Annotated in this window: 401 protein-coding genes, 8 pseudogenes and 3 riboswitches (2 of these 412 running past the window's edge); of the genes and pseudogenes, 194 read left to right on the forward strand and 215 right to left on the reverse strand. The window is 44.2% G+C overall.

Annotation, left to right across the window (positions count from 1 at the left end; genetic code table 11):
• Positions 1-931 carry the 3' portion of a H(+)/Cl(-) exchange transporter ClcA gene (clcA, locus tag DYB02_RS17385; RefSeq protein ID WP_005463563.1) on the forward strand. It extends 473 nt beyond the left edge of the window, so only the last 931 of its 1,404 coding nucleotides appear in the window; the start codon falls outside the window, past its left edge; its stop codon occupies positions 929-931.
• Positions 932-1,356: 425 nt separating this feature from the next.
• A complete protein-coding gene (locus DYB02_RS17390) occupies positions 1,357-2,322 on the forward strand; it encodes a TDT family transporter (protein ID WP_005463561.1) in 966 nt (321 codons plus the stop codon).
• 47 nt (positions 2,323-2,369) lie between these two features.
• Here the strand turns inward: DYB02_RS17390 and DYB02_RS17395 are convergent, their stop codons facing one another.
• Positions 2,370-3,608, reverse strand: coding sequence for an NRAMP family divalent metal transporter (locus DYB02_RS17395; RefSeq protein WP_005463559.1), 1,239 nt, complete (start codon positions 3,606-3,608; stop codon positions 2,370-2,372).
• 268 nt (positions 3,609-3,876) lie between these two features.
• A complete protein-coding gene (folE, locus tag DYB02_RS17400) occupies positions 3,877-4,530 on the reverse strand; it encodes a GTP cyclohydrolase I FolE (RefSeq protein ID WP_005477356.1) in 654 nt (217 codons plus the stop codon).
• A gap of 288 nt (positions 4,531-4,818) precedes the next feature.
• Here folE and moeA point away from each other — a divergent pair, with 288 nt between their 5' ends.
• The 7 genes from moeA to DYB02_RS17435 all read left to right on the forward strand — a co-directional run bounded on the left by moeA (position 4,819) and on the right by DYB02_RS17435 (position 13,194).
• Positions 4,819-6,054, forward strand: coding sequence for a molybdopterin molybdotransferase MoeA (gene moeA, locus DYB02_RS17405; protein WP_020838039.1), 1,236 nt, complete (start codon positions 4,819-4,821; stop codon positions 6,052-6,054).
• A gap of 9 nt (positions 6,055-6,063) precedes the next feature.
• Complete coding sequence (gene moeB, locus DYB02_RS17410) at positions 6,064-6,813, forward strand: molybdopterin-synthase adenylyltransferase MoeB (RefSeq protein ID WP_029805241.1); 750 nt, start codon at positions 6,064-6,066, stop codon at positions 6,811-6,813.
• 187 nt (positions 6,814-7,000) lie between these two features.
• The gene (locus DYB02_RS17415) at positions 7,001-9,112 is read left to right on the forward strand and encodes an LruC domain-containing protein (RefSeq protein ID WP_029805239.1); all 2,112 of its coding nucleotides are present in this window, start codon (positions 7,001-7,003) and stop codon (positions 9,110-9,112) included.
• Between the two features lie 11 nt (positions 9,113-9,123).
• Positions 9,124-9,576 (forward strand): hypothetical protein, encoded by a 453-nt coding sequence (locus tag DYB02_RS17420; protein ID WP_029805237.1) that lies wholly within the window; start codon positions 9,124-9,126, stop codon positions 9,574-9,576.
• Between the two features lie 141 nt (positions 9,577-9,717).
• A complete protein-coding gene (locus tag DYB02_RS25765; protein ID WP_017447384.1) occupies positions 9,718-10,014 on the forward strand; it encodes a hypothetical protein in 297 nt (98 codons plus the stop codon).
• A 36-nt stretch (positions 10,015-10,050) separates the two neighbouring features.
• Positions 10,051-10,881 carry a sulfurtransferase gene (locus DYB02_RS17430; protein WP_025559330.1) on the forward strand — a complete coding sequence of 277 codons (831 nt, stop codon included), beginning with the start codon at positions 10,051-10,053 and terminating at the stop codon, positions 10,879-10,881.
• Positions 10,882-10,902: 21 nt separating this feature from the next.
• Complete coding sequence (locus DYB02_RS17435; protein ID WP_029805235.1) at positions 10,903-13,194, forward strand: bifunctional diguanylate cyclase/phosphodiesterase; 2,292 nt, start codon at positions 10,903-10,905, stop codon at positions 13,192-13,194.
• Positions 13,195-13,235: 41 nt separating this feature from the next.
• Here the strand turns inward: DYB02_RS17435 and DYB02_RS17440 are convergent, their stop codons facing one another.
• Together DYB02_RS17440 and DYB02_RS17445 are read right to left on the reverse strand one after the other, a co-directional pair.
• Positions 13,236-14,528, reverse strand: a complete 1,293-nt coding sequence (locus DYB02_RS17440) for a glycoside hydrolase family 18 protein (RefSeq protein ID WP_015313412.1) — start codon at positions 14,526-14,528, stop codon at positions 13,236-13,238.
• Positions 14,529-14,659: 131 nt separating this feature from the next.
• On the reverse strand, positions 14,660-15,661 hold the full coding sequence (locus tag DYB02_RS17445) for a sugar-binding transcriptional regulator (RefSeq protein WP_005463541.1): 1,002 nt from the start codon (positions 15,659-15,661) through the stop codon (positions 14,660-14,662).
• A 466-nt stretch (positions 15,662-16,127) separates the two neighbouring features.
• Here DYB02_RS17445 and tal point away from each other — a divergent pair, with 466 nt between their 5' ends.
• Both tal and tkt read left to right on the forward strand, forming a co-directional pair.
• On the forward strand, positions 16,128-17,078 hold the full coding sequence (gene tal / locus DYB02_RS17460) for a transaldolase (RefSeq protein ID WP_029806951.1): 951 nt from the start codon (positions 16,128-16,130) through the stop codon (positions 17,076-17,078).
• Positions 17,079-17,201: 123 nt separating this feature from the next.
• Positions 17,202-19,193, forward strand: a complete 1,992-nt coding sequence (gene tkt, locus DYB02_RS17465; protein WP_005463535.1) for a transketolase — start codon at positions 17,202-17,204, stop codon at positions 19,191-19,193.
• A gap of 125 nt (positions 19,194-19,318) precedes the next feature.
• Here tkt and DYB02_RS17470 read toward each other — a convergent pair whose 3' ends face one another.
• From DYB02_RS17470 to aroG, 3 genes are all read right to left on the reverse strand, one after another.
• On the reverse strand, positions 19,319-20,887 hold the full coding sequence (locus DYB02_RS17470) for a methyl-accepting chemotaxis protein (RefSeq protein WP_029806334.1): 1,569 nt from the start codon (positions 20,885-20,887) through the stop codon (positions 19,319-19,321).
• Positions 20,888-21,105: 218 nt separating this feature from the next.
• Positions 21,106-22,278, reverse strand: coding sequence for an MFS transporter (locus DYB02_RS17480; RefSeq protein WP_021447944.1), 1,173 nt, complete (start codon positions 22,276-22,278; stop codon positions 21,106-21,108).
• Positions 22,279-22,432: 154 nt separating this feature from the next.
• Positions 22,433-23,485, reverse strand: coding sequence for a 3-deoxy-7-phosphoheptulonate synthase AroG (gene aroG, locus DYB02_RS17485; RefSeq protein ID WP_029806332.1), 1,053 nt, complete (start codon positions 23,483-23,485; stop codon positions 22,433-22,435).
• Between the two features lie 461 nt (positions 23,486-23,946).
• Here aroG and DYB02_RS17495 point away from each other — a divergent pair, with 461 nt between their 5' ends.
• Complete coding sequence (locus DYB02_RS17495) at positions 23,947-24,936, forward strand: OmpA family protein (RefSeq protein WP_005463527.1); 990 nt, start codon at positions 23,947-23,949, stop codon at positions 24,934-24,936.
• Positions 24,937-25,132: 196 nt separating this feature from the next.
• Here DYB02_RS17495 and DYB02_RS17505 read toward each other — a convergent pair whose 3' ends face one another.
• A complete protein-coding gene (locus tag DYB02_RS17505) occupies positions 25,133-25,735 on the reverse strand; it encodes a beta-phosphoglucomutase family hydrolase (RefSeq protein WP_021449456.1) in 603 nt (200 codons plus the stop codon).
• Positions 25,736-25,811: 76 nt separating this feature from the next.
• On the opposite strand from DYB02_RS17505, the gene arfB reads away from it, so the two are divergent.
• Together arfB and DYB02_RS17515 are read left to right on the forward strand one after the other, a co-directional pair.
• Positions 25,812-26,225: an alternative ribosome rescue aminoacyl-tRNA hydrolase ArfB gene (gene arfB, locus DYB02_RS17510; RefSeq protein ID WP_005463517.1), complete on the forward strand. Its 414-nt coding sequence runs from the start codon at positions 25,812-25,814 to the stop codon at positions 26,223-26,225.
• A gap of 101 nt (positions 26,226-26,326) precedes the next feature.
• Positions 26,327-28,096, forward strand: coding sequence for a methyl-accepting chemotaxis protein (locus DYB02_RS17515; protein ID WP_020841897.1), 1,770 nt, complete (start codon positions 26,327-26,329; stop codon positions 28,094-28,096).
• Between the two features lie 111 nt (positions 28,097-28,207).
• Here the strand turns inward: DYB02_RS17515 and vmeZ are convergent, their stop codons facing one another.
• Complete coding sequence (vmeZ, locus tag DYB02_RS17520) at positions 28,208-31,360, reverse strand: multidrug efflux RND transporter permease subunit VmeZ (RefSeq protein WP_029806000.1); 3,153 nt, start codon at positions 31,358-31,360, stop codon at positions 28,208-28,210.
• An 8-nt stretch (positions 31,361-31,368) separates the two neighbouring features.
• Positions 31,369-32,496 (reverse strand): multidrug efflux RND transporter periplasmic adaptor subunit VmeY, encoded by a 1,128-nt coding sequence (gene vmeY, locus DYB02_RS17525; RefSeq protein ID WP_005485167.1) that lies wholly within the window; start codon positions 32,494-32,496, stop codon positions 31,369-31,371.
• Between the two features lie 404 nt (positions 32,497-32,900).
• Here vmeY and DYB02_RS17530 point away from each other — a divergent pair, with 404 nt between their 5' ends.
• Positions 32,901-33,365: a dCMP deaminase family protein gene (locus DYB02_RS17530; RefSeq protein ID WP_005485131.1), complete on the forward strand. Its 465-nt coding sequence runs from the start codon at positions 32,901-32,903 to the stop codon at positions 33,363-33,365.
• 103 nt (positions 33,366-33,468) lie between these two features.
• Here DYB02_RS17530 and pepT read toward each other — a convergent pair whose 3' ends face one another.
• Both pepT and DYB02_RS17540 read right to left on the reverse strand, forming a co-directional pair.
• On the reverse strand, positions 33,469-34,698 hold the full coding sequence (gene pepT, locus DYB02_RS17535) for a peptidase T (protein WP_017447376.1): 1,230 nt from the start codon (positions 34,696-34,698) through the stop codon (positions 33,469-33,471).
• 291 nt (positions 34,699-34,989) lie between these two features.
• Complete coding sequence (locus tag DYB02_RS17540) at positions 34,990-35,853, reverse strand: DUF6279 family lipoprotein (protein WP_029805998.1); 864 nt, start codon at positions 35,851-35,853, stop codon at positions 34,990-34,992.
• A 261-nt stretch (positions 35,854-36,114) separates the two neighbouring features.
• Between DYB02_RS17540 and DYB02_RS17545 the strand changes: the two genes are divergently transcribed.
• Positions 36,115-36,288: a hypothetical protein gene (locus DYB02_RS17545; RefSeq protein ID WP_005463506.1), complete on the forward strand. Its 174-nt coding sequence runs from the start codon at positions 36,115-36,117 to the stop codon at positions 36,286-36,288.
• 96 nt (positions 36,289-36,384) lie between these two features.
• Here DYB02_RS17545 and DYB02_RS17550 read toward each other — a convergent pair whose 3' ends face one another.
• The gene (locus DYB02_RS17550) at positions 36,385-37,017 is read right to left on the reverse strand and encodes a response regulator (protein ID WP_005485085.1); all 633 of its coding nucleotides are present in this window, start codon (positions 37,015-37,017) and stop codon (positions 36,385-36,387) included.
• Positions 37,004-38,740: a nitrate/nitrite two-component system sensor histidine kinase NarQ gene (gene narQ / locus DYB02_RS17555; protein ID WP_025523464.1), complete on the reverse strand. Its 1,737-nt coding sequence runs from the start codon at positions 38,738-38,740 to the stop codon at positions 37,004-37,006. Before narQ ends, DYB02_RS17550 begins: the two co-directional genes overlap by 14 nt.
• Positions 38,741-38,987: 247 nt before the next feature.
• Here narQ and napF point away from each other — a divergent pair, with 247 nt between their 5' ends.
• The 6 genes from napF to DYB02_RS17585 all read left to right on the forward strand — a co-directional run bounded on the left by napF (position 38,988) and on the right by DYB02_RS17585 (position 43,594).
• Positions 38,988-39,473 carry a ferredoxin-type protein NapF gene (gene napF, locus DYB02_RS17560; RefSeq protein WP_021484288.1) on the forward strand — a complete coding sequence of 162 codons (486 nt, stop codon included), beginning with the start codon at positions 38,988-38,990 and terminating at the stop codon, positions 39,471-39,473.
• A 39-nt stretch (positions 39,474-39,512) separates the two neighbouring features.
• Positions 39,513-39,821, forward strand: coding sequence for a chaperone NapD (locus tag DYB02_RS17565; RefSeq protein ID WP_005463501.1), 309 nt, complete (start codon positions 39,513-39,515; stop codon positions 39,819-39,821).
• Positions 39,818-42,307 (forward strand): periplasmic nitrate reductase subunit alpha, encoded by a 2,490-nt coding sequence (gene napA / locus DYB02_RS17570; protein WP_005463500.1) that lies wholly within the window; start codon positions 39,818-39,820, stop codon positions 42,305-42,307. Before DYB02_RS17565 ends, napA begins: the two co-directional genes overlap by 4 nt.
• A 78-nt stretch (positions 42,308-42,385) precedes the next feature.
• Entirely contained in the window at positions 42,386-42,841 is a 456-nt protein-coding gene (locus DYB02_RS17575) for a nitrate reductase cytochrome c-type subunit (protein WP_011106440.1), read from the forward strand.
• Between the two features lie 28 nt (positions 42,842-42,869).
• The gene (locus DYB02_RS17580) at positions 42,870-43,448 is read left to right on the forward strand and encodes a NapC/NirT family cytochrome c (RefSeq protein ID WP_005463498.1); all 579 of its coding nucleotides are present in this window, start codon (positions 42,870-42,872) and stop codon (positions 43,446-43,448) included.
• Between the two features lie 11 nt (positions 43,449-43,459).
• Entirely contained in the window at positions 43,460-43,594 is a 135-nt protein-coding gene (locus DYB02_RS17585; protein ID WP_005463497.1) for a TIGR02808 family protein, read from the forward strand.
• Positions 43,595-43,762: 168 nt separating this feature from the next.
• Here the strand turns inward: DYB02_RS17585 and phaC are convergent, their stop codons facing one another.
• The 4 genes from phaC to DYB02_RS17605 all read right to left on the reverse strand — a co-directional run bounded on the left by phaC (position 43,763) and on the right by DYB02_RS17605 (position 47,958).
• Positions 43,763-45,538 (reverse strand): class I poly(R)-hydroxyalkanoic acid synthase, encoded by a 1,776-nt coding sequence (gene phaC, locus DYB02_RS17590; RefSeq protein WP_005463495.1) that lies wholly within the window; start codon positions 45,536-45,538, stop codon positions 43,763-43,765.
• Positions 45,539-45,604: 66 nt separating this feature from the next.
• The gene (locus DYB02_RS17595) at positions 45,605-45,952 is read right to left on the reverse strand and encodes a phasin family protein (protein WP_005398278.1); all 348 of its coding nucleotides are present in this window, start codon (positions 45,950-45,952) and stop codon (positions 45,605-45,607) included.
• A gap of 44 nt (positions 45,953-45,996) precedes the next feature.
• A complete protein-coding gene (locus DYB02_RS17600) occupies positions 45,997-47,205 on the reverse strand; it encodes an acetyl-CoA C-acetyltransferase (protein WP_011106441.1) in 1,209 nt (402 codons plus the stop codon).
• Between the two features lie 12 nt (positions 47,206-47,217).
• The gene (locus tag DYB02_RS17605) at positions 47,218-47,958 is read right to left on the reverse strand and encodes an SDR family oxidoreductase (RefSeq protein ID WP_005477336.1); all 741 of its coding nucleotides are present in this window, start codon (positions 47,956-47,958) and stop codon (positions 47,218-47,220) included.
• Between the two features lie 739 nt (positions 47,959-48,697).
• Here DYB02_RS17605 and DYB02_RS17610 point away from each other — a divergent pair.
• The gene (locus DYB02_RS17610; protein WP_017447371.1) at positions 48,698-49,318 is read left to right on the forward strand and encodes a LysE family translocator; all 621 of its coding nucleotides are present in this window, start codon (positions 48,698-48,700) and stop codon (positions 49,316-49,318) included.
• A gap of 16 nt (positions 49,319-49,334) precedes the next feature.
• A complete protein-coding gene (locus tag DYB02_RS17615) occupies positions 49,335-49,601 on the forward strand; it encodes a hypothetical protein (protein WP_021449447.1) in 267 nt (88 codons plus the stop codon).
• Positions 49,602-49,662: 61 nt separating this feature from the next.
• Here the strand turns inward: DYB02_RS17615 and secF are convergent, their stop codons facing one another.
• The 4 genes from secF to DYB02_RS17635 form a co-directional block, all read right to left on the reverse strand.
• A complete protein-coding gene (gene secF, locus DYB02_RS17620) occupies positions 49,663-50,565 on the reverse strand; it encodes a protein translocase subunit SecF (RefSeq protein WP_005463489.1) in 903 nt (300 codons plus the stop codon).
• Between the two features lie 2 nt (positions 50,566-50,567).
• Entirely contained in the window at positions 50,568-52,406 is a 1,839-nt protein-coding gene (secD, locus tag DYB02_RS17625) for a protein translocase subunit SecD (protein ID WP_029803890.1), read from the reverse strand.
• A 164-nt stretch (positions 52,407-52,570) separates the two neighbouring features.
• Positions 52,571-53,050, reverse strand: a complete 480-nt coding sequence (locus DYB02_RS17630) for a hypothetical protein (protein ID WP_005477272.1) — start codon at positions 53,048-53,050, stop codon at positions 52,571-52,573.
• Between the two features lie 168 nt (positions 53,051-53,218).
• Positions 53,219-53,890 (reverse strand): SH3 domain-containing protein, encoded by a 672-nt coding sequence (locus tag DYB02_RS17635; protein WP_025442598.1) that lies wholly within the window; start codon positions 53,888-53,890, stop codon positions 53,219-53,221.
• A 76-nt stretch (positions 53,891-53,966) separates the two neighbouring features.
• Between DYB02_RS17635 and DYB02_RS17640 the strand changes: the two genes are divergently transcribed.
• Positions 53,967-54,515 carry a hypothetical protein gene (locus tag DYB02_RS17640; protein ID WP_029803889.1) on the forward strand — a complete coding sequence of 183 codons (549 nt, stop codon included), beginning with the start codon at positions 53,967-53,969 and terminating at the stop codon, positions 54,513-54,515.
• Positions 54,516-54,691: 176 nt separating this feature from the next.
• Complete coding sequence (locus DYB02_RS26135) at positions 54,692-54,922, forward strand: hypothetical protein (RefSeq protein WP_025621960.1); 231 nt, start codon at positions 54,692-54,694, stop codon at positions 54,920-54,922.
• A gap of 24 nt (positions 54,923-54,946) precedes the next feature.
• Here the strand turns inward: DYB02_RS26135 and DYB02_RS17650 are convergent, their stop codons facing one another.
• Both DYB02_RS17650 and DYB02_RS17655 read right to left on the reverse strand, forming a co-directional pair.
• Entirely contained in the window at positions 54,947-55,570 is a 624-nt protein-coding gene (locus DYB02_RS17650) for a class I SAM-dependent methyltransferase (protein WP_029803887.1), read from the reverse strand.
• A 39-nt stretch (positions 55,571-55,609) separates the two neighbouring features.
• Positions 55,610-56,059: an Lrp/AsnC family transcriptional regulator gene (locus tag DYB02_RS17655; RefSeq protein ID WP_005485150.1), complete on the reverse strand. Its 450-nt coding sequence runs from the start codon at positions 56,057-56,059 to the stop codon at positions 55,610-55,612.
• 149 nt (positions 56,060-56,208) lie between these two features.
• On the opposite strand from DYB02_RS17655, the gene DYB02_RS17660 reads away from it, so the two are divergent.
• Both DYB02_RS17660 and DYB02_RS17665 read left to right on the forward strand, forming a co-directional pair.
• Positions 56,209-57,135: a DMT family transporter gene (locus DYB02_RS17660; protein ID WP_029803885.1), complete on the forward strand. Its 927-nt coding sequence runs from the start codon at positions 56,209-56,211 to the stop codon at positions 57,133-57,135.
• A 95-nt stretch (positions 57,136-57,230) separates the two neighbouring features.
• Positions 57,231-57,893 (forward strand): flagellar brake protein, encoded by a 663-nt coding sequence (locus DYB02_RS17665; RefSeq protein WP_005499292.1) that lies wholly within the window; start codon positions 57,231-57,233, stop codon positions 57,891-57,893.
• 25 nt (positions 57,894-57,918) lie between these two features.
• On the opposite strand, the gene DYB02_RS17670 is transcribed toward DYB02_RS17665, so the two are convergent.
• The 8 genes from DYB02_RS17670 to DYB02_RS17705 form a co-directional block, all read right to left on the reverse strand.
• Positions 57,919-58,956 (reverse strand): DUF2955 domain-containing protein, encoded by a 1,038-nt coding sequence (locus DYB02_RS17670; protein WP_029803884.1) that lies wholly within the window; start codon positions 58,954-58,956, stop codon positions 57,919-57,921.
• Between the two features lie 12 nt (positions 58,957-58,968).
• Positions 58,969-60,024, reverse strand: coding sequence for an HlyD family secretion protein (locus DYB02_RS17675; protein ID WP_015313427.1), 1,056 nt, complete (start codon positions 60,022-60,024; stop codon positions 58,969-58,971).
• Between the two features lie 37 nt (positions 60,025-60,061).
• Positions 60,062-60,517, reverse strand: a complete 456-nt coding sequence (locus tag DYB02_RS17680) for a MarR family transcriptional regulator (protein WP_025525184.1) — start codon at positions 60,515-60,517, stop codon at positions 60,062-60,064.
• 211 nt (positions 60,518-60,728) lie between these two features.
• A complete protein-coding gene (gene luxQ / locus DYB02_RS17685; RefSeq protein ID WP_025521028.1) occupies positions 60,729-63,305 on the reverse strand; it encodes a quorum-sensing autoinducer 2 sensor kinase/phosphatase LuxQ in 2,577 nt (858 codons plus the stop codon).
• Entirely contained in the window at positions 63,305-64,402 is a 1,098-nt protein-coding gene (locus tag DYB02_RS17690; protein ID WP_005463467.1) for an autoinducer 2-binding periplasmic protein LuxP, read from the reverse strand. Before DYB02_RS17690 ends, luxQ begins: the two co-directional genes overlap by 1 nt.
• A 351-nt stretch (positions 64,403-64,753) precedes the next feature.
• Complete coding sequence (locus DYB02_RS17695) at positions 64,754-65,074, reverse strand: GIY-YIG nuclease family protein (RefSeq protein ID WP_005463466.1); 321 nt, start codon at positions 65,072-65,074, stop codon at positions 64,754-64,756.
• Positions 65,071-65,721, reverse strand: a complete 651-nt coding sequence (locus tag DYB02_RS17700; protein ID WP_017447360.1) for a YceH family protein — start codon at positions 65,719-65,721, stop codon at positions 65,071-65,073. Before DYB02_RS17700 ends, DYB02_RS17695 begins: the two co-directional genes overlap by 4 nt.
• 176 nt (positions 65,722-65,897) lie before the next feature.
• A complete protein-coding gene (locus DYB02_RS17705; RefSeq protein ID WP_005477197.1) occupies positions 65,898-66,113 on the reverse strand; it encodes a hypothetical protein in 216 nt (71 codons plus the stop codon).
• A 327-nt stretch (positions 66,114-66,440) separates the two neighbouring features.
• Between DYB02_RS17705 and DYB02_RS17715 the strand changes: the two genes are divergently transcribed.
• Positions 66,441-66,755: a DUF496 family protein gene (locus DYB02_RS17715; protein ID WP_005453573.1), complete on the forward strand. Its 315-nt coding sequence runs from the start codon at positions 66,441-66,443 to the stop codon at positions 66,753-66,755.
• A gap of 122 nt (positions 66,756-66,877) precedes the next feature.
• Positions 66,878-68,215, forward strand: coding sequence for an MATE family efflux transporter (locus DYB02_RS17720; protein ID WP_029803881.1), 1,338 nt, complete (start codon positions 66,878-66,880; stop codon positions 68,213-68,215).
• 73 nt (positions 68,216-68,288) lie between these two features.
• On the opposite strand, the gene DYB02_RS17725 is transcribed toward DYB02_RS17720, so the two are convergent.
• Positions 68,289-69,266, reverse strand: coding sequence for a Gfo/Idh/MocA family protein (locus tag DYB02_RS17725; protein WP_015313433.1), 978 nt, complete (start codon positions 69,264-69,266; stop codon positions 68,289-68,291).
• A gap of 58 nt (positions 69,267-69,324) precedes the next feature.
• Positions 69,325-71,961 carry a hybrid sensor histidine kinase/response regulator gene (locus tag DYB02_RS17730; protein WP_029803880.1) on the reverse strand — a complete coding sequence of 879 codons (2,637 nt, stop codon included), beginning with the start codon at positions 71,959-71,961 and terminating at the stop codon, positions 69,325-69,327.
• 613 nt (positions 71,962-72,574) lie between these two features.
• Here DYB02_RS17730 and DYB02_RS17735 point away from each other — a divergent pair.
• Positions 72,575-74,008, forward strand: coding sequence for a glyceraldehyde-3-phosphate dehydrogenase (locus DYB02_RS17735; protein WP_005463456.1), 1,434 nt, complete (start codon positions 72,575-72,577; stop codon positions 74,006-74,008).
• A 235-nt stretch (positions 74,009-74,243) separates the two neighbouring features.
• Positions 74,244-74,471 (forward strand): hypothetical protein, encoded by a 228-nt coding sequence (locus tag DYB02_RS25770; RefSeq protein WP_172462912.1) that lies wholly within the window; start codon positions 74,244-74,246, stop codon positions 74,469-74,471.
• A gap of 161 nt (positions 74,472-74,632) precedes the next feature.
• Here DYB02_RS25770 and DYB02_RS17745 read toward each other — a convergent pair whose 3' ends face one another.
• From DYB02_RS17745 to DYB02_RS17755, 3 genes are all read right to left on the reverse strand, one after another.
• Positions 74,633-75,247, reverse strand: a complete 615-nt coding sequence (locus tag DYB02_RS17745) for a LysE family translocator (RefSeq protein WP_005463452.1) — start codon at positions 75,245-75,247, stop codon at positions 74,633-74,635.
• A gap of 93 nt (positions 75,248-75,340) precedes the next feature.
• Positions 75,341-76,255, reverse strand: a complete 915-nt coding sequence (locus tag DYB02_RS17750; protein ID WP_029803876.1) for a LysR family transcriptional regulator — start codon at positions 76,253-76,255, stop codon at positions 75,341-75,343.
• Between the two features lie 19 nt (positions 76,256-76,274).
• Positions 76,275-76,730 carry an Lrp/AsnC family transcriptional regulator gene (locus DYB02_RS17755; protein WP_005463448.1) on the reverse strand — a complete coding sequence of 152 codons (456 nt, stop codon included), beginning with the start codon at positions 76,728-76,730 and terminating at the stop codon, positions 76,275-76,277.
• Positions 76,731-76,942: 212 nt separating this feature from the next.
• On the opposite strand from DYB02_RS17755, the gene yjeH reads away from it, so the two are divergent.
• On the forward strand, positions 76,943-78,205 hold the full coding sequence (gene yjeH, locus DYB02_RS17765; protein ID WP_029861986.1) for an L-methionine/branched-chain amino acid transporter: 1,263 nt from the start codon (positions 76,943-76,945) through the stop codon (positions 78,203-78,205).
• Positions 78,206-78,207: 2 nt separating this feature from the next.
• Here yjeH and pdxR read toward each other — a convergent pair whose 3' ends face one another.
• Complete coding sequence (gene pdxR / locus DYB02_RS17770) at positions 78,208-79,644, reverse strand: MocR-like pyridoxine biosynthesis transcription factor PdxR (RefSeq protein ID WP_029803873.1); 1,437 nt, start codon at positions 79,642-79,644, stop codon at positions 78,208-78,210.
• A 110-nt stretch (positions 79,645-79,754) separates the two neighbouring features.
• On the opposite strand from pdxR, the gene DYB02_RS17775 reads away from it, so the two are divergent.
• The 5 genes from DYB02_RS17775 (at position 79,755) to DYB02_RS17795 (ending at position 86,773) form a co-directional block, all read left to right on the forward strand.
• Positions 79,755-80,426, forward strand: coding sequence for a pyridoxamine 5'-phosphate oxidase family protein (locus tag DYB02_RS17775; protein ID WP_005499330.1), 672 nt, complete (start codon positions 79,755-79,757; stop codon positions 80,424-80,426).
• A gap of 159 nt (positions 80,427-80,585) precedes the next feature.
• Positions 80,586-81,908 carry an ABC1 kinase family protein gene (locus DYB02_RS17780; protein ID WP_029803871.1) on the forward strand — a complete coding sequence of 441 codons (1,323 nt, stop codon included), beginning with the start codon at positions 80,586-80,588 and terminating at the stop codon, positions 81,906-81,908.
• A 186-nt stretch (positions 81,909-82,094) separates the two neighbouring features.
• Positions 82,095-83,441, forward strand: a complete 1,347-nt coding sequence (locus DYB02_RS17785) for a magnesium transporter (RefSeq protein ID WP_005477172.1) — start codon at positions 82,095-82,097, stop codon at positions 83,439-83,441.
• Positions 83,442-84,247: 806 nt separating this feature from the next.
• A complete protein-coding gene (gene codB, locus DYB02_RS17790; protein WP_029806733.1) occupies positions 84,248-85,486 on the forward strand; it encodes a cytosine permease in 1,239 nt (412 codons plus the stop codon).
• Between the two features lie 9 nt (positions 85,487-85,495).
• Complete coding sequence (locus DYB02_RS17795) at positions 85,496-86,773, forward strand: cytosine deaminase (RefSeq protein ID WP_020838070.1); 1,278 nt, start codon at positions 85,496-85,498, stop codon at positions 86,771-86,773.
• Between the two features lie 59 nt (positions 86,774-86,832).
• On the opposite strand, the gene DYB02_RS17800 is transcribed toward DYB02_RS17795, so the two are convergent.
• Positions 86,833-87,015, reverse strand: coding sequence for a ferredoxin reductase domain-containing protein (locus DYB02_RS17800; RefSeq protein WP_005463425.1), 183 nt, complete (start codon positions 87,013-87,015; stop codon positions 86,833-86,835).
• A 433-nt stretch (positions 87,016-87,448) separates the two neighbouring features.
• Here DYB02_RS17800 and DYB02_RS17805 point away from each other — a divergent pair, with 433 nt between their 5' ends.
• The 8 genes from DYB02_RS17805 to DYB02_RS25775 all read left to right on the forward strand — a co-directional run bounded on the left by DYB02_RS17805 (position 87,449) and on the right by DYB02_RS25775 (position 94,103).
• Complete coding sequence (locus DYB02_RS17805) at positions 87,449-88,087, forward strand: HD domain-containing protein (RefSeq protein ID WP_017447350.1); 639 nt, start codon at positions 87,449-87,451, stop codon at positions 88,085-88,087.
• Positions 88,088-88,846, forward strand: a complete 759-nt coding sequence (locus DYB02_RS17810; RefSeq protein ID WP_029806266.1) for a helix-turn-helix domain-containing protein — start codon at positions 88,088-88,090, stop codon at positions 88,844-88,846.
• A gap of 146 nt (positions 88,847-88,992) precedes the next feature.
• Positions 88,993-90,846, forward strand: a complete 1,854-nt coding sequence (locus DYB02_RS17820; RefSeq protein ID WP_029806267.1) for an MFS transporter — start codon at positions 88,993-88,995, stop codon at positions 90,844-90,846.
• 117 nt (positions 90,847-90,963) lie between these two features.
• Positions 90,964-91,581, forward strand: coding sequence for a cob(I)alamin adenolsyltransferase/cobinamide ATP-dependent adenolsyltransferase (locus DYB02_RS17825; RefSeq protein WP_017447347.1), 618 nt, complete (start codon positions 90,964-90,966; stop codon positions 91,579-91,581).
• A 104-nt stretch (positions 91,582-91,685) separates the two neighbouring features.
• Positions 91,686-91,826: riboswitch (FMN riboswitch) on the forward strand.
• A gap of 113 nt (positions 91,827-91,939) precedes the next feature.
• Positions 91,940-92,596, forward strand: coding sequence for a 3,4-dihydroxy-2-butanone-4-phosphate synthase (ribB, locus tag DYB02_RS17830; RefSeq protein WP_029806268.1), 657 nt, complete (start codon positions 91,940-91,942; stop codon positions 92,594-92,596).
• A gap of 105 nt (positions 92,597-92,701) precedes the next feature.
• Complete coding sequence (locus DYB02_RS17835; RefSeq protein WP_025552514.1) at positions 92,702-93,247, forward strand: glutathione peroxidase; 546 nt, start codon at positions 92,702-92,704, stop codon at positions 93,245-93,247.
• Between the two features lie 10 nt (positions 93,248-93,257).
• Positions 93,258-93,704 (forward strand): DUF3429 domain-containing protein, encoded by a 447-nt coding sequence (locus DYB02_RS17840; protein ID WP_005477135.1) that lies wholly within the window; start codon positions 93,258-93,260, stop codon positions 93,702-93,704.
• Positions 93,705-93,857: 153 nt separating this feature from the next.
• A complete protein-coding gene (locus DYB02_RS25775) occupies positions 93,858-94,103 on the forward strand; it encodes a hypothetical protein (protein WP_005463406.1) in 246 nt (81 codons plus the stop codon).
• A gap of 53 nt (positions 94,104-94,156) precedes the next feature.
• Here DYB02_RS25775 and DYB02_RS17850 read toward each other — a convergent pair whose 3' ends face one another.
• Together DYB02_RS17850 and DYB02_RS17855 are read right to left on the reverse strand one after the other, a co-directional pair.
• The gene (locus DYB02_RS17850; RefSeq protein ID WP_005477286.1) at positions 94,157-94,756 is read right to left on the reverse strand and encodes a thiol:disulfide interchange protein DsbA/DsbL; all 600 of its coding nucleotides are present in this window, start codon (positions 94,754-94,756) and stop codon (positions 94,157-94,159) included.
• Positions 94,757-94,838: 82 nt separating this feature from the next.
• Positions 94,839-95,213 carry a hypothetical protein gene (locus DYB02_RS17855; protein ID WP_029805247.1) on the reverse strand — a complete coding sequence of 125 codons (375 nt, stop codon included), beginning with the start codon at positions 95,211-95,213 and terminating at the stop codon, positions 94,839-94,841.
• Positions 95,214-95,395: 182 nt separating this feature from the next.
• On the opposite strand from DYB02_RS17855, the gene DYB02_RS17860 reads away from it, so the two are divergent.
• From DYB02_RS17860 to DYB02_RS25965, 13 genes are all read left to right on the forward strand, one after another.
• The gene (locus DYB02_RS17860; RefSeq protein ID WP_025788336.1) at positions 95,396-95,692 is read left to right on the forward strand and encodes an isoamylase early set domain-containing protein; all 297 of its coding nucleotides are present in this window, start codon (positions 95,396-95,398) and stop codon (positions 95,690-95,692) included.
• 239 nt (positions 95,693-95,931) lie between these two features.
• A complete protein-coding gene (locus DYB02_RS17870; RefSeq protein WP_005485124.1) occupies positions 95,932-96,651 on the forward strand; it encodes an SDR family oxidoreductase in 720 nt (239 codons plus the stop codon).
• A 176-nt stretch (positions 96,652-96,827) separates the two neighbouring features.
• On the forward strand, positions 96,828-97,541 hold the full coding sequence (locus tag DYB02_RS17875; RefSeq protein WP_017447344.1) for a response regulator: 714 nt from the start codon (positions 96,828-96,830) through the stop codon (positions 97,539-97,541).
• Positions 97,542-98,828 (forward strand): ATP-binding protein, encoded by a 1,287-nt coding sequence (locus tag DYB02_RS17880; protein WP_025622770.1) that lies wholly within the window; start codon positions 97,542-97,544, stop codon positions 98,826-98,828.
• Between the two features lie 172 nt (positions 98,829-99,000).
• The gene (locus DYB02_RS17885; protein ID WP_005463395.1) at positions 99,001-99,390 is read left to right on the forward strand and encodes a hypothetical protein; all 390 of its coding nucleotides are present in this window, start codon (positions 99,001-99,003) and stop codon (positions 99,388-99,390) included.
• 177 nt (positions 99,391-99,567) lie between these two features.
• Complete coding sequence (locus DYB02_RS17890) at positions 99,568-99,924, forward strand: diacylglycerol kinase (protein WP_005463392.1); 357 nt, start codon at positions 99,568-99,570, stop codon at positions 99,922-99,924.
• A gap of 21 nt (positions 99,925-99,945) precedes the next feature.
• Positions 99,946-101,601 carry a phosphoethanolamine transferase gene (locus DYB02_RS17895; RefSeq protein ID WP_025622772.1) on the forward strand — a complete coding sequence of 552 codons (1,656 nt, stop codon included), beginning with the start codon at positions 99,946-99,948 and terminating at the stop codon, positions 101,599-101,601.
• A gap of 121 nt (positions 101,602-101,722) precedes the next feature.
• On the forward strand, positions 101,723-102,658 hold the full coding sequence (locus tag DYB02_RS17900) for a Gfo/Idh/MocA family protein (RefSeq protein ID WP_025622774.1): 936 nt from the start codon (positions 101,723-101,725) through the stop codon (positions 102,656-102,658).
• A gap of 154 nt (positions 102,659-102,812) precedes the next feature.
• Positions 102,813-102,962, forward strand: coding sequence for a hypothetical protein (locus DYB02_RS17905; protein WP_154217348.1), 150 nt, complete (start codon positions 102,813-102,815; stop codon positions 102,960-102,962).
• 12 nt (positions 102,963-102,974) lie between these two features.
• Positions 102,975-104,189 (forward strand): MFS transporter, encoded by a 1,215-nt coding sequence (locus DYB02_RS17910; RefSeq protein WP_029805252.1) that lies wholly within the window; start codon positions 102,975-102,977, stop codon positions 104,187-104,189.
• 187 nt (positions 104,190-104,376) lie between these two features.
• A complete protein-coding gene (locus tag DYB02_RS17915; RefSeq protein ID WP_025503711.1) occupies positions 104,377-104,808 on the forward strand; it encodes a YccF domain-containing protein in 432 nt (143 codons plus the stop codon).
• Between the two features lie 649 nt (positions 104,809-105,457).
• Positions 105,458-105,799 carry a hypothetical protein gene (locus tag DYB02_RS17920; RefSeq protein WP_015313457.1) on the forward strand — a complete coding sequence of 114 codons (342 nt, stop codon included), beginning with the start codon at positions 105,458-105,460 and terminating at the stop codon, positions 105,797-105,799.
• Between the two features lie 36 nt (positions 105,800-105,835).
• Positions 105,836-105,964, forward strand: coding sequence for a hypothetical protein (locus DYB02_RS25965; protein ID WP_005477316.1), 129 nt, complete (start codon positions 105,836-105,838; stop codon positions 105,962-105,964).
• Positions 105,965-106,033: 69 nt separating this feature from the next.
• On the opposite strand, the gene DYB02_RS17925 is transcribed toward DYB02_RS25965, so the two are convergent.
• Together DYB02_RS17925 and dmeF are read right to left on the reverse strand one after the other, a co-directional pair.
• Positions 106,034-106,450: a MarR family winged helix-turn-helix transcriptional regulator gene (locus DYB02_RS17925; protein ID WP_029806563.1), complete on the reverse strand. Its 417-nt coding sequence runs from the start codon at positions 106,448-106,450 to the stop codon at positions 106,034-106,036.
• Positions 106,451-106,452: 2 nt separating this feature from the next.
• Positions 106,453-107,361, reverse strand: a complete 909-nt coding sequence (gene dmeF, locus DYB02_RS17930; protein WP_029806564.1) for a CDF family Co(II)/Ni(II) efflux transporter DmeF — start codon at positions 107,359-107,361, stop codon at positions 106,453-106,455.
• Between the two features lie 235 nt (positions 107,362-107,596).
• On the opposite strand from dmeF, the gene DYB02_RS17935 reads away from it, so the two are divergent.
• Positions 107,597-108,445 carry a patatin-like phospholipase family protein gene (locus DYB02_RS17935; protein WP_025578492.1) on the forward strand — a complete coding sequence of 283 codons (849 nt, stop codon included), beginning with the start codon at positions 107,597-107,599 and terminating at the stop codon, positions 108,443-108,445.
• 166 nt (positions 108,446-108,611) lie between these two features.
• On the opposite strand, the pseudogene DYB02_RS17940 reads toward DYB02_RS17935, so the two are convergent.
• A pseudogene (locus tag DYB02_RS17940) lies at positions 108,612-109,460 on the reverse strand (pirin family protein).
• A 460-nt stretch (positions 109,461-109,920) separates the two neighbouring features.
• Between DYB02_RS17940 and cspE the strand changes: the two are divergent.
• The 5 genes from cspE to DYB02_RS17970 all read left to right on the forward strand — a co-directional run bounded on the left by cspE (position 109,921) and on the right by DYB02_RS17970 (position 112,841).
• The gene (gene cspE / locus DYB02_RS17945) at positions 109,921-110,133 is read left to right on the forward strand and encodes a transcription antiterminator/RNA stability regulator CspE (RefSeq protein WP_005463371.1); all 213 of its coding nucleotides are present in this window, start codon (positions 109,921-109,923) and stop codon (positions 110,131-110,133) included.
• A 240-nt stretch (positions 110,134-110,373) separates the two neighbouring features.
• Positions 110,374-110,583 (forward strand): hypothetical protein, encoded by a 210-nt coding sequence (locus tag DYB02_RS17950; protein ID WP_077345815.1) that lies wholly within the window; start codon positions 110,374-110,376, stop codon positions 110,581-110,583.
• Positions 110,584-110,633: 50 nt separating this feature from the next.
• A complete protein-coding gene (locus DYB02_RS17955; protein WP_005463370.1) occupies positions 110,634-110,774 on the forward strand; it encodes a PA3496 family putative envelope integrity protein in 141 nt (46 codons plus the stop codon).
• Between the two features lie 296 nt (positions 110,775-111,070).
• Positions 111,071-111,170, forward strand: a riboswitch (purine riboswitch).
• Between the two features lie 89 nt (positions 111,171-111,259).
• Entirely contained in the window at positions 111,260-112,273 is a 1,014-nt protein-coding gene (locus DYB02_RS17965; RefSeq protein WP_029798294.1) for an adenosine deaminase, read from the forward strand.
• 94 nt (positions 112,274-112,367) lie between these two features.
• Positions 112,368-112,841 carry a peroxiredoxin gene (locus DYB02_RS17970; protein WP_015313462.1) on the forward strand — a complete coding sequence of 158 codons (474 nt, stop codon included), beginning with the start codon at positions 112,368-112,370 and terminating at the stop codon, positions 112,839-112,841.
• A gap of 44 nt (positions 112,842-112,885) precedes the next feature.
• On the opposite strand, the gene DYB02_RS17975 is transcribed toward DYB02_RS17970, so the two are convergent.
• From DYB02_RS17975 to DYB02_RS18010, 5 genes are all read right to left on the reverse strand, one after another.
• A complete protein-coding gene (locus DYB02_RS17975; protein ID WP_029806087.1) occupies positions 112,886-114,178 on the reverse strand; it encodes a S1 family peptidase in 1,293 nt (430 codons plus the stop codon).
• Between the two features lie 235 nt (positions 114,179-114,413).
• Complete coding sequence (locus DYB02_RS17980; RefSeq protein WP_005499396.1) at positions 114,414-114,818, reverse strand: SPOR domain-containing protein; 405 nt, start codon at positions 114,816-114,818, stop codon at positions 114,414-114,416.
• Between the two features lie 286 nt (positions 114,819-115,104).
• The gene (locus DYB02_RS17990; protein WP_029806088.1) at positions 115,105-116,274 is read right to left on the reverse strand and encodes a D-alanyl-D-alanine carboxypeptidase family protein; all 1,170 of its coding nucleotides are present in this window, start codon (positions 116,272-116,274) and stop codon (positions 115,105-115,107) included.
• 1,427 nt (positions 116,275-117,701) lie between these two features.
• Positions 117,702-118,559: a glutathione-dependent disulfide-bond oxidoreductase gene (gene yghU / locus DYB02_RS18005; RefSeq protein WP_021449408.1), complete on the reverse strand. Its 858-nt coding sequence runs from the start codon at positions 118,557-118,559 to the stop codon at positions 117,702-117,704.
• Between the two features lie 212 nt (positions 118,560-118,771).
• Positions 118,772-119,338 (reverse strand): TetR/AcrR family transcriptional regulator, encoded by a 567-nt coding sequence (locus DYB02_RS18010; protein ID WP_029804803.1) that lies wholly within the window; start codon positions 119,336-119,338, stop codon positions 118,772-118,774.
• Positions 119,339-119,437: 99 nt separating this feature from the next.
• Between DYB02_RS18010 and DYB02_RS18015 the strand changes: the two genes are divergently transcribed.
• The 3 genes from DYB02_RS18015 (at position 119,438) to leuA (ending at position 123,111) form a co-directional block, all read left to right on the forward strand.
• The gene (locus DYB02_RS18015) at positions 119,438-119,971 is read left to right on the forward strand and encodes a dihydrofolate reductase family protein (RefSeq protein WP_023585604.1); all 534 of its coding nucleotides are present in this window, start codon (positions 119,438-119,440) and stop codon (positions 119,969-119,971) included.
• A gap of 779 nt (positions 119,972-120,750) precedes the next feature.
• Positions 120,751-121,203, forward strand: coding sequence for an NUDIX hydrolase (locus DYB02_RS18020; RefSeq protein WP_029804806.1), 453 nt, complete (start codon positions 120,751-120,753; stop codon positions 121,201-121,203).
• A 225-nt stretch (positions 121,204-121,428) separates the two neighbouring features.
• Positions 121,429-123,111, forward strand: coding sequence for a 2-isopropylmalate synthase (gene leuA, locus DYB02_RS18025; RefSeq protein WP_025611017.1), 1,683 nt, complete (start codon positions 121,429-121,431; stop codon positions 123,109-123,111).
• Here the strand turns inward: leuA and DYB02_RS25970 are convergent.
• The 8 genes and pseudogenes from DYB02_RS25970 to DYB02_RS18060 form a co-directional block, all read right to left on the reverse strand.
• Positions 123,108-123,476 (reverse strand): helix-turn-helix domain-containing protein, encoded by a 369-nt coding sequence (locus DYB02_RS25970; protein ID WP_225868836.1) that lies wholly within the window; start codon positions 123,474-123,476, stop codon positions 123,108-123,110. The genes leuA and DYB02_RS25970 overlap by 4 nt on opposite strands.
• A gap of 159 nt (positions 123,477-123,635) precedes the next feature.
• Positions 123,636-123,884, reverse strand: a pseudogene (locus DYB02_RS25975) (AraC family ligand binding domain-containing protein); the annotation flags it as partial.
• A gap of 549 nt (positions 123,885-124,433) precedes the next feature.
• Entirely contained in the window at positions 124,434-125,912 is a 1,479-nt protein-coding gene (locus DYB02_RS18035) for a hypothetical protein (RefSeq protein WP_029804809.1), read from the reverse strand.
• Complete coding sequence (locus DYB02_RS18040; protein ID WP_025587029.1) at positions 125,905-126,495, reverse strand: hypothetical protein; 591 nt, start codon at positions 126,493-126,495, stop codon at positions 125,905-125,907. Before DYB02_RS18040 ends, DYB02_RS18035 begins: the two co-directional genes overlap by 8 nt.
• 183 nt (positions 126,496-126,678) lie before the next feature.
• On the reverse strand, positions 126,679-127,398 hold the full coding sequence (locus DYB02_RS18045) for a beta-ketoacyl-ACP reductase (RefSeq protein WP_020838098.1): 720 nt from the start codon (positions 127,396-127,398) through the stop codon (positions 126,679-126,681).
• Between the two features lie 266 nt (positions 127,399-127,664).
• Entirely contained in the window at positions 127,665-128,468 is an 804-nt protein-coding gene (locus DYB02_RS18050; protein ID WP_021452156.1) for a metal ABC transporter permease, read from the reverse strand.
• A gap of 2 nt (positions 128,469-128,470) precedes the next feature.
• Positions 128,471-129,400 carry a metal ABC transporter solute-binding protein, Zn/Mn family gene (locus DYB02_RS18055; protein WP_029804814.1) on the reverse strand — a complete coding sequence of 310 codons (930 nt, stop codon included), beginning with the start codon at positions 129,398-129,400 and terminating at the stop codon, positions 128,471-128,473.
• Entirely contained in the window at positions 129,390-130,532 is a 1,143-nt protein-coding gene (locus DYB02_RS18060) for a hypothetical protein (protein WP_029804818.1), read from the reverse strand. Before DYB02_RS18060 ends, DYB02_RS18055 begins: the two co-directional genes overlap by 11 nt.
• A gap of 206 nt (positions 130,533-130,738) precedes the next feature.
• Between DYB02_RS18060 and DYB02_RS18065 the strand changes: the two are divergent.
• The 6 genes and pseudogenes from DYB02_RS18065 to DYB02_RS18090 all read left to right on the forward strand — a co-directional run.
• Positions 130,739-131,394 (forward strand): annotated as a pseudogene (locus tag DYB02_RS18065) (cupin domain-containing protein).
• Positions 131,395-132,102: 708 nt separating this feature from the next.
• A complete protein-coding gene (locus tag DYB02_RS18070; protein WP_029804820.1) occupies positions 132,103-132,966 on the forward strand; it encodes a beta-keto acid cleavage family enzyme in 864 nt (287 codons plus the stop codon).
• A gap of 142 nt (positions 132,967-133,108) precedes the next feature.
• Positions 133,109-133,321, forward strand: coding sequence for an alpha/beta hydrolase (locus DYB02_RS18075; protein ID WP_123766438.1), 213 nt, complete (start codon positions 133,109-133,111; stop codon positions 133,319-133,321).
• Positions 133,322-133,333: 12 nt separating this feature from the next.
• Positions 133,334-133,669, forward strand: coding sequence for an alpha/beta hydrolase (locus tag DYB02_RS18080; RefSeq protein WP_029804825.1), 336 nt, complete (start codon positions 133,334-133,336; stop codon positions 133,667-133,669).
• A complete protein-coding gene (locus DYB02_RS26140; RefSeq protein ID WP_104411439.1) occupies positions 133,662-134,051 on the forward strand; it encodes a thiolase family protein in 390 nt (129 codons plus the stop codon). Before DYB02_RS18080 ends, DYB02_RS26140 begins: the two co-directional genes overlap by 8 nt.
• Positions 133,961-134,278 (forward strand): annotated as a pseudogene (locus DYB02_RS18090) (IS5/IS1182 family transposase); the annotation flags it as partial. The gene DYB02_RS26140 and the pseudogene DYB02_RS18090, both read left to right, overlap by 91 nt.
• Positions 134,279-134,332: 54 nt before the next feature.
• Here the strand turns inward: DYB02_RS18090 and DYB02_RS18095 are convergent.
• The 5 genes and pseudogenes from DYB02_RS18095 to DYB02_RS18115 form a co-directional block, all read right to left on the reverse strand.
• Positions 134,333-134,722: pseudogene (locus DYB02_RS18095) on the reverse strand (transposase family protein); the annotation flags it as partial.
• 87 nt (positions 134,723-134,809) lie between these two features.
• Positions 134,810-136,246 carry an HlyD family type I secretion periplasmic adaptor subunit gene (locus DYB02_RS18100; protein WP_029805939.1) on the reverse strand — a complete coding sequence of 479 codons (1,437 nt, stop codon included), beginning with the start codon at positions 136,244-136,246 and terminating at the stop codon, positions 134,810-134,812.
• Between the two features lie 17 nt (positions 136,247-136,263).
• Complete coding sequence (locus DYB02_RS18105; protein ID WP_029805941.1) at positions 136,264-138,387, reverse strand: type I secretion system permease/ATPase; 2,124 nt, start codon at positions 138,385-138,387, stop codon at positions 136,264-136,266.
• Between the two features lie 76 nt (positions 138,388-138,463).
• The gene (locus tag DYB02_RS18110) at positions 138,464-141,424 is read right to left on the reverse strand and encodes an RTX family hemolysin (protein WP_041955411.1); all 2,961 of its coding nucleotides are present in this window, start codon (positions 141,422-141,424) and stop codon (positions 138,464-138,466) included.
• An 11-nt stretch (positions 141,425-141,435) separates the two neighbouring features.
• Complete coding sequence (locus DYB02_RS18115) at positions 141,436-141,948, reverse strand: toxin-activating lysine-acyltransferase (RefSeq protein WP_029805944.1); 513 nt, start codon at positions 141,946-141,948, stop codon at positions 141,436-141,438.
• A gap of 641 nt (positions 141,949-142,589) precedes the next feature.
• On the opposite strand from DYB02_RS18115, the pseudogene DYB02_RS18120 reads away from it, so the two are divergent.
• Positions 142,590-143,455, forward strand: a pseudogene (locus tag DYB02_RS18120) (IS5 family transposase).
• A gap of 178 nt (positions 143,456-143,633) precedes the next feature.
• Here DYB02_RS18120 and DYB02_RS18125 read toward each other — a convergent pair.
• From DYB02_RS18125 to DYB02_RS18140, 4 genes are all read right to left on the reverse strand, one after another.
• Positions 143,634-152,558: a DUF3491 domain-containing protein gene (locus DYB02_RS18125; protein ID WP_029861943.1), complete on the reverse strand. Its 8,925-nt coding sequence runs from the start codon at positions 152,556-152,558 to the stop codon at positions 143,634-143,636.
• A gap of 423 nt (positions 152,559-152,981) precedes the next feature.
• Positions 152,982-153,350: a hypothetical protein gene (locus DYB02_RS18130; RefSeq protein ID WP_029804551.1), complete on the reverse strand. Its 369-nt coding sequence runs from the start codon at positions 153,348-153,350 to the stop codon at positions 152,982-152,984.
• A gap of 1,367 nt (positions 153,351-154,717) precedes the next feature.
• Entirely contained in the window at positions 154,718-156,544 is a 1,827-nt protein-coding gene (locus tag DYB02_RS18135; RefSeq protein WP_029861945.1) for an Ig-like domain-containing protein, read from the reverse strand.
• Between the two features lie 1,283 nt (positions 156,545-157,827).
• The gene (locus DYB02_RS18140; RefSeq protein WP_029804548.1) at positions 157,828-158,655 is read right to left on the reverse strand and encodes a hypothetical protein; all 828 of its coding nucleotides are present in this window, start codon (positions 158,653-158,655) and stop codon (positions 157,828-157,830) included.
• Positions 158,656-159,514: 859 nt separating this feature from the next.
• Here DYB02_RS18140 and DYB02_RS18145 point away from each other — a divergent pair.
• Positions 159,515-159,865, forward strand: a complete 351-nt coding sequence (locus tag DYB02_RS18145; protein ID WP_049874800.1) for a hypothetical protein — start codon at positions 159,515-159,517, stop codon at positions 159,863-159,865.
• Positions 159,856-160,095 carry a hypothetical protein gene (locus DYB02_RS26145; protein ID WP_369596099.1) on the forward strand — a complete coding sequence of 80 codons (240 nt, stop codon included), beginning with the start codon at positions 159,856-159,858 and terminating at the stop codon, positions 160,093-160,095. Before DYB02_RS18145 ends, DYB02_RS26145 begins: the two co-directional genes overlap by 10 nt.
• A 302-nt stretch (positions 160,096-160,397) precedes the next feature.
• Here DYB02_RS26145 and ureG read toward each other — a convergent pair whose 3' ends face one another.
• From ureG to DYB02_RS18180, 7 genes are read right to left on the reverse strand one after another with little or no spacing between them, the layout of a single operon-like run.
• Positions 160,398-161,036 (reverse strand): urease accessory protein UreG, encoded by a 639-nt coding sequence (gene ureG, locus DYB02_RS18150; protein WP_020842397.1) that lies wholly within the window; start codon positions 161,034-161,036, stop codon positions 160,398-160,400.
• An 8-nt stretch (positions 161,037-161,044) separates the two neighbouring features.
• Positions 161,045-161,710, reverse strand: a complete 666-nt coding sequence (locus tag DYB02_RS18155; protein ID WP_020842398.1) for an urease accessory protein UreF — start codon at positions 161,708-161,710, stop codon at positions 161,045-161,047.
• 27 nt (positions 161,711-161,737) lie between these two features.
• Positions 161,738-162,217, reverse strand: a complete 480-nt coding sequence (ureE, locus tag DYB02_RS18160; protein ID WP_025537107.1) for an urease accessory protein UreE — start codon at positions 162,215-162,217, stop codon at positions 161,738-161,740.
• 54 nt (positions 162,218-162,271) lie between these two features.
• Complete coding sequence (gene ureC, locus DYB02_RS18165) at positions 162,272-163,975, reverse strand: urease subunit alpha (protein WP_005499467.1); 1,704 nt, start codon at positions 163,973-163,975, stop codon at positions 162,272-162,274.
• Entirely contained in the window at positions 163,972-164,295 is a 324-nt protein-coding gene (locus DYB02_RS18170; protein ID WP_005499468.1) for an urease subunit beta, read from the reverse strand. Before DYB02_RS18170 ends, ureC begins: the two co-directional genes overlap by 4 nt.
• Positions 164,296-164,305: 10 nt before the next feature.
• Positions 164,306-164,608: an urease subunit gamma gene (gene ureA / locus DYB02_RS18175; RefSeq protein ID WP_005499469.1), complete on the reverse strand. Its 303-nt coding sequence runs from the start codon at positions 164,606-164,608 to the stop codon at positions 164,306-164,308.
• Between the two features lie 17 nt (positions 164,609-164,625).
• A complete protein-coding gene (locus DYB02_RS18180) occupies positions 164,626-165,468 on the reverse strand; it encodes an urease accessory protein UreD (protein WP_025537106.1) in 843 nt (280 codons plus the stop codon).
• A gap of 405 nt (positions 165,469-165,873) precedes the next feature.
• Between DYB02_RS18180 and DYB02_RS18185 the strand changes: the two genes are divergently transcribed.
• The 7 genes from DYB02_RS18185 to trh2 all read left to right on the forward strand — a co-directional run bounded on the left by DYB02_RS18185 (position 165,874) and on the right by trh2 (position 172,482).
• Complete coding sequence (locus DYB02_RS18185) at positions 165,874-167,412, forward strand: ABC transporter substrate-binding protein (protein ID WP_029804802.1); 1,539 nt, start codon at positions 165,874-165,876, stop codon at positions 167,410-167,412.
• Entirely contained in the window at positions 167,403-168,371 is a 969-nt protein-coding gene (locus tag DYB02_RS18190; protein ID WP_225868828.1) for an ABC transporter permease, read from the forward strand. Before DYB02_RS18185 ends, DYB02_RS18190 begins: the two co-directional genes overlap by 10 nt.
• 16 nt (positions 168,372-168,387) lie before the next feature.
• Entirely contained in the window at positions 168,388-169,188 is an 801-nt protein-coding gene (locus DYB02_RS18195; RefSeq protein WP_029804800.1) for an ABC transporter permease, read from the forward strand.
• Positions 169,176-169,868, forward strand: a complete 693-nt coding sequence (locus DYB02_RS18200) for an ATP-binding cassette domain-containing protein (protein WP_029804799.1) — start codon at positions 169,176-169,178, stop codon at positions 169,866-169,868. Before DYB02_RS18195 ends, DYB02_RS18200 begins: the two co-directional genes overlap by 13 nt.
• On the forward strand, positions 169,865-170,491 hold the full coding sequence (locus tag DYB02_RS18205) for an ATP-binding cassette domain-containing protein (RefSeq protein ID WP_021821910.1): 627 nt from the start codon (positions 169,865-169,867) through the stop codon (positions 170,489-170,491). Before DYB02_RS18200 ends, DYB02_RS18205 begins: the two co-directional genes overlap by 4 nt.
• Positions 170,492-170,637: 146 nt before the next feature.
• Positions 170,638-171,486 carry a helix-turn-helix transcriptional regulator gene (locus DYB02_RS18210; RefSeq protein ID WP_021821911.1) on the forward strand — a complete coding sequence of 283 codons (849 nt, stop codon included), beginning with the start codon at positions 170,638-170,640 and terminating at the stop codon, positions 171,484-171,486.
• 426 nt (positions 171,487-171,912) lie between these two features.
• A complete protein-coding gene (trh2, locus tag DYB02_RS18215) occupies positions 171,913-172,482 on the forward strand; it encodes a TDH-related hemolysin TRH2 (RefSeq protein WP_021821912.1) in 570 nt (189 codons plus the stop codon).
• 380 nt (positions 172,483-172,862) lie between these two features.
• On the opposite strand, the gene DYB02_RS18220 is transcribed toward trh2, so the two are convergent.
• The 4 genes from DYB02_RS18220 to DYB02_RS18235 all read right to left on the reverse strand — a co-directional run bounded on the left by DYB02_RS18220 (position 172,863) and on the right by DYB02_RS18235 (position 179,769).
• Positions 172,863-173,624 carry an OspB protein gene (locus DYB02_RS18220; RefSeq protein WP_225868827.1) on the reverse strand — a complete coding sequence of 254 codons (762 nt, stop codon included), beginning with the start codon at positions 173,622-173,624 and terminating at the stop codon, positions 172,863-172,865.
• Positions 173,625-173,986: 362 nt separating this feature from the next.
• On the reverse strand, positions 173,987-174,391 hold the full coding sequence (locus tag DYB02_RS18225) for an H-NS family histone-like protein (RefSeq protein ID WP_005484475.1): 405 nt from the start codon (positions 174,389-174,391) through the stop codon (positions 173,987-173,989).
• A gap of 109 nt (positions 174,392-174,500) precedes the next feature.
• A complete protein-coding gene (locus DYB02_RS18230) occupies positions 174,501-178,880 on the reverse strand; it encodes an SslE/AcfD family lipoprotein zinc metalloprotease (protein WP_029804798.1) in 4,380 nt (1,459 codons plus the stop codon).
• A gap of 136 nt (positions 178,881-179,016) precedes the next feature.
• On the reverse strand, positions 179,017-179,769 hold the full coding sequence (locus tag DYB02_RS18235; RefSeq protein WP_021821916.1) for a hypothetical protein: 753 nt from the start codon (positions 179,767-179,769) through the stop codon (positions 179,017-179,019).
• Positions 179,770-180,664: 895 nt separating this feature from the next.
• On the opposite strand from DYB02_RS18235, the gene DYB02_RS18245 reads away from it, so the two are divergent.
• Positions 180,665-181,570, forward strand: a complete 906-nt coding sequence (locus DYB02_RS18245; protein ID WP_020842412.1) for a DMT family transporter — start codon at positions 180,665-180,667, stop codon at positions 181,568-181,570.
• A 595-nt stretch (positions 181,571-182,165) separates the two neighbouring features.
• On the opposite strand, the gene DYB02_RS26150 is transcribed toward DYB02_RS18245, so the two are convergent.
• From DYB02_RS26150 to DYB02_RS18260, 4 genes and pseudogenes are all read right to left on the reverse strand, one after another.
• On the reverse strand, positions 182,166-182,324 hold the full coding sequence (locus DYB02_RS26150; RefSeq protein ID WP_370446075.1) for a transposase domain-containing protein: 159 nt from the start codon (positions 182,322-182,324) through the stop codon (positions 182,166-182,168).
• Entirely contained in the window at positions 182,252-182,482 is a 231-nt protein-coding gene (locus DYB02_RS26155; RefSeq protein WP_370446076.1) for a transposase domain-containing protein, read from the reverse strand. The genes DYB02_RS26150 and DYB02_RS26155 overlap by 73 nt, the downstream gene beginning before the upstream one ends.
• 137 nt (positions 182,483-182,619) lie before the next feature.
• On the reverse strand, positions 182,620-183,924 hold the full coding sequence (locus tag DYB02_RS18255) for a hypothetical protein (protein WP_029804622.1): 1,305 nt from the start codon (positions 183,922-183,924) through the stop codon (positions 182,620-182,622).
• Positions 183,925-184,075: 151 nt separating this feature from the next.
• Positions 184,076-184,353 (reverse strand): annotated as a pseudogene (locus tag DYB02_RS18260) (IS5/IS1182 family transposase); the annotation flags it as partial.
• 233 nt (positions 184,354-184,586) lie between these two features.
• Here DYB02_RS18260 and DYB02_RS18265 point away from each other — a divergent pair.
• The 3 genes and pseudogenes from DYB02_RS18265 to DYB02_RS25985 all read left to right on the forward strand — a co-directional run bounded on the left by DYB02_RS18265 (position 184,587) and on the right by DYB02_RS25985 (position 186,781).
• Positions 184,587-185,119, forward strand: a pseudogene (locus tag DYB02_RS18265) (transposase).
• 413 nt (positions 185,120-185,532) lie between these two features.
• Positions 185,533-186,321 (forward strand): winged helix-turn-helix domain-containing protein, encoded by a 789-nt coding sequence (locus tag DYB02_RS18270; protein ID WP_029804621.1) that lies wholly within the window; start codon positions 185,533-185,535, stop codon positions 186,319-186,321.
• Positions 186,308-186,781, forward strand: coding sequence for a hypothetical protein (locus DYB02_RS25985; RefSeq protein ID WP_225868825.1), 474 nt, complete (start codon positions 186,308-186,310; stop codon positions 186,779-186,781). The genes DYB02_RS18270 and DYB02_RS25985 overlap by 14 nt, the downstream gene beginning before the upstream one ends.
• On the opposite strand, the gene DYB02_RS18280 is transcribed toward DYB02_RS25985, so the two are convergent.
• From DYB02_RS18280 to DYB02_RS18435, 32 genes are all read right to left on the reverse strand, one after another.
• A complete protein-coding gene (locus tag DYB02_RS18280; protein ID WP_005484512.1) occupies positions 186,778-187,155 on the reverse strand; it encodes a hypothetical protein in 378 nt (125 codons plus the stop codon). The genes DYB02_RS25985 and DYB02_RS18280 overlap by 4 nt on opposite strands.
• Before the next feature lie 23 nt (positions 187,156-187,178).
• Complete coding sequence (locus tag DYB02_RS18285) at positions 187,179-187,412, reverse strand: flagellar biosynthetic protein FliQ (RefSeq protein WP_005499519.1); 234 nt, start codon at positions 187,410-187,412, stop codon at positions 187,179-187,181.
• Positions 187,399-188,178, reverse strand: coding sequence for a hypothetical protein (locus tag DYB02_RS18290; RefSeq protein WP_029853157.1), 780 nt, complete (start codon positions 188,176-188,178; stop codon positions 187,399-187,401). The genes DYB02_RS18285 and DYB02_RS18290 overlap by 14 nt, the downstream gene beginning before the upstream one ends.
• Positions 188,175-188,564 (reverse strand): hypothetical protein, encoded by a 390-nt coding sequence (locus DYB02_RS18295; RefSeq protein ID WP_029804618.1) that lies wholly within the window; start codon positions 188,562-188,564, stop codon positions 188,175-188,177. Before DYB02_RS18295 ends, DYB02_RS18290 begins: the two co-directional genes overlap by 4 nt.
• Entirely contained in the window at positions 188,518-189,780 is a 1,263-nt protein-coding gene (vscN2, locus tag DYB02_RS18300) for a type III secretion system ATPase VscN2 (RefSeq protein ID WP_021821930.1), read from the reverse strand. Before vscN2 ends, DYB02_RS18295 begins: the two co-directional genes overlap by 47 nt.
• Positions 189,780-191,243: a secretin GspD/PilQ domain-containing protein gene (locus DYB02_RS18305; protein WP_029804617.1), complete on the reverse strand. Its 1,464-nt coding sequence runs from the start codon at positions 191,241-191,243 to the stop codon at positions 189,780-189,782. The genes vscN2 and DYB02_RS18305 overlap by 1 nt, the downstream gene beginning before the upstream one ends.
• A complete protein-coding gene (locus DYB02_RS18310; protein ID WP_005499525.1) occupies positions 191,236-191,487 on the reverse strand; it encodes a hypothetical protein in 252 nt (83 codons plus the stop codon). The genes DYB02_RS18305 and DYB02_RS18310 overlap by 8 nt, the downstream gene beginning before the upstream one ends.
• The gene (locus tag DYB02_RS18315) at positions 191,480-192,163 is read right to left on the reverse strand and encodes a hypothetical protein (RefSeq protein ID WP_021450641.1); all 684 of its coding nucleotides are present in this window, start codon (positions 192,161-192,163) and stop codon (positions 191,480-191,482) included. The genes DYB02_RS18310 and DYB02_RS18315 overlap by 8 nt, the downstream gene beginning before the upstream one ends.
• 4 nt (positions 192,164-192,167) lie before the next feature.
• The gene (locus DYB02_RS18320) at positions 192,168-192,857 is read right to left on the reverse strand and encodes a flagellar type III secretion system pore protein FliP (RefSeq protein WP_029804615.1); all 690 of its coding nucleotides are present in this window, start codon (positions 192,855-192,857) and stop codon (positions 192,168-192,170) included.
• A gap of 62 nt (positions 192,858-192,919) precedes the next feature.
• Positions 192,920-193,225: a hypothetical protein gene (locus DYB02_RS18325; RefSeq protein ID WP_029804614.1), complete on the reverse strand. Its 306-nt coding sequence runs from the start codon at positions 193,223-193,225 to the stop codon at positions 192,920-192,922.
• Between the two features lie 1,197 nt (positions 193,226-194,422).
• Positions 194,423-194,956 (reverse strand): winged helix-turn-helix domain-containing protein, encoded by a 534-nt coding sequence (locus DYB02_RS18330; RefSeq protein ID WP_029804613.1) that lies wholly within the window; start codon positions 194,954-194,956, stop codon positions 194,423-194,425.
• Positions 194,957-195,199: 243 nt separating this feature from the next.
• Complete coding sequence (locus DYB02_RS18335) at positions 195,200-195,415, reverse strand: FliM/FliN family flagellar motor switch protein (protein WP_029804612.1); 216 nt, start codon at positions 195,413-195,415, stop codon at positions 195,200-195,202.
• A gap of 2 nt (positions 195,416-195,417) precedes the next feature.
• A complete protein-coding gene (locus tag DYB02_RS18340; RefSeq protein ID WP_029804611.1) occupies positions 195,418-196,068 on the reverse strand; it encodes a hypothetical protein in 651 nt (216 codons plus the stop codon).
• 12 nt (positions 196,069-196,080) lie between these two features.
• The gene (locus DYB02_RS18345) at positions 196,081-197,079 is read right to left on the reverse strand and encodes a hypothetical protein (protein WP_029804610.1); all 999 of its coding nucleotides are present in this window, start codon (positions 197,077-197,079) and stop codon (positions 196,081-196,083) included.
• Complete coding sequence (locus DYB02_RS18350) at positions 197,066-197,458, reverse strand: hypothetical protein (RefSeq protein WP_029804609.1); 393 nt, start codon at positions 197,456-197,458, stop codon at positions 197,066-197,068. Before DYB02_RS18350 ends, DYB02_RS18345 begins: the two co-directional genes overlap by 14 nt.
• Positions 197,448-198,296, reverse strand: a complete 849-nt coding sequence (locus DYB02_RS18355; RefSeq protein WP_029804608.1) for an OmpA family protein — start codon at positions 198,294-198,296, stop codon at positions 197,448-197,450. The genes DYB02_RS18350 and DYB02_RS18355 overlap by 11 nt, the downstream gene beginning before the upstream one ends.
• A complete protein-coding gene (locus tag DYB02_RS18360) occupies positions 198,280-199,320 on the reverse strand; it encodes an EscU/YscU/HrcU family type III secretion system export apparatus switch protein (protein WP_005499541.1) in 1,041 nt (346 codons plus the stop codon). Before DYB02_RS18360 ends, DYB02_RS18355 begins: the two co-directional genes overlap by 17 nt.
• Before the next feature lie 11 nt (positions 199,321-199,331).
• Positions 199,332-201,218, reverse strand: a complete 1,887-nt coding sequence (locus DYB02_RS18365) for an FHIPEP family type III secretion protein (protein WP_029853155.1) — start codon at positions 201,216-201,218, stop codon at positions 199,332-199,334.
• Positions 201,215-201,811: a hypothetical protein gene (locus tag DYB02_RS18370; protein ID WP_021450091.1), complete on the reverse strand. Its 597-nt coding sequence runs from the start codon at positions 201,809-201,811 to the stop codon at positions 201,215-201,217. The genes DYB02_RS18365 and DYB02_RS18370 overlap by 4 nt, the downstream gene beginning before the upstream one ends.
• A gap of 129 nt (positions 201,812-201,940) precedes the next feature.
• Entirely contained in the window at positions 201,941-209,182 is a 7,242-nt protein-coding gene (locus DYB02_RS25990; RefSeq protein ID WP_061064931.1) for a hypothetical protein, read from the reverse strand.
• 1 nt (position 209,183) lies between these two features.
• A complete protein-coding gene (locus tag DYB02_RS18380) occupies positions 209,184-209,468 on the reverse strand; it encodes a hypothetical protein (protein WP_021484590.1) in 285 nt (94 codons plus the stop codon).
• Between the two features lies 1 nt (position 209,469).
• Positions 209,470-210,036: a hypothetical protein gene (locus DYB02_RS18385; RefSeq protein WP_025638704.1), complete on the reverse strand. Its 567-nt coding sequence runs from the start codon at positions 210,034-210,036 to the stop codon at positions 209,470-209,472.
• 8 nt (positions 210,037-210,044) lie between these two features.
• The gene (locus tag DYB02_RS18390) at positions 210,045-210,449 is read right to left on the reverse strand and encodes a hypothetical protein (protein WP_005499582.1); all 405 of its coding nucleotides are present in this window, start codon (positions 210,447-210,449) and stop codon (positions 210,045-210,047) included.
• The gene (locus DYB02_RS18395) at positions 210,412-210,978 is read right to left on the reverse strand and encodes a hypothetical protein (protein ID WP_021448321.1); all 567 of its coding nucleotides are present in this window, start codon (positions 210,976-210,978) and stop codon (positions 210,412-210,414) included. The genes DYB02_RS18390 and DYB02_RS18395 overlap by 38 nt, the downstream gene beginning before the upstream one ends.
• Before the next feature lie 50 nt (positions 210,979-211,028).
• A complete protein-coding gene (locus tag DYB02_RS18400; protein ID WP_005499586.1) occupies positions 211,029-211,760 on the reverse strand; it encodes a hypothetical protein in 732 nt (243 codons plus the stop codon).
• A 13-nt stretch (positions 211,761-211,773) separates the two neighbouring features.
• Positions 211,774-212,820: a hypothetical protein gene (locus tag DYB02_RS18405; RefSeq protein WP_029805791.1), complete on the reverse strand. Its 1,047-nt coding sequence runs from the start codon at positions 212,818-212,820 to the stop codon at positions 211,774-211,776.
• An 89-nt stretch (positions 212,821-212,909) separates the two neighbouring features.
• Positions 212,910-214,034, reverse strand: a complete 1,125-nt coding sequence (locus DYB02_RS18410) for a hypothetical protein (protein ID WP_029805789.1) — start codon at positions 214,032-214,034, stop codon at positions 212,910-212,912.
• Between the two features lie 21 nt (positions 214,035-214,055).
• Positions 214,056-214,544 (reverse strand): hypothetical protein, encoded by a 489-nt coding sequence (locus tag DYB02_RS18415; RefSeq protein ID WP_029805787.1) that lies wholly within the window; start codon positions 214,542-214,544, stop codon positions 214,056-214,058.
• 32 nt (positions 214,545-214,576) lie between these two features.
• Complete coding sequence (locus DYB02_RS18420; RefSeq protein ID WP_029805785.1) at positions 214,577-215,035, reverse strand: hypothetical protein; 459 nt, start codon at positions 215,033-215,035, stop codon at positions 214,577-214,579.
• A gap of 1 nt (position 215,036) precedes the next feature.
• Complete coding sequence (locus DYB02_RS18425; RefSeq protein WP_370446093.1) at positions 215,037-215,537, reverse strand: type III secretion protein; 501 nt, start codon at positions 215,535-215,537, stop codon at positions 215,037-215,039.
• Between the two features lie 35 nt (positions 215,538-215,572).
• On the reverse strand, positions 215,573-215,827 hold the full coding sequence (gene sctI, locus DYB02_RS18430) for a type III secretion system inner rod subunit SctI (RefSeq protein ID WP_005484531.1): 255 nt from the start codon (positions 215,825-215,827) through the stop codon (positions 215,573-215,575).
• Positions 215,828-216,009: 182 nt separating this feature from the next.
• Positions 216,010-216,726: a hypothetical protein gene (locus DYB02_RS18435; protein WP_029805783.1), complete on the reverse strand. Its 717-nt coding sequence runs from the start codon at positions 216,724-216,726 to the stop codon at positions 216,010-216,012.
• Positions 216,727-216,936: 210 nt separating this feature from the next.
• Between DYB02_RS18435 and DYB02_RS18440 the strand changes: the two genes are divergently transcribed.
• Positions 216,937-218,370 carry a WH2 domain-containing protein gene (locus DYB02_RS18440; protein WP_079758003.1) on the forward strand — a complete coding sequence of 478 codons (1,434 nt, stop codon included), beginning with the start codon at positions 216,937-216,939 and terminating at the stop codon, positions 218,368-218,370.
• 257 nt (positions 218,371-218,627) lie between these two features.
• Here DYB02_RS18440 and DYB02_RS18445 read toward each other — a convergent pair whose 3' ends face one another.
• The 4 genes from DYB02_RS18445 to DYB02_RS18465 all read right to left on the reverse strand — a co-directional run bounded on the left by DYB02_RS18445 (position 218,628) and on the right by DYB02_RS18465 (position 222,467).
• Complete coding sequence (locus DYB02_RS18445) at positions 218,628-219,500, reverse strand: YopJ/AvrA family T3SS effector serine/threonine acetyltransferase (RefSeq protein ID WP_029862408.1); 873 nt, start codon at positions 219,498-219,500, stop codon at positions 218,628-218,630.
• A gap of 62 nt (positions 219,501-219,562) precedes the next feature.
• Entirely contained in the window at positions 219,563-220,252 is a 690-nt protein-coding gene (locus DYB02_RS18450) for a hypothetical protein (protein ID WP_029862409.1), read from the reverse strand.
• A 105-nt stretch (positions 220,253-220,357) separates the two neighbouring features.
• Entirely contained in the window at positions 220,358-221,476 is a 1,119-nt protein-coding gene (locus tag DYB02_RS18455; RefSeq protein ID WP_029806064.1) for a cytotoxic necrotizing factor Rho-activating domain-containing protein, read from the reverse strand.
• A 178-nt stretch (positions 221,477-221,654) separates the two neighbouring features.
• On the reverse strand, positions 221,655-222,467 hold the full coding sequence (locus tag DYB02_RS18465; RefSeq protein ID WP_029806066.1) for a hypothetical protein: 813 nt from the start codon (positions 222,465-222,467) through the stop codon (positions 221,655-221,657).
• A gap of 215 nt (positions 222,468-222,682) precedes the next feature.
• Here DYB02_RS18465 and DYB02_RS18470 point away from each other — a divergent pair, with 215 nt between their 5' ends.
• Positions 222,683-223,387 (forward strand): EAL domain-containing protein, encoded by a 705-nt coding sequence (locus DYB02_RS18470; RefSeq protein ID WP_029806067.1) that lies wholly within the window; start codon positions 222,683-222,685, stop codon positions 223,385-223,387.
• Positions 223,388-223,402: 15 nt separating this feature from the next.
• Entirely contained in the window at positions 223,403-224,437 is a 1,035-nt protein-coding gene (locus DYB02_RS18475) for a putative adhesin (protein ID WP_029806068.1), read from the forward strand.
• Positions 224,438-224,803: 366 nt separating this feature from the next.
• Here DYB02_RS18475 and DYB02_RS18480 read toward each other — a convergent pair whose 3' ends face one another.
• Complete coding sequence (locus tag DYB02_RS18480) at positions 224,804-225,724, reverse strand: IS5 family transposase (protein ID WP_041954440.1); 921 nt, start codon at positions 225,722-225,724, stop codon at positions 224,804-224,806.
• Positions 225,725-225,912: 188 nt separating this feature from the next.
• Here DYB02_RS18480 and DYB02_RS18485 point away from each other — a divergent pair, with 188 nt between their 5' ends.
• Positions 225,913-226,398: an acyl-CoA thioesterase gene (locus tag DYB02_RS18485; RefSeq protein ID WP_005499665.1), complete on the forward strand. Its 486-nt coding sequence runs from the start codon at positions 225,913-225,915 to the stop codon at positions 226,396-226,398.
• A 165-nt stretch (positions 226,399-226,563) separates the two neighbouring features.
• Positions 226,564-226,809 carry a hypothetical protein gene (locus tag DYB02_RS18490; protein ID WP_017447309.1) on the forward strand — a complete coding sequence of 82 codons (246 nt, stop codon included), beginning with the start codon at positions 226,564-226,566 and terminating at the stop codon, positions 226,807-226,809.
• A gap of 419 nt (positions 226,810-227,228) precedes the next feature.
• Here the strand turns inward: DYB02_RS18490 and malG are convergent, their stop codons facing one another.
• From malG to malE, 3 genes are all read right to left on the reverse strand, one after another.
• Complete coding sequence (malG, locus tag DYB02_RS18495) at positions 227,229-228,119, reverse strand: maltose ABC transporter permease MalG (RefSeq protein WP_005463109.1); 891 nt, start codon at positions 228,117-228,119, stop codon at positions 227,229-227,231.
• Positions 228,120-228,131: 12 nt separating this feature from the next.
• Positions 228,132-229,706 (reverse strand): maltose ABC transporter permease MalF, encoded by a 1,575-nt coding sequence (malF, locus tag DYB02_RS18500; RefSeq protein ID WP_005499668.1) that lies wholly within the window; start codon positions 229,704-229,706, stop codon positions 228,132-228,134.
• Positions 229,707-229,785: 79 nt separating this feature from the next.
• Complete coding sequence (malE, locus tag DYB02_RS18505) at positions 229,786-230,964, reverse strand: maltose/maltodextrin ABC transporter substrate-binding protein MalE (RefSeq protein WP_005463104.1); 1,179 nt, start codon at positions 230,962-230,964, stop codon at positions 229,786-229,788.
• A 674-nt stretch (positions 230,965-231,638) separates the two neighbouring features.
• Here malE and malK point away from each other — a divergent pair.
• The 17 genes from malK to katE2 all read left to right on the forward strand — a co-directional run bounded on the left by malK (position 231,639) and on the right by katE2 (position 249,885).
• Positions 231,639-232,757: a maltose/maltodextrin ABC transporter ATP-binding protein MalK gene (gene malK / locus DYB02_RS18510; RefSeq protein ID WP_005463102.1), complete on the forward strand. Its 1,119-nt coding sequence runs from the start codon at positions 231,639-231,641 to the stop codon at positions 232,755-232,757.
• Positions 232,758-233,218: 461 nt separating this feature from the next.
• Positions 233,219-234,619, forward strand: coding sequence for an undecaprenyl-phosphate glucose phosphotransferase (locus DYB02_RS18515; protein WP_023584596.1), 1,401 nt, complete (start codon positions 233,219-233,221; stop codon positions 234,617-234,619).
• Positions 234,609-235,835, forward strand: coding sequence for an outer membrane beta-barrel protein (locus DYB02_RS18520; RefSeq protein ID WP_031822839.1), 1,227 nt, complete (start codon positions 234,609-234,611; stop codon positions 235,833-235,835). The genes DYB02_RS18515 and DYB02_RS18520 overlap by 11 nt, the downstream gene beginning before the upstream one ends.
• Positions 235,836-235,847: 12 nt before the next feature.
• Positions 235,848-236,381: a polysaccharide biosynthesis/export family protein gene (locus tag DYB02_RS18525; protein ID WP_005463089.1), complete on the forward strand. Its 534-nt coding sequence runs from the start codon at positions 235,848-235,850 to the stop codon at positions 236,379-236,381.
• Between the two features lie 14 nt (positions 236,382-236,395).
• Positions 236,396-238,576: a GumC family protein gene (locus DYB02_RS18530; RefSeq protein WP_025628704.1), complete on the forward strand. Its 2,181-nt coding sequence runs from the start codon at positions 236,396-236,398 to the stop codon at positions 238,574-238,576.
• Entirely contained in the window at positions 238,554-239,366 is an 813-nt protein-coding gene (locus DYB02_RS18535) for a putative capsular polysaccharide synthesis family protein (protein WP_029804713.1), read from the forward strand. The genes DYB02_RS18530 and DYB02_RS18535 overlap by 23 nt, the downstream gene beginning before the upstream one ends.
• Entirely contained in the window at positions 239,366-240,418 is a 1,053-nt protein-coding gene (locus DYB02_RS18540) for a glycosyltransferase (RefSeq protein ID WP_029804714.1), read from the forward strand. Before DYB02_RS18535 ends, DYB02_RS18540 begins: the two co-directional genes overlap by 1 nt.
• The gene (locus DYB02_RS18545) at positions 240,384-241,616 is read left to right on the forward strand and encodes an O-antigen ligase family protein (protein ID WP_029804715.1); all 1,233 of its coding nucleotides are present in this window, start codon (positions 240,384-240,386) and stop codon (positions 241,614-241,616) included. The genes DYB02_RS18540 and DYB02_RS18545 overlap by 35 nt, the downstream gene beginning before the upstream one ends.
• Before the next feature lie 18 nt (positions 241,617-241,634).
• Positions 241,635-242,468: a putative capsular polysaccharide synthesis family protein gene (locus DYB02_RS18550; RefSeq protein ID WP_015313523.1), complete on the forward strand. Its 834-nt coding sequence runs from the start codon at positions 241,635-241,637 to the stop codon at positions 242,466-242,468.
• Positions 242,465-243,496 (forward strand): glycosyltransferase, encoded by a 1,032-nt coding sequence (locus tag DYB02_RS18555; RefSeq protein ID WP_029804716.1) that lies wholly within the window; start codon positions 242,465-242,467, stop codon positions 243,494-243,496. The genes DYB02_RS18550 and DYB02_RS18555 overlap by 4 nt, the downstream gene beginning before the upstream one ends.
• Positions 243,497-243,505: 9 nt before the next feature.
• On the forward strand, positions 243,506-244,813 hold the full coding sequence (locus DYB02_RS18560) for an oligosaccharide flippase family protein (RefSeq protein ID WP_029804717.1): 1,308 nt from the start codon (positions 243,506-243,508) through the stop codon (positions 244,811-244,813).
• A gap of 2 nt (positions 244,814-244,815) precedes the next feature.
• On the forward strand, positions 244,816-245,217 hold the full coding sequence (locus tag DYB02_RS18565) for a VanZ family protein (protein ID WP_005499684.1): 402 nt from the start codon (positions 244,816-244,818) through the stop codon (positions 245,215-245,217).
• Positions 245,218-245,312: 95 nt separating this feature from the next.
• A complete protein-coding gene (yqfB, locus tag DYB02_RS18570) occupies positions 245,313-245,636 on the forward strand; it encodes a N(4)-acetylcytidine aminohydrolase (protein WP_005485079.1) in 324 nt (107 codons plus the stop codon).
• Between the two features lie 48 nt (positions 245,637-245,684).
• The gene (locus tag DYB02_RS18575; protein WP_005463060.1) at positions 245,685-246,284 is read left to right on the forward strand and encodes a TetR/AcrR family transcriptional regulator; all 600 of its coding nucleotides are present in this window, start codon (positions 245,685-245,687) and stop codon (positions 246,282-246,284) included.
• Between the two features lie 147 nt (positions 246,285-246,431).
• Positions 246,432-247,466 carry an NADPH-dependent curcumin/dihydrocurcumin reductase gene (curA, locus tag DYB02_RS18580; protein ID WP_029805277.1) on the forward strand — a complete coding sequence of 345 codons (1,035 nt, stop codon included), beginning with the start codon at positions 246,432-246,434 and terminating at the stop codon, positions 247,464-247,466.
• A gap of 27 nt (positions 247,467-247,493) precedes the next feature.
• Positions 247,494-248,111, forward strand: a complete 618-nt coding sequence (locus tag DYB02_RS18585; RefSeq protein WP_005499689.1) for a glutathione S-transferase family protein — start codon at positions 247,494-247,496, stop codon at positions 248,109-248,111.
• Between the two features lie 334 nt (positions 248,112-248,445).
• Positions 248,446-249,885 carry a catalase KatE2 gene (katE2, locus tag DYB02_RS18590; protein WP_029805279.1) on the forward strand — a complete coding sequence of 480 codons (1,440 nt, stop codon included), beginning with the start codon at positions 248,446-248,448 and terminating at the stop codon, positions 249,883-249,885.
• Positions 249,886-250,010: 125 nt separating this feature from the next.
• Here katE2 and DYB02_RS18595 read toward each other — a convergent pair whose 3' ends face one another.
• Positions 250,011-250,889 carry an NAD(P)-dependent oxidoreductase gene (locus DYB02_RS18595; protein ID WP_005463052.1) on the reverse strand — a complete coding sequence of 293 codons (879 nt, stop codon included), beginning with the start codon at positions 250,887-250,889 and terminating at the stop codon, positions 250,011-250,013.
• A 178-nt stretch (positions 250,890-251,067) separates the two neighbouring features.
• On the reverse strand, positions 251,068-252,939 hold the full coding sequence (locus DYB02_RS18600) for a PTS fructose transporter subunit IIBC (protein ID WP_025442983.1): 1,872 nt from the start codon (positions 252,937-252,939) through the stop codon (positions 251,068-251,070).
• Positions 252,940-253,206: 267 nt separating this feature from the next.
• Here DYB02_RS18600 and DYB02_RS18605 point away from each other — a divergent pair, with 267 nt between their 5' ends.
• Positions 253,207-253,509 carry a PTS fructose transporter subunit IIB gene (locus tag DYB02_RS18605; protein WP_029805282.1) on the forward strand — a complete coding sequence of 101 codons (303 nt, stop codon included), beginning with the start codon at positions 253,207-253,209 and terminating at the stop codon, positions 253,507-253,509.
• An 8-nt stretch (positions 253,510-253,517) separates the two neighbouring features.
• Entirely contained in the window at positions 253,518-254,294 is a 777-nt protein-coding gene (locus DYB02_RS18610; protein WP_005499695.1) for a PTS sugar transporter subunit IIA, read from the forward strand.
• 34 nt (positions 254,295-254,328) lie between these two features.
• Here the strand turns inward: DYB02_RS18610 and DYB02_RS18615 are convergent, their stop codons facing one another.
• Positions 254,329-255,171: a helix-turn-helix transcriptional regulator gene (locus DYB02_RS18615; protein WP_025522873.1), complete on the reverse strand. Its 843-nt coding sequence runs from the start codon at positions 255,169-255,171 to the stop codon at positions 254,329-254,331.
• Between the two features lie 385 nt (positions 255,172-255,556).
• Here DYB02_RS18615 and DYB02_RS18620 point away from each other — a divergent pair, with 385 nt between their 5' ends.
• Both DYB02_RS18620 and manA read left to right on the forward strand, forming a co-directional pair.
• Positions 255,557-257,464 carry a PTS fructose transporter subunit IIABC gene (locus DYB02_RS18620; protein ID WP_029805284.1) on the forward strand — a complete coding sequence of 636 codons (1,908 nt, stop codon included), beginning with the start codon at positions 255,557-255,559 and terminating at the stop codon, positions 257,462-257,464.
• A gap of 91 nt (positions 257,465-257,555) precedes the next feature.
• Positions 257,556-258,773 carry a mannose-6-phosphate isomerase, class I gene (gene manA, locus DYB02_RS18625; RefSeq protein WP_370446094.1) on the forward strand — a complete coding sequence of 406 codons (1,218 nt, stop codon included), beginning with the start codon at positions 257,556-257,558 and terminating at the stop codon, positions 258,771-258,773.
• An 80-nt stretch (positions 258,774-258,853) separates the two neighbouring features.
• Here the strand turns inward: manA and DYB02_RS18630 are convergent, their stop codons facing one another.
• Positions 258,854-259,549, reverse strand: a complete 696-nt coding sequence (locus DYB02_RS18630) for a hypothetical protein (RefSeq protein WP_005478188.1) — start codon at positions 259,547-259,549, stop codon at positions 258,854-258,856.
• 476 nt (positions 259,550-260,025) lie between these two features.
• Here DYB02_RS18630 and DYB02_RS18635 point away from each other — a divergent pair, with 476 nt between their 5' ends.
• Positions 260,026-260,676: an HAD family hydrolase gene (locus tag DYB02_RS18635; RefSeq protein ID WP_029806911.1), complete on the forward strand. Its 651-nt coding sequence runs from the start codon at positions 260,026-260,028 to the stop codon at positions 260,674-260,676.
• 312 nt (positions 260,677-260,988) lie between these two features.
• Entirely contained in the window at positions 260,989-261,441 is a 453-nt protein-coding gene (azu, locus tag DYB02_RS18640; RefSeq protein ID WP_005463034.1) for an azurin, read from the forward strand.
• Between the two features lie 68 nt (positions 261,442-261,509).
• Here azu and DYB02_RS18645 read toward each other — a convergent pair whose 3' ends face one another.
• The 6 genes from DYB02_RS18645 to DYB02_RS18670 all read right to left on the reverse strand — a co-directional run bounded on the left by DYB02_RS18645 (position 261,510) and on the right by DYB02_RS18670 (position 269,934).
• Complete coding sequence (locus tag DYB02_RS18645; protein WP_029805505.1) at positions 261,510-263,555, reverse strand: EAL domain-containing protein; 2,046 nt, start codon at positions 263,553-263,555, stop codon at positions 261,510-261,512.
• Positions 263,556-263,941: 386 nt separating this feature from the next.
• A complete protein-coding gene (locus tag DYB02_RS18650) occupies positions 263,942-265,306 on the reverse strand; it encodes a TrkH family potassium uptake protein (RefSeq protein WP_029805506.1) in 1,365 nt (454 codons plus the stop codon).
• 1 nt (position 265,307) lies between these two features.
• Positions 265,308-265,961 (reverse strand): potassium channel family protein, encoded by a 654-nt coding sequence (locus DYB02_RS18655; RefSeq protein ID WP_029805507.1) that lies wholly within the window; start codon positions 265,959-265,961, stop codon positions 265,308-265,310.
• 154 nt (positions 265,962-266,115) lie between these two features.
• Positions 266,116-266,814, reverse strand: a complete 699-nt coding sequence (locus tag DYB02_RS18660) for a response regulator transcription factor (RefSeq protein ID WP_029805509.1) — start codon at positions 266,812-266,814, stop codon at positions 266,116-266,118.
• Positions 266,811-267,845, reverse strand: coding sequence for a sensor histidine kinase (locus DYB02_RS18665; RefSeq protein WP_029805511.1), 1,035 nt, complete (start codon positions 267,843-267,845; stop codon positions 266,811-266,813). Before DYB02_RS18665 ends, DYB02_RS18660 begins: the two co-directional genes overlap by 4 nt.
• 235 nt (positions 267,846-268,080) lie before the next feature.
• Positions 268,081-269,934, reverse strand: coding sequence for an ABC transporter ATP-binding protein (locus DYB02_RS18670; protein ID WP_029805512.1), 1,854 nt, complete (start codon positions 269,932-269,934; stop codon positions 268,081-268,083).
• 145 nt (positions 269,935-270,079) lie between these two features.
• Here DYB02_RS18670 and DYB02_RS18675 point away from each other — a divergent pair, with 145 nt between their 5' ends.
• The 4 genes from DYB02_RS18675 to fhuB are packed head-to-tail and all read left to right on the forward strand — an operon-like array spanning position 270,080 to position 275,892.
• Complete coding sequence (locus DYB02_RS18675; RefSeq protein ID WP_029805513.1) at positions 270,080-272,170, forward strand: TonB-dependent siderophore receptor; 2,091 nt, start codon at positions 270,080-270,082, stop codon at positions 272,168-272,170.
• Between the two features lie 52 nt (positions 272,171-272,222).
• Positions 272,223-273,008 carry an ABC transporter ATP-binding protein gene (locus DYB02_RS18680; RefSeq protein ID WP_005478119.1) on the forward strand — a complete coding sequence of 262 codons (786 nt, stop codon included), beginning with the start codon at positions 272,223-272,225 and terminating at the stop codon, positions 273,006-273,008.
• The gene (locus tag DYB02_RS18685) at positions 272,999-273,928 is read left to right on the forward strand and encodes an iron-siderophore ABC transporter substrate-binding protein (protein WP_005463014.1); all 930 of its coding nucleotides are present in this window, start codon (positions 272,999-273,001) and stop codon (positions 273,926-273,928) included. The genes DYB02_RS18680 and DYB02_RS18685 overlap by 10 nt, the downstream gene beginning before the upstream one ends.
• Positions 273,925-275,892: a Fe(3+)-hydroxamate ABC transporter permease FhuB gene (gene fhuB / locus DYB02_RS18690; RefSeq protein ID WP_029845851.1), complete on the forward strand. Its 1,968-nt coding sequence runs from the start codon at positions 273,925-273,927 to the stop codon at positions 275,890-275,892. The genes DYB02_RS18685 and fhuB overlap by 4 nt, the downstream gene beginning before the upstream one ends.
• 80 nt (positions 275,893-275,972) lie before the next feature.
• Here the strand turns inward: fhuB and DYB02_RS18695 are convergent, their stop codons facing one another.
• From DYB02_RS18695 to DYB02_RS18745, 11 genes are all read right to left on the reverse strand, one after another.
• Complete coding sequence (locus tag DYB02_RS18695) at positions 275,973-276,842, reverse strand: mechanosensitive ion channel family protein (protein ID WP_005463003.1); 870 nt, start codon at positions 276,840-276,842, stop codon at positions 275,973-275,975.
• A 61-nt stretch (positions 276,843-276,903) separates the two neighbouring features.
• On the reverse strand, positions 276,904-277,809 hold the full coding sequence (locus DYB02_RS18700) for an OmpA family protein (RefSeq protein ID WP_029803901.1): 906 nt from the start codon (positions 277,807-277,809) through the stop codon (positions 276,904-276,906).
• A 9-nt stretch (positions 277,810-277,818) separates the two neighbouring features.
• Complete coding sequence (locus DYB02_RS18705) at positions 277,819-281,334, reverse strand: hypothetical protein (RefSeq protein ID WP_029803899.1); 3,516 nt, start codon at positions 281,332-281,334, stop codon at positions 277,819-277,821.
• Positions 281,335-281,403: 69 nt separating this feature from the next.
• Positions 281,404-292,698: a DUF11 domain-containing protein gene (locus tag DYB02_RS18710; protein ID WP_029803898.1), complete on the reverse strand. Its 11,295-nt coding sequence runs from the start codon at positions 292,696-292,698 to the stop codon at positions 281,404-281,406.
• An 892-nt stretch (positions 292,699-293,590) separates the two neighbouring features.
• Entirely contained in the window at positions 293,591-294,931 is a 1,341-nt protein-coding gene (locus DYB02_RS18715) for an HlyD family type I secretion periplasmic adaptor subunit (protein WP_005462986.1), read from the reverse strand.
• On the reverse strand, positions 294,906-296,624 hold the full coding sequence (locus DYB02_RS18720; protein WP_025525533.1) for a type I secretion system permease/ATPase: 1,719 nt from the start codon (positions 296,622-296,624) through the stop codon (positions 294,906-294,908). The genes DYB02_RS18715 and DYB02_RS18720 overlap by 26 nt, the downstream gene beginning before the upstream one ends.
• Before the next feature lie 61 nt (positions 296,625-296,685).
• Positions 296,686-297,276: a calcium-binding protein gene (locus tag DYB02_RS18725; protein ID WP_021450607.1), complete on the reverse strand. Its 591-nt coding sequence runs from the start codon at positions 297,274-297,276 to the stop codon at positions 296,686-296,688.
• A gap of 206 nt (positions 297,277-297,482) precedes the next feature.
• The gene (cpsQ, locus tag DYB02_RS18730; RefSeq protein WP_005462983.1) at positions 297,483-298,139 is read right to left on the reverse strand and encodes a cyclic-di-GMP-binding transcriptional regulator CpsQ; all 657 of its coding nucleotides are present in this window, start codon (positions 298,137-298,139) and stop codon (positions 297,483-297,485) included.
• 228 nt (positions 298,140-298,367) lie between these two features.
• Entirely contained in the window at positions 298,368-299,039 is a 672-nt protein-coding gene (locus DYB02_RS18735) for a LuxR C-terminal-related transcriptional regulator (protein WP_021450605.1), read from the reverse strand.
• 267 nt (positions 299,040-299,306) lie between these two features.
• Entirely contained in the window at positions 299,307-299,507 is a 201-nt protein-coding gene (locus DYB02_RS18740) for a restriction endonuclease subunit S domain-containing protein (RefSeq protein ID WP_005462979.1), read from the reverse strand.
• A gap of 56 nt (positions 299,508-299,563) precedes the next feature.
• A complete protein-coding gene (locus tag DYB02_RS18745; protein WP_029803897.1) occupies positions 299,564-301,480 on the reverse strand; it encodes a methyl-accepting chemotaxis protein in 1,917 nt (638 codons plus the stop codon).
• A gap of 315 nt (positions 301,481-301,795) precedes the next feature.
• Here DYB02_RS18745 and DYB02_RS18755 point away from each other — a divergent pair, with 315 nt between their 5' ends.
• From DYB02_RS18755 to DYB02_RS18780, 6 genes are read left to right on the forward strand one after another with little or no spacing between them, the layout of a single operon-like run.
• A complete protein-coding gene (locus DYB02_RS18755; RefSeq protein ID WP_005499739.1) occupies positions 301,796-302,752 on the forward strand; it encodes an AAA family ATPase in 957 nt (318 codons plus the stop codon).
• 14 nt (positions 302,753-302,766) lie between these two features.
• Positions 302,767-303,693: a DUF58 domain-containing protein gene (locus tag DYB02_RS18760; RefSeq protein ID WP_029803895.1), complete on the forward strand. Its 927-nt coding sequence runs from the start codon at positions 302,767-302,769 to the stop codon at positions 303,691-303,693.
• Positions 303,694-303,733: 40 nt separating this feature from the next.
• On the forward strand, positions 303,734-304,210 hold the full coding sequence (locus DYB02_RS18765; protein WP_005462967.1) for a DUF4381 domain-containing protein: 477 nt from the start codon (positions 303,734-303,736) through the stop codon (positions 304,208-304,210).
• Complete coding sequence (locus tag DYB02_RS18770; RefSeq protein ID WP_029803894.1) at positions 304,203-305,207, forward strand: vWA domain-containing protein; 1,005 nt, start codon at positions 304,203-304,205, stop codon at positions 305,205-305,207. The genes DYB02_RS18765 and DYB02_RS18770 overlap by 8 nt, the downstream gene beginning before the upstream one ends.
• Complete coding sequence (locus DYB02_RS18775) at positions 305,200-307,041, forward strand: vWA domain-containing protein (RefSeq protein WP_115224158.1); 1,842 nt, start codon at positions 305,200-305,202, stop codon at positions 307,039-307,041. The genes DYB02_RS18770 and DYB02_RS18775 overlap by 8 nt, the downstream gene beginning before the upstream one ends.
• 4 nt (positions 307,042-307,045) lie before the next feature.
• A complete protein-coding gene (locus DYB02_RS18780; RefSeq protein ID WP_049874829.1) occupies positions 307,046-308,692 on the forward strand; it encodes a BatD family protein in 1,647 nt (548 codons plus the stop codon).
• A gap of 70 nt (positions 308,693-308,762) precedes the next feature.
• Here DYB02_RS18780 and DYB02_RS18785 read toward each other — a convergent pair whose 3' ends face one another.
• The 5 genes from DYB02_RS18785 to DYB02_RS18805 all read right to left on the reverse strand — a co-directional run bounded on the left by DYB02_RS18785 (position 308,763) and on the right by DYB02_RS18805 (position 314,769).
• A complete protein-coding gene (locus DYB02_RS18785) occupies positions 308,763-310,841 on the reverse strand; it encodes a sensor domain-containing diguanylate cyclase (RefSeq protein WP_029806855.1) in 2,079 nt (692 codons plus the stop codon).
• A 378-nt stretch (positions 310,842-311,219) separates the two neighbouring features.
• Entirely contained in the window at positions 311,220-311,969 is a 750-nt protein-coding gene (gene pstB / locus DYB02_RS18790) for a phosphate ABC transporter ATP-binding protein PstB (RefSeq protein WP_005499747.1), read from the reverse strand.
• Positions 311,970-312,029: 60 nt separating this feature from the next.
• Complete coding sequence (pstA, locus tag DYB02_RS18795) at positions 312,030-312,893, reverse strand: phosphate ABC transporter permease PstA (protein WP_005478161.1); 864 nt, start codon at positions 312,891-312,893, stop codon at positions 312,030-312,032.
• Positions 312,894-312,915: 22 nt separating this feature from the next.
• Positions 312,916-313,848: a phosphate ABC transporter permease subunit PstC gene (pstC, locus tag DYB02_RS18800; protein WP_005462956.1), complete on the reverse strand. Its 933-nt coding sequence runs from the start codon at positions 313,846-313,848 to the stop codon at positions 312,916-312,918.
• A 99-nt stretch (positions 313,849-313,947) separates the two neighbouring features.
• The gene (locus DYB02_RS18805; protein ID WP_005462954.1) at positions 313,948-314,769 is read right to left on the reverse strand and encodes a phosphate ABC transporter substrate-binding protein; all 822 of its coding nucleotides are present in this window, start codon (positions 314,767-314,769) and stop codon (positions 313,948-313,950) included.
• 331 nt (positions 314,770-315,100) lie between these two features.
• Here DYB02_RS18805 and DYB02_RS18810 point away from each other — a divergent pair, with 331 nt between their 5' ends.
• Positions 315,101-316,744 carry a methyl-accepting chemotaxis protein gene (locus DYB02_RS18810; protein WP_029845723.1) on the forward strand — a complete coding sequence of 548 codons (1,644 nt, stop codon included), beginning with the start codon at positions 315,101-315,103 and terminating at the stop codon, positions 316,742-316,744.
• Positions 316,745-316,848: 104 nt separating this feature from the next.
• Here the strand turns inward: DYB02_RS18810 and DYB02_RS18815 are convergent, their stop codons facing one another.
• From DYB02_RS18815 to DYB02_RS18840, 6 genes are all read right to left on the reverse strand, one after another.
• Positions 316,849-317,415 carry an Lcl C-terminal domain-containing protein gene (locus tag DYB02_RS18815; RefSeq protein WP_005462950.1) on the reverse strand — a complete coding sequence of 189 codons (567 nt, stop codon included), beginning with the start codon at positions 317,413-317,415 and terminating at the stop codon, positions 316,849-316,851.
• Between the two features lies 1 nt (position 317,416).
• Complete coding sequence (locus DYB02_RS18820) at positions 317,417-318,859, reverse strand: Lcl domain-containing protein (RefSeq protein ID WP_029804225.1); 1,443 nt, start codon at positions 318,857-318,859, stop codon at positions 317,417-317,419.
• Between the two features lie 5 nt (positions 318,860-318,864).
• Positions 318,865-321,171: a proprotein convertase P-domain-containing protein gene (locus DYB02_RS18825; protein WP_029804226.1), complete on the reverse strand. Its 2,307-nt coding sequence runs from the start codon at positions 321,169-321,171 to the stop codon at positions 318,865-318,867.
• 12 nt (positions 321,172-321,183) lie between these two features.
• The gene (locus tag DYB02_RS18830) at positions 321,184-323,322 is read right to left on the reverse strand and encodes a TonB-dependent hemoglobin/transferrin/lactoferrin family receptor (protein WP_029804227.1); all 2,139 of its coding nucleotides are present in this window, start codon (positions 323,320-323,322) and stop codon (positions 321,184-321,186) included.
• On the reverse strand, positions 323,323-325,323 hold the full coding sequence (locus DYB02_RS18835) for a prolyl oligopeptidase family serine peptidase (protein ID WP_029804228.1): 2,001 nt from the start codon (positions 325,321-325,323) through the stop codon (positions 323,323-323,325). It lies immediately after the preceding gene.
• A gap of 345 nt (positions 325,324-325,668) precedes the next feature.
• Positions 325,669-327,015: a DEAD/DEAH box helicase gene (locus DYB02_RS18840; protein ID WP_005499754.1), complete on the reverse strand. Its 1,347-nt coding sequence runs from the start codon at positions 327,013-327,015 to the stop codon at positions 325,669-325,671.
• A 552-nt stretch (positions 327,016-327,567) separates the two neighbouring features.
• Between DYB02_RS18840 and DYB02_RS18845 the strand changes: the two genes are divergently transcribed.
• The gene (locus DYB02_RS18845) at positions 327,568-327,822 is read left to right on the forward strand and encodes an Lpp/OprI family alanine-zipper lipoprotein (RefSeq protein WP_005462467.1); all 255 of its coding nucleotides are present in this window, start codon (positions 327,568-327,570) and stop codon (positions 327,820-327,822) included.
• Positions 327,823-327,848: 26 nt separating this feature from the next.
• Here the strand turns inward: DYB02_RS18845 and DYB02_RS18850 are convergent, their stop codons facing one another.
• Genes DYB02_RS18850 through DYB02_RS18865 form a run of 4 tightly spaced genes read right to left on the reverse strand, consistent with a single transcriptional unit; the run spans position 327,849 to position 331,959 of the window.
• Positions 327,849-328,775: a L,D-transpeptidase family protein gene (locus tag DYB02_RS18850; RefSeq protein WP_005462944.1), complete on the reverse strand. Its 927-nt coding sequence runs from the start codon at positions 328,773-328,775 to the stop codon at positions 327,849-327,851.
• 6 nt (positions 328,776-328,781) lie between these two features.
• On the reverse strand, positions 328,782-330,197 hold the full coding sequence (phrB, locus tag DYB02_RS18855; RefSeq protein WP_029804230.1) for a deoxyribodipyrimidine photo-lyase: 1,416 nt from the start codon (positions 330,195-330,197) through the stop codon (positions 328,782-328,784).
• 9 nt (positions 330,198-330,206) lie between these two features.
• Positions 330,207-331,019 (reverse strand): MerR family transcriptional regulator, encoded by an 813-nt coding sequence (locus DYB02_RS18860; protein WP_029804232.1) that lies wholly within the window; start codon positions 331,017-331,019, stop codon positions 330,207-330,209.
• Complete coding sequence (locus tag DYB02_RS18865; protein ID WP_017447269.1) at positions 331,009-331,959, reverse strand: YbgA family protein; 951 nt, start codon at positions 331,957-331,959, stop codon at positions 331,009-331,011. Before DYB02_RS18865 ends, DYB02_RS18860 begins: the two co-directional genes overlap by 11 nt.
• A 398-nt stretch (positions 331,960-332,357) precedes the next feature.
• On the opposite strand from DYB02_RS18865, the gene deoD reads away from it, so the two are divergent.
• The 9 genes from deoD to DYB02_RS18915 all read left to right on the forward strand — a co-directional run bounded on the left by deoD (position 332,358) and on the right by DYB02_RS18915 (position 343,045).
• A complete protein-coding gene (gene deoD, locus DYB02_RS18875) occupies positions 332,358-333,068 on the forward strand; it encodes a purine-nucleoside phosphorylase (RefSeq protein ID WP_005462930.1) in 711 nt (236 codons plus the stop codon).
• Positions 333,069-333,136: 68 nt separating this feature from the next.
• Entirely contained in the window at positions 333,137-334,606 is a 1,470-nt protein-coding gene (locus DYB02_RS18880) for a lactate dehydrogenase (RefSeq protein ID WP_029804234.1), read from the forward strand.
• A 163-nt stretch (positions 334,607-334,769) separates the two neighbouring features.
• On the forward strand, positions 334,770-336,254 hold the full coding sequence (locus tag DYB02_RS18885; RefSeq protein ID WP_029804236.1) for a hypothetical protein: 1,485 nt from the start codon (positions 334,770-334,772) through the stop codon (positions 336,252-336,254).
• A complete protein-coding gene (locus DYB02_RS18890) occupies positions 336,238-337,821 on the forward strand; it encodes a GGDEF domain-containing protein (RefSeq protein ID WP_005478159.1) in 1,584 nt (527 codons plus the stop codon). Before DYB02_RS18885 ends, DYB02_RS18890 begins: the two co-directional genes overlap by 17 nt.
• A gap of 245 nt (positions 337,822-338,066) precedes the next feature.
• Entirely contained in the window at positions 338,067-338,447 is a 381-nt protein-coding gene (locus DYB02_RS18895; RefSeq protein ID WP_005478107.1) for a DUF3302 domain-containing protein, read from the forward strand.
• The gene (locus DYB02_RS18900; protein WP_005478401.1) at positions 338,447-339,577 is read left to right on the forward strand and encodes an HlyD family secretion protein; all 1,131 of its coding nucleotides are present in this window, start codon (positions 338,447-338,449) and stop codon (positions 339,575-339,577) included. Before DYB02_RS18895 ends, DYB02_RS18900 begins: the two co-directional genes overlap by 1 nt.
• Positions 339,578-339,914: 337 nt before the next feature.
• On the forward strand, positions 339,915-340,463 hold the full coding sequence (locus DYB02_RS18905) for an ECF-type riboflavin transporter substrate-binding protein (protein ID WP_005375133.1): 549 nt from the start codon (positions 339,915-339,917) through the stop codon (positions 340,461-340,463).
• A gap of 6 nt (positions 340,464-340,469) precedes the next feature.
• Positions 340,470-342,209, forward strand: coding sequence for an ABC transporter ATP-binding protein (locus tag DYB02_RS18910; protein WP_025592289.1), 1,740 nt, complete (start codon positions 340,470-340,472; stop codon positions 342,207-342,209).
• The gene (locus DYB02_RS18915) at positions 342,206-343,045 is read left to right on the forward strand and encodes an energy-coupling factor transporter transmembrane component T family protein (protein WP_005394899.1); all 840 of its coding nucleotides are present in this window, start codon (positions 342,206-342,208) and stop codon (positions 343,043-343,045) included. The genes DYB02_RS18910 and DYB02_RS18915 overlap by 4 nt, the downstream gene beginning before the upstream one ends.
• An 82-nt stretch (positions 343,046-343,127) precedes the next feature.
• Here the strand turns inward: DYB02_RS18915 and DYB02_RS18920 are convergent, their stop codons facing one another.
• From DYB02_RS18920 to napG, 3 genes are all read right to left on the reverse strand, one after another.
• A complete protein-coding gene (locus DYB02_RS18920; RefSeq protein ID WP_029805202.1) occupies positions 343,128-344,309 on the reverse strand; it encodes an MFS transporter in 1,182 nt (393 codons plus the stop codon).
• Between the two features lie 203 nt (positions 344,310-344,512).
• Positions 344,513-345,367, reverse strand: coding sequence for a quinol dehydrogenase ferredoxin subunit NapH (gene napH / locus DYB02_RS18925; protein ID WP_029805204.1), 855 nt, complete (start codon positions 345,365-345,367; stop codon positions 344,513-344,515).
• Entirely contained in the window at positions 345,367-346,137 is a 771-nt protein-coding gene (gene napG, locus DYB02_RS18930; RefSeq protein WP_029805206.1) for a ferredoxin-type protein NapG, read from the reverse strand. The genes napH and napG overlap by 1 nt, the downstream gene beginning before the upstream one ends.
• 395 nt (positions 346,138-346,532) lie before the next feature.
• On the opposite strand from napG, the gene DYB02_RS18935 reads away from it, so the two are divergent.
• Positions 346,533-347,033 carry a GNAT family N-acetyltransferase gene (locus DYB02_RS18935; protein ID WP_029805208.1) on the forward strand — a complete coding sequence of 167 codons (501 nt, stop codon included), beginning with the start codon at positions 346,533-346,535 and terminating at the stop codon, positions 347,031-347,033.
• A 46-nt stretch (positions 347,034-347,079) separates the two neighbouring features.
• Here DYB02_RS18935 and DYB02_RS18940 read toward each other — a convergent pair whose 3' ends face one another.
• Positions 347,080-348,054, reverse strand: a complete 975-nt coding sequence (locus DYB02_RS18940) for a phosphotransferase (RefSeq protein ID WP_029805210.1) — start codon at positions 348,052-348,054, stop codon at positions 347,080-347,082.
• Positions 348,055-348,056: 2 nt separating this feature from the next.
• The gene (locus DYB02_RS18945) at positions 348,057-348,332 is read right to left on the reverse strand and encodes a GNAT family N-acetyltransferase (RefSeq protein ID WP_005462904.1); all 276 of its coding nucleotides are present in this window, start codon (positions 348,330-348,332) and stop codon (positions 348,057-348,059) included.
• A gap of 150 nt (positions 348,333-348,482) precedes the next feature.
• Here DYB02_RS18945 and DYB02_RS18955 point away from each other — a divergent pair, with 150 nt between their 5' ends.
• Entirely contained in the window at positions 348,483-349,217 is a 735-nt protein-coding gene (locus tag DYB02_RS18955; protein ID WP_005499777.1) for a flagellar brake protein, read from the forward strand.
• Positions 349,218-349,340: 123 nt separating this feature from the next.
• Here DYB02_RS18955 and DYB02_RS18960 read toward each other — a convergent pair whose 3' ends face one another.
• Together DYB02_RS18960 and DYB02_RS18965 are read right to left on the reverse strand one after the other, a co-directional pair.
• Positions 349,341-350,969: a methyl-accepting chemotaxis protein gene (locus DYB02_RS18960; RefSeq protein ID WP_017447262.1), complete on the reverse strand. Its 1,629-nt coding sequence runs from the start codon at positions 350,967-350,969 to the stop codon at positions 349,341-349,343.
• 234 nt (positions 350,970-351,203) lie between these two features.
• Positions 351,204-353,564 (reverse strand): Lon protease family protein, encoded by a 2,361-nt coding sequence (locus tag DYB02_RS18965; protein WP_005462897.1) that lies wholly within the window; start codon positions 353,562-353,564, stop codon positions 351,204-351,206.
• Positions 353,565-353,751: 187 nt separating this feature from the next.
• Here DYB02_RS18965 and DYB02_RS18970 point away from each other — a divergent pair, with 187 nt between their 5' ends.
• Positions 353,752-354,249 (forward strand): hypothetical protein, encoded by a 498-nt coding sequence (locus tag DYB02_RS18970; protein WP_005499782.1) that lies wholly within the window; start codon positions 353,752-353,754, stop codon positions 354,247-354,249.
• Between the two features lie 89 nt (positions 354,250-354,338).
• Entirely contained in the window at positions 354,339-355,970 is a 1,632-nt protein-coding gene (locus DYB02_RS18975; protein ID WP_025579470.1) for an ABC transporter ATP-binding protein, read from the forward strand.
• 236 nt (positions 355,971-356,206) lie between these two features.
• On the opposite strand, the gene DYB02_RS18980 is transcribed toward DYB02_RS18975, so the two are convergent.
• On the reverse strand, positions 356,207-358,240 hold the full coding sequence (locus tag DYB02_RS18980; RefSeq protein WP_029806249.1) for a prolyl oligopeptidase family serine peptidase: 2,034 nt from the start codon (positions 358,238-358,240) through the stop codon (positions 356,207-356,209).
• A gap of 115 nt (positions 358,241-358,355) precedes the next feature.
• Complete coding sequence (locus DYB02_RS18985; protein ID WP_005499789.1) at positions 358,356-359,255, reverse strand: LysR family transcriptional regulator; 900 nt, start codon at positions 359,253-359,255, stop codon at positions 358,356-358,358.
• A 162-nt stretch (positions 359,256-359,417) separates the two neighbouring features.
• On the opposite strand from DYB02_RS18985, the gene DYB02_RS18990 reads away from it, so the two are divergent.
• Together DYB02_RS18990 and lldD are read left to right on the forward strand one after the other, a co-directional pair.
• Positions 359,418-361,109 carry an L-lactate permease gene (locus DYB02_RS18990; protein ID WP_024702140.1) on the forward strand — a complete coding sequence of 564 codons (1,692 nt, stop codon included), beginning with the start codon at positions 359,418-359,420 and terminating at the stop codon, positions 361,107-361,109.
• 314 nt (positions 361,110-361,423) lie between these two features.
• Entirely contained in the window at positions 361,424-362,563 is a 1,140-nt protein-coding gene (gene lldD / locus DYB02_RS18995) for an FMN-dependent L-lactate dehydrogenase LldD (RefSeq protein WP_020838182.1), read from the forward strand.
• Between the two features lie 93 nt (positions 362,564-362,656).
• Here the strand turns inward: lldD and DYB02_RS19000 are convergent, their stop codons facing one another.
• Positions 362,657-363,004 carry a helix-turn-helix domain-containing protein gene (locus DYB02_RS19000; protein ID WP_005462888.1) on the reverse strand — a complete coding sequence of 116 codons (348 nt, stop codon included), beginning with the start codon at positions 363,002-363,004 and terminating at the stop codon, positions 362,657-362,659.
• Positions 363,005-363,263: 259 nt separating this feature from the next.
• On the opposite strand from DYB02_RS19000, the gene DYB02_RS19005 reads away from it, so the two are divergent.
• Positions 363,264-364,361, forward strand: coding sequence for a mechanosensitive ion channel family protein (locus tag DYB02_RS19005; protein ID WP_029804438.1), 1,098 nt, complete (start codon positions 363,264-363,266; stop codon positions 364,359-364,361).
• A gap of 83 nt (positions 364,362-364,444) precedes the next feature.
• Here the strand turns inward: DYB02_RS19005 and DYB02_RS19010 are convergent, their stop codons facing one another.
• The 11 genes from DYB02_RS19010 to DYB02_RS19065 all read right to left on the reverse strand — a co-directional run bounded on the left by DYB02_RS19010 (position 364,445) and on the right by DYB02_RS19065 (position 378,292).
• Positions 364,445-365,161 carry a carbonic anhydrase gene (locus tag DYB02_RS19010; RefSeq protein ID WP_005499797.1) on the reverse strand — a complete coding sequence of 239 codons (717 nt, stop codon included), beginning with the start codon at positions 365,159-365,161 and terminating at the stop codon, positions 364,445-364,447.
• Between the two features lie 141 nt (positions 365,162-365,302).
• Entirely contained in the window at positions 365,303-366,271 is a 969-nt protein-coding gene (locus tag DYB02_RS19015; RefSeq protein ID WP_025622896.1) for a Csu type fimbrial protein, read from the reverse strand.
• Positions 366,268-368,643 carry a fimbria/pilus outer membrane usher protein gene (locus DYB02_RS19020; protein WP_029804439.1) on the reverse strand — a complete coding sequence of 792 codons (2,376 nt, stop codon included), beginning with the start codon at positions 368,641-368,643 and terminating at the stop codon, positions 366,268-366,270. Before DYB02_RS19020 ends, DYB02_RS19015 begins: the two co-directional genes overlap by 4 nt.
• A 59-nt stretch (positions 368,644-368,702) precedes the next feature.
• Positions 368,703-369,461 carry a fimbrial biogenesis chaperone gene (locus DYB02_RS19025; protein WP_031822849.1) on the reverse strand — a complete coding sequence of 253 codons (759 nt, stop codon included), beginning with the start codon at positions 369,459-369,461 and terminating at the stop codon, positions 368,703-368,705.
• Between the two features lie 21 nt (positions 369,462-369,482).
• Positions 369,483-370,016, reverse strand: a complete 534-nt coding sequence (locus tag DYB02_RS19030) for a Csu type fimbrial protein (protein WP_029804442.1) — start codon at positions 370,014-370,016, stop codon at positions 369,483-369,485.
• A 3-nt stretch (positions 370,017-370,019) separates the two neighbouring features.
• On the reverse strand, positions 370,020-370,565 hold the full coding sequence (locus tag DYB02_RS19035; RefSeq protein ID WP_005478315.1) for a Csu type fimbrial protein: 546 nt from the start codon (positions 370,563-370,565) through the stop codon (positions 370,020-370,022).
• A gap of 400 nt (positions 370,566-370,965) precedes the next feature.
• Complete coding sequence (gene tdh / locus DYB02_RS19045) at positions 370,966-371,997, reverse strand: L-threonine 3-dehydrogenase (protein ID WP_005478141.1); 1,032 nt, start codon at positions 371,995-371,997, stop codon at positions 370,966-370,968.
• 165 nt (positions 371,998-372,162) lie between these two features.
• Positions 372,163-373,356 (reverse strand): glycine C-acetyltransferase, encoded by a 1,194-nt coding sequence (locus tag DYB02_RS19050; RefSeq protein WP_005478319.1) that lies wholly within the window; start codon positions 373,354-373,356, stop codon positions 372,163-372,165.
• A gap of 212 nt (positions 373,357-373,568) precedes the next feature.
• Positions 373,569-375,893, reverse strand: coding sequence for a putative bifunctional diguanylate cyclase/phosphodiesterase (locus DYB02_RS19055; protein WP_025555826.1), 2,325 nt, complete (start codon positions 375,891-375,893; stop codon positions 373,569-373,571).
• Entirely contained in the window at positions 375,890-376,822 is a 933-nt protein-coding gene (locus tag DYB02_RS19060) for a transporter substrate-binding domain-containing protein (RefSeq protein WP_005462861.1), read from the reverse strand. The genes DYB02_RS19055 and DYB02_RS19060 overlap by 4 nt, the downstream gene beginning before the upstream one ends.
• Positions 376,823-376,885: 63 nt before the next feature.
• Positions 376,886-378,292: an aminotransferase class V-fold PLP-dependent enzyme gene (locus DYB02_RS19065; RefSeq protein ID WP_029804444.1), complete on the reverse strand. Its 1,407-nt coding sequence runs from the start codon at positions 378,290-378,292 to the stop codon at positions 376,886-376,888.
• Positions 378,293-378,837: 545 nt separating this feature from the next.
• On the opposite strand from DYB02_RS19065, the gene sodC reads away from it, so the two are divergent.
• Positions 378,838-379,353, forward strand: coding sequence for a superoxide dismutase family protein (gene sodC, locus DYB02_RS19070; protein WP_029804445.1), 516 nt, complete (start codon positions 378,838-378,840; stop codon positions 379,351-379,353).
• A 27-nt stretch (positions 379,354-379,380) separates the two neighbouring features.
• On the opposite strand, the gene DYB02_RS19075 is transcribed toward sodC, so the two are convergent.
• The 4 genes from DYB02_RS19075 to DYB02_RS19095 form a co-directional block, all read right to left on the reverse strand.
• On the reverse strand, positions 379,381-380,754 hold the full coding sequence (locus DYB02_RS19075) for a sensor histidine kinase (RefSeq protein ID WP_029804447.1): 1,374 nt from the start codon (positions 380,752-380,754) through the stop codon (positions 379,381-379,383).
• Positions 380,755-380,778: 24 nt separating this feature from the next.
• Entirely contained in the window at positions 380,779-381,510 is a 732-nt protein-coding gene (locus tag DYB02_RS19080) for a response regulator transcription factor (RefSeq protein WP_029804448.1), read from the reverse strand.
• 156 nt (positions 381,511-381,666) lie between these two features.
• Positions 381,667-382,362: a spondin domain-containing protein gene (locus tag DYB02_RS19090; protein WP_029804450.1), complete on the reverse strand. Its 696-nt coding sequence runs from the start codon at positions 382,360-382,362 to the stop codon at positions 381,667-381,669.
• Positions 382,363-382,371: 9 nt separating this feature from the next.
• Complete coding sequence (locus DYB02_RS19095) at positions 382,372-383,055, reverse strand: spondin domain-containing protein (RefSeq protein WP_025587312.1); 684 nt, start codon at positions 383,053-383,055, stop codon at positions 382,372-382,374.
• Positions 383,056-383,275: 220 nt separating this feature from the next.
• Between DYB02_RS19095 and DYB02_RS19105 the strand changes: the two genes are divergently transcribed.
• The 3 genes from DYB02_RS19105 to gloA2 all read left to right on the forward strand — a co-directional run bounded on the left by DYB02_RS19105 (position 383,276) and on the right by gloA2 (position 385,132).
• Positions 383,276-383,749 carry a hypothetical protein gene (locus tag DYB02_RS19105; protein ID WP_029804451.1) on the forward strand — a complete coding sequence of 158 codons (474 nt, stop codon included), beginning with the start codon at positions 383,276-383,278 and terminating at the stop codon, positions 383,747-383,749.
• Positions 383,750-383,826: 77 nt separating this feature from the next.
• Positions 383,827-384,756: a LysR family transcriptional regulator gene (locus tag DYB02_RS19110; protein WP_020841459.1), complete on the forward strand. Its 930-nt coding sequence runs from the start codon at positions 383,827-383,829 to the stop codon at positions 384,754-384,756.
• Positions 384,749-385,132 (forward strand): SMU1112c/YaeR family gloxylase I-like metalloprotein, encoded by a 384-nt coding sequence (gene gloA2 / locus DYB02_RS19115; RefSeq protein WP_029804452.1) that lies wholly within the window; start codon positions 384,749-384,751, stop codon positions 385,130-385,132. The genes DYB02_RS19110 and gloA2 overlap by 8 nt, the downstream gene beginning before the upstream one ends.
• A 47-nt stretch (positions 385,133-385,179) precedes the next feature.
• Here gloA2 and DYB02_RS19120 read toward each other — a convergent pair whose 3' ends face one another.
• The 6 genes from DYB02_RS19120 to DYB02_RS19145 all read right to left on the reverse strand — a co-directional run bounded on the left by DYB02_RS19120 (position 385,180) and on the right by DYB02_RS19145 (position 390,206).
• Complete coding sequence (locus DYB02_RS19120; protein WP_029803585.1) at positions 385,180-386,619, reverse strand: PepSY-associated TM helix domain-containing protein; 1,440 nt, start codon at positions 386,617-386,619, stop codon at positions 385,180-385,182.
• A 149-nt stretch (positions 386,620-386,768) separates the two neighbouring features.
• The gene (locus tag DYB02_RS19125) at positions 386,769-387,128 is read right to left on the reverse strand and encodes a hypothetical protein (protein WP_071936908.1); all 360 of its coding nucleotides are present in this window, start codon (positions 387,126-387,128) and stop codon (positions 386,769-386,771) included.
• A 163-nt stretch (positions 387,129-387,291) separates the two neighbouring features.
• Positions 387,292-387,681 carry a cytochrome b562 gene (locus DYB02_RS19130; protein ID WP_005462833.1) on the reverse strand — a complete coding sequence of 130 codons (390 nt, stop codon included), beginning with the start codon at positions 387,679-387,681 and terminating at the stop codon, positions 387,292-387,294.
• Between the two features lie 153 nt (positions 387,682-387,834).
• Complete coding sequence (locus tag DYB02_RS19135; protein ID WP_031822829.1) at positions 387,835-388,587, reverse strand: phosphatase; 753 nt, start codon at positions 388,585-388,587, stop codon at positions 387,835-387,837.
• A 139-nt stretch (positions 388,588-388,726) separates the two neighbouring features.
• A complete protein-coding gene (locus tag DYB02_RS19140; RefSeq protein ID WP_029803582.1) occupies positions 388,727-389,179 on the reverse strand; it encodes an SRPBCC family protein in 453 nt (150 codons plus the stop codon).
• Positions 389,180-389,279: 100 nt separating this feature from the next.
• A complete protein-coding gene (locus DYB02_RS19145; RefSeq protein WP_005485821.1) occupies positions 389,280-390,206 on the reverse strand; it encodes a DMT family transporter in 927 nt (308 codons plus the stop codon).
• A gap of 112 nt (positions 390,207-390,318) precedes the next feature.
• On the opposite strand from DYB02_RS19145, the gene DYB02_RS19150 reads away from it, so the two are divergent.
• Together DYB02_RS19150 and DYB02_RS19155 are read left to right on the forward strand one after the other, a co-directional pair.
• The gene (locus tag DYB02_RS19150; protein ID WP_029803581.1) at positions 390,319-391,209 is read left to right on the forward strand and encodes a LysR substrate-binding domain-containing protein; all 891 of its coding nucleotides are present in this window, start codon (positions 390,319-390,321) and stop codon (positions 391,207-391,209) included.
• An 87-nt stretch (positions 391,210-391,296) separates the two neighbouring features.
• The gene (locus tag DYB02_RS19155) at positions 391,297-392,334 is read left to right on the forward strand and encodes a S1 family peptidase (protein WP_029803579.1); all 1,038 of its coding nucleotides are present in this window, start codon (positions 391,297-391,299) and stop codon (positions 392,332-392,334) included.
• Between the two features lie 37 nt (positions 392,335-392,371).
• On the opposite strand, the gene fliJ is transcribed toward DYB02_RS19155, so the two are convergent.
• The 8 genes from fliJ to DYB02_RS19195 are packed head-to-tail and all read right to left on the reverse strand — an operon-like array spanning position 392,372 to position 400,395.
• Complete coding sequence (gene fliJ / locus DYB02_RS19160) at positions 392,372-392,812, reverse strand: flagellar export protein FliJ (RefSeq protein WP_005462826.1); 441 nt, start codon at positions 392,810-392,812, stop codon at positions 392,372-392,374.
• A 15-nt stretch (positions 392,813-392,827) separates the two neighbouring features.
• Positions 392,828-394,177, reverse strand: coding sequence for a flagellar protein export ATPase FliI (gene fliI / locus DYB02_RS19165; RefSeq protein WP_025508162.1), 1,350 nt, complete (start codon positions 394,175-394,177; stop codon positions 392,828-392,830).
• A complete protein-coding gene (gene fliH, locus DYB02_RS19170) occupies positions 394,170-394,925 on the reverse strand; it encodes a flagellar assembly protein FliH (protein WP_005478070.1) in 756 nt (251 codons plus the stop codon). The genes fliI and fliH overlap by 8 nt, the downstream gene beginning before the upstream one ends.
• A 3-nt stretch (positions 394,926-394,928) precedes the next feature.
• Entirely contained in the window at positions 394,929-395,948 is a 1,020-nt protein-coding gene (locus DYB02_RS19175) for a flagellar motor switch protein FliG (protein ID WP_005478340.1), read from the reverse strand.
• Positions 395,911-397,665 (reverse strand): flagellar basal-body MS-ring/collar protein FliF, encoded by a 1,755-nt coding sequence (gene fliF / locus DYB02_RS19180; protein ID WP_011106531.1) that lies wholly within the window; start codon positions 397,663-397,665, stop codon positions 395,911-395,913. The genes DYB02_RS19175 and fliF overlap by 38 nt, the downstream gene beginning before the upstream one ends.
• Before the next feature lie 3 nt (positions 397,666-397,668).
• Positions 397,669-398,025: a flagellar hook-basal body complex protein FliE gene (gene fliE / locus DYB02_RS19185; RefSeq protein ID WP_015313601.1), complete on the reverse strand. Its 357-nt coding sequence runs from the start codon at positions 398,023-398,025 to the stop codon at positions 397,669-397,671.
• 16 nt (positions 398,026-398,041) lie between these two features.
• Entirely contained in the window at positions 398,042-399,373 is a 1,332-nt protein-coding gene (locus DYB02_RS19190; protein WP_005478291.1) for a sigma-54 interaction domain-containing protein, read from the reverse strand.
• On the reverse strand, positions 399,373-400,395 hold the full coding sequence (locus tag DYB02_RS19195; RefSeq protein WP_029803576.1) for a MotY family protein: 1,023 nt from the start codon (positions 400,393-400,395) through the stop codon (positions 399,373-399,375). Before DYB02_RS19195 ends, DYB02_RS19190 begins: the two co-directional genes overlap by 1 nt.
• Positions 400,396-400,781: 386 nt before the next feature.
• Here DYB02_RS19195 and DYB02_RS19200 point away from each other — a divergent pair, with 386 nt between their 5' ends.
• The 9 genes from DYB02_RS19200 to lafA all read left to right on the forward strand — a co-directional run bounded on the left by DYB02_RS19200 (position 400,782) and on the right by lafA (position 408,998).
• Complete coding sequence (locus DYB02_RS19200; RefSeq protein ID WP_005462796.1) at positions 400,782-401,600, forward strand: FliM/FliN family flagellar motor switch protein; 819 nt, start codon at positions 400,782-400,784, stop codon at positions 401,598-401,600.
• Positions 401,597-401,968, forward strand: a complete 372-nt coding sequence (gene fliN, locus DYB02_RS19205; protein ID WP_005462794.1) for a flagellar motor switch protein FliN — start codon at positions 401,597-401,599, stop codon at positions 401,966-401,968. The genes DYB02_RS19200 and fliN overlap by 4 nt, the downstream gene beginning before the upstream one ends.
• A gap of 18 nt (positions 401,969-401,986) precedes the next feature.
• Complete coding sequence (gene fliP, locus DYB02_RS19210) at positions 401,987-402,745, forward strand: flagellar type III secretion system pore protein FliP (protein ID WP_005462793.1); 759 nt, start codon at positions 401,987-401,989, stop codon at positions 402,743-402,745.
• Between the two features lie 12 nt (positions 402,746-402,757).
• Entirely contained in the window at positions 402,758-403,027 is a 270-nt protein-coding gene (fliQ, locus tag DYB02_RS19215) for a flagellar biosynthesis protein FliQ (RefSeq protein WP_005462792.1), read from the forward strand.
• A complete protein-coding gene (gene fliR, locus DYB02_RS19220; RefSeq protein ID WP_029803575.1) occupies positions 403,027-403,803 on the forward strand; it encodes a flagellar biosynthetic protein FliR in 777 nt (258 codons plus the stop codon). The genes fliQ and fliR overlap by 1 nt, the downstream gene beginning before the upstream one ends.
• Positions 403,800-404,927 (forward strand): flagellar biosynthesis protein FlhB, encoded by a 1,128-nt coding sequence (gene flhB / locus DYB02_RS19225; protein WP_005462787.1) that lies wholly within the window; start codon positions 403,800-403,802, stop codon positions 404,925-404,927. The genes fliR and flhB overlap by 4 nt, the downstream gene beginning before the upstream one ends.
• Before the next feature lie 31 nt (positions 404,928-404,958).
• Positions 404,959-407,049 (forward strand): flagellar biosynthesis protein FlhA, encoded by a 2,091-nt coding sequence (gene flhA / locus DYB02_RS19230; RefSeq protein ID WP_005478396.1) that lies wholly within the window; start codon positions 404,959-404,961, stop codon positions 407,047-407,049.
• Positions 407,042-407,839, forward strand: coding sequence for an EAL domain-containing protein (locus tag DYB02_RS19235; RefSeq protein WP_005499872.1), 798 nt, complete (start codon positions 407,042-407,044; stop codon positions 407,837-407,839). The genes flhA and DYB02_RS19235 overlap by 8 nt, the downstream gene beginning before the upstream one ends.
• Positions 407,840-408,143: 304 nt before the next feature.
• A complete protein-coding gene (gene lafA, locus DYB02_RS19240; RefSeq protein WP_015313606.1) occupies positions 408,144-408,998 on the forward strand; it encodes a lateral flagellin LafA in 855 nt (284 codons plus the stop codon).
• Between the two features lie 70 nt (positions 408,999-409,068).
• On the opposite strand, the gene DYB02_RS19245 is transcribed toward lafA, so the two are convergent.
• A complete protein-coding gene (locus DYB02_RS19245) occupies positions 409,069-409,356 on the reverse strand; it encodes a hypothetical protein (protein ID WP_005499873.1) in 288 nt (95 codons plus the stop codon).
• A 416-nt stretch (positions 409,357-409,772) separates the two neighbouring features.
• On the opposite strand from DYB02_RS19245, the gene fliD reads away from it, so the two are divergent.
• The 9 genes from fliD to DYB02_RS19290 all read left to right on the forward strand — a co-directional run bounded on the left by fliD (position 409,773) and on the right by DYB02_RS19290 (position 416,408).
• On the forward strand, positions 409,773-411,110 hold the full coding sequence (fliD, locus tag DYB02_RS19250; protein WP_005462779.1) for a flagellar filament capping protein FliD: 1,338 nt from the start codon (positions 409,773-409,775) through the stop codon (positions 411,108-411,110).
• Positions 411,111-411,129: 19 nt separating this feature from the next.
• Entirely contained in the window at positions 411,130-411,516 is a 387-nt protein-coding gene (gene fliS / locus DYB02_RS19255) for a flagellar export chaperone FliS (protein WP_005462778.1), read from the forward strand.
• Entirely contained in the window at positions 411,500-411,820 is a 321-nt protein-coding gene (locus DYB02_RS19260; protein ID WP_005478392.1) for a hypothetical protein, read from the forward strand. Before fliS ends, DYB02_RS19260 begins: the two co-directional genes overlap by 17 nt.
• Positions 411,817-412,899 (forward strand): flagellar hook-length control protein FliK, encoded by a 1,083-nt coding sequence (locus DYB02_RS19265; protein WP_029803572.1) that lies wholly within the window; start codon positions 411,817-411,819, stop codon positions 412,897-412,899. Before DYB02_RS19260 ends, DYB02_RS19265 begins: the two co-directional genes overlap by 4 nt.
• Positions 412,900-412,922: 23 nt before the next feature.
• Positions 412,923-413,423, forward strand: coding sequence for a flagellar basal body-associated FliL family protein (locus DYB02_RS19270; protein WP_005462773.1), 501 nt, complete (start codon positions 412,923-412,925; stop codon positions 413,421-413,423).
• Between the two features lie 12 nt (positions 413,424-413,435).
• Positions 413,436-414,164: a lateral flagellar system RNA polymerase sigma factor LafS gene (gene lafS, locus DYB02_RS19275; protein ID WP_005462772.1), complete on the forward strand. Its 729-nt coding sequence runs from the start codon at positions 413,436-413,438 to the stop codon at positions 414,162-414,164.
• Positions 414,165-414,174: 10 nt separating this feature from the next.
• Positions 414,175-415,032 (forward strand): flagellar motor stator protein MotA, encoded by an 858-nt coding sequence (gene motA, locus DYB02_RS19280; RefSeq protein ID WP_005462768.1) that lies wholly within the window; start codon positions 414,175-414,177, stop codon positions 415,030-415,032.
• Positions 415,032-416,024 (forward strand): flagellar motor protein MotB, encoded by a 993-nt coding sequence (locus DYB02_RS19285; protein ID WP_005478256.1) that lies wholly within the window; start codon positions 415,032-415,034, stop codon positions 416,022-416,024. Before motA ends, DYB02_RS19285 begins: the two co-directional genes overlap by 1 nt.
• A gap of 96 nt (positions 416,025-416,120) precedes the next feature.
• On the forward strand, positions 416,121-416,408 hold the full coding sequence (locus DYB02_RS19290; RefSeq protein WP_005462765.1) for a hypothetical protein: 288 nt from the start codon (positions 416,121-416,123) through the stop codon (positions 416,406-416,408).
• Between the two features lie 12 nt (positions 416,409-416,420).
• On the opposite strand, the gene DYB02_RS19295 is transcribed toward DYB02_RS19290, so the two are convergent.
• The 3 genes from DYB02_RS19295 to DYB02_RS19305 all read right to left on the reverse strand — a co-directional run bounded on the left by DYB02_RS19295 (position 416,421) and on the right by DYB02_RS19305 (position 417,739).
• A complete protein-coding gene (locus DYB02_RS19295) occupies positions 416,421-416,798 on the reverse strand; it encodes a PH domain-containing protein (RefSeq protein ID WP_005499881.1) in 378 nt (125 codons plus the stop codon).
• Positions 416,799-416,910: 112 nt separating this feature from the next.
• On the reverse strand, positions 416,911-417,126 hold the full coding sequence (locus DYB02_RS19300) for a TIGR02450 family Trp-rich protein (protein WP_025515273.1): 216 nt from the start codon (positions 417,124-417,126) through the stop codon (positions 416,911-416,913).
• Positions 417,127-417,265: 139 nt separating this feature from the next.
• The gene (locus DYB02_RS19305; protein ID WP_005462762.1) at positions 417,266-417,739 is read right to left on the reverse strand and encodes an HPP family protein; all 474 of its coding nucleotides are present in this window, start codon (positions 417,737-417,739) and stop codon (positions 417,266-417,268) included.
• 98 nt (positions 417,740-417,837) lie between these two features.
• On the opposite strand from DYB02_RS19305, the gene DYB02_RS19310 reads away from it, so the two are divergent.
• Positions 417,838-418,383: a TetR/AcrR family transcriptional regulator gene (locus tag DYB02_RS19310; RefSeq protein ID WP_025788520.1), complete on the forward strand. Its 546-nt coding sequence runs from the start codon at positions 417,838-417,840 to the stop codon at positions 418,381-418,383.
• A gap of 87 nt (positions 418,384-418,470) precedes the next feature.
• On the opposite strand, the gene DYB02_RS19315 is transcribed toward DYB02_RS19310, so the two are convergent.
• A complete protein-coding gene (locus DYB02_RS19315) occupies positions 418,471-420,894 on the reverse strand; it encodes a formate C-acetyltransferase/glycerol dehydratase family glycyl radical enzyme (RefSeq protein ID WP_029803569.1) in 2,424 nt (807 codons plus the stop codon).
• A gap of 2 nt (positions 420,895-420,896) precedes the next feature.
• Positions 420,897-421,826 (reverse strand): glycyl-radical enzyme activating protein, encoded by a 930-nt coding sequence (locus DYB02_RS19320; RefSeq protein WP_029803567.1) that lies wholly within the window; start codon positions 421,824-421,826, stop codon positions 420,897-420,899.
• A gap of 214 nt (positions 421,827-422,040) precedes the next feature.
• Between DYB02_RS19320 and DYB02_RS19325 the strand changes: the two genes are divergently transcribed.
• Entirely contained in the window at positions 422,041-422,715 is a 675-nt protein-coding gene (locus tag DYB02_RS19325) for a fructose-6-phosphate aldolase (protein ID WP_025515279.1), read from the forward strand.
• Positions 422,716-423,058: 343 nt separating this feature from the next.
• Complete coding sequence (locus DYB02_RS19330; protein WP_029803566.1) at positions 423,059-423,571, forward strand: DUF2799 domain-containing protein; 513 nt, start codon at positions 423,059-423,061, stop codon at positions 423,569-423,571.
• 10 nt (positions 423,572-423,581) lie between these two features.
• Here DYB02_RS19330 and DYB02_RS19335 read toward each other — a convergent pair whose 3' ends face one another.
• The gene (locus DYB02_RS19335; protein WP_020838223.1) at positions 423,582-424,037 is read right to left on the reverse strand and encodes a GNAT family N-acetyltransferase; all 456 of its coding nucleotides are present in this window, start codon (positions 424,035-424,037) and stop codon (positions 423,582-423,584) included.
• Positions 424,038-424,062: 25 nt separating this feature from the next.
• The gene (locus DYB02_RS19340; protein WP_029803565.1) at positions 424,063-424,533 is read right to left on the reverse strand and encodes a GNAT family N-acetyltransferase; all 471 of its coding nucleotides are present in this window, start codon (positions 424,531-424,533) and stop codon (positions 424,063-424,065) included.
• A gap of 132 nt (positions 424,534-424,665) precedes the next feature.
• On the opposite strand from DYB02_RS19340, the gene DYB02_RS19345 reads away from it, so the two are divergent.
• The 10 genes from DYB02_RS19345 (at position 424,666) to DYB02_RS19395 (ending at position 435,924) form a co-directional block, all read left to right on the forward strand.
• Positions 424,666-425,856 carry an MFS transporter gene (locus DYB02_RS19345; protein ID WP_025621875.1) on the forward strand — a complete coding sequence of 397 codons (1,191 nt, stop codon included), beginning with the start codon at positions 424,666-424,668 and terminating at the stop codon, positions 425,854-425,856.
• The gene (gene yidZ / locus DYB02_RS19350; protein ID WP_029803564.1) at positions 425,831-426,799 is read left to right on the forward strand and encodes an HTH-type transcriptional regulator YidZ; all 969 of its coding nucleotides are present in this window, start codon (positions 425,831-425,833) and stop codon (positions 426,797-426,799) included. The genes DYB02_RS19345 and yidZ overlap by 26 nt, the downstream gene beginning before the upstream one ends.
• 141 nt (positions 426,800-426,940) lie before the next feature.
• Complete coding sequence (locus DYB02_RS19355; protein ID WP_029803563.1) at positions 426,941-427,810, forward strand: DMT family transporter; 870 nt, start codon at positions 426,941-426,943, stop codon at positions 427,808-427,810.
• A gap of 388 nt (positions 427,811-428,198) precedes the next feature.
• Complete coding sequence (locus DYB02_RS19365) at positions 428,199-430,373, forward strand: FUSC family protein (protein ID WP_029803561.1); 2,175 nt, start codon at positions 428,199-428,201, stop codon at positions 430,371-430,373.
• Between the two features lie 10 nt (positions 430,374-430,383).
• Positions 430,384-432,027 carry a TolC family protein gene (locus DYB02_RS19370; RefSeq protein ID WP_025508132.1) on the forward strand — a complete coding sequence of 548 codons (1,644 nt, stop codon included), beginning with the start codon at positions 430,384-430,386 and terminating at the stop codon, positions 432,025-432,027.
• Positions 432,027-432,230 (forward strand): DUF1656 domain-containing protein, encoded by a 204-nt coding sequence (locus DYB02_RS19375; RefSeq protein WP_005462724.1) that lies wholly within the window; start codon positions 432,027-432,029, stop codon positions 432,228-432,230. Before DYB02_RS19370 ends, DYB02_RS19375 begins: the two co-directional genes overlap by 1 nt.
• Positions 432,231-432,242: 12 nt before the next feature.
• A complete protein-coding gene (locus DYB02_RS19380; protein WP_005499907.1) occupies positions 432,243-433,133 on the forward strand; it encodes an efflux RND transporter periplasmic adaptor subunit in 891 nt (296 codons plus the stop codon).
• 16 nt (positions 433,134-433,149) lie between these two features.
• Positions 433,150-433,836, forward strand: a complete 687-nt coding sequence (locus DYB02_RS19385; protein ID WP_005462716.1) for a potassium channel family protein — start codon at positions 433,150-433,152, stop codon at positions 433,834-433,836.
• Complete coding sequence (locus tag DYB02_RS19390; RefSeq protein ID WP_005484213.1) at positions 433,829-434,974, forward strand: AI-2E family transporter; 1,146 nt, start codon at positions 433,829-433,831, stop codon at positions 434,972-434,974. The genes DYB02_RS19385 and DYB02_RS19390 overlap by 8 nt, the downstream gene beginning before the upstream one ends.
• Before the next feature lie 278 nt (positions 434,975-435,252).
• Positions 435,253-435,924, forward strand: a complete 672-nt coding sequence (locus DYB02_RS19395) for a DUF2057 domain-containing protein (RefSeq protein ID WP_029803559.1) — start codon at positions 435,253-435,255, stop codon at positions 435,922-435,924.
• 33 nt (positions 435,925-435,957) lie between these two features.
• Here the strand turns inward: DYB02_RS19395 and DYB02_RS19400 are convergent, their stop codons facing one another.
• Together DYB02_RS19400 and DYB02_RS19405 are read right to left on the reverse strand one after the other, a co-directional pair.
• Positions 435,958-436,446, reverse strand: coding sequence for an RDD family protein (locus DYB02_RS19400; RefSeq protein ID WP_029803557.1), 489 nt, complete (start codon positions 436,444-436,446; stop codon positions 435,958-435,960).
• A gap of 151 nt (positions 436,447-436,597) precedes the next feature.
• Positions 436,598-437,362, reverse strand: coding sequence for a ferredoxin--NADP reductase (locus tag DYB02_RS19405; protein WP_029803556.1), 765 nt, complete (start codon positions 437,360-437,362; stop codon positions 436,598-436,600).
• Between the two features lie 211 nt (positions 437,363-437,573).
• Between DYB02_RS19405 and DYB02_RS19410 the strand changes: the two genes are divergently transcribed.
• The gene (locus tag DYB02_RS19410; RefSeq protein ID WP_005480116.1) at positions 437,574-438,026 is read left to right on the forward strand and encodes an acyl-CoA thioesterase; all 453 of its coding nucleotides are present in this window, start codon (positions 437,574-437,576) and stop codon (positions 438,024-438,026) included.
• A 113-nt stretch (positions 438,027-438,139) separates the two neighbouring features.
• Here DYB02_RS19410 and DYB02_RS19415 read toward each other — a convergent pair whose 3' ends face one another.
• The gene (locus tag DYB02_RS19415) at positions 438,140-438,358 is read right to left on the reverse strand and encodes a VF530 family protein (protein ID WP_005396617.1); all 219 of its coding nucleotides are present in this window, start codon (positions 438,356-438,358) and stop codon (positions 438,140-438,142) included.
• A 150-nt stretch (positions 438,359-438,508) separates the two neighbouring features.
• On the opposite strand from DYB02_RS19415, the gene DYB02_RS19420 reads away from it, so the two are divergent.
• A complete protein-coding gene (locus tag DYB02_RS19420; protein WP_029803554.1) occupies positions 438,509-439,432 on the forward strand; it encodes a LysR family transcriptional regulator in 924 nt (307 codons plus the stop codon).
• On the opposite strand, the gene DYB02_RS19425 is transcribed toward DYB02_RS19420, so the two are convergent.
• On the reverse strand, positions 439,429-439,719 hold the full coding sequence (locus DYB02_RS19425; RefSeq protein ID WP_005480132.1) for a putative quinol monooxygenase: 291 nt from the start codon (positions 439,717-439,719) through the stop codon (positions 439,429-439,431). The two genes, DYB02_RS19420 and DYB02_RS19425, sit on opposite strands and share 4 nt — an antisense overlap.
• A 69-nt stretch (positions 439,720-439,788) precedes the next feature.
• Complete coding sequence (gene nfsB, locus DYB02_RS19430) at positions 439,789-440,442, reverse strand: oxygen-insensitive NAD(P)H nitroreductase (RefSeq protein ID WP_005374924.1); 654 nt, start codon at positions 440,440-440,442, stop codon at positions 439,789-439,791.
• A gap of 166 nt (positions 440,443-440,608) precedes the next feature.
• On the opposite strand from nfsB, the gene DYB02_RS19435 reads away from it, so the two are divergent.
• Positions 440,609-442,072, forward strand: coding sequence for a helix-turn-helix domain-containing protein (locus tag DYB02_RS19435; RefSeq protein ID WP_029803551.1), 1,464 nt, complete (start codon positions 440,609-440,611; stop codon positions 442,070-442,072).
• 129 nt (positions 442,073-442,201) lie between these two features.
• Positions 442,202-444,859 (forward strand): alpha-amylase family glycosyl hydrolase, encoded by a 2,658-nt coding sequence (locus DYB02_RS19440; RefSeq protein WP_029803549.1) that lies wholly within the window; start codon positions 442,202-442,204, stop codon positions 444,857-444,859.
• Between the two features lie 84 nt (positions 444,860-444,943).
• Here the strand turns inward: DYB02_RS19440 and DYB02_RS19445 are convergent, their stop codons facing one another.
• Entirely contained in the window at positions 444,944-446,101 is a 1,158-nt protein-coding gene (locus tag DYB02_RS19445; protein ID WP_029845754.1) for a D-alanyl-D-alanine carboxypeptidase family protein, read from the reverse strand.
• Positions 446,102-446,311: 210 nt separating this feature from the next.
• Here DYB02_RS19445 and DYB02_RS19450 point away from each other — a divergent pair, with 210 nt between their 5' ends.
• Positions 446,312-447,607, forward strand: a complete 1,296-nt coding sequence (locus DYB02_RS19450) for an alpha/beta fold hydrolase (RefSeq protein WP_029806218.1) — start codon at positions 446,312-446,314, stop codon at positions 447,605-447,607.
• 75 nt (positions 447,608-447,682) lie between these two features.
• On the opposite strand, the gene DYB02_RS19455 is transcribed toward DYB02_RS19450, so the two are convergent.
• Positions 447,683-448,171 (reverse strand): GNAT family N-acetyltransferase, encoded by a 489-nt coding sequence (locus DYB02_RS19455; RefSeq protein ID WP_029806219.1) that lies wholly within the window; start codon positions 448,169-448,171, stop codon positions 447,683-447,685.
• Positions 448,172-448,496: 325 nt separating this feature from the next.
• On the opposite strand from DYB02_RS19455, the gene trhO reads away from it, so the two are divergent.
• Positions 448,497-449,477: an oxygen-dependent tRNA uridine(34) hydroxylase TrhO gene (trhO, locus tag DYB02_RS19460; protein ID WP_021452926.1), complete on the forward strand. Its 981-nt coding sequence runs from the start codon at positions 448,497-448,499 to the stop codon at positions 449,475-449,477.
• Between the two features lie 424 nt (positions 449,478-449,901).
• A riboswitch (cyclic di-GMP riboswitch) is annotated at positions 449,902-450,006 on the forward strand.
• A 100-nt stretch (positions 450,007-450,106) separates the two neighbouring features.
• Entirely contained in the window at positions 450,107-451,570 is a 1,464-nt protein-coding gene (gene gbpA, locus DYB02_RS19465) for an N-acetylglucosamine-binding protein GbpA (RefSeq protein ID WP_029806221.1), read from the forward strand.
• A gap of 70 nt (positions 451,571-451,640) precedes the next feature.
• On the opposite strand, the gene DYB02_RS19470 is transcribed toward gbpA, so the two are convergent.
• On the reverse strand, positions 451,641-452,513 hold the full coding sequence (locus DYB02_RS19470) for a patatin-like phospholipase family protein (RefSeq protein ID WP_029805755.1): 873 nt from the start codon (positions 452,511-452,513) through the stop codon (positions 451,641-451,643).
• 181 nt (positions 452,514-452,694) lie between these two features.
• The gene (locus DYB02_RS19475; protein ID WP_005458325.1) at positions 452,695-453,336 is read right to left on the reverse strand and encodes a MarC family protein; all 642 of its coding nucleotides are present in this window, start codon (positions 453,334-453,336) and stop codon (positions 452,695-452,697) included.
• Positions 453,337-453,531: 195 nt separating this feature from the next.
• Here DYB02_RS19475 and nfsA point away from each other — a divergent pair, with 195 nt between their 5' ends.
• The 4 genes from nfsA to DYB02_RS19495 all read left to right on the forward strand — a co-directional run bounded on the left by nfsA (position 453,532) and on the right by DYB02_RS19495 (position 458,496).
• Entirely contained in the window at positions 453,532-454,254 is a 723-nt protein-coding gene (gene nfsA / locus DYB02_RS19480) for an oxygen-insensitive NADPH nitroreductase (protein ID WP_029805757.1), read from the forward strand.
• 418 nt (positions 454,255-454,672) lie between these two features.
• A complete protein-coding gene (locus DYB02_RS19485; RefSeq protein ID WP_029805759.1) occupies positions 454,673-455,794 on the forward strand; it encodes a polysaccharide export protein in 1,122 nt (373 codons plus the stop codon).
• 72 nt (positions 455,795-455,866) lie between these two features.
• Positions 455,867-456,307: a low molecular weight protein-tyrosine-phosphatase gene (locus DYB02_RS19490; protein WP_005458338.1), complete on the forward strand. Its 441-nt coding sequence runs from the start codon at positions 455,867-455,869 to the stop codon at positions 456,305-456,307.
• 29 nt (positions 456,308-456,336) lie between these two features.
• Positions 456,337-458,496: a polysaccharide biosynthesis tyrosine autokinase gene (locus DYB02_RS19495; RefSeq protein WP_024702183.1), complete on the forward strand. Its 2,160-nt coding sequence runs from the start codon at positions 456,337-456,339 to the stop codon at positions 458,494-458,496.
• A 64-nt stretch (positions 458,497-458,560) separates the two neighbouring features.
• On the opposite strand, the gene DYB02_RS19500 is transcribed toward DYB02_RS19495, so the two are convergent.
• Positions 458,561-458,932 (reverse strand): hypothetical protein, encoded by a 372-nt coding sequence (locus tag DYB02_RS19500; RefSeq protein ID WP_021822061.1) that lies wholly within the window; start codon positions 458,930-458,932, stop codon positions 458,561-458,563.
• Positions 458,933-458,939: 7 nt separating this feature from the next.
• A complete protein-coding gene (locus DYB02_RS19505; protein WP_005499937.1) occupies positions 458,940-459,248 on the reverse strand; it encodes a monooxygenase in 309 nt (102 codons plus the stop codon).
• Between the two features lie 109 nt (positions 459,249-459,357).
• Here DYB02_RS19505 and DYB02_RS19510 point away from each other — a divergent pair, with 109 nt between their 5' ends.
• Together DYB02_RS19510 and DYB02_RS19515 are read left to right on the forward strand one after the other, a co-directional pair.
• Positions 459,358-460,248, forward strand: a complete 891-nt coding sequence (locus DYB02_RS19510; protein WP_029805762.1) for a LysR family transcriptional regulator — start codon at positions 459,358-459,360, stop codon at positions 460,246-460,248.
• A 280-nt stretch (positions 460,249-460,528) separates the two neighbouring features.
• Positions 460,529-461,373, forward strand: partial view of a DUF1835 domain-containing protein gene (locus tag DYB02_RS19515; protein WP_029845756.1) — the 5' portion only. 427 nt of this gene lie beyond the right edge of the window; the window shows 845 of its 1,272 coding nt (coding positions 1-845); its start codon is at positions 460,529-460,531; its stop codon lies beyond the right edge, outside the window.

Raw genomic sequence — 461,373 nt, forward strand, 5'->3', positions numbered from 1 at the left:
AATGGTGACCGATATTTTCCGCGTTAAAGATGACGATACTCGCCATTCCCTGCTCGCTTCTGGTGCTGCTGGCGGATTGGCTGCGGCCTTTAATGCACCGCTTGCGGGGATCATGTTCGTAGTTGAGGAAATGCGACCTCAGTTTCGCTACTCGCTCATCTCGATTCGTGCCGTGATCATTTCTGCCATTATGGCGAACATTGTGTTCCGCGCCATCAATGGTCAAGACGCCGTAATCACCATGCCGCAATATCAATCCCCAGCGCTTCAAACATTATGGTTGTTCCTATTACTTGGCGCACTGTTTGGCGTGTTTGGCGTGATCTTCAACAAACTGATTACAGTGGCGCAAGACAGCTTTGTTGCTATTCATAAAAACGACCGTAAACGTTACCTGATCACGGGCTCTATTTTGGGCGGCGTATTTGGCCTGCTGTTGCTTTACGTACCTCAATTAACGGGCGGGGGTATTGCACTTATTCCCGATGTCACAACAGGTAACTACTCGATCTCTATTTTAGTGCTGCTGTTTATTGGTCGCGTGGTCACAACTTTGCTTTGCTTTGGCTCTGGCGCACCAGGCGGTATTTTCGCGCCAATGCTCGCGCTGGGCACACTATTTGGATACGCATTTGGCGCAAGCGCAGATGTTCTATTGCCAACGCTTGATATAGAACCTGGCGTCTTTGCGATTGCAGGAATGGGAGCGCTGTTCGCTGCGACAGTTCGCGCGCCTATCACTGGTATTTTGTTGGTGATCGAAATGACCAACAACTACTATCTGATTCTTCCGCTAATCATTACCTGTCTAGGAGCGGTGATTGTCGCGCAGTTGCTTGGTGGACAACCTATTTACAGCCAGTTACTGCATCGTACGCTTAAAAATGACAAGCTACGTCAACAAGATCTCCCTGAAAATCAGGCCTCCTAGGCAACTTAAAGCACTCCGGCTCCAAACCTACTTGTAAGTATCACGAATGTTTGGAGCCTGCATTTCTATAATTTTGCAACGGTTCGCAAATATTCGATACCAAACTCACAAAATTCTCATTCTCTGATATTTACCCATCATGTTTAGGCGTCATCGCCTGTTAAACTTGTTAATATTCGCGCCATAAAATAGAGCAATTGTTCCACTCAAATCCGCCCATTACAGGCCAAAATAAGTCAACAATTGCGTAAAACATGCGTTGAAAATTTGCGTTTCGCAATGCAAGGCAGCAGCAGACTAAGATGAAGAGAATCAACGATCTGATTCCACGCCGTTCGCGATTTTCACACGCAAAACAGCCAAAGATAATTTGGTTTTAAACATCACTTTTCGTTTCATTCGGGCAAAATCAATTCGGAGTAGATTTGAACTGGAAAAGACTTGTGCAGTTTTATAGTGTCCCACCTTCTCAAGCGGCGCTGGCACTGGGTATGATCGGGCTTGGCCAAGCGTGGGCGCTCTATGTTCCCGATATTGGTACGCCAATTCGTCCTTTTCTGGCTTCATTTGGCGCGTTATTGCTCGCACCCGTTCTGATTAAGTACGCCACCAATCCTCGCCTATTTATGGCGGATATTAAGCACCCGTTAAGTGGTAGTTTAATGGCACCAATGAGCATGGCATTATTGATCCTGACCGATTATCTCGCGTCGGTTGCACCACTCATTGCCTATCCCCTTTGGTGTTTAGCTGTACTGCTTCATTTTACAATGATGGTGCTGTTTTTTGGCTTCCAGCTCATGAACTTCAAAATGTCGAACATCGTCCCGAGCTGGTTCCTCTACCCTGTTGGATTAATCAGTAGCTCATTGGCTGGTTCGCAATTCGGTCATAATCTATTTTCCGAAACCCTCGCGATCATGTGTATCGGCATTTACTTCTTTATGCTACCACTGGTGTTGTATCGCTTGGTGTTTTTTGGCTCACTGCCAAGACGAGCAAGACCAACGCTTGCGATTATGGCCGCGCCCGTTAACTTGTCACTGGCAGCTTATTTAGTGAATTTTCCCCAACCCGACCCTATTCTGACGGGCGCATTGGCGGGGATCGCGATCACAATGACGCTATTGATCTACTTATGTTATTTCCGCTTACTTCGATTGAAGTTCCAACCGTCGATCGCAGCGGTGACTTTTCCTTCAGTCATCAGCGCCATTGCGATGCACCGATTAACCTCTTTTTTCGCACAATCTCATCCTCAATGGCATTGGTTACACGATTTCGGCTTTTTAGAACTCAGTATCGCGACCGTATTGGTCGTTTGGGTATCGGCAGGTTATGTGAAAATGTACTGGCCAGAAATTGTAAGAACCCCGACCAAACAAGCATAAAAAACGGCCTCATTAAGAGGCCGTTTTTTATCACTATCAACAAAGTATTAACCCGTAAACTTCGCCATGAAGTTACCGACGTTAGTCAAACTCGATGCAGCCATCACGATAACAATCGCTGCTCCAGTTAGCGTTAAATACATTGGGTGTTGGTAATCACCGACGATATCTTTGCGTTTTGTCGCAACCAAGACGGTACCCAAAACGATAGGAAGGATAATGCTGTTCACTAAGCCCGCTAACATAAGCAGAAGAATTGGCATGTCCATGGTAACCGTGCCTAGCGAGGTTAGGATAATGAAACCGACACACCACGCTTTTTCATTTCGCGCCACAACGGGGAAAAGCGTCTTAATTAATGAGATAGCCATGTAAGAGTTACCCACCACAGACGTGATGGAAGCGACAAACAGTACTAAGCCAAAGATGAAGTAACCAAGCTGGCCAGCACCTTGACGGAAAGCGTCGGCTGCCGGGTTAGCTGAATCCAACGTTGCGCCTGTCGCGATAACGCCAAACACCGCTAAAAACAGTAGGACGCGAATAACCACCGCAATAGAGATACCAGCCCACGCCGTTGAAGTGATGGAAGGTACATTCTCTTTACCTTTCAAGCCGATGTCCACTAGACGTTGTGCACCCGTGTAGTAACCGCCAACTGCGCCGCCAACGATAGTCAATGTAGGCAGAAGCAAGCTTCCAACATCCATAGGCATCACCGCTGCACTTAGTGTCTCTCCCATCGGAGGTAAGCTCGTCATTGCCACATATGCAATCAGAACAATCATGAACAAGCCAAGGTAGCGAGCCATTTGGTCCATTCGTTTGGAGGCGTTATGAACCACAAACAGCAAACAGCCGACCACACCAGTAAACAGCGCACCCCAAGTCGTGTCCACGCCCGTTAACACATTAATGCCTAACGCCGCGCCACTTACGTTGCCAAAGTTAAACGCCACAGCTCCAAGCGCAAGGAGAATACCGACACCATAACCCATACCCGGCGCCACTTTGTTCGCAATGTCTTGGATTCGCATGCCAGAAACGCCCACAATGCGCCACAAGTTCATCACGATACCAAACGTGATAAAGATCGAAGCCAATACTGGAAACGCCATGTCGACTTTGTAGATGTTCGTGAAGACAGCAGTTTGAGTCAAAAAGCCTGGGCCAACAGAGGTCGTCGCCATCAAAAACGCGACACTTAGCATGGCTTTCTTTTGCCAACTGGTTTCTGTTACAGGAGCGGAAATGGAAGAGGTGCTGATAGTGCTTTGTGTAGTCATGCCAAGTCTCAAATTTGTTGTCTTTCTATTATTAGAAAAAAAGAAAGACAACTGACCGAGATCAGCTGAACTTAGAGAGATATCTCTTTTCAAAACAAACGATTACACGTTGTAGCCGTTCATTGGGCGCATATACTAAGAGCAACGAATGTGACTGTCAACACACAATTGCATAAATATTATTTATTGCGACTCACCTACCCATGATTCATGGTATAAAAAAGGATGGCACGTTGCCATCCTCTCTCAAATCTATACTTCGCTTTGACTAGCGTAAACCATGCAGAAACTCAGCGCGGGTGGCTGGGTTGCTCTTAAAAATACCACCTAAAGCTGTGGTTGTCGTTTCGCTGGTTGCATCCATAACACCACGTGATTTCACGCAGTAATGCGTCGCGTCGATAGTCACGGCCACATCGTCAGACTCAAGCAATGTTTGCAAAGCAACTAGGATTTGCTGTGTCATACGCTCTTGCACTTGAGGACGCTGCGCGAAAAAACGGACAATACGGTTGATCTTAGACAAGCCAATGATTTTACCACGAGGGATATACGCAACGGCCGCTTTGCCGTCGATCGTGACAAGATGGTGTTCACACGTGCTGGTTACGGTGATGTCTTTCACGCGAACCATTTCACTTACGTTCATCTTGTTTTCAATAACCGTGATTTTTGGGAAGTTGGAGTAATCCAAACCAGAGAAAATCTCATCCACGTACATTTTTGCAATGCGATGTGGCGTCTCTTCTAGGCTGTCATCCGTAAGGTCGAGTTGAAGCAGGGTTAGGATCTCACGCATGTGGTGCTCGATCTTTTCTTTCTTCTCTTCACGGCTCACGGCATTAGGACGCATTGGTGTTTCTAAACCGCGTTGCTCTAGCGCTTCTTTTACTAACTTCGCTGACTCGCTAAGACCTGACATTCCACTTCCTCTTTTGTAACTACCACTCTCGGTGTGAAATACAATTGCAGTGTTTTCATCCCGTTAGCGTCTAAGTTGCTCAGTTAGATGTTCATATCGCCAAGGCACATAACAAGAATACACTGAGCCGTTTTCTTTAGTTCCGATAGGCGTTTACCCCTTTCGGATGGGTGACAAGGATACTCGGATTTTTGAATAATTACACCCATATTTTATAGGTGGACATTCTTACCAAGTCCGATTTTATGGTAGAGTTGCCACAAAACAAAAGAACATAGGATTATCTCAATGGGCTGCTGCGACGCACCTGGCTTGATGCCAATTGAAGAAGCGATGGACAAAATGTTATCGCGCATCAAACCTATCCAAACGACACTTTCTCTTCCTCTTGCTGATGCTCTGGGTTTTGTACTGGCCGAAGACGTTTTATCGCCAATTCACGTACCGCCTTTTGACAACTCAGCAATGGACGGTTATGCAATCCGTATTCAAGATTTAGAAGCGTCGACTGTATTGCCGATGGTGGGCAAATCCTTTGCGGGCCAACCTTTTGAAGGTGAATGGCCAACAGGCACTTGTGTTCGAATCATGACTGGCGCGAAAATTCCGGAAGGTTGCGATGCCGTTATCATGCAAGAAAACACGACCGTGACCGAAGCGGGTATCCAGTTCAACCAAACGGATGTGAAACCTCAAAATAACATCCGCCCAACTGGTGACGACATCAAGCAAGGCGATATCGTATTAGCAAAAGGCGCGCGCCTAACACCACGCGATATTCCAATGATTGCTTCTCTTGGCGTAAGCCATGTCACTGTTGTACGTAAACCGAAGGTGGCGTTTTTCTCGACAGGTGATGAACTTAAACCATTAGGTGAGCCACTCGAAGCAGGTCAAATCTACGACAGCAACCGTTACGGCATTAAACCGCTTATCGAAAACTTTGGCTGTGAAGCGATTGATCTTGGCATTATCCCTGACTGCCCAGAAACATTAAAAGCGACGTTTGAAAAAGCACAAACGCTCGCGGATGTGGTTGTCACCTCTGGCGGCGTCAGTGTTGGCGAAGCAGACTACACCAAGGACATTCTAGAACAACTTGGGGAAATCGGTTTCTGGAAACTGGCAATCAAGCCGGGTAAACCTTTCGCATTTGGTAAGTTAAGTACAGCTTGGTTCTGCGGTCTACCAGGTAACCCTGTATCTGCTGTGCTAACCATGTACGTACTTGTTCAGCCAATGTTGGCGAAATTAGCTGGCCATACTGAATGGAAAGCACCTGAGTCTATCCCTGCTACGACAAAAACTGCATTTAAGAAAGCGCCGGGCCGCACGGACTACCAACGTGGCATCTACACGCTAGAAGATGGCAAATTTGTCGTTGAAACCACTGGCAATCAAAGTTCTGGTGCCTTCCGCTCAATGAGTTTGGCAAACTGCTTTGTGGTGTTGGAGCGTGAGCGTGGCCGCGTGGAAGTTGGCGAAACGGTTCAAATCCAACTGTTTAACTCAACGTTATACTAGGAACGTGCCGTGGATATTCTTTCCGATCAGGAGATGCTGCGCTATAACCGCCAGATCATTCTTCGCCAGTTCGATTTCGAAGGGCAAGAAGCGCTCAAACAAAGCTCCGTGCTTATTTTGGGTGCGGGCGGTTTAGGCTGTGCTTCTAGCCAATACCTCGCCACAGCAGGTGTCGGCCGTATTACGCTCATCGATGACGACATTGTAGAGCTCTCTAATTTGCAGCGCCAAGTATTACATCACGACACAGATATCGGCCGCAAAAAGGTGGATTCTGCCGCCGATGCGCTACGAGAACTTAACCCCCACGTCGAGGTAAACACCGTTGCCAAACGTCTCGATGATGCTCAACTTCAAGCTTTGATTGAACAACACACTGTGGTAGTTGATGCGTCTGATAACGTCGACACTCGTAACCAACTGAACCGCCTCTGCTTTGCAACGAAAACCCCACTTATCTCTGGTGCGGCAATTCGTATGGAAGGTCAAGTGAGCGTGTTTACGTACGACGATCCAACTCAACCTTGTTACCAGTGCTTGAGTGCACTATTTGGTAGCGGTGTACTAAGCTGCGTTGAAGCGGGTGTAATGGCACCAGTGGTTGGGATTGTGGGCGCTGTACAAGCGATGGAAACCATCAAGGTGATCGCAAATTACGGCCAGCCAAAGAAAGGGAAAATCCTTATTCTCGATGCACTCAGCATGTCGTGGAGAGAAATGAACTTGATGAAAATGCCGACCTGCCCTGTTTGTGGGTAAGTAACGCATTCGCTCCCGTGTCAATCGATTCTCAAAAAGCTCAACGCAACGTTGGGCTTTTTTCTTATTCTGAGATTCAAAATTAAAACCTCGAACTTCTAGTTGTCAATATCCATCAAAAACAGCCACTTAAAAATTGGCACGCTACTTTCATTACATATAAAACAAATCAATGAGAGGGCGAATCATGAAAAGGACATCACTAATACTCGGATCACTGTTCGTAAGCGCTTATGCGAATGCGGCGCCTTTCGACACTTGTCCGAGCAAAGCGTATTTATTCCAATCGACCCCCGTTCAAGTTTATGGCGTCAATCTGGTTACGGGTTCCACCACTTTATTAGCTGATGATGTGGGTTTGGCATCAGGGATCAATGCCGTCGGGTTCGACTTCACCGACAGATACATTTATGGCTACGATACCACCAACTTGAAAATCGTCCGTTTAGGGAAAGACTTTCAAGCAGAAACACTGAATGTCGCTGGTTTGCCTAGCCATACGTTTTTTGTTGGCGATGTTTATAATCACGTTTACTACTTATATCGCAAAGGAAAAGGATTATTTTCCATTGATTTATCACCGTTAGATACCGATCCAAATGCGACGCTAACACTTACGCAAATTACCGCGACCGCAAACGTCAACTTGACAGATTTTGCCTTTCATCCTGGCGACGGTTCGCTTTACGGGATCGACAACAACTCCGGCATTCTCTACAAATTCAATACTGCAAACGGCCAAGCCACTATGATTGGAGATACGGGCGAAACCGGTACCTTTGGTGCGGGCTATTTTGACGTCAACGGCAATTACTACGTTTCCCGCAATCAAGACGGAAAAATCTACCGTATTAATTTGTCAGCGGACAACGCTTCAAACATCAACGCGGGCATTGTCCCAGCGGTTGAGTTTGTCTCGAACGGCCCGAGTTCAAGCCAAAATGACGGTGCACGCTGCGCCAACGCGCCAGTTATTGATGAAGATGACCCAATCGATTTTGGCGATGCTCCAGATAGTTACCACACGCTTCTTTCCTCAAACGGTCCACGACACGAAATCGATGGTGTGACATGGCTTGGTGTCATTGCGCCTGATGGCGATCCTGACGGACAAATTGCACCTTCTGGCGACAACAAAGTTGGTACCGCAGACGAAGATGGTGTTGGCTTTGTTGCCGCACTCGATCCAGGTTTGAGTTCACTGGTGAATGTGACAGCGTCTACTTCTGGCTACTTATCCGCTTGGTTTGACTGGAACCGAGACGGTGATTTTGCAGATGAAGGTGAACAAGTATTTACAGACCAGTTACTCGCAGCAGGAAACAACATACTTCCATTTATCGTCTCTGAATTGGCAACCGCAGGACCAAGTTGGAGCCGATTCCGCTTTAGTCAACAAACGGGGCTCAAATACGATGGCGGCTCAACCTCCGGCGAAGTGGAAGATCATCCAATCACTATCACCGAAAATGGCGTATCTGTTCAGCATTTTCCAAGTGCAGAAGGCTACGCAACGGTAGCGTTTGAGGATAACTGGCCATACACCGCAGACTACGACATGAACGACGTCGTCATTCAGTTCCGAATCACAGAAACGCGTATGGAAGGTGTGATCGAGAACATTCAAATCACCGGTGACCTCGCCGCTTACGGTGCAGGATACAAAAATGGCTTTGCTATTCGTTTACCGGGCATAGCAAAAGCAAGCATCGAGAATGGCTTAACTACCCTGTCGTTTAACGGCGTTCAACAAGCAAGCAATGGATTGGAAACTATCTCGGAAGAGGCCATTTTCATCATCAGCGATGATCTCAGCCAATACACGCAAAGCAATTGTACCTACTTCCGAACTCAATCAGGATGTGATGACAACGTTGCTTTCTCTTTTACGTTGACGGTTTATTTTAAGGAAGGCTCCGACCGCTCTGGCTTACAAGCCATGCCTTACGACCCATTTATCTTTGCAACACCAAACACTTACCACGGTGACGGTATTACCTTCCAACCAGGCCGAAAATGGGAAGTACACCTACCGGATCAAGCGCCAACCGAGCAGTTTGATGATACCAACTTATACGGACTCGGGGTTGATGCAAGTGATCCTGTACAAGGTACTTACTTCAAAACCAGCAACAACCTACCTTGGGCTCTGCTGATTGTTGAGGACTGGGAGTGGCCATTGGAAAACGTAGACTTGGTTGACGCGTATCCACAATTTGCCACTTACGCTGAATCAGCCGGCAGTCAAAATGCTAACTGGCATGCCTCACCAAAAGCAAACAAATGCTACATTCCATAGGAGACCACATTATGAAAAATTTAATCACAATCATCATGGGATTAGCGTTAACAGCCTGCGGCGGTGGAGGTGGCGGCGGTGATAAAAGCGGTGACAGTTCAACGCCTCCCGCAACTCAGACCACCATCGTGGTCGAAGAACCAAGCATGCAAACGCTGAACGTACCAGATGGCTACAACTACGATCCGATCGTCACTCGTGCTCTATCTGTTGACATTAGTGGCTACTCTTCACAACGCGCGCACCTTAGTGTCTATAAAGAGTATCAAGAGACGACTTCAGGTACCTATCAAGCGAAATACGCAAGCAAAGTAGCTTCTGAAGCACTCATCAACGGAAAAGCCGAAATGAATTTTCCGGTCTCCGATAGCCAAGGAAATCTATTAGTCGAAGTTTGGTTTTATGACGGTTCAGACCCCGTGCAGCACGTGATATCAGCAGAAGATTCATCTTGGCGCCTGTAAGCATTAATGTCATGAATAGCAAACAAACCTAAACCTCTTAGAGATGTTAAATATCAGCAAAAATCGCATCGTTCTTTGAACATGCGATTTTTTTATTGTAAAACAATAGGCTTACGCTAGCCTAAACGGGTGGAACTCAACTTGGATAACCCCAAAACTTACATTTTGGTCTTCATCGGTTCGATTGCTCTGCTCCTTTTACTTTTGTGGGGCTCACCCACCAGCGAAAAAACCTTATCAGCGACCGTCATCAGCAACACTTTGACTCAGTCTTTAGACGGGCAACGACGTTACCTGACGATAGACGCTCCTGATATCGAACAACAACGCGTCGCCGTTCCGATAACAACTGACTGTGCGATCGGTTCGACAGCCACATTTAGGCAAGCGACAAGCTCAACTTTTGAACCATCACTTTCATTCGTCAGCTGTAACTAGAATAGTGGTCACTCCCACGACAAGAAGGATTTAGCAATGCAAGCATTGATCAGTGCAAAAGAACTCCATGCCCTACTTGACCAACAAAATGTAAAGCTTTTAGACGCAAGCATTAGCTTTCAAATTCCTTCGGAAAGCAAAAAAATCACCGATAAATGGATTCCAAACACTTACCGTTTTGATTACGACAATGATTTTTGTCTGCCTGATACCTCTTTGCCGCACATGATGCCAACCGAAGCAGGATTTAATGTAAGCGCACAAAAGCTTGGGCTAAATAACGAAGACTTGATCATCGTTTATGACAACTCAGGTACGCTTGCTTCACCACGCGCATGGTGGATGCTCAAAGCGATGGGACACGAGAACGTCAAAGTACTTAATGGTGGACTTCCAGCTTGGATAGAAGCGGGATTGCCCGTCGTAGATTCGCTCGCAAAACCTGAACAATTAGGAAATTTTTCGGGAAAATTAAATAAAAATGCATTTTTGGACGCAAATGCAGTATTAGAGTACTCAAACAATTGCAGTGCGCATATTGTTGATGCTCGCTCACGAGCGCGCTTTTTTGGTGAAGTGCCTGAGCCAAGACAAGGATTGCGCAGTGGCCATATTCCAAACTCGTTGTGCCTGCCTTTTCAAGAACTGCTGGATAACGGTTACATCAAACCGAACTCAGAATTGAAACAAGCATTTAGCGAACTGTCGCTATATAATGACAATTCAATCATTTTCAGCTGTGGCTCAGGTGTGACTGCCTGTATTTTATTGTTGGCAGCTCATCAACTAGGCTTACGCAACTTATCTGTTTATGACGGTTCATGGACAGAATGGGGTGCAGACTGCTCACTGCCAATTACGCGTTAAGCTAGGGGTTATCAAAACAACATGGTCGGATTAAAGAAGAACATTTGGACTCTTTACATGATGCTGCTCACCGTCAGTATCGTGACATTTTCGCTATTCGGCTATTACCACTACCAAGCAACGTTAGACAAATACAAAGACAAACAGCTCCTACAATTGGAGCTGTTTGCTTCCTCCGTTGAGTCACTTTTAAAAGGGCAAGAATCGCTGCTAGAAGTCGTTGGTCATCAACTGGTGGAGCAAAATAGCTTCACTCGTACCGCGGCCATTCAAACTCGCCCAATGTTAGATAAACTTCTCAACATTCATCCGGCGATCATCGGTTTTGGCTTGACCAATCCCAACGGCGACTACATTTCCGTTAGCTCGAACTTGATTTTGGAAAAGCTACACAATCTCAAGCAAGATCCGCTGACCAGAGAGACCTTCCTTGAAGCGTTGAACTCCGATCGCATGGTGATCGGCAGAACCTACTTTATGGAAGCGCAAGATTCGTTAGTTATTCCCATTCGTAAAGCGATTCCAGATAAAAATGGCGTAGTACAAGCGGTAATGACGGCTGGCTTTAACATGAATACGTCGTCAGTGTTTCGTAACGACATTCATGCTAATGAACACAATCGCGTGTCCCTAATTAGAAACGACGGCTACCTTACGTTTAGCTCATCTGAAGACACTACGATCAAGGACTATCAAAAGCCCGCCGATGATTTAAATAAACAAGCCTTATTGGATCAAATCCAGCAAGACTACGGCTGGGATACCGACCAAGTAAAACAGCTAACCCGAGCAATCAATGTCGTCGTCGATACCCAACGTTTGAATGAATTAATCACACTCAAATACATTCCTGATTATGGCTTATGGGCGGCGTCGTCGACCGATTTGGGCTTCATTAAGCGCGGCTTTTACAGCCAATTTGCGTTTTACTGCATCGTCTTTCTGATCGTTCAAGCAGCGTTTTATGCGCTGTTTCGCTCAATCGCTAACAATGAACACGAAACCAAAGAGCGTTTGCTTTACCAAGCTTGTCATGATCATCTAACTCGCCTACCTAATCGTGAGTATTTACGTTCCAACATTCAACGTTGGATGTGTGGCAGCAGTAACCCGTTCACCTTAATGTTCATTGATATCGACAACTTCAAATCGGTCAATGACACACACGGCCACGAATTTGGTGACGAAGTTCTAAAACAGATCTCGACTCGCCTTAACCACTTTTCGGGCGAAGGTCGTTTGATCGTCCGTGAGGCAAGCGATGAGTTCATCTTTATCGTTAATCGAACTGATGAAGAGACCATCAAAGATCTAGCAAGCGAGCTGATTCAAACGCTTTCCAAACCATATAACGTTAACGATAACCAGTTCCTGCTCAGTTGCAGCATTGGGATTGCGTTCTACCCAATGCACGGCGACAACTTAGACGCGCTGCTGCTTTCTGCAGATATCGCCATGTATCAAGCGAAGAAACAGCGTAATGCGTACAGTCTGTTTAATCAGGAGATGCAAGCAAGTCATCTGCACAAGATGAAAGTCGAGCAACGTCTGAGGCTTGCGATTGAGAAGCAAACGCTGTTTATGGCTTATCAACCGCAGTTAAACATCAATGGCGAGATTTATGGTGTTGAGGCACTTGTTCGTTGGGAAGACGAGGAACTGGGCAAAGTACCACCTAACGAATTTGTTCCTGTCGCTGAAAGCTCAGGTTTGATGGTGCGTTTGGGTGAGTTGATCATCGAAAAGAGCCTTGAAGATATGGGCTTACTGACAACCCATCTTGCCACCCCAATTCAGATGTCGATCAATATTTCCGTCAAGCAGTTCCTACACGCCAAATTTATAGAGCGCTTGATGGCGGCGATGGACAAATACCATCTTGATTGCAATAGAATCACGTTAGAAATTACCGAAAACTTGTTTATCGAAGATCTAGAAAAGTTCTCTCCGACTTGCGAGCGCTTGCACGCTTTGGGCTTTAAGATTTCATTGGATGATTTCGGAACGGGCTACTCGTCACTAAGCATGTTGAGAACATTGCCGATTGATGAAGTTAAAATTGACAAGAGCTTTGTCGACAATATTGAGCACGATAAAAAAGCGCTGAATATGGTGAAAAACATCATCGCTATTGGCAAAAACTTCGAAATGAAAGTCTTAGCTGAAGGGGTCGAAACGCAACGCCAACGCGACCAATTAGAAGCGTGTGGCTGTGATTTGATTCAAGGTTATTTCTACTCCAAGCCACTCTCTTTTGACCAACTTGTTAGCTTTGTGAAAGACAATAAAGAAGAAAAAGCCATCATAGATTAACGATGGCTTTAGTGATGTCGGTTTTAAACCACAATTTCCATTTATTTCTGCATTTCTTGGTACATCACCTCAACAAGCTCGCCTTTCGGGTCGCCCGACAATTCCCAAGTAAAAATGCCACCTAAGTTCGCCTGTTTCGCCCAATTTGCTTTGGCTTTGATCGAGCGTTGATCTTCGTAAGAGATAAAAACTTTCTTTTCAGGATTCCACAAGTACGGCGCTTGGGATTGCTCATCATAGTTGTACTCGTAGCCCTGCTTCGCTCCATAGTTCTTCACTAAATCCCAGAACATGAAATAGCCGTTCTCACCCGTACCAAACTGCGCTCCTTGCTCGGATACGAGATCTTGCGTTGGTAAGCCACCCGAAAAGTCTTTAGTACCTTGCCAGCCACGCCCATAAAATGCAGCGCCAATCACCAGTTTTTCACTTGGAATACCCAGCTCGATCATCTGGTTGATGAACACGTCTGCGCCCATGCCCCACCAGCTTCGCTCTGTCGCGTGCAAGTTGGTAGTATGGCCAGTTTGTTGCCCCCACCCACCAAGAAAGTCATACGTCATCGCAAACATGTTGGTTAGGTACGGTTCTGCTGCTTTCCAATCGATACCTGCCGCTTTTGGACCAACGCCTACCGCCGTAGAAAGCTCGTATTCACGTTTGGTTTGATTTGTGAGTTCATCTAACTCTGCACGCATGGTTTTCACCAAGTAGGTAAACGCCTCACGCTCAGACGCTTTTTGTTCATCAGAAAGCTTGGTATCTGGGTTCCAAGGCGACGTTGTTAAACCGCCACCGCCTGGGTATTCCCAATCCAAATCAATGCCATCAAAAAAATCATATTGAGCAATCAACTCAACGGCACTTTTTGAGAATTGATCCATCGCTTGTTTGTTTTTCGCCATAGCATGGAACGGTTCGGACATTGTCCAACCACCAAAAGAAGGAAGAATTTTGAGATCAGGATGTTGTTTCTTCATTTCGGCAAGTTGAGCGAAGTGACCTTTGTATGGCACGTTAACTGAGACAGCGCCAAAGTTCTTTTCCAGTGCCGCTTCGGTATCGACAATGATCGCCGTATAGGGATCTTTTCCTTCGCATTGTTTAGCTACTAGGTTTTGCACCGTTTCAGAAGCACCGGTATGAGGACCGCACATACTGAGAAACGCGTAAATCACATGTGTCAGTTTATCGGCGGGAATATCTTTCACCGTGTATGGGTTTTCTGCGTTCGCGTACTGCCAATCCGCAAAGTAACCCGCTACGACTTTTTGCTCGGCGTGCGCCGCACCAGTTATCCCCATAATTAGTGCAGCAAGAAGTGTCTTTTTCATTGTTTTCTCCAGAGTAGGTGTACAAATTTAAAGCTACTCCTAGAGAATATTTTTAACTTGAAAACGAAATCAGGCTGCGAGTCATTTATAAATCCTCGCCGCCTGATTACATAAGTTGCATATTATTTGTGCTAACTCTCAGATGCCGCGTTGCCGTGCATCTGCTCATCCAAGTTCAATACTGTCAAAGCGTTGCTTACACTGGTAGCAATCACGTCGATTGCACCGGTACGTAACGCACCAAGTAATGCAAGCGGTTTACTGTTTTCAGCAGCGATAGCAATCACTTCTGCGATTGGCCGAAACTCTTCAATTCCAAGGCCAATGACACGGTCACTCATTACGGTGTTGGCAACGTTACCGTGAATATCAAAGAAGTCATAACCCGCAAAGTCTCCTACTACGCCTTGTTTTAGTCGAGATTGAACCACTTCATCTGGTGTAAACCACCCTAGATCGACCATGTAGCTGTTTTCGCTCATATCACCAATACCGACTAAAGCGACATCGGCTTTACGTGCCAAATCGAGCGTTTGTTTGACGGTCGCATTCTGCATGAACGCCATTTTTTGCTCGCGGTTTTCTGCATAAGCCGGCGCGTAAAGCGTTTCGGACGTTCCGCCGTACTTTTTAGCTAACTGACGACAAATGTGGTCAGCATTGTACATACCACCACGTGGGTGAATACCGCCGATACCACACACAAATTTGCAGTCTCGTGGGGTGATCACCCCAATATGATGAGCAACAGAAGAGACGTTACGCCCTTGTCCAACGGTCACCACCATGCCGTTTTTAAGCGTACTGGTGAGATAATTGGATACTAATCCCGATACCTGCAGTCGCTGCGCTTCTTCATTCGGCTGGTCAAGAGCGACAAGCGCGCGCTTTACGCCAAATCGCTCGATCAAACGTTGCTCAATCTTGGCGCTGAATACCGGGTGATATTTAACGGTGATTTCAACGATGCCTTCATCACGCGCTTGTTTGAGCATTCGCCCTACCTTCGCGCGTGAAATGGCAAATTTTCTCGATATCTCTTCCTGAGTCGCACCGTCCTGATAGTAGGCAACGGAGATCTCTGTCAACAAATCCGTGTTTTCAATGGAAATATCTTGGTTAGAACTGCTCATGTTTACTCTCGTCGTTTAAGAGGCCCGACATTGTATGCAATAAGTGAGCATCTGCTCATTGACTTAGCATATGTTCTCCATCAATTTAAACGCAACATTTGCTCACTGCAATAACATTTTCTCAGTACGGTTTTTTGCTATTTCTAACAACGCTCAAGCATTGAGCAATAAGGGCAAACGTTTATTTGGGTTAACCGCTAAACACACAGTAAAAAAACGTTGATGAAGTTCACTATAAGTCGACTTCACCGATTGACTTTCGGCATAGATAGGATAAATATGAACACATCATTTACTCAGCTATCGATCAAATGTTCATAGCATTTGTTCGGTAACGAAATTTTCCGTAGTTGGCTGAGCAGATGTCTCATTAAACGCGATGAGACGATTAGCTAACTCGCTTGCAAATGCACAAGCTGTGGCAACAAAAACCACGCTTAAGCCCATTTATATAGGATGATCGATTATGAGCAACAAGTTAGAGCAACTTCGTAAACTAACGACTGTAGTAGCAGACACTGGTGAAATTGATGCAATCAAAAAGTACCAGCCAGAAGACGCAACAACTAACCCTTCTCTTATCCTAAAAGCAGCTCAAATCGCAGAGTACGCACCTCTAATCGATGCTTCAATCGAATACGCTAAAGCACAGAGCAACGATAAAGCTCAACAAGTTCAAGACACTTGTGACATGCTTGCAGTAAACATCGGTAAAGAAATCCTAAAAACTATCCCAGGTCGTATCTCTACAGAAGTTGATGCTCGCCTATCTTACGATATGGAAGGCAGCGTAGCGAAAGCACGCCAACTAGTGAAAATGTACAACGATGCTGGCATCACTAACGACCGCATCCTTATCAAACTGGCGTCTACTTGGGAAGGTATCCGCGCAGCTGAAATCCTAGAGAAAGAAGGCATCAACTGTAACCTGACTCTTCTATTCTCATTCGCTCAAGCGCGTGCTTGTGCAGAAGCGGGCGTATTCCTAATCTCTCCATTTGTTGGCCGTATTATGGACTGGTACAAAGCGAAAGAAGGCCGCGACTTTGAAGCATCAGAAGATCCAGGCGTACTGTCTGTTACTAAGATCTACAACTACTACAAAGAGTACGGCTACCAAACGGTTGTTATGGGCGCAAGCTTCCGTAACATCGGTGAGATCCTAGAACTTGCTGGTTGTGACCGTCTAACTATCGCTCCTGCTCTACTTGCAGAACTAGAAGCTGCAGAAGGTGAAGTGGTTGAGAAGCTAGTTGATTCTAAAGGCGCAGCTGAGCGTCCAGCACCAATGACTCACGCTGAGTTCCTATGGGAACACAACCAAGACCCAATGGCTGTTGAGAAACTGGCAGAAGGTATCCGCAACTTCGCAGTTGACCAAGGCAAACTAGAAGCGATGATCGAAGCTAAGCTTTAATTGCTTACCAAGAGCGAGTAGCCCGTCTACTCGCTTTTAGCATCAGCGCTCATTCAAGATTTTCTATTTGAACTTGTTTATACGAGTTCCCTCTATTTAAACACTTATCGAGAAGTAATCACTATGGATCGTAAATACCTAGCAAATGCAATCCGTGCGCTAAGCATGGACGGTGTTCAACAAGCTAACTCTGGCCACCCAGGCGCACCTATGGGTATGGCTGATATCGCTGAAGTTCTTTGGCGTTCTCACCTAAACCACAACCCATCAAACCCTGAATGGGCAGACCGCGACCGTTTCGTACTGTCTAACGGCCACGGCTCAATGCTAATTTACTCTCTACTGCACTTGAGCGGTTACGAGCTATCTATCGATGATCTGAAAAACTTCCGTCAGCTTCACTCTAAGACTCCAGGTCACCCAGAGTACGGCTACGCTCCTGGTATCGAGACAACAACGGGCCCTCTAGGTCAAGGCATCACCAACGCTGTTGGTATGGCAATGGCTGAGAAAGCGCTAGCAGCGCAATTCAACAAAGAAGGCCACGACATCGTTGACCACTTCACTTACGTGTTCATGGGCGACGGCTGTCTAATGGAAGGTATCTCGCACGAGGCTTGCTCTCTTGCTGGTACGCTAGGCCTAGGCAAACTGATCGCATTCTGGGATGACAACGGCATCTCTATCGACGGTCACGTTGAAGGTTGGTTCTCTGACGATACACCTAAGCGTTTCGAAGCTTACGGTTGGCACGTAATCCCAGCAGTAGACGGTCACGATGCTGACGCAATCAACGCAGCGATTGAAGCTGCAAAAGCGGATCCTCGCCCTACTCTAATCTGTACTAAAACTATCATCGGTTTTGGTTCTCCAAATAAATCTGGTTCACACGACTGTCACGGTGCACCACTAGGCGCTGAAGAAATTGCAGCGACACGTAAAGAACTAGGTTGGGAGCACGGTCCTTTTGAAATTCCGCAGGAAGTCTACGCAGAATGGTCAGCGAAAGAAACAGGCGCAGCTAAGGAAGCAGCGTGGAACGAGAAATTTGCAGCTTATGAAGCAGCGTACCCTGAGCTGGCAGCTGAATTTAAACGCCGCGTAAACGGTGAACTTCCAGCTGAGTGGGAAGAGAAAGCAAGCCAAATCATTGCTGATCTTCAAGCAAACCCAGCAAACATTGCGTCACGTAAAGCATCTCAAAACGCTCTAGAGGCATTTGGTGCTCTACTACCTGAGTTCATGGGCGGCTCTGCTGACCTAGCGCCTTCTAACCTAACCATGTGGTCTGGTTCTAAGTCTCTAGAAGCGAACGACTTCTCTGGTAACTACATCCACTACGGTGTACGTGAATTTGGTATGACTGCTATTATGAACGGTATCGCACTACACGGCGGTTTCGTTCCTTACGGCGCAACATTCCTAATGTTCATGGAATACGCTCGTAACGCAATGCGTATGGCTGCTTTGATGAAAATTCAGAACATCCAAGTGTACACACACGATTCTATCGGTCTTGGCGAAGATGGCCCAACTCACCAACCAGTTGAACAAATCGCTTCTCTACGTTTGACTCCAAACATGAACACATGGCGTCCATGTGACCAAGTTGAGTCTGCTGTAGCATGGAAACTAGCGATTGAACGTAAAGATGCCCCAACAGCACTTATCTTCTCTCGTCAAAACCTAGCGCAACAACCACGTAGCGCTGAGCAAGTTGCAGACATCGCGAAAGGTGGTTACATCCTGAAAGACAGTGAAGGTAAGCCTGAGCTAATCCTTATCGCAACAGGTTCTGAAGTTGAGCTAGCAGTGAAAGCCGCTGAGCAACTAACCGCAGAAGGTAAGAAAGTACGCGTTGTTTCAATGCCATCAACAGATGCATTCGATAAACAAGACGCAGCTTACCGTGAAGCAGTTCTACCATCAGACGTAACAGCACGTATCGCTATTGAAGCGGGCATCGCAGACTTCTGGTACAAGTACGTTGGTTTCGACGGTCGTATCATCGGTATGACAACATTCGGTGAATCTGCACCTGCTGACCAGTTGTTCGAAATGTTTGGTTTCACTGTAGAAAACGTAGTGAACACAGCAAAAGAACTACTAGCGTAATTGCGTTAAAAGATAATCAGTTTTCTCTATTGCGAATTTGAAAACTGAAAAGCCCCGCCAGAAATGGCGGGGCTTTATTTTATCTCGAGTTTGTTTGAGATATTTGACGTCGCTAAAAGGCAGCTTTACAACTGCTTATCTTCAAATCGAATCGCAAGCTGATAGAAATCTTGTACTTGTTCTTTCAACTGACGGCTGTTTTGCTCAACAGAATGCGTAGCTGCTAAGTTTTGCTCTGCGGTCGACGCAATAGAATGAATGTGCTGGTTTACATCGCTAGATAGCTTTAACTGGTTGTTCGCCGCTTCTGCCACATCAACCATCAAACCACTCATGCTTTGCATCATCTGTTCAACTTCAGACAAACGCAGCGCGCTTTGCTCAGCAACTTGAGAACAGGCATCGGTTTGCTCTTTGTTTGCCAAAATATCTTTCTGCCAACCTTCTATCGTCGAAAGCATAGCAGAGATAGACGCTTGAATTTGCTCCGTCGCATTCGACGTACGTCCAGACAGTGCGCGAACTTCATCAGCAACAACAGCAAAACCACGACCTTGCTCACCTGCCCTTGCAGCTTCGATCGCCGCGTTCAGCGCCAGCAAGTTGGTCTGCTCTGCAATACCACCGATTTCAACCATCAAATGATTCACTTTCTGTGCCTGATCGCTCAGTTGATACGTCGTTTCCGTTGCTTTTTCAGCTTGAAGACTCAATTGCGCTAGGTTGGTATGCGTTTGATCGATCGTCTCTTTGGCCATCATGCATGACTTCAAGGTGTCATCAATTAGCATATGCGCATCGTTAGTGCTTGAAGATACCGAATTCGCTGAAGATTCCACTTCTTGCGTCGCATCTCGCACGCGTCGAATATCACTGTTTTGTTGGTTCAACGCGGCTGAAACCTCAGCAGTTGTTTGACTGAGTTCTTCAGCGCAATTTTGCAGTTGCAGCGCCGAGTCGGTCATTCTTCCCAATACGGTTCGAATCCTTGCAGACAACATTTTGATATGGAAATCAGCAATCGAAAATGCGCTATTGCCTGAATAGATCAAACGGCTCACGCTGTCATACTGCTTTTGCAGCTTTTTGAGCTGTTGAGGCGTATCAATCAACTCTTGGCGGAACAATAACGCTAAAACGCTCGCTGGTAATGCACTTGCAAGCCAAGCAAGCGGACCTTCAACAGATAGTGCGTACGCTGCGGCAGGTGCAGTTAATGCACCAAGTAGGATCGCATAGCGAACCGTTTCGTTAATTTTTAACGACCAGGTTCTACCCGCTTTCTCGGCGGCTAGCATCCCCTTGTAAGCTTTTGCAGCAATATCCACCCATTCACGCTTAGGCTTAACGCGCACAGATTGATAACCGACAACTTGGTTTTTTTCATAGATAGGCGTTACGTAGGCATCTACCCAGTAATAACCGCCAGATTTGGTGCTGTTTTTAACCATACCTCGCCACGCTTTGCCTTCTTTAAGGCGTGCCCACATATCACCAAAAGCGGCTTTAGGCATGTCACTATGACGGACGATATTATGATTCTGACCGACTAACTCCTCGTGCGTGTATTCTGCAACGCGACAAAACGCGTCATTACAATAAGTAATAACGCCTTTTAAGTTAGTGGTCGAAACGAGTTCTTCAAGTTCTCCGACGAGGGTTTCTTGAGCTTTCTGAGAAAAATTGGCTGACATAGACGATACTTCTATAATTTTTATTAGTTTTCGGCGAGATGTATACAGGATTATTGTTTTTATTACAAAATGTTAGATAAAAAGTATTATCAATACGACATTTTTAGTGTGGGAATTATCATCACTGGCAGAAATTTGCGCGTTACCAGTCAAAATTTGAGCTAATAAACAAAAAACTCAGCGTTCATATGCTGAGTTTTTCTGTGACAGGTTGAAAGTTAGGCTATTTGGGATTCTGTTTTGTTATCCGTTTTCATCGCAAAGATCACAATCACGAGCAATACGAACGGAAGAACATACAAGTTCAGGTTTTGCCAACCGACTGTCGATTCAAGCCAGCCAGAAAGTAAGGCAGTAATGGTGACACAGCTGAACACGAAGAACTCATTAAACGCCTGCGCTTTGCTGCGGTTTTTCGCTTCGTAACTTTGGCTAAACAGCCCCGTTGCAGCGATAAACATGAAGTTCCAACCTACGCCCAACAAAACTAAGGCAAGGCTAAAGTGCCAAATGGACACACCATGAATGTTAATCCCTATACAAGCAATAAACAGCACACCTCCCGCTAGGATCATTTTCTTTGCGCCGAACTGCTCAATTAATCGACCAGTAATAAAGGCCGGAGCGAACATGCCGAGCACGTGCCACTCAATCACACCTGCGGCTTTGTCGAAATCGAAACCACAACCAATCATCGCCAAAGGCGTCGCTGTCATTAGAATATTCATCACCGCATAAGCCACCATTGCCGCTAACACAGCAATCATAAAGTTCGGGCGTCTTATGATGTCACTAATAGTATCTGCTTTAACATGCGACAGCTGAGTATGCGCTGGCGGGAACCGAATCGTTTGAAGCAATACAAGCGCGGTGATGTAGAGAACAATCAGGACAGAAAAAGCACTCGTATATAAACCATCGTCTGACCATTGTTGCGAATACACCGCTAAGTTCGGACCGAGAATAGCCGCTAATACCCCACCCGCCATAGATATTGAAATTGCTCTGTGTCTTGCCGATTCTTCACACACTTCTATTGCAGCAAAACGATAGAGCGTGCCAAAGCCGATTCCGACACCGAGCAAAAACGTAGAAAAACAGAATAGATAAAAGGTTTGTTGGCTTAACGCGTACGTCGCCAAACTTGCGCCCACGATGCCGATGAGGTTACCTAGGCTAAAGCCCAAACGACGACCGAGTTTCCCCATAATCAATGATGCAGGTATCGTTGCCGCCATTAAACCGAGAAACTGCAGTGCGACAGGCAAAGTAATAAAGCTCGGTGACGGGGCAAGTGTTTTGCCAATGAGCGCGATCACCGAGATCAAGAGGATGTTTCCTGTCATCAAGAGTGCTTGGCACAACGATAACAACCATACGTTACGATTCAAATCCATTTCCTTTGGTTAAAATTCCTTCAAACAACATATAGGAAAGACCGCGTAATAGAAAGAGATGCGATTAATTCTCAATAAAAAGAGCCAGAGACATAGTGCCTCTGGCTCTTTAAGTACTCGCTTGTTAAAAATGTTCTTGCTGCTGAGCTTATTTGCTACGGCGCGCTTTTACTGCTTCAGAAAGCTGACGAAGTACCGTTTCTGTATCGTCCCAACCGATACATGCATCAGTAATCGACTGACCGTAAGTTGCCACTTTACCATCCACTAAATCTTGGCGGCCTTCAACCAAATGAGACTCGATCATCACGCCAAAGATTGCATCTTCACCACCAGCGATTTGCTCTGATACATCATCAGACACTAGCATTTGACGTTTGAACTGCTTAGAGCTGTTCGCGTGGCTAAAATCGATCATCACTTTCTTCGGTAGACCTGCCGCGTCCAACTTGTCTTTGATTTGAGCAACGTGTGCTGCACTGTAGTTTGGTTCTTTACCACCACGTAAAATGATGTGGCAGTCTGGGTTACCTGCGGTTTCAACAATCGCTGAATGACCGTACTTCGTTACCGATAGGAAATGGTGAGAAGCGCTTGCAGAACGAATAGCATCACTCGCGATTTTAATGTTACCGTCAGTACCGTTTTTGAAACCAACCGGGCAAGAAAGACCAGAAGCGAGTTCGCGGTGAACTTGCGATTCCGTCGTGCGTGCACCAATCGCGCCCCAGCTGATCAAATCCGCCACGTATTGAGGTGTGATCATGTCTAGGAATTCACTCGCTGTCGGTAGGCCCATATCAGTAAGGTCCAAAAGCAGCTTACGTCCGATACGCAGACCATCATTTAGCTTAAATGTGTCGTTCAGGTATGGGTCGTTGATCAAACCTTTCCAGCCTACTGTCGTGCGTGGTTTTTCAAAGTAAACACGCATCACAACTTCCAGTTGCTCACCAAGTTCATCACGCAACACTTTCAGCTTTTTGCCATATTCAACTGCAGCTGCAGGGTCATGGATAGAACAAGGACCAACGATCACAAGTAAACGATCATCTTTTCCTTCAAGAATATTGTGAATGGCATTACGGCAATCAAAAGTGGTCGAAGAAGCGGTTTCGGTCGCTGGGAACTTCTCTAGAACTGCAACAGGGGGCAATAACTCTTTTACTCTATTAATTCTTACATCATCAGTTTGAAACATTACTTCTACTTCCTGGTTGTTATTTCCGACCCAATTTTTGCCAACTATACTCATTGCAACATTGTTCACAAAGCGAGCAGCAACAAGGGCTCCGGTGATTATCTGTCTATCGTTCCAATTAACTTATCGGCTTCCCCATAGACTTGCAATCACTTTTTGCAAATAAATGCAAACAAATTACAACCGTTAACTATCTCGCACATCGTAAAATAATATTTACACGAAAAAGTTCAAAATAATCATCAATTTTCTTATGACACTAAAAATCTTTACTACAATGTAAGAAATATCAGAAGTTTGTGAGGTGTTATTGGGTAATAAATGTTGATCAAGTTCAAAGATATTGTTGCTTGATGTGAAATCATTAGAATATTGAACTAATTTCTTATAAACGCTGGTTTTTTCTAAATTTTTGATAAAACAAAGTAGAAGTTAATATGCAATCAATACAAGGAAACATTATGAACAAAGTAGCAATTGCAGTAGCAGCAGTGGTAGCTGGTAGTAGCGCGCTTTTAAACTCTGCTCAAGCTGAAATGTATATCGGGGGCAAAGTGGGCATGACTACACTTGACGATGCTTGCTATCTAAATAGCCCTTGTGATGATGAAGCTTTTGGTGCCGGACTACATATCGGTTATGACTTTACCGATTTCATCGGTCTAGAGTACGGTGTCGATTTCTTAGGCGACTACAAAGCGAACTTTAAGTCAGGAGCTAGTACAGTTGATACGATCGACGGCAATTTAACGGCTTTAACACTTGCGCCTAAATTCAACTGGCATCTAAACGATTCTTGGAACTTATTCGCTAAGATCGGTGGTGCGTACATGATGTCTGAAGACGAAAAAGATTTCGTTGCAACAGGCTCACTAGGTGCTGAATATTCGATTGATAGAAACTGGAGTGTTCGCGCTGAGTACCAACGTTACCAAGATATGTCAGATGACGTTTGGGACGATATGGACGCAAACTTCTTCGGTATCGGCGTTAACTACAAATTCGCAGCTGCGCCAGTGGTTGCTGCTGTTGTAACAGAAGAAGTAGTTGAGCCAGATCCAGAACCAGTACTAATGAGCAAAGTTCACAAAGAAGAGTACGGTACAGGCACGTTTGAGTTCGACAGTGCGAAACTTACTGAGTCTGTTTCTGAACGTCTAGACAACTTTGTTTCATTCCTAAACGAATACCCACAAGCTCAAGTTGAAATCACAGGTTACACTGATAGCTCAGGTCCTGCGGCTTACAACCAAAAACTGTCTGAGCGTCGTGCTCAAGCTGTGGCAGATTACATCACTGGCGCTGGTATCGATGCTGATCGCCTGACAGTGAAAGGTATGGGTGAAGAGAATCCAGTAGCTGACAACAGCACTCGTGAAGGTCGTGAGAAAAACCGTCGCGTAGAAGTTGTGGTTCCTTCGTTCGAATACCAAGAGATGGTTCAACCATAATCTGAATGTTCACACATTCTCATCAAAAGGGGTGCGCTTGCACCCCTTTTCACTTTCAGGATTTTTGGATTTTTGGATTTTTGGATTTTTGGATTTTTGGATTTTTGGATTTTTGGATTTTTGGATTTTTGGATTTTTATAAAGGAAATGAAATCAAGAAATGAAGATTCAAGCATCGTCCATCGATAGTAAGCACTTATCTCTTCGGATAAAAAACGAGATTATTTCCTTCGACCATGACACAGTCCATCCCCGCAGAATGAGCCGCACGTTTACCCAATTCTGTGTCTTCAAAAACCAGACAGTTTTGCGCGTCAATCCCTAATCTATCTGCGGCTAATAGAAAAGTATCCGGACATGGTTTGTGATTTTCGACATCACTAGCCGTCACAACGGCATCAAGCTTGTCGATCAACCCTGCATGACTGAGCAGACGCATCGCACTTTCTCGCTGACTTCCCGTTCCGACCGCAATTTTCTTTTGGCCTAAATATTCGTCAAGAACAATGCCAGTGCACTGGATGACCTCGCCCTGCAATTCCATCGCGGCAAACGTCTCCATTTTGAATTTCGAAACCGTTTGAGGATCTAGAGATAACCCATAATGACGATTCAACTCAGCGACAATTTTAAAACTCGGCATTCCACCTAAGCTGTGTAACCACTCCTGACAAAAGGGAAAATCAAATCGGTCAGCCGTTGCTTGCCAAGCCGCAAGGTGGGCAGGCATGGTATCAATCAAGGTACCATCCATATCGAAGATGAATCCTTCATATGGTCTAAAATCAATCGTGCTCATGTCTTTTCTTCTATTTGTACATCTGTAGTGTTAATTTATCAGCTCTTTCAATCGTCCTTATCGGCATTTGCTTATCATGCTCAAAATTTCGAACTCCGTCACACTTCAAGAATGGGAAATACAATTAACGCCCATTAGAGCTCAAGGAAATGGCGGACAGAACGTTAACAAGGTAGCGACTGCCATACATCTGCGCTTCGATATACACCATTCAAGTTTACCGGAATTCTACAAAGAGCGATTACTTGCACTTTCTGATAGCCGTATCACTAAAGATGGTGTGGTGATCATTAAAGCGCAACAGTTTCGCACACAAGAAAAAAACAAAGAGGATGCGCTAAATCGCCTACAAGAGTTGATTAAAGCTGCCGCCTTACAAGATAAGAAGCGCATTAAAACAAAACCAACCCGAGCTTCACAACGCCGCCGACTTGATAGTAAGAACAAGCAGGGGGCAAAAAAGCAGCAACGTAAAAAAGTGCTGTATTAAGGCATGTCATTTTCACGACATGTTAGTTGAACAACGTTTGCTAGCCCTTGGAAATCTGATTGGATTTCTCTTTTTTAGTCACTTATTCAGGAAACAACAATATGACTATTAGGCAAAAACTCTACTTCCTCGGAGTTATCGCCATTTTAGGCATTGTGACCCTTTTGGGTACCTCATCTCATTTCGCAAATCAGAGCAATGAACTCAACCACGCAGTAAAACTTGTCGGTGATTTAGAAATACGCTTACTCAACTTGCGACGTAATGAGAAAGACTTTTTACTTCGCAGCAATGTCAAATACTTAGATAAATTTGATAGCAATGTTGATAAGTTTTTAAGCACCGAGAAAGAGCTCGCTCAAATCCTAAACCGATACGACCTACCCTCAAGTCAGCGTTTCAAGCAGGATTTACTCGCTTATCAAAAAGGTTTCCAAGCATTAGTTTCCGCTTCTCAAAAGTATGGCCTAGACAAAGAAAGTGGCATTCTTGCGCGTTACGAAAACCTGCTACTTGAAGCAAAGAAAAGCGCCGACCATCAGCAAATCCTTTCTCTTATCCAGTTTGATAATGCGGTGAAAATGGGCGAATTTGACTCAAGCAAACTGTCTGACCTATACGTTCCAGAACTGTTAGAGTCAGCGAAACAACTTGCAGCTCAAAAACAAGTCATTGGTGTGGCGTACAACAAAGGTTTACTGGGCGAAACTCGCGCGCTATCTCACGCCGTGGAAGAGCAGTTTGAAGCTTTCTCATCATCGATTGATTCTGCCGCAACCCAACGCGATGAAAAAATGGCAAGCATCAAGCAAGCCATTACGGCGTTCATCTTAGTAGTGATTTTTGCGCTGATTTGGCAAATTTCTCGATCTATCAACGTTCGTGTTGGTAGCTTACTAGCAACGATTAAGAACATCAGCGAAAGCAATAACATGGGCTTACGCTCTGATCTTGCAGGTAAGGATGAACTGTTTGATATCAGCCACCATCTCAACGATCTGCTCGAAAAGCTGGAGCGTTTGATCCACAACACACAAGAAAAATCGATGCAGTTAACAGCGAGCACGGACAACATGCATCGTGAGCTTGAAGGTGTTATGGAACAGTTCCACGCACAGACTGATCACACCGCCTCTATGGCGACGGCCGTGCAGCAGATGGTTGCCACTATCGGTGAAATTTCTGAAAGCACATCGGTTGCGGTTGAAGGTGTTCACCAAGCTGCGACTAACGCCGAACAAGGTCGCTCTGTCGTAGAAATGACCGTGACGAATGTTGGTCAGCTGACGGGTATCCTCTCGAACAGCCAACAGTCTATTGGCTCATTGAACCAACACGTCGATAAAATTGGCGGTGCGGTGAACATCATTCAAGACATTGCTGAACAAACGAACTTACTAGCACTTAACGCGGCTATCGAAGCGGCTCGTGCGGGTGAGCAAGGACGTGGATTTGCCGTGGTTGCAGATGAAGTTCGCGCTCTTGCGAGCCGTACACATCAATCCACGGAAGAGATCACGCGAGTGGTGATGGACATCCAAGCGCAGATGTCGATGGTGGTTTCCGATATTGATCAATGTAACGAACAAGGTCAGCAAACCCTGAGTGCATCTGAACAATTAGACGCGAGCCTCCAGCAAATCATCACGGACATGCACGCGATTCAAGGCAACTCAGAGCGCATTGCTTCTGCGATTGAAGAGCAAGGCATTGTGATGAACCAAGTTAGCGACTCAATCACTGAGCTGAACGTCATCTCTGAAAACAACATGCACTCCGCGCAAGAATGTTTGCATGAAGTGAACTCAGTGTCGGCTCAAGCACACGATATGGATGAAGCGGTAGCCGAGTTTAAGACTCGCTTAAAGTAATCTACTAGTAGATTCGTTAATCCAATAAGAAAGCCCGAAGCGAATGAATGCTTCGGGCTTTTTGTTTTCTATTTAGGCTCAGTATCAGCTCAGCCCAAATCGTGTCGGTAGTTATTCATCATCAAGCGGAACAAGCTTTGTATTGCCGCCATGAATCTTCTCACGTTGTCTTTGTACCAGAGCGTAGAAGCCCGGAATCAAGAACGTACCCGCAAGAAGCACACACAATAGACCACCAATCAGAGACACCCCGAGCGAGTTTTGGCTCACATGACCCGCGCCAGCGGCGAAGATCAACGGGAAAATCCCCAAGATAAACGACCAAGATGTCATGTTCACCGCACGGAAACGTAGCGTACCGCCTTTTACGGCTGCGTCATCGATGGAAACGTCTTTCTCTTCACGCTCTTGCTTCGCGAACTCCACAATCAAAATGGCGTTCTTCGCAGCCAAGGCTATAAGGAGAACGAGACCAATCTGAGCGTACAAGTTTAATGGCGTACCCGTTAAGTTCAGCGCGAGGAAGGAGCCTAGCGTTGCAACAGGTACCACCAAAATGATCGCCAGAGGAATACTCCAACTTTCGTACTGCGCCACCATGAACAAGTAAATGAAGATCAACGCCAACGCAAATGCGTAAATGGCTTGGTTCCCGGCAAGCACTTCTTGGTACGCCATGCCTGTCCATTCGTAGGTATAGCCCTGTGGTAGAACTTCTGCAGCAACACGTTCCATCGCTGCAATTGCATCACCACTTGAGTAACCCGGAGCAGGCTGGCCTTGAATGATAGCGCTACGGTACATGTTGTATCGCCATGCCACATCAGGTTCGAATACTTGCTCGTAGCTGACTAGTGTGCTTAGTGGCACCATTTCCCCCATCGAAGAGCGAACATGGAAACGTTCCAAATCTTGCATGCCACTACGGTGTTGGCTGTCCGCTTGCATGGTTACACGGAAGTTCTTACCAAACATGGTGAAGTCATTCACGTAAAGCGAACCTAAGTTGCCTTGCAAAGTTTGGAAGATAGACGACAGCGAAATGCCAAGTTGTTGCGCTTTCTCGCGGTCAATATTCACATAGTAATGCGGTACGTTCGCGCGGAATGTACTAAAGGTGTACGCGATCTCAGGAGCTTGGTTTGCTGCCTGAATCATCTCCCCCATCACCATCGACAAGTCAGTGCGGCTACGACCTAACGTATCTTCCAATACAAATTCAAAACCGGAAGCAGCACCCATACCCGGAACGGCAGGCGGCCCCATCGCAAACACGACAGCTTGAGGTAATTCCATCGCTGCTCGACCATTGATGCGAGCTGCTATCGCGTTGGCAGAATGTTCACCACCTAGCGAGTTACGCGTCTCCCAATCATGCAACTTGATGAACAGCGAAGCACCGTTTGACGCCGCAGCACCAGTCATAAACGAAAAGCCGTTTGCAACCGTTACGCCATCTACACCGGGTTCTTCCTCGATCATTTTCATCAAGTCGCTCGTCACCTCTTCTGTACGAGACAGAGAAGCAGAATCAGGCAACTGAACGTTGACCAGCAAAATGCCTTTATCTTCTTGAGGAACGAATGCCGTTGATGTCGTCTTCGCGAAGAAAGACACCGCAGCAACCGCAACGATGAAGAACGTAACCAATAACAGAGATTTCTTAACAAGGAATCCTGCAACTTGGCCGTAACGCGTAGTAACACGCTCTAGACCACGGTTGAATGCTTGGAACCAGTTAGCCGTGTTGCCGCCACCTTGTTTTAATACCAATGAACAAAGAGCCGGTGACAGCGTTAGCGCGTTGATTGACGAAATCACAACCGAAATACAGATCGTCAATGCGAACTGACGATACATGATGCCAGTAATACCCGGAAGCATCGCGACAGGTAGGAATACCGCCAACAGAACCAACGTTGAGGTAATGATTGGCCCAGTCACCTCTTTCATCGCTAGCAATGTTGCTTTGCGAGGTGAAATGGTTGGATCTTTCGCCATCGTGGTATCAACGTTTTCGATAACCAGAATCGCGTCATCCACCACGATACCAATCGCGAGAATCAAACCGAACAAGGTTACCGTGTTGATGGTGAATCCTGTCGCTTGCATGATGGCAAACGTACCAATCAACGAAACTGGAATCGCGACCACTGGAATTAACGTTGCTCGCGCACTGCCCAAGAATAGGTAGGTTACGGCAATAACCAGTAGAATCGCTTCGACAAGTGTTTTTACCACGCCTTTGATCGACTCAGCGACGAACACAGTCGTGTCGTAGCTGGTTTCGTAAGTCATACCTTCAGGGAAGTTTTCGCTCAATCGTTCAAGCAGTTCCATTACTGCTTTACCACTTTCTAATGCGTTTGCATCAGACTGAAGTGACAGAGCGACAATCGAAGCATCTTGTCCACGGAACTTACCGTTACCATCGTAGAACTTCTTACCCAGTTCAACACGTGCAACATCTTTTAGATAAACCGTAGAGCCATTTGGATTGGCACGAAGAACAACGTTTTCAAACTCGCTCACACTTTCTAAGCGACCTTTCGTCACTAGGTTAAACTGCACTTCTTGCGGGTTATTGTACGGCGCGGCACCAACACGGCCAGCAGCAACCTGGACGTTTTGCTCCGCTAAAGCAGCATATACATCCGATGTCGTTAGCTTGAGGTTGGCCATTTTTTCTGGGTCCAACCACACGCGCATCGCGTATTCACCACCACCAATTACATTTACTTCGCTGATGCCTTTCGCACGCGCCAACTGATCTTTTACGTTCAAGTTGATGTAGTTAATTAAGAATTGGTCATCGTACTTGCCGTCTGGTGAATAGAAGTTCAGAACCATCAATAGGTCAGGAGAACGCTTTTTCACCGTCACGCCGACCATGCGCACTTCCTGAGGCAGTTTTGACTCAATCTGTGACACTCGGTTTTGCACGTTCACCTGCGCCATATCTGGGTCGGTACCAACATCAAACGTAACGTTTAAGCTGTACGAACCATCGTTAGCACTTTTCGAAGACATGTAAATCATGTTTTCTACGCCGTTCACCGATGTCTCTATCGGATCGGCGATGGCCTGTTCAACCACTTCGGCACTTGCACCAGTGTAGTACGCCGTTACGCTAACCGACGGTGGACTAATTTGCGGATATTCAGCCACTGGCAAAATCGCTAACGAAATGGCACCAGCCAACGTCAGGATGATCGAAATGACCAGCGCGAACTTAGGTCTTTGTATAAAGAAACGACTTAACATGTGACCTCCTACTGTTTGTCTTCAGTTGGAGTTTGAACACGCACTTCTACGCCATTACGAACACGCTGTAGACCTTGTGTGATAACAGCTTCACCTTTCTCAAGACCTTCGCGAATGATGATGCCCTGCTCTACTTGCGGGCCAAGTTCTACATTGCGACGTTCAGCGACGTTGCCTTCCGTTGTCACCATCACGAAGTCACCTTCTAGGTCCGTTTGCACCGCACGACGAGGCACGACGATGACATCTCGCGTGTTCTTATCACGTAAGTTGACTTTGATGTGCTGGCCAGGAAGCAGTTTGTGTTCTGGGTTTGGCACCAACGCACGCATAGCAATCGTGCCCGTTTTGGTATCAATACGGTTACCCAAGAAATCAAGCTGACCTAGGTGTTCGAAAAACTGGCCGTTTTCTAGCTCTAGTTGCACTTCCACACCGTTCGACTCGGCCGAACCATCGCCTTTAATTCGATCCATGCCCATCGCTAAACGCTCACGTTCACTGACGCTAAACGAAGTGTGCACAGGGTCTAGGCTCACGAGCGTCGTCAGCACACCTGAAGATGGAGAAACCAGATCACCAGTACTCACTTTAGTGTCGCTAATACGACCACTAAACGGCGCTCGGATTTGCGTGTACGAAAGGTTGACTTCTGCAAGTTTAAGCTGTGCATTCGCAGCTTCTAGTTCTGCACGCGCGCCTAGCAATGTTGCTGTCAACGCATCAAATTCCGATTGGGAGATGCTTCCACGAGGAAGCAGGTTTTTACCACGTTGGTGATCAAGCTCTGCCTTTTTAAGCGAAGCTTTTGCTTGTGCTAACGCTGCTTTCGCACTTGCCACTTGTGCTTCAAAAGAAGAAGGTTCAATAGAATAAAGAAGCTGGCCTTTTTCTACCATTTGTCCTTCTTCAAAATGACGAGCTTGTAAATAGCCTGAAATCTGTGCTGTGATATTGGTATCTTCTACCGCTTCAATGCGACCGATATATGATTTACTCGGTTGGTAGTCGATTACCGTGACATCCTGAGTTACGACAAGAGGCGCTTGGCTCTCTCTTTGGGCATTATTCGCTTCTCCGCATCCTGCAAGGATAGCTGTAGCCGCCATTAATGCGACAAGTGGTTTCTTTTGCATGTATTTACCGTCTTTATGGAACAGGATATTGTTGAAAACACACTAACCTTACAGACAGTAGATTCCGAATTCTCCTACATAAATTGCGTAAAATGTTTCTAAATGTAATTAATTGAAACGAGCCGAAATAAAGTTGATGCATTTGAAATCATTTTCAGATCTTCATTCACCCCACAATATAAGCAACCTCTAATCATCAATGTGATGTATGACTCATTCGTTTGCCAATTTTGACCAACAAACTCATCAATAAAGGCGGAATTGTTGCTTAGAGCTGAACAAACTCTCCCCGATTAACCATGAAAACGAATCGCTTTCACTGTAATGCTCGTATTTCGACTATTTTTTTAAAAAAAATGGGTTATCATTCAGATAATTCAAAGCCTTCGACCGAGAGGATGAGCATGATTTCTAAATGGGCGAAACGTTTTTACCAAATGGCTGAACTGGTGGCGTCATGGAGTAAAGACCCTTCAACGCAGGTAGGTGCGGTGATCACTAAACAGAACCGCATTGTTTCTGTTGGCTTTAACGGTTATCCACACGGTGTTTCGGACAGCGTAGACACCGACGAACGTGAACTGAAATACTTAAAAACTCTGCATGCAGAAGAGAACGCAATTCTCTTTTCAAAACGCGATTTGGATGGTTGTGACATTTGGGTAACGCACTTCCCGTGCCCCAACTGCGCGGCAAAGATCATTCAAACAGGTATTTCGCGCGTTCACTGCCCAGAACAGTCTGAAGACTTTCTATCTCGCTGGGGAGATAAAATCCAAGTGAGCCAAGATATGTTTGATCAGGCGGGTGTTGAGGTAGATTGGCTACCGCTAGACGACATCAATTTCGAGGATAAAGACGTTCGTTAGTCCTTTCCAAAACTACAAAGCCCAGACGCACAAATTGTCTGGGCTTTTTTGTATCGATGTCACCCGTCACTCATTCAATTGAATTGAATGGGTGAACGTTCCATCAACCGTGTTTTTTAGCGGTAAGTTCAGCTATTTTTACAATCACAAGGACAGATTTTTCCATCATCTCTACAGAGATAAATTCATGGATACCATGAAAGTTGAAACCACCGGTGAAGATGTTAGGGCAAGGCAATCCCATAAAGGATAACCGCGCGCCATCCGTACCACCACGAATCGGTTTGATCAACGGTTCAACATCACACGCTTCCATTGCTTGTTTCGCTAATTCGATAATGTGAGGGTACGGCTCAACCATTTCGCGCATGTTGTAGTAACTGTCGGTAATGTTAAGTTCGACAGAACCGTGTTTCAGACCTGCGTTCATTTCATCGACAAGTTTTTGCATTAGCGCCTTACGCTCTTCTAACCCTTCACGGTCAAAATCGCGAATGATGTAACCAAGCTCACTGCGGGCGATACCCAGTTCTCCCGATTTCAGATGGAAGAAACCCTCATACCCTTCGGTGGTTTCAGGGGTTTGGTCTGCTGGCATTTTAACTTGGAATTGCGCCGCTAAATTCATCGCATTGACCATTTTGCCTTTAGCCGTACCTGGATGAACGCTTACGCCATGGAAAATCACATCGGCGCTTGCCGCATTGAAGTTCTCATATTCAAGTTCGCCTTGTGGCCCACCATCGATAGTGTAAGCCCATTTCGCGCCAAACTTCTCAACATCAAACAAATCTGCACCACGACCGATTTCTTCATCCGGCGTAAAACCGATACAAATGTCACCATGAGGAATGTCTGGATTCTCAATCAACATCGCGATCGCAGACAAAATTTCTGCGATGCCCGCTTTGTTGTCCGCGCCAAGCAACGTTGTGCCATCGGTGGTAATCAAATTGTGGCCGTGTAGGTTGTGCAAGTCTGGGTACTGAACCGGAGACAATACTTCGTCTCCCAATCCAAGAGCAATATCGCCACCTTGATAGTCTTCAACAAATTGCGGATTTACGTTCTTACCGGACGCATCTGGTGCAGTATCCATGTGGGCGATAAAGCCGATTGGTGGAACATCGTAATCAACATTCGACGGTAGTTTTGCCATCAAGTAACCGTGTTCATCTAAAGTCACATCGCTCAAACCAAGATCTAGCATCTCTTGTTTCAACAACTCTGCAAAAACGAGTTGGCCAGGTGAGCTTGGGCATTGGGCAACATGGGGATTTGATTGGGTGTCAAACGTGACGTAGCGAAGGAATCTTTCAACTAAATGCTTCATATTTATTCTCATTGTTCTAAGCGATCAACACCAGACTACGCATCGTACTCAAACAAACCGGCAATACTAAGGTTTGCCGAACATGGGTAGCTCTGACTAATGAACTCCAATTACTCTGAATGAGTTCGGCTACCTAATGTTATTTAAATGCGAGGCCGCCTAGTGCCCGTAATAAACCTCACTCCATGTTACGCTCTTAGTTCAATAAGAATTTGCTTTGAATCATTTTTTCATCAGAAAGTCTCGGTTCAGCCTGGCATACATAACGATAACCATTTGTTTTCAATATGTTTAATCTTGGAGTTCTTCTGCTAACACTTGCCATTCTTTGACTTTATTGTGGAAGTGGATCCACTGTTTATCGGTCATGGACTTCGCTACATTTAACGTCAATTGATCCACTAACCCAAGGTTGTGATCGATATTCTCGGATAGTTGCTCGCTATAATAGCTTTCCGGCTCGAACAATAACTGCATAAATACTTGTTGATAGACAACACTGTTGGACTGATTTTCAAAAAGGTATTCCAACTCTTGATATATTGAAGCGCGATAATTTCGCCAAAGTGGACTATTCAAAATCGTTTGCTGGGAAATTTGTTTTGCGTACCGTTTTTGATCGCTATTCAATTCCCCAATCCATTCTTCCATCCACTCCTCTGTATTCTCTAAAATAATCTCTCTGATCTCTGCTTCGGTTTTATCCGCATATTTTGCGTTTCTTTCTTGATAGTCCTTTCGCACGTTTTGCAAAAACTCTTGTTGTTGCTTTGGCGTCAGTTGTAAGCTCAAAGAGAACAAATCTGGCGCCGATCTCGACACAATACGGTCATAGTGCGCTTTCATTTTTTCTCGGTTTTGCTGCAAAAACGCGAGAGTAATATTGTTTGCGTTAATATTCTCAAGCTCTTTTAAGTGATCGATATATAACGGTAATTCTTCTTTCTTATGCCAATCTGCTAATAGCAATAGTCGCTCTTCAAGCAACGTTTCTTGTTCATCGTTAAGCGATACGTAGTCATCTAAATATTCAATAACAAACCAATCGATGTTGCTATATAGAAACTTTTTCGTACATCCGGCCAGTAAAATAACCAACAAGAACACGAATCCGTATTGAAGAACTTTATTGGATAAACTCGATAATTTAATCACTTATTCGTATTCCCTTTTCTATTGATTAAGTTCTATACTCAACTTGTATCACTTAATATTGCGGCAAACTTACGCCAGTGTGACAATTACTCATTGCCACCCTCATAGTATATAGAGTTTGAAATTAACTTTTTGATCACAACTATCCGCAAAAAAGTGAGTTAGAGCGCAATTATCGGTCGTTTTTTGTACCGAACAGCACTCCCTATAACGGCATATTATTTGCATGGATGATTTTAGGATAGGTTATGGAGGCGAAGTATGGCAGCCGCTGAGCAACTTGATACCAGTGTAGAATATGAAATTCGATATTTCGAACAGGGGAAAATGCACAGTATGATCGTCGTCGCCGAAAATAAAAAGGTGGCGCATCAGTATTATCTGGAGTGCGGCAAGCACAACAGTGACTTGTATTCTATTCGCCCAGACAAATGAAAAAACCGCCTTTAATGGCGGTTTTTTCATTTCTGCTTTTCTAAAAATTACTTAATAATTAATAGATAAGGTCGCAACACAGCGATGACAGCGTGATTATTTGATATCTCCGAAGCGCTCTAAGTAAAGTACCGTTGCCGCCGTGCGAGAAGGTACTTGAAGCTTCTTAAGTAGGCTCTTCATGTGTACTTTTACCGTCGATTCAGAAATAAACAAACGATCGGCAATCTGCTTATTGCGAAAGCCTCTTGCCACCTCTCGCAGGATTTGCGTTTCGCGATCCGTTAGCGAATCAAAAACATCTTCATGATCAGAGCGTTCACTCAAATACTTGGCAACCTCTTGGCTGTATGCCTTGTCACCCTGATGGGCCTGTTTAAGTAGCTCAACAAGCTCATCCGGCTCTGTATCTTTTAACAAATAGCCATCCGCGCCACTGCGTACAATCGCTTCAATATCCGCAGGGCTGTCTGAAACGGTCAGAATAACAATCCTCGCCTCACAACCATCTGCTCGCAGCGCTTTTAACGTATCCAGCCCAGACATGCCTTTCATGTTGAGGTCTAGCAGTACCAAATCGAGCTCAAGCTCATGCGCTTTTGCGACTGCATCTGCACCATTGCTTGCTTCTGCAACGACTTCAAACTCTGGCTCAAAGCTCAGGAGTTGATGGATACCACGTCGCATCAGTGGATGATCATCCACCAGCATTACTTTACACACTGTCAAAGTTTACTTCCTTACTGTGTTGGAATTCGAGTTTTACGGTGCATCCTTTGTTTATTGATGCCTCAATCTGTAGATCGGCGTGCAGTCTCGCTGCTCGCTCTTGCATGATCGTCATACCGTAATGATTAATTTTTTCGTCCTGATGTTCAAAGCCTACCCCGTCATCGGAGACGGTTACTGTGACTTTCCCATCACAATCAAGACATTGAATATGTATATGGTCAGCTTGCGCATGCTTAATCGCATTCAGTGCAGCCTCTCTGATCAACTGTAGTAAATGGACTTGTTGATGCGCATCTAATTCCGTCGATGAAAGTCTATTTTTCAACGTAATTTCTGCCGTTGTTTGCTCATTAAGCGTTTCAACCATCTCTTGCAGCGCTTGGCCAAAACTGCCTTCTTTGATCGTCAGACGGAATGTCGTTAACAGCTCACGTAACTGGGTATAAGCAGCCGACAAGCCCGTATCCAGCTCTGCAATCACTTGATTGGCTTGAGCGATGGCCTTTTCGTCAGGAAGATTTTTCACGCTTCTCTTTAATAAAGCGACCTGAATTTTCAAATAGGATAACGCTTGAGCCAAAGAGTCGTGAAGTTCGCGAGCAATGGTCGCGCGCTCTTCCATCAACAAAATTTGCTCTGCTTGACGCTGTGCGCGATTGTAATACACCGCTCGCGAGAGAATTTGTACAAAGTTGTCAATTAGCGTCTCGTTCGGGCACGGTAAGCCTGCCTTCCAATACAAAGAGCCGAGATGTTCGCCATCTAACGTTAAAGGTTCTGGATGACATTCATCATCACAATCATGGCAGCACTCTTCCCCTTCCGTAAGGATCCAATTAGGCTCTCCCAACTGTTCGATTTCAAGCTTTACCGCTTTAATGCCTTCTAAGCTCGCAATGTGCTTCAAAATCGCCTGGAAATTATCCTGATTAATGCGCGATGCTGTGAGTTCTTTTGAGGAATCATAAAGCACTTCTAAAGACTGATTCGCATGTTGCAACTTGCGAGTTTTCTCGTCTACCGCCTGTTCCAATCCACGATAGAGCTTACCGAGGTCTGTCGCCATCCGATTGAAGGTGCGCGTGAGTATGCCCATTTCGTTGTCACTTGACACCGCTAAATTGATATCAAAAGAGCGATTTTTAATGCGTTCACTTGCGAATACTAATGCACGCAGCGGCCTCACAACTTCCAAACGGATAAAGTGGACAACAAACATACTGGCGCAAAGAATGCCGCCCAGCCCTAACCCACCAATCCAAGCTAAGTTGATGAGCTTCTGCTCAGAAAAGTTTTGCAGCTTAAACACAAAGTCGTCGATCTGCTGAACAAAGCCCGCGACCAAGAGTTGATATTGGCTTGGGTCCTCCCCTCTCAACACCGATTTTAACTCGTGCCATCGCATGATTAAGCGATAGTAATCGTGAGTGATGTCTTCCGGCACAGACCAATGCTGAAGTGCTTTCATCGAAGGCGAGTAAATAGAGTGCTCAAATGCGTCAATATGTGAAGAATAATCAACAGATCGAATCTGAATGTCGTGTGCTAAACGATAACTTTGCATGCGCATCGACCCCGCCACGTTGACGGCTTCTGCGTCATTTAGGCTTGACGCAAGGGTAAAAATAGCAAAGCCAGTCGTTGCTACTGATAACAACAAAATCAGAAGCATCGCGGACGCAATCGTGCGCGTTACTGACTTTTTCACATTTTTAAACAATCAGAGTTCCTCGCCTATTAATTGTCCAACTTGTACACGCAATGAACCCATTGACTTTCAACTTTATCAATATGTGATCACCTGCGATGGAATTTATTGATCCAAAACAATATTGCATCCCAATTACCTCCTAAGAGGTATTTATACAAATATGTCAAAAACTACAATTTCGTTAGCTTTAATGACAGTTTATTAATGAAAATTGTGGACTATGCTTAGTTTGGGTTCCAAGTTTCGAGGTGACTAAGTGGTAGACCTTTCCAGAAGAAGACTCTTTGCAAGAAAAACGCATACCGATAACGCCGTTCGCCTACCTTGGTTAGCCCGACCAGAACAGTTCACGGATGGTTGTACTCGTTGCGGAAAGTGCATTGACGCCTGCGAAACGAAAATTATAACCAAAAGTGACGGCGGATTCCCTTCAGTCGATTTTTCTATTGATGAATGTACGTTTTGCTATCAATGCGCAGATGTTTGTCCAGAGCCGCTCTTTTTAGCAGAAACCGAGCAACCTTGGCACGCAAAAGCAGTAATTAGTGATAGCTGTTTAGCAAAGCAAAATGTCGAATGCAGAAGCTGTGGGGACATGTGCGACCCAATGGCAATCCAGTTCAAGTTAGAACTGGGAAAAGTAGCACAACCCAATTTAAACCTTGATGAATGCAACGGCTGCGGCGCATGTGTTTCTGTGTGCCCAACTTCATCCATCAATGTGAGCAATATAACAGCCTAAGCCGTATATACGGTAAACGGCAATAAATGAGAGAGCTATATGTCACTAAATGAAGTGCATATTTCAAGTTTAGTAGTGCACGTGCTGCCTGAGCATCTGGATGAAATTAAGACGCAAATTGAAACGTATGAAAACGCGGAAATTTACGGAGACAGTCCAGAAGGCAAAATCGTTGTAGTGCTTGAAACCGAAAACCAAGGTTTCATCACAGACACTATTGATGCCATTAACAATTTACCGAATGTTTTGAGCACAGTGTTGGTTTATCACCAAATCGAAACTGCGCTTGAAGAAACGGATGAAGAAGACACTGGAACACAACATTCCCAAATCGAGGGTGAAGTATGAAAATGACAAGACGTGCGTTTGTGAAAGCAAACGCGGCTGCATCAGCTGCTGCTGTCGCAGGTATTACACTACCAGCATCTGCAGCGAACCTGATTGCAAGCTCTGATCAAACCAAAATCACATGGGACAAAGCGCCTTGTCGTTTTTGTGGTACAGGCTGTTCTGTTCTTGTTGGTACTCAAAACGGCAAAGTCGTTGCTACTCAGGGTGACCCAGAAGCACCAGTAAACAAAGGCCTAAACTGTATCAAAGGCTACTTCCTTTCTAAGATCATGTACGGTCAAGACCGTCTGACTCAACCTCTTCTTCGCATGAAAGACGGCAAATACCACAAAGATGGCGAGTTTACGCCGGTTTCGTGGGACGTCGCATTCGATACGATGGCAGAAAAATGGAAAGCATCCCTAGAGAAAAAAGGCCCAACTAGCGTTGGTATGTTTGGCTCTGGCCAATGGACTGTAATGGAAGGTTACGCGGCGGCGAAAATGATGAAAGCCGGTTTCCGTTCTAACAACATTGATCCTAACGCGCGTCACTGTATGGCGTCTGCGGTAGTAGGTTTCATGCGTGCTTTCGGTATCGATGAACCTATGGGCTGTTACGATGACTTCGAGAACGCTGATGCATTCGTGCTTTGGGGTTCGAACATGGCAGAAATGCACCCAGTACTATGGACTCGTATTACTGACCGTCGCCTGAGCCACCCTCATGTTCGCGTAAACGTACTTTCAACTTACTACCACCGTTCATTCGAGTTGGCAGATCACGGCTACATTTTTAACCCACAGTCTGACCTTGCGATTGCTAACTTTATCGCGAACTACATCATCGAAAACGATGCAGTAAACTGGGATTTCGTGAACAAACACACGAACTTTACTCAAGCAGACACCGACATCGGTTACGGTCTGCGTGACGACGACCCGCTACAAAAAGCAGCGAAAAACCCTAACTCAGGCAAACTGACGTCAATCTCTTTCGAAGAGTACAAGAAGTCTGTAGCGCCATACACGGTTGAGAAAGCGTCTGAGATTTCGGGTGTTGAGAAAGAAAAACTGATTGAGCTTGCGAAGCAATACGCCGATCCAAACACGAAAGTAATGTCACTTTGGACAATGGGTATGAACCAACATACTCGCGGCGTGTGGATGAACAACTTGGTTTACAACATCCACCTTCTAACCGGTAAAATCGCTACTCCGGGGAATAGCCCATTCTCACTAACTGGTCAGCCATCGGCGTGTGGTACAGCTCGTGAAGTTGGTACGTTTGCTCACCGTCTACCTGCGGACATGGTGGTTGCTAACCCTAAACACCGCCAAATCGCAGAAAAAATCTGGAAACTGCCTGAAGGCACGATTCCACCAAAACCAGGTTTCCACGCGGTACTTCAAGACCGTATGCTGAACGATGGCGTACTGAACTGTTACTGGGTTCAATGTAACAACAACATGCAAGCTGGTCCGAACATCAACACTGAACGTCTGCCAGGCTACCGTAACCCAGAAAACTTCATCGTTGTTTCTGACCCATACCCAACGGCTACCGCTCAAGCGGCTGACCTTATCCTTCCAACAGCAATGTGGATTGAAAAAGAAGGCGCTTACGGTAACGCAGAACGTCGTACTCAAGCTTGGTACCAACAAGTAGGCACGGTAGGCGACGCTAAGTCTGACCTATGGCAGGTAATGGAGTTCTCTAAACGCTTCAAAATGGAAGAAGTGTGGCCAGAAGAACTTCTAGCGAAAGCGCCTCAGTACCGTGGCAAAACCATGTACGACATGCTGTTCAAAAACGGCCAAGTTGACAAGTTCCCGCTTGAAGAGGCGCGTGAACTGAACGACGATTCGCACCACTTCGGTTTCTACGTTCAAAAAGGTCTGTTTGAAGAATACGCAACGTTCGGCCGCGGCCATGGTCACGACTTAGCACCATACGATGTGTACCACACCGTGCGCGGTCTACGTTGGCCAGTCGTTGATGGTAAAGAAACACAGTGGCGCTTTAAAGAAGGCTCGGACCCATACGCGAAAGCGGGTTCTGGTTGGGATTTCTACGGCAATGCCGACGGTAAAGCGAAGATCATCTCTGCACCGTACGAAGCGCCACCAGAAGTGCCAGATTCAGAATTCGACCTATGGCTATGTACAGGTCGTGTTCTTGAGCACTGGCACACTGGTACCATGACTCGTCGTGTACCTGAGCTGTACAAAGCAGTACCGGATGCGGTGTGTTACATGCACCCAGAAGATGCGAAAGCGCGCAACGTACGTCGCGGAGAAGAAGTGGTTATCGCGAACAAACGTGGCGAAGTACGCGTTCGTGTTGAAACGCGCGGTCGTAACCGTCCGCCAAAAGGCTTGGTATTCGTACCGTTCTTTGATGCTCGTATTTTGATCAACAAGCTAATCCTTGATGCGACTGACCCGCTGTCTAAACAGACAGACTTTAAGAAGTGTCCAGTCAAAATCACTAAGGTTGCTTAACCGTCAAATCACGAACGTAAAGGCCGTCATAGCGGCGGCCTCATAAAGAATTTAAGCCATATAGGCGGAGATGAAATGATGAAAAAATTACTTGTCGCACTTTTATCTGTAGGTGCATTAGTAACAGGCATTGCGCAAGCAGAGTTGGACAATCCAGGAGGCACAGGTGGCCTTGAGTCGCTACGCGGAATGACTCAGCTGGAAGACACTCGCCCTGCAGACGAATTTAAAGATTTTCCGAAAGACCAAATCGTTGAAGACAGCTTTGTTTATCAGCCACCGTTAATTCCACATAGCATCCGTAGCTACGAAGTGTCACTGAACGCAAACAAGTGTCTTGCATGTCATAGCTGGAAAAACGCGAAAGAGTCTGGCGCAACAAAAATCAGTGTAACGCACTATGTAAACCGCCAAGATGCAGTACTTGCTGATGTCTCTCCTCGTCGTTACTTCTGTCTGCAATGTCACGTTCCACAAACCAATGCGAAACCGCTAGTGGAAAATGAATTCCAGTCAGTTGATTCACTTCAGTAGTTGAAACGCAAGTACTAAGAGGTCATTTATGAAAATACTTAAAGCGTTTTGGAAGAGGCTGAAGAACCCAAGTAAAGCTGCCGCTGGTGTGGTTTTATTCTTAGGCTTTGCCGGTGGTCTTCTGTTTTGGGGCGCATTCAACACGGGTATGGAAGCAACGAACACGGAAGAATTCTGTTCTGGGTGTCACGCACCTATCGTGAAAGAAATCCAAGAGACGATCCACTACTCTAACCGTTCAGGCGTTCGTGCAATCTGTTCTGACTGTCACGTACCACATGAATGGACAGATAAGATCGTACGTAAAGTTCAAGCGTCAAAAGAACTGTTTGCGCACTACGTTCTTGGCACCATTGATACACCAGAGAAGTTCCAAGCTCGTCGTGGCCATCTAGCCGAGCGCGAATGGGCTCGTATGAAGAAGAATGACTCTCTAGAGTGTCGTAACTGTCACGAGTTTGATTACATGGACTACTCACAGCAGGGTTCGCGTGCGGCGGCTCAACACTCAACAGCATTAGCTTCTGGCGACAAGACCTGTGTAGATTGTCACAAAGGTATTGCTCACAAGCTGCCTGACATGAGTGGCGTTGAAGGCTGGCAATAAGGAGACAAACCATGAGTACTTTAGAATCTGTGATTTGGCATATCCTTGGATACAGCGCAATGCCAGTGATTATTCTTTCCGGCTTTGTAGGAGTAGCAGCAGTCTCTTTATGGCTACTCTCACTAGGTAAGGATAAAGAGGTTTAACCGCAAGGTTAGTTCATCTCTACCCCGTCAACTTTTTATTGCCTATTTTGTTGACACTAAGCGCCGAGCAAATGCTCGGCGCTTTTTTGTTTATAGTGTAATGGCAGCTTATCCAACCATAAAAAAAGCGACCATGTAGGCCGCTAAAGATTACTGCTATAGGGAGTTTTAAGACTCTTTCACTGGCAGAACTTGCTTAACGTATTGTCCTGGCGCTTCATCAATCACTGGGTAATTTTCTGAGCCCACAGGGAATGGTTCAACCTGCTCTTGCGGGTTGTATTGCAATAACCATTCGTTCCAATGCGTCCACCAAGAACCCTCTTTGTGTTCTGCATTGCTCAACCACTCATCAGCTGAGTCATCAAGAGTGTCATTTAACCAGTAGCCATATTTGTTTTTAGCAGGATGGTTAACAATACCAGCAATATGGCCCGATTCGCCTAATACAAAGGTCTTATTGCCGCCAGTGTGCAACGCACCTCGGTATGTGCCTTGCCAAAGCGCGATGTGATCTTCTTTCGTCGACACAAAATAACTAGGAATTTTGATCTTGTTGAGATCAATCCACACTCCGCCAATTTTAACGCCTTTGTCTTGCACGAGTTTGTTCTCTAGATAGAGCTCACGAAGCAAGAAATTATGAGACGCGGCACTGACGTTGGTGCTATCGCTGTTCCAGTACAACAAGTCGAAATCAACCGGACTGTTACCTTTCAAGTAATTGTCGACGTAGTAGTTCCAGTACAAGCTGTTTTCACGCAACAAGCTGAATGTTACGCTCAGTGAACGACCATCCATGTAACCTTTTGCGTTGTTCTGCGTCTCGATAGCGCTAATGATTGTGTCGTTAATGTACGCGCCGACTTCGCCCGGTTGAGAAAAGTCCAAAAGCGTGGTGAAGAACGTCGCCGATTTGATGCGCTTCTTCATACGTTTTGCTGCATAGTACGCAACAGTGCTCGCTAAAACCGTACCACCAATGCAGTAGCCTGCCGCGTTGATTTGCTCTTGCCCTGTGATTTCTTCAATCGCAGAAACCGCTTTCACAACGCCTTCAGTAACGTAATCACCAAATTCAACATGCGCTTGCGCTTTACCTGGATTACGCCAAGAAATCATGAACACACTGTGGCCTTGCTCAAGCAACCAGCGAACCATTGAGTTCTTCGCAGTGAGGTCAAGAATGTAGTATTTGTTGATGAAAGGCGGAACGATAAGCAATGGTGTCGCATTGACTTTTTCTGTTAACGGACGATATTGAATAAGCTCAAACAACTCATTCTGAAACACCACATCGCCAGCAGTTGTCGCAACGTCATCACCCACTCGGAAAGCGTTGTTGTTCGTCATACGCACTTTTAAAATGTCTGCGCTCGACTCAACGTCTTCTTTCAACTGCTCTAAGCCAGCCAGTAGATTTTGGCCGTTTTGCTCAAGTGTCAGCTTCAAAAGCTCTGGGTTAGTTGCGATGAAGTTGGAAGGAGAAAGGGCGTTAATGGCTTGGCGAGAGAAGAAAATAATACGTTCTTTCGTCTTTTCGTCTAAGCCTTCCAAAGACTCGATGGTATCAAGATAGGTCTTACTGAATAAAAGGTAGGATTGTTTGATGAAGCTATACATGGCTTCATTTTGCCACGCTTCGTTTGAGAAACGCTTATCCCCTTTTTCAGCTTCAATGATTTGTGCTTGATTCCCCGCCAATGCAACATTCTGCCAAATTTGCAGTTGTTGTTCCCACCACTGTGCTTGCAGCTTTAAAATCGCAGCAGGCTGATTCGCAGCTTGTTCGAACAGTTTGGCAGTATCCTCAAAGTTCACTTCTTGCATGGCCTTGTTTAAAGGAGAGTTCACGACTGCCTTGTTCACTTCGAAATCATGCCACCACTGATGATTGGTTTCCTGAAGCTTCACAAGATAGTCCGAAAAGAAGTGTTGAAACATAGTCTTACTCCTATATTCGGAAAAAACAACGCCGCCCAAATCTAGGGGCGGCGAGAATCGGACAAATTACGCAGGAGTAACAGTCTTTAGATTTTCCGAAGTCATTTTCTCAACGTCTTCTTTGAACTCTTTTGCAATGGCTTGAAGCTTGTTGCTGTCATCCATCATTTGCTGAGAAAGCTTAGTAAGCACGCTTAGCTGTTGGCTGTTGAAAGCAGTTAGTGATGTCACGTCTTTGATTTCTGACGCTGCTTTCATCTGGTTTAGACCCACTTCGCTGTAAGTGCGAATTGCGTTCAGTTGAAGCTCAGTCAACACTTCTACGTTTTTTGTCACTAGCTTGTTGAACTTCAAGTAAGGTTCTAGATTTTTTTCAGTTTGATCGCTAAATGTTTTGAAAAAATCAGTGTACATGGTTTATCTCCTAGAGAAAGAATTAAAAATGTCCGTTTAAATAATTACTTAACTGCTTTTACAACCACAGCCGTGCCCATGCCGCCGCCCACACAAAGTGAAGCAACACCATATTGACCATTTTGCTTATGAAGCTCGTGAACAAGCGTCACTAAAATTCGGTTGCCCGATGCACCAAGCGGGTGGCCTAGCGCGATAGCACCGCCGTTAAAGTTCGCTTTATCTTGAATCGCATTAACTGGAACTTGGTTGGTTTCCGCCAACTGATGAATCACGCCAAGTGCTTGCGCTGCAAATGCTTCGTTTAACTCGTAAACGTCGATGTCGTTTACTGTGAGTTCCGCTTTTGCGAGTGCTTTATTGACCGATTCAACTGGACCTAAGCCCATGATTTTCGGATCAAGACCCGATTGCGCGTAGCTTACGATCTCAGCAAGCGGCGTTAATCCGTGCGCTTTAACTGCGCTTTCAGACGCAACGATAATCGCACTCGCGCCATCGTTAATGCCCGACGCATTACCCGCAGTCACTGTGCCTTCGCGGTCAAAAGCAGGACGCAGCTTGCTTAAAGCTTCCATTGTTGCGTTCGCTTTTGGGTATTCATCGGTATCGAATAGTACGGTTTCTCGACGCTGTTGCACTTCCACTGGCACAATTTCGTCTTTGAATTTACCTGCTTCAATAGCGGCTACCGCTTTCTGTTGGCTAGACAACGCATATTCGTCTTGCTGTTGACGAGTTAGGCCGATTTCTTTTGCTACGTTTTCTGCCGTCACACCCATGTGATATTGGTTGTAAACGTCGGTTAAACCGTCCGCTACGAGCAGATCTTTCAGCTCCAGATTGCCCATTTTGTTGCCATCACGAATGCTGCTTGGTGCGGCAAACGGAATCTGAGACATGACCTCAACACCCGCCGCAACAACGATCTCTGCATCGCCACTACGGATATGAGAAACTGCGTCCATGACCGTTTTCATACCACTACCGCAAACCATGTTTACGCCGTATGCAGGAACAGATTCGGGAATCCCAGCAAACAATGCCGCTTGGCGGCCAACACCCATGCCTTGACCTGCACCAACAACGTTGCCGACAATCACTTCGTCAACCTTGTCGCCAGCCAACTTTGCTGCTTCTAACGCGCCCTTAATCGCTACTGCTGCCAGATCGCCAGCTGAGGTATTTTTCAGGCTGCCACCAAAAGCGCCAATTGGGGTACGCTTCGCCGCTACGATAAATACTTTTTCCATCATCTTATCTCCTTAGTGCATGTATAGGCCGCCGTTCACCGACAAAGTCTCACCGGTGATATAGGCGCCGGCATCGCTGACCAAGAAGCTCACTGATGCTGCAATTTCTTCTGGTGTCGCAAGGCGTTTCATTGGGATTTGGTTCGTGATGGATTCCAACACTTCTGGCTTCATTTGCTCAACCATTGGCGTACCTGTGTACCCCGGAGCGATAACATTGACCGTCACACCCGAGCGAGCGCCTTCGTATGCCAAGGCTTTAGAGAAACCGATCATCCCAGCTTTCGCCGCCGAGTAGTTTGCTTGACCAAACTGCCCTTTTAGACCATTGACTGAAGAGATATTGATGACACGACCACCACCTTTTTCGCACATTGCTGCGAATAGGGGTTGCGTAACGTTGAATAGACTATTGAGGTTGGTATTGATGACATCATTCCAAGCTTGCGCAGTCATCTTTTTAAACACGCCATCGCGTGTGATACCTGCGTTGTTGACAACAACATCAATGGTTCCTTCTTCCTCAAGCAATTGCGCTAACTTCTCTGCACACTCAGCGGTGTTTGTTACGTCCAACTCAAAAAGGCGAACCTGATCTTTGGTAAAACCTTTACTGTTGAACCACTCCAGCGCACATTCGTAGTTACCTGTGAAATAAGTAGCGATTACACGGTAACCGTCATTGACTAATTGAGAGGAAATAGCAGAACCAATTCCGCCTTTTGATCCAGTGATCAAAGCGACTTTCTTCATTGAAGACTCCATTCTTAACGGCATTTAAAAAGCAAACTTAATACACTGATGAAATAGTTCACCAACTGACGTGTTTATTTATTCTTTTGACAACCAATCCTGTGCTGCCTTTTATTTTAAGTTAACCTAGAAATATTACATTTCAAATAAAAAACTAATCCATTTGCATAAGATTGATTTAGATCTCATTACACATGAAATGTTATAAAATGGTTAACTCTTCATAACTCATTGTTTTTAATAGTACTTACCTGAAACATCAGCCTACCAACACGGTAAATAAATACCTATATATCATATAGTTACATACAGAACGACAGACGTTACATTATGTCATGATTTAAGATCTGAAATTTAAGTCTAAATGATTATGGCAAAAACAAGATTAGAATAATAATTCAAATATCAGTAAAAACAATTATCAAACATATCATTTAATTACTGCCTTTAATGACAATTTAGTTATCAATATGGCTATTTAAAACAATGAAAATAAACAACGAAACAATATAAACAATTAAATATATTTAATCGAAGAACGATATAAGAGTTTGTCTCATAATGGTGCAATACGCACTATTATGACGCAGAGATTAAAATATAATTTCATTTTAATTTTAAATATCCGAATAACATCAGCTAACTAACACAAAAAGCAACCGTTCGCTTTGTAGTAGCATCCTCTCCCGCTTTGCACTATCTTTGTGGCTTCTCTTTAATCACTAAGTCATCAACAGATATGAATCTTGCATTGCTCAGTATGTTCATCCCCACTTTCTTTTTCGTCTCGATTACTCCAGGAATGTGCATGACGTTGGCACTCACATTGGGAATGAGTGTCGGCTATCGCCGGACACTGTGGATGATGATTGGGGAACTCGCCGGAGTCGCTCTGGTTTCCATCTCTGCTGTACTCGGCATCGCCGCAGTTATGCTCAATTATCCGTGGCTGTTTACCTTCCTCAAATTTGGCGGCGGTGCGTACTTGCTCTATTTAGGTATCGAAATGTGGCGATCTCGGGGCAAACTCGCGATCAATTTGGAGAACTCAACTTCACCACCTAAAGGTAACTGGAATTTGGTTCTGCAGGGCTTCGTTACCGCCATCGCGAACCCTAAAGGTTGGGCGTTTATGATCTCACTTTTGCCTCCATTCATCGACCAGAGCAAAGCCCTAGCGCCACAGCTCATGGTTTTAGTATCGATCATTCTGCTGTTCGAGTTCATCTGTATGTCACTGTATGCGACAGGCGGTAAAGGGCTCAAACGTGTTTTAGGCCAATCAAAAAATGTGCGTTTGATGAACCGTTTCGCAGGCACGTTGATGATGGGCGTTGGTATTTGGCTGTTTGTGAGTTAGAGCGGAACTAAAAGCAATGAAAAACCTCTTTCAAAAGTTCACGCAAGTGATGAGTGAAATACTAGATTTTCAAGCCCGAGTTTGGATTGTGAACGTCTATGCAGGAGAGCATAAAGGCGAGTCTTATGTCGTTAATGAAGATGCTTTCTCTGAACCTCTTCAGTGGATGAAGAAAAAAGGCTACCAAGAGTCGATGTTGAATAAAGTCGAAGCAATGAAGCGCTCACAGATCTTAGAGTTCGATTTGGGACGAGTAAAACATCGTCTGATGCGTGTGAAATAAGCACAAAAAAAGCGCCACTCAAAATGAGTGGCGCAAGCACTTTTACCTTAAAAGAACGATGCTATGGCGCAGCGTCGATCTCAACAGGCAGATAATGTTTCGGCTCCAGTTTCAACCACTCTGGCAGCACGGTACCAATCGAAATCGATGACCATGTACCAGACAGAACACCAATAAACATCGCGGTTGAGAAACCAGCCAAAGGCGCTCCTCCCATAATCCACAATGCTCCAACGGTGATCAGTGTTGTACCAGATGTCACCATGGTGCGTGAAAACGTCGCGATAACAGCTTGGTCATTGATGTCTTCTGTTTTCCAACTCTGCTTCGCAATCAACAGCTCACGGATTCGGTCTGCAATGATGATCGAGTCATTCAATGAGTAACCTAAAATCGCCAGCACAGCAGCAAAAACGGTTAAGTTGAACTCCATTTGAGTAATTGCAAAGAAGCCAAGCACTAAGATCACATCATGGGCCAAAGCAAACAGTGAACCGCTTGCCAAACGCCACTCAAAACGGAAACACAAGTAACCGAGAATACTCAACACACAAATCAACAGTGCTAAGCCACCTTGTTCAAACAAGTCTTGGCCAACTTGAGCACCAACAATACTGTTGCTGACAACATCAACTTGGTGAGAGATTGGCTTAAGTACATCTGCCACGCTTGGTAATGTCTGCCCTTCTTCCGGCGCAGAGTAACGGATCACCCAACGGCCATCTTCACCAGAACGTGTTACTGACGTTGACTCACCAAGTTTTGGTTGCAGTACGTCAAGCAGATCATGGTTAGTTAGCTGCTTATCTACCTTTACTTCTGTCACCATACCACCAGTGAAATCCAAGCCGAGGTTCAACCCTTTAAAGCCCAGAGCGACTAACGCGATCACCGTCAAAATGATGGAAACTAGCGTAGTAAAGTAGCGAATTTTACGAATATTTTGTTTTAGCATTTCGACCATGATTAAACCCTCACATCACGACGGGCATCGCGGCCCCAAATTAAATTGATCATTGCTCGAGAGGCAAATACGCCTGTAAACATACTGGTTAACAAACCTAATCCGAGTGTTAAGGCAAAGCCTTGGATTGGGCCATTACCAATGGCGTACAAAATCACGGCGGTGATCATAGTAGTAATGTTGGCATCAAGGATGGTCGAGAACGCGCTGTCAAAGCCTAGATCAATCGCTTGAGCGAAGCTGCGACCTTCACGCATTTTGTCCTTAATACGTTCGAAAATAATAACGTTGGTGTCCACTGCCATACCGACGGTTAACACTAAACCTGCAATGCCAGGAAGCGTTAGCACCGCACCTGGTAACAAGGCAATTAGGCCAAGCAGACAAAGCATGTTGGCACAAAGCGCCACGTTTGCTACCCAACCTAAGCGGCGGTACCAAAGTGCCATAAAGGTCAGTGTTAAACCCATACCTAAAGCCAGTGCTGCAAAACCGTTCTCAATGTTTTCTGCACCCAGAGAAGCACCGATAGTACGCTCTTCCACAATAGTAACCGGCGCAGTTAGTGAACCCGCACGAAGTAATAGCGCTAACTGCTGCGCATCGTCCATGCTACCTGCTCCGGTAATGCGGAACTGGCTACCAAGTTGAGATTGAATAGTCGCGACGCTGATAACGCGCTCACTACGCTCGGTTACACCGCGATCGTTTGTCTTGTACTCTCGGTAAACGGTCGCCATTGGCTTGCCGATGTGAGTTGCTGAGAAGTCGCTCATTTTCTTACCACCAGCGTGGTCAAGAGAAATATTTACTTCTGACATACCCATTTTGTCGACACCAGCACGAGCGTTTACGATGTGCTCACCCGTTAGGACTGGTCGTTTTGCCAAAATCACCGTACGGCCGTCATTGTCTTGAAGAACAAGATCTTGGCTGCTGTGTGCTTGGCTTGCATCTTTCACTTCATAAAACGCCAAGCTTGCTGTTGCACCAATAACGTTTTTCGCTTGAGCAGGATCTTGTACACCAGGGAGTTCAATTCGAATGCTCTCTTTACCTTGGCGTTGCACTAGTGCTTCTGTGATACCAAGTTCTTCAATACGGCCACGCATGATCTTCAGGTTTTGTTGAAGAGTCGAGGATTGAAATTCTTGGATATTTTGTTCACTCGGTTCAAGCACAAAGCCACGCGATGAACTTTTTGAAATCCAGCCAGGGTAGTTTTGACGCAAGAACTTGTTCACTTCCGACAATGCTTGCTCGCTGTCACTGTTTACCGTAATTCGGTTGCCGCTTTCTGCTCGAACTTGCACACCACGAACACGTTGATCACGTAAATTCGCTTTGATTTCATCAATCAACGCATCACGTTGCTCTTCAAACGCTTTATTCACATCAACATTCAACAAGAACTGAACGCCACCACGAAGGTCAAGACCGAGTTTAATTGGGCTAAAGCCCATCTCATTCAACCATTCTGGCGCAACCGATACGTATGAGAAAGTGATGCTGTCGTCTTTATTTAGCTCTTTGTTTAACAACGCACGAGCTTTACTTTGCGCATCTTCACCATCGAATACAATGGTTGTTTTGCCGTCTCTTTCGATGATTTTGTCGGCTGAAATATGGTTGGTTTTTAGCAGTTGATTCAGATGAACAACCGACATTTCACTGTTGTTTTGATCCGCAAACGTCAACTGGATAGAAGGCTGTTCGCCAAACCAAGTTGGGATCGCACTTAAGGTTAAGATAATGACCGTCGTGATTAATACGACATATTTCCAAGCTGAGTAGTGATTCATCAGCTTTCTGTTCTTTTGCTGCTTTGGTGTTTTTTTCATGTAAACATCATCCCTTCACGATGAGGTGAAGCTTTTAATAACAAGGCTTAACACACGACAGATGCTCCCAGAATAAATTCAGGGTATGAAATGCTCAGAACGCTCGCGCCCTGTCGAATACAATCGTCGTGTTAAGAGTGCACAATGGTGCAAATAGATGGTGTTTAGGCAGAGAACTGACTATTGAGTGCGACGTACATGGCATTGGTCTCTTTCCAACCAGAAATGCGATGATCGCTTGTGAAATGATAAAATGTGGACTGGTTGTGACGCCAGTTAATGTCCATCAAGCTGTATGCGTAACCCGCATCAGCGTAAAACGGAGTCGTGAGATCACCGACAAAATCTACGTGCTCGTCATCAAGCCCTTCTCGTAAGTAAGACGTCCAGCGTTGAGAGTTAAACAAAGCAACGGAATCAAGACTTGCATGGCCTTCAGATACTGGAGATTGAGAACTTTCTTCTGAAACTTCAGAGAAATCGACGGAAGAGTTTGGCGATACACTTGCAGCTACAAAAGGTTGTAGCTTAGAAAAGTGCGGTACGTGAGCCTTGTGATCGATTTGCGCAGCAGATACATGCACTGGTAGCAATACCATTGCAAATAGCAGCAAAATCAATTTTCTAAGGTAAATCCAAGGCATAGGAACTCACTAAAAACACAAAGAGCCAAGTTAGGTCACTTGGCTCAATGATAGTATTCCTATTGATTATGGTTCACAACTAAAAAGTTATAAATCTCTGATTTCAGGTTTGTATCGTCATTGCTTTTATCAAAACGTCTTTAGAGAACCAATGTGATCGGTTGTAAGTTACCGATAAAAAAGCTCACCCTTATCAACATCTAAGTAGATCTTGTTCTCTTGCTCCAAACCGCCGCAATAGATGAAGTAAACATTGCGCTTTTTGAACGTCACAGAACGAACCCAACCACCGAGCTCTTCAAAATCACTAGGATCACACGTTTCATCTTTCAGCAATTGCTGGGTTTTGTTTCGGAACATATCTAAATGCTCCTTCAAGTCGTCTGACTTTTGCAGATAACCATCCAAGATCTCTAATCGCTCTTGCTCTTTGATGACTGGCTCAGCGTCAGAGAGACCTTTCGAGTTGACCCATTCCGCTGTCTCTTCTCCACCATCTTCGTAAACGATGTAGTCAGATAGACGAAACCAACCCTCGACCTTTTCCAGCACAGACACTTTTTCGCCTTTGTAAAGCGCATCAACTATCAGAGACTTATCATCAGGCTTGTTGTAAACGTTAACGCGACGCTCGATAACGTAATATTCCGTGATTTCAGGAGCTGGCGCTTCTAAATCCATGATGGGTTTGGAAGCATCCCCTTTATCTAAAGGCGCCTTTTCCGTTTTAGCCGCAACAGGCTTTTCAGGTTCGTCTTTTTGCATGAAAAAGAAATAGTAACCAGCACCCGCGCCACCCAACAGAAGAAGAATCAACACTGCGATGAGAACTTTTTTCATGTTCTTTTCCTTTTTATTCTTTGTGCTTATCTCGCCATCTATACTGTTTAGAGATGGTTAACTTACGTGAGCAATCATGATCAACAAACACTATTGGATGCTGATACTTATCTTGTTCCCTTTGCTAGGGTTCGCCAATGTTCAATGTAATCCATCTTCTTGGAATGACAATCTTACCCAATTCAACCGTTTAGAGTCCAACTACAATCAGCATGTTAAGGTGTTCAACACCTTGTTAAGTGAACACAAGCAGCGCCAACTGCTTTCGCAAACTTTTTCCACAGATGAACTCAGTTTGTTATGGCGCGCTAAGTACAATCAAAACCTGTTCCAAAATCAGCTAAAAGCCTCGGTTCAGTACAAAGAAGAGTTAACGCAAAAAGCAAATGAGCTTATCAAGCTTAGTACCGAGTCGCAGTGGGCAGCCAATGGCTGGGAAAAGCTCGCTCAAAGTTGCAGAGATAATAATGAAACAGCGAACCAAATCAGTGCAGAATGGTATCGAGAAAACGCTCAACAACTGGCTAAAGACTATACGACCCTCTCCTCGCAATTTCTGGGATTGGCCCACCTTTATGACAAAGAAGCGAGTGCATTAAAATACGCCCAAGGCTCTCGCCATTAAACTGTTACAAAATGGGACTGTTCCCCTTAATGAAATTGATTAACCAATAACCAAACTAGCCATTTTATAGAGACATACGTCACAATAATGCTTTACTTACGCGCGTTTTTTGGTTAATTTACCCATTAACAAAATTTAATAAAAAGTCACATTTGGCTGGAGATGATGCTACAAAAATGGTTATCAATCGATTAAGTAACAGGGATTGTCCTAATGCTACCAAAGCCAAGTTTTTGTCAGTAGTTAGGCACGTAAAAGAGTTCGGTTCAATTAGCGATTTGGACCTATGTAAAATCTTCGGAGAAACAATTTGGAGTGATGGAAGGGAATACCATTCAGCCGCGTTCTCATTTAAGGTTGATAGACAAACTGGTGACTGTAAGATCTCACAGTACAAACACCAATAAGGCTTAAAAGTTTATGAAGCGGAGTTAGGAAACTGGCTCCGCTTTTTTGATTATGACAATCGTGAAGTCGTGGTCGGAGTAACCCTCGATTAATTGTGCATCTGGGCATAGCCATCGACAATAGCGCAACACCCCCACTTTGTTATGCGATTCTAGCATTCTCATGCTCGGCAGCTTTTCTTCATCGAGTAAGTTAAACACACAGCCTATTCGAGCCGCTCGATACATCTTCTCAATCATTTCAATCGTATGATTGGCATTGCTCGATTTGTAGTTTAATGAACCTGACGCGAACACATAATCACTTTGAGGAAGAACAAGCTTAGAAAAGTCGCCACAAATGAAATTAACAGGCGTTTTAAAGGCTCTCTTTCTGGCCTTTGTGATGAACTGCTTCTGCTGATCAATGCCGACATAGCGCGCTGGATATTGATTCTGGCTCTCAATATATTCAAGCAGATCACCAAAGCCACAGCCAATATCGAGAATACTAACTGCCTCTAAACAAAGGCTACGAGTCAGCGCTTCAAATCGGCTGATTTGGCTATATTCGTCCTGCCAACCCAGCGTACGCGCTTTATCATTACCAAATTGTTTGTAACGCTTGCGGTGGTAGTTGGCAATCTTCAATCTATCGAGCCACTTCATTTATCTCCCCTCTTGCTCACTACAGGCACAATGATCAAATTAAATGGGTAAACAGCCATTTCCTTTTACCTGCCGAATAGCAAGGTGTGTGTGGATGTCTTTGACGTTTTCTAACCTTTGCAACTTTCTCGTGAAGCTTTCGTATCCGGGAAGATCTTTACTGACCACTTCCAATAAATAATCGTAAGCGCCAGATACGACGTGACAAGAAATCACCTCATCCATATCGACGATTGCGGTTTCAAACTCATCGATTGACGACGCTTGGTGGTTATTCAAACTCACTTCAACGAACACCGTCATCGCAATACCTACTGCGCCACGTGAGATCATTGCTCGATATCCGCTGATAACCCCTTCTTGTTCAAGACGTTTTAAGCGCCTCGCACATGGTGAAGCAGAGAGCCCTACTTGGTCAGCAAGCTCCGCTGTCGTTAATGTGGCGTCTTTCTGTATGAGATGAAGTAACTGCCTATCAATTTTGTCCATGCCAACTCCCTTTGCCAAAAATCACTAAATTGAATTAATTGAACGCAGTTTAACACCAATACTGAAACAAAGTACGTCACATTTTGCCAACATGATGCGTCAGTTTCGTTCAATAATTACAGCGAACTTTACACATGGACGCGACAACGATGATTTTGGGATACGCTGCAATTTTAGTGACCGTACTGCTTTGGTCTGGTTTTTTCATTTCGCTCAAAGGTGGGGCAATTTCGGCACTACAACCTGCTGATATTGCTTTGGTGCGCTTTCTCGTTCCTAGCCTAATCTTGTTGCCTTTTGTAATGAAACATAAAGCCGCCCTAAAAGCCGTTCCCAACAAATACCTTACTGGTATTGTCTTGGGTAGCGGTTTACCTTATTTACTTGTAGCGGGCACTGCCATGCATTTCGCTCCCGTCGCGCATGGTAGCGCCTTAATACCTGGCACGTTGCCTTTGTTTGTTTCTGCCATTGCAGTCTTGTTCTATCAACAATCGCTGAGTCATCACCGCATTATTGGTCTTTCCACCGTACTGCTGGGTATTTTTGTGTTTCTGCTATCTAATATCGGGGAGGAATACAACTGGTCTCAACTTCAAGGGCACGCGATGTTTTTAGTTGGCAGCTTGATGTGGGCGGTTTTTACTATCAGCGCACGCGTAGCTAACCTCAACGCTTATGTATGCGCGGGTTTTGTCGCCACTGTCTCGTTACTTATGCTTATCATCGCAGTCGGGCTCGGTTGGATAGACAGTTATTTAGCGGTAACGCCTATCTCCAGTTGGCCTTGGGAGGAGCTGTTTAGCCATGCAATGTTACAAGGTGTCGGCGCTGGGCTTATCGCATCGTTTACGTTTATCTATGCCATAAAAATCATTGGCGCTGAAGCCAGCGCCGCATTTGGGTCTCTCACTCCCGTTGTCGCAACGTTGCTTGCCGTTCCAATCTTTGGCGAACAACCGGATTCGCTAACTTGGATCGCGTTAATTCTGGTCACTTGCGGTAGCGTGGTCGCTAGCCAAATCTTTATGAAGCATGAACTTACTCAAACTTATCGCCCACCACTTCACAGATAGCGATTAATTGACAAAAACTTTTATAAACCACACTTGATGAGTAAAACGGCGTTTTGGTAGCCTCTTTTCAATCAGAAATTGGAACCTCAGATCTTATGCCAGCAACTCATACGAAAGATGTACTGCATAAATTCCTCAAACCAGGGATGAAACTCTCGATTAACTTCGAATTTGGACCAAAAGATAAATTCAGCTACTCAACCGTTTATTTAGGAATAAAAGAAAATTCTTATTTGATCCTCGATATTCCGATGCGATTGCTCGAAGATCAAGTGATGAGAAAACTGCATAACGCCGATGTGATTGTGCGCGGCGTTTCCGACACAGAGCTTGGTCACGTGTTGGCTTTTAAATCCAGTGTACTAATGACAGCCGTTCGCCCCTCCCCTCTGCTCTTTATTCGCATACCCGGTACGTTTGCAACTAAGCCTGTTAGAGAGCACGAGCGTTACAAGCTACAAATGGACTGTACCATCGATCACAGCGGCAATATTTATGACGGCAGTTTGGTTGACTTTTCACTGGCAGGCGTCGGTGTTCAGACCTTTATTGAACCTGAGTTTAAGGTTGGAGACCGAGTTTCGGTGGTATCACCTCTTAGCATTCATATAGGAGAGGAAAATCCTTGCTTGATCGCCAATATAAAGAAGCAACCCAAAGGCTGGGTGATAGGCATTCGATTCGAGCAACCCATTACTATGACTGAAGATTTGAAAACCAAGTTGCTGGAACAGTCCTTTCTGACCAGCAACGTATGATTTAGTAAACTGAGGCGCATCAAGGCTATGATTGACTAAAGCGCGTTGCGGCAAAGCTGTTGAGTAACCGATGCACGGCATAAGTAACAAGCAAAGTGACCACGATGGCAAACAGTATGCTGGTGACTCGATACAAAGCACTAAAAATCAGATCACCATCGGGCGTGAGATACTGTCCGAATAAGATCCCTAAAGTAGTGAGGCCGCCAAAGCCTGCACCTGAACCACTGGATTCTTTCACATGCATGTAACTGAAGATCATCGCGCCAATCCAAAGTAACGGCACAATAAACAGCAAAGTATCTGACCAATCATACAAAATGAGCTGCCCGACGATACCAAAGGTCACGCCTAGCAATGTGCCCATCGCCCGTTTACGAGCGTAACCTAAGGCGCCATTCCAATGCATTGGAAACAGGAGCAACAAGGTTGTCGCCTGCGCTGACATGGAATCGTTCAAATCAAAGATCTGAAACACCAAAAAGGACATGGTTGCAATACTCGCCCCCATAAGAGCCTCATGTCGCATCCGATGGCTTTGTTTGGCTTGTGAAGGCTTTGGCGGCGGTTGACGAGGTTCCGCATCTGGAATCAAAAATGTCACCAAATACGCCACAATGATGGACAAAACGTTCGCCTGTAAGTTACTAAAAATAAGATCATTCAGATCCGTTGTCGGGTAACTAGCAAAGTGCAGCATGATACTCAAACTAAGCACACTGTTCGCGCCAAATAGAAACAAACTCCCTTTTGACATACAAGCAAACTTGTAAAGAAACAAGCCGAACGCAATCAAGGTCATCAACACCGGATGGCTACCAAACAAGCCCCCCAAAATGCCAACCTCTAGCCCACAAACAACAGCGGAGAAGATTAACTGTCTTGATGCATGCAAGTTCACTACTGGTACCATACCGAGCAAAAGCATGGGTGTTACGGTGAAAAACACACCGTAGTTCCAGCCAAACAGCTTACACAGTGTAAAGCCGATGGTTGCGCCAGTTGCTATGCGTAGGCATTGTCTGAAATCGTTCTCAGACATGGGGTGGTCCCATAATTTCATACCACCTCCCAATTAATAGATGTAATGCAAAGTACTCAAAAAACGAATTTGCAGACGAGCCAGCCAACCTGAAATCGTGCTATCAGGCAATAGTTGTACCGTCGCACGAGCACCCGCCGGGAAAGCTTGTGGCTGTTCGTTGATAGACAGATGCAATCTCAAACGCTGAGCATCCCTCACCCAGCGGTTGGAATCTGTTGGTGTCGCGAGGCGGCCGTCTGCATCAAATTGCCCCGAGCTTACCCCGGCATCCAAGCTGGTAATGCGGGCTTCAAAAACCTCTCCTGGCAAACTATCAAAGGCCACCAGTGCTCGACTATCTCGGTTAAAATGACGCAAACTTTTCTCGCGAAAGTCCGCAATAATATCAACTTGATCCGAAACCAGTGCGATAAGTGGCGTCCCCGCAGCAGCGTAAGCACCTGTCTCTAACTGCAAGTTCGTGATAACACCATCGTGCTCAGCACTCACTTGAGTGTAAGAAAGGTTAAGCTCAGCTTGTTTTAGCTGGTTCTGAGCAACACGCACGTTGACGTTAGCTTCGCCGAGCTCGCCGCGACTTACTTCTAGCTCTTTCAGGCGGGCTTTTGCTGCTAGCAAATTCGCTTTTGCCGCTGTTGCGCTACTCTGCGCATCATCTCGTTGTTGTTGAGACGTACCGTTTCGGCTGAACAATGTATTCAGTCGATTGGCTTCACGGATTTTTTGCTCAGCGACGATTTTACTCGCTTCCACATCCGCTTTGGCTGCCGTGATAGAGGCATCCAACTGCTCATTGTTTTGGATCACTTGTTGTAAGTTTAATTGCGCTTTTTCTACCGCTAACTTGTATGGCTGCGGATCGATTTGGAACAACAAGTCGCCTTTTTGAATTTCTTGGTTATTTGCCACATAAAGATGGGTGATTTGTCCATTAACACGGGGGGCGACCTTAGTTACCACTCGGGTAGCCATCGCTTGAGGAGTTAACGGCATTGCTAAATCAGCAACAAGAAAATAGGCAAAGACAAGGACAAACGCGACGCAAGAATATTTGATCCAACGCGCGAACTTTTGGTCTGGAGTCATAGGCGTTTACTTCTCTTTTTTATTAGGATTTCTGACTTTATTCGCCAAGTGAATCGAGCGCATTGTGAGCAATTTGCTCTAGGACCAAGCCCAATTTCTTTAGCTCTTGGTCATTGATTTCTGAGAGCAGTTTTCGACGAACCTGCAAGATGCGTTCTTCCATTTGTATCAACAGCTCTTTGCCTTCGTCCGTTAAGCTGACAATTCGTGCTCGCTTGTCATGCTCACAACAACGTCGCGTAATGAGCGATTGCTCTTCGAGTAGTTTTAGCGTGCGCATCAACGAGGCAAGCTCAATCTCAAGCGCTTCAGCAAGTTGCTTTTGACTGATGTTGTCGCCCATTCGATACAGCTTCCAAAGCGCCGTCCAGCGCGGGTAAGTTAGGTTTAGCGGTTCGAGCTCACGGTCGGCAACCATCTTCCATAAACGAGCGACACGAGACAGTTTTTCGGCAAGGGACAGATCTCTCAAAATGTTGATGTCTTGAATCATAAGATGCACTCTATTACTTAGCGTGCTAAGCAATATAATTTAGTTAGCACGCTAAGTAAATATTTTTGTGATTTAAATCACAATGAATTTTTGCGCATTTAAAAGGTTGCGAAGAATTAAGATCTTCAGATTGCAGGAAAGAAAAAGCCCAACTCAGAAAAGCTAAGTTGGGCTAGGTAAACAAAGAAACTACCGTAAATGTGGCAGCAGACTATGTCCGTTCAATCAAGAAGCGCTGCTTGAAGTCAACAAAAGCCTCGTGGAGTGCATTTTCTTTAATGGGTTTCAGCAAAACATAGTTCGCGCCTGCTTCCATAAATGCATCACTGGTTTCTTGCGCAGTGTCGGCGGTGCAGGCGTAAATTGGCGTCCCCAATTTCAAGTTTTGACGAATCTCTTTCGTGGTTTCGATGCCACCAAGATGCGGAAGTTGGTTATCCATCAAAATCAAATCATAAGAGTGGTCTTTTAAGAACTCCATGGCTTCTAGCCCATCCTTCGCCCAATCAACCTGCATCTTGTATTTGGTACAAAACGCTTTAAGAATAAAGGCGTTAGTATGGTTATCTTCCACCAGCAACACTTTCAGACTTTCATCAAACAACTCTGCAGGTTTTACACGTTGGCTCGAATCCAACGGAGCCAGAACTCGCTCACGATCTTTTACTGGCAGCGTAACAACAAATGTAGTTCCCTGCCCTTTTTGACTGCGAACTTGTACATCCCCGTCGAGCATATCGACCAAGTTTTTCACGATGGTCAAACCAAGGCCACTGCCACCGTATTCGCGAGTTGTGGTCGCTTCTTCTTGAACAAAAGGTTCGAACATTTCATCCAACTTGTCGGACTCAATACCGATACCCGTATCGCTGATTTCAACCACTAGCACACTATTGTCTGCGCCATAAAACTGCTCTAACTCGGCATGTAAACGCACGCAGCCCGATGGCGTGAACTTCACCGCGTTACTGACTAAATTAAACAGAATTTGATTCAGACGAACTTGGTCGGTGAAAATCTCTACATTGCCATCAAGCTGGTTTTCAATGACAAGTTCAACCCCTTTGTTTTTACAAATAGGGCGATAGATGTTTTCTAGCGTTCGCATGGTATCAGCGAAGGAGAAAGGATGTTTTTGGATATTGAACTTGCCTTGTTCAATCTTTGAGAAGTCCAAAATATCATTCAATACAGCAAGTAAGTGCTCACCACTGTGGCGAAGAACATCGATTTGGTTCTTCTGCTCTTCCGCTTCCACGGAATCTTTGAGTAGCTGCGCAACACCCAAAATACCATTAATTGGTGTGCGAATTTCATGGCTCATTTTAGCCAAGAAGTCAGCTCGCGCTTGCGCGGACTTTTCGGCTTCTCTGCGTGCTAAGTTACTTTGCTTTTCAGCTTCGATCAGCGTTGTAATATCTTGCCCTTGGACAATGATGCCGCTGATATCACCATCGACACGAATTGGCGATAAGTTCCAACGAAAGACTTTGTCACCAATCGGCACATTCACTCCCGTCAGTGTCGCGCCCTGCGCTGCCATTCTTAAATGTGGTACCAGTTTGTCTTTGAATCCTTTAAATACAGGATGCATGGTTTCGATGTCATTTTCGATCACCAGTTCTTTGCGAGCTGCGGGGTTGATTTGGATCAGCACGCCCGCTTCTGACCACACCATGATTGGCGATAACGCGAAGTTAAACAGGTCTCGAAACGATCGCTTCTGAGCTTCTAATTCTTCAAACGTGCTTTCTAGGGTCGAACCAATGTGGTCAAACTCTTCAATATCCGACCCACCAAAACGCTCAAAGCCTTTTTCTTCCCGAGCAGAACGCGTGTAAGACATGAGCGAACCCAGCTCTTCCACAACTCGGTTTTCAATCCACTCTTTGGTCATCAGCGCAATCATAATCATGCCAATAACAGACGCTAACATCGCCAAAAAATGTTGAATTTGCAGCGTAACAACACTCTGGTTGTCTTGCACGGTAAGTAACTTCAAGTTGGTGATGGCCGCGTTCACTTCAATCGGCGTTTGGATGATCAATAACTGGTCTAACTTCTTCTGGGTCTCTTTGCGTTTCAACACATCGAAGATTTTGTATGACTCATCCCCTGCTAGTGAACTTGCTACAGGAATGTCGTTCGCCACCAGCACAACATTGTCGACGTTGCCTTCGTTTTTTAACTTCTCCATCAAGGCGAAGTTATTATCCAAGACGACCGCATTGTACGAATACCCCATCACTTCGCCCGTTTTCGGCTCTAACACAGGAACACGGCGTAGCAACAAGTGACGAGCCCCCATTGACGTGATTGACGTGACGTAATACCAATTATTACTGAACGTGACTTTGCTAGTCAGGCCGTCCAGCATTGAATCGTTGATACCATAAAAATGCGCGTTCCCATCGTCCCAAATAATACCTTGATGGTCGGTGAGAAAACGAAATTCAGGTGTGTGCGAAGGATCACTCTGATCAATGCTGAGAAAGAAGTAATTTAAGGCTTCTTCATTTCGCTCTGAGTAAAAATCCAAAATCACATCACTTTTCGAATTGCTGTCGTGATGGATCTGAATCGCTGCAAAATGACTTTCAAAAATGTTCAGAATCAACGCAGACGTTTGCTGCTTGGTTCGGTCGACCTCCTGCCAAATGATCTGTTTGGAGAAGTAATAACTCTGAACGAAAATGCCTAAAATGATCGGAGCAAGAACGAGAATAATAATTTTAGTTATAAGCGTCGACAGCGAGCGACGCTTTTTTAGCTTTGATGTAATTGTCATCAATTGTCTGAGTATCTAAATGCACGTTTTCTGAGAGCTTCAATTCGCTCAGGGGAATCTGATTTGGTCACAACTTCGAAGTCCCCAGAGTACACCGTTGGTACAGGTTTACCTTCCAAATCCCATTTAATCGCCTCTGCCATAGCAATGCCAGTATCATCATTCATACGCATGACGGTGATATCTAACTCCCCTTTTAAGATAGCGTCTAGCTCAGCAGAACCACCGCCCCAGCCATTAATCATAACGTCTTCACGGCCAAGTTCAGACAGTGCTTCGACGGCACCTAACGCAACGTCGGTAGAACAAGCATAAATGAACTCGACATCTGGGTACTTTTTCAAGCTGGCTTTTGCTGCTTCATACCCGGACTGTTTTGTCGCTTTTGTATAGTAAGCAGATTGTAGTTCAAACTGACTGTCTTGGTTCACTTGGTGAATGAATGTGTTACCACGGATATCGCTAATGTAGCCTTCAGAGAAGTACAAAACGCTGTAATGGGTATTTTTCGGGAACTGCTTGCCAAACTCCACAGCGAGTTCGCGACTGCCTTCAGCGTGATCGAAACCGACGTACATAAAAGGCTGTCGAGTTTCCCATTCACGGACTGGCGTCGTGATATTTTGCAGGATAAGTTTGGTTTTGGTGGAATCTAAAACGTGTTCGACAAACTTACGATGTCGGGTCGTATCGAGTGTAAAAATTAAGTAGTCAGAATTGCTTTTCAGTGCTTCCATCAAAGAAAGGCTTTGTTGTTTGATATCGGCGTTTGGTCGCGTAAACACTTGATTGATCTGGTAATCAATATTGAGTTTATCTAAGCGCTTCTCAAACGCGTCGATGTTTCTTATCCAGTAATCGGAAATCTGCTGCCCTGGATAAACAACGGAGATTTTTAATGGGTGTCTTTTTTCAGGGGCAATAGGCACAGGATCGTCTCTCACGGCCGCAGCCAGAGCATCCGTTAAGTGTTTCTGTTCTGGAAATTCATTTAAGAATTCTTGATACGCCCAGTAGCCGTTAAGAACCTGAGAGGCTTGTGAAGCCGGAGACATGCCGGCAATTGAAATCAGGGACAATACTAACGCTTTATTCATTTATTGCTCTTTTAGCTTTTTTTATTGAGCCTACTTCAGCTCTGTTTTTGACCTAGCCGAGTCATCCTTTACTCTTGTAATCTACCTTCCACTGAGTGTTTGTTTCAATAGTAAATTTGTCTACTTGGAACAGAACATCGGGCCATTATGCGTCAGAATAGCCATACATGATATACCCAAAGTCCATATGGTATTCTGCTTTTATCTCAAGAAGCTCGGATGTATCGGGCTCGGCCGTATTAGTCGGCTGTATCAATAAATATAAATAAGCCGCCAATGTTGGCGGCTTATAAAAGACAATTGAAATTTAAGAATCCGAAAAACAGGCACTCAAACGGTCACGATGAACCGTTAACTTTGAGAGCAAGACTCAAACATCACTTGCTGATTGTCATCCACGGCAATCAAAGCTTTGAGTTCAACCAACTGCTCTTTCTTGCTCTTGGTTAGTTGTTTGATGAAATACTCAGCGCGCATTGCTGTTACTTTTGAGTCGAAGCTAGTCGACCACTCTAAAACAAGAGGCCCTTTACCCTTGAGCGCTTTTGCGCCTTTGCCAAGTTGGTGCTGTTTAAATCGCCTTTCGATGTCATTGGTAACACCGCAATACAGTGCATTACGGTTATTGCGGATCAGATAAACGCTCCAGTGCTGCTCAACGCTTTCACTCATGAAAGTAGAGATTCTACCTGCGCTTTCAATGCATCGAGTTCTTCTCTTAACTCGGCAACTTCTTGCTCTAACTGAGCGACACGTTCTGAGCTTGATGAAGTAGCTGGAACTGCCGCAGCCATTGCTGACACATCGACTTCACCACAGAACAAGTGCATGTAACGAGATTCACGCTTACCAGCTTCACGAGGTAACTTCACCACAAGCGGACCTTTCTCTTCGCTGGCAAGATGCTCAAGTACAGCTTCTACTTCTTTTACATCGTGGAAAGTGGCAAGGCGGTTAGTTCGAGTGCGGATCTCGCCTGGCGTTTGCGCTCCGCGCAGTAACATGCAACAGATGATGCCCTTCTCTTGCTCCGACAATTTAAGATCGCCAAACTCGGTGTTGCAAAAACGATGTTGGTACTTGCTAACACGGCTATTGAAAGCGCTCTCATCGCTGACAAGTCGACGCTCAATCAACGCATCAACAGCATCAAGGACGTCAGATTCTGACAATGCCATCACAGGCTCACGGTTGCTTTTTTGGTTACATGCGTTGGTCAACGCGTTCAAACTGAGGGGATATTGGTCGGGGGTGGTCACTTCTTTTTCAATCAAGCAACCAATTACTCGTGCTTCAATTGCCGTTAGCTCAACTTTCATAATGCATTTCCTTATTATTTTTGCATTTGAATTTATACCTAAACTGCATCTAAGTCTTTTGTGTCTACTTTGCACCGTCGATTCAAAACGCTGCACGACTTGAAGCTGTTTAGGTATAGGTGTCAGGCTAAAGCATAGCGCAAAGACCTGGCACCCATCGCGAATCGGGGTCGGTCTCAATGCTCCGAGAGAATCGGCACTTTTCTCATATTGCCGTCTTCATCAATCATCATGATTTTCGAACGATTCAGTTCGACTTCCGTGATTTCAAGTTGGCTTCTCTCTTCAATGTACGCCGCTTTTAACTTTTCAGCCAAAGAGCTGGTGACTTTCTCATTCTCTTGACTGTCGGCTTGCTCCGCAGTGTTACCAGAGTCCATATCAAGTTTCATCATTTTTCATTTAATGACGCTGATGATATAGCGAAGGTCTCGCCATGACAACGTATCGATTTGTTCATAAATGCAAAATGCTATCCACTTATCGACAATAACCGTCGCAGAAAGACGCATCCGTATCCCCTCAATAACCCGTTCATGGTGCAAATTTTTTCATCTTCGCTCCCCTCTAGTGACCCGACCAAAGGGCAGTTTGTCAGCGAGATATGAGAATTGGTTGAGATTTGGTCAACTCTGCATTGTGATTGATCTAAAGACTGTTATGCCACGGGATGTTGTGCTTTAATCGAGGCAGATATTCACAAATTAGGAAAGGGAACCATGAGTAGCGTATTTGAAATCGTTAACCAAGCTCGTCGTAAAAACAAACTAAAACGTGAGCTACTTGATAACGAAAAGAAAGTTCGTGATAACCGTAAACGTGTAGACCTTCTAGAAAACCTACTAGACTACATCAAACCAGAAATGTCTCACGATGAAATCGTCGCTATCATCAAAAACATGAAAGCTGACTACGAAGACCGCGTTGATGATCACATCATCAAAAGTGCAGAGATTTCTAAAGCACGTCGTGACATCAGCCGTCGCATTCGCGAACTGACTGAAGAAGACAAGCAAACTAGCGGCAAAAAATAAGCCCGATTAGTTCAAGTTTCAAACCCCGAGTGAGCATTCCTTACTCGGGGTTTCTTTTTGTCACTTTGTAGTCCAGTGTGTACAATAAAACCATTCTCGAATCCCAACACACTCTAATTTCTATGCCTTCAACTTCTACTAAAGCACAACCTACGTTAGCAAAACAACTGTTTACGATGACATGGCCAATGCTGTTTGGTGTGTTGTCTTTAATGAGTTTTCAACTTGTCGACAGTGCATTTATCGGTCAGCTTGGCGTTTTACCGCTTGCCGCTCAAGGTTTCACCCTACCGCTTCAAATGGTCATTATCGGCATTCAAGTAGGCTTAGGCATCGCGACTACCGCAGTGATCTCTAAAGCCTTGGGTGCGAATGATGCTCGCTATGCCAAACAACTTGGCGGATTGGTCTTAATGATTGGTTCAATCGGTGTTGCGGTATTCGGCCTCTTAATTTGGCTGCTGCGTTACCCGATTTTATCTCTGCTCAGCGCGCCAGAAACTGTTATGCCTATCATAGATAGTTACTGGCCTTGGTGGCTGCTGAGCTCATGGGCTGGTGCAGTCCTTTATTTTTACTACAGTATTTGTCGTGCCAATGGCAACACTATGCTTCCGGGCACGATGATGATGGTGACAAGTGGTGTGAACTTGGTATTAGACCCGCTGTTCATTTTCACGCTCGATCTCGGCATTAATGGTGCAGCGTTGGCAACCTTAGTTGCATTTGGATTTGGTATCCTTGTCGTTGCGCCAAGAGTGAAGCGCAACCACTGGGCTACAACGCAATGGCAAGATCTGAATGTGATGAAAAGCGTCTCTTCGATAGGTAACATCATGGGGCCAGCCATGGTCAGTCAATTGCTACCGCCGCTCTCTTCAATGTTAGCGACCAAGTTGCTTGCCAGCTTTGGAACTGCCGCAGTCGCTGCTTGGGCGCTAGGTTCGCGTTACGAGTTTTTTGCCATTGTGTCTGTATTGGCACTGACCATGTCGATGCCCCCAATGGTGGGGCGCTTGTTAGGCGCAAAGAACTATCGAGACATTCAATCTCTGGTTGGAATAGCGGTTAAGTTCATTCTTGGCTTCCAGTTTTTGATTGCGGCGATTACCTTCTTGCTTGCAAACCCGCTCGCGTTGTTAATGACAAGTGATACCCAAGTAGAACAAGTGCTCCACATGCATCTAATGATTGTGCCGATAAGTTTGGGCTCTCTTGGCGTTTGTATGCTGATGGTGTCGATTTGCAATGCGCTAGGGAAATCGTACACAGCATTAACCATTTCGGCATTGCGCTTGTTTGTTTTCTTCCTACCTTGCCTATGGCTGGGTGCGCAACTGGGCGGTATCAGAGGTCTGCTGTTTGGTGCGTGTGTGGGTAATATTATGGCGGGTATTTCTGCTTACCTTACTTACCGTAAAACCATACACAAACTTGCGATAAAGCAAGCTACAGCCTAAGTTTTAGTATTAACAAAGAAGCCCTCAACTGAGGGCTTCTTACTATCAGCTTTTGGCTATACCATGCACAAGTTTACTGGTCAGCAGGGAATACTACGCCAGTTTGTTTGCGTACTTCAGTCAATACTTTTGCAACGGTCAACGAACGTTGTTTCATTTGTTCATCAATCACACCAAGCTTTAACTGCTTCGCAAATGCTTCTGCTTCGTAGAACATATGATTCTCGGTTTGAGGCAAAGTTAGGGTCTCTTTTTCTTCACCACGAAGAATACGCTCTACACCACGGCCTGTGGCGATCATATCGACCAACACACTGCCTTGCTCACCTTGAAACTCGCTTGGGATAAGAGAATCACTGACTTTCGAGTGCAGAAGATTTACGTTAAAGCCATCATACGCCAGCGTTACGCTGCCGCATCCGTCAACGCCTGATGGAAGCACATGTGCACTGGCTTGAACAGAGTTCGGCTCACCAAACAACTCTATCGCAGAACCCACGCAGTAATAACCGATGTCCATGATGGAGCCATTGGAAAACGCAGGATTGAATGTGTTTGGATTTTCTCCATTTAGATATTTTTGGTATCTCGATGAATACTGGCAATAGCTAATCGTCGCATGTCGTAACGGAGCGATAGACGGTAAGCTCTCTTTCAATACTTGGAAGTTTGGTGTGTAAGGCGACATAAACGCTTCAAACAACACAACGTTGTTTTCCTCAGCACAGGCAAACATCTGTTGTGCCAATGCGTAGTTCGAAGCCATTGGCTTTTCACAAATGACGTGTTTGCCCGCTTTTAACATTTGAATAGCTTGAGGAGCATGAAGCGAATTCGGACTGGCGATGTACACCGCATCAATGTCTGCATCCTGACCTAATGCTTCTAGGCTGTCGTAATAAGTATCTGCATCATAAGGCGTGCCAAACAAACGCGCTTTTTCTATATCTCTCGAATACACAGCTTTAAGGCAAAACTGCTTGGTTTGGATTGCCGCTTCAACAAATTGTTGCGAAATCCAGTTAGTCCCGATAACAGCGAGTTTAAACATGTCACTTCCTTTATATTCGTTCTAAAAAGCCGTAATGAATTCGGCTTATCAGTGCGATTTAAGCAAGCTTTAGTTCATTAAACAACTCAAATAACTGGTTAGATTTATACGGCTTTGGCAAATACGCATCCATACCCGCAGCAAAACAATTGTGAATGTCCTCTTCCAACACACTCGCGGTCAAAGCAATGATGGTTGTTTTCTTGCAGCCCACTCTCTTTTCCCAACGGCGAATCTCTTTTGTCGCGGTTAGGCCATCCATCACCGGCATCATACAATCCATCAAAATGGCGTCAAACTGCTCACCTTTGGTGATGGCATCCAGCGCTTCTTGCCCGTTACTCGTAATTAAGTAGTCGTACCCTGCTTTATCTAAGAAAAAGCTCGCGATTTTTTGGTTCATTAGATTGTCTTCAGCAATCAGTATTCTTCGATGAGTTCGAGATATTTTAGATTCAGCGCGAGATGCAATATTTGTGACATTGTCACGCAATGTATTCTTCTCGAGCTTAGCTAGCTCTTCGATGGCATGTTTGAATCGATTACCCAAGAATGGTTGAGTCAACACGGCATGCACGTTTTCCGCGTTCGTGTAAGAGCTCGTCAAATGGTGCTGGCACACTACTACTCGACGAACATCATAAACTTCAGCCAGTTCACTCAAACAGCTATCGATATCCATCTGACCGTCATTACATAAGAAAATGACATCGAAATCTTCATCTAGCGCTTTTGCTTCCGAAAGTGAGTTAACGCCTACCAGCTTAATTTGAGCTAAACGACACTCTTGGACAATTTGCTCTGCATAAGCATAGTTATCACATATAAAGAGCCCTCTTTTGACCACATCGGAATGCCAACCAAAGAGAGGTAACGCCTCTACTTCTATTGAAAAACCAAAGCATGTGCCCACCCCCTTGGTCGAGGTTGCCACTAGCTTGCCTCCCATCATTGACACTAATTGGCGACAAATCGCAAGCCCTAGCCCTGTTCCGCCAAACTGTCTCGAAACGCCTTCGTCTTCCTGAGTAAACGGCTCAAAAATGGTCGCCAGTTTGTCCCTTTCGATACCGATGCCCGAATCCTTGATAAGAAATGTTAGCGAACCTCGCCCTTGCTCTAACGCTTCTTCGTAGCTAACGTCGACTGAGATATAGCCTTGTTCAGTAAACTTAACGGCATTGGAAACCAGATTAGTAATGATCTGTTTGATGCGATGATCATCGACCATCACGCGAGCCGGAATGTTTTCATCCAATGAAATATCGAGTTCAAGCTGTTTGGACGTGGCTTTAGATTGAAACAAAATCACCGATTGATAAACGACTTCGCGAATGTCAGCTTCAACCAACGACAATTCGAGGCGCCCCGACTCGATCTTAGACAAATCTAGAATATCGTTTAGCAATGCAAGCAAAGTGTGAGAAGAGGTATCGATGTCATCCACGACTTCTTGTTGATGAGGTGATAGCTCACTTTGCGACAAAATCTCAGTCATCCCCATGATGCCATTCAACGGCGTTCGAATCTCATGGGACATGTTGGCAAGAAATACAGATTTTGCTCTATTGGCTGCCACTGCCGACTCTTTGGCGTGCAGTATTTCGTGAGTTTGCCTTTGCTTTTCTTCCACCACACGATTGACTTGCTGCGCAAAGAGAGTGAACTCGTCACTACCATCGACTGCGACTTTTTTCTCTTTTTCTTCCTCATTAACAAGGGCATTAAGAGCATGAATGATTGCGCCAATCTTACTGTTAACACGATACCAAGTGGCAAACCCCAACCAGCCAAGCAAGAGAAGAACTACCGCAACACCACAGGTAATGAGCAATACATTTCGTTTTTGCTCATTGACTTGAGTAAGTAGGGATTGCTCAGCTTGACGAGTAAATCCTTCAATCATCATTTGCAGTCGCTGAACCCGAAAATCGAGTTCGTCAAGGTAAGCCGCATAATCGCTGCGTGGCATGTCGCCATTCATTAGCCTCGCTCTTGATTCCAAATTACGTTGATAACGGGGGGAGCTGAAAAGGCCAAGCAGTTTATCGACATGCGCATAAGATGCCCCCAAATGCAAAAATGCATCTAGGTTTTGCTGCTGACGATCAATGGTTTGAAAAAAAACGCTTTGGTTCAGCTTCGCATCTGGATCCATCACTAAACGGTAGGTCAGCCAAGCCTCTTTTTGCGTCCAATAAGATAATTGAGCAAGGTAAGCAATAAAGTTCTGCATGGCGTGCCCATCGCTATTTCCATACAGCTGATAGTTTTGTAGCAAAGAAAGCGACATTTCTTGCAACAACTGAAACGCCCAATCACCCACTTCATCTGTGTTGGTAAGATCCCCAGACACCATACCAAGCATCGCCTCTTTTAAATCATCGGCGTACTCGGAAGTGTGTGGATTAGTGGAAAATTTATGATGCATGGAGAGCACCACATTATTTTGGACATCCACTTCGATGCTTAAAGGCGTTTCCTGACCGTATTGGCGTCTGTCTTTTTCCATGCTGTAGATAAAGTGCGAAGCCTGAGATATCAGCTGGAATCCCTGTATGTTGCTTACGGTTTGGTTGAGGTGATCGACTCGCACCGAATTTGCATAAAACTGGTGGATCGCAAAAGCAACGATCACCACTGCGGGTAATAACGCTAACAACGCTAAACGTGTTTTGATTGATAATCTCAGCATCCATCTTTCCATGTGTTACGAACGCCTACTGATTTAATACTAGACTAGTTTCACACATTAATAATGGATATTGATGAGTTAAAAAACACTCTCATTTCACCTAGTAACACTAGGGATATAGGGTTACGGCGGGTTTAGGTGCCTGTTTTAAACTGTGATTCAAAGCAAGTTTTTTGATCATCAAAAAATGACCTAAACGCTCAAATCCAAGTCATACCTAAGCAGCAAAATGTAAAACAGACATTTATCATTTGAATGTTTACCACTCCCGTTGTCTTATCGAGTGAGATCACATTAATCTAGAAAAGAATCGAGGCTATTTACATTTAGATTTTGAAGCTATTCGTTATCGTTACAAAAAAAGTCAGCAAGTTATTAAAAGTCAATAGTACAAACACCCCGCTTTAGTCACATTAATCAACCAGAAATAATGCCCTACTTAGCAGTTTTAACTGGTATTAATTTTCCTAGCAGAATAAGAACTCTCACCTTAGAATCCGCACACATAATTATTACAACCCGATTACATAACCCACCAAACTCCACACTCTACCGTTGAGGTAACAGTAGTGAGTATGGTTAGCCCTCAAAACGTGAAAGGTCCAATACAACAATGAGTCCAGAGAAATATCTCCAAGACTGGCAAACGAGCCAAACGATTGCTGAATCTATCTCCCCTCTTATTGGTAAGCTATATCGTCAAAAAGGAATCGAAGTGGTTCTGTTTGGTAAGACGCTTATCAACGCCACTACTATCGACATTCTCAAAACTCACCGCGTAGCAAGACGATACACTGGAAACCCTCTTTCTCTAGAGCACACAATGCCGATCATCCAAGCATTGTGCGAAATGAGCATTTCTTCATGCCGCGTTGATGTTGGTCAACTGGCAACTAAGTATTGGAATGAGCACGAAGATACAGCAGCACTAAACGATTTCCTACAAACTGCACTTCAAGGCGCGCGTGATGCCGACTCTTCTCTAGCCGCTCGCGATGTTGTGCTTTACGGTTTTGGTCGTATTGGTCGCCTACTGACTCGTCTTCTTATTGAAAAGAGTGGCCCAGGTTACCCTCTTCGACTGCGCGCAATTGTTGTTCGTGGCGGTAAGAAAGGTGATTTAGAAAAACGAGCTAGCCTACTTCGTCGTGATTCTGTACACGGTCAATTTAACGGCAGCATCGTGATTGATGAAGAGCGCAAAGCGCTTATCGTTAACGGCAACTACATTCAAATCATCTACGCAAACAATCCTAGTGATGTAGATTACTCTGTGTACGGCATCAACAATGCACTTGTTGTTGATAACACAGGTGTGTGGCGTGATTCTGAAGGTCTGAGCCAACACTTAGCATGTAAAGGCGCAGAGAAAGTACTACTAACGGCTCCGGGTAAAGGCGACATCAAGAACGTTGTATTCGGCGTTAACGAATCTGTGATTCAAGAAGATGACACCATCATCTCTGCAGCGAGCTGTACCACCAACGCAATCACACCAGTTCTAAAAGCATTGAACGACAAATACGGCGTACTTTCGGGCCATATTGAAACCGTTCACTCTTACACGAATGACCAAAACCTGATCGATAACTTCCACTCAGGTGACCGTCGCGGTCGCAGTGCATCTTTGAATATGGTTCTAACTTCAACTGGCGCAGCTAAAGCAGTAGCAAAAGCACTGCCAGAGCTAGCTGGTAAGCTAACAGGTAACGCAATTCGTGTACCTACGCCAAACGTATCAATGGCGGTTGCAAACCTTAACCTAGGCACAGATGTTGATCGCGACTCTCTTAACGATTACCTACGCGAAATGGCTCTCAACTCTGAGCTTTCAGCGCAGATTGATTACACAGATTCAACTGAAATCGTTTCTACAGACTTAGTGGGCTCTCGCCATGCCGGCGTTGTAGATGGTCAAGCGACTATCGCACAAGACAAGCGTTGCGTACTGTACATTTGGTACGACAACGAATTCGGATACAGCTGCCAAGTTGTGCACTGTATGGAACAAATGATGGGCGTTCGTTACCAAACATTCCCTCGATAGGTGAACTTTGCTCCACAACGTTAACCACAATGGGTAACGAGCAATAACCCAACATTTGTTCTGATAATAAGCGCTTTGCGCAGTACTAATATTGATTCCCCGTTTATGCGCCTGATGACCCTCAGGCGCTTTTTCGTTCGTATCATTTGACAATCTCCGGACAAAGCAAACAGAACCATTCATGTTTTGTTCATGTTCGCAGCGTTAATCTGAACACATAGATTGAAAAGAGGTCATGATTATGAATCGAATTATTGTTACTGCACTGGCACTGATTACTGGCTTTTTCGCATTAGTATTTAGCCTAATCATGACGATTCCATTGACCATCGCAGCCCTGATCACAGGCAAACGAATTGAAAAACGCGTACGGAAAATGCAAAAAGAAGTGCATGAAGAGTATGAGTTTAATACTGGCAAAGCCGATGCCATCGAAGGTGAATTTGAAGAGGTTCGCCGATAACGAAATTACTGTGTTTCTCTTCCCCCTAATGTTCCTGAGAAACTTCTTGCGTACACCCAGACTTGCCCCACAAGCTGGGTGTTTTTTTTGCGAAGTGCGTTTGCAAAAAAGGCAGCTTATTGGCTGCCTTTGGGTTTGTTATATCGAGCGTCTTGAAAGTCCTAAACCGTAACCACCACTCTTAGTGCTAAGAGCATAAGTACAACGCCAGATAGTCGGTCAATGAGAACCGCTTTGGAGCGAATTTTATCGACCACTCTGGAGCTTGATAACACCAACGTAATAAAGGTGTACCACAAGCCATCGACAACAAAAGGTGTCGCAACAATGATCATTTGGTTACTCAGATCATTTCCAAGCGCGACAAACTGGCTAAACAAAGCAATAAAGAACAGTGCGATTTTAGGACTTAGAATAGAGATAAGGAAACCTTCTCTAGCAGATTGAAGTACGGTCGTTTCCTCACCAGATTCCAACTTGGCGGCCACTCCACCTTTGGATCGCAGCGCGTTAAAACCTAAGTAAGCCAAATAAGCTGCGCCCGCTAAACTGATGGTTTTGAACAGCATTGGGCTCTGCTGCAGCACAACCGCAAGACCGATCAACGTGATAAACGCATAAATCCCGATCCCAAAAGCATGCGCCCATGCCGTTGCCAAACCATTCATTCGTCCACCAGCCAAAGCATGTTTAGCAACGATCGCTAAGCTAGGCCCTGGCGACATAGCCCCTAATAAACAGACTGTAAATAGTGATAACCAAACTGTTAGTGTCATAAAAATCTCCCCTCTTTGACGTTAATTTATCAATAGAGGTGAGATAAACTGAAATCAAAGTTAATCATGAAAGTTATGATTGAAACTCATAGTCTAGTTAATAGAGTATTCTGATTGCTGCATAACGCTTTGCATCGTTTCCCGTATCCAACGATGCGCAGGATCGTTATCGTACTTTGGATGCCACATCAGCCAGTATTGATGGATTTGAGTATCAAATGGCAGAGGTTTATGTGCCAAACTCCAATGCTTAGCGAGGTTCACCGCGATATGCTCAGGGACGACCATCAAATGTTCACTTGAGACTAGGCGATTAACCGCCGCCGAGAAAAATGGGACTTTAAATGTGATATGTCGCGCCAACCCCATCTCTTTTAAAACCGTGTCGGTGCTTGAATCTTTATCGCCGCCACCCGTAACTTTTATGTGCGAATAACTGAGTAACGCATCCACCGTCAGCTCTTTATAACTCGCCAGCGGGTGTGACGCTTTCATCAAACACACCGAGGTATCAGAACCAATGTTCACGCTTGAAACGCCTTCTGGTTTTGAAGGGTACATGGACGATGCGATGTGGATACCCAGTTCATGCAACTTATCGAGAAAATCTGGTTGCCATAAGCGATAAGCCATATCCAGTTGCGGCGCGAGTTGGCTTAAATGGGAAGCGATATCTGGAAGAACGTACTGAGCAACATAGTCACTAGACGCGACAACTAACTCACCTTGCCAATCTGCCGGTTCGAACGGTTTATCATCAAGCAGATGATCAAACTCAGACAGCAAATCATCAAGTTTAGCTTTTAACGCTAACGCTCGAGGTGTGGGTATGAGCAAGTTCCCCTGACGGACAAGCAACGGATCGCCACAAAGCTCTCTAAGCTGGGCTAATTGGCGGCTGACCGCAGATTGAGTTACGTGCAAGCGCTCAGCAGTGCGACTTACATGACACTCCTCAAGCAGCACATGCAATGATCTCAGCAGATTTAAATTGATGTTGTTTAACATTCTCGACCCACTTGATGCTTCACTTTACGAACTTGTTTCCGGTCGTATTAAAAAACTCGGTCAGAACCGTATGCGTCATCAAATGACGCAGTTCAGGAAAGCGTTGAATTTGGTCTCGGATTTCATTGAGCCGATTCATGTTAGGGACTTCCACAAATACCATCATGTCAGTTTCGCCGCTGATTGCATGGCACCATTTCACACCATCAATTTTATACAACTCATCAGCATAGGATTCACAGTAGTAAGATGATATGGATGTGTCGAATTTCAATGCGAAGTAGGCACAGATCGAATCCCCCTCTGGAGGCGCAATTTCAGCGTGATAACCTAAGATGACTTTGTCATTTTCTAACTTGCGAATACGAGCCGTGACGGCTGAGCGAGATAAATTGACCTTCTCCGCAATCTCGGTGACCGACAACCGCGCGTTATGCCGGAGGATATCAATGATCTTGTGATCAAATTTGTCCATAAATATACCAAGCTTCCCTTAATTTTCTTATTCTATACCGATTCTAAATGCATAAGAAACCAACATTTTGTTGGATTTATTTAAAACAACCGTCATATTGACGGTGAACAAGCGCATTTTGTTTTTTGGAGTTCAGATATTCTATCTTCAACCCAAAGTCCAATTAAGGCGCAGCATGGAACGCGCACTTATATAAAACCTCCGAGAAACGCATGGAACAGCTAAAAAAAGACATCTCTCTTATCTCCGGTATCGCCCAGTTGTCCACAACCTTGATGGGAACAGGCTTGTTTATGATTCCCGCTATCGCGGCAGGAATCGCTGGCCATTTTTCTTTGTGGGCTTGGGTCCTTTTATTCATCGCGATTTGTCCAATTGCGCTGACTTTTGCCCAACTAGGTAAGCGCTACCCGAATGCTGGCGGCACGGCATTTTTTGTGCGTCAAGCTTTTAACTCGAGATTGGAAAGCAGCGTCGCTTGGCTATTTGTCAGTGTGATTCCCGTTGGCGTACCTGCCGCGATTGCTCTTGCAGCAGGTTTTCTTCAACAACTGCTTCCTACTCCAATCAACAACCACTTATTTGCGCAAGTATTGACGGTTTTTCTGCTCATCTTGGTCAACCTATTGGGCACCAAATCATCAGGGCGCTTGCAAACCATCATCGCATTGAGTGTTTTTGCTTTGGTTGGGGCATTTTTGTTTAAAGGCGAAATCAATAGCGCAGATCTTTCAATGCCGACTCTCACAACAGAGTCCATTTGGCCGATCACCGCAGCACTTGGCGTGATGTTCTGGTGCTTTGTTGGCATCGAAGCCTTTGCTCACATGGGGGAAGAGTTTAAGAATCCGCAACGGGACTTCCCGATCGCGATTATCGTCAGCTGTTTTGTTGCTGGTGCAACTTACTGGGCTTGTTCTGTTGTCATCTTAAAGTTTGGTGCTTATGGCAGCGCACAATTCGATAATGCTTCCATCCCTTGGTTAAGCGCCCATTTATTGGGAGATAGCGCAAAGTGGCTCATCAGTATCATTGGATTTTCTGCGTGCTTTGCCAGCGTTAACTTATATACCCAAAGCCTATCAAGAATGGTTTGGGCTCAAGCGCGCGAACATCGTCCAACCAGTCCACTGGCTAAAATTTCGCGTAGAGGCGTACCTTCATCAGCAACAGTTTTAGTCGGTGCGGTGCTACTTGCGTCTTGTGTGATTGGGTCGTTATCCAAGCTCGATTTAGAGTTTTTCCTAAAGCTGGCCAACAGTATTTTTGTTTTGGTTTATCTATTGGCAATGCTAGCTGCATACAAATTGCTGCACGGACTAGGAAAAGCCCTCGCGGCGATTTCTTTAGTGTTATGTACAGGCGTGTTCATCTGTTTAGGTTGGTCTATGCTTTACGCCCTTGGCATTTTTGCGCTGCTCTCTCTGCCGTGGAAACAATGGCGACAAAAACGACACTCGAGCATTGTCGAATAACTTCAGACGTCAAATAGCTCAAAGAGGCGTTTAATCAACGGGTCAATGTTATCAAGACGAACATTCCCATATCCGATCACGACACCCTGCCAATCTCGTGCTTTAAAATCGGGATGCTCATAAAAACTGACTGGGCGCATCACGATGCCCGCCTTTTTGGCTCGTTGCGTACACGTGTTTTCATCAATCCCTTGTTGCCAGCTCAACGTAACGTGCAACCCCGCCGCTTGGCTAATAACTCGAACTTTGTCACCAAAATAATGCTGAATAGAGAAACAGACTTGTTCGTGCTTCGACTTGTACACTCGCCTCATTTTACGAATATGTCGCAGCAAGCTTCCTTCTGAGATAAAGTCCGCCATCGCGGCTTGAATATGACTTGGTGTGTCACCACTAAGTGCGTCTTTCACCATCAAACATTTATCTACCAGCGATTCAGGCACAACGAGATAGCCAAGCCTCAAACCATTAAACATGACTTTACTAAAAGAGCCGATGTATAACACTCGCTCGTCTCGGCCCATTTGTGCGGCTAACCCTTGCAAACTGGTGTATGGACGATGTGCAAATTGGAATTCACTGTCGTAGTCATCTTCAAGAATCCAAGCCTCTTGGTTCGATGCCCACTCAATGATTTGTGCTCGCTGCTCAGTGTTTAAAGTCGTCCCCATCGGATATTGGTTACTTGGCGTGATATAGAGTGCATCTGCAGTACTTTGCGTGACGGAATCAATATCAAAACCCATTTTTTGTCTTACGAATAACGGTTCAAATTGATATTGCTGAAACAGGATCAACTTGCGCATCTGCGCATAACCTGGCTGTTCCATGAGCACTCTACTTCCTGCCGTTAATGTTGCCATGGTGGCGATACACAACGCTTGCTGCGCGCCTGACGTGATGATGATTCGACTAGGCGTGCAGTTCACTGAACGGCTCGACGCTAAGTAATCCGACAAAGCGCATCGAAGCTCCCAGCTACCTTGAATGTCTTGATTGCCTAGCAGACACGTACGGGATAAGTGACGATTGAGATATTTTTGCCACAAAGCGGTTGGAAAAAGCGATAAATCGGGTACACCAGGCGCGAAACTGGCATTCACATCCAACGCCGCTGGCGGAAGGTTGGCAGCTTGAGTTGGCAACTTTTCAGGCAAGTATTGTTCTGGCAACTCAACAGCAACAAAAAAGCCTGAACCACGCTGGCTGACCAAGTACCCTTCAGCAACTAACTGTTCGTAGGCAGAAATCACCGTGTTGCGGCTAAGGTTCAACTCTTGTGCCAGTTTACGAGTCGACGGTAGCTTGCCGTTCTTGGGCCAAAGCCCTCGAACAATCTTATCCCTTATTGCAAAAAATACAGACTGCTGGCGCGTACCGCGGCCTGTTTTTACGCACAAATCACCCACATCGATTAACGACAAATTGGATCCATCCATAGTTTAAAAGTGGCTCTCTCTAAGCTACCAGTTAAACGCTACATTGCAACGACACGCTTAGGAAGAAAATGACTATTTCTCATTACTGTGAGTTGGTTAGGGAGACCACCATGCTATCGAATACAAAAAGAACAGAAATCAAAAAAGGCGCTCATAAAGCGGTGACTGAAGTTGAAAAGCTGCACACGATTATTGATGAAAGCCTAATTGCCCATATTGCAATCACCAACGAGTCAGGGCCAGTGGTTATCCCTATGTTAGCTTGGCGCGTCGATGATTTTGTATACATCCACGGCGCAAATAACAGCCGACTGTTACGCTCCCTCAAACAAGGCCAACCGACATGTCTCACCTTCACCTTGTTTGATGGTTGGGTATTGGCGCGTTCCGCATTTCACCACAGCGCGCATTATCGCAGTGCGGTTGTGTTTGGTCAGTTTGAAACTGTTGAAGACAATCAGGAAAAAGATCGTTTACTGAATCACTTTCTCGAACAAATCGCGCCGGGAAGAACAGAGCATGTCCGTTTGAGTAACGAGAAAGAGCTCAGCGCCACCATGCTTTTGCGTATTTCTTTAGAGGAAGCATCGGTAAAAATCAGTCGTTTTGGTGTCAACGACGACGCGCAAGATATGGATATTCCGGTTTGGGCGGGGGTACTGCCATATCGAACCGTCGTGGGGCCTCTTGAACCATGTTCGGATTTGTATGAAGGCATCGAAGAACCCGATTACAGCAGCGCCTATCCTAACCGCTGGTACGCTTCGGAGAAACTCAGCTAAGAGCTCCTGTTGCTAACACTCTCACTTTTGCTAACGCTCTCAATAGCAACTTTCATCCACTCTCCTAAATCACCGCTGCTCCTGCCAGCGGTGCTCGGAACTTTGTATCCAAAGGCTTCAATTTCCCGTATAACAAACCATGAGCAATAGGAGAGAGTTATGTCGGGAAAGGAAAGAAACCTACCAACACACCGTATTTCTAGATTCAGCAAATTTGCCTCGCTTGCAACAAGAGTTGCGGGCAATGTTATTGCTGAAGGCACCAAGCAAATCGCCAAAGGCAACCGACCGAAAGCGAAAGACCTTTTGCTCACCCCTCAAAATATTGCACGGCTGACCGATCAACTGGCGCACTTACGCGGCGCAGCCATGAAACTTGGTCAAATGCTTTCGATGGATGCCGGAGATATTCTTGAACCGGAGTTGGCCGAGATTTTAGCCAGATTGCGTTCAAACGCCGATCCAATGCCATCAAAGCAGCTCAACAGCGTGATGGTAAATGCACTTGGTGAACAGTGGAAATCCGCGTTTCTTGCTTTCAACTTCAAACCTATTGCGAGTGCATCCATAGGGCAAGTTCACCAAGCCTACAGCGATGCTGGCGATAATTTGGCAGTAAAAGTGCAATATCCCGGTATCAGAAAGAGCATCGACAGCGACGTCGATAATGTCGGTACGCTTTTGAAAATTGTTGGCCTTATCCCTGAGTCAGTTGACTATAAAGGACTGTTGGAAGAGGCGAAAAAACAGCTGCACGACGAAGCCAATTATGAGCGAGAAGCTCAGTTTGCCTGTAGATATCATGCTGCTCTACAAGACCATCCGCATTTTTTGGTACCAAAAATCTACCCGGAAATTTCATCCCAATCCGTTCTGGCTATGTCGTTCATTCAAGGGACGCCCATAGAGAAAATCACAAACTACGATCAAGAAACTCGCGACTTTGTAATGCACAATTTGTTGGAACTGCTGTTTAAAGAACTGTTCGAATTCAAAATGGTGCAAACCGATCCAAACTTCGCAAACTATCTCTATCTTGAACAAAGTAAACAAATCGGGCTGTTAGATTTTGGCGCAACTCGCGAATACAGTGAACGTTTTAGTTCCGGTTATCGCCAAGCCTTTTCATCTGTCGTGAACGATGACGAACAAGGGCTCAACGATGCTTTAGAGCAAATAGGCTTTTTCGCCCAAAGCATCAAACCAGAACAGAGAATGGCGATTTTAGATTTGGTCAAAATGGCATGCGAACCCATGCTAATTGATGAAGCTTATGACTTTAAAGCCAGCGGACTGGCGCAAAAACTGCGAGAAGCTGGAACAATTCTGAGTATGGAGCAAGATTATTGGCATACCCCACCAGCCGATGCCATATTCTTGCACCGAAAAATTGGTGGCATGTATTTGCTCGCCGCTCGAATCGGTGCAAAAGTAAACATTCGTCGATTAGTGCAACCATATCTCAAGCTCAATAGTGGATAGCCTATTGTTTTTCTGTCACTTTCAAGTACCTTGAGCAGTTATTCTGCGTCATCAACAGCCCACTTTATTGAGATTTATTGACTATGGTTAATGAACATAAGGTCAATAAGCAAAGTTAGCTGGCTAATGTGTCACGTATGACGCCACAACTTTATCCATGAAAACGAATTAACTATCGGGGGCTCGGTGAGCAAGTTTCAAGATCTCTCCACTCTAATCCAACAAATTGGCCAAGCCGAAGAATCGGATCAAGTCGCAACGCTCAATGAATCTATCGAAGCGGGTCTCGAACCCGGCGCGGTTGCGCTTATCCTCGAAGCTTTCCCTATCGAAGACCGTGTTCGGTTATGGAGAGCATTGCCGTTAGAACTTCATATCGACGTTTTGACAGAGATGCGTGCCGATGTACGTTTCTCTATCATCAATGCGTTGTCTGAAGTCGAACTGAAACTCACCCTCGCTAAACTCGACAACTTATCGTTGATCGAATGGGCAGACTCGTTACCAGAATCCATCATCAATGAAGCGCTCGCCTTAATTGAAAAAGACGAGCTTGAGCTGTACGACCAAGCGAATGAATATGAAGACGATGAGCTAGGTCGCTGGGCGGAGCGTAAAATCATTACGCTGCCGTTCAATATTACTGTCGGAACCGCAAAGCAGTTGATGGAACGCTACAGCTACGATACGCCGCAGCAAGTGTACCTGATTAACCGAAACAAACAGTTCCGTGGCGCAGTAAACTATTACGAGATCTTAAGAAGTGATTCAGGCGTGCGTTTGAAAACACTTGAGATTGAAACCGTTACCGTGTTGGACAGCAAAATGACACTGCCAGAGGCGGTAGAGGCGTTAGAGCATAGCGCCCTACCCGCGCTCCCCGTAACAGATGCTGACCAAACTCTCATTGGTGAGGTCGATTGGCAATTTGCATTAAGTACGCAACGAGAAATCTACGAAGCGCGCTTAATGGCCGGTACTGGTATGGATGAAGGCGATGACTTATTTGCGCCAGTACTAAAAAGCTCACAAAAACGTGGCGTGTGGTTGGGCATCAATTTGCTGACTGCAATTTTAGCCTCTGTCACTATCGGACTGTTTGAAGATGTGATTGCTCAAGTGGTGGCTTTGGCCGTGCTCATGCCAATCGTTGCATCGATGGGTGGCATCGCGGGCAGCCAAACGCTCACTCTGATGGTTCGCGCGATGGCGCTTAATCAGATCACTCCAGGTAACCGTTTCAAGCTATTGAAAAATGAGCTGGGTATTGGATCTCTGAACGGCATTGCTTGGGCACTGATTATCGGCGGGTTAGCCGGATTGTGGTTCCAATCGCCAGTTTTAGGCGGAACCATCGCACTGGCCATTATCGTCAACATTATTACCGCTGCTTTGTTTGGCGTGTTGATACCCATTATTCTGGATAAGTTCAAATTGGATCCAGCCTTAGCAGGCTCGGTTATTCTAACGACAGTGACAGATGTGGTTGGTTTTTTCGCCTTTTTGGGAACGGCGAGTTTAGTCATGCTCTAAAAAGTCCACTGTTTATTAATCAATCATTAGCATAATAGAGACAAATTGCATAACGCACTTGCAAATTGCAAAAACATTCAAAGTTTAAGCAACGTATGTCACAGAAACCACGATTTTCGGGCATATAAAAGTTGGCACAGTAACTGCATTATATAAATTGACCCTTCTTAAGCCGAGGGTCACCTAGCCAACTGACGTTGTTAGTGAACTTGATTTTGTTCACATGTATATAAGCCAATCGCACTCTTTGCGGTTGGCTATTTTTTTATGCGGCTACTGCTCTCCTTTATCCTCCGACCGATCTCTATTGTACTTATCTTGCCCTCAACCGACTGTTTACTGTTTATAAAATTCAAAAATTCCTTCAATAAACCATCAGAAATACCGACTTCAACAAAAACAAACTACCCAACCCAAATAAAACCAAGAAAACACACCAAAAAAAGAACAAATAACGCCCAAACCAAAACACTCATCATGAAATCGTTTTCTTTTCATAGAAATCGACTGAACAATCTAGAGTTATAGATAAATTTCATCCATAAGCACAAATAGTAGTAAAAAACATTCATTTCACACAGAAAACTCGTCAAGAAATCATAAAAACACACGTAAAAATACATTTTTCATTTTTAGAAAAAGCCATTCAACTTATTGTTATTTAACAATAAAAAATAAAAACAAAACCAAGTAAACGTTTAAATTTCAATTTTATCATTGACTATCGAATTTACATCACGATAATACGCGCCGTTTACCTGAAAATCAGGTGCTATAATTTAATCTTTTACTTTGCGGAGGTAATAATGGCTGGAGACAATAACTACAGTCTTGGACCAGTTCCCAACACGGCCAGAAAAGGCGTGGCGTCACTAACCATGGTGATGTTAGGACTCACTTTTTTCTCCGCAAGTATGTGGACAGGTGGTTCTCTCGGTACTGGGCTCTCCTTTAATGATTTTTTCCTCGCTGTTCTCATCGGTAACCTAATCCTCGGTATTTACACTTCTTTCCTCGGTTACATCGGCGCTTCTACTGGTCTCTCTACTCACCTTCTTGCTCGTTTCTCTTTTGGTTCTAAAGGCTCTTGGCTTCCTTCTGCTCTTCTTGGCGGTACTCAAGTTGGGTGGTTTGGAGTTGGTGTCGCGATGTTTGCGATTCCGGTGCATAAAGCAACGGGCATCGATACCAATACTTTGATCCTTGTCTCCGGTTTGCTCATGACCGCGACCGTTTACTTTGGAATCTCAGCACTAATGGTGCTGTCAGCAATCGCCGTTCCTGCCATTGCGCTACTTGGCGGTTACTCTGTCATAGAAGCAGTAAATAGCGTTGGCGGTATTCGCGAACTACAACAAGTTCAACCAACCGAACCACTCGACTTTTCAATGGCTCTCGCGATGGTTGTAGGCTCTTTTGTCAGTGCAGGCACATTAACGGCAGATTTCGTACGCTTTGGCAAAAAGCCACGCAGCGCCGTGATGATCACCATGGTGGCATTTTTCATCGGAAACTCGTTAATGTTTATCTTTGGCGCGGCAGGTGCGTCGGTGACTGGTCAATCAGACATCTCTGAAGTGATGGTTGCGCAAGGTTTATTGATTCCTGCCATCATCGTACTTGGGTTAAACATTTGGACGACCAACGACAACGCGCTCTACGCATCAGGTCTTGGATTTTCCAACATCACAGGCTTACCAAGTAAATACATCTCGATGGCGAACGGTCTTGTTGGCACACTTTGCGCCCTCTGGCTCTACAATAACTTTGTTGGCTGGCTGACCTTCTTATCGTTGGCAATTCCACCAATTGGCGGCGTGATCATCGCTGACTTCTTCACGAACCGTAAACGCTACGCAAACTTTGAAGCCGCCCAGTTCCAAAGCGTAAACTGGGCTGGCATTATCGCTGTAGCGATTGGCGTTGGTGCGGGACACTTCCTTCCTGGCGTAGTACCGATTAACGCTGTACTTGGCGGCGCAATTAGCTTCCTAATTCTTAATCCTATTCTCAACAAAAAAGCACTGGCTACACAGCCAGCGTAAGGAACCATCATGACAACACTACTGATCAAAAACGTAACGCTAAAAGGACAAGAAGGTCTGCAGCAAATTTTGATTGAAGATGGTCAATTCAAGCGCATTGAAAGCAACGATGTGGAGCTTAATCACAACGGTGACACCATAGATGCTGAAGGCGGTATGGCGGTTGCGCCTTTCTGCGAGCCACACATTCACCTAGATACAACGCAAACCGCTGGCGAGCCAAGCTGGAACATCTCTGGCACATTGTTTGAGGGTATTGAACGTTGGGCTGAGCGCAAAGAAATGCTGTCGATTGAAGACGTGAAAGCGCGCGCAAAACAAACCTTAAAATGGCAGATAGCAAACGGCGTACAACACGTTCGTACTCACGTCGATGTTTCTGATCCAACGCTTATCGCTCTCAAAGCGATGCTAGAAGTACGTGAAGAGATGAAAGAATGGGTAGACATCCAAATCGTCGCCTTCCCGCAGGAAGGTATTCTCTCTTACCCAAATGGCAAAGAGCTGCTAGAAGAAGCCGTCAAATTGGGGGCGGACGTGATTGGCGCGATTCCACACTTTGAATTCACACGCGAATATGGCATTGAATCGCTGCACTACGTGTTCGAATTGGCGCAAAAATACGACCGTCTGATCGACGTACATTGTGATGAAATCGATGACGAGCAATCTCGCTTCGTTGAAACACTGGCAGCATTAGCGCACAAGTTTGATATGGGGAATAAAGTCACGGCAAGCCACACAACGGCAATGGGTTCCTACAACGGTGCGTATGCATCTCGCCTGTTCCGTTTATTACGCATGTCCGGTATCAACTTCGTGGCAAACCCATTGGTGAACATTCACTTACAAGGCCGCTTTGATGATTACCCAAAACGTCGCGGCGTAACACGAGTGAAAGAGATGCTAAATGCAAACATTAACGTTTGCTTTGGACACGATGACGTATTCGACCCATGGTATCCACTTGGTACAGCAAACATGCTACAAGTGCTGCACATGGGCCTGCATGTATGTCAGGTCATGGGTTACGAACAAATTAATCACTCACTCGATCTCATCAGCACCAACTCAGCGCGTACATTGAACATTCAAGACAAGTACGGAATTGAAGAAGGCAAACCAGGTAGCCTACTGATTCTTCCTGCTGAAAATGGCTTTGATGCAGTACGTCGCCAAGTACCTGTTCGTTACTCGGTTCGTCACGGTAAAGTCATTGCAGAAACACAACCTGCGACAACTCGTATTCATCTTGAACAATCAGAACAAGTGACGTTCAAGCGCTAAAGTTCTTAAAAAGACCAACCGAAACGAAAAGGGTCTGACTATTTAGTCAGACCCTTTTACTATTTTTTAGTACGTTGCGTTAATTGTCTTCGACAACTAATGATGTTTCTGATCATGGATGGACTATTACCCAGATAAACAACATGCCCTTCTTCATCAACGACCGCGGGTACCACTTTTAAGCCTTTCATATCTGCGCCATTTTCGACCAGTTTACGCTCTAGCTCATATAAATCCTGCATATCATCGACTCAGTTAACTCACCATTTGCGCGGAATCCTATCGCCCTGAAAGCAAAAATATCATGATCAAGATCACAAAAACCACACTAAACAACTATAAAAATGGAATTGAGATCACTCAAAAATGCAATCTATAGACCCAAGTTTTCTGTGCTACTGAGTCACATTTATAAAATTAATAACTCATAGAAACACTGATAACAATGTCTGTTTGAAATAGTCTTGTCTGGAGAGAAACCTTCGGAAAGTTCAGTCATTTCACTGCGTATTAACCTTTCAAATGGAATCAGTGACAGCGCTCTTAATCCCACTTCTTGACATCACTCAGGTATTCAACAATCTGGTGGCTAATTCTCAATTACACCATCGCACTTGGAAATTCTTCTTAGCGTTGGGCATACTTCTGGCTTCATTTTAGTTGTAGATATTAACCATGACGTCATTAAGCAAGTTAGAGCCGCTGTTTTTGGAATTTATGCAGCAAGAGATGCAAGTTGATGCGGCCCATGATATTGAACACGTAAAACGCGTGGTCAAAACAGCGAAACAGCTCTGCGACGAAGAAAATGCAGACATAGCCATTGTGTTACCTGCAGCCTATTTGCATGACTGTTTCACCTACCCGAAAGATCATCCAAATCGCAAGCAAAGCTCTGCAATTGCAGCCAAAAAAGCCATCGCGTATTTAGAGAGTATTCAATACCCTCAGCACTACCATGATGCCATCGCTCATGCGATAGAGGCGCACAGCTTTAGCGCCAACATCAGGCCAAACACGTTGGAAGCACAAATCGTCCAAGATGCTGATCGTCTGGACGCTTTAGGCGCCATTGGTGTTACGCGATGCATTCAAGTCAGCACTCATTTCAACGCTCAGCTTTACAACGATAACGACATGTTTGCTAAAGAGCGCGAACTCAACGACAAGCAATTCACCGTAGATCATTTCCAAACCAAGTTGTTTAAAATTGTCGACACCATGAACACGGAGTCTGCAAAACTTGAAGCCAATAAACGGAAAGCCTTTATGCAAACGTACCTGAAACAGTTGCACGATGAGGTGACCGCGTAAATGTCTGAAAGCTATACGTTAATTAAAGAGCTTAAACGCCAGCTAAAGTCAGCTGGGCTGCATTATGTCGATGTTGCACAACACCTTAATTTAAGTGAAGGAAGCGTCAAACGTTTACTCGCTGAAGGTCAGCACATTAGCCTTGAGCGCTTAGAACGAATTTGCCAATTGATTGGTTTAGAAATGGCGGAACTGTTTAAGCTCGCAGCTGCGCACAATAAAGGTTTAGAGTCGCTAACGTTAGAGCAAGAAAAGCAGCTGGTTGACGATAAAGCCCTGCTGCTCGTGGCGATCTGTGTTGTAAATGGCTATCAGTTTGAACAAATCGTTCAACAATATACCTTCAATGAGTTGGAACTGGTGCAAAAGCTTGCTCATTTGGATCGTCTGAACATCATCGACTTACAGCCAAATAACAAAATTCGTTTGCGTATATCTCCGACATTTAAGTGGCAGATGGGCGGCCCTATTCAACGGTTCTTCCAACAGCAAGTTCAAGACGCCTTTTTCCAAAGCTACTTTTCGGGTGAAGATGAACAGTTGTCCATGGCAACAGGATTGATGAGCGTACCAACCAACAAGAAGCTGCAACAGAAACTGCAAAAGATCATCGATGAGTTTTATCAGGCTTGCCAAAGTGATAGCTCTCTCGATATGGACGAAAAGCACGGCACCTCTCTGATTATTGCGATGCGTCGTTGGACGTTCCCTCTGTTTGAACCATGGGAAAGAAAACCTACACAGAAGTCTCGAAATTAGTAACTCAATAAACAAATGGAAATTAAAGTAACGCATTTAGTTACTTTTGGTGGCATGCAACGTCACTTGAAAGAGAAAGCTGGTTTAATCGTTCATTGAGCATAAAGTGCTCCCATCTCATTCGACTTTGTTTAATCGGAGCCAGCATGTTTTTCTCAAAACGCTTTTTTCCTTACTTTGTGACGCAGTGTCTTGGCGCACTCAATGACAACATCTACAAAAACGTTCTGTTATTGATGGTGACATACAGCCAAATTGATAACTTACCAATATCCGTTAATCTATTTGTTAATTTGGCGGCAGGCTTATTCATCCTACCTTTCTTTCTATTCTCTGCGCATGCTGGTGCTGTCGCTGACAGCATGGACAAAGCCAAATTAATCCGACGTCTAAAGCTCATCGAGCTGGCTATCATGTCTTGCGCAGCAACCGCTATTGCTACCCAAAGTGCTATGCTGATGCTGGTTCTGCTGTTTATGACAGGCACTCAATCGGCCTATTTTGGTCCCGTAAAATACGCCTTGCTACCACAAGCGCTCAAACCAAATGAGCTTGTTAAAGGAAATGCTTGGGTTGAAATGGGCACGTTCCTTTCGATTCTTATCGGTACGCTTAGCGCAGGCCTGCTGCTAGCCATTCCTAATGGTACCTTAATTGCTTCTTGTGTCGTGATTGCCTTGTCTTTGCTTGGGTTTATGAGCAGTGTGAATATTCCAACGATGCCTAGCCAATCGACTGACAAAGCGAAGTTTGAACCGATTTCTGGTTTAAAAAACACGTTAAAAGTGGCAAAAAAACAGAGAGGCATTTGGATGTCTATTCTAGCCATCAGTTGGTTTTGGTTCATGGGTGCGACTTACCTGACTCAATTCCCTAACTTTGCGCGTGAACATTTGTTTGCAGACAGCACTGTCGTTTCTTTACTGTTGGCATTATTTTCCATTGGTATCGCGACAGGCTCTTGGTTGTGTGAAAAGCTCTCTTTCAACCACGTTGAGCTTGGTATTTTGCCATTCGGTATCCTTGGTCTGACAGTCTTTGGCGTCGACTTGCTATGGGCAGTCCCAAGTTATCCATCACTTCCGGTGCACTTTTATGATGTGCAAAGCTTCGTTGCTGAATCCAAACATCTGCGCGTCATGATTGACCTGTTCCTTGTTGGTGTCAGTGGAGGTGTCTTTATTGTTCCTCTTTATGCGTTCATCCAATCGCGTTCAAACAAAGGGGAATGTGCACGTGCCATTGCTGCTAATAACATCATGAATGCGTTGTTTATGGTGGTGTCTGCTTTGGTTTCGATCGTTGTACTCAGCGTACTAGAGCTTTCTATTGTGGAACTGTTTGCCATGATGGCAATAGGTAACTTCTTCGTGGCAATCTATGTCTATCGTCAAGTACCGGAATTTACACAACGCTTTATCAGTTATTTACTCAGCCATTGTATGTATCGAGTGTCAGTAAAGGGGCGCCAACATATTCCTGAACAAGGTGCTGCGTTAATCGTGGCTAACCATGTTAGCTATGTCGATGCGTTGATTTTGATGGGAACCTCTACTCGCCCGGTTCGTTTTGTGATGGACAAATCTATCAGCGAACTGCCTGTTCTTAAATATGTTTTCCGTCATGCCGGTGTTATCCCGATCTGTTCTCCACGTAAGTGTGCCGACACTTACCGTCGAGCATTTGAACAGATTGAACAAGCGCTTAACGACGGTGAGGTTGTCTGTATCTTCCCTGAGGGTCGTTTAACGTCTAACGGTGAATTGGGTGAGTTTCGCCCTGGTGTGGAAAAAATCCTTGAACGTAATCCTGTTCCTGTCATCCCTATGGCACTAAAAGGGCTTTGGGGTTCTTTTTTCAGCCACAAAGGCGGACATGCTCTCACAAAACGACCGACTCGTTTTTGGTCAAAAGTGGATGTTGTTATCGGTGAAGTGTTAAGCCCAGCTTCTTTAAATCGTCATCAATTGCAACAACAAGTACAGGATTTACTGGGCTGATACGCTTGCTATACCGATCAAACTTTGCAGCAAAACGTAAATATGCACTACAAAGCACAAGTAGTTCCTTGTTAATTAGAGTAGGATACCTACAACGTCATAAATCTAGGAGGTATTATGAAAATCATCATCTTACATGGTCTTTATATGCATGGGCTGGTCATGCAGCCTCTTAGCCAAAAGCTGCGAAAGCTCGGATACGAAACGCAAGTGATCAGCTATAACACTGTTGCTATCGATGAGTCTTCACTGTTTGATTCTATTGACCATTCGCTTAATCCACTGACCGCAAACGTACTCGTGGGGCACAGCTTGGGAGGCTTGATGATTAAGCGCTATCTCGCCAACAGAAAGCCAACCACCAGTTTAATCTCTCATGTTGTCGCTATCGGTTCGCCTCTTAAAGGCGCGTCCATAGTAGGTCGGATTCAAGATCTCGGGTTGGGTGCAATTTTAGGCAATTCGCCACACCACGGATTAAACAAACATGATGATGCGTGGGCTTTTCCGCAAAAACTCGGCAGTATCGCAGGAACAGTGCCGATTGGTGCCCGCCCATTGTTGATCCGTAATGACAACACCATGTCGGACGGTACGGTTACCGTAGAAGAGACAAGACTGGACGGTATGCAAGATCATATCGAAGTGAAGCAAACGCATACGAGTCTGATTTACAACACCTTCGTGCCGCAGCAGATTGATCACTTTATTCGCACAGATTATTTCCGTCGATAGCACACTTTTCCATCATACAGATGGAATCGACTTTCCAAGCTATTCAGTTCGCAGTACTATCCTAGCTCCACTTCCTCACAACTTGAATGAAGTGGCACATTTTTAATTGTTCTCAGGGCGGGGCGAAATTCCCCACCGGCGGTATACTTTTTCAAGTGAGCCCGCGAGCGCTCGATTCGTCGAGGTCAGCAGATCTGGTGAGATGCCAGAGCCGACGGTTATAGTCCGGATGAAAGAGAATAAGAATACACCAGTATCGCGAGTAAGATCGCGTTGAATGCTGGTGCGCTTCTTTTTGATCGTATTTTACGACGATCTCTCATACCGCCCTGATTCTGGTGATATTTAGGAGTTAACCATGAATCAGTCATCACTACTTGCCGAATTCGGCGACCCAATTACTCGCGTTGAAAACGCACTTATCGCTCTAAAAGAAGGCCGTGGTGTACTTCTTCTTGATGATGAAGATCGCGAAAACGAAGGCGATATCATTTATTCAGTCGAGCACCTCACCAACGAGCAAATGGCGTTGATGATCCGCGAATGTAGCGGCATCGTTTGTTTATGTTTAACAGACGCTCAAGCAGACAAACTGGAACTGCCTCCAATGGTGGTAAACAACAACAGCGCGAACCAAACTGCATTTACGGTTTCTATTGAAGCGAAAGTTGGCGTAACAACGGGGGTTTCAGCAGCAGATCGCGTGACGACCATTAAAACGGCGGCAAACCCGCATGCGAAACCTGAAGATCTTGCTCGCCCGGGTCACGTATTCCCTCTTCGTGCACGTCCAGGTGGTGTAATGACTCGTCGTGGTCATACGGAAGGTACGATTGATCTGATGCAAATGGCAGGGCTTAAACCTGCTGGCGTACTGTGTGAAGTGACCAATCCAGATGGTACGATGGCAAAAGCACCAGAGATCGTTGCATTTGGTCGCCTGCACAACATGCCAGTACTGACTATCGAAGACATGGTCGCGTACCGTAATCAGTTCGATTTGAAGCTGGCATAAAAATTCAAAGCATATTAAAAAGCCGCGCATTTGTGCGGCTTTTTTTGATCGATACCCTTTACGTTTGAGTAGTTATACTTACTTCAAAACAAAAGGAACGATATCATGAAAGGATTACTGAAACTCGCCGCGTACCTTGGCTTTATCTCCATGAGTTCGTTTGCTCTTGCGTCTGAGTGCCCCGACATTCTGCAAGGCAAGCAGCGAATGTTAAATTCAACAGAAGAAATTGAGCTTTGTGAAGTATTCAAAGGGAAAACATTGCTCGTCGTAAACACTGCCAGCCAATGCGGTTTTACACCTCAATATGAGCAACTAGAAACGCTATACCAAACTTACAAAGATAAAAACTTCGCAGTCATCGGTTTTCCCAGTAACGATTTTCGACAAGACAAAGGAAGCGAAGAAAATACCGCAAAGATCTGCTATCTCGACTACGGCGTGACGTTTCCTATGATGGCTCGAAGCTCTGTATTGGGCAACGATGCCAACCCTGTCTTTTCTGAAATCAGCACTCAAGCCGGTGTGACACCGAAGTGGAACTTTTACAAGTTTCTCATCAGTAAAGAAGGCAAAGTCATCGCCACATTTCCAAGCTCAACCTCTCCGACGAGTACTACGCTTACTAATATGATTGAGCAACAACTGTAGGAGTGCAGTTATGGTCACGACACGTTTAACCATGTTACGCCTTGGGTACTTGGGCTTAGTGCCTTTTCTGTTCAGCTTGCTGCTTATCGTGTCTGACACCACCTTGTTTAACCTAAGCGGCCAACAATTTTTTATTGCCTACAGCGCCGTTATCTTGAGCTTTCTATCGGGAGTGCTCTGGGGAAATGGTATCGACCATTACTACCACCGCTTGAGCCGTAATATCCTAGTTCTCAGTAATTTGTTTGTTTTGCTTGCGTGGGGTGCCTTGTTACAAGGGAATACACATTACATCGCGGCAATATTGTTGCTCGCAACCGGATACGCTGCCGTTTGGTATGCAGAAAAGCTGATACGGAATGTCGAACTGGAAGTTGATCCCAAAGGCTATCAAGGCATGAGGAATAAGCTCACCTGCGGCGTCATTTTGATGCATGGATTGGTTTTGATTGCATAATCTGGTCTGTCCAGTACTCAGATCACAAAACCAATCAACCCATATAAAACATTGTTCATTTCGTGAATACACATACATTTTGAACACCGTTTTGTTTTAAAGTAGCGCAAACCTACATATATATGTCCGTAAACATTCACAAAGGATATGAATATGTTTTTCCGCAAACTACTGTTTAGTACTGCAATTATCAATGCGACTTCTGGCTGCGTTTCTTATCAAGCGCAACAAGCTGCCACTCAAACAGTAAACAACACGGGCATTGTTCTCACCAATGTGGTGAAAAACACCATCGCACAACCGTGCAATGTCGCTATCACCGTTGCTAGCTTGTTTTATCCGCACGCGATATTCATGACTAGCGTACCAACTCAAGCTTGTACAACCGTACTGAGATAACGAATTCAAAAAAAATGGCGACCACTTGGCCGCCATTTTTCATTTCTTTTAATTTATAGCGTTAGCAGATAGTTCACCAATTCGCTGTACTCGGCATAGCTACGGACTTCATTAGGAATAACGATGTACTTGTTATTCACAACGACGCCAGGAACGCCTGTCAGAGTGCTCTCTTTGAACTGCTTATCGAAACGCTTTTGCATCGAACTAACCGCAAAGCTGTTGTACGCCGCGTCAAATTTGTTGCCATCGACACCGTTGTCCGTGAAGACTTTCTTTAACTCGTCTTCGTTTTTCGGTGCTTGGCGCTTTTGATGAATTTGCGCGAACATCGCAGGCACCATTTTATCTTCAACACCTAGCGATACCATGGCTGCGTAAGATTTTGCCATTGGCACTGCCATGTCTGCGCCCATAAACGCCACGTGCACTTTTTCAAAGCGTGCTTCTTTTGGCAAAGCCGGTTTTAAGTTTTCAATCACAGATTCAAACTTATAACAGTGTGGGCAGTAAAACGAAAAAAACTCTGTAACGGTTGGTTTAGTCGCTTTCTCAACGTCTAACACTTTGTAGTGTTTACCTTCTTCAAATTGAGCAGCGTGAGCGCTGAAAGCCAGTAAAAGTGTGCTGCATAGTGCAAGTAATTTCTTCATTGTTTGTTTTCCTTCGGGCACAACAGTGCCGTTTAAAATATAGCTAAGAGCCAGCTAGTGCTGGAGATAAATAAAGAAGAAATCAAACAATCGGAGGTCGGTAAGGCTTATAAACCACAACCACGGCTTTTTCAGTAGGAGGCTTATCAATAAGCGCCAAGCTGTAAGGCAGTAGCATCAAGCCATTTTGCGACAAAGTCGTGGGAATTTTCACAATGCAAGAAGAGCTGCAACTGGTGTGCGACTTTTGCCCTTTTTCCATCATGTGTTCTTTGTGGTGCGGCTCAACACAATCTGTATTTACGCCGAGTTTTTCTTGAAGTGCAGTTTGCTGCATGGGAAAGCTTTGTGCTTCTATTGATGCTGTCGATGCTTGAACGCTCGATGAAACACTGGTTAGCAGCATAGCCACCAAACAAACCAGAGTAGTCATCAATGTACGATTCAACTTCAACATATCAATTTCTTCACAACACACTGATTTTCATCATACAGAAAGATCATATTCATACAAGTTTGAAGCACGAAGAGTACACGGTTATTTCACGAGCTATACCAGCATGAATCCGATAACGCTTGAAATACTTATGAAACACGAGTAATAGTTAGAGCAGTTTTTGTACTAACAAGGAAAGATTCATGCTTAAAAAGAGATTTTTCAAAACTAAAGATGAAGTTGAAGTCACTTTTGAACTCGATAAAAACCAATGGGAATCCATTAAAATCGCTGGAGATTTTAATGACTGGCAACCAGAGCCAATGAAACTGGTGAAAAAAAGCGGCCAATTTAAGTTCAAAACACGTCTACCCAAAGAGCAACACATCCAATTTCGTTATCTCCTCGATGAAGTTGAATGGGAGAATGATCCTCAAGCAGATGCTTACGTTCCAAATGGCTTTGGTAGCGACAACAGCGTTGTTTTCACCGTTGAATAAGTGGTAACTTTGATGGGTTGATTAGTGCGGATTTCACCGTAGTAACAGCGCATTATTCTCACTTAAGGCGCACGAGTTGCGCCTTTTTCCTACCAATAAGACAAACTCAAGCAGCAATTATTGTTGCTAATGAACAACAGTGTTTTACCTAAAGTGATATATATCAACAAAAGTTATTTCCTTAGTATGAGTTCATCGCAGCAGACCGCTGCTTTCAACGAAAACTGAGGAAGTAACAAATGAAAAAACTGGTTGTTATTACTGGTGCAAGTTCAGGTATTGGTGAAGCTATCGCACGTCGTTTTAGTGAAGAAGGCCACCCTCTCCTTCTTGTGGCTCGTCGCGTAGAACGTTTAGAAGCACTCAATTTACCAAACACCTTATGTGAAAAAGTCGATGTCACTGACCAAGCGAGTTTGATAACAGCGATTGAAAAAGCAGAAGCTCAATTTGGTCCAGCTGACGTGCTAGTCAACAATGCGGGTGTAATGTTGCTTGGTCAGATCGACACGCAGGACGCCGCTGAATGGAAGCGTATGTTCGACGTTAACGTGCTTGGTTTGCTTAATGGTATGCACTCCGTACTTGCATCAATGAAAGCGCGCAATAGTGGCACAATAATCAACATCAGCTCTATTGCAGGTAAAAAGACGTTCCCTGACCACGCTGCATATTGTGGGACTAAGTTCGCAGTTCATGCAATTTCAGAAAATGTGCGCGAAGAAGTGGCCGCATCAAATGTGCGTGTTACGACTATTGCACCGGGCGCAGTAGAGACGGAACTGCTTTCTCACACCACTTCACAAGACATTAAAGATGGATACGATGCTTGGAAAGTGGATATGGGTGGTGTACTCGCCGCAGACGATGTCGCGCGTGCAGTAATGTTCGCTTACCAACAACCACAAAATGTCTGTATCCGAGAAATTGCGCTCGCGCCGACCAAGCAGCAACCATAATCTGGTGACAACTTAATTTCCCATATACTAAGCAAACGATTTGTTCTATATCAAAACGTTTGCTTTTTTTATATTATTAACTCATCGGATAACCTTATTCTTTACAAGCTTTATTTGAAATAACTCGCAAATTTGTTTAACTTTCAGTGATATCAAATACAGCACACATCACTTACATGAACGAACAAGAAATCAAGCCATCCCTTATCATTGTCGAAGACGATCCAAAACTACAAGATATGCTCGGTGAGTACTTTGTAGAACAAGGCTTCGACGTCCGCTGTATTGATAACGGCACCGACGCGCCGAACGCTATTTTAGACACTCAACCCGATTTGGTTTTGTTAGATTTGATGCTGCCGGGCCAAGACGGTTTGAGCGTTTGTCGTCAAATCCGCGAATGTTACAAAGGCAAAGTTCTGATGCTTACCGCAAGCGATGATGATTTTGATCACGTCGCTGCGCTTGAAATTGGTGCCGATGACTTTGTCACGAAACCTATCAAACCGCGCGTGTTACTTGCTCGTATCCGTATGTTATTGCGCAGGAAAGAAAGCACCGCTCCAGCGCCAGAAAACGGCTTACAAATTGGCGTGTTGTGTTTAAACCGACTACGTAAATCTTGTACTATGAACCAACAGCCTGTCGCATTAACCGACGGTGAGTTTGACTTGCTGTGGGTACTCGCCACTCATGCCGAGAAAACCTTGTCGCGTGAATGGCTCACCAAAACGTTACGCGGGATTGAGTACGACGGTACAGATAGAACCATTGACAACCGCATCGTAACACTTAGAAAGAAATTGGGTGACGCGTCTTGCTCACCTCAAAAAATCATTACGGTACGCGGCAAAGGCTACCTACTAATGCCGGATGCATGGAACGCATAAATGAGAAGGATATATCTAGAGAGCTTTTTAGGTCTGATCATTCTTTTTCTCGCCAGTCTGAAAGGTTATGAGCTCATCGTGTATGAGCTCAATACTGATTATGACTACCTACTTCAAGAACACAGTTCGCAAGCTTTCTACGATTTACTCTCTCCTATCTATAAAGAAAAAGGGCTTGAATACACCAAAAGCGAGCTAGAAAAGTTTGCCACGGCAAGCCATCGATTGTTGCAACCTTACACCATGGATGAGCTCCCACCCGAGGTGAAGGAAGTGTTCGATGAAGATCCTACCGCTAACATCGCCTTTGATGATGAACGGGATTTTTGGTTTCGCTTCGACGAGAGCACTCCCTTTTTCAAAATTAGCGATAACCCGAATAGTCCTATCATTCAAGCCGTCAATTTCGACGACAACATGGTGTGGATATTCTTCATCGCTGGTTTCGCGCTTTACTGTGTTTTGCTGATCTGGTTTTTAAGCCGCAGAATTCGTGAACTAGAAAGAGTCACCGTCGAATTTGCGTCTGGTAATTTCAAAGCACGCGCAAGCACGGCCAGCGCCAAATCGGTTGGCACATTGAACAAAAGCTTCAATAACATGGCCGATAAAGTCTCTCGACTCATTACCAGCAATAAAATGCTCACCAATGCGGTTGCTCACGAGCTACGCACACCAATTTTTCGCTTGCAATGGCAGGCTGATTTACTCGCCGACTCCTCTCTAAATGAACAACAGACAAAGTACGTCAATAGCATCGTTGAAGACATTGATGAGATGGAAGAAATGGTCGAAGAACTCCTTTACTACGCGAAAATGGAACGCCCAGAAACAGAGCTTCGGACCGAAAGTCTTGAGCTGAACTCCCTACTTTTTGAACTAAAAGACAAATGGCAGCAAGAGACGCCATTGCCAATCACCGTTAAAGATACGGATTGCAAAGAAGCCCAAATTAAGACCGACCCCAAACTGCTCAAGCGCGCGTTAGACAACCTACTTCGCAATGCCATGCGTTATGCCGACAACCAAATCATGTTAGAAGTGACCGAAGATGACGAACACTGCATGATCAGCATTCATGACGATGGAAACGGTATTGATGAAAAAGACTGGCCTCACCTGTTTGAGGCATTTTACAGCGCCGACAAATCTCGTAATAAAAGCACCAGCGGCTTTGGTTTAGGACTTGCCATTGTAAGACAAATTATGGAATTGCAACGCGGCGATGTTTCTATTTCACACAGTCCTCTTGGTGGCGCCTGCTTCACCGTATCTCTGCCTAAATAACGGGCGAACAACGATAAAAGTTAAAGCGCAGTTCGCTTAGTTTCTGCGCTATCTTCTTCCTCATCCGCCCTTATTACATAAGACGACATTTCGATACAATCCATAGACAGAGACAAGTAATAAAACAGTGTACATTTAATCCATCAATTCACAGAGATAATGGATTCACCCCATGTATAAACCACTTTTACTCGTTGTCCTTTCTTCCTCACTTGCAGCATGTGCATACAACCAAAAGCCTGTTGTAGACATGACGAATGTTGACCAAGCGCAATACGAACAAGATTTTGCCTACTGCCAAGGTTACGCAGAAAAAGTCGACAAAACAGAGGCCGCTAAATCTGACGCAACCAATGGTGCAATGACTGGCGCATTAATCGGTGCCGCGGCAGGTGCTCTTGAAGATGGCATTGGCGGTGCAGCAGTTGGCGCAGTAGCTGGCAGTGCAGTCGGTGCTGGTGCAGGCGCTTTAGGTGGCGCGAATGATTCCACCAAAACACAAGCTCTCGTGCTACGCAAATGCCTACAAAATAAAGGTTACACCGTTTACGACCTTGATTAAGCATTAGTCTAAACCACACAACCAAAGTACTTACTCATCAAATCAAACGTGACGTTTTTTGCTTGCCCCCATATTCACAAATGTTTCACGTCTAACCGATTAGTCTCAGATCGCAATTTGGTGCATTTCGGTACTAACACACATCAATCAACCAATAATAAGAATTAAGGCCCAATTTTGAAGCCAGGTAAAACAGGAATTCGCCGAGTCATGGATGCGACCGGTTACTCAATTAAAGGACTAAAAGCCGCGTGGACTCATGAAGCCGCTTTCAGACAAGAACTCGTACTGACTTTGGTTCTTTCTATCAGCGCATTTTTTCTGCCAGTTACCACGCTTGAACGTGTATTGATGATCAGCAGTCTATTGCTGATTTTAATCGTCGAACTTATTAATTCCGCCGTAGAAGCGGTTGTCGACCGTGTCAGCGATGACTGGCATGAACTCAGTGGTCGAGCCAAAGACATTGGCTCTGCAGCAGTATTTGTTGCGCTATTTCTTGCCCTATTTGTTTGGGCGTCGTTCTTGCTTTAGTTTTATTCAAGAAAGTAACTTATGAAGACTATTGATTCTCCAAAGAAAGGTATCCCATACGTTGCCTTTACTGTTCTACTCGCGCTGTATTTCGCTCTCGTGGTGAACATCCCAATCTATAAAGAACTCATTGGGATTTTCTCTAAGTTAGACGAAGTCAAAATCGGTTTCATTATAACTATTCCGATTTTCTTTTTTGCCGCGCTTAATTTCTTATTCAACCTATTTAGCTGGCCATGGGTTGGAAAGCCGTTCTTTATCTTGCTGCTAGTGGTCTCTAGCTTAGTAAGCTACGCAGGCTATAACTACGGAACGCTGTTTGACTCTGGGATGATCGCCAACATCGTCGAGACCGACTCGAGTGAAGCAAGCTCTTATCTCAGCACGTATTCGGTCGTTTGGACGACGTTAATGGGTGTGATTCCTGCCCTGATTGTGTTCAAAGTAAAGCTGCAACCACAACGCGGACAATGGCTACGCTTTGTGCTTACAAAACTGGTCGCGATGCTCGCTTCGTTAGCAGTTATTGCCGTGATTGCGGGGTTGTACTATCAAGATTACGCATCTGTGGGTCGCAATAACAGCTACCTGAAAAAAATGATCATCCCAACGCAATATGTCTACAGCGCGACAAGTTACGTAAAAGAAAATTACTTAACTACGCCACAGCCATATCGTGAAATCGGTACTGATGCACAGCAATCTCCGACCGCTTTACAGCAAGCGCAGGACAAACCGACGTTACTCGTTTTTGTAGTAGGTGAAACCGCACGTACTCAAAACTATCAACTGAATGGTTACGAGCGTGAAACTAACCCCTACACTAGCCAATTAGATGTGATTTCTTTTAAAGATGTAGCGTCATGCGGCACTGCGACAGCAGTATCTGTACCATGCATGTTTTCTCAGTTAACGCGCAATCAATTTGACCGTAAACAAGCTGATAACCAAGACAACGCGTTAGATATCATGCAACGTGCAGGTATCGACCTACTGTGGAAAGAAAACGACGGTGGCGATAAAGAAGTCGCGCATAAGATCAAAAAAATCGAAGTAGACAGAAAGCAACAAAACGCACTGTGCAACGGTCAAACTTGTTACGACATGGCACTACTGAGTGACTTTGACCAAGAAGTGTCGAACATGAACGGTAACCGAGTTGTAGCCATGCATCTTATTGGCAGCCATGGCCCAACTTACTTCCAACGTTACCCGAAAGAGAAAGCATTTTTCCAACCGGATTGCCCACGTGCAGACATTGAAAACTGTAGCGTCGAAGAGATCGTAAATACCTACGACAATACCATTCGTTACACAGACTTTGTCTTGGAACAAACCATCAACAAACTTAAGACGTTAGAAGACAAATACAACACTGCGTTGATTTATGTTTCTGACCACGGTGAATCGCTTGGTGAAAGCGGCATGTTCTTACATGGCATGCCTTACGGACTTGCTCCGGATTTCCAAAAACGAGTACCGCTTATCATGTGGATGTCGCCAAGCTTTAAGCAAGCAAAACACATCAACACGGATTGCTTGTCCAAAGAAGCACAAAATGCAGGTAAGTACTCGCATGACAATGTGTTCCACTCTTTGCTTGGTATTATGGACGTAAAAACCCAAGCCTACGACGGCCAGTTAGATATCTTCAAAACCTGTCGAACCGTATCCTAAGTAGTTAGAAAAAGCCTGATTCAAAATGTGAGTCAGGCTTTTTTATGACAAGCCGTTTCTACCAACCTCTTTTTCGCTCGTTATAATCAACGCCTAATGAAATCGAAACAGAGCGAACAACATGAAAATCGGTATTATTGGCTTAGGCGATATTGCGCAAAAGGCTTACCTTCCTGTCATTACTCAACTTCCTAATGTTGAGCTGGTCTTTTGTACCCGAGACGCCGAAGCCCTCTCTTCACTAACTCAGCAATATCGCATTAAGGAAAGCTGTCAGGACTACCGACAGCTTCCTGCGTTTGGTGTAGATGCGGTGATGATTCATGCCGCAACTCATGTTCACTTTCAAATCGCTGAATATTTTCTAAAACAAAGCATTCCTACTTTTGTCGACAAACCTCTGGCGGACAGTGCCCAACAGGTAGAGCAACTCTATGAGATTGCAGCTATCGCCAATCAACCACTTTATGTTGGCTTTAATCGCCGACACATTCCGCTCTACAACGACTATTTGCCAAACGTACAAAAAGGCGATGTCGCTAATTTGAAGTCACTGCGTTGGGAGAAAAATCGCCACAATCTGCCGGGAGAATTCCGAACGTTCATCTTTGACGATTTTATTCACGCGCTAGACAGCGTAAATGTTGTAGCAAAAGCCGATTTGCAAGACGTTTACATCACTCACCAATTTGACGGCCAACAACTCGCGCGTCTGGATGTGCAATGGCAACATGGTGATACCCTACTACACGCTTCAATGAATCGTCATTTTGGCATCACAAACGAACGCGTTCAGGCATGTTATGCCAACCAAGCATTTGAGTTTGATTCGTTTGTGGAAGGTAAATTGTGGCAGGACAATCAAGAACGTAAGTTGAACTTAAAAGATTGGACACCAATGCTCACGAGTAAAGGTTTTCACGCTATGCTATTCGATTGGTTTAAGGTTGTTGAATCAGGCAAGCTGGCTACAAGCACAGTGCAACGCAACATAGCGAGCCACCAGCTTGCAGAGCAGATCTGTCAACGCATAGAACAAGCCGTGCATTGCAATTAATCCCTAGAACCAATCTATGCATGAAACGCATACATTAGTTCATTTTTTGTCATTTGTTTCATTGACTAATCGTCACTAAACTTCGCGCTCATTTTTCTACATGAGCGCACAATGCATGCTTTTTTCTCAATCCATTTTCGCTCAGGTGTTGAGAATGTCCATCATGTTGGGGCTATCTCTAATCATCGTCCATAACTCTCCGAAGTTGCTGGAAATATTAGCAGAACAAGCCATCAACAGCGGTTGTCACCAAACAACGGGAGACAACGAACACCATGATCATTCTCATCACCACTATCATTAATAAGAGCAAACTATGAGTATTTTCCGATTTCCAGTTCTTGTTTGGCTTGGAATAGGGATTTTGATTATTTGTCTAGGGATCAGACAATCTTTCGGTATTTTTATGATGCCAATTTCACACTACTTTCAGACCGGGCGCGAGTTCTTTAGCTTTGCTATTGCCTTGCAAAACTTGTTGTTTGGCGTATTCCAACCTTTTGTCGGCATGGCGTCAGACCGTTGGGGCGCGAAGCGTATTATCATTTTAGGTGCCTTTTCTTACGCTTTAGGTCTTTACCTTACTTCTATCGCCATTGAGCCAACCATGATGTATCTATCACTTGGCATTTTGGTCGGTTTTGGTTTGAGCGCAACCAGCTACGTCATTGTGTTAGGGGCAGTAGCAAAGGTTGTCCCTGCACAACATGCAGCTAAAGCATTTGGTTTAACTACCGCTGCGGGATCGTTCGGTATGTTCGCCATGATCCCTGGATCACAAGTGCTTTTGAGTGATTTTGGCTGGCAAGGCGCACTTCAAGCATTCGCTGTACTGTGTAGCTTTATGGTGATGTTTGCTCTGTTCATGAGAACTGCTAAGCCACAAGCCGGTACCTCTGCAAATGTTCAGGAAGACACACAAACCCTAAAAGAAGCATTAAAAGAAGCTTTCTCTCACAGAGGTTATTGGCTGATCCACGCAGGTTTCTTTGTGTGCGGCTTTCACGTGATGTTTATTGCAACTCACTTACCAAGTTATCTGGCAGATAAAGATTTACCAGCCTCAACCGCCGCAATGGCACTGGCGTATGTTGGCATCTTCAACATTTTTGGTTCGTACTTCTGGGGGGTTATGGCGGACCGCTTCAATAAACGCCATGTTATGTCTGCGCTGTATTTAATCCGCACGGTAGTGATTGGTGCTTTTGTGACTCTACCTGTCACCGAGCACACCGCAGTCATCTTTGGTGGTGCAATCGGCTTCTGTTGGTTAGGCACCGTACCTCTCACGTCTGGATTAGTCCGCCAGATTTTTGGGGCCCGTTACCTATCAACGCTTTACGGCTTGGTATTCTTTACTCACCAAGTAGGAAGCTTCTTGGGAGCTTGGGTCGGTGGTCGCATCTACGATTACTACGGTTCATACGATCCAATCTGGTGGTCAACCGTCGTTCTGGCACTCCTCGCCGCTTTGATTCACTTACCGATCAATGACAAGCCAGTATCGCGCTTGAATTTGGCAACCGCCTAGCCAGAAAGGCTCTTAACGTCTAACGTTGAGAGCCTTTTTTTCAGCAGCCCAATGATCTCCGCTTTCCTTTATCAAATGAGTATTCTCATCAATGATTTCTTATTTAAGATAAAGCACACCCATTCATCCTCTGTTAAGATTTGTGTGACATACTTTGTAGAAAGTTATAAATCAAAAAGGGTTTTAGATGAGAACACTTGGCAACATCATCTGGTTTTTATTCGGTGGCATATTCATGGGATTGCTGTGGTGGCTATTCGGTATTCTTGCGTTCATCAGCATCATCGGGATTCCGTGGGGGCGAGCTTGTTTCGTCATGGGTAACTTTTCGTTTTTCCCATTCGGCAAAGAAGCCATTTCGCGTGATGAACTAACCAATGAAATGGATATTGGCACGAGTCCGCTAGGCGTCATCGGCAACGTACTTTGGTTTGTGTTTGCAGGTTTGTGGCTGGCAATCGGTCATATCCTATCCGCCGCAGCGTGTTTCGTTACCATTATTGGTATTCCGTTTGCACTTCAACACCTGAAACTGGCCGTAATTTCCCTCGCGCCTATCGGTAAAACTGTTGTAACGTCAGAAGAAGCGGCAATCGCTCGTTACAACATTAATCGTTAAGGTTATGTATCCTCTGAGCTTTCGGGCTCAGAGGGCAACGCCTGTTAAAAGTAAGCCTATTATTGCTACAGCGTATTCGATAATGGTTGATTGTATGCTCATACCGTCACCTTTAGGTTTATATCTTACCTAGCTCTGCACTGCTTCCAATTTATCCTTTATAATCAATTACCTTTATTGCCCATCACTTGAGTTATTCAACGCTTCAACTACAAACATCTCAACTCAACTTCCCTCTTACAAATTTTTAAAGCCGAACTATAAGCGTAGCCAAAAGTAATCGACTTTGAGGAGAGATCTACGCGGTAAACGGAAGAATATTGGTCAGGAATCTTACTTTTTCAGGCCCAAGAACAACTTATGGTCGTATCTTTTTTTAACTACAAAATGTGCACATCAAAAGGCAAAGAACACTAAGGATTGAATAAATCAACAAACATTGATTGTGACGTAGACTAATTTATTTTGTTTGTCCTCTTCCCCTACCACCCCATATCATCCCCACCATAAACGCTCTTTGATATTTTTATTTGTAGTTCTGCCACCGACGTAAAAGTACGCCTTTTCATCCCACAATTTTGCTTTTACAACCGACCAGAACGTTCTGAGTCATTCAATGACTCAGCATCTATTCATGCAGGAATATATCGTGGATAAATATCAAGCGGCTTACGCAAAGCGTCTCTCAAAACTAAAAAGTGATAACAATTCACCTAAGGCAATAGCTCGCCTTTGCGCTTGGGATTCGTTTTTTAACCAAGAGTTTGAACTTCAAGATCTTGAATATCAGATGGCCGATGCTGCGCGTCAGCGTTACGAGCAATCCAATGTAAAAAACGACATTTCGTTTAAAGCCTTCAAACGCGCCTTCTACAACGAATCCATCGAGATCTATAACTTGACCGATGGCGCAGCCATTCAAAAAGTCTTTACGCCATTAATTATGCTTGCCACCGCTTGGATTGTGTTTGTGTGCTCTGTTTCGAACTAAGCACGCAAATACACTCCAAGAGGGATGAGAATCATCATGCCTAAGATAACGTTACTTCTGCTGGCCACTACAATCGGTATTGGCATTACCGGCGCTGCATTTTGTGTTGGTGTGACTTACGCATTTACTCAGTTACCGTTAGAAAGCTGGTTTCTAAACCCATAAATACAAAAAAGCAGAACTCGATGGGAGTTCTGCTTTTCATTGTTTATTTGGCCGTAACTCGGATGAAACCTAGAATTCCCGGTTCATTTTTTCCAAACACGATAGAAAGGTTGATTGCTGCTCTGGCTCAATGTGACGAGTAAGATCACGCACAAGATCAAGGTGCAACTGGTTATGATGACGATGAATTTTCTCACCTTCTGATGTGAGCCTCACAACGATAGCACGGCGATCTTCCGGATGAGGGCAACGTTCTATCAAGTTCGCATTCACTAACTTTTCGATTTGTACCGTTAACGTTCCGGTCGTGATGCCTAACTTTTCCGCCAATTCTTTCATGCGCAGCGCACCATGGCCGCCCAGAACTTCAATGGTATGAACTTGGGCCAAAGAGTAGCCGGTTTCTTTTACGACTGACTGTTCCCAAGAAGACATCTTGTCATAGAACTCGGTCAGCATTTGATTCAACTTTTCTAGTTCGCTCATCATCAGCTATTTTGTAACTCTAGAGTAAGGTGATGAATCTTATCAAACTTACTCAATAATTGCTTAAATTCACTCAACGTTTTATCACTGCGATTATGTAACACAATCGCAGCCGAGTAATGATGTCCGCTCACCTTCCAAACATGCAGATCCAGCACGTCTGCGTATGGCTGAAGCGTCTCTCTGATTGCCTGTAGGTACTCGTGATTAATGTTCTCATCTAATAAGACTGGTGCAGTTTGCTTCATCAAGCCGAGAGTCCACTTACCAATCACCAAAGCACCAACGATCCCCATAATGGCATCTAACCAAATCCATCCGTAAAACTTACCGATAATAAGTGCGACGATCGCCAACAGTGACGTTAAGGTATCTGCCAAGACATGAAAATACGCGGCGGCAAGATTGTGGTCGTGGTGCTCGTGCGAGTGTCCATGCGATTGGTCATGATCGTGTGAGTGGTCATGATGATGGTGATCATGCAGTAGCAACATACTTGCTAAGTTAACCACCAAACCAATCACTGCGACCATAATCGCTTCGTTGAATTGAATACTCTCAGGGTTAAACAAACGGTGAACGGATTCCACCATCATCATTAGCGCCACCATGCCCAAAGCAATCGCACTCGTAAAACCACCTAAAACACTGACCTTCCCGGTACCAAACGAAAAACGCTCATTGTTCGCATTTTGCTTAGCATAGCGATAAGCGAACAAGGTGATGCAAAATGCCGCTGCATGAGTGCCCATGTGCCATCCATCGGCGAGTAAGGCCATAGAGCCAAAAAGCGTGCCCGCAGCAATCTCAACCACCATAGTGACAAGCGTCAGAATGAGAACATAAAAAGTTCGCTTTTCACCTTTATGGTTATGAGAAACAAAATCGTGCGTGTGTTGTGCTATTGCCATAGATAAATCATATCCCTATTGCTTAGTTTGTTTGATAATCAAAATATTTGATTTAAATTTAGTTTGACCATCAAACAAAGTCAACATAGAAAACTAAGAAAGGCGTTCATCACTGCACTCAAGATTGGCCAATCTGATGCCTCCCCGCATGAACATATGCGGCCTTGTTTGGGAATCAGCCGCTTATACGTTAAGCTGCCGTTACTCAACTAAAAGATAGAAAGCGGATAAGCAGATGGAACATGTAGGTTCTCGTGCACTGATTGTTGAAGGCGGCGCAATGCGAGGGGTATTTTCTTGCGGAATACTCGACCATTTTTTAGCTGCGGACTTTTCTCCCTTCGACAGCTTTTGGGGTGTATCGGCTGGCGCAAGTAATCTTGCCGCTTATTTGGCAAAAATGCCGGGCAGAAACCTAAAAATCTATCTCGATTACAGCCTAAGAAATGAGTTCATCACCCCCAGCCAGCTCATACGCGGTGGTGATGTCATGGATTTAGATTGGATGTGGCAAGTGACACTTGAAGAGTTAGGCATTGATAAAGAAGTGCTCGCTGCTGATCCGCGTCCTTTTTTCCTTGTCGTCACTCGTCAAGATACTGGACAAGCAGAATACCTCACTCCGGACGTCGATATGTTAGCGGAGACCATGAAGGCCAGCAGCGCCCTGCCCGTACTCTATCGTAATGGCGTGCTCCTTAATGACACTCGATATGTGGATGGAGGCGTTGCAGATGCCCTGCCAATTGCCGAAGCCATCAAGAGAGGAGCGACGAAAATCATGGTCCTGCGCAGCCAGATCGCCAGTTACCGGAAACCAAGATCAAAGTTCAGTGCCATCACAAAACGTATGCTGAAGGAAACGCCAGCTCTGATTGAGCCTATGCTGACACGTGACGTTCGTTACAACCAAACATTGGAACTGATAAACAACCCACCACCAGGCGTTGAGATAATCCAAGTGTGCCCACCAGAAACGTTTAAGTTAAAACGCTTAAGCCGCTCACCAGAACCTTTGCGAGAAGCTTATGAACTGGGAATTGAGGCTGGCAAACAAGCCATAGAACGTTGGAATTCAGTGTAAAGAAAAAAGCCACCTCGATTAAACGCAAGTTAATCTAGGTGGCTAACGCAAACTCGATGGCAGTGGATTATCGATTTGCTTCGCTACGAGCCCAATAAGCAGGCTCAAATACATTCAGCGTAATACTAAGACATCGGTCAAAATTGGCTGTTCGCTGTCGTTCGCTTTAATAGGTTTCGAACAGCCCTGAGTTGTAGTCTTGAATCGCTTGTTCAATTTCTTCGATACTGTTCATGACAAATGGGCCATAGTGAACCACCGGCTCATTGATTGGTTCACCTATAAAGAGCAGGACCCCACTGTTGTCTGCCGCAGTAAACTTTGCCGCCTCTCCTTTTGATAACAGCGCCATCTCACCTTGCTTCACAGTGCGTTGATTTATCTCGACACTGCCTTAGTACGCATAAATCATCATGTTATGGTTAGCGTCCAAAGCTAGCTCAAGCGTGGCTCCTCTATGAGGCCGCCAATCAGCAACAGTTGCTACAACACCAGTTTGAGTCAACGGCCCAACAATTCGTTCTCCCGCAATCATCAACTCACCAGCAATGACACGAACAAGCCCTGTCTTTGCAGTGTCAAATTCCATGATCGTCTCTGGTTGAAAATCGTGGTATTGAGCGGGTTTCATTTTGTCTTTGGCTGGTTGATTAATCCATATCTGAAAACCATGCAGCTCACCGTCTTGCATAATTGGCATTTCACTGTGTATTACTCCGCGACCTGCCGCCATCCATTGTGCACCACCTGAACGCAACTCGCCGACATTGTTCATGTGATCACGATGTTGAAAATGACCTTTCAGCATATAAGTCAGCGTTTCAATCCCACGATGAGGATGAGGAGGAAAGCCACCAATGTAGTCAGAACGTTGATCGGATTTCAGCTCATCCATCATTAAAAATGGTGAAAAGCTCGTGTTGTTAAAACCTGCAACTCGACGAATTTTAACACCATCACCGTCAGCGGTAGGTTGCGATGGAATCAACTGACGAATTTCTCTGAATGTGCTCATACTTCTTCTCCTCGTTCGCCTTGATGGCTGTCTGCAAATCGCGTTTCAGCTCAGGCTATCGACATGGTTTTATTTTAGTTTGGAGAAAAATAATCATGAGCAGAGCGATTCGAGCTACTTATTCAAGTTTTTCGAACAATAGGAAATCAAAACCAAGCATCATTGGTCATTTTTCATCCAGACCAAATCCCCGGCGATTGATGATAAGTTCTCTCTTATCACATAAACGTTTTTGAATTTATTTGAAAATAAATGTAGCTATTTCTTAAACAAGGTGTATAGTAGCGCTTGGCTCTTCGAAGAGAGCTGTTAATGCTACATTTAGTTTAAGTTCCTTCTCAGTAAAATCTTGAATCCCCATTCAGACACCTGCGTACAACTTCCTCTTGATTGACATTCAATAGCTTAAAAAAAGATCCACCAATAATTTATCATTAATGTTTTTAATTCAGAGGTTTTTATGTCTGCTAAAGTAACTGGTTCAGTAAAATGGTTCAACGAAACTAAAGGTTTTGGTTTCCTATCTCAAGACAACGGCGGCCAAGATGTATTCGTACACTTCAACGCTATCGTTGCTGACGGTTTCAAAACACTGACTGAAGGTCAGAAAGTAAGCTTCAACGTAGAGCAAGGTAAAAAAGGTCCTCAAGCGACTGAAGTTACTCCTCTATAAGACTGCTTTTCTTGGTGCAGCATGTCCATGCTGCACCAAATCTCTCTCCTTCAAAAATATCCTCTCAACATAAACTCAGCCTAATTTCAGGCATTGCTTAGTGCTACCCAAAATAAATGGGTCAGTACCGCTTAACTTATTATTTAAAGGAAAAATCATGTCCTCAAGAAGAACAGGCCGTCAAAGGCATTGGTATCAATTACTTAACAAAGAAAAAATCGTCAAAAAACAGGAGAATAAATGTTAGAAATTGAATTTAATTTACATCAACCTAAAACCACTTGGAGAGCTAAAATATATCAATTGAATAGCGATATACTGATGCGACATATATTGCCAAAACTTCAATATCGTAGTCATCTGATTGACTTCCAATATTGTGAAAAAACCTGCTCAGGCACTATTCTGTGTGACTCAGGTTCAAAGTTAGGAAGTTTTATTATCAAATAATGCTTTTTTAAGGCATTAATAATTCTCATCAATATTTTGGAAGATATCCAATGGCTAGAAAAAGTAAAAAGCAAATTGATAAGGAAAAGAAAGAATCTGAGGAAAATGCTGCCGCTGTAAAACAACGAACGCGCCGCCGTATCGAAGATATTATGGAGCAAAGAGCGTTTGATAAAATGTTTGATCTTTAACTCTGATTCCTACCTCTTCAAGCTTGTTGTGCAAAGGTAACCGCCACCTACCTTTCCACTCCGCTTTCCAATCAGTTTGCTATCTCTTAGCCAAAAATACACTTCTTAAAATAACCTTTTCCACACCCAAATTTTTCTTCATCTTAAGCTTCACGCTTTGCTTCATCACTGTAAGCCAACTTTAGTGTGCGCTGAAAAACAATCCAAATTCGAACATCCACTCGATATCTATCAAGCTCTAAAAACGTATCGCACTCTCATTTTCTGACGGGTCTAGATATATTGATAAATTTACGTATAATCGCAAGCGTTTGCTTCGTATAACCCCAATGATATGGTTTGGGGGTCTCTACCAGTTCCCGCAAAGTGCTGATTACGAAGAGTTGAGATCACTGTGGATCTTACTCTTTGTGATAGCGTTCGATTTATTCCTATCTATACCTATTCTTAGAGTAACTGCATCCACAATACACATAAGGTGGAATATGAACGCATTTATTCAAGGTCTTCCAAAAGTAGAGCTGCACTTACATATCGAAGGTTCACTCGAACCAGAACTCATGTTTAAACTTGCCAAGCGCAACGGCATAGATATTCCTTATTCCTCACCAAGCGAATTGAGAGAGGCATACCAATTTGAAGATCTGCAATCTTTTCTCGACCTCTATTATCAAGGCGCAAATGTTTTACGCACAGAGCAAGATTTTTATGACCTAACGTGGGAATACTTGGAGCATTGCAAAGCAGACAATGTGATTCATACCGAGATATTCTTCGACCCGCAAACTCACACTGAACGTGGCATTAACTTCGACACCGTACTCAACGGCATTTCTAGAGCGCTGACAGATGGCCGCGAAAAATTAGGCATCACATCGCAGATCATCGCTTGTTTCCTTCGTCATTTGTCAGAAGAAAGCGCGATGGAAACACTGCAATCTGTTTTAAAGCATCGCGATAAAATCATTGGAGTGGGGCTAGATTCATCAGAAAAAGGCCATCCACCAGCTAAGTTTTTACGTGTCTTCCAGCAAGCGAAAGAGGCAGGCTTACTTACCGTAGCACATGCCGGAGAAGAAGGACCTGCGCAAAATATTACCGACGCGATTGAAATGTTAGAAGTGAGCCGCGTTGATCACGGCGTTCGCTGCGTAGAAGATGAAGCTCTAGTGGGATCTCTAATTGAAACCAAAATGCCACTGACCGTTTGCCCGCTGTCTAACATCAAACTTTGCGTGTTTGATGAAATGGGACAACACAACATCGTAGAACTTCTGCGTAAAGGCGTAGCGGTAACCATTAACTCTGATGACCCCGTTTACTTTGGTGGCTACATGACCGATAACTTCCTTGCAGTGAATCAAGCACATCCAATGAGCAAAGAAGAACTGGCGAAATTCACGCTCAACGCTATCGATGCAAGCTTCATCGACAACGAGTTGAAGGCTCAATATCGTCATCAAGTCGAACAATATGTTGCACAACATTCATCGATGTAATGCGGTATACCCTTACAAACCCTCTGTGGTTAAAACGGGACTTAAGCGCTAGACTGAAAAAGCTCAACAAAGCACTTAATAAAGGAAGAAAATCATGATTCAACAAGGCCAAGCACTACCTTCTGCAACCGTAAGTGAACTGACTGCCGATGGCATGGTCAACCACGATGTGACCGAACTGTTCGCGAACAAGAAAGTGGTGCTATTCGCGGTTCCTGGCGCATTCACTCCAACTTGCTCAGAAGCTCACCTACCAGGCTACGTAGTACTCGCAGATCAATTAAAAGCAAAAGGCGTTGATTTAATTGCTTGTGTGGCGGTGAACGATGCATTCGTAATGAACGCATGGGGTGAAGCTCAAAACGCTTCTGAGATTTTGATGCTAGGTGACGGTGATGCTAGCTTTACTAAAGCGCTAGGCTTGGAAATGGATACTGGCGGCTTTGGCGGCGTTCGCTCACAACGTTACGCGATGATCATTGAAAACGGCGTAGTAACAACACTTAACGTTGAAAAGCCAAGTGAATTTGAAGTAAGTAATGCAGAAACCATTCTTGAAGCACTTTAACAACTAATAAGTTAATCGCCCCTATCAAAAGGGGCGATTATTATTTAAGACTTCAGAAATGGCTTTCTTCGAAGCCACATAAGCAGCAACATCGCCCAAAGATAAGCATGCCCAGTAGCACCACCACTACTACCATCGTTGCAACCAAAATCGGTTTCCTCTCCACCAATGTTAATCTGGCTTGGATTATCACATTGGCTTGTATCGGTTATATCTTCTTCGCCAGTTGGTGTATCCCCATCGTCACTGCTTCCATCACTTTGATCTTCCCCATTTGGATTGACTAAAAAGTCAGGTTTAGTAACGACCAGTTCCGGAGGTTCAGTCCCTGTAATAAATGAATCAATCCAATTACTAAAGTAAGAAACATTGGTATACCAAGTTGGCAAAGTGATTGAGCTGCACACTGAGTTTATAATAGGGCTCGCGCTAATAATCCCAACTTGGTAAAACTTATCGTCAATCACTATTAACAATGGTCCGCCAGTATCGCCTTCACACGCTCCATTTCCATAAATGTTATCGCCTCGTGTAATGCTCGTCGTAGGCAACGAACACAGCTTTGTTGCATCAGTAGGAGAAGCAATGTAGAGAGGAAGATCTTCAGCAGATTCTAAACGCTCGTAACACAGCGACATCGGGTAATAGGAAACATTCGTCTCTCTAAATTGAGTAGTGCTAGATCCAATTAGAGGATCACCATCGCCACCTGTTCCCCAACCTGCGACCTTTACATTAGGCTTTGGATCCCCTGAGTCCCACTCACTCTCAGGATCAACCAACTTCGACAATTCTAAATCACTGTCTGTATTCCCCAGCGACAGAGCACCTACCATCTCAACTGGAAAATCTCTTTCTACATACAATAACGCGAGATCATTCTGATAAGCGGTCGACTGTACAACCGTCAGTCCCGCTTCATTGGTCGTGGTCGAACTAATAGGATAATAATCGGGATGAATGACTACATGAGTAACTTTGTAAATGTCTGAAATATCAACCTTATCCAAATCAGCTTTGCCAACTGTTACTGAGATTTCTTTAGGCTTTGCCACATCATAATTAGTAAAGACATCTTTGTTGGCCGTACTATCTTCTAAACTCGAATCTGATGCGACTAAGCAATGTGCGGCAGTCAATACCCAACGGCTACTTACTATCGTCCCACCACAAGCATGATCTTCTGCAAAAATACTCGCTCTAATTGAGGCCATAAAAGAATATTCCGCCATATAATCATCTTGATTTGGAAGGACATCGTCTTCCCCTATGACAATAGCTGATGCAGGCACACTAAATAGCAGCAAACTAAATAACAGCTTTGACTTTTTCCTCATGCACTTCCCCTCCTGGGCTTATAGAAGCAGACTCCATATGCACATATAACGCGCACTTTGCATTGACATGCATACACAAGTATTCAATAGAGAGTGTAGGTGCTAATTTTGCTATTGACTCAATTTATATTAAGGGAGATAAAAAATGGAATAAGCCTAAAAAGAAAGGATTTGACGTAGACCCAAACTCACCGTTAGCGAGTTTGGGATAAATATTGATTAGGAAAGAGAAAAATTAGCGCATTCTCACGACACTAGTTTGTTGCTTACGTTGCATCTCTGCAAAAGTCAGTACAAACGGAGATGACTGCTTCACGTGGCTTGGCAGCGACGAAAGCGCATTGTAGGCTTCTTGCTTCGATTTAAAATCACCAGCTGTCACCGTATACCAACGTGTACCTCGGCTATTTTTCCAGTTAACCCATACAGGGTGTTTAGGGTCGATATAGCGAATGTATTCTTTCACATCTTTTTCTTTCTTCAGCGCTAGCACCTGCATGGTGTAGTGGTTGGGATTCAGGTAGCCGTATGCATCTTGAGACGACATCACACCCACACACTGCCCATTATCGATAGGTTGATGAGGCATAGCGCAGCCCATGAGCGAAAAAATCAATGTCAAAGATAAAATCTTGTGCACGTGTCACTCCATTTTTGTTCTGGTTTGTTTTCTCTCATACCCATCACGCACAAATGGTTGTGCAAAAACATCACTGAAGGCTTGGACTAACAACGATTTGTGAGGATTGGGATCACATCCAATATCGAAAGCTACGGCATCGTTATTCTTTGACGTCGTTTTTAATAAAAAGCGATGGGAGAGCAAGAATAACAACACGTTTTAGCTTCGTTGGACATTACGAGTTGTTCAAAAAACTAAGGCGACCATTTAGGCCGCCTTAGTAAATTGATTTTATAAAAAACCTTTAAAACCAGCTTGCTACCAGTCGCTTAAACCAATCCATAATACGTTTAAAAATCCCACCTTCTTCCGCTGGTTCGAGTGCAACTAGCTCGGTCTCCTTCACGACTTTTCCATCCACTTTGTATAGCAAAGTACCAACTACCTGATCTTGAGCAATTGGCGCAAGTAAATCACCGTTGTATTCCACTTCCGCTTTAAGTTTGTTTACGTCACCTTTAGGCAGAGTGAGATAAACATCGCGGTTCACGCCAACTTTTAACTCATCCTTTTGCCCCATCCAAACGCGAGCGTTTGCGATATCAGTTCCTGCGGCCGTTGGCATCAAGGTATCGTAGAATCGAAAACCGTAGCTAAGAAGTTGCTTACTTTCTGATTCACGCACACTTTGGCTCTTCGCCCCCATAACAACTGCGATAAGGCGCATGTCACCATTGGTGGCTGACGTCGCCAAACTGTAACCTGCACCACTGGTATAGCCCGTTTTCATCCCGTCAACGTTCATGCTGCGATCACGAAGTAAACCATTCCGGTTATATTGAGTAATACCGTTGTACGTAAAAGACGTTTCACTGTACATCGGATAAATATCTGGCAGATCACGAATGATTGCTTGACCCAACTTAGCTATATCATGCGGTGTTGAATACAAACCATCGCTATCTAAACCATGAGGGTTAGTAAATGAGGAATTCGTCAAACCAAGTTGACTCGCCCAACTATTCATTAAGCTAACAAAGCCTGCTTCGCTGCCAGCGACGTGTTCTGCAATGGCAACACTAGCATCGTTTCCTGACTGAACCACCAATCCTCGATATAAATCAGACAGAGACACAGATGTGTTTACTTCGATGAACATTTTGGAAGAATCTGGGAAGTTTTTCGCCCAAGCGTTGCGACTAATGACAACTTGATCATCGAGACTGATATTGCCAGCGTTTACTTCTTGTCCTGCAACATAAGCAGTCATCAGCTTAGTTAAGCTCGCAGGGTTTAATCGCTTGTCTGCATCGCGCTCTACCAACACTTTACCTGTGTGATAGTCCATCAGTACATAACCGCGAGAGCTTAATTCAGGTGCATTAGGGACAACTGTTGGTGCAGCAAAGGCAAAGTGAGAGAAGGTAGCAAGGCCGGTAAGGAAAGTCGTGTTGAATAAGGTATTTTTTCTCATAGTGACATCTAATCTTATTAGCAATCTGTAGCTTACAAACTAAGTCGAGTATATTGAAACGCCATACAGTTACAGCAGCAATGTTACGATTCGTTACCTTTACTCAATGTTTGTCGAGAAGAATGAGAGATGAGTAGAAATTTTCCGTCCATACATGTGATGCCCAAACGAGATCACGAAAGAACGGCCTCACGTCAATGACAGCGAGAATCCACATTTTTAGATACAGATAAGCAGATCACTTAAAACAAATCGTTCAAAATATGAAAAAGCACCCGCACAAACGGTGATGTCAGGGAGAGTACCTGTGCGGGCTTAAAAGGACAATTCAACCCAATAATTACAGAGCTGAAAAACTAGGGGTAATGAAAATCGGATAATCCAAGATCTTCAGTTGCGCTTATATTACTCACCTTACGTTTCATCTTGTTAGCTTCGCGTCAATACCAGAGTAATAGAGACGTGATACACAAAAATTGGGATTTATTTTATTGACGACGAATAAAATAAAAAATATCGAAGAGAAAACTAGGCACTGGTTAATTATATTTATAATAACCCTAAATCAAATTTATGATTTCGGATGTTTTTACCTTAAATAAACATCGTTAAATTTTTAATTTTCATTTTCTTTCATTCAGTCAGAAAGCGAAGAAAAGTACAACTTCCCTTTCTTAAAACTCAATGATGTCTTACGTGTTTTTTTGGAACTTTTACTTTCTGGATCAATAAATTGAGTATAGCAATGAGGGACTAAACACCCACTTTTCGCTCTAAACGATAAACCACTGTTGTTTAGATTGACACGCTGTTTCTTTACCACTAGGGATTCCAAACAATGGTTATCCTTAATTTGGGTGGCAATTCGATCGCGTACTCCTACCCAATACGCCTTAAACGACGACATCATAAATATCCTCTTTAATGACATGAATAACATACACTTGAGCTTTATTCCGTCATGACGAAGCAGGTCATTATTCCATATAAAAATTAATGAAAGGAATTAATAGCCCCTACTTAGATATGGTTTGGCTCTTTTTCATTTAAGAAATACACTTTCATCTCATAATGTATTGAGATGCATATAGTTAACACTTTATGACTATTAATTAGAAAAGCGTAAGACGAAATTGTGCATATTCCATACAAAAACAAAGGATATGTCAAAGGTTAATTAGCAATTAATCAGTTATAAAACTCAAAACTAAAATTCATAACTGGCTATTATCAATAAAGACAAAAATAAATAATATCGACTTTACCATTTATAGATTTAGATGATACCAATATACGCAGTTTACTATTATTGAAAAATACATAATCAATAAACATACGACCTATCTATTAATGATATTTAGGTCTTAGTAGAGAATGTTGAGGAACGAAAAAGCGCACCTTTAATGGTGCGCTTAACATCTTTTCGTTTAAGGTTTCAGCTTCAAAACATTATCAATGTCTGCAGCACTGTGGCGCTCAGCTAGTTGCTCCCACTCTTCCCCCCAAGAGCGGTTAACAATACGACCACGTTTAACACCTTCTCGCTCATCAATTGCTTTCGCCCAACGCACAACGTTTTTGTAGCTCTCCACATCTAAAAACTCGGCTGCATCGTATGCGCGGCCCAGCACCAAGTTACCGTACCAAGGCCAAGTTGCGATATCGGCAATGCTGTACTCATCACCACCTAAAAAGGCGTTGTTTGCCAGACGTTTGTCCAGTACATCCAGTTGACGCTTAACTTCCATCGTAAAACGGTTGATTGGGTACTCGAATTTCTCTGGCGCGTACGCGTAGAAGTGACCAAAACCGCCTCCTAAGTATGGTGCAGAACCTTGCAACCAAAATAGCCAGTTCATTACCTCAGCACGCTTCGCACCTTCTGTTGGTAAGAAGTGACCAAATTTTTCTGCCAAGTAGAAAAGAATATTACCCGATTCAAACACGTTGATAGGTTCATCACCTGAGCGATCAACCAGCGCCGGAATTTTAGAGTTTGGGTTTACCGCTACAAAGCCAGAACCAAATTGGTCACCATCGCCAATCTTGATCAAATACGCGTCGTATTCGGCTTCCTTTACGCCTGCCGCCAAAAGCTCCTCAAACATGATCGTCACTTTCTGACCATTAGGAGTCCCCATTGAGTAAAGCTGGAATGGGTGCTCTCCAACTGGCAACTCTTGCTCGTGACGTGCGCCAGAATCGGGACGATTAATGCTCGCCCATTGGCCGCCATTTTCACTGTCGTTAGTCCAAACTCTTGGTGGTGTGTATTCGTTAGCCATTGTTATTCCTTATCGTGTTTGAATGCACCTGTAGGCTGGTTCAAATCGCTACCAGCAGCAATGCTTAAAAATCCCCACCTTAAATTGGCTGGGCATAATCAAGATATTAGGTCGGAATCTTCAAATAAAAGCCCTTCCCTCTCGATTAATTAGAACCTTTGGTTATGGGAATTTCTTTCACGATATAAGCAAAAACGTCGCGGTAATGTGAACTAGGTTCGAGATGCCAACAATGAGGAACAGATCAGTTTTAGAGGCCCATCCAACATATCAGTCTTAATCAAGCTTGCATCGTGGCAACAGCTAATCGACAGCGCAAAACCGTGTAGGTAATCTGCCAATAGATCCAAACTGTCTTGCTCTACTTGCTGGGATAAACCCAAAGGTTGAACAATCAATTGATAGCGCTCAGTAAACACTTGAGCAGGTCCGTGGGATGTCATGCTTAACATAGTTTGCAACAGCCCGTTATGCTCACGCAGCAGCTCAATATAACTAGCGCACAGGTGTTTGAGTTCGCTTTGCCAATCTTCATTCGCTTGCGGTTGATAAATGTCTTCCACCAGTGATGTCGTTAACGCTTCAAGCAAAGCATTTTTGTTTTTGAAGTAGTAATAGATCGCCATAGGATCCACATCCAATTGGGTCGCTAGAAGACGAACACTTGGTATCTTTCCGTCTTTTTTCATCAATAATTTAGCCGACTCCAGGATGCTTTCTGCACTCAGTTGTGACTGCTTTGCGGTCGGTCTTCCGCGTTTCTTTTCGTTGACAGACATTTGATCTTCTCGATAAACTCAGAATTATTCTACACTGTAGAATTAATTTTAAACCAACCTTTAACTTGGCTCAAGCATCATTACTTTGATGAGGTACTCATGGCAAATATCGTATTTATTGCAACCAGTCTGGACGGTTACATCGCAGATAAACAAGGCAAACTCGACTGGCTACAATCCGTACCAAATCCAGACAACATTGATACTGGCTTCGTCCCACTAATGGAGCGTATAGATGGCTTGGTAATGGGTCGTAATACATTAGATGTCGTACTGAGTTTTGGTTGCGATTGGCCGTACAGCAAGCCCGTGTTCGTACTCAGCAATACCATGACAGAAGTTCCACAAGGCTACGAAGACAAAGTTTTTTTAGTCAAAGGCGAGCTAAAAGATGTACTTGCTGACCTAAATACAAAAGGCTTTAACGAGCTTTACATCGACGGCGGCGTGACGATTCAAAACTTCCTCAAAGAAGATCTTATCGATGAAATGGTGATCACTCGCTTCCCTATCCTACTTGGCGGCGGCGCACCTTTGTTTGGTGATTTGGAACAACCACTCAATTTTAAAGTGATCAAGAGCGAAGTGGTGCTAGGCACCTTAGTTCAAACGACTTACGTGCGTGAAAGGTAATCTACCTAGATAATTTAAACAAAAGAAAAACGCCCTTCCTAGAGATAGGAGGGGCGTTTTTAAACGTTTTAACTTGGCGGAGCTCATTTTTGGACAAAACCTTGTTACGAATCCGTGGTGATTGCGAGATCTTGGATAAGTATTGCTAAGGTAATTTATTCAAAACACCTACGAACTAGTGGTTAGTTTTACTCATCCACTACAGTATCTGCATCATTACAATGTAGCTTTCGCTTTTTCCGACATCCTCTACCTGCATCACTATCGGCCACAAAGGCTTTCCCAAAGGGAGTAACACATAGAACCAATAATAGAAGATAACCTGTAAAAATTCATATGCACCAAATCTCACAAAAATCTGACACGCCGTGAGATAAATTGTGACTAAATGCTAATTAACTGTGAGGGCTTTATTTAATGTTTATTGCTTTTTAGGGTTTGGGCAGCGCAATTTCGTGTTCAACTGCAATTCTTTGGGATAAAGCTTTCAGAAATCAGCAGGTCGAGCAGTCAAAAGAGTCCATGAGAACATTCAGCAACATTAGAAGAAGTAATCTAAAACTACAAATTTCTATTTAGAAGCACATTCATAAGCTTCTTCCATATTGAATTGCTTATTTATGCCAAAGATTAAGTGGAAATACTTCAATTGTGAAGTTGGAAAAACTTCGAGATCGTTGTATGCAGGTATCTATGTCGAATTGGAGTTTTTAAACCCATGGGCTCTCCTATTAAAATTCCTAGTTCATCTATTTAAAAAAGAGTAAGGATAGAGATATATGGATCAAGAATACAGAAAACTGAAAGTACCAGCAGTCGCGGCACTTGCTGTAACTTACCGAGGCGATGAGCTGTTATTGGTACAGCGTTCAAAGGAGCCCCAAAAATATGGCTGGGGTTACCCGGGAGGGTCTGTTAACCCCGGTGAATCATTGCATGACGCTGCTCGCAGAGAGTTATTTGAAGAAACGCAAATTCATGGTTCACCGGAAAAAACGTTTGATGTGATCGAAGTTAATGAGTTTGATGCAAGCGGTGAGCACCACCATTTTATTTTGATTGCGGTATTGTGTCGTTATAAATCAGGCGATGCAATCGCGTCAGATGACGCAATCGACTGTCAGTGGATGCCTATCGAGCAGATCATGTCAGAACAAACCACATTGATTGAGCATGTGGGCGTCGTTGCAAGGTGTGCAGCAAAACTAATAGCCCATAATTTACTCGTTTGAAAATGCGTTACAATGACTCGTAACTTGTTTCGGGGCATTTCTGAGCTATAAGTACTCACCGTAAACAAAAAACTATTAGCAAATAAGCAGGTAAGTGCCTCTTCTCGTACTGATGATGTAACCCCTCTGTCCAAAACGCGACGATTTTCGTCAACTTCTATTCAGATATCATTCACATAGTCTTCTAGCATGAACTTTTCTCAACAAAGAAAGGACAAATTAATAATGTTAGAAATACCATCAGAAAAATACCGAGTAGCTCCTGTTATCAGCTTTCCACAAAGAACATGGCCTTCGAAGATATTAAAACAAGCCCCTCGTTGGTGCTCAACCGATTTACGAGATGGTAACCAATCTTTATCTAACCCAATGAATATTGATAAAAAACTGAAGTTCTTTCACCACTTAGTTGAATGCGGATTCAAGGAGATTGAGGTTGCATTCCCATCAGCATCGCAAACGGATTTTGACTTTGTTCGATGTCTGATCGAGAACGAGTTAATTCCAGGTGATGTTACTATTCAGGTGATTACGCAATCCAGATCGGACTTGATTGAGCGAACAATTGATTCTATAACAGGGGCGTCTAAGGCCATCGTCCATTTGTACAATGCTACAGCTCCATCTTTTAGAGATATTGTTTTTTCTCAGGATAAAATGTCTACTCTAGAACTTGCTGTAAATGGGGCTAAACAGATTAAAGCCTTATGTGAAAAACGACCTGAAACTGAATGGACTCTTGAGTATTCACCAGAGACATTCAATTTTACGGAATCCGAGTTTGCACTTGAAATCTGTGAAGCAGTAGCGTCAGTATGGCAGCCAAGCAAGACACGGCAGCTTATCATTAACCTGCCAACAACCGTTGAATGTAACACTCCTAACGTTTTTGCAGACCAGATTGAACACTTCATAAATACATTTAGTTCATTAGAGCACGTGACAATCAGTGTTCATCCTCATAATGATCGAGGTACTGGTGTTGCTAGTGCCGAACTCGCCATGCTAGCAGGAGCGACTCGGGTAGAAGGTTGTTTATTCGGGAACGGTGAACGTACAGGCAATGTTGACTTGGTCACACTCGCGCTAAACCTTTATTCACAAGGCATTGATCCTAAATTGCGCTTTCATGACATTCGGCATACGGTTGAACTCGTCGAGCAGTGTAACGAAATCCCTGTTCACCCTCGTCACCCTTATGCTGGAAGGCTCGTTTTCACCGCCTTTTCGGGCTCTCATCAAGATGCCATTAAAAAAGGATTTTCTTCGTATAGCTCTAAGTTGAGGACCTTCTGGGATATCCCTTATTTGCCGATAGACCCTATGGATTTGGGGTGTAACTATGAAGAAGTGATTCGTGTAAACAGTCAATCAGGTAAGAGTGGTGCCGCATGGTTACTACAAGAAAACCACGGATTGTTACTGCCTAAAATGCTCCAAGCCGATTTGAGTAAAAAAGTGAAAAGTCATACCGATAGATCGGGATGTGAAATTAATCTTTCGGAATTATGGCAACTATTCAGACAGTCTTATGGTCTAGTGAGTAACCCGACCATAAGCTTGCAGAGCTATCACAGTCAAACAACAAAGATTGGCCAAAAAATTGAAGCCAAAATTCATCACAACAACAAAATGATAGGATGTGTTGGTTCTGGGAATGGTCTAATGTCTGCGTTGCTAAAAGGGTTAATGGAACAATATGGTCTGCAGGTAAATATCGTTGACTATCACGAGCATACTCTCGGTTCACGAACCCAAAGTAAAGCGGCCTGTTATGTGCAGCTACAGTCTGCGATTTCTAACGTGAGCTTTTTTGGCGTCGCAATTGAAGAAGATGCAACAAAAGCATCTCTACAAGCATTGTTGAATGCCTACTCTAATTTACTACAGACTAACTTAGCGCTTTAATCTTGTTCTAATGGATTAACCATCGGACAATATTCCCTCGGAGACAGCCCCGTTCGACTTTTAAACATCGCGCTAAATGCGCTAGGGCTGTCATATCCAATCGCTAATGCAGTATCTAACACACTGCACCCGCTGGCTAAAAGTTCAGACGCATGTAGTAATCGTTTCTGACGCAGCCATTCTGTGAACGTTAGACCTAGCTCTTGCTGAAACCGACGAGAAACAGTTCTTTCACTTTGGCCCAAATACTTGGCAGCATCTGAAGCCGTCCATGGGTGTGAAAGACGCTCAGATACGTTTTTACAGAGCATGACCAATGCTTCGGTTCTTGGGTTGGGGAGATAAAAATCAATGGGGTTTAGCAAACGTAATTCATCAAGTATAAGTTCAAATATTCGTTCTTCTCGCGTTCCTGCTATCCGAATATCGGGTAGAGATATGGCCTCAACAATTAAACTGGTCAGCAACGACGAAACTTTCGATAGCACACAGGTATTGGGAAGGTCTGCCCTGGCCATAGGATCAACAAAAAGCGTACGAACTCGAACGTCCCCCGTAATTCTGAGGCTGTGTGAGATACCTGCAGGTATCCATAGCCCTTGATTCGTTGTCACAACCCACGACTCTGATTGTGTATCCACTCGAATAACACCGTTTAAAGCATGTAAAAACTGAGCGCACTGATGAGTATGGGGTGGTTCTACATCCCCATGAGAATAATTGTGTGCATATGCCAGTATTGGAGGGGCCAACGTTTCGTCACAAAACTTCATAAATACTCGAGTAAATCCTTATACCGAATGAAAAAATAATGTAACGAACTTATCCAGAATTCTCCAGAAGAAAGATATTCTCTGTTTCTCTACTGAATAGTTTAGCCAGTCCACATATACCTACATCTATAGCACTCAGATACAGCTAAACTGCTATTAAGTCATTAGTAAATTAGGGCAAACGTCGATACTCAGGAACGTCGTGAGTGAGGGGGCTGAATTGAAATGGGGCAATTATGAGTCAATTAGCACAGCGATTTTCTATTGCTCATAATTCGTATATAGCCATTATTTATGTAGTTAGTTGTACTATATCGACATAAGTCATGTTCGTTCAAATAGGTGTGCTAAGAAATGTTATGGGTAACCACTCTAAGTAAAATAGAACATAATGGCATGCTAACGACTCAACGAACTGCTCCAATAAAAAACGCCCTTCCTAGAGATAGGAGGGGCGTTTGTTGTGTTAAGTACCTGTGCTCAGCATCGCTCATTTTTGGACGAGGTCAGCGCAACAAATTTATGTCGCGTAGTGAGCCTAATAGCTATTCATGATGCCGTTGGTAGTAGAATAGAATTAGAGTGAAGCTCATACCTAGTCTCTAGATTTTGTTTTTCTATGAAACTCTTTTCTTTCTGTGAGTAAGGATTTTTCGCTTTCAAATCAAGGAATATACCTTGATAACGCCACCCCTTACGGCGAAGTTCACTCACCGATTGCTCTCCACTTTGTAGCTTTCTTCCATACCTATCTCTGACTGTCACAATAACTTTGGTATTGTCCGGTTGCTCATCATATCCGTACCATATTAATGCCTCGGATTTTTCACCCAATATAAATGGGTCATCGTTTGGGATATTTGAGCATTGAACAACGGTAAACGTTTGGTTCTCTCTGTCTTTTTTGTCGCGTTGGTGAGATAAGTATTTTAAGCCAGCAACAGGTTTGAGTTTGTATTTGTAAGCGGCAGAATCATATTCAAAGTACGAGTCATCGTAATGTGGATACATGGCTTTTTCAAACCAATCCCCGCTTGGGTTATCGACAAATTTAATCTCTGGTTCAGCATGACTTTCAACAAAATAAGGCGTGTATTGATAGGTCACTTCAAAGAGATGCTCTTCCATGTCCGGCTTGGTAAGTGAATCAAAAGCTCGCCCCACAGATTTCTTGATTTTGTTAATCGAGTCAGGATGAGTTAAATAGATTTCAATTAAACCATGCCCTGCAATGTCTGCTGTGCTTGGCGCTATAGCGGTATTCGGTACAGGGACAGAGCCAATTCCCGTTAGTTGCAGGCCATTAATAACAAGGTCAGAGGTTGATAAAATATAGTCACTATCAGGGGTTAATGTTGGCGAGGCCGGCGCAATATGAACCACGTGAATATTATCAGCGTCGTATCCTAATTGAGAAACAACATACTTGTAAGATTGGTTCCCCCATAAGTTTCCTTGCGAGTGAGCAATATAAATTAGCTTTTTGCCTTTCCATGTATTGGAATCATTGATGAGTTTATGCTGCATCTGAGTTTTTTCAGTATCAGGTGAATCAATCGAAGTACTCAAGAGCTGCAAAAACTCACGAATCATCGTATTCATACCTTGGCTGACAAGGTCGGAAACAAACCCTTTAAACCATGAAAAAGTCGCACTAATTTTTTGGATGATAGAACTGTCCTGACGTCCGCTAACGATTTCCCAAAACGCTTCCCATCGGTCAAATTGCTTTTGCCCCAACTCTTGTGTTCTTTGATCAAAAGTTTCAGCAAAATCAGCTAAGACATTCAACCCGTTACTTTCAATGTAAGAGTCATTGTAGAACAGTTGATATTCAACTGGCTCACCGTTGAATTGCTTGATACCAAGGGTTGATTCTATTTTCTTCTGCCCTTGTTTAGCTCCTTTTAGTGTCGTAGCTACACCATTAAAAAAGCCGATTGTGTAGCCTTCAATATCGCAGGAATTGGCACTGACATGCGCGGGGAATATCGTGAAAATCAAAAGGGCACCTGTTAGCTTATTCACAGTATTGCTCCTCAGCAGGGAGCAATGTACTGACTGAACCATCTAGCAAATGATTGTAAGTAAGATAAGCCACCGTTCTGGCTTTAGTGTTGTATGTTAGTGCTACGATTGTTTTTGACGTATCGATTGAGTCATCCACTGGGATACCGACAAAATCTTTGCAAGCGAGAACTTTATCGAACTCGTCGCCTATCGCCATAGCTTTGTCAATATTAGCCTCAGTCTTCTCACTCCAATCGTAATATAGGTTTTTCTGAGTTTGACGTGCTTCTTGCTTCAATGCATTGCGCACTGGCTCTGACACTTCTAACGCATTGATGAATGCCTCGATATCGTCGCGTATTCCGTCTTTATTTTCATCACGACCTGTCAGGGAATCACTTCTATCTAGTGTGTAATCAAATTTTCGATATAGCAGAGCAAATTGGTCATCAATTGTAGGTTGAGCCTTTAGCTCTTTAGCAATCTCCGGCGTTTTTTTAAAACTTTGGTGTGGTTGATTGTGATTTGGGTCTGGAGTCGGAGTGTTTTGCTGGTTACAGCCAAAGAGAATAAGCAGGCCAAGTAGCGATAATTTTTTCATATGAATAATCCATGTTTTTTATGGATATTACATGTGCGCTTTGCGGATAGACCAATTGCGTTTTGTTATACCGAGTAAACAACTGGCAATTTAACTCTCCATGTTTGTATGCATTTATCTTGAGACAAAAACGCCCTTCACCTGAGCAAAGAGCGTTTTTTACTTGAGGTTATGGTTCGAACATTAAAGCACCAACCCACCATCAATCTTGAGCACTTGTCCGGTTATAAACGCACTTTTATCAGAGACCAGAAACGCAACGCCATTGGCGATATCTTGCACCGAGCCCATACGTCCTAGGGGCGTTTTACTTTCCATCATTTGAATGACTTTTTCTGGCAGGTTCTTGGTCATGTCGGTGGTGATAAAGCCTGGCGCGACACAGTTGACGCGTATCTGTGCACCCTTTCTTGAAAGTTCTTTCGCCCAGCCTTTGCTCATTGAGATGACGCCACCTTTACTTGCGCCGTAGTTACTTTGCCCAATATTGCCATCCGTACCCACGATAGAAGAAATGCTGACAATGCTACCTGCGCCCTGCTCTAGCATTACTGGCGCGACGCGTTGAGTAAGTAAGAACACAGCCTTTAAGTTCACATCGATTACGCTGTCCCAATCTTGTTCTAGCATGTCTGGCAGCAATGCATCGCGAGTAATACCCGCGTTATTAACCAGCGCATCGATTCTTCCATGCTGCTCTACAATACTGTCTACCACTTCGCTAACAGCAGCGGCATCGCACAAATTGACTTGATAACTGCTTAGCTGCGCCGACTGGCTCCATTCCAAAGGCGATATGTCTAGCCCGACGACGTGGAATCCATCCTCCAGTAATTGCTCACAAATAGCTTGGCCAATACCACGTGCCGCACCAGTGACTACTGCTACTTTTTCCGGTTTCATCTTGGTCTTCCTTAAATGTTGAGATTACAAACTTGCTTGATCCTAGGCGCTTATCGTTATGTGGGTTTGTGCTTCTCATACGCAAAGGATTTTATTTCGTTAATGAAACTATAGGAATATTCTGGAAGTCTGATGTGAACGAATCAAGACAACTTGATGATGTTTCTGGCGATTCTCAAGTTGAATGCTAAAACAGATAAATGGGCAAGACACTAACCCATTGAATAAAAGCAAAAAAGCACCATTAGCGCCAATGGTGCTCTGTATTAACTCTTCATCTGTAACAACACGATTTTTCTCAGCGGTGAGAAGAGATTAAATACTAAACCCGTCATAAACAGCGTAATAACAATCGTTGCACCACTAGGCAAATCATACTTTGCAGAAGCTGCTATCCCCAACAAAATACCAATAGTTCCGATACCTAAACTGGCGGTTAAAAAACGTCTACCTTTAAGGCTCGCAGCGCATAAAGCGGGAATCACCAATAAAGCAAACTCTAGGTAAATCCCCGTCAGTTTGACGGTGATCGGCATCAAAATAGCGAAGATGAGATAAAAACCGCTACCACGCATAAATTCGGGCTTTGTACGTACTAGCAACAACATCGCACCAGTGATTACCGTCAACGGCCAAACATCTTGCCATGTCGACCACAGTAGCTGACCATTCAAAATCCCTTGAATGAAATCAGCACCATGTGGGTCTTTGCTAACAAGTAACACCGCCAAAGAGGCAGATACCACAAACAAGCTGCCAATCATCGGCTCAAGATGCGGATGATTTCGCTTTTCTAATGCAGCAATCAATCCGCATAACAATAACGACATTATCCAAGGGCCAAGCATTGCACCAAGCCAAGATTCCGATAACCAAGGAATCCTCACGTACAAAGTAGATGAGTTTAGCCAATAATGACTAAGCGCCGCACCCAAAGCTGCGACTTGAGCCACCGCAAGGTCGATGAAAATGATCTGCCGCTTTAATACTTGCTGGCCCAGTACGACGTTACCAATTAGCGCAATCACGCCGCACAAAATAGCCGGCGCTAACCATGTGTATTCAGTCATGATCAAAACTTCACAGCACTAGGAGAAACAAACACATCGAGTAACTCGGCAATCACTTCATCGTACAAATCATCTAAGTTCTGCTCCTTTGACACCGTCAAAGGCAATTGGACGACAGGTTTGTTTGTTTGTTGTTGCAACCACATTGCGGGGCGTTGATCTTGGTGAGACGAATACACAATCGCATCAAACGAACTTGCGTCCAACTTGGTCAGTGATTGCAGATGCGAGGTCGTCGGCGATACCCCTGGTTTCGGTTCAAGATCCGCGACTTGAACCATACCTAGCCAATCAAATAAATATCGGTAAGTGGAGTGATATCCAACAACCCGTTTCCCCTGTAATGGTTGAGCTTTTGCTTCCCATTCGTTGAGTTTTTTTCGCCAATGCGCACGAAACTTCATCCCATTGAGCTGGTAGGTTGGCGCATTTTCAGGATCAACCGCTTGCAAACGCTGAGTCACAACGCGCGAAAGCGTAATCATGTCATTAGCCGCAAACTGCACGTGCGGATTACCATGCGCATGAATGTCACCCATACTGCGATCCACATGTTGATGTGTATCCAGCATACGTACAGAACTGGCAGCGTAAATCATGCTTTTTGCCCCATTTTGCACCGCAGCATTTGAGCTTCGTGCCTGTAGCATAGGCAACCACCCAACTTCTAGCTCTGCTCCAGAACACATAGCCAAATCGGCTTGACGCATTTTCGCAATCAACGAAGGGCGAGCTTGCACGTAATGTGGATCTTGTTTATCGGTAGTAGCAGAATAGATATTTGCTTCCGGAGCGTGGCGTTGCAATAAAGCTTTCCATTCCGGCTCACAAACAAAAATATCCAAAGCCCATGTTGGAGAAGAAACAATGGCAGCAATCGCTGCCATTGTACCTAAACCTTTAGAGATAAAGGTTAATGACTTAGAACGCATGAGCACCGTGCGCCCCAAAAGTCATGACGTATTGCAATGTAAAGACGTCCTCTTTTTCTTTATCTTGGTTTTCTGCACGCGTGTACTGCGCACGAACAGTACCAAAGTGCGAGGAATCCCACGCAATCATCGCATCGACTTCTTTATCATTTAGCGCAGTGAAATGCATGTGGTCACCATGAGCATGACCATCGTAGCTTTCCGCCTCGCCGTAACGAACGCCAGCAGACCAGCTAGGGTTAAACCGGTATACACCCGAAACGTAGTATGCTGTTAAGTTATCAGCGGATTCAGCTTCATCTTTAAATTTGCTGTCGACCACACCATCCAACAACATGTACTCGGCAGAAAACGTAAAGTTGCGGTACTTGTAGTTACCATCCGGGGCCCATTTCCAAACAAAATCAGCACCATAAAGATTCGCACCAGTAATCGCAGCAGCGTGGCTATGTTCATGGTCATGACCGGTATCAGCATGATGATCGTGGTCAGCAAATTCTTCCACCTTGCCGTTCTTGTTTCGCAGGTAACTCAAGCCAAATTGCCAACTAGAAGAATCTGAAATGTCGCTACCTAGTTTTAATGTTGAGGTAAATACACCAACGTCAGAACCCTCATCCACTGCCGACATCTTGCTGCCACTTAGCGCCTCAACACCAAATTTCACAAACAGATCTGTCGGAAGAACAAGGCTCGTTCTCACGCCATCATCATAGTAATGCGAACCAAGAAACGTTCGGTACGCTAATGGACGCTCAACAAAACTATCGGTATGCATGTGTTGGTTATTCAAGTAACCAAAATCGGAAAGAAAACGCCCCGCTCGGACATTAAAGCCGTAAGGCAAAGCCAAGGTTTCGATAAACGCTTCTTCCAACATCAGTTCGGTGTCGTCAGCATGGCTTTCCAGCACTGTCGTCAAAGCGCCATGGAATTTATCGTCAATGTTTGCAGACAAACTAAGCTCAGTATGACCCAAGCCAAACCCTTCTTCTCGCTCTGAGTTATGACGTTGTCCATCTTGGTAATATCCGTCCAAAACGACACCAATTTGTGGATTCGACAACGTATCGGCAAAAACAGGGGATGCAAAAATGCTACCAATGACTAGAGAAACCAATTTTTTATTCACTACTTCTTCCTTATTGTTATGTTATAACATATGATTTTTAAGTTGTTATAATATAACAATTATCATTACACAAGAAATAATTGAAAATAGAACCCATTTGTATTCAGAAAACCGTTGAACATTGCTTAACCAACCATTGCATCAAATTACGTTTTTAAACGTATAATTGGAGCAAGAACCGACAAAATAAGTAACGGTATTTCAGTATGTTGAATATGGATTTTTCTCAAAGGGTCGTCATCGAAACAGGCAGCCAAAATTGGGTTGCGAGCCCCTCTCAAGGAGTGTGGCGTAAGCCATTAGAGCGAGAGCAAAAGAATCTGGTCACGTAACCAGTGTAGTGAAGTACGAAGCAGGATCGCGTTTTTCTCCTCACCTTCACCCTTACGGAGAAGAAATTTTTGTGCTCGATGGTGTCTTCTCTGACGAAAATGGCGACTATCCCGCGGGTTCTTATCTTCGTAACCCACCCGGCAGTCTGCACGCGCCGTTTAGCGAGAAAGGTTGTGCCATTTTGGTCAAGCTCAATCAATTTGATCCGAACGATCTTAAAACTGTTCGAATCAATACTCGAGAAACAGAATGGTTGCCTGGTATTGGCGGACTACAAGTGATGCCGTTACATGATTTTAAGCACGAGCATGTTGCGTTGGTGAAGTGGCCCAAAGGAGAAAAGTTTCAACCTCACAGACACTTTGGTGGAGAAGAAGTTTTTGTGTTGTCTGGCGAGTTTAGGGATGAGCTAGGTATATACCCAACACATACTTGGTTGCGCTCGCCTCACATGAGTGAGCACTTCCCTTTTGTAGAAGAAGAAACGGTGATTTGGGTGAAAACAGGACATTTGCCGCTCGGAAGTTGATCGTTCCTAAATACACATATGGAGAGTAGTCTGTCACAACATGTCTCCTCAAAGATTTAAAGTGAATCAAAAGATATGATAAATGCCCAGTTGAAGTAATATCTATCTTTAAGAATATTTTGAACTCAACCAAAATATATTAACGTACAACGCTTATCCACAATACTAACACTCCTCACCTTCTAAAACTTGGTGTGTACTATTTTCCTATTTCAACACTACTCACATTCCTGCTACATTGGGAGAACAATAACTCTTGTTGATACAACCATAAGTTGATATTTTTGTGACGATAATATTTGAGGTATCAAAGCGCAGTAAGAAACTTTCTTACAAAAATAGTTCCATCACTTCACCTAGTCATGTGTAAGTCGACAAAGTCGCTTGGTGATCACATAGAAGCTGAGATCAGCACCAGCACGTCTTTGGACAAAAACTGTTTCAGCAACTTTGCTAAATTAGCAATTAACGAATAACTACAGGTATGGCATGTTGCTTTACTGAGTAACCTGTGTTGATGAGGCAAATCACAATCATAAAATCAATATGTATAGACATATAGACTGTGTTGTAAGCACACCATGCATAGCAAGGCCTAATGTGGCTTTTATGCGACAAAATCCATTTTGTCACCATTTTTTGGGGGCTTGACTTTAATTTGTTATATTTACAATGGAGGCAATTATATAGTGTAAGAAATTGAAATATATGGACAATTTGATTATCACCGCCGCCGTTAATGGCAGAATCACCCCAAGAAGTAAGAACCCCGCCGTCCCACACACGCCAAAAGAAATTGCAGATGCTGTCGTTCAGTGCAGTGAGGCAGGCGCCAGTGTCGCGCATATCCACGCCCGTGATGAAGCGGGTAAGCCAAGCTACGACAAAGACGTTTGGCGCGAGATCATCGAGCGTGTCCGCGAACGTTCCGACATTATCCTCAATCTGGGTACCTCTGGCCTCAACTTGCCACACGGCATACCAGAAGAGGAAGCCTGGAATCATCTTCAGTACGGGCCAGACATCGCTTCCTTTAACTGTGGGTCAGTGAATCATGGCGACAAGCCCTTCATCAACAGCCCCGCACTGGCAAAAAAACTCGCACTGGCGCTGAAGGAGCATCAGGTGACTCCTGAGATAGAAATTTACCATTCCGGGGTAATCCACGAGGCCATCACCCTTCAGCAACAAGGTTACTTGGACAAGAAGTTGGTGTTTGCGTTTACGATGGGCATTCATGGTGGGGTCCGGCCGAGCTGCAAAGACTTGCTGCATCTGGTGGACTGCCTTCCTAACAACAGCATCTGGTCAGCCATCGGGATTGGGCAGGCGGAGTTGCCGCTGAACACCTACTCGATTTTATTGGGTGGCCATGTCCGCACGGGGCTCGAAGACAACATTTATTACCGAAAAGGTGAGCTCGCTACCAGCAATGCCCAGTTGGTGGATCGCATCGTCAGACTGTCTCACGAATTGGGACGGGATGTGGCCTCTATCGATGAGGCCAGAACACTCTTAGGCCTAAACCCACAACCTGCCAAGCCCGACACCATCGCTGAGATAGCTGTGTAACCGCCGTCAAAACAAGGAATAGAAAACGTGTTAACCCTCATCAGACATTAGCCCGTACACCGTGGTTATTAAAGGCGCTGAACTGAGCGCCGGCAACCCTGTGGTGATCCTTTTGCATGGACGCAGCCAAACTACAGACGATATGACGAAACTGATCAACAAATTGAACTTGGCTGAGGCGACCTATTATCTGCCGAGTGCACCCGGCGCTACCTGGTATACCCGAGGGTTCACCCGCGCTCTTGACGACAACCAGCCACAGTTAAATCAGGGGCTCGAGGTTATCGATCACGTCCTGCAAAACTTGCTCTCACAAGGCGTGAGCCGCGAGCGCATCTGGATCATGGGCTTCTAGCAGGGCGCGTGCATGGCGGCCGAGTTCATCAGGCAATCTCAACAGCCGATGGAGGGCGCCATTTTATTCACTGGTGGACTGTTTGGTCCTCAGTGCCCGACAGCATCGGCTCAAAAGCCCGTGTTTGATGGCATGACGATGTTGCTCTCGGGCAGTCATACCGATACTTGGGTCTCCGCGGAACGTGTCACTCAGACGGCCGACTATTTTGAGCAGTTAGGAGCGAGTGTCCACCTTGAGATCTTTGCCGAGCGAGAGCACCGCATTGCCCGATCGGAAATCGATCTGGCCAGAGGATTGATCACCGCCAGCTTCGCGGCGTCTCAGAAGGAGGTGGCGCATGTCTAACGCGTACCTGTGTGATTTCGTCAGAACCCCGATTGGCCGCTACGCCGGTGCATTGTCGTCGATCCGCGCGGACGATCTGGCCGCCATCACGTTAAAAGCACTCACAGAACGTCACCCAACGCTCGACTGGCGTCGCGTCGACGATGTGATTTTGGGGTGTGCGAACCAAGCGGGTGAAGACAACCGCAACATCGCCCGAATGAGTTTGCTGCTGGCCAGACTGGACACCCAAGTGCCGGGGTCCACTGTCAACCTACTGTGTGCGTCTGGGATGGAAGCTTTGTCTAACGCCACGATGCCATACGGTTCAAGCGAGCTGTTCCACTCATCCCTCCAAGAGAAGGGGCAGCCTTCTGGGAGAATGGTCACCCTAGGAACTTAGCGGTAGGTTGCCAGAAGCTCTACGGCTCCAACAACAAGTGGAAAAAGCGGTACGGCTATCATAAACGCTCACTATCAGAGACAGCAATGTATCGAGTGAAGCAGTTGTTAGGTGGGCGATTAAGTCTGAGAAACTACAATGCTCAGGTTGGTGAAACTTACGCCATGATTAAAGCGTTGAACAAACTTACAGGGCTTGATATGCCTGAAACTCAGTGCATTGTATAAGAATTACTCAATTGTAGGCAGTTTGGTTCTCTGATCGAATTACGCAACAAAGCCAATCCCTGACGCTATTTTACAAGAATCCATCTGAGCCCTGTCACCAGGAGTCGAACGTTCGTGCCTTGGGAAGTCTTGTTTCGTAGGTAAGTAACTATCGGTTTCACCGAAACTTCTGATAGTACTTTGTGGATTATTGCTGTGTTTAGGTATATTTGGTGAAACGAATTAGTTCTGCTTGAAAGCACCGCGCCCCTAGGTTATGTTTCACAAGCATCTAAAGATTCAATGCTCTCAATTCGTCCGTAATTTTAGTATCAAGAGAAGAATGAGGCCGTCTACTATGGCTTTCCAGAGCAGAAATTACATCCTGCTTGTATCGAGCAATGTTGGCCTAGAAATACCACAGCGGCAACTTACGAAGCTTGCATCACCAGACTCTTCACACATTTTTATCCACTGTAGTCTTCAGTGGATTTCTCTGTCCATAGACATCCAGTATCGTTGAAAGGATGTCTATGAATCACACACAGAAACCTAACGCTCATGTAAACTTTCGGTTACTGATTCTTCCAAAGGACTAAGAAGATAACTTATTATGCTTCGCATTCCTGTATTTATCTCAGCGGTTACAGACATACCAGAGCTCAATGGAAGTTTGTTATGTTTAGTTGATAAATAATTATCTTCAAGAGAAACAATGACATTAAAAACAAGTCCAAATTTGGGGTCTTCTATAGCATCCAAGTTTATATTTTTCACCTTACCAGTCAAGTAACCATATCGCGTATAAGGAAATGACTCTACTTTAATAATGACGCTCTGTCCAATTTGAATAAACCCAATGTCTTTATTTTGTACTGATGCGGTAACTTCTAGTAAATCATTATTTGGTACTACTACCATTAATGTTTCGGCTGTTGTAACAACACCGCCTTCAGTATGAACTTTTAATTGCTGAACTTTTCCTGACACAGGAGCCCTGATTATCGAAGCCTGTTGGCGCTCTTTATTTTTTTCCACTTCCAGTGTTAATAACTTAATGCTATCTGTTGTTTGTCGTATTTTATCTAAAATTTCATTTTTAAACAACTTGGTAACAAGATGATACTCCTCTTTAGCTGATAATATTTCACTTTCAATTTGCTCTAACTGTGATTTATAAACATGCAGTTCGTTTTCCGCCTCGAGATATTTATTCTCTTGTTCAATGACCACATGTTTTGCAATTGCTTGCTTTCGCAATAAATTTTTAAAATCATCTAAACGACTTTTTTCAACACGTGATAAATGCTCATAACGATTTATACGTGAAAGTATTGTTAATCTCTCTGACTTTTTCTTATCTAAGCTTAATTTTTTTTGATATTTTTGATTTTGCCAAGTAGAAAACTGTTCACTAATCAAAGATATCAAACGAAGCTTTTCGTCTTCAGAAATGTCATTAAAATAAAAGTCATCTGGTAAGATTAAATCAGAAATTCTATTTAATTCAATGGATTTTTTCAGCGTCTGATAACGCACCTGTTCCAACTTTGACTGTAACAGTGATGATTGTGACTTTAAAGTATCAGATTCTGCGCCTAATGCTGTAAGTTGCAATAATATTTGCCCTTTTTTAACATATTCTCCCTCTTTTACCAGAATTTCTTTAACTATCGAGTTTTCAATAGGTTTAATTTCTTTACTGCGCCCACTTGATGTTAGTTTTCCATTTGCAGTAGCAACAATTTCAACCTTGCCTACAATAGATAAAACAATAGCAATAAGTAAAAAAGCCATAATAAAATATGCAATTAAACGTGGCTTCTTAGACACTGGTGTTTCAATTAACTCTAGATGGGCAGGCAAAAATTCGTTTTCATCCTTTTCTCGAACGGGAGCATCTAATTGATGCCTAATTTTCCACGTTTCACTCCAAACGATTTTATAACGCAATAAAAACGCATATAATCCCATAAACCATGTTTTCATATATTCTTATCTTTCTATTAATCTGACTGTAATTGATATAAGTAGCTATATAAGCTGTCTGGGTTCGATAGAAGTTCTTTATGTTTTCCTTGTTCAACAATATTTCCTTTTTCCATCACAATTATACGGTCTGAATTTTTTACTGTAGATAGACGATGCGCGATAATAATAACTGTTCTACCCTGACAGATTTTATGCATATTGCGCATAATAATATGCTCAGATTCATAATCCAAAGCACTAGTTGCCTCATCGAATATTAATATTTTTGGGTTGTTAACTAACGCTCTTGCAATTGCAATTCGTTGCCGTTGACCACCAGATAACCCTGCGCCTTGTTCCCCTACGATCGTGTTATATCCTTCTCGCAATTCAGAAATAAAATCATGAGCACCAGCCAATTTAGCAGCACAAATCACTTTTTCTATAGACATACCTGGGTTAGAAAGCGTTATATTATCAAAAATACTGCGATTAAGAAGTACGTTATCCTGAAGTACAACCCCTACCTGACGACGTAACCAATTAGGGTCAGCCAAGGCAAGATCATGACCATCAATTAATACCTGACCATTTTCAGGAATGTAAAAACGTTGGACTAATTTAGTTAATGTACTTTTTCCTGAACCAGAGCGTCCAACAATACCAATGACCTCGCCTTTTTTTATATTTAGATTTATATCACTTAAAATTACAGGAGAGTCGGGTGTATAACGAAATCTAATATTTCTAAATGTAATATCTCCTTTAATTTCTGGTAATGTCAACTTCCCTTTATAGCTTTCAGTAGGAGAATTAAGAACATCTCCAAGGCGAGTGACAGATATACCTACTTGTTGAAAATCTTGCCAAAGTTGAGCGAGGCGAATAACCGGTGAGACAATTTGCCCGGCAAGCATATTGAACGCAATTAATTGACCAATACTTAGCTCCCCGGAAATAACTAGATGAGCCCCCAACCAAAGGTTAATGATCATCACGGTTTTTTGTATTAACTGTATACCTTGCTGGCCTATAGTGGATAATACTGTCACTTTAAATCCCGCAGCGACATAACCGGCTAATTGTTTATCCCATATGTTTGTCATTTGAGGTGAAACAGCCATTGCTTTAATAGTATTAATCGCTGTTACGGACTCCACCAAAAAGGATTGATTGTCTGCATTTCTAGAAAACTTCTCATCTAAACGTCGGCGTAAAATGGGACTAATAAAAATAGACCATGTGGCATAACAGGGTAATGAACATAAAATGACTAAGGTAAGCTTTGGGCTGTAATACCACATTATAGCAAAAAAAATAAACGAAAATAATAAATCTAAAACTGAAGTTAATGCCTGCCCTGTCAGGAAATTACGAATCTGATCTAGCTCTCTGACTCGAGCGACAGTATCACCAACACGACGACTTTCAAAATATGAAATAGGCAATTCTAATAGATGACGAAAAAGCTTTGCGCCAAGCTCAACATCAATGCGACTGGTACTATGTGCAAAAATATAAGTTCTTAAACCACTTAGTATAATTTCAAATAATACTACTACAGATAAAGCAACAGTGATAATGTTGAGAGTTGAAAATCCTCTGTGTACTAGAACCTTGTCCATAACCACTTGAAAAAAAAGTGGTGTAATTAAAGCAAACAATTGTAAAAATATAGAAACGACCAGAGTTTCAATAAATATTTTCCTATATTTAATAATAGCAGGAATAAACCAAGTAAAATCAAACTTTGCTAAGTTACCAATAATTGAAGTTCGAGAGGTAATGAGGATAATATTTCCCTGATATAATTCTTCGAACTCAGATTGTTCAAGAACACGAGGATTTCGCTGTTCTAAGTCATAAATAAGATACTTATTTGATTCTTTACTTACTTTAGTTAGAATAAAATGATGTCCATCTTCTCTCCAAACTAATGCGGGAAGATAAATGAAATTTAGTCGATCAACTGTTTTTTTTACAGGTTTTACTTTTAGTTCTAAAGATTTTGCCGCAAGTAACCATGACGTTAAATCTAGCCCAGTACCATTAATATCAAACTTATGTTTAATTTCTTCAGGATTAATAGAAACATTATGATATTGGGCTAATATCTCCAGCGCATATAACCCATAATCATTGTGATGATGAATATCCATAGAGACTCCAAAAATAGCAATCTTATGTAACGTACATTCTTATAAGATTGCTATTAAGTGAATTTAAATGCTATACTTATGCGTTCGATGTTATAGAGTTACTACTATACAATAAACCACTTACATTATTTGACGGATTAAACAAAGATGCCGCAGATATGTCAGTCTTAACATCAAAGTTACCTGCAGATGAAATTATTTTGCTAATCTCATTTATTAGCGGGGTAAGGTTTTTTTCATCCGCATTCGTTGATGCAGTATGTCCATATACATAGCTAGCTTTGTTATTTTTTTGGTCAAGTGCTTTATTAAGAGAGTCAGGTGTAATTACCCGACCATGTTTATCAAAAATTTGCTCAATCTGGTGGTTAGAGATATCGTTTGATTCTTTTTTAAACCAATTTTTAAATGTAATACCATTTTTTTGACCAATTGAAATAGCGTTGTTCTCAGCCTTATACATTACGAGATCATTATCTTCCCGACGAAAAACCACATCATGGAAATCGATGTCTGCTAAACTAAGCTTATCACTTTTACCACCTTCATCGTCAATAATATGATGACCATATCCTGAAAGATAACGATAAATATCATTCCCATATCCGCCTTTCAATATATCATTTCCCTCGCCACCATCAAGTAGGTCTGTACCCTCACTACCGTATAACTTGTCATTACCTTTTCCACCCAATAATACATTTTTAGAAAAAGAATTCCCTTGCACCTGGAGTTCATCATCACCTTCCCCACCATTAAGGTAATTATTACCAGTGCCACCAATCAGATTATCGTTACCATCACCACCATAGAGTTGATCATTACCATTCCCCCCCCTTAAAGTATCATTACCTTTACCACCATATAATCGGTCATCGCCATCATTACCTTCTATATAATCATCACCGCCACCACCATGAAATATATCATTGAATTTACTACCCAAAAATTTATCTGCGCGATCAGTACCGATAATTTCCTCCACTGAATATAAATTATCAATCGCTGTTAATTTTTTACCATTAATATTATTAATTTCATAACTTCGATATTGAGTTTTTTCGGTTCTTTTTCCAACCGAGACATCTTGCTCCTTCACTACTTCCTGCATAATCTTAACATCACCGCCTAGCCCTCGCGTGACAGTATAATCTCCAGCTACTGTAGCCTTAGTGCCATCAATTGTTAAATAGCCTGTATCTGTTTTATCATAATAGACTACATCATGACCTTTTCCTGCATAAACATTAGAAGATCCTGCTGACATAAATACTTTATCATCACCATCCCCTAAATGCGATTCAATGATAATTTCACGATATTGATCATGTCCAACTAATGCATGCTGAATTAAATTAGAGTAGTCGTATACAGACCCCTTATTCATCACGCCTTTTACAGTCCATTTGTCAACACCTTTGACCAATAATTCAGTCATATATTCATATTTTCCCGACTGTTTTCTATCACGTATCTCTTCACCAGGAGTTAATAATGGTGTGACAAACTTTAATAATGTAGACGATTTACTTTCAGAAATATCAATATTACCTTTTAATGGATCAAATGTTTTCTTCTGAAATTCATCCGGTGTCTTCTCTAGGCGTTTCCCTTCTTCATAATAGTCAATATAGCTTTTTCCACTAAGTGTTCTATCTCCATTTTTAGTGACACTTGCTAATTCACCAATAAGCGTATCCCAATGTTGTTGAGTGATGAGGACTGATCTTTCAACAGAATGCTCTGTATGATATTTGGATAATATTTTGAAGTTATCTTCTAAAAATGCAGAATGACGAGAATCGTATCCATTTTCAAAATAATTTTTACCGTGTTTTGCCTCCCATTCAGCAATAATATTAGCCATTTTATTTGCAACATGTTCAAACATTGATTGCTTGGAGGCCTCTAGAATTCCCGAGATAATCCCCGTTACAGCCCCAACTAATGCGTTTATTGGTGCTCCAATTAGGGAAGAAGTTGCGGCAGCACTAATACCAGAAGCTACGGAAGATAAAATCGTATTAATCGTAGTTAATGACGCATCAATAGCTCCGGTTTCCTTGTGAAAAGCAGCGAGTAAGCTGTCTCCATCGTATCCAAATTTTTTAAAGCGTTGAGAATACTCTTCTATTTTGTTTGCACGATTAAATTGTTCTGCAATGGATAGGAATGATAGTGGACTAATTGCTAATGTTACCGCAGAAGCAATTAAACCTGCAGCTGCAGCTGAAGTTGATAACCCTTGTGCGGAACGCTGTGCAATGATATATTGAGAGATTCCTTTGCCTACATTACCCAAGACTTTTGTTGTTAATTCAATTCCAGCGGCAGCTTTTGTTCCATTATCTGCATCTTCATTGCTTAAAATAAAACTTGCTGAAATAGCAGATAATATTCCGGAAATAGTATCTAAGCCGATTCCTACATTATCTAGGTTAGGTAAATTTTGTAGCTTATCGCCAACATTGTTTAAGTGTTTTGTATTAGATAATAAACCACCTAAACTATTTAGTTGCTTAGAAAACGAGTTGATATTGTTGTTCAAACTAGATGCCGTATCTACGAGCTGATTGATAAGGTCAATACTAGCCTTTGCCAATTCATTTGCACTAACGTTTTCATTATTATTTTGTTTCTTTATTAATTCATCTATCTTCATTGAAGAAAATGCGGTACCTATGAAATTTTGAATCGTTGATAATATACCGCTTGCTTTATCTAAATGGTTGCCTAAATTTTCTGCACTCCCTCCAAAACCATTTCCTGTTGTTTGAAATTTTTGTATTAGTTTGTCTAATTGTGGAGCAAATATAACCACACCTTTTTCAGTGAGTCCAATTAATTTGTCTGCTGTACCAAACACCTGATTAGTAATATCTTCACTATTTTTTTCATCTTTTTGAACTTCAATACCCAATTTATCTGCCGCTTGGAGAAACTCTGTTAGATTTGAACTATCCCCATTATAATCTTTAGGGATCAACAAGATCATCTTGAGCCCTACGTCAGGTGTTTTCTCAGTTGTTTTTGACATATAATAAACCTTTAATCTGTTAATGAAAACTTAAAGTCTGGATTATTTTTTATTTTAGTCATTAATTCATAATGATATTGTTTAAATATTTTATTAGCTAATTGTTTATCTATCTTACCTCCGTGAAATTCTGACACTTTGCCAACTTGAGATTTTTGGTCTACTCTAATAGCTCTAAATAATTCATTAGAGAATTTTTTTCGCATAAATTTATATAAAGTACCGGTATCACCAAAAGGTGCTATCCAATCAATAAACCATTTGCGATCACCTGATGTCCAGTCTTCTGCAACTAACGATGTAACATCGTTAAGGTATTTTACTTCATTTTCCAAACTTAGATTTGCCCAACTGCAATATGCAATAGGATAACCATCCCGTGTTAATAAGGCATATTGATTGGATATAATTGCGGGTAATACATTTATTGCAAACAAAGATATAGGCCAATTTCTGTGCATTGGAGAGCAAGCCCATAACCATGAAATATGTCCAAGAACATCTAGCGGTTCTTTATTGTGCATTATAAATCTCACTATATTTAAACTTCTACGTATCAATGTATATTGGCAAATAAATTACAATAAATTTAATCTGCCGATATAATATCTTTAGTGATTCAATATCTGTTTTTTATTTATTTCAATATAAACATCCATATCACAAGTTTCCTTATGTTGTAAAAAATGACGTTCTCAGTACAGTAAACATCATGAAACCTTAAATATTTTTTATCGATGTAGGAAGTATTACTCACTATTTCTCCACTATGTACCTAAAGGCACATAAAATGTGATAATCCTGCGCAAAAATATATCCTTCAGCAAAAATTTGGATCTCAGATATCTGAATTTTTATAATTACAGTAAAACATTTCGCACGTATCGCGCATTTTCAGCCAATTTAGTTAGATTCAGCTAGTGTGAGAAGGGATGTCACATATTGATATACATATATTTGCTATTGTCTGTCGAACAGGGATAATGACGTTGCGCCAATATACTGGCCCTTATACATCTATATCTACTCTTATTTACCAACGCTTTAAGCGTTGGTTTTTTTTATTTCGTTGTTCTAGATATGTAAGGCTTTGTTGCGTAATTCGAGGGAACTAAATCAGAAGGTTACGATCTGATCGGCTAAGTAAGTTAATTCCCCTAGTCTCATGCCGAAACCTCGCTACAAAACAACGAACTGGAAACAGTACAACAAAGCCTTAATCAACCGTGGTTCACTCACTTTCTGGATTGATGAAGAAGCCATTCGCCAATGGAAGCAGAGTAAACAAGATAAACGCGGTAGACCTCGTCAATTCAGCGACTTAGCCATTACCACTGCACTTATGGTGAAACAAGTTTTCTCAATACCGTTAAGAGCATTGCAAGGGTTTATCGATTCTGTTTTTTCATTGGCTAACGTCCCTATCGTCTGTCCACATTACAGTTGTATCAGTCGAAGAGCTAAGCAAGTCGAGGTTTCATTTAAACCCAAGACTAGAGGTGCAATACAGCATCTAGCCATTGATGCGACGGGAAGCGTAGGGGCTGGAGAAAATTGCATTTAGCGGTAGACACCAGCACTCATGAAATCGTCGCGGCAGAACTGAGTTTATTAAATGTTACCGATGCAGAAGTCCTTCCTAACTTGCTCAAGCAAACACGCCGAAGAATTATCGAGATATCTGGTGATGGCGCTTATGACACAAGGGATTGCCACGATGCCATACGGTTCAAGCGAGCTGTTCCACTCATCCCGCCAAGAGAAGGGGCAGCCTTCTGGAAGAATGGTCACCCTAGGAATTTAGCGGTAGGTTGCCAGAAGCTCTACGGCTCCAACAATAAGTGGAAGAAGCGGTACGGCTATCATAAACGCTCACTATCAGAGACAGCAATGTATCGAGTGAAGCAGTTGTTAGGTGGGCGATTAAGTCTGAGAAACTACAATGCTCAAGTTGGTGAAACTTACGCCATGATTAAAGCGCTAAACAAACTTACAGGGCTTGGTATGCCTGAAACTCAGTGTGTTGTATAAGAATCACTCAATTGCAGGCAGTTTGGTTCTCTGACCGAATTACGCAACAAAGCTGGTGGATGTGTCCATATCATTAACAAGGCCCCTTTAAAGATTAAAAAAGGAAGCGGAGATATCCGCTTCCTTTTTGGTCATGAGATATACACTGGTATTGTCAGTTTAAAGTTCAAATGAAACATTAATCTTTAGCTCTCCATTTGGTATTGTAGATTAACACTTCATTTTCCACACCACTGGCTAACGTAAACACCTCTTCTAATGCCATTGTCTTGCCATTATCAAGAATAATTCTAGCTTTCGAATCTTTCAAATGACCATGTTCAATAGAATTTGGTTTTATTATTAACTCAAAAACGTATTGATTAGAATAAACTTTCAACACACATTTATCGTTCTTACAATATGCTGTAATTTTGACTTCATCGTTAGTAGTGGTAAAGCTAGAAACATCAATCATCTCTGGAGAATCATTATCATTATGAAGGAAAATCTGATGTTGAGGTTGTTTTATACTCAAAAAATAATAAGAACTTCCTTTGCTACCATAAACTGTTGATGGATAAGTAGTGTTTATATTAATTTTCTCATTTGTTTTCTTTATTTTATAGGTTAAACTTTCATTCTCTAGAATAACTTTATAGTTGCCATAATCGAACTCATTAACATCTCCATTTAACATATGTAATTTTTTATTTAAAATTACATCTTCCGGCTCTAACAGACCAATATCTTTGTGATATTCAGAGAATTTGATCATATCAATCTTTCTCGCAAACATCTTACCATTTTCATTTATTCCAAGTTCCAATCCATCTTCAGTAAAAATAACAACATTAGAGTTATAGAAACCTTTATTTTCTGGGAAATGGATTTTAATCACATTCCTAAATTCATTAATACGCTTATTAAAGTATACATGTATACTTTTATCAAAAGACATCACTTGATGAACATTGTCAATACTACAACCAAGTTGTAAATATTGAATATTATCACTATCTTCTAAATGAAGAGCTGTATCAAAAAAATCTCCATTTACATCAGGAACGGTTATTACATTACTACCTTTTCCAAGATGAATTTTGTTAAACGCGTGACCAGTAATAAAATGGTTTCCTTCATTATTACCGATAAAGATGTTATTAGCTTGATTAGATCCAACAAGGGTGTTTATATTCTCTTGAACCAGAAACATCAAATCTTCTTTTTCATAATTGGCCCAACCACTGGTTACGACCGTCTGGCGTTCTTTTTTATTCAAATCAACATGAATACTTAAGTGATAAGGTAATTCACTGAAAGAAAGAATGTTCTTAACCCCTTTTTTTCCTCGAATATTAAAATGGCCTATACCATTTGGGTAAACAGTGACACCTTTATCCCCTCCTCTGATAGTAAAATGATAATGTGTTAACGCTTTTCGATCATGCTTGTTTTTTTGCAAAAACATTTCAGATTCTAATTTAGGCAATACTACACGAATAGCCTTATCCCCTGTAATAACTTCAGTATGCTTATGCATATGCTCAACAACAGGATAATCCTTTCTCGCAACTTCTTGGTAGTCATCCCATGCCATACGTATCACTTCTGTATTTGCTCTAAGCTGAGAAGTGTAACCAAGAATAACGGTACTATAGTCACCTTCTGGTACCGAAGGCATTTCGGAAGGCCAAATGCGGTTAGCAAACCCTTTGACCAGATTAGTTTCACTAGATAGATCTTGGCACTGTACTCCTCCAGAGCTTCCAAAAATATTGGGTACATTGACTTCATCTCTATCAAAACATGCAACCGCATATTTACTTCTTTTCCGCACTTCTTCATCAGAAAGTGTCGGGTCATTCCCTACACCTTTACCATTATTATGTGATGGTTCACCGGTCAATTGGGGTGTATTTGAAGACAAATCCAACGTTAAATCTCCCACAATTTGACATGGAGACAAATCTATCACCCCATTTTCTTTATCAATTTTTACAATACTTTGTGCTGCCTGATTCAAATACTTTTCCACATTCACCCAGGCTGCTCTTCTCGCATTTTCCTGGTGTATATGCAGTTTAAAGTTCCTTACCTCTTGCTGTAAGAACATCAATGGGAATGCGGCAATTCCAAGAGGAGGAAAGGCAAAACTACCAAGTGTTAGTGCAGTAAAAGTTGACGCAAAGGCGACGTCAATTTCTGCCAGCATTTTTTCTACACTCTCGTCTCCAGCATTCAAATATGTTTGAACTGATTCACCCAAAGACCATAGATTTAATGCGGTATCTAAAAGCGGAAACCGGACTACATTGGCAAATCTAGACAGTACTTTTCCAGTTGATCCACCAATTTTTGTTGCCAGCTGACTGAGTTTTTGTGCAGCCATAGCCTCAAAGGTGATATCACTAATGCTAGCCCCAAAACTCTTTTTACCCATAGACATAAGAGTAGTGCCAACAACTTTTTCTGTTACCGTCTTAACGTCTGAGGCCAAATTAGCATGGTCCACAGCAGAAATATAATCACCATTATGCGCTAATCGAGCATATTGTATAATTCCAACAAGAGACATAATGCCATCAAGGTTCATATGATCGACCCCTTCTGACAGGGCATCCAATCCTTCACGCAAGGTCATTTTTAAATCTGAAACATTGATGTTAATATCTACATTTTTCTTAGTACCAAGATCGTCAACTTGTAATTTTATTGAATCACTTTTATCATCGAAGTCTACTTTTGTTACTTTAAAGTTATTAATATTGCTCGTTTTTATGGCCTCTTGTATTTTTTTATAAATACCAGAAATCAATTGACTAACACGTTCACTTTGGGCTTGTAATCTTCGTGCAATATGTTTCTCTTTAGCATCCTGTGAGAAAATGTCATCAAGACTAATTTGACGTTTTTCATCAGTAGGCTTCAATGATTCTACTAATATTTTGATATCTTCATGATCTTTAGCAGTCAGATAATGCTCATCAGCATATTTTCTTAACAAATCAACATCGATTCTTAATTTATCTACATCAGCACCATCAAATTTCATTTTGCTGACTCGGTCATCAATTCTTACACCATCCAGCAAGATGCCACATTTATACAAATCAACCAGATTAAATACTTTACCTCTAATATCGATTTTGATACTTGATTGCTTAATTTTCTCAAGTGTTGACTGATGATGACGAGTAGTCAGATCAAGCGCATCAAAACTGACAATATCTTTCCAACTTTTATCTTTTACAAAGCTAATATCAACAACATCACCAGTTGATTTCCCTGTATACAGTTCCCACACTTCAGGCGAAATTTGAATAGAGTTCTCAACAAAGTTCAACGCCTGTTCCAAGCTTGTAAAATCTGCATACCCAAAGTTAGGGTCGGTTACACGGTATTTTCCTTCAAAAACCGAAACAACCATGCTATGGAAATCAGTTGTTATTAATAGATTTTTTACTTTATTCTCTACTAAATAGTCAGTAACACTTTTCGTATCAAAATCAGACAATCTGATTCTCTCAAGATCCGGTGATTGTAATAACTTATTATTACCATGCTGCTGTGCATGTTCGACTTGGTTTAACGTCGAATCCAATAGGTGCTTATCACCTTCAGACAGTGGAAATTTGTCAATTTTACTTTCCTGATATAACGCACTGGCTAAATCCAGATTTTCTTGCAAGGTTTTGTAATGCTCTTCATTGTTAACAAGAAGATACAACTCTGCTAACCCCATACAACGGCCTTCCTCTGGAGTCAGCAGCATTTGCGGGTGATACTTAACATTACTACCCTCGAATCTCGTTACCGCATCCTGCCATAGTTTTGCATTTCTACCATAAAAATCACCCCATTTTAGCGCTCGATATTTAGCCTGTATGGAAATATCATGTAACTTAGGCGCTGAAACAGGATTTGTAATATAACTGTCACTGCCTGCATAGCCTAATCCCTTCAATGTTCTTTGCTCAACAAATGTTGACTCTGGCATTGAAAATACAGATGATGATTTAGAATTTATTTCTTTTAAAAGATTATTAGTGATACTCGGAAATTTATCCGAAGTTATATGAGTCGCACATTCTACAAAGCTATTCTTGCCAGTTAATCCACGACTGATTTCAGTCAGTGATATATCTTGTCTTGTGGTTATTTTACTTATGAAATCATTAATATGTGCATCATCTTGCAGCATAAAAGCTAAAGCATTCTTATTAAACTTAGACTTTATTGACTCTATGCTTATTGATTTACCCGTTCTAATCTCACTATTCACTTCATAAAGAGTAGTGAAAAATCTTTCCATCCCATCTAAAACAACGTTATTTTTATATAAACCATCTTTCATACCCGAAATCATAACGTCAGATGTTAAAATCCCATCAGTGCTGGAAAATCTCATTCCAAGGGCAGAAACATCCTGGTTCATCACAGATAAAAAATATTTACCCAGATTATTTTTATCCAATGTTTCTAAAGCTGAATTAAAAGAGACCTTTAATGCCTGCTCATAACTACTTGGACCAAAATGAGGCTCTCCTTCACCAAAAAAATAATGATAAAGTCTTTTTAGGATAATTTTTGCATCAGCATCATTTCCTCCTGTAATATCTAATACAGTCTTAACCAGTTCGGTTGATGGTGCCGCAATGGCTGCATCTTGTATCATCACACCAGATTCCTGACTAAGAATGCCATACTTTACAATATTATCGAGATCTTCAAATCCATACCCATCCCGTATCATCTCTTTTATTAAAAGATCATCTTTTAGAGCATTTGATATGTTTTTGATTTCTATTCTACCTTCAAAATTATTCTTCTTTGCTTCTTTCAGAAATTCATCAATATTTTTCTTTTCATTCGATATATATTTATCCCATAGTGGAAGTATATGACCATAGTAGATATTTTTTTTCAGTTCACTTGCATCTTTCATTTTAAATATATCAAATTCTTTCCCATTAAATTTAATATTTTTTTTAGCTGGAACAGAATGAGATTTATTTTCAATATCGACTAATTTCTGTCTTAGACTCTCATTTTCAGATAGATCTGATAAAATAACCAATAATGAGTCGTGCTCATCATTTGTAATTGTCCCCAGTTGTTCTTTTTTCTTAAGTAAATAGTACCTTTCTAATTTAGCACCAACTTCATGATCACTATTACTAATTAATTCTGATATATGTTTCTCCCTTTCTTCTAGTATTGACAGCTCTTTTAATACTAATGCTTTGTTGTAAACATCATCTTTCCAAATTACAATTTTTGTATCACTGTCACTTGATAAAAGAGAATAAATAGATTTTTTGTTTCTATCTGGGCTTCTATTTATATCTGTTAGTAAATAATGCGCTTTGTTTTCTATAGGAACAGAGACTTTATTCAGCTTTACGGTCAACTGATCAGCTAATGATATACCGACCCATTTAACAAGGTTATTGTCAGATGACAGTAAGTAGTGATGGATTTTTTTGTCTATATCAGAAAGTTTATCTAAGTCGATATACTCCCCACCAACTATCTTATTATAGTCTTCTTCTAATGTTGGCCATTCTTTTTTTAGTTTATCCTTTAAATCGGATGGCCATCCAATCGTTAATCGTCTAACATTTAATTTTGTTGGTGTAATACCAAACAGTCCTCCTGTTTGTTTTGTATAAAGAAGGTCCGGTAAAATATCTTTTATATCCGATCTTTTACCTATCCATGTACTTGCATCATCTGGCGTGACATCATTAATACCTGCCGATTCTTGGTTAACCCAATCATAATGCTCACCTTCGGCTTCAACAATTTTTTCAAGATTACCAATAAATGAATCTTTTGCGAGCCCCTTAAAGCGGCTATCACTCTGATCCAAACGACATTGGCCGAGTTCTCCCAATGAATGGTAATAGGTTTTCATGGACTTCATGATCGCATCAGGACCCGTGATGTGGAGTGTGCTGTACATTCTAGGAATGATGCCATCCATCCTATATTTAGAAAACAATGTGCCTGCTGTGTATTTTTTAGGATCAAATTTAATTTTTTTATCTCTGATTTTTATTGTTTTTCTTTTTACAACAGGATCAAATACGTTGACTTTCAATATATCTTGTAATGCTTTTTCGTTAAGGCCTGTTTTATAACTTGATAGTGCTTCGCCATCTAAAACAACCACACGATCAAAAATAAACGTTTCACCATTTTTCTTTAAATGGTATTTATTCGCCCTATCAAGTCCCTCTTTGCCAAATAATCCATTAAAATATTGACTAAACTTATTTATATCTGAAAATTCAACGGTTCCACCGTTGGCATCATAAAATCCATATACTCTATTGGCTCCCTCACCGACAGCCCATGCCGCCATAGCATGCCCGGGCGCTTCCAATTTTAGTAATACTGGGGCACTTTTTTCACTTACTGATGTCAGTATTTCTATGACATTATTGATTGGTTGTTTTTCTTTTTTTTCCTTCCATACTTGTTCTTTAGTGGAGTGCATTGGGTTTTTGGCATGAAGCCTAACCAATGCGTTTAGCAATTGTTTAGCTTTCGTTACTTCAGTATCTGTGTAGCGAGCAGGTTCACTTAACACGGCCGCGGCAGAATACAAATTTTCAATTAATTTTCCAGACTGACTTTGTTGACTTTTACTCTCCAGATATTTTTCTGTCAGCATAAGAATCGACAATGGATCACATCGCCCACCGTAACCATCACCAACTAAGTTTAGTAGAAACAACTGTGGCATTAATGTTTCTTTGGCAAATTTGTCAAATTCCCCGCTGGAAGCAACTTTATCAAAAAGTTGATGATATTCTTCGATTTTAGGCTGGAACGTTACCGATAAAGCACGTCTTTCTACTTCATACGATAATGCGCCAACTTGTTGATCATTTAGTTTTCCCTGATTTTTTTTCATTAGACCAACTATTTCTTTAATATTCATTTCATCCATGAAGCCAGAAACACTACTTTCTGCATCTCCAGCACTGTACCCTTCGAGAAAACCTTCTGTGGCACGAATATCTTTGTGTTTCACCCCTTTCTCTTCTGGTGCCAGGAATTTCCCATATTCTTTAAGATCTTTATCCAGATCTTTTAGTACTTCTTTTTTTCTTGCCTTTTTATCATTGCTTTCTAAGTCAGACACAAACAGTTTTGCTTCAACTTTTTCACGGCCACGTAATGGATCGGATTGTTCATTATTATTTGGATTATAATAATAATGTTGTTCTCTGATACCTTCTGTTCTTAACTGCTCTCTTATTTCAAAAATTTCTCGGTACGCATTTTCCTGTCCAGAAATCACAAAGTCCGTGACTTTGCTTCCCTTATGAGTTGCAAGAAAGTTATTGTTACCGCGAATGTTCCAACCTGACTTTCCCCCCCACCATTGATGGCGTTTAGACATCACCATAGAATCACGTATCACTGTAGTGTCTATTGGAGAGAATATTTTACTTTTATCAGTTTTCTTTATTGCATTAATAATATGATCTAATCTTTTCCTATCCTCTGGTTTAAGATTATTTTTTAATCCTGCACTAGGCTCATCGCTAACTAACGAGAGTATTTCGTCATTGAGTGCACGACGGTGATCTTCTTTTTCCAGAAAATCAAAATCTTTACAATTATCTTGGATAATTTTATAGACTTCTTTTGTATATCCGGGTGTGACATCATAGTCTGTATAAATACCACCATGGTTTTTTAATATATACATGCGCAACTGATCGGTGGCAGCAGCATAGTTGCCTCGAAGAATTAACTCTTGCTGATACTGTTGTTTTCTATGCACCTTTTTCAGATCAGGTAAGGATGTTGCTTCGTTTAATTTTATTTTTTCTCTACCAAAAACTTCTACTAATTTATTTTCTATTTCTTTTATTTTATCTTTATTGCCTTGTAAGATTTTTTTGAATTCTTCTATTTTTTTCTCATCGTAGTGTAAGGCTTCTTTCAAAAATGAAATACGATCATTATCATTAAAATTCAGCAGTCCTTTCGTGTACGCATAGTTCATCACGGCATCCTGAACTTGCAACATTGATTTGAACAGATAAGTGTTAAAAAGAGAGGTTAATTTATTATTGAACTCTTCACTTAAGTCCGTTTTTTTCATTAAACGGGATGTTTCTTCCTCGCTTAATGAATAAATCAGTTCGTTCTTAGCATTTTCAAAAGCAGCTTCTCTCAATTGTTTATTAAATTCATATGCCGACATGGCATTGGGATCAGTCCATAAATTGAAAACGAAATCAGGGTATGCTGATTTATAAGCTTTTGCATATTTGGTAATACTCTCTGGTGGTGCACCAGCAATCCAAATAACATGGATATTCTTATCAATTTCAACTTTATGTGACTTATACTCCGTTTGTATTTCACTAATTAGTTCAATAATATTATTTTTTTCAGATCGATAGTTCTCTTTTCCATTTTCGGCATTAAAATCTTTATATATTTTCGACAAAACATTGGCTTGTTGTTTTAGTTTCTCTATACCTTCCCTACTGTTTTTATCACTTAGTGATTGATATTCATCTATACTCTCCTTTAATGAATCAAGTAATTCATGATTAATTTCTTTTTTTTGTATAGATCCATTGAAAATTTTCTCTTCAATATTACTGCTGGTAAGGTCATATTTATTTTCTATATTTAAACGATTTACTTCTTTATTATCTATACTGTCCAGACTTCTTTTTTTTATTGTTTTTTTAATGTGACTATCTAGTGCTATTGAAGTTGGTTCATGATACATGTGATACGGTGAGACTGAATCTGCTATAGTAGATGCATGTGGGATAACTGATGTTGTTTCTTCTTGGTGTATATTATTACTACCAATGAGAGGCACTGAAGAAGCGGTGCCAGACATCAATAACCCAAGTCGATGCATAACCATTGATTTCCAATTCCCACTCGTAGTTACAAGAGGTGTGCTCTTTGGTTTAATTGTTTTTCTTATTTCTTCTTGAATTAATCCTCCAATAGCTACTACATCTTCTGTTGAGACGTTTTTTATCTTTGTTATTCTATTGATAAAAGGTTCATGAGTTGTTTTTTCTGAGTTATTAATTTCTGCAAATTTATTTGATACACTATTTGTTTTCATTTTATTCTATCAACTTCTAAATTAATTAAGCACTTTTAATATAATTTTATTGAAATTTTTATTTGGTGACGTATTAAATTTAAATTTCCCTCTCTTTTGCAAAGCAGAACATGTTCTTGTATACACGGCTTTGTTGCGTAATAGTGAATTCGCGAAGAATTGGAGCCAAAATTCAGAACAAAACTCTTAGGTGATTCCAGTTATCTACCAAACGATAAGGCTTGAATGGGCCTGTTACCGCTTGAGGAATAACAGATGAAGTGGATTATTCTTTTACGCAACAAAGCCGATCTGATCGTAGATTGATGCTTTAGTTCCCTGATTTAGGAAACAAAGCCACAACTTTAGTTTCCCTCTACATATTATTTATCTTCTAATAAGTCAAATATGTTCGTACCTCGTAAAATTGAGACTTTGCTTGTTTCAAAGCCAAGTGTTGTATTCTTTATAATCATTGCTATTGTTAGATTTGTTTTTATTTGACGTTTTTTCGTAATCCATTCCAAAACAAGCCCCAAATCCAAGTACTTTTACTCCAACATTAACACTTTTATCTTTACCAGCGTTGTTTACTTCTACAGCTACACTAGCAAGCGGTGTGTCAAATCCAACACGTACCGCTTTTATTTTTATTCCATCGATAGTATCCATACCTAACATCACTGGCTTCTCAGGCATGTTTTCTATTGCAATGGTGCTAATCGATGATATAGCAATCATGTTTTTTTGGATGTCGCTTTGAAGCATAAATTCACTGTTGAGATTTGGTAAAGAAACACTGCGTTGAAGCATATTACAAACTCCTTAAATTTCAGTTTCATTTATTTTAATTGGACAGAGTAACCCTAGGGAAAATTAAATTTATTTATATTTTAGTCGTCAGTATCGATACCTACTAGATATTCATTTAAAAAGCAAGCATCAAGAATTATTCACCGACATCAGAAAGAGATGAAATAACAGCTATCGGCAGGTTTGTTGAAAAAAAACATCCTCAGTCATAATCCTAGAATAACATTTCCCACATTGCCTGACGTGGACCAATAACATGCTAAACATATACCGTAATTTTAATTTTTTTGACGCCACAGTTCTATATTGTCCGTGATATGATATGCATCAAATTGTTTTTTTGAATAGGTTTATCACAATTCACCTATGTTAGGTTTCTTGATTAGATAATCATGGGTAAAATCACATTCGTCAGCGCAGCTATCTATGTGCTGATGATATTGACCGTAAAACTTCATTGTGAAACTTTAATGTTTCATACCTTAAGAAAGCCAGCGACATGGATGTGTAACTGGCTTTCTTTTTATACCCACTTTTCATTATTTATTTTAAATGGATAATGGAAACCTTTATTTGAGGTAGGGCTCATCAACCAAAATGCCTCGCCAAAATGGTTATATTTAAACTCTTCGAAAAATTAGAAATGCTTTTTCTACAATTGCATATAACTCCCTCTAAATCGAAAATTACAGTGTGATTTTTTGGAACAGTCTCAATTTATTCATCAAACGAGCCAATTCTAATACAATAACCAGACAAGCAACTCGCATTGGATTAAATACTCAGCAGCTAGCGAACAACTCGACCACATTAGCCTATTACCATACACTGAAGCCTCATTACAAAAAAAGTGAACCAGAAACACGCAACAAAACCGTAGCTCTCTGAAAGCAAGGGGGGCTAAGAACCTATCTCAGTAGGCATTATCTAAGCAAAATCAACACCTATTGAAAACACTATAAATGAGCTCAACGCAGCGCTTAATCTCTGGTGCACGCAGGGCAAAAATGGAGTCGCTACTGCATATCCACAAAACTAACTATTCTTTAGGTACACATCAAAAAAAGAGCGGACAAGCATGATGTAATGAACAACATTCTTTTTGCTCACAGAAAGAGTCGCAAGCGGAGTGTGCGCAATGCGAAAGATGCTATCAAACACTGAAATACTGTCAGAAAATCAAACATAGCGATTAATACAAATTAATCATTTCCCAAAATACATAAACCACCACCCAAAAGCAGCTTACACTCAAATTGTCACGTAGTTTACAATTTAAGCAAAAAAAAAAGAGGGCATAATGCCCTCTTTAACTCCTGAATACCTTGCTCACAGATATCTAAGAAAAAAGCTCGATAGGTGGCTTTTTACTCAGAAACACAAGAGACAAATCTCGCCTGCTCTGGAGCATGGCTACTTTTGTAACCAGTATACATGTTAATGTTATGATAAGTGCCTTTGCGACTTATTTCCGAATCAGTCCCGTATGTGTTCGATGTTGGCCATCCATGACTTAGATATAAGCTTCGGTTTTCTTTAAACAACGCCTCCAATTGTTCGATTGTCGCTAGTTTCCAATTACTTCTATCATGATAATTAGCTTGGCTTAATAGCTGACAAAATTCACGTGCCATCGCATGAGAGAACCTTGCAGGCTTTAGACCATTTGGCCCATAAACACCATCTTCTGAAAACGTGTTGTAATAAGCAGCATTAAGCTCTTTGGCAAAGTCAACAGTTGGAGTTGAAGTATAGAGCGTTGTTGGGTTTTTCTTTAGTTTTGTTACTACCGGACCAGGGTTGGATTGAACTCGAATGCTATGCGAGTCGCTGAAGCCATCTACTGTCACTTGCAGTGAAGCTTCTCCTGGATGAATACCACGCGCAACGCCTTTGTCCAATTTTACAATCGCGCTATCCGAAACCGAAATATCAACCCCCTCTTTAATCTCTACCTCGCTTCCGTCAGCGAATTGCCCCATTACTCTGATAACAGCCTCACTACCCTGAGAATAGGTGTTCGAAATTATCTCAGGGACAACCTCTAGGTTAATTCCTTTTAACTCATTCACAGAAACATGAATAGTTTGAGTCTCACTTTCAACTCCATCTTTCATTGCGGTTAGTGTCACGACCCCAGCTCGCAACGTCGTAAGAAGCCCATCTTTCGATACTGTAGCGATATTTTTGTCTGATACTTTCCACTCAACTTGATGAGTCATGTTAAGCTCTGTATCGTCAGTAAAATGCCCTGTCACATGCAGTTGCACTACCTCATTGGTAAAAACTTTACTGATGTTTGGTGATACTGTTAACTTATCTAAAACAACCTCATAGACTTCGATGTAGTGTGGCTCACTTTCAATATTATCTATCTTTGCCGAAATAAGAGTGCTTCCTGCTTTCAAACCTTGCAAACCCTCAATAGGATCAATCTTAATCGTAGATTGGTCTGAGATATTCCAAGAAATCTGAGATGACACATTATGACGTCGACCATATCGATCAACTCCCATTACATACCAGTGCGCTTGCTCGCCAACTTTTATTGAATGAGGAAGACCAACAACATCTAATGAAACATAAGGGGACTCAATCACATCCATAGGAACTGGCCAACTCGTTACCCCGTTGCTTGCAGCAGCTGTAATAGTGGTTGAACCTTGGCCAATACCAGTAGCAACCCCATTACTGATACTTAATACACTTTCATTACCGACGGACCAAGACACCGATGGAGTGATATCAATGTATGCCCCATCAGAAAAACGTCCTAAGGCTTCGAGTTCTGTAGATTTTCCTCTAATCAACTCCCAATCACTCGATCCCACCCTCAGATCAGTTAACTCAACATCATTAACAGTAATGTTATAGTTTTCTGTTTTATCATAAACAGAACATTGAACTTGATACGAACCAGGTTTTACACCAAGCAACAGGTTGTCCTGAATTTTTAACCCAGTAGAATGAGTGATACATGACACGCGGTCTGTCAAGTCAACTGTTTCCCCCTCAACGGTCTTATCTGTAGCGGTAATAGAGATTACACCATCAACTGGGATCAGTGTTGGATTATCATTAAAGTGCCAGTTCGAATATTTGTTTTCCATTTCAAATAGAATATTTGTCTGGGAACTAGCGAAACTATGCGTACTTATCAAAGCTAATGTGGTGAATATTATATTTTTCTTCATTTAAACCTCCTAAAAACACCAACTCAAACAAAATACCGCCTTGTTTGGAAGGCGCCCCTATATAAGAACGCAAAAGAAAAAAGCTGAATAATGAAATAACAAGGATAATAATGAAAAATGACGGCATTTCAAAAAACTTATAAATCAGAATGTTACGAGTATAGTAGTAACTTAGAAAAAACCTCTCTATCAAACAAACGAGGTTTTGGCATAAGGCTACGAGGATTAGCTGATGTTAAAACATTAACTGAGTGAACTATTGGTTGCTGAATACCATAGATTATGTATCAAATTCTCTGCAATCAGCTAACCCACTTTACAAATACATAAATACTTCATGCACTCCTCTGAGGCAGTGGGCATCTTCTATTTTTGGCAAGAGTACCTCCCAGAAAAAACATGGTGAAATATTAATTATCATGAGAAACAGATCGTGTCTCATTGTTGAAATTATTTTTATGGGGTAGCATAAGAGTTACTTGATATCCTAAATAACATCTTAATAGTGCTACACATCGTTGTTACTCTTTTTGATTATAGAGCCTACGCTGTGTTATTTAATACAAGTTAAATCAGCATTTACCTTCTTTGATATAGAAATGCTATAGAAAAGAGTCTGTTAGAGAAGCGGAGAAATGTGTATCGAGAAGAAAAAATGATTTAAATTATGGAGTGTATTCTTTTAGAGGAACGGGTGGATTGCTGAGAAGCAGTAGCTATGGAAAAAAAGCAAAAAGAGACTTTCATAAATTACTAAATGATGAACAATTTTCGAAAATACATTGTAGTGGTTTTGTTGGTGGTATAGCACAAATAGTAGATGCTAAAAGAAATGATATGGAACCATCAATAGTTAAGATTCACACAAAACACACATCACCATCAAAACTACTCAAATATTTAAAGTCAAACAGTGAAATAATAAGAGTTGGTAAGATAGTAATATAGATTTATTTAGATAGAATCTATTATCGAATTAACTTTAACCTTAAATACAGTTATTTCTTATTAATGGTAATATTTCACTATTTCAAATTTTTAAGCCCCCCCTAATAAAGACAGGGAATTCAATGGCTTTTAACTATTCATACTACAGGGAGAAAAGTCTAAGGTGAAACGCTTCTAATTTTGCTTAGACAGACCCGCCGAAGAATTATACATATATCTGACGATGGCGATATCCTAACCGTTAATTATATTAGTCATTTTTACCATACCCCCACCAGAATTGGTAGGGGTAAATAAGTTATGCTGTTGTCTGATTAAAATAAAACACCACCTTTTTACGGTTTGTAAATATCCATATAAACTCCATTATAGTCTCTTTTCTCAAGTAAGGAGATATGTAAGATACTGCTATTATTAGCAACATCATTTTCCCATGTTTTTTCTGTCACCATCAGCATTGAGTTTGGCGGGAATATTGCTTCAAGAGTTCTACCCTTTTCTACTATTGCAGGATTACCTTTAATGGTTATAACTACTGGTACGGTATCCGTTGCTCCTGTTATTTCAAAAAAGAAATCACTATTCAACATTTGAGTTTTATCCGTTCCAGAAGAAATAAAACCTTTGTCGGAAACAACATCCCCTATCTTTGCGTTAGTTAATACTTTATAATCATCACTTGCGATTCGAAACACTGATATCGGGTCACCTTCCACTCTTCCTGAATCAATGCATCTTATCATTGACTCAACATTTTTGATTCCTTCACTTCCAAATGTTTTAGTTAATGAACGTTCGTCATTTTTCCTTAGGTAATCATTTATAGGACTGCTACCTATTTTATCGTAATCAAAATTTATTTTTGCTGTAGGTTTTAGGTGTTTATTTTCTTGGGCTTTAAAAGATAACCCTGAATATAACTGTTGTTGTGAAATGTATTTCTGTCTTTTTTGGATCAACACCTTATTTTTTTCTTCATACTTTTTAATTTCACTAGCATTACTTTTGACACTTTCAATTTTTCTTGAAAGGCTTTGTATTTCTTTTTCATTTTTTGCAAGCTTTATTTTGACAATACGACTGGCTAGACTGTAATCGCCGATTTTCGCTGCTCTACTTGAATGATTTAGTGTTCGTGCGATAAATTTTTCAATTGGTATCATAAACTACTCTCCTACACGGTTAGTTAAATATTGTGTTAGCCAATTGTTGGCTTAAATAAAATAGGATTCAAACAACATATTCGATATAAAAACCAATGACATAATTTTAATGAGTGCATGACAGTGGTTTTAAAATAATATGAGTTTTCTTAATAGCAACTGAAACCCGTAATATCCCCTTCCTATATTGCTTTCTGTATCTAGATGAAAAAAGGATGATGCAAACACTGTAATTGATTTAGAGAGTAAACCATGATGTTTTTCCACTTTTTCTCGTGAATCAGCGTTCGTGCTCAACTTTGTTTTTCATATCTAAGACCTTGGATGTCCTCGTATCCCTCTAGTTCATTGGTTTGTATTTGCGCAGTATTTTACACTATGCCACTACAATCACTAATCCAAAAATAAGAAAGCTAGAGTTTATTAGGCGTTATACTGTTAGTTGTTTTATAACTTTAGATATAAGGATGCTGAATTAATGAATGTAAACGTTAAGATCTTGGCTTCTCCTCGAGCTAGGCTACAAAGCCCTAAACAAACGCACATCTAATATCATCAACTATCTCTATTAGATAAAGAGTAACTATGTGGGGATAAATAACCATTTGAAACCTTATAAGTCAAACATCCATAGCCACTTATCGTTCGTTTTTTCCTTACAACATATTCACTCAGTTTTTTTTTGTCCTTATTTCGCGTATAAAAATCATCCCAAAAACCTTCAAAAGACATATGTTTAAAACTCGCATATCACAAACCTAATTTAGTTAATATGGATTTTATTCTTTTTTAGGTCACCAGAATTATTCTGAAAAATAAAGATACAAACAGGCTTTATTGCTCAATTCAGTGAAAAAATGTGACTGACCATGTTGCTTATTTTGTGCGAAGCATCGCGCAAAGAACTTGTACAGAGCTCAAAGCGGTTTTGACAACATCAAAAGGCGAGCTGGGCTCAAGGTGCATCCAGAAAGAACTGCCTGAGAACGATGTTCATCATAATGTTAAAACCATTGCAGCCAGTATGAGGCATCAGAATTTAACGCCCAAAGTCACACGCAAGCTCAAATCTACTAAGGGCAGCAAGCATAAGATGACGATTGCTATGAGCCTGAAGACTCAAGACTTCAATACAGTGAATAAAATCAAAAGTATGCAGGTGGCATTACCTATATCACTACAAGCGAAGGTCAGCTCTACTTGGCAGTAATTATTGATTTTGATTCAAGAGAACTAATTGACTGCTCTATGGATACAAGAATACCTGCTACGATAGTCTGCAATGCACGATCTAGGGTATTATTACATCACAGATTCCCTGTACAAATTTTCGTTCATCGTGATCGAGGTGATCATTGCTGTTCAAAAAATTCTCGAGGCCTGATAACTATAACTTCTTGTAATCTAGAAAAAAGTATAAGTAGAAAAGGAAATTGCTAGGAAAATGCTTATGTTGAGATATCCTTCCATTCTATAAAAGTGGAAGCGGTCTAGCATGAGCCGATTTGACGAGAGACTAGGCCCCCAAACGTTCTGTGCGCGCATAGAGTTATGATCTGACGAGAAAGCACCGTGCTCTTGGCTTGGATATTTAAGCCCAACTAACTTTGAACAACAAAATCTCGCTTAATCACTTGCCCAGTTTGGATGGATAAGTTCAAACGGACATACGCTAAAAAACGAAAAGCCACCCATGATATCCGGGTGACTTTATTACGTCATGGACCTCAATGTGAGCAAACTTAATCCACTTTGGGCAGCATACCTTTGTCTACAATGAAATCAATAATTTTTTGAAGACCAATACCATCCTTCAGGTTGGTAAAGACGTAAGGTTTTTCTGGGCGCATACGAGCAGTATCTGCCTCCATAACATCCAGTGATGCTCCAACATACGGCGCTAGGTCTATCTTATTGATCACCAACAAATCAGAGCGGGTGATGCCAGGGCCCCCTTTACGTGGGATCTTTTCACCTTCAGCAACGTCAATGACATAAATGGTTAAATCTGCCAACTCTGGGCTAAATGTTGCGCTCAAATTGTCGCCACCACTTTCGACAAAAACCACATCTAAATTTTTGTGACGTTTTGCTAATTCTTCGACCGCCGCTAAATTCATAGAAGCGTCCTCACGGATTGCGGTATGAGGACATCCTCCTGTTTCAACACCAATTATGCGATCAGCATCTAGTGCTTGTGCGCGTGTTAAAATTTTTGCATCTTCTTGCGTATAGATGTCATTCGTAACGACCGCAATTTGATATTTGTCACGTATTGTTTTACATAGGATTTCAAGCAGGGCTGTTTTACCTGACCCCACAGGACCTCCGACACCAATTCTCAGCGGTTGTTTGTAATCTTGATTATTATATTCTTGCATTTTTTCTCTCATGAACGGAAAAGACGAGTGTATTGCGTCTCATGCTGACAGCTTGCTATCACCTGAGCTGGAGTAAAACTACCAATCCGATCGCACGGCCATCTCATCGATTTCTCGATGACCTCTGGCACAAACTTAGTGAGATCAATTAGCAACTTTTGACCTGCAGTTTGTCCTAAAGGAATAAGCTTCACACCAGCCATTACGGCGTTTTCTAACCAGCTCCACGTGTAAGCGGAGCAAAGTTTCACCAAGGGGATCTCCCACTTCTCCGCAGCTAGAGCAAAAGCAGCAACTTGAGTTTGATTGACCAACGGAAAAGTGTGCTCCGACAAATCGATCCCCAGCTGAGGAAGCAACTTGGCAAATGCAGCCCCACGTTGACGCTCTTCTATTCTGAGCTCTTTTGTCTCTCGACTTGCGACAATGAAATCACACCAATACTGCGCTTTCTCATAGCTCTGCACACCAAGCAAATGATGCAACTGGATCAAAATTGGTATTTCTAACGTCGCTAGGCTGTCTTGCATTTGTGAGGTTAACCACAATGCAAGACTTTGCTCATCCTTGACCCAACCTTTTTCGATTGCCCATTCGAGCCCTTGAGAATATGTGAACGCACCTACAGGTAGTGATGGGCTAATAAGTTGATACAAACGTAAATCTGTCAACATAGAAATCCTTAATACAACAGATTTACATTAATGATGATGGTGACCGTGAGAAGCACCACTTATTGAGCCACCGTAAGCTCCGGGCTCAGGTTGGTATTTAGCTCGCTCAACACGAACCCCCAAACCAAGTCCTTTGACCATATCATCGAGTACATGATCATGCAGATAGCGGCACCAACCTAGCTCCACTTGTAGTGGTACATGCCTGTTTCCCAGGTGATAACACGCTTTGGCAAGTAACAATAAATCGTCAGTAAAAGCTGTAGATACCACCTCCTCAGCCGCCTCAACAAGAGCAATTTCACCGGTCTCTGCTTGCAGAAGATCACCTTCTTTTAATACGGTTCCGCGAGGTAAAAACAAACCAGCTTCATCACCGTTATTCAAGCAAACCTTTAGTCTGCTTTTAGTTCTCTCATCCATGGTTAAACATACGCTCAGGCAATTTTCTCTGTCGGTGAAATTAGCTCTACCTTCACTGTTAATAACTTGTGTGAATCGAATCATTGCTCTCTCCCACACCTCCCTGAACACATAAACAGGGAAGTGCTAATGGTTAACCTAGAATAAAAAATAGCGCTGCGTCATTGGTAGCTCTGTTGCAGGCTCGCACACAAGAGGAATACCATCAGCTTTAACTAGATAGGTCTGCGAGTCTAGCTCAATCGTCGGGGTGTAACTGTTGTGTACCATGTCTTGCTTAGAAAGGTTTCGACAACCTTTTACCTGACCAATCATACTTTGTAGCTTCAGTTTTTCAGGCACCCCTGCTTCGATACTCGCTTGCGACATAAAAATCATTGATGTGCTGTACATCGCCTTTCCATAGCTTGCATACATTGGGCGATAGTGTACAGGCTGTGGCGTTGGGATCGCTGCGTTCACGTCTCCCATCGGGGCATAAGCTACCAATCCACCTTTAACAACAAGCGCAGGTTTAATACCAAAAAAGGCAGGGTCCCAGATAACGATATCTGCCAGTTTACCAACCTCGATAGAACCAACTTCATGCGAGATGCCATGTGCTATAGCTGGATTAATAGTGTACTTCGCGACATAACGTTTGAGACGTTGGTTGTCGTTGAATGCGCTATCCCCTTCTAAAGAACCGCGCTGCAACTTCATTTTGTTTGCACATTGCCATGTTCGAGTAATTACCTCTCCAACTCGTCCCATTGCTTGCGAGTCCGATGACATAACAGAGATAGCCCCCAAATCATGAAGAATATCTTCGGCAGCAATTGTTTCTCGACGAATTCGTGATTCAGCAAATGCCACATCCTCCGGAATGGAAGGATCTAAGTGATGGCAGACCATCAACATATCCAAGTGCTCATCCACTGTATTTATGGTGTAAGGCATAGTTGGGTTTGTTGATGCTGGAATGATGTTAGGTTCACCTACTGACTTGATCACATCAGGCGCATGACCGCCACCAGCCCCTTCAGTGTGAAAGACGTGAATGACTCGATCACCAATAGCACGAACAGTTTCTTCATAGAAACCACCTTCATTAAGGGTATCGGAGTGAATGGCCACTTGAACATCCATCTCATCCGCAACGTTCAAACAGTTGTTAATCGCTGCAGGAGTTGCCCCCCAGTCTTCATGGATTTTTAAGCCCATCGCGCCCGCTTCAATCTGCTCACGGATCGCTTCTGGTTGACTCACACAACCTTTTCCGAATAGCCCGACGTTGATAGGAAGCTCATCGACTGCTTCCAACATTCTGTGCATATTCCAGATGCCAGGGGTGACTGTTGTAGCATTAGTACCAGCTACAGGGCCAGTGCCACCACCGATAAAAGTAGTGACACCCGATGACAAGCCTTCTTCTGCTTGTTGTGGGCAGATAAAGTGAATGTGCGTATCAATACCACCAGCGGTGATAATTTTACCTTCACCAGCAATGACCTCTGTTGCTGGGCCAATGACAATATCTACTTTTGGCTGAATATCCGGATTTCCTGCTTTACCAATGCCCGCTATTCTGCCGTTTTTGATGCCAATGTCAGCTTTCACGATCCCCCAATGATCGAGTATCAACGCATTAGTGATCAGAACATCGACACAGCCATCATTCGTCACTTGGCTTTGTCCCATACCATCACGAATGACTTTACCGCCGCCAAACTTGACCTCTTCGCCGTAGATCGTGAAATCCTGTTCGACTTGCAAAAACAGCTCCGTGTCAGCTAAACGCACGCAATCGCCAGTAGTAGGCCCAAACATATCGGCATAGGCCTGACGCGAAATTTTACTCATGATCTATCCTGTAATTTTCCCATTATTGCGCCCTGAAATCCGTAGACTTCTTGCTTACCAGCAAACGTAACCAGTTCGACGGTTCGGCGTTGGCCTGGCTCAAATCGAACCGCCATTCCGGCGGGAATATTAAGGCGGAATCCCAACGCTTCATCGCGGTCAAAATCTAAGAATTTATTTACTTCAAAAAAATGGTAATGCGACCCAACTTGTATAGGGCGATCACCCAAATTAGAAACACGTAAGGTTTTGGTTCGACGTCCTTCATTCAGAACAATGTCACCTAATTCGTGGTTTACTCTAATCTCACCCGGAATCATTAATTTACTCCTACACAATTGGGTCATGGATCGATACGAGTTTAGTCCCATCAGGAAATGTACACTCGACTTGTATGTCAGTGATCATTTCAGGTACACCTTCCATGACATCTTCAGCGGTTAAGATTGTCCGCCCATAACTCATAAGCTCAGCGACCGTTCGACCATCACGGGCACCTTCCATAATCTCACAACTGATCAAAGCTATCGCTTCAGGGTAGTTCAGCTTTAAACCTCGTGCACGGCGTCGCTCCGCGACCAAACCTGCTGTAAAAAGGAGTAACTTATCTTTCTCTCTTGGTGTTAGTTCCACTGTGATACCTACAATCTTTACGTCGCCCAAATTCTTGGTATGTCAGGTACATAACCTAACCAGAGCTTGCGACATGTTTTCCAAATCAGGACTAAGCAGCCCATAATTTCCTCTGTCTGATGACCGAGTGCTCGAACAGTCAATAAACCATCAACATCTGTTAAACCGATTTCCAACGACTCTTTTGTTTGCATCAAGTAGTCTTGAATCGAGCGATGAACTAACTCTTTCAAAGCTTCACTTGCGGGATATATATACATAGCTCCAAGCATCGGAAACTCGCGCATTCCGGCCGCTTTAAACTTCGTACTATCTACACAGAGCGAATCTGCTAGTATAAGTTTGTCATCAACAAAGATTTTGGTTTGTCCGATGACATTACCGGATTCAAATGTCTCATTGAGCATTGGACGGCCAAAACACTGCATATCCCACCCAATAAAACGCGATGACACCTTTAATGAAATGTTTGTTTCAAGTATTGCGGCAGCAGAGGGAAAAAAGATATTTTCGAGAGGTAGCCATTCTAAAAAAGCATCCTCTTCTACGCGTAAATTCTGTGCTTGGCGCGCAACCTCACCTATGCTGCGATAAAACTTGGTTGCTCCAGGCGTAGTAATCAAGGAATGTGCACCTTCTTCAACCACAACATTGATGCTAAGTAAGTCCCCTGCAACAACACCACCTGGAGGGTGCAATAAATAGGTATGAGAGCTCCCGTGTTCGGGATAAAACGGTCGTTGCACCATTAATGGCCCAACTTGCTTCCTTTCAATAAGGCGAGTGATGCCTCTCTTCAATTGGTAACGCAGATAGATCTCTGCCACCCAACCCGATGACGAGCTGGACATATCAAACATACGAACCTCTGCCGATCCGACATAAAAATAAAGGAAGATCCCAACACTTCATATTAGAAAAAGAAAATGGGATTAAAAGAGAGAGTGGCTGCTTTCACACATTAGTACGGTGAAACATTGACGCTTTTACTCGCATTAATTCAATTGAATAAGTGCATTTTTTATCAGATGAAATAAAACGGTATTCGACTTGTCATCGCGCCGACAAGCCACTCTCTGGTCGAGATAATACATCCAGATTGTTGGGATTGGCACTTTGAAAAAATGACATAAAATATAGAAATAAGCCCATACAAACACTCACAAAACAAAATGAGCGAATATCTATATTCACAGATGTTGCAGCTTTGCCAATTGAACAATACTTTATCGCTCCAATTCATCTATGGAGTGTAAAATCAACAAATGAAAAAGCTACCCGTGCTTTTAATAGCTGCGCTACTCTGCGCTTTTTCTACATCTTCTTATGCGTCACAACCAAACACTTTATTTGTTGCTCTCGGGGACGAACCTGTAAAAGGATTTGACTCGGTCCTTGGTTGGGGAAAGTATGGGAACCCTCTAATTCAATCTACTTTATTGAAATATAATAAAAATTTTGAATTACAAGGCGATCTCGCTATTTCTTGGCAGCTATCTGAAGACAAGCTTTCTTGGTCTATCAAAATCCGCTCAGATATTCTTTTTAGCGACCTTTCTTCCTTAACAGCAGAGGACGTCGCATTCACATTTCTTCAAGCGAAGCGCACATTGAGTGCTCATGATCTGTCAAACCTAAAAGACGTCGTGGTGCTTTCTCCTACGCATTTACGCTTCGATCTAAAGCAGCCAGATATTACATTTATCGACCACTTTGTTTCTATAGGTATCGTGCCAAAACACGCCTACTCTAAAAACTATGCTCAATATCCAATAGGTTCTGGGCCTTACCAATTTGTTCAATGGAAAAAAGGCCAGTCTGTCACTTTACGTGTTAATCCAAACTACTATGCTGAGAAACCAGCTTTTAACGAGCTAGTGATTGTTTTTGGAAGCGAGTCCTCACGCTTTGCGTTGTTCAAAACAGGTCAACTTCACCTAACAACGTTACCTCAAAAATTCGTGAGCTCATTACCGAAAGAGAGCAAACTCTGGTCCATCAATAGTGTTGATAACCGCGGTATTGTCTGGCCAATGCTCTCAACAAAAGAGGGAAATAAAGAAAGTGCGATTAGTAGCGATATTGCTATTCGTCAAGCCGTAGATCTGGCAATCGATCGCTCTGTTATTATTCAACAACTATTAAATGGATACGCACATCCAGCATACTCTGTTGCCGATGGCTTACCCTGGGGTCCAATGACTCCCTCAGAGCACCATTACGATGTAAAGCGAGCTCAGCAAACGTTAACCTCTGCTGGATGGATTGATAGTAACAACGACGGAATAAGAGAGCGTAACAGCATCAATGCAGAAATGACGCTCTACTACAAGGCCGGTGACAGTGTAAGAGAAGAATTAGCAATTACTATCAGTCAAATGCTAAAACCTATTGGCATCAAGTTAGACATTGTCGGTGCTGACTGGGACACTATTGCAAAACATATGCACAACAATCCTGTATTAATGGGATTTGGCAGTCATTCAGCCAATGAAATTCGGTCTTTATTTCACTCTGATTATGCGGGCGTGGATTTTTACAACTCTGGTTTATACCAAAACGAAGAGGTAGATCATTTAATCGATCAAGCTATTCATGCTTCTTCTTGGCAAGAGTCTCTGCCGCTTTGGCAAGAGTCTCAAAAGCTCATCGAAAAGGACTTACCTTGGACTTGGTTGGTCAACCTAGACCACCTATATGCTACCAATAAATGTTTGGACCTCGGCTCACCATTAACGGAACCTCACGCCCATGGTTGGCCACTAGTGAGCAACATCGCCGAATGGCGCTGGGTATGTCAATGAACCGCCACGGCTTATTGATGTTGCTGAGAACATTTCTGCTCCTCGTGGTAACGGTGATGGGCATCGTACTACTAGTATCTCACTCCCCGACCGATCCGGTTAACGAGTTCTTAGGCGGCAATGTATTTTCAGTTTCCAGTGAGCAAAGGGATAACATCGCGCATATTCTAGGTACGAATATGTCCGAGCTAGATAGGCTCACCGATTGGCTTGTACAAATAACTCATGGGGAATGGGGATATTCAAACTATTACCAACAACCTGTTAGCGATGTGCTTAAAGAAAGAAGCGGTAATTCGCTTAACTTGTTGGTTTTCAGCTGGAGTCTGACCTTATGTTTTGGTTACGGTCTGGGGCTAGTAGCTGGACTTAAAAATAAAAGCGCACTAGGGAAATGTCTTTACTACTGCTCATGGATCTTATCTTGCTTACCCAGCTTTTGGGTCGGCATTATTCTCATTGCCATATTTGCACTTAAGTTGCACTGGTTCCCTGTAGGAGGAGCGACCTCATTGTCCATCGTTAACTCGACGTGGCAGGATAATTTACAACACATGATCTTACCTATCGTTTGTTTAGTTTTAGTTGGAATAGGCCCACTAATACTACACACCAAAGAAAAAGTAGTTTCATTACTTGATAGTGATTATGTCAAGTACGCGCAAATGCACCAAATACCAAAGAAGCGTTTGATCTGTCAATATTTAATTAAAGGAAGCCTTGTCCCTACAGTTACCTTACATTTTGCAGCTTTTGCCGAGTTGCTCGGTAACGCCGTGCTCATTGAAAGTGTTTTTAACTATCCCGGACTAGGTAATGCGTTTGTTTACTCTGGGCTAACGAAAGATAGTCATTTATTACTAGCATTAAGCTTGTGTACCACACTGATGATCGCCACCGGAAATGCATTCGCCAATATCATTCAGCGAATCAGCCAGCCTAGTAGCTTTCGTCCTTAAAATGAAAACACCTTTTATGAAAACAAAATCATACTGGTCAACATTTGCATTCATTGGACTACTGATTTTTGCTTACTTCTGGCCCAACTCAGGTCAAGAAATGAATTTGCTGGCTCGACTTTCCCCACCTAACTATTTGCACTGGTTTGGTACAGATTGGTTGGGCAGAGACATGTTCAGTAGAACTCTTAAAGCATTAATGCACAGCCTATCAATGACTGGAATCGCGATTTTTTTTAGTGCGATCATCGCTTTAATTTTAGCAATCATTGCAAACTTAAACCGTGGATGGAACATGCTCATCGATTTCATAGTGGATTGCGCACTGTCGCTGCCAAGCTTACTGCTACTGATGATTTTGACCGTAAGTTTTGGTAGCGGTTCACAAGGCGTCATGTTTGCTATCGCTTTAAGTCACTGGCCAAAGCTGACTCGTTTATGCAAGAGCGAAATTCAATCTCTTATGTGCTCTGACTATATCAGCCATGCTTTAAACTTCGGACACAAGAAAATTCATGTCATTTTACAGCATGCATTCCCACACTTGCTGCCACAATGGATGACCGGAATGCTGTTACTTTTACCACATGGCTTGCTTCATTCTGCCGCTTTATCTTTTCTTGGATTTGGCTCAGATCCGACACGTGCGTCAATGGGGAAAATATTTGATGAAGCTAATTCTTACCTACTAACTGGACAGTGGTGGTTAGCTGTCTTACCCGGTTTGATGCTCGTCTTTACTATTATTTTATTGTCTCACTGCACGCGCGTGTGGGTACGCAACAATCATTTGAGAGCCCCGTCATGCTGTCTATGAATAATGTATCAATTTATCAACGTTACACAAAAGAACACGTGTTAAGCTCACTGACCTTCTCCGTAAAACCAAATGAAATCGTTGCTCTCGTCGGAGAAAGTGGTGGTGGTAAAAGCTTGCTTGCCCAATTACTCATGAAAGCACTGCCAGATGACTTTAATTTCAGTGGTCAAATTGTCAACTCGTATTCCACTGCATTAATCGCGCAGCACGCGACGGCGTTAAATCCAGATTTAAAAATAAGACAACAGCTTGAGCTGTTTCGTTGCTCTCACATGCAATTATTGCCTCTCTTAAAAACGGTGGGGTTGAGTGAAGAGATAGTCAATGCCTACCCTTATCAACTCTCAGGTGGCATAGCGAAGCGCGTATTAGCATGCTTAGCTATAATGCAAAACTCTTCATTAATTATTGCAGATGAACCGACCTGCGGGTTAGACCCAGAGAGCTCGCAGCGCCTTATGGCACTGTTTCGCTCACTCAGTAAGTTGGACAAAAGCTTTTTACTTATCAGCCATGATTTGCCATTGATGATGTCGATTGCAGATAGGGTCATCGTACTTGCTAATGGCGAAATCATTGAAGAAGTCTCGCCAAATCAAATCAAAAATGGTCATTGTGATTATTACACTAGTGCGCTCTGGCAAGCACAACCACAATTTTGGAGTCAAAAATTTTGATTAAGCTAGATACAGGCGTTTTTAAATATCAAAAGGCTTCCATTCACCTGCCATATTTGGAGCTTAAATGCGGAGAAGTTGTAGGGTTAACCGGACCAAGTGGCAGCGGCAAGTCTACAATCGCGAAATTAATAGCAGGGCATTTCCCACCACACCAATTAGAAAAGCAAACGGTTAAGCTGACAACACCAACGGTTCAGCGTTATCAGGCGAACCCGGTTCAGTGGATTGGGCAACATTGTAAGTTTGCGTTTAATCCACGCTGGCCTTTGAGTAAATCTTTAAAAGAAGCCTATAAATCGAGGTGTTACACCAAGCAACTTGAAAATTACAAAATTAAACCTCATTTACTCCAACGTTTTCCGCATGAATTGTCGGGGGGCGAGTTGCAACGTTTCTATATAGTTCGAGCGTTAGCGCCGAGCACTCAATTCCTAATCTGCGATGAAGCAACAGCACAATTGGACGCAACAACTCAGCGGTTAATTTGGCAACAGTTGCTACAAGAAGTAAAGAGCCGCCAGCTAGGTATTTTGGTGATCTCTCACCAAATCGAATTACTCCAAGCTCTTTGCCAAAAAATAGTGATCATGCCTGAATCAAATGCGAACAATGGCATTTAGGCATCGACTAACTTTTATAGATGTAACGTATCATTGCGCTATTGTAGGAAATAAAGCATTAACTCATTATATACTTGCTTAGTTTTTAGTCGCATGGATGTTTTACTTTTTACTACCAGACAAGTTTTCAATAAAGATAAACAACTATGGAATACAAAAACATTCAATCATCCAAGTCATTTACACTCAAAGAGTTCTATGTTGAAAAGCACTACATTGTTAGCATTTCATTCGCAAAAGGGGATATTTGCATCAATGAACAACAGATTGATATAGACAATCCGTGCGTAGTCATCGTTCCGAAATACAGTCGCGTATCCTGCACTCTAACACCCAAATCTCCTCTACAATCAATGGAGGCTCACTTTCTAATCTTTACAGATGAAATGTTAAAGAGTGCTTTTGCTCGCCTAGTGAATAAACACCATCAATTTAATCGCCAACCGATGTATCAGCTGCCAACGCCTTTGTGCGTTGAACGTAACTTTCAGATAATGAAAGAGACTTACAACGCTGTCAGTGAGCATGCCCTACATATGCAACTTATGGAACAAGGGTTATTCTTTATCTTATTGACTTTGAATGAGTCTGGAGTGGATGTGCACAATGTTTTTCACTTCAACTATGAAGAACCGAAAAAAGAGACTATCGCAAGATTGATAACCCAGGATCCACAAAGAAAATGGCATATTGATGATATCGCAAAACTATTATTTACCACACCATCCACCCTTCGCCGACATCTGCGCAAAGAGGGGATGGTGTTTAGTCAATTGTTACTGGATGTCAGAATGGGGTTAGCGCTAAACTTTCTTACATTTACCAACTATACCGTTTCTCAGATCAGTTATCGGACAGGCTTCGGTAGCTCTGCATACTTTTGCGACGCTTTCAAACGCAAATATTCCGTGACACCGCTGCAATTTCGAGTGCAATCTAGAGAAAATAATGACTTAAAAACACTAAAAAACTTAGCTATGACAAATAAGTATTGACAATATATTCGACTATTTCTGCTTTGATAGCAATTATTTGAACTTAATCTTCGAATCTCAAACAAAAGATAGCCCATGAGCATAAGTTATAATTCGGCTTTTGACGAGTCGTTATTCAGGTGCTTTAACAGTGCTCGAAACTCGACAATTGAAACATGTCCACCAAAAACTAACTTCGTTGATAACTAATCATTAAAAGGACAAATAAATTGACGGCATGTCATTCTCTACGCTCTGTTGAATACTTATAACTGTTGGGAATAATAAAATAAATATTTTTATTTGCCCCACTTAATCATGGTAGCTCCATTAGAAAAACCTCACACCTTTTCACTATTAACCTTAACATTTCACTTCTACATTTTATGTTTATTTGCTTTCCTTTATCTCGAGCGATTTTGCTCAAGATCATATAAAGGATTAATTATGAAAATAAAACTCTACTTTGCTTTCAGTTTGATATTGGTTTCAATGTTTTCAGTATCTAAATCATTCGCGATTGATCTGCCATCAATACCTTTTCCTTCTCCAGGGTCGGCTGAACTGTTATTTGTTGTTAGAAATACAACAATCAAAACTGAATCCCCGGTTAAGGCAATTGTGGAGGACTATTGGACAAACCGAAACATAAAAAGAAAACCATACAAAGATGTATACGGTCAATCGGTTTTCACAACAGCAGGTTCAAAGTGGTTAAGCGCCTATATGACAGTAAACATCAATGGTCATAACTATACGATGGCAGCTCTTTCTGGTTATAAAGATGGTATTTCTACGGTCTTCACAAAATCAGAGAAAACAAGCCTAAAGCAAGACTATTCCTCGGTAAAATATTTTGTTGATGACAACGAAGAATCAATACCAAGTGTAACTTATTTAGATGAAACATCAGAATACTTTGTTACTGTCGAGGCATATGAGAGCGGCAATGGACATATGTTTGTTATGTGCATTTCCAACAAATTATCATTTGGTGAATGTAAATCACAAATTTAAATGCTATAAATCACCATCTAGTTGGTGGTGATTTATATTTACATCCCAATCTATTGATTGGTGTTTATAAAAAACAAACCAAAACCTTATTAATATAATGCGTAGATTTAAATTACTTCTAAAAAAGCATTTGTTTTCATATGATTTTTTTGTTTTTATTGTTTATATCATATCAATATCTCTAATATTTTTATCTTTAGAAAATGAGACCACTATAAGAATAGTAGAAAAAATGATGTGTATATTTTAAACAACCACTCATTCCTTACTATCATTCCTGTGAAATATATTATACGTTCGTTTACATAAAAATTTTTAAAGGTTCTGACAGAACTCAGTCAAAGACCATGTTCTGTCAGAACAAATACTAATCGTTGATATCAGTCCACTTCTGAATACAGTGTTTCTCTGACATCCTTCCTTTTTACAATATCAGATGCGGGTATAGTAGAACTTCTTATATGCTCTAATGGGATATTTTTACCATCATAAAAAACTCCATTTCCATGATATCCTGAAACCGAAATATCAGAATAGCCTCGAGACCAGATTTCATTAGAAATCAAATCTATCAACGACTTTTCTTTCCCAAAAATAGCCCTATGTAACATACCTTTATCACAATTTGCTTCTTGAATGTCCTTATCAGACATACTTACTGGTGCTCTTTTGTCTGCCGATTGACAACTAACAAACCTAATATCTTTAATGGTTGACAATATTCCATTTTTTTCAAGAAGGTTTACAATATCTTCGACATTAAAGTATTGCTCTCCACTTTTGATCACACCAACACCTGCACTGCCATGCCCTAATACGTATACTTTAGTATATTCAGTAAGGTCTAATTCATTTATTACTACATTTTTCTGTATTTTAGCCGCGTCAGATACTAAAGCCTCGACTATTAGATCACTAGAAACTTTTGGCCCCATTAAATGATTATTGTCTATATTTATTCTCTTAATGTCTTTTATAGATTCTTCAAAACATTTTTTAGCATTGTTGTTTAGGAAAGCAGCTGTGTAAGGTTCTTTCCTTTTTAAAACTCTAGGCAATTGCTGCCCTAAAATATTCAAACGATCCTTTCCAAATCCTGATGAGCCCAGCACAAGCATTAGTGACTTCGTTTTTTTTGGCATACTTTCCAAATTAGTTATTCGTTTAACTAGTAAACTTTCACTACAATTACCTAATAGAGTGTTAGTTATGTTATGTTGTTTTAAACATCCGGTTAAAGAGATAGGCATTTTAAACCTCAACATTAATATATGAATTATTAAACATATCTATAGATTTCCTATTATAGAATTATCAGTTTTAGTAATTTATTAATAGTGAATAATAATTATTTAAATTGAATTTACTCAAAAAAACAGATGCCTAACAACAGCTAAAATATAACCTTAAAATCAGATAGCGACTTTTAACCACCAGGTAAATGGTGAGTTAATCAAAAAATCCACCCATAAATTAAATGTGGGTGGATTGTTGTTTACTTACTTCAAAGAGCAAAATCTAAAAGTTTTTTTCCTTCATCAAGAGCTTTTTGAATAACTAAAGGAGTTCTACCTTGACCAGTCCAAGTTTTCTCAACTCCGTTAGTATCAATATATTTGTATTTTGCAGGTCTTGGCTTACGCTTACCTTTCTTTTTAGGGGTAGTTGAAGAGAGTGCGGACAAAAGTTCATAAACATCCAAACCTTGCTCCTTAATTTGCCTAGCGATATCTGCTAGTTTTTCTTCTTTCTTAATTTGCTCAGCTCTAATAGCTTCTTCTTCTAAACGACGCTCCTCGACAACCGTTTTGAACTTAGAGTAAGCCTCCTCAAGTTCTGCGTTCGTAAGCTCGCGTAAAAGTGCACGTAAGCTACGAATATTAAGTAACGTTTTTTCCAATTCGCTCATGGCATCCTCAGGTGGGTGATAAAATATCAACTTTCTTTCATTCCAATAAAAGCAATGGCCCTAATCAGGGCCATTGCTTAATGAACAATTTTTACAACTAGTCTCCAGCCTAATGTACCGTGGTATAGCGCTCAGGAGAAGTAGCTGGCTGTGGTAACTTTAAGTTTGCCACAAAAGACAGTCCTTCTTGAGTAATACCTCCGCTGTAGCTCGGAGAACCATCAGGTAAAATAGCTTTACTTTCACCCGGATTCCACTTTTCAAAGTATGGTGAAAGGTCATACCCACTTACATATGATGCACAAACCATCAACAGATCTCCATCTCTTAATCCGGTAGCGGCGGAAGAACAATAGTTATTACTGATATCATCTCCAGCTCGGGCTAAGCGATGCATCAACTTGAACATATTCCAACCTTGATCCTGATCAAAAATAGAATGATTCACATCTAAAATAGAGTGACTCTGCCATTTTGATAGATCAAAGTTTTCTTCTGCCCAACGTTTAAGTTGGCCAAACATCGCCAACTTCATATTGTTATTGGCTTCACTCCAAGCATGACCATTGTATCGTTCTAACCATAGGACTGATTTCTGAATATCAGACTCAATCCGTTCCATATATGGCTTATCTTCTCTTTTCTCTTGCATATAAAGTGCAAGAATATTGTTAACAACTTCTGTACTACCCACAACATTAAATGGAGCACTTGCTAAATTATGCCCCACTTCATGCCATAGCAGCCAATCATCCAACGGCTTCGTTGGAACTACAGTCGCCTTTTTATCGTAGGTACTACTTTGCACTGGATATCCTGAATGCGCTGCGCCAATAGATATCTGCACATCATTCACGAAACGGTGTCTAAAACCAGGTAACGCATCACTAGTAAACCGTTGGTGTAAACTGTGAGAAGCTTTACTATCTCTTCCATAGAAATCACTAGCGCTTTCTGCAAAAAAGTTCAGCTCCTCAACAAATTTATCAACGTCTAAAGCTGTCGTATTTTCAACTGGAGTTGTGTAAATAAAATGACCAGTATCAATCTCAGCTAAAGGCACCCCATCACTGCTTTTATTAACCCACTTTCCGTTGTTCCAATAGTCCGCTTTTAAAACTCCCGAGAACGTATAAGTGACTCCTTTTTCTTCTTCCACATGATATGGTTGTATATAAATCAACCCTCCGTATGGCACTTTAAACGCTAAATGATTGCCATCATATTCAAACGACTTCTGAACACGTGGTGGCCTGCGCAGACTGAGTTCGTGGCTTTCACGACCTGTCAAATCATCAACTAACGCGACATGAATAGTAGCTTTTACACCGCCTGATACAACAACCTCCTCTAATTGAGGCGCCCACAAACCTGTAGACTGCATATTTCCTGCCGTTCCAACCACTGGACGATTTCCAATGAATACATCTACACTTGCAGTTGTAGCAGCCCCCGACGCCTTACCTGGATAACTGTTCGTATCGACAGTAATATCCAAATCCCAGTATGAACGACCGAGCATAATTCGAGTTAGTGGTTTTTCCATCCAGTTAAGAGGGTAAGATGGATTTAGCTCTGAACGCTCATTTAGTAGCCCCCATTTAACTAGATCTGACTTGGTGCTTTCACTGCAACTCATACCACCACTGTGCTTATCATCAGTATAGCAGTTAAGCATTTCGACTAAACGCTTGAAACCTAGTTCGTCCTGAACTTCGGCGTTATACTCATATTGAGTATCGTTCCACAACCAAATAGACAAGTTGTCATATGTTGCAGTCAGATCTGCTTGGGATAAGCGAACACCTTCTTTACCTTTACTACGATAGTAAACTTCATGAGAAAATAGCTTATCAATATTTGCACCCAAGTTCGCAGCTTTGACCATCCCCTCCACTACTTCAGGACTCATCGGGTAACGAGTAAAGTTAGGGCGATGATGATTACCAAAGCTCGGAATACCATGTCCAGAGCGAACCTCGATACAGTTTACCTCATACTGATAGTCATCCTTACACACCGGTACGCCAGGAAAGTTCTCTTTTAACTCCTGAATGGCCGAATGTTTCGCAATTTCATCCTTTACAATGTGAAAAGCAGCACGTTCAACGACTTTGTCATTAACCTTTACTTTGTATGTTGGAATTTCTAACTTAGGCATATCCACGGATGAAGGCCAAGTAATAGAACCATCATCATTGATAGTAAGCTTACTGGTATCAGAGAATCGCTCTAAAACTACAACATCATGCTCAGCAACTGCATGCAAATTTGGTGGGTTAGGCTTATCCGTGTTGTGACACCAGAAACCATCACCGCAATAACTTTGCAAAGTTTTGGCTACGTTTGCTCCACCAATTGAGACTCCGGCTGCATCAGCCAAACGCGCAACTGGTTCAGGGTTACTTTGCTCCAACGCATCAAAAAAGATAATGTTACCACCCTCATTAACATACTTAATAAGGTCACTTATATCTTCTACCGTTAACTTCGGACGAGAAACATCAGAGACCACCGATTTCGTTTCATATCCGCCAGTTTTAATTTCAAAAGACTGCAATAAAAGTAAAGGTGTCGTTTGTGGTGATAGAGCACCAAAACTACCACTAGAAATCGTAGTTAACTCATCGAAACCAAAGGACTTATCAACGAAAAAGTTGTAAATATTTCCTTCGGCACTGCCATTCATTCTGAAAGCGTGTCCTTTTTGAATGTTAGTAGCAATGTTGAGTTTTCTGTCATTCGGAACCATCCACGAAATCATGTTCTCAAAAAATCGCTTCATGCTTCCACCATCAAAACGGGTATCACGCTTGCGGTTTGAGTTCGAAGCGGCCATTTCGTAAGTGCATATTTTCTTTGTCTCATCGATCTTTAACTGCTTATCAGCCCAATAATTATCAGGACAAGATAAAATAGACGTATACATAGCATTACCCATGAACACGACTTTACCACTACCGATCGAACCAGCACTGACTGTAGGTAATTGATACACAGTATTGTCTTTAGAAATACGCTCTGGACGTTGCATTACTACAGACGATTTATCATCAATCGTAGTTGCATCAACAATATAAGGCTTTTTATCGGAGCCAGAACCTCGTGTCCAAGCCGCTTCTTCACCGAACTCTAACCAATAGTTATTATCAGCTCTAGGCATTAGAACAGGGAAAGCTTCATTCGTTAGGTTAAAATTTCGCATAGCGCGAGCCCAGCCCGAACCACCCCAGCCATAATTATCATGGAAAATATGAAATTGAGATACGCCGTCATAAATAGTGCTCAAAGATTCTGTCACATATCCAGAGTTATCCTTAAGCTCTTTAACGGCATCAATATCATAGTTAAACCAACTACTATCCTTTTTTAACTGCGTATCAATCTCTTGAGTTAACCCACGAGAAAACTGTTCTTCAAATTCATTTGGTGTCGTATATTCTGTATCGCCTAGCCTCGCTCCATTAGGAAGTTCTAAATTTATCAACTCATTAATAACGTTGGGATACTTCGAAAATGTGTCTACTACATCCTTATTAACAATGATGTTTGAATTTAGAATCTCGCCATAACGTAGAATAAGCGATTCTATGTTTTGCTGAACAACAGTATTGGTGCTCAGGTCAGACAATGAATAACGAACTTTATTACCTTTCGTCTGACCTAATTCGAATGTATCAATACCAAATATGATGTTCTCGCCCCAAAGATATTCAAACTGCCCTTCACTATCGGTAACACCTTGAGAAGATTGACTAAAATAAGACAATCCAACAATAGGACGACCACTAGTGTCTGTAATTACACTTTTTGTAAGTGGTTTATTCTCTATGCTAGGAACATACTCATAAGCACTTTCTGCAGAAGCTGAAACAAAAGATGCAGTCAGGTTATTACTCGTGCCAGGTGAAACCTCAGGCGTTATGTTTGTATTTACATGAGATGTTGGCCCCTCAACATTGTCGGCAACGGTTGGATTGAGAAATTCATTTACAGCATCATCATCAGTTGACCCGTACAACTGAGCAACATCATAACTGTTAATTTCATCTAAACAAATCGTGTCTTTTTCTGTCGGACAAACATTAATTTTACTTAAAACTTTAAGAGAGTTGCTTTTAGCTCCTTGCTCCAATACATCAAACAAATCAAAATTAACCTGATTGTCTATGTTTTGATATGAAATGCTGCGGTCAATGTATTTATTGGTATCAAATGAACCAAGTTCAACTGCACCATAATAACAATTAACAACGGTATCACTATCGAAGAATTCAAAAGTGGCTTCGTTATTAAGTTCATTTCCGTTACAAATCACATCGCCTTTTATGCGCTGATTTGAAATAAACAAACTACCTTTTCTAGTTTGATCACTAGGGACTTCTGGAACTTCTGGAACTTCACTTCCAGGCATATCAAATTTTGAATCATCAGAGTGGCATCCAGAAATAGCCAAAAAAATGGCAACTGAAATTAATTTTCTTTTCAAAACCAACCTCATGTTATAAAAGAAAAGAGATGAAAAAATGAAACTAAACACACATAAACTCAAGAGAAATGTGATGAAAAAACCTGAAAAACAAAGCATCAAAAAAGCTCTAAAATCAAATCCTTTCTATCAATGTTCACTTATTGACATGTTTACTTATTAAATCAGAGATCATTCGAGACACTGAAGAACTCGTCAAAACTTTCGAATCAGAAGTTCTAATAGGTTCAGAAGAATTCAAGTTAAACTCGTCAAGCAGTTTATTAGCAACATGAGTCAAACTCTTATAATCGTCTTCTCTTTGCTTCTTTCGATCTACGATTGATTGCTTCGCAGCTTGAGGTAGCCCATCTACAGAATTTCGGAGACCGTTTTCTAAATGACTCTTATTTGCCTGCTGACTCCAAGTCTCATCTGCGCTGGAGATTCCCCCTGCATACAGCCAAGTCACCAACTCATTTCGAATAGGTTTTTCAGCACATTTTACAGACTTAGCCATATCACCAGACATTGCGGCTAGGCGTTCAAAATTCACATCAAGCAAAGAAGCAGCATAGCTCAGAAAATGTTGTCTAAGACCACTTTGAATCATTTGGGAGTCCCACTTCCCGAAAGTTTCACTACATGCCTGCATAATTTGATCGTACCTACCTGTTTCTGCTTTTGAAGAAACGCTTCTGTCGTGCACTACTTGCTTACTTTCTTCTTTTAAACCCTGTTTGGATGCCTTTAGCTTTGAAATCAAAGAAGAATGCTTTTTAACTTCAGAGGCTCGAGATGTGTCATGAAACACTTTAGCTATTGATATTTTTTGATCATCTAAATGGTCATTTAGCGGTTGTTTATCTTGCACTAAAGGTGTGCTAACTCTGTTGAATGTAGGAATCATAATACTCATTTCAATAATGAACACAGAGCGTTATTATCATTCTAATTTTCTTCATTTCATCAGGTAAATTCTGAAACAATAAAATTCACCGACATAATCTCACCAAATCACGCATACAAAAATTGTCTCACCATTGCTTTGTTTCCTAATTCGAATTCAGTTAAAGACGCGCCTAATATGACTAATTGTTAGGTACTCACTATCGTTTCAAGCATACCTAGTCCTGTGGCTTGTTTAACGCTTTTATCATGGCGTAAATCTCGCCAACTTGTGCATTGTCATTTTTCTGGAAGACTAGGATCTTGCTTACGCTTATGCTGAGAGACACCCATTTCGACAATCAAATCACATCCTTCTTCATCTAACTGTCTAACAACTTCATACTGTGTATTGGGTTTTCTTGGGGTCATCCTGTGCTTTATTTATTACAATGGAAGCTCTTTTTGACAAAGCGCAATTGAATCAGGAGAAGCGAAGTCATCGATATCAATAAGCCAGTAAGCCAACATAAAAAATACCCTCAAACATGAATGCTTGAGGGTATTTTCAACCAACCACAGGATCGTTCAACAGATCGGTATCAATCTAGTAGCTGGCTTTATTTTATCTCGACCGAAAAATGCATCAGTATTAGCCCTAGAGAAAAACATAATTTCATTTTGGTATCCTCTTCAAATACCGAAACTGACAATTCCTTACCTACACATACACACCTCGGATTGAATGATAAAAATGTTATAGCTACGTTAATGTCTGTTCAGTTCATGGAAACCAGTATTAACAAGGCGCAGCTCCTTGAATCTAAAAGTTCTAATAAACACGACCTAATCAGCCATCAACAGATAGATGCATTTATAAATGGAATTTTCATTATATTTTCATAACAGGTATTAATATGTCTAAAAACAAACTAACAATATTGTTATTTTTTTCGGTTTGTATGATTTGGGGTACGACCTGGTTTGCTATGGAAGTAGCCGTGTCAACGATTCCTCCGTTATTTGCTACGGGCATGCGCTTTCTCATTGCTTGTCCCATTTTGATTTTCTTGGCAAGAGTATTAAATCAACCGTTGTTATTTCCACGAGGTAAAGAGCACTGGGTTATTATTGTCTCTATTTTTTATTTTGCTATCCCATTTACCTTAATGATTACAGGTGAGATGTTTATCTCATCAGGATTAGCTTCCATAATTTTTGCCAACATGCCTATTGCAGTCATGATGACATCAACGATCTTCCTTGGGCTTCGTTTAGCCGCACACCAAATATTTGGTGTATTTACGGCAGTCGTGAGCTTGTGTGTGATTTTATCAAATGAACTTGCTATCGGAGGAGATGCGATCTTTCTTGGTTCAGCAGCCCTGAGCATTGCAGTACTGATCCACGCTTTCATGTATGTTTTAGTACAAAAGTACTGTGCTGAAATCCAAGTCATTACCTACAACGTAGTGCCAAGTTTTATCGCTGCACTACTGCTTATAATTGGTTCATTCCTGTTTGAAAAACCAAATACTTTAGCATTTTCGCCTCAATCTATAATAGCTGTAGCTTATCTTGGCATGTTTGCTAGTGTGGGAGGTATTGTGGCCTATTTTAAACTAGGTAATGTGTCTTCTCCGTTTGTCGCTTCACTTTGTTTTCTGATATTTCCCCTAATAGCACTTTCTATTAATGCATATATAAGCGGTGATGTAATATCAGACCAATCTTTATTTATGCTAATCCCTCTCCTCATCGGTGTTCTATTCGCCAAGTTGGATTTAAGGAGTCGCATTTTGGGTCATGACTCAAATAGGTAGATAAAAGCTAAATGTTTTTGCTTAATATAAAAAATAAAGCCATCGTAATGATTAACTCCTATCACTTAAGGTGCTTGGAGCGAACTGGATAACGAGTTTTACTCATACGAACGGCCCTTGATTTGGGCCGTTTTTTCGTTCTAGCAGAATATAACTCATCACTCGCTCTCTCATTACCCTCGACTTTTTGGGGATCGAGCCTGATGAGGCGATTACACACAACATTAGTTCATATTGGATATCTCAAAGAGCCATCATGAAACTTATCCGTAGAGGATACACATTCGCTTCTTTGGCTATACGACTTGTCTCCACACGAACCAGACTATAAGCGATGAGTATTCCCCAGATTTCTTGGTCTATCCCTCCCACTGATTGACTTCGAAGAAGAGAGCCATCGGCCAATATGTCATGTTTTATCTCACCATAGCAGCTCTCAACTTACCAACGCTCGAAGTAGACATCCAGTAGGGGTTGAAGGTCATATTAGCTATCCGTTAGAGAAGTTAGCACGCCTTTTATATGATTAAGTTGCTTCGGTTTAGAATACAGTACCAAGCTCGCTTGCTATTTCTCTGGGAGACTAGGAACTTGCTTACGCGCACGCTGTAAGTCGTTTTCTGGTTTGAGGAATGGCACTTGGGGCAATGGATTCACCTAAAGAGCTGGACGATGTTAAGTCTAACTTGTCCAAAACGTCAGTAATCGGTCTGTCGTGATAGAAGCCGACACCGACAAGCAACCAATCGACCAATCGACCAATTCAGTGGGCAGTTTTCGCCTTCTCATACTGGCTTTATTCGTTTCATCCAGTGCTTGATTTATCCTTTCTAATGGAAGTTCTTTTTGAAAAAGCGTAAGTGAATCGGGAGAAGCAAAGTCATCAATATCAACCAGCCAGTGTGCTAACATAAAAATACCCTCAAACATGAATGCTTGAGGGTATTTTCTACCAACCACAGGCTCGTTCAACTGATCATTTTCTTAACTGATATGAGTTACCCCAAGGGATGGTTTTATTGAGAAGTATGGGATGACACAAGCACTGGTTATATATTACGCGCAATCGCTAAGCGTTCATCACGCAAAATTTGATACCAGTATTTTAAGGTTTGCTGGATCATTTTCACGTTATCCCCAATGCGGTTAATTTCTTTGGTGTCTTCGTCACCTAATACTCGTTGTGGGTAGTTTTGATAAAGGGCGTTTAACCAGTTAGCATTCAACGAACCATCAAAATCTAACGCAATATTGACCCCATTAGGTCTCTTTCCGCCCGTAGTATCTCCATTACCGTTTTCGCCGTAACTGGAGTTCTGCCAGCCCATCTGCCCGCTTTGGAATGAGTTAGGGTCACCAAATTTACTGATGTAGTCATAAACATGCTGATAGTTACCACCTGTTGGTGTTAGGTCATTAATATCTTTAAGACTTCCCTTTAGTATCGTTTCGAGCGTGGCCTTAGACATTTCTGGATTATCTTTTAACATGTTACTCAGAAAGACTAATCGGATTAACGGGCTCATATTGTTATTATTAGTTGTGATCCAGCCGCCTTTGGTGGTATCAAAATACCCCGAGTTTTGTAGTTGAGACGTCGTGCTGCCACTGGTGGTTAATAAAGTTTCTAACTCTCGAGGAAATGATTGGGATGCTGAAATTGGCCCTGATGTCAGTTTCGACATGGCTCTATAGAGCAAAGATTCTTGACTAGCTGTCCCGTTGGATACCAGCTCTGCCATTTTTGACCAAACATGCTTTGCCATCTTTAATAGATTATCCTGAGCGATACCGTTAGTTGGAGGAGCTGACATATTATCAGCAGGTGGCAGCGCCTCTACCCACGAGTTATGTTGACCTGTGCCTATATATTCTAAACAAAACGACAATTTTTGCATAAACACAGTGTCGGTAGCGATACCATAGTCTTGGGCATTTATCAACAAGTCCAACATCGCTAATTGAAATATGTCTTCCCATTGAGAGCCTTGAGGATTTGTCAATCCTAATAGTGGCTGACCAATAAACTCTAATGCCGCTTGGAAACCCGCTTGACCTCCTTCGGCCCACATACCAATAAGTTCTAGCTCTACAGCACTTTGGTCTATTGCTGCTAACAATGAATCTGATATATTTGATTCGGTACTTCTTAAATTGGGTGCAGTACTTTTCAGAGCTGCTTTTTGTTGTTGCAACTGTGTCTGTAGTGTTTCAGGGGAATAGGGTGCTTCTAATGTAGTGCTGTCATTTAGAAGCACCAGAACAGGTTCAGGGAGAGTCGAATCTTGCTTAGTAACCGTTAATGGTGATGTGGCTACGCTTTGATTTGTTGCATTTAGATTAATATTCAACATAAATACCTCGATAATATCGTACCATTGGTAGCATTTTGGACAGTATTATTAATTTACTGGCACTCCTATTTGTCATCGCGTGATTGATTCGACAATAGGCTTTGTTGCTGAATTAAACTTACGAGCGGACGCTAGCTAAATCGTTCGCCTGTTAAACTATATATTGAGTTTCGGGCATACCTACCCCAGTTAACTTGTTGAGAGCTTTGATCATGGCGTAAGTCTCCCCAACTTGTGCATCGTAGTCACGAAGAGTGAGTAATGCTCCAAGTAACTGTTTCACACGATACCTAGTGGTTTCTGACAGCCAACCGCCAGATTGCGTGGATGCACTTTTTCCCAGAAGGCTGCTCCCTCACGCGGATGTATTAGAGGTATCGCTTTCTTAACCCTAATCGCCCTGTAACACTGCCTTGTATCGTATGCGCCAGTCAGTGGTTTTGTAACGAGGCTTCGGCATGAAATTAAAGTAAGTGAATGAATGTCCCTGCTCTGAACGTAAGATTTTAATTTAGTTCATTCGATTTCTGCAGCGAAGCCGATGGAAGCTCTAAGGCTTGAATGTCAGACATCATAAAAGCAAAAAAAAAACAAAAAAGAAAACTGAATAATCATGAAAAAAACACCAAACAACCAACTGAAAACACTACAACTAAGTTTGAATCAATCACGGTTCACTGAGGTTTTGGATTGATGAAGAGACCGTTCAGCTATTGAAGCAAATCAAGCAGGAGAACCGTGGAAGACCGCGATTGTTTTGTGAGTTAGCGATTACTGCGGCTCTTATGGTTAAACGTGTATTTTCATTGCCGCTGAGAGGTCTTTAAAGGTTCATTAACTCTATTTTTAAGCGCACGCCACGACCGCCGTCATGCCATCATTTTTCATGTATTTGCAAACAAGCCACACTGCTCATTCCACCAAGAGAAAGTGTAGTTTTTTTGGAACAAGTTCATCCTCGCAACTTAGTAGCCAGTTACCAGAAGCTGTACGGTTAAAATAAGCATTGGAAAAAGAAGTACGGCTAGCATAAACGTTCGCTCTCAGAGAAGGCGATGTTCCGTGTAAAGAAACTGGTCGGTGAGGAGCTAAGCTTACGAAATTACACTGCTCAAGTTGGCAAGACTTACACCATGATAAAAGCGTTAACAAGCTGACAGGGCGAAGTATGGCGGAAACGATAGTGACCGCCTAACAATTAATCATATTCGGTGAGTTTTTAACTGAACTCGAATTAGGAAACGAAGCCTCTCACAATAGTAGCCAGAACAAATTCTGTCTAAAAATCACTCATGACAATTTCTTATCTCATAAAGTGTCTAATCGTCGGATAGTATCTTTACTTGTGATTTAGTTTTCGGGGCGGTGCAAGTACATAGGCCCGTATATTGCTCTCAAAAGTCAAGTAGCTTACTATGCCCCCTAACTGAATGGTTAGCTTACTCCTTAGACTAAAATCAATATTAATCATAATAGCTTGAGCTATGTACCAAACTCCACGCTATTGAAAGTTGTTCTGTAATACACAGCATCACAACTTTAGGTTTGAGTTCATCAGAAATTGGCGTGTAGAATGTAAAGAAGAGTGCCACAACTTCAGAGATCACCATGAGAAAACAGTACAAAGTAAAACAATTCATTCTGAAGGAAGACGCACAAATAGTGGTCGATAGTGAAACCGGAACTCAACACAAAATTGGCCGCCATGATTTTTTGACTTTATTGGAGCTAGCAAAACACTCCGGACAAATTTTGTCTAAGGCTCACTTGATGGAAAAAGGGTGGCCAGGCAAGATTGTGTCTGATAGCTCTCTAACACAATCTATCCGAAATATAAGAAATCTTATTGAGGATAATGGAAAGAATCAGTTGTGGTTAAAAACTGTAGCGAAAGTTGGCTATGTGCTTGATTCCTCCATCGTAGAACAACTTATCGACTCCTCGGCTGCTTCACCTGATAGTACAAAGACAAAGCCAACATCTATTCCAACGAAAGAAGAGTTGAAAGGTACAAACTTATTTCGATTCAAATACTTATATTTGAATTTATTAATTATCTTGGTTACTGTATCTATAAAGCTGTATAACGAAGAATATATTCGAAAACCTGTTTTATTAAGCTACCCCAATCTAAGCTATCAACATGAGTATTTATCAATATACTCTGACGATTTTGAACTGTCTGACAAACTTGCTTCAGAGATATTAAAAATGTACAGAAGTTCACCAAGTAAGCCCGAAAAGTTATTCATAATGATCACTGATGAAAGCTTATCTTTTTCATACATAGGGAGTGATGGTATAGTTGTTAATAAAGTCATATTAAATATCAAAGATCTGCCATTTTCATACATATCAGCTAGAGTTGTAGAGGAACTAAACAATGTGGAAATATAGCGCAATTTTATTGACAATATTAAACGTAGTACTATCTGCAGTCTATTTAAACTATGAAAAAGAGCAACCAACACTATATTTCAAAGCGTCTTATAATTCATTAGATATAGATAATAATTTTAGCTATTATACGCTTATAAATATGGACGTTTTACATAACAACTTTGATATAGATATGGCGGTAATGGAATACCCAACAGAAAAAGAAACCAACTACTATAAGGTTGTGGGGGATGGTTCCACCATAACAAAAAAAACACACCAGCATTATCTTTTATTTGATAATTTTGATGTGTTTAAAGGTAAACGTCCTGTTTTTCGGTTAAGAGAATACAGAAACGAAATAAATAACATATTAAACAGTGCTAATCCTGTTCAAGTGGTTAGTGAAACAAACGAATATATTGTAATGAAATTTTTCTTTCATGGTGGCCAAATATTGGCATTTAAAAAAGGTTAAAGCTGTCTAACTTCAATAGAGAACTTATTGAATAAAGTGAGCTTTTTCGATAGAACTTTATCAATGTTTAATTTATCTTTTTCTATCTCGCTGATTAATACAATTTTGTCTTTGTTAAAATTAACAAACACATCCTCATCTTCAAGTAGTAACTCAACCAATTTAGAAGCTTTGAATCTAAGACTTCTCATGTCTTTTAAAGGTATTTCTATAAAAGTTTGTAGCGCACCGTCACTTAAACTAATAAAAATCTCTTCACCACTAACAAGCTCAATACTAATTGGCTCATTGCTTTCTACTCGAGATAGCAGCCTAGGGTCGATATTTAGATTATCAACCAGCGTTTTATAAATGATTTCTCGTAATGTTTTCAAAACAACTCCTTATTTAACAAGTATTATAACTCTTTGAAAACTAAATAGAACTGCTCATATATTCCACCACCGAACTCGGCTAACAAGAACATAAAAACAACTAATTTGGCTGCCATTGGCAAGCCTGGGTCCTGCACACTAAATACCGTCTGAAGCAAGCCGACCACGACACCTGTAACCACAAATGCTAATGAAAATATTATAATTGCATTTGACAAGATATCTAAGCTAGCCGAAACAACATCAAGAACTGTCATGGCTTTCCTCTAAATAATCAATAAGTCGACCTGAATCAAAAGTAAAACAGTAATATTTTCTCTTAAAGAAAACCCTATATTTAACAAGATTAGAACCGTCTTTAAAATAGTCACCATCGAGTTTTAAACCACTCTTAAGACAACCATCTAAAACGAGTTCCGATAGAATATAATTCTCTACTTGGTAATATTTCTTTGTGCCATGAGAAATCTGTCTTAAAACATCAGTTGTATTTTCAACACGATTGGTGCCATCCAAATTTAAATGGTTACCTTTCCATAAAATGAAACATGAGCTTTCTGAGTAACCTATTAACTTACTTTCAAAAGGTTTAGAACTACAAATTTTTTCTGTATCTAACTTCGCCTTAAGTAAGGACAATGGATAAAAACCATTATGCCAACTATAATCTCTAGACCATGATGATCTTATTGACTCTAATTCAACAATAAATGCATTTTTTTTAATTTCCAGATGCTGATTTCTGTGTGGATTCCTCAAAAGAAAATTTAAGCAATCCCGTCCTACAATACCTTCGATAGCAAGTAGACTACTCTTCTCTTCATCTTCATCTTCATCTTCATCTTCATTAATGGTTTCCTCTTCAACCTCTAATAAAGATTCTCCTTCTGAAGCTTTACTAGATATCTCTACCTGAGACAATATTTTTGTAAACTCTTCTTTTCCATTAAAATTTTCTTTACAAAAATCACTGCGTTCAAAAGATGAAAGCGAAGACGGTTTTAAATCATGATACCCAGTCATAGTAAATGTACTCTCATTTCTGTAAGGGCATCCTTTCGCTTTTCAAGTTTCTTTTTTTCTAACTCAGCATCGTGGATTTTTTCATCCAACTCTTCAAGATCTTGTCGAGCTAGAGAAGCTTCAAAGAATAAACTCTCGATTTTAGATTTGATCCCCTCACGTCGCCTGAACAAGCGAGTGAGGGCATCTTTTTCTTGTATTATATTTAATACTTTTAATTCACTTTGCAGTGTTTCTATATCAAGCCACTTACTTTTTATGCTTTCTACTAATTCTTGCCTCTCTTTCTTGAGTTTATCCAATAATCTAACTTGCTTACCTATACGTATATCAACGATATCAATAAGCTGACCAAATTCTCTCCATTCCTTTGAGGGTTTCTTCATATTCAACTCCGTCAAACCCTTGCTTTAAAAATTCCATTATTTTCGGATACAGTTCTATCGCTTCATCAGTTTCTAGGTCGTTGCCTTTCTCATATTCACCAACACGAATAAGCAGTTCGACACTAAAGTACCTATGAACCATATCTTTGATCCGCTCAGACAGCCGAACGTACTCCTTGTCCTGAATTTTGTTCTGCAAACGACTTTTGCTTTTAAGTACATCAATCGCCGGATATCGACCAGTCGATGCAATTGTGGTTGAGTACACCAAGTGCCCGTCAATCAGTGATTTAACCTCGTGGGCAATTGGGTCATCATCAATTTCTTTCTCAATAAGTACCGTAAAAATACCGGTTACAGAACCAGAGATAGAGTTACCACAACTTTCAACTAGTCTTGATAACGCAAGAGAAACGCCAATCGGAATTCCTCCCTGAATCGGAGTGCCATCCAACATCGCTTGTGCACGAGCAAATCGAGTTAAGGAGTCGAAATAAAGGACAACTTTCTTTCCTTGCTCCATAAAATATCGAGCAATAGAAACGGCAACTAACCCCGAACGAACCTTTTCCAGAGGGTTGGCCTCAGAAGTTGATACAATCGTAATTGATTTTTGTATCACTTCCGGACCAATTTCCCCTTCCAAAAATTCGACCACTTCACGCGCGCGCTCACCTATCATCGCAAAGATGACAACGTCAGCATCCATATTGTTCGCCATGATCGATACCGTTGTTGTCTTCCCGGCCCCCGCTGGGGCAAACAAGCCTAAACGCTGGCCTTCACCGATCGTAAATAAACCATCAATAATTTTCAGCTTTGTCGGGAACACCGTTTCTATCGGTGCACGCATCTGAAGTGGTATTGGTTCTAGCGCTATAGGCAAGTCCTTATAATTTCCCTCTTGTTCGAGATAACTCTCTCCGTATAAAGACTCACCGTAACAGTTAATCACCTTACCGACTAATGCCTCTTCATTTAGAGGAAAGCAGAAGCGCCTTGGGGTGATTTCGACTTTTCCCCCTCGCTGAACCGAGCCCGGCTGGAGCAGTTTGATCTCGATATCATGTCCGGAAACTTTTAAGATTTCACCACGAATCCAACCACTATCCACCGTTTCAACAAAACATTCCTGTCCGACAAACGCATCAATATTAACCTTGCATCGTACGGTGTCTTGATATGACTCCTTGACCTTAAAATAGTGCTGTAACATCACTCGATTACCTGGAATGAGATAGAAACATAACGTTTGTACTTACTCTTAACTTCCGACGTTGATTTAAACAGTTCACCTAATAGTGGAATTGACGATAAAACAGGAATACCACTTTCCGTTTGTTGTGTAACCGTGTTGTCAAAACCGCCAAGAATAATGGTTTGTCCCGGTTTAATGTAGACTTCAGAGTTCAAAGACTGAGAACTCACTTTAGGTGGTCTGTTCGAACTATCACCACCTTCGTCATCATCCAAAGATTCCTCAACATACTGAATTCTTGCTTGCACATCTCCAGATGGCAGTAAGCGCCCCGTCACGTATAAGCTGTTATCAGCTTCGATTTTTTGTGTCTCAACCTGTTTATTTGAAATCAAAGCGATGGTTGCAGTTTGCTTTTTACCGAAGTGGCCTTGTTGGTTTTCCAAAGCAAGCAAGTTAGTTTCATAAACACCGCGAGCGATACCGTTTGATGCCAGTGCTTGAAAGTTTCTCAGAAAATCAATAGTTTCTGTAAACGGAGGCACGACAAGATCATAAACGCCACGTGAACCATTAACCCATGAACTATCAACACCGAAGTGCTCTTTTCGTTCTGCAGATACATCATATACTTTGAGAGAAAACAACAATTGACGACGCTCCGTATCGATCAAAGCCGCAATTCGCTTTGCCAATTTCACTTCATCGGGCGTTCCTCGAACTAACAATGCATTAGAGCCAGGTAGCGCCTGCACATTTGTGGTTTTCTCTTCCTCATCAAGATTCTGACGATCGCCTTCACTGAGTTTGACTTTATAGGCTCGTGAAACAATTTCACCATCACTGATATTTTTAAACTGACCGATATTGGTAATTGCGGCCGCAATAAGTGACTGTGCACCAGGGAATGTTGCCTGGCCATCATATGTAGCAATATTGCGGTCTAGAACCGAGATATAATGAAACTCGATTCTTGCCAACTCAAGGTTATTACCTCTTTCAAGAAAATGGTTTTTATCTACCATCCCTGCATAAGCAACCGCATCGTTGACAAACTTTTTGGTGCCTGAAAATAAGATTGAGTGCCCACGTTCTACCAAACGAATTTTTGTCGTTTCGTTAGTTTTAAACGTTAACTTCAATTCTCTGAGCAACAACTCAGGAGAAATATTTCTCGGTTTGTAAGTGTAATTTATATACTCTTGCCCAGATTGAATCGTTAGCGTCCCGCCATAAGTATACCAATCAAAATCAAACACTTTCGATAGCTTGTCCAACAACACAGGGCCAGGGCCTGATAGCGTCTGAGTCATTGGTTGGTTTTGTGTTTGCGTATCTAAATTTGAGACCAGCTTTAATTGCATATCCTTTGCAATGGCATCTAACGCCTCAATTAAATTCATATCTTGCTGTTTAATCATTACATCAGCTTGCACAGTGAAGGTTAGACAGCAAAGTACAAGCAAAATTAATCTATACATCGTCAAGTATCTCTTTTAATTTCTGTTCGTCTTCTTTAATTGTCCTGATTACATTGTTAATAACACCGCTTGCTACGATCATATCAGCAATTTCAGCATCACCCAGTGTAACCTCCCCCTCTTCCTTTGAGCTGCTTCCTTCTGTTTTATTCAATGCTTCGATTTCATTTAGCATTGTTTCAAACTCATTTTCGCCTTGATATGTCAAACCAGTATCGATTTTAATCGCTTCAATTTTATTCATAACCTAACTTCCACATCATCTGTTCAAAAAGATAAAACTGATCGTGTAACACCCACAAATTAATAATGATGATCACCACGATACTTTTAATGTTTGGTGTAACAAACATCGATAACGATGCTTTTTTAAAAAATAAGTCTAAATATCCGCAGCAAATAGTAATCACAAGCATGAGGATGATGTATTTCCCCGAAACAATTAGAGCCATTTGAAGGTTATCGACTAACATCTTAAAAAAACCATCAATACTAAACTCATTAAACTCCGTGACCTGGTTTTGAATAACCTGGAGGAGAGGAAAAAAAATCAACCCACTTTCCAGCGCATAAAACGAAAAGATTAAACTCGTTAGCTTTGCTAAAGCCTCAGACTCTTCGGTGAAACGGTGATCTTGAACAGACTGTTCATTCAGCAGCAACATCTGCTGGATTACGCCACCCACCATACCGCTCAACCAATACGGGATTGAGCAATAGAAAGCAAAAATAACCACGCCGACTAACCATAACAAGGTAGGGTTTGCAACTAAGTTGAACCCTTCTAAACATATCGCCATGGCGATTGCAATTGCCAAGCAGGACGTATTATCTAGGTATAGTCGTGTTGGGTTAAATATTTTTAAAAATAAAAAAACGCCAGCAAATAAAATCCAATTTGGAAATAGTAACTGTTGCATACAGTTACTCCAACGCTTTAAATAAAATGGTCCAACTGTCCGAAAAATAGAATACAGCAAGCTTAACCGGTGTAGAGATAACCGTTGGCGATAGCATTGTCATACCAACACCACTCAAAATTACTGCAATCAAAAAGTCGATACTGACAAAAACAATATATAGCTTTAAGCCTAACTCAAACCCTTTATACAAGTCATAAATTAAACTACCAATAAAGAACTTAAAGGTTTGGTTTTCCTCATCAAAATTTAAAGGAATGTCGATTAATGAGGTCAATTTGTTCGTTTTATCCTCTGCGGTTTTTAACAACTCAGGAAAAAACTCAAACAGGTTACTCACCAATGTAAACATGGTGACGTTTTTAGGTAACTCTTCGCTGCTAACAGAGGCGCTAGTATCTAAACTATCTTCTAACCGATGCTGAGATGAAAAATACGGTTTCACACGCTCGAGGCCGGGCTTAACTTCTGGCCACACGCTATTTAGCGCCATTAATGCCGCCAATAAGTTAACCACAATAGCAGGCGGTATTTGCTGAGTACCCACCGCGTTTTTAATAATATTTAAAACAATGCTGTATTTAACAAAACCTGAAAAGCAGATAAAAAAGACGGCTGATAACAAGACCAGAACCAACAGCATGACCAAGTTTACGCCCACATAAGCATTATGCGGGCTTAATAATTCAACCATATCGATTCTACCCAAATCTATGCGTATGCCAGGGCGTAAACCCTGGCATAATTAAGCAAAAATTAAATGTTACGAGCTGCAGATGAAATAGAGTCTTTAATTGACTTAAGCGTTGATGTACCCGTTTGTACAGTAATACTTTGATCACCCATCAGACGTTGCAGCTCTAGTGATTCACCGGCTGATAGCGAAAGGCTACCACCAGCACCACCAGTACCAGCGGTAGTTTTGTTAGTAATAAAGGTTTCTACTGCAGTATCAGCCGTAGTTACAAAATCTTCAAATGTCTTACCCACCTCGGTCGTTTTCAAAGCACCGTTTGGATCAATTGCACGACCAGCCATACCACCAATATTTAGAGAGTTCATATATAAGCTCCTTTAATTTTAAATTTTGTTTGATTGTTTGATTGTTTGATTGTTTGATTCCCGCATTGGGTCACTTGCCCCTCGGGATGCAAACAATTAAACAGCCAGGAAAGCGATAAAACCAGTGAAAAAACCTGAGACAAAAACACTCAAACCCTCAACACACAAAACCCTTACGCGGCAAACTCTCACCATCCGAAATTTTGAAAAAAAACGCGAACAAAGCTCAAGCAACTCACCTAACATCCACAAAAACGCAGCAATCCCCACCCGAAAAACACAAATGTTCAGAATTTGCCATAACAAAAAGAATGTTTATGAAATGTATTTCTGTGTAATAACACCCTATTCTCCGTTCTTACCACAGATATTGGGTTTCCATTCTTGCCAATATAGAAAACACAACCTCGAAAAATCACCATCTCGCTTTTTAAAATTTGATTTTCGAACAAATATAGGGCTTAGAAGAGTAGCTCTCTCCTCTAATCAATAATCCGAGGATTCCAATAGAGATAGAAAGAAACAAAACTGGTGTTTTTCGCCTCCCATGATAGAAAAATAGCCTGTCGCACGAGCGGATTCTATTGATAGTGATGAAAGCCAATTAATTAAATCAGGCCGTTCTGAAGAACTAGGGTTGTGTGATCGCCCTAAAAGGGGTATGAGAGTTGAGACTGGCGGTAGCACTACCATGTCAATGCTCGGAGCCAATATTAAATCTATGACATTGAGCAAAAGTCATCGCTAAACAAAGCGGCTGTGTTTGTTAAAGGTGTTTACCTAAAGCACTTTAATACTTTGTGGTCGGATACGAAGCCAAAGTAAACAATGTTGATATTAGGCAGAGCCGGAGCGAATGATAACCACCGACTCAATCGAGTGGTTTAGGTGTATTGGTATTAAGGTCAAATGACACTCTTCAAAAATGTCGATGTACGCTGCCGTTCAAAACTAAGATTTTGGGGGACTCAAATGAAAGCCATATCTTCGTTGCTGAAGATAAAGTCATGCTCACTCGTAGCCATAGCCAGAAACAATGAGCAATGAGCAATGAAACTAAATCAAATGGCATGTTTAATGTTTGAGAGACCAGACTGTTTTTTGTTAGGAAGGATAGAACAGAATATGACGCATAGTGGTCATGGAAGGCGCAAGTGAACCAGAAACATCCATGTTTGTATTCACTTGCTTTGCGGGTCACTTAATTAATGTCACTAAAATCGTACTAATCATAGAAGACAGAAGTGCGGCTGAAAATACTCCGATGATATACCATTTAGGGTCCACCATATTTACAGGTTCCCTTTGTACTATCGGTTTACTGTGGCTTATCGGTTGCTTGATCATTGCCACATCTTTTGACTCGATTCTTTTCACTTCCAAAGGCGGCGCATCTTCAGTGACCATTAAGCCTAAGTTCTCATCTTCTAAGATCAACATATACCCTTCTTTAGGGATCGTTTTAATCTCACACATGACGCCTTCCAACATTTGTAAGGATTTGCGCAAGTTTGAAATCGCCTTTGTAAGTGACGTTTCACTCACTAACACTTTTCCCCAGACTTTGTCCTGAATGTCTTCTTTGGAAATGACCACATTAGCATTCTCACACAATAGTTTTAGAATCGCTGACTCACGTCCACCCAAGCTGATAATTTGCTCAGGGCTGATTACTTCTCGTTTTAGTGTGTCGAAGATAACTTGGTTACCTAACAAGTAGTTTCTTAACATAGTGAACCCTTTTCATCATTTTGATTGATTTGTAATTGAGAGTGAAAGAGAACATCTCTGTCCTTAAGGGCAAATTGAGCAACGCTGCCCTAGAAAATCCGAGGTCCGCATTATCTACGTCCACTTAATGATCTCGTGATAAAGTTATGAAAAAAGCATAAAAATTCCACGAAAAACCTAAAATAAAATAAAAAACACATAAAAACCTAAAATAAAAGGGCAATTCCTTGCCCTTTCACAAAATTACGATTTCACTTGATTTACGTTGTCAATCGATACGCCGTATTGATCATCAATTTTGATCAGTGTCCCTGTTGCAATCAATTCATTGCCGCTTTTAAGCATCACTTCCGATTGTACGAAATCATCGATTTTTATCATGTTGCCCTTTTGCAAGTGAAGCAGCTCTTCAAGCGTCATGGAACAGCGTGCAATAACAACATCGATCGCTATTTTCACAATTAGCCTCCTTGGCTCAACGTTACAATCACACGGCGCACATCACGAATTTCCTCTTGTGCAGAAGTGATTTCTGTCATTACGTTTTTAAACTTCTGTTGTTCTGTATCGATATCAACCTGAATGGTGTCACAGTACGCTGTCATGGTTGCGTTCAGAGACTGCAAGTCAGTGTAGGAAACGCGGTGAGTTTTGGATGCATTAAGATCTAGCCCTGTAATCGCAGCAATACCACGGTCATCTTTCAACTCTTCTCTGATAATTCGGTCGATATCTGTTAGGTGCTGTCCAGAAACGCTATCACCCAATGGCGTTCTGGTATTATTGTCATTTGGGTTCGTATGGTTCATGTTATCTTGCATGACCAAACCCCAAATTCGGTTGATTTCCGCGATAGCATTGGACCAAGTCTCGATCGTATCAGCCATGGTTTTCGCTCGAACCGTTTGCTGATCTAAATAACGACTTAAAAGGTCATCAATTAAATCCAGTGGGTCTTTAACCGAAGCGCGCACATCAGAATGCGGTACAGACGAAGCAGCACGCTGTATGATCGGACTTTGTTGAGTTAGTTGCTCTGCTACCACCTCGTTGCGTCGAGTTAATGGTACATCTGACGGTACGCTAAACCCAGAAATAGAAGAGTTCATCATTTCAACCTCTCTTTAAACATCAATCAAATAAACTCGAGTATGCTCTCCGTCAAAGAACACGACTTTATCCTGCGCTATTGACTTAATCACACCCAGTTTTGGCACTTCACTTCCCTCCCAATACCTCTTGCTCTCATCAAAGAGATATCGGCCAGAGTGAGATGAATAAAAAATAGAGTACGGGAACTGATCATCCGGAATGATAATCGCGTTATCTGCTCTTGATTTAACCGAAGCCAACATGTGGCTCAGGCCCGCACCTTTTAAAAGTTCTGACACTTTCGTAGGATCAGAAACATACCAATTGTCGTTCTCATCTCGATAGAAGCTGATGCCGTGTCGGCCCAGCAATGCCATGAAATGATTGTCATCTTCTTTGGTGTCTACCCTGATTTCGTCATATCCATCTTTACGAACAATCTTCATATCTAGGGGTTTACCAGAATATTCAGAAACAACAGCAACATTAAACTGTGACACTTGCTCATATTTGTCACTCGCTAATGGCTTAATAAAATTCTTCCAAGAAGACGGCAAATTCTTTACATCCTCTTTGCCCGTTACATAAAGAACGCCTTCTGAAATATAGCCGCTGCCAATCGCACTAATTCGATCACCAAATTCTTCTCCCTGATGAAAATTGTTTATTCCATACCCCACAATAGCAACGCTAACATGCGCCAATAACGTGACCAAGAGTACCGAACGGTATCGTTTAAAGTAGTAACGTCGAAGATTTGGGTTTCTCTCACCTTTTCGATAAACAAACAGGCATACACCTTTGTATTGAAAAACTCTGTTCTGAACTAGGGACAATGTTTTAGAAGTTTGTTTTAATACCGGACTCCCATTTTCTAGTGCCAGCTCAAAGCTTTCATCAGATTGTAAGTATTCTGGGATCGGAACTGTTTTGTCGTTGTCGCTCTGTTCATTTCCACTGAATACCAAAGTTGACTCAAAAGGAAATGCCACACCTTTTAGGGGACCCTCTACGAATTCAGCTAGCCACATTCTTGGTAATCTCACTCTTCAATTTATTGACTACTGAGACAGTTTCAGACAGAAATTTCAACAACACTTGAGGATGCTCTGGCGCAACTAAGTGACGAACAAAGCAACATCCGTAACTTTTAACCTCTGCGACATAACCATCTCTAGTAAGGTCGAAAGAGCTATTGAGGCGCACTTGCTGTCTTGCTGCCAACTTTTTGACAATCGGTACAATCACTAACATCTGGCCATGTAACCCAATTCGTGCACCATCTTCTACATAGCAATCCATGCCAGAATAGTGACAAGCCAATGATTGATCTGCATTCAGGTTTATGGACTTTCCGTTTGTCAACTGAGCAAACTCACTCATCAGCAATTGAAATTTTCTATTTGCCATTACTTTTTAGCCTTACATCAATTGAAAATCTTCGTTGTTTAACACGTTGTTCCGCTGTCTCTAGCCCATTTTCTACGGTTCCTCGAATTGCTATTGATACGTTTCGAAGCCCTTCTTCAACAAGAAAATCTCTCACCGCCAATGCCCGTCGATCTGCCAGAACTCGGTTTTTGGCATAAGAACCTGAAGAGTCCGCTATGCCATAGATGACTAGTTCTTTTACAGGTAAATTCTTCAACTTTTGAATGAGTTGTAACAATGTTTCCTTTGATGCTTGCGTTAACTCATATTCATTAACTGGAAATAAGTTCTCGAAGACTAACCTTAAATTTCCTTCTCCAATCAGATAAGCGTCTAAACCATCGATGCCGCTATTACCAAAAAGAGGATAACCCTGCCCATTCGTACTATTTCTATCTCCATTTCCAGATGAATGCTTTCCGTTCGAGCGATAATTTCTCGGATCCCACACATTCAAGCCGGTACCCAGACTTTTGTGAGGATCAACCAAATTACTGTACAACCAGTATTCGCCTTCACATGTCCATACCTCTGTTAAACCGTAGGTATTGAGGTTTGCTAAATAATAACGATTGGGTTCTAATGGCTGGTCAATCTCCAAACATGCCTGCTCATGAGGTGAGTTTTCAATATATCCTGGCGCCTGATGTACAATGAAACGAAAGTTATTCGGATCAGAGACATGAGTCACGACCATGTTATAAATATCTGGTTCCCAATCTATGTCGAGAATTAAATTATCTTCTCGAATTGGTCCACTGCATGCAGTCAACAAGCTAGCAAACCCAATAAAAACAAATTTATTTTTTCTTAACATTTTTTTGCCTATTTAAGGTTGATATAATCACGGCGACATCTCTATAAAATTCCTTAGGCAAAAAATCTTCCCCACTTTTCATATTACGATAAAGTGAACGCGCCAATGGAATATTTTCAATAATTGGAATCCCTTGTTCTTCTAAGCGCTTCCTTTCAGATAAAGCAAGCGACTCGGTAGATATTTTTAGAACTACTGGTATTTTTTCTATTTTAGGTTCGTAACTAATAGGCACCAAGATATGCGTCGGGTTAGCCACTGCAAATGTTGGTTTTCTTCCTTTTGTTACAGGAGATTCCATCACCTCTCGCATTCTTCGACGTCTTTCATACTTAATTTCTGGTGAACCTTCTGTTTCTTTCAGTTCATTTTTCATTTCTGTGAATGTCATGCGATTTTTTTGGTGAAAATGATACTTTTCAGCCAAATAGTCTATAGATCCAACACAGACACCATAAACCAAATAGAAAAGAGAAACGGCACCTATTGAATAAAGTAAGTAATAAATAAAGTAAGGATAGTTATTAATTTCATTTAGCTTATATAACTCTGCCCCTAAAACGTCAAAAACATACTTCAATAAAAAAAGCAAAAACAACAGTTCTAAAACTTTACGAGACGAACGTGAAATAGCTTCAACACCAAAAATATTTTTAGCCCCGTTAACTGGGTTAATTTTATCGATCTTAAAACCCAAAGCTTCCGTGCTTATTACAGATTTATTGATCATAACCCACTCAAAAACAGCCATCACTATTTTAAAGAATGCCAAAAATCCAATAGTATAACCTAGTATAGAAAACATGTTATCTATACCCACATTTATGTCTGATTGAATAGCTGAAGAAATCCATTCATTAGTATATTCAAATAGACTGTGTAAGGTGATAACTATAATAATGCAAAAAACAAACAGTTCTAACGTAGGTTCTGCTAATTCTGTTTTCGGAAATTGCCCTTTCTTCTTTAGATCACGCAGTTTTTTTTCTGTCGGGGGGTATTTCTTAGGTTCTGTTGACTCCATTTAAACACCCACTATTGTATGTTAATTACCTCTGAACTAGATATGCAATTGTTGTCTACAATATCACTATGGCTACAAACGATTAGCGTTGACATGACTTGTTGAACAAATGTTTTAACAACGTTAAGTTCATTATCGTTCACAACTAACACAGGTCTATTCTTATGAGATAGAAGTAAACGCTTGATTTCTGATTTTAGTGCTTTCTGGATCTCAATCAGTCTCTCAAAGTCTTCAAACTCACCTGCTACATATCCACTAATTTCCTCAGTCAGTTCAGGACTAAGCAACATTACGTGAACCTTTCCATCACTATTTAATAAGCGAGCGGTAATTTCGTACCTAGCTTGATGTCGAATCCGTGTGAGCCAGTTCCTAGGATCATTTTCAACTCTCGACCAATAAATAAGAGATTCAAAAAAGCTTACTCGGTCCAAATAAAATTCTGGAGAACGAATCATTTGTTTCAGAACATCATGAACACGATTTAAACCAACAGCAGAATCAATTTCACTCTTCATGATTTCACTCTGTGAAGCTAATTCTGCGACAATGTTACAGCTATGTTGTAAATTGTATTTTTCAATGAGTCTCGTTTGAATGAAATAACTAATAATTTCATCCAAGTTTGAACTCAAGTCATCATGCAGATTAAATGTGTCATCATTTAATATTTCCACGATGCCTTCAGCCGAGCTTTGAGAAAATTGGTACGTTTGTATACCCGAAATATACACTGCGATATCAACATCTAAATCAGGATCTACAAGCACCGCTGGTTCACCTAACGCTTGTCCCCAAACTCTCTCTTCAACAGCCTTCAGGCGTTTTTTGATTAGGCTTTGATATTGCCCATCACGAAATACAAATTTTAGAGATTCGAAAACCCCACTTCCTTCTGGCTCAAACTTTACAGCAACACTGTTGTTTCCATTTTTTTTCCAAAGCAATATAGCCATAACAACGCAGAGCACAGCAAGTGGCAAACAGACATACATTAATGTTGGATTTAGTAGGCCAATTAGCATAATCACTACACCAACCACTAAAAGACTCTTCCAGAATGTTCGAATCTGCGCCATCATTTGGCTCATAAACGAACTGGATTCGTCTTCCGAGCCTTTAATACGAGTCAGATAAACACCACATGCCATTGATAACAACAAACTCGGTATCTGTGAAACAAGGCCATCCCCAATCGTAAGTACCGAGAATCGCTTCACGCTCTCCGACAACGACAAATCAAACTGGTTGATGCCCACATAAATTCCACCAAACAAGTTGACAAGGCTGATCAGGATACCAGCAATCGCGTCACCTTTTACGAACTTCATCGCTCCATCTAGTGAGCCAAACAGTTTGTTTTCCGTACCGAGATCAGCACGAAGCTTTTGAGCCTGCTCTCCGGAAATAAGACCACTTTTCAGGTCCCCATCAATGGTCATCTGCTTACCAGGTAAAGCATCTAACGAGAATCGCGCACCTACCTCGGCAACACGTTCACCACCTTTTGTCACAACGAGAAACTGTACAATAGTAATAATGACGAAGATCAAAAGACCCGAGATTAGGTTTCCCCCCATCACGAACTCACCAATCGTCTCAATAACTCGGCCTACATCTTCGTTTGCGATGATGTTTCTTGTCGTAGCAATAGATAACAACAGTCGAAACGTGGTTAAAAGTAATACCATTGTAGGTAAAAATGTGACTTTCAGCGGCTGGTCGTTTTCTAACATGATAATCAACAGCAACGCCGAGCTTACAAAGCTAATCAACAAAAAAAAGTCGATGACCACACCAGGCAGTGTTACCAATATGATTGTTGGTAGCAAAAATGCAATCATCACACTACTTGGATTAAATAGTAGTGTTGAATTACGTAGTTTTGAAATCATATAGACTCCAAGACACCTCTTAACTCTTCAACGATTTTCTGAGTATTAATACTAACCACACTGTCACTATTTTCGATAGTCAGCGCGACCCCATCTGCCATTTCCTGCCTTTGGATCTTCAGTGTTTTAGCTTCATCTTCAAGCTCCGCATGTAACACATCTATTAAATGATTTATCAGGTTTTCACTTTGGCTAAGTTTTGTTAAACGAGAAGATACTGCCAAAGCAATTTGTGTTTTCAGTTCATTTTTTATTTCTGAAACCATGCGTTCTATACCAATGAGCTTTTCGCTTAGAATTTGCTCCGCGCTAAAAAACCAGTCCATCTGTTGGTCAACCCACTCATCAGCTATTTTTTTATATTCTTTAGAAATGCTTTCGTTTAGCTCTCTCTCTTTCTCTTCAATTAATTCTAATATCTGATTTTCAAGCAATCGTTGGTATTCAGTAACTTTGTCTTCCATTGCCATCAACAAAGCACGAGATTCCTGATACATAACTAATTCTGATTTTTTTACTACGTTAGAGCTTCGATTTGACTTAAAGCCTAGACGCGGAATCTCATAATCAGACTTTCTTAACTCTATGTACAAAGGAGCACCTCCAATTCAAATTTATTCAGACTTTATCCACACCAAATATGATTATCAAAGGAAAAAAAAAGACTAAACCTGAGCAAATCTGATTTAGTCTTTTTCAATTTTAAAGAAGCACTATCGCTATTACATCATTTTGAAATTAGATGAATTTGCCACTGGCACCACCATACTCCGTTCGCTATGCGCCCAGATACTTACACTTGAGTTTGAACCAACCAAACCTGAAACCAATGTGGTTTCGTATTCCTTCCTCGTTGTATTCAAATCTCTAATATTATTCAAAATACCTTGAGTGTAGTTTCGAGCATGACCACTCATCATTCCCTGAGTTGTCAACACAGGAGCTGGCATATTTACTTTCCATTTTTTGCCAGAAACAGATCCAACAACCTCTTTAGTTGAACCTTCATTGCGAGCAACTCCAGATGAAGCTGTGCTTTGATTGTCCAATCCTGACTCAAAATTTTGAGCAGAGGAGTTGTCAACTTTTTTCGCAAATCTTAATTCTGGGCCGTCATTCAATTCACCAGTTGCCCATGGAATTTCATCTTTCACATCTTCTGTAACAAGCACAGCTTCTTTGAATTCAATTCCATCTTCAACTTGCGCAGACTGCCAATCAACAAAAGAATCACTGGCTTGAGTCTGAATTGAAGCTTGACCTGACCCCAGATTCACTTTGAGGGTTGAGGTAAATCGCTCACCCAACGGATTGATATCCGTGTCTGTCTCAGCATTTACATGAAATTTAATCTCGCTTCTATGAGTAAAAGAGCTTTCTGAAACCTCTTTTTCTTGGCTAGTTGCAAGATGATTTACTTCATCCACACTCGGTGTCGATTCTGGCGTACCTACACCGGAATCAATGCCTTCCGAGGCATTACCTTGTGCCGAAGTTGGCTCACCGCTAGACGCATCCGCACTTGGTTTCTGCTCTGGCGTTGCCACACCGGAATCAATACCTTCTGAGACATTGCCTTGCGCCGAAGTTGGCTCACCGGTAGATGCATCCGCACTTGGTTTCTCCTCTGGGGTTGCCACATTTGGTTCCACACCCTTCGAGCTGCCAGCTTGTGCTGGTGTACCCGTTTGCAGCGCGTTCCCTTCTGCGTTCACACTGCCCTTCGATGACGGTGCCGTGCTTGCCGATGACGTCGAAGAGGCTGGTATGCGATCGCGCATCTCATAGCCCATCGTCTCACCATTGCTGTCGACGCGTGTTGGACGGTAACCTGGGTTGCCATCAACGCTCGCGTTGCCCGCGCTGGTGATCACTCGAGCTGGCGTCTTCACTTCTGGCCAACGCTTCGCCGGACCCGACGACGCTTGCTCTGACTCTACCGACGGTACGCTCTCTCCACTTTCGTGTGTTGGGGTACTTTCGCCCACAGCATTCTTGTCGTCTGCCGTATTTGGCTCACCCGTTGCCGCGTCCACACTCGGTGTCGATTCTGGCGTACCTACACTGGAATCAATACCTTCCGAGGCATGACCTTGCGCCGAAGTTGGCTCACCACTAAACGCATCCGCGCTTGGTTTCTGCTCTGGCGTTGCCACACCGGAATCAATACCTTCTGAGGCATTACCTTGTGCCGAAGTTGGCTCACCGCTAGACGCATCCGCGCTTGGTTTCTGCTCTGGTGTTGCCACATTTGGCTCCACACCCTTCGAGCTGCCGGCTTGTGCTGGTGTCCCAGTTTGCGGCGCGTTCCCTTCTGCGTTCACACTGCTCTTCGATGACGGTCCCGTGCTTGCCGATGGCGTCGAAGAGGCTGGCACGCGATCGCGCATCTCATAGCCCATCGTCTCACCATTGCTGTCGACGCGTGTTGGACGGTAACCTGGGTTGCCATCGATGCTCGCGTTGCCCGCGCTGGTGATCACTCGAGCTGGCGTCTTCACTTCTGGCCAACGCTTCGCCGGACCCGACGACGCTTGCTCTGGCTCTACCGAAGGGGTGCTTTCGCCCACAGCATTCTTGTCGTCTGCCATGTTTGGCTCACCCGTTGCCGCGTCCACACTCGGTGTCGATTCTGGCGTACCTACACCGGAATCAATGCCTTCTGGGGCATTACCTTGTGCCGAAGTTGGCTCACCTCTAGACGCATCCGCACTTGGTTTCTGCTCTGGCGTGCCTACACTGGAATCAATACCTTCCGAGGCATGACCTTGTGCCGAAGTTGGCTCACCACTAGACGCACCCATACTTGGTTTCTGCTCTGGCGTTGCCACACCGGCATCAATGCCTTCTGAGGCATTGCCTTGTGCCGAAGTTGGCTCACCACTAAACGCATCCGCGCTTGGTTTCTGCTCTGGCGTTGCCACACCGGAATCAATACCTTCTGAGGCATTACCTTGTGCCGAAGTTGGCTCACCACTAGACGCATCCGCACTTGGTTTCTGATCTGGTGTTGCCACATTTGGCTCCACACCCTTCGTGCTATCAGCTTGTGCTGGTGTGCCCGTTTGTGGCGCGTTCCCTTCTGTATTCACACTGCCCTTCGATGACGGTGCCGTGCTTGCCGATGGCGTCGAAGAGGCTGGCACGCGATCGCGCATCTCATAGCCCATCGTCTCACCATTGCTGTCGACGCGTGTTGGACGGTAACCTGGGTTGCCATCAACGCTCGCGTTGCCCGCGCTGGTGATCACTCGAGCTGGCGTCTTCACTTCTGGCCAACGCTTCGCTGGACCCGACGACGCTTGCTCTGACTCTACCGACGGTACGCTCTCTCCACTTTCGTGTGTTGGGGTACTTTCGCCCACAGCACTCTTGTCGTCTGCCGTATTTGGCTCACCCGTTACCGCGTCCATACTCGGTGTCGATTCTGGCGTACCTACACCGGAATCAGTGCCTTCAGGAGCACTACCTTGTGCTGCCGTTGGCTCACCACTAGACGCGTCCACACTCGGTGTCGATTCTGGCGTACTCACACCGGCATCAATGCCTTCTGAGGCATTACCTTGTGCCGAAGTTGGCTCACCACTAGACGCATCCGTACTTGGTTTATGCTCTGGCGTACCTACACCGGAATCAATACCTTCTGATGCATTGCCTTGTGCCGAAGTCGGCTCACCACTAGACGCATCCGCACTTGGTTTCTGCTCTGGTGTTGCCATATTTGGCTCCACACCCTTCGAGCTGCCGGCTTGTGCTGGTGTCCCAGTTTGCGGCGCGTTCCCTTCTGCGTTCACACTGCCCTTCGATGACGGTGCCGTGCTTGCCGATGGCGTCGAAGAGGCTGGCACGCGATCGCGCATCTCATAGCCCATCGTCTCACCATTGCTGTCGACGCGTGTTGGACGGTAACCTGGGTTGCCATCGATGCTCGCGTTGCCCGCGCTGGTGATCACGCGAGCTGGCGTCTTCACTTCTGGCCAACGCTTCGCCGGACCCGACGACGCTTGCTCTGACTCTACCGACGGTACGCTCTCTCCACTTTCGTGTGTTGGGGTACTTTCGCCCACGGCATTCTTGTTGTCTGCCGTATTTGGCTCACCCGTTGCCGCGTCCACACTCGGTGTCGATTCTGGTGTACCTACACCGGAATCAATGCCTTCCGAGGCATTACCTTGTGCCGAAGTCGGCTCACCGGTAGCCCCGTTCGCACTCGGTTTCTGCTCAGGGGTTGCCACACCGGAGTCAATACCTTCAGGAGCACTACCTTGTGCTGCCGTTGGCTCACCACTAGACACATCTGCACTTGGGTTCTGCTCAGGGGTTGCCACACCGGAGTCAATACCTTCTGATGCATTGCCTTGTGCCGAAGTTGGCTCACCACTAGACGCTTCCGCACTTGGTTTCTGCTCTGGCGTTGCCACACCGGAGTCAATACCTTCTGATGCATTGCCTTGTGCCGAAGTTGGCTCACCACTAAACGCATCCGCACTTGGTTTCTGCTCTGGCGTTTCCACACCGGAATCAATACCTTCTGGGGCACTACCTTGTGCCGAAGTTGGCTCACCGCTAGACACATCCGCACTTGGTTTCTGCTCTGGTGTTGCCACATTTGGCTCCACACCCTTCGAGCTGCCAGCTTGTGCTGGTGTGCCCGTTTGCGGCGCGTTCCCTTCTGCGTTCACACTGCCCTTCGATGACGGTCCCGTGCTTGCCGATGGCGTCGAAGAGGCTGGTATGCGATCGCGCATCTCATAGCCCATCGTCTCACCATTGCTGTCGACGCGTGTTGGACGGTAACCTGGGTTGCCATCAACGCTCGCGTTGCCCGCACTGGTGATCACTCGAGCTGGCGTCTTCACTTCTGGCCAACGCTTCGCCGGACCCGACGACGCTTGCTCTGACTCTACCGAAGGGGTGCTTTCGCCCACAGCATTCTTGTCGTCTGCCATGTTTGGCTCACCCGTTGCCGCGTCCACACTCGGTGTCGATGCTGGCGTACCTACACCGGAATCAGTGCCTTCTGGGGCATTGCCTTGTGCCGAAGTCGGCTCACCGGTAGCCCCGTTCGCACTTGGTTTCTGCTCTGGCGTTGCCACACCGGCATCAATGCCTTCTGAGGCATTGCCTTGTGCCGAAGTTGGCTCACCACTAAACGCATCCGCGCTTGGTTTCTGCTCTGGCGTTGCCACATTTGGCTCCACACCCTTCGAGCTGCCAGCTTGTGCTGGTGTCCCCGTTTTCGGCGCGTTCCCTTCTGCGTTCACACTGCCCTTCGATGACGGAACCTTGCTTGCCGATGGCGTCGAAGAGGCTGGCACGCGATCGCGCATCTCATAGCCCATCGTCTCACCATTGCTGTCGACGCGTGTTGGACGGTAACCTGGGTTACCATCAACGCTCGCGTTCCCCGCGCTGGTGATCACTCGAGCTGGAATCTTCACTTCTGGCCAACGCTTCGCCGGCCCCGACGACGCTTGCTCTGGATCTACCGACGGAACGCTCTCTCCACTTTCGTGTGTTGGGGTGCTTTCGCCCGCGGCATTCTTGTTGTCTGCCGTGTTTGGCTCACCCGTTGCCGCGTCCATACTCGGTGTCGATTCTGGCGTACCCACACCGGAATCAATACCTTCCGAGGCATGACCTTGTGCCGAAGTTGGCTCACCGCTAGACACATCCGCACTTGGTTTCTGCTCTGGTGTTGCCACATTTGGCTCCACACCCTTCGAGCTGCCAGCTTGTGCTGGTGTGCCCGTTTGCGGCGCGTTCCCTTCTGCGTTCACACTGCCCTTCGATGACGGTGCCGTGCTTGCCGATGGCGTCGAAGAGGCTGGTATGCGATCGCGCATCTCATAGCCCATCGTCTCACCATTGCTGTCGACGCGTGTTGGACGGTAACCTGGGTTGCCATCGATGCTCGCGTTGCCCGCGCTGGTGATCACTCGAGCTGGAATCTTCACTTCTGGCCAACGCTTCGCCGGACCCGACGACGCTTGCTCTGGATCTACCGACGGAACGCTCTCTCCACTTTCGTGTGTTGGGGTGCTTTCGCCCGCGGCATTCTTGTTGTCTGCCGTGTTTGGCTCACCCGTTGCCGCGTCCATACTCGGTGCCGCTTCTGGCGTACCTACACCGGAATCAATGCCTTCTGAGACATTACCTTGTGCCGAAGTTGGCTCACCGGTAGATGCATCCGCACTTGGTTTCTGCTCTGGTGTTGCCACATTTGCTTCCATACCCTTCGTACTGTCAGCTTGTGCTGGCGTCCCCGTTTGAGTCGCGCTACCTTCTGTATTCACACTGCCCTTCGATGACGGTGCCGTGCTTGGCGATGGCGTCGCAGAGGCTGGCACACGATCGCGCATCTCATAGCCCATCGTCTCACCATTGCTGTCGACGCGTGTTGGACGGTAACCTGGGTTACCATCAACGCTCGCGTTCCCCGCGCTGGTGATCACTCGAGCTGGAATCTTCACTTCTGGCCAACGCTTCGCCGGACCCGACGACGCTTGCTCTGGATCTACCGACGGAACGCTCTCTCCACTTTCGTGTGTTGGGGTGCTTTCGCCCACAGCATTCTTGTCGTCTGCCGTGTTTGGCGTACCTGTAGCGGCATCCGCACTTGGTTTCTGCTCTGGTGTGGCCACATTTGGTTCCACCCCCTTCGTGCTGTCAGCTTGTGCTGGCGTACCCGTTTGAGTCGCGCTCCCTTCTGTATTCACACTGCCCTTCGATGACGGAGCCGTGCTTGGCGATGGCGTCGAAGAGGATGATACGCGATCGCGCATCTCATAGCCCATCGTCTCACCATTACTGTCGACGCGCGTTGGACGGTAACCTGGGTTACCATCAACGCTCGCGTTACCTGAAGTGGTGATAATACGTGCCGGGATCTTAACTTCTGGCCATTTTTTAACTGGTGAAGACGTTACGTTTTCTGTAACAACAGGCGGTAAAGCATCTGCTGTGTCATCAGAGATACCACCTAGATAAGCTTGCAGCCCTCCTTCCAGCGTAACCTTTACTAGTTTGGCCTGACCACTTTGCAAGTGACAACTCTCAAGTGCGCCTAACAAGTTGTCTACGGTATCTTCTGTACCAATATTTGTAGCATGATCGGTCACCTCACTAAATAAGGTGTCAGGACTGATCTCAGAAACATCTACAACCTGTAATTGCCCCATGTTCTGAATAGCTTCATCGAACAACGTTGTAGTTTGCGAAGAAGCGTCTGATTGAGCTGCAGATTCCGCAAATGGTTTATCTTCAGCTTTACTTTCGTCTCTATTATTTGTTTGGTTATTAAAAAAATAATCGCCAACATTGATGTTAAACGTTGGCGAGTAGTAGTTATTTGTTACATTGAAGGAATCGGGCCCATTGCGCTTTAATCCATCAACTTCATCAAAGTGTGTGCGACGTTCCAAGTAACGAGGGAAAATTGATCTCTCTGGAGTACGCTTTAACGCAGTCTCTGGCGTCTCCTTTTCTTTTAGCTTGTCTTTCGGCTCTTCTTCCTTATTTGTTGCATTTTGTCCGAGGAAGAACTCCGAACCACCGTACATTGCTAATGCCGATGCGTTACCAAACAACACAACGAATGCTGTAGGTAATAAACTTAAACCACCAGTAAAAGGAGCCAGCACAGCACCTAACGTTGTAGCACCAGCAATAGCCGCTAAATGAGTTTTGGCTTTTGTTTTGTTATTGTACTTATTAGATTTACAATTAACTTTCTTGTTTTTTGCTGGTTTATTTACATTATTATTTTCGGTTAGTTTCTCTTCACCCTGCTCAAAACAACTATCTTGAGCAGTAACCGCGCTAGGTAAAACATCGTTTGAATTAGCTAGCGCCTCAGAACGAGGTAGGACGCTTGGTGCAGGCGCACTGTTTATAGTTAAATTTGGACTCTGACCCAATTCGCTGATTGAACCAGTATTTTGTATATTAAGGCTATTTATCATATTAAAACCTCATTATTTCCAATAACTGAAGAATATTTCTTCTTACTTCCTCTTGTCTAAAGTTCTGTTCTGAAATAGCTAATGACACATAGCCACCATCCCTTACCAACAAGCCAAAGCAACTCTCTTCAATTGTTTTCAGTTTTTGTAATGTTTCATTGAGGTTGATGACATGCACCAGTTGAAAAAATGGGCAAATAGGGATAATAAAATCATCCAAACAACTTTCAAAAACATACTCTTCATTTTTTTCCAATTGAAGAAGGAATTTTTCAATATACTCCATTTTATTTAGGATAAACCAAAACAACATCATCATTAGTCAATGAACTAATTTCAGACGAATCAAGGTATGTTTCAAACAAAGAGAGTTCAGTTTTAACATTCAAATGACGACTTATATTGTTTTCTTTCATAGCCATATATGCTTGTTCTGCTTTTAGACTTTCAATATCAACAATTGCATCTATTTTTTGCTCACCAAAACTCAGCATGGAATGAATAAGTGATACATTATCGACTTCATCCCATGACACTAACTTATCAAAGTGCAGCCCAATACGTGACAGATTTTGTGTGATTAAATATGAAATGTACTTCTCATCCAAATACTTGACTTCGACGCCAAGTAATCGCTGAGCTTCTTGTTCACATAAATAAACTTTGGCCTCTATGCCAAAATTGACGAGATTCATTGCAATCAGTGATTCGCTCTTAGGCAGATTAAATATCAGTTCGCCGAAATCTAATTTTATTTCATCATTATCAAACACCTTTCCAACAATAGGTGCAACTTTGTTGAACACAGCTTTCGTTATATTCTTTTGTTCTATTACACAGAGTTTATCAACCATCTTTTACCTCATCGATTTCTGGACAATAAAGCTAATACGTCTCTACTCATTTGATAATCTTTTTCATCTATCCACGCGAGTACGGATTTCGGAGTACGAGATACAAAATCATAAAGTAATTCATATACCTGTTTAGAACCCAATGATTGGAAATCGGGAGTCATCGCCAATTGAAGAATAAACGTAACTTTATGGAACTGATTTTCCAACAGGCCATCGATAACAACTGCTTTAACCGTGTCCTCAGAGTAATCTCTTAGTAACACAAACCAGTCCATTAAGTTTTCCTTATCAACAAACTTCTCAGAGTCTGACAATCCATTCCAACTGATTCGATTAGATTTGTTTTTAAGTATTTCGTAGGGATCTAAAGGTTTATTCTTTATTTTCAGATGAGCAATTTTCTTCTGCATTTTGTCTTAACTTCCGCTTCTTCTCTCTCTCATCATAACGTCGACATAAAACAAGCATTGCCAATATGCCTTCTAAGTAATCTTCATAGGCTAAAAGCTGTTGAATCGTTGCACCATCAGGTGCCTCTTCAAGAGAAGCGAACTGGTCTAGAGATACACCATTTAGATATGCCCTAATTTCTCTTCTCAATGTTTTAGGATAGAGGTGTTGGCTTTGATTAACTGCATGTAAAACCCACTTTTGAGCATCATTTAAAGATTCAATATCTAACGACTCTGAAAAGCTATACCAATCACGCATAGCCCTAAGCTGATAACTGTTTAGCTGCTTCGCAAACTGTCTCTGCTGTTGAGGTGTCATTGGGGCTTTTTTTATTCTGAAGACTCGGTGGCGTTTCTTTTCCTGCCTTTCAGAATCTTTAACATCTCTAACACGCTTAGGTTTTTCTTCTTCTCGTATGCTACGAGAGCTTGAAACTTCAGATATACGCTCTGCACGAAGTGGGGTGACAAACGAAACTGGGCGCATAAATTATAATAAGGCGGGTATATAACCCGCCTGCTCCTTTACTTTTACTCTTATCGGTTTGTGACCAAACTTGCGCGAGCCATCAAATCTAGAATCTCATTGAGTTTGACCGCTTCTGTGGTCAACTCTTGGATAAATTGATCCAAATGAGCATCTACTTTCTCTTTAAGCTGCTTACTCGCCGTTCCTTCCTCTTGGTGCTTAACTTCTTCGGCGTTAATAATGTCATTTGCATTACCCACCATAGAGTTAGCCATGTTACCGCTTTGAGAAACCGTGTTGTATTTAGCCGTACGAGCTTGCTGAAGTTGCGCGGTGAACTTGTTCAAATCCTTCATAGAAAGATCTGACACTTTCATGTCACCATTTCCTGACATGCTTGATAGATGCTTGTCTTTTAGAGTTTTTGTTTGACCAATACGAACTGAAGACGCTGTTGTCAATGCCATGTTCATAACAGATGACGCTAATGAAATACCAAACTTCATTTGCGCATCGCTGCGGCGATCATCTGCAAGCACGATAGCAAGATCAGTTGTTGCCTTCGCTTCATCAATTCGGCTTTGCATTACCTGTGAACGTAACTCTTTTGCTGACGAGATAATCTGAGATAGCAATGCTAATAGCTCGCTCATTGATACGCCGCCTTGGCTCGCTTTTTCTAACGACGAATCAAATTGTTGCCATTGTTGTACATCCACGCTAACTGGCGCGTTGTGGTTTGTTGCTTCTTGAGCTGATACGTTTGCAGAAGCGGCTGCATTAATACTAATTGGTTTCATTTATCTGCTCCTATTACATATGAATTGATGACATTGCTTTTGTAAACTCACGCTGGTCTTCGTTTGTTTTGAACAAAGACTCAAATGCATGTGATACAGAACGCAGTGCTTGCTCGAGCATCATTAGAACTTGGTCAATTCGGGTTTGTAGCTCATCTTGTTTTGCTTGCGCAATTTCTAAGTCTTTAGCAACATCTGCCGATTTCACACCGTACCCCATGCTCACCGTCGAAGTGACATTTGATGCAACAGAGCTAGCTTGTGAAATACGGCTTGTCGCCATTTGTCCGCCTTTAGCAAAATCTTGTATTTTATTAAGCAACGGCTCGATGGTTTTCTTCATTTTGTTGACAATATTTCCTGCCTTAGAAGAAATAGAGCTAAAAGATTTTAGCGTGTTCGCTGCATTCATGGTTTTACTAACAAGCGCGCCAACCTTAGCTGCTCCGCCAGCGATTGCCTTACCAGCCGAAGACGCGATATTTGCTGGGTTGAAGCTTAAAATCGCAGAGCCAATACCAATTGCCAAATCAAGACCAAGCTTTACATAACCGCGAGTTTTTTCATCAACACCAGCAGCTTTCATAATTTCATCAGCGATTTTGGGAATGACCAAACTCGCAATTAAACCACCAATCATTACCGCAGCCATCACAGGGTTAAATGGTGCCATGATAATTGCCGCGACGAAGCTAAGCGCCATAGCAATTTTGCCCCAAATACCTTGTTTTTGTTCTGCCTTCTTCTGCTCTTCAAGTTGAGAAGCACGCTCATTAAGCATTTGGATCTGAGAATCCTTTTGGATTTGGATCAGACCTTTTTTCGTTGCTACGTTTTCTTGACCTGTACCAGATACGGCTTCAGCCACGTCTTTCATGCTGTCTTTGATAACGCGCCACAAGTCATTTAGCGATACAGAGCTGCCTGGAAGTGGTTGACCAGGAACAACTGCACCACTTTCTGCAAACTCTTGTGGTTTATTTTGCGCTTTTTCAATTTCTTCATTCGCCTGACTCCATAGAGCAACAGGCTCAAGATTTGATACTAAAGATGATCTCATATTTTTCACCTATATAACTTTATCGGAACTTAGTAATTACTCGGAGAATAAAACTATTCTCGAGCCTTGTGCTTCCGACCAACACAAAATTAAATATTTCTCGCGATGGCCATACGCTCATCGCGCATAATCTGAATCCAATATTTCAACGTTTGTTGAATCATTTTAACCGTATCACCAATTCGGTTAATGTTTTTCGTATCTTCATCGCTCAAGACGCGAGGCGGAAATTTTTGATAAAGATTGACAAAGAACGTCGAATCCAATCCTACACCTGTATAGTCGATGACCTTGTGACCTGGTCTAATCTGCAAAACCGTCCATTCGGAATCCTTCGCGAGCAAGACATCCAGACTTTCCTTTGTCGTATCTTGAACAAACGACTCAATGTCACGAAATGAGCCTTTCAAAAAGATTTCCATTTCTGCTTGCTTTATATCCGGATTTTCCTTTAGGTAATTTGACATTAACGTAAGCCTTAACATTGGGCTAAGTCCCTTATCTTTATTAAACCCAGAGTTAAATGCGTATCCGTCGCTATTATCAAACGATCCCGAATATTGATTTTTAAGGGCCTGCCTTCCTCCAGCAAAAGTATCCAGATAATTTAAGATTTCACGAGTCAAACTAGTAGAGTTTGCGTTGTTTTTCATATAATCCCAAACCAAATCTGTTTTTTGGGAAAACATCGCACCATTCCATCCTTCGTGCACCCCATGACTTCCTGTTCCTGTACTTTCTAAGAAATGCCGCATTGCCTCAAAGACATCAGTAGGGATACTTGGGTGGTTTGCCATGAAGTCAATTATCGCAATTTGAAAAATGTCTTCTAGCTGAAAACCGGACACATTGCCAGAGCTGACTATCGTATTAAACATCACTTGGTTGGCTGCATTAAACATATCCTTACCGCCATTGGTCCAACCTTGTATAAGTTCTAACTCTTTAGCGTACTGGTCGATAGCCCCATTAAGAGAGTTCGCAATGTCTGCTTCAGCATTTCGTGACGACATTAAGTTCAAGGCACTTCGTTGATTATTAACCGTATCCGACAGTGTTTTTAAATCAGCGACATTTAGCGAGTCACTTTCAAGAAGTGATAACGCCTGCTCTAAGTTCGTTACGTTCTCTACTACGCCCTGATTTCCTGTGTGGTTCTCGGTGCCAGTAAGTGGCGCTGACACCGAAGAGCTAATGCTAGAATTAACCTTCATAGTAACTCCAAAGTTAGCATTTTATTGTAGATATGGATTCAACTGTCTCTTTAGATAGTCGTATCGTTTAGCATAATACTCGTTAAGATTCTCTCTCTTAACAAGGATAAGCATTACTGCTGCGTTATTGTGCTCTTTTAGTTTGTAGTGGCACAAAGCAATATTTAAAATAGTTTCATCAAAGTCTGCTGTCGGATAGACTTTCGCAATGTTAAGCATTTCTAGTGCTTTGTTAAACTTACCCTGTTCTAAGTAGATAGAGGCTAAACTACCAGGACCACGATGATCGTACGGGCAAAGAGCCATATATGCAGAAAAAATAACTTCTGCTTCTTTCATCAGGAAGCGATTGTAAAACTCCTCTCCTAGCGCATAAATCGCCATTAAGGTTTCTACTGATATATTCTCTTTTTTTCGGATTTCTTTTAGACGTTCAGAGTACAAACGCCCCTCTAGTAGTTCAAAAAAATCTTCTTCTAAATCTGAGGTTATGTTTAAAGTTTCTGCCATGTAAGTTATCTCTGATAATTGAAATAGTTTGATTAAGATTGCGATATGCGATTTATCAAATAACGAAGACGCGCTCCACTATCTACTGTCAGCTTTTGTTCTGGTGCGCTATGTTTTAGTCTAAGCCCCCAAACAATTGCTTTTCTGCGATCAATTGAAGATAACAATCCTAAACCAAGACTATTTTTATCTGTGGCATCAATTTGTGTATGCAAGCCAATGCTGTCTGAAATTAGACATAATTCCCTAGGAATCAATGCTTGCATCCCAACCCAGGACAGATAATCAATATCCCTTTTACTTTTTTGATACTCAACAATTTGACCTAGCAAGTAAATAACTTTTCTAACCGTCTTTATTCTATCCAAAAAAAATGATTCTATTTCCTCTTCAGTCAGGGTCGTCAAAACTAAAAACTCTTCTTCTGCTAACTGTGCTTTTGACAAATAATAATGAAGCACGCACTGATAAACTCTGTTGTATTTTTTCATGCTAACTTGCCTGAACAAAATAACTCACTGTCAATTTATCTTCAGATTCCAGCGTTCCTTTTAAAAACTGCTCAATATTTGCCTTATTTTCAGAATCCAACTCTGACAAGCTTAAAATAAGAACTGAGATGCGTTTTTTTTGACTGCCCGTTACCACGACGCTAACGCGAAAGATATTCGGCATCACACTTAATTTGTTCGATATTTCTCGGCTTTGTAGAAAGTTGCTCTTTACTTGCTCAAGCTTACTTAAGCTCGCAAACTTAGACTCCAGCAAGTCATTTAGGTCTTCTTTCTCAAAATAGAAATTGAACGTTGTGAGCAACTCTCTCGCTTTCATTTCATTGGATTCATCAACGGAAACTGAATACAACTCTTTTTGCACAGAAAGCGTGCTAGGAATTTGATGTTTATTAAGCATAACCACCACTTTATTCGCCAGATCAGCTGATTCAAAGGTCGCGATTTTGCTCTGCCCTTGAGTGCCACATCCTGCTAGCATCAGTGATATGACTAGATAAAACCAAATTCTTCTAATCATTGAGCTTTCATAACCTCGTTAATCGCAGTCGCTGATTTAGATGCAATTTTGCTCACTACCTCTTGGAACATTGAGTAGCGAAACACATCTTGTTGCAACTGTAATGCATCAACAGCGGACATATCACCATGCCCACGGATCTGTTCTAAAGTATTAAGGATATCTTCAAACCCTTCACCTACATTGTTGAAGGTTTCCTCTAGTACTGATGGTTTTACAGCCTGAACACCTTGTAATGAAAAATCGAACATATAACCTCACTAAGTGACTTTCGTTGATGAAAAATTACTTCAGGAATATTCAAGACACCAATGAAAAAACATGAATCAAAGTGAACACCACAAACAATCACAAAAAGGCATGGTACGTAAGAGTCTGGTATATTTAATTGCATGATAAATAAAATAAAAAAGCGGGTCACGACCCGCTTTTCTCATACAACAACTGTTTTTAATTTCTCATTCGCAGATTCATTTTTGGACGCAGCATAGGCAATCAGTTTGTTATCTTGGTTTTGTCCCGCAATAACAACTTGGTACGTTCCAAGGTTTTCCTGTGCGTAAGACATTAAGCGATTAAGGATAACGGAAGCGTTAAGATAATCTTGTTGAGAGTTTTTATGTTTAAATAAGTTCTGTAGACCAGTCTCATTTTTACGCTTGAATACGAGCGCGATCGTCTTATCCGAATGATTAATGGCAATACCAGCCTTTAACTTAGAATGCTTAATTCCGATAACGCCATCCTGGCAATAGTGATGCTGCGAACTGATTCTCTCAACAATGCGAACTGCAACCTCATTAGGTGTCGGCCCAAATGCAGCAGGAGTCACACCAAAATGCCAATTTTTCAAACCATCGCCAGCGCTTTTCTTCTTCGACTTTGTAAAAACGGCATCCAATAATGATTTAAAATCTGTTTCACGTGGGCCGGAAAAGTCTTTATTTTCGTATTTTGTAAGCTTAACCTTCGACTCAGCTCCTTTTTTTTGATTAAAAATAGAGACTAACCGGCTTAACTTTGAAGCCTGAGTTGCATGCTTCTCTCTTACTTGAGTAACGGAGTTCCCGAAATCAGGATCGTTTTCAATGTCAAGATTTCTAACATTGCTGTTGCTATGAACGTGAGAAGTCACGTTGTACGATTTCATACACAAACCTCTTTTGCTTGTTTATTTCTTCAAAATCGTACCTTGCTCTCGAATTAGAATCATGTGAATTAAAATGAAATCCGTCCTGAGGGCAAAATCCTATCAAACACATGCTGGACGATTTCTTCAGCTAAAACCACTTAAAGTAACTAATAACAAAGACGTGTTTTTCCTATGATATCTGTGTGTTCAACCAGAGAAGGAAAGACGATGTTTAAGTCAACCTTTAAAGTACAAATATCTCAAAACACGGAACAACCAAACACGTCCAAAACTAAGAGCAGTTCGACCTTTTCGATCATCAAAGTGTCATCTGCAATCCGTGAATCAAAACTCTTAGGTATTCCAAAGCTCAAAAACAAGTGCGAGCCAGCCCTTCGCTCTGTCACGAAAATTCAATTATCGACGCCATTATCTGGAGCCAGCAATATAAAAGAAAAAGAATCAGCACCGCCAGCACCGCCAGCACCGCCAGCACCGCCAGCACCGCCAGCACCGCCAGCACCGCCAGCACCGCAGCCAGAAAAAGAAGTGAAGGCAAACAAAAGTCAAATACAAAATAAAGCAGAGCAGTCAAACCGCTCTCAACTAATGGAGGAGATACGAGCTGGTGTAAAACTGAAACCAACCGTGCCACAAGCTGAGAATAAAAAGGCGTCACCTGAAACTGAGCTGATGAAAGAAATTCGCACAAAGGCAAAAGCGTTTAGTGACAATCGACGTCCTAGCAATGATGGTAGTGACATCCCACCACCTCCGCCGCCACCGCTTCCAAAAGCTACAACGGCGAAGCAGCCGGGAGAAGGTCGCGATCAGTTACTCGCAGAGATCAGTTCGTTTAGTCAGACGCTTTTGAAAAAAACCGGACGATTGGAAAAAGCAGTATCGACAACAACGAAACATGCAGAACCATCGCAGGTTGATATTTTCTCTGATAGCTTGATGCAATCAGCGCAAAAAGTAGCTCCAGACTCATTGTTAAAAATTAGCGAAAACATTGGTCAGTATTTGACCGCAGCCATGCAAGTAGATTGGCCAAAACTCATGAAGAGTGAACTCAAAGGACTAACATCTACCAGCGCTTTGGAGGAAGCTTTAACAGAGAAACCACAATACCTACAAGTAATGTGGTCTGAAATAAGTAAATATCCAGATGTATATAAACAGGCAGACGTCGTATCAGATGAATCACCAAAACATAAATCGGGACGAGATATCGTAGAAGTTGCAATGACGCGCTTAAGCGGCTCTCCACATCGTATATTCCGTTCTGACAGCAATTTAGGTCAAGTTGAACTTAAGAGTGCCCAGTCGATTCTGGAGAGCATGGCGCAAAAAGCATCACAATCACTACCAAATGAAGATAAACTTAAACTTTTAGGTAACGGATACAAAGACGCTCTATTTAAAGCATTTTGTGAGCTTCCATGTATGGAAGGTTTTGAGCAACAAAATGGTAAAGTAGCAGTGCAAAAACTTAAATCCGCTTTCTGTTCTTCAATAGAAAGTACGGAGAGTGCTCCACAGAATATCTGTACGTTTATGACTCAACATTTGGCGAATGGATTTCAATACTTTACCTTTTCTGGCTTAGAGGCCAGACTCAAAGAGCTAGAAGCGGCATTGGCAGCAAAACTGGCTTAATAAAAAAAATCGCCTTTTAAAGGCGATTTTTTTACATTCATTTGTACTAATTCAGACCTGATCTGACAGTTACCCACTTTCGTAGACGTCATTTTTTAATCCGTGCAATACCTATCTCTTCTGTCCAATAGCTATACTAAGATAAACATAGGTTAACGCATTGGAGGAAACTCTTTTTAACTAGGTTGAGTGAAGTCACTCATTGCACTTTAATTACATTCATAACAAAATCAGATACACATTCTCTTATAAAATTATCAAAGTGATTCTAAAAGTTTTTTTACTTCTGTTAATCGTTTATGTTCAATAGAAGTACTATAAGTAATCTGCTTATCTTCTACCTCTATAGTAGCAATATAACGCTGTTGTCGTGATAAAAGCGTTTCTCCTTTTTTATTAACTACTACATCAGCAACTTCTGGTCTTGATTCTAGATATGCTTCTAGCCTTTTTGGTGATTGCACATGCTTCATCAAGGAGGGCGGTAACAAATTATTGGCCTGTGAAACTGAAACAATAATCTCTCCAGATTTAGGCAAGTTTTGATCTATATTTTTCTTATGAAGTTCTTGGAATTGAGCACTTTCCTTATGCATCTTTTTAACCAAAAACAACGAGAACATTGCGCACTCACTATAGCTGCGTTGCATATCTGTTTCAAAAATCGCCAACGCGGCTTCAGGCAGTTCTCTTTTACATATTGATTGTAATCGAATGGCCAACAACGCAGGCCCGGAGCTGTTCATTCCTACAGGCTCAATACCAATCAATGAACACTTTCCATCGCTAACCAAGCAGTCTACTGCCATACAATGAATACCTCCGCAACCTAAGTTCACAATAAACCTTGCGGATGAGTTTTCTAACAATAGGAGTTGCTTTACTTTCTCGACCATTTCGAGAGGATTATTACAAAATATAGCATTTAACCCCGCCTTCTTCTTATTTGCTATATCAATAAAATCTGGTATCAAAGCAATATCATTTCCAGCAGCAGCATCTTTAGGTAGTTGCTGACCATTTTTAATGGCGTCATCCATTAAATCAATGTATGCACACAACTGATCATGAAAACTATGATCAAGACTTTGATTACACTCAACCGGTCCTGCTTTACTATCGACATTCATGTATATTCACCTTTTTCAGGAAACTCTACTAACACAAAAGAAGCCTTAATAATATTAAAAAATTATAAATACTTACTAAAAATTGGCTCTATCTCATTGAGTGTCTCGCTGCAAAAGTTACCAAAATTAAGTTCAATATCTAGTTCTTTCGATAACTCCTCAGAAAGGCGTTTCTTCATTTTCGCATCTGATTCAACTTTCGAAAACTCAGTTTCACAAATAACAGCAACAAGCTCTTTGGATGCTGCAATTGTAGGCATTTTAAGCTTCTTAGCGATAATCTTTTCATCGATTTTTCCATCTAACATTTCATAAGCTTGGCTTAATAGCGCTTGCCTATCGTCTTTATTTAACTTTTTAAACGTAGGATCTCTATCTAATAATGATGTCAAATAATTTTGCAATGGTGCTGAACACATTAAGTAATCTAACTTAGTTCCCATAAGCACTTGCTGATTAATCGATTTTTGTTTGATGCCGATTAGTTTACCATTACTGATCGTACCTGATTTCTCAGTCAGTATTCTGTTGATCTCTGAATTACAAACATAAGATATATGATTTTTTAGAACACCATACTTTTCATCATTGTCTTTTGATACACCTTTTTTAATTAGCTTAACTGTTTTCAAAACCGCTTTTTCTATTGTTTTATGAGAAATATTCCTCACAGGGATAGCTGCTTGTTCTTCATGGCATTTTCCACTGTAAACATAGCTAGACTGAATAGGGTTTATTTTATTTGAAGGCATAGTTTATCCTTATTAATAATTTCCATAAAGTTAGGGTCGAAATGTACTCGACCCTAAAAATAAAAGAGAGAATGTATAGCTTAGTTATAATTTAATGTTATGTGACTACGCTAATTTGACTACTTTACTTTCGAGTGATTCCGTACTACATCTCGTCTTATTGATCGACATATCATCACATAAGGTTGATATATTAACCTTACCATTTGAGTTACTAATAAGTGTTAAGTGGTTCCCTACTCTAAAAGGTGTCTTCTTTTGAGGTGAGTTATAATCAAATAGACTTACATTTTTTGGAGCTTTAACCTTTTCTCCATGACCACAATATTGAATTGTAGTTTGTACAAAAGCTTTTGAGCAGAAATTAACTAAAGACTGCAACTCTGAGCTTTTTCCAGTGCTTTGCGATCTAACTCCCGACAGTTTTTCTGCACACTGCTGCACCATTGCAGCCCCATCTTTATTTGTCTTCCAAGGAGAAGTGTCGTTCCCACTTTTGCCAACATGAAAGACGTACATACTATTTTTATCCCTTGCTGTCACAGATGTACAACCAGATAAGGCACCACTGGATACTAGAATTTTTTGATTCTTCTTAATATCTGATAATGAAACCTTAAGTGCGGTTATCCCTCGATCACCATTTGGAACGTGTACAACACTGAGGTTGTCACTAAACGAATTGGTATTGTAAAATTGACCTAAAGGTGTTCCCGGAATTAACTGCGCAGATGTAATGTCCTTTCCAGTTATGACGTTTACACCATATTGAGCTTGGTCAGTTCCTAATGCTGATTTGAATCCATTTTTATCGTACTTAATAATGTCACAGGTAAATGGCAACTGCTTAGTTTTGCTCTCTCCACCAACAATGCCCTTACCTTTCAACACACTGACGTCACCTTTTTCTAGCGAATTCATAAGTTTTAAGTTTACGTCAGCAGATTTTTGAATATTATTTCTGTTAAACTTAGGATCGCTTGCAAAAGCTTTAGTCGCAACTTGGTTAGAACCATTAACAACAACACTATCTACAACAAGAGCTTTTAACTGACCGTTTTTCGCCTGCTTCACATCGCCTTTTGGAAAAGGCGCACGTTTCATCTTAGCTTTTTCTTCTGTAGATAAGTGTCTGACCGATTTTAACTGTAACCCTTTTTCATCAAAATCTTCAAAAACGGACGGATTACATGTTTTCCTAAATATTTGCTTTAATTCTAACATGTTAATTTCCTTTCATTTTTTCAAATGAAATCTATATTCTTTTTCAAAAGAACGATGTATTTTTTCCAATTCATTTAGATGACTGTTGATGATACATATATCCTCGTCTTCAGAAATTAAGCGCACGGCACGTTCAATACCCAACACAACGTCCCTTCTTAATCTATCAAGCTTTGAATCATTTTCGCTGATCAACATAGCGCCCGCCATAGTAGTACGCCCCGTACATTTGTTTGAAACCAATAACATCTTGAGTACGCATTGTACTACTTCCAACTTTCCCGATTTGTTTAGAATCTATAGGAAGATAGTCATATTTACCTTTATCATTAAGCACTTTGACAAAATTGTCTGGTTTCACATCAAAAGGCATATAGCCACATTTCTCCATCATAACCAGAACAGACTTAGGAATTTTCTCAGATCTAAACAAGCGCTCTGCGTTAGGTATTAACTCAAACCTAAACACATCAACGACCTCTGGTTTAACACCTCGATCATCAATCATCTTTATTTTTGAATTATTTGCGTACTTGGCGTATTTCCCGCCATAGAAACCTTTGTTTTTATATATATCATTAACTCTCAAGTCGGCATTATCCATCCAACTCCAAGAACTACCACTTTTAAATACTTTATACCCAACACCATTTTCAGTATCAATATATACATCCCTATTCGTTCCGGAAAAGTGTTGGTATCGCCCCTCTTGTCTACCTTTTATCAAATCGGAAACTAATCTTGGAGTACTAGGCTTAACTACATCGTCAAGTTGAATCTTGTTAATCAAACTATGAATTCTCAGTATTTTATTGTGATTTTTCCCTTCACGTAAATACTTTGACATCATATTCAATGTAATCTTTTGCTCTCTATTTAAATCTGAGAATCGTGGATTGACTTTGAGTACTGATTCAAATTTATCTAGCTGCTCAGAGCTAACATTCATCTTTAATAGGTTTCTTACTTCAGTAAATTTTACTAGAGCCATTTATATTAAACACCTGATAAAAATACAGAAACACATTGTTATACTAAGCCACATATAAGACAAAATCATATGAATTAACACTACATTGCATGAAGAATAGTGAACAAACATGAGTATCAATGAAATATCCTGCATTTTTAATGGTAAACATTATTCATTTCCTTTCTATTGCCCATTCAAATACGCTGAAGTAAATTTAAATCAGAGGTGGCTAAATGTTAAGTGCTATAGATAATGGTATTATTAACAATGAATTTATACCTTTTTTTCAAGGTATATATGACTGTGAAGAAGAAAAAATTTCTGGTTACGAGGCTTTAATTCGATGGAAGTTAGGAGATGAATATCTATCTCCAGCATTCTTTATTGAACAACTTGAAAGCTCTGGCCGTTTATCTACCATCGTCAAGATAATTATATCTAAAATTAAAGAAAACATTGAAAAATTCAAAAAAGATGCTTGGTTTAGCGTTAACATCACGCCAAATCAGATTGAAAGTGATGAACTAATAAACTTATTGACAGAATTAAATTTCCCTTTACCAGGTAGACTTCATTTTGAATTAACTGAGCGCACGCCAATTACTAACTGGGAAGCTGCAAAGAGAAATATAAAATTCTTAAACGATCATGGTTACTATTTAAAAATTGATGATTTTTGTTGTGGTTACAATAGTTTTCTAAACTTGATCAACCTAGGATTAACACACGTTAAGATTGACAAGAAATTCATAGATACTATCGATCATAACGAAGAATCAATTTTATTCGCAATTCTTTCTGCGTGCCAAACAGCAAAACTAGAAGTTATAGCAGAAGGCGTAGAGAGTTGGGAACAGTACATAAAACTTAAAGCGTTAGGCGTGCGATTTTTCCAAGGGTATTTATTTTCTAAACCTCATATTGTTCCATCAATGTAAACAATCCGGATAAAAATGTTAATACAAAGCCAAAAACTGAGAGATTTTTTTAATCTAAATGTTTCATCAAAAGAAGTTTCTTCTGCAATTGATAAAAACAATCTAGAAAAGCTTTCATTAAAAAGAATTAATAAAACGATAAAAAATTCAAATAATGAGGAAAAAATCAACAAGTTAAAATCAATTTTATTACAGAAAAATAAAGTGGAGTCGATAAAAAGCAATACATCATCGGTATGTCAAAGTGAGGAGCCAAAAAATAAATATTATGATCTAACCGCATCAGAGTTATCTAATAGGTATAATATAAATGTTTTACCTGTACATCATAACGAAAAGTTTATTGGGTACCTATTCCAAGGCATTGATAGTAATAGAAACAGATTACTAATTAGCACTCATGGAACGGCTAGAAACCACACTCTGACCTTCAATAAAGACGACGACATACAGCTAAATTTTGCTGCACTTGCGAATACTGTTTTGTCATCTTCAACTACAACCTTCATCGACAAGCTTCGACAAGATGAAATTCAGTATAAAGACGCATCTCAAGTTTATGACAAACGCCAGCGTAGAGTGACTAACTATTTTTTAAGTGGTGGTATTAGAACGCAACCAGAAAACGCAGCTAGCTTAGTCGCAGATATTCACGGCGATAAGAATAACTTACAATTCGACATTTTCCTTTTAGATAATGAAACTACAGGCATACTATTTTCTGATGTTATTAGTAGTATCCGAGCGTTAGAACCTAGTTACAAAATGTTTGACTGTCATTTTTGCCGTCCTAAAAACAACCAGGCAAAAGCATTTTCTGTAGCAAATAACTTTAAAACAACCGCACCAATCTATCAAAACATCAGGCAAACTGTAAGTATCGTAGAACGCAGACCCGATAAAACTTTCCCACAGCCAGCTCTTTGGGAAAGTTCGACAAATCCAGGTGCTATTGGTGTATTCATCCCTGGTAACAACCCGAAATACATCCTAGCCACCTCAGAAGTGCAAGCTCAACGTATACTTCGTGAACATGGTATTATATGGTAAATGACTAACTTTGAGGTTTCTTAGCGGCTTGATAAAGCCGCTTAAAGTTCAACCATACCTAGTATATCTGAATAGTCAGTAGACCATAGTTAGTCTTCTCTCATATTGCTTCTCATTCTCTACAGAGGAAAGCTAATTATTAGAATCATGCCTGCTTCACCTTGGTAAAATTCAGCGAGTGCCTTTTGGGTTAGAGACGTCATCATATAGCCATTAAAAGAGCAACCAAAACCAATTATTTGGATATCTTCTGCTGCTCATAAGCACCTAGCTGTCAGTCATTTTGTCGAACTAAACAGCGTCTATCAAGTCGGCTTTGTTGCGTAATTCGGTCAGAGAACCAAACTGCCTGCAATTGAGTAATTCTTATACAAGACACTGAGTATCAGGCATACCAAGCCCTGTAAGTTTGTTCAGCGCTTTAATCATGGCGTAAGTTTCACCAACCTGAGCATTGTAGTTTCTCAGACTTAATCGCCCACCTAACAACTGCTTCACTCGATACATTGCTGTCTCTGATAGTGAGCGTTTATGATAGCCGTACCGCTTCTTCCACTTATTGTTGGAGCCGTAGAGCTTCTGGCAACCTACTGCTAAATTCCTAGGATGACCATTCTCCCAGAAGGCTGCCCCTTCTCTTGGAGGGATGAGTGGAACAGCTCGCTTGAACCGTATAGCATCGTGGCAATCCCTTTTGTCATAAGCGCCATCACCAGATATCTCGATAATTCTTCGGCGTGTTTGCTTGAGCAAGTTAGGAAGGACTTCTGCATCGGTAACATTAGATAAACTCAGTTCTGCCGCGACGACTTCATGAGTGCTGGTATCTACCGCTAAATGCAATTTTCTCCAGACCCTATGATTCCCATCAGTACCATGCTTCTTGACCTTCCATTCACCTTCGCCATAGACCTTGAGACCCGTCGCATCAATGGCTAGATGCTGTATTGCACCTCTAGTCTTGGGTGTAAATGAAACCTCGACTTGCTTAGCTCTTCGACTGATATAGCTGTAATGTGGACAAACGATAGGGACGTTAGCCAATGAAAAAACAGAATCGATAAACCCTTGCAATGCTCTCAACGGCATTGAGAAAACTCGTTTCACCATAAGCGCAGTGGTAATGGCTAAGTCGCTGAACTGACGAGGTCTACCGCGTTTATCTTGTTTACTCTGCTTCCACTTGCGAATGGCTTCTTCATCAATCCAGAAAGTGAGTGAACCACGGTTGATTAAGGCTTTGTTGTACTGTTTCCAGTTCGTTGTTTTGTATCGAGGTTTCGGCATGAGACTAGGGGAATTAACTTACTTAGCCGATCAGATCGTAAGCTTCTGATTTAGTTCCCTCGAATTACGCAACAAAGCCAAGTTTAGGCCATAAAAGGAGAGTATCAATTTATGGTTGTACAAAATATCAATTTATGGTTGTAATTATCATTTTATGGTTGTATCAATAACTCACAAAGGAATGACAGATGAGCAGTGGTCAAAGAGATATTACCCTTCGTTTTTTAGCAGAACCTGGCGACGTTAATTTTGGCGGAAAGGTTCACGGCGGCGCTGTAATGAAATGGATCGACTTAGCCGCTTATGCATGCAGCGCCGCTTGGAGTGGAAAATACTGCATTACTGCCTATGCGGGTGGGATTCGTTTTGTTGCACCTATTCATGTTGGCAACCTTGTGGAAGTTAGCGCGAAAGTCATTTACACCGGTCGAAGCTCAATGCACATCGCCATTGATGTTCAAGCTAGCGATCCAAAACAGATGAAAAATCGTTTAACTACGCACTGTATCGTGATTATGGTAGCCGTAGATGAAAGCGGTAAACCTACCGATGTACCGAAGTGGATTCCTGAATCTGATGAAGACAAGGCTCTAGAGCAATCGGCTATTCGCTTAATGAATATGCGTAAAGAAATTGGCGAAGAGATGGAAGCGCACGTTAAATATCTTAAGTAATTTTCCTGCTTCGAAAGCCCCTCTCTACCCCTCTTTCCAACTCAGAGTGTGAAGCAATGTCATGCTTCGGCCATTTGCTTCACACTCGTGACACATTGTCATAATTCCGTCACCTTGTTTTGCTTAAATCCACCCAGTATTTTGGAGCTATATAGAGTTTGGATCTTGAGACTAAAGCAAACAACCTTAAGTGAAGAGACGTTGACCAATTTGAAAGCGGTCGAATATCAATGGGTAAGAACCATGTACGTCGAGGGTTATAACGAATCGGAAATTAACCACTATATTCAGACCTGTTTCGGCGGCGATACCACTTTTGCCAACCTGTTTCGTCGCGTAGCGCTACAACAAGAGAGCTTGTATACACTGCTACAATACGTTGGCTGCGCGCCGTCTAGCCGCGAGTTTTAAGCACCTCGGCATTTCCCGTCTTCACCTCGTTAAAACTGACGTCCTTACTCGTAAATACGTCCACGACACCGCACATTAGTAAGACCTAAATCTCATACTTTCCCGCCATCACATGTATTTATGTGAAGTGATTCGCAGGGCACCTCGGCGTCCCTGTGTAATCCATTGCAAAGCCGCTACTCTTTGTGTGTTTATTAAGCATAAAAAAACCTGAGTCAAGACTCAGGTTATGGTTACAAAAACTGTTAGTGATTGAATCGTAAGGAACTAAGCTAACAGCCAGCTATGCGTAACGCCAATAGAAGCAGGATATTACTGATCGGCGGCCAAACCAAAAGTGTAATATCGATGCTAAATATAAGGGCGACCATATGGTCGCCCTTTTCTAGTTATTCTTGTCAATCTCAGACCACTTGAGATTATCCTTTCACACCACCAGCGGTTAGACCACCAACCAACCAGCGTTGAGCAAGTAAGAATACTGCAGTGATTGGCACTGCTGATAGAACTGCAGCAGCAGCAAAGTCACCCCACAAGTAGTTTTGTGGATATAGGTATTGCTGCATACCTACTGCAAGTGTGTACGAGTCTACATCAGAAAGTAGTAGTGATGCTACAGGAACTTCACCAATTACCATGATGAACGACAAGATGAATACTACCGCTAGGATTGGCACTGACAGTGGCAGTAATACCAAACGGAATGCTTGCCATGGTGTTGCGCCATCAAGAGCAGCCGCTTCTTCTAAAGACGAGTCAATACTTTCGAAGTAGCCTTTAATCGTCCATACGTGCAGTGCGATACCACCTAAGTAAGCGAAGATCAGACCGCCGTGCGTATTCAAACCAAGGAAAGGAATGTACTGACCAAGTTTGTCGAACAACGCGTATAGAGCAACCAATGCCAATACCGCTGGGAACATTTGGAAGATCATCATCGCTTTGAGAATGGTGTTCTTACCTTTGAACTTCATACGCGCAAACGCGTAAGCCGATGTTGTAGACAGCGCCACAATCAAGATTGCAGAGATGCCACCAACTTTTACCGAGTTCCACAACCACGTCATTACTGGGAATGGAGGTGGTGTTACGGTGCCATCTGCGTTCGTAATTGAGAAACCAAGCGCTAACTTCCAGTGGTCAAGCGTTGGGTTGTCTGGGATCAAGCTACCCGTTGCGAAGTTACCTTCACGGAACGAAATCGCGATGATCATCAATAATGGGAAAATAATCAGTGCTAAGAATGCCCACATAGCAATATGAGTAGCCCAAACACGATACTTTAATGACTTACCTTGTACCATTGCCATTGTAATCTCTCCTTAGTCTTGAGCTACTTTAGTTACACGTAGGTTGATAAGTGCCAACGCGCCAACCAATAGGAAGATAAGTGTTGCTACTGCACTTGCTAGACCGAAGTCTTGACCGCCTGCGCCTTCGAATGCGATTCGGTAGGTGTAGCTTACCAATAGGTCTGTGTAACCCGCAGGTTCTGATGTACCAATCATGTTTGGACCACCACCTGTCAACAACTGGATAAGTACGAAGTTGTTGAAGTTAAAAGCAAAGCTTGCAATCAATAGCGGAGTCAGCGGTTTCAGCATCATCGGCATTGTGATACGCGTGAAGTTGGTGATGAAATTCGCACCATCGATAGCCGATGCTTCATAAAGATCATCAGGAATCGCTTTTAGCAGACCCATACATAGAATCATCATGTAAGGGAAGCCTAGCCACGTGTTCACAATCAGGATCATGGTTTTTGCCATGAATGGGTCAGAGAACCATGCCGGGCTGATACCAAACAAACCTTCCAGAAGCATGTTGATCTCACCAAAGCTCTGGTTGAACAAACCTTTGAAGATCAGGATAGAAATAAACGCCGGTACCGCATAAGGCAGAATCAGTAGTAGTCGGTAGATTGAACGACCTTTCAACGCTTCCCACTGAACAACACTTGCTAACACTAAGCCGATAACTAATGTGCAGACTACGGTTAGCGCAGAGAAAACAATAGTCCAGATAAAGATGCTGATGAATGGTTCTTTGATGCCATCATCTTTCCACACACGTTCAAAGTTGTGCGTACCGATGTTCACCACGAAACCTGGAGACACTGTGCTGCCAACAAACTGACCGTTTTCATCCACTGGCTGGTAGTAACCCACTTCCATATTTGGACGCAGTGTTTCTTGGGTACGGTTGTTGTAAAGGGTTTCGCCGTCTTCTTGTAACGTGTAGAGCGGAACTACTGCTGCGAACTTACGCAAGCCGCTCATACGGATATCGTCACCGTTCGGAAGATGCAGATCAACGCTACTTAGCGCAGTGCGGTTCTTCACGATGGTTTTGATTGGCTCTTTATCGCCTGCCGCCTCTGTAATAGGCGCTAGGTCTAAGTCTGTCTCTGAGAAGCCTTGAAGTTGGAAAACAGGAGTTGCTAGTAGCTCGCCATCTTTCTCAACCACAATTTGGTGGCCCTGCTCGGTGTTGTACAAAGTGAATGGATAGCTATCACCACTTTGGTAAGTTCTGTCTAACAGGACGCTCTGAGCACGATCAAATGAGAGTTGGTTTTTCGCGCTGTAGTTAGTAAACGCCAAACCGATGGTATATGCCAAAGGGAAAAGGATGAACAAAATCATCCCTGCAATACCAGGGTAAATGTAACGGTGTGCGTACGTCTTTTTACTACCGAAAATGAACAACGCTAAAGCGGTAAGAATGATCGTAAGTAGTGCAAACGCAATCTCACCGCGAGAATACATAAGGATTGTTGCGTAGCCATTGAGAATGCCGACTGTGCCTAAAAGTGACCATTTGATGAACACTTTTTTGCTGCTCGGAAGGCTGGCTTCTGGTGCTGTCATAGCATTTGTACCTTGAACTGACTGCATAGGGAACCTGCTAGCGAATATAGAATAAATATAGAAAAGTAAGGAGGAGTTGCCCCCTCCTTAAAAAAGTATTACTGAATTATTTAGTCATTTGTTTTTCTGCATCTGCAAGTGCTGCATCTACAGTTTGACGACCGTCAACAACGTTGATGATTGCGTTCTTAGCCGCACCCCAGAATGCGTTCATTTGAGGAATATTTGGCATGATTTCGCCGTTCATCGCATTGTCCATTGTCGCAGCGATACGAGTATCTGAATCTAGCTCACGTTGGAACGAGTTAAGCGCCACCGCACCTAGAGGCTTGTCGTTGTTAACCATACGTAGGCCATCGTTTGTTAGTAGGTAGTTCTCTAGGAATTCAACCGCTAGGTCTTTGTTTGGAGACGCAGTGCTGATACCAGCAGTTAGTACACCAACGAATGGCTTAGAAGACTGACCTTGGAACTTAGGTAGTGTTGTTACGCCGTAGTTGATGCCAGACTTCTCGATGTTGCCCCAAGACCATGGACCGTTGATAGTCATCGCAGCTTTACCTTGGTTGAACGCAGACTCAGACACTGAGTAGTCCATATCCGCAGAGATAACGCCTTTGTCTACCAAGCCTTTCACGAAGTTCATCGCGTCTTTCACGCCTTCTTTCGCGATGCCTGCGTCTTTAACGTCGTAACCTTCAGAAGTGTATTTGAACGCGTAACCACCGTCAGCAGCCATTAGAGGCCAAGTGAAGTACGGTTCTTTTAGGTTCCACATGATTGCAGACTTGCCGTCTTTTTTAAGTTTTGCATCTAGCGCTGCAACTTCTTCCCAAGATTTTGGTGGGTTTGGAACTAGGTCTTTGTTGTAGATTAGAGATAGAGACTCAACCGCAACAGGGTAGCCAATCAGTTTGCCGTCGTAACGTACTGCATCCCATGCAAAGTCAACGATGCCTTCTTGGATTGCTTTAGAAGGCTTGATTTCTGCTAGTAGGCCAGCTTCTGCGTAGCCACCGAAACGGTCGTGAGCCCAGAATACGATATCAGGGCCATCACCTGTTGCTGCAGTTTGAGGGAATTTATCTTGAAGGCCGTCTGGGTGAGCCACTGTTACTTTGATACCAGTGTCTTCTTCAAATTTCTTACCAACTTCAGCAAGGCCGTTGTAACCTTTGTCGCCGTTGATCCAGATAGTAAGTTGTCCTTCTTCGATGGCAGCATTAGCACCAAAAGAACCCAAAGCGACAAGAGTACCTAGTGCTACAGCGCTTAACTTTTTCATGTTCGTATCCTTTTTATATTTTTGATGTAGGGCTAGTCCATTGAGGTTCAGCCGTATTTCGACATATATCATCTGAAATAATCCAATATGTCTCATCCTCCTAATCCCTACGCCCTTACAATTATGACGTATTTTCGTGATCTAAATCGCCAAGGGTAAGAGACTCAAATCACAAAATGGATACTTCCTGTGATCGGTTTCAACTTTAGGCGGTGCGATAATGTGATTTCCGCCCAACTGCTTCATTACTCCTCCTTTTTTACTCCTCCCCATCTACTCCCCCTACAATTATTTCGATTAGGAGGATGTAGCAGATAGCACAATCTTAGAAACTGCATTCATCCAAGAGTGGATGGTAAGAACCCTTTCCCAGCAGTGCCTATTAGCTAGGTAAAAAGATTTGCTGGTTTTGCATTGCCAGACGAGTGGAATGTCATTATTGGTGTTGTTTGTGGTAATTATTTCACGGGGGAGACAACACGAATAATGTGGGGGAGAGAAACTCGTACTTGGCTATGATGGGTAGCACTTCTATTTAGGACATTTCATTGAAGTGCTACCCTACTTTTCTTACCAACCGCAATAACTTACCGATTCCTACTGTTACTGCTCGCTAGATAATTCATATAATGATGAGCGGTGAATAATAAAAAAATTGATCGAGGACGAGCTACATGGCGAGTGTCACGTTAAAAAATGTTTGTAAAGCGTATGGCGACGTACTGATTTCTAAAAACGTAGACCTACAGATTGACGAAGGTGAATTTGTTGTTTTCGTAGGTCCATCTGGTTGTGGTAAATCTACCCTTCTACGTTGCATTGCCGGTCTTGAAGACATTACTTCAGGTGATTTGTATATTGGTGACCAGCGCATGAATGACGTCGAACCATCCAAACGTGGTGTTGGTATGGTTTTCCAGTCTTACGCTCTATACCCACACCTAAACCTATACGACAACATGTCATTTGGTCTGAAACTGGCTAAAGCAGACAAGGCAGAAATCGACAAACGAGTTGAACACGCAGCAGAAATCCTACAACTGGGTCACTTGCTTGAGCGTCAACCGAAAGCACTTTCAGGTGGTCAGCGTCAACGTGTGGCTATCGGCCGTACACTGGTATCGCAACCAAACGTATTCCTTCTAGATGAACCTTTGTCTAACCTAGATGCCGCGCTACGTGTAAACATGCGTGCGCAAATTACCAAACTACAACGTCAACTTGGCTGCACCATGATCTACGTTACACACGATCAGGTGGAAGCAATGACCATGGCGGATAAAATCGTCGTACTAGATGGTGGTTACGTCTCTCAAGTTGGCAAACCTCTTGAACTTTACCACTACCCACAGAACCGCTTTGTGGCTGGTTTCATCGGTTCTCCAAAAATGAACTTCATGAGCGTGTTCATCGATGAAGTAGAATCAGAACGCGTTAAAGTTCAGCTATCTAACGGCGTATCATTCTGGATTCCTGTAGATGGTACAACCGTTAACCGTGGCGACCGCATGTCTTTGGGTATTCGCCCAGAGCACCTACTTTCTGCAACCGAAGCTGACGCAACCATTCACGGTGAAGTGATGATCGTAGAGAAGCTTGGTAACGAAACTCAGGTATACCTAAACCTTGAAGGCGCAGACGCGGATGTGATCTATCGTCAACCAGACACGCTAGCTGTCGACACGGGCGATAAATTGGAAATCGGTATTCCTGCTCACCGTTGTCACCTATTCCATAGTGATGGTCGTGCTTGTAAACGTCTATTTAAAGAAAATGGCGTAGATTTCGAATAAATTATTCACCTATAGTTGTTATAAATCCCTCTCTCCTGAGAGGGATTTTTTGTATCAAAACCACATAAATGACCGACATCACTCGCTCGCTGGACTCATCACTCATACTCCGCACCCAAGACTAAATCATTAACTTCCCTGTAAATAAGTCATCCGTTAGACCATCAAGAAATTAAACCTTAGTTTTTATAATCAAACTCGCTTCTTAATACTTTTCCTCATCCCTGCGTAGCAAGTACCAGCTTTTTCCTAAACAGCAAAACTTAGCCAAAGGTCTAAATTTCATTCTTATTTCCACTTACCTAAACAACACGAATTTTTAAACTTACCTTCGAATTTATGCGTTACAGAAATTCAGAAACATTCATAGAAATGTCTCTGCTCATCAATTAAAACGTTCGCGACACGGCTATTGGGCAATCACCCCAATGGCGGTAGCGTGCTAGAAGGGAAACTAGGTCATGAAACACAAAGGACTAATTCGTTCTTATGAGATGGAGTTCGCTTTTTTATATCGCCTCTCAGATCTTGCTGTCATTGTCACCTTTATGCTGCTCCTAGTATTGAAAGACACAAATACCTCGATGGATAAGGACTACGTCATCTTGTCCTTCGTCGGGGGTATTTCATTTTTGTTTATGGCGGAGAGCGGCAACCTATATCGCTCATGGCGGACAAGCTCATTTAGAGAGCAAATGTTCATTGTTTGCATGTCGTGGTTAATGACAAGCGCTCTACTTTTCATGGTGCTTTACTTTTCCGAAGTTTACCCTTTGTTTGACCGCAGTATCTTAGCGTTATGGGTTACTATTACGCCGGCATTACTGTTGGCGTGGCGAGTAACCTTTCGTACCGTTTTGGCCTATTTGCGAAAAATGGGCTTCAACACACGCACCGCTATCATCATCGGTCAGACCCCTCACGGCATTACCCTTGCCAACGAGATTCAAAACCACACCGAGCATGGTGTTCTATTTGACGGCTTCTATGACGAACGCTCTAGCGACAGATTGCCTAGCTCCGAATACCCAATCAAAGGCGCGGTAAACCAAGCGTTAGAACGAGCAAAACGAGGTGAGGTCGATTACGTATACATTGCAATGCCAATGCATGCTAAAGAGCGTATTGCTTCCATCCTGAACCAGTTCTCCGACACCACAGCGAACACCTATCTGATCCCGGATTTCTTTACTTACAACCTGCTCCATTCTCGCTGGGATCAAATTGGTCAAGTTCAAACTCTCAGCGTGTTCGATACGCCTTTTGCTGGCGTTTCATCCTGGATTAAACGCTTCGAAGACATTTTGTTCTCTAGCATTATCTTAGTGTTGATATCACCAATCCTGCTTGCTATCGCCATCGGTATTAAGTTGACGTCAAAAGGCCCTGTAATATTTAAGCAGCATCGTTATGGTTTGGATGGTCGAAAAATCGAAGTTTGGAAGTTCCGCTCGATGACGACGATGGATCAAGGGCCAAACATCAAACAAGCTACGAAAAACGACCCTCGTATTACTCCGTTTGGCGGTTTTCTACGTCGCACCTCATTAGACGAACTGCCGCAGTTTATCAACGTATTACAAGGCACTATGTCGATCGTTGGCCCTCGTCCTCATGCCGTTGCGCACAACGAAGAATATCGTCAGATTGTCGCGCGCTACATGTTGCGCCACAAAGTCAAACCAGGCATTACAGGTTGGGCTCAAATCAACGGCTATCGCGGCGAAACCGACACACTCGATAAGATGGAAAAACGCGTCGAGTTTGATTTGGATTACATCCATCATTGGTCGGTTTGGATGGACATCAAAATCATCTTCCTTACCGTGTTCAAAGGCTTTACTGGCTCCAATGCGTACTAAGGCGGCGATGATGAAAACAACAACTCCAGCGCTTGCGCTTGCCCTTTGTTCAACAGCTGCATTCGCAGAGCCAATGGCGTATCAAACTGAATCTGGCATTGAGTTTATCCCATTGGTCAAAGCCTTCTACGAAGGCGACGACAACATAAACAAAGCGGAAAAATCTCAAGATATAGAATCCGTAAACATTTGGGGACTAGAGCCTAGCTTGTTGGCACGTATCGAACGCAATCAATATCGCGCAGACATTCAGTACAAGCTGAAAGCGGGCTTTTCTTCGGACGATAAGAATGATTACGATGACCATACCTTTCAGTTCACCAATTTTTTTGAATTCAATCATCGTCATCGTTTAGTCGTGGATTATCGTTTTCAGGCATTGCATGAAATCCGCGGTGAAGACATCACTGAAGGACAAGGTAATCTTCTCGATTCACCTATCGAGTTTTACCGAAATGATTTGAAAACCAACTACGTGTTTGGCTCTGCTGGTGCGAAAGGACGATTCGAATTTGGCTTAGGCTATAGCGATAAAACTTACCAAAATTATCGTAACGGTTTACCTGGCAAGCCCAACGCAAAAACTAAGTACAACGACTTCCGTGCCCCAAACGCTCACGTTGAGTTTTACCTTAGAGCGACTCCTAAAACCTATTGGTTAGTTGGGACGAAACAAGTCTTCACCGGGTACCTTAATAAAAACCCTCGCGCTGCATCAAAAGACAGCGACACCGGTTTTTACTACACCGGTGCTGAGTGGGAAATATCGGGGAAAACCCAAGGTATCGCAAGGCTTGGCTATCAAGTTAAAGACTTTGATAGTGAACAACGAGAAACCTTCAAAGGCTTTAGCTGGGATATCGGATTTGAATGGCTACCACAAGAGCAAACGTTGGTGACGGTCAAAACTACCCAAGCAGCCGTCAACCCTGACCAAGATGGTGACTACAACTTACAGACTCGTTATCGCCTAGATATCAAACACGATTGGAACAGCTATTTAGCCACTCGTTTAGGTGGCATTTATCAAGAAGATGATTACACCGGCATCACGAGAAACGACGAACGATATACCCTTTCCGCTGGCGTTGATTATCAAATTAGACGGTGGATTCAATTGAAAGCGGATTGGCAATATCAAGACAAAACATCCAATCGTTCAGGTTATAGCTACGACCAAAATGTCTGGACGTTAAGCGCGCAATTTTCGTTGTAACAAGGAATGTTAATGAATCCATTATTCAAGTTAATTGGCCTAGCTCTGCTACTTTTCAGTACTTTTGTTAGCGCAAATTCAAACGAACAAGATTACCTACTCGATACTGGTGACACTATTTCAGTGCAAGTTTACGGGGAGGAAGATCTTTCTATTAAAAACATCCTCATCACGTCAGATGGTTACTTTGATTACCCTTACCTTGGACGAATCAAAGCGATCAATAAAACGCCCAAACAGCTCAAGTACGAAATCGAAACGGGCTTAAAAGGTGATTATCTGATCAACCCGAAAGTCATGGTGACAATCAATTACTTCCGTTTGTTTTACGTCAATGGCGAAGTTCGTAAACCCGGAGGATTTGAGTATCGACCAGGACTGACGATAGAAAAAGCCATCGCACTAGCTGGCGGGCTCACCGATAGAGCTTCACGTAAAAGCATTAACTTAACCAAACACAAAACTGGCAAAACCGTAGAAGGCGTAAGTATGCAGCGCACGGTTGAACCAGGTGACATTGTCTTTATTGATCAGAGCTTCTTCTAGTGACAGGTAATCAAATGAACGGAACTCATCCCAACAATTTCCAGATGAACAAAGTGGAACTGATTCGTTTTGGCCATCACTTTAAAACGCTGAAAAAAAACTGGCTTAGCATTGCTGCGTTCACGCTTATATTCTCATTGACGTGCACATGGTACATCTACTCCAAAACATCCATTTACCAAGCAACAGCGACGTTATTGATTCAAGAAGAGCAAAAAAGTGCGCTGTCGATTGAAGAAGTGTATGGCGTAGATACGACCAAGAAAGAGTACTTTCAAACACAAATCGCTATTCTGAAATCCAACCACATTGCCGACAAAGTTATTAATGAACTGAATTTAACTCAACACCCTGAATTTACGAGCTCTGGTGGACTAAAACAAAAAATCGACGACATCAAAGCAGTCCCAATAGTACAAGATTTATTGAATGTTTCTCCTAGCCCAAAAGAGACATCACAATACTCTGAGTCTTACTATCAAGCACTTCAAGCCTTCAAAAGAAAGCTTGAAATTGAACCTGTTCGAAACACACAGTTAGTGCGAATTAGCTTTCGTTCTGCCGATCCAAAGTTAGCAACAAGAGTCGCGAACGCGGTTGGTCAGGCCTATATTGATGCCAACTTCGAAGCCAAGCTCGTAGTAACTCAAAATGCAGCAACATGGCTGACTAATAACTCTCAAAAACTCGAAGAGCGCTTAAAAAAATCAGAGCATGCTTTGCAAGAGTTTTTGCTCAAAGAAGGCCTGATTGATATCAACGGTATCGACGACATCTACGCCAACGAACTAGAAGAGCTTAACCGTAAACTCAATACCGCTGTCAATAAGCGCATCGAAGCGCAAACCCTAATCCAACTACTAAAAAGAAAATCTTCTCAGAATCTTGATAGCCTGCTGTCCATTGACGAGTTTGCCAATCAAGCTCAGATTCGTGATTTAAAACTTTCCGAAGCCCAAGCTGCGAAGAACGTTTCTGAACTGGCGCAACGTTATGGACCAAAGCATGATCGAATGGTCCAAGCGAAAGCGCAACTCGCCTCTATTCAAGAGCGAACTCAGCAATTGATTCGCGAAATCTCTTTTAGTAAGCAACAAGACTTACTTGCAGCGAAAGCTCAAGAAGACATGTTGCGCGAAGAACTGGACAGAAAAAAGTCAGATTTCCAATCATTGGGTTCGCAAAAGGCTCGCTATGAGCAATTGAAACGAGAAGTAGAGTCAAACAAAGATCTTTACGAAGCTTTCTTAAATCGAGAAAAAGAAACCAGCGCTACTAGCGATTACAAAAATGTGACCGCTCGCTTTACTGATAAAGCGATCATTCCACTGTTTCCTGTCGCGCCACAACGAATGAAACTGGTGCTTATCGCCACATTCTTCGGTTTTGCTATCGCTTGTGCATTGGTGATCATTTTAGAAACGTTGCGAGAAGTCATCCGCACTTCAAACGACGTTCAAGATAAGCTAGGCGTGACATGCTTGGGGGTTATCCCAATGGTGAAAAAACGTACCCTGCGAAAAAATGGGGTAAGTTATACCGCCTACTTAGATAAAGATGAAAAACTCTTTAGCGAAGCTTGTCGCTCTGTTCGAACGTCGTTGCTATTAAGGCTGACCAACACTAAGCAAAAGATCTTACCTTTTACTTCAGCGATTCCAGAGGAAGGCAAAACCTCCACCAGCATCAATATGGCGGTGTCCTTCTCGACTATGGAGAAAGTGTTGATTATCGACTGCGACTTGCGTCGTCCATCTTTAGCCAAACGATTCAATATTCCTGAGTCCCAGCCAGGTTTAACCAACATATTGACGATGGATACCGCAATAAAAGATTGTATCGTTCGCATCGATGACGCCAATTTAGATGTACTACCTGCTGGGCTGATTCCACCCAACCCACAAGAGTTGCTGGCATCCAATCGCTTCAAAAAACTACTGGACCATTTTCAAGATAAATACGATCGCATCATCATCGATACACCACCACTGTTGTCGGTCAGTGATGCGCTCATCTTAGGCCAATATGCGAACGGACTCATCACAGTGATTCGTTCCGAGTCCACCAAAGCATCACTGGTTAATGTCGCGTTATCTAAACAAATACAACACTCAATACCGTCTCTTGGCGTGCTTATCACTCAAGCAAAAGCTAAGGAAGGAGAGACTTTATATGTCCAGAAATACGCCTACTAATCCACATGCGTCTTGGTATCAGATATTAAAAAGCCAAGAACGCCCGGTGCTGATATATCAAATGGGTAAAGTCGGCTCGAGTGCGTTAGAAAAGTCGATTCCTAACTCGATTCATTTGCATGACCTTATGGCGATTGATTCTAACAAGCAGATCTCTCCAGTGAGAGCGAAGCTGCATCAACCAAACAAGCATTATGTAAAACGTCTGCTCAAGCGAAGCGTTATGAGCCACATGCTCAAACGTAAACAAGACGTGCGCATCATCTCATTGGTGAGAGAGCCGATTGGTAGAAATATCTCGATGTTCTTTCAATCTTTACCTTTCTGGATGGCAGAAAAATACCTAAATGACGACAGTGCAGTTCGCTCTGAGCGTCCGCAATTGTTGCAAGAAGCTTTCGAAGAGCACATGAATCACCACTACCCTTTGGAGTGGTTTGATAATGAAATCAAAATGCTAACAGGGATCGACGTGTTCAATAAACCGTTCGATCATGAAGCTGGTTGCCAAACCTACCAACAAGGCAACTTTTCTCTGCTCGTAATCCGAAGTGACAAGCTGAAGCAATCACCAGCTACCGTTGGCGATTTTCTCGGATATCCAGTTGATGTGGTCCACGACAACCAATCAAACAACAAATGGTATTCCTCGCTGATCAATGACTTCAAAAACAGCTATCAACCTAAACCCGAGTTTATTGAGGAAATGTTGTCATCCAAATTGACGACCCACTTTTTTACTTCAAGTGAAATTTCCGAACTCAAACAAAAGTATCAAATGGCGCACTGATGAAAACAAAAATTTTACACATCATCAACGACCTATCTCAAAATGGTGGGGCGCAAAAGTTCTTAGTGGACTTGGTGCTCGAGCATAATCCCGAGTATGAAATCAAGATCCTCGTGTTGTGTGCTGAGAACGACTATTTGGAACAACTCTCCGCACAGGGAATCCAATGCTTTAACTGGCAGACACTGTCTCTATCGGAAAAATGGTCACTACTACGCTGGCCAGATCTCGTTCACGGACACCTGTATCCCTCTATTTACCTAGCGCTGCTTGCGATCGGGAAAAAACGCATTCAAACAGAACACTGCTCTTACAACCGACGTAGAGATTACCCTCTGTTTAAGTTCATCGAATATGTCCTCTATTGGGGTCACCACTATACCGTTAGCATCAGTGAAAAAGTTCAAGAAGAATTGGTGAAGTTCATGCCTCGGTACCAACACAAGTATCGAGTTGTACATAACGGCGTCGACTTAAATCGCTTCCCGATGACGGCTAAACAAGCCCACGATCTCAGCGAGAAAGCAACCATCAACATTGGCATGGTTGGCCGACTACATGAACACAAAGATCACGAAACGTTAATTCACGCCATCGCAAAACTGCCTGAGTACTACCACTTACACCTTGCTGGAGATGGAGATAGAAAAGCCTCGCTTCAACGACTAACTCAATCGTTAAACGTTTCACCTCGCGTGCATTTTCACGGAGTCGTATCCGATATTCCTCTCTTTCTCAGCGATATGGATATCTACGTGCAATCTTCCCACGTTGAAGGATTCGGGCTCGCCGCCGTAGAAGCGATGGCAGCAGGTTTGCCCGTACTCTCGTCCAATGTTCCGGGATTAGATGAGGTTACCGGCAGCTCAAAATATCTGTTCGAAGTCGGTGATAGCAATCTGCTTGCGCAAAAGGTTGCAGAGCTATGCGAAGACGCGGCTCTTTACAATTCGGCAAGTCATTATTCCGTCAACCGAGCCAAACTATACACCATCGACAAATTTCGAGAGGGCTATTATGGAATCTACCAACAGCTCTGTACCGATAAGTAATACCGTTCCACTCCTTGCAGCTATTACTCTGGCACTGTTTTTTGTCCCAGTGAAATTCGCTGTAGGTGGCGTGGCACTTGCGCCTTCCGATATCGCAAGTTTGCTTTCTGTTGGCTTAATCGCCTTGATCATTTTAGAAGGAAGAGCAAAGCAACTGTTGCATCCATGTATCGGATTCTTGGTACTGTTTACTGGATATGTATTTATCAATGGCTTGTTGAACAGAGTGCCTTTGGCCCCACTATTGATCGAAACCGTTCAGTGGCTAGCCATTCTTTGTCTACTGAGCTTACTTTACGCTTACGGAGCATTTGATGATGAGCGAGTGATGGTCTATTTCACCTACCTACTTTTTATCATCTGTGCGCTAGTCGCAGCATGGCACTTCGCCCAAGGCTATCAAAGCGGATTTAAATTACTCGGGGTCAGTAAATACGGATTTGGAGTGTTGTGCTCGCTACTCTATTTGTATCGCGACAAAATTCGCCTGTTCCCTTTTTTAATGCTAGTTGCATTTGCGCTACTCGTTTTATCTCAAGAACGAAAAGCTCTGCTGGGCTTTTGTTTGCTGTTTTTTCTCGATCAGATTTTTATTAAAAACTGGATGCGAAAAACCATCAGTGAAACCTATACATGGATGCTTCTCTTGGCGTTGGCATTTGTGGTTATTGGAACAGTCTCTACCACGCTCTACGTCGGTTTTGATGCTCTTGCCGATAAACTGGAGATCACTCAAGAAGACATTTTGTTTGCCAACCAAAGTGAAGCGCGATGGGTGTCCAACTTGCATCGCAAGCTGCTACTCGCAAACGGCATGGATATCTTAACGCAGCACCCTATTTTAGGCGTGGGCGCCAAAATGCTGCCCAACTTTATGATCGATTACTTCAACTACGATGAATTAGCAATTTACACCCACAACTTTGTGCTCGATACCGCCATCGAATACGGTTTGCTCGGCATTGCGTTTCTGTTTGGAGGCTACTTTCTTTTCATCAAATTTTGTTTTCGCAGTATTGATGACAACAGAAAAAGTCTTTTACTCGCGGTTTACGCCCTCATCATGGTGTTCTTCGTTGCCGTAAATACCACCATCATTTTGATACTTTTGTTGCCAGTTATGATCAGTCGAAAACGAACACAAGAACCTCAGACAGTCATCCATTCGCTGCCAGTCAATAAAAGTCACGAATTTTAATAATCAAGGATTTGATCAATGAAATACTCTATCGCTCGACAATTTGAAAAGAACCGAGAACTTCGGGCTGATAACTTCGTCTTGGTGTATCAAATGGGGAAAGTGGGCTCGTCATCTATCGAGCATACTTTGGAAGCGCGTAATATTCCGAGCTACCACATCCACACGTTTGACGATCATGAAGAATTTCACATGTACCACAACAAAAAGGATGTGAGTAAATTCTTCGATTTTAAAAATCGCGCGATGTACCGTTTGGTTCTGAATCAACGCAAGCGCATTTTGCAAAAGCGCGAGCAAATCAAGATCGTTACATTAATCCGTGACCCGATTGCGACGGTTTTCTCCCGTTTTTTCCAAGATTTGCATCTGCAATTTATCGAAGGCAAAAAGAACGATGCCATCCACCGCGATATGGAAGTGACCTACAAGCATCTCGAGCATTGCTTTGATAACTACATCAACCTGAACTACTTCGCAGATTGGTTCGATAACGAGCTAAAACGTAACTTCAGCATCGATGTCATGCGCCAAGAGATCGATAACACTCAACCATTTTTTACGTTCAACAATGACAAAGCCAGCGTCATTCTGATTAAGTGCGAGCAACTGAGTTCCCTTGACAAAGAGATTGGAGACTTCCTAAATGTCGACAACTTTGTTCTTAAAAACAGCAATGAAGCAAAGAACAAATGGTATTCCAACATCCACCAATACTTTAAACAGCATTACGATTTTTCTAAGTTGTTTTACATGTATGACTTACCGCTTTATCGCCATATTTACTCGCAGCAAGAACGAGAAGCTTTCAAAACCAAGTGGTTAAAAACTCCAGGGACAAAGTCAGCATGAAAAAAGTACTGCATATTACCGAAGCCTTTGGTGGCGGTGTTCAAACCGCACTGTACAGCTATGTACATTCATCTCGACATGAACCGTATGAACACTTTTTGCTTGCTAGAGCGCGTCACAATGATTTAACCAAAGACAGCAATCACGATGTTTTTGCTCAAACGAGATGGGTGGAAGGTGGGCTTCTGCAGTTTGTGCGAGACGCCAATCAAACCATCAATGACATAAAACCCGATATTGTGCACTTGCACTCTAGCAAAGCCGGGTTTTTAGGTCGATTTTTGAAACTCAACCACGCCCGCTTGGTGTATACCCCGCACTGCTATGCGTTTGAACGAGAAGACATTTCAGGCTTCGCTCGCCAACTATACAGAGCTTTAGAAAAGGTGATGCTCAACAAAATTGACGTGGTGGCAGGCTGCAGTCAGCGCGAATGTGATTTAGCCATTAGCATTGGAGCAAAACGAGCGGAACTGCTGAACAACTACGTTTCTTATCAAAGTGCGACGCGTGTCGGCCGAGACCATCAAGCAGCATTGAACATTGTTGTTTTAGGGCGTGTCGCACCACAGAAAGACCCTCAATTTTTACTTAACACACTCCGTTGCTTGAATCGATTTGCGCTCAATCGCCAATTAGACATTACTTGGATTGGAGGAGGAGACAAAGAGCTAGAGCAAGCGTTAAGAGCCGAAGACGTACAAGTAACGGGTATGCTTCCTCGCGATGAAGTGGTTAAGAAACTGCAAGCCTCCGATCTCTATTTACATACCGCCGCATGGGAAGGTATGCCTTTAACGATTCTAGAAGCCGCGAAGCTGCACCTTCCTATGGTGATTCGTTCTATTGGTGCCACAAAAGATCTCAACTATCCTTTTTTGGCGCAAACACCAGAAGACATGGCAAAGCAAATGACACATTGCATCAACCACTATGATGACATTGATTTTCGCCAATACACCACCGAGTTGAATGAGACGTTCAGTGAAGAAAAACAACGCCTCGCTCTAAACAACATTTACAGTTAGAGAAATAGAATGTTTCAAACCATTCAACAAAAATTGCTACTTATGCCGAGTGGCAAAAAGAACTTGCTGTCACTCGGCATGAAAACGGCGATCACCCGAGTTTTCAGTGCATTATTTGCCTTTTTGCTTACGCTCATCGTGTCGCGCACAACCGATGCATCCACTTCAGGTCAGTTTTTCTTCTTATTCAATCTCGTATCGCTCACAGCCATTATTTCTCAGCGAGGCTTTGACGTTGCTTTAGTCCGATTCAACGCTATCGCGTTTAGCAACGGAGATATTCAACAGCAAAGTGACAACTATTGGACGGCTTTAACTCGCAGTATCACATTTTGTTTCATGGCTGCCGTTACTCTATTTGTCGGCTTTTACCTGTTTCCAAATCAACTGAATCAAACCAACAGTCCAATAGTGGCGATTACGCTCGCGCTGATGTGCGTACCTTTCCTCGTATTAGGACAAACCAACAGCCGTGTTTTACAAGCAAGTAGAATGGTGGTGCCATCCCTATTCGCGCTTCAACTCGGCGTCAGTGTACTCATGGTTTTGTTCATTATTGGCCTGAGCACACTGCACTTACAAAACATCAACAGCCTAATGGCGGCATTGCTACTGGCCAGTCTGATCGTCAGTATTGCTTCAACGACTAAATGGTTTAGCTCTGGTCAATATCAAAAGCCGACCCCGACAACAAATATCGAACTGATCTCCTCTGCGAAGCAAGTGTGGATTGGCAGCATTTTCACCAATATCCTCCAATGGGGAAGCATTGTTATTGCTGGTTTTTTCATTTCTACCACGGAGCTAGGGTTGTTAGCAGCAGCGCAACGAACATCGCTACTGATTGGCTTTGTACTGATTACCATTAACTTCGTTGTTGCCCCAATGTTCGCCTCTCTTTTTAAAGAGGGAAAGCTGGATAAACTGCGAAATTTAAGTCGATGGGCTTGTCGTGCAAACATTGGCGCAGCTTTACTTCCTGTCTTGGTTTGCACCCTATTTCCTGAATTCGTCATGCAGCTTTTTGGTGATGAATTTCTTGCGGCAGCTCCGCTGTTAGTTGTCCTTTCTTTAGGGCAGCTGGTCAATATCGCCACTGGCTCGGTAGGATTTTTATTGCTAATGAGCGGCCATGAGAGAACGATGAAATACATCACGATTTGTTCAGGCACTATTTCCATCGCTCTTTTGGTTTTTCTTAGCCAAAGCTACGGCGTTCTGGGGGCGGCATGGGCAATGGCGATCGGCATGGCGATCCAAAACCTTGCCGCGCTCTATTTTGTAAAACGCTATTTAGGCTTCTTTCCGGTGGGCTAACGATGACTTCGACGATCGCACGTTTAGGTTTTATTTCTATATCTCTACTGACAATCGGCCTTTCTTTGTGGAAGAGTTCAGAGCTAAATCATGCCGTTTATCTGACTATGGAAAACTATGTTGGAGGCTCAAGCACGCTGCATTTTACGTTTAGCATGTTGATTGGTTTTCTCGCTGTGTTTACCTTCCCTCGCTTTACCCACGCAACCAAAATGGATGCGTTCGGGATTCGACTGCTGTTTTGCTTACTACTGATCATCTCGGCGGAAGAATTTAGCCAGTTGTTTATTGAAAGCCGTTCATTCAGCTTTGACGATTTGAGTACCAACTGGATTGGTATGATCCTAGGGTACTTTGGTGCCAAAGCGATTACCCTCTTTCGAACATCTCGCTCTCGTGCGTAGACTCACCGGCAGGTGACGCACCTGTTGTTAGGCAAACACCTTTGGGTTATTTGGGTATATAATCTTGCCAAATAACCCGGAGAAAAGAGAGCCTCATGTCATCTCATCCAACAAAAATTACCTTTTTCGAATTTCTCACGCCATTGATCACTTCTGGCCAAAAGACCATCACTATTCGTGACGAATCAGAAAGTCACTATGTACCAAACACAGAAGTAGAAGTGTTCACGTTGGAAACTGACCGTAAGGTTTGTGATATCAAAATCTTGTCTGTTGAGCCATTAAACTTTGATGAAATCAATGAGTTTCACGCAGAACAAGAAGCCATCGAGTTGCCAAAACTCAAACAGTTGATTCGAGAAATCTATCCGGATATCGATAAGCTATTTGTTATCGAATACGAATTGATCAAAAAGTAGACCACAAAAACCTAGACGACTGGTCTAATTCATCTTATAGTACCGCCCATGAACGCAAAAACAAATGACACACGCCAACACATTCTCGACGTCGGGTACGAATTGATTGTTACCCGAGGGTTTACGAGTGTTGGACTTTCAGAGCTATTAAAAACGGCCGAAGTGCCAAAAGGCTCGTTTTATCATTACTTCAAATCTAAAGAACAGTTTGGTGAGGCAATGATTCAAGATTACTTCAACAAGTATTTTGAACAATTGACTGCCCGCTTCACTAATACCGAGCTCAATGGCTACCAACGCTTAATGAGCTACTTTGAAGAAATGGTAAAAGTAGAAGATGATGTCTGTAATGCAAACAAATGCTTGTTAGTGAAGCTAAGCGCCGAAGTGTCAGATTTATCGGAGCCTATGCGTATCGCACTGCGTCGAGGCGCTGATAAGACCATTCAAGCTATGGCTGAGTGTATTGATGTCGGTATTCAAGATGGCTCTATCCCAAACGGTGATAGCGCATTGTTGGCCAGACAGATTTATTATCTTTGGAATGGCGCAAGCTTACTGAACAAACTGTATCAAGATCAGGAAGCGCTCACGCAAAGCCTGACCTATACTCAACATCTACTGCAAAACACGCGTACTTGCCCATAACAAGTAACGTTAAAGTAAGATGAATACCCTACACATGTTTCATTTGGGCTATTAACCTTTTGGAACACACTAAATCTTCCCGCTCTAAGAGCGGGATATTTTGGAACGAACACTAGACGACCGGTCTAATCTATAAGTGAGATAAACATGACTAACGCAACCAATCGTAGAATCGTCCTAGCATCACGCCCACATGGTGCTCCTACAACTAAAAACTTTCGCCTAGAGGAAGTAGCAAAACCTGTTCCACAGGCAGGAGAAATGCTGCTGAGAACGGTTTACCTCTCTCTAGATCCATACATGCGCGGTCGCATGAGCGATGCAGAATCTTATGCAGAACCAGTAGCGCTAGACGATGTGATGATTGGCGGCACCGTTTGTCAGGTAGAAGCATCCAACCACCCGGGCTATGAAGCGGGTGAATGGGTACTTGCGTACACAGTGGGTTGGCAAGACTACGCAATTTCTACCGGAGAGATGGTGATTAAATTAGGCAAAGAGCCACAAAACCCATCATACGCTCTAGGTGTTGCGGGCATGCCTGGCTTTACCGCATACATGGGTTTGTTGGATATTGGCCAGCCAAAACCAGGTGAAACCATTGTAGTTGCTGCGGCAACGGGCCCTGTCGGCGCGACAGTTGGTCAAATCGGTAAAATCAAAGGCTGCCGCGTAGTTGGTATCGCCGGTGGTGAAGAAAAATGTCGCTACGCAAAAGAGGTTTTAGGCTTTGATGAGTGTATCGATCACAAAGCAGATGATTTCGCACAGCAATTGAAAGATGCATGCTACAACGGCATCGATGTTTACTTTGAAAACGTAGGCGGCAAAGTATTCGAAGCTGTCATGCCACTTCTCAATACCAGTGCGCGTATCCCTTTGTGTGGATTGATTTCTCAATACAACGCAACAGAATTACCTGAAGGCACAGACCATCTACCTCTGCTAATGGGTAAACTACTGACGAAACGAATCAAGGTACAAGGCTTTATCATTTTTGATGACTACGGTCACCGTTACGGTGAGTTCGCTCAAGATATCAATCAATGGTTGGCTGAAGGAAAGATCCAATACCGCGAACATCTAGTAGAAGGTCTAGACAATGCGCCAGAGGCATTTATTGGTCTGCTAGAAGGCAAGAACTTTGGCAAGCTTGTTGTAAAAATCAACGACCCACTATAACAACCCGCAATAAGGAAGGGATAACAAATGATAAAACTTCATCATCTGAATCAGTCACGCTCTAAGCGTATTATCTGGTTACTTGAAGAGCTCAACGTGGAATACGAAATCGTGCCTTACGTTCGTGACAAAGTGACTTTCATGGCACCGCCAGAACTAAAGAGCGTTCATCCACTTGGTAAGTCGCCACTCCTTGAAGATGATGGTGAGTTTATTATTGAATCAGGAGCCATGACTGAATACTTGATTGAAAAGTACAGTGATGGAGCGCTTGCCCCTAAGCGTGGTACAAAAGCGCATACTGAATATTTACAATGGATGCACTTTGCAGAAAGCTCCGCTATTTTGCCGATGCTATTGAAAATATTCATCAGTAAAGAGCCGAACTCGATGCAGTTTTTGCCTGCATACGCCGACAAAGAAGCAATGAATGTATTGAGCTACTTCGAACAAGCGTTAGAAGGAAAAACCTACCTCGTAGAAGAGCGATTGACGGGTGCAGACATCATGATGTCTTTCATCGTTGAGTTAGTACAGATGTTTGGCCTAGCAGAACAATTCCCGAATATGGTTCGTTACGGTAAACAACTTGCGACGCACCCTGCTTTCGAGAAAGCCGAACAAATTGAAGTGAACTACGCTTAATTTAATCGTCCCTTTGAGGCTTGGATTGAAGACAAATAACGTTGTCTCAATCGCATCAAAGGGACGTTTTTTATCGAAATAGAGCGCAAGTATTCATTTATAAATTCAATCATTCATACTTCTTCTATCCCTACCAATTATTCTTGATTGTTACTAATAAATCCTAAGATAAATCAACAACTAAAATGTAGTCCAATTCTGATTTCTGTGACTTTTCGGCCATAGTCATCACCTATTGAATTGATAAGCATTATCAGCTTTAACCTCATGACTTTCCGTAATAATCTTCCTTTCAGATTCTAAGGTTTTGATGAATCCCTGGAGGGAAATAAGAATGACAAACAAAAAGCTAACGACTGCGGCAGGTTGCCCAGTTGCTCATAACCAAAACGTGATGACAGCAGGCCCACGTGGCCCTCAACTCCTACAAGATGTCTGGTTTCTAGAAAAGCTAGCGCACTTTGATCGTGAAGTGATCCCTGAGCGTCGTATGCACGCAAAAGGTTCTGGTGCGTACGGCACATTCACCGTGACTCACAACATAACAAAATACACTCGTGCAAAAATTTTCTCTGAGATTGGTAAAAAGACCGAACTATTTGCTCGCTTTACGACCGTTGCTGGTGAACGCGGCGCAGCGGATGCAGAACGAGACATCCGTGGTTTTGCCCTAAAGTTTTACACCGAAGAAGGCAACTGGGATTTAGTCGGCAACAACACGCCAGTCTTCTTCTTACGTGACCCGTTGAAGTTCCCTGACCTCAACCACGCGGTGAAACGCGATCCACGCACCAACATGCGCAGCTCGACAAACAACTGGGATTTTTGGACATCGCTGCCAGAAGCGTTCCATCAAGTAACCATCGTCATGAGTGATCGCGGTATTCCTGCGTCCTACCGTCACATGCACGGCTTCGGTAGCCATACATTCAGCTTTATCAACGCTGAAAATGAACGCTACTGGGTGAAGTTCCACTTCAAAACTCAGCAAGGTATTAAGAACATCAGCGATGAGGAAGCACAACTGCTGGCGGGCAGAGATCGTGAAAGCCATCACCGCGATTTGTATGAGTCGATTGAGCGTCAGGATTTCCCGAAATGGAAAATGTACGTACAGATCATGCCAGAATTAGAAGCCGACAAAGTTAACTTCAACCCATTCGACCTAACAAGAGTATGGTCTCAAAAAGATTATCCACTTATCCCTGTAGGTGAGTTTGAGCTGAACCGTAACCCAGAAAACTTCTATGCAGAAGTTGAGCAATCCGCGTTTAACCCGGCAGCTATCGTTCCTGGAATTGGTTTCTCGCCAGACAAAATGCTGCAAGGCCGTTTGTTTGCATACGGAGATGCACAGCGTTACCGCCTAGGTGTAAACCATCACCAAATTCCAGTCAACGCCCCTCGTTGTCCGGTACACAGCTACCATCGTGACGGCGCAATGCGAGTTGACGGTAACTTCGGTTCAACACTGGGTTACGAGCCAAACTACAAACAAGAGTGGGCAGAGCAGCCTGATTATTCAGAGCCACCATTGCGAATTAGCGGCCATGCTGACCATTACGACCATCGTGTTGATGAGGATTACTTTAGCCAAGCAGGTGACCTGTTCCGACTAATGAACGAAGAGCAACGCCAAGCGCTGTTTGATAACACCGCACGAGCGATGGATGGTGTGCCAGACTTCATTAAAGAACGTCACGTCAACCACGCTTACCAAGCGGACGAAGCCTACGGCAAAGGCTTAGAACTGGCGTTAGGTTTAGCGAAATAACCCACAGTAAATATTCCACAGTAAATAAAAAGGGAGGCGCACGTTGCGCCTCCCAGTTAAGAGAAATTCGATATGATCAATTTAGACTTTTTCAAACTCTTCGATACCAAAGAGTTCTTCATCTACTACTGATTTTTGGCTACAGCCTTAATCAGTACTGACGTATCCATACGACCAAGCCCTTCACGTTGAAGGCCTGCGTACTGCTCGTCGACCATCTTAGTCAATGGAAGCTCAAGCCCAACACGCTCAGCTTCTTCCAAACAAAAGCCAAGGTCTTTGCGCATCCAATCAATCGCGAAGCCAAAATCAAACTTGTCTTGCGCCATGGTTGTGGCACGGTTTTCCATTTGCCATGAACCAGCAGCGCCGTGTTTCAGCGTCTCGACAACCTGTTCAATGTCTAAGCCAGATTTTTGCGCAAGCAAAAGTGCTTCACTCAAGCCCTGCAAAATACCACCGATACAGATTTGGTTTACCATTTTACAACGCTGTCCCTGACCATTTTCGCCCAGCAGAGTGATTTGTTTCGCGTACACATCCATCACAGGCGCAACATGGTCAAATACACTTGGTTCACCACCGCACATGATGGTCAACACGCCATTTTCTGCGCCCGCTTGACCGCCCGAGACTGGCGCATCGATAAAGTGATTGCCCACTTTTTTACACGCATCCGCCAGTTCCACAGCAAGTTCTGCCGAGGTTGTTGTGTGATCAACCAAAACCGCGCCCGCTTTGAGACCAACTAACAAGCCTTCTTCACCATACACCACGCTGCGTACGTCGTTATCATTACCAACACAAGTAAATACGATATCGCAACCTTCTGCCGCTTCTCGCGGTGTCTCGCACGCAATGCCATTGTATTCTGCAGCCCATTTATCAGCTTTGGCTTTGGTGCGGTTGTATACTTTGGTTTCATACCCCGCTTTGCTCAAATAGCCCGCCATTGGGTAGCCCATGACACCCAAACCAATAAATGCTACTCGTTGTTTTTCCATTGCACGCTTCCCTTAGTTCACCTGACTGAAATGTTTTGTAACATGCTACTAAAGAATTGAAAACATTACTCGTAATTTATCCTTCACTCGCGGCACAAATAAAAGCGGACCACGATGTTGGAGTAAAAACCGAAGCAGTCAGAGGGTTATTAAGGAAAAATTTCTCAGAAGTTAAATGCTAAGACACTCTACGTGCTTGCAACAAAGCCGCGGCGTTCAACATGGCATCCTTGGTCGTGACATCCAACACTTTTATTTTTCGAAAACGTTCCGGTTCTTTGATCGCGACATCATGAGCAAAGATCACAAACTTCGCTTTCTCGATGTCTTTCTCGGTAATTCGGTTGATGACGCCATTCGCCCCTTGGGTTTCGACTTTAATCTTAATGCCGAGTGCACAAGCCGCTTTTTCCAATGACTTCGCCGCTAAGAACGTATGTGCCACACCTGATGGACAAGATGTAACCGCTAAAACATCCGCCTCACCTTCGCCTTGAACGGAACCATATACCTGAGAATGACCTGTGTAACTCTCATCTTCGGTGACGGTTTTCTTTAGTGCAATCACGATCAACGCCGTGGTAACAGAGCCCGCAATCGTGCCGATGATGTAACCAATTTTTCCATCCACAACCGGGAGAACAATCCAACCACCCCATGGTGCATGGTTCATTACGTGGAACATAAAGCCAATCACGTTACCGACGATGCCACCCGCCACAATAGCGGGTAGCACTCGTGCAGGGTCGCCAGCGGCAAAAGGAATCGCACCTTCACTAATACCGATCATCCCCATAATACCTGCGGCTTTCCCTGCTTCGCGTTCATCTCGCTTGAATTTACTCGGCGCCAAAAACGTGGCTAGTGCCATACCCAATGGCGGCGTACAAATCGCAATACCGACCCCGCCCATCAACCATGGTTGCGTGTTCACTTGGGTTTGAGCAAACAACGTCGCCACTTTGTTAATTGGGCCGCCCATATCAAACGCGGTCATTGCCCCAAGCACAGTTCCGAGCATTACTTTGCCTGAGCCCGCCATGCCCGTCAGCACTTCGTTCATGGTGGTCATTGCGCTGGCAATCGGAGCACCTATCACCCACATCACCGCGCCACAAGTAACAAACGTCCCCACTAGCGGATAAATAAAAATCGAGCCAAGCGAACTCATGCTGTCTGGTAGCTGAATTTTCTTTAATAGCCAAACGACAAAGCCAGCAAAAAAGCCGACCACAATTGCACCTAAAAAACCCGTATTGTAATGACTGACCGCAATCCAAGACCCTATCATACCCGGCGCAAGGCCCGGCTTGTCGGCAATGGAATAAGCAATGTAACCACCAAGCACGGCAGTAAACAATGTCAGGCCAGCAATCCCCATTTGGGCAATATCGGCCAAAATGCCTTCTTGTGGTACACCACCGTGACCAGAGATCATCACCGACAACGACAACAACACACCGCCCGCAACGATAAACGGGATCATGTGGGATGTGCCAAACAGCAAGTGCTCTTTAATGCGGCCAAGTTTTTGCGCCCAAGGGCTCAGGGGTTCTGATGCAAATTCTAAAGAAGTTGGGAGAAATTCATTGGATTGGGTTTGAATATCAGTCAGCATCTCAAGCGCTTCTTCTCGCGATTGAGCCAACTTGAGCTTTTCAACAAAGCCGTCTTCGATAATTTTGGTGGAAATTTGTGCCAATACTTCAATGTGATGATGATCATCACCATCTGGAGACGCCAGCATGAAAAACACATCGGACAGCTCGCCATCTTCGGCGCCATAATCAATCCCACTGCGGCTGATCCCTACCGCGACAGCCGGTTTCGCTACAGCATCACTTTTGGCATGAGGGATCGCAATACCATCATCAAATCCTGTGTTACCGATCTCTTCTCGTTTCCAGATATCTGCCAAGAACTGGCTTTGACTATTGAGCTTGCCGGCGGCCTCTAACATCTCGACCAGCTCTTTGAGCGCTTCATCTTTGGTTTGAGCTTTTAGATCTAAACATATCGTTTCCAGCTCAATTAGGTTTGTGATGTCCATTGTTTTACCTTCCAATATTCACGCTCGAATATATACCCAAGTGAGTTTGAGATACAGGATCCCCTGGCTCGTATGCGTTCCTACTCATTTTATTTGGGCATAGATTAACCAGTGCCTACCCTTTGATATATAGGACTAAAAGTGCATTAACTGGATTAATGTAACATGAGATTCAAACTGTGATAGAGCTCTTGCGTTAATCCAGCTCAAATCAATTCAATCTGCGGTGGCTGTGCTAATATCCACAAAAAATAAAATGGATAGAACATGAAAATCGTAGCGGTGACAGCATGCCCTACAGGCATCGCTCATACTTATATGGCGGCAGATGCACTAATGAAAGCTGCGCCAAAACATAACGTGCAAATTAAAGTAGAAACGCAAGGTGCGATGGGGATAGAAAATCAGCTCACTCCTCACGATATCGCTCAAGCGGATCGGGTTTTGATTGTGTCGGATATTGAGATAGAACAATCTGGCCGATTCGAAGGGACGCGCAAAATTCAAATCCCCATTGAAGAGGTTTTGCTGAACGTCGACAAAGTATTCCTCGTCCACTGCCGCGACTAAATTTGCAGATGAACGAATACCAAATCACCTTTTTCGTCGATAATGCAAATGCCAGTGCGCACCTTGCTCAGCCACTCAATCGAGTGGCAAAGAAGTTCAAAAGTACCTTACATATCATTAATGTAACGCAAAATCGTGTTGCGGAACTCACCAAGTCCGTGGCGATTTTGCAAGCAGGTCTACAACAAGGTGATTTGTGTCAAATCACAGCGATTGGCATTGACGCAGAGCTGGCCTGCTTCGTCATCAAAGACATGATTGCTGAACACTTTACTGTGGTGGGCTCCCACATCAATTACGAGTTCTCAAGCCAACTGGCCGAGCGTTTACCACAAATTTGTCCACCTTGTGAAATCAAATGGCACTACGCCAAAGCGCATACCGAGCTCACCAAGTTTGAATGCCTTAAAGGATTAGCTCAGCTGATCCACCCCATTCATCCCGACGAACTGATTCTTGCTTTTATTAAACGCGAAGAACGTTCATCAACTTGCGTGACTCCGGGGATCGCTCTACCGCATGTGATGTTTTCAGGTGTTGACCATATTTCCATTGCCGTTATTGCAAATGACAAGTCGATGGATTGGGCTTCAAAGATGGGTGATGTTCATCTGGCTATAGCACTGGTGATGCCAGAAAAGCCGACCAGAGAACAGATCATTGCGGCCACTAACCTCACACGAAATCTGCTTACCGATCAAATGGCGGAACGCCTACTACTAACAAAAAGCAGCGTCGACTTACAAGCGCTGCTGATGTACGCCATGTCGAGGCTGCTCGCCTAAACTTCTCTATGATTTACGCACTCTGACTGAAGGTTTAAATCGAACCACGATATTCCGTAGGCGTTCTGCCTGTACGGTTCTTAAATACTCGGCAGAAATAGTTCACGTCTTTAAATCCACAGCGCACTGACACGTCATTGAGTTTGAAGTTGTATTTCTTGAGCATAAACTTCGCACGATCCACGCGTACCCAAGTAATGTAGTCTGCCAAGGTCATGTGCCCCTGCTGACGGAACAAGCGCGACAAATGGTTCGAGGAAATACTGAATCTCGACGCAATGCTGTCACGCGTGATTGGGCGATGGAAGTTCTCTTGAATGTAGATACAAATCCCTTGATAGAGATCTTGCACACGGCTATGTGCCTGCTGCTCGACTGGTGCATCCAACATCGTCTTCGCGTATTGCAGTAATGCTTGCAGTAAAAGCTCATCCATTGGTTTTTTAGTATTCTCACGAGCCAGTGAGCTCAACGCTTCTAAGATGTTATCTATCGCAAATCCTGAGCGTGTTTGGATGCTATGCTTTTGAATATCGTAAAAGTTTACCTCACCTTTGCGTTTGCTCACCAAACTTAACCCAAGTTGTCGACGCCCAAACAAAATACTTAACACTGAGCAATCGGTATCCCAGTCTGGTTTATTCCAACAGTTAGGTGGAATAAATATCGCGTCGCCTTTTTTAGCAACGATGTGCGTTACTTTTCGATCATGACTTTCCATTTCATTAATATATTCCCCATCCAGAACTAACTCTAGGCGAGGGAAATTAACTTGATAGCTAAATTCAGGCGGCGTATGAAAATCTCCTGCAAACCAAATATTATGAAATGGCTCTCTTTCATTTAATACCGCTGAAATTAAATCATGAAAAATCATTGTTTCACACTCTATATATGCATCAATGATGCTATTTACTATAGATATACACCGGACTGGACTTTTGTGCTATTGAGCAAAATCACACTTCCATTTTAATGTTACAAAAATCCAGTTAACGCATCAATTTTCCAGTAACAAAAACTCTATCAAAAACACTCAATCCCTTTTTAAATGGGAGCAAAGCCACATTTCACTTATCGTTTAGCTTCTTATCCATCATGTCACAGATATGCAGCTAGATTTGTCCAGTGAACGATCTAAATCACACTATAGTTAGTCGGTTACAATCCTCCAGTAAATGCATTTTTTCTTCACTACAGTCTTTTTTTCAGTAATTTAAAAATAACCCTGAAATAAAAATTATATTTATAGGGGTTCGACAATGATCACCAAACTAATAAATGAAGACTTAATTAAGCTTGATCTTAAAGCGTCTTCAAAAGAAGACGTATTTAAAGAACTGGTTGCCGTTCTTCATGCCCAAGGTCGTATTTCTGACCAAACACAATTTCTTGCAGATATAAAAGCACGTGAAGAATTAGGTAATACCGGATTTGAAGATGGCGTAGCTATCCCACACGCAAAAAGTGCAGCAGTCATCGAACCAGCGGTTGTGATCGGCGTAAGCAAATCAGGTATCGAGTACGGCGCGGAAGACGGTTTACCTTCAAAACTGTTCTTCATGATCGCTTCTCCAGACGGTGGCGATAACCACCACATCGAAGTACTTGCAGAACTGTCTTCAAAACTGATTGAAGATGGTTTCATCGATGCGTTCTTAGGCGCAGCAAACAACCAAGACGCACTGGCACTCCTTCTTGCTAAAGAAGAACCGCAACCAGTGACAGATGCTCAAGCGAACCAAGGTTTCATCATTGGTGTTACCGGTTGTCCTGCGGGCGTTGCTCACACCTACCTAGCAGCAGAAGCGCTAGAGAAAGGTGCAGCGGCAATGGGTTACGAAATCAAGGTTGAAACGAACGGTTCAATCGGTGTGAAAAACAGCCCAACCGCAGAAGAAATCGAACGTGCAGATGCCATCATCGTGGCATGTGACAAGCAAGTTGACATGAACCGCTTCGCGGGCAAACGCGTGGTTAAAACCAACGTAAAAGCCCCAATCCGCGATGCTCAAGGACTGATTAATGAAGCGTTAAACGCACCGACGTACCAAGCTGAGTCCAATGGCAATACGCAAGCATCGGTTGCCGACAAAGCTTCTCAAGCTCGTTCTGACTTATATCGCTACTTGATGAATGGCGTATCACACATGATCCCATTCGTCGTAACCGGTGGTCTGCTGATTGCCCTTGCTCTTGCTGTAGGCGGTCAGCCAAGTGAAGCTGGCATGGCGATTCCTGAAGGCAGCATGTGGAACCAAATCCTCAACGTCGGTGTGGTTGCCTTTACGCTGATGATCCCAATCCTTGCCGGTTACATTGCTTACGCGATTGCTGACCGCCCAGCTCTAGCTCCTGGCTTGATCGGTGGTTGGATTGCAAACAACGGTTCTTTCTACGGCGCAGACGCTGGTACAGGCTTTATCGGTGCCATCATCGCAGGTCTGCTTGTGGGTTACTTCGTGAAGTGGATTACGTCGATTAACTACCACAAATTCATCCAACCTTTGGTGCCAATCATGATCGCACCAATCACAGGTTCGTTGTTCATCGCAGGTCTATTCATCTTCGTTATCGGCGCGCCAATCGCAAGCCTAATGGACGGTCTGACTGCGCTACTCACTAGCATGAGTACAGGTAACGTCGTTCTACTGGGTATCGTACTTGGTGGTATGGCTGGCTTCGATATGGGTGGTCCATTCAACAAGGTCGCATTCCTATTCTCTGTGGGCATGATTGCAAGCGGTCAAACTCAATTTATGGGTGCGATGGCGTGTGCAATCCCTGTTGCTCCTCTAGGCATGGCACTGGCAACGGCGCTTGGTCGCAAGTTCGACCTGTTCGAAGAATCAGAAACCGAAGCGGGTAAAGCCGCAGGTGCAATGGGTCTGGTTGGTATCTCTGAGGGTGCGATTCCATTCGCGGCGCAAGATCCAATGTCAGTGATTCCAGCAAACGTACTTGGCTCAATGGTGGCGGCAGTAATGGCGTTCTCATTCGGCATCACCAACAGCGTTGCTCACGGCGGTCCCGTGGTCGCTCTACTTGGCGCGATGAACCACCCAGTCCTTGCTCTGATTTGTATGGCAGCTGGCGCAACGGTTACCGCAGTAACGTGTGTAACGTTGAAGAAAGTACGTAAAGCAAAAATGATGCAAGCAGCTGCTTAATCCCCCCTCCCCCAAATGGCTCCTATGGCTTGGGCAATGTCGCTCAAGCCATGATTTTCTCGCATGGTGACACTCTATGTCTGATTTAACGATGTCCGATACACAAACGATTCAAACTCAAGCTACGCACCCGACGTTCTTCCTGATGAACAACGTGATTCAAAACTACGCTTGGGGCAGTACTACTTCTGTTAACCAACTGTTTGGCATTGAAAACCCAACGGGCGAACCGCAAGCAGAAGTATGGATGGGTGCGCATCCAAACGGTTGCTCAGTGGTGATGGTAAACGGCGAGGAGACCAAACTCTCTTCACTGATTGCTCAAGACATGAATGCTTTTCTGAGTGAAGAAGTCGCAAACCGTTTTGGTGAACTTCCGTACCTGTTTAAAATGCTTGCCGCTGAGAAAGCGCTGTCGATTCAGGTGCACCCAAACAAGCAACAAGCAGAACTAGGTTTTGCACTGGAAGAAAAACAAGGCATTCCCCTAACCGCAGCAAACCGTAACTACAAAGATCCAAACCACAAACCAGAATTGGTTTACGCGCTAACCGAATACCAAGCGATGAATGGCTTCCGCCCAACAAGTGAAATCATCAGCTTCTTCTCTGAGCTGGCGATTCCTGAGCTGCAAGGCTTGGTGGATGACCTTATCGATAATCAAACTTCAAAAGGCTTGGCGAGCTTCTTCTCCGGTCTATTGTCACTGGAAGGCGAACAGAAAGAGATGGCGTTGACGGTGCTATTGGCACAAGCTCGCATCACCGACTTACCTCTGTTCAACCTGATCTTGGAGTTAGAAACGCAATACCCGGGCGACATTGGTTTGTTTGCGCCCTTGCTACTCAACGTTATCACGCTGAAACCAGGCGAAGCGATGTTCTTGGATGCAGAAACGCCACACGCGTACCTGAAAGGGACGGGGCTTGAGATCATGGCGAACTCAGACAACGTACTACGCGCAGGTTTAACACCGAAGTATATGGACGTAAAAGAACTCGTTGCATGCACACGCTTCGAAGAAAAACCATTCGACACCCTACTGCTTGCACCAATCGAAAACAACGACATGTTGGAATACCCAATTCCCGTCGACGATTTCAAATTCGCGATTGTAAAGCAGGCCAACCAACGAACACTTGATGTAAGAACCGCAGAAATCCTGTTGCCGCTAGATTCCCCGCTCGTGATTACACACGCAAATGGTGAAACGTGTGTAGTAGATAAAGGCCAATCTGTTTTCATCCCAGCTTACGCCAAACAATACACCTTGAATTGCGAAGGTCGCGTTGCACGGGCTTACAGTTGATTCAAATTGAAACAAAAACGCCTCGCAATTTAAGCGAGGCGTATTCTTTTTCACTCGAGCGATTTTTGTGGCGGTGATAATTAATTAAATATTTGCGGCATCAAACAAGAATTAATCTCGCTGTTGTTGTAGTTCAAAGTGTTCAGTAATTCACCTTGCACAGTCAGGTTCTTAATTCCCATGTGCCGCATATCAGATTCAGTGTAATACCAACCATTCGCGAGCGTTGAACGTTGGCATGTATTCGTTCTCGTATGCCCATAAACGGTAATATTTGGATCCACTCCTACTTTGTTGTAGAACTCCGCTTCTTTAATTCGTAAGCGAGTAAGATAGCGATAAAACTGCTTTTCGTATTGCGAAGGAACCGATTGATCCCACATCTCGTCACTCTGATTCGCGCCACCATGCCACCCAATAAGCGCATCTTTTCCAATCACCACACTTTTCGCCGCAGGCAATATGTAATTCGCGCAAGCAGAAAAACACAATTGGCTGACGATCACATCCATATCGTTGTTTTTTATGAAGTGACCAAACTCTATCCCGACGCCAATATCACCACCACTACTGGTAATACGTAATGTTGTCACTTTCTGGTCACTATCATTCACCATTCTTATGGCTTCGAGCACGGCATCCCCGGTAATCATGCCGTCGTACACCAACGTATTGCCTGTAATGGTTAATTTGTTTTGTGTCGGGAAAGCCATTTTTTGAGTCGCGCACCCGGATAACAAAATAGCTGCGGATATTAAACCGATTTTAAACTTCATCCTTAAACTCCAATACAAACCACTCACTTCGGGCTTCATTAAAACGCTCTGTACTTTTTAAGCTTGAAGGAATAGTTATCGAGACATTCATATCTTAAACAACATCTATTGTAGTGATAAAAAAACCATTCAACTCAATAACCTAAAAACCAAGTAATGAATTACGACAAGTTTCACGCTTTAATTAGAGATAGTTTTTATAAAAACCCTACGGGAATAATCCAAAACATTTAAACAATCAATATTTATAATTGATAAACCACGAAAACATAAACAATACCAATAAAATAATATTGATTAATTAGAATGATTAACGCTGCGCTGTCACCATTTTTGTTTTAGAGCCATAAAGTCACCCTATCGAATAAGACCGCACCCGATTTATACAGCTGCGACAAACAGAAAAGTAAATTTCCGAGAAAATTACGTCGGCTTATGCCAGAATGTGTTCCCTCACTCAACAAGCCTGTAATGTAATGAAATACCAAGCTGCTATTTTTGATATGGATGGTTTACTTCTTGATACTGAACGCGTCTGTATGCGTATTTTCCAAGAAGCATGTGAAGTACAAAACCTTCCGTTTTATGAAGATGTTTACCTATCGATCATTGGCCGCAATGCGGCAGGAATTGAGACGATTTTCCGCAAAGCCTACGGCGAGAATTTAGACCGCCTGCATCTTGAATGGCGCACTCGTTACAACGCAGTTGTCAAACACCAAGCTATCCCTGTAAAAGATGGCGTTGTTGAGTTGCTGGAGTGGTTGAAAGCACAAGATTTACCTATCGCGGTCGCGACATCTACCGCGAAAGAAGTGGCAAAAATCAAACTGGAATTAGCAGGGTTGAGCAAATACTTCGATAACCTAACGACAGGTTGCGAAGTGAGCCACGGCAAACCCGACCCAGAAATCTATTTGCTTGCAGCGAACCGTCTGGATGTAGAACCAAGCCTATGTCTGGCCTTTGAAGATTCCAATAACGGTGTTCGCGCCGCTGTAGCGGCAAACATGATCACTTATCAAATTCCGGACTTGGTTGAACCTTGCGATGAGGTGAAACAATTTGGTCACGCTATCGTGCCTTCACTGCACGAAGTATTAGCAGAGCTTAAACAGACTCGCTAACCCTCCTCTGAATTCGTTCCAAAGCTCAACGTCGACGTTGGGCTTTCTCTTAGTTTCTTACCCATCTCATATTCCCTCTCTTAATTGAATCGACTCCCTCAACCTACACGAATTAAGAATTGAGCCAGTTCACGCCACGAAAGAAAATCAGGTAGTTTAGTGATCAATCAGTGGAACGAACCAGTACAAGTTTGCAACAAATCGTCAATATACCGATTGAAGCACGTTTTTCGGGTCAAAACTGGCTGATAATGAGAACTATTGGACAAAAAAGTCCAAGTCAGCCCAAAACAACAAAATGGAGAGTGTTATATGTCTTTACGTATATTAGCAGCAACCTTGGCACTGGCAGGATTAAGCTTCGGCGCACAAGCCAGTGCCGAGTGTGAGGTTTCTATTGATGCTAACGATATGATGCAGTTTTCGACCAAAACATTGAGTGTTCCAGCAACTTGTAAAGAAGTAACGCTAACGCTCAACCACACCGGTAAAATGCCAGCGCAATCTATGGGTCACAACGTTGTCATCGCAGATACAGCCAACATCCAAGCGGTAGGCACTGACGGCATGTCTGCTGGCGCAGATAACAGTTACGTGAAGCCAGACGACGAGCGCGTTTACGCTCACACGAAAGTCGTTGGTGGCGGTGAAAGCACCAGCATTACATTCAGCACGGAAAAAATGACGGCAGGCGGTGATTACTCGTTCTTTTGCTCATTCCCTGGTCACTGGGCGATCATGCAGGGTAAATTTGAGTTCAAATAATTGTTGAATTCAATTTGAGTGTGACTAAAGGGAAGCGCGTGCTTCCCTTTTTTACTAGGCGAATCCGGTCATGCTCTCTCATCCGATAAGTCTTGTCTCGGCATCGGTTTGGCCAGATAAAAACCTTGTACTTTGTCGACGCCACATTGCGCGACGAACTCGTATTCGGCTTGAGTTTCTACGCCCTCGGCTACGACTTCGCAGTTGGCAATGTGCCCGAGTTTAGCCACGATTCGGTATAACTCGCGCCCCTTTTCGTCTTTGGCATCAAGCAGTAATGAACGGTCAAGCTTGATCTTATCAAACGGATATTTGAGCAAATGCGGAAACGAAGCATAACCCGTTCCGAAATCATCCATTGCGATGCGAATACCACACGCTTGCAGCGCGATCATCGTATTGGTCAACGACACTTTATCGTTTAGCACCGCCTCTTCGGTTATCTCGATTTCTAACCAATCTGGGGACACGCCATAGTGCTCAAGTCGTCCTTGTAAGTGCTGAACAAAATCCGCTTGTTCGATCGTCGAAACCGAAATATTGATCGCAACTCGACGTGACGGCGATAACGATATTGTTTTCATGTCCGACAGCACTTTTTCGATGACCAACTTATCAAGTAGCGGCATGGCATCAAGCATTTGGAAGTCACTGATGAACGTTGGAGGGCACAGTTTTCCCTCTTTATCGATGTAACGAATCAGCGCTTCATAGGAGAACACGCTCTTATCTTGGGTCGATTGTAACTTTTGATAAAACATCACCAGCTCCCCTTCTCGCAGAATTGAAGTCAAACGCTTCTGAGCTGATGATTTGTTGATACTGTATATGTTTGAATCTTTCACGCTATTAAGCAGAGACTTAAACAGCGATTGTTCAATACCATTCAAAGCATTGTTCAGCCCGAATTGACTCGCGTGTTTGCCAGCATAAGCAAGATAAAAAGGTCGATAGATCAATACTCCTGCCGCGATCACTATCAGTTGAAGTATTGTGCCTTGGATATGATTTCCCATTGCTACATATCCACTGATCAACGGCGGCGTCATCCAATTCACGATCTTCTCGACAGGATCAATCATACCCGACGCAATGCTCGCATAGGTGATCACGAAGCTCACCAAAGGCACCAGCACAAATGGGATGATGAGAATAGGGTTAAAGATGATCGGCAAACCAAACAGCAACACTTCATTAATGTTGAACATCACCAATGGCGCAGCCGCCAACGCCAACATGATGTGGTTGCGCTCTCTGGCAAAAATCAGGATACACAAAAGCAAACAGACACTGTTTCCTGAACCACCCATAGACAAAAAGGCGTCGTAAAAACCTTGGCTGATAACGTTAAGCGACGCTTCGCCAGCTTGCCAAGCAGCCATGTTGGCTTCGGTCGCGGCGTATATCTGCTGCTTGATGGCAAACAACATGTTGTGAGCATTGATGCCCGTCGCCCCTAGCAACCCCAAAACGGTTTGATAGATTAAACCGCCTTCAAGCGTTAAAGGATCGACGCCGATACTGCGCACTGCGCCACTAAACCACACCATGATCGCCGCAGTGACGTGAGACAGGCTTACCGCGACAAGAACAAATACGAAAAAGTGCAAAACGTCTTTAAACAGCCGAGAAGTAAAGTCCAGTGCTTGGGGTTCAAGCAATTGAATTCTCAAATGTTTGCAGTACAAATACGACATCATGGCGCTGATCAGCGCCAACAGAGAGTTATTGGGCAACGTATACGTCGCGGATAAGCTTTCATTTTCTATCGACACCAAATAGAACATGATCAGCGAATAAATGATAAGCACCACGCTCGATACATTGGCTTTGTGCGACAAATAATATGCAGCAACCACGCAAAATGCCGTGGGATATAGGTTGATCAAAATGTCGGAAAGGTGGAAAAGCAGTAAGGAAACATCACCCAAGCCCGCCACTCGAAATGCGTGACCGAGTAGAATAGCCAGCGCGTTGGATAATGTCAGTGGGAGAAGCAGTAACGCGATTGAAGCTAAGTCTGTTAAGTAAGATTTAGACCCAGCTCGCCATTGCTCTGCGATTACAGCCAGACGCTGAAAAGGGGCTAAGAAGAGTTCGCGGCGAGTTTGCATGGAGAGTTCTTTTGTAAAGTAGTTATCTTCAACTGCAGAAAATGCAGCCGTTAATACAACAGCCGAAACTCAGGCAAACATTGTTGATAGGTAATGTCGTTTTTCGTATTAAGGTCAAACAATGGATACTAAATGCCAATAACAGCACGGAAAAGTTGCCAACTTAATTTAGCGACTATACATCGCTCGATCCAATGAGATTATTGACCTTCACGACAAACAAAAGACATATATAATTTGTGGTTATTCAAGAAATTACCACTTACTCATAAAGCTCATTTATTCCTCTTTTTATATAACTTTCGATGAACAACTTAGTAATAATGCTATGCACAAGCAAACAGCAAAGCATGCCATCCACATGCTTTGCCGCCGCATCGGTTTCATCATCCTATTGCCAGTTTAGTGCTCGCGTAACGCGCTTTTTTCTTTCTTGGACTGGCTAAGAAGTACGCCAAAGTAAGGGGCCCTAATCGTCCCATAAACATCATGAAGATGATCACTAACTCACCCGGTTCGGACAAACTGCCCGTCAAGCCTCGCGATAACCCAACCGTACCTAGCGCCGAGACTGCTTCGAAGATAATGTCTAACATAGACGCTTTCTCTGTCAGTAACAGCGTGAATATGGCAAACCAAGTCACACCCACCGAGATCAGAGTCAGCGCCAATGCCTTACTGATGGTCTCTTTGGGAATCTCGCGTTGAAAGGCATAGGTTGCTTCATCACGACGCAAATAACTGTAAGTTGCCAAGACTAACACCATAAATGTCACAACTTTAATACCACTTGCCGTGCTCAATGATCCACCGCCGATAAACATCAACACCAGAATGATCGCCGTTGTGGCATCTTCCAACTGATCGATAGCTAAAGTGTTGAACCCTGCCGTTCTTGGCGTCACCGCTTGAAACCACGATGCCCACCATTTCCCTGCTTCGCTCAACGGGGCAAGCGTGTTGGGGTTGTCATATTCAATCAGGTAAATCGCGATAAGTGCCACCACGTTAATGATCATCGTGCCTAAGATCATCATTCGACTGTAAACGGTGAGTCGGTGCCAACGGCGATTGCGTTTTAAGTCAATCCAAACCGAGAAGCCTAAACCACCAATAATAAACAAACTGGTAATGGTGAAGTTAACGACCGGGTCGTCCACGTAAGGCATTAAGCTATCGGCACTCAACGCAAAACCTGCATTGTTAAACGCACTGATGGTGTAGAAGAAACCATGGAACAGACTGGTTTTCCAGCCCAGCTCTTCACTCCAATAAACGCTCAAAATAGTGAAACCAATAAGTTCAACGAGCAGAGCGAACATCAATACAGATTTAGCAGTGGCAATGAGTGTCGACGAGTCAGTTTGGTTGAACGCCTCTCTCGCGACGGCTCGCTCCAAAAAGCCTATTTTTCCGCCCAGAGCCAGCAAAGTCACGATGGCAAACGTCATTAAACCTAGGCCACCACATTGAATCAGGAAAGCAATAACCACTTTCCCAAAAGGCGTAAACGCCGTGCCCGTGTCTACCACAACTAATCCCGTCACCGTAATGGCCGATGTCGCAGTAAACAGGCTTTGAATCCAAGTGATGGGCTCTGTGGTGGCAATCGGCAGTTTGAGTAAAACTGTGCCGAGCATGATCAAGCACGCAAAACTGAGGCTAAGTATCAATGGCGGTGCGCCCAACAATTTTTTACCCGCTTTAGGTTTTCGCTCGATTGGGATAATAGAGGGATGCCACAAAACCATGTTACACCAACCTCGGAGCGACGTATTTCAGCTCAGCGCGACTACCACAAAGCAACAGCGTGTCGAACTCATTAAGCACAAACTCATCATTGATATTGGTGTAGACGGCTTCTTCGCGCTTCACCAAGATAGGCTGAATGTTGTAACTGCCTCGGCTGATCAACTTAGAAAGCGGCTTATCGTGCAGATTGGATTTAACGTGGATTTCCACCACATACAAACCATGCCCCATTTCCAAATAGTTGTTCACCATCGGATAGTTGAGTGCCTGCGCGACTCTTACGCCCATCTCCTCTTCCGGATGAATAATGCGTTGTACACCCAGCTTAGATACGATGGTGTGGTGCGCTTTGGTGCTCGCTTTGACCCAAATGGATTTCACACCCAGATTTTTCAGCGCCAACGTACACAACAAACTGGCTTGCATGTCTTCGCCAATCGCCACCAACACCACATCACTGTTCGCTAACGCTAATTCTCTGAGCGCACCTTCGTCTGTCGCGTCACATATAACCGCTTGCGTTAACTCTTCGACGTATTTTTCGACGATTTTCGGGTCGCTATCCACCCCCGTTACGGTGTGTCCAAGATGAATAAGTTCTAAGCTAGCGGCAACGCCAAATCGCCCTAAACCAATTACTGTAAAGTGAGCCATATCAATACCTAACTGTGTTTTATGTATAGAAAATGCTAATGCGCTGCTAAGGGCTAGACAGATTTTCCGTCACGAAAAATAGGCAACACGAATCCTGTTCGAGTGCCGATAACCAGCACTAAACCTTGGCATTAACGTTGATTAAATTTGGAATTTAGTGGTGCTTGGACGCCTCAAACACTAAACGGTAACCCAGCCCCGGCTCGGTTTTTAATAGCCGCTGCTCGTCAGCACTATCGTTCAGTTTTTTGCGTAGTTGACTCACTAACACGCGTAAGTAGTGAGTATCTTCGACATGACTTTTTCCCCAAATCACCGCTAGCAAATGAGTTTGCTCAATGAGTTTTCCCGGCTTGAGAATCAATTGTTCAATGAAAGAAAACTCTTTCTTGGTGAGTGGAATTTCCCTCTGATCCAACCAAAATTGGTGAGTACTTTTGATGATTTTGACTCGGCCAGCCACCAGCTCATCAGCGACGGTTTGCTCATCCACCAAATCTCGAACCAGCACTTTGATGCGCGCGATGAGCTCTTTTACGCCAAAAGGCTTGCTCAAGTAATCATTCGCGCCCGCTTCTAAAAGGCGAATTTTTTCCTCTTCTTGATCGCGAGCTGTCAGCACTAACACTGGCGTTTTATACGTCTGACGAAGCGTAGTGAGAAACTCCGTTCCATCGCCGTCGGGCAAGCCTAAATCTAGCAGAATTACGTGTGGCGAATGCGCTTCGAAACACGCCTTGGCTTCGGCAATGGTACTCGCGCCAATGTAATCAAACCCTTCAGCAGACAGCGAAATTCGAATAAAGGTATGAATGCGAGGCTCATCGTCCACGACTAACACTTTGTAACTCACGCCTGCTCTGCTCCTTGATTGAGTGGAAGTCGAATGCGGATCAGCGTCCCTTCTGATACTGGCATAGATTGAATCTCTCCTTGGTGTGCGGTGATGATGCCTTTGGCAACCGCGAGTCCCATTCCGGTGCCTGAATCGGCCGATTTGTTGTTCTCGCCGGAATAGAAAAGGCTGAATATTTTTTCCGCATCTTCAGCTTTGATGCCAATCCCCATGTCCCGAACATCAATCACGCACGACGAACCCTGCTTAGAAAGAGAAACCTCAACAGATTCATTCTCTGGCGAAAATCGCATGGCATTATCCAACACATTAAAAATCGCTTGTTCGATGAGCGAACGACTTACTGACAAATAGCCAACGGCATCATCCATATTCATGGACACTTTCTCGGTGTAACTCGGCAAACGAGAAACCGCATCCCGCACAATATTCGCAATAGGCTCATCTTTTTTGGTAATTTTTAATGTGCCGTGTTGGAGCTTAGTCGCCTGTAAGAGGTTCTCTATATATTGATGCAAGCGGTGGCTTTCTGAAGTCGCACTGTCGAGCAATTCTTTGCGCTCTAAGTCATTGAGCTTGGGCATGTACTCGTTGAGTGTGGTCAGTGTTCCAATAATGGTTGCCAGCGGCGTGCGTAGGTCGTGGGACACCGATAGCAGGATGCTGTTTTGCAGCTTGGTTTGTTTTAACTCGCCCTGCTGGCGACGATAGAGATCCGCAAAGGTACTGGTGATAAATGCCACCACCATAAACACGACTAGATTAAAAATGTCTTCCGGACGAAACATCTGCAAAGAATAACGAGGCGTCGTGAAAAAGAAGTTGAAGCTCAGCGCTTCGATCACCGCCGCCGCATAAGCGAATCGCGAGTTGCATTGAAATGCCACCACCACGACTGCTAACTGCAAAATTAGCAGGACGGCAGCCGTAGAGCCAAACAGTTGGTCTAACAGCCATGAGGCCACAACCGCGCCAACAATCACGATGGCAGAAAAAAGAAATGTGTTATCTCGCCAATGAGCAAACATAAAGTACATCAACCAAAATTCGATGCAGAAACTTTAGCAAAAGCCCATTCGGAGTTCGCGTAAAAAAAGCGTAAAAAATTCAATAACGACAGTCAGTTATAAACATAACCATCACTAAGTTGGTCTAACTCAATGAATAATCACAAGTTAACGTTACCCATTGACGCCACCCACTCGGTATAAACGACAGACACAAAAAAGAGGAGCATTTGCTCCTCTTTCGTGTAGCGTCATATTAGATGACTTGCAGTTGAGCATCACCTTGCTCAGACAAAAAGCCGCCGGTTTGATGCTTCCACAACTGAGCGTAAACACCACCCAATTGCAGCAGTTCGTGATGCGAGCCTTGCTCAATAATTTTGCCGTCATCCATTACAATCAAACGATCCATCGCGGCAATCGTTGATAAACGGTGAGCAATCGCGATCACTGTTTTTCCTTCCATCAGAACTTCAAGGTTTTCTTGAATTGCCGACTCCACTTCCGAATCAAGTGCAGACGTAGCTTCGTCCATGATCAAAATTGGCGCGTTTTTCAACAGCACGCGAGCAATCGCCACTCGTTGACGCTGACCGCCAGACAACTTCACGCCGCGCTCACCCACTTCAACATCGTAGCCGGCATTGCCTTGTTCATCTTTTAACGTTTGGATGAAGTCATGCGCGTGTGCTTTTTCAGCGGCGTTAATCACAGCCTCCATTGAAGCGCTTGGATCACCGTAAAGAATGTTCTCTTTAATTGAGCGATGCAGCAAAGAAGTGTCCTGCGTGATCATACCGATATGTTGACGCAGCGACTCTTGTTCGACTTGCGAAATGTCCTGCCCATCAATACAAATCTTACCCGTATTCACATCGTAAAAACGCAGCAACAGGTTAACCAACGTGGATTTACCTGCCCCAGAGCGACCGACAATACCGACTTTTTCGCCCGGTTTGATGGTCAGGTTCAAGTTCTCAAATACTGCCTTCTCGTCACTGTAGTTAAAACCTACGTTGTCGAAACAGATCTCACCTCGCGAGATTTTCAGAGGCTTGGCATTTGGCACGTCTTTCACTTCAACGTCGTTTGAAATCGTATTGATGCCGTCCACTACCGTGCCAATGTTTTCAAACAGCGCGCTAACTTCCCACATGATCCACTTCGACATACCTTGCACACGCAACGCAATACTGATGGCAATCGCAATGGCACCAATCGTCACGGCCTCGTCTAACCAGAGGTAAACCGAGATAGCGCTGATAGACAGAAGCAATAAATAGTTGATGGCATCGACACTGAACAGCAAACAAGTCACCATGCGCATTTGGCGGTAAACCGTCACCAAAAACTGCTTCATGCTGCTTTCTGCGTATTCCAACTCTCGTTGCGAGTGCGCGAACAATTTCACGGTAGAAATGTTGGTATAAGAATCCACAATGCGTCCGGTCATAACCGAGCGAGCGTCCGCTTGATCTGTCGCAACCTGCTTCATTCGTGGGATAAAGTAGAACTGGATCAGAACATAAATGCCTAACCAGACCACAATCGGCAGCATCAACAAGCCATCTGCCTCGCCCATCATCCAAATCATCGACAGAAAATAAACGCTGATGTAAACCAGTACATCCACCAGCTTCATCACTGTTTCTCGTACCGCTAACGCGCTTTGCATCACTTTGGTCGCGACTCGGCCTGCAAAGTCTCGTTGGAAAAAGCCAACCGCTTGTTTCAGCAAGTAACGATGTATCAACCAACGGATAGACATTGGGTAGTTTCCCAATAACGTTTGGTGCATCACCATCGAGTGCACAAAGCCTAAACACGGCATCACAACGACAACAAGCAACACCATCATCATCATGCGATCGCCTTGATCCACCCAGAATGTTGCACGGTCTTGGTTGGCAAGAATATCCACCAATTCGCCCATGTAACGTAAGAGCGTCACTTCCGTCACCGCAATCAATGCACTGAATATCGCCATGACAAGTAAAGGGGCTTCAAAGCCACGAGTGTAAAAGCGACAGAAGCCAAAAAGCGTCTTCGGTGGCTTTTCGGTTTCCATCTGGGGAAAGGGTTGGGTCAGTTTTTCAAACCAATTAAACATAACAACTACTTTGGTTACCGCGAATAAATTTGCGGACGTTTTACTATCTTTTGATACGAAAGTCAGTAAAATACCGAAACAAAAGTTCAAATGATAATAATTACAATTAAGCTTCTTGTTAAATATAATTATCGGGAATGTATTTATGACGAAAAATAACTTACTGACCGTTGCGATCCGTAAAGCAATGGTTTGCGCGGTTGCGCCTACAGTAGCAGCGGTTGCGCTTTCAGCGAACGCACAAGATGACGTTACCGCGATGGAAACCATCACCGTCACAGCACAAGCGTTAAAAGTAGAAACACCAGCGGCAGAAACACCACGCAGCGTTTCTATTATCTCTGAAGACGAACTTCGCGTTCGTGCACCGCAAAAATTGGACGAAGCATTACGCTACACATCTGGCGTAACCGCTCAGCCTTATGGCGCCGACAACGACACCGATTGGTTCAAAGTGCGCGGTTTTGATGCTGCGACTTACCTAAACGGCAACCGCCTATTCCGCGACGGTTACTACACATGGTTGGTCGAACCTTACGGCCTAGAAAGTGTGGAAGTGGTTAAAGGCCCATCAGCTATTCTGTTTGGTGAATCGGCACCAGGCGGTATCGTGAATGCAGTACAGAAAAAACCAACGTTTACGCCTCAAGGCGAAGTAAAAGTGGAAGTGGGCAACAACCAACACCAGTCGGTGGGTTTTGACATTGCTGATGAAGCAAACGACGATGGCACAATCCGCTACCGTTTGGTTGGCCTGATGACAAACCAAGATGGCGAACTGGACGGCACCAACAACGAGCGTTTTTATCTAGCGCCAAGCGTCGAGTTCGACATTTCTGACCGTACAATGCTGACCGTTTTGGCTACTTACCTTCGTGATGACGGTGTGCCAACCAACCCATTTTTCCCAGCGGCAGGTACTCTGATTGGTTCTAACTTTGGCAAAATCGATCCTTCGACTAACCTTGGTCAGCCAAACTACGATAAATACGAACGCACGCAGTTCTCTCTAGGTTACTTGCTCGAGCACGACATCAATGACACGTGGTCATTCTCGCAAAACCTCAACTACGGTTCGAATGAGTTGTACTTGCGCAGCTCTTACGCGTTCTCAAACAACGATCCGGCGAAAGAAGAATTAACGCAAGGCATCGTATTCCGTGACGGCAAAAACCAGAGCATCACGTTCGATAACAATGCTGTCGGCAACTGGATGACAGATAACGCAGAACACACAGTGCTCGTCGGTATGGATCTGCAATTTCACAAAACCGATGGCGACGAACAGGACAACTACGCGTTTGGCACCATCAACCCGTGGAACCCAGTTTACGGTAACTTCAATCCACTTGATCCTTCAAAGAACGTGAAACGTGAGATTGAGAAATCTCAAGCAAGTGTCTACTCACAATACCAATTGAAACTGCATGAGCAATGGATTGGTAACGTGGGGGCTCGTTACGACTGGGTGAAAACAGAAAACTCTGGCAAAGGCGCAGGCGTTGATCAAAACGAATCTCGTGATGATGGTCAGCTGTCTCTCAGCGCGGGTGTGATGTTCCTTGCAAACAATGGTTTGTCACCTTACGCAAACTACTCTCAATCGTTTGAAGTGATCAGCACCATTGATGCGGCAACCAATGAACTATACAAACCGCTAGAAGGCGAGCAAGTAGAAGTGGGTGTGAAGTATGAGCCAAGCTTTATGGATGGCTTTATCAACCTAGCATGGTTCGACATTACGCAAAAGAACGCGTTGGTGACCAACCCATCAACATGGATCGCGACACAAACGGGTGAAGTGACTTCTCAAGGTATTGAGCTTGAAAGCACGGCGCAGCTAACCGACGATCTAAAACTGATGGCAAGCTACACCTACACCAAAGCGAAAACAGACGAAAGCTTTGGCAAAGGCAAAAAACAAGCCGCGCTTATTCCTGAACACCAAGCTTCGGCATGGGTAGACTACAGCGCGTACAGCTTAATTCCAGGCCTAAACATCGGTACTGGTGTCCGTTATGTGGGCGAATCTAAAGATAACCCTAAGAGCTCGAACCTAACTGTTCCTTCAGTGACTCTTTGGGATGCGTCGGTCATTTACGACATCACTTCACAGTGGCAAGCACAGCTAAACGTGAACAACATTCTGGATAAAGAATTTGTATCAGGTTGCGATTACTGGTGTTACTACGGCCAGTCTCGCTCTGTCATGCTAAACGCAAACTACCGCTGGTAATTGAACTTTCGACTCCCCTCTCTTGAGGGGAGTTTTCTCCTGAGAGCCATCCATGTTTCAACTGTCTAATATTGAGATCGTTCGAGGTGGACGTCAGATCCTCGGCATCGACCAACTTAACATCCCGACGAATGAACTGACTGTCGTTTTGGGCCATAACGGTTCAGGCAAATCGACACTGGTGAACCTGCTTTCTGGTCAAATGTCACCAGATAAAGGCACGGTAGCATTAAACGACACTTCCCTTTCATCACTCAAAACCAAAGAGCTGGCAAAGCAGATAGCCTATTTGCCACAAAAGCTGCCCTCCTCGGCAGGTTTAACAGTAGAAGAGCTAGTGCGCTTAGGCCGCTTTCCGTGGCGTGGCGCACTTGGTCGTTGGAAACCTGAAGACAAACAGATTATCGCTGAAGCCATGGCTCGCACTGGCGTAGCTCCGTTTGCTCAAGCATTAGCGGACGATTTATCGGGCGGCGAGCGCCAACGCGCTTGGGTGTCGATGCTGTTGGCTCAACAATCACCGATTTTGATCCTAGATGAACCGACCTCCGCGCTCGATGTTCACCATCAATTTCAACTGATGGCGCTACTGGCAGAGCTGAATCGAACCGAGAACGTAGGCATTATCGTGATCCTGCACGATTTGAACTTAGCACTGCGCTACGCAACCCACATAGTTGCGCTCAAAAAAGGTCAAATTGCCTTTGAAGGCAACGCCGAAATGCTGCTTGATGAAGCGCGTTTGTCTGCACTTTACGAATCACCTATTAAGCTCATTGACCATCCAACGCCCGCGGACACACTTGCTAGCCAGAAGGTGGCGGTGGTATGTGCATGATGGTTCGATTTCTCAAACAACTAAGCTGCACGACGCTACTTTTCACAGTGATGATTGCACGTGCGAACGCAGACATTACCGTTCATGATGCGTACGGCGCGGTGACTTTTGAGCAAGTACCGCAACGCGTCGTGGTTCTCAACTGGGACATTTTGGAGCAAGTGCTCGCGTTGGACATCGAGCCCATTGCTGCGCCTAACTTGCCGGGTTATCGCCAGTGGGTAGTGAATCCTTACGCACCAGAATCCATTGAGGATATCGGCACTCGCGCCGAACCTAATTTAGAGAAAATCGCGAGTTTGAAACCCGATGTGATCCTAGCAGCTTCTCCCCAGCAAGATTTGATTCCCCTGCTCAGACAAATCGCGCCGGTGGTGTATTTGCCGAATTTTTCGCAAAACGAAGCCGCGGCTCAAACCGCAATCAAGCATTTTCGTACGCTAGGTGCGCTGTTTGATAAACAAGAGTTAGCGGAACAAAAACTGGCAAAACTCAATGACTCATTCAAACAACTGCGTGACAAGATTCGTCAGCATTATTCTGCCCCATTAGACGTGTTGGTGATGCGCTTCTCGACACCCAATTCTGTTCTGCTATCAACGGAAAATTCGACCACTGACTATGTGGTTGAGCAGCTTGGGTTAACCAACCCTATCCAAGTCTCTGCGCGCGCTTGGGGCATCAAACAAGATCGCATCAACCGCTTACAAAACCTTGAACAAAGCTACGTACTTTACGTGCAGCCTTTCCCACAAGAGAGCAAGTTGAACAGCTCACCACTTTGGCAAGCGATGCCATTCGTGAAAAAACAGCGCGTAAATTCGGTAAGAGCGGTGTGGGCCTACGGCGGCGCGATGTCTTTGCAATACATGGCAGAAGCCATTACCGACAGCTTAATTGAACTGGCACCAAAACAATGAGAACGAAACCGTACATTGGCTATGCCGCGCTGATTGCGTTGCTTAGCCTATTGAGCTTACAAATTGATACGAGCTTGTCGTTGAGTGAACAATGGCAGTTGTTCACTCAACCAGAAAGCGCCAGCGAATTTCGTGACGTTTTCTTTATGCAGTCTCAGTTACCTCGATTGAGCATCACGTTATTGGTTGGTGCAATGCTCGGGCTGACTGGTAGCTTGATGCAACAGTTAACGCAAAACAACCTCACCTCACCGCTAACCTTAGGCACCTCTTCCGGTGCTTGGCTTGCATTGGTCATCGTTAACATTTGGTTTATTGACTGGGTGGCCGACTATTCCGCTTTCGCTGCAATGGCAGGTGCTTTGGTGGCGTTTGGTTTGATCATTTCGATCGCTGGTGTGCGCAATATGACGGGGTTACCCTTGGTGGTCTCCGGTATGGTCATCAACATTTTGCTTGGCTCCATCGCGACAGCTCTAATTATTCTCAATGCACAGTTTGCTCAAAACATCTTTATGTGGGGAGCGGGCGACCTTTCACAATACAGTTGGGATTGGTTTGAATGGTTGCTGCCACGTTCTACTGTCGCAATCGTCATTTTGCTTGTCGCACCACGCATTCTGACCCTAATGAAACTGGGACAAGAAGGCGCAGCAGCCCGAGGCTTAGCGGTATTACCCGCGTTTGGGGCGTTAATGGTGATGGGTATTTGGCTAGTATCAGCCTCAATCACTGCGGTTGGTATCATCAGTTTTATCGGCTTGTTAACACCAAACATCGCCCGTGCAATGGGAGCGAGAACGCCACGCGATGAACTCATCAGCAGCATGTTGCTTGGCGCTGCGTTGCTGCTTATCACCGATTCTGCGGCGATTTATCTCAGTTTGTTGTTAGAAGAAACCATCCCAAGCGGTGTGGCGGCGGCGGCCATTGGTGCACCTGCTTTGATCTGGTTTACTCGCAAGAAACTGACAGCTACGGATCAGCTGAACCTGTCGATGAGCCAAGGGAAAACGGCCCTATCGAACGCAGCAGTTTGGGGCATTGCATCAATGGGGATCATCGGCATTCTGGCGTACTCATTTGTTACGCACAGTATCAGTGGTATTGAGTTTGCGATTCCTGGCGAGTTCCAATGGCAACTGCGGTGGCCACGCATGATCAGTGCGATTTCAGTAGGCGTTGCCCTTTCCATTGCAGGGATCATTTTGCAGCGCATCGTTTACAACCCACTCGCGAGCCCAGACATTCTCGGTGTGTCATCCGGCGCAACCTTTGCCATTATCATCACTGGTGTGATGGTTGGATCTGTACTCGCCGCATTTAACTGGGGCGTCGCTTTTCTGGGCAGTCTGACCGTATTGATGCTGCTGCTCATTATCGGGAAACGCAGCCACTTTAACCCTTCTAATTTTGTACTCTCGGGTATTGCCCTTAGCGCCCTATTACAAGCTCTCGTTCAGTTTGCGTTGGCGCAAGGCTCTGGGGAAAGTTACAAAATCTTGCTCTGGCTCACGGGCTCAACGTATCGCGTCACTAGCACAAGTGCATTGGTGTTACTTATCTCCGTGTTGGTGCTTTTAGCGATTGTATTTGCGTTGTCACGTTGGCTAACACTGATTTCTATTGGTCGAGCGTTTTCTAACGCGCGCGGGCTGAATCCATCATCTGCGAACACGATTTTGCTTGTTATCGTTGCTCTGCTGTGTGCCTTTTCAACGGCGACGGTCGGCCCCGTTTCCTTTGTTGGTTTGGTCGCACCACACATGGCGATGATGCTAGGAGCAAGAAAGGTCAAAGAACAATTATTCGTTGGCAGTTTGATTGGTGCAACGCTTATGGTTTGGGCGGATTGGTTAGGGCAAATCGCCATTTACCCGAGCCAAATTGCAGCAGGTACGTTAGTCGCGATTATCGGTAGTACCTACTTCTTGTTCCTGATGCTCAAAAGCAAGTTCCGATAGCTTGGCGTAAAGATAAGCGAAAAAAGAAACCCGCTCTTTGGGAGTTTACTCCGAAGCAGCGGGTTTCTTTTTCATGCGAGTTAGTTGAATGCAGCGTCGTTCGATTCATCATTCGAAGCAGGAAAACGCTGCTCGTAAAGCTCCATAAAGTCCTGACGAATCAAATGCTCTAAATGGTTTGCCTTATCTGTTGGGCAGAAGATCATCACATGCACAATCTGCTCACCATTAATATGACTTGAAATGTGGATGTGCGGCTCTGCGCCCGGCAGATCAACGCCAGCATGCTTCTCGATCATGGCATTGTAACGATGTGCCACATCACTAAAGTAACTGCAATGCTCATCAATTTTGTCCGTTAACGGTGTTAGTAGCGGATACAAGTTGACGAAGTCTTTCACCACAATCGTGAAATTATGGTAAACATAACGCTTCATGAAGTTGAGGTTTTTAACCGGATAGGTGAAAAACATACTATTAGGCAACGTCGCGGTTTTACCCGTGTAATGGTATTGCCCGTGATGCAAATCGATCTCTTGAATCACTGTCGCCATCATGTTGTGTTCGATCACCTCGCCACACAACTTACCCACTTCAATCCAATCACCCACTCGAAACGAGCGCGAACTCGCACGTTGAATCGAGCCTGTAAAACACAAAATGATTTCTTTCGATGCCACCACAATAGCGACCGCAATCGCTGTAACACTGAGCGCAAACTCACTGATTTCTGATTGCCAGAGGATAAACAGGATCAGCAATGTGAACGCAAACGTACCGTTTTTGGTTCTCGACATCCAACTGCGTTGATCTTCGGTTAAAAAGGCATGATCACCGCGAATCATCGACAAAATTGAACGACGTACCAACCACATAAAAAACAAAATTAATGTGGTAAACAGCATTTTGTGCGTGAGAAGAAAATCGACGACCAACTGCACTTTCTCCATTACCCAGCTCCCTTGTTACAGACTTATTATCTTTCGAATAGTAATGGGTAACCATAACAAATTATTCTGTCAGTTGTCCGTGTTCACTCTCTTTAAATACGATAAAGGTACGTCGATTCAGTGCGTTTGCTTCCGAAGTCGTTTGATTTATGACCGGTTGCAGTTCACCAAACGCTTTGACCTCCCAAACAAGCCGCGACGCATCAAGTTTGGTCTTGAGATATTCGACCACAGTTTGAGCTCGTCGCTCTGCCAATTTTTCATTGTAAGAAAGCGAGCCGACTTGATCAGTGTGCCCTGCAACCAAAATGCTGCCTTCTAACCCTTGTAACTGTTCAATGAAATCATCGAGCTGAGTGAGATCTTCAGCTTTCAACTCTGACTGATCAAAGTCAAAGTGTGGCGTCATGGTCATATAAACCTTACGCTCTGGCTTTGGAGGTTCGCAGAATGGCATCTCATCGTATTTTTGCGCCTCCTCAAACATGACGTACGCTCGGCGGTTTTCGGCACGCGCTTGATCTGAAGTATCGAGCGTAAGCGGTTGAGTCTCGCCAAAGTGCTTAATCTCCCAATCATAAAAAGTGGGATCAAGCTGCTGCTTGAGGTACGCCGCAACGGATTGTGCTCGGCGCAGAGAAAGCGCGTCGTTGTACTCGTTTGAACCTTTGTAATCAGTGTGACCGACAATGGTAATGCGTCCGCTTAAACCTTGAATATCGCGAATAAACGCATCCAGACTTGTCGCATCTGCTTCTCGAATCTTGAATTTGTCGAAATCAAAGTGCTCTGCAACGGCAATATGAATTTCTCGCTGCGGCGCTAAGCACTCACTAATAAGAAATTTAGAGACATTCACATCGGCGAATTTCTCTCGGTTTTCTTGGCTCACGTAAGTTTCGGTAGCGCAACCTGCTAACAATGCACCAATCATAATGCCGCTCAACAAGCGAATCGTCGTTTTCATGTGGCCCTCTTATAACTTACCAACTAGGTTAATGAACACGCCTGATGCGTCGTAGTCATCATCATTCGCAAGGTTGCTGTCAAAGCCTGAGAAGTTATAGCCGACGCCGACTTTGAAGTTGTCGCCAAGATGTTTGTTCACTGAAATCAGCGCACCTTGCTCTAACTCATCGTAGGTCGAATCGGTCTTCCAATGGTACTCGCCTGTCACGTCCCACTCTTTCATCACTCGGTAAGAAGCACTTAAGCCGTACAATGAGATTTTGCTGTCAACCGGAATGTCTTCACCCGATTGACGAGTGAAAAGTTCATGCTTGTTTTTGAATGCGTATTTCGCGCCTAAATCCCAGTTGGCATCAAGTGAATAGATACCTTCCACTTCAATGATATGGCTTTCTTCATCTTTGTAATCCACATCGCGATTGAGTTGGTCGAAGTCCACTAAGTAGGTGTAGCGCGACAACAAATTCAAACGATCGTTGTAAATTGGGCGATACGCCAATCCAGCGGTCGACTCAATAAAACGAGCCAACATTTTGTCGCTCGATTTGCTTTCTGAGCGTGAGTAATTGAACTTACCGAATAAGGTGTACTCTTCCGTCAGATGATGGGTGTAACGGTTGGTCGTCACCCATTGGTCGATGCGTTTTTTGTCTGGGTCAGCAGAGTCATCTGTCTTATCGACACGATATTCCACTTTGTTCTTGAACAACACATCATCGACATCAATCGAGGTGCTTACACTCACCGCTTGGCGCTCGGTGGTGATGTTTTGATCATCCTTGATTTCGCCTTTCTGATAGCCGATACCCATGTCGATGTCGTCGTTCATGTCGTAGCCAAAGCCGAATGAATCGATGCGACCTTTACCGTTGTCTTCATCCACAAATTGGTTTTCTTGGTAGAAATCGACCGTTGAAGTCAGATCTGCACGTTGACCGACAATCACGTTGTTTTTGCCTTCGTAGCTGTCATCGACATAGGTTAAGTAAGTGCTGTAGTCTTCCGTCACATCATAAGTCACGCTGGCTTCAGCCGCATCGCCACGATCGCCCGTGGTGTATTCTGCGCCAACGACGAAGTCTTCTAAAATACGCGTTTCACCACCAATAGTGACGCTGTCGTTCTCATCGTACTCATCTGTTTTTCCAACGGTTTTTTGCCCTTTGATGTAAACATTGTTGTCGCTATCCCAAATGTAATCGGCACGCAGGCCCGCTAAGGTGCCTTTGCCTTTTTCGTCTTCGTTGTTTAACTCTTCGACTTGTTTACCTGCTGCGGAAATCTTGATGTGTTTGGTCACTTTGACCTGAGTTTCCAGTTCTGCCTGTTGAGAATCCGTTCTTAGTGTGCCGTCGGACTCACGCTCTTCCATCGAGGTAAATCGAGTTTTCACCGCAACACGATCCGTTGCTTGAAGACGGATTTCCGTACCATAAGATTCTTGTTCTAAATCGTCATCTTGGCTTGCGTAGCTGTAACCTGCATCTTTAGATTTGTACCAAGCTTTTACATCGTTACCCACAGCAGAAAACACGCTCGGGGCGATATCGTAAAGGTTCATCACCCCTTTCACTTGATAAGAGTCACCTTCACGATCATCCGCACTGCCGCCAATAGGCGTAAAGGTTAAACCGCCATCGAAAGAGACATAGTTAGAATCGGTTTGACGACCTTTACTGTGGCCGAACTCGGCTTTCAAATAGGTGCCTTCTGATGCTCGTAACGTTAAGTCTGTGCCGTAAGCTTCGTAGTCTTGGTTATCTTTTTCTTCGGTTTGATAGTTTGCACCTACACCGATGTAGTCGTTTACCCAACCTTTGACGCGTCCACCAGCGGTCATTGCACCAAGCGCTTCACTGCCTTGAGGCACGTATTCATAATCAACAGCAAGATAGTTGTCATAACCGTCAGCTGGGGAGTCGTTAATGACCGAGCCAAAGTTGTCAGAAATGATGTTGTTTAGTGGTTTGGTTAGAATAATTCGGCCTTGGTATGGGTCGATTTCATAGTCACGTCCCGACTGCAACGGCAGTTCTTGCAAGGTGATGCCGCTGTTTGGGTCGACCACCTTAACCATCACTTTGTCGCTGCCCGGTACAACTTCGCCATGGCGTAAGAAGTACAGCGAACCGCCAGTACCTAAAAATTCATCGTGCGCAAACAGCGAATCCGATTCGGCGGCAAAGCCAACGATGTTAAGACGATCTTCACCGAACTTGGTGGTAGAACGTGTGCGATAGTCACCTTTGAAACCATATAGGCTACGGTTGTAATCGTTGTTGTCAGTACCAGTTATACCTGTGTTGTAGTTCCCCCACAAAACGTTGGATTTGTCGTATTCAACGTTGAGATACACTTTGCCTTTGGTGTTGACCACTTTGTAGATGTTCGAGCTGTCACCGTAGTTGCCATAATACATTTCATCGTCGTCTTCGAGAATGTCGAATAGGCTGGATGAATCAGAGGCAAACGGGTGCTTAAACATGTCTCGCACGTCACTCTCTTTGGTATCAAAGTGGGTGGTGATTCGGAGTTTGTCACCAAACTTACCTTGGCCAAAATACGCTAAGCGACCTTGGTTATAGATATCATCTTGATATTGGTCATCAACCGCCAATGCTGCCGAATTACCTGTGACTTTGTTTTTACCAATGTAGAAATCCGCCAAACCCGCTTGTACCCAATATTCATCCGGAATACGCACGTACAGTTGGTAACGTCGCTCTTCACCGCTATCAAATACCACACGAGTTGGGAATAGATAGGCGTCGGCTGGCAAGTATTGTTCGGCGTAAAGCTCGCCCTCTTCTACGTCAAATTCATCTTCACCAATCACCACTTTGTCGACACCTTTTAGTCCCGTACCCATAAACCTTGCCAGACCAGCCGAGGTAGGAATGTTGTGGCGCATCAACTGAGCTTTGCCGAGCTTACGGCCTTGATCTTCTTCACCATCATTCTTGTCGATGTCGACTTCAGAATCGGGTTCAACAAGATCGATCACACCGACACTTGTCACGTCCATGTTGCCGTCTTTATCAAACGCTTTTAAGCGAAACAGAAGCTGCGTGTTGGATTCAAATTGGTAGTCTTGATCGGTCTTGCCATCCCAAACGATGTTGAAATCGTTGGCAAATTGCTGACCTTCCACCACCGCCAGCGGAGACACCAAACCACGATCGCCACCGCGATACACTTCTAACTGGTAATGATCCACGTAGTAGCTGAAGTTGGTAGTGATAGCAAAACTCATCTCTTGCAGAGGTTTGCCGTTTCTAACTTCCACATTGCTGCTGATGCTCAGATCCAACACTGGGTCAAAGCGCATGATGTCACGGCTAACCCAAATCGCACCTTGTTCCAGATAAATACGAGAATTGTCGGTTTGTTCATGCGTGTTAACTTCAATACCCAGTGAGTCACTGCCCAGCTTTTCTAACTGGCTGGTGTCTTTTGCGTACGATAGGATCGGCAACGCCGCCGCGATACATATCGTCAGTTTTGATTGTCTAAATCTAATCATAATTTTCTTGCTTAACCGTTGCAGTCAATGGCTGAGAACAAGCCCAGCCAACGTGTAAGTTACGAACGGTTAATCATCCCCACTGCTTTGAATACTGAAGTTAAATTTCGTCAGTTTGTTTGGTGTGATTCGTTGTACTTTCGGGTTTTCACTGATCACTTTCATACCCGTTGGTAGCGAGTCTGTGTCGACTTTGACCAAGAACTGCTTCCCTTTCTTATTCAACACCCACTGATCTGGAACATGGTATCGACCATATTGGTCGGTCTCGATAATGATGCCTTCGACGGTAAGCAGTCGAACGCCCGGAATACCGTCTTCATAAAGCCCTTTGTTCTCAACGACGATCTCCCAAAGGTACTCATCCCCGTCGCGATAAAGGTTTCTCTCGACATCAATGTGCTCTGCCGACAGGCCTTTTTGCTTATCACCTTTATGCTTGGTAATCGCATTGCCTTGTTGGTCGAACTCGATGTGCGTGCCGTTATCGGTGGTCACCTTGAATGAGAAGCCTTGGCGAGTGCGTGTTTTGAATTGGAACGCCACTTGGTTGCTCTGCTTAAGCGTTCGGTTACGAGACAAGCCATATAGCTCATCCACTTCGTAGCCTTTATCCATTCTCGACATCACTACAGGTTGACCTTGCAGTTTGCCCGTCACATCTTTGAGCTGAGTTTCTACGCCATCTTGGATAATGAAGGTCGAGTTCGGAACGTAATCACCTAGCGCAAGGTCAATGTCGATGAGAACATCGTCCGCGGTTGCATCTGCTTGGAAACCATCACCATTGTGGTCTTCGAACACCTTTCCGATGATAGAAGCGGTATCGAATACTTTGTCTGGCATCACTTCGACGGTTGCGCTCGCTAGGTTCGATTTCACCACGTAGTTAGTGCTGGTGTTCTGTGCCGAGAAGCTTTCTGCTGGTGGCGCTTCTGCCCATGCAGTGTTGGTGTAGACGCCAAAAGTAGCACCGACACTGACGCGCATTAGGTAACGAATGCGCACAGCATCCGCAGTTTGAGAATCGCCTTTACCATAGATATTCATGTCACCAACATCGAAGAACAGCTGGTTTGTCTTGGTTGGTTCGACCGTGATTTGAATATCGTCTGAGGTATCAAATACGCCATCAGGGCCGCTATTTACCATCTCGGTAGAATCAGGAATGTAAGCAAAACCACCAGGATAACGGTCGACCAGACGCACTCCTGAGAATGGGTTGTCGTTTTCGTTGGTGATCACCACTTCGTATTCAACGACTTCACCGACACTGGCTTCCGATTTGCTTGCCACTTTAGTGACTTTCAGCATGCCTTCGTTGTAAGCCTGCTTTTTCACTTTGATCGTGACATTCGCAGATGCCGTTTCGCCCGTTGATGCTGCTGCCGTGAAGACGTTGGTAAAGTTGTCATCAATGCCTTGATTAATCTCACCTGTCACGACGATTTCAAACTCATTGCCTTGGTACGCTTTCAAGGTATGGTTGGAATTGACGTTGTTCTCCGAATCCACAGAGACCACAACGCCAGATTTCAGCTCTGTAATAGTCGCTTTCCATGTCGTGAACAACGCATTACCGTTGCTACCAATCAATTTGTCGATTTCATCCAACAAGTTCACGCTCTCTGCATCGCCAGAGCCACGGTTGGTCGCCGTCATCGTGAACGTGATTTCATCGTCATCATTGGTGTATTCGGCTTTATCGGCCACTTTCGTCACCGATAAGATGATTGGTTGCGGTTTGATAATGGCGACATCTTCTGCCAAAACATCGCTTTCCGATTTGTCGTATGCGTAAGCGTGGTTGGTGATTTCTCCCATCGCGTCTGCATTGACCACACCGGTAATCTCAATGTCTAACGTGTCATTTGGCGCAAGAATCACGCGACTGTTTACATCCAGATTGTCGCCCTGAATTTGCGGCAGAACGATGGTTCGTTCATCGTTGTATGAACTGGTCATACGCCAACTGGTAAATGCTTCAGCTTGAGTGTCGTTGATGGTGTTGACCTTCAGTTCTGAGATCAGATCTTTCAGTACCATCTCTTCAGTAAATGAACCCGATTCATTAGTTAACACCACGTGGTAAGTAACACTCTCTCCCGGACGGTAGAACTCATCGTCAACGGTTTTTTCAAGTTTGACCGACTCCGGCATCGCCAGCAGTGTCGCTGTTGAATCTTGCGTTTCACCACGGAATGTGGCGCTAGCAGTATTCTCAATTTCGCCAGTAGCGTATTGGTTCACAAGGCCTGTAATCACAAACTCCACTTCATCATTCGCAGCAATCGTTAGCGTTGAATCGATGTCTGAATTCACGCCCGGCATGTTGGTGATCTCGGTTTCCGCATTCGCTTTATTCACCTCAATGCGCCAAGAGTCGAACGCTTTTACCGACGTACCATCAAGACGCACGACTGCAAGATTACTAATGGCGTCTTTTACAGCCACATCTGTCGCTGGGACTGTGCCTTCGTTCTTCACTTTGACGCGGAACGTCGCTTCTGCACCCGGAACGTAATATTGGGTGTCTGCGGTTTTCTCAATCGAGATCCCCTGAGATTGAGGCTGAACAGTGGCACTTGAATGCTGCTGCGTACCGTTGAGATCCGCCGTCGCCGTGTTGGTGATATCACTCGCGGCTAACGGGTTAGTCTTCGCGGTGATCGTGAACTCCACAATGTCATGCGGTGCTATATCGATCATCGAACGGATATCCTGATTATCGACAGGCATCGGGGTAATGGTGGTACGGCTGTCGCTGTTCGTCGTTTCAATCGTCCAACTCTCGAAAGCACGCTCACTCACGCCATAGATGTTGGTGGCTTTAATGCCCGACAAAATATCTTCTAACGCGATGTCGTTATCGAAACCATCAGTGCCGTTGTAAACACGAACGTGGAATACCGCATCTTCTCCCGGAATATACATTGGCGATTCGGCTGTTTTCTCAATCCACACTTCTTCAGGCAGCGTTTCTAAGGTTGCGGTTGCTTCTGTCGTTGCACCTGCAAACTCAGCCGTTGCTGTGTTGATAATGTTGGCAACCGCTCGGCTGTTCACCGTGCCTGTAATGGCAAATTCAACCGTATCTCCTGGAGCAATATCGAGATTGGTCGCGATGTCCGAATTTGGTCCCGGTAAGGTCTCGATATTGGTGCGAAGGTCACCTTTGTTGGTCACGATAGTCCAATCGTTGAATGCCGCTTCCATTGCGCCACCAGACGTTTCAACCTCTAATGCAGAAATCAAATCCTCCACTTTGACATCCGCAGCAAAACCAGAACCATTGTTCGTGACCTTGACTCGGAATGTCGAGAACTCTCCCGGCTGGTAATATCGTTCGTCAGCAGACTTTTCAATAACGACATCGCCCGGATAAGGTTTTAGCGTTGCAGTTGCGAGAATATCTTTGCCGTTGTAGCTGAGTGTGGCTTGGTTAACGATGTCACCAGTTGCATGTGCATTCACTAAACCAATCACGTACAACGTAATGCTGTCATTTGGTGCTAGGTCGATGTTGTAGTCAATATCTTTATCCACCACCAAAGAGTTCGCATCGACCGTAGTTAACCCACTGCCCGCCACATATTGAACGGCCCATTGCAAAAATGCTTGGTTGGTTGAACCATCAATCGTATCGACAGTTAACGCGCCAATGGCATCTTTCAAATTGATGTCGTTCGCGTAGTTGTTGCCTTCATTGACAATTTTGAGAATGTAACCCGACGCTTTGTTTGGGCTGTAATGCTCCACCATCGGCGTTTTCGTAAACGTTAGATCGGGGATCTTTGCCGTGCTGGTCGCTTCTGCCGTTTTTGTGGTGCCGTTGTAGGTAACATCAACGGTATTGGTCACCTCGCCAACGACTTGCGAGTTGAGCTCACCTTCTACGGTGATGGTCACCACATCATTAGGCGCAATATCAATACTGCCATCAATGAACTCGTCATTGGCTGCGGGGAACTTAGTGGCTCCGCTCAAAGACTCGGCATTCATGTAAATAGTCCCAGACTCAAACGCAATCACGTCTGCACCAGTCACACTGGCCGCCGTAATTTTGTTTACGAAGTCTTTAACTTGGACATCGTTCGCCCAGTTTGCCGTGGTGTTTTCAATTTGAATCGTATACGTCAGCGTGTCGCCAGACTCATACTGAGTTTTATCGACGATTTTTGTCACATTCAAATCGGCGGCAGCTGCAACATACGTCGCTTGCGCGGCTTGTTTACTCGTCGCGTCACTGACTTCGACCACATTTGTGATATCACCAACCAGATCGGCTTTGACCACGCCTTCTACATGCAGCTTGACGCTATGAGCAGGGTGAATGTTGTAACGAACTTGATAACCGTTATCGCCCGTTACTTCTGAGCCCGACACAGCTTGAGTTAAGCTCGGATCCGTTCCATCTACGCTAACGCTGACATCCGACCACCCCTCAAAGGCACGAACAGGCAAGGCAGAACCCGCTTTTTCAGTACGAATGGTTTTCCACAAATCCGCAATCAATACGTCAGTTGCATAGCCGCTGCCAGTATTCTTCACCTCGATGTCGTAACCAATAGTGTCGCCCGGATGGTAGATAGCCGCTGGATCGGTAGTGATTTTCGTGACGGCCAAATTGCCCGGTTCAGGAACGATCACTTTTTCGCGTAAGTTATACGTCACATAGCGCGAGCCACTGCTTAACTTCCCTTGCAACTGGTTGGTAAACTCGCCAACCGCGTCGTCACGCACGTGCCCTACCACCTCAATGAGAACCTCGGTGTAGGTGTCATCTGGCGCTTTGCCACCCATCTGAATGGTGGTGTCGATGTCGGTATTATCCGCAATGAGATTTAAGTTGTTGATGTCGGTGTACGCCGGGTTACCGTCAGAGATAACGCTCGCGCTTACACTCCAATCTTTCAGTGCGACTTTTTCAGTGCCGTCCGCGGTCTCAACCAAATAGCTACTAATGGTATCGCGCACATCCACCAGCTCATTATTGGTGGTTACGTTGCGAATTCGCATCTGATAGCGCACTTCCGAGCCCGGCGTGTACGTCGGAGTGTCCGTCGACTTTTGCGCTAGCAGATTCGAAGTTCCCGGATCAAGCACGACAGCATTACTGTCCACGCCTGCAACTTTTGCGACGTTAGTTATTGCGCCCGTTGCATCCGCCGCAACCGTACCATCAATTTCAAAGACAACGGTATCGCCTGGCATCAGATCGAATGCTGCGTTTAAGGGTACATTGCCTTGATACTGACCATTGATGGAGAAGCGGTCTGACGTTGGAGCACTAACAATCGCCACGCTGTAATCCGTAAAAGCTGGTTTGCCATCAGACGTGTTAATCTTGTCCAGTTCATCCACAATGGTGGCACCATTAGTGGTACTTTCACCTACGTTGGTGACTGAAACTTGATACTGGATCTGGCCATTCGGATTGTAGTGACAATCAGTGCCCGTCGAAGATGGGAACGTACACGTACTGCTGTCGGCGGTCGTGTTCAGTACCAGTTTTTGGAAATCTAAAACAGGTGCGACAGGAGGAATGGTTTCCGTTGTGTCACTCTGGTTGCCAGCTTTTGCGGTGTTTCCATCGATATCACCGACAGCATCAGCGCGAACTTTCCCCTTTACGGTAAATTCGATCACTTCTTCAGGCGCAATATCAACCACCAAATCCAGATCATCGGTGGCATCGTATGGTTCGATGTAGGTGTCTTGCGTGCCACTGGTACCAACAGAGGTAAAGACGTGGCTGATTTCAGATTCTGAAAATGCCGATTTCGTTGTGTCACCAATAACTTCAACACGAACATTAGAGATGATGTCTTGAATCGCGGCCTCGTCACGCCATACAGGTTCGGTGTTGGTCACCGTAAACTTATACACCACCTCATCTTCTGGTTTATAAGTGTCTCCCGCTGCGTAAGGTTTACCAGCAATCGAAACGATCTCTTTGTTAACGGCTAGATTGCTGCCTTCCGGTGTCACGCGAGCTGTCGCGAAGTTCGTGCCGTCGTATTTCGGCGTCGAAGCAATTTGATCCAAAGCGTCTGGACGAATACGTGACTTCATCACAAACTCAATCCAACCGCCCGGCGAAATGGATAGAACTGGAATATCGATATCCGCATTTGCACCACCAACAAAGCCGCCGATATCCGTCGTTGCTTCACCAGAAGTTTTCACGCTCACATCCCATCCGTGCGCAGCAAAGGCAGGTAAACTCTGCGCGTCTGATTCTCCAGCCGCATTTTGTGCCACTCGGACTTTGATGCTAGAAAATAACTCTTGCAGTGATTTGTTGTACTCCAGTCCTTTACCATTGTTTTGGAGGCGCAGACGGTACACGATATTTTCGCCACTAGACGTGTGATTGTACGTCAGCTTTTCGCTCGATAAAGACGAATCCGTGTACGCTTTATGGGATTTGCTTACCTCAGAAGGCAGCATGTTGGCTGGCTCAGCGACTAGGTTATGACTGCTATCAATAACCGCCACGTTTAAGATTTGGCCAACCGCTTTCTCGCTGATCTTTGCTTTCACCGTATATTTGATGAAAGTGCCGCCAACAGCGAAACTATTTGCTGCAAGGTTAAACTGGGTGTCAATATCGCGGTTATCCGTGACCGACCCCGGCTCACTGATACCACTGGTATCGGTTTGAGTCGTGATGGTCCAAGAGTCAAACGCTGCACCCATCGAACCATCTAAGTATTGGGTTTTGATTGCGCTAAGTTCATCCTTAATCGGCATGTTTTGCATGTGCACGTTGTTAAGGTTAACGAGCGATATTTCATACTCAATGTAGCCGCCTGGCGTGTAACCGCCGCTCAATGAAGTAACACCGTCTTGATCTAAGAAGCGGGTAATGTGTTTTTCGAAGTCGTATTTCTCTGCCGATGCTTTCGTCTTCGCACTGACAGTATCGCCGTCAACGGTCAACAAGTTGAGGATTTCACCGACTGCATTGTTGTTTACCGTCGCCGTCACTTTGTACTCAATTTTAGTGCCTGCGGGGATGGAGGCATGCGTGTCGATATCTCGATTATTTTCAACTGAACCATCAAGATCGAGAATGGCTTTATCGCTACCACTGACGATGTTCTGCTCGATAGTCCAGCCCGAATCAAACGCCTTTTCACTTGTTCCATCAACAAGTTCCACAGTGATGTTGGATAAGCGATCCACCACAGGAATATTGTACGCGTTCCCCTTACCATCGTTTTCAATCGTTAGGCGATAGACCAATGGCTGACCCGGCTCATAGCTTGCTTCATCCACGGTTTTGCTGAATGAAAGATGGTAGCTGTTTGGAATAACGGTGATACCGCCGATCGTAATGTTACCTACCGACTCTTCACGAACGACACCTTCGACTTGGTATGTGACTGAGTCCCCACCCGCCACATCAATAACGGTTGAGATGTTTTGATTGTTTGCTACCGTGCCATCGAGCGTACCATCGGTTGTGCTATCACCGCCGTGGGCATCGCTTTTCGATACATCAACGGAAAAACCAGACGCGAAGGGCGTTGCAGTTGACCCATCGAGCAATTGTGTCGTCACGTCAGTGATGTTTTCACTCACAGTATGGTCGTTCACGTAACCTGTTTGAGACGATACCGTCACTAAATAGGTCAACGTATCACCTGGTGAGTAAAAACGAGATTCGACTCCATTCACCAATAGCTTGCGCGTGACATTCCCACCGTTGTATGCCTTTTTCATTTCATGGTGTGAAATGTGAGAAGTTTCCGTTACTTCACCAAGATCGCGATAGATGTATGCATCATTTGCAATTTTATCGTTGAGATTCCCCCCTTCATCTAGCGAACCAACGACGTTATCTTTTACACGCGCTTTAATTTTAAACGTACGCACTTCGTCCGCTTCCAAACTCATTGTTTTGGAAGCGTCCCCTTCGGGATACACAAAGTTCTCCGTTGTTACAGAATGAAAACCGGCACCGTCGTCATAGTCAAATTGCCAATATTCGAACGGGCTTTGGTCCGGATAATCTTGATACTGATTGTCTTTGTCGTTCGCTAATACAGACAAAATATCTTGCAACTTATCAACGACTTTTAACCCAGTTTCAGTGTGCGAACCATTGTTGAGAACACGGATTTCGTAGGTCACATCTTCGCCCGGAACAAAGCGGACTTTATCGGCAGTTTTTAAGATCGATACATTAAGCTTGTCGCTCGAACCATCACCAATTTGTGCAGAAGACGACTGGTTCAAATTGGTTAAAGGATCATAAGCTTGCGCCGTATTGGAGATCTCTTGCTTCGCATAATCGTTCTTCACTCGACCATGAATAACGTAAACCACCGAGCCTTTCTCACTACCCACTTTAGGGTCGATATCAATACGTGAGTCAATATTTCCATTGTTTGGGTAACCCGATTTAGGCCCTGCGTAACTGCCTGTTTTGTATGGCGAGTTGTTTGAATCAATCGTCGCGTCTATCGTCCATTCAGAAAACGCATCCAGACCCACAATATCGTCCGTTACATGAACTTCGTTCGCATAACCTTCGCCAAAGTTGAAAATAGATACCGTAAATGTGACCCAATCACCGGGGATAAACTCGTCATCCGGTGTGGTTTTAGTCACGATGATCTTAGGTTCTTTTGGATACACCGTAACGCTGTCTGATGCTGATGACTGGACAGTAGAATCTGGCGTTTTAACCGTCGCGGTATTACTGAATTGAGAGTACAGAATTTGATCCGGATTTGAACGGTCAATCTGAGCAACAATTGTGTACACCACTTCAACGTTCGGCGGAATTTGAGCGTTAGTATCTAAATCAAGGTTGTCTGAGAAGCTGCCGACATCGGTGTAAGCAGGATTACCGTTCAGCAAAGGATCGTCAGACTTGATTTCAGCACGAATAGTCCAAGCATTGAAAACTGGCTTAGTGACGCCATCTGGCTCCAAAATTTCAGCCGTGATGGTTGATATCGCATCTTTGACTTGCACATTGGTTGCATAGCCGTTTTCTTTCGCATTTTTCACACTGATTTCAAACGTCACTTCGTTGTCCAGCTTGGAATACGAGGTTTGCTTTGTATCAAAACTGGTATCGGTGTTCGTTTTAACACGCTTGTTAACCTCGATCGCGAAATCATGCGGATCAGAACCTCGGTCGGCGTACACAGTGCCATCGACCGTCACTTGGTTTTGAATGTGCCCATTCGCCAGAGGATGAGTGTCTGCCACGATGGTGTATGCAATGTAGGAATGTGGCTCAAGCGTCGCAATCACATTCAGGTTGTCGGGATACTTTACTGCCCCAACAATACCAGTGTTGGAAGCCGTCGCGGCTGTACCGTCTGCTTTATATGCGTTTGCAGTAATGGTCCAATCCGAATAGGCGTTGATCGTATTACCATTAATGTCTTGAGTAGTGATCGCCGAGAGTTCATCCAAGACCTGAACTTGGTTTGCAAAGCCATCACCATCGTTAGTCACTACGATGGTGTAAGTGAGTGTTTGACCCGATGAATAGTAACGACTATCGACATCTTTACTCACACGCAAGTTGTCGTCAGGAGTTTGAACCCCTGAACCACTTTCGGTCACGTTGTCGTTGGCGCAGCTCGTCGAGTCATCCAAAATAACGCCCATGCTAGCATCATTGGCTTTTGCGGTAAGTTTGTATTTAACGGTTTTTCCTGGAGCAAGATCAGGCGTCAAAGCAATTGGATTTGAGCTCCATGAGCCATAGCTATACGAACCCGGATCCGAGCCAAGCGAGTCCTCACCCGAAATGACTTCAACTTTCCATTCTTTAAACGCTTGCGCATCGCCTGCACCGCCTGCTTGCTCCGTCATGACACAAGTTAAGTTATCTTGAATCAATAAGTTATTGGCAAAGTACTTAGACGAACCGTTGGTTACCGTAATTTCATATTCGATGTTTCCACCGGGCACATATTCTGATGCGGTAGTTGTTTTAGAAATGGCGATCTCGGAATCAGAAACGTTCAGCACTTTTTCTGCATTGACTGTATCTGCGACGTTTGCGCTCTGAACTAATGAACCTGATTCATCTTTGACGGCAGCAGAAAAGCCTTGAAGCGTACCAATGGTGATTGGCGTCAGTGTAGCTTCAACTAGGTAAGTGATTGACTCACCGGGGTAGATCGACACCGTATCGTCAAAATCGACATCAGTTTGAACTCCACTAGCTTGATAGGCAGATAACGAGTTAGAGCCAATGTTGTTGACCGTTACAGTCCACGTTGAGAATGGATTTCCGGTCACATCGGTGTTGTTAAAAGCAGACGAGAGATCGTTCGCCAAGCCATTGTTGGTAAGTAACGTGTTGATGTTCTGCGTAACGTGGTAACCATGTGCAATCGCACCACCGTTGTTACTGACTTTGATTTCGAAATTGAGCTTACCGTTTATTAAATAAGGTGTCGAAGACAAAAGTGTATGGGTAAGCGTAACGTTCGGCGTCGCTGGAGGCGTGACAAGAACATTGCTTTCTACAGGGCCATCGCGCGTTAACGCCGACGCCTTAGTTGTAATGTCAGAAACCAGATCATTCGCAACGGTCGCTTTGATGGTGTAAGTGATGTAACCACCCACGGATAGCTCCGCATTCTCTACCGACAAATCATCTGCTTTCGAAAATGTTCCCGTATTACTCCCAGAAGAAGCGACAGCACTGATCTCGACATGACTAAAAACTGGAGCGTTGGCACCGCTTAGAACCTCACCAGTAAGAGACAAAAAAGGTTGGGTTATGTCTAAGCCTTTTACTGCAAACAGGCCAGTATTTTTTGCGGTGAGCGTGTACGTCAAAACGTTTGCGACTTGATATTCAGCTGGCGTTACCGCTGCATCTAGCGTGTATTTGTATTCTGCAGGTTCAAACGTGACGCTGGTTGTATCAACGAATGTATTCTCTGCCCCAGCAATCATCGCTTTTACTTGTGCTCCACCTAATACGATGTTTTCAGCACTCTCATGAGACACTGTCGCGCTAACATGATAAGTAACTCGACCAAATGGCAGCAATGTCGCGCCAGTCACTTCTAAGTTCGCATTGCTAGATGCGTAACTACCAGCGATTGAACCTAGACTGTGAGTGTCTGATATCGATACGCTCTGAAAGGCTTTTTGGTCGCCCGACATGACATCCCAAACCGCGTTTATCACTGAGACATCTGCAATTGTGTCCGCCGTTGTATTTTTTACCTCAATCGAGTATGAAATTTCTTCACCATTTTCATAATGACTCCCAGAAGCAGGACTAAATGAAATTTCCACCTCTCCTGCTGCTAGAGCGTTTGCAGAGGTAAATAAGGCAACTAAGAGTAAGGTAAAACAACGCTGAACCATCGACACAGTACTTTCCAATTTATATAAAATTCTTATGAATTACCGAGAGTAAAATGAACACAAAAACGTCAAAATTTTGAGGCGACGAATTTTTGACGACAATTAATCAATAAATGTCACGATATGGTCAATTTTTTATTTAATAACCATAAATAGGTAGATATATAATCTTATGATTGCACATCCAATAATTTATAACGTTCGAAAACCATAGGATCTGGCTATATCGTTAGATTTAAAACATGAATTAGTAGATAGGTGAAAGGTAACTGATTATGATATTTAAATTTATATGAAACGACGGTTATCAGAATTACCTGACAACAACTTCAAACTAGTAACACAGCGTTGTAGATGAAAACAATGATGACTACTAGATAAGTCATCATTTTATCAAACCAAGCCCAAATAGAAATTATCTATTAAAAATCAACAAGATAAAACAAAAGTCAAGAAGCAATCCGTAATCCACACCATTTAATAGACATTATTTTCAAAAAACATTAGGAATGATTCGACGCATTATGATTTATAGCGAAACTTAACCATTCTCGATCGCAAAAATTGATATATAGGAAAGAAAATTACCGATCTTAAGTAATACAAAACCTACAAAGCAGGATAATTCCTACAAATAACCAAGAAAATATCATTCGTTTTCGATTTGGATTATTAAGCCCCTCAAAAATACCGATAAAAACAAACTGACAAATCAAAACATCAGAGTGTTGATAATTAAAACTGTCACTCGAAAACCATCGGTAGATTGGTTCAATCTTAGCAACATATATCCGATTCAAATACGCCATTTGAAAAAGAAAAATGCCCCGCTAGATCTATATCCAGCGAGGCATGTAATTGGCGAGAATACGCTTCTTCGAAGACAGAATACCTATTCTTCTCGAAATGCTCGGTTCATGCTTTCTGTCAGTGGCTTAATCAAATAACTCAGCGGTGTTCGAGGCTCAGACAAAATGAGTACTTCGGCGTTCATTCCGGATGTCAAACGGTACTTGGCAACATCATCTTGAGAAATTGAGATTCGTGCTAGGTAATAGTCATCTTGGTTTTCTTGTGACAGTTTATCCGCAGAAACAGTCAGCACCGTGCCATCGAGAGGAGCCAATGTTCTTGCATTCAGAGCGGTTAATCGCACATGCGCTTGTTGTCCTGGATTGATCAAGTCAATGTCTTGCGGATTGACTCTTGCTTCAACAAGCAACTTATCATCTTGAGGCACTAACTCTAACAACGTTTGTCCTGAACCAATAACCCCCTTTTCAGTGAACACTTGCATGTTCACCACGCGGCCTGAGATTGGCGCATTAATTGAAGTTCTAGCCACCACATCTTGAGCAGATCGATACTCTTCACGAATGGCAACGACTTCTTTTTTGGTATTCCGCAACTCTTCGACGATTTCATTCAATCTTTCGAGCTTTAACTCTTCTATCTTAGCTTGGTTCTCGTCTAACCTTTTCCCAACGGTTAAAGATTGCCGATCAAGCTGACTTAGAGTACTACGAACCTCTGCGGCAAGCCGTTTGAGTTGCAACAAAGTGGATTTGCCAGAAAACCCCTTCTGGACCAAAGCTTGGTTACTTGCAATTTCTTCTTCAATAAAGTTGAGGCGTTCTCTTTCGATGACTTTGGTTTGCTTAAGATTTTCGAGCTCTAAGCTCGCACCAGAAATACTTTGTTCAATAATACTAAGCTTGCTCTCAAAAAAACGCTTTCTGGCAGTAAAGATCTTGTTTTGCACTAACTGGGCTTCTTTTACGATGTTTACACGAGGAATCGCTTCTAGATCACCAGACCACGAGATATCCGCTAATTCATCCAATTCGGCACTCAGCCGGTTTTCCTTCGCTAGCGTGTGAATGTACTGACCACTAACTGCATCTAGCTTGGCCATTGGCTGACGTTGCGATAATTGAACAAGCGGCTGGCCTTTCTTTACCAAATCGCCCTCTTGAACATACAGTTTTTCAATGATACCGCCTTCTAAATGTTGTATCTCTTGCCGCTTGGTTAGAACAGACAAATCTCCATAAGCGATAGCAGCACTCTCTAACTTTGCGGTAGCCGCCCAATATCCTAAACCGCCTAGGAAAAAGCTTAACGTTGCAACTCCGAGCAAAATTGGCTTTTTGAAACTCAAGTTAGCATCTGAACTGAAACGGTACACTTTCTCCGCAGGAAGTTCGTTAACGACTGGCTGCTGATTGCTCATTTTTCACCCTTGGAATATCCGTTCTGTCCTCGCCCATTAAACGCTTCAACACTTCATCTCGAGCACCATAAAGTTTGGCGCGGCCATCAGCTAAATACAGCAATCGATCCATTTGCCTCAATGTGCTTGGATTATGGGCGATAACCACAATGGTTGAGCCCTGAGATTTTAGATAAGCGATAAGACGCTGATACGCAGCCTCTCCTTCTCCGTCTAGATTGGCGTTTGCTTCATCAAAGACGACGATAGAAGGATCACCATAGACAGCTCGTGCTAGCGCAATCCTTTGTCGTTCACCACCCGACAGTCCACGACCATTTTCGCCAATAATGAAGTCGTAACCTTTGTTCTTTTTGAGGATTAATTCGTGACAACCCGCTAATTGTGCAGCTTTGATCACCTTCGCTGGATCTTCTTGTTTAAAACGCGCGATGTTCTCACGAATGGTTCCTGGAAATAGCTCCACCTCTTGGGCCAAATAGCCAACGTGAACACCTCGATCTTCAGATGCCCAAGTCGACACTTCCATGCCATCTAAAGTCACCTTTCCAGCTAAAGGCCGAATGTTACCAAGCAATAAGCGAGCAAATGTCGATTTGCCAGTGCCAGAAGGGCCAATTACTCCGACGGACACACCCGGCGGGATTGATAATGTGATAGAAGACAGCACTGGTTCAGTCGCACCCGGGTGACGGTAAGTGAGTCCGGTTAACTCATAATGGCCTTTCGGTTTAGGTAACGGCATGTCAGATTCGTCTTGACGAACAATCGCATCAATCTCCTTTAACCGTTTATAAGCCATTCGCGCAGACATCGCGCTGCGCCATGTTCCTATCGCTTGCTCCATCGGCGATAATGCCCTGCTCATCAGAATAGAGCTCGCGATCATCGCACCCGCCGTGATTTCATGCTGAATAACCAACCATGCGCCACCGCCGAGTAAAAATATTTGCAAAGAGCCACGAACAAATTTAGAAAAGTTAGCCATATAAATCGATTTTCCGGCAACTCGCTCTTCAAGCACACTGACACTCTGTACTCGCGATTGCCACTGTTCCAAAAATGCGTTCATCATCCCCATGGCTAAAATAGAGTTGGCGTTTTGTGTCGCTAACTCTGCACTACTAATATGAGAAATGGCCCTAACTTCACTTTCTTGCATCGTCTTTCTCGTCATCAACTCGTTGATCAAACCTAAGCTAAACAGAACGACAGAACCAAGCAACGCAATATGCCCAAGCAAAGGATGGAGTAGATAGACGAACAAAATAAACAGCGGTGTCCAGGGAGCGTCTAACAAAGGATAAGGGGCTTGGCTGCTCAAAAAGCTTTTTATGGTTTGAATATCTCGAAGAACCTGAGAGGTGTAACTCTTTCCAGTATGCGATTGATACTGAATGCTTCGTTTAAGCATGAACACTGAAAGTTTCGCGTCCATCCAAAATCCGAACGATTTACTCATTTGTGCACGAGCAATATCGATAATAGACATAGTAAACAAAGCCGCCAACACGATGATGGTAAGAAGCAACAAGGTGTCAGTCGAATAAGATGAGATGACTCGGTTGTACACTTGCAACATATAAAGTGGGATAGCAAGTACGAGTAAATTAATGAAGAGACTAAAACCGATCAGCAAACCTGCAAGCGTGCATAGTTTTTGTCTGACTTCTTTGAAAACTGTTTTCTGCACGATTACTTCCACTTTAATCGAATGATGTAGGCGCTAGATGACTAGCGCCTTAAACTAGATTTTAAATAACAAATAAATCGGCACCGTAGGTGTTAATATCTGTTTCAGTAACACCAATCAGCTTAACGGTTAAATCTGCGCCGTCAGTAAATACTGCATTGCCAGCCGCATCGTAGCTGAAAGTTAAATCGCCAAACTCTGTCACGGTGTCACTAATGATGTGAAGTGAGTCTTCACCGATAGTGAAATCCACTACCTTCGCTTCACCATGACCACCAAACTTGTCAGTGAACACAAATTTGTCGCTGTCACTGCCACCAACTAAAACGTTATCACCTGAACCTGCGACAAGGATATCTTCCCCGACGCCGCCGTTCAGTTTATTGTCGCCGAGAAGACCTAGTAGCAAGTCATTTCCCGTACCTCCGCCAAGATAATCATTTCCCGTACCAGCTCTCAGGACGTCGTCACCAGCACCACCGGTTAGACGATCATTGCCCGCGCCGCCAATGATGTAGTCATCACCGCCGCCACCAACAAACGAATCATTACCGCCATAACCGATAAACAGATCATCACCGCCATCGAAATCAGCGATATCGTTGTTTGCGCCTGCATCGCCTAAATACGTGTCATTGTCACTTGTGCTCATTTTTATTCCCTCTGGCTTATTTATTGAATAGACCTTTTATTCCACGTCTGATGAGATTCGTTCCAGACATGAGAAGTCTAATAGCCAAGTGGATAAGAATGAGTTTGAATATGGGATGATATTTCTAACTGACCTTTTAATTATAAATATAAAACTTAGTACTTTATCTATTGTTTTCTTTTAATTACATGCAGTTATTCCTAGTACTAGAGGTTTCTTTTTGCCCAACTTGTGGCTTGCGTCCTATTTTTCACTTCTAACTTTCTAAAAATATTGTATAGATGCGATTTAATAGTATGTTCACTGATAAAGAGTGAGTCAGCTATTTCCATATTTGAACCACCCTCCTTCAACATTTTAAGAACCTGAATTTCGCGTCGTGTCAGTTCTACTTCAATTGCAGGCTCTGAAACGTTATTCGATTCTTTTCCTTTGTAATAATTTACCAATTGATCCAACAGTCTTCTTGATAGCCAATTATCTCCTTTAACAATGGCCCCTAATCCTCGACAAACCTTTTCCATAGAGTCCAATGGACCAAATATGCCTTTGACATGAGGCCAAGACGCTAGCTCTTCGGTATCTAAGTCATAACCCAGATTAAGCATGATAGTACCTAGCACTTTATTGCTATCCTTTAGATAAACTAAAGTGTCAGAAGGTGTATCAACTGAAAAGTCAACCAATAAAAAGTAACGATCTGGGATGAGTTCATGATAGCTAGGGTTTTTAGCATCGATGATTGTTATCTTCGTTTCTGTATTTTTAGAAAGCATTTCCTTAAAGTTTTCACTCTGTAAACTTTGTTGAGTGAGCATTAGGATTTCAGGCTTTTCCGTGTACTGTTCCATAATGTTTCTCATACTTTCATTAACTTAAGATTCTTAATTTCGTAGTTAATTATCAGCACTCAAGCTCATATCTAAGTGCTAGACAACAGAGTAAAGTTATTTACTACCTTTTTGAATTACTAATTTATTAAAAACAGAAACAAAAAAAGTGTTTCTCATAAAAGAAACACTTTTAACATGATCTATTTTTGACTAAATATGAGTATGCACTAAATTAGTCAGACATCGATTTTTATAAAATCAAACAACTACTATAGATTGTTCTGATATATTTTCTTTCGCCCAAATCAGCGCTTGCACTCTGTTTTTTACATCAATCTTTTTAAAAATATTGTGAAGATGCGTTTTAACCGTATTTTCGCTTACAAATAACTGCTCAGCTATTTGTTGATTAGAGGCCCCCATAGATAAAAACGTAATGATCTGTTGTTCCCGTTTGGTCAATATTGCCGGAACGTTCTTATTAATTGGCCTGCTATGACGACGCAGGTGAGTAATGTACTGCTGTGCGAATTTACGACTGAACCACATATCGCCTTGGAGCACCTTGTCAATGCCCGTTTGTAAGGTTTGTATATCGTCTGAGGTATAGAAAATGCCGGCAAGTGAACGCCAGACAAAGAGCTCATCCGTTGAGATAGATTTGTCGCAGTTGATGAGGATTTCAAGCGTTCCAGTTAAATTGGGGGTTTTAAATTCCATATAACGAGCAAACACTTCATCTGTGATAACGCTGTAATCTAGGACAATCGCTGATATAGGTCGATTTCTAACAAATGGGCTAGCAAGATTTTCGGGAGTGATCAGTAGAACGTTAATACCGAGCTTCGTTTCCAAAACATCCTTTAAGAGAGATGACTGTAGACTGCCCTCCGTAATTAAGATGACATTCCTTGTAGTTTGATGCTCCATCCTGCTCGCATTCCTTTAGTAGTTTAGATTGAAATATGCAATAGAGTAGATAGAGCGGGAGCATTGTCAAGTATGAAAATCCCTAGTACTAATTAGTAAACTATTGAAGTGTCAATAATTTTTAAGTCACAACATGATGTAGGGAGAAATGGTAGAGAAAAGCTATCCGATTAGAAAATGATGAGTAGAAGTCGCGCTTGTGACTTAGTAAATTGAAGGAATGATGAATTTTACAAATGAAAAAAGGGAGTAAACACTCCCTTTTTATTAATGAACCGGAACAGAATTTTTCTGATTAAACTTGCCGAAGTATTGCTCCAAAATTTCTGGCGTTAACTTGCCTTCTGCTTCTAGCTTTTTAAGCTCAGCCGCAATGGCTTTTTGCTCTTCTAGCGAAGGCAGCTTTACTTCTGGCTCCTCTGCAGCTTCTTGAGAAATCTGCGCTAGTTCTTTTTCGAAGTCGTTCATAGTACTTACCTAAATATAGTCATTAAACTGTTCAACTTCGTCTATTCTATCCAACTCTAGAGTTTGAAGCTACCAACCATCTTATCTAGGCGAGATGAAAGCTCTTGAAGATCGCGGCTTGCGCCAGCCAACTCTTCCGCCGTTGCAGTTGTCATCTCGTTGATCGCGTTGATTTCTTCAATATTCTGATTGATCGTATGAACCACGGTAGATTGCTCTTCCGTTGCCGTCGCAACTTGCGTGTTTCGATCGGAGATATCCGTAATGCGTTCAGAGATATTCACCAGCACTTCTACTGCTTCATCCGTCGAAGCCACACCCTCAAATGTGACCGCTTTGCCAGCTTCCATCGCGCTTACTGCGTCCTGAGCATCACTTTGAAGCTGGTTGATCATACGTTGAATCTCTTCCGTTGAATCGGCAGTGCGCGACGCTAGGTTACGAACTTCATCTGCAACTACCGCAAAGCCTCGACCTTGCTCACCTGCGCGTGCCGCTTCAATCGCTGCGTTCAGTGCCAACAAGTTTGTTTGCTCAGAGATATCGCGGATTACACCAAGGATAGAGCCGATATCTTTCGTTGTAGAAGCAAGCTGTGTCACAACAATGTTTGTCGTTTCCACATCGTCAGCAAGACGGCTGATCACTTCTTTCGCTTTCATCACAACTTCACGACCCGTCTGAGTATTATCAGACGCTTGGTTTGCAGTATCGGCTGCCGTCGCTGCGTTAGACGCAATTTCACTGATTGTCGCGCCCATTTGGTTGATCGCTGCAACCACTTGAATCGTCTGGTCACGTTGCTCTTGGCTATTGTCGTACGTTGACGTTGCTTTGCTCGACACGCTGTCTGCCGCTTGACTCAGTGCACCGCTCGTCAAAGATACCTCTTTCATGGTTGCGTGGATTTTCTCAATAAATCCGTTGAAACCTTTAGAAAGTTGCGCGATTTCATCATTGCCACGAATTTCAATACGCTGTGATAAATCACCTTCGCCTTGACCAAGATCGGTAAAGCGATCTGCAATCAAACGAATTGGCTTAGTGATACTGTTTGCAAGCAATACGCCCATCAAAATGAACACCAACGCCACTACAATGGTTGTGATCATCATTTTTTGGCCAGTTGCATTGAGGTCAGCAAACACTTCGTCAACAGGCACGACGCCAACAACAAACCAGTTCATGGACGGCACATACAAACTCGCGACGAAATTGTCCTTACCTTCAAACTCGACATTAATTAGGTTGAAGCTGTTTTTGTTCAGCAGTTGATTCGCGTTGCTGCCAAAAAGCTGCGCAATCGACGTTTTGTTTTTGCCTTGTTGACGATGAATTTGAATGTCACCTTTTTCATTCGTTAAGAACACGTAACCTGTGTCCTCAATTTGGAAGCTATTTAGAAGTGACACCATGTCATCCATCGACTTAGATAGACCCGACATCGAGATACCGTTTAAGTCTTGGTAGTTAGTGAACATTTTCACTTCACCATTAGCTTCTTGGAAAACACTCACTGATGTTTCGCGACCCGAAGAGGTGAAACCAAAGAACCACGCGTCTAGCGAATGGTTTAGCTGACGCAAGAAACCATTTTGGTTCCAGTAGTACGCCGTTTTACGGTTTGCGACCGATGCGTCATTCAATCCATACTGAGATTTGATGTTGTTTAGCTGCTGAACAAGCTGCGTTTCAGAAAACTGTGGGTGATCAGTATTTTTTAGCGCTTCGACAACAAATTCGTTTGTTGCTAGTTGCTTCGCCGCTTGCTGCATTTGCACAACTTCGCGGTCAATTTCAGTGTTAATTTGTTGCAGCATGGCTGGCAACTCAATATCAATCAGGCGGTGACTTAACACGTCTCTCGCATGGCGTTGAGCCATCACACCAACGATAATGGTTGATGCAAGAACAGCAAAAGTAATACCAAGTACAACCTTTTGTTTGATACTCAGAGAATGAAGTTTCAACATATTCGGACCTTTTAAAAGAATCACTTGTTATTGGCATCCTAGATAGTGGCTATCAGGTGCATATCTCTGTGACATACACAGCATGGAACCTATATCGACCTGAACGAACAAAACTAGAGGTATTTCTCACTATCTTATGCAAAATAAATGTAACACCCTGTCATTCAAGCACTTTCAGCGTTTTTCTTCGCTTGCAATCCTTTTCTTTGCCCCAATATTGAAAAGATAAATTTCGAGAGCGAACAGGAACTTTTTCCTGATTGGCAATGACCAATACTCAAAACGAAAATCAAATGGATATCGAGAGTCCAAAGCATGCATAAATCAAACTTCGAAACTCTTCAGCATTATTTAGAGTCTCAGATCATTGGCCAGCATGATCTGGTTAAACAACTGTTGATCGCCCTTCTTGCTGACGGGCATATTTTGGTTGAGGGTCCTCCGGGACTTGCTAAAACTCGCGCCGTAAAATCACTGTCTGATTGCGTAGAAGGCGACTTCCATCGCATTCAGTTCACCCCAGATTTGCTACCTGCCGATTTAACTGGTACGGATATTTTCCGACCAGAAACAGGCGAGTTCACATTCCAATCTGGGCCGATTTTCAATTCACTCATTCTTGCGGATGAAATCAACCGTGCGCCAGCCAAAGTACAAGCCGCAATGCTTGAAGCGATGGCAGAAAAGCAAGTCACCGCAGGTCGCCACACCTACGCGCTGCCTGAGCTATTCTTGGTCATGGCGACGCAAAACCCGATAGAACAAGAAGGTACTTACCCTCTTCCAGAAGCTCAGCTCGATCGCTTTTTGCTTCACTTAGAAGTGGATTACCCAGATGCAGAACATGAATTAGCGATCTTGCGGATCAATCGTGGTGAGGCAAAAGGTGAATGCTCTATTGAGCGCCCAAGCTTGAGTCAGCAAGACATCTTCACCGCGCGCCAAGAAGTGCTCGACATCCACATGGCAGAAGCCATTGAGCAATACATTGTGCGTTTGGTGATGGCAACACGCCGAGCAAGCGAATACGACAGTGAGTTGGATAAATGGCTAGCAATGGGGGTCAGTCCGCGTGCAACCATCGCCCTTGACCGATGCGCTCGTGCTCATGCTTGGTTAGCAGGTCGTGATTTTGTCTCTCCTGAAGATGTCCAAGCAATGGCGTACCCAGTGTTACGTCACCGATTATTGCTCAGCTACCACGCTCAAGCAGAAGGCGTAACGGCAAATCAAGTCATCGATAAGTTGCTAAGCTTGGTTGGCAGCGCATAAAGCGGGTGAGTGACATGTCTGCAAACCATCCATTACCGCCTCATGCGAATGGGGTGACATTAACACTGGAAGAACTGCTTCAATATCGCACGCAGTCGGTACGTTGGTTGCCACCGGCACAAAGCATTTGGTCGCAGATGAGCGGCAACCATACGAGCCGACAAAAAGGTCGTGGTATGGACTTTATGGAAGTGCGCCAGTATCAAGCCGGAGATGACATTCGCAGCATCGACTGGCGAGTCACAGCGCGCACCGGAAAAGCACACACTAAATTGTTTGCGGAAGACAAAGAACAAGCGGTGATTTTGTATCTCGACCTCAGCTCAAGCCTTCACTTTGGCTCAAAGTACGTATTGAAGTCAGTACAACTCGCTCATTTCGCCAGTGTTCTTATTTGGCTCACATTAGCCAAAAAAGATCGTATTGGCGCAGTGATTGATGATGGACACCAATGCTTAGAATTTCGCCCTTCCTCTTTGCAAAAACAGGGGCTACGGATTCTCAATGCGGTCGTTGATACCCATAACGCGCAGTTGACTCAAGACCCAAATCATGAGACTCGCACAATGCCATATTCGCAAGTGTTAGAAACACTCCACACACTCACGCCAAAAGGCAGTGAACTGATTCTACTCAGTGACTTTGCACATGTAGAAGAAAGAAAGCTAACGCAACTGCGTCGCCTTAAACAACACAACAGCGTGAGAGCCATTCAGTTTTACGACCCATTGGAAAGAGGAGAAACCGACTTTCGTGGCCAAGCAAAAGCCTCTGATGGCCGTCGTAGCCAATGGTTCAACTTCGGCTCAACAGGACAAAGAAAAGCGCTCGAAACACACTTTACTCAACACCAAGAATCCATCAAACAACAGTGTCATTCGATGGCTATTCCATTTAACACACTATCAAGTGGTTGGCCTTTGATTCAGCAATTAAGCTAACAGGCCTTACAAAGCAGTTTTCAATAAAGCAGTAATAATAATGACAACAAACAACCAAAGCCTAAACCTTGAACCTTTGATTTTGCCGAACGCTCCGGATTGGTTCCCACTTGCGTGGGGATGGTGGGCAATGCTTGCGGCGATCGTTCTTTTTGTTTTAGGTGTATATTTGTATGCAAAATGGCGTAAAAAGCGCTTACTTGCCAAAAAAACGGCATTAAAGCTTTTGACTCAATCCGTCACACCTCATACGCCTTCCTCTGCTCTGGAAATTCTGCGTCAAGCAGCATTGAGTTACTTCCCACGTGAAGACATCGCCCCGTTAACTGGAATGGCATGGTATGAATTTCTCGACAGTCATACCAAAGAGACTCGATTCGTAGACAAACAACAACAGTGGCAAGCCGCGTTATATCAAAAGTCGCCTCAAGAGCAACATCAAGATTTGATCGACGATTGTGCCTTTTGGATAACTCACGCTTTGCCACCGAAGAAAAAGGCAAACACCCGTGACTGAGCAAACACTCATGACAGACCTTTCCCAATGGTTAAACATTGAATTTGTCTGGTGGTGGGCACTTTTTTTGTTGCCCTTACCTCTGCTGATTTACAAGCTTCTTCCTGAAGAAACTCGACAAGCAGAAATCAAACTGGCGTATTTGCCAGAAAGCAAAAACAGCCATAAACCTAAACAATGGCAACAAAAGTCGTTGTCGGTAGCCATTTGGACGCTATTGGTCGTCGCTTGTGCGAGACCAGTTTGGTTTGGTGAACCTGTCGAGTTTCAACCTAAGTACCGAGACTTAATGCTGGTGGTTGACCTTTCAGGCTCCATGCAAAAAGAGGACATGAACTTAGAAGGCGAGTACATCGACCGACTCTCTGCCGTGAAAAAAGTCTTATCAGATTTTGTCGCGAAGCGAAAAGGTGATCGGCTTGGAGTAGTTCTATTTGGTGACCACGCGTACTTACAAACGCCACTGACGGCTGACCGACAAACCGTTATCCAACAAATCAAGCAAACCGTAATTGGCCTAGTTGGTCAACGAACCGCAATTGGCGATGGTATCGGCTTAGGAACAAAAACCTTTGTCGATAGCGATGCGCCCCAGCGCGTGATGATTTTGCTCAGTGACGGCAGTAACACCGCTGGTGTGTTAGATCCAATCGAAGCGGCTGAGATTGCGAAGAAATACAATGCCACTATTTATACCGTCGGCGTAGGTGCTGGCGAAATGATGGTGAAAGACTTTTTTATGACTCGTAAGGTCGACACCGCAGCCGACCTTGATGAACAAACGCTCACGAAGATTGCAGAAATGACTGGCGGGCAGTACTTCCGTGCGCGAGATGCCGAACAACTTGAAAAGATCTACGACACAATCAACAAACTGGAACCTGTATCAAGCGATACCCAAACTTGGCGGCCTCAGTCCGAATGGTTCCCATACCCACTGAGTGCAGCTTTAGTGCTTTCTATGTTGTTGTTCCTGCTAAGGAGAAAACATGGCTGAGTTTACTTTCCTTAACCCATATTGGTTACTGGGACTGATAACAATCCCCTTCGTACTCCTGATTAATCAAAAATTTAGAGCGAAAAAATCCGCGCTGATTGCCCCGCACCTCGCCAAAATGCTTGGGCAGACCACCCAGTCCAAACCCTATTTTACGATTTGGGGCTTGGCTTGGGCGATTGCCTGCGTAGCGCTCGCTGGGCCGAGCTGGCAATCAAATACACGTCCAAGCTTCGAGCTAAGCCAAAATCGTATGCTAGTGCTAGATATGTCTCGCTCGATGTACGCCAGCGACATCAAACCCAATCGCCTTACTCAAACACGTTACAAAGCGTTGGACTTGTTGCCAAAGTGGAAAGAGGGGGCGACTGGATTGATCGCCTATGCAGGCGATGCCTACAGCTTGAGTCCGCTAACGACGGATGCTAGTACGCTAGCAGGTATCATCGAGAACTTGTCGCCAGAGCTGATGCCATTCCAAGGCTCGAACCTCCCTGCAGCGATCGAATTGGCGTTAAGTCAATTTTCACAAGCAGGTGCAAACCAAGGAGACATTGTGGTTCTTGCCGATGATCTTGATGATTCAGAATTGGCACGCTCTCTGAATTTAGTTAAAGGTAAAAACATACGAGTCTCGGTTCTTGCAATCGGCACGGCAAACGGCGCACCGATTGCCCTACCCGACGGCTCGCTTCTTAAGACCACGCAAGGCTCGACCGTTGTTGCCAAAACACACCTGAAAAACCTACAAACGCTAGCCAACAAAACGGGCGGTATGTTTGTTCCTATTCAGCACAACAACCGAGACGTGGATAGCATCGCAGCGTACACGAATAATACTGGGAACAACTTGGCAGCAAAACAGAATCAAGAGGTCAAAACCGATTCTCGTTTGAATGGTGGATTTTGGCTATTGCCTCTACTGCTACTGCCTACCGTTTTCCTGTTCCGCCGTGGTGTAATTTGGGTATTTATCGCTGCGCTGCTTCCAATAACTTGGACACCAGACGCACAAGCCAACCCATTCTTAAATGCCGATCAGAAAGCGGCTAATCTCTATAAACAGGGAGAATATGAACAAGCCAAAAACCTGTTCACTGACCCAAGTTGGCAAGGCGCGGCAAGTTACCAAACTGGCGATTACGAAGCGGCTATTAAAGCGTTTTCAAATGACCAATCACAAACCGGCCGCTATAACCTAGCGAACTCGCTAGCGCAAAATGGTCAGTTAGAAGACGCTGCTGAGCAATACAAAAAGCTACTTAAAGAAAATCCTGATTTTGAAGCAGCGAAGAAAAACCTGTCGGTTGTGGAGGAGAAACTGAAACAGCAACAGCAACAGCAACAGCAACAGCAACAGCAACAGCAACAGCAACAGCAACAGCAACAGCAACAGCAACAGCAACAGCAACAGCAACAGCAACAGCAACAGCAACAGCAACAGCAACAGCAACAGCAACAGCAACAGCAACAGCAACAGCAACAGCAACAGCAACAGCAACAGCAACAAAAGTCTCAGAATAGTACTAAACAAGAGCAAGGACAGCAGTCACAAAATCAGCAAGACGCTGAAAATAAAAAAGAAAAGCAAAATCCCGAACACAAAGCTAAGCAGCAAAAGACCGAAACGGAAGTAGAAAAGCAAGGTGAGCAAAAAAAAGGTGAACCTATGCAAGCGCAAGCCCAACCAGAAAAAACACCTCAGGATGATCCTGAATTCCGCCGCCTAGAAGCTGTCGAAAGTGCTCGAGATCCAAGCTTTTTGATTCGTGCACAAATGCAGTTGCAAGCTCAACAAAAACAACGTCCACAACAATCTCAGAAGGAGTGGTAAGCCCGTGATGAAAAAAGGCGTACATCTGGTCTTTATTCTTGTGGCCAGCCTGTTATCTAGTTTCTCGGTGATGGCACAAAGCCTTCAGGCAAGTGTCAACAAAACTGAAGTGGCTAAAAATGAAGTCATCAACCTACGGATAATGGCAGATTCAGAAGTGGCGTCCGACGCCATCGACTTCAGCGTATTGGAAAAAGACTTCTTCTTAGGACAGCCTCGCTACGGGCGTTCGAGTAACAACATCAATGGTCGCAAATATCAACGCACAGAATGGAGCATTTCTATAGCGCCAATGAAAGAAGGGATAATTACGATCCCGAGTTTTTCGGCCGATGACATGAAAACCGAGCCAATTCAACTAAGAGTCACGGCGAACAAATCGGCACCCGATCTGGATGATTTGTTCAGCTTCAATATGAGTGTCGATAACCATACGCTATATCCGCAGCAATCTGCGAATTTACGCATGCAACTGATCATCAAGGCCGACACTCGCCGTTTAGACAACCCACAAGTTGTGCCACCACGTATTGAAGGCATGAAGCTTGAACCTGTTGGTGAAATGCAACAAGGGCAGCGAGTCATTTCTGGGCTTGAAGTGACAGTGGTGGAGCAATCTTTCCGCTTAACCGCTGAACAACCGGGAACATTCACGCTCCTTGGCCCACAACTGACTGGATCTTATATCTATGGCGACAGTCTGACGGGCTCAACCAAGATCATGCCGATCAGCACAAAAGTGGGGCAAATGCCAATAACGGTAAAAGCCATACCTAGTGCGTTTAAAGGCAGTTGGTTACCCGCATCGGCACTGCAAATGACTCAGAGCTGGCAAGACGATCAAGGCAATACGCTATCCGCCAATACGGTAAATAACGTGAAACAAGGTTCGTCTATTACTCGTACCATTCAAATCAAAGCTCGCGGTACACAAGCCGAATACTTACCGCGTATTACTATGGATTACCCAAACTCCTTACGCGTTTACCCTGAGCAGCCTCAATTCGACACAGCAAGAGATGGCACGGTAATCATGACGGTAAAACAAGTGCTGATCCCAACAGAAGCAGGCGAATTCACGCTGCCAGGCTACGCACTGAATTGGTGGGACAGTAAAAGCGATGAAGCAAAGCAGGCAAACTTGTCTGAGCTAAAACTGAATGTGGAACAAAGCGATGCAGGCTTGATTACCTTACCTGAAACCGCGCTTCCTATACCAACCGTTTCAAATGCAGCTCCTGCCCAACAAAATGGCGTCGATAAACTCTGGCAAACGCTCACTTTTGTTTTTGCAGGCTTGTGGATTCTTACATCCGCAATTGCATTCGTAATTTGGAAAAAGCGTCCTGTTGCTTCCACAGAACCATTGTTGGTATCAGAAAGACCACTTTGCGTTGAAGCGTTAAAATGCATCATTAATGAAGGCGACGAAGCGAAAATCGAACGCTCAGTAAACGAGTACTTGAGTACCCATCGTGACCGACTAAATCCCGAAGATGTTCAAGCGGTCAAACTCGAACTCGATGCCATGAACAGAGCACGTTTTAGTTCAAATCAACAGCCATGGAGTCACAAAGCCCTGTTGGAAAAAGTGCAAAAACTGGCCAAGGCCAAACGTGACAAATCTAGCCACCAGCTAGAAAAACTATAAATAAGAATGGCAGCGCTCTAAACGCTGCCATTTTTGGTTTCTGATGTTCAGGAAGTATGCAAAAACAAACTCACGCTACAATTTGATCTTTTTGAGGGTCTTTTAACTCATATCGCTTCACGCAATTTCTCCCACTGCTTTTCGCCTGATAGAGCGCCTTGTCGGACAACTGATACAAGTGGTCGAAATTGAAGTCTTTGCCTTTGGTTTTGTAGCAGGAGTACCCCACCGAAACCGTCAGCAATTCACCTTCAGGGTTATGTTGATGCTTGATGCCTTCATCTTCAATGCATTGACGGATGCATTCCGCTCTCAACCGAACCTCTTCTTGGTTCGAGCCGATCATCAATAACACAAACTCTTCCCCCCCAATTCGACAAAAGACCTCGTCTTCATCTTTGGTATGGTGTTCAAGAATGTTCCCAATGCGCATCAGTGCAATGTCACCTTCAAGATGACCATAGTGATTGTTAAACAAACCAAAATGGTCAATATCAATCAAAATCAGACCGAATGACATCGCCTCTTCGCAATCCAATGCGCAGTATTTTTGCATCACATGTTCCAGCATACGGCGATTTCCAAGGCGCGTAAGTGGATCGAGTTTAGACAGTACTTCGAGCTGGCGATTCGCCTCTTCTAGCTCTTTGGTTCGGTTCTGCACTTCTAACTCAAGGTTTTCATTTAACTCTCGAATCGCCTCTTGAGCTTGAGTGCGTTGCAGCACCTCGGCCAAACTGGAAGAGAACATACGAATCACTTCGCGCAGTTGAGAGGTTAACGGCGCGCGAGTGAGCAGGTTATCGACGGCAATAAAAGCGATGGGGCCACTGCTGTTTGAGGTGAGAACCGTCATTGCCGCCCAACCAAAACCGACGATATTACAGTCGTGGTAAATGGGAACGGATTCTTCGAATGCGACTTCACTCGGTACGGCGCGAGCCAAATTGATCAGAGAGAAGTTTTGCGTCTCACCAAAGAAATAGGACTCATCAACGACATTCCCTTGAATGTCCGTGCCCCAAGTGCCCTGCATGTATGAGCAGTTTTCATCGGTCAAAAATACCGCCATACGATCAATACCGAGGTTTTTAATCGCGAAAGTCACTGCCGATTTACACACATCACTAACGGTTGTACAGCGTGATAGCTCAACCATGCTTGAGTGCAACATGCGCACATTTTGCTCTTGGCGCTTACGGATATAAATTTGTGAGAAAAGAGAACCAAACGAGTCCAACATCTGTTTTTGATACGCCGTTATCGGCTTGCGATGAATGAAGTTATCGAGCGCAAACCAACCGAAGGGCTCATTGCCGTCACGCAGGATTAACATCGCGTTCCATCCCTGCCCGACCACTTTGCCCGCCGTGTATATTGGCGCATCTTCGATGATCACTAAATTACTCTCAAGGCTCGACAGCGCAGCGATGTATTCCTCACTCAGTTGATGTAGGTCGTATTGCGTGTGGAATTCATCGATCGTAACGCCAGACTCATCTGTGCCGTATGTACCGCTGAAACTGCGCTTTTTCATGTCCAGTAGCATCAGTGTGGTGCGGTCAAAGCCCAATCGTTCACGCAGGGCTTCGACGGCTTTGTAATACAAATCTTTTAAGGAATCAGGGTTGGAGATCTCGAGTGCGACTTGCTGAACTAACTTCATGTTTTCGATAAAACGTTCGCGCTGGCTAATTTCATCGACGTATTGAGCTTCACGGATGTCTCGATGTCGCATCTCTTGTGATGCATTTTTCTCGGCTCGAATGCATTGCCAACGCGCAGCCGCGAGCTGCATTGCGTCGTAGCTTTCTTCGTAAATATTGTGTGCGGTGCGAGCTTGGACAGATTGGATAAGTAAATAGGTGCGTTTTATTGGCGTGTTGTCGAGCATCATTATGTAGCTGTCGCCACCTAAATCTTGGGTGTGATTCCAGTGACAAGTGTTAATCGCCAGAGGAATAATGCTTTCGGATGTATCAAATTGGCAGGCCCAGTCCCAGAAAATCTCAGGGTACTTTTGAATAGGGTAAAGCTCTCCGCGAGAAAAACTCACAGAACAACGAGGATTGGTTAAAGGGTCTTCAAAAATGGCGATCGCGTGAGGGGAAAAGAGGTTCTCTAATTGATCGAATATTGCTTCGGCCAGTAGCCGGTGGTCCCTCGTTGAAGACACTTTTCTCGTAAAACTTTTTAAATTCACCCTACCAACCTAATTTACTTTTTTATCCTCGATAAAAAACTACGCAGGTGGTGATATGCAATCAATATAATCAATTTTGAGCTGTTAAGTAATTCGCAAAATTTTCGGACTAAATTTCACATTCGAGAACTCTTCAGCACTTTTAGCACCATGTTTCACGAGAATTACATGTTGCATAAAAGTGGCCAATGTCGCTTAATTTTTAATAATTATTTATGCAGATAGATTTTATAAATCAGTATCTTAAAAAGAAAAAGGCCCCTCATAAAGAGGGGCAAAGTTACCATCGCTTATAGTTATCTGGTTATTTCAAAAATGCGGTTATTAACCGAAGTCGCCGTTTACGTACCCTTGCGTACGGTCGTCTTGAGGGCTGCTGAAGATCACTTGAGTATCGTTGTGCTCAACCAGTTCACCCATTAGGAAGAACGCGGTGCGGTCAGAGATACGACGCGCCTGTTGCATTGAGTGAGTCACGATTACGATGGTGTAGTTCTTCTTCAGCTCTTCCATCAATTCTTCAATTTTGTGGGTTGCAATCGGGTCAAGTGCCGACGTCGGTTCATCCATCAGGATTACGTCCGGTTCCATCGCGATAGTACGCGCGATACACAAACGCTGTTGCTGACCACCAGAAAGGCCGAATGCATGTGATTTAAGGCGATCTTTCACCTCATCCCAAAGTGCAGCGCCACGCAGCGAACGCTCTACCACTTCATCAATTGTCTTTTTGTCTTTGACGCCCTGAGCACGTAAGCCGTAAGCCACGTTCTCATAAATGCTCATTGGGAATGGGTTTGGCTTTTGGAATACCATGCCGACTTTGATGCGAAGGTCCGCAACGTCAATGTTGCCGTAGATGTCTTCGCCATCCATTGCGAGCTTACCCGTAATTTTTACGCCTTCGATAAGGTCATTCATGCGGTTCAAACAGCGTAGAAGCGTTGATTTACCACAACCTGATGGGCCGATAAGAGCCGTCACTTGACGAACAGGAATAGGCAGGTTGATCGATTTCAGTGCTTGGTTTTCACCGTAGAATAGGTCTAGGTTTTCAATATCAAACTTGTTCATTGTCTTAATCTCTTAAATCTTGAATTCGTGTCTTTTAACGTGCGTTCTTAATTGGTTTTGTTAGTAAGTTGCTGTGTTAAAACGTCTTGCAATCAGTTTAGTCACCATGTTGATCAAAAGAACAACGACGATCAGCACTGTTGCCGTACCGTAAGCCTGATTCCATTCTTCAATGGTAAACAGCTCGGTAGTCAGTTTGTAAAGGTGAACGGTTAGCGTACGACCTGAATCCAATAGAGAATCCGGAATACGTGCAACCATACCTGCTGTCAGGAATACTGGAGCAGACTCACCAATGACACGACCAATACTTAGAATGACCGAGGTTAAGATACCTGGCATCGCGCTCGGAAGAATCAAACGCCAGATAGTGTAAATTTTTGAAGCGCCAAGGCCGTATGAGCCTTCACGATACGTTTGTGGCACTGCCATCAATGCTTCTTCCGTGGTACGGATGATAACTGGCAGGATTAGGATACTTAGCGTCAGTGCACCCGATAGAATCGAGAAACCAAGACCAAGAATTGCCACGAAGAAAGTCATACCAAACAGACCGAAGATGATCGACGGGATACCTGCAAGGGATTCTGTACAGAATCGAATCACTTTCACCAAGCGGCTGCCGACTTTTGCGTATTCAGTCAGGTAAATCGCCGTCATGATACCCAGAGGTGCCGCTACTGCAATGGATGCAATAACCATGTAGATGGTCGACACAATCATCGGGAAGATACCGTGCTCATCGCCGGTACGAGTGTAATTGTCAGTAATGAAGTTCCAATCTACGTGTTGTAGACCGTTTGATAGGATGTACCAGATAATCCAGAACAGAAAACCTACCGTTAGTGCAGCCGAAATCCAAACGAAAGCGTTAAAGACGTTATCTTTGAACTGGCGTGCTTTTTTCAGTTTTGCGCGATCCATAATAGTCACCTTTAACGAGCGATTACTTCGCTTTTTCTCGGTTTAGGTAAAGAAGTACAGCGTTCAACGACATGATGAAGACCAGCAGTACCACACCTGTTGCGTACAGTGCGTTCGCGTGAACACCACTTGCGTAAGACATTTCAATCGCGATGTTCGCGGTCAGCGTACGTGCTGAGTCGAGAATGCCTTCTGGCATTGCCGGTGCGTTACCCATCACCATGATGATTGCCATTGTCTCACCCAACGCACGACCGATACCAAGAATCACACCAGTCATGATGCCTGAACGAGCCGCAGGAACGAGCAGTTTGAAGATTGTGTAGATTTTTGAAGCGCCAAGAGCCAAAGAGCCTTCTTTGTATGCACGGGGCACCGCTCGAATAGACGTTTCAGATACCGTGATTACGGTCGGTAGAATCATCACACCAAGAACAATAATACCCGCCAAGATGGTGTTACCCGCTGGCACATTGAAGATGTCTTGAATCAAAGGAACGATGATAACGAGGCCGAAGAAGCCATACACCACCGAAGGGATACCCGCTAGCAACTCAACCGCAGGACGAATAACATCAGCCAAACGCTTAGGCGCGATTTCAGCGATGAAGATTGCGGTAAGCACACCAACAGGAACGCCAACCATCACCGCACCCGCAGTAGAGACTACAGAAGCGACAATCATTGTTGCTACGCCGTAAAGCGCAGGTGGAAGCCAGTTTTGGCCAAGAACGATGCCCGATACTCCAGCTTCTTGGAAGGCAGGAATACTCTCTCGAACAATAAAGTAAGCAATTACTGCTAACGACACAATGCCGATAACAGCACTGGTTAGGAACAAGCCGTGGAAGATACGCTCTTTCCAGTCTACACGACGTTTCTCGCGCAGGCCTGGCTTGCTGATAGCTTTAGCGTCAGTATTCATAAGCTTTTCACTATTTGTTGCGATGGTCATTTAAAAATCTCACGGTTCTGGGTATTGCCAATGAACGCTATGGATAGAAAAGGCTCAGCCCTAAACGGTGGGCTGAGCAAACTTAAGAGTCCCGATAAATTAGTGAACTGAGATGTAACCGTTTTGGTCAACTAGCTTTTGTGCATCTTCAGTTAGCATCCAATCTAGGAATTTTTGCGTTTCTGCAGATGGCTTGCCTTCTTTGTAAAGCACAAGGAATGGGCGAGCTACTTTGTAAGAACCGTTTTTCACGTTAGCAACTGTTGCATCAACACCGTCGATTGCTAGAGCGTTAACTGTGTTGTCTACCGTACCTAGTGAGATGTAGCCAATTGCGTATGGGTTAGACGCAACCATCGTTTTAAGTGCGCCGTTACCGTTAGCAACTTGAGCACGTTGAGAGATTGCTGAAACTTTCTTGCCAGAAATTTTCATTTTAAGCGCCATGATGTCTTCAAATGCACCACGAGTACCAGAAGCGGTATCACGAGTGATTGCTACGATTGGCTTATCTTCGCCGCCCACTTCTTTCCAGTTTGATACTTCGCCTTTGTAGATTGCTGTCACTTGCTCAGCCGTTAGACCTGCTAGCTTGTTTTGTGGGTTAACAACAACCGCGATACCGTCACGAGCGACCACTTCTTCAACAAGTGTTGGCTCTTTTTCTGATTCCTTCAGGTTACGAGAAGACATACCTAAGTCTGCTGAACCGTTTTTCGCCGCTTTAACGCCAGCTGAAGAGCCAGGGCCTTGAACCTCGATAAATACGTTCGGGTTCGTCTTCATGTATGTTTCAGAGAAAACTTCCATCAGTGGAGTTACGCTGCTAGAACCCACTGCAGAGATAGTTTCTTTAGCAGAAACAGGAGTCACTGCCATTGCGCCTAGAAGTGCGATTGCACCGATTACTGTCTTTTTCATCACAATTTCCTTAAAGTGGCTTTATTGCCGTTGTGTTTCACTTGAACGGTGCCCACTTTAGAATCCGAATATGACAGTTGTGTTTCACTTAGTTGAACCCTCTATGACACGTTGTCATTTCTGTATATTAATTCCGCAACATTTCAGGTTGTGTTATTTCCTCGCTTGCTTCCTCGCCTTTCTACATCTATACAAAATGCCAAGTCCTTCAATTTTGCTACATTTCATAACAATTCGGCATTAGTAAGTAATTGATTTGAAAAATGTATTCATTAGAATCCTTAAGGTTATTAATAATAATGATAATAATCAAAACTATAGAGGGTCAATCATGCGTCAATTTCTTAGTACGCTTTCTATTAAACTTCAGGTCTTTTTACCTGTTCTATTCACCGTTGTATTACTCGTCATTGGATTGAGCGTCGGAATCGGCAAGCTCGACCAAGCATTCAATAAGGTTTCCACTTCCACCAACAAGCTGATCATTCATAAAGAGGAACTCAGCGCCATCGTAGACAACACCTACGCCATGCGCATCAAAGCCATTTACAGTCTATTTCGAGCCGAAGATGTCCAATCTCTCAACCAAGAACTGTCTGATAGACAAAACAAAAACCGCGATTTTCTCAATTCCATCGATAGCCTCCCTGGCGTTCAAACCGAAGTGAATGCCATGCGCAAAGCCATGGATCACTATGTTGATTTCACGCGCGTCACTATGACACCTCTGCTCACCACCAAACACTCTTCTGGCTACACCACATCCGATTCCAATCAAAAGTACGAATCTGCGATGGCAGAATATCGATTGGCTGGCGAAGCAATGATCAACGCCATCGACAACCTGTCTAAGCAATTGAATCAAATCGTCACCGATGAAGTGGAAGCGAATGGCGAACAGCATTCAACCACGCTCACTTACAGTGCGGTTTCGCTTGCGGTGATCTTGAGTGCCGCTTCGCTTATTAGTTGGATACTAGCCAGCTATATCGTTGCACCGATTCGTAACCTTCAAGGAACCATGCAAGAAGTCGCGAAGGGAAATCTATTGGTTAAAGCCGAAGCCATCGGCAAAAACGAAGTGTCGCAGCTGGCTCAGGATGTAAACCAAACCATCGACAAACTGCGTGAAACAGTGAGTGCATTAGTTCGCATTAGTGAAGATGTGGCATCAGCATCGACCGAGTTAGCGACCGTTATGACTCAAAGCAGCGTCAATTCGGATCAAGAAAAACAAGAAGTTGAGCAAGTGGCTTCGGCGATCAACCAGCTAGAATCTACCGCAGCTGAGGTGTCGACCAATGCACAAGAAGCCGATAGCGCATCAAATCAAGCACGCATGCTGACCTCACAAAGCCTGAGCATGTTTGAAGAAAGCACTCGCGCAAGCGAAAAAATGGCGGAGCAACTCAACGAAGCCGCTGCCGTCGTGACGTCTCTAAAAGATCAATCAGAACACATTGGTCGCGTGATCGAAGTGATTGAAGGCATTTCTGAGCAAACCAATCTGCTTGCACTGAATGCAGCGATCGAGGCTGCACGTGCCGGCGAAAGTGGCCGAGGCTTCGCGGTAGTGGCCGATGAAGTCCGTATGCTAGCGGCGCGAACTCAGGAGTCGACAAAAGAGATCCAGACCATCATTGAAGAGCTTCAACAGCAATCTGGTCACGCGAATGAAAGCATGCACTCTAGCTTAGCCATGCTGTCAGACAACCAAGCTCTGGCACAAGAAGTTAGCCAATCACTTGCTAATATCAGTAACGCTATCGCCGAACTGAACTCAATCAACACTCAAGTGGCGACCGCATCAGAAGAGCAGAAACAGGTCACGGCTGATATCAACAACAACTTAACGAACATCTATGAGCTGGTGAGCCAGAACGTAACTGGCATTACGCAATCCGCCGCTGCCGCTCAAGAGCTTTCTGGCCTAGCGGAAAACCAGCAGCAACAGTTAAGACAGTTCCAAGTGTAATCACTCATTGTGGCGTAAACACATGCGAAACACTGGATGAATACGAAAAAAGCTCCGCAAATGCGGAGCTTTTTAACGTCATTGTCTTCACAGCCACTTGTCGATTAATCTTCGTCTGTGACAAGCAACACTGAAAACTGGTTCGCCTCAGGAGAATAGCCAATAACATCTCCATTCACGCTTTCGAACGTCATGATTTGTCTAGCGTCGGTGCCGGGCGTGTTGCTCCAGATATAGCTACCTAAATCACCAGTTTCCAGCGAGTATGCGCTTTCAAACGCCGTACCATTCATTGAAGGATGGAAACACGCACGCTCTGTGAGTGTAACTAACTCTTTAATATTCGGTAATCGCCACTGTTTTTTATCTGCAAAATTGTGTAGCACATGGTTGCCCGAGGCATTCCGAATTTGCTCCGCAGTAAGCAGCGCGTTTTGCCATGTTACTTTTTGAGCTTCCCCAGAACACGCCTTTTGAGCCATATCCCATGTCATACCAACTGGGCAGCGCATCCAAGTGAGTCCTGTTTTTAAATCTGTTACAACACCTAGATCAGAGTATAAGTAGCGAGAATTCGGCGCTGACTTCACAAAATCCAAAGAGCATTCCTGAGCGGCCATCGACGCGTAAGAAACAAGTACAAGAGATAATGCGGTAATAAGTTTTTTCATCTTACTCTCCTTTCTCAGCAACTAGACGAATTGGAAATTGGTATGAGTCATCAGCTGTTGGATCTTTTTTATCGGAATAAATCTCAATCGAGCTAGATTGTCCACGGTCGGCACCTCGAACCGTTACCAACGGCATTCTTAAGTACTCGGGCGTTTTTACCTTGTCATTTTCAGTAAAGGTAAACGCCTGGAACCAAACCGAACCGTATTCCAAATAAGGACTACCTAACGTTTGCTGTGGGAAGAACTTAAAATTCATTCCATAAACGACGCCACTTGCATCTTTCTCTGTTTCACCGAAGTCGAGAACATCATAAAACTCCTGATAATCCGGTAAGCGCCAATTTGTGATACCACACAGTGACTTCTGGTTGATGTGCTCAATGTATTGCTTAGTTGAGCAAATATCATCTCTTGCGTTGACACAGCCAACCTGTTCCAAGTCTTTAGAAAACGGCTTAAAGTCTTCTGATTCGTAAACAAATAGACGATCTTTAAACTGAAGCGAATTTTCGTCAGCACTTTTGTTTTCCCAAACCAAACCCGTACGCTCATCTAATGTACAAGCCCAAGTGGTTGCATCCACTTTTAGCTTCTCGCCCGTTGCACTTAACTTAACAAACTTGAAGCCATTACCTGTCGCCGCCTGCTTCTCTAACTTGTCAAAGCCAAATTCAGCATCTTGTCCTGGGAAAAGTTCTTGAGGCGTCGCTGTGTTCGAATGTCCTTTAGCGACCGTATAATACAAAACGGTACCCGTATCGTTACCTACCGAACCAAGCGCAGATAAAGAAGACAGCTTGGCCGCTAACTCAGAGACCTCCACATCACTCAACAAGTACGCCGCGAGAGATTTGTCGTTATAGCTGAGTGTTTGCGCCATCGTCGCCATGCCAAGTGTGATGTGTTCTGGCTTCATTTTGCTTAGCAACCCGACCGTGTTTTGCTCGATGTATTCCAACTCAGACGCATTGGGATCCGACATCACGGTGCCAGACAGTTTCACGTTAGCATGTGCAAGCCAATCTTTTAGAACTTGTTCTGCTTGGCTGACGGTTTTACCATCAATAACCAGCGCTGCGATTAATGTGGTAACGCCATTAATGTCGTTACCTTTGCTCAAACCACGCCCCGGCGTCATCATGTTCAGTGTGAGCTCGTCGCCTTGGTCAACCTGAGCCAAAATTGGACTGGTTAAAATGTTCTTGTTTGTCGAGGTAATCGAGAACTCACCTGCGTTATCACTTTTTGTGCTCGGCTCAGTCGCATCACACACAAAGTTCTGGTTGAGGTCGATGCACACTGGTGTATCTAACAACGTACCTTTCGCAGAAATGGTTCCCGCTACGTTGTAACTTGGCGCCGTTGCGTCACCACCACCAGAACCGCCACCACAACCAACAAGGGCCAGTGAGACTGCAATGAGAGAATATTGAAACTTCATAGGTCTTATCTTCTTTTTGATGAATCGTTATTACGAGAGCGAACCACTCTCAACATTGAAAGCACAAGCAAGCCAAAGAGCGCCCAAGGTGAGCCACTCCCACCCGAGCCATTGCCGTTGCTTTTCGAAGTGGTATCAGCACCGCACTGATACTGGTTAAAGTGACTCACACCCCACGCTTTTAGTGCGCCCGAGTTGCCGACCACCCGATCGGAGACTTCTAGTCGCCACGTTCCCCAACTAGGCTCTCCAACCAATGCTTGCAGCTCTGAATCGTGCTGAACCGTGAAATAGCCCGTAAACCCACCCGATTGACTCGGCTGATGGTTAAACAGCACTACAGACTGGCCTTGTGGCGACGTCAACGTGATGTGTAAATCCGCTAAATTCGCGTGTTCGATATCGAGATAAACGGCAAATGAGTCATCAATTTTCTGCGTTTTGTCTGATAGTGTTTGAACAAAAATTTTGTTCCCTTGCACTTCTTGACCGCGCGAGTTAATACTCGCATCGGTGAGCGCATCCTCGATAGTCTTGGGCTTATTCAAAAGTAGAGGAATGCCATTCACTAGCGCCGTCACGTTTTGCCAAGATTGCGCCTTAAGCCCTTCAGCAAACTGATAATCCACTGAAACTTTAGATTCAAACGGTGCACCACACGTCAGCCCCGTTGGTAAGTTGGCACTGAATGAGGCCGAGTTTGCCAGTTGCACATCGACCGCTTTCGATGTGTCGTTGTTCAGTGACCAATTGCCCTTTACGCTTGCAGATCGGCCGGTGTGAGAAAGCGTCAACTCGACCGTTTCCCCAGCGTTGATGTAACGAGATTGATATCGGGCGTTAAAAGGAACTTTGAGTAAGTTATGCTGTGCGAAGCTATCTTTCAGAATTTGTGCGTACTCTTTTTCAGGGAAAAGCATTGTCGCGGCAAACACGGTGGACTCCGCCAAATCATGCATTTTCACACCACGACCCACGCCGTACATGCCTTCAAGCACAATCGAGTCAAAGTCACGGAAAACACGATCCGAACCATCGCCATAACGAGCAACGGACGCTTTCAAGGCTTGGAATAAAGGTGTCGACCACAACTCGTCGCCCAATTCACCACCAACACTTTCATGCGCTCGGTATTCCGCTCCTTCAAAGTAGCGAGCACGTTGGTTCCAGAGACTGCGTGTTGCGCGGCGAACGCCAAACATGCCATCCCAGTTGAACACCGTATCAATCTCAAATTCCTGACCACGGCGAGCCGCATCTAAATACTGTGTTCGGTAGCTCGCACTGCCCGCCCAGTAATCACCGACACCTTCTCCAATCGCACCAGTGTGGCCATACGCCCAATCGGGAACAATTTGATAGTGAATCCCGTGTCCTAGCTCGTGCAAAATCACATCTGCATCCGCAGCATCCGGAGATACTCCACCCACGCCTAACATCAGCGCACGCGAACCTGTGTAGTAAGAAGAGTTGTCTAGCGCTAAACCACGTCCATCAAAACGAAGCGGCTCTTCAAATAAGTCATAGCTCAAGCTCGATAGGTACTGCAGTGAGTTGTCAAGATGGTAAAACGCCATCAACTGCAAAAAGGCATTGTCGCCAAGCTGAGCACTTTGCATCGCTTTTACATCAGCAAAAGATTGAACACCTTCAGGCGGCAAAATACTGCTTGTATCGCGTACGGGCTCCGCACCTACCGCAGGTGTAGGCAGTAATGCAAGTGCATCCACCTGTTTAACGCGCTCGTTGGCTAGGTAGAACTTGCCGTCAGACTGCAAAACTTGAATCTGCTTCTCAACATATTGAAGTGGCTGCGGATAATCCTCTAACGAATTCCAAGCGGAATCAGGCGCAGCTTGTTGCTGCATCGTACGTAAATCAGGATCAAACACTGAGACGGGAACCGTCACTAACTCACCAGAGTTCAACGCTGGCGGCTCGGTCACTTCCAATCGAACAGGCAATTCCAGTTCTGCGGCTGGCATCGCATCGCCATTACGAATAACCGTATCTTCAAGGCTTTTGAAAATACGCTCGATTTGGCTGTCTTGGTTAGTCGATAGCACAATGGTGCGTTGCGGTTGATACTGACCATCGACCCACACATCAAAGTTGTAATGATCTCCAAGCTGAGAACGGGTCTGATAGCGAAACTTAAGTTCGCCAGCGCTAGCGTAATTGTCTTGTAAGTAGCGAAGCGCTTCGGCTTGGTTCGTGACCGTAACAGCTGCGCTAGGGTAATCCCACTGCGCAGCGTTCGTCACTTGAACGCCTGCCAACGCAAGAGAAAGCGCTAAAAGTTTGAGTTTCATGCAGGGCTCCTACTAAAAGATGTACTTCGCGTTAACCGTAAAGTAACGACCTGGTTCCGTTGAGTAGCGTTTGCTCTCATCTGCTATGCCAGCAACGTCTTGGTAACGAATGTATTCTTTGTCGAACAGGTTGATGATGGTCGCACTCAAACGAAAATCTTTGGTGATTTGGTAACTAGCCCCCAGATCGAGCGTGTTCCATGCCTCTGTTTGTGCGCATTCTGTCTTTTGTCCGAGCGACGTTTGGCAACTCGGCACACGATCCATTGAACCAGCCCAATTCCACGTCGCGAACGCATTAAAGTCTTGTTGCTGGTAGTTCAGCCCAACATTGCCCTCAAAAGGCGTGATGCTACGAACGTATTCGCCCTCAGCGTCCTTTCCATCCACATAACCAAGCTTGGTACTTAGCTTCCAAGACGATGTGAAAGCATACGCAGCAGAAAGCTCCGCGCCATAGGTTTCAACGCCGTGTAAGTTTTGGTATTGCTTGACGTAGTTGCCGAAGTTATCTTGACCCGTGGTAACAACATCAATGAAGTTTTGGAACTTGTTGTAAAACGCAGAAACGTAAAGTTGCGCTCGGCCATTATCGAATTTGTTACCGATTTCAAACGAGTCCGAAGTTTCAGCCTCTAGATCCATATTTGGTGCAATAACAAAAGGCGTCAGCGGCACAAAGTCGTGGCTTACGAAGCCATACGCCTTATCGTATTCTGGCGCTCGATAGCCGTGATCGTAAGATAGGTAAACACGGTTGTTTTCGCGCACTTCACGAGAAATCGACAAGCTTGGTGAAATTTCAGAACTGTCGATATCTTTCAATGGATATCCACCGATATCATTCTGGCCATCAGGTGAAAGTCGGTGCGCATCGAAACGCAAACCGCCAGTCAATGTCCATTTCTCCAGCTCAATCATGTCACGGAAATAAAGCCCAATGTTGTAAGCACGTGCAGCGGCAAAGGGTTGTTTTTGCGATGCGTTGGAACCCGTCCAATCGAGGACTTTCTGATTATCTTCACGTTGGTAATAATCTGATGCTATCTCAACGCCATAGGCTAACTTGTGCTCAGCCGATGAGGCGTGAAGCGTCTGTTTGAAATCCGCTCTCAAACCGACGGTGCTATCGGTAAATGTTTTGTGCTCAAGTTCGCGGCGCTTGATCAGCAGACCATTGGCGTCGGTAGAGTTCATTAAGCGATTGGTGTCTGTGATCACTTCGGTATGACGCCAATAAACTTTGGTATCCAACTCTTCAAACCATGTTGGATCAAGCGGCGTTAGCTCGGCACCTAAATATGCACTGTATTCTTCTGTCGATTCATCTTCTGCAAAGTCTTCGATATGCCACTTGCCATCTTTTTGTATGGATGACGAACCTTCAAGGCGTTGTTGGTCTTGTCGATAGAGCTCGGCACGCGCTTTGATCATCACTTCATCACTGAAGAAATGATTGATGGCGTATGACGCGCTGTAACCATCCAAATCGCGGTTGTACAAATCTTGGCTGAAGTTACGCGTCTCTTCACCTTGCCAATAAGCCGCGTTGACCAAGCTTTCTGTATCGCCAGAACGAAATGCCAAATTGCTCGCGCCTTTGTATTTATTGCTGATCCCCGTATAAGTGCCCGTGGCGTCAACATAAAAGTCACGATCTTCTAAAAACTCACCAGGCTGTTTGGATTTTAGAATCACAGCGCCACCAATGGCACCAGAGCCCAAGACTGAGGAGCTTGCCCCTTTCACTACTTCTAATGATTCAAGATTAGATAGATCGAACGTGTCACGGCCCACTTTGTCATTGTTGTCATTCGCACCAAAACCGTCTGCAGAACGAATGCCGTCACGAATGATCATAATGCGATTACCCGTCATGCCCCGAATCGTGATGTTTTGTGGACGACCAGCGCCACCCGACACACTTACCCCCGACTCGTGACGCAGCGCATCATAAAGCTCTGTTTCGCCCTTTTGTTCAATCTCTTCGCTGGTGACAACCGCAACGCTTCCTGCTACTTCAGACACAGGTTGTTCAATCCGATTCGCCGTCACCACAACCTCTTCCATAGAGAAAACGTCAGATTTGGCGTGCACTTGGCTGGCAGCTAGTACCGAAAGTACTGCCGCTGACACTGGGGTAAGCTTCATTTACTGCTCCGCTTTAGATGTATTAATCAGTGATAAAAGAAAGGCGTATTCTTTTGCTTGTTGTTCTTGCGCTTGTCGTGGGTCCATTTGATGACCCGAGTTAAAATCGGTCTGTAACAAGTACGGCCCGGTGTGCTCACTTAGCTCAGAAACCTTGGCGAGATACTTGGCACCTTCCCAGTAAGGCACGCGCTGGTCGATCAAACCGACTTGAACCAGCATCGGTGGGTAAGCGTCTTTGTGAATGTTGAGAATTGGATCATACGCCTTCATTAGTGCCAGTTGCTCAGGTTTGGTTGGGTTACCCCATTCGCCATACTGCTGTGTGGTCAGCGGAAGTGAGGTATCCGACATGCTGGCTACCACATCAACAAAAGGCACTTTAAGCACGACGCCTGAAAACAACTTAGGATCTCGATTAACCGCTCCCGCGACCAACGTGCCACCAGCACTAGAACCAATGGCGAAAACCTCTCTATTACCGCGTTCAAACGTTTTCAGCGTCTTAGCGACCGCGACAAAGTCGCCAATAGAATTGGCTTTGCGCACACCACGGCCTTGCTCATGCCACTCATCGCCAAAGTACCCACCGCCACGAACATGGGCGATAGCGTAAATCACGCCTTGGTCGAGCAAGCTTATGACTTGAGGCATAAAGTACGGTTTCATCGTAAAACCGTATGCGCCATAGCCATAAATCATCACGGGTGATTGTGCGTGTAATTTGTCTTTGCGATACGCTAAAGAGACGGGAACAGAAACACCATCGTGCTTAATGAAAATTCGTTTTGAAACATAATGTTGGCTATCAAAATCTTGGTAAGCATCTTGAGAGTACAAAGATTTAGTCAGCGTTTTTACATCAAACTCTTCCCATTGAGGAGGCGTGGTCATCGACATGCTTCGGATACGAATCTTGTTTGACTCAAAATCGCCTAACGTGCTCAACCAAGCGACATTGCCATCGTGTTCCAATGGCAGTATCACTTTTTCCTGACCTTGATAAGAATACACCGTCAACGTCGACACATTGTTTGGCTTACTAAGTGCCACAACTCCTGCATCATAAAGGTAGAACTGCTCAAGCGGCTCACTAGGGTTGGTAAAGCGTTGCCATGTTGCGCTAAGCGGCGTGAGTTCGGCTTGGTAAAGAGCGAACTTTCCTTCAAGATTACTGTTGAGGTAAACATGCCCTTTCGCGACATCTGCGTAATATTCCACGCCCACTTCTGGCACTCGCAATGAGTCGGTGACGGTGCCCGTTTCTAGATCGACAAGCTTCTGCTCTGTTGTTGACTCGTTGTTGCTTTGCAGCACAGCGTAACGGCTATCTGCCGCGCGATAAAAAGAGAGTAACCAATCTGATTTGTACTCATTCCATACTACTGTTTTAGCCAAAGACTCCGTGGAAATACGTAGGATCTGATGAGGTCGCTGGGTACGCTTGTCCTTTGCTACAAGGTACGCCATTTTTCCATTTTGTGATAACAGTGCACCACTATCGACGTGCGTTGCCAGTTCCGCAGATTGGCCTGAGAGTAAATCAACAACCACGGCATGATATTGCTCGCTGCCGTCGATATCCTCAGTGAAAAGCAGTTTATCGCCACTCACATGCCACTGACCAAGTTGATAGTATTGATGCGCCGATTGTCGCTCAGCGAAATCAAACACCGCGTTTTCTGGTGCATGCTGACTCGCACGTGATAACAACACGTAGCGACCGTCACGACGCGTTAACGTCCACTCTCGTCCATTCACAATCGACCATGGCTGCTCGCCTTTGTCTGCCACCATGGTTTCCCACTGTGCCAGCAGATCTTGTGTCAGTGCCTGATAACCTTTTTGATACTGTTCGGTCTTGCGGTTTTGCTGCGTCAAGTAGGTAAGAACTCGCTCATCTTTACGAGCATCATCTCGCAGCCAGTTAAAATCATCAGCGGCAGTAGCGCCAAAACTAGAGGTAACTATGAGCCCTAAAAAAACATGAGTAAATTTCATATAGAGAGCGAATTCATTTATAGGATTAATGGAATCCGCGTATTCTGCCCTTAAATAAAAATGAGATCAATTATCATTTTCATAATTAAATGATATTTTTATCTAACCTGATTGAAAAAACGTTTGCTTTAACCAGTGTAAACACAATCAACATCTTGCTAAATTAGCAATCTGTGCTGTTTATATGAAGCCAGACAAATATAAGCATTGGGAGAAACGGTTAGTAAGAATTGGGAGAAACAGTTAGTAAGAAAAGACAAGAGTTGGCTAAGTGACGGGCATAAAAAATCCGAGTGCGAACACTCGGATTTTATATGCATTAGAATCAGTTTAGAACTGAGGCGATCATGACTCTTCAGAGCTTGGTGCCGCTGGCTTTTTCTTAGGGATGAACACGTCATCACCCACCGATACGTTTTTGTAGAAGCTCTTGTCGCGTTTAGCTGGTTGCTTCGCCACTTTCTTCGCTTGAGGACGCGCTTTTTTCGTCGTCGCTTTCTTATTACGGAAATCTTTCTTAGGTGGTTTCAGACCTTTAAATTTACCTTTCAAATCTTCAAACACTGAGAATGCAAGATCTTGCTGTAGGTAAGTTTCGATACGCTTGAAGCTATCCCAGTCTTTTGGACCAACCAGAGAAATCGCATCACCTTTGTTACCCGCACGGCCAGTACGACCAACACGGTGCACGTATTCTTCTGTATGCTTTGGCATATCGAAGTTGATGACGTGAGTCACTGTCGCAATATCCAAACCACGAGAAGCGACATCAGTCGTTACCAGAATCTTAAACACCGCACGCTCAAACTGGCTCATGATGGTGTTACGCTGCGTCTGGTTCAAGTTACCACTCAGTGCAACGGCCTTCAGTTTTTTCTCGTTCAGCTTCGCGGTTAGACGTTCGGTATCGTCACGCGTTGCCGTAAAGATGATCACTTGGCGGTATTCTGCTTCAGAAAGTACGCGTTCCAGAATCGCTTCTTTGTGATCAAGGTGATCACACAAGTAGAATTTTTGCGTGATGTCTTTGTGTTCTTCGTTAGATACGCCAACTGCGATACGTTTTGGCGCATTGAGCATTTCAGAAGCAATATCGTTCACTTCTGCGTGGTCCAGCGTTGCTGAGAACATCAACGTTTGACGACGACGGTGCTTCGCCGCGTTATGGATTCGACGTAGCTCAGGCGCAAAGCCCAAATCCAGCATACGGTCTGCTTCATCAAGAATCAGCGTTTCCAAACCGTCAAGGTACAGAGAGCGGTGCTCTAGGTGGTCAGCCAAACGTCCTGGTGTTGCCACGATGAATTTCGGGTAACGACGCAGTGCTTTTACTTGATCGTTAAAGTTCTCACCACCAAGAATCAACGCTGCATCGTAAGATAGACCAGCCAGCATAGAGCGAAGTTCGCCATACACTTGTTTAGCCAACTCACGCGTTGGAGCCAGAATCACAGCACGAGGATCTTTCGCTGAAAACGATTTTGTCTTCAGTGACTTGTGAAGCATTGGCAATACAAACGCCAAAGTCTTACCCGAACCCGTTTTCGAAGATGCCAATAAATCCTTGCCTGCAATCGCAACAGGAATAGCCTGTTTTTGAATGTCAGTCGGTTTTTTAAAATCGTAGTGTTTTAGGTTCTTCAACAATCGGTTGTCTAGGCCTAGATCTTTAAATTGCAAAGTATTCTCCAATAAATCAGTCAGCGTCTGAGCGCTCTGTAATGTCGTTTCCGCTCTAACGCAGCAAAAAAATAAAGCTCGGTATAATACCGCAAATCATAGGAGTATAGATAGAGATCACACAAACTAATTCCCACGGATGAAAACAAAACATCATTTGCAGCCCAGTGAAGAAGAAGCGTCGTCTGTAACTGGCGAAAACCTTGGCTAGAATTCGAGAAAAAACACGCCCATAAAAGTGTCGAATTCACTTCGCAGAACTGAGCCGATTACAGTTATTTAGGGGTAGAAACTTTCATTTGTGTCAATATCGTCTAAATTATTGATATCAGGAACGTGGCAAAAATACCTGCTATGTGGACTGTTGTGGGAGCAATCGAAAGGATGAGTAATTACTTTTGTTAGGCTCAGGTAAAAGTTAACGTCAGGTACTCCATGAAATTCTTGGATTTTTTTGACTTTTGCTACATCATGTACTGATAAAATGTAACCACATTTAACCTCGCTACTGTATAAAAAAAGAGTTATAGGGCGAGACTTTCACTATAAGCAAGGAGTTCTTATATGAACAAAACGTTGATCGCAGCTGCAGCAACTTCAGTACTTCTACTAGCAGGTTGTGCTTCATCTGATGACGCAGCAACAGCAAACGCAGCTAAACTAGATGAACTAAGCAACCAAGTTAGCCAACTAAGCCAAGACGTACAATCTCTTCAATCTGACGTTCAAAAATCAGGTGACGCAGCAATGGCTGCTCAAGAAGAAGCAGCACGTGCTAACGAGCGTATCGATAACATCGCTCAGTCTTACACTAAGTAAGATGTTGTTCCGCGCTTTAACGCCCGTTAAGGCGCGGTTATTTCTACTGGGACCCCATTCTGAGCGGCAATAACGGCTTTCGCTTTCACATTCGTCAATCCAAATTCATTTAGCCACCAGCCCAATTCTTTCGGGACTTGTAAATGATCTTTCTCGCCATTGCTGCGAGTTAACGGTTCATGCGCTTCCACAAACACACTACGATCCGGCTCTAGTGACACTTTCACTGGCTGATTGATGATGTTTACTTTTTCACCACGACGAACTTTGTCGAACAACCATTCGATATCACTTGGGTCCATACGAATGCAACCAGCACTCACGCGCATTCCGATGCCGAAATCTTTGTTGGTACCGTGAATAAGGTACTCACCATTTCCGTAAGCTAGACGAAGTGCAAACAACCCAAGTGGGTTGTCGGGGCCTGCTGGCACAACCGCAGGTAAATCCACCCCTTTCGCTCTGTATTCTGCACGAATAGACGCAGGTGGCGTCCATGTTGGGTTCGGACGTTTTTGGCTGATGCTGGTTGTCATCACTGGTGTATCTCGACCAATTCGGCCAATACCAACAGGGAAAACATGCACCACATCTTCGCCCTCTGGGAAGTAGTACAAACGCAGCTCTGCCAAGTTAATCACGATGCCTTGGTGAGGAACTTCAGGAAGAATAAGTTGAGATGGAATAGTAAGCACGCGCCCTTCTTGAGGAAGAAATGGATCAACGCCTTTGTTCGCTGCCATCAACGCTAGCATACCCACGTCATAATGCTTGGCGATGTTTGCCATGGTCTCGCCTTCTTGCACGACGTGGTTTTCGAGGCGACCAATCAAACGGCTGCCGTCCTCTGGTAACTCGTACATTTTGGCGAATGACAATCCACTCACTAATGATAACGAGACAGATAACAGGGTTCGTTTTGCAAAACTCATTGATCGCTTTTTGCTAAGCATTTCACTCTATTCCTTGGCACTTTTAAAGAGCCGTAAGGTTATCTCTCTTTCAACCTTGTGATCAACCATCGGCTTGTGATATTCCAGTAAAGAAAATCCCTCCCAAGTCCATGGTTTATGGACGAACTTATTCGGCACACTCTTAATTTCTGGCACCCAATGACGTACGAACTGACCGTCGGAATCGAACTTCTCGCCTTGGCTTATTGGATTGAAGATACGGAAGTATGGTTGGCCATCACAGCCAGTCGATGCCGACCACTGCCACCCACCATTATTTGCCGCAAAGTCGCCGTCGACGAGCTTGCTCATAAAGTATTCTTCGCCCCAGCGCCAGTCGATATGTAAATCCTTGGTAAGAAAGCTTGCGACAATCATACGAAGTCGGTTGTGCATCCAGCCAGTTTGATTGAGCTGACGCATTGCCGCATCAACAATTGGATATCCAGTCGTCCCCGTTTTCCAACATTTAAAAGCTTGCTCATCGTAAGACCATTGAATTTTATCTTCCCAGTCGATGAATCCGCGACCTTTGACAAGTTTAGGTTCAAACACCAATAAGTGCTGGTAGAACTCACGCCAAATGATCTCGCTCAGCCACGTTGCTTTGCCTTCTGACAAATCCGGTTGTGGATTCTCAGCATACAACCTCGCGATGCACTGTCTTGGCGACAATGCTCCGATGGCAAGATAAGGCGAGAGCTGACTCGTACCATCGATAGCGGGGAAATCTCGCTTCATCTGGTAACCGTCACTACGCTCGCGTGCAAACGTCCTCAATTGCTTGAGAATGTCGTTGGTCGATGCACACCAAGCTTCGCTCGATTCCCTCGGATAAGAGAACGTAAAATCGGCATCAAAACCGTCTTGTTTTACCGCTTCTAACTGCTCACTAGGCAGTTCATTTTGTCTCTGAGGCTTGGATACCGTTGGCAAGGAAAACTTTTGCAACCATGCTCGTTTGAATGGCGTAAATACTTTGAAATACTCACCTTGCTTGTTGAGTACGGTCGTTGGCGCATGAACGCATTTGTCGTGAAAGGCGTGAAACTCTACCCCACGATTATCCAGTGCTTGAGATACCTTTCTATCCAACTCAACTTCATTCACTTCATAATTGATGTTGACCATTGCCGCTGTTGCGTTGAGCTTATCCGCCCAATCGCAAATGACTTTTGTACAGTCATCGAAACGCGGAACTTCTTTATATAGAAGAGGAATGTTTAGCTCTGTGAGCTCTTGATGAACATGCTCAAGACGCCTAGCGATTAAATCCGCCTGCATCGGCGCCATGTGGTGCTCTTGCCACTGTTCTGGCGTTGCAACAAAACAAGCAACAACAGGTTGCCCTGTATCAAGTGCCGCCTTTAACGCCGTGTGGTCTAACGTGCGTAAATCGCGCCTAAACCAAACCATAATCATGTGGTCTCCTTACTGAATCTGTGTTTGTGCAAGATGAAGTTTCTCAATAACTTCCGAACACTGCACTTGCTCAGGATACCGCGCTAGCAGCGCTTTGAATGCTTCCACTTGCTTGGCAGGTAGCGCCTTATTCGAGAACACATAAACACGCTGGTAGCGTTCAATTACGTCGTGACCCACCAAGCCAGAAACGTCGTCCACCTTGTCGACCAAGGTGATGTGGTAACCTTGCTCACACAACTTCGCAGCCTGAATCCAGCTTTCTGCATCTCGACTTTGTTCAAAGCTGATCAACAGACATTTCCCCTTAGTAGATGCTTTGTTTTCAGAATCGATCACCAATGCCAAACGCGTGATTAAACAGGTTTGGAACAATCCCATCTGCAAAGAGCGCAGCGAGCCCTTAACCAAATCCAATGCTTCAAACACAGGATTGATAAACTGATCTACGACTAAGTTGAGCGGGTACTCTTTCAATACCGATGAAAGGACGCTTTCCGTTTTGCCACGATTGAGTTGCGACAACGCAGACAGTACGGTTTCCACTTCTTCAAGCGAATGGTTTTCTGCACTGATTTCTACATCCGGTTGGCCGAGCAATCCTTTCACTTTGCCGATCGCAATGCCTTTGGATAACCAACCTTGAATTTCACGAATCGTATCGAGATCTTGCTGGCGATATAAGCGATGTCCTTTTTCCGTTCTTTGCGGTTGGATTAGGTTATAGCGCCTTTGCCAAGCTCTCAGCGTCACAGGCTTAACGCCCGTAATCTCTGCAACATCTCGAATTGCGTATAGTTTTTCTTCTGAACTACAAACCATATCGTAATCTCATCTCCTGCGGGTGTGGCTCTAAAAACTTCTGTTTTTGCAGATATTCATCTGGATAAGCATTTAGATAGTGTTTAATTAATGTTAGTGGCGCGAGCAATGGCAGCGTGCCAGTGCGATAGTCTTGAATCACGGTCGCGAGTTCTTCTTTTTCATCTTTGTTTAGAGAGCGTTTGAAATACCCTTGAAGATGCATCAACACATTCGTGTTGTTTTTGCGACTGGCACGGTTCGATAGCGCCGTCATCAGACCTAATCGATATTCTCGGTAAAACTCGTCAATCTCATAGTTGGCAACATCTGCGACTAAGCGCCCCAAAGATCGATACGACTCTGGATGGTGCGCCATAAGCGTTAGCTTATAACGAGAATGGAAATCGATGATCTTACCGCGTGTCGGCTCACCTGCCATCGATTCATAAAAATCGTTGAGACAGTAAATGCGAGTAATGAAGTTCTCTTTAAGAACGGGATCATTTAAGCGTCCATCTTCTTCGACAGGTAACCACGGCATTTTTTCCATCAACGTTTTCGTGTAAAGACCAACCCCTTCTTTTGCAGCGTTGTTTTTGCTGTACACTTTTACGCGTTCCATACCGCATGTTGGCGATTTGGCACAAACGATATAACCACACAATTGCTCATTTTGAAGCTCATCCACTTTATTTGCGGAGTAAGTCAGCATGTTATCTGTGTGATCATTGTCGGGATTTTTCGTTTCAACCAACGCGATGCGTTCTTCATTACTGATTAAACGAATCGTCGGGCGTGGCACTGGCATGCCTACCCCCACTTCTGGGCATACAGAAACAAAGTCAAAATAATTGCTAAGCTCTTTAGTTACAAAGTTACTGACTTTATGACCAGAGTCGAAACGCACGCGTTCACCTAGCACGCAAGAACTGATACCTACTTTGATTGAAGATTCCATAGCAACGTCATCCCTATACAAAAAGTTTAGTTGTATAACTTATAGCAAGCCACCCTAAATTGTACAAGAAAATTAGTTGTACAATTTAATCGTTTTACTTACTCCTCCGCGATTTCGATCAGCTCGATTTAAAAAATATTTATCTTTTTCTTTGGCTGTTTTGTGTACGCAATCAACAAATCGCTCAAAAGCAAATCGATTGCCTTTTTGCTTTCAACAGATTTAGTTATCAATAGCGTGGTTAGTTTCGAAAAGGGTGTTTTTTGTGACTAACCTCTCAAGGGATCACTGTACGTCCCGATATTATTGCCTCAACGAAAACGAACAAGTTCAACAGAATTGGTAATAGCATCCTATAATAGATGCGTTTTATCAGAACAAAACTTTGGAGAGCACTTATGGCAACCCCACACATCAACGCACAACCAGGTGATTTCGCTGAAACAGTTCTAATGCCAGGCGACCCTTTGCGTGCTAAATACATTGCAGAAACTTTCCTTGAAGATGTGAAGCAAGTTTGTGACGTTCGCAACATGTTCGGCTTTACTGGCACTTACAAAGGTAAAAAAGTGTCTGTAATGGGTCACGGTATGGGTATCCCTTCATGCTGTATCTACGTACACGAGCTAATCGCTGAATACGGCGTGAAAAACGTTATCCGTGTAGGTAGCTGTGGCGCGGTACGTGACGACGTTAACCTAATGGACGTTGTTATCGGTATGGGTGCTTCTACAGACTCAAAAGTTAACCGTATCCGTTTCAACAACCACGATTTCGCTGCAATTGCTGACTTCAGCCTTCTAGAAGAAGCGGTTAAGCAAGCTCGCGCTCAAGAAGTGCCAGTGAAAGTAGGTAACGTATTCTCTGCAGACCTGTTCTACACACCAGAAGCAGACATCTTCGAGAAGATGGAAAAACTAGGTATCCTAGGTGTAGACATGGAAGCGGCAGGTATCTACGGCGTAGCTGCAGACCTAGGCGCGAAAGCTCTAACTATCCTAACGGTTTCTGACCACATCATCCGTGGCGAAAAACTAAGCTCAGAAGAGCGCCAAAAGTCGTTCAACGACATGATGAAAGTTGCTCTTGAAACAGCAATCAACATCTAAGAAGTTATTAAGTAATAATTTGCAGCCAGTGCCTGACTGGCTGCCCGAATTATCCCGAGGGGGCGATTGTGTCTAACGGCGAACTGCCAAAAGACGCAGATGGGTTACAACTCAACTTTTGTAAAACATTGGCGTGTGACAACTTTGGATTGAGTGATGCAAAGCGTTACGTTCTGCAACATGCGAACCCTAAGCGTCCGGCGATGGTATGCCGTGAATGTGGAGCTTTCCCCCCCTTACTTAACAACCGCGATGTCGTGAACGAACTTCATCGCCTCCGACACGTCCACAGTGACGGGTTACCTGCTTGTCGCAACGACGCGTGTGACAACTTCGGACTCTCTGTCCACACTCATAAACACCTCTATCACGCATTCGGTTACAGTGGCGATCGTCAACGTTACCGTTGTAAAGCGTGCCAAAGCACTTTTGTCGATAAATGGTCTGGCGCCAATAAAAAGCTGCAGTTTCAAGAAAACCTGATGGGCCTTTTGTTCACCGGTTATTCCGTGCGCGAAATTTGCCGCAAACTCAGCATCAACCCAAAAACGTTTTATGATCACGTTGACCACATCGCCAGTCGTTGTCGTCGTAAGCTCGCGACTATTGATGCTCGTTGGGTTAATCACGCCAGTCACTACGAGTTAGCTTCCAGTTACATTGCCTTGCAGCCACACAGCAATAATGGAGTGTACTGGATTGTGTCTGGTGAAGCGCACTCGGGCTACATTCTTTGCCAACACGTGAACTACTCTTCGGATGAAGAACCTATCGCGACGCTGGATCACAACCCGTACGACGAAGTTTCTCGTTTTGTCTCTCAAGAGTACACAGCGGAAGCAAGTGAGCCACCAGCGGAACCTTCTAATCACCTTAGAGAGCGTATTGACCAAAAATACCAAACGATTTTGGCTCGTGGTAACGTCGAAGATCCGCTCGGTAACTTATCGGTATTTCATTACCCATCGAAAGGCGCGTTAGTTCGTCCTCCTTACACCTCGTACGCGCACTATTTGCATGTACTTGATATGTGTTGCCCTAACAAGCGGGTTTCGATTTACATGCCACAAGATCCCCTGCTCCGCTCCGCAGCGTTGAGCGTTTGTTTGTCTCGTATTCAAGAGAAAAACGTCGATCTGATGTATGTAGAAGAAGACGCTGGCTGGGACATGACCGCTCCGTTTGGCAAAGTGGATATTGCCTACATGAGTTGGTGGCGCGATCGCTGGGCGATCTCCAGTCAAGGCAAAAGCCACAAAGGCATTTGCTACCTTGCTGGCGATAAAAATGAACCAGAAAAGTGGTTTAACGTGGCAACAACTCGCCATGTGCAGTTCTATCAAAATCGCTTCCAGCTGTTGTTCGAAAGTTTCATTAACGAGCCACGTCGCAAATTGCGACCTGCCGGAATTTTACCTCTTTTAGATATATTCAGAGCTTGGCATAATTTGTGCTATCAGGACAAACAAGGTCTTACTGCCGCACAAAGGCTAGAAGTCACTGACGCACCTCTAACCATTAAGCAGCTCCTATCGTAACTATTTAACTCATTTAGATGTGGTAATTAGGGGCAGTGACGGTATACATTACGGCACCTGATATTTTATGATGTGGCTTTCATGCTGCACTCGTAATGAAGTACGCATCTAACCACTTATTATTTAGGTGTAAATTCCAGTTCGATAGTCATGGATGTGAACGTTGGATAAAACCCAAATTCAGCTAGAAGACGAGCTTAACTCACTCAAAGGGCAAGTGAAAACGGACCCTGAACGCACTCTTCGCCTCGCCGAGCAGTGCCGCATTCGCGCGGAACAAATACTGTTTATTGACGGAGAAATCAAAGCGTTACTCGTCATGGCGCACAGTTGTTGGTGTTTGATGGAATATCGCCAAGGGCTGAAATTCATCAAAGACGCCTACAATAAGCAAATCCAACTGGACACTGACGATCACCTTCCAGAAATTCTGCATATCTTCGCCCTTCAATACTGGGGACAAGCCAAATATTACTCGGCGCAGCAATATTGGATTAATGCCTTGGAGCAATCGGCTTTGGTCGATGATATTGAGATTCAGATTGAATCCCTGATTGGTCTTGGCAATGTTTGGCGCATCACCAACGAACACAAACTTGCCGCATCGACTCATGAGCTTGCAGTTAAAGTGGCAAACAACGTCCGAATTGCATGGTTAGAAGGTAAAGCTCGCATTCTGCTTGCTTGGGACTACTACCTCCTCAACAACTTTATTGAGATGCTAACGGTACTTGATGGCGCAACAGAAGTGCTCAAAGACCATGAAGACAGCACTTGGCAAGCCGAAATTTGGGACTTTAAAGGCTTGGCTCTCCTTGGCTTAGAACGCCTAGACGCAGCGGAAGAAGCAACCCAAAAAGCACACAAGCTGGCCATTGAGCACGATCTAACGTGGATGAAAGCACACTCTTTCATCAGTCGAGCAAGACTAGAGCTACTGCGTAAAAACACGGACAGCGCAGCCGAGTTGTTGCTTGCCGCAGAAGAATCCGCGCTTAATTTCGATAACGGCGAACTGCTAAGTCAGATCTGTTTTCAACAATCTCGCGTTGCTGAAGAGCAAGGCGATTTCGAAGCGGCATTTAATGCGTTTAAAAAATACCGCAAACATGCACTGAAAATGCTCAAAGAGCAGACCAATCGTGTCAGCATGGATAAAGCACGCGGCTCAAAACGCCAGCTAGAACAACGTGCTCGCAAGCTCATCAATCGTATTCGCTCTCAACATGAATACGATCCCGAAAAGCAGTTTTCTAACGTCGTTTCCGAAACGTACTGGTGGGAACAACTGGTTCTATTTAAGACTGAGCTTAAGCGCTCTAACCATGCAGTGATCATGATTCGTCACTCCAATCCTGCATTTCTCGATGCGTGCACTGAACTGGTTCACTCATTAACGACGCCAAGCGATCTCATTTCACGCCTATCTAGCGATCGACTCGCTATGTTGATTGCCGAAAAAGATCAAGCCGCAGAAGAGCTCTACCGAACCGTGCATGCCATGTTAGACATTTATCCATGGGAACGACGTGGCCTCAAAGGGCCAAAACCGACATTGTATTTACAAGACATCCTGACTTTCCCATTTACTTTAGAGCAGTTGGAAGAAAGCTATATTGAGGTAATGAAGAATGGAACTACTGCTTAGCAAAGTCACTGACGCAGGCATCGATCCTTCTTCTGTCTCTGGGGAAGAAGCCATCACGCTTTGGGAACATATCGGTCGACACATTGCGTCCACCAGCCGTGAAAAAGCACACTGCCTAATTATCAGCGCAGAATACCGCCGCGAAATCAAACAGCTTTGTGACAGTATCGAAGAGCTTAGACAAGCATTAGAGCTGCTCTCATTACCTGAGGATGTCGAAGATATACTGTCGGTCAAAGCAAGTTTGAGCGAACGCTTAGTTGAAGTTGGTGATTACAACTCTGCCCTCACCGAGTACATCGCCTCCACCAACATCGCAGTGGAATACGGTTTTATCGACGAATACGTTTTAGCGATCATTGGTATGGGCAACTTATGTGATGCTTATGGCGATCACAACCGTGCTCTACGTTACTACCAAAAGATCGACGCGATAGATCATGCCATCAGCAGTCGCTCACTTCGTTTGCGTTACAAACTGTATATGCTCGCCTGTTACATCAGTCTAAAACGCGTGGCCGAAGCCAGCGAATTATTGGGTGAATGTGAAGAGCTCAGCATCCTAGTAAGCGACAAAAACCTCGCCGCTCAAACGCATTTGTATCGCGCTAAATTGCATCGTCTGCAAGAAGAGTATTCCGAAGCGCTGCTTTCCATATCCAGCATTAAGTACACCACCGGAAGTGCGACCACCTATTGGCTCTCAACCATGGTCAAAATTGAAACGGCCTATTGCTTGAATGGTGTTGGCCACACTTCGTTGGCCAATTTGCTGTTGGAGTCCATTGGGAAGCGAATTAAAAAGCATTCTTCGCCCATTCTTGCGAAACGTTTTTACAACGCAATGAGCAAAGTCAGTGCGTCACAAGGACAGTTTCAGCAAGCTTTAAGCTGTGAGAAACGCGCTTTTCGTATTGAATCAGACTTAATAAAACACATCCCAATCAGCGAATTGGGCGCGGCTCAACTGCGTCGATTGTCTCGCTTTGAATTACAGTTAAAACTCATTCTGTCTGAGATTGAAAATAAAGAGCTTAAAGAGACGACCAAACAACACAAAAATACCGTAGCTCAGTTACAGCAAGACGTATTTACCGATCCCCTTACCTCGTTGCACAACCGCCGCTGGTTGGAGGTAAAATTGAAAGACATGTTGCTGCACGACACTCCATTCGCATTGATGGTCATCGACATCGATCACTTCAAATCCATCAATGACGAATTGAGCCATTTGGTGGGCGACAAAGCGATCAAAAGTGTGTCACAGGAACTGGCAGCCTACTTCAAATTTAAAGGTGCATCGTGCGTGCGATTTGGTGGTGAAGAGTTCCTTGTAATTCTTGAGAACAGCCAATTGGAACGCGCAGAAATGCACGCTGAAAACTACCGCGAGCGTATTTTTAAATATGCATGGCGAGACATTCTTGGCGAACGCGGCCTAACCGTTTCCATCGGTATTACACTCCATCGCGAAGGGGAAAACACTCAGCGCACCTTCTACCGCGCCGACAAAGCCTTGTATCGTGCCAAAGCCAATGGCCGAAACCAAGTCTGTACCGAACTTTAAGCCACGCCCCAGTTGAAATCTGGGGCTTTATCATGCTTTTTATCAGTCCTACCCGAATCTATTCACTTTTTGTTTAAATCTGTACTCAATCTCGCCAAACTTGCCTACAACTATCAGTACGTACTGATATCGCATAAACATAATTCGCACATAAAAAGCGCTTGATTCATCTATAGTTAAGACAAATACTTAAACCGTTAATTTACGTAAGTTTTTCCAATTCGCAACAAGCACAGGTAAGTAAGATGTTTCTAGACTATTTTGCACTTGGGTTACTCATCTTCGTTGCTTTAGTTATCTTCTACGGAATCATTGTTATCCATGACATCCCGTATGAAATTGCTAAAGAGCGTGAACACCCGCACCAAGACGCAATTCACTACGCAGGTTGGGTCAGCCTGTTCACACTGCACGCACTTTGGCCATTCCTTTGGATATGGGCAACATTGTGGCGCAAAGAGCGTGGTTGGGGTTTCAAACAACTTGAGCAAGAAACACACGACATTCATCACCGTCTTGAAGAACTCATCGACGAAGTCAACGAACTCAAAAACGAAGTATCGATGTTGAAACAACAAAAGATTCAGCAAAAGCCTTTGACTGAACAAAGTAAAGAGGACGAATAATGGATTTATTGCTGATTCTGACTTACGCAGCTCTTTGTATCGCCATTTTTAAAATCTTCAATATTCCTCTAAACAAATGGACGGTCCCGACAGCTGTACTTGGTGGCGTAGTGTTGGTGGGCACACTTGTGCTGCTTATGAACTACAACCACCCATTTACTCAGTTAGGTAACCAAGTGTTCCCAACTACGCCTATCGTCTCTGGTGTACGTGGCCGCGTTGTGGAAGTACCAGTTCAAGCGAACCAACCGCTCAAAACCGGCGATATTCTTTTCAAAATCGACCCTGTGCCTTTTGAGGCGGAAGTCGCTCGCCTTGAAGCGAAAGTCAAAGAAGCAAGCCAAGGCGCGTTGGGTTTAGAGTCTGATCTAAGAGAAGCAGAAGCTGCGGTTTTAAAAGCACAAGCTGATAGAGATAAAGCGCAAAGAGAGTTTAGCCGATATCAAAGAGGCTTTGATCGCGGTGCGTTTACTGAACAAGATTTAGATACTCGACGCCAAGCGTATAAAGCGGCAGAAGCCATGCTAGACGTTGCGATTTTGCAACAAGAACAAGCGCAAATCGCTCTGGACTCTGAAATTGGTGGTGAAAACACTCAAGTCGCGCAACTTCTCGCAGAGCTGCGTAAAGCAGAGTTTAACCTAGAACAAACTATCGTTCGTGCGCCAACCGATGGTTACGTTACGCAATTGGCTTTGCGTCCTGGCGTGATGGCTGTGCCGTTACCGCTTGCTCCTGCAATGACCTTCGTGCATACCGAAGACATTACGTACACCGCTGCGTTCAGACAAAACTCGCTACAACGTTTGAAGCCGGGCTTTGAAGCTGAATTTATGTTCCGCGCAATTCCGGGCAAAGTGTTCCGTGGCGAAGTCATTGACGTGATTCCGGCCATTGGTGAAAGTCAAATTCAAGCCAGAGGTGCTCTACTAGGTACCGATGCCTTGCGCACGAGCGGACGTGTATTTGCGAAGCTAAAAATCACGGACGATTTGAGCGAATACCACCTGCCAATGGGTACTGCGGTTGAAGTCGCAGTTTACTCAGACAGCTTTACTCACGTATCAGTGATGCGCAAAGTGCTTATTCGCATGAAGAGCTGGCAGAACTATTTGTACCTAGACCATTAATGAACTGCTAGCTCATTCATTTATCGATGAAAATAGCATCATAAAGTGTAATCGGGGGCTGACAATCAGCCTCCGATTTCATTCTAGCCATCCAGACAGATAGCATTCCCACTTTTATCAATATTCTGTATAATGCGCGCCTTATTTTTAATGCTTGCTAAAAAACAAAGCCAGTCAAAGGGATACGTGAATCAAATCACACATTTCCTGAAGAAAAATAGAGCAAACAATAAGCAGCTTGGTTGTTTTGGATATATGTTACACAATCAAATAACCAATGCTTTCCAACAATATAAATGAACGTTCTTTAAAATCGACAATTGAACTGAGGTTATCTATGAATCTTTCTGCTAAAACCGTTGTGGTTATTGCAATTGGTGCTGCTCTTTACGGCATCGGTGGCTTACCTATGTTTGGCATCCCTGTGTTTGCAAACACAACGCTAAAACCAGCAATGGCAGTATTAGCATTGTTCTCAGTACTATTTGGCCCACTTGTTGGCTTTTTGGTTGGTTTTATTGGCCACTGGGTCACCGACCTATTTGCAGGTTGGGGCGTATGGCTCACTTGGGTACTTGGTTCAGGTATTGTTGGTTTGATTATCGGTCTATTCCCTTCTCTAACGCGCTACCGTTTGGAGAAAGGTGATTTCAATATGAAAGACTTCGCGTTATTCGTGGTACTTGCACTATTAGGCAACGTATTTGGTTACGGTTGCTCTGCATTCCTCGACACGATTTTGTACGCAGAACCGTTCACTAAAGTGTTTACCCAGCTTTCTATTATCGCGATCGGTAACACCATTCTTATTGCTATTGTTGGCTTCTTCATTCTTAAGTCTGTCGCTAAACGTAACAAGCAAAGCCGTAACTTAACAGAGGCTTAATGTCGAATGACAATCGAATTTTCTAACTTCTCTTTTAGATATGAGTCGCTGGACAAACCGACGCTAAAAAATATCAATCTAAGGATAGAGAAAGGAGAGAAAATCGTCATTATTGGTCCAAGTGGTAGTGGTAAATCTACCCTTGGGCAATGTCTTAACGGACTGATCCCACACGCAATCAAAGGGGAAACCAGTGGAACATTGACCATCAATGGTCAAGACACCGCCCCTTTCGACATGCACCAATACACTCAGCAAGTTGGCACCGTACTGCAAGATACGGACAGCCAATTTGTCGGCTTGAGCATTGGCGAAGACATCGCATTTGCGCTGGAAAACCAGCTAACTTCTAACATCGACATGTACCCATTGGTCAAAGCCACGGCCAAAATGGTCGACTTGGAACAGATGTTAGATCGCTCTCCCCACGATTTATCTGGCGGGCAGAAACAGCGTGTTTCTTTGGCGGGCATTCTCGTCGATGACGTCGATATCCTTTTGTTTGATGAACCACTAGCTGCGCTTGACCCTAAAACGGGTAAAAAAACCATCGAGATCATCGATGATCTACACCGTGAAACGGGCAAAACCATCGTAATCATTGAGCATCGTCTTGAGGACGTTCTGCATCGCTCAGTTGACCGTATTATCTTGATGGAAAGCGGCGAAATCATTGCCGATACAACGCCAGATGAAATTTTAGCGTCGCCTCTGCTAGAAGATTACGGCATCCGCGAACCGCTTTATATTTCGGCTCTGAAAGAAGCAGGCTGCGCGATTGAGGGCGATGCAAAACCTTCTAGCTTAACTACCTTACCGTTGGAGCAATATAAACCAGCAGTACAAGCATGGTTTGATAGTTCAACAGCACAACCACCTAAAACGCCAGCCGAGACTTTGCTTGAAGTCCGTGGCCTCACCTATTCTTACGACGGTGAGAAAAACGCGCTAGAAGACGTGAGTTTTGACATCAAGCGTGGCGAGTTTGTCTCTGTACTTGGCAAAAATGGCTCGGGTAAATCGACCATCACCAAACTGATTATGGGCGTTATTGAAGCGGATAGCGGCTCAATGAGCATGAATGGTCAAGATCTAAACGAGCTGACCATCTTCGAGCGCAGCCAGAAAGTGGGCGTGGTGATGCAAAACCCGAATCACATGATTTCCCATCACATGATTTTCGACGAGGTGGCCTTCGGCCTCCGTAATCGTGGCATTGAAGAGAAACAAATCGAAGCTAAAGTACTTGAAGTCCTTGAGCTGTGCGGTTTGAGCAAATACCGTCACTGGCCAATCGAAGCATTGAGCTACGGCCAGAAAAAGCGCGTAACCATTGCGTCAATTTTGGTCTTGGAACCAGAGCTTCTGATCCTTGATGAACCGACGGCAGGTCAGGACTATCGGAACTACACATCTATGCTGAGTTTCATCGAAAAGCTCAATCGCGAGTTGGGCGTAACCGTGATGATCATCTCTCATGACATGCATTTAGTGCTGGAATACACTACGCGCTCTATCGTAATTGCAGACAGTAAATTAGTCGCGGATGCACTAATGACGCAGGTATTCAGCAGTCCAGAGCTACTAGACCAAGCAAACCTCACCACAACAAGTCTGTTTGAGTTGGCTACGAAAGTTGGCATCGAAGATACCAATGGCTTTATGCAGCATTTTATCAATGTAGAAAAAGCGCACCGCCAACAAAAAAGCGGCGAAGTAAACCAACCAGAGAAAGCAGTGGCATGAAAGACAATAAGATGAAGTTTGGTATCAACTACATCGATACCCAATCGCCACTTCATAAGTTGAATGGCATTACTAAGTTCTTGCTTTTCATTGCTTGGGTAACGGTGGTGTTGACCACATTTGACTTGCGAATCATCGCTCTGTTGATCGTGCTTGGTTTAGGCTTATTGAAAATGACCAAAGTGCCATTTCATGTCTACAAACCGCTTTTACTGGGTACAGGTACAGTATTGCTGATCAATGCCCTGTTTATGTTTGCGTTAGCGCCGCAACAAGGTACTGAGTTCATGGGCTCATCAACGGTTTTACTCTCGTTACCCGGTAATTACTCACTCACTCAAGAGACGTTGTTTTACTTAGTAACAGTGACATTGAAATACTTCAGCATGTTCCCAATCGCGTTGGTGTTTGTATTTACCACTCACCCGACGGAGTTTTCAGCCAGCTTGAACCGCTTAGGTGTGCCTTACAAAATCGCCTATGCCGTGAGCTTAACGCTGCGCTACTTGCCGGAAGTGAAAAAGGACTTTGTTAACATCATGCACGCGCAACAAGCACGCGGAGTAGAACTGAGTAAGAAGGCTCCGTTGTTCACTCGTATGAAGAACGTGGCGAAGATTCTTGGCCCTCTGATTTTCTCTAGTTTGGACAGAGCCGACCAAATCTCAAACGCGATGACGTTGCGTGGCTTCGGCCGTCACTCATCTCGCACCTGGTACAGCCTAAAACCCCTGACCAAAGCCGATATGATCTGCATGGCGGGGATTGCGGTGATAGTGATTGCTGCTATCAGCAAGCGTGTTATGGACACGCAACTGTTCTGGTATCCGTTTTAATGCGAGATAATCATAAAAATGGGATGCCGATGCATCCCATTTTTCTATCCAGATTATGGCTTAGTCTTTTGAGTAGTGAGCACTAACTCCACCTCAACAATCGCGTTTCGTTCCCCTCTTCCGGCTTCGCTGGAATATTGAGTGACAACAACAAGCTAACGGCGGCCATACCCGCTCCGATGTAGAAAACGCTAGAAGGCGACACTAACCAAATCATCCCGAATGTAACGGGAATCACCACCGCTGCGATGTGGTTGATGGTAAACGCAACGCCAGCGGTCGATGCCATATCGGCCGGATCAGCAATCTTCTGGAAGTACGTTTTAATCGCCAAGGCAAACGCAAAGAACAAGTGGTCGACAACATACAGCGCCGCAGCCCATTCCGCCGTTTGCACCAAACCATATCCCACAAAGACGAAAATCAAACCGACGTATTCAAACGTTAATGCCTTACGCTCACCGACAACACCGATGAAACGGCCAATGCGCTTGGCAAATAAAAAGTTAAACAGGTAGTTGATCAAAAACAGTAAGGTAATGTCTGCGGCAGAGTAGCCAAACTTCTCTACCATCAAGAAACCCGCAAATACGGTGAAAATCTGTCGACGCGCACCACTCATAAAAGTGAGCGCGTAATACAACCAATAGCGTTTACGGAGTACGAGTTTCTTATTTTGTGGCACAGCCGTTTTGAACTGAGGAAACGCCAGTGCCATCACGATGATCAACACAAAGCCAACGCCACCCGCCAGCAAATACACGGTTTTGAAATCAAATTTAAGCTGCTCTAGCAAAATCCAAATCGCGCCGTAGGTAAACAGAGAAGCCAGCGCGCCGACCGAGATAAACTTGCCTAGCATTTCTGGCGCTTCTTCTTTCGATAGCCATTGCAAAGACAGGGACTGCTTCAATGTTTCAAAGTAGTGAAAACCAGTGGACATCAACAAGGTCGTAAAAAGTAAACCGTACAAAGTGGGAAAGTAACCTGTTAATGCTGTACCAAGTGTTAGCATCGCTAATGACACCAACATGAATCGTTGTTCGCGGATAAACAACAACAGAAACACGGCGGTAAAGGCTAAAAAGCCCGGTATTTCACGCACGCTTTGTAATAAGCCAATGTCCGCCCCATCAAAGTTCGCTTTTTCAATAACAAAGTTATTCAGCAAAGCCATCCAGGTAGAAAAGGCAATGGGCACAATAATCGAGATCAACAGAAGGAAATTTTGCGGCGTTCTCCAGCCGTGAGAAGAGGTATTCATGATGCATCCTTTAGATATGAAGTCATCATCATAGCTTTAAATGTAACAAATTCGCAATATCATTATTATTTATGGTCACATACGCACTGTTGCGATTCTAAGTGCACTGAGGATATGACCAATACAGAAAACATCGCGCCCAATGATGAAAGTGAGCGCGATGTGTAAAAGGCAAGAAAAAGGTTGATAAGTGACTTATCGACTTAGTCGATGTTTTTCACATTAAGGCGATTTTTGAACTCAAACACATGTTCTGGACAAACATCCAAACAGCGGCCACAACTTATGCAGTTTTGATCCATAACTCGACGATCTCCCTCTTTCAAAGGCTGCCGAAGCACTTCTGGCTCTGGGCAAACGTAAAAGCAATCCATGCATTTCGTGCAATCTTCGCGGCGGACAGCGGTAACACGCAACAGGCTTTTTCGGCCTATCACGCCATAGGTTGCACCCAGTGGACATAAGTGCCCACACCACCCATGCTCAACTAAGAGTAAATCCAGTACGAACACCAGTGCGATCAGCACCCAACCTGTGCCCATACCAAACACCAATCCGCGATGCAGTGCCGCCACTGGATCTAACCATGTCCAAAGAATCGCGCCAGACAGCGCACTGCCCAACATCAAAACAGGGATCAGCCAATAGCGAATCGCAGGAGACCAACGATAGCTCGCTTTAATGTTGAACTTTCGGCGCAGCCACGCCGCTAAGTCCGTCACGATGTTCAACGGGCATACCCAAGCACAAAATGCGCGCGGTGCTAAAATCGCGTAGAACACCACGACAATCACTACGCCTAACAACGCATTAAACTCCGGGATATGCCCTGTCGCCAAAGCTTGAAGCACAATTAACGGGTCACTTAAAGGGACCGTGTCGAACAACATACTCGATGAGAGGTTACCGGTTAGAACCCCTAATGTCGGCCCAGCCATAAACAGCGCAATGATGGTGAGCTGACATAGCCGACGTAAAACCAGAAACCGATGCGCGCGCCACCAACCAAGCTTTTCAATCGCCTCTTTGCCAGCATTTTGAGCTAAGTTCTTTGCCATTACTCACCTCCTTTTAGCGATTCAAGCGCACCTTCCGGTACAGGCGTCTCACTGGGGAGGGTATTTTCGAGTGGTTTGTCGATCTCTTTCCAACCAAAATTGTAATGGCTGCCCACTTTGCCTTTTGCCAAATCCGTCGGGACAACTTTAATAGCAGCGACATCCAACACGCACGCTTGTTCGCACTTACCGCATCCGGTACACACTTCGGAATTCACTGTAGGGATAAGTTTGGCGTGATAACCGGTTCGGTCGTTGTGAACCATCTCTAATGTGATGGCTTCATCAATCAGCGGACAAACGCGATAGCAAACGTCGCATCGTAGCCCTTGCCAGTTGAGGCAAGTTTCATGGTCAATAAGAACCGCTGTACCCATTCGAGCATCATCAATATCGGTTAACTTCGGATCCAGCGCCCCACTCGGGCAAGCCACCACACAAGGAATGTCTTCGCACATTTCGCAGGGAATATCGCGCGCAGTAAAGTAAGGAGAACCAGTGGCTACAGGAGAAAGTAATGTCGCGAGTTTCAATGTGTCGTAAGGGCATGCTTGAACACACAAGCCACATCGAATACAGGCTGATTCGAAATCGCCTTCTGGCAAAGCACCGGGTGGGCGAATAGGCACACCTTTGGTTTCTCGAGCTTGGCTTTGCAGCGATTGTAAGCCCAACACACACGCCGCTACGCCAACGCCTGCCGCAGTTCGGACCGTATCACGCAAAAATCGGCGCCGACTTTGCGATGTTTTAGACTGAGAGGATTTCATGCTATTTCCTCAACGAAACTCCTTTATCAAGTTAAGCATAAATAGCGCTAAACGTACCTCTTCCCCATACCTCATAAGAGGTAACTCCACCCTCAGTTGATTCAAGTCAACTGATGTACAGTGCCGTCGTCACAGTTTGAATAATTCCATTTATTTCCTCCAACATGAAATTCACCACGATACTCTGCCGTGCACGCCATTTTCAGTACAATAATTCAACACCTTTGCAATCTATTCGCTAAATTCGAAGATAAATGACTACTAAAATTTAGAGAAATATAGCTATAACAACCTAATTTAAAAGGTGTTTATCTCTCAAACTTCAAAAAATACTATCCAAAATAAGGAACTGTGGTTAGATTGAAAATTAATACTAAAAAGCGAAGGAGAGAAGCATGGAAATTATCGTACGTCCAACGACTGTTGAAGACGCAGCGGCACTCGTAGAAATCTATTCACAACCAAAAGCACAACGTGAAACCCTGCAACTCCCAAAACCTTCGCTCGCAATGTGGGTAGAACGATTGTCAAATATGCCCGCTGGTGTTTACAGCTACGTCGCTGAAATCGATGGTAAAGTAGTGGGTAACATTGGCTTTCATCACTCGCAGCGCCCAAGAACGGCGCACACGGCCGCGTTTGGTATTGGCGTTCACGATCAGTTTCACGGTCTAGGCGTGGGAAGTAAGTTAATTGAGACAGTGACTGAACTGGCGGATAACTGGCTAAACGTGAGAAGAATTCAAATAGAAGTAAATGCCGATAACGAGGCCGCGATTGGCCTGTACAAAAAGCATGGTTTTGAAATTGAAGGAGAGGCGATTGATGCCTCATTCCGAGATGGCGAGTTCATCAATACCTATTACATGGCACGTATCAGACCAAGTAAAAAATAAAGAAAAGCCTCCTACTAGTTGGAGGCTTTTCTTTTTAAACTTCGACTCACTTTCGTAAGTAAGCCAACGCTCTGCGAGTCAATGCTTCTGTGTAGGGATTGATCTTCCAGTGGTCAGGACTCCAACCTTTCACAAAGCGCTGAAAGTCAGCCCACGCGACCGCAAACAAAGGACGCCATTCACGCTCGACTTCATCGGGGTCGAGATTCGACTGATAAACCATTAACGCCTGTTGCAACTGAGCGAAATACGTATCCAAGACCCAAACTTCCATCTCTGCACAACGTTCTGGCTTGACGGCGCTACTCATAAACAGTGCCACATCTTTCATCGCACAGCCATGTCCGACGTATTGAAAGTCGACCGCAGCAACGCTCAATTCATCTTGCTCAAAACAGAAGTTCGCCAATTTGGCATCACCGTGTACAAGCGTCTTGAACTTGGCTTGCGAAAGCGTTTGATCAATCAATTGAGCGGCATTTTTTAGCTCGGTGTCTTGCAATGCCTCAAGCTCATCGGGTCTGGTTGCCAAGTGCCAGTACGTGCCGGTATGCCACAGCTTATCCGAGCAAACACCGATGTAGCGCGCATGAAAATTCGCCAACCAAGTAAGGCAGGCTCGTAGATGTTCTAGCTTTGCATCGGTGATGATTTTTGGAAAACCCGCCTCGGCGAGATCTTCCATCACAATGAGCCATTCATTCTCCGACTGAAACGTTTTTAAGCCTTGTGGTACTCGACAGTGCGAGTCCATGACTCCGGAAAAATGCGCGTACCAACTGACTTCAACCTGATAAGAGTGCAGCTTTCTTTGGTGAGAACGGTCTGTATTCCAGCCTCTAGGGTGTTCAGAAGGTTTAGGCAATTTGACGTGTTTTACAATGACAGAGCGTTTAGCGAATATCAGCCGAACCAATTCTCCGTAACCGCCCCAAAGTGACTGGATTACTTCGCTCGACAGCAATTCACCGAGATCAAGATCCTGGCTGATATTTTGATACAAAAGGTGGTGATCATTCATACTCAAGCAAGAAGATGCGACCAAGCTTGGTTACGGTTGATGTAATGCGCCACATACGGGCAAACCGGTTCGATTTTATAACCCAGTGCTTCAATTTCTGGGAGTACCGCTTCCATCATTACTTTGCCATAACCTTTGCCGCGCAGCTCTTCTGGTACGACCGTCGATGTTATGTGCATCACATCATTTTTCAACTCGTAGACCACTTTTGCTTTGAAGTCTTGCTCTAAATCAACCCAAAAGAGGCCACTTTCAGTGTCGTGAATCACTTTATGCATATCTTCTTCTCTAATTTTGTTACGGATTTATTGAATCAAACTATATCACTGAATAAAATCATTACCACGCAAAGACACCCAGTCGTTTAGTGCTAAATTTCATAGCAGTCACCTCTTCTCAAATCAGGTACGACAATAAGAATGAGAAATATGATAACCAGTGCCAGAGACGGCAATCTACCTCTGCAGAGTAAGAGAGCACCAGAACGTCAGGCCACCACATTAAACAGCACCGATGCAATGGCGATGGTTGAGCATGGTAGTGAAGTCACTCTCAATGTGACCACGCCTGTTGGAACGAAGTTCATCACCACCAGTACGTTTGTCGGCTGCCACTCTAACAATACGGCATTGATCGAAGTTCCGAATATTTCCGATGAAGATTTGAAATTCTATTTTCAAGAAGGCTTTTGGATAAACGTAAAAGCGTATTCTCATCGTGGCGAAGGCGCAGTCATCCCTTTTAGGGCTCAGCTTCAACATCGCTTGGGCGACCCTTATCCCATTTTAGTGCTTAACCTTCCCAATACAATGCAGGTATTCCAACTTCGTAAAGAAGTGCGTTATGAGGTGAATTTGAAAGCGCGAGTCCGCTTGGATGAATATCGAAGTGAGTGTGAGATCAGAGACCTGTCTCGCAGCGGCTGTCGTTTTGTGACATCGCCAATGAGCCGACCTTTACAAGTTGGCGACCGTATCACTCTAGACCTCACCATGCCTAGTGATGGTCGCATGTTAGCGCCACTGAATGGTCGTATTTGCAACCTTCAAAAATCGACTCACTATGCCCGCTACGGAATGGAGTTTGATGAGGTAGGCAAAACTAACGCCAAGAGTCTGCTGAGCCATCTCAAATTCGACGGCACCAAGCTGAAGTTGAAATAAATTCGAACGGCCTAGAGCCATGAAGTTGCTAGAGCACGTATTCGTTCTTGAAAAACGAGCATTAAAAAGGCACCCGAGGGTGCCTTTTTGCTGAGACCATATTTAAAAACGTAAAGCAAAAGCTTACAGCTTAAAGAAGCTCAACTGTTCTTTTTGCTTTTCAGCCAGTAGTGATAGCTCGCTACTTGCGCTTGCGCTTTGGCTGATGCCCGCTACATTTTGGTTCACAAGTTCAGACATGTTAACCACGTTGCGGTTGATGTCTTGAGTGACTTGAGATTGCTCTTCCGCAGCTGTCGCTACTTGTGTGTTTGAATCGTTGATGTTCGCAACAGATTCCGTAATACCGATCAACGCATCGTTCGCTTGCTGAGTCAGCTCGTTGTTACGAGTTAACATTTCTAGACTAACCTGCATGCTGTCGTTAGCAAGGCCAGATTGCGCTTGTAGCTCTTCAATGATTGTTGAGATTTCTTGCGTTGAATCTTGAGTACGCGCCGCTAGCATACGAACTTCATCCGCTACTACCGCAAAACCACGACCAGATTCACCAGCACGTGCAGCTTCAATCGCTGCGTTCAACGCCAACAAGTTCGTTTGTTCAGATACACCGCGAATCACTTCGATAACATCGTTGATCTGTACTGATTGCTCTTTTAGACGCAGTACAACTTGCGCGGCATCGTTCAATGCTTGAGACATTTGCGCACTTGCTTCCGCACTTTCTTGGAAGATAGCCAAACCAGATTGAGCTAGACCGTCCGCTTCGCGTGCTGTCGCATCAGCAGAGGTCGCATTGTCACTTACGTTGTTTGCAGTGCTTGCTAGCTCATTTACCGCAGAAGCAACTTGTTCGATTTCTGCCAATTCTTGTTGAGCGTTCGCTTCTGCTTGCGTCATTACTGCAGCAAGTTCTGTTGATGCAGACGCCACTTCTTCACTGATTCGAGTTAACTGATCAACGATGCTGTAAAGTTGAGACGCGGTTTGGTTAACGTCTTTGCTTAGCTGAGCAATCTCGTTGTCGCCTTCGACATCCGCACGGACAGAAAGGTTACCAGCCGCCAGTTCACGCATCACACGTTGCAGCTTTTGGATTGGTGTAACAATCATGCCAGATAGGAACCATGCGCCAATAAGCGAGAACACAAATACAGCAAGAACCGTCAGCATCGCATTGGTTTGAACACGCTCGTTTTGTGCGTTACTTTTTGCTGTTGATTCAACCGCTTGATCGTTCACGTGTTTAGACAAAGTGTTGATGCCTTGCACCATTTCATTACCAACACGGCGGTACTCAGAAATAAATGCACGGTATTCGTTGTCTGATTTCAGACCTTGATCGTATTGGTTGAAAAACGCTACAGAGCGCTGTGAGTACTGCACATACGCTTCAATCGCTTTACGCACTTCAATCGCATCTTCACGAAACAGGTTGCGCGCTTCGATCGCACTTAGATCCGCTTCAACTTGTTTCAAGCCTGCTTTTAGCTCATTTAGGAACGTTTCACGACGAGAAGCATCGTAAATTGCGTAAACCGCGCTGATGCGCAATGGGTAAATTTGATCGTCGATACGCGCCAAAGTGTCTTTATGGAAAACCAAAGACTCTTGGTTAGAAGCAATAACGTCTTGCTCCGCTTGAAGATTGTTTTTAGTAATCCACAGAGCAATAAACAAAACAATAGCGGTAAATAATACCGGAACCAAAATTTGGGTTCGTACTGACAAGTTTTTCAGTGATAGCTGCATGACTGGACCTCAGTTATATGCGTGATGCCTACTTGCTTCCATGCGACGGGATTGTTCCCGGACGAATAAACAAGTGGCGAATATTAGAGGTCGATCACACTTTTGTCTAGTACAAAAAGTCCCCATTTTCAATCTGTTATTGACAATATCCCGACACTAGTGTCGGGATATTGTCGTTATTACAAGTTGTGATTAATTGTGATGATATTTATTCACATCCAGAGCAAATATCGCTTACTTTCTCAGCGAATTGAGCTTCGCTTGAGCAAGGCCAAAAATCGTATCAATCGGGTAAGAACCTTCGTCCGTCGGCTCACCTGCCACCTTGCCGGTGAACAGTTCAATGGCTTCAGTCACGTGGTCAATTGCCCAAATATGGAACTCCCCTTTTTCTACCGCTTTCACGATGTCAGCGCGTAGCATCAAGTTATGAACATTCGAACGAGGAATGATCACGCCCTGTCCGGAGTGACGACCTTTGATCACACACACATCATAGAAACCTTCGATTTTTTCGTTTACGCCACCAATCGGCTGCGCTTCACCAAATTGGTTCATTGACCCCGTGATCGCGATATCTTGTCGATTTGGTTGTTTAGAAAAAGCCGAAACGACCGCACAAAACTCCGCCATGCTCGCGCTGTCTCCGTCGACGCCACCGTATGATTGCTCAAAGGTAATCGTCGTCGTGAGTGGCACTCGCGCCGTTTTGCCGAATACGGAAGACAGATAAGCCGATAGGATCATCACACCTTTTGAATGGATACTGCCACCAAGATCGACGCTGCGTTCAATATCGATAACGTCGCCATCGCCGTAGCATGTTGTGGCAGTAATACGGTTAGGCGCACCAAACATATAATCGCTGGTACTCAACACCGACAAAGCGTTCACTTGCCCTATCGCCGAACCTTCAGTGAGAATCAACGTAGTGCCGTTTAAGAACGTCTCCATCACACTGTCTCGCAAACGGCTGACACGCATCTCCTGATTTTTCATCGCCTCTTCGACGTGGCCAATGCGGATCATGTTTGAGTTTGCTTGGCGAGCCACGTAGTTCGACTCTCGAAGCAAGTTGGCGATATTAGCCGAATGCAGAGATAGCTTGGATTGGTCGCCAGACAAACGTGAGCTGTATTCGATGATTCGAGCAATGGCTTTGCGATCGCAATGCAGCATATTGTTGTCATGCACCACGCTAGAGATAAAGCGCGCGTAATGCAGCTCAGACTCCGGCGTACGTTTCATTTCGTCTTCGAAATCTGCCGTCACACGGAACAATTCGCTGAACTCTGGATCGTAATGTTGGAGTAATTGGTAAGTTCGGTAATCACCAAACAAGATGATTTTGATATCAAGCGGGATCGGTTCAGGATCTAATGAAACCGCCCCCGTCAACGTCACCTCTTTTTCTAATGACGTAAAGCTTAGTTGGCGAGAGCGCAGCGCACGTTTTAAGCCATCCCAGACATACGGCTGCTCCAACACTTTTTGCGCGTCCATCAACAGAACGCCGCCGTTGGCTTTGTGCAAACTACCTGCGCGGATCAATGAGAAGTCGGTAAAGACTGTTCCTTTGAATGTCGCAGTTTCAATCGAGCCAAACAGTGAGTGGTAATTTGGGTTCTCTTCCACCACGATTGGGAAATCGCTGTTGTTACGACTCACTAACACGTTCACTTTGTAGCGACGAGGCAACTTTTTATCTAAAGACGCAGCAGCAATCTCACCTTGTTCACCACTTTGATCGAGGAAAATATCCGCGTTTTCAACGATATCTTTTTGCAGCTCCGTCAAATAGGTTTTGATTTCGGAGTATTCCGAATAATCCACTTTGAGCTTTTTAATGAAGTGAGTAATCACGTCGAGCGTAACTTCATCATTCAACTTTTTGATTTTGTCGCTGTAGGTATCCTCCCACTCGGTCAGTTCACGCACCATGGAACGTAAACTCACCTCTAACGCATCAATGCTGTCACTGAACTGTTCTTGCTCTTTTTTGCTCAAGGCATCAAAAGATTCTTCAGTGTGCAACTCATCGCCATTCATGGCGACAAATTGATAATCGCCTTGCGATGTGATCGTCAGGCTGATGCCGTGCTCTTTTGCTTCACGACTAATGCGGTCCAATTCATTTTGCTGTTTGTTTGCCAACTGGTTTTTCAAACGATCAGCACGGCTAAAGTACATTTCGTTATCAAAAGCTAATGGCAGCGCGTTAAGCAATTTCCCCATTAAGGCTTCAATATCAACACGCAGTTTGTTACCGATTCCACAAGGGAGCTTTAACACTTTAGGCGTGCGTGTATCTTCAAAATTCGCGACGTAACACCAGTCAAATAACGCATCGGCGTCATGCTGGTGACGATTCAAATAGCGCAGAATCATCGTGCGCTTACCTAGCCCGTTCTGACCGATGGCGTAAATGTTGTACCCTTTTTCCTTAATTGACATCGCAAACTCGACCGCTTTTTGCGCACGCTCTTGTCCCACGATTTCGTCAATAGGAGGCAGTTCCTTGGTCGACTTACATGGCATATTCTCTAGATCCGCTACAGAATACAGCTGTTGAGGTTCCAATCTTAGTATTGCCATATCCGCTTCCTTTTTCTTATTGTCGTAACTTGAGTGTAGAGATTATTTGTTTAATTTTAAGTGATTTAGCTTACACCATGGTTTAATCGCACACTTTATGACCATAAAAATGAAAACAATACGCACTTGCAATTGATAATTAATTTCATTTAATATCTTCAGCAAATCAACTTTTGTGGAGATGGACATGAATATTGAGCAATGCTGGATGCGCTATTTGAAAGCGGAGCAATTGATGGAGCAAGGCCATTGGCCAGAAGCTCATCGCTTATACGAAGATGTGCTCAATCACTTGCCTAGCCATATCCATAAGGCGCTAGAGAATGACCTTACCAAGCCTTGCCAATTTGTGTGTCTGGTCAGCGGATTACGCGATGCGAGCGTGGCGCAATCGGAGATCCTCAACAAACTGGGATTACAGCGCGACGCATTTTCAGCCCTCAACCAAACTTATGCGCTGTTCCAATTTTTGCAACTTGAAAGCCATGAGCTGATTGAGCGTGTTGGCCACCTACTCGGCCAGCAAAGTGAGGACTTACTTGCACACATGGCCGCATTTTGCTCTGCGCAGCGCAATGCTCAATGGATGATAGAGCTGGACCATGTCACTCGCGCCCATGAACAGTTTTTGCATTTACAGGCGATGAGCTCAGCAGAAGCTGTGGCTTCCCACCTCTACAACTAATAAGTACCAGAGCAATGGAAAGCAGCAGGATTTAAGCGCCATCACCATTGCTCTAGGTTTATTTGCGATATCAAACACAAGGATACGTGATGTCTTCTCAAACCATTCTTTCGGTGAACAACTTGTCTGTCAGCTTTACGACAAACGATGGGATCGTCGATGCAGTAAAGAATGTTAGCTTCGAGCTACAAGCGGGTGAAACGCTGTCTATCGTCGGCGAATCTGGTTCCGGCAAATCAGTTTCCACCAACGCTTTAATGAAGCTGCTACCAGACAACGCCATTGTCCATCCAGACTCGTCGATCATGTTTGAAGGCGAATCCATTCTGGACAAAACTGAGCGACAAATGCAGCGCATTCGCGGCGATCGCATCGGAATGATATTCCAAGAGCCGATGACTTCACTGAATCCGTACATGCGGGTCGGTATTCAAGTGGCGGAAGCCATGATGTGTCATCGCTCCGTCAATCAGCGCAAAGCCAAAGAACGTGTGCTTGAACTGTTTGATTTGGTTCATTTGCCGAACCCACAACAAGCCTATGATAAGTATCCACATGAGTTTTCTGGTGGTCAGTTACAGCGCATCATGATTGCCATGGCGCTAATTAACGAACCAGACATCTTAATTGCCGATGAGCCGACAACCGCGCTTGACGTTACCGTTCAGGCGGAAGTGCTACTGCTGATTAAAGAGATTCAAGCAAAAATGGGGATGGCTATTTTATTTATCACCCATGACCTAGGCGTGGTGAAACACTTTGCCGATCGTGTGTTGGTGATGTGCAAAGGTGAGGTCGTTGAAGAAGGCATCACTGAGCACTTGTTTTCTGATCCTCAGCATGAATACACCAAAATGCTGATTAACTCGATTCCGAAAGGAAGCAAACCCCCCGTTGATGAGAATGCGTCGGAATTGCTCAACGCTGAAGACATTCGTGTGAAGTTTTTGGTGAAGCCTCACTTTATCGCAAGCAAAAACGAGTACTTCGAAGCGGTAAAAGGCATCTCGTTACAACTAAAACAGGGCGAAACACTAGGCATAGTTGGTGAATCCGGTTCGGGTAAATCCACGTTAGGGCGTGCGTTGATCGGTTTGCTACCGTCTACCGGAAAAATTGAGTTTAAAGGTCAAAACATGGCCTCACTCAGTGATAAAGAGCGGTTCGATCTGAAAAAAGACGTACAAATGGTGTTCCAAGATCCATACGGTTCGCTTTCACCACGTATGACCATCGGGGAAATCATCACTGAAGGGTTAACCGTCCACCGGCCATATTTAAACAAGAAAGAACGCATGCAAAAAGCGCGTGATGTTCTGCGTGAAGTACGTTTGGATCCCGCATCTATAAACCGCTATCCGCACGAATTTTCCGGTGGGCAACGTCAACGTATTGCGATTGCACGAGCCTTGATTTTGGAACCGTCGTTTATCTTGCTTGATGAGCCGACCTCGGCCTTAGATCGCTCAGTGCAACTCACTGTCATCGATCTTCTCAAAGACTTGCAGAAAAAACACAATATCGGTTATTTGTTCATAAGCCATGATTTATCAGTGGTTAAGGCGCTTTCTGATCGCGTATTAGTGATGCAAAAAGGAGAAGTGATGGAGCAAGGAAGCGCACAAGAGATTTTCCATCACCCAAAAAGTGAGTACACTAGAAAACTGATTGATGCCTCATTTGATCTTGAAAACAATGAAAATCAAAATGATGCTGCTTAGATTCATCACAGTTTCATATTAATGAACTAGGATTAAGTAAAGATGATTATTTCATCTTTACTTGAGAATGGCGTAGCTGCCTTTCGGTTTGGCCGCCGAGACTGGTTGGTTCATCGAGTCAGACTTAGTCAACCTGACTCAACAATACTGAAAAACAGTATTACTTGAGTTCCCCCAACCATGAAAAATGCCGCGATTCTGTCGCGGCATTTTTTATTCTCTAAAGCTCAAAATCGTTAAATCGACTCGATACCCATGTTGTATAGCGTAAATGCGTACACATCGGTCGTGAGATCGATTTGCTTGCTGAGCGGCATACCGGCACCATGACCGGCATTCACATCAATACGAATCAACACCGGATTTTCGCCTTGCTGTTTGTCTTGCAGTTCAGCAATAAACTTATACGAGTGAGCAGGCACAACTCGGTCGTCATGATCAGCGGTTGTCACCAAGGTAGCAGGGTATTGCACGCCTTCTTTTACATTGTGAACAGGTGAATACCCAAGCAAGTATCGGAACATCACTTCACTTTGTTCTGACGTGCCGTAGTCGTACTTCCAGCCTTCACCAGACGTAAATGTGTGGTAACGCAGCATATCAAGCACCCCAACCGCAGGTAGCGCGACTTTGAATAGTTCTGGGCGTTGCGTCATACACGCTCCAACTAACAAACCACCGTTAGAACCACCACGAATCGCTAGGCGCTCCGAGCTGGTGTAGTCGTTTTCAATTAGGTATTCCGCCGCCGCAATAAAGTCATCAAACACATTTTGCTTTTGCTGCTGAGTGCCCACATTGTGCCAAGCTTTACCATATTCACCGCCGCCTCGCATGTTGGCGACAGCGTAAATGCCACCCAATTCTAGCCAGTTGGCCACATTGCCAGAAAACATCGGAGTGAGGCTGATGTTAAAACCGCCATAACCATACAGCATGGTTGGCGCACTGCCATCAAGCGAGATGCCCTTCTTGTATGAGATGATCATTGGAACTTGCGTGCCATCTTTTGAGGTGTAGAACACCTGTTTTGACTCATACTCATTGCGATCGAACGGCGCTTTTGATTCTTGGTAAAGCGTAGATGCACCAGATTCGACATCAAATGAGAAGATCGTCGGTGGTGTCACGTAGTTAGTAAAGGTGTAATACAACGTGGTTTCTTCTTTTTTACCCGCTAGACCATAAGCCGTGCCTTCTCCCGGCAGCTCTACATCTCGAATCCACTCACCTTGGTAGGTAAACTGCTTCACTTTAGAAAGCACATCCACCATATAAGTCGCAAACAAATAACCGCCACCTTTGCTGATTTCTAGCGGCTGTTCTTGTTCAGCAATCACGTCAGCCCATTGTTCTGTCTGAGTGTTGTAGCGGACAACTTTGCCGTTCGGCGCATCTAGGTTGGTGTAAAGCAGCAAGGTTTCGTCTTGACTATCAATCAAGTAGGTGTCGCCTTGCGTCGTATCGCGCAGTGTTACAATCGCTTGGGAGTCAGACTGTAAATCTATATAAAACAGACGATTACCCGATGTGGATTCTGCGCCAGAAATAATGAGGAAGCGATCATCCGTCGTCGTCGTACCAGACACATAACGATGAATCTGAGCACCCTGCTCACCAAAAATCACTTTGTCTTCAGATTGAGGGGTACCAAGTTCATGATAATAAAGCTTGTGATGCTCAGTTCGAGCAGACAACTCACTGCCTTGCGGCTTGTCGTAACTTGAGTAATAGAAGCCTTTGCTGCCCAGCCAAGAAATCGACGTAAACTTCGCATCAACGATCTCTGGCTCTAGCTGTTCTTTAGTTTCCGTATCAATGACAAAGATCTTACGCCAGTCACTGCCTCCTTCCGAGATGGAATATGCCACCAAACGATAGTCTTTCGAGAAGCTGACTTCGCCAAGAGAGGTCGTGCCCTCTTCGGAGAAAGTATTTGGGTCAAGGAAGACCTCGGCTTCTCCCTCGCCTTTACGGCGATACAATACGCTTTGGTTTTGCAAACCGTCGTTTTTGTAGAAGTAGGTGTAGTCACCACGTACAAATGGCTGGGAATATTTTTCGTAGTTTTGGCTGTTCGCGACTAAGTCACGGATTTGTTGGCGGTACGGGATCTGACCAAGAAAATCGAAGGTCACTGAGTTTTGACCCGAAACCCATTGTGCGGTTTCTTCACTGCGATCATCTTCTAACCAGCGATAAGGGTCGGCAATGTCGTGACCAAAATAAGTGTCCACGACAGAATCTTTACGTGTTTTTGGGTAATGCATAACGTCCGTGTTACTCCGTTTGAAGTGTTTTGTTTTTATTGATATTTATTCTCAATAGCTAGATTAGGGCTCAAGTGGCGAAATTCAACCAAAAAATACAAACAATATGAAGCACCTAGAAGTAATGAGAAATGGTGAGGTAACGTTCGCGAATGTGCTCGATGAGCAGCTTAACCTTATTCGGCGGCTGACGCGTAAACGGATATACCGCGTAAATACCCAGCTTTTTGCCGACCAGTTCGGGGAAAATATCCACCAGCTGGCCATTACGAATATCGTGGTACACCAAACAGCGAGGCACATACGCAATGCCGTGTCCGCCTAATGCTGCTTTGCGCAAAGCGGTGGCATTGTCGGTTGAAAAGCTTCCAGAGACTCGAACAATATAATTGCCTTCGTCACTCTTAAATTCCCACTCCGATGCACCGGTGGTTTGATAAGCGTATTGCAAACAGTTGTGCGAAGTCAGATCGATAGGTTCGATAGGTTTGCCGTTTTTAGCAATATAAGAAGGCGATGCGCATACCACCCATTGAGAGTCGAGTATGTGCCGAGCAATTAAACTGGAGTCTTCCAAGTAACCGGTTCGGATGACCAAATCGTAACCATCGGCGACAAGATCAACAAAGCGATTATCGAGCGACATATCGACAGTGAGACCCGGATGAAGGTTACAAAACTCCGCCACCGCATCGGCAAGAATCAAGTCACCGGAGATAGTCGGCACCGACATCTTGATATGACCGCTCACATTCTCTCCAAAGCCTGCAACAGCGTCCATAGCCTCCTGAGTGGCTTGCTTCACATTTTTAGCACTGTGTAACAACACCTTCCCAGCTTCGGTCAGGGTCAATTTGCGCGTAGTTCGATATAATAGTTGTGCACCTATCTCTTCTTCTAGTCGCGCCATTCTTTTGCTAACTACCGAATTTGTAAGGTTATTTGCCTCTGCAACCTTACTAAAACTGCCTAATTCGATGACCTGAGAAAACAGGATTAAGTCGTCTGCTCGCATACAATTATGTCACTTTTGGAATTAATTATTTTCATTATTTCCCTATATCAATAAAAAATAAAGGAGTAAATTCACGCCAAATTAACAAAACCATTACAACAAAAAGTCGCCTCTACAGCGGATTGACACCGTTCGAGAAGTCAGCGTACGAAGGATGTACAAATGAGTGAAACCCTACTAGCCCTAGTGGCCTTTTCGCCAATTGTTGTTGCCGCCATTTTATTGGTTGGTCTCAACTGGCCTGCTAAAAAAGCTATGCCTGTTGCGTTCGGTTTAACCGTCGCTATCGCCCTAATGTTTTGGGATATGTCAGCTACTCGCGTACTGGCATCAGTATTCCAAGGTTTAGGAATTACTGTCTCTGTTCTTTGGATCGTGTTTGGTGCCATCTTCTTGCTCAACACTTTAAAACACACTGGAGCGATCACCACTATCCGTAACGGATTTACCGATATCTCTGCCGATCGTCGAGTTCAAGCCATCATTATTGCTTGGTGTTTTGGCTCATTCATCGAAGGTGCATCGGGCTTTGGTACACCAGCAGCGATCGCCGCGCCACTATTGGTTGCGATCGGTTTCCCTGCCCTAGCGGCGGTACTAATGGGCATGATGATTCAATCAACGCCAGTATCGTTTGGTGCAGTGGGTACGCCGATTATCGTGGGTGTAAACAAAGGTTTGGATACGCACAACATCAGTGAAGCGTTGGCAGCTCAAGGCTCAACATGGGAAGCATACCTACAGCACATCACGGCTAACGTTGCCGTAATTCATGCCGTGGTTGGTACGATGATTCCTGTATTGATGGCGATGATGTTAACACGTTTCTTCGGCAAGAACAGAAGCTGGAGCGAAGGTCTGGATATTCTACCGTTTGCGCTATTCGCAGGTGTGTCATTTACCGTTCCTTACGCATTAACTGGCGTGTTCTTGGGCGCTGAGTTTCCATCGCTGATTGGTGGTTTGGTTGGTCTTTCTATCGTCGTAACTGCTGCGAAAAAAGGCTTCCTAGTTCCTAAAACAAAATGGGATTTTGAAAGCGAAGACAAATGGCCAGCAGAGTGGCTAGGCTCTTTGAAAGTGGATCTGCACGACAATCCTGGTAAGCCAATGAGCTTGGTAAAAGCGTGGATTCCTTATGTAATGCTGGCCGTTATTTTGGTAGCAAGCCGCGTAAGCTCTGAGTTTAAAGGTCTATTGCAAAGCGTCAGCATGTCGTTTAGCAACATTCTAGGCGAGACAGGCGTTAGCGCTGCGATTCAACCGCTTTACCTTCCTGGTGGTGTATTGGTGTTCGTTGCTCTGCTTGCTGCTGTACTGCAAAGTGGTAGCGCAAAACCTTTGCGTGAAGCATTCGGCGAGTCAAGCAAAACGCTAATCGGTGCAGGCTTCGTATTGGTGTTCACTATCCCGATGGTACGTATCTTCATCAACTCAGGAGTGAACGGTGCTGACCTAGCAAGTATGCCTGTAACAACCGCGAACTTTGCCTCAGACCTCGTTGGCTCTGCATTCCCAGCATTAAGTGCAACGGTTGGTGCGCTAGGTGCATTCATCGCGGGTTCGAATACCGTATCGAACATGATGTTCAGCCAGTTCCAATTCGAAGTCGCGCAGACATTGTCTATCTCAAGCGTGGTTGTAGTGTCACTGCAAGCCGTTGGCGCGGCTGCGGGTAACATGATTGCCATTCACAACGTGGTGGCAGCATCCGCAACCGTCGGTCTACTAGGTCGTGAAGGCGCAACCTTGCGTAAGACGATCATCCCAACGTTCTACTACCTAGTAATGACGGGCATCATCGGTTTGGTTCTGATTTACGGATTCCAACTCACCGACGTCTTGATGAAGTAATACGAATGCAGGGCTCACTGCCCTGCCCGATTTGACACAGCTGTCAGCACTACTACCCCGACATGTTGATTTAGCTTGCTACATCAATTCCCCCGGCAGCTGTGTCGCCTTTCCAGTTTGCATAACTGACTGAGCGATTAAATCAAGATTGTTCAACCAATTATGTAAGTGGGTTACCTAAATCGCAGATTCAAAAGTAAGTGATGCAAAGGTAACTATACTCATTTTGATGCTTTTAGCGCTTAGTGCGATGAAAGCTCACTTAAGAGCAAATGCTCCACAACTTTGCTTAGAATAACCGCTAGGACACAATTATGATTATCTCAGCTTCTACCGATTACCGCGCTGCCGCGAAAGCCAAGCTACCTCCGTTTCTATTCCATTATATTGATGGCGGCTCTTACGACGAACGCACTCTGAAGCGTAATACTGACGATTTAGGCGATGTTGCACTACGCCAGCGCGTCCTACGCGATATGACAGACTTGAGTCTGGAGACCGAGATTTTCGGTGAGAAACTTGCGATGCCAATCGCACTGGCACCTGTTGGTCTAACTGGCATGTACGCTCGCCGTGGTGAAGTACAAGCAGCAAAAGCGGCAGAGAAAAAAGGCATTCCTTTTACCATGTCGACTGTGTCGGTTTGTCCGATTGAAGAAGTGGCACCAGCCATTGAGCGTCCAATGTGGTTCCAGCTTTACGTGCTAAAAGACCGCGGCTTTATGAAAAACGTTCTTGAGCGTGCAAAAGCAGCAGGCGTTACTACATTGGTGTTCACGGTAGACATGCCAGTTCCAGGTGCGCGTTACCGTGACATGCACTCTGGTATGAGTGGCCCTAACGCAGCAATGCGCCGCGTATTCCAATCCATGCGTCACCCAAGCTGGGCACTGGATGTTGGCTTGCTAGGTAAACCACACGATCTTGGTAACATCTCAACGTATCGTGGTGAACCAACGAAACTAGAAGACTACATCGGCTGGTTGGGTGCGAACTTCGACCCATCGATCTCTTGGAAAGATCTTGAGTGGATTCGTGATTTTTGGGATGGCCCAATGGTCATCAAAGGCATTCTGGATGAAGAAGACGCGAAAGATGCGGTACGTTTCGGTGCAGATGGCATTGTGGTATCAAACCACGGTGGTCGTCAGCTCGATGGTGTACTATCAACAGCGAAAGCTCTGCCAAGCATTGCGGACGCCGTAAAAGGCGATCTGAAGATCTTCGTAGACTCTGGTATTCGTACTGGTTTGGATGTTGTTCGTATGCTTGCACTTGGCGCAGACTGTACGCTGCTTGGTCGTTCATTCGTTTACGCGCTTGCTGCACAAGGTGGCGCTGGCGTAGAAAACCTACTCGACCTATACGACAAAGAAATGCGCGTGGCTATGACGCTGACTGGCGCAAAAACCATTGCTGACCTATCTCGCGATTCGTTGGTGAAAATCCCATAATCTTTACGAATACGCAGAAAGCAGAAACGAAAAAACGAGCCTCAATTGGCTCGTTTTTTTATTGCTCTTCAACCCGATAATTTGACGAGCAAGTTAGCTAACTTGGTGAACGTACTCAATGACGACTTGGTTGCCTTCGATGAACACATTGCGGATGTCACCATCCACTGTCACTCGGTTTTGCAAATGAACCGATCCCGCCGCCGACAGTTCTCTCTCAGTCAATGATGGAATCACTTGCCCAGGACGCACATGCAGCTGTTCACAAAGTTGTTTGATAAAACCTAGCGTCAGTGGCGAATTACCACGTAACAAGCCAGAAAACTCATGTAGGCTCAAACCTAGGCGTTTTGCCATTTCCATTTGAGTGATGTGCATTTTGGCTTTTTGTGACATCCAGATGTCGTAGAGCGCGTTTCTATCCAGCTCTGTAAATTCCATATCTGCCTCCGATAATTCAAGTGCCAATACACTCTCACACTTGCTTGAGATAAATGTTAGCGATAAGTCAGAGAACTTATAATTGATCGTTCGAATATTTGCGCTCAGCAAAGGTATAGCAAGGCTTGCACGCGTCCGCTTTCGATTCAAAATTCATCAGATAATAGTGATAAATGGATGAAATCCCGGAAATTACTGGGGTGATACTTCAATATCTGCTACCTTTCCCACCATGGTTCATCAGAAATAAAAGTTACTTATGTCACAGTGGTTTACCGATTTACAAAACTATGTACAAGCGCATAGTCAGGATTGGAGCGGAAGTGTTCTTTTTATCACGTTAGCCAGTTTTATCGCATGGATCGCTTGGCGAGTCATCCGTTCCCGTCTTGCAATTCTTGTCGAGAAAACCCCTTTTCATTGGGATAACATGTTGCTTGATGCGCTCAAAGCGCCAGTGAGCACACTCATTTGGTTTTGGCCTGCTACGGTGTCACTCGGCATCATTTTAGAAAGCGAACTGAATGACAAGATCAATTGGCTGAGCACGCTCAAGCTGATTCTTATTATCAGCGTCTTCGTATGGACCGTCATGCGACTGATCACCAATATCGAAGATTTCGTTCTGGAACAGAAAAACCGAGACGAAACCACCGTTCAAGCCATCGCGAAAGTTGGGCGCTTATTCATCATCACTATCGGCGTATTAACCATCATGCAGGCATTTGGCTTGTCTCTGTCTGGTCTGCTGACGTTTGGTGGTGTGGGTGGCTTAATCGTAGGTCTTGCTGCAAAAGATTTGCTGTCGAACTTCTTCGGTGGTTTGATGATTTACTTCGATCGTCCATTCAAAGTAGGCGATTGGATTCGCTCTCCAGATCGTCAAATCGAAGGCACCGTTGAGCGCATTGGCTGGCGCATGACCAGCATCCGCACGTTTGATAAACGCCCACTTTATGTGCCGAACTCCGTATTTAGCAACATCGTGGTTGAAAACCCTTCCCGAATGCTAAACCGTCGAATCTACGAAGTGGTGGGCTTGCGTTATGATGATGCCGACAAAGTGCCAGAAATCATCACCGCAGTGCGCGAAATGTTAAAGAATCACAAAGACATCGATACGCGCCAAACCTTGATTGTGAACTTTGATACCTTTGGCCCATCATCGTTGAACTTCTTTATCTACACTTTCACGAAAACCGTGAACTGGGTGAGATACCACGAAGTGAAACAAGACGTCTTATTGAAAGTCGTCGGCATCATTAAAGAGCACAACGCAGATATCGCGTTCCCGACTCAAACACTGAAGCTCGACCCGATTCAAATGGCGAAAAATCAAGAAGACAGCGGTTTTTAATTCGCTCTTAAACACACAAAGCCCACTCAACATTGAGTGGGCTTTGTTTTATTTCGGGCTTACAAAATCTCAAAAAACATCGGTTATTTGGTAAGAACCATACGCGCATTGAGCGGTTGAACTGGACGATTGTTTTCCCCCATGACGTGTTCAAATTGCGCAATTTGCTCTGCCGAAATGCTTTGTGGATCTTTGATCACAAGCCAACGCACGCCTTCTGAACATGGTGGCGTGGTCAACGAGCCGTTGAATCGGTAGTAGTCTTTGTCGCTAGGAATCAAAGCGTTTGCATCAAAAGGAGCGCGAATCGCTACGTTTTGATCTCTTTCCGGCACATTTTCTAGCAAATTCGCCAAAGCAGGATTGGCTTTGCCTTGTTCAAAAAATACCGCCACTACTGCGAGATTGCCTTGCTCATCGGCATGAACGTAATGCGCTTCCAATGGGTAAGATTTGCCGTCGACATGGTTTTCAGATGGTGTGTGGAAATGAAACTGCTTTAAAGCAAACGCTTTGCCATCAATGGTCAGAACATTCTCTCCCTCAATGCTGGTTTGCAATGTGTGACCATTGTTTGTTAGCGCAACCACTTTGCCTTGGTAATCCAATTGCAGTTTTGCTAATTCAGCTTGCGTCGCCGCATGAATATCAATCGGGCTTTGGTTTTTACCTTGCGCACATTCAGAAGCAAACTCGCCCCAATGCTCTGGTCCGTGACTTCCTTCGTAACCCCAGTTTGCTGCGTTGGCCGAACCAACGAATACCAAAGACAATCCAATCGCTGTAAGTGACTTTTTCATGATTTTCCTTATCCCTTCAAGTGAAGTGTTGTAAAAGCAAAGCCATACTAATCTCACAGGATTCGGTCGTTACAGAGTGGAAACTATGATTGCAAACAAACTTTGGAATCAACTCCTCTAGTCATGCAATTGATATGATGCTCAAAATTGAACATCAACGATTATTGAGTCGGTATAAGTGCCCGCTGGAGGGGTATCTTGGCTTGTCATTATCTGCGCGCGATAATTGTAGTTCTGTGGAGTGATACCATCTGGAATGGCATCGCCAGTATCAACATCGCTCTGTTCGCGGCGCTCAGCACCAGCCGAGCCCCAGCGCTCCGTCGATGATGACTTATAGATTTCATATTCCAAATAGTTACTATCAAATGCCATCCTTCGTTGGCCTCCTGAAGCATTTACGCCATCGTTTAAACCAATGGTGAAGGAACTGTTCTTGGTACAAGTTAACGATATAACCTGACTAACGGGATCGAAGCCCGCCACCAATGGGGATGAACCAAAATCAATATCCGGCGCGGTTATCATACAGTCGGGAGTCACTTCCAACTCGACCGTAATAGTACTTTGAGCACTCCCCTCATTCCGAATAATACATACTCCTGGTAGACCTACGCCCTTGCAGTAATTCCAATCCCAAGACGCCATAATTTGGTCTGTATAAGTTCCGGCCGAAAGGTTACTTCCAGCTCCCGTCCGAGCATAAAGAGGGAACTCAACTTGGTCTCCAAACAGCCCCAACAAATCTAACAAGTCGGTGTCTGTGAAGGTGTGCAATTGGCCAAAAACATACTCTTCTGAAAGGCTTGAATCGCCAAAGATCTGATAGTTAATTATCGAACTGGCATCTCCTTGGGTGGTCATCTGCCCACCATTGAGGCTGGTAAATGTGACGGAGACATAGTCGCCACTCAACAACGACACAAGTGTCGAAAAGTCACATGTTATCCCCGCATGCGGCTGGGCTGAACTTTGTTGCTGAGTGCTCGACACCGTAAATGAGGAAACGCTACCAAACTGGATTGAAGGTGTTGACGCAGTGAGCTGACAAGCTATTGTCGAGCACGAGAAAAAGAGAAGTAGACTAGCCAGCCAGCGATGCAAAATCATAGTGCCGCCTCATCTTCTGTTTTGAGGCAAACCTGACTATTCAGTGTTTGTATTTTTTGACTCTCGCGCTCATACAACCCTTCAATTGAAACTTTGCATGGTGACTGCCCTTGAGGATAAAACAGAATGTAACTGCCCGGGTCAACGCCTTCAAAGTAGGTAAACCCATCCCACCCAATTTGACTGACTAATCCTGTCTCTGAACGCCCAAACGTGCCAAGCGGCAGGACTAGGTGATTTTCATCCACAACGGTCATACTCAATGCAATTTGCAGCTCAATGGGAAACTCTAATAAATAACCGTAACCTGCATGTATCGAAGCGAACTGCTCTGTCGTCGAAAATGCCGCATTCGCTGGTAAAGTGAGTGGGTCAATTTCATATTTGGCGGTGTAATACGCGGTAGCCCAAGGCACTAGCAAATAGCCATCCTCGTCAGTCACGCCAACAATTTGGTTTTCATATTTAACCGGAATACCGTCAAAACCGCTGGTGCTGACCACGGCAAAGCTGTCATACACTTCGTTAGCAGGGAAGATTTTGCCATCCAATGTCGAGACCGAACCCGCCATTTCCGCAAAATAATCATAATTCCCACTGGTGCCATTGAGCCCTCCGCGAAACTGAGCCCACGAGGCACGATAGGTCAAATCGGCTTGCTTACGGTTTTCAGGATCTTCATTGAGGTCATGCGCTAAATTGATACCCCACCCGCCTTTTATAGGCGCGAGGCGACTGTAACCAACTCGCCCTCGCACATCGCCATCATCTTCCCTTTTCAGCGTTAAGCCGGCACTACCGCCAAGCGAACCAAAGGGCAACGAGAACTGCGCTAATGTCACTGCCTGACCACCAATACTGTGGTTGTAAGAGAGCGACATATTGATGTCAAAAGGCAGAACATAACTGTACGTAAGATTGAGTGTACGCGAGCTAGAATCGGTTTGCTGAATATCGAAATAACCACCGGAAAGTGAGCCCCAATCCCCTAGCCGTACTCCCATATTGACTTGCGATACATGGCGAGACTTCAGCGATGCCTCCTCCCCTTTATTAAGCTTCTCGTAATTTGGCAAATGTGACAGGGTATAGAAATCAGCTTGCTCCACTTGCGTTCTAGCAGCGAAGCTAAACAACCTAGATTGGTAACTGTAACTCAGCGCGTATGAGCTGGATTGATCTTTAAAATTACTGACTCGAAATGAGGCATCTACCGTACCTAAGTTGAACGCATTACTAACAAAACCCAGCCCTGCAACAATTAGGTCATCTTTTGCTTCAGCTTGTGTTTCCAAGGTTAACCAATCCGTCATGCCATGACGCATCGCTACAACAACGCCGCCAGCACCATATTCATTCGATGCGTTTCCAAAATCTTCTCTGAGCGCACCAATACTGGCACTGTAAGAAGTAAATCCTGTTTTCAACAAATCGGAAGAGAGGAAAAACGGGCTGGTCATGACCGTTTGTCGGCCTTGAGCATCAGTCGCAATGACGGTTGCTTCACCCGCGCCAGAGATCATGGGAATGTCGTTAATAACGAAAGGGCCTGGCCCGACGGCCATTGAGTCGGTTTTAAAGCCATTGATGAATAAATCCAAGGTCGTGGGCGCAGTGACCTCACCATAAAACGCTGGCAATGGCGTCGTCACTACGTCGGGGCGCATAGAAAAGTCATGCGACAACTGAATGCCCGCCATTCTCACCGGCTGACTCCAAGACAAAGGACGGACGATGTAGTCTCCGACTTCCAAACGAAGTCGGCGCGCCTGATTGGCGTACTCATACCCTGTATCGAAACGAGTGTATTGACTGCTTTGCTGAGACTGAACATCGCGGTGAAAATTGGATTTAAATATTCCCGTTGTAGAAAAAACGCCAAACTCAGAAAAGGCTCTGATTTCATGATCGATAGAAACCTCCTTTTGTTGGCTTTCGTTTTCATACACACCAAAAACGTTGTAGTTAAACAATCCCCCACGACCAAACCTAGCTGGAGAAAATCGCCCCATGTCGTGTGCAGATAAACTCTGCATCGGCAGCCAGTTCGGCGGAACGTCGATCGCCAGTTGCAGTGACGATTGCAAATAACGCACGTTAACCCCAGCGATGGAAGAAACGTCAATCCTGTCTTCCGTTCCTGGCAACGATTTGGCCGTAACGCCAACCGCTATTAGATCTTGCCGCTGGAGAAAGTACTGCTCGCCAATGCGCTCGACTTCGGTAATATGCCCCGTCGCTCTTTGATTGATCACCAATTCTAGTTTCAAGCTAATATTGTTAAACTTATCAAAAGAAAAGTTTTCAGGACTCGGTAACTCAGAAAAACTGTTGGGTGAGTTCGCACAAAGGCCAATATTGCTCCACGCCATAATTAGTAATCCAAGCCAAAGCAAGACATACATTTCATTGCGTCTGTTCATTATTATCATTATTGCGTCAATGGTATTTTGTAGCGTTTACCTCCAATATTCGCACTCAAACTCATATTGTTTATATTCTTATATGAAATAGGCCAAACCTTATATTGCTCTGGAAGAATATAACCGGCTAATCCTTCAGAAATCATTAACGGTTCTTTATTTGGAGAATCCAGTTGTAAATTCACCAGACGCACATGATGATTTCCTGAGTTTTTAATGTGAATAAAACGTTGATTATTTTTCTTAATCAATTGAGCTTGCAAACCATTCCACAACTCACTGTCCTTATTCTGCTGTTGAGTATTGTTAAGTCCTTTTCCATAGATAAATAAGGGGATGGAGTAGCGCATTCGAACTTTAACAGCGAGTTCATTTTCCATCGAATCGGTTAGAGGGTCGTGAGTTGGAGGCAGTTCATCGATGATCACTCGGTAAGCGTACTCTTTACCTGCTGTGGCTTCATCTTGATTGAGGATGCGAATCAGCTGTTTTTCACCAGGTTCAATTTTGACAAATGGTGGCGTGGCAATCAGTTGATTTTGATTAGAATAGTTATCTTCACCTTCATTTTGTCCCCATTTAAAAATCCTCACTTGTAAGTAAGAATCAACGTTGCCTTTATTCACCATCCAAAGGTATGTCGCATTCGTCTCCGCTGTTATTTTGGGGTAGATCGGCCAAATTAATAATGAATTGGCGTTAGTATTGGAGATAGAAACAAAAAGGAAGGTCGCTATTAATAATGATTTTTTGAGTATGAATTCCATTTCATCCCTCCGAAACATCACTTACCACTCCAAGGTCAGCGTAAGCGTATCCATATAAATTCCGGCTATTTCATTCCCATTTATTATTGCCTTTGCCCAGATAGGAAACTGAATATTATCTGGGTCTTGCGTGGTATCGACGGAATATCGTGTATCGATATCAAGCACTTGTGTGTAATCCAGATCCTGAAACAAAAAGTAGTCTACCGTCGTGACCTCTTCGCTATGCTTTAACTTGCGCACACCATCCGATGAATTCAGCCCACCGTTTAGAGAAACATTCATCGCAATACCCGGAGTACAACTTAATGTAAGTGATGAGCTGTATGTGACACTGCCTTGTACTTCCGCTGCATAAACAGAAGAATGTTCACCAAAATCCAACGTTCCTATTTGTCCAGCTTGCGTTGCGCTCTCTTCTTGTACTGCGCCATTAATCAAACAGCCTGTGTCTACTGTTGCTGATACTTGAAAGGTTTCTATCACATCAGCCAGCACAGTTGAAGAGCACCAACTCATCACGACAAGTGAAAAGCCTCTAACAACCAGCGTCACGGTTTACCAGCTTAATGTCACACTGATTGTATCTGAGTACGATCCCGCAGTGCTGCTCGTACCATAAGCTTTCGCAAAAAGCTCAATGGTCTGAGCCGTTGCGGTCGTAAACTCAGTAAGCGCCACCGTTCCATTTTGCACTATTTGGGTATTTCTGTCTGAATCGGTAAACAACTTATATTCGATATACTCGGAACCATTCGACATTGCGTAGGAGCCAGCTGCTACACTTCCGTCATACAAACCAGTGCCAAGTGTAAAGGTCGGAGTCACACCGTTACTACAGAGCACTTCAATGCCCGTCGCGCTGCCACCATTGACCACAGCATCTTGCTCAGTAAAGATCGCTGGCACGTCGCCGAAATCAAGTGAACCAAAACCAATACCAGAAGCAGTGTCTACCGCATTATTTCCGTTGATCACACAACCTTGTACAAGGTTAATGGAAACATCAATGGTGCCGCTCACTGAGGCGCCGTTTGCTTGCCAACTGAATGACGTTAATAACAGAGGCATCATCAAATATATTCTTTTCATATAAAGCTCCATTTTCTAACATTCCACTGTATATCGATGATTGTTTTATTAGTTATAGCTCAAGTATGACAAACTAAATGCATATAAAATGCGAAACATTTAAAAGAAGTAAGTTAGGTATAAAAACAGGCACGATTAAAAAACAAATAACTACAAAAGGAAATTTTTACAAGATATAAAACCACAAAATACCCTTAAAAATAAAATGGTCATTTGGTTATTCTAAATACAGAAAGTGAAGCTTTGCTGAAGTTTCAGAAGAAAATAAAGTCGATTTGAACAGAGTCGAGCAGGAAATTGGTTATTAAACGGCAGTAAAATTCTAGGCTGAAATTAAGAAAATGGACGAAAAAGATAGGGCTAAAATAAACAAAAAGCGCCCCTTTTGGAGCGCTTTTCTTACTAGAACTGATTATTCCCAATCAAGAATAACTTTGCCCGACATGCCAGAGCGCATAACGTCAAAGCCTTCTTGGAAATCATCAATCTTGTAGTGGTGCGTGATGATTGGCGATAGATCCAAACCAGATTGAATCAGTGAAGCCATCTTGTACCACGTTTCGAACATTTCACGGCCGTAAATGCCTTTGATAACCAGACCTTTGAAGATCACTTGGTTCCAGTCGATACCCATGTCTGATGGTGGAATACCCAACAGAGCGATACGACCACCGTGATTCATTGTCGTTAGCATTGAGTTGAATGCAGCTGGGTTACCCGACATTTCAAGACCTACGTCGAAGCCTTCTGTCATGCCTAGTTCAGCCATTACATCTTCAAGCTTCTCTTCAGCCACGTTTACTGCACGTGTTACGCCCATTTTACGAGCAAGCTCAAGACGGTATTCGTTTACGTCTGTGATAACTACATGGCGAGCACCAACGTGTTTAGCAACCGCTGCCGCCATGATGCCGATTGGGCCAGCACCTGTGATCAGCACGTCCTCACCCACAAGGTCGAAAGAAAGCGCAGTGTGTACCGCGTTACCAAACGGGTCAAAGATAGACGCTAGATCGTCAGAGATCTCGTCTGGGATCTTGAACGCGTTGAATGCAGGGATAACCAAGTATTCTGCAAATGCGCCTTCACGGTTTACACCCACACCGATAGTGTTACGGCATAGGTGAGTACGACCGCCACGACAGTTACGACAGTGACCACAAGTGATGTGACCTTCGCCAGATACGCGGTCACCGATTTCAAAGCCACGAACTTCCTGACCAATCGCAACCACTTCACCCACGTATTCGTGGCCAACAACCATAGGTACTGGAATGGTTTTTTGTGACCATTCGTCCCAGTTGTAAATGTGTACGTCTGTACCACAAATCGCGGTTTTCTTAATTTTGATCAGAATGTCGTTATGGCCAACCTCAGGTTTGTCTACTTCGGTCATCCAAATGCCTTGTTCAGGCTTTAGCTTTGATAGTGCTTTAATTTTCATAGTATTCACCAAATATTGCCCCGCTCAGTGCGAAACAAAAAATCTCTATAAGGTTCATCATCACTCAACAATGCGGGATAAAAGGCTTAACCCAATGAGCCTGCTCCAACGGAGATTTGGGCAAGCCTTTGTCATCAAACCGCATCAACATGAGAGATATCGAACTTAGATAATGCCCATGTCTTTACCAACTTGGATGAACGCATCGATCGCACGATCTAGCTGCTCACGAGTGTGCGCTGCTGACATTTGAGTACGGATGCGCGCTTGGCCTTTTGGTACTACAGGGAATGAGAAGCCGATTACGTAGATGCCTTTTTCTAAAGCACGCTCAGCGAACTCCGCTGCAACTTTTGCATCGCCCAGCATGATTGGAATGATCGCGTGGTCTGCGCCGCCCATTGTGAAGCCTGCAGCTTCCATACGAGCACGGAAATGCGCTGCGTTTTCCCATAGACGGTCACGTAGGTCGCCACTTTCTTCTAGTAGATCTAGAACGCGGATAGAAGCATTTACGATTGCTGGTGCAACAGAGTTAGAGAATAGGTATGGACGAGAGCGCTGACGTAGCCAGTCAATCACTTCCGCTTTACCAGATGTGTAGCCGCCAGAAGCGCCACCCATTGCTTTACCTAGCGTACCAGTGATGATGTCGATACGGTCAACCACGTTGTGGTGCTCGTGCGTACCTGCCCCCGTTTTACCCATGAAGCCAACTGCGTGAGAATCATCAACCATCGTCAATGCGCCGTACTTCTCTGCTAGGTCACAGATAGCTGGAAGGTTTGCTACTACGCCATCCATAGAGAACACACCGTCAGTTACGATAAGAATGTGGCGAGCACCTGCTTCTTTCGCTGCGATCAGTTGTTGCTCTAGCTCTTCCATGTTGTTGTTTGAGTAACGGAAGCGCATTGCTTTACATAGACGAACACCGTCAATGATTGATGCGTGGTTCAGTGCATCAGAAATGATCGCATCTTCTTTACCAAGAATGGTTTCGAACAGACCTGCGTTTGCATCAAAGCAAGAGGTGTAAAGAATCGTATCTTCTTTACCGAGGAATTTAGAAAGCTTTTGTTCTAGCTCTTTGTGGATGTCTTGAGTACCGCAGATAAAACGTACTGATGCCATGCCGAAGCCGTGCTCATCCATGCCAGCTTTACCCGCTTCGATAAGCGCTGGATGGTTTGCTAGGCCTAGGTAGTTGTTCGCACAAAAGTTCAGTACTTCTTCACCTGTCGAGATTTTAACAGCGGCTTGCTGTTGAGAGGTAATGATACGCTCTGCTTTGTAAAGACCTTCAGCCTTCACTTCTTCAATTTGCTGTTGAATCTGTTGGTAAAATGCAGAAGACATTCGCAATTCCTTCCTGGTTGTTTTGACGAGTTTTCACTCGTTTCGAATTTGGTTTAGCCTTTACGTGACGGGCGTCACAGGCCATCAGCTATCAATTAATTGTAGTGTAAAACAAGGAAAGGAAAACGATTATCCCTCAAGGTGGAAAAGCATTAATGAATTTGAGGAACAAATAACATCAATGCTTTTCTATGAGGTTGTATTGAAAGGAGTTATGACCAAGTAGGTTGGTTTAGAAGTTGCTCAAACTCCTTCGCTGGCACAGGGCGGCTATAGTGGAAACCTTGGCCGAACTCACAGTTTAGCTCGTTGAGATAATCCACATGGCGTTGCTCTTCGATACCTTCTGCGACAATTTTAAGACGCAAGGCTTTGGCCATAGCAATGATCACGTTGACCAGTTCACGATCAGAGTCGTTCTCAAACACGTTTTGCATAAAACTGCGGTCGATTTTCAGACGGTCAAACGGGAACTTCTGCAAGTAACTCAGTGCAGAATAGCCTGTACCGAAGTCGTCAATCGTCAGCTTGGTACCCAGCGCACGTAGGTTATCCAGCATGTCTACCAACTCATCATCATGGTTAAACAACAAGCTCTCGGTTACCTCGACATCAAATTGCTCAGCAGGCAAACCCGATTCTTCTAAGCTTTGCCTAATGAACGCCAATAAGCGATCACAATAGCGGAATTGAACGCTAGAGAAGTTCACCGATACAAACAACGGCGAAATGGATTGCCACTGCGAGGCTTGATGACACGCTTGCTGAATGGCGAACTCGCCAAGTTGATGAATCAATCCGTTTTTCTCTGCAATCGAGATGAACTCTTCTGGATTAACAAAGCCGAACTTCTCATCATTCCAACGCATCAATGCTTCTGCGCCAACAATTTTACCGCTTTTCAATTCAATGATTGGCTGATAGTACATTTCGAGCAGTTGGTTCGAGATCGCATTACGCAATCGACTTTCTAGATCCAAGTAACGCTGTAGATCTTGGTTCATGTTGTGGTTGTAAAAGCAGAACGCATCACGGCCATCTTGCTTCACGCGGTACATCGCCATATCGGCACACGCCAACAACTGCTCGGCGTTATCACCGTCGTCTGGGAAAACCGACATGCCGACACTGCCTGTCAGGAAAAACTCGTGATTATTCCAAACAAACGGTTCACTAAAGGCCGATAACACGCTCGAAGCAACGCGCTTCGCGGTATCGTTATCTGGTAAATCTGGAATCACCAACAGGAACTCATCCCCACCGATTCTGGCGAGCAAATCGGTTTTTCTCGCGACGTTTTGAAGACGCTGAGCACTGAGTTTGAGAATTTCATCCCCGACAAAATGGCCCATAGAATCGTTGATCTGTTTGAAGTGGTCCAAATCAATAAACATCACCAATACTTTCGAACCCGTACGAGATGCCCGAATAAGTTCCAACGCCAATCGTTCTGAGCCATAACTGCGATTTGGCAATTCTGTTAAGGTGTCGTATTTGGCTTGGAATGCGAGCTCTTTCTCCGATGCTTTTCGACGCTCTATTTCTTTGGTGAGTTTGTGGTTTTGTTGAGAAAGAATATCTTTACGCTTTTTCTCTTCCTCAAGCTTTATCTTTAATTCCAATTTATTATTGTTTGCGATAAATGCATAACACAGCGCAATAACAATCATCACGGCGAGAATACTTAGCCCAACAATAAAGAGTCGAGAAGTAAAAATATCTCGCTCGTTGAGTGGTTCAAACCATGCCATCAATTTAAAGTGATGTTGTTCCACTGGCACTTCGAAATATATTTTCCCATCCAAAACCTTAGAAAGAAAATGATTCTCATCTGCATTAGTGGTTGAATTTTTAGTGATGGAGTCCCACACCACCATTTCAACATCTTTTATTTTCAGCACCATGCGACTGTAGCTGTCTTCGTGCTCTTGATTGGTTAATTGCTCAATAACAATATCTTTATTGATGTCCGCAATTAAAAAAGCCACTGGTTTCCCAGAAAATTTGACTTGCTTAATCACTTGAATCCGAATGTTGTCACCATCACGAGTGGCACAAACTTCTTCCGGATGCCCGTGTTGGGTCATCAAATCATGAATATCCATTGGCTTGAGATCTTTTGGGCCAGTCGTGACGATGGTTGTTCCGTCACTGCCCACCAGCGTTAACTTGTTGTAGATGTTGCTACTGTTGATCAACTTGCCGTCAATCTTCTCATCAAATCTACGCTTTAAGTTGATTAAACTTGCACCTAGGCCATATTCCATCGACATACCAGATGCTAAGTTTGCAAAAAATGTTTGAACGGTTTTGTCACTCGATAAATTATCTACGTCTTCACTTGCGATAGTAAATAAGTTGTCTAGTGTGCTTGCATAGCTTTTTACTTTTAAATCCAGCTCTCTATATTGAGAGTCTTTTAATTTATTCTGTCCAAGACTTGTAACAACAATAAGTATCGCTAAATAAATAGAAACGATTATTGCGCTTATCGTTATTATCTTTTTACTGGATATTTTTTTAACAGCCTTTTTCATCGAATTTTCTTACTATCTTCTAAGAAGTAATCGTTATAAAAGTAGTAAATGGACGGGTAGTATTTTTTAACGAGCTTTTCATACGTCCCATCTTTTTTAATAGAGTCTAAATAACGATCAAACGCTTCGCGTAATTCCGGTGAATTTTTACGGAACGCAACAGCCATTTTTTGATTTTCGGAAACAGGGCCAATGACTTTTATTTCTCCCGGCCATTTTTCTAAAGCAATTAATGTGTCTGCTACATCCAATAAGGTACTTTCAGCATCATTTTTCATGATGGCAGGTACCATTTCGTTTAGGAGTCGTTTGCCATCGGGCAAAATCACTTTGGCACCCGTGTCGTACAAGTCGTAAAGGTTTGGGTCTAGGCACGAATGCTCTAGCGCCAACACTTCTCGTCCATCGATCAACTCTTTCACTGTCTTGACGTCTTCGTCGATCGAACCACTTGGTTTAATTGGACTTAAACTTGAATCGGTACGAGAAACAAGCCATACCGCCGATGGGAAGTAGTCCTGAGAAAAGTCCAATACCTCTTCCCGCCAATCCAAAATCGTCACGCCATTGGCGATCAGATCACCCTCAATTGGCACACTGCCACCCACGACTGCGCGGTTGTGTCGGTATTGAACATCTTGACCTGTCAGCTTACCGACCATGTCACTCCACTGAGCCGGTACGTACTCATATCGCACACCTAACGAGCTCGCAAATCCTTTTACGATATCGACATCTAATCCTGTCAGCGTGTGCATTTCACCTTGCTCGATGTAAGAAACAAAGTTGGCATAAGGCACACCGATATGACGAAGCACACCACGTTCACGGATTTCTTTAAGGTCATTAGACCAAGCCGAAGAAGACATCACGGACGCGGCCAAAATCGCCACTGCAGTGATGGTTCGTTTAAGTGTTTTGACTGACATTGTGTATATCCTTCCCTTCAACAAAGCGCCCATAAATGGGCGCTTGAGTGATAAACAACGACGTTAGAACGAGTAGTACAGATCAGCAATCGCTTCGACCAATCCTTCTACATCTCGCTCATCATGGAACAAGTGTGTAGAGATACGAAGCGCGTACGTGTCGTGTCCATCATCTTTGTACAGCTTGAAGTTCGTTGTACGGATGATGTAGCCATATTCTTCACGCAGACGGTCACGGAACTCAGTCAGGATTTCTTCGTTCGTCACATCATAAAATGGGTTGAACGTCGTTAATCCACTCGTCAGCCCTTCCACATTTGGCGAGAACATTTTCGCATGTGGCAGCACGTCTTGGAGTGAGGTTTTACATTGGTCACTCAACGTTAGAATGCGGTCTTGGATTCGGTCACGACCAATCTCATCCCACATTTTACAGCTATCAGCCAGCGCTTGTTTAGCTGGGTAGTTGTCGTTACCAATGTACTGCATTTGGATTTGCTTACCTAAGTAATCCGCATGAGAAAGCGACGAGTTTATCAACCACAATGGATTTTCACGGTCGCTCCAGTATTCGTTCAAACGATTACCGTTGTCGCGCACGTATAAAATGCCTGTTGCGCCCGGGCCACACTGCCATTTATGGCCAGAACCAGAGTAGAAATCGCAATCCAGATCATGTAGGTCAAGATCGAACATACCCACCGTATGAGCACCATCCACTAACGTTGGAATTTGATGCTCTTTTGCAAGAGAACAAATTGCCTTTGCTGGCAGCGCAGTACCGGTTTTGTATGTGATGTGAGAGAACACAATCAGGCGAACATTGTGGTGCGATTCAATAGCGTCACGGAATGCTTGAATGTAGTCTTCTTCAGAAACGTCTTCAGTACCTGTAAACACTGGTAACTGAATTTCCACGACTTCTACACCAAAGCGGTGTTTTACAACATTCAGCGGAGATGTCGCTGCAATGTGTTCGTGGTGTGTAGTAAGAATCACGTCTCCCGGCTCGAAATGCAGACCATTAATGATCGAACATAGACCGTCAGTCGTGTTGCGGCTTAGGATGATTTCGTCAGCATTTGCGCCAAAACCTGGTGCAATCTCTGCGATCATGTCTGAAACGTAAGGGAACTTACCAAACTTACCTTTCATGTCCCACGGGAACTTCGCCACTAATTTGTTGTTGTCTTCATAGCCTTCAAGAACATGTTTCGGCATTGAGCCTGTTGTACCAATGTTCATGTAAGTCGTTCGTTTATCCAAAACGAACTGCTTTTGCACTTTACGCCAAAAACGCTTATCGTGCTTTCTACCTAGCCCGCGGCTGCTCCAATCAATTTTCTGTTCTCGAGCTTGTGCTACACCTGAAAAAGCAGAAGCACCAACACCAGCTACAACGGCACCCGTTGCGCCTTTAAGAAAATTACGTCGGCTGCGATTAGTCTGAATAGAATCCTTGTCGCTCATTTTTTTCGATCCTTGTCGGAAATTAGCCATATTATTAATTTTTAAACGCGTAACTATCTGTTACTAAAACATTATTACCTATTCAAACCAGACTTTAATTTTTTACTCTGCCATTAAGTGACTTTAGTTCCACTTTTTTAGCTTATTTGATGACATAAGCAACAGTTTCGCTTCCAATCAATAAACAACTGAATACATATTAAAATATTCATTAAATTGACTATTTTTATGATAAACGCTTAATAATAGTTTTATCTATAAACAAACAGTGAGCTTTGTTATAAATTCATTAAAAATTTAACTTTGTATTAATTAGAAAATTCAGCGTCATATTTGTTCAACTGCGACTATTCTTTTTATAACCAAGTAATCTCAATATGTTAAGTTTCATAAAATGGCTTGATGTTTAAATGAACAGTTAATTTTTAGACCATATATAGCGAGATCTAAAGTAGTTCAAACAAATGTACGGTCTAACTCTTAGCTGCGAGAACAAATCACTTGGATATACGCTCAAATGAATACTTTATAAAGAAGGAAATCGCATGTTAAAAGGATTGCTGTGCATCTCAGCGGCGGCTGCTTTCGTGATGACACCAAACGCGTTGGCCCAATCAATCACCATGACCGATTTGGGTACTAACCAAGCCGTCGGTACGGTGGAATTATCAGAGAGTGACTACGGAATTGTATTCACGCCGAATCTGTCAGGAATTCCTGCCGGACTACATGGCTTTCACGTCCACGCTAACCCATCCTGTGACAGTGCAGAAAAGGACGGTAAAACCGTAGTAGGTGGCGGTGCGGGCGGCCATTACGACCCAGACAATACTGGCCAACATGGTTTTCCATGGACCGATGGCAACCATCTTGGCGATCTGCCAGCGTTGTACGCCGACATGGAAGGAAACGCCAACCAATCGGTTTTAGCTCCGCGCCTCAAAATGTCTGATTTAAAAGGCAGAGCCTTGATGATTCATGCTGGCGGTGATAATCACTCGGATCAACCAGCCAAATTAGGTGGCGGCGGTGCACGCATTGTGTGTGGCGTGATCGACTAAATCAAGATCTGTCTGATTCACACTTCCTCATGCGGCAGGAAGTGTGAATCGTTGTGTATACTGATGCGATGTCGCATCGGTTTCAAGATGACTGTGATGCAGCATTAAAATGGACTGAACAATTTTAGTACCAATGCCTAGCGCGCCAGCTTGCGCATTCAGCTCTATTTGGTTGGAAAAAGTAAAACGAACTTGAGATGTATTATCGCCCCGTTTTACATCACAACTCACGGTCGCATCCGACGGACTATGCCGAAGTGCATTTTCCAATAAATTCAATATCAATCGTTCTAATAACCCCTTATCCCCTATCGCTTGGAGTGGCTCATCTACGGTAATGTTCAACGTCACGCCTTTACGTTGAAACTGACTTTGCATAGTTTCGGCGCATTCTGCCATTAGTTGGCTAATATCAATCGGAAGATACTCATAGATCGGTAGCGGAGCTTCTTGTTTTGCCACATCCAAGAGAGCGTGCAATTGCTGGGAGAGTTTTTCACTGTTGCGAAACGCCACTTCAATGAGCGGATCGGGGTCAGGATGCTGCAAACGCCAAGTTTCCAAATACCCAAGCACACTCGAAAGCGGCGTTTTTAAATCGTGGCTCAATTGCAAAAGACTTTGGCGGCGATGAGAGGATTGATATTCAAGTTGTAAAAATTGCTGCTGGATGTGTTTTGACATCAATTGATAAGAGCGAGCAATCGGCACTAGCTCCGGCACTTGATGTGCAAAATCGGGTTGTAGGCGAAAGTCGTGTTCGGCTTGTTTTTGCAGTTGATCGGTCACACGTTCAATCGGGTTTAACAAGCTGCGCTTAACCAAGAAATATGAGCCAAAAGCGAAACCTAAAATCGAAATAAGCACTAAACCCGCAAGCGCCAAGTACGGCGAATCCACTTGAGCATTGGCAATGGCCGTATGACGAGAACTCCCGATCACCACGTACAAATAACCAATGGTTGAGCCAAGCTCCTCTATCGCTGCGACAGAAAAGACTTTATGTTCATCACGATTACGCGGGTCATCGCCTAGAATCGGGAAAGGTTCACCACTGAGAAACTGACGAATAGGAGCCAGATTCACCGCGCCCATCAATTCCGTCCCTTCTGGCGCAGCGTGCGTAGTAATGTTGCCTTGGCTATCAAGAAAATAGATTTCGAAATCAGGCCCTATCAACATGAGGGTGTGGAAAATCGACTTGAGTGCTTTGGGATTGTAGTCCGTACCAATCATGAGCGGATTATCATCCCGCATGTGACTGGCTAGATCTTGATGTAAGCTTTGCTTGGTGCGAAGCTCAATCGTCTCTTTTTGCCAATTGTAAGTCAGCGCTATGGCCGCCATCGCCAAACAAAACCAAACAGTGGTGAATACCACCAAACGAGATTTGAAGCTCATCCTATCGCCTCCTCACACCGCCCATTATGGGCGCGGCTGAAATTTGTACCCAACACCCCAAACCGTTTGAATAAAATGATGCTCTGAGTCCGACAACGACAGCTTGCTGCGCAAGCGATTAATGGTGCTACAAACCGTGTGATGATACCCAGCATGATTGGTGTTCCAGACATGATCCAACAGCTCGTCCTTACTGTAGACTCGACCGGGACGAGTGGCGAGAAACTGTAACAAGGTGAACTCGGTTGCCGTCAGCGCGACGTCTTTATCGTTGAGCGAAACCTGATGTAGTTGGGGAATGATCTTCAAATCACCAAAGTTAAGTGCCTCTTCTTCTGGTCTCTCTGGAGTCGGCTTTTCAGCGACTTGATTGACGCGCCGAAGTACATTTCTCACCCGAGCTTGAAACTCTAAAACACTAAACGGCTTTGTGATGTAATCGTCGACATCAGCTTCCAATCCATCCACTTTATCCATCTCACCGTCTCTTGCAGTCAACACCAAAACTGGCGTCCAATCTTGCCGTTGACGCAAGTGATGGCAGATATCTAAACCATCACCATCGGGTAAACCTCTGTCGAGGATCACCAAATCAAACGACTGCTGCTGATAAGCATTTCTGCCCGCTGCAACGCTGGATTCTCGACTGACTTGATGCCCCTGAAACTTGAGATGCATTTGAACCAGTTCGGCCAAGTCATCATCGTCTTCAATCAACAATATGTTCGCCACCACGTTGGTTGTATGCCGTTCCATGATCCTTTCCTTGTCTGGGAGACGCCTCATTCTGCAAATGACCGGGACGGAGCCGTATTTCTTTCAACAAGGTCAAAAAGTGCTCTGGTGGTGGAGTGAGGGATAAAAGCATGAACAAACACTTTTAGGAAAGGATCCGCCACCAGAGCAGGTGAGTTATTCAACGCGCGTGATCGTGACCTTCGCTCCAGGATTTAGAAAACGATGGTTTGCCGACAAGGTTGAATCCGCCAGTCCATCATCATGGCTGATGACCCCAGCGTGAAACGCGACCGCATCATTCATATCATTTCGGGTTGAGTTAAACCCTTCTCCGCCACCCGCTGGGCCGGGAATCGTGGCTGCCAATTCATCATTAAGCTCTGTGCCAGAATCCCACACGTTCATGTTCATCTCGTAACTGTCACCCACTGCGAGTGACTTGAGCGATAATCCCGTTTCGCCAACAAAGGCATCATTAGTGTTCACAAGCATCGAAGCCAGCGACAGATAACCATAACGATGAGGATTGACCGTGATGGAGACTTCGTCCGATGCGCCCGGCAGCAGCAAACCGTTACCAGAGACACCTTGGTAGACGTTGTCGTCACTGTTCATCAGAGCAATCAGCTCGGCATTGCTGCCACCCTCGGCTAAGTGTTCTAACTCAACCGACGCACTTTGACCAATTTCGAATAGCTGAAAATTGCTATTGTGAGTCAGCACCGCCAATGGAGACATCGGTTGATTCGCCGTTAAGTTCTCGACATTCACCGTATATCGGTATGGCTTCGCGACATCATTATCGTCATCATTCGGACAACCAGCGAGCACTCCGACAGAGGCCGCTACCAGTAAGATTTTGTATTTCATACCTCCTCCTTACTTCACAACAATTGTGATGGTTGCAACTGGATTTAACCAACGATGATGACTGCTATCGAGATCACTCTTGCCACCAGCTGGATCGCTGTCACCCAAATTACCCGGATGAATGTGAACCTTGTCGTTGCTCACCGCCGTTTCTACGCCAGTACCACCGCTACCGAAGGTAATAAAAGGAGGATTAGGAATGCTGGACGCTAACTCATCGTTCGCTTCAGTGCCCGCGTCGTAACTGTTCAAGGTCGCTTTGTAAGTGCCCGCTTCGGTTGGAATTTTCCAACTGTCTAAACCAACAAAACCATCATTGGTTGGCAATAACATCGCGCTAAGTGAGAGGTAACCGTGATCGCCACTATCCAACGTAAACGTGGTCGCAGCGCCCGGATTGAGAATACCGCCCGCAGGGTTTTCTACGACTGCGCCGCCTGCGTTGCCAATCACGGTCGATAATCCAGAAATATCCCCACCTTCAGCCATCGCTTCAAGCTCTGCTGTGGCGGATTCTCCGACTTTAAACATGTGCAGATCTAAGCCATGCGCCGCGACGATAAGCGGTGTAAAGTAAATGCCTTTGGTTGCGTTGGTAACCGTAATTTCTAGTTCCGCCGCTTGAGCTGATGCCGCGCCAACCGCCAGAGCAACAGACGTCATGACAAGACTAAGTTGGGTACGTTTTTTCATTGTGAATCCATCCTTTTATGAGAGTGAAACCCAAGCCCTTGAACATCGTCTTTTGTTGGCTTGAGCAGCATTGCTTTCGAACGTTTGTCATTCTTGTCTTTAAGCATGACGAGCAAATATCTCGGTAACTTCATCGAATTCTCATAAAATTCTCACAACTTCTTATCTCTTTCATTCCGTTATAAAATAGCGCCCATCAGTTCCCCAAACGCACATTAAAATGCTCAACAATTTACTTACTGCATACTATGGAGAAATCTACGGTATTGCCTTTTTCAGTCACTATCTCAACAACTACAAACAGGCAGAGCAACGCGCGCTTTGGCAAACTTTAGTCGACGTGGAAAAACTGACCGCTGAAAAACTCAAACCTGTTTTGCAAGCACATGGAATGGAGATAGAAAACCGTCATCAAGAAATGATGGAAAAAGGTCTTTCCGATGCAGAAAAGTGGATCGATTTACCTTGGTCCGAGCTGGTTGCCACGCTACTCAATTGGGTTGAGCCGTACGAAGTGACATACCGAGAATGGCAAACACTCGCGATAGAGAAGAATTCAAACGCTGTCAATTTTCAAACTGCATTTGATTTAGTCGCAGAACATGAAACCGCCATTTATCAATGTTGGCAGCGTTATCAAGCTAACGAGTCTGGGTTGCCGATTCTTCATGCCTTTTTGGCAAAATATCGTTAAAGCGAGACTGGCACACTTGCACCTCGTAAAGCCCTGCCAGACAATACTTTTAATACGCCGCGTCGAACGGAATCTTTATGGTTAATCCAAAACTCATTGCTCTACTGCCCGATTTGGCCTCCTTTATTTTGGTGGTCAACGAAGGCAGTTTTACTGCCGCAGCCAAACAGCTTGGCGTTACCCCATCTGCGTTAAGCAAACTGATCACCCGTTTGGAGCAAGCCCTCAACGTGAAGTTGTTTGAACGCACCACGCGCAAGCTGATCATTACTCAAGCAGGGCAAAAAGTGTATGACCAAAGCATTGCGATGGTTAATGCCGCGCAGCAAGCCGTTGAGCTATCTGCGGAAGAACATGCCGAACCAACTGGTGCGCTCACGGTAGCGGCACCAGAGGCGTTTTTAAACTCGGTCTTACAACCGTTCGTGCTGCCTTTTTTGCAACGTTATCCAAAAATTCAGCTCAAGCTGCGCGCTGCCGACGGGGAAATCGACCTGTTTCGCCAGGGCATTGATGTCGCCTTTAAGCTCACCGATAAACCGGATGAGAATTTGGTGCTCAAAGAGATAAGTAAAACCAATCTGGTTTTGTGTGCGTCGCCAGACTACCTCGCACAAAGAGGCATGCCAGAACATCCGACGCAACTTGAACAGCACGACTGTATTTACCTAGCAGAAAACGACAAAGACAACATTTGGTCGTTTTTTAAAGAAGAGGCGTTTCATTCCATCGCGGTCAGTGGTCGGTATGCGGTCAACCATTCGCAAATGCGCCTAAATGGTGTCAAAGCAGGTTTAGGGATTGGCATCTTCCACGATTTCGTGGTGAAAGAGGCATTAGAGCGCGGAGAAGTGGTCGAAGTGTTGTCCGATTGGATGATCAAAAGTAACTACCACGGTGCGGTCGCTATGCAGTACGCACAAACCAAATACATGCCTGCACGTCTGCGTGTATTTCTCGACTTTGTAAACGAACATCTCGTGTCTAAGGAACCCAACCATGTTTAATGCGATTCATCACGTCGCTATCATTTGCAGTGATTACCCAACATCAAAGCGTTTTTACACCGAAGTGCTAGGGCTACAAATCATCGCAGAAAACTATCGTGAAGCGCGAGACTCCTACAAACTCGACCTTGCGTTGCCGAACGGATGTCAAATCGAGCTGTTCAGCTTTCCCGGCGCACCGGAGCGACCAAGCTTTCCGGAGGCGCAAGGCTTACGACATTTGGCGTTTCAAGTCGACAACGTTGAAGAAGTAAAAGCGTATCTGGAATCCAAACACATCGCTGTTGAACCCATTCGCATTGATGAGTTTACGGGCAAAGCATTTACGTTCTTCCAAGATCCCGACGGCTTACCATTGGAGCTTTATCAAAAGTAAAAAGAGCCAGCAATTCGCTGGCTCTTGTTTTATACCAATACGACACCTTAGTTCAGTGCTGCTTTTAGCTTCTCGACACGGTTGAACACCAACCAGTCCAACAGCAAAACGCTCACAATGGCTAAACCGCCCATCGGGAACGCGGCACAGATGGCAACCAATGTGGCTAACCCCCATTTCCACACTCCGTCATGTTGAAATTGTGGCGGCGCGCCAAGCGATGCGCTGCGACTTGGTCGACGTAACCACCACATTACCACTCCGGAAATAGCAATCAGAATAAATGCCAGACAGAACAGCACATTCAACGCCTTGTTGATGATGCTTACGTCTCCTTGGTGAAGTGAGATACCCGCAGCCATTAACTTGGCAAACCAGCTGTAATCCTGCCAAGTCACATCCACCAGCAAACGACCTGAGTATTGGTCAAAATGGCTGGTTCGATCTTGTCTTGGGTCAGAGATGTCCCCTCCCATTGAGTTGGCTGCAACGGTGTAAACACCGTTATCTGAACGAGGCAAGAATATTTTGTAGCTGGTAAAGCCCATCATTTCGGCTTTAAGAATAATGTCGTCAATCGATAACGCGCGATGGCTCGCCGTGTAAGACGACCCCCTTTCCATGTTCGCGTGATCATGGGCGGGTTTATCTTTCGATTCAGGTACGGCAGCAAGCTCTAAGTTCCAAGGCATTTCTTCTGACGAACCGTGGTTAAGATCCTTATGCGTCAATGTCGACTCTGGCTTTTCACCCCAAGTGTAATAGGTCGGAAACGTGTTCCAAGCTTGAACCATCTTTGCACCCCAAATTCCAGCCCAAGACAAACCAGAAATCAGGAAAAACAGTAACACGAGGGACAACACACCACCTAGGTTAGCGTGCACATCGCGCAATAAAATACGAGAACCTTGGGCAATACGGATTTTCAAAAAGCCCGCTCGACTGGCGTTGTCGCGAGGAAGCCAGAGATACAAGCCCGACACCAAAAGTAAAATACCTAAGCTGGCTGATATTTCGATTAAACGATCGCCAAGCTCACCAATCAGTAAGGTGCCATGAATGTTATTCATCAGCTCATAAACGCTGTCTGAGCGATCAATGGAGCCTTGAACCTCGCCCGTATATGGATCGACTGCAGCAACGAGCGAACGTCCATCTTCCGCTTTAATTGAAAATCGGTTGGCAAGATGCGCTGTTTTGGCAGGCACAAATTGAGTAACGCTGAAATCGGGATAGGCTTGCTTAACCGACTCTAACTGGACGGACACTGGTACTTTGTGCTCTTGCGGCACCACTTTTAGCGTAGTCTCATAACGAGCCAGTTCAATCTCATCATCAAACAGCATCACCAGTCCGGTGACGGACAGCATGAGCATAAATGGGATAACGAATAATCCTGCGTAGAAATGCCATCGCCACGTCATAAAGTAGATGGATTTTGCGCGCGACGCTTCCTTGAGTTGAGGCTTTGTTGAGTTTCTCAACATGTTTATTTCCTTTTCATTTTTGCACGCCAAAAACGCTGACCAAATGCTTCCCCCACATGCTTTTCTATGCGGTGAAATTTGGACAGGTTTGGGAATGCGACTGCTTGAATGAGCAGTGTATGTGTGACTTTACTTATTGTTTTTATGGATTATGAAAAAGAAACCACAGGCGGCGCGCGCGGAACTGGCGTTTCAAATCGTACACTTAGAGCCAAAAAAGTGTAGCGTTCAGAAATTACCGAGCTCAGTCGTGAAAGTATCGGTGTAGTTGGAAGTGAATCTTGGTGGAAAGTGGAAAAGTGACTAAATGGACACGGCTTGCCCTTGTGCGTCACCGAGCTGTCGCCCTCTTCTATCTGAACCAGCTCGAAACCGTTTAGCGTACAAAGCGTCGCCCACACGCCCATGCTGTTACCATGAGCATTGATAACAGGCATCAGTGTCACGAGCACCCAACTTAAGGCGCTAGCGAATAACATGGAGCGATAAAAAGGAATTAATCTACGCATAACGGTGACTTAACAAATTTCACACAGAGTAGCCAATTCTGAGTTTCAGCTCAAAAAGAGGATCAATAAGTGATTACTACCTCACAATCATCATGTTGACAGAGACAAAAAAGCCCGCAAATTTGCGGGCTTTCTTTCAATCATTCATGCACGTAAGCGCTGCTTAACCAAACAGCTTGCTCCAAATGCTTGGATTACGCTTGTCGTGGTACTCTTCACGAAGGCTATCGATCTCACGCAGTTGCGCTTTTGCTTCTGTCAAATTACCTGCATCCAGATCCGCTTCGATTTTGTCTAGCGTTACCGACAGCTTGTTGAAACCTTCTAGGTAAGTATCAAACTTTTCTGGTGGGTAATTACCACGTTTTGACTGTTCTACAATGGCTTGCAAGCTATCAATCGCTGATTTCATGGTTTCCACGTCAGACGCTTCTGCGGCCTGTTTGAATTCCATCTTCATCTGCTTCATGTTTTGCTTCAAATCAACCGCTTCTGCCATCGCGTATGTTGAGCCAAACGCAATCGCACACCCTAGAACTAAAGGACGTAACATTTTCACTTCTCCATTTTAGTGCCGAATTCTGTGTCGGCTTCGTTTACCCAAATAACTCGCCACGCTAATGCGCATTGTAGGAATATTCGGGTATTTAAGAGGGGCAGTGTAAAGCAATCTTACCTAGGGTGCATACCTAAAATGTAATCAAGTTTATGCGTTGCGAATCTCGTCATACTCTGCGATTGGCAAGCGGCCACGCAGTTCAAGAAATGACAAAAACTGTTTAGCAGAGTGAGTAATCACTTTGTTGCTATCAATATCAAGGTTGTCCATCAGCTCACTGACAAGATCCAGATTGCCCACATCATGACAAAAGTGTGCATCGCTTCCCGTAGTAAAATACACATCTAACGCTTTGCCGATTTGCGCAATTTCATGACAACGATCCACACTGCCAACACGGCTGTTGCCTTTGAGCGTGGTGTTATTGATTTCTATCGCTACATTGTGCTCTCTAGCGCACTTCAGCACTTGTTCAAAATCGAAGTCGAAGTTCGGGTTACCCAAATGCCCTAACGCATCAACGCGACCGCTTTTGATGACGTTTATCAGCGCTTCAGTATGGGCTTCTTTATTGGCAGGTGGAAAAACGGGCTCGTGGAAACTGGCAATAACCCAGTCCAAATTGCGATCGACGCTTGGCGGAATATCAATTTCACCTTCAATGTTAAGTATGTTGGATTCCACTCCGCGAACGATGGCAACACCTTCAAGAAAACGAGGCAGAATTTTTTGGTTGGAGAAAAACCAGTAGTGAGGCGCACCCGGCATCGACTCCGCATGGTCCGTCGTGCAAAACATGGTTAACCCGTTCTCTTTTGCCGACTTTGCGTTTTCAATCAACGTACTATACGCATGACCACTCGCGTAAGTATGCGTGTGGGTATCAACCTTAAATTCCATCATCCAGTCTCTTGAGTACTCAAATTTGCGGGTATTGTATACCCTCGTGCGGTCAAGATGTAGCGAACACCGAAAATGCGGCGGTGAACGCTCTCTTACTCAGCCTAGAAATGGAAAAAGTGCGTCTCGATATTTAGTGCTATTGCGAGTCCGTTTCCTCACAAATACTTTTAATCAATGGCAACGCTTTTTCCCACCCATTGTTGAACATCGATACAAAGTCACTGTGAGTGTGAATGGTGATGTTGAGCAACAAGCGTTCGTCTTCTGTGTCGATCTGATAGATCTCACGAGATCCAATCCACTTGGCGGCAATATCGGCGTCCAACTGTTGCCTATTGTCGGGGTTAAAGATGGCAACATGATGAAACTCCAGCCGATGCAGTAGCTGCACAGAATCAATCACTGCGCGAGTGCCGCCCATATCCGGATCAAAAAAGGTGATGTCGCTGCCCTCTTCCCACTCCCCTTCGAATTGAGATTGAGGTGAAAATGCCTGCGCCCAACGCTTGTAAAGCTCAGCATCCGTCAGCACTCTCCATACGCGCTGCGGAGTCGCGGTTATTTCTACGTAATAGTTTAATGTAAGCATGTTTTCTCTCCCTGAACCTTCATTGACGCTAGTTTATTCTCAGGAAAAATCAAATTTGCTTGCGTTTTAAATGCTTATCTCAACTTACTTTTACCAGACACTAAGATGTTCTCGTTTGTAACGCCTTGCTTTGATGATGCTTGACCAATACATCCCAGCACCCATTCAATACCGTCGCGAGCACAATTAAGCCCATGCCCGCGATTTGAGTGCGGCTCATTACATCAGCGAAAAAAAGTGATTGCCAAACGGCCGTAAACAACAAGTTGGTAAAAATCAGTGGTGCGAGTTGAGAGCCGCTACTGGCCAGTTGATAGGCTTTTGCACGAAACACTTGAGTATTGATGATCAACATCGACATGACTAATAGCCACAGCACACTAGGCTCAACGGATAGTGAGAATGAATGAGCCCCCAACAGTCCAGAGCCATCGTTGATAAGCGCCAAAGGCAGAATAAATAACGCGGCAAAGCTAAACGCCCAGAAGTTGATCTCTAGCGGCGACATATTACTTTTGCTGACTTTATACAGCGTCAATTGTGAGCCGGAGTTAAACAAACCACCAGCCAAACCAAGCAGTAAGTCGTATCGCAAAGTAAATTCGCCTTCCGTTCCAGCCAACAACACCACACCACTAAACGCCATCACAATACCAAAAACGGTGGACGCACGAATTTTTCCATGCCAGACAAGCTTTTCAATCACAGGCATAAACAACGGGCCTGTAGCAAAAAGGACAACACTTTCGACCAGTGTTAACGTTTGAAGAGACGCAATAAAGCAGAGTTGAGACAGACCAATACAAAGTGCGCGTAGCAAAGTGGGCTTCAACTCGGTCGATTTCGGCAGTTTGATGCCTTTCGGGATCAGAACTAAGAGCAAGATAAGCGCAGGTAGGAAAAATCGCAGAAAGCTGAACATGGTTACCGAAAGCGCCTCAGACAGCTGCTTTGCTAGCAAGCCCGTAACAGATAAGCTTAATGTAGACATCAACATAAATACGATGGGTTTGTGAACGTGATTCATTAGATACTCCTTAATTCTCGGAGCATTTTATGAAAAGTGACTTTATAGAAATAGCGAGTAATATTAACCACTATTGTAAGTAAAACTTACACATTGAAAACAGGTTCGTTCCATGCGCAAATTAGTACCATTAAAATCCATCTACGCGTTTGTGGCGGTGGCAGAATCAGGCAGTATGACGGAAGCCGCCCAGCTTCTGAGCGTTAGCCACTCGGCGATCAGCCAAGCGATTAAATCTCTCGAAAGCCAAGTAAACAAACCGCTTTTTGACCGCATTGGACGCCATGTGTACCTCAATACGGAAGGCAAAAAATACTACCGCAAAGTCGCGCCAGCGTTAGAACAAATCGTCGATGCAACTGAAGCACTGATGCACGATCAAAACTCTCAACGCATTACGCTAAACATGGTGAATTCCTTGGCACTGCATTGGTGGATCCCACGTATGCCACGCCTTCAAGCCTATGCGCCCCAACTTGATGTGCGCCTATCTAACCTTTCTGGACGGTTCAATTTGGAACAAGAAGGCGTTGATGCTGCGTTGGTGCATGGCAAACCTGAAGAGTGGCAAGACTACTATTGCGAAAAGCTCAGTGAAGACGAACTGGTATTAGTGTGCAGCCCTGATCTCATCGACCACAGCAATCCAGTTAATCTTTCTGACATCTTAAAGACGTATCCGCTCATTGAGGTCACGAATGAGCGCAGAAAACACGATTGGCAAGTCTGGTCAGACGCGATAGGAGCCGCTCGTCCAAAAAACAAAAAGCCGATCACTTTTAATATGTCGATTCAAGCGGTACAGGCAACCACGCGTCGTTTGGGTGTGTTGGTGACTCATCGTTTGTTTGTGAAAGACGACATCAAGTACGGTCAGCTGATCGAACTTGGTGAGCCTGTGATCAATCCTAATCAGCAACTTTATTTTGTGTGCCCACCGCATAAGCTCAAGCAAGAAAGCTTTCACCTATTGCGCTCGTGGTTAAAACAAGAATTTGCGTAACTGAGCCTGTTACTCAATACGTTAACTTGAGCTTGGTGAACTCTCGGCTAAAGTAAATAGAGTGCGAAAAAACTCAAGGATGAGGCTATGCGATTGTTTCATAGAGTAGTGATTGGGGCTTGTCTCGTTGTACCAGCAGTGGGTAATGCCAATGACGGGGCAGAGCTTGACGAGCAAGGCATTTCAACCGCGATTATTGGAGGCCAGCAAGCGTCTCAAAATCAGCTCCCGTTCTTTGCTCGGCTAATTTTACACAAAACGGGCGACCGACAATTCGCGAATATTTGTGGTGGTTCTATCGTTAATGATCGTTTCATATTAACGGCCGCCCACTGCGTAGAATCCTCGGTTTTTACTGACGGTTGGACAGCAAATGACCTCCGTGTTCTGGTAAAAAATCCAACCATGAACGATGTTTATGTCGAAGAGTTCAAAGACGTTCGCACTATTACAATTCATCCCAACTATGATCCTAATGACCTATGGATTAATGACTTGGCGGTATTGGAGTTAACCCGACCAATTACCGATAACGTTCAGTCCATCACTCTGCCTCAAGATTTTGGCGATTACAGCGGCGAATCGGTTTATCAAATCTTTGGATTGGGACAAACGTCCACGACCGACACCAGCGGCCCGAACTATTTGCGATGGGCGGAGGTTCAACCGCTTTCTGATGCCCAATGCGCTTCTCTCGTTGTGGGGTATAACGATCAAGAAAACATTTGTGCAAATGGCTTTCCAGACCGTAGCTATACCGGAATATGTAGCGGAGACTCTGGCGGCCCACTCACCTATCAAGACAGCAACGGTATGTATCAGCAAATCGGGATTGTGAGCTACGGCTCATCCATTTGTAAGTCGGCAGCCATTCCGAGCGTCTTCACAGAGATTCTGAATTACACCTCGTGGATAGAGGCAAGAACCAGTTCTGGGGTTAAAACCGTTTATAACGCGAGCTTAGCAGCCTTAGAGGATTACCATAGCGAAGGTGATTCAGGCTTTGATCCAGAAGACACTAATGTTTCAGGATTTAGCGATAACGGCAGCGGCGGTGCAATGGGTGCAGGGTTGTTGTTCTTTGGAGGATTATTGGGTTGGCTGCGACGCAGAAAGACGACGTAACGTTTCTCTTTACTAGATAAAAATAAACGCAAAACGCTTACAACGTTTTGCGTTTCACGCGAGAGTTGATGATGTCTTCAATCAGCTTTTGCTCTTTTTTGGCTTTCTCATAATTTTGCTTGGTACGCCATCTCTCTAATACCTTTTCCAACCCTTGAACGCGAGCGTGTTTGTGTTCTAACGTTTTTTGTACTGATGCACATTCAGCTTGCATCACCGCTTGTTCTTGCTCGTGGTGACGGAGCATTCTTTGCAGCATCTGATCAACGCGGTTGAAGTTCATCAACGCCGCGCTATTCAAAGACGGAGAGGACAACGCCGATTGACCAGCGTGCCCTTTGAGAGCTGAAAGTTGTTGCAACTGCGTTGAAAGATGATTGTGACGCTGACGCATAGCGTCGAGCTGTTGCCCGACCCTATCACGCTGCTTTTCTTCCATTTGTTGCAGTTTGCCGACCGCTTTAAGTTTGGCTTTCATCGCTGCGTTCGCTCTCTACGGTGCACCTTGGAACATTTGAGCCAGCTCAGTCAAACTGGTGGTGTAATCCACCGCCTCGTTCGCTGATTGCTGTAAGTACGAACGCAAATGCGGATACATCGACACAGACTGATCCAACTCAGGGTCCTGACCCGGTTGATAGCCACCAAGCGGAAGTAACTCTTTCACCTGAAGGTAATTGGAGTACATTTGGCGGAAGTTGTTTGCGATGGTGGAATGAGCAGGTTGCGTACAAGTGCTCATACAACGGCTGATAGAAGCGTTGATATCAATCGCCGGATAATGCCCTTGTTCCGCCAGCTGGCGCGACAACACAACGTGTCCATCCAAAATGGCACGAGCAGAGTCCACGACTGGGTCTTGCTGATCGTCGCCTTCCGCCAGTACAGTGTAAATCGCCGTTAAGCTGCCATGAGGATTTTCACTGTTACCCGCTCGCTCTAATAGCTGCGGTAACACACTGAATACCGAAGGCGGATAGCCGCGCGACGCTGGTGGTTCCCCCAAAGATAACGCGATTTCACGTTGAGCCATCGCGTAACGCGTTAGGGAATCCATCAACAAAAGTACATCTTTGCCTTGATCTCGGAAATACTCCGCGACGCGGTGACAAAGCAGTGTCGCTCTAAGTCGCATCAATGGTGATTCATCCGCAGGAGCTGCAATGATGATGGCTTTTTCTCTCGCCTCTGGCGTTAAGTTGCGTTCAATAAACTCACGAACTTCTCGACCACGCTCACCAATCAAACCCACCACAATGACGTCCGCTTCCGTGTTTTTGGTGATCATCCCCATCAACACACTTTTACCAACACCACTGCCCGCCATTAGACCAATACGCTGACCTTTACCGACCGTCAGCAAACCGTTGATCGCACGAACGCCAACATTAAGCGGTGTATCGACAGGACGACGCTTAAGGGGGTTGATCGGTTTAGGTTCAAGTGAAACACGATCGCCCCCTTTAAGCGGCATGCCGTCATCCAATGGCTCGCCTAAGCCGTTCACCACGCGTCCCATCCACTGAGAGCTGAGTTGCACGGTACTGTCGCCGTCTAATGGGATCACCTTCGCACCTGCAAACAAACCGCCTAAACGGCGGATTGGCATTAAGTACGCAACGGTATGATCAAAGCCGACCACTTGTGCTTCGATCATATCGCCTTCGGCGGTTTCCACTAAACAACGTTGCTCAAGCTTAAAACGACATCCAACCGCTTGTAACATCAAGCCGTTCACTTTAATCAAGCGTCCGGTTACTCGCGCAACGGGAATAGAATCAAGCGATGCTAGTGCATCGCTCAAACGCTCACTTAATAGTTCGTGGCTTAATGTACTACTCATTTTCAGACTCAACCTGTGGAATGCTGACTTCGTCTAACAAGTGCTGTTTTACGTTGTCCATGCACGCCTCTAAGCGTGAGTCACAACTGGCGTCCGCTTCCGCATCATCCGTCACTAACTGACAACCACCAATTGGCAGTTCGTTGTTGGCAACCAGCTTCCAAGACTTAGGCAGATCCGCGTTAATGTGCGTAATGCGTTCTAGATCTTGTGGGTTGAGATGAACCGTCACGGTTTCCGCTTTGCCCGGCATCGCAGACAGTGTTTCATCCACCAGCGCCAGAATTTGCTGTGGCATCAGAGTAAGCTCGGCACGAATCACCTGCTGAGCCACCTTCTGTACCAACTCACAAATCATGTGGCGTTGCTGCTGCTCTTTTTCACTTTGCCAGCGAGATAAGGCTTGGAACAAATCATTAACTGGCTTCGCCGCTTCTAAAAAGCCTTGCTTACCAGCTTGTTCACCAGAAACAAATCCTTTCTGGAAGCCTTCTTTCTGACCATCGAGCAAGCCTTGTTGCTTACCTTGCTCAATACCTTGGCGTAAACCTTCTTCATGACCTTGTTGCAGCCCCTGTTGGAAACCGGCTTCAAGTTGCTGCTGAATGTCCACTTGCGACTCTTGCCAACCTTGGTTGTCCAAGCCGAACTCTTCATCAACCGCAACTGGCTGAGCCAGCGGCGGAAAACGGTGTAAACGGTAACCACTTGGAGGCAGTCGCATAATGTTCGATCTTTGTTCTGCCATGCTTTATTCCACCGTTGGCTCTTCGTATAGAAGCAACTGAACTTCACCCGACTCATCAAGCTCGCGCACCATTTGCATGATGTCTTGGCGCGCTTTCTGAACTCGACTTAGTGCAACTGCACCACGCGCTTCCATATCGTCTTCTAGCGCTTTCACCATACGTTGTGGCATTGAGCGTTTGATCGCTTGCTGCAACGTGATATCCGAACCTTTCAGTGCCGTAGCCCAAAGCTCGAGTGGAATTTGCTGTACGAGCATGTCCATGGTTTCTTCACGTTGACGGCCCAGCACCATGAAGTCAAACATGTTCTCTTCGATGGCGTTAACCACTTCTTCATCATGCAGTTTGAGCATTTCCATCAATGAACCACGGTCGCCTTCAAAGCGGTTGATGATGTCTGCCGCTTGCTTAACGCCAGAAAGCGGTACGCTTTGGCTTGCAGACACTTTTTCGATACAACGTTCAACCAGTTCATGCAGATCGGTCGCGACTTGGTGATCGATGTCTTGTAGCTGCGCAATACGGAAGATGATTTCATCATGGTAGTCTTGCGGCAAATGCTTCAGCACGGCAGATGAGCTATCCGCTGGCAGATAAGCCAAGAAAATGGCTTGCATCTGCGGGTGCTCGTTGACGATAAATCGCGCCAGCGTTTCAGCCTCTACCCATTGCAGACGCTGCATGTTGTTGCGAATTTCGTCACCGTACAGGTTGTTCAACAGACCTTTAGCAAGATCGTTACCGAGCGCCTTACGCAAGGTGTTCGACAAGTACTCTTTCGATGCACCACGAATACCACTGTGCTCACGAAAATCTTCAAAAAAGTTTTGAATCACGCCGCGTGCTGAATCGCTTTTTATGCCATTCAGTTTCGCCATTGCGCGAGTCACACGCTGTGTTTCATCGCGGGTGAAATGCTGCAACACTTTGGCCGCTGCATCCTCGCCCATGCCCAGTAGCACAAGCGCGGTTTGTTCTACATAACTAAGCGTTTGTTTTGACGTCAACTGAGCTGTGTTCATTGATGTTTACCCATTGTTTCAGTATTTCGGCTACGCGCTCTGGCTCTTCATTAGCAATAAGCTGTAGGTGTTTCAATTGAATCTCTAGTGGAGAACCTGCAGGAGGCAGCATGTCGCTGTTCACATCCAGACCCGTCGAGGCAGAAATGCCTTTTTCAGACAGACGACGGTTAAGCACTTCTTCATGCTCACGCTCTTCACGTGTTTGCAAGTTGTCGTAATCAGGCTCTTCTTGTGGCGGCTCAGCAAAGTTCAGTTCAGGAACTGGCTTGTCTGCGCCAGTTAGGTGCATGATCAATGGACGCAGCACAAAGAAGATCATCGCCAAGCCCAACATCCCGCCGATCACATAACGTAATGGCTGTTGAACCGTAGGGTCTTGCCACCAAGGCAGAGCTGTTGGCGCGTCGATATCAATCGGTGTGAAGTTGAAGCTCATCAAGCTCAAGCTGTCACCTCGCGCAGCTGAAATGCCAACGGCATCGGTGATCATGGTAGAGATTTGCGCTTTGTCTGCATCGCTCCAAGCCACACCGTCTGGTGATGCTTTTGAGTTCAATAGAACCGATACGCTCAATTTCTCAATCTGACCTTGTTGGTACTGAGTACGGCGCACGCTGCTGCCAACCGCATACTGACGATTCACTTCAGAGCGCGCATTGGTGTTTTGGCTGTCGTTTGTCGCCGCCTCACCAGTCACTGGAGGCTGGTTGCTGAGAGAACCTGGTACGCCAAGCGCGATTTGGTCAATCGAATTGTTTTGAATGGTGTGTTCGTTACGAACCACTGGCGCGTTATCAAGGATTTCTCGCGTTTCTTCCACTTGGCTGAAATCCATATCGGCTGCAACCTGAACACGGAAATTACTAGGGCCAACAATCGGCGTTAGCATGTCTGCCGCACGTTGGATGATTTGCTTCTCAACGTTCTTTTGGTATTCCAGATACTTCGCGTTTACTTTGCCCGCTTCTGCTGACGCAACATCAGCACTCAACAGTCGGCCATATTGATCGATGACAGAAACAAACTCAGGCTTCATCGCCGTCACACTGCCTACGATCAAGTTGATGATCGCTTCAACCTGTTCTGGCTTAAGGTCTTCACCCGGTTTGAGTTCGAGCATGACAGATGCAGACGGGTTTTCACCGTTTTGGCGAACAAACAACGTTTGACGAGGAATCGCAAGGTGAACACGCGCATTCGCTACCGAGTTTAGCGACATGATAGTGCGTACTAACTCACCTTCTAAACCATGACGGTAACGCGCAGTCTCCATAAACTGGCTGGTACCTAATGAGCTGTCTTCTTTCAGTGAATCCAATCCGGTTGGCAGTTTCGCTTTTACGCCTTTTGACGCCAATAACATACGAATGCGAGCCACCTCACCTTCAGGAACCAGCACTTGGCCGTTCTGCTCCTGCATGCGGTAGCTCACACCTTCACTCTCTAAGACCGAGACAATCTCACCAATATCGAATCGCTCTTGTTGACTGTAAAGCGGACGGAAGCTTTGAGAAGAACTCCAAAGCGCAACCACAATGATCGCCGCTACAATCGCCGCGAGAACAGCGGATAGAACAAGATTTCGTTGGCTACTTGACCAAAGCTGCTTAAGCTTATTTGTCACGTCGTCCATGTTGCCTGCTGGCGAGAACGCTTGTGTCGTGCTGGTCGTCATGGCCGTATTTCCGGCAACTTGGGGGGTTAGTTCTGACATGAATTACACCGGCATCTTCATAATATCTTCAAAAGAGGCAACCACTTTGTTGCGCACCTGCATAAGAGCGTTGAACGATAAGCTGGCTTTCTGGCTTGCGACCATTGCGCCAACTAAGTCGTCACTTTGCCCAGTTTCTACCGCCGTCATTTTTTGACTGGCCGCAGATTGATGTTGATTGACTGTATCCAACACGTTCGTCATCGCTTGAGAAAACGACAGTGGAGTATTCAGTGCTTGTTGATCTAAAGGGTTGGCACTCACGATAAATTCAGGCGGCTGCACTTGAGCCTGCATCGCCTGCATTTTTGACAACATGAGTTGCTCTGCCGAGACCGCATTAGTAGGTTGACTTGCCATCTATATTTTTCTCCTATTAGGCAGCCGAGCCTAGAGCCGACTGTAAATCAATACCGTGTTCTCGCATGGCTGCGAGCTTGTAACGTAGCGCTCGGGTTGATACTCCCAAGGCGTTTGCGGTTTTGGTTCGGTTTCCACCAAACTGACGTAATTTGTCCAAAATAAATTGGTATTCAGCCTGCTTCTTCGCTTCCACATGACCAAAGCTGGACTTTGGTTCCATGGAAGGCACTGGGGCAATGAGTTCAATCGGTAACATCAGATCATGCGCTGTAATGTAGTCACCATGGCGCATCACCAAGGCACGTTGAATAACGTTCTCTAATTCACGAATATTGCCCGGCCAGTGATACTGACTCAGAGCGCTGATCGCATCCTGAGATAAGTGACAGCGGCTGCTATCTTGATATTTTTCAATAAAGAATTGGCTGATCGGTAAAATGTCTTCTTTTCTTTCGCGAAGTGGTGGCCAATGCAATGGCAACACATCCAATCGGTAGTAAAGATCTTCACGGAAGGTGCCTTTTTGCACTTCTTCTCGTAAATCTTTGTTGGTTGCGGCAATCACTCGAATATCAAGCTTGATGGCTTTGTGACTGCCCACACGTTCCACTTCTCGCTCTTGAAGTACACGCAAAAGTTTGGCTTGGACTGCAGGAGACATTTCACCGATTTCATCTAACAAAATCGTGCCGCCGTTTGCTTCTTCAAACTTACCGCTTTGCGAATTCGTCGCGCCAGTAAACGCGCCTTTCACATGACCAAAAAGCACCGCTTCTAGCATCGATTCAGGAATCGCGGCACAGTTCACTGCAACAAATGGGCCATTAATGCGAGGAGAGTGTTCGTGTACATATCGAGCCAGCACCTCTTTACCCGTACCAGACTCACCCGTGATCAACACACTCGCGTTCGTACACGCTGCACGGTGCGCCAATTGAAGTACCTGCTTACTGCGCCACGACTCAGCCACAATGTTCGCCATTGGTTTGCCAAGAGCTTCAACACGCTTTAGCAAATTGATGAGCTGATTCGCTTCAAACGGACGCAACAAGTAATCGGTCGCGCCCGACTTCATAGTCTCTGCCGCCAAAATGCCTTGTTCTTGATCCACAATCGCAATCACAACGCCAGCATTACGCTGCTTCTGGTGACACGCAACAAACTCACGTACGCACATATCCGGTAGCGTAGAGCTCACTAACGTGATGCTTGCGCGCTCTTCTAACAGTGCGCTTCGCCCTGTACGTGTGTGCTTTGCGGTGTAACCGGCATTCTTCAGCACATCCAGTACAGGTTGAGCAAGGTGTTCGTTCGGCTCAACCAACAAAATATTCGTTTTCGTCATCATTGAACCTTAACCTTCTTTTGTTGAGTCTGTTGTTGTACGTACATGGTGTTTTTTTCTATGGTGCGTTCGTTGTCTCTGACTAGGCGCAACGTCACACGTCGATTCTTTGCCTGACCAGCTGCTGTATTGTTATTTGCGACCGGATATCGGTCACCATGAGATCTGACTTCGATAATATTTGGGTTTACACCGTGAGCAATCAGTGCATCGGCCACTTGTTGAGCACGTAAACGCGATACCGAAAGGTTGGTAAGCCTTGGTCCAACATTGTCGGTATGGCCATCGATTAGTACTTTCGTCACTCGGTCATCAACAGAAAGATAGCTATAGAGCGCAGCTAACGCCTGTTGCTGAGTCGCATTTAGTGTTTTCTGACCGAATTGAAAAGGCAAAACGATGTCTCTTGCTTGTGAGAACGACAGTTTCGGTAGTCGCTCTCGACACGCATTAAATTCACCCAGTGCCTTTTGAATTTGAATTGTTGGGATTCTGACCTCTGACAAAGCGGAAGCGTCTTTTCCTTCCAATACCAGCGTAATCCAACTACCACCGGCAATCGCCTTCATTAGTGAGGGTGCGCCTTTACGGAATACAAATCGACGAGAAGGCTTGGTAACCGTAAGAGAAGATTCAACTTTTCTATAAAGCTCTTTACCCCACGGTGCATTTTGACTAATTAGTGTCGCACCTTGCCATTCCTTCCCTTCACCTCGTATGTCGGAAATAAAGGAAATCTTATTATTTGGTTCCAAGCGGAAATAAAACTTCCCCATTGGAACTTTTGAGTGCACGAGGTTGCACTCAAACTTATTTCCTGAAAAAAACCAACTAGAAACATCCATTGGAACTGTCAATACTTCACCAGACAAGGCTGGATTAAAATTGACCAAACCAAAAGAAAAAAAGACGTTACAAATTATTATCAAACTACGAAAGGAAAGGTATATCTTACATTTCCATGACTTAAGCAGTTTAATTAAATATGCCACTGAAGCTCTATAACTGGCATAGCTAATCATGTTAATTACCTATTCTGAAATACTTAAATTGATTGGCAAACGTTTACATGAGCTGGAACACCCATAAAACAAACGAGATAAGACCAATAAAACAACTATTTATATTAATTTTTTTATAATAATCACGTTAGTAACCAGATAGAGGAACCTGGTGAAATAACAACAAATATTGCTCAAAAGTTGCTATTTTAATTTATTAACCGATTTATAAATGAAACTAACCCTTTTTAATTTTTATTAAAAGCTTCGCATGTACTGACATAAGCAACATGTGAACTAAAGTCACATAATTCGAAGTTAAAACTAAAACATCATGAAAAACTCTGTGTAGACTACCGAATATTAAGTTAGAAGAACTTAGTTTGTTAACGCACGGTAAAATATAAATGGAAACTAGAGTTAGTGAGTCTATTTCCGATATCAAACCTCTTGATGTCGAATTATTAGGCAAGCCTATTCATATCATTCGAGATAAGCTTGAAAATTTAATTTCAGAATCTTGTTCAAGCCTAACGAATGAATTGCAAAATTGGCTCAGTACAAACAAAGTGGAAGCTAGCTTAACCTCCGTAGACCTGCATCGATTCTCTCCTGCAATGATGGACAAAGATCAGACATCCACCCATAAGCACCAAGAAGGTGGCATGGTATTTGTTCACGGTGATACTCAGACTCTCGTTAAATTAGCAGACCGTTTTTATGGCGCTAATACAGAGCGTTCAGTCGCAACACTGACTGCCAGTGATCTTCGCCTACAGGAAAGAATCAGCCGCATTATTATCGGTTGGCTAGCACCGCAAGACATGTGGGAAGCATGTGAGTATGAAGCTCCACGCGGCATAGGCTTATGTGTCCAATTAAATATCACCTTTGAAGGTTATCAAGGGTCGATGTACTTAAAACTGGACACGCATCTGATCCAAACCTTGATTGAACAGCTTGAGCTGCAATCAGACGTGGATTTGTATGAACCTTTTTGTCGTTCCCTAGAATCAACGCCAGTTCGTCTTAACGTGGTATTGAGTAAAAAAACGATGGCTCTAAGTGACGTTGTCAGCCTAAAACCTGATGACATCATGCCAATCGAATTACTGAATACCGTACCGGTAAGCATTGGCAATCAACCTCTCTTTACTGGCCGTATTGCTGAGCAAGACGGACAGCTTGTTTTGATTTTTAACCCGGATAAGGAAACGCAGCGATGAGCGAAGCGCCTGAAACTAAAGCGTTCGACACAGATGAACTGAACTTTGATGATTTTCAATTAGAAGACTTTGAAGCTGAAACAACGCGCCAACCTGAGCCTGTTGCTGCAGAGCGCGACCTGAGCTTTTTCAAAAGCATCCCTGTGACTGTCACGCTTGAAGTCGCAAGTAAAGAGATCCCACTTGGTGATTTGATGAAAGCGGGCGAAGGCACCGTCATTGAACTTGAAAAGCTGAACGGCGAACCGTTGGACGTAAAAGTGAACGGTTCCCTACTTGGCCATGCGGAAGTAGTTGTCGTTAATGACAAATACGGTCTTCGCTTGATTGACGTACACGATTCGGCATTAAGCGGCGTTGGTCGATAATTTTTGGTAGGCAGTACAATGAACAATCTGAGCGCTTGGCATCGTTGGTTACCTTTGTTGGTATTGGTGTCACTTTTGTTTGCATTCCCAACAATGGCAGCAGACAACGGCTTAACAATTCTGTCCGTTACGGACGGCGACGCACAACAAGAGTACAGCGTTAAACTACAAATTCTTTTGTTGATGACGGCGCTCAGTTTCCTTCCTGCTTTCATTTTGATGGCGACGAGCTTTACACGCATTATTGTGGTGCTGGCTATCTTGCGCCAAGCGCTTGGTTTGCAGCAGAGCCCGCCAAACCGCGTGTTAGTGGGTATTGCATTAACGCTTACTCTGCTCATCATGCGCCCAGTTTGGACGGATATCTACGAGAACGCGTTCCAACCATACGACAATGGTGAAATTACGCTGGTTCAAGCATTTTCCGTGGCGGAAAAGCCCGTGCGCAACTTCATGTTGGCGCAAACCCATCAGAGCTCTCTTGAGCAAATGTTGCGAATTGCCAATGAGCCGCTCGATCAAAAAGTAGAAGACATCTCGTTTGCCGTTGTTCTTCCTGCGTTTGTGATCAGTGAGCTTAAAACTGCGTTCCAAATCGGCTTTATGCTGTTCATTCCGTTTTTAATCATCGACTTGGTGGTCGCTAGCGTCTTGATGGCCATGGGTATGATGATGCTTTCACCACTTATCGTCTCTTTGCCATTCAAGTTGGTGGTGTTCGTTCTGGTCGATGGCTGGGCGATGACGGTCGGCACTCTTTCAGCCAGTTTCGGTTAACAGGAGCCCATAATGACACCTGAATTAACCGTTACTCTATTTTCTGATGCGGTATGGCTTATCATCTTGATGGTGGCCGTACTGGTAGTGCCAGGCCTGATTGTGGGTTTGGGTATTGCGGTATTCCAAGCGGCAACGCAAATCAACGAACAGACATTGAGCTTTTTACCACGTCTGATCGTCACTCTGTTGATGGTGATTTTTGCAGGACACTGGATTCTTCGCAAAATCATGGAGTTGTTTGATTTCTTGTTCCACAACATTCCGGGGATGATTGGCTGATGGCCATCACATTTGCAGACCTCTCCGCAATTCTCGGTCAACTTTGGTGGCCGTTTTTTCGTGTGGGAGCGGTATTTTTATCCATGCCATTTTTTGGTGACGCGTTGATTCCGATTTGGGTTCGCAGCTTATTAGCACTCTCTATCGTTGTCATCACAGCGCCATTAATGCCAACAATGCCTACGGTTGAACTCTTCTCATTAACCTCTTTGTTTCTCGCATTTGAGCAAGCGATTTGGGGTTTGATGTTCGGTCTGATTCTGCACATGCTGTTTAACGTGTTCACCATGCTCGGCCAAACCATTTCTTTGCAGATGGGTTTAGGTATGGCAATGATGAACGACCCTGTGAATGGTCTGTCGGTGGCGATTCTAGGCCGTATCTTTTTGATTTTTTCGACCTTACTCTTTTTGTCACTAGAAGGGCACTTACTGGTGATCGATATTGTTATCCAAAGTTTTGTGGTGTGGCCTGTTGGCTCAGGCATCACGGCCCTATCACTGCAAGGCGTGATCAATGTGTTTGGTTGGATGTTTGCCGCTTCTCTCGCACTTGCGCTGCCCGCCATCGTGTCAATGCTATTGGCGAACATCAGTTTTGGTGTGATGAACCGCGCCGCACCTTCTCTGAACGTTTATGCGCTAGGTTTTCCGATGACCATGCTACTTGGCCTGTTCAGTGTTTTGATTTCTGTTTCCGGTGTTCCGGGCCGCTACACCGCGCTGGCGCATGAGACGATCCGACACTTAAACAACTTTATGTTGGGGGGCGCATGAGCGATCAGTCGTCACAAGACAAAACCGAAAAGGCCTCCCCCCAGAAAGTTAAAAAAGCCCGCCAGGAAGGCCAAATTCCACGAGCGAAAGAATTCACCACTGCAGTCATTTTCATGGCTGTAGCGCTGTATTTTTACTCTCAAATCAATAGCATCTGGGAAAGCATGTTCGGCATTTTTCGCTATAACATGTCGTTGACGAAAGCCGACCTAGAAAACCCACAGCAAATGGTAGAACAAGTGGGTCAGAGCCTTGGCATGATCATCGAAATGCTGTTGCCACTTTTCACGGTTATCATCATCGTGACGTTCGGTAGCAGTATGGTCTTGGGCGGCTGGATGTTTCGTCCCGCAAACATGTTGCCAAAACTGAGTAAACTCAACCCGCTCAGCGGCATTAAGCGTATTTTCTCAACGCGTTCGTTGGTGGAGCTGGTTAAGTCGACAATCAAAGTAACGGTGATTTTCGGCATCCTTTACGGCTACTTGGACAATCACCTTCAGCCATTGCTAGGCATTCAAAACCTACCGCTTAACCAAGGTTTTTCAATGGTGATGTCTATCTTGTTTGAAGGACTGCTCTTGATGGGATTTGCTTTGCTGTTGTTTGGTGTGATTGATATTCCTTACCAACGTTGGGAACACCTCAAAGAACTTCGCATGACAAAGCAAGAATTAAAGGAAGAATTCAAAAACAACGAAGGCCGCCCGGAAGTCAAGCAACGTATACGCCAAATTCAACAGCAGTTTGCGCGCCGAAAAATCGACAAAATGGTACCGACCGCCGACGTAGTGATCACGAACCCGACACACTATGCGGTCGCTCTAAAATATGAGCCGTCGCTCTCAGATGCGCCATTTGTGGTCGCCAAAGGCGTCGATGAAACAGCCATGCACATTCAACGTATCGCGCGAGAAAATCAGGTGGAAATCATTAACTCCCCACCTTTAACACGTTCGATTTATCACACCACCGCGATAGAGCAAGCGATTCCAAGCCAACTTTATATCGCCGTGGCACACATTCTTACTTACGTTTTGCAGTTGAAAGCCTTTCGTAAAGGAGACGGAAAAAAGCCGACACCTTTGCCTCATTTTTCAATTCCAAAACACTTGCAGCACTGATTAACCCGCGTTTATCCAAGGACACGAAAGTATGCTTACTCGGTTAAAACAACTTCAAACCTCAACCAAAGGCTACATTGGCATCCCCATTGTTTTGCTGATGATTCTGGCGATGGTTATTTTGCCATTACCACCATTGCTATTGGATGCGCTGTTTACTTTTAACATCGTATTGGCGATCTTGGTATTGCTGGTCAGTACCACAGCAAAGCGACCACTCGACTTTTCTGTTTTTCCAACCATTTTGTTGGTGGCAACCTTACTTCGCCTAACGCTGAACGTCGCCTCAACCCGAATCGTATTGCTAGAAGGCCATAACGGTGGCGATGCCGCTGGTAAAGTCATTCAAGCTTTCGGTGAAGTGGTCATCGGCGGCAACTACGTTGTCGGTATGGTGGTCTTCATCATCTTAATGATCATTAACTTTGTGGTTATCACCAAAGGTGGTGAACGTATTTCAGAAGTCTCCGCGCGTTTTACATTGGATGCCCTGCCGGGTAAACAAATGGCAATCGATGCGGACTTAAACGCCGGTTTGATTGATCAAGAAACCGCTCGTCTGCGCCGTAAAGAAGTTGCGAACGAAGCCGACTTCCACGGTTCAATGGACGGTGCGTCGAAATTTGTTCGCGGTGATGCGGTCGCAGGTCTGTTGATTCTATTCATCAACATCATCGGTGGTATCAGCATCGGTGTTTTCGAACACGGCTTACCAGCGTCTGAAGCATTCAAAACTTATGCACTGCTAACCATCGGTGATGGCTTGGTAGCGCAAATTCCATCGCTATTACTGGCAACCGCAGCTGCAATCATCGTGACTCGCATCAATGACAGCGACAACGGCATGTCAGAAACCATGCAGAAACAGTTGCTCGCAACTCCAGCAACCTTGTTTACGGTTGCAGGGATCATGGCGGTCATTGGTATGGTTCCGGGTATGCCGCACCTTGCATTCTTTGCATTTGCTGGCGCATTAGGGTTTGCAGGTTGGAGACAAAGTAAGAAACCAGTTCAAGACACGCAAATCGAACAGGTGGAAGCACTTTCTCAAGCCATGCAAGAGGAAGACACACCACTCACATGGGACGACATCCCACACGTGCACACTCTGTCTCTTGCGCTTGGTTACCGTCTTGTTCACCTAGTAAACAAGGATCAAGGTGCGCCACTTTCGCAACGTATTCGTGGCGTACGTCGTAACCTCTCAGAACAGGTAGGTTTTCTTCTACCAGAAGTTCGCATTCGCGATAACCTAAGCCTAAAACCGAACCAATACACCATTTCTCTTAATGGAGAAGTGATTGAGCAGGGCTTTATCGAACCAGAGCGTTTAATGGCGATTGCCGTTGGCGACACCTACGGTGAAATCGATGGCATTCTAGGGAGCGATCCTGCTTACCAACTTCCTGCGGTTTGGATTGAACATCAAGACAAGGCGAAGGCACTCAACATGGGTTACCAAGTCGTGGACGACGGTACCGTGATCGCAACACACATCAGCAAAATCATGAAAACCAACCTTGCAGAATTGTTTACACACGATGATGTAGAAGCGATGACGCAGCGATTAACCCAACAAGCGCCGAAATTGGCAGAAGCCTTAGCCGCTGCACTTAACCCAGCTCAACAGCTCAAAGTGTACCGCCAGCTATTGCTTGATCAGGTGCCACTAAAAGACATCCGAACCATTGCGAATACCATGCTGGAGTCTTCAGAAAACACGAAAGACCCGATTTTGTTAGCTGCTGATGTTCGCTGCGCACTAAAACGCACGCTAGTTAACTTAATTGCAGGGCAAAAACCTGAGCTCAATGTTTACGCTTTATCGGATGAATTGGAGCAAATGCTACTGACGTCGCTGCAACAAGCGCAAGCTTCAGGTACAGTGGTTCTCGATAGTTTCCCAATCGAACCGAATATTCTTGGTCAGTTCCAACAAAACTTACCTTTGATTCGACAACAACTTAAGCAGCAAGGCTTACCGCCAATACTACTTGTAATGCCGCAATTACGCCCACTACTGGCGCGTTATGCGCGTACTTTTACTCAAGGATTGGCTGTGCTGTCTTACAACGAAATTCCAGAAAACAAACAGATCAATGTGGTAGGAAACCTTGGTTAATCTTATTTCAACACACGCGATATACGAATATCTTTGCAGTCTCGCGGTACAACACATCGTCACGGACGACGATCAATTGGTATTTGAAGCACTCAAACACAATGACATCCAACACGCTTGCCAAGCCATTCGTGAAACTCAATCCGGTGAGGTGGTGTATCAACACCTTACTTTGAGATTCGGATTGCGCGGAGAGCAAAGCGTTTATCAGTTTGAGCTTTCCGAACAAATGCAATACTGCTTAGATTTGTTCAGCCTTTATCTCGCCATACGACAAACTCAATTTCAATTAGAAGCTTTTCATCCAGATTTAATCAGCAACGTCGTCGTACCCATTCGTGTCGATGCACTGCTGTGGGATCCGGGCGTGTATTTTTTAGAGCAGATGGTTCAGTTTCACTCAGCCGCTTTCCAGCATGTAATCCCATCCTTACAAGCAGATGAAACATTGTGCCTTCACGAACGCATGGAAACGCTTGTCGAAAAACTAAAGGAAAATGCGTTTGCATTGTGGTTTGAAGTAGCCACATCCCAAACGCATTTTGAGCGTATTGCTGAATTTGATCCAGATATGATCAAACTCTCGGTAACGATAGAGAACAAACAAGATCAACACTCATTTTTACCCATTGCGCGATTTCTAAGAAAACACAAATACCAGTGGGTTGCTGGTCGCGTTGCAAGCCAAGTCGAACTCAACCGCTATCGACTGCTCGGTGCAAGTTATTACTTTGGTTACTTCAGTGACATCCCTACTTCCCTGTCTTTCCGTTCCTTTGATGAGGAATAGCTGAAACCCAACCCTCATGGCTAAACTAAAAAGCGCGAATGATTCGCGCTTTTTTACTTTTCTCGTTTTAGATTTTCTCTCTGCCTTAATCTTATGCCGATCAAAACACATCGGAAACTAACGCTAAAACGGTAACAAACCCCAACTTAGTGGAATGCAAGTCACTAAAAATCATCAATTTTGATCTTTTTTAGAAAATTTTTAATTTTCAAATTAATCATTAGTGGCAAGCGACCGCCTCTAGTTAGTGACTAGGGAATATCCCAAGGCCTGAAAGAAATAGTGATAAACTAAGGAGACTAAGATGGCTTTATCAATGCACACTAACTACGCATCACTTGTAACTCAAAACACTCTAAACAGCACAAGTGGTCTTTTAAATACTGCGATGGAGCGTCTAAGCACCGGTTACCGCATCAACTCAGCTTCTGATGACGCTGCAGGTCTACAAATTGCTAACCGTTTGGAAGCTCAAACTCGCGGCATGTCTGTAGCAATGCGTAACGCTCAGGACGGCATCTCTATGATGCAAACTGCTGAGGGTGCAATGGAAGAGATGACTAACATCACTTACCGTATGAACGACCTTGCAACACAATCTTTGAACGGTTCAAACAGTGATAAAGACCGCGCAGCAATGGACGCTGAGTTCAAACAGCTTTCAGCTGAACTAAACAACATCATGGGCAACACATCTTTTGGTGGTCAAAAACTACTAGCAGCTGGTGGTGGTTTTGAAGCGGGCGCAGTTACTTTCCAAATCGGTGCTTCTTCAGCTGAAACTCTAGACGTAGACGCATCTGCAAGCATCAAAAAAGTAGCAGCTACACTTGCTGACGCAGCTATCACTGACGGTATCGGTGACGCAACTAAAGCTAAAGCAGCTCTTGATAAAATCAGTGATGCTGGTGGCCTTATCGAAGATATCGGTGCTACTCGTGCGCAGTTTGGTGCAAACATCAACCGTCTAGAGCACACAATGACTAACCTAGGCAACATGGTTGAGAACACTTCTGCAGCGAAAGGCCGCATCATGGAAGCAGACTTCGCAGTTGAGTCTTCAAACATGACTAAGAACCAAATGCTTATGCAAGCTGGTACTACAGTTCTTTCTAAAACCAACCAGCTACCTAGTATGGCAATGTCTCTACTTCGTTAATAACGAATTAGAACGTACGATATTGTTAATATGTACAAAAGCAAAAGCCTCCCTATGGGAGGCTTTTTTATCACCTACGTATATAAATAGAGCTTGTATTCCCGCATTGCTCTTCAGGAACCCTAAAGCCTATTTTTCGCATCATGTTGTGAAGTACTTTGTTAAATAGCTCCAATTCAACTGTCTCGCTTCCCTGTCCTTGTTGATAAGTTTTTAACTCAGGGAAAGTGGATATCGCTTCCTGCTGGATACTGGCCAATTCATCCGCATTAATATTTTGTTTGCTCAGTAACTTAGCACTAATAAATGTCTCGTAAGATCGAGCGCATTTCATCAGCCGTAAAACAAATTCATTCATTTCTGTCGTTCTTTTCTAAGTGATAGCCTGACGTTGGTAAGGTGCGCTAAAACACCAAAATATGCCGAGTTAAAAGATACCAAAAATCGATGTACTTCCTCTGTAGGAATAGTCCTATTTACATAGCAGGAAACACCTAAAGCAGCGCTTTATTAACGGCTTAATCAACACGTCACATTCCTAAAATGAATTAAATATTTTCAGCTTTTTAGTCGCCTTGTCTTATAGGGAAACACTAGATGTTTTCGAGAGGAAGGCGGAACACATAAGGTGGAAAATCTACTTCCTCTCAAATTTAAATAGTATCGCAAGTCAATGTTTTGCAAGCATATTTAAGTTAGGCACGTATCTTGCGATAAGACATACTTTCAAGGCATAGAGTTACGCTAATTACCAATGAGAGAGGGAGTAAGCTCGTGAGTTCAATAGATCCAGCAACCTTTGCAGCCCAGTTCGCGCAGATCGAAATTCAACCTTTTAAACAACGCTACCAACTGCAAACCAATACGTATCAATCTCAGCTATCTGCTCTGGGTAAAGTTGAGAGTGCCATGCGTGAGTTCCGCACTGCGCTCAACGAAATGAACAGCAGCACAAACAGCATCATTAAAAACTCCACCTCCATCTCTCAAGAAGGCTACTTTACTGCAAATGCAGACGCTAAGGCTCTATCGGGTAGTTATCAGATATTCGTCGAGCAAGTAGCAACGTCACACCAAGTTTCTACTGGAATGCCAGCAGATCTAGACGCAACCACTGAAATCCCAAAAACAGGAAATCTTGAGTTCACCATCAACGGTAAAACAATGACGATTGATCTATCAACGGTCGATACCGACGGTGATGGTGTAACGACGGTGAGTGACCTAACGAAAGCGATCAATAACAACAGTGATAACCCAGGTGTAAACGCAACCTTGGTACGCTCAAATGGTCAGACTCACTTCATGCTTTCAAGCACTGAAACCGGCGTCGCTAACCAAATCAACGTGTCCGCAACGGGCACAGGCCAAGCGTGGTTTGAAGATGCATTCACAAACCTTAGTCAAATCAGTGCCCCCCAAGATGCCGTGATCTGGTTGGGTGCAGAGAAAACTGGTCTAAAACTCACTAACTCGAGCAATACGTTTGAAGGTGTTATCGATGGCGTAGACATTACCGTAACCAAGGCTCAGACCTCTGGAGAAACCGCGATTGGTTTAGGTATCGGCGCTGATGACGAAGCAACCAAAGAGCAGCTTAACAAGTTCGTAGACGCCTACAACACATTGATATCTACAATTGATGAACACACACAAATCGGTAGTGAAGATAAAAAACGCGGTGTGCTAGCTAGCGACCCAACCATGCGCTCAATTGAAAGCCAACTATCAAGCCTTGTCCGAGGCGAGCACGGCGGCATGCGCTTAAGCGAAATAGGCGTAACGTTGGATCGCCATGGCAAATTGAAAGTGGACCAAGAAAAATTTGCAGAGGCACAAAAAAACAATAGCGCAGGCTTAGAAGCAATGTTCAATGGCGACGGTGCATTACTTGACTCAATGGATGCCATGGCCGAACCATTCCTTAAATTTTCTTCTGGTGCGTTCAAATCTCGTAAAGAAGCGCTGCAAGCAAACTTAGATCGCCTCTCAGACAAACAAACCACTTTAGAACGTAAGTACGACATGTCGTACAAGCGTTACCTAAAACAATTCACTCAAATGAATACATTAATGACCCAAATGAACCAAACCATGTCAATGTTTGGCTAAGGCTTTAGGAGAAGATCTCATGCTTATGGACTCCGGTTACGACTCATACCAACAAGTCGACCTCGATGCTCAAGCGGCAGCAGCAAACCCTCATCAACTTGTCATTATGCTTATTGATGGCTTACTCGATGAAATTGAACGCATTCGCGGCCATCTTGCTGCGAAGCGTTTGGCAGAGAAAGGCGCTGGCATCAATAAATGTATGAACATTTTAATTGGATTAACCAGTGCCCTTGATGACGAAAATGGTGGCGAAATTGCAGAGAACTTGCGCCAACTGTACGACTTCTGTCAAGTCGAACTGTACTACGCAAGCGTACAAAATGACGCTGACCGTTTAATGAACGTCGAACGTGTAATGGGTAATATTCGTGAAGGTTGGATGAATTTTGGACAACAAGCATAAAGTGTCGCCAGAGCGATTCCGTCACTTATCTCAGCTAATCCAATTCGCCACTAAGACGGCGGATTGGCACGCGCTAAAACGCCATGATTTGCAACTTCGAGAGCTGCTTATCAGTCATAAGCCGTTTTTGAAAGATCCCAAATTAGCACCTGAGATTCAGCGTGCTAAATCCGTGCACGCGGATGCTTTTGCTGCATTAGAGAAAGCCACTGGTGAGCTCAAAAAAGAGATGAACATGGCGAACGATCAACAAGAGCGTGCCATGGCATATCAACTAGCGATGACAATGGAGATGACACAATGATGATTTCTTCTTCACTGCCATCGTCAAATGCCACTTCATCTTCAGAAGGCCGAATCACGCAAGCAAAAGACGTTCAAGGCTTTTCGCAACGCAGTGCTTCAGGGCAAACACCTCTGAATCAATCCGCAGCATTATCAGAGCAAGCAGTATCAAGCTTTCGCCTTGCTGCACAAACTTTCTCAAGTGAAGAGCGCAAAGAGGCGACAACTGCAACAACGGAAGAAAATGCTGCTGTTGACACCACAGGAATGAATGTTCTTCTGAGTGCAACAACACCAACTGAAACACCAGACCTTGCAGCGCAAGCGCAAACCTTGACGCAAGGCATGCTAAACATGGCTGAGAAATCGGTTGCGTCGTTCAACAAAGTCAATCCGTTGGAAGTAAAAGGTGAAGCAAAAACAACAAGCCCAGCGCAAGCTAATGCCTTGTTAAACACATCACCGCAACAACAAGATATTCAAATTAGCCAAACAGCTTCTGCGAATGCACGCGTGAATACCTCTGCCGTAGACTTTCAAGCATTGTTGAACCAACCAGCGCAAGGGCAAGCAACGACTGCACCACTGAACGTTCAAACTTCTGCTCCGTCCGCTCAAGCAGTGAGCGCTGCGACAGTAGCTCATGCTCATACGCAAGGCTCAGAGTGGGCAGCAGTGAAAGTGGACACAAGTGCAGGCAAATGGGGCGAGCAGATGATGCAGGTGCTGCATGACCGAGTCACCTTGCAAGCACAGCAAAGTGTTCAGGAAGCGAAAATACGTCTCGACCCGCCCGATCTAGGCAAACTGGATTTACTCGTTCGTGTTGAGGGAGATCGATTGAGCGTACAGATCAACGCAAACACGGCGGCAACACGTGAAGCCTTGATGCAAGTATCGGAACGCTTACGCACTGAACTACAAGAACAAAACTTCGTCCATGTTGATGTCAATGTAGGTGCCGACCAAGGTCAAGAGCGCCATCAACAACAGATGAATGACGAAGACACCACAATTTTCGCTGCACGTGAGTCCAGCGCATTTCAATCCAATACAACAACAAACTATTCAGAACACTGGCTGAACACTCAAGCCTAAGTTAGTCATCGAGGAAAAAGGTTATGACCAAACAACAAATGATCGCCATGTTTATCGCCATGATCATCACCAGCGCCCTCGTTTCGGCCGCCACCATCATGGGTGGTATTTGGTATCTCAATAAACAGGCACAAGATTCAGGTGAAACCAGCTCACTGCTTGAGAACTCTCCTTTGTCTTTTCTTGTGACTGAACAACCAACCAGCAAAGGCCCAAGCTTTCACCCTCTAGACAAAGTTGTACTGAGCATTAAAGGCAAGAAACAGACGCACTTTGTCATGCTAGAGCTGGCTATTGAGACCCGTCGACCAGAACGTATTAAAGACATCGATAACTACATGCCAATGGTTCAAAACTCGCTTTTGAAGCTGTTTAGCGACAAAACTTTCGATGAACTGCAACAGACAGGCGCGATCGATATTCTGCAAAACGAAGTGAAGCAAACGCTGTTGGTAGCCTTTGCGAAGACTGACATCGTGCGTGATATCGATGATGTACTGCTGACGAAATACGTTGTGCAATAACGGAGCACAACCATGTTAGACATGAACCCTCAAGAAACGTACACCGCACCAGAGGAAGTGAACACACCATCACGCCCGATTGATGAAAACGCACTTTTGCAACGTCATCAAGTGATGGTGAAACGCGTAGTTAACCAACTTCGCGTTCATGCCACTTCCCATTGCAGTATCGAAGATATGCAGCAAATTGGTCTTATCGCGCTGGTTGAAGCAGGACGTCGTTATGGAGACATTGACGATACTCACTTCCCGGCATTTGCGGTTTGCCGCGTACGTGGCGCGATCTTAGATGAGCTGCGCCGTTTAGACTGGCGCTCACGTAAGACACGTCAGCAAGCCCATGAGCTTAACGACGTCACTCGTGACCTCACCCGCTCGTTAGGTCGCATGCCAACGGACTCAGAAATCATCAAAGCTCTCGGCACCGACGAGCAAGATTATTACAACCGTCAAAACGCGGCGCTTGCAGGTGAAATGCAAAGTCTCGATCAACTGATGGAAAACAGCACCGACAGCCACTTTGGTGGGCAATACGACGGCATGGAGCACGAGCACATTCGTCGTAGCTTAGACAGCGCACTAGGCCGACTGTCAAAGCGAGATCAATTGCTACTGACGCTGTTTTATCAACACGAACTCAATTTACACGAAATAGCCCTCGTCTTGGATCTGACGCCACCTCGAATTTGTCAGCTTCATAAACAAGCGCTGAAACAACTCAACCAATTAATGTCCTCTTAGGAGTCACAAGATGCAAAAGTTTTTAGGAGTCCTCACTATCCTTGTGTGTGTCTTCGGCGGATACATGTGGGCTGGCGGTAAGCTAGGTGCAATTTGGCAACCAGCAGAATTTCTGATCATCATCGGCGCGGCAGCGGGTTCTCTCATTATTGGTAACCCACCACACGTGCTGAAAGAGATGCGCCAACAAGTGCCAGCAACCATCAAAGGTCCAACTGAAGAGTACGAGTACTACATGGAGCTGATGGCGCTATTAAACAACCTGCTAGAAACAGCGCGTAGCCGTGGTTTCAAGTTTTTGGATTCTCACATCGAAGCACCAGAACAAAGCTCTATCTTCCTGATGTACCCGCTAGTTTCTGAGGATCATCGTCTGATTTCGTTCATTACTGATAATTTACGTTTAATGGCGATGGGACAAATGTCGCCTCATGAATTAGAGGGACTGTTAGAACAAGAAATCGAAGCTATCCAGAACGAACTGCTGCTGCCTTCACGCTCATTACAGCGTACCGCAGAAGCACTACCTGGTTTCGGTATTCTTGCCGCAGTTGGTGGCATCATCATCACAATGCAAGCCATAGATGGTTCTATTGCGCTCATTGGCTATCACGTAGCCGCTGCCCTTGTAGGTACATTCATTGGTATTTTTGGTTGTTACTGTGGTCTAGATCCACTAAGTAACGCCATGGCTCAGCGAGTGAAACGTAATATGACCGCTTTTGAATGCGTACGCGCAACGCTCGTTGCTTACGTCGCTAAAAAGCCAACATTGCTCGCCATCGACGCTGGCCGTAAACACATTCAGCTAGACATCAAACCAACATTCAACCAAATGGAGAAGTGGTTAGCTGAACAGGAGGGATAATGCAAAAACAAGAGCATGTAGTGTTCAAACGTGCCAAAGCTCACGGCCATGACGAACCTCATGGCGGCGCGTGGAAAGTCGCGTTTGCTGACTTCATGATCGCCCTAATGGCGCTGTTTCTTGTGCTTTGGGTCATGCAAGTGGTGGATAAAGAAGAGCGTAAAGCGATTGTTGCCCACTTGCATAGCTCAAGCGTGTTCGACAAGAGTTACGGCAATCCATTTGATACCTCACAAAGTATCTCTCCTATCGACTTGGCACAGGACTCTTCTGTGCCAAGTAAACACAATTCCAATCACGTTGTGAGCTCTTATTTTCAAGGTGACGGTGATGGTCCAGAAATTAACTCTCTAGTTCCTGGCACCTTCGACACCCAAGAGCAACTTGCTGCTCTGGCAAAAGTTATCGAAGAGATGACCGCGCAGATCAACGCGCAAGGAAACGTCAACGTTACTGTGACACCACAAGGCTTGCGTATCGTGTTGCAAGACGATTACAAACAGCACATGTTCAGTCGTGGTGGAGCCGAGCTTACGCCATTTTTTGAAGATTTACTGTTGGCACTTGCCCCTCTTTTCGAGCAAGTAACCAACCCATTGATCATCAGTGGTCATACCGATGCGATTCCGTTTAAGAAACGTTTTGGTCGTCAGTCGAACTGGGCGCTGTCGGCATCGCGTGCTGATGTGGCGAGAAAAACGCTGGTTGAAGGCGGAATGCCTGATGATCGCGTCATGCAAGTTACTGGCATGTCAGATCGAGCGTTGCTGAACCCAGATGAGCCAGATTCAAGCGAAAACCGTCGAATCGAACTGTTTATTCTGACAACACCAGCAGCAAAAGTGCTTGAGACCTTATTTGGCAATCAAGATGACAGCGAGCTGCAAAAAGCGAAACAAAAAGCGGAATTTAACCAACCCGTTATTCGACAAGAAGTGATCCGTTACTCGGCGGACGCAGAAAAACAAGAAGCGAAAATCCAAGCACTATAACGCTTGTCAACGCCATAAACCACAAAGGTCACCTCGCCCAGCTGGTGACCTTTTTAATCCCTAATCCAATTGCCGTGACTTTTAGTAGAGTTCAATATGCACGAGCCAATGCCCGACACAAAAAGACGTGATGTGTTGAAGAAAGCCTTTTTGTGGCTAATCATCTTCGACTATTTATTATTGGCGTTTTTTCTTACCCAACTCTCTAGCCTCAACCTAAACAGTGGCACCATGATCAGCCTGCTGCTCGTGGTTTACAATGTTCTGCTTGTGTCGTTGTGTTTTCAACGAACCAACAAGCAAGACTCATACATCATCTACCCAGTGTTATCAGCAACGTTGCTCGCTTTTGTCTGCTTCCTTTACTTTTTTTTTCTGGTTTAAGAGCGCCATAACCTAATCAAGCACGCGTTCACTGATCATACGATTGAACGCAACGAGGTCAAATGAGCCTTTAATTTCAAACCGAACTCGTCCCACTTCACTTAAGAAAAACTCAATTTCGCAATCGAGATCAAACGTGCCGGAAGTCTCAATAGAGAATGCATTGATCTTACTGTAAGGCAGCGACGTGTAATCCACTTTTGAGCCCGTAATCCCTTGCACATTCGCCGCAATCACTCGTTTGTTGGTAAACACCACTTGGTCACGAACGGTTTTAAAAGCGGCGAAAATGGTCTCACCATCAATCAAAAATTTGTGGAAATCATCTCTGACTTTGGAAACGTCAATAGGCTTAAGCTTGAACACAGAGGAGTTATCGAAGTCGATCATGAGTCGTCCTTTAATTAGGCTGAAAAACGAATTTCTCAACGTATCAGACCACACCGATTTTGCCTATCCACCTCAACCGTTTTTGCTTGATTCATCTACTGCAAAACCCAAATTACTTCCAACCCTGCCGCCATAACTCTGGGTCTTTCAGATCTTGCCAGTTCATCTTTTGCTCACGTTTACTCATAACGGCTTCAATGACACATTTCACAACATTGCCGTCTTCATCCAGTTCCATTTCAGTTACCACAAAGTGCTTCTCTTTATTTTTAGGTGACGTCGCCGTCCATTTGCTGTGCAATAGTTTCTTTGGGTGAATTCTATTCATCGCGGTATACCAATTTAGCTATCATCTTTATGTATACGACTGAATACCAAGAGAGAATCAGATTTTATTTTTAAGCATCCACGAAAGAGAAAAGCCGCAAAAGAGGTCATCCCCCAATGCGGCCTTACTTGCAATCCACTTAGGTCTTTTGACCGTTCAAACGAGGGTTTAAGTACTGACTCTGTAGCAACTGCAAAGCCTTACCAACCAGCACAATCACCACCGCGCCGATCAGTACTGGCGTGAACAGAAAGCTCCACCCCTGCCCAGATGCCATGATCAAGATAGGATTTGCACCCGCAGGTGGATGCGTTGTCTTCGTAATCAGCATCGCTGACACACCTAACCCAGTCGCAATTGCGAGGGTTATTGGCGTGATCTCAACGTATTGGCTAAACGCAATACCGATAGATGCCGTAATGAAGTGACCAATGATCACGTTTTTTGGTTGAGCGAGAGGGCTGCTAGGCACCCCAAACACCAACACCGCAGTAGCACCAAATGGAGCCATGAGAAGTACAACCTCAGTAAGAGATACCTCGGCGTAAGACAACACACCAATAGCCAATGTCGCACCAAGCCCCGCGACCAAAGATAAAATTAAATTATTCATAAACACCTCAAAGTAGACCGAATTGTCTACAAACTAAAATAGACAAATCTGTCTACCTTTGTCAATATGTGTTTGTAGAACTTTTTGAGGACGTAGTTATGAACAAAAAGAAACAGTTATTGATCGACACCGCGTTGTCACTGTTTTACAAACAGGGCATCAACTCCATTGGCATCAATGAAGTCCTTAAAGTTTCTGGCGTGGCTAAACGCACGCTGTACAGCCATTTTGAGAGCAAAGAAGCGCTCATCCTCGCCGCATTAGAACAACGCCACCAAATCTTCATGGCGTGGCTAGAGGAAAAACTGTCATCAGCACAATCGAGTACAGACGTAATCGACCAGTTGTTTACCGCGCTTAACGGCTGGTTTCATGGTTCTGAGGAAAAATTGGGCGAGTTTCGCGGCTGTTTCTTCATCAACACGTCCGCCGAATTCAGTGACGACAGCGGCGAGATCGCAACGTATTGCCGCCACCATAAACAACAGGTTCGTGAGCTAATTCAACGCTATCTCAAATCAGACAACACATCATTACTCGATGCCATCTGCATCATGAAAGAAGGTGCCATCACTACCGCTTACATGACAAAAGAGTACGACGACGTCACAAAGAAATGCGTGGAAATTTTGCGCAAGCTGTAATGCGTTCAGGCGTAGTAATTAGCTAATTAAGTATTCAAACAAAAAGGCACCTATCGGTGCCTTCTGCATTAACAGGGGTTGAGACCATCACAACTCGTGTTCAGTACGGGCAATGATGTCATCCTGCGCGTCAGGTGACAGCGCGGTAAAGAAGGCTGAATAGCCCGCAACTCGTACGACAAGGTCACGATATTGCTCAGGGTTCTTCTTCGCTGCCAGCAAGGTTTCACGAGAGACGATGTTGTACTGCACATGCCAACCTTTGTGGTGATTAAAGAAGGTACGAATCAACATTGAAAGCTTGAGCTTATCTCCTTCTGAAGCGACAGCCGCTGGGCTTAACTTCTGGTTAAGCAGCACACCACCCAAGATTTTATTGGCTTGAATTTTGCCGACTGAGTTGTACACCGCCGTTGGTCCCAAACGGTCAGAGCCCGATGCTGGACTTGCGCCTTCTGCCAGTGGCGTTTTCGCTTTTCGACCATCTGGTGTTGCCATCGTGGATGCGCCAAATGGCACGTTGGCAGAGATGCTCGATGTTCCCGCGTAGTAGCCGCCACCAATTGGACCGCGCCCATAACGTGTGTTGACAAATTGCGCCAACTCATCGATATAAACTTGGTAAGCATCGGCCAGCAATTGGTCGACATAATCGTCGTCATTGCCGTATTTTGGCGCGAAGTTGATTAAGCGTTGGCGAAGTTGTTCGTTCTCAATACCATCGAAGTCTTCTTCTAATGCTTTTGCCAATTCCGTTTGGCTGATTTGTGCTTCTTCAAACACCAAATGTTTGATCGCCGCCAAACTGTTACCCAAATTGGCGATACCCACTTGCAGGCCAGATACCCAATCGTATTTCGCTCCACCTTCTTTTACTGTTTTACCGCGCGCCAAACAGTCATCCACCAGCGATGAGCAGAAAATATCTTGCGCTTGCTGCTCAAGCACACTGTCGACTACGGTATCGATCTCAATCGATTTACGTGTGTAGTAGCGAATTTGCTCCGCCCAAGAAGCGGTGACTTGCTCAAAGCTCTCGAAGTTACCTTTTGCTAGCGACTTATCATGCGGCAAGAAGGCTTTGCCCGTCGTTGCATCCACACCTTCGTTAAGCGCAGCCAGTAAAATACGCGCAAAATTAATAAAGCTCATGCCCGTGCAACGGTAACCCCATTTGCCTGGAACAGCGGTTTCAATACAGCCAATAGACGCGTAGTTGTAAGCGTCTGCTTTCTCGACGCCTAGCTTGATGAACTCTGGAATGACGATTTCATCGTTGTTGAATGCAGGCATACCGAATCCGCATTTGATCACTTCAATACAGCCCATCAAGAACTCTTGATTCAGACCTTCATGATAGCGAACACTCAGGTTCGGTTGCGTGGAACGTAGCTGACCACAAGACTCTAAAATCGCCCAAGATAGCGGGTTTACGGCGTCTTCAGGTTCTCCATTCTCATTCAGCTTTTGACCACCGATACAGACATTTTGATACAGAGGAGAACCTGCCGATGCTTTTGAGTGCGCACCAGAGCGAATCTTGTTTACTTCAAGCAATTTCAACCAACAGCTTTGCAATAACTCAAGGGCGAACGCTTTGTTCATCGCGTCACTTTCAAGATCACGCACGTAGTAGTCGTTTAGGAACTGGTCCATCCGACCGAATGAAACAGAGTGGCCATTCGATTCAATTTGCAACATCAACTGCACAAAATAGCTCAGTTGCAGAGCTTGCCAGAAGTTGGTTGGCGCATGGAAAGCCACATGACGACAGTTGTCTGCGATTGTCTCCAGTTCCGCTTTCCTCTCTGGTCGCGTTTCGTTTTGTGCCATTTCCAGAGCGAGATCGGCGTAACTCACCATGTGCTCCTGAATCGCAAGCAAGACAATTTCGACGGACTTATAAAGCTGCGCTTTCTTCAACCCTTCATACGTCGACATGTCGTTATTAGCGCGATGCTGACGAACCTCATCCAGCAGACCGTTCATACCGATCTTCAGGATTTTTTCGTTATCCACAGCAAGGTGCGCGTCGCCCGAAGTCATGTTGCCTTCGGCTTTAATGATGGTGCTGGCTAAGATCTCTTGCTGCTCGTCGGTAAAGAGTCCATAGCAGCGATCTTGAACCGTTTTACCGCGCCAGTATGGCGTAATGGCGTGAATGCTTTGTTTGTCCTCTTCACTTACCGCAAAACCAGCCCCAGGTCGGTCGGCCAGTTCGTCGATTTCCGCTTCAATCCAACGCACCGTGTATTCAGGAAAGATCGGCGCAGCGCGTACTTTGCTCGCTTGGTTGCCTACAATCAGCTCGTCGTGCTTAATCCAAATGGTACGAGTGCGTAAGTGCTCTTGTAGCGCCAGCGCTCGTTGCACAATCACAGGTTTGTCTTCATTTGCCTGATACGCCCGAGTGTAAGCCTCTGCGCGCTCGGTACAGATAGGCGGCGTTACGATGTTGACCAGTGCCGATTTGTGGGCTTTGATTCGCTCTGGAAGGGTATGTAGGTCCATGGTTAACCTCTAACAATCACGTTAAGTTGAGTATGTTCGCTTGCGTATTGCATTGCGTTTTCTAGCAGTTCTGGATTATTTAATGGTTTGTCAGAACACTCGTAAGGCATATCGAGCAAACGGTATTTATTGATGCCGAGGGTGTGATACGGCAGCAAGTGAAGTTCTTGACAGCTTTCTAATGAAGCTGCGAAATCAATGATCGCTTTGAGCTCATCAATGGTATCATTGAAGCCCGGCACAACCGGAATACGAATCACAATGCGTTTCGCAATTGGTGCCAATTTTCTAAAATTGTCTTTGATGCGTTTTAACGATACCTTCGCCCAGCAGAGAAACTTTTCTTCGTCGGTGTGTTTAAGATCCGCTAACCAGCAATCAATATACGGCGCGACTTTTTCTACGTTTTTCCACGGAACATGCATGCACGACTCCACCGCCGTAGACACATGGTTTTGATGCAAACGTTCGGCAAGTTCTGCCACAAGATTTGGCTGCATCAGCGGCTCGCCACCAGAAAACGTCACGCCACCTTGGCTTTGATCGTAAAAAGGCTTGTCTTTCATCAACACTTCAAACAAGTCGTCCGATTTCGCCGCTTCTCCACATATGCTGAGCGCTTGTGTTGGACATACGTTTCGCAGCGCTATGATCTGCGCCTCGCTCATGGCTTTTCGATTGATGATGATTTGATCGTCAATGTGTCGGATACCATCGCTTGCCATGTCGCCGTTTACGGTTTGTTTATAAGCCGACACACAAAGCTGGCAGTCCGCCATACAACTGCGCTCATCAAACAGCAGAGAGTGCTTTGCACTGCGGCTTTCTGGGTTTTGGCACCAAGGACAGGACAGACTGCATCCCTTCAGAAACAGAATGGTGCGAATACCATCACCATCGTGGGTCGAGAACCTCTGAATATTGAAATACATTGCTGTCCGCCTCTTGGTTTGCTCTTCTACTTTTCACGCTTTTCTTTTTCTGAAAGCTTCATTTGATAATGAAATATTGCCACTTAACTTTCGATTTATGAAATTATTATAGTTTCAATTGAAATTTCAATTGATCGAAATCAAGATCTCAGCGGATTGTCAGATCTATAGTGATCCCATCATCAAAACGAAGATTTTGTATAAGGTAGAACCCATGATCGAACTCTATTTAGATACTGCTGACGTGGCAGAAGTAAAACGCTTTAACCAATGCCTACCTCTGAAAGGGGTAACCACAAATCCAAGTATTTTGGCGAAGTCAAAACAAGGCTTGAACCAAACCTTAGCTGGCATGCAAGAAGCGTTAGGGGGCACACCCCGTTTCCATGCTCAAGTGGTGAGCACAACTGTAGAAGGCATGGTAGAAGAAGCGCGCCAAATCCAAGAATTACCCTATGATATGGTCGTTAAAGTGCCAGCAACCGAAACGGGCTTAGCGGCAATTAAGTTAATGAAAAAAGAGGGAATTCAAGTACTCGCCACTGCTATTTACTCTGCTCAGCAAGGTTTCCTTGCGGCATTGTGTGGCGCTGACTATCTTGCGCCTTATGTGAACCGTATTGATGCGATGAACGGAAACGGTGTAGAAGTGGTCGCAGACCTGCAATTGCTACTGGATCAAAACCAACTGCCTGCAAAAATTTTGGCAGCGAGTTTTAAGAATACCCAACAAGCGATGGAAGTGATGAAGTTAGGTATTGAAGCGATCACCTTACCTGTCGATGTGGCCGCGCAGATGTTTTCTCATCCAGCAGTTCAGCCGGCTGTCGATCAATTTGACAAAGACTGGAAATCCACGTTTGGCAACAAACTTTCATTTGAAAGTTAAACATAAAATTATCGAAAGTCCCGTTCCTCCTCGATCGAGGGGCTTTTGATATGGGAATCTCTGAGAAAAAGTAACATTCGCGCAGGCAACTGTTTATAGATGCGGCTTACGAAGAGATTCCCACACCACTAATCTCGCCTCAACCTTCACGCAAACTACTCTATTCGTAACATCACTACTGACGAAAAACGCTCGTTCCACAAGCAAAAAATTTTTGCTTCAAGCCGACAAACTCACAATCTCAACGCATCAATAAGTCGGTAATTATTAATTTTATCTATTATAAATGAACACTGTTCATTTATAATCAGCGAACCTAACGCAGTAACAAGGAATCCACTTCATGAAACGCATTGCGCTTCTCTTTGCCATGTTTGCATTACTTTCTGGTTGTAGCAGCATGTCGCCAGAACAATGCCAAACCGCAGATTGGTATCGCGTCGGCTACCAAGATGGCCGCTCAGGCAACAACCCAAACGTTTTGTACGAATACATTAAAGACTGTCGCGAAGCAGGCGTAACGCCAAATCACGTTGAGTGGCAAGACGGTTTTGATAAAGGCACTATTCTTTACTGTTCGCCAGACAATGGTTACACGGTGGGTGTAGAAGGAAAAACCTACTATGGCGTTTGCTCTAACGATCTTTTCCTTAAAAACTATCAGTTAGGCCATCAAGAATATCAGCGTCAACAACGCATTAACGCGTTAGATGCGGAGATATCACGCCTTGATCATCAATTGGATGCAAACTTAGATAAAGACAACGCGAAGCGCATTAGAGAGAGAAGAAAACAACTGGCACGTGAGCGTGCATCACTCATCTCGCCAGGAGCTAATTACTACTTTAACTTTTAGTTGCGACGGGCTACAACGCTAGGGTCATAAAGCGGCTATTTGGATCAGGTTGATAGTCGCCAAACGGCTCGCAGTACACGAAGCCATGTTTTTCATATAGGCGATGCGCAGGTTCAAAAAATGCCATCGACCCAGTTTCCAAACTTAGACGTTGTATCCCCTGATGTTTCGCTTGCTCAATCACGTGATTGAGTAAGCGGGATGCCACGCCCTGTTTTCTCGCCGACGGCGTCGTACGCATCGATTTCAACTCTGCGTGACCATCTTCTAGTTGGCTCATTGCCACACATCCCAATAGCTGCTCACCATCCCAGCCCGTCCAAAACGTGATTGAAGGCAGCTTCAACTTGCTTACATCTAACGCATGCACGCTCTCTGGTGGCGATGTAGCGTACATGTCCTGTAAATGCTCTTCCAACAACGCAATCACCTGCGGCCGTTCTAAATTGTCGATTTCAATTCTCATATTTCCATCCTTGGTGTTTTCCTAGTTAAAGCGGTTGTCTCATAATGTACTGCGGTCCAACGGGGCCGCCGTGGTAAAGCTCATTGGTATCTTCAAACCCTGATTTTAAATAGCACTGATAAGCAGGTATGTTGCGGCAATTCACGGTGAGATAAAGCGCCTCAAACTCGGGATAATGGCGTTTGGCGAAATCGGCAAACTGTTGAATGGCTTGCTTGGCGATGCCTTTGCCTTGATGACGGTGATCCACCAGCAAAGAACGCACGCCTAAACTGTTTTTCGGGCAAAAATCGTATTTCTCGCTGTAAGCTGCATCAAATAGAAAAAAGCCAACCACGTCATCGTCCGCCAGAATCAGATGCGGAAGCTCTGTGGGTTCAAGACGTGTAAGCATTTCACCCACATCCGCGACCGTAAACTGCGATTGCTCTTCTAGCACGCTAAGTTCGCAAGTTTGTTCATGTCGCTCAGGCGAATACTTTTCAATAGTAATCATAATCTTCCTTGTTGTTTTTATGCTCAATTCATACAGGGTATGTCGTAAATAGAAATACCTAGTGTCGTATTTCCCACTCGCAGGCAAACGTTTAGCACTCTATTATCCTCGCCATTCGATAGAGAGGTTTCCATGTCCCGTTTTTTACTTTGTAGTTTTGCACTCGTTTTACTCTACCCTACTGCCATTGATTTGTATCTTGTTGGTTTGCCTCAAATTGCGTCAGATCTCAACGCCAGTGAATCACAGTTGCATATTGCGTTTTCGATCTATTTAGCTGGCATGGCTACCACCATGTTATTCGCGGGGAAAATTGCAGACTCTGTGGGACGAAAGCCTGTTGCCGTCGTCGGCGCGATGATCTTTGTGCTCGCATCTTTTCTCGGCGGAATGGCTGAACAGCCAAACACTTTTTTGATTGCTCGCTTTTGCCAAGGCATCGGGGCTGGATCTTGCTATGTCGTCGCGTTCGCGATTTTACGCGACACGCTAGACGATGAACGCCGCGCGAAAGTATTGTCGATGCTCAATGGCATCACCTGTATCATTCCAGTGATCGCACCCGTGATTGGTCACTTGATTATGCTGAAATTTCCTTGGCCGAGTTTGTTTACCACAATGGCAGGAATGGGCATTCTCGTCAGTGTATTGGCCATTTTTGTTCTCAAGGAATCACTACCCAGCCAACAAGGTGAAGAACAGACAGCGCCAGAGATCCATCAAGAGACTTTCTTCGAGCGATTTTTTATCAGTAGACTGATCATTACTGCACTTGGAGTGACCACCATCCTGACCTTTGTTAACGCTTCACCAATTGTCGTGATGAGCATGCTTGGTTTTGATCGCGGTGGCTATTCTTCCATCATGGCAGGGACTGCGACGATCAGTATGTTGATTTCGTTCTCGGCGCCATTGGCATTGGGGATTTTTAAGCAGCGAACCTTAATGATGACCTCTCAAGTATTGCTCGCTTGTGCAGCCATCGTGCTCAGTGCTGCCCATTTCCATGATGGACAATCTCTTTACTATGTATTCGGACTTGGGCTGATTTGCGCTGGCTTCGCTTGTGGCTTTGGCGTGGCCATGAGCCAAGCGCTCAGCCCATTCTCTCAACAAGCTGGCGTGGCGAGCTCACTACTGGGCATTGCTCAAGTTTGTAGTTCAGCGTTCTATATTTGGTTTATGGGTTTCATCGGCGTTAGTGCACTGAATATGTTGGTGTTTATCTTAGTGTTAGGTAGCGTAATCAGCCTTGCTCTAATACTATTGATTCCAAAGCCTGTTCACGATACCCATTATGAAGAAATCCCTAGCGCGACTTGATTTAAACTTACTGTTCACTCTGCAATTATTGCTGCAAGAGCAAAGCGTCTCGAAAGCCTCGAAAAAGCTGAACGTTACGCCCTCTACCGTAAGTAAGTCGCTCAACAAACTTCGTCATTGGTTCGATGATCCTTTGTTTGTCAAAACACCTAAAGGTCTTGCGCCAACGCCTTTGGCGCAAAGCATGGAGCAAGATCTTGCAGAATGGCTGCAAATTGGCAGCCAGATTGTAGAAAAACGCAGCGATATTACGCCGAAAGGAGTACGTTTTGATATCACGATCGAGTCGCCATTAGTGCTCACGGTGCTGGACAGGCTCATCGTCGCTATCCACCAGCGATACCCTGAAGCGAAAGTAAAAACCAGTAACTGGGATTACGATTCACTCGACGCCATCATTCGAGGCGAGGCGGATATCGGTTTTACCGGCCGAGAAAGTCACCCGAGATCGAAAGAGTCGTTGGATCTTCTGCCGTATTTCTTGGATTTTGAGATTCTATTTTATGACCTGCCGATGGTGTATTTACATAAAGATCATCCGGCATTACAGCAAGAGTGGAATCTCGAGACCTTTCTGAGCTACCAACACATCAATATTGTTTGGGAAAAAAGTGAAACTTGGGCGTTGGATGAAGTGTTAACGGAGCTAGGGCGACAACGCTCTATCGGGCTGACGATGTCCAACTTTGAGCAATCCCTTTTTATGGCTGCGCAGCCGACGCATGGCATGATCACCACCGCGCCGCACTATTGCAAAAGCTACACAGAAAAGCTGCATCTCGATTTGGTGTGCTTGCCAATTCCGTTAGACCAAGCTCAACAAGACAAATTACTGATTCCATTTACCATGATTTGGCATAAACGCAATGCGTACAATCCCAAATTGCTATGGTTGAAAAACACCATCAAGTCATTGTTTGAACAACCTCCCCTACCACAGTAACACTTAGGCTAAGGTCAGGTTTTCTCTGGTGATTTTTGCTGATTTTCTCGCTCTGACAGCTATAACTAATCACTTTATCAACTAATGAAAAAGGTCGTTTGACGCTACACTCAGTCCATATTTCTGCGTTAAGGGCCAAGGATGTCGACCTTTTTACTCACTGCTATTACGATGCTGGCGTTCGCCGCCAATTCATTATTGTGCCGACTTGCATTGGCCGAAGGGTTTATTGATGCAGGAAGCTTCACTCTCGTTCGATTGATATCCGGTGCGATTACCTTAATCGCATTGCTTGTCGTGAGAGGTCAGTGGAAAACCGATCGGCCAACTTCTCGCTTTCGCTTTTTTGCTGGCGTTGCTTTATTTGGTTACGCTGCCCTTTTCTCTTTCGCGTACTTACAACTGGCGACAGGAACCGGTGCTTTGCTTTTGTTTGGTGCCGTGCAACTGACGTTACTGGCCATCTATTGGTGGCAAGGTGAGCGCTTTCAATTTCTCGAAATCATCGGTATCGGCCTTTCGATTGTTGGCTTTGCTTGGTTAATGTTGCCATCAACCACTCGCCCCGATATCAGTTCTGCACTTCTCATGTTGATTTCTGGCGTTTGTTGGGCTGCGTTTACTGCGCTCGGCAAACAAGCGCCTTCTCCAAGTAGTGGCATCACGTGGGGATTTATCGCTGCATCTATGATTGGCATACTGCTATCGCCATTGATGCTGTCCTCAATCCATCTCTCTTTGAGCGGAATCTTGCTCGCTATCACGTCTGGCGCCATTGCATCTGGCCTTGGGTATACGCTTTGGTATCAAGTCATGCGCAAGCTATCTTTACTTCAAGCCGCCGTCAGCCAACTTTCCGTGCCAGCCATTGCTTTGCTGTTAGGTACCGTCGTACTCCACGAGTCTCTTTCACTGCATACACTTTTAACCAGTGGCATCATTCTTGGTGGTATCGCTTTGGTTTTTTTATCTCGATCCAAAAAAACAAGCAAACAACCGGCAAGCCGATAAAAAGTAATAACTTTCCCTCTCAAATACCCATTCATCATCTATGCTTTTTAAAGCAGCAAAGCTCATTGCAGATGGTACGAGTGGCCTGCTTTAGTATCAGGCGAAGGATATAAGGTGAGAATTGGCTCACACAACACGACGATTTTGTTTCAAAAGTGAGAATCGTCACAGATCGCGATTTTGCTCGTTTTAGGCGTTTCGTCAATAACGCCAAGGGCTAGCGCGAGATCGAGCCAAATACGCACTTTGTGTTTTGACAAAGGGTTTACAAAGCACACTTTTTCACCCGCTATATTCCGCCCCCCGAATTTATTCAGAACAAGATTCTGATTATTCACATAAGAAATTCATCAACTTATAACGATAAGCCTGAGCAAACTTTGACACTATGAACGACAAAATAAAATTCGCTATTAAAGTATCGCTTAGCCTGACTCTGGCTTATCTGATCCCGTTTGCCATGGGTTGGCCGCAAGCATCGACGGCCGCAACCACAGTGATGCTGATTGCATCCACAGGCAGTCGTCGTGAATCTCTCGCCAAAGGTACCTTACGCGTGTTCGGTACGTTGGTTGGCGCCGTCGTTGGCTTGTTACTGGTGGGATTGTTTGCTCAAGACCGCTTGCTGTACATGCTGAGCGTGTCGGTTGTGGTCTCTTTCATTTTTTACTTCCGTAATGCCTACCAAAAAGATCCAACGCTACTCATGCTGACCGGCGTCATGACGCTGATGATGTCCAATGGCGGTGACGCAGAAGGTGCGTTTCTTTATGGCGTTGACCGCGCTTATATGACGGTGTTTGGGGTGGTGGTTTACACACTCGTGGGGACTTTCTTATTCCCGACCAAAACAGAACAAAACCTAAGACAGCTCATCGAACAACTCAACCAAGCACAACGCGCGTTGTTCACCGCTGTCTTGCAAAATTTCGAGCAAAAATCGGCGAGGCAAGTCTCTCCTCAAGAAGAGGGAGAAGAAAATCTAGAAGCTGAAGAGCCACAACCTAACGTGGATTCTCTTATCGAACAGATGTTTGCCGCCCAAAATGCGCTCGAACAGCGTTTTTCCACAGTCAGTGTGGAATGCAGCGACGTGTCGGCCTACATGAAAGAGTGGCGCTTGGCGGTTCATTTGAACAAGCAAGTAACGCAACAATTGACCGTCGCGGCACACAGCCACTTTAGCCACCAGCAAGACCGTGAAAGCATCAGCAACTTTGATCAAGCCGTTGCGGAAATTGACGCGCTATTTGATACCTGCCAACAGGTCTGGGACGAAAAAGAGCCCGCTTTTCGTGCTCAAGAGTTCAAAGTCGAATACAACCAAGCGTTACTTGAAGACGCAGCGCACCTAGAGAAAGGCTCTGCGCTTATGCTGGGGCACCTCTTGGGGCTCATGCATCAAAACTTGTCACGTTTAGCGGAGAGCATTAGCTGCATTGACTCTGTGACGAACAATGTCTCCTTTGACGTGCCGCTGCCGAAACCGAAAGGCAAGTTTCTATGGTGGGACGCAGAAAACTTTAAAACCGCGGTCAAAACCTTTGTCACTTATTGGGTTGCAGGACTGATTTGGATTTATTTCAATCCACCAGGCGGCTACTCGTTCGTGGTCTTCTCGACCATGTTTATGTCTTTGCTATCGTTCGTGCCTGTGCACCCGATTTTGTTGCTTGTGCTGTTCACTTTCGGCTTTTTGTTCGCGGTGCCTTCTTACGTCTTCATTCTTCCCCAATTGGATCTCGGGTTAGAGCTTGGCCTATTCATCTTTATCTACACCTTTATCGGCTTTTATCTGTTCAACGGGCCAGTGACGATTTTCTACATGGTGGGCTTGTTTGTTCTCGGTTTAGATAACAACATGTTCTATCACTTCGGGATCCTCATGACGATCATGCTGCTGTTCTACATGGTGGTGTTCATGATCATTTTCGCGCACTACTTCCCGTTTAGCTCACGACCAGAACACCTCTTTTTGACCATAAAAGAGCGCTATTTTAGGCACACTCGGGATCTGTTTGACTCCTATCAGAAGCAATCCAGCTCTATTATTACGCCGCTCAAACGGGCCTTGCACTTGGTGACGCTCAACGTTTCATCGAAAAAGCTCAAGGTGTGGGGGTCGAAAATCAACCACAAACACTTTGACAAAACCACGCCAGAAGCGATTGGCGCGTTTAGCAAAGCGTGTGATGTACTCAGTAATCACATCAACATCTTAATGGCCGCCGAGAAAAAGTTGATGACCAATCCGCTGATCACTCAGCTTCGCCAACAACACCGCGATTCCATCATTCCTTTGATGGCGGGCGCTTTAGCCAGCCACCAAGCAACACAAGAACTCGACTCCGTATTCGACCAATACAGTCAGGATTACCAAACATTCGAAGATAAACTGGAAGATTTTTTTAGTGAGTTGGATTTATCTGACTACGCTTATTCTGAGATAGCCGGTTTTTATATCTTGCTGAATTTAAAACGGAACGTGTTCGAAGCAATCAAGCATTGCAAGCAAACCTACGAGGATATCGATTGGGTGAACTTACAACAGAAGCGGTTTTAAAGGTGGGGATATGATGCTTCCAAAACTAACCAAACCAAGCCTCGCCATACTTTCCCTGCTCGGGCTCAGTGCGTGTACCACTGTGGGGCCAGACTATGTCCACCCACCGCAAACGCCATTACCAAGCGATTGGTCGGTGCAAAAAGCCGCCAAAGATACGCAGCAATCCGAGCAACAATTACAACAGTGGTGGCAGCAGTTTAACGACCCGACGCTCAATCAATTAGTCGAGTTGGCGAATGAGCAAAACCTAGACATAGAAGCCGCGGGGCTGCGCATTGTTCAAGCGCGTTCATTACTTGGCATTTCGACCGGCTTGCAATACCCGCAAGTTCAAACCGTGTCAGGAAATCTAGCGCGTGCCTACGTGAATGATCAGGGGGTAAACAACGCCGCTCTGTCGTTTGATGCTGCGTGGGAAATGGATATTTGGGGCAAATACGCTCGTGGTATCGAATCTGCAGAAGCTGGTTATTACGCATCCATCGCGTCGTATCACGACATCATGGTCACCATCACAGCTGAGGTGGCGCGCAATTACATCAACTATCGCACATTCCAAGAACGTATTTTGCTTTCTCGCCGCAATATCGAGATTCAAGAACGCGTTGTGCACATCACCCAAGTTCAGTTTGATTCCGGCAACGTAACAGAGCTAGACGTACAGCAAGCGAAAAACCAGCTTTACACCACAAAAGCCGCGCAACCAAGCCTCGAAGTCGCGATGAAGCAGTCGCGCACGGCACTGGCTTTACTGTTGGGTGTACTGCCTGAAGAAGTAGAGAAATTGCTGCAATCGGACGGTTTGACGCAGCAAATTGCTGATTATGAAGCGCAGTTCAAATCGACAGGCAGAAAATCGGCGCTATCGGGCACCGACGAGCACTCCATTGTGCCGCGTCCACCGCTGTTGGATACGCAAGTGGACGCGAACTTAGTGATGCGACGTCCGGATTTGCAAGTCTCTGAGATGCAAGCTCGCGCGCAAAGTGCGCAGATTGGCGTGGCGGAAACGGCTCTGTACCCAAGCTTTTCATTGTTCGGCTCCATCGGTATCGACAGTACGGTTCCCGACGGCAGCAGTTTCAGTTTTAGCGATTCGCTCACCATGGTGGTTGGCCCAACGTTCAGTTGGAACATTTTCCAATACGGACGCGTGAAAAATAACATTCGTTTCGAAGATGCTCGTTTCCAAGAAACGCTGACCAACTACAACAAAAAAGTGCTGCAAGCCGTGAACGAAGTGACCAATGCGATCGAAGCGTATGACCTGTATTTGCAGCAAAAAGATTTACGTTTGCAATCGGTCAACTCTTCCATTCGTGCGTTCAACATCTCCATGACGCAGTACGAAAACGGCCAAATTTCTTTTGAGCGACTGCTCAACTCAGTCGAAAAAATGACCCGCGCGGAAGACAGTTACGCGCAAATTAAAGGCAATGTCGCGAACCAAGTAATAGCGCTGTACAAAGCGTTGGGCGGCGGCTGGCAGGCACAAACGGGGAAACCATTCCTTGAAGAATCCATCGCCAAGCAGATGCAAGATCGTACCGATTGGGACGGTTATCTGGATGAAGAAAACCGCACGTTGCCACCTTTGCCTATCGAAACACCGACGGAAAACGGCGATAAGAACAAAACGGAGGATCTCTAATGCCTCATGAACTCTCTTGGGGAGACATTTATTTTTCTCCCACGCTACTGGTGCTCTTTCTCGCCGTCACGGCAACGTGGATAACGGTGATGATATTGAACAAGACACGTTTGTCTCGCTTCATCGCTTTTCCGTCTCTGACGTTTATTGCCATCATGGTAGGTTATGTTGTGGCCATTGACAGCTTTTATATTCAATTTTAGGTGCCAAACAAGATGAAAAAACTATTCGTAATCGCACTCAATCTTGTCATTCTTGGTGGCGCAGCTTGGCTCGGCTATCAAAAATTTGAAGAGTATTTTAATAACCCATGGACACGCGATGGCCAAGTACGCGCGAACGTCATCAAGGTCGCACCGCGAGTGTCTGGCCCAATTGTGAATGTTTCGGTGCAAGACAACCAAGAAGTGAAAACGGGCGATTTACTGTTCGAAATCGACCCAACCACTTACGAAGTCGCACTATCTCAAGCCGAAGTGGCGTTGGAAAAATCCATCGTGAGCTCTCGCGGTAAAAAAATCGAATACGATCGCCTTAAAGACATTCGTGCGAAAGACCGCGGCGCTGTTTCTCACAAGGATCTGATTCGTCGTGAAATCGCTTACGAAGAATCGCTACTGCAAATCAAATCTGCAGAAGAGCAATTAAAGTCAGCGCGCCTTAACCTCAGTTTCACCAAAGTTTATGCGACCGTCGATGGTTTTGTGTCTAACCTCGATATTCGAAACGGTACACAAGCGGTCGCAAACCAACCGCTGCTCGCACTGATCGACAAAAACAGTTTCTGGGTATTTGGCTTCTTCCGCGAAAACCAACTCGCGCAAATCGAACCGGGTAGCCAAGCACGTGTCACCTTGATGTCTCACCCAGACACGCCTATCGACGCGACCGTTGACTCTATCGGTTGGGGTATTGCGCCAAAAGACGGCACGGTCGGTTACAACCTTCTTCCAAACGTGAACCCTGTTTTTCAGTGGATTCGCTTAGCACAACGTATTCCGGTACGAATCTCCATCCAAGAGCTTCCTGAAGATGTTGATCTTCGATTCGGGCTTTCTGCGTCCATTATGGTGATGAAAGATTCATCGGCAGAAAATGAACAGTAACTAAGTGAGAAGAACCATGGTCATTGGTAAAAAACTCAAAAACATTAATGAAGAAAACAACTTCTTCTATCTAACCTTAGCGCTGGTGATTTTGTTGCTAGGGAGTGCGATGGCACAAGTGGTGGGTGAAGGGACGATTGAACACATACTGCAGGCGTTCACGGTTCTCACGTTCATTGTCTGTTTTGCCAGCCTTCGCTTTGACAAAACGTGGTCTCGATTCCTCTATACCCTGTTTGGTGTTTGGGTACTGGTGATTGTGATCAAGACCGTTTTTAACATCCGCGAGATGAATGTGGTGATGCTTGCTCTCACCTTCGCGTTCTTTTTCGGCACTTTTAAATCCATCGCAAGACAGATTCTTTTCACTGGCCACGTCAACAGCAACAAAGTGATTGGCTCGGTCGCGCTTTTCTTGCTGCTTGGTCTGATGTGGGCGATTGCCTACCTCATTCTGCTTGAGTTCTCGCCTGAAGCCTTTACCGGTATGGAAGCGATTTCTTGGGGGCAGAACTTCTCCAATGCGGCGTATTTCAGTTTCGTCACCTTAACCACGCTCGGTTATGGCGACATCAGCCCTCTAACGCCACTGGCTCAAGTCGTGGTGTATTTAGAGGCCATTACAGGTGTGTTTTATATGGCGATTGTTGTTTCAAGTCTCGTCAGTTCCAACATTGATCATCAGGTAAACAAAAATGGATAAACAATCGGAAAGAAATGAAAGTAAGCTTTTCATCAGTAACATGGTGGAATCAGCGATACGTATTGGCTTGATCTTCGTATTGCTGATGTTTACGTACGACATCATCAGGCCTTTCATCCTTCCAGTGATTTGGGGTGCCATCATCGCGGTAGCGCTACTACCACTGACCAAAAAACTGCAACGCGCTTACGGCGGCAGACGCGGCTTAGCTGCCACGACAATCGCACTGCTGGGTATCGCCCTGCTGGTAACGCCACTAGTGATGGTGTCGGGCTCTATCGTGGATGGTGCAACACACGCGTTGGACGTACTGCAAAATGGTCAGGTGAAAATCCCTGGACCTAAAGCTTCTGTTGCTGATTGGCCTCTTGTGGGTGACAAACTTTATGAAGTATGGACGCTCTTTGCGACTAACTTAGAGCAAGCAATACAAACCTTTATGCCACAAATCAAGTCAGCATTAACCTCTTTGCTTGGTATGGTTGGCGGCGTGTTAGGTAGCTTGTTGCTGTCTATCTTGTCACTGGCTATCGCTGCTGGCTTTATGACGTATTCAGAGTCGTTGGCATCAGGCCTGCAAACTATCGCGATCCGCACCGCTGGCGAAAACGCGAAAAGCTGGACAACGCTTATCGCCGCGACCATTAAAAGCGTGCTGCTGGGCGTAGTTGGTGTGGCTGCGATTCAAGCGCTATTGATAGGTGCTGGCTTCTTTGTGTTTGGCGTTCCTGCTGCTGGTTTGCTTACTCTGATTCTGATGATTTTGTGTATCGCTCAGCTTCCTGCGCTGCTTGCCGTATTGCCAGTGATTGGCTACATGTACATGACGCAAGACAGCACAACCGCGACCATGTTTACCGTGTGGGCGGTTGTCGGTGCGCTGTCTGAGAACTTACTAAAACCAATGTTTATGGGCCGTGGTGTAGACGTACCAATGCCAGTGATTCTGCTTGGGGCCATCGGCGGTATGCTTTTCTACGGTATCGTTGGCCTGTTCCTAGGTGCAGTTATTCTGGCGATTTGGTATGAGTTGTTCGTTTGGTGGTTGAGCATCGAGAAAGCACAACAGCAAGAAGAAATGGCTGAACTCAAAGAAGAAGAGGAACAAACAGAATCTGGACATGGTGCCGGTATTTAAATTACCAAGGTAATGCCTTCTCTTTGACCGAATAAAACAAACCGTTGCCCTGCAGCGGTTTGTTTCTCTTTAACGTTAGCTCACAGTTTCATCACAACGGATGAGATAAAAATGACGTTCTTGTTAAATTTTCATACTTCTTACACTTGAGAGTTGCAATCAAGCACTTAACGATGCAATCTCGTTGATCGCTATACCCAAAGAATTCCAAGATCCCCCTACATTTGAGCGACCGATCTTGACGAATTGGGACAATTACAAAGCTTAGGATAAAAACAATGAAATTGATCAAGCCTTTAACTTGCGCGCTTGCTCTAGCAATGAGTGGCATGGCATTCGCAGACGTTACGGTTAGCGTTCCTGACGACGTTTCAGTATTGGCAGCAAACGGTGAAAAAGCGAAACTTTCTGGCGGCTTTTTTGCTTCTGAAAAAACATTGACGCTACCCGATGGCGTAAACCAAGTCGTTTTCCGCTACGCACCTTACTTCAACCAAGGTAATGACCGTCTAAGCGTAGAAAGTGACGCTATCGTGGCACGCTTCGATACTGCAAATGCAGAGTTGACGATTGAAGTTCCAAAATACCGCAACATGCGTGACGCGGAAGAAAACATCAAAGATCTCGATTGGAAACTGGTTGATGGTTCAGGCAAAGCAGTCGTAGTTGACCAAGACAAGCTGATCAAACCGGGTATGCAAATCGGCCGTGATTACGTGCGTGAAATCGAAGATTACAACCGCGCTGGCGGTACAGCAGCCGTCGCTTTTGCTGGTGCAGCGACCATGCAACCAGTCACACTTCCTGCAAAAATTCCTGAAGACATGAAACAAGCGCGTGCAACCGCAGTGAAAGCAGATTCTACGGCAGAAGAAATGCTGCACTTCTGGTACCAAAAAGCAGACGCAGAAACAAAAGCGCGCTTTAAAGCGTACATCAATCAGCAATAGTCGTTGATTGACTGACCTGATTTAAAAAGCCACTTAATGTGGCTTTTTTTGATCATGCAAAATAGACAGCAGCGAGTCAGGTGCTTGCACGACTTTGGTCTTGGTGAGGAAATCATGCAACAAACGTCGCTCTGGATGAAAAACAAGCAGCACAAGGTTCACCAACGGAACGCCAGGAATAAACATTTCGAGTAGATAGCTGATGCCAAGCCGGATGGAAACCGTCACTTTGGTCGCGGCACGACCATTTTTCATCACCACTTTGATACCAACAAAACGCATGCCGATGGTTTGCCCTTCCTTCAACCAATACCAGTTAATCACGAGAAGAATGGGAACAGTAAGGAGATACACCGCGTGGGTGTCGTAAACAAGTGTGAAGTTTTCTTGCAGGGATAAACGGAAGTCATAGAGCCAAAAATTGATACCCAACGCGATAACAACGACAACGCTAATGACGACGAACAGATCAACGAAACCGCCTATAAGCCGCTGCATTTTGCTCGCAATTGAAGAGTACATATAACCACCTACAACAACAGTGAACGCAGTCTAGGCATTGTTGTATATGTGCTCAATTGATAAGTCTATAAATTCGTATCATGTCTCAAAAGTGATTTTTAATTTACACCGATATAACTTAGTTATCTCGGTTTCAGCGATGGGTGGGTACTTACCAATAACGCTCATAGATAACGTGACCGCCTGTTCGAGTTCGATATTTTTCTAACCCTAGCCCTTGCAGCACAGGCAAGGTATCTTTAATCATCTCTGGGTTACCACACAGCATCACAAAGCTGCTTTGCGGAGAGAAAGGCACATCCACTTTATTGGCAAGCTCACCAGATGCAATCAACTCTGGGATTCGACCTTGCAGTTTTCCGAGTGACGATTCACGACTCACGATTGGCACGTACTTTAAGCGTCCTTCATATCGGAATTGAAGATGCTCAATCAGGTATTTGTAGACCAAATCTTTTCCGTAGCGAACACCATGCACCAGCACGATACGATCATTGTGAGGAAGCAGGTTAATGTCATCCAGCAAAGATAAAAACGGGCCAATACCAGTCCCCGTCGAAAGCAACCATAGATCACTCGCTTGCTTAGGAATAGTGTCGTGAATGAGATCGCCATGCGCGGTTTCACCCACATAAATCGGGTCACCCGCTTTTAGCTTTTGCAACCTTGGAGAAAGTTGCCCTTGAGGATCTGCCACAATGAGGAATTCGAGCCACTCGTGTTGCTCGCTTGGTGCATTAACCACAGAGTAAGCACGGCTGATAGGCTTGCCCTCATCATCTAGCAAAGCAAGCTTGGTGAACTGACCAGCTTTAAAGGTAAGAGGCGCGCCTGAGACCCTTAAACTGAACAGCTCGCCAGTCCAGTCAATGCGTTTTTCCACCTTGGCTAGATTGAAACCTTTCAGCTCAGTCATAAGACACCTCCTATTTGGTTACTCTTAGTTAAACTTACGCCTTCAACTCGATTATGTAAAGTTTCTAGTTTACATAATAAGATTGCCATTTCATTTCACATTTTAAAAACAATTTTATTACATATTAAATGATTACATCTAGAATAAATGCTCAAAGTGATAAGTCGCGTCGCAATTTTGTGGCAATGCAGATGAAAAAGGAGCACTAAAAATGGACACACTGTTAAAGGACTTTCCCGTTATCACAGAGATCAAAGTCGCATGGGGTGAAATGGATGCTCTGCAACACGTCAATAACGTGGTCTATTTCCGCTACTTTGAGACGGCGCGTTTAGATTACTTCAACAAAATTAATCTGCTGGTCGACCTGCAAACCTCGCAAATTGGGCCAGTACTCAGCGAGACGCAATGTCGCTACAAACTGCCTGTCACTTACCCAGACACGTTGCTGGTCGGCTCGCGCGTGATCGACATGCAAGAAGATCGCATCACTATGGAATATCAAGTATTGAGTAAAAAATGGGGCAAGATTACGACGGTCTCAACCGCGACAGGCGTGATGTTCGATTTTAAAAACAACGAGAAAGCGGCCATTCCTGATCATGTGCGCCAATCCATTCTTGAGTTAGAAAGCACGGTTGGCAGTACGCACCATTTGGAATAAATCGGCAGCGTACAGTAAAAAGTCAGCGAAGAAACAAGTAAGTAAGAAACAAACAAAAAGGTGGCTCATGGCCACCTTTTTTGATTCGGATTTTTTAGCTGAAAGCGTAACGCTTAGCAAAACGTCTCGATATACAGCGCTTCGACTTTGTCTCGTGCCCATTGCGTTTTACGCAAAAACTTCAGAGAAGATTTGATCGACGGATCTTTCTTAAAACAGTTCACTCGAACGCGCTCATACAGGCCATTCCAACCAAAGTGTTCAACTAGTCGGGTGACGATTTTTTCTAAACTCAACCCATGCAGAGGGTTATTCGGCTGTTCGTTGCTCATGTTGTTGATCCAGTAACGATGTAAGTGGCGGGCTAATCTAACTCAAAGTGACCACTTAACCTAATGTTTTCACCTTCAAAGGCGTTTAGCTTGAATTACTTTGCTCATCTCCCCTATAGTAGCTCAAACTTCACAAACATCCTTTTCACGATGAAAGCCCTCAACGACCTCAATATTTTTGTCGAAACCGCGCGCCAAGGCAGCTTTTCAAAAGCCGCTAACAGCATGGACATGACACCTGCCGCCATTAGCGCATCGATTAAGCGTCTTGAAGGGCAAATCGGTTTCCCGCTGTTTGTGCGTTCTACCCGAAGCCTGCGTTTAACCTCAGAAGGCGAACTGTTTTTAGACAAAACCACGCAAGCGTTGGCAACATTGCAAGAGGGGTTGGATCAGATCTCAAGTGCGCGTGGCGAGTTATCTGGTCAACTGCACATTACTGCGCCCTCCGATTTTGGTCGCAATATGTTGCTCGATTGGGTGGATGAGTTCATCGATCTCTACCCAAATGTTTCCATAAAACTAGAGCTGTCCGATAGCTTGACGGATATGTACACCAAGCGTGTCGATATTGCGATTCGCTACGGCGAGCCGGCCGACTCTAATCTGGTCGTGTTGGCATTGTGTGGGGCAAACGAGCGGATCTTATGTGCATCGCCAGAGTACGTAGCCACACATCCAGAACTCACCTCTCCTGCCGATTTAACGCAACACAACTGTTTGTGCTATATGGTCGCGGATTCGGTCTACAACAAATGGACGCTCACGCGTGACGGCGAGAAAGAACAAGTCGTGGTCAGCGGTAACTTGATGAGCAACGATAGTGACTTGCCACATCGGTTAGCGATCAAAGGCAAAGGCATTGCGAATAAATCGTTGATGGACATCAGCCGAGACTTAATCGAGGGAAGATTGGTGCGAGTGTTACCAGAGTGGGATTGCGGCCCAGTACCGCTCTACATGGTGTGCGCCGATCGTCGCTTACTGACGCCAACGATTCGGACTTTCCGCGACTTTATCCAACAAAAATGCTGCCAACAACGCGCCAACGTGCTGGCAACCTTCTGTCATTAGGCGATAAATCGAAGAGGACGAATCTGGGTATATTCAACCCAATCGTTCTCTTCTAATGTTTCAAGAAACGTCGCCATGTGCGGGCTTTGCAAATGCTTATCCAAGGCCTCTTGCGATGCCCAAATCTCTTGGAACATAAATAAGCCTTCAACTTTCTCGTCAAGATACAACTCGTATTGGCAACAGCCTTCTTCTTGACGAGTTGGCTCTAGTAAACCAGCAAGCAAATTCACCACCTGATCCTTGCTGTCTGGATAGGCTTTCACTTCTGCAACTAAGTGGATCATCGTTTTATCACTCTTTTGCGATTTATATATTGATTACAGGGTTCTATGTCACCTGCAAGTAAGCTCGAATTAGATCTCGGTGAATACGGTTTCTGCGTCCCAGCGAGACTTTGGCGTTTTCGCGTTGAAGTCATCTTCCGCGTGGTAGCCAAGCGGCACGATCACAACGCTGGTATAACCTTTTTCACGCAAGCCAAATTCTTCATCCAGCACTTTGGGATCAAACCCTTCAATTGGCACTGCATCAATTTCTAGCGTCGAAGCACCCAACAACAACGTACCCACGTTGAGGTAAACTTGTTTCTCCATCCAATGGTTCGCATCTTTCAGATCAAAACGGTGCATGTTCACAAAGTAGCTACGACCACCGCGCACAGCCGCTTTCGCTTCTTCAGTTGGGAATCGACCATCTTTTTCTTCTTGCACCATTAGCGCTTCAATGTAGTCGTTATCAATGCCTGTTTTTGCACAAAACACCAATACGTGAGAAGCGTTGAGAATCTTCGCCGCGTTAAACGCGTAGTTCTCTTGCGCCGCTTTAGCGATGCGCTGTTTGCCTTCTTCTGTGCTTGCCAGAATGAAATGCCAAGGCTGGGAGTTCACACTCGATGGACTAAAACGAATCAGCTCTTTAACTGCATCGATTTTTTCTTGAGGTAGCTTGCGCGTTGGGTCAAACACTTTCGTTGAGTAACGAGATTTTGCAGCTTGTACGATATCCATGAGGTTCTCCAATTAATGAATTTAAGCTGTGTAACAGCATAACCTCATGAGATAAAGGGAAAAACCGATTTCGATTAAAAACATTTTCAAAATAAATTTGAAAATAAAAGATAAGAAAGGCTTTGAACGTTCTCACTGAACTTCTTCATCTTTTCGGCAATAATGCATGTTTGCTCGCAACCAAACTCAACTCATGCTGCCTCAAGATAACGTTATTACATCCTTTCTGTGTAAAAAGCTCGGTCACAATCACCTGAGAATTGCCGGCCAATATTGGCACATTGAGAAGTTGGTTGCCTTGCAATGTATGATGTTGAAAGAAGCGCCTAACCTGCAAGAAGGGCTGCTTTGGTGGAGTAAAAGTGTTTCATTATTCGACCGCCGTTTGTACGTCACATTGCAACATGGAGATGCCCAAATCCATCTGCAAGTCGAATGCAGAACGGCCGATAAGCCAAGTTGGGCCGAGTCGGTGTTTAGCTTGCTCAAAATGCAGTTGGAAATGCTTGAGTTAAGCGAATCAATACAGGTACAAATTCAAGCCAGCAATCCACTCGCGGCCGATATTTTTCTAGGGGAAACGCGAGATTCTAAAACGAGTTCAAGCGTGTTTGACCTGGTGAAACATGTTTATTTGCTGCTTTCTCACCAGCCAATTGAGCAACCAGAATTACTGAGTGTTTTGAACGCCTTGTTCATCAAAAACAGCAATTACGCGCTCAAGTTAGAGCAAGCGGCAAGGCAACTGGGCGTCTCCAAACGCACCTTGCAACGTCGACTGCAAGAAAAGCAAATGAGCTACTCTCAATGCGTTGATTTCGCGAAAAGAAAGCAAGCACTCACTTTGCTTGCCGACACCCAACTCACGACGCAGCAAATCGCCTATCAACTTGGTTACGAAGAACCATCGAACTTTCACCGCACTTTTCGTCGTTGGTATCCGTTTTCACCCATGCAGTATCGCCAACAATGTTTGGATAACCGAACTCAACTAAATCAGCAACCGATCCGCTTGTACTACGCCAAAGCCAATACCTTCGACGATAACCACATCGACCAACCTGTCGGCAAAATCTGGATGGAAGTGGACAATATTGCGTTTGAAAAAGTGGTCTCGGTAGAATGCCGTGACCGTGATGGCGCATGGCGGCGCTACCCCGCCTTCTTCGAGCGTTTTTTAAGTCATGGCACCGAACTCTGGGCAACGACCGAACTTCCGGTGGCGCATCCCCTTACCTTTCGCCTGTGTTATGAAGTCGATGGAGAACGTTACATTGAGAACAACCACCAGCGTGATTATGTGGTTTCTAAAGGGCTTTTAATTGGCGCAACGGAATATATTGTCCCGACTCGGCAACTTATTAACATTGGGGCGCAATATACGCTCTTTGTCGAACTGGCATGCCGACTTGAAAACGTTGTGAGGATTGACGGTTACGTCGATGATGACCCCACACCTCACGCAATGCGCTTGACCCAACACTCGCAACATTATGCTTGTTGGGTGCTGCAATTATCGCTCACTCAAACTGCAAAGCAGTGCCGTTTCCGCCTTTATGATGAATCCGACAACGAGCTCGCGAAAGAGCATTACCCGATACAATATCCTATTGTGCAACCGCTCAATTAAAACTGTCGGTCAGATCAAAGTCGCCGCTTCGTGACATCATTTCACATCTTTTTTGGCGTAAATTGACACTCTCAATTTCAAATCTTTGCTTTATCGTTTCTGCATTGCTGCATAACGGAGGCAAAAACTGTGTTTGAAACTCTACCTAACCCAATGAATAAAATAAAAATACTTCCTTTAGCGATCGCTCTTGCTCTTTCTGGTTGTGGAAGCGACGAAACCACACCAGTCGATACAGGCAGCCACGTGGCATCTCCTGATTGGCAAGATCAAATCATTTACTTCCTGATGATCGACCGTTTTAACGACGGCGACAGCGCTCTTAATGATCAAGGGCAAAACGAATTCGATCCGACTTCGGATAAAAAATTTAGCGGCGGCGACCTCGTTGGTGTGAGTGATAAGTTAAGCTACATCGAAGATCTCGGTGCCACATCGATCTGGATTACTCCGCCAGTTGCTAACCAATGGTGGGATGCAGAGCAAAACTACGGCGGCTACCACGGGTACTGGGCGCGCGATTTCCAAAAAGTGGATGAGCACTTCGGCGACCTAGAAAGCTACCAAGCGTTAGCACGCGAAGTGCATGCGCGTAACATGTTCTTAATTCAGGACATCGTGACCAACCATGTAGGCAACTTCTTCACCTACGATGATCCTTACAGTTATGATCCAAGCCTACCTTGCCAAGGCTTCCGTTTGATAAAAAATGCACTACCCGCCGGGCAAGAACTGCCATACCCACTCAACATGAACGAGTGTAAAACAGACGGCACAGGTAGTTACCACTGGACGCCAACCATCACCGACCACAACGATCCGGTACAAGAAAAAACCTGGCAACTCTCTGATTTGGATGACCTTAATACGTCCGATCCCGAAGTGCGCGCTTACTTAAAAGAGAGCTACCGAAAATGGATTCGCGAAGTCGGCGTCGACGGATTCCGTATCGATACGGTGAAGTTTGTTGAACACGATTTCTGGAACGATTTCCTACACGCCGACGATGGTGTGATGACGCAAGCGGTTGATACCGGTCGTGACAACTTCCTCACTTTTGGTGAAGTATTCGAAACATCTACGCCTTACCACACCGAAGGCGAAGAGAAGATGCTGACTTACATCGGTGAAAGTGGCTCGCCGAAACAGCTAACCTCGGTACTGAACTTCCCATTGCAAGCGACCATGACGCGCGTATTTGCATCAGGGCAACCGACCGACTATTTGCGTTTCCGTCTTGAGAAAATGATGGAGATGTTCCCGAATCCGTACATCATGCCGAACTTCATTGATAATCACGACATGCCGCGCTTTCTGTCGCAAGGTAGCGTGAATGACATGAAACAAGCACTGATCACCATGATGAGCGTGCCGGGTATTCCTGTGATTTACCAAGGTACTGAACAGGCGATGTCAGCAGCGCGCGATGCGATGTTTGCTGGCGGTTACCGTGAAGATGGCGACTACGTAGACTCATTCGACCAAAACAGTGAGATGTACTTGTTTATTCAAGAACTTGCCAAGCTACGTACTGAAAACAAAGTCATGACACGTGGCGAAATGAAAGTGATTGGCAGCGATAAAGCGGGCGCGGGCGTGTTCGCCTTTACCCGAACGTTGGATAACGACGAAGTCTTGGTTGTGATGAATACATCCAACTCGCCGATGTTGATGAACCAACTCGATGTAGAACAAGTTGGCGGCACCGTCTTCAAACAACAAATCATGTCGAACTGGGCACACGCTCCAGAACAGTTAGTCGCAGATGAAAATGGTAACGTAACCCTTGAGCTACCAGCCAAGTCTGCAGTGATTTACTCAAAAACAAGCAGCAATCAATCTGTAGATACCCCAGACCTCAATATCCGACTTGCTCAAGATTGGGAAGGACAAACCATCACTGATGACATCGTGATCACTGGTACTGCTAACGCAAACGAGAAATTGAACCTTGTCGTAGACGGTAATCTGGAAACAGCACAAGCCATTACCGTAGGTGCTGACGGTCAATTCAGCGTGACTTTATCTACCCGTAACTTTGCGATTGGCGAACAGCAACACCGCTTCGCGATTTATTCTACTGACAAAAAAGCTGGCATTGAAGATGTTAACTTTGTGTCGGACTTAAGCTGGTCGAACACGCCAGACGACACTATTGATGACGCGGGTGATGCGCAAGATGGCATGGGCGGTCCTAACGGTAACTATTCGCTACCAACGGATCCAACATTCGATAAAAACAATAGCCAACTCGCAATCAACAAAGCTGAGGTATTTACCGTTGGCAGTAACGTACGTTTGACCTTCACCATGGACAAGATCACCGACACTTGGTTACCACCAAACGGCTTCGACCACGTAGGTTTCACCATCTTCATTGATTTACCTGAAGAAGCCGCAACCAACTTGTCTGAGCTACCGAAGATCAACGCTTCTATGCCAAGCGGAACCTGGAGTCGCAATGCGGTTGTTTTTGGCTGGCAAAGCTCTATTTACAACACCAAAGGAGCAAATGCGACGACATGGGGAGAAGCCGTAACGCCAGCACCAACAGTGACAGTAGACAAAGCCAACAACACCATTTCAATGGACTTTGCTAGCGATGCACTAGGCCGCCCAGATTCGCTCGATGGTATCCGTTTCTATGTCACGACTTGGGACTTAGACGGTCTTTCAGCAACTTACCGTCCGCTAGAGCAAGACAAAGGCCCTTGGAAGTTCTCCGGTGGCGCATCGGATGAAAGTAAGATTTGGGACGATTTACCTATCATCACCTTGTCGGAATAAACCGTTAAATAAAACACCGCCCAGCGTTTAGCTGGGCGGCCATCAACAAAAAAATGCAGAAAGACACTTCTGCTCGTTTTTATTCTAGTTAAAGCACGATTTCACCCACAGCACCAGACTGTCCCAAAGCTGAGCGAACCACGAGCCCTCTTCTACCGCTTGGCTGCTGACCAAGGGATAACTCGCCACGGTACTGTCATCGCTTTTCCAAACGACCTTACCAATCTCATCTCCTTGCGCGATCGGCGCAATCAACGGTTCATTTAACACCACACTCTTATCAAGCCCAGCCGTCATTGAACGAGGCAGAGTGAGATAGGCATCTTTAGCAAAGAGCGCCTCAACTTGATTGGTATTTCCCTTCCAAACGCGAACTTTAGACTCAACTTGGCCTTGCTTAGCAACTTGCTTGGTGTCATAAAAGCGAAAACCATAGCTGAGTAGATTCTTCGATTGGCTGATCCGAGCCTGTTTACTTGGCGTACCCATCACCACCGAGATAAGGCGCATTCTTCCTTCTTTGGCCGAGCTCACCAAGCTGTATCCGGCATTGCTGGTGTAGCCGGTTTTTCCCCCGTCGACATCAATGGAATTGTCCCACAGCAATTTATTGCGGTTGTACTGTGTAATGTCGTTCCACTTGAAGACTTTCTCACTGTATAGCGCATACACATCAGGAACATCGCTGATGATCGACTGCATGAGTTTTGCCATATCGGTTGGTGAGGTTTGGATGCCATCACTATCAAGACCATGGGAGTTCACAAAATAGGTGTCTTGCAGTCCTAATTTCTCCGCCCAACCATTCATCAAGGCGACAAAGCCGCGTTCACTGCCTGCAACGTGCTCAGCCAGTGCAACGCACGCGTCATTTCCTGATTGGATGATCACGCCGCGCATTAAGTTCGCAACACTAATTTCATCTTTCGGTTTGATGAACATTTTAGAAGAACCGGGAAACTTGGCCGACCACGCGTTTTCGCTCACGGTGACAACATCATCCCATTTCAAACGCCCCGCTTTGATTTCTTGTCCAACTACATAAGCGGTCATCAACTTGGTTAAACTCGCCGGAGCAAGGCCTGCTCGCCCGTTATGCTCGGCAATAATGGCACCGGATTGAAAGTCCATTAATACGTAGCCTTTTGCCTGTAACTGAGGTGGGTGGGGCGTAACAACGGCAAAAGTAGGTACGCTTATTAAACAAGTCACAATTGTCCATCGAGCCAGTGACACTTTCATCCGACTTCCTCCATGCTCTTACTTTGTCGCTACTCTATTGAGCATAGCTCACTCAACCAGTTGCACCAGTCGCTAATCGTTTCATTTTCTTGAACTTACATTGATTTGACCAAGGTATAGAACTGAAGAGGCGATTGGGAAATAGCATTGGTTCTTCATGCCATTCGCAGTAAAGTAGCGCTACCCCTCAATAAGGAAATAAAGATAACAATGAACGCTCAATCATTTATCGACGCAGGATTGCATTACACTCCCCACAGTTTTACCGTTCCTCTGGATTACCAAGACGCGAGCAAAGGCACCATTGAAATCTTCGCCCGTGCGGTTTGCCTAGTCGGCGACGAAGAATCGACCAAACCTTGGTTGGTTTACTTTCAGGGCGGGCCGGGCTTTCCCTCTCCGCGTCAAAACGGCAATAGCGGCTGGGTAAAACGCGCGCTGCAAGAGTACCGAGTTTTGCTTCTCGACCAGCGCGGTACGGGCAACAGCAGCGTAATTAATCATCAGACGCTTGCTCACCTCACGCCAGAGCAACAAGCAGACTACTTGAGCCACTTCCGAGCGGATAACATCGTGCGCGACGCGGAATACATTCGTGAGCAATTTGGCGTCGAAAAATGGGCGATCTTAGGTCAAAGCTTTGGTGGTTTTTGTTCCCTCACCTATTTGTCTTTGTTCCCAGACAGCTTGCTGCAAAGCTACATCACGGGTGGCGTGCCATCAGTCTCGCGTCATGCCGACGATGTGTATGAAGCTACCTTCAAACGCACCATGGAGAAAAACCAAGCGTTCTTCCAACAATTTCCCAATGCACAGCAACTTTGCCAAAACATTGCGAATCACTTGCTGGAAAATGAAGAGTACCTACCAAATGGTCAACGCTTCACGGTGGAGCAATTTCAACAAATCGGCATCAACTTTGGTGTGAGTGATACTTTCTTGCCGACTTACTATTGGCTAGAAAGCGCGTTGATTGAAGTGGACGGCAAACCACAACTTCGCTATGAGTTCTTGAACGATATGTTGGCGCAGCAAAACTTCCAAACCAACCCGATCTACGCCATTTTGCATGAATCGATTTACTGCCAAGGCTTTGCATCGAATTGGAGTGCGCACCGTGTTCGCCAAACCCGACCAGAGTTTAATTATGAACCTGGCCAGCCCTTTTACTTTACGGGGGAAATGGTCTTCCCTTGGATGTTCGACCAATACGTCAACCTTAAACCACTAAAAGACGCCGCCGAAATATTGGCCGCGAAAGACGATTGGGCTGCGCTGTACGATCAAACACAATTGGCTCAAAATAAAGTGCCTGTCAGTTGCGCCGTTTACGCCGATGATATGTTTGTTGAAATGGATATCAGCCGAGAGACGCTCGCGTTAATCCCAAATTCAAAAGCATGGATCACCAACGAGTACGAGCACAACGGTTTGCGTGCCGACGGTGAACGCATTCTCGACAGGCTCATTGCCATGGGAAAACAGACCGCAGCTACGTTGAAATAAGCACGACAGACGTTAAAAAACGCCTTTTTAGTATTTGGTGAAAAGGCGTTTATAGCGGCTTATGAACTATGGCGATCAGTCTTTCACTCTTTTGCTCATCATTTTGGTCATCACGCGATAACCCATCTTATGATAGAAATCTTCACCTTCATGATTAAACGATGCGACGGTTAAACCAATTTCTTCAATACCTTGATTGCACAAATCGCTTTCGATTTTATCCATGAGCGACAAGCCTATTCCTAAGTTACGATGACTTTCCAACACCACCAACTCGTTAACGAAGCCAACGCGCTTTGCAACAGAAACCATCGAGTCAATATCTCGAACGGTACCAGAGATAAATCCAACGACTTGTCGATGTGAGCAAGCGATAAAGGCGATCATTCTGTCATCGAAATACTTGTCAAAGACGCCACGTTCTTCCCTTAGCTGCGCCATTTCTTCGGGTGATCGGTAGAAGTTAGGCTCGGCTTCATAGTGAGAGGTATCGAGCTCTACCAATAATCCTTTGAGTAAAGGGATATCTTCTTCTCTCAGCCTTCTGATGTGAAACTGCTGCATGTCCTTTTCCTGCGAACTGATGGTTTTATTGTCATTTTGGCTTTCGCTCATCACCTATTTAGGTAGAAATATAAAGCCTAGCTAAAGTACAAATTTCAACCAACCATGTCGAGTTTGATTTCCCTTTCCTCCTTTTGTTTTTGCCAAGAGTTTGAACACATACCGGATTTGTCTCGCTGCCGAGCGATTAGCCATCCAGCATCGTCTCTCTTCGGACAAGAATATCCGTAAATTTTGTCCGTATTTCCGACTAATTTACTCAGGTATACTCCGAGCCGCTAAAATTTAAAGGTCATCGACCACCTGTTTTTATAAAGGAAATCTCATGAGTCAGTATGTAGTCTGTGCGCTGTACAAGTTTGTGGAGCTGAATAACTATCAAGAGCTACGCGAGCCATTACTTGCGTTGATGGAAAAACACCATATTCGCGGCACGTTACTGCTGGCTGGGGAAGGTATCAATGGTACGGTCGCCTCTGACCGCGCGGGTATTGATACACTGCTTGAGTGGCTAAATACTGAGCCTCGTTTAACGGGCACGGTCTACAAAGAATCTTACTCTGAAACGCAACCATTCAACCGCACCAAAGTGAAGCTGAAAAAAGAGATCGTGACATTGGGTGTTGAAGGCATCGATCCTCGCCATGTGGTAGGTACGTATGTGAAGCCTCAAGATTGGAACGATCTGATCGCCGATCCAGAAGTGTTTGTGGTGGATACTCGCAACGATTACGAAATCGAAATCGGTACCTTCAAAGGGGCTGTAAACCCAAATACTGAAACGTTCCGTGAGTTCCCAGGCTATGTGAAAGAAAACATGGATCCGGCAAAACACAAGAAAGTTGCGATGTTCTGTACAGGTGGTATCCGCTGTGAGAAATCAACCGCTTACATGAAAGAGCAAGGCTTTGAGGAAGTTTACCACCTAGAAGGCGGCATTCTTAAATACCTTGAAGAAGTACCACAAGAAGAGAGCATGTGGGAAGGCGATTGTTACGTGTTTGACGGTCGTGTGGCTGTCAACCACCAGCTTGAGAAAGCCGATTACGATTTGTGTAACGCTTGTCGATTACCGATCACAGACGAAGACAAGCAGTCTGAATTGTTCGAGCAAGGCGTGAGCTGCCCGAAATGTCACGGCAAACATTCAGAAGAGCAAGTTGCGCGATTCCGCGAGCGCGAAAAGCAAGTTTCATTAGCCGATCAACGAGGCGAGCAGCACGTTGGTGGTGAAAGTGCTAAGCAACGTGCGCAGCGACGCGAAGCAAAGCTAGCGAAAAAAGCAGCTCAACGTAAACAAGCTTAAGTGACTCAAAGGCTTTGGCGGGCCTTATCCCATATAGCCCGCCCTCTTTTTTTACAATCACTATTTATTCACTTTCCCACTAACATTCAAGCAAAACATTTACGTTTCAAATCGAACTCGACAACAGTAAACACACCTAAAAAAACCACCAAGAGCACAATCGCACTTAGCCCTGAGCACTTCCCCCTCATCAGTGCTAGCAGCAAAACAAACTCAAAAACCATACCAATAGAATGCTCAGAATTTCATTCATAAAATCAATTAAAAACACCTAAAAATAAATATTTTCAGATAGTTAAATTACATACAATTACAAAGGTCATTCGTTTATTTAGCAAATGGATATTAAATTGCGAGAACGATTCCACAAGGAGATGAATTATTTTTATTTGCCCAGATTCATACGCTACATTCCGAGTGCTCAATCACATTTCGGCAAACCATTCGAAAGGATGGGACGCAAAGCTTCCGGTCTTCCAGCACTGCTTAACTAGTCAACACTAGTGCTTAAGATAGCGGGGTTGCCACTTTCTATCTGTATCTAATGAGTTCCAATCAGATGCGGATGAGAGTGCTCTGCATGCGCCGAGTTGTGGCATTCATTTGTCAGCCAAACAAGAGGACGTGTAATGAAATCATTCCCTAATAAATCGCTCGTTGCCCTTGCTATCGCAAGCATGAGCTCTGGTGTCTTAGCACACGGTTACGTATCGGAATCCAACGATGGCGTCGCAGCAAGTCGTGCAGCGCTGTGTAAGTACCCAACATCGGATACCAATGAAAGAAACACTAACTGTGGCGCAATTCAATATGAACCACAAAGCGTCGAAGGCCCTGATGGCTTCCCAGAGACAGGCCCTCGCGACGGGAAAATTGCCAGCGCAGAAACGGCTTTAGCAGCTGCACTAGACGAACAAACCGCCGACCGCTGGGTAAAACGTCCGATAAAATCTGGTACACAAACGTTTGAATGGACTTTTACAGCAAACCACGTGACTCGTGATTGGAAATACTACATCACAAAACCGAATTGGAACCCGAACGCTTCATTGTCACGCGACTCGTTCGATCTCAACCCTTTCTGTGTGGTTGACGGCAATATGGTTCAACCACCAAAACAGATGAGCCACCAATGTAACGTGCCTGAACGCGAGGGGTACCATGTCATCCTTGTGGTATGGGATGTGGGTGATACCGCTGCATCATTCTACAACGTTATCGATGTCAAATTTGATGGTGACGACCCTGTGATTCCTGAGTGGACTCAAGGTGGCCAAATCATCCCTACTATGAATCTAAAGGTTGGCGATTCGGTTTACACTCGCGTGTTTGATCAATCTGGTGAGAACGTTGCGTACCGCACTGAACTAGCAATTAGTAACGACGCACTCACTCAAGCGAAAAACTGGTCTTACGCCTTGGCGAGTAAAATCAACCAAGAGCAAACTAAGCTTCAAGCTGGTCAATATTCGGAAGACAAGTTCACGCCAGTGTACGGCACGAACCCAATTTACCTGCAATCAAACAGTGGCCTTGAGCGTGTTGAAATTGGCTACAATATTGAAACGCCAGTACCTGACTATTCACTCACGGTTGATGGTCTTGCTAGTGAGTACATAATTGGTACAGAGCTAACCGCTTTAGACCTCACTCTTACCGCAGAGGGCGACTTAACCGCCGAGTTAACGGTTTACAATCATCATCGCGAACCACTAGCAAGTTGGACGGGTTCAATTCAAGATGGTGCAAGCGAACAAGTAGAACTCACGCTGAGCAAATCAGAACCGGGGCACCACATGTTAGTGACCCGCATTAAAGATACCGATGGCAACCTTGTCGATCAGCAAACTCTGGATTTCCATCTAAAAAGTGAGGAAGTCACCCCACCACCATCAGGCGAATACGACTTTGTATTCCCAGAGGGGCTTTCTAGCTACACAGCAGGTACAAAAGTGTTAGCAAGCGACGGCGCGATTTATCAATGTAAACCATTCCCTTACTCTGGCTACTGCGTACAGTGGAGTGAGAGTGCAACACAATTTGAGCCAGCGACAGGCTCACACTGGGAAATGGCTTGGGATAAACTGAACTAATCTCGCAGACGATAGACGTAAAGAACCCCGCCAATCGCGGGGTTCTTTTTACTTTATCAATCACTGCGAGTTAAAGACAAAAGTGGCAGTTTTCTCGACTTAAACCATAACCACCAGACAGATTGGTGATATGAGTTCTGCCTTCTTGAAGCCCCATTTCATACCCTTCGAGTAGAACGGATTGGCGCATCGACAAGCGTTGCACATGAAAGTCATCCGGCGGTGCAATCACTCTCACGCGGGTTCCTTGTGGTGGATTGCGGATAAATTCCAAGGACTCATTGTAGTTCTCTGAACGATGCAACATCGCTTCTACCATTTTAGGATGTTCAGAAAACAACTTGTTCATTAACCAAGTATTTTTTACTGGTTTTTTGGAGTAATTCAGCGGGTGCGATAGCACAACCGTGATGTCTCGCGCTCCTCTTCGGTAAGCTTCTCGAACCGGAATAGAATCCGCCACACCACCATCGGTATAACAACCACCAGAAAAACACGGAGTATGTTTGTAAGCAATCGGCAATGCTGTTGTCGCTTCTATCGCATGATGGAAATTTTCTCGCGTCACTCGATAGTAGTCCGCTTTACCTGTGTCCACATTCGTGGTGGCCGCAAAAAAAGGAATGCCTTCAAAAAGCTTTTTCTCATCGACGGGATACAAACGGTTGGACTCTTCAAACAGCCATTTTACATCAATCAAATCGCCACCTTTGAGGAAACGGGTCGGGTCGAAAAAGCGCTTGCTGGTCGCGAGCTTTGTAATCACATTTATACTGCGGTGCGGGTAATCGGTCAGATAACCAATCAAATTAGATGCGCCTGCCGACACACCAATCGCAAAATCAAATGGCTTATAATCTCGCTCTAGAAATGCGTCTAACACGCCACTGGCAAAGACGCCGCGCATCGCTCCACCTTCCACTACAATTGCTTTCGTTGCCATGTTTCCCCCATTAATTTCTCGGAAAAGAGTAATGAAATTCGTGCATTAGCAACAATTGGTTATTCTTATTATTGAAATAGGTGAAGTCTATGTATTTCTGCCTTAGAAAATGAAAACTAAAGATCAAAAAATCCACACTTATGACGCAACACAAGTGTGGATTTGGGAAATATGGGAAGAGTTAGGCAAACACGGTTTTGTAGGCTTCGCCAGCACCATCGATGAACATTTGGGTGCCGATAACCGCCAAAATCAGGCCCATCATTTTTGTCACCACATTCAAAGCACTAGGCCCTACCGCTTTGACCAGTTTGTCCCCAAACAGGAACAATATGTAGGTGATGATACAAAGAACCGCAAATGAAACGATGGTAATAATGGTTTGGTCAAAACCACCTGTGGTCGCAAAGTTCATCGCTGTCGCAATCGTACCCGGCCCCGCGAGTATTGGCATCGCCAACGGTGATACGGCAATACTCAAGGCTGCCTGTTGCTGCGCAGGCGAATACGCTTTTTCCTTGGTTTTTTGATGCGTGGAATCTCCTTGCAACATATTAAAACCTATCATGAAGACTAAGATCCCCCCAGTAATGCGCAGCGCATAAAGGGTGATACCAAAGAGGTCGAAAATCACTTTTCCTGCGATGGCAAAAATAGCCACGATGACAAAAGCAATAAACACCGAACGAAGTGCGATTGATCGAACGGTCTCTTTATCTTCATCCGCCGTGAGGCTCAAAAAGATAGGAATATTGGCAATGGGATTCATAATCGCAAAAAAGCCCATGAACACCGTGACAGTATGAAGTATCAGCTCTTTCATCTTCCCAACGCAGATAAACTATTGATTCTAAAAACAGTATATACCTTCACAAACAGAATGCGCGCCGTTTCCCCAGTCTGAACTCAAACTTATGCTCTAAGGCACATTTTTTCTTTCGCGATAGTTTACCCATTCATTAAATACCGCTAAGGTGAACGCTCAGCCTAACAATAGAACAAAGGATGTTAAGTCATCATGAACAGTACGATCCAAACCATTCTTGGCCACCGTTCCATTCGTAAATTTACCTCACAGCCTATCGATAAAGAGCAACTGGAAACCATCCTTCAAGCGGGTCTTGCCGCATCCTCATCCAGTATGTTGCAGGTAGTATCAATTGTTAGAGTCACGGACACAGAGAAGAGATCACAACTAGCGAAATTTGCAGGGAATCAAGCATACGTTGAAAGCGCGGCAGAGTTCTTGGTGTTCTGTATCGACTACCAGCGTCACACCAGTATTAATCCTGGTATTCAAGCCGATTTCACAGAGTTAACGCTAATAGGCGCCGTAGACTCTGGAATCATGGCTCAAAACTGCTTATTGGCAGCAGAATCGATGGGCTTGGGGGGCGTATACATTGGCGGTTTAAGAAATAATGCTCAGCAAGTGGATGAGCTACTGGGGCTACCCCAGAATACCGCCATCCTATTTGGTATGTGTTTGGGCCACCCAGATCAAAACCCAGAAGTTAAGCCTCGCCTACCTGCACACGTAGTGGTGCACGAGAACCAGTACCAAGATCTCAACTTAGATGACATTCAAGAATACGACCAAACGATGCAGAACTACTATGCAAACCGCTCAAGCAATCAAAAACAAAGTACGTGGTCACAAGAAGTTACGAGCAAGTTAGCTGGTGAGTCTCGTCCGCATATTCTTCCGTATTTGAATGGAAAGGGGTTAGCAAAGAAGTGACCATGCTGAAAGACAACGAAACAAAAATGAGATATGAGTCACATTATTGATAATCCTATTTAATACAACGAGATAATTAGTCGGTAGATTTTCTTGGTTGTATTTTAGAAAGAAAACACTACATATAGAGCTAATAAACAAAATTTGAGCTAATTGAACAAGTTTTTTATCCACAATATGAAATCTTGTAAATAAAAACATAAAAATACGATATTTATCTGGACACTTGCTGAATTTCTGTCTATTGCTCTAGTCATTGAAATTCATTAGAGTTCGCGTCTCCAGATGCAACCAATTCCTTATTGAGCGCTTTATAAATAAAAAGAAGTAGTGCCTATAAGATTATGTTGTGAAGTTTTTTCTGGAGAAGGATGTTGCTACCAGCAACTCGCTCTTTACGTCAGATGAATGAAAAAACATGAATTTCAAACATAAAAAGCTAGCTAGTTTAGTGCTTTCCTCAGTACTTCTTTCTGGATGTACTGTACCCGGTAGTCACCTTTCCACAGATGGAAAAAACTTCGTCGAAGACAGCAATGTTAGTCGCACTTCTGATTTCAATGTTTTTCCACTTACACTTGATAAAGTATCTCAACTTAAAAGTTTGGGAATAGAAGCCAAATCCAACCCTGAGCTAGATCGCCAACTTAGCGCTTATGAGTATGAGGTTGGCCCTGGAGATATACTAAACATTACTATTTGGGATCACCCAGAACTAACTATTCCTGCTGGTTCTTATCGCAGCTCTGCTGAAGCGGGTAACTGGGTACATGCTGATGGTACTATCTTCTATCCATATATAGGTATTGTTGATGTTGCGGGTAAAAACGTTCGTCAAATTCGTGCAGATATTTCTCGTCGATTAGCAAAGTACATAGAAAGTCCTCAAGTGGATGTCAGCGTCGCCGCTTTTCGTTCGAAAAAATCCTACATAACTGGTGAGGTAAATAATCCGGGACAACAACCAATCACCAATATCCCACTGACCTTGTTAGATGCAATTAACCGTGCAGGTGGATTAGCCGAAAACGCCGACTGGAAAAATGTAACACTGACAAGAAACGGCATTGTTGAAAACATATCTCTTTATGCGCTGATGCAAGAAGGCGACCTCACTGAAAATAGGCTACTTCAACCAGGTGATATCATCCATGTGCCAAGAAATGATTCGCAAAAGGTTTTCGTTATGGGTGAAGTTAACGACCCTAAACTACTGAAAATAGATCGCGCTGGCATGAGCCTTACGGAAGCTCTGAGTAACGTTGGCGGTATTAATCAGATATCAGCGGATGCGACAGGTGTATTCGTAATTAGGAGGTCACAAGACGCAGGTTCACTGGGCGACATATATCAACTTGATGTCTCCGATGCGGCAGCGCTCGTTATTGGTACTGAATTTGCTCTCAAACCGTATGACATCGTTTATGTCACTGCGGCGCCTATCAGTCGTTGGAATCGCGTTATTGCACAGCTAGTACCTACCATCTCAGGCTTCAATGAACTTACAGAAGGCGTCCTTCGAGTCAGGACTTGGCCATAGAAAAAGCATTCTGAAGGGCTTGTTTGAACACAAACAAGTCATTCAAACGTTGTCTATAAGAAGGAGCAAAACATGTTTTCGAACATTCTTGTCGTGTGTGTAGGTAATATTTGTCGCTCCCCCACAGGCGAGCGGTTACTACAGCAACTACTCCCAGATAAACAGATTTCTTCGGCGGGTATTGCCGTAGAAAAAAGTCGCCTAACCGGAAAACCAGCAGATGAAACCGCCAGACTTGTCGCGTCAGAACGTGGTATCTACCTGCTAGACCACAAAGCACAGCAGCTAACCGCTCAGTTGTGCGCAAAGCAAGACCTAATATTGGTGATGGAACAAGGTCATATCGATGCTTTGACGGAGCTGGTACCGGAGGCTAGAGGTAAAGCAATGTTATTTGGTCACTGGATAGGTTCCGTGGATATTCCAGATCCATACAGACAGAGTAGAGAAGCCTTTGAACATGCATTATCTCTGATTGAAAATGCTGCTCATGCATGGGCAAAAAAAATATAAATTCAGATCACTTGGCGAAATATAAAATAATGGCTAACCAAACAATACAATCATCTGCTCTTGCTGATGATGAGATCGACCTAGGCAAGCTCTTCGGCATATTGATAGACGCGAAATGGTTTATCATCAGCATTACACTCTTTTTTGCAACATTAGGTATCGCGGTCGCGTTGCTATCAACTCCGATTTACAAAGCCGACGCGTTAATACAAATCGAAAAGAAGAGTTCAGGTGGTATCTCGGCGATGGTCGGTGACATGGGAGAACTCTTTTCTGCCGAATCATCTGCAACTACAGAAATTGAAATAATTAAATCGAGAATGATTCTTGGCGATACCGTTGATAAGTTTAACTTAACAACCATTGCCACTCCTGATTACTTACCTTTTGTTGGTAAAGGTCTAGCACGAATCAACGGTACTCAAAACTACATTTCTTTGACCACGTTTGAAGTACCTCGAACGGCTAGAGGGTTATCTCATCAACTGATTGCTACAGATGTCGAGAAAGGTCAATTCAGCCTAATGCTTGAAGACCAAATGGTACTTTCTGGTTCAGTTGGTCAACTGATTGAGATGAATGGCTATCGTGTAAAAGTGAACCAGCTCAATGCTCAAAATGAAGATACTTTTACAATAAGTAAAATAAGCAAGTTAGATGCTATCAACAAGTTAGCTTCACAACTTTCTATTTCAGAGAGAGGTAACCAAACAGGTATTGTGTCTCTAAGCATTGAAGGTGAATACCCAGACCACAATCAGCTTGTTTTAAATGATGTTGTTCAAAACTATTTTTTGCAGAATGTTAGAAGAAACTCAGCTGAAGCTGAGCAGAGCCTCAACTTCCTTAAAGGTCATTTACCCGAGATTAAGGACAAGCTAACTATTTCAGAAGATACATTGAACAGTTTTAGACAAGAAAACGAATCTATCGATTTAAATCTCGAAGCACAATCTACTCTAAAAGTGATGGTGGCACTTGAAGCCCAACTTAATGAGTTAACATTTAAAGAAAGTGAAATCAGTCAAAAATTCACCCAAGACCACCCAGCTTATAAATCGCTGTTAGACAAACGTCAGACATTACTGCAAGAGAAAGAGCGTCTTAACAAACAAGTTCAAAAACTGCCAAAAACACAGCGCGAAGTCTTGCGTATGACTCGTGATGTCGAAGTAAACCAGCAAATCTACATCCAACTTTTGAATAAAGTTCAAGAGCTAAATATCATAAAAGCTGGCACCGTGGGTAATGTGCGTATTATTGACAATGCACAATCTTACGCCGTTCCTATTAAACCGAAAAAACCTTTGATTGTGGTTTTGGCTACTCTTCTTGGAGGCATGGTAGCTGTCGCATTTGTTCTGGTAAAAACCGCGTTTCATCGTGGAGTGACTTCTCCTGATGTAATTGAGCAAACTGGAATATCTGTATATGCAAGTGTTCCTAAATCGGCACAACAATTGGAAGTCGCGAACAAGCTAAAACGCAAAAACAACAAAGACTTACTTCTTTTAGCAAATGCCAATCCAGCAGATCTATCAATTGAAGCACTACGTGGACTTCGAACCAGCTTACACTTCGCAATGTTGGAAGCCAAAAACAATGTCTTAATGATTTCAGGCCCAGCGCCTTCCATTGGTAAGACGTTCGTATCAACCAACTTTGCTGCCGTTGCGGCTAAAACGGGTCAAAAAGTCCTTTTGGTGGATGCTGACATGCGAAAAGGTTATTTACAGCAATGTTTTGGCCTCACAGCAGAGCAAGGGTTATCTGACTTACTAAGTGGAAAAATTGATCGAGCAACCGCAATCAAACCAAGTCAAGTTGAAAACTTGGATGTGGTTACTCGCGGTCAAGTACCACCAAATCCATCAGAGCTTTTGATGCATCCACGATTTGTTGAATTTGTAGAACAAGTATCAAAAGAATACGATCTAGTCATCATCGATACACCGCCTGTACTTGCAGTAACGGATCCAAGCATCGTTGGTGCACTTGCTGGCACCACATTGATGGTAGCTCGCTTTGACCAAACGACATTGAAAGAAATTGAGGTAGCACGTGGTCGCTTCGAGCAATCAGGTGTAGAAGTTAAAGGTGTGATTCTCAATGCGGTTGAGAAAAAAGCATCTAACTCATACGGCTATGGATACGGCTACTACAACTACGCGTACAAAAGCGAATCATGAATTAATCTAGATCGCTAATTTGACCAAATATGACAAAGCCCTGCTAGAAACAGCAGGGCTTTGTCTATTGCACTCTTAATTGCTTATACGTCAACAAACTGAGCGAGACAAAGAATATTGGGTCACTCCAACCAAAACCGACAAATACTCCTGTAATGCCGGCATAGGTAGTAATCACTGCCCCTAACCCATTAGTAATCAATAATGCTTTAAACAGCTGTTTCGCAGTCTTACCAGATTCCACATCACGTAGCATCAAACTCACCGCAGCGATTCCACCTAAAAAGATCGATGTATGTTGCGATAAAAACAGCGCGTATTGGTCGTTAATTTGTACGCCATACATCGGCCACATCATGGTTGGTACAAAAAACAACGCGAAAGCGAATACCGTATATATGACACCATGAACGGTTAGAAAAGCGCGGTTAGTCATCATCCCCTTATCCTCCAATCGGCCCTTGATTGATCGTCGTTAACGGCACATTGATATCGAAGATTTGACCTCGCACTTCGACTACGCCCATTTTTCGTAAGCGTGCGGCATGCATTTCGAGATAAGCTTGCGCCGTGGCTTCATCTTCAAAAAGATAGATACCACCACCGAGTTTGTCTTTTTCGCTTTCCGTCCAAATTTTCCAAATCATGCCCGGCTCTTGGTTAATCGACTTAGCTAAGTCGACCAAAGCATTCGACATCTCTTCACCAAACGGACCATGAAATTCAAAATCAACTTGCAATAATTTAGCCATCTTGAGTCTCCTCTTCTTACTGACTCGCTTTCGATGACAAGATTATTACCTTTATAAAACTGACAAAAAAGTTCATAATTTTGCCATTAACCGTCTAAAAAATTGACTTATGAGACTAAAAACGACCTTAGAACAATGGCAAACGCTACAAGCGATTGATCAAGAAGGCAGCATTCAATCCGCAGCTTTGCTGCTCAACAAGAGCCATACCACATTGATCTACTCGGTGAGGAAGTTAGAAGACCAACTTGGTATTCAACTTATCGAAGTACGAGGGCGCAAAGCAGGTTTGACTGAGCACGGCAAAGCCATACTGCGTCGTGCACAATCCATGCTTGAACAAGCGCGGGAACTGGAGGTCATCAGCGAGCAGTTAAAAAGTGGGGTGGAATCTCAAATCACGGTCGCAGTAGATCATCTTTGTGACCCTTGTTGGCTTTATGCACCACTCAGTCAATTTTTGGAGGACAACAACACGACCTCCGTTCAAGTGGTTGAAACGTCACTGAGCAAAACAACCGAAATGGTCGTAAATGAGCTCGCTGACATCGCAATCATCAACTTACCGATAACCAACTACCCTGCCGAAGCATTTGGCGTAACAACCATGCTGCCTGTAATCGCAGCACACCATCCACTCGCTAAAAAGCCGCATGTTTCCATCGACGATTTTACAACCACCAGCCAAATTGTCATCCGTGACTTAGGCGATTCAGACAAAACGAAAAGAGATGTGGGTTGGTTACGCGCACGTCAGCGTATTACCGTCGATAACTTCGACCACGCTTTTCACGCCGTAGAGCAAGGCGCTGGATTTTGTCGTCTACCAGCGCACTTAGTCGCAGCCCGCGAGAGCGATAAAATTAAAGTATTGGAGATCGAACACTCCCATCAATATCAAGTTGCGCTGCACCTCACTTTGCCCAAAGGAGCCAAAAGTGGTCCTGCGACTCAAGCGCTTTATCGTACTTTACTCAAAAGTGTAGAAACTCGAGCCTAGCGACAGTGGTATTGAGTTGAATCGCTAGTGTTATCGCCTATTGATTCTCCCTAAATATAGAGAAACGGCCATTTTGTGACGCTACACTCTCACAAAAGGTTGCACGAAGGATAGCGACCACCTACTATCACTCTGCTCATGCCTAAAGCACCCAACACTCGCGGAAAGAACTCGGTTCACGGCAATATCCTCACCTGCTTGGTTTAGCAGGCACAATCTGTTTTTACCTTCTTTTTAGCTTCTATTTAGGCGAGTGTGGAAGAAATAAGAAAGGTAAAATATGAACTCTACAAATAGCTTCTCGATCAATATCAATCAGCAAAAATCCATTGCTAAAAAAAGGCTCAAAGCTATCCGCCTATACGATAACGCTACGTTGGAGTTAGTTAAGCGATTTCACTCCAAACCAGAATCTTTGGCTCCCAGTACAATTCAATTGGCTGACGTTCAACATGCACTCGCAAGAGAACTGGGCTTATCCAGTTGGAGTAAACTAAAAGCTCATATCAAAGAGCTAGAAGCGCACAAACTAGCCATCAAAGAACAAAAACCGCCCCTAGATGCGAAAGTAAAAACGCTACACGTTCGTTGTGGCCACGACATTCAACAACAACTTAAAGCCAGCGGATTTGAAGGGACATTTTTAGCCCTGCTCGATCCGCTTTGTATTGGCCCCATACCAGCAACACCGCAGAACTTCCTTGCCATTCGTGCCCAATATGTCGTAGAGACTCTGCTGCCCGTGATGAAGCGTGAAGACTCGGTTCAAGATATAGTCACATTGGAACAATCAAACCTCGATCTGTTGCAAAGTGATGTATTTGAACGAATCGTCTTTTGGGTCGAACATGACAGCTATGATCAATTGATGCTAATTCGTGCTCTAACACTGTTAGAGAATGTAGAGAACAAAGTGATAGAGATCATTGAGTTGAACCAGTTCCCGGGTACTGAGCGATTCATCGGCTTTGGGCAGTTGCCTGAAGAAGCTATTCGTTCTTGTTGGCGATATCGTACCCCCGTATCTGCTAAGTTATTGAGCCAAGCAAAGCAGTGTTGGCAAGCAGTGTCATGTTCCTCACCAAAAGCTATCGTCAGTTTGATAGAGCAACATCAACTGGATTG

This window comes from Vibrio parahaemolyticus, from assembly GCF_900460535.1.
GTDB classification, from domain to species: Bacteria; Pseudomonadota; Gammaproteobacteria; order Enterobacterales; family Vibrionaceae; genus Vibrio; species Vibrio parahaemolyticus.

Coding starts and splice junctions, on each gene's coding strand:
- DYB02_RS17395 (WP_005463559.1), bottom strand. CDS start 3,608: ATGACTACACAAAGCACTATCAGCACCTCTTCCATTTCCGCTCCTGTA.
- folE (WP_005477356.1), bottom strand. CDS start 4,530: ATGTCAGGTCTTAGCGAGTCAGCGAAGTTAGTAAAAGAAGCGCTAGAG.
- moeA (WP_020838039.1), top strand. CDS start 4,819: ATGGGCTGCTGCGACGCACCTGGCTTGATGCCAATTGAAGAAGCGATG.
- DYB02_RS17415 (WP_029805239.1), top strand. CDS start 7,001: ATGAAAAGGACATCACTAATACTCGGATCACTGTTCGTAAGCGCTTAT.
- DYB02_RS17420 (WP_029805237.1), top strand. CDS start 9,124: ATGAAAAATTTAATCACAATCATCATGGGATTAGCGTTAACAGCCTGC.
- DYB02_RS17430 (WP_025559330.1), top strand. CDS start 10,051: ATGCAAGCATTGATCAGTGCAAAAGAACTCCATGCCCTACTTGACCAA.
- DYB02_RS17435 (WP_029805235.1), top strand. CDS start 10,903: ATGGTCGGATTAAAGAAGAACATTTGGACTCTTTACATGATGCTGCTC.
- DYB02_RS17440 (WP_015313412.1), bottom strand. CDS start 14,528: ATGAAAAAGACACTTCTTGCTGCACTAATTATGGGGATAACTGGTGCG.
- DYB02_RS17445 (WP_005463541.1), bottom strand. CDS start 15,661: ATGAGCAGTTCTAACCAAGATATTTCCATTGAAAACACGGATTTGTTG.
- tal (WP_029806951.1), top strand. CDS start 16,128: ATGAGCAACAAGTTAGAGCAACTTCGTAAACTAACGACTGTAGTAGCA.
- tkt (WP_005463535.1), top strand. CDS start 17,202: ATGGATCGTAAATACCTAGCAAATGCAATCCGTGCGCTAAGCATGGAC.
- DYB02_RS17470 (WP_029806334.1), bottom strand. CDS start 20,887: ATGTCAGCCAATTTTTCTCAGAAAGCTCAAGAAACCCTCGTCGGAGAA.
- aroG (WP_029806332.1), bottom strand. CDS start 23,485: ATGTTTCAAACTGATGATGTAAGAATTAATAGAGTAAAAGAGTTATTG.
- DYB02_RS17495 (WP_005463527.1), top strand. CDS start 23,947: ATGAACAAAGTAGCAATTGCAGTAGCAGCAGTGGTAGCTGGTAGTAGC.
- DYB02_RS17505 (WP_021449456.1), bottom strand. CDS start 25,735: ATGAGCACGATTGATTTTAGACCATATGAAGGATTCATCTTCGATATG.
- arfB (WP_005463517.1), top strand. CDS start 25,812: ATGCTCAAAATTTCGAACTCCGTCACACTTCAAGAATGGGAAATACAA.
- DYB02_RS17515 (WP_020841897.1), top strand. CDS start 26,327: ATGACTATTAGGCAAAAACTCTACTTCCTCGGAGTTATCGCCATTTTA.
- vmeZ (WP_029806000.1), bottom strand. CDS start 31,360: ATGTTAAGTCGTTTCTTTATACAAAGACCTAAGTTCGCGCTGGTCATT.
- vmeY (WP_005485167.1), bottom strand. CDS start 32,496: ATGCAAAAGAAACCACTTGTCGCATTAATGGCGGCTACAGCTATCCTT.
- DYB02_RS17530 (WP_005485131.1), top strand. CDS start 32,901: ATGATTTCTAAATGGGCGAAACGTTTTTACCAAATGGCTGAACTGGTG.
- pepT (WP_017447376.1), bottom strand. CDS start 34,698: ATGAAGCATTTAGTTGAAAGATTCCTTCGCTACGTCACGTTTGACACC.
- DYB02_RS17545 (WP_005463506.1), top strand. CDS start 36,115: ATGGCAGCCGCTGAGCAACTTGATACCAGTGTAGAATATGAAATTCGA.
- DYB02_RS17565 (WP_005463501.1), top strand. CDS start 39,513: ATGTCACTAAATGAAGTGCATATTTCAAGTTTAGTAGTGCACGTGCTG.
- napA (WP_005463500.1), top strand. CDS start 39,818: ATGAAAATGACAAGACGTGCGTTTGTGAAAGCAAACGCGGCTGCATCA.
- DYB02_RS17575 (WP_011106440.1), top strand. CDS start 42,386: ATGAAAAAATTACTTGTCGCACTTTTATCTGTAGGTGCATTAGTAACA.
- DYB02_RS17580 (WP_005463498.1), top strand. CDS start 42,870: ATGAAAATACTTAAAGCGTTTTGGAAGAGGCTGAAGAACCCAAGTAAA.
- DYB02_RS17585 (WP_005463497.1), top strand. CDS start 43,460: ATGAGTACTTTAGAATCTGTGATTTGGCATATCCTTGGATACAGCGCA.
- phaC (WP_005463495.1), bottom strand. CDS start 45,538: ATGTTTCAACACTTCTTTTCGGACTATCTTGTGAAGCTTCAGGAAACC.
- DYB02_RS17595 (WP_005398278.1), bottom strand. CDS start 45,952: ATGTACACTGATTTTTTCAAAACATTTAGCGATCAAACTGAAAAAAAT.
- DYB02_RS17600 (WP_011106441.1), bottom strand. CDS start 47,205: ATGGAAAAAGTATTTATCGTAGCGGCGAAGCGTACCCCAATTGGCGCT.
- DYB02_RS17605 (WP_005477336.1), bottom strand. CDS start 47,958: ATGAAGAAAGTCGCTTTGATCACTGGATCAAAAGGCGGAATTGGTTCT.
- DYB02_RS17610 (WP_017447371.1), top strand. CDS start 48,698: ATGAATCTTGCATTGCTCAGTATGTTCATCCCCACTTTCTTTTTCGTC.
- DYB02_RS17615 (WP_021449447.1), top strand. CDS start 49,335: ATGAAAAACCTCTTTCAAAAGTTCACGCAAGTGATGAGTGAAATACTA.
- secF (WP_005463489.1), bottom strand. CDS start 50,565: ATGGTCGAAATGCTAAAACAAAATATTCGTAAAATTCGCTACTTTACT.
- secD (WP_029803890.1), bottom strand. CDS start 52,406: ATGAAAAAAACACCAAAGCAGCAAAAGAACAGAAAGCTGATGAATCAC.
- DYB02_RS17630 (WP_005477272.1), bottom strand. CDS start 53,050: ATGCCTTGGATTTACCTTAGAAAATTGATTTTGCTGCTATTTGCAATG.
- DYB02_RS17635 (WP_025442598.1), bottom strand. CDS start 53,890: ATGAAAAAAGTTCTCATCGCAGTGTTGATTCTTCTTCTGTTGGGTGGC.
- DYB02_RS17640 (WP_029803889.1), top strand. CDS start 53,967: ATGATCAACAAACACTATTGGATGCTGATACTTATCTTGTTCCCTTTG.
- DYB02_RS26135 (WP_025621960.1), top strand. CDS start 54,692: ATGGTTATCAATCGATTAAGTAACAGGGATTGTCCTAATGCTACCAAA.
- DYB02_RS17650 (WP_029803887.1), bottom strand. CDS start 55,570: ATGAAGTGGCTCGATAGATTGAAGATTGCCAACTACCACCGCAAGCGT.
- DYB02_RS17655 (WP_005485150.1), bottom strand. CDS start 56,059: ATGGACAAAATTGATAGGCAGTTACTTCATCTCATACAGAAAGACGCC.
- DYB02_RS17660 (WP_029803885.1), top strand. CDS start 56,209: ATGATTTTGGGATACGCTGCAATTTTAGTGACCGTACTGCTTTGGTCT.
- DYB02_RS17665 (WP_005499292.1), top strand. CDS start 57,231: ATGCCAGCAACTCATACGAAAGATGTACTGCATAAATTCCTCAAACCA.
- DYB02_RS17670 (WP_029803884.1), bottom strand. CDS start 58,956: ATGAAATTATGGGACCACCCCATGTCTGAGAACGATTTCAGACAATGC.
- DYB02_RS17675 (WP_015313427.1), bottom strand. CDS start 60,024: ATGACTCCAGACCAAAAGTTCGCGCGTTGGATCAAATATTCTTGCGTC.
- DYB02_RS17680 (WP_025525184.1), bottom strand. CDS start 60,517: ATGATTCAAGACATCAACATTTTGAGAGATCTGTCCCTTGCCGAAAAA.
- luxQ (WP_025521028.1), bottom strand. CDS start 63,305: ATGACAATTACATCAAAGCTAAAAAAGCGTCGCTCGCTGTCGACGCTT.
- DYB02_RS17690 (WP_005463467.1), bottom strand. CDS start 64,402: ATGAATAAAGCGTTAGTATTGTCCCTGATTTCAATTGCCGGCATGTCT.
- DYB02_RS17695 (WP_005463466.1), bottom strand. CDS start 65,074: ATGAGTGAAAGCGTTGAGCAGCACTGGAGCGTTTATCTGATCCGCAAT.
- DYB02_RS17700 (WP_017447360.1), bottom strand. CDS start 65,721: ATGAAAGTTGAGCTAACGGCAATTGAAGCACGAGTAATTGGTTGCTTG.
- DYB02_RS17705 (WP_005477197.1), bottom strand. CDS start 66,113: ATGAAACTTGATATGGACTCTGGTAACACTGCGGAGCAAGCCGACAGT.
- DYB02_RS17715 (WP_005453573.1), top strand. CDS start 66,441: ATGAGTAGCGTATTTGAAATCGTTAACCAAGCTCGTCGTAAAAACAAA.
- DYB02_RS17720 (WP_029803881.1), top strand. CDS start 66,878: ATGCCTTCAACTTCTACTAAAGCACAACCTACGTTAGCAAAACAACTG.
- DYB02_RS17725 (WP_015313433.1), bottom strand. CDS start 69,266: ATGTTTAAACTCGCTGTTATCGGGACTAACTGGATTTCGCAACAATTT.
- DYB02_RS17730 (WP_029803880.1), bottom strand. CDS start 71,961: ATGCTGAGATTATCAATCAAAACACGTTTAGCGTTGTTAGCGTTATTA.
- DYB02_RS17735 (WP_005463456.1), top strand. CDS start 72,575: ATGAGTCCAGAGAAATATCTCCAAGACTGGCAAACGAGCCAAACGATT.
- DYB02_RS25770 (WP_172462912.1), top strand. CDS start 74,244: ATGATTATGAATCGAATTATTGTTACTGCACTGGCACTGATTACTGGC.
- DYB02_RS17745 (WP_005463452.1), bottom strand. CDS start 75,247: ATGACACTAACAGTTTGGTTATCACTATTTACAGTCTGTTTATTAGGG.
- DYB02_RS17750 (WP_029803876.1), bottom strand. CDS start 76,255: ATGTTAAACAACATCAATTTAAATCTGCTGAGATCATTGCATGTGCTG.
- DYB02_RS17755 (WP_005463448.1), bottom strand. CDS start 76,730: ATGGACAAATTTGATCACAAGATCATTGATATCCTCCGGCATAACGCG.
- yjeH (WP_029861986.1), top strand. CDS start 76,943: ATGGAACAGCTAAAAAAAGACATCTCTCTTATCTCCGGTATCGCCCAG.
- pdxR (WP_029803873.1), bottom strand. CDS start 79,644: ATGGATGGATCCAATTTGTCGTTAATCGATGTGGGTGATTTGTGCGTA.
- DYB02_RS17775 (WP_005499330.1), top strand. CDS start 79,755: ATGCTATCGAATACAAAAAGAACAGAAATCAAAAAAGGCGCTCATAAA.
- DYB02_RS17780 (WP_029803871.1), top strand. CDS start 80,586: ATGTCGGGAAAGGAAAGAAACCTACCAACACACCGTATTTCTAGATTC.
- codB (WP_029806733.1), top strand. CDS start 84,248: ATGGCTGGAGACAATAACTACAGTCTTGGACCAGTTCCCAACACGGCC.
- DYB02_RS17795 (WP_020838070.1), top strand. CDS start 85,496: ATGACAACACTACTGATCAAAAACGTAACGCTAAAAGGACAAGAAGGT.
- DYB02_RS17800 (WP_005463425.1), bottom strand. CDS start 87,015: ATGCAGGATTTATATGAGCTAGAGCGTAAACTGGTCGAAAATGGCGCA.
- DYB02_RS17805 (WP_017447350.1), top strand. CDS start 87,449: ATGACGTCATTAAGCAAGTTAGAGCCGCTGTTTTTGGAATTTATGCAG.
- DYB02_RS17810 (WP_029806266.1), top strand. CDS start 88,088: ATGTCTGAAAGCTATACGTTAATTAAAGAGCTTAAACGCCAGCTAAAG.
- DYB02_RS17820 (WP_029806267.1), top strand. CDS start 88,993: ATGTTTTTCTCAAAACGCTTTTTTCCTTACTTTGTGACGCAGTGTCTT.
- DYB02_RS17825 (WP_017447347.1), top strand. CDS start 90,964: ATGAAAATCATCATCTTACATGGTCTTTATATGCATGGGCTGGTCATG.
- ribB (WP_029806268.1), top strand. CDS start 91,940: ATGAATCAGTCATCACTACTTGCCGAATTCGGCGACCCAATTACTCGC.
- DYB02_RS17835 (WP_025552514.1), top strand. CDS start 92,702: ATGAAAGGATTACTGAAACTCGCCGCGTACCTTGGCTTTATCTCCATG.
- DYB02_RS17840 (WP_005477135.1), top strand. CDS start 93,258: ATGGTCACGACACGTTTAACCATGTTACGCCTTGGGTACTTGGGCTTA.
- DYB02_RS25775 (WP_005463406.1), top strand. CDS start 93,858: ATGTTTTTCCGCAAACTACTGTTTAGTACTGCAATTATCAATGCGACT.
- DYB02_RS17850 (WP_005477286.1), bottom strand. CDS start 94,756: ATGAAGAAATTACTTGCACTATGCAGCACACTTTTACTGGCTTTCAGC.
- DYB02_RS17855 (WP_029805247.1), bottom strand. CDS start 95,213: ATGTTGAAGTTGAATCGTACATTGATGACTACTCTGGTTTGTTTGGTG.
- DYB02_RS17860 (WP_025788336.1), top strand. CDS start 95,396: ATGCTTAAAAAGAGATTTTTCAAAACTAAAGATGAAGTTGAAGTCACT.
- DYB02_RS17870 (WP_005485124.1), top strand. CDS start 95,932: ATGAAAAAACTGGTTGTTATTACTGGTGCAAGTTCAGGTATTGGTGAA.
- DYB02_RS17875 (WP_017447344.1), top strand. CDS start 96,828: ATGAACGAACAAGAAATCAAGCCATCCCTTATCATTGTCGAAGACGAT.
- DYB02_RS17880 (WP_025622770.1), top strand. CDS start 97,542: ATGAGAAGGATATATCTAGAGAGCTTTTTAGGTCTGATCATTCTTTTT.
- DYB02_RS17885 (WP_005463395.1), top strand. CDS start 99,001: ATGTATAAACCACTTTTACTCGTTGTCCTTTCTTCCTCACTTGCAGCA.
- DYB02_RS17895 (WP_025622772.1), top strand. CDS start 99,946: ATGAAGACTATTGATTCTCCAAAGAAAGGTATCCCATACGTTGCCTTT.
- DYB02_RS17900 (WP_025622774.1), top strand. CDS start 101,723: ATGAAAATCGGTATTATTGGCTTAGGCGATATTGCGCAAAAGGCTTAC.
- DYB02_RS17905 (WP_154217348.1), top strand. CDS start 102,813: ATGTCCATCATGTTGGGGCTATCTCTAATCATCGTCCATAACTCTCCG.
- DYB02_RS17910 (WP_029805252.1), top strand. CDS start 102,975: ATGAGTATTTTCCGATTTCCAGTTCTTGTTTGGCTTGGAATAGGGATT.
- DYB02_RS17915 (WP_025503711.1), top strand. CDS start 104,377: ATGAGAACACTTGGCAACATCATCTGGTTTTTATTCGGTGGCATATTC.
- DYB02_RS25965 (WP_005477316.1), top strand. CDS start 105,836: ATGCCTAAGATAACGTTACTTCTGCTGGCCACTACAATCGGTATTGGC.
- DYB02_RS17925 (WP_029806563.1), bottom strand. CDS start 106,450: ATGAGCGAACTAGAAAAGTTGAATCAAATGCTGACCGAGTTCTATGAC.
- dmeF (WP_029806564.1), bottom strand. CDS start 107,361: ATGGCAATAGCACAACACACGCACGATTTTGTTTCTCATAACCATAAA.
- DYB02_RS17935 (WP_025578492.1), top strand. CDS start 107,597: ATGGAACATGTAGGTTCTCGTGCACTGATTGTTGAAGGCGGCGCAATG.
- cspE (WP_005463371.1), top strand. CDS start 109,921: ATGTCTGCTAAAGTAACTGGTTCAGTAAAATGGTTCAACGAAACTAAA.
- DYB02_RS17950 (WP_077345815.1), top strand. CDS start 110,374: ATGTTAGAAATTGAATTTAATTTACATCAACCTAAAACCACTTGGAGA.
- DYB02_RS17955 (WP_005463370.1), top strand. CDS start 110,634: ATGGCTAGAAAAAGTAAAAAGCAAATTGATAAGGAAAAGAAAGAATCT.
- DYB02_RS17965 (WP_029798294.1), top strand. CDS start 111,260: ATGAACGCATTTATTCAAGGTCTTCCAAAAGTAGAGCTGCACTTACAT.
- DYB02_RS17970 (WP_015313462.1), top strand. CDS start 112,368: ATGATTCAACAAGGCCAAGCACTACCTTCTGCAACCGTAAGTGAACTG.
- DYB02_RS17975 (WP_029806087.1), bottom strand. CDS start 114,178: ATGAGGAAAAAGTCAAAGCTGTTATTTAGTTTGCTGCTATTTAGTGTG.
- DYB02_RS17990 (WP_029806088.1), bottom strand. CDS start 116,274: ATGAGAAAAAATACCTTATTCAACACGACTTTCCTTACCGGCCTTGCT.
- yghU (WP_021449408.1), bottom strand. CDS start 118,559: ATGGCTAACGAATACACACCACCAAGAGTTTGGACTAACGACAGTGAA.
- DYB02_RS18010 (WP_029804803.1), bottom strand. CDS start 119,338: ATGTCTGTCAACGAAAAGAAACGCGGAAGACCGACCGCAAAGCAGTCA.
- DYB02_RS18015 (WP_023585604.1), top strand. CDS start 119,438: ATGGCAAATATCGTATTTATTGCAACCAGTCTGGACGGTTACATCGCA.
- DYB02_RS18020 (WP_029804806.1), top strand. CDS start 120,751: ATGGATCAAGAATACAGAAAACTGAAAGTACCAGCAGTCGCGGCACTT.
- leuA (WP_025611017.1), top strand. CDS start 121,429: ATGTTAGAAATACCATCAGAAAAATACCGAGTAGCTCCTGTTATCAGC.
- DYB02_RS18040 (WP_025587029.1), bottom strand. CDS start 126,495: ATGAAAAAATTATCGCTACTTGGCCTGCTTATTCTCTTTGGCTGTAAC.
- DYB02_RS18045 (WP_020838098.1), bottom strand. CDS start 127,398: ATGAAACCGGAAAAAGTAGCAGTAGTCACTGGTGCGGCACGTGGTATT.
- DYB02_RS18050 (WP_021452156.1), bottom strand. CDS start 128,468: ATGACTGAATACACATGGTTAGCGCCGGCTATTTTGTGCGGCGTGATT.
- DYB02_RS18055 (WP_029804814.1), bottom strand. CDS start 129,400: ATGCGTTCTAAGTCATTAACCTTTATCTCTAAAGGTTTAGGTACAATG.
- DYB02_RS18070 (WP_029804820.1), top strand. CDS start 132,103: ATGGACAATTTGATTATCACCGCCGCCGTTAATGGCAGAATCACCCCA.
- DYB02_RS18075 (WP_123766438.1), top strand. CDS start 133,109: ATGACGAAACTGATCAACAAATTGAACTTGGCTGAGGCGACCTATTAT.
- DYB02_RS18080 (WP_029804825.1), top strand. CDS start 133,334: ATGGCGGCCGAGTTCATCAGGCAATCTCAACAGCCGATGGAGGGCGCC.
- DYB02_RS26140 (WP_104411439.1), top strand. CDS start 133,662: ATGTCTAACGCGTACCTGTGTGATTTCGTCAGAACCCCGATTGGCCGC.
- DYB02_RS18100 (WP_029805939.1), bottom strand. CDS start 136,246: ATGAAAACATGGTTTATGGGATTATATGCGTTTTTATTGCGTTATAAA.
- DYB02_RS18105 (WP_029805941.1), bottom strand. CDS start 138,387: ATGGATATTCATCATCACAATGATTATGGGTTATATGCGCTGGAGATA.
- DYB02_RS18110 (WP_041955411.1), bottom strand. CDS start 141,424: ATGTCAAAAACAACTGAGAAAACACCTGACGTAGGGCTCAAGATGATC.
- DYB02_RS18115 (WP_029805944.1), bottom strand. CDS start 141,948: ATGCACAATAAAGAACCGCTAGATGTTCTTGGACATATTTCATGGTTA.
- DYB02_RS18125 (WP_029861943.1), bottom strand. CDS start 152,558: ATGAAAACAAATAGTGTATCAAATAAATTTGCAGAAATTAATAACTCA.
- DYB02_RS18130 (WP_029804551.1), bottom strand. CDS start 153,350: ATGCTTCAACGCAGTGTTTCTTTACCAAATCTCAACAGTGAATTTATG.
- DYB02_RS18135 (WP_029861945.1), bottom strand. CDS start 156,544: ATGAAGAAAAATATAATATTCACCACATTAGCTTTGATAAGTACGCAT.
- DYB02_RS18140 (WP_029804548.1), bottom strand. CDS start 158,655: ATGATACCAATTGAAAAATTTATCGCACGAACACTAAATCATTCAAGT.
- ureG (WP_020842397.1), bottom strand. CDS start 161,036: ATGCAAGAATATAATAATCAAGATTACAAACAACCGCTGAGAATTGGT.
- DYB02_RS18155 (WP_020842398.1), bottom strand. CDS start 161,710: ATGTTGACAGATTTACGTTTGTATCAACTTATTAGCCCATCACTACCT.
- ureE (WP_025537107.1), bottom strand. CDS start 162,217: ATGATTCGATTCACACAAGTTATTAACAGTGAAGGTAGAGCTAATTTC.
- ureC (WP_005499467.1), bottom strand. CDS start 163,975: ATGAGTAAAATTTCGCGTCAGGCCTATGCCGATATGTTTGGGCCTACT.
- DYB02_RS18170 (WP_005499468.1), bottom strand. CDS start 164,295: ATGATTCCGGGTGAGATTAGAGTAAACCACGAATTAGGTGACATTGTT.
- DYB02_RS18180 (WP_025537106.1), bottom strand. CDS start 165,468: ATGTTTGATATGTCCAGCTCGTCATCGGGTTGGGTGGCAGAGATCTAT.
- DYB02_RS18185 (WP_029804802.1), top strand. CDS start 165,874: ATGAAAAAGCTACCCGTGCTTTTAATAGCTGCGCTACTCTGCGCTTTT.
- DYB02_RS18190 (WP_225868828.1), top strand. CDS start 167,403: ATGTCAATGAACCGCCACGGCTTATTGATGTTGCTGAGAACATTTCTG.
- DYB02_RS18195 (WP_029804800.1), top strand. CDS start 168,388: ATGAAAACAAAATCATACTGGTCAACATTTGCATTCATTGGACTACTG.
- DYB02_RS18200 (WP_029804799.1), top strand. CDS start 169,176: ATGCTGTCTATGAATAATGTATCAATTTATCAACGTTACACAAAAGAA.
- DYB02_RS18210 (WP_021821911.1), top strand. CDS start 170,638: ATGGAATACAAAAACATTCAATCATCCAAGTCATTTACACTCAAAGAG.
- trh2 (WP_021821912.1), top strand. CDS start 171,913: ATGAAAATAAAACTCTACTTTGCTTTCAGTTTGATATTGGTTTCAATG.
- DYB02_RS18220 (WP_225868827.1), bottom strand. CDS start 173,624: ATGCCAAAAAAAACGAAGTCACTAATGCTTGTGCTGGGCTCATCAGGA.
- DYB02_RS18225 (WP_005484475.1), bottom strand. CDS start 174,391: ATGAGCGAATTGGAAAAAACGTTACTTAATATTCGTAGCTTACGTGCA.
- DYB02_RS18235 (WP_021821916.1), bottom strand. CDS start 179,769: ATGATTCCTACATTCAACAGAGTTAGCACACCTTTAGTGCAAGATAAA.
- DYB02_RS18245 (WP_020842412.1), top strand. CDS start 180,665: ATGTCTAAAAACAAACTAACAATATTGTTATTTTTTTCGGTTTGTATG.
- DYB02_RS26155 (WP_370446076.1), bottom strand. CDS start 182,482: ATGTTAGCACACTGGCTGGTTGATATTGATGACTTTGCTTCTCCCGAT.
- DYB02_RS18255 (WP_029804622.1), bottom strand. CDS start 183,924: ATGTTGAATATTAATCTAAATGCAACAAATCAAAGCGTAGCCACATCA.
- DYB02_RS18270 (WP_029804621.1), top strand. CDS start 185,533: ATGAGAAAACAGTACAAAGTAAAACAATTCATTCTGAAGGAAGACGCA.
- DYB02_RS25985 (WP_225868825.1), top strand. CDS start 186,308: ATGTGGAAATATAGCGCAATTTTATTGACAATATTAAACGTAGTACTA.
- DYB02_RS18285 (WP_005499519.1), bottom strand. CDS start 187,412: ATGACAGTTCTTGATGTTGTTTCGGCTAGCTTAGATATCTTGTCAAAT.
- DYB02_RS18290 (WP_029853157.1), bottom strand. CDS start 188,178: ATGACTGGGTATCATGATTTAAAACCGTCTTCGCTTTCATCTTTTGAA.
- DYB02_RS18295 (WP_029804618.1), bottom strand. CDS start 188,564: ATGAAGAAACCCTCAAAGGAATGGAGAGAATTTGGTCAGCTTATTGAT.
- vscN2 (WP_021821930.1), bottom strand. CDS start 189,780: ATGTTACAGCACTATTTTAAGGTCAAGGAGTCATATCAAGACACCGTA.
- DYB02_RS18305 (WP_029804617.1), bottom strand. CDS start 191,243: ATGTATAGATTAATTTTGCTTGTACTTTGCTGTCTAACCTTCACTGTG.
- DYB02_RS18310 (WP_005499525.1), bottom strand. CDS start 191,487: ATGAATAAAATTGAAGCGATTAAAATCGATACTGGTTTGACATATCAA.
- DYB02_RS18315 (WP_021450641.1), bottom strand. CDS start 192,163: ATGCAACAGTTACTATTTCCAAATTGGATTTTATTTGCTGGCGTTTTT.
- DYB02_RS18320 (WP_029804615.1), bottom strand. CDS start 192,857: ATGGTTGAATTATTAAGCCCGCATAATGCTTATGTGGGCGTAAACTTG.
- DYB02_RS18325 (WP_029804614.1), bottom strand. CDS start 193,225: ATGAACTCTCTAAATATTGGTGGTATGGCTGGTCGTGCAATTGATCCA.
- DYB02_RS18330 (WP_029804613.1), bottom strand. CDS start 194,956: ATGTTAAGAAACTACTTGTTAGGTAACCAAGTTATCTTCGACACACTA.
- DYB02_RS18340 (WP_029804611.1), bottom strand. CDS start 196,068: ATGATGAACTCTTCTATTTCTGGGTTTAGCGTACCGTCAGATGTACCA.
- DYB02_RS18345 (WP_029804610.1), bottom strand. CDS start 197,079: ATGTGGCTAGCTGAATTCGTAGAGGGTCCCCTAAAAGGTGTGGCATTT.
- DYB02_RS18350 (WP_029804609.1), bottom strand. CDS start 197,458: ATGGCAAATAGAAAATTTCAATTGCTGATGAGTGAGTTTGCTCAGTTG.
- DYB02_RS18355 (WP_029804608.1), bottom strand. CDS start 198,296: ATGTTAAGAAAAAATAAATTTGTTTTTATTGGGTTTGCTAGCTTGTTG.
- DYB02_RS18360 (WP_005499541.1), bottom strand. CDS start 199,320: ATGGAGTCAACAGAACCTAAGAAATACCCCCCGACAGAAAAAAAACTG.
- DYB02_RS18365 (WP_029853155.1), bottom strand. CDS start 201,218: ATGATTTCAAAACTACGTAATTCAACACTACTATTTAATCCAAGTAGT.
- DYB02_RS25990 (WP_061064931.1), bottom strand. CDS start 209,182: ATGATAAATAGCCTTAATATACAAAATACTGGTTCAATCAGCGAATTG.
- DYB02_RS18380 (WP_021484590.1), bottom strand. CDS start 209,468: ATGGAGTATATTGAAAAATTCCTTCTTCAATTGGAAAAAAATGAAGAG.
- DYB02_RS18385 (WP_025638704.1), bottom strand. CDS start 210,036: ATGGTTGATAAACTCTGTGTAATAGAACAAAAGAATATAACGAAAGCT.
- DYB02_RS18390 (WP_005499582.1), bottom strand. CDS start 210,449: ATGCAGAAGAAAATTGCTCATCTGAAAATAAAGAATAAACCTTTAGAT.
- DYB02_RS18395 (WP_021448321.1), bottom strand. CDS start 210,978: ATGCGCCCAGTTTCGTTTGTCACCCCACTTCGTGCAGAGCGTATATCT.
- DYB02_RS18400 (WP_005499586.1), bottom strand. CDS start 211,760: ATGAAACCAATTAGTATTAATGCAGCCGCTTCTGCAAACGTATCAGCT.
- DYB02_RS18405 (WP_029805791.1), bottom strand. CDS start 212,820: ATGAGATCATCTTTAGTATCAAATCTTGAGCCTGTTGCTCTATGGAGT.
- DYB02_RS18410 (WP_029805789.1), bottom strand. CDS start 214,034: ATGAAGGTTAATTCTAGCATTAGCTCTTCGGTGTCAGCGCCACTTACT.
- DYB02_RS18415 (WP_029805787.1), bottom strand. CDS start 214,544: ATGGCAGAAACTTTAAACATAACCTCAGATTTAGAAGAAGATTTTTTT.
- DYB02_RS18420 (WP_029805785.1), bottom strand. CDS start 215,035: ATGAAAAAATACAACAGAGTTTATCAGTGCGTGCTTCATTATTATTTG.
- DYB02_RS18425 (WP_370446093.1), bottom strand. CDS start 215,537: ATGCTAGCAGGATGTGGCACTCAAGGGCAGAGCAAAATCGCGACCTTT.
- sctI (WP_005484531.1), bottom strand. CDS start 215,827: ATGTTCGATTTTTCATTACAAGGTGTTCAGGCTGTAAAACCATCAGTA.
- DYB02_RS18435 (WP_029805783.1), bottom strand. CDS start 216,726: ATGAAATCGTACAACGTGACTTCTCACGTTCATAGCAACAGCAATGTT.
- DYB02_RS18440 (WP_079758003.1), top strand. CDS start 216,937: ATGTTTAAGTCAACCTTTAAAGTACAAATATCTCAAAACACGGAACAA.
- DYB02_RS18445 (WP_029862408.1), bottom strand. CDS start 219,500: ATGAATGTCGATAGTAAAGCAGGACCGGTTGAGTGTAATCAAAGTCTT.
- DYB02_RS18450 (WP_029862409.1), bottom strand. CDS start 220,252: ATGCCTTCAAATAAAATAAACCCTATTCAGTCTAGCTATGTTTACAGT.
- DYB02_RS18455 (WP_029806064.1), bottom strand. CDS start 221,476: ATGTTAGAATTAAAGCAAATATTTAGGAAAACATGTAATCCGTCCGTT.
- DYB02_RS18465 (WP_029806066.1), bottom strand. CDS start 222,467: ATGGCTCTAGTAAAATTTACTGAAGTAAGAAACCTATTAAAGATGAAT.
- DYB02_RS18470 (WP_029806067.1), top strand. CDS start 222,683: ATGTTAAGTGCTATAGATAATGGTATTATTAACAATGAATTTATACCT.
- DYB02_RS18475 (WP_029806068.1), top strand. CDS start 223,403: ATGTTAATACAAAGCCAAAAACTGAGAGATTTTTTTAATCTAAATGTT.
- DYB02_RS18480 (WP_041954440.1), bottom strand. CDS start 225,724: ATGCCGAAACCTCGATACAAAACAACGAACTGGAAACAGTACAACAAA.
- DYB02_RS18485 (WP_005499665.1), top strand. CDS start 225,913: ATGAGCAGTGGTCAAAGAGATATTACCCTTCGTTTTTTAGCAGAACCT.
- malG (WP_005463109.1), bottom strand. CDS start 228,119: ATGGCAATGGTACAAGGTAAGTCATTAAAGTATCGTGTTTGGGCTACT.
- malF (WP_005499668.1), bottom strand. CDS start 229,706: ATGCAGTCAGTTCAAGGTACAAATGCTATGACAGCACCAGAAGCCAGC.
- malE (WP_005463104.1), bottom strand. CDS start 230,964: ATGAAAAAGTTAAGCGCTGTAGCACTAGGTACTCTTGTCGCTTTGGGT.
- malK (WP_005463102.1), top strand. CDS start 231,639: ATGGCGAGTGTCACGTTAAAAAATGTTTGTAAAGCGTATGGCGACGTA.
- DYB02_RS18515 (WP_023584596.1), top strand. CDS start 233,219: ATGAAACACAAAGGACTAATTCGTTCTTATGAGATGGAGTTCGCTTTT.
- DYB02_RS18520 (WP_031822839.1), top strand. CDS start 234,609: ATGCGTACTAAGGCGGCGATGATGAAAACAACAACTCCAGCGCTTGCG.
- DYB02_RS18525 (WP_005463089.1), top strand. CDS start 235,848: ATGAATCCATTATTCAAGTTAATTGGCCTAGCTCTGCTACTTTTCAGT.
- DYB02_RS18530 (WP_025628704.1), top strand. CDS start 236,396: ATGAACGGAACTCATCCCAACAATTTCCAGATGAACAAAGTGGAACTG.
- DYB02_RS18535 (WP_029804713.1), top strand. CDS start 238,554: ATGTCCAGAAATACGCCTACTAATCCACATGCGTCTTGGTATCAGATA.
- DYB02_RS18540 (WP_029804714.1), top strand. CDS start 239,366: ATGAAAACAAAAATTTTACACATCATCAACGACCTATCTCAAAATGGT.
- DYB02_RS18545 (WP_029804715.1), top strand. CDS start 240,384: ATGGAATCTACCAACAGCTCTGTACCGATAAGTAATACCGTTCCACTC.
- DYB02_RS18550 (WP_015313523.1), top strand. CDS start 241,635: ATGAAATACTCTATCGCTCGACAATTTGAAAAGAACCGAGAACTTCGG.
- DYB02_RS18555 (WP_029804716.1), top strand. CDS start 242,465: ATGAAAAAAGTACTGCATATTACCGAAGCCTTTGGTGGCGGTGTTCAA.
- DYB02_RS18560 (WP_029804717.1), top strand. CDS start 243,506: ATGTTTCAAACCATTCAACAAAAATTGCTACTTATGCCGAGTGGCAAA.
- DYB02_RS18565 (WP_005499684.1), top strand. CDS start 244,816: ATGACTTCGACGATCGCACGTTTAGGTTTTATTTCTATATCTCTACTG.
- yqfB (WP_005485079.1), top strand. CDS start 245,313: ATGTCATCTCATCCAACAAAAATTACCTTTTTCGAATTTCTCACGCCA.
- DYB02_RS18575 (WP_005463060.1), top strand. CDS start 245,685: ATGAACGCAAAAACAAATGACACACGCCAACACATTCTCGACGTCGGG.
- curA (WP_029805277.1), top strand. CDS start 246,432: ATGACTAACGCAACCAATCGTAGAATCGTCCTAGCATCACGCCCACAT.
- DYB02_RS18585 (WP_005499689.1), top strand. CDS start 247,494: ATGATAAAACTTCATCATCTGAATCAGTCACGCTCTAAGCGTATTATC.
- katE2 (WP_029805279.1), top strand. CDS start 248,446: ATGACAAACAAAAAGCTAACGACTGCGGCAGGTTGCCCAGTTGCTCAT.
- DYB02_RS18595 (WP_005463052.1), bottom strand. CDS start 250,889: ATGGAAAAACAACGAGTAGCATTTATTGGTTTGGGTGTCATGGGCTAC.
- DYB02_RS18600 (WP_025442983.1), bottom strand. CDS start 252,939: ATGGACATCACAAACCTAATTGAGCTGGAAACGATATGTTTAGATCTA.
- DYB02_RS18605 (WP_029805282.1), top strand. CDS start 253,207: ATGAAAATCGTAGCGGTGACAGCATGCCCTACAGGCATCGCTCATACT.
- DYB02_RS18610 (WP_005499695.1), top strand. CDS start 253,518: ATGAACGAATACCAAATCACCTTTTTCGTCGATAATGCAAATGCCAGT.
- DYB02_RS18615 (WP_025522873.1), bottom strand. CDS start 255,171: ATGATTTTTCATGATTTAATTTCAGCGGTATTAAATGAAAGAGAGCCA.
- DYB02_RS18620 (WP_029805284.1), top strand. CDS start 255,557: ATGATCACCAAACTAATAAATGAAGACTTAATTAAGCTTGATCTTAAA.
- manA (WP_370446094.1), top strand. CDS start 257,556: ATGTCCGATACACAAACGATTCAAACTCAAGCTACGCACCCGACGTTC.
- DYB02_RS18630 (WP_005478188.1), bottom strand. CDS start 259,549: ATGAAGTTTAAAATCGGTTTAATATCCGCAGCTATTTTGTTATCCGGG.
- DYB02_RS18635 (WP_029806911.1), top strand. CDS start 260,026: ATGAAATACCAAGCTGCTATTTTTGATATGGATGGTTTACTTCTTGAT.
- azu (WP_005463034.1), top strand. CDS start 260,989: ATGTCTTTACGTATATTAGCAGCAACCTTGGCACTGGCAGGATTAAGC.
- DYB02_RS18645 (WP_029805505.1), bottom strand. CDS start 263,555: ATGCAAACTCGCCGCGAACTCTTCTTAGCCCCTTTTCAGCGTCTGGCT.
- DYB02_RS18650 (WP_029805506.1), bottom strand. CDS start 265,306: ATGGTTTTGTGGCATCCCTCTATTATCCCAATCGAGCGAAAACCTAAA.
- DYB02_RS18655 (WP_029805507.1), bottom strand. CDS start 265,961: ATGGCTCACTTTACAGTAATTGGTTTAGGGCGATTTGGCGTTGCCGCT.
- DYB02_RS18665 (WP_029805511.1), bottom strand. CDS start 267,845: ATGTTTGCTCATTGGCGAGATAACACATTTCTTTTTTCTGCCATCGTG.
- DYB02_RS18670 (WP_029805512.1), bottom strand. CDS start 269,934: ATGTTTAATTGGTTTGAAAAACTGACCCAACCCTTTCCCCAGATGGAA.
- DYB02_RS18675 (WP_029805513.1), top strand. CDS start 270,080: ATGACGAAAAATAACTTACTGACCGTTGCGATCCGTAAAGCAATGGTT.
- DYB02_RS18680 (WP_005478119.1), top strand. CDS start 272,223: ATGTTTCAACTGTCTAATATTGAGATCGTTCGAGGTGGACGTCAGATC.
- DYB02_RS18685 (WP_005463014.1), top strand. CDS start 272,999: ATGTGCATGATGGTTCGATTTCTCAAACAACTAAGCTGCACGACGCTA.
- fhuB (WP_029845851.1), top strand. CDS start 273,925: ATGAGAACGAAACCGTACATTGGCTATGCCGCGCTGATTGCGTTGCTT.
- DYB02_RS18695 (WP_005463003.1), bottom strand. CDS start 276,842: ATGGAGAAAGTGCAGTTGGTCGTCGATTTTCTTCTCACGCACAAAATG.
- DYB02_RS18700 (WP_029803901.1), bottom strand. CDS start 277,809: ATGAAAACGACGATTCGCTTGTTGAGCGGCATTATGATTGGTGCATTG.
- DYB02_RS18705 (WP_029803899.1), bottom strand. CDS start 281,334: ATGATTAGATTTAGACAATCAAAACTGACGATATGTATCGCGGCGGCG.
- DYB02_RS18710 (WP_029803898.1), bottom strand. CDS start 292,698: ATGGTTCAGCGTTGTTTTACCTTACTCTTAGTTGCCTTATTTACCTCT.
- DYB02_RS18715 (WP_005462986.1), bottom strand. CDS start 294,931: ATGAGCAATCAGCAGCCAGTCGTTAACGAACTTCCTGCGGAGAAAGTG.
- DYB02_RS18725 (WP_021450607.1), bottom strand. CDS start 297,276: ATGAGCACAAGTGACAATGACACGTATTTAGGCGATGCAGGCGCAAAC.
- cpsQ (WP_005462983.1), bottom strand. CDS start 298,139: ATGAGAAACATTATGGAACAGTACACGGAAAAGCCTGAAATCCTAATG.
- DYB02_RS18735 (WP_021450605.1), bottom strand. CDS start 299,039: ATGGAGCATCAAACTACAAGGAATGTCATCTTAATTACGGAGGGCAGT.
- DYB02_RS18740 (WP_005462979.1), bottom strand. CDS start 299,507: ATGAACGACTTCGAAAAAGAACTAGCGCAGATTTCTCAAGAAGCTGCA.
- DYB02_RS18745 (WP_029803897.1), bottom strand. CDS start 301,480: ATGTTGAAACTTCATTCTCTGAGTATCAAACAAAAGGTTGTACTTGGT.
- DYB02_RS18755 (WP_005499739.1), top strand. CDS start 301,796: ATGCATAAATCAAACTTCGAAACTCTTCAGCATTATTTAGAGTCTCAG.
- DYB02_RS18760 (WP_029803895.1), top strand. CDS start 302,767: ATGTCTGCAAACCATCCATTACCGCCTCATGCGAATGGGGTGACATTA.
- DYB02_RS18765 (WP_005462967.1), top strand. CDS start 303,734: ATGACAACAAACAACCAAAGCCTAAACCTTGAACCTTTGATTTTGCCG.
- DYB02_RS18775 (WP_115224158.1), top strand. CDS start 305,200: ATGGCTGAGTTTACTTTCCTTAACCCATATTGGTTACTGGGACTGATA.
- pstB (WP_005499747.1), bottom strand. CDS start 311,969: ATGAACAAGTTTGATATTGAAAACCTAGACCTATTCTACGGTGAAAAC.
- pstA (WP_005478161.1), bottom strand. CDS start 312,893: ATGGATCGCGCAAAACTGAAAAAAGCACGCCAGTTCAAAGATAACGTC.
- pstC (WP_005462956.1), bottom strand. CDS start 313,848: ATGACCATCGCAACAAATAGTGAAAAGCTTATGAATACTGACGCTAAA.
- DYB02_RS18805 (WP_005462954.1), bottom strand. CDS start 314,769: ATGAAAAAGACAGTAATCGGTGCAATCGCACTTCTAGGCGCAATGGCA.
- DYB02_RS18810 (WP_029845723.1), top strand. CDS start 315,101: ATGCGTCAATTTCTTAGTACGCTTTCTATTAAACTTCAGGTCTTTTTA.
- DYB02_RS18815 (WP_005462950.1), bottom strand. CDS start 317,415: ATGAAAAAACTTATTACCGCATTATCTCTTGTACTTGTTTCTTACGCG.
- DYB02_RS18820 (WP_029804225.1), bottom strand. CDS start 318,859: ATGAAGTTTCAATATTCTCTCATTGCAGTCTCACTGGCCCTTGTTGGT.
- DYB02_RS18825 (WP_029804226.1), bottom strand. CDS start 321,171: ATGAAACTCAAACTTTTAGCGCTTTCTCTTGCGTTGGCAGGCGTTCAA.
- DYB02_RS18830 (WP_029804227.1), bottom strand. CDS start 323,322: ATGAAGCTTACCCCAGTGTCAGCGGCAGTACTTTCGGTACTAGCTGCC.
- DYB02_RS18835 (WP_029804228.1), bottom strand. CDS start 325,323: ATGAAATTTACTCATGTTTTTTTAGGGCTCATAGTTACCTCTAGTTTT.
- DYB02_RS18845 (WP_005462467.1), top strand. CDS start 327,568: ATGAACAAAACGTTGATCGCAGCTGCAGCAACTTCAGTACTTCTACTA.
- DYB02_RS18850 (WP_005462944.1), bottom strand. CDS start 328,775: ATGCTTAGCAAAAAGCGATCAATGAGTTTTGCAAAACGAACCCTGTTA.
- phrB (WP_029804230.1), bottom strand. CDS start 330,197: ATGATTATGGTTTGGTTTAGGCGCGATTTACGCACGTTAGACCACACG.
- DYB02_RS18860 (WP_029804232.1), bottom strand. CDS start 331,019: ATGGTTTGTAGTTCAGAAGAAAAACTATACGCAATTCGAGATGTTGCA.
- DYB02_RS18865 (WP_017447269.1), bottom strand. CDS start 331,959: ATGGAATCTTCAATCAAAGTAGGTATCAGTTCTTGCGTGCTAGGTGAA.
- deoD (WP_005462930.1), top strand. CDS start 332,358: ATGGCAACCCCACACATCAACGCACAACCAGGTGATTTCGCTGAAACA.
- DYB02_RS18890 (WP_005478159.1), top strand. CDS start 336,238: ATGGAACTACTGCTTAGCAAAGTCACTGACGCAGGCATCGATCCTTCT.
- DYB02_RS18895 (WP_005478107.1), top strand. CDS start 338,067: ATGTTTCTAGACTATTTTGCACTTGGGTTACTCATCTTCGTTGCTTTA.
- DYB02_RS18900 (WP_005478401.1), top strand. CDS start 338,447: ATGGATTTATTGCTGATTCTGACTTACGCAGCTCTTTGTATCGCCATT.
- DYB02_RS18905 (WP_005375133.1), top strand. CDS start 339,915: ATGAATCTTTCTGCTAAAACCGTTGTGGTTATTGCAATTGGTGCTGCT.
- DYB02_RS18910 (WP_025592289.1), top strand. CDS start 340,470: ATGACAATCGAATTTTCTAACTTCTCTTTTAGATATGAGTCGCTGGAC.
- DYB02_RS18915 (WP_005394899.1), top strand. CDS start 342,206: ATGAAAGACAATAAGATGAAGTTTGGTATCAACTACATCGATACCCAA.
- DYB02_RS18920 (WP_029805202.1), bottom strand. CDS start 344,309: ATGAATACCTCTTCTCACGGCTGGAGAACGCCGCAAAATTTCCTTCTG.
- napH (WP_029805204.1), bottom strand. CDS start 345,367: ATGGCAAAGAACTTAGCTCAAAATGCTGGCAAAGAGGCGATTGAAAAG.
- napG (WP_029805206.1), bottom strand. CDS start 346,137: ATGAAATCCTCTCAGTCTAAAACATCGCAAAGTCGGCGCCGATTTTTG.
- DYB02_RS18935 (WP_029805208.1), top strand. CDS start 346,533: ATGGAAATTATCGTACGTCCAACGACTGTTGAAGACGCAGCGGCACTC.
- DYB02_RS18940 (WP_029805210.1), bottom strand. CDS start 348,054: ATGAATGATCACCACCTTTTGTATCAAAATATCAGCCAGGATCTTGAT.
- DYB02_RS18945 (WP_005462904.1), bottom strand. CDS start 348,332: ATGCATAAAGTGATTCACGACACTGAAAGTGGCCTCTTTTGGGTTGAT.
- DYB02_RS18955 (WP_005499777.1), top strand. CDS start 348,483: ATGATAACCAGTGCCAGAGACGGCAATCTACCTCTGCAGAGTAAGAGA.
- DYB02_RS18960 (WP_017447262.1), bottom strand. CDS start 350,969: ATGCAGCTATCACTGAAAAACTTGTCAGTACGAACCCAAATTTTGGTT.
- DYB02_RS18965 (WP_005462897.1), bottom strand. CDS start 353,564: ATGGCAATACTAAGATTGGAACCTCAACAGCTGTATTCTGTAGCGGAT.
- DYB02_RS18970 (WP_005499782.1), top strand. CDS start 353,752: ATGAATATTGAGCAATGCTGGATGCGCTATTTGAAAGCGGAGCAATTG.
- DYB02_RS18975 (WP_025579470.1), top strand. CDS start 354,339: ATGTCTTCTCAAACCATTCTTTCGGTGAACAACTTGTCTGTCAGCTTT.
- DYB02_RS18980 (WP_029806249.1), bottom strand. CDS start 358,240: ATGCATTACCCAAAAACACGTAAAGATTCTGTCGTGGACACTTATTTT.
- DYB02_RS18985 (WP_005499789.1), bottom strand. CDS start 359,255: ATGCGAGCAGACGACTTAATCCTGTTTTCTCAGGTCATCGAATTAGGC.
- DYB02_RS18990 (WP_024702140.1), top strand. CDS start 359,418: ATGAGTGAAACCCTACTAGCCCTAGTGGCCTTTTCGCCAATTGTTGTT.
- lldD (WP_020838182.1), top strand. CDS start 361,424: ATGATTATCTCAGCTTCTACCGATTACCGCGCTGCCGCGAAAGCCAAG.
- DYB02_RS19000 (WP_005462888.1), bottom strand. CDS start 363,004: ATGGAATTTACAGAGCTGGATAGAAACGCGCTCTACGACATCTGGATG.
- DYB02_RS19005 (WP_029804438.1), top strand. CDS start 363,264: ATGTCACAGTGGTTTACCGATTTACAAAACTATGTACAAGCGCATAGT.
- DYB02_RS19010 (WP_005499797.1), bottom strand. CDS start 365,161: ATGAAAAAGTCACTTACAGCGATTGGATTGTCTTTGGTATTCGTTGGT.
- DYB02_RS19015 (WP_025622896.1), bottom strand. CDS start 366,271: ATGATTTTGCATCGCTGGCTGGCTAGTCTACTTCTCTTTTTCTCGTGC.
- DYB02_RS19020 (WP_029804439.1), bottom strand. CDS start 368,643: ATGGCGTGGAGCAATATTGGCCTTTGTGCGAACTCACCCAACAGTTTT.
- DYB02_RS19025 (WP_031822849.1), bottom strand. CDS start 369,461: ATGGAATTCATACTCAAAAAATCATTATTAATAGCGACCTTCCTTTTT.
- DYB02_RS19035 (WP_005478315.1), bottom strand. CDS start 370,565: ATGGAGCTTTATATGAAAAGAATATATTTGATGATGCCTCTGTTATTA.
- tdh (WP_005478141.1), bottom strand. CDS start 371,997: ATGAAAATTAAAGCACTATCAAAGCTAAAGCCTGAACAAGGCATTTGG.
- DYB02_RS19050 (WP_005478319.1), bottom strand. CDS start 373,356: ATGTCTTCTGCATTTTACCAACAGATTCAACAGCAAATTGAAGAAGTG.
- DYB02_RS19055 (WP_025555826.1), bottom strand. CDS start 375,893: ATGAAAAAGGCTGTTAAAAAAATATCCAGTAAAAAGATAATAACGATA.
- DYB02_RS19060 (WP_005462861.1), bottom strand. CDS start 376,822: ATGTCAGTCAAAACACTTAAACGAACCATCACTGCAGTGGCGATTTTG.
- DYB02_RS19065 (WP_029804444.1), bottom strand. CDS start 378,292: ATGAGCGACAAGGATTCTATTCAGACTAATCGCAGCCGACGTAATTTT.
- sodC (WP_029804445.1), top strand. CDS start 378,838: ATGTTAAAAGGATTGCTGTGCATCTCAGCGGCGGCTGCTTTCGTGATG.
- DYB02_RS19075 (WP_029804447.1), bottom strand. CDS start 380,754: ATGAGCTTCAAATCTCGTTTGGTGGTATTCACCACTGTTTGGTTTTGT.
- DYB02_RS19080 (WP_029804448.1), bottom strand. CDS start 381,510: ATGGAACGGCATACAACCAACGTGGTGGCGAACATATTGTTGATTGAA.
- DYB02_RS19090 (WP_029804450.1), bottom strand. CDS start 382,362: ATGAAATACAAAATCTTACTGGTAGCGGCCTCTGTCGGAGTGCTCGCT.
- DYB02_RS19095 (WP_025587312.1), bottom strand. CDS start 383,055: ATGAAAAAACGTACCCAACTTAGTCTTGTCATGACGTCTGTTGCTCTG.
- DYB02_RS19105 (WP_029804451.1), top strand. CDS start 383,276: ATGCTCAACAATTTACTTACTGCATACTATGGAGAAATCTACGGTATT.
- DYB02_RS19110 (WP_020841459.1), top strand. CDS start 383,827: ATGGTTAATCCAAAACTCATTGCTCTACTGCCCGATTTGGCCTCCTTT.
- gloA2 (WP_029804452.1), top strand. CDS start 384,749: ATGTTTAATGCGATTCATCACGTCGCTATCATTTGCAGTGATTACCCA.
- DYB02_RS19120 (WP_029803585.1), bottom strand. CDS start 386,619: ATGTTGAGAAACTCAACAAAGCCTCAACTCAAGGAAGCGTCGCGCGCA.
- DYB02_RS19125 (WP_071936908.1), bottom strand. CDS start 387,128: ATGCGTAGATTAATTCCTTTTTATCGCTCCATGTTATTCGCTAGCGCC.
- DYB02_RS19130 (WP_005462833.1), bottom strand. CDS start 387,681: ATGTTACGTCCTTTAGTTCTAGGGTGTGCGATTGCGTTTGGCTCAACA.
- DYB02_RS19135 (WP_031822829.1), bottom strand. CDS start 388,587: ATGGAATTTAAGGTTGATACCCACACGCATACTTACGCGAGTGGTCAT.
- DYB02_RS19140 (WP_029803582.1), bottom strand. CDS start 389,179: ATGCTTACATTAAACTATTACGTAGAAATAACCGCGACTCCGCAGCGC.
- DYB02_RS19145 (WP_005485821.1), bottom strand. CDS start 390,206: ATGAATCACGTTCACAAACCCATCGTATTTATGTTGATGTCTACATTA.
- DYB02_RS19150 (WP_029803581.1), top strand. CDS start 390,319: ATGCGCAAATTAGTACCATTAAAATCCATCTACGCGTTTGTGGCGGTG.
- DYB02_RS19155 (WP_029803579.1), top strand. CDS start 391,297: ATGCGATTGTTTCATAGAGTAGTGATTGGGGCTTGTCTCGTTGTACCA.
- fliJ (WP_005462826.1), bottom strand. CDS start 392,812: ATGAAAGCCAAACTTAAAGCGGTCGGCAAACTGCAACAAATGGAAGAA.
- fliI (WP_025508162.1), bottom strand. CDS start 394,177: ATGAGTAGTACATTAAGCCACGAACTATTAAGTGAGCGTTTGAGCGAT.
- fliH (WP_005478070.1), bottom strand. CDS start 394,925: ATGGCAGAACAAAGATCGAACATTATGCGACTGCCTCCAAGTGGTTAC.
- DYB02_RS19175 (WP_005478340.1), bottom strand. CDS start 395,948: ATGAACACAGCTCAGTTGACGTCAAAACAAACGCTTAGTTATGTAGAA.
- fliF (WP_011106531.1), bottom strand. CDS start 397,665: ATGTCAGAACTAACCCCCCAAGTTGCCGGAAATACGGCCATGACGACC.
- fliE (WP_015313601.1), bottom strand. CDS start 398,025: ATGGCAAGTCAACCTACTAATGCGGTCTCGGCAGAGCAACTCATGTTG.
- DYB02_RS19190 (WP_005478291.1), bottom strand. CDS start 399,373: ATGACGAAAACGAATATTTTGTTGGTTGAGCCGAACGAACACCTTGCT.
- DYB02_RS19195 (WP_029803576.1), bottom strand. CDS start 400,395: ATGATTAGCTATGCCAGTTATAGAGCTTCAGTGGCATATTTAATTAAA.
- DYB02_RS19200 (WP_005462796.1), top strand. CDS start 400,782: ATGGAAACTAGAGTTAGTGAGTCTATTTCCGATATCAAACCTCTTGAT.
- fliN (WP_005462794.1), top strand. CDS start 401,597: ATGAGCGAAGCGCCTGAAACTAAAGCGTTCGACACAGATGAACTGAAC.
- fliP (WP_005462793.1), top strand. CDS start 401,987: ATGAACAATCTGAGCGCTTGGCATCGTTGGTTACCTTTGTTGGTATTG.
- fliQ (WP_005462792.1), top strand. CDS start 402,758: ATGACACCTGAATTAACCGTTACTCTATTTTCTGATGCGGTATGGCTT.
- fliR (WP_029803575.1), top strand. CDS start 403,027: ATGGCCATCACATTTGCAGACCTCTCCGCAATTCTCGGTCAACTTTGG.
- flhB (WP_005462787.1), top strand. CDS start 403,800: ATGAGCGATCAGTCGTCACAAGACAAAACCGAAAAGGCCTCCCCCCAG.
- flhA (WP_005478396.1), top strand. CDS start 404,959: ATGCTTACTCGGTTAAAACAACTTCAAACCTCAACCAAAGGCTACATT.
- lafA (WP_015313606.1), top strand. CDS start 408,144: ATGGCTTTATCAATGCACACTAACTACGCATCACTTGTAACTCAAAAC.
- DYB02_RS19245 (WP_005499873.1), bottom strand. CDS start 409,356: ATGAATGAATTTGTTTTACGGCTGATGAAATGCGCTCGATCTTACGAG.
- fliS (WP_005462778.1), top strand. CDS start 411,130: ATGCTTATGGACTCCGGTTACGACTCATACCAACAAGTCGACCTCGAT.
- DYB02_RS19265 (WP_029803572.1), top strand. CDS start 411,817: ATGATGATTTCTTCTTCACTGCCATCGTCAAATGCCACTTCATCTTCA.
- DYB02_RS19270 (WP_005462773.1), top strand. CDS start 412,923: ATGACCAAACAACAAATGATCGCCATGTTTATCGCCATGATCATCACC.
- lafS (WP_005462772.1), top strand. CDS start 413,436: ATGTTAGACATGAACCCTCAAGAAACGTACACCGCACCAGAGGAAGTG.
- motA (WP_005462768.1), top strand. CDS start 414,175: ATGCAAAAGTTTTTAGGAGTCCTCACTATCCTTGTGTGTGTCTTCGGC.
- DYB02_RS19285 (WP_005478256.1), top strand. CDS start 415,032: ATGCAAAAACAAGAGCATGTAGTGTTCAAACGTGCCAAAGCTCACGGC.
- DYB02_RS19290 (WP_005462765.1), top strand. CDS start 416,121: ATGCACGAGCCAATGCCCGACACAAAAAGACGTGATGTGTTGAAGAAA.
- DYB02_RS19295 (WP_005499881.1), bottom strand. CDS start 416,798: ATGATCGACTTCGATAACTCCTCTGTGTTCAAGCTTAAGCCTATTGAC.
- DYB02_RS19300 (WP_025515273.1), bottom strand. CDS start 417,126: ATGAATAGAATTCACCCAAAGAAACTATTGCACAGCAAATGGACGGCG.
- DYB02_RS19305 (WP_005462762.1), bottom strand. CDS start 417,739: ATGAATAATTTAATTTTATCTTTGGTCGCGGGGCTTGGTGCGACATTG.
- DYB02_RS19310 (WP_025788520.1), top strand. CDS start 417,838: ATGAACAAAAAGAAACAGTTATTGATCGACACCGCGTTGTCACTGTTT.
- DYB02_RS19315 (WP_029803569.1), bottom strand. CDS start 420,894: ATGGACCTACATACCCTTCCAGAGCGAATCAAAGCCCACAAATCGGCA.
- DYB02_RS19320 (WP_029803567.1), bottom strand. CDS start 421,826: ATGTATTTCAATATTCAGAGGTTCTCGACCCACGATGGTGATGGTATT.
- DYB02_RS19325 (WP_025515279.1), top strand. CDS start 422,041: ATGATCGAACTCTATTTAGATACTGCTGACGTGGCAGAAGTAAAACGC.
- DYB02_RS19330 (WP_029803566.1), top strand. CDS start 423,059: ATGAAACGCATTGCGCTTCTCTTTGCCATGTTTGCATTACTTTCTGGT.
- DYB02_RS19335 (WP_020838223.1), bottom strand. CDS start 424,037: ATGAGAATTGAAATCGACAATTTAGAACGGCCGCAGGTGATTGCGTTG.
- DYB02_RS19340 (WP_029803565.1), bottom strand. CDS start 424,533: ATGATTACTATTGAAAAGTATTCGCCTGAGCGACATGAACAAACTTGC.
- DYB02_RS19345 (WP_025621875.1), top strand. CDS start 424,666: ATGTCCCGTTTTTTACTTTGTAGTTTTGCACTCGTTTTACTCTACCCT.
- yidZ (WP_029803564.1), top strand. CDS start 425,831: ATGAAGAAATCCCTAGCGCGACTTGATTTAAACTTACTGTTCACTCTG.
- DYB02_RS19355 (WP_029803563.1), top strand. CDS start 426,941: ATGTCGACCTTTTTACTCACTGCTATTACGATGCTGGCGTTCGCCGCC.
- DYB02_RS19365 (WP_029803561.1), top strand. CDS start 428,199: ATGAACGACAAAATAAAATTCGCTATTAAAGTATCGCTTAGCCTGACT.
- DYB02_RS19370 (WP_025508132.1), top strand. CDS start 430,384: ATGATGCTTCCAAAACTAACCAAACCAAGCCTCGCCATACTTTCCCTG.
- DYB02_RS19375 (WP_005462724.1), top strand. CDS start 432,027: ATGCCTCATGAACTCTCTTGGGGAGACATTTATTTTTCTCCCACGCTA.
- DYB02_RS19380 (WP_005499907.1), top strand. CDS start 432,243: ATGAAAAAACTATTCGTAATCGCACTCAATCTTGTCATTCTTGGTGGC.
- DYB02_RS19385 (WP_005462716.1), top strand. CDS start 433,150: ATGGTCATTGGTAAAAAACTCAAAAACATTAATGAAGAAAACAACTTC.
- DYB02_RS19390 (WP_005484213.1), top strand. CDS start 433,829: ATGGATAAACAATCGGAAAGAAATGAAAGTAAGCTTTTCATCAGTAAC.
- DYB02_RS19395 (WP_029803559.1), top strand. CDS start 435,253: ATGAAATTGATCAAGCCTTTAACTTGCGCGCTTGCTCTAGCAATGAGT.
- DYB02_RS19400 (WP_029803557.1), bottom strand. CDS start 436,446: ATGTACTCTTCAATTGCGAGCAAAATGCAGCGGCTTATAGGCGGTTTC.
- DYB02_RS19405 (WP_029803556.1), bottom strand. CDS start 437,362: ATGACTGAGCTGAAAGGTTTCAATCTAGCCAAGGTGGAAAAACGCATT.
- DYB02_RS19410 (WP_005480116.1), top strand. CDS start 437,574: ATGGACACACTGTTAAAGGACTTTCCCGTTATCACAGAGATCAAAGTC.
- DYB02_RS19415 (WP_005396617.1), bottom strand. CDS start 438,358: ATGAGCAACGAACAGCCGAATAACCCTCTGCATGGGTTGAGTTTAGAA.
- DYB02_RS19420 (WP_029803554.1), top strand. CDS start 438,509: ATGAAAGCCCTCAACGACCTCAATATTTTTGTCGAAACCGCGCGCCAA.
- DYB02_RS19425 (WP_005480132.1), bottom strand. CDS start 439,719: ATGATCCACTTAGTTGCAGAAGTGAAAGCCTATCCAGACAGCAAGGAT.
- nfsB (WP_005374924.1), bottom strand. CDS start 440,442: ATGGATATCGTACAAGCTGCAAAATCTCGTTACTCAACGAAAGTGTTT.
- DYB02_RS19435 (WP_029803551.1), top strand. CDS start 440,609: ATGTTTGCTCGCAACCAAACTCAACTCATGCTGCCTCAAGATAACGTT.
- DYB02_RS19445 (WP_029845754.1), bottom strand. CDS start 446,101: ATGAAAGTGTCACTGGCTCGATGGACAATTGTGACTTGTTTAATAAGC.
- DYB02_RS19450 (WP_029806218.1), top strand. CDS start 446,312: ATGAACGCTCAATCATTTATCGACGCAGGATTGCATTACACTCCCCAC.
- DYB02_RS19455 (WP_029806219.1), bottom strand. CDS start 448,171: ATGCAGCAGTTTCACATCAGAAGGCTGAGAGAAGAAGATATCCCTTTA.
- trhO (WP_021452926.1), top strand. CDS start 448,497: ATGAGTCAGTATGTAGTCTGTGCGCTGTACAAGTTTGTGGAGCTGAAT.
- gbpA (WP_029806221.1), top strand. CDS start 450,107: ATGAAATCATTCCCTAATAAATCGCTCGTTGCCCTTGCTATCGCAAGC.
- DYB02_RS19470 (WP_029805755.1), bottom strand. CDS start 452,513: ATGGCAACGAAAGCAATTGTAGTGGAAGGTGGAGCGATGCGCGGCGTC.
- DYB02_RS19475 (WP_005458325.1), bottom strand. CDS start 453,336: ATGAAAGAGCTGATACTTCATACTGTCACGGTGTTCATGGGCTTTTTT.
- nfsA (WP_029805757.1), top strand. CDS start 453,532: ATGAACAGTACGATCCAAACCATTCTTGGCCACCGTTCCATTCGTAAA.
- DYB02_RS19485 (WP_029805759.1), top strand. CDS start 454,673: ATGAATTTCAAACATAAAAAGCTAGCTAGTTTAGTGCTTTCCTCAGTA.
- DYB02_RS19490 (WP_005458338.1), top strand. CDS start 455,867: ATGTTTTCGAACATTCTTGTCGTGTGTGTAGGTAATATTTGTCGCTCC.
- DYB02_RS19495 (WP_024702183.1), top strand. CDS start 456,337: ATGGCTAACCAAACAATACAATCATCTGCTCTTGCTGATGATGAGATC.
- DYB02_RS19500 (WP_021822061.1), bottom strand. CDS start 458,932: ATGACTAACCGCGCTTTTCTAACCGTTCATGGTGTCATATATACGGTA.
- DYB02_RS19505 (WP_005499937.1), bottom strand. CDS start 459,248: ATGGCTAAATTATTGCAAGTTGATTTTGAATTTCATGGTCCGTTTGGT.
- DYB02_RS19510 (WP_029805762.1), top strand. CDS start 459,358: ATGAGACTAAAAACGACCTTAGAACAATGGCAAACGCTACAAGCGATT.